This window comes from Proteus terrae subsp. cibarius (assembly GCF_011045835.1).
GTDB lineage: Bacteria > Pseudomonadota > Gammaproteobacteria > Enterobacterales > Enterobacteriaceae > Proteus > Proteus cibarius.
Genome location: NZ_CP047349.1, coordinates 173,015 through 634,387, shown reverse-complemented (window position 1 = coordinate 634,387; position 461,373 = coordinate 173,015). Strand labels below are relative to the sequence as shown.

The window sequence follows — 461,373 nt, the reverse complement described above, 5'->3', positions numbered from 1 at the left end:
CTGACTTATGGCGGTGGCAGCATTAAGCGCAATGGCGTATTAGACCAGATTTATACGGCACTTCCAGGCTATCAAATTCATGAGTTTAGTGGCATTGAACCAAACCCATCTTATGAAACACTTATGAAAGCGGTTTCTTATGCCAGATATCACGGTATCACGCATTTATTAGCTGTGGGTGGCGGTTCCGTTATTGATGGCACAAAATTTATTGCAGCTGCGATACCTTATCATGGTGAACCTTGGGAAATCGTAACCAGTCGCGGTAAAGTGGTCGAAAAAGCAATACCGTTAAGCTGTGTATTAACACTTCCAGCAACAGGAACAGAAACCAACAGCTTCTCTGTTATCAGCAAAAAACAGACAATGGATAAACAAAGCTTTGCCAGCCCTCATGTTTACCCTCACTGCGCTATTTTAGATCCAACAACTACTTATTCTTTACCACCAAGACAAACTGCCAACGGTGTTGTTGATGCTTTTATTCATATATTAGAGCAATATCTCACTTATCCTGTGAATGCTCGTGTACAAGATGAATATGCAGAAGGCCTTTTACGTATTTTGATTGATCAAGGGCCAAAAGCGCTGACGTCACCTACAGACTATGATATCCGTGCTAATATAATGTGGACAGCATCACAAGCGCTAAATGGTATCCTTGGTGTTGGTGTTCCTCAAGATTGGGCTACGCATGCATTAGGTCACGAACTCACTGCTTTACACGGACTTGATCATGCACAAACTCTCGCCATCGTTTTACCTGCATTATTAAATGAAAAACGTCAGGCTAAATATGGCAAGTTAATCCAATATGCACAAAAAGTTTGGGGTATAAACCAAGGTTCAGATGCTTTTAAAATTGAAACTGCGATTAATGAAACTCGAAAATTCTTTGAATTAATGGGACTTAGAACTCGACTGGCTGATTTCAAAATTGGTGAAGAAGATATTCCTGCATTAGTGCGAAAGTTGGAAGAGCATGGACAAATTGCACTGGGTGAGCATCAAGATATCACCTTAGAAGTCAGTCAACGTATTTATACAGCGGCACTCTAAGTACTTTTTGCGACTCTGGAGATAGAAATGGATAAACCTAAACTGATCAAATTATCTGATGGAAATACCATACCACAACTTGGTCTTGGTGTTTGGAAAGCAGATAATCATCAAGTTGTTAAAGCTATTCATCACGCACTTGATACAGGCTATCGCCTTTTTGATACCGCTGCGATTTATCATAATGAAGAAGGTGTGGGTAAAGCCTTAAAACAGATCACAGTTCCTCGTGATGAACTTTTTATCACAACAAAATTATGGAATAACGATCAGACTCATGCCCGTGGTGCCGTATTAGAAAGCCTCCAGCGTTTGCAACTTGATTATATTGATCTTTATTTAATGCATTGGCCAGTACCTTCACGAGAACTTTATGTTGAAGCTTGGAAGCAAATGATTATTTTGCAAAAAGAAGGATTAGTAAAAAGCATAGGTGTCTGTAATTTTAAAGAAGAGCATCTGGAACGGATCATTACTGAAACGGGTGTAACACCTGTTATTAATCAGATTGAAATTCATCCTTTGATGCAACAAGCTCCATTAAGAGCATGGAACACAACACATAATATTGTCACTGAATCCTGGAGCCCACTAGCACAAGGTGGCGAAGGTGTCTTTGATCAACCTATTATTCAAAAATTGGCTGAAAAATATCATAAAACTCCAGCACAAATTGTTTTACGCTGGCATTTAGATAGTGGACTTGTGGTTATTCCGAAATCAGTTACCCCTTCTCGTATTGAAGAAAACTTCCATATTTTTGATTTTAAATTAGAAAAAGAAGAAGTAGCTGAAATTACCGTTCTTGAGCAGAAAAAACGTTTAGGCCCTGATCCTGACATTTTTGTTGATATCTAATTTTTACGTTTCAATAAAATGGCCAATAGAATTTATTTTCTATTGGCCATTCTGTAACAAAATATCCCCCCCCTCGTTTTACTCTCAATTTTATTTTTTTGATCTTAATTTTTTATATGTCTATAAATTAATTAATTCACGTTCACTTTCTGATATCTAATACATCTATAAATACGAGAATCTCACCATTATTTGTTACGGTGAGTTTAAAAATGACAAAATTTAAAAGTGGACTAACGCCACAACTTTCTTCTATTACAAAGAAAGTTGCTTGGTTTAATATCTTTATTCAATTAGCATTTCCTATCTCGGCAACACTCCCTGCCAACGTTTTCGCAAAAGAGAATAGCCAAGAAAAACAAACTATTAATTTGGTACAAAAAAGAAATACTTATCAGGTTAAAAAAGATGACACGCCTGAATCAATTGCGAAAAAATTTAATATAAAATTATTTAGGCTTATTGAGGCTAATCCTGATTATGTTTCTTTAGTCGGTAAATTAAAAATAAAAGAAGGTATTACTCTTAATATACCTAATGAGCCTTTGCCAACAAAAAAATGGCTAAATAGCCATCAAGACAGCTCTATTCCAACCACAAACGAGCAAGAGCTTGCACAAATTATTGTTACTAACTCATCTTTGTTAAATAAAGATACTGATGCAACACAATATGCAATAAGCCAAATATCAAGCAAAGCCAATCAACAAATAGAACAATGGTTAAAACAATTTGGTCATGCTCAAGTTTCACTTTCAACAGATAAAAAATTCACCTTAGAAGGAAGCTCTGCTGATCTTCTTATCCCACTCTATGATAGTGAAAAGAATTTAGTTTTTTCTCAAACCAGTTATCACCGTAAAGATTCTCGTAGCCAATTAAACCAAGGTATTGGTTACCGACATTTTACTGATAAGTTTATGGTGGGTCTTAATGCTTTTTATGATTACGATTTAAGTCGATATCATAGTCGCTTTGGGGTTGGTGCTGAAATATGGAGAGACTATTTTAAATTCAGTGTAAACCACTATCACCGTCTATCTAACTGGCGTACTTCTGACGATGTCATGGATTATAATGCGCGTCCAGCTAATGGTTGGGATATCAGAACAGAAGGCTACCTGCCCGCTTATCCACAATTAGGCGCAAAGCTTATTTTTGAACAATATTACGGAAAAGAAGTCGGTTTATTTGGCAAAGATAATCGCCAAGAAAATCCTCACGCTTATACCGCAGGACTCACTTATACGCCAGTGCCTTTAATTACCTTCGGTGCTGAACGTCGTTTTAGTTTAAATGATAATAGTGATAATAAGTTTGATGTAAATATCCAATATCGCCTTGGAGAGTCCCTCTCTTCACAACTTAATCCAGATAATGTCCGTGCAACGCGTTTAATGTCAGGAAATCGCTATGATTTCGTAAATAGGAACAACGATATTGTTCTTGAATATCAGAAGAAAACCTTAGTATTCCTGTCTATCACACCGACAATTAATGGCTACGCAAAAGAAGAAAAAGATTTAGGTGTGCAAATTCGCTCTAAATATCCCGTTAAGCAAATTGAATGGTCTGCGAGTCGCTTAATCGCTAATGGCGGTAAGATCCAACATAATAATAATCTTAGCTACTCAATCATTCTTCCTCGCCATATTGTGGGTTCATCTGAAAAAAACAGCTACACAGTAAGCGCCGTTGCGATTGATGAACAAGGTAATCGTTCTGATCCAGTACAGAGTAAAATCACCGTCGATCAGTCTGCAATTAATACACAAAATAGCCAATTTACGCCAAAAACAACAAAACTACCTGCCGACAATCATTCTGCACAAAATTTGACTTTATCAATTCTTGATAATGATAAGCTTCCAGTTGATATCGATGTAAAAGAACTTTCATTAGATGTTCAATCTGATGCTTCTGCTGGTAATAGTTGGGTTTCAAGTTTTAGTCGAATTGATACAGGAAAATATCAAGTCACCATCACGGCTGGAAGTACACCTGAAATTGTGACATTAACGCCAAAATTCAGAGATAACACCTTTAATCAGGCAAAAATCACTTTTGTGGCTGATACGCATTCCGCCATTATTGCTAAAGGTGGATTAACCGTAATTAAAAATCACGCACCAGCCGATGGTAAAAGCCAAAATAAAATTCAAGTTATCGTAACAGACATTAATGCTAATAGAATTCCTAACTATCCCGTTTCTTTTACTGCTGATAACGGTGCAACGATTATTGCGCAAGCGAACACAGACGCTGAAGGTAAAATTATTGTTCCAATTACCAATATGCATATTGGTAAAAGCATCATAAATGTCAGTGTTAAAGATATTACCTATTCAACTAATGTTGATTTTATTGCCGATATTAACTCAGCAAGAATAAATACTTTCACCATTAATCCCAATAGTTCATTTGCTAATGGAATAGATGAAAAAACAATTGCTTTCAATATCATTGATAAAAATAATAATCCTGTTCCCAATGCTAAAATTAAATTATCCGCAGATAATCAATCTCAACTTAAAGAAACAGAATTATTAACGGATAATCAAGGTAATGCATCAACCACCATGACCAGCAAAATGGCAGGCACCGTCACTGTGATCGCGCAGGTCAATAATATTTCGACACAAAAGACCACGCATTTTACGGCCGACCTATCCAACGGTAAAATTATTTCCGTAACACCATCCGCACCACCTTATATTGCTGATGGTAAAACAGCCGTAACATTTACCGCCGTCGTTGAAGATAAAAATCACAATATATTACCGAATGCAAAAGTGATTTGGTCTACTAATCGTGATCCACACATTGTTTCTATTAATGAAATTTCAACAACAGATAAGCAAGGTGTTGCACAAACAACCGTGACTAGCACTCAAGCCTTAGAGGTTATTGTTACTGCAAGTATCAGTAATGGATCATTCGACGCATTACCCATTACTTTTATTGCCAATAATCAACAGGGCTTAATTACCTTAACGTCCAATAAAACCCAATTGATTGCAAATGATAAAGAGCAAGCGATAATAACCGCGATAGTAAAAGATAAATTTGGTAATAAATTACCTAACGTCACCGTTGAATGGCAATCTAATGCCTCAACCACACTCGATAAACAAAAGAGTGTGACCGATAATCAAGGGCAGACAACCAATCAGATTCGAACCACAAAAGCGGGTGCAACAGAAATTATTGCCACGCTTTCAAATAAAGAGAAAGCGCAAGTTACACTCACCGCTATTGCCGATCCGAATAGTGCCAATATTGCCTTAACGACCGTCAATAACAAAACAGAAGCCATTGCAGATAATAATGATACGATTACCTTAATGGCACATGTCACAGATGCTAAAAATAATCCGTTAATAAAACAATCTGTATTCTGGCATTCAACTCATAATGTATTGAGTGAGAATATAGCAAAAACCGATAATAATGGTGATGTACAAGTTGTAATCAAAGGGATTGAAGCACAACCTACAACGGTCACAGCTACACTGGAAAATAGCCAAAGTGCCACACAAAACCTTCGTTTTCTTGCGGGTAAAGTGAATACTCCACAAAGTACATTTTTGATTGAACCTCAATCTATCGTGGCAAATGGCACTTCCTTCGCAACAGGGACAATTACTCTAAAAGATAAATTTGGTAATCCTGTTCCAAGACAGGATAAATTTATTGCACTTTCTGGTGATAACAACACCATTAAATTTAGCGTACTCAAAGAAATCGATACTGGCGTTTATCAAACAACCATCAATGGTAAACAGGAAGGTATTAGTCTTATTCATGTTCAATATGTGAATAATGGTAACAACGTTAAGCTAACTCAGCCCCTTGGTTTTATTGCTGACAAGCAAAATGCCATGATCAATGCGGTTAATGTTATCGCCCCTTTTGATGTCACCGCCAATGGTACTGATAAAGTCATTATTCGCGCAAAAGTTGTTGATAAACAAGGCAATCCAAGCATGGAAGGCATTGCTGTGGGTTGGTTAACCTCATTAGGCAAACTTTCGTTACCTATCAGCAAAACAGATAAAAATGGGATTGCAGAAATTACCTTAAGTAGTACACAAGCGGGCGTAGCACAAGTTACAGCGATGCTAGATAGTCAACAATCCCTTGATGCTGACCATCTGATAAACTTTAACACTGATGTAATTTCTGCCGATAAGTCTCAGCTATCACTTATCCCTAACACCATTATTTCTGAAACGGACCGTTCTCAAATTACTTTAACGCTAAAAGATAAATACGATAATTTATTAACAGGGTTAAAGGACAAAATCAGCGTTAACTACAGTACTGATTTAACCGCAACTACAACGGCATTTAATGAAATTTCAATGGGGGTTTATCAAGCTCAAGTTAGTGCGTTGAAAGCAGGTCAAACAACAATCAGTACCAAAATAAATTCAGTGACACTTAAACAAACTGCACTATTGACGGTTCTACCTAATAACCAGACAGCCAAAGTCGATAAGTTTGTGATAAGTAACACACAACCTCATGCAGGTGACACCATTACTTATCATGCTTATCTTAGCGATAAAAATGACAATCCGCTTAATAGTGGTGTTAGCGTGACATGGACAACCGATAAAGATAGCTTACTTGCTAAACCACTGACATTTACAGACAGTAAAGGTATTGCTGAAGTTGAATTAACACGTAATCCTGCAGGTATTGCTAAAGTTAATGCCGTATTAATTTCAGGTCGTTATCCTGCTCCTGACATCAATTTTGTGGCTGATGATGTTGATGAGAACAGTTCAGAAATCAATTTAGTACCTGCAACAATCATTGCTAATGGCACAGATAAAACATTACTCACTTTAACGATTAAAGATAAAGGCGGTAATATTTTGCCAGATCAGCAAGTTGAAGGGATCGCTAATAACTCAACTATTCAGTTTAGTCCTGCTAAACAAACTTCTCCGGGCCATTATGAAATTGAAGCAACAGGTACAAAATCAGGTACGGCACAATTAAGTGTTAAAGTTAATGGTGTTGATTTCAAAAAACAAAAAACCTTACAACTGCGTGCTGATGCAACAACCTGGCAAGTAAAATCTGTCAATGTCGATAGAGCAAGCATGATTGCTGGTGATAAAGGCGTTAATTATCAAGCAACTATTGTTGATGCCAATGACAATATACTGCCTAACGTTATTGTGTCATGGAAGTTGCAAGGCTTAGCTGATGACTATGACTTTAGTACCTATACAGATACTCACGGTATCGCAAGAACCAAAGTCACCAGCTCTGTTGCGGGTATATTAAAAATGAGTGCGTATCTTGATTTAAATAATCATAAGCCAATTCAAGATGTCACCGTAAAACCAGCAGATATTGATGCCAATAAATCAACCTTTAGTAGTAGCCGTCAATCAATCGGTGGTGATAATAAAGATAGTGCCCTACTCACTGTGCATTTAATGGATAAATACAGTAATACTATTGATGGTAAAACTGTTTCGATAAAAACAACCCGTGGTAAGCCTAATTTTAGTGATAATCCGCTAACTTCATTAGGCAAAGGTAAATATCAAACCAATCTTACTTCTAATGTTAAAACAGATATTATTTTAACGGCTGAAGCAGAAGGATTAACCATTGCAAAACCACTGACTATTAAAGTAACCATCCCTAAACCAGATATTATTTTTGATAAACAAATCCAGCAAGAGACCTACGCTTCAGCACCTATCAACGCACTAGGTTATACGGGATTACCAAAGAACATTAATCTGATGTGGTCTAGTTCCGATCCCGCTATTGCCTCTATTGATACAACTAGTGGTAATATTTCGATGAAAAAAGCAGGTACGGTCATTATTACACTACAAACAGCAGGTAATGCTCAATATCAGCCGGCTCAAAGTAGTTATCCTTTGGTGATTGAGAAAGCGGATGTCGGACTAGTCGCCAAAGAATCTCATTTAAGCTCAATTTGGAATGATAATATTACACAACAAGTGATGCTTTTATATACCAATAAAGACGCTACAAACAACCCACCACCTAAACAATTTGTCAATTATAAACAAGCTATAATAACAGTCGATGAACAAGGAAAAATTACACCAATAAAACCAGGTGATACAAACATTACCGTATTATCTCAAGCAACAGAACAATTTAAATCATCAAGTACAGTCATTAATTACACACAAGATAAAGGTACAATAAATTATCATTTTAAAAATTCAGATGAAACATTAATTGTTGATGCATTGTCAAGTGGCGTATTGACTGCTCAGGCACCTATTCCTCCACTGCCTACTGGTATTAATGCTATTTGGAGTAGTAGTAATCCAAGTGCTGTAGAAGTGACTTCGAAAGGTGCGATCACCCACTTAGGTATCGGAAAAGCCACACTCACATTATCAATTAAAGATGATGTTTATTATCATGATAACCATAATAGTTATAATATTACGGTAAAACCTGCACCTTATATTACGATTGATTCACTAAAATTTAAGTCTGCCGGTAGAGAGATGATTGCTTCAAATACTAACTATTTATCTTGGCAACCTGTTTACATCTCAGATAATAAAATTACTGTTAATTGGAGTTCATCAGAAACACCTCACGCTATTAACTTTGAGCTGTATGATGAAAAAAATAATTTGATTCAATTAGAGGAAAGACAAAATTATAGCCCTAAAAACAATATATCTACTCCTGTTATTTTCTCTCCAGGTGAATCTTATATTAATAAGCCACAAAATTTGAAATTAAAAGTGATCACATTTGATTTAAATAATAAATCTTATCCTAAAGAATATAACATTGCGGTTAAATCTATTTCTGCACAAACGGCTGCAAATTTATTTTTAATTCATCTTAATTCTCAATTTTTATATACAGATAGTGGTAGTTCAGCATCATCTTGCCAAGATGCGATGGGAACAAGCGCGATACACTTTACAGTAATACCTAGAGTTGAATTTAAAGGTGATACTAAAAATTTACTTTATCCAATCAGGTTAACTGCGAAAATAGATAGTATAACGTTAAATTCATCGAATCTATCACAAGGAATAATTAATCAAAACGTAGTTTATCCAGATGATTTTACCTTGAATAAAACATCGTTGAATAATTATGAATTTAAGGCAACATCATCACAATATGCTATTGATAAAGAATGTAAGATTACAGACTCAGGTGATGGTGTATTTAAACTGACTATAGATGTATATGGAAACAAACAAGAAATAACTAATAAATTTAACTGGAATGGCTTTAACGGCGCCCATTAATAAACAAATAAATTAGATTCAAGCCACATTATTTTTAATAATAATGTGGCTTTTTTTTCATGGAATTTTCTTTTTTTTAATAGTGATAGAAAAACAAAAAAATCCCGAATACAAGTTTCCTCTTATTCGGGATCATTATTACGACAACAAATAAACTTAAGCCTTTCTTATCTTTTCGTGCATTTCTTGAACTGAAATAACACTCGCCGTCGGATCGGCTGTTAAGGACAGTGTTGTTGCAAATCCACCATTTAACGTCGTGTCATAATGGACTTTATATCTTAATGCACTGCGACGAATAATTTTAGAATCTTCAATGGCTTGACGACCAGATGTGGTATTAACAATATAGTCGTATTCACCATTTTTAATTCTATCTTCAATATGTGGTCGGCCTTCATGCACTTTATTGACTAAGCGAGGATTTATTCCCGCTTCGCCTAATACAATGGCTGTACCATGTGTAGCATCTAATTCAAATCCACTTTTTAGCAATTTCGTCGCCAAATCAACAACTCGCTTTTTATCACCTTCACGTACAGAAAGAAGTGCTCTACCTTTTTTCTTCATGGTAGAACTGCTGCCTAACATCGCTTTAGCAAAGGCTTGAGCAAAGGTTGTTCCAACGCCCATAACTTCGCCTGTTGAACGCATTTCAGGCCCTAAAATCGGATCAACACCCGCAAACTTATTGAAAGGCAAAACGACTTCTTTTACAGAGTAATAAGGCGGAATAACTTCTTTTGTTACACCTTGTTCTTCAAGACTTTGACCAATCATTACGCGTGCAGCGACTTTTGCTAATGGTACGCCAGTGGCTTTTGACACAAAAGGTACGGTACGAGCTGCACGAGGATTAACTTCAATAAGATAAACATCATCACCTTTCACCGCGAATTGTGCATTCATTAACCCTTTTACACCTAATTCAAAAGCAAGTTCACGAACTTGTTTACGCATCACATCTTGAATTTCTTTGCTTAGGGTATAAGCAGGCAAGGAGCAAGCCGAGTCACCAGAGTGAACACCTGCTTGTTCGATATGCTCCATAATGCCACCAATCACGACTTGTTTACCGTCACAAATCGCATCAATATCAACTTCAATCGCATCATCAAGAAAACGGTCTAATAAGACAGGTGCGTCATTTGACACACTGACTGCAGTTTGGAAATAACGACGTAAATCAACTTCGTCATAAACAATTTCCATTGCACGTCCGCCAAGTACATAAGAAGGACGAACCACCAGTGGATACCCAATCAGTTGTGCTTTCTCTACAGCTTCTTCTAACGCGGTTACAGTGGCATTTTCAGGCTGTTTAAGCCCTAATTTATCAACAGCTTTTTGGAAACGTTCACGATCTTCTGCTTTATCAATAGCATCTGGTGTTGTCCCAATCACTGGTACACCTTCTGTTTCTAACGCTCGGGCTAATTTTAATGGTGTCTGTCCACCATATTGCACGATCACCCCTTTCGGTCTTTCGATACGTACAATTTCAAGCACATCTTCTAACGTAACAGGTTCAAAATAGAGTCTGTCAGAGGTGTCATAATCCGTTGAAACCGTTTCAGGGTTACAGTTCACCATGATGGTTTCGTAACCGTCTTCACGCAACGCAAGAGCCGCATGAACACAGCAATAATCAAATTCAATCCCTTGCCCTATACGATTTGGTCCACCACCTAAAATCATCACTTTAGGTTTATCTTGATGTGGATTTGCCTCGCACTCTTCTTCATAAGTTGAGTACATATAAGCCGTATCAGTAGCAAATTCTGCCGCACAAGTATCAACACGTTTATAAACAGGATGTAGCTGATATTGCTCACGTAATTGGCGAATGGCATGCTCTTTTACGTTAAGTATTTTAGCTAGGCGTGCATCAGCAAAGCCTTTACGTTTTAACTGACGCAAGAAATCAGCGCTTAATCCTTTGATACCGACTTCACTCACTTTTTCTTCAAGACGAACGATTTCTTCAATTTGAACTAAGAACCAGCGGTCAATATTGGTGAGATTAAATACACCATCAACAGATAATCCTGCGCGGAAAGCATCTGCGATATACCAAATTCTGTCTGAGCCAGCTTCTTTCAGCTCACGGCGAATTTTCGTTAATGCTTCAGGGTCGTCTAAATCGACTTTAGGATCAAAACCTGTTGCCCCCACTTCAAGACCGCGTAATGCTTTTTGTAAGGACTCTTGTTGTGTTCTACCAATCGCCATCACTTCGCCAACAGATTTCATTTGTGTTGTTAATCTGTCATTTGTTCCTGCAAATTTTTCAAAGTTAAAGCGAGGGATTTTTGTCACAACATAATCAATGGATGGTTCGAAAGAGGCTGGTGTTCTCCCGCCAGTGATATCATTCATCAGCTCATCAAGGGTATAACCTACCGCTAATTTTGCAGCAACTTTCGCAATTGGGAAACCAGTTGCTTTAGAGGCAAGCGCGGATGAACGCGAAACACGAGGATTCATTTCGATAACAATCAAGCGCCCTGTTTTTGGATCAACGGCAAACTGAACGTTAGAACCGCCAGTTTCAACACCGATTTCACGTAATACCGCCATCGAGGCATTACGCATAATTTGATACTCTTTGTCGGTAAGGGTTTGTGCTGGCGCAACGGTAATGGAATCCCCCGTATGAATTCCCATTGCATCGAAGTTTTCGATAGAACAGACGATAATGCAGTTGTCGTTTTTATCGCGCACAACTTCCATTTCGTACTCTTTCCAACCAATCAACGATTCATCAATTAATAATTCATTGGTTGGTGATAAATCTAAACCGCGAATACAGATTTCTTCGAATTCTTCGCGATTATAGGCGATCCCACCACCTGTTCCGCCCATTGTGAATGAAGGGCGAATAATACATGGAAAACCAACTTGTTCAGCAACAGCAAAAGCTTCATCGAGGCTATGTGCAATACCTGAACGCGCAGTATCTAAACCGATTTTTTTCATCGCTTTATCAAAGCGTTGTCTATCTTCTGCTTTATCAATTGCATCAGCTGTTGCACCAATCATGGTGACACCAAACTCAGCTAAAACACCTTGGCGCTCTAACTCTAGCGCGCAGTTCAGTGCAGTTTGCCCCCCCATTGTCGGTAATACCGCATCAGGGCGCTCTTTTTCAATAATTTTTCTCACAACTTGCCAGTGAATAGGCTCGATGTACGTTGCATCGGCCATTTCAGGATCGGTCATAATGGTTGCAGGATTTGAATTTACCAAAACAACTCGATATCCCTCTTCACGTAGGGCTTTACATGCTTGAGCACCTGAATAATCAAATTCACACGCTTGCCCAATAACAATCGGCCCAGCACCTAAAATCAGGATTGTTTTGATATCTGTTCTTTTAGCCATTTTCTTTCGCTCCTGATTTATTTTGTTGTCACTGATTGCAGGTTTTGACGATATTGCGCGATAAGCTCGATAAAGTGATCAAAAAGAGGTGCGGCATCATGTGGTCCTGGGCTAGCTTCTGGGTGGCCTTGGAAACTGAACGCTGGTTTATCTGTACGATGAATACCTTGTAAAGAACCATCAAACAGAGATTTATGTGTCACACGTAAATTGGCTGGAAGTGATGTTTCATCAACAGCAAATCCATGATTTTGCGCTGTGATCATCACAGTATTTTTATCTAGATCTTTAACAGGATGATTACCACCGTGGTGACCAAATTTCATTTTGATGGTTTTAGCACCGCTAGCTAATGCAAGTAATTGATGCCCTAAGCAAATACCAAATACTGGAATATCGGTAGTTAAAAAAGTTTGAATGGCGTTAATGGCATAATCGCAGGGCTCTGGATCCCCGGGGCCATTGGAAAGAAAAATACCATCAGGAGAAAGAGCTAAAACATCTTGAGCTGATGTTTGTGCTGGTACAACAGTGACTCGACACCCTCTATCCACCAACATACGTAAAATATTACGTTTCACACCAAAATCATACGCCACAATATGCAGTGGCAATTCAGTCGCTAATTTAGCTTTAGGTAATTCACTCTCTAGTGTCCAACTTCCTTGAGTCCATTGGTAAGGCTGTTTGACAGTTACTGTTTTGGCTAAATCCATCCCCTTTAAGCCAGGAAAGGCTTTGGCTTGTTCAAGAGCAAGTTTGGTATCAAGATGTTCACCGGCGATAATACAACCGTTTTGCGCGCCTTTTTCTCTCAACAAACGAGTTAACTTACGTGTATCAATGTCCGCAATAGCAACAATATTTTGGCGTTTAAGATAATCAGATAACGTTTCTTGCGCACGATAGTTGCTCATCACTAATGGCAAGTCGCGAATAATTAAGCCTTGAGCATGAATGGTTTCTGATTCTTCGTCTGAACGATTAACGCCGGTATTGCCAATGTGGGGATAAGTGAGAGTAACAATTTGTTGGGAGTAAGAAGGGTCGGTTAGTATTTCTTGATAACCGGTCATTGAAGTATTAAAAACGACTTCACCGATGGCGGCGCCTTCTGCGCCAATCGACTTGCCGTGGAATTCGGTCCCATCTTCTAGAACCAGTATAGCTTTTCTAATCAAAACGCCCTCCAGAGAATAATAAATCACATTTCATGCATATTAATTCAGATTTAAGACTCTAAATCAATGCCAAAAACATAAAATTGGGCAAATTTTTGGCAAATTGGGCGCATTCTAAAGATCGAATAGGCAGATGTCTAGAAAAAACACCTTTTTAATTTAAAAAATATCACTCATTAGCATTTTAGCTAACCAAGTGACAATTTATATAATCAATCTTACAAATTTAACCGTTTGCTTACCAAGATAATTAAAAAAAAAAGAAATAAGGCTGAAAATAAGGATTTGGTGTATTTTGGTAGGTAAAAAAGAAGAAAAAATAGAGATAATAAATAAAAATAAGATAAATAGTTAAAAAAACATTACAAACAAAACAAAAACTCATAAATATAAAAATAATTATGAGTTTTCAATAAGTTATTTTTTTAAAAATTACAAATCTTCCAATGAAAGCACATCCTTCATATTATAAAGACCATGTTTTTTACCACTCAACCAAACAGATGCCTTAACAGCGCCATTTGCAAATGTCATTCGACTAGAAGCCTTATGGCTTATCTCTACTCGCTCACCAATATCAGCAAAAATGGCAGTGTGCTCTCCCACAATATCGCCTGCTCGAATAGTAGCGAATCCGATACTTTGAGGATCACGCTCTCCCGTGTGCCCTACTCGCTCATAAACTGCGCACTGTTTAAGATCACGACCTAACGCATCTGCAATAGACTCTCCCATTGCTAATGCAGTACCTGATGGCGCATCAACTTTATGACGATGGTGAGCTTCTACGATTTCAATATCAGAGTAAGATCCCATCACTTTAGCTGCTTTTTCAAGTAATTTAAGTACTAAGTTAACGCCAACACTAAAGTTAGCGGCAAACACGATCGGGATGATTTTCGCTGCATCATCTATGGCTTTTTTGCCTTCATCATCAAAGCCCGTTGTACCAATGATCATGCCTTTTTTCTGCTCTACACAAAATGCGATATGAGAAAGTGTTCCTTCAGGACGCGTAAAATCAATTAATACATCAAATTCATTCGCTTGAGCCAACAAGTTATCAGTGATTGTGATACCGATATGCCCGATACCCGCTAATTCTCCGGCATCAGCGCCAATCAATGAAGAATTAGTACGCTCAAAAGCAGCACCTAAAATGGTTCCTTCTTGTTGAGAAATTGCCTGAATTAATTGGCGCCCCATTCGACCACCAGCACCAACGACAGCAAGACGAAGTTCTTTTGCAGACATAACTAAATTTCTCCTTAACGATACTTATTATCTCTATTTATTGTTTACAGATTAGCGATGTCATCCGCTTGATGCCAGCATTTAACGTTCGAGATAAGAAAAACACACAAAACCGTAGTCATTATCAGTAAAAGAGATGAACAGCATGATTATTCATTTAATTTTACTCAACACATAAAAAAAGCAGAGTTATTCGCTCTGCTTTTTTGTGTTGAGTAAAGTCACTATCATCTTTAAGTAAGATTATTCGATAACTTTATAATCTAAACGAAGCTCTTTCGGGACTTCAAAAACAATATTTTCTTCACGCCCCGATAATTCAATCACTTCATCAGCACCAAAGGTTTTTAAACGTTCTAAGACTTGTTGAACTAAAATATCTGGCGCTGAAGCTCCTGCGGTAACGCCAACAATATTTGCATTAGCAACCCATGACTCATCAATATCTTCAAAACTATCGATAAGATAAGAAGGCTTACCTGCTCGCTGTGCAAGCTCTGCTAAACGATTAGAGTTCGATGAGTTTTTAGAGCCAACTACGAATACAACATCTGCTTTTTCTGCAAGTTCTCTTGCAGCTTCTTGGCGATTGGTTGTTGCATAGCAGATATCATCTTTACGAGGCCCAATAATTTTTGGGAAGCGTGTATTTAAAGCATCAATCACTTCAGATGTATCATCAACAGAAAGCGTTGTTTGAGTCATAAAGCAAAGATTATCTTCATCTTTTACTTCTAATTTCCAAACATCAGCAGGTGACTCAACTAAATACATTCCCCCTTCAGGGTTATTGTATTGCCCCATTGTGCCTTCAACTTCAGGATGTCCCGCATGGCCTATTAAAATCGCTTCTTTGCCTTTACGACTTGCTCTTGCCACTTCCATATGAACTTTAGTGACTAATGGGCACGTTGCATCATAAAGCATGGTTAAATTACGTGAACGAGCTTCTTGGCGAATAGCTTGAGAAACACCATGAGCAGAAAAAATTAAAATCGCGTTATCAGGAACTTCTGAAATTTCTTCAATAAAGATAGCGCCACGTTCACGTAAGTCGTTAACGACATAGCGGTTATGAACGACTTCGTGACGAACATAAATAGGTGCGCCATAGATTTCCAGAGCGCGGTCAACAATGCTGATAGCTCGGTCAACACCCGCACAAAAGCCTCGTGGGTTAGCCAGCAGTATTTGCATGCGTTGTTTCCTCCTCTGGATTGATGCTGACAACTTCAATATCAAATGTCACTTCTTCTGACGCTAACGGATGATTAAAATCAACCGTCACAGAATCTTCAGTGACATCTCTTACAATGCCCGGCATTTCACTGCCATTCATTGCTGTAAATAGCATGATAGTGCCTGCTTCTGGCACACCAGACTCTGCAAAGTCAGAAGGCATAAAGTATTGGATCAAGTCAGGATTGTATTTACCAAAAAGATGTTCACCCGCAAGCGTAAAGGTTTTTTTATCTCCCGTTGATAATCCCAATAATTCAGCTTCTAAGGCTGGCGATAAACTTTCATCACCTAAACGAAAAAGAGCGGGTTTACCATGCGCTTGTGTAGATTCAGCAACAGAGCCATCTGCTAACTTTAAAGTGAAATTCAGCAACACTGCGCTGTCGTTGAGTACCTGCATAACCATACTAATACCTTCTATTAAGCGTAACCCCCGCCATAAGGCAGGGGTTATTTTAGTTAACTTCTTGTCTGATTATTTTTGCTTTTTTGCATCTTGAGGGCTGACGTTTTTATCAGGAAAAAAGCTCTCAATAATGATAAGCCCTGCACCGATACAAATCCCCATATCAGCAATATTAAAGGTAGGCCAGTGCCAATCTCCGACATAAACATCAAGGAAATCGATTACAAACCCATGGATCAGACGATCAGAGAGATTACCCAATGCTCCGCCAATAATTAGCGCATAAGCAACGTTACTTAGTTTGGCACTCGCCTTGTTTTTATACATCATTACCAATAACGTAATGCAGATCGCCAATGCAATCAGTGCAAAAAACCAACGTTGCCATCCCCCTTTATCTGCTAAAAAGCTAAAGGCAGCACCATAGTTATGGGCGTAAGTGAAATTGAAAAAAGGCATCACAGCAACAGATTCATACAGACGAAATGTCTGCATGAAATACTGTTTCGTTCCTAAATCCAACACCACTACGGCGACAGCTAGCCATAGCCAGCGTAAACCTGTAGAGCAAAGTGTTTTCTTCATTAATTAAGCAAACTTACGTTCTTCACCGTTACCGGCTACGTTAGTAACACAGCGTCCGCACAATTCAGCGTGTTCCGCTACTTGACCGATATCTGTCGCATAATGCCAGCAACGAGGACATTTTTCGCCATCTGCTTTGTTAAAGGCGATTTTTAAACCCGCCATATCAGAAGCTAATGCTGTTTCTGGTGCTTCATTAATATCTGCCACTTTCGCTTGAGAAGTTAATAAAACAAAACGCAGTTCATTACCTAACGCATTTAACTTATCTGCTAAAGCTTTATCTGCATACAGAGTTACTGATGCTTCTAAAGAGCCACGCAGTAGTTTATCTGTACGAGCTTGCTCTAATACTTTATTGACTTCACCACGAACAGCAAGTAATTCAGCCCAGTAGTCATCATTTAAAGTTTCTGATGAATCTAAGCCAAATAAATCGGTATACCATTCTTCAGTTAAAACATATTTTGCGCGTTCACCCGGTAACTCATTCCAAATCTCATCTGCTGTGAATGACATAACTGGTGCCATCCAACGAACTAATGCTTCACTGATATGGAATAACGCAGTTTGGCAACTACGGCGAGCAACGCTATCGCTTTTCGCAGTGTACTGTCTGTCTTTGATGATATCTAAGTAGAAAGAACCCATTTCCACTGAACAGAACTGCATTAAGCGCTGAATAACATTATGGAAATCGTAATTTTCATAGTGTTTTAGAATATCCGCTTGCGCTGCTTTAGCACGGCCTACTGCCCAGCGATCAAGAGTCACCATCTCTTCTGGCTTAACTTGATGTTTTGCAGGATCAAAGCCATTTAAGTTCGCTAAGAAGAAACGAGCGGTATTACGAATACGACGATAAGTATCAGCCGCACGTTTTAAGATCTCATCAGATACAGCAATTTCACCGGTGTAGTCTGTTGATGCAACCCATAAACGTAAGATATCAGCACCCAGTTTATCCATTACATCTTGAGGACTGACTGTGTTACCGATAGATTTAGACATTTTACGGCCTTGTCCATCTACGGTAAAACCGTGTGTTAAAACTTCACGGTAAGGCGCTTTGCCTTTGATCGCAGTCGAAATCATCAGTGAAGACATAAACCAACCACGGTGTTGGTCAGAGCCTTCTAAGTACATATCTGCTGAATTGCCGTGGAATTCTGGGCGATCATCAACAACCGTTGAGTGGGTTGATCCTGAATCGAACCAAACATCCAATGTATCTGGTGTTTTCATGTAATCGTCAGCTTCATCACCCAGCACTTCACGGATATCTAAATCCCACCATGCTTGAATGCCGCTCACTTCAACACGTTTGGCGACTTCTTCCATTAACTCTAAAGTACGAGGATGTGGCTCTTGAGTCTCTTTATGAACAAACAGAGACATTGGCGTACCCCAAGTACGTTGACGAGAAATACACCAATCAGGACGGTTTTCAACCATTGATTCAATACGTGCTTGACCCCAATCAGGGATCCATTTAACACCTTTGATCTCTTTTAATGATTGTTGACGTAACCCGTTTTTATCCATGCCAATAAACCATTGTGGTGTTGCACGGAAAATAACCGGAGTTTTATGTCTCCAACAGCAAGGATAGCTATGTTGTAAGGCTTCATGATGCAATAGAGCGCCTTTCTCTTTTAGCAGTTCAACAATGACATCATTCGCTTTAAAAACAAAAACGCCATCTAATGTTGGATAAGTACCTGTTAAGTAGCAACCATTTGGTCCAACTGGGTTTGCAACTTCTAAGCCATATTTTTGACCAACAACAAAGTCATCAGGGCCGTGGCCTGGTGCAGTATGAACAGCACCTGTACCCGCTTCTAACGTAACGTGATCACCTAAAATTGCAGGAACATCAAAGCCCATAAATGGATGATTAAAGCGTAGTAGCTCTAAATCAACACCTTTACATTCTCCTAAAACAGCCCAGCTCTCTACACCGATACGCTTCATTACGCCTTCAACAAGATCAGCGGCTAAAATCACGCATTCATCGTTAAAAGAGACTAAGGCATAATTAAATTCTGCATTTAATGCGATAGCGCGGTTAGCAGGTAATGTCCAAGGCGTTGTTGTCCAGATAACCAAAGAAACTGGCTTATCCGTTGTTGCATGGAATTTTGCGGCAACTGCACTTGGATTAACGGCAGTGAAACGCACATCAATGGAAGGTGAGGTTTTGTCGTAATATTCAACTTCAGCTTCTGCCAGTGATGAGCCACATGCAGTACACCAGTGAACAGGTTTAGCCCCTTTTAACAAGTGACCATTTGCAATAATACGCGCTAATGCACGGATAGTATTCGCTTCAGTTTTATAGTCCATTGTAAGATAAGGTTTTTCCCAATCCCCTAGAACACCTAAACGAATAAAATCTTTTTTCTGTGCTTCGATTTGCTCGTAAGCGTATTTACGACATTCCTCGCGGAATTGCGCTGCCGATATTTTCTCTCCTGGTTTACCTACGATTTGCTCAACTTTTAGTTCGATAGGTAATCCGTGACAATCCCATCCTGGAATATACGGAGAATCAAAGCCTGACAGCCCTTTGGATTTAATAATAATATCTTTGAGAATTTTGTTTACTGAGTGACCAATATGAATATTGCCGTTGGCGTATGGAGGGCCATCGTGCAAAATAAATGTTTTCTTACCACTTTTAGCCTGACGAATTGCTTGATACAAACCTTCTTTGTACCAACGTGATAACATCTCTGGCTCGCGCTTTGCTAAATCCCCGCGCATAGGGAACCCTGTTTCTGGTAAGTTCAGGGTATTTTTATAGTCACTCATTCGATTCTCAGTTCCAATTTTCCGCTAGTTTATGACTCCGACCGCTGCGATAAAAAATCCCTAGCAGTAGCCACATCATCTGCGATTTGCTGCTTTAATGCATCCAATGATGCAAATCGCTGTTCATTACGTAATTTCTTTCGTAACACAACATCAATACGACGTCCATATAAATCCATATTAACGTCGATTAAATGAACTTCTAATTGTACGCCCTTCCCTTGTACAGTAGGACGACTTCCGATATTTGCCACACCAGGTAAAGGTGATTGATTATCTGATAAATAGACATCAACGGCATAAACACCTTTAACGGGTGCAACTAAGCGTTTCATAGGAATATTGGCTGTCGGAAAACCAATAGTTCTACCTAATTCATTACCATGAACAACACGCCCACAAACACTGTAAGGATGACCCAGTAGTGATTCAGCAAGGGCTAAATCATCATTGAGTAACGCTTCTCGTACCGCAGTGCTACTGATACGCAATCCTTTATCGCAATAACTTTCAGTATTAGCGACTTCAAATCCATATCTTGCACCGGCTTGTTGCAAAAAGTGAAAATCACCTTCACGGTTTTTGCCAAAGCGAAAATCATCGCCAATAGCAAGAAACTTCACCCCTAATTTATTCACCAATAGTGATGAAACAAACTCTTCTGGGGTTTGCGCTGCAAATTGTTTATCAAACTTGACACACAAAAGATAATCAATACCACATTCAGCTAAATACTTTATCTTATCTCGTAAGCGAGTCAGACGTGCTGGTGCCTTTTCTGGTAAAAAGAACTCAAGTGGTTGAGGCTCAAATGTCATCACAACAGTAGGTAATCCTCGCTGTGACGCTTCTTGCTTCAAATGTTTTAATAATGCCTGATGGCCTCTATGGACACCATCAAAATTCCCAATTGTCAGAACGCAACCGTGGTGTAGCGCTCTAATATTTTGTATACCGCGAATTAGCTCCATAACTGGCTCAATACCGTGGAAATTATTGGATTATACCTTGTCAAAGGCTTGAGAGTAACCCAATATATCAATGTTTATTGATGAGTAATATCTCGACAAGTCGATACACTGTTATTCTTAAATTTGATTGCTCACATCAAACAAAAATGGACTATCACTCACTTCTTGGTTATAAAACCGCATAAAATCCATCATAGATCCTATTAGAATCTATTATTTATTACTCATATACACGATTTTGATGATTTTTTCACTCAAAAGACTGTATTCTACCCGTCTTAACTGATAAAATCTTGCGCCATCACAACGAAACAAGTGTCGCGTACAACGACGCTAATTTTGTATAAATCCATTGACAAACTTAGGTTGAAAAGGCATATTCCTTCACCTTTGTATTTGTCCTCGCTAGAATATATTTGGGAGTTGGAACTTGGCTAATATCAAATCAGCTAAGAAACGTGCGGTTCAGTCTGAAAAGCGTCGTCAGCACAACGCAAGCCGTCGTTCTATGATGCGTACTTACATCAAAAAAGTATACGCAGCAATTGCTTCAGGTGATAAAGAAGCAGCACAAAAAGCATTTAATGACATGCAACCACTTGTTGACCGCCAGGCAACTAAAGGCTTAATTCACAAGAATAAAGCTGCACGTCATAAAGCTAATCTGCAAGCACAAATCAAAGCAATGTAATATTGCTTTCTTGTGTTATAAAAAACCGGCTTATGCCGGTTTTTTGTTTTCTGCTTTTTAATCACAACCCACTTATGGGTTTGCAACACTCATCTTGTCTCCATTAAAGAGTTCTGAAAAGTCGGTATTACAAACACGTTGAACGGCTGGATGTTGGATCATTCGCTCTGCAAAAATCGCGTAGTACTCTTCTTTTACCGTATCAAGCATTCCAATCTCTTCGATATTACTATGAGCAAAAGTTTCATCGGTATACAGTGATGGTGCTACAAAGATAGCATTATAATTTAAGCCAAATGCTTTCATTAATGCCGCATCATCAAACTCACCCAGTATTTCCACTTGAAGGTTTTTGTTACGTATCCATGTTAATAAATGGCGACCTAGCATATATCGACGGCCCGGAATGAGGAGCTTTCGCTCTTCTAAACATTCAGGAAACGGTTTTTCAGGAAGAGGATGACTGCAAAAAAAGCTCATATTACATTCGCCAAGTTTTACAGAGAACAGACCTTCTTGTTGTGACGAATCCACAGGGCAATCGGATAGGATCATATCCAACTTATGCTGACTTAATTGTTCGAGTAATAGTTCATGAGTCGATTCAAAACAGCGCAAGTGGATTTGCTCATTATCAATAACAGCCGTTTCTAATACACGACTGACTAATTGTTTAGATAATGCATCCGCAACACCAACATCAAACAATAAGTTCGATTCACGACTGTAGTTGACGATATCCAGCATTTCTTGGCTGAGCATAAACATTTTATCAGCATAACGAAAAATGAGCTGACCCAATTCTGACGGAACTAATCCTCTTCCTTGGCGTTTAAATAGTTTGCCACCTAATCTTTCTTCTAATGCTTTAATTTGCCCTGTAATTGTCTGAGGTGTCAGATACAGCGCTTGCGCTGCACCCACAACAGAGCCTTCTTTACACACATGCCAAAAATAATAAAGATGATTAAAGTTGAGATGTGACACCCGCATAGTTATCTTCCTTTCAACTTCTGTGCTTCAAACACAGACTATGTAATAACGCATTAGTTTGCGATTGGCTTTCCTTGCATCCAATCCTCATAAAAACACCTACGGCACAATACATCGTATTGCACCGTAGGTTTAAATATATAGCTCGGTATTTATTGTGTTGAGAAACTCAAGTCCGTAATAAATTTCCCTATATTGACTTCGTTTTTAACTTCGGTAAAACAGAGCGAAGCAACAAATATCCCACAACAGCGGCTACCGTTGAGCCTACTAAAATACCAAGCTTAGCGTAGGTATTATAAGCTCCATCTGCACCATCGAATGCTAATCCCGCGATAAAGATAGACATAGTAAAACCGATACCACATAGCACAGACACTGCAAATATTTGTTTAAGGTTAATCGCATCTGGTAATTTTGCAATGCCTAGTTTTACCGAAACCCAACTAAAGAGGAAAATTCCAATCGGCTTACCCAAAAATAGACCTAACGCGATACCTAACGGTAAGGCAGACAACATACCATCAAGCGTTACGCCATTTAAAGAAACCCCTGCATTACTAAATGCGAACAGCGGTAAAATAAAATAGGCAACCCAAGGGTGCAACACATGCTCTAATTCTTCAGAAGGAGAATCCCCCTCTTTATTTCTTAATGGGATAAGGAATCCAACAATCACACCCGCAATCGTTGCATGAATTCCTGATTTTAAAACACACACCCATAAGATGAATCCAAGAATTAAATAAGCCGCAGTATTGCCGACTTTACGCCAGTTCATTATGCCCAGAGCAATCACTATCAACCCCGCCAAAGCAAGAGGCATTAATGCAATACTCTTTGAATAAAAGAGCGCAATAATAACGATGACACCTAAGTCATCAATAATAGCTAATGCTAATAAGAAGACCTTTAGTTCAACAGGAACTCGCTTGCCAAGTAACGCCATAACACCCAGGGCAAAAGCAATGTCTGTTGCCGCAGGAATTGCCCACCCTTGCTGCCCAATAGCATCAGTACTATTGAACATCAAATAAACCAATGCCGGAGCTAACATGCCCCCCACAGCGGCTATCGCTGGGAAAATAGCTCTATCACGCTGAGCCAAAGAGCCTTCTTTTAATTCACGTTTAACTTCCAATCCTACCACTAAGAAAAAGATCGCCATTAAGGCATCGTTTACCCAAAGTAATAATGGTTTATCAAGTTCGAATGCTCCGAATTTGATCATGATAGGAATAGATAAAAACTCATTATACAAAGCACTTAGAGGTGTATTCGCCATAATCAATGCGATAATAGCAGCAATAATCAGAAGAATACCGCCTGATGCCTCTAATCTCAAAAATTGTCTAATAATTGCCGTCATAATATTAACCTCAGAATCACTAATCTTGTTAATAATATGCTAATCATGGATTCGTAAAAATCAGATTATTTATGGATAATCACTCGAATTATTCGATTAGTTAAAGAAATATCAAGAAAAACAAGATGAATAATATCAATTTATCGACATGATCCTTCAATGAGATAAAAAGAAGGATAATTTAAACAATAGAAATCAACACACTGAATAAAAAGGACTTTTATTACAAATCAGTAAAAACAAGCCTCTTTTTTGATAATTACTCACAATCGATAAAATAGGTCAAACATATCAATTTTCATTACTGAAAATAATCTAGCTCTGTTTCCTCACGCTTTAAATAAGCTCAGATGATAAAAAATAGTAACGTATTCACTCTTTAACCATTGTGTTATTGTTTTATAAAAAATTACCCTTTCCATATTAAGGTTTCTATCAATATGTCGATTACTGTTTTTATTGCCGTTTTATTTGCAGCTATCTTTCATGCATGTTGGAATGCATTGGTTAAAGTAGGCAATGATCGATTTTTAGGGATCTCGTTACTAACTTTCTTTTCTGGTGTTGTAACAATCCCCACCCTGTTTTGGGTTGGGCTACCTGATGTTGGTGCATGGAAATGGCTTGCTCTTTCTGTTTTATTTCATATTGGTTATACACTCTCTTTAAGTCGTTGTTATACCTTAGCTGATTTTAATCAGGTTTATCCTATCTCTCGCGGTAGTGCGCCATTAATGACCGCTTTTCTTGGCTTCTTTCTCTTCCATGAAACACTACCAATAGCTGGCTTGCTAGGTATTTTATTTATCATTTTAGGTATTATCCTTATCTCACGCAGTAGGAAAATAGCAGAGTTTAATTTACGTAAAGATGCACTCTTTTTTGCGCTGCTTACCGCATTATTTACCGCAAGCTATACCCTATCTGATGGTAATGGCTCTCGTGTAGGTGAAACACCTTTTGCTTATATTTTATGGCTCTTCTTTTTAAATGGTGTTGCAATGTATTTACTTGCTTGGCTTCGTTATCGCCAACATTTAAAAACCAAAATAAAAGATTATTGGAAACCCGCATTTTGGGGCGGGATCATGCAATTGGTAAGCTATGGCATAGTGATATGGGCGATGAGTCATGCTTCAATCGTACTTGTGGCGGCTTTAAGAGAAACCAGCGTGTTATTTGCCATGATCTTATCTGTCTATCTGTTAAAAGAGCAATTTAACCGTAAACAGCTATTGGCGTGTTTAGTGATTTTAGCGGGTATTGTTGCTATCAAGATAGGATAAATATGAATTACCCTTCAAATAAAAAAGCCTGATGACAGTCTTTATCATCAGGCTTTTTTGAAGGTGATAAGAAAAATTATTTGGTTAAATCATCAAAGAATTTTTTCACACCATCTAAGAAACTTTTAGAGCGAGGGGTATTTTTCTCTCCACTCTTGCCACCGAATGATTCACCCAGTTGTTGCATTAACTCTTTTTGTTTCTCATTGAGTTTAACAGGTGTTTCAACTACAACGCGACACATTAAGTCACCAATACTGCTACTGCGTACTGATTTAACACCTTTGCCTTTCATGCGGAACATTTTCCCAGTTTGTGTTTCTGCTGGAATTTTAAGTTTCACACGGCCATCAAGTGTTGGGACTTCAATTTCACCGCCCAAAGCAGCAATAGCGAAGTTAATAGGAACTTCACAGTAAAGGTTGTTGCCATCACGTTCAAAAATATGATGCTGGCGAACATGAACCTGTACGTATAAATCGCCTGCTGGTGCACCGTTTTCACCGGCTTCACCTTCGCCGCTTAAGCGAATACGGTCGCCTGTATCAACACCAGCTGGAATTTTGACAGATAGCGTTTTAGAGCGTTCAACACGACCATCACCATGACATTTAGAGCAAGGCTCTTTAATCACTTTACCGCGACCATGACAAGTTGGACATGCCTGCTGTACAGTGAAGAAACCTTGACGTAAATGAACCTGACCAGCACCATGACAAGTAGAACATGTTTCTGCTGATGTACCTTCTTTAGCACCGCTACCATGACATTTGTCGCATGTTTCTAGTGTAGGTATACGAATTTCTTTAGCAACACCACGAACCGCTTCTTCAAGCGTTAGATCCATGTTGTATTGTAAGTCAGAACCACGCGCTGCGCGTTGTTGACGGCGACCACCACCAAAAATATCGCCAAATACATCACCAAAGATATCACCAAAGTCAGCGCCACCACCAAAGCCGCCGCCACCTTGACCACCAAATCCACCTTGTTCAAATGCCGCATGACCATATTGATCATAAGCAGCACGCTTTTGAGCATCACTTAAGATCTCATAAGCTTCTTTGATTTCTTTGAATTTTGCTTCTGAGTCTTTATCACCTTGATTTCGGTCTGGGTGATATTTCATTGCTAAACGCTTATATGCACGCTTAATTTCTTTTTCGTCGGCAGTTTTACTTAAACCGAGTACTTCGTAAAAATCTCTTTTCGCCATTCTAGATTACCCTTGACATAAGCACACGGGCGTTGAGTTTCCTCGACGCCCGTGTTCGGTATCAGTAACTATTCACAGGTGAGTTACCGCGGCCCGTTAAGGGCATTATTTCTTGTCTTTGCCGTCAACTTCTTCAAATTCTGCATCGACAACGTCATCATCTTTCTTTGCACTTGCATCCGCGCCTGCAGCATTACCTGCTGCACCAGCTTGAGCTTGTTGTTGTGCGATTTCTAGCAGTTTTTCAGAAGCTTCAACTAATGTTTTAATTTTTGCTTCAATAGCGTCTTTATCTTCGCCTTTAGAAGCAATTTCTAACTCGCTTACCGCTTTTTCGATAGCTTCTTTATCGTTCGCTGGTAATTTATCGCCCGCTTCTTCAATTTGTTTACGAGTGCCGTGAACTAATTGGTCAGCTTGGTTACGAGTTTGTACTAACTCTTCAAACTTACGGTCAGCTTCTGCGTTTGCTTCTGCATCACGAACCATTTTTTGGATTTCATCTTCATTTAAACCAGAAGAAGCTTTGATTGTGATGTTTTGCTCACGACCACTGTTTTTATCTTTAGCTGATACATGCAAAATACCATCAGCATCGATATCAAAAGTCACTTCGATTTGTGGCATACCGCGTGGTGCCGCTTGAATACCATCTAAGTTAAACTGACCCAGTGATTTGTTATCACTTGCACGTTTACGTTCACCCTGTAATACGTGAATAGTTACAGCAGATTGGTTATCTTCTGCGGTAGAGAACACTTGGCTATGTTTAGTTGGGATTGTGGTATTTTTTCCGATCAGGGAAGTCATTACACCACCCATTGTTTCGATACCTAAAGACAGTGGTGTTACGTCAAGTAACAGAACGTCTTTAACATCACCTGCTAATACACCACCTTGAACAGCCGCACCCATTGCAACAGCTTCATCTGGGTTAACGTCTTTACGTGGCTCTTTACCAAAGAAATCAGCAACGGTTTTTTGAACCATTGGCATACGAGTTTGACCACCAACCAGAATGACGTCGTTAATTTCGCTAACTTTCAGGCCAGCATCTTCTAATGCAACACGTACTGGTTCCATTGAACGTTTAACTAAATCTTCAACTAAAGATTCCAGTTTTGCACGAGTAACTTTGATATTTAAGTGTTTAGGGCCTGTCGCATCTGCAGTGACATATGGCAAGTTAACATCTGTTTGTTGTGCAGAAGATAATTCGATTTTCGCTTTTTCTGCAGCTTCTTTCAGACGTTGCATTGCTAATGGATCGTTACGCAGATCAATGCCTTGCTCTTTCTTAAATTCATCAACTAAGTAGTTAATTAAACGGCTATCGAAGTCTTCACCACCTAAGTGAGTATCACCATTGGTTGACAGAACTTCATAAGTTTTTTCGCCATCAACTTCATCAATTTCGATGATAGAGATATCGAATGTACCACCACCTAAGTCGTAAACTGCGATAGTACGGTTGCCCACTTCACGATCTAAGCCGTAAGCCAGAGCAGCCGCAGTTGGTTCGTTAATAATACGTTTAACTTCAAGACCTGCGATACGACCCGCATCTTTAGTTGCTTGACGTTGAGCATCGTTAAAGTAAGCAGGAACAGTAATAACTGCTTCAGTAACTGCTTCACCTAAATAGTCTTCTGCTGTTTTCTTCATTTTTTTCAGGACTTCAGCAGATACTTGTGGTGGAGCCATTTTGTCGTTACGCACTTCAATCCAAGCATCACCGTTATCAGCATTTACAATTTTGTAAGGCATGATAGCTACGTCACGCTGAACTTCATCATCTTCAAAGCGACGACCAATTAAACGTTTGATGGCAAATAAAGTATTTTGTGGGTTAGTCACAGCCTGACGTTTTGCAGGTTGACCAACTAAGATTTCACCATCTTGTGCATAAGCAACGATTGAAGGTGTTGTGCGATCACCTTCTGCGTTTTCAATAACCCGGGCATTTTTGCCATCCATTACAGCAACACAAGAGTTAGTTGTACCCAGGTCAATACCAATAATTTTACCCATTTAAACGCCTCCAAAGAGAATTCTTTATCAATTTGACTACCAATCTATATGAGGATGAATATTCATTTTTCAAGTCACAAATTAATAGACTTAACAACATCATCTCAAAGCGGATATAAAATCAACGCAACTCAATAGTGGTAATTGCAGTTGCAAAAGTAGATGGGGTCATAAATACATTCATCAAGGGGAATAATGAAAAAAAATGCAAAAAATGCGAAAAACTTGTGTCTGAGAATAAAGAGAGGATTAAAAAATGTTATTTTTCATGGCGTTAGACCATCTCCAAATAGCATTATGATTTATCTGAAATACTTTTTTAAGAGCAAGCTTAAAATAAGTTCATAATCAATTGAAAAATAACATTTTTTAATTTTTATAATAAAAATATCAAATAAATATAAGGTTACCTTTGAGTTATCCAAACAAAGTCAGAACATTTCCTAGCCAGAAGTTTGATGACAAAAATAACCTTTTACATTATTTATTCTCAAGTAGAACGGCGAGCTGATTTAGGTCTAAAAGCAGCAACAATAGCTTCATTTGTTTCAACATAAGGGCCATCAAGCAGTTGAATACAGTACGGCACACTGGCAAAAATACCGCTAACAATTACATTACCGTCATTATCTTTTAATCCTTCCAGTGTTTCTGCGATGGCTTTAGGTTGCCCCGGCAGATTTAGAATTAACGCTTGGTTACGGATAACACCAACTTGGCGAGATAAAATAGCCGTAGGCACAAATTTCAGACTAATTTGGCGCATTTGTTCGCCAAAACCAGGCATTTCTCTGTCTGCAATAGCCAATGTAGCATCAGGAGTGACATCACGGCGAGCAGGCCCGGTTCCCCCAGTTGTTAACACTAAATGACAACCAACTTCATCAACAAGCTCACAAAGTGTTTGTTCAATCATGAGTTGTTCGTCAGGAATTAAACGTGATTCGATATGAAAAGGCGTTGTTAATGCAGCTTTTAGCCAAGCTTCTAAAGCGGGTAAGCCTTTATCTTCATAAACCCCACTTGATGCGCGATCAGAAACAGAAACTAACCCTATGCGTAATTCGTTCATATCAAACCTCAATTAATCAATAACCATCTAACTTGCGCGCAGATATTACCATGAGAACACAAGAGAATTAAAAGGAATCTCAATATATTACTGATATTTAATATTTGATTATTGAGAATAGATAATAAAGAAATGATAACAATCTATTTTTATTTAGCTTTAACTAAAAATAAGAAAAGGAGCAGAAGCTCCCTTTTTTTAATCTTGAATAATATTAATTAATATTACTCATCAATATATTTAGTAATATAAGAAGCTGCCAATTTTTTTGCTTCGGCTAATTGTGCTGCATTTAATGCACGAGCAGTGCGTTTTAACATAGCTTCATCACCATCGCCATTTTCAACAGCAACAGAGAACCATGCATAAGCTTCTTTCAGATCGCGTTTAACGCCTTTACCATAGTAATAGTTTAAAGCTAAGTTATTTTGTGCCAGACCATTACCTTGTACAGCTGATTTTCTATACCATTCAACCGCTTTACGCGCGTCTTTAGCAACGCCATCGCCTTCATCGTACATTACGCCTAAGTTATTTTGCGCATCACGATTACCTTGGTTTGCTGCTTTGGTATACCAGAAAACTGCTTTAGTACCATTACGTTCTACACCTTCACCATCATCATAAGAAACAGCAAGGTTATATTGTGCGTCAGCATGACCTTGTTCTGCCGCTTTGGTATACCAAACTACTGCTTTTTCATGATCTTGTGCTACACCGATACCTTCATCATAAGAGATACCAAGGTTGTATTGTGCGTCACTATCACCTTGATCACCGGCTTTAGTATACCAATACACTGCTTTCTCATGATCTTGCTCTACGCCATCACCATCATCGTAAGAAACAGCAAGATTGTATTGGGCTAAAGAGACACCTTGAACAGCTGCTTTGTTATACCAATAAACTGCTTTTTCTGCATCACGGTCGATATCATCACTCATGTCATACATAAGTGCTAAATTTAACTGTGCTTCAGCGTGACCTTGCTCTGCCGCTTTGGTATACCACTCCAGTGCTTTTTGTGCATCCTGTTCAACACCTTCGCCGTTCTCATATTTTACGCCCAATTGATACTGAGATGCTGAATTTCCACTTTCAGCGCTTTTTTCAATTGCAGGTAAAGAGAATGCGGTTTTGCTTTCTGCCATTGCAGCGCCACTAAAAAATAACGATGCAAGTACCGTTGCCAAGACAATCTTTTTCATAATTCACCAATAATAAATAGAGTATTTTAATAATATATTTTTATAATTATTACCGGATAAATAATATATTCCAATCAATTTAATCTTAAAATTTACTTAAATGTTATTTTGAGAGAAAAAAAATGAAAATACCCACCTGTATAAGATGGGTATTTAAGATTTTTATAAGAATTTAACGACGAATTATAATAAATCCGCAATCATTTTCTCTAATTTTTCCTGATCGACAGCAAATTTACGAATACCATCAGATAATTTATCTACTGCCATTGGGTCAGCGTTGTGCTCCCAATAGAATTGAGCTTCAGTGATAGCTTCTGGACGCGCTTTCACTTCACCTTTGTAAGATAATTTATGTTCAACTTCACCTTCAGCTTCTGATAATTCTTTTAACAGTGCTGGAGCAATAGTCAGACGATCACAACCTGCTAATTCTAAAATCTCACCTATATTACGGAAGCTTGCTCCCATAACAACAGTGTTATAACCGTGTTGTTTGTAATAGTTATAGATTTCAGTAACAGAAATCACACCTGGATCTTCAGCAGGAGCAAATTCTTTTTTATCTGTATTGGCTTTATACCAATCCATGATACGACCAACAAATGGAGAAATCAGGTAAACACCTGCTTCAGCACATGCACGTGCTTGAGCGAAAGAGAACAGTAAAGTCAGGTTACAGTTGATACCTTCTTTTTCTAATTGCTCTGCGGCACGGATACCCTGCCAAGTAGATGCTAATTTGATAAGAATACGGTCGTTACTGATACCGGCATCATTATAAAGTTTCATTAGATGACGAGCTTTTTCGATACACGCTTGTGTGTCGTAAGAAAGACGTGCATCAACTTCTGTTGAAATACGACCAGGGATCAGTTTTAAAATTTCTAAACCGATATTTACTGCCAGTTTGTCGCAAGCATCAACGATTTGTTGTTCGCGAGAATCGCTTTGTGAACGAGCCCATTCAATCGCTTCATCAATTAATTTACGATATTCAGGAATTTGAGCTGCATTTAAAATTAAAGATGGGTTGGTAGTTGCGTCTTGTGGCTGATACAGTTTCATTGCTGCGATGTCACCAGTGTCAGCAACAACAGTTGTCAGCTTACGCAAAGAAGTCAATTTGTTGGTCATTTTGTTTATCTCATCTACTAGGTAAATCTGTTTGCAGTCACCTGCGGATATCTATTGATAATAACATGGACTGCTCACACTACAAGACGCTTAAATTCATACAAAGCAATTATTTGAATGCCAAACGTTTTCGCAAAACAAAAGCGGAAAAAAACAGAAGATAATCACAGGCTGAATCGTTTAAATTTTCGAATTTTACGACAAATAAGAGAAACCATTGTTTTTTCCTATTACTATAATTTAGTCTTTAATCGAAATAATTTGCTATATTTGGTCAACATTAAAATAACGTATCGAGGGAATTATGCTAATCACCATTTCACCAGCTAAAACACTGGATTTCGAATCGCCTTTAGCAACAACGCACTTCACCCAACCTGAATTGCTAAAATATTCCCAACAACTTATTGAAGAATGTCGAAAATTGTCATCTAGCGACATCGCTAGCTTAATGAAAATAAGCGATAAGCTCGCAGGATTAAATGTAGCTCGTTTTGGTGAATGGCAACCTAATTTCACACCAGAGAATGCACGCCAAGCTATTTTGGCATTTAAAGGTGATGTTTATACCGGAATGCAAGCTGAGCTTTTTTCTGAAGATGATTTTCAATTTGCACAACAGCATTTACGTATGCTTTCTGGCTTATATGGTGTGCTTCGCCCTCTTGATTTAATGCAACCTTATCGCCTTGAAATGGGAATAAAGCTAAAAAATAGCAAAGGAAGTGATTTATACCAATTTTGGGGAAATACCATTACAGAAACATTAAACAAAGCACTTGAAGAACAAGGTGATAATATTCTTATTAATTTAGCATCTGATGAGTATTTTAAATCAGTTAACCCAAAGAAACTCAATGCTGAAATTGTTAAGCCTGTTTTCCTTGATGAAAAAAATGGCAAATATAAAGTTATCAGTTTCTACGCAAAAAAAGCCCGTGGATTAATGAGTCGTTTTATTATCCAAGAAAAGCTAACCAATAAAGTACAACTAAAAGAATTTGATCTTGAAGGTTATCAATTTAATTCAGCAGAATCAGAGGGCAATACCCTAGTATTTAAACGAGCTGAATCTATGGCTAAATAAATATCGTTTAATTAAACAATCAATAATGAAATAGCCCTTAGTCAAGGGCTATTTTTTTAATTGTTAATATTCCCAATACTTTACTACCACGGGTAATGGCGACCATACTGATGGTGAAGTAAATTCACTACCTTGCATTATCGTTAATTGTTGCTCATTAAACTGTGCCATTTCTTGAATAATTGCAGCAAGAGATTGCGCTGAAAGTTCACTTTGTTTCTCAATAATAGAAACCGATTTACCTGTTTCATCTTGTGGTTTCTTTACAGTTAAAACAAACTGATTATCCTGCGTTTTATACTGCATATCATCATCAACTTGAGAAGCAATAAGCTTATCGTGTTCTGATAATCCTGAAATAAAAAGGTGGCTACTGCTCCCTTCATCAAAAACAGTTACTTCACCATGACGCTTGTTCACAACATAAACATTATGGCCCACACCACCACTTAAATAGTCATCACCAAATTCTGAAATTAATAAGTCATTTCCGCTTCCTGCATTGAGGTTATCATTTCCCTCCCCTGCAATTAAAATATGATGCCCGTGGTTAACGACAATATGATCATCCCCCTTTCCACCATTAATCACCGAACTATTTTTATTGCGATTAACAACAATATCATTCCCCTCCATTGGCTCAATTATGGATAATAAATCAACCGCCTGATTTGATTGTTTTTGAGAGAGTAGCGAATAAAACGGCGGGTGAGAAAGAGAATATGCAGATAATGTCTCTCTATTTAAGGTGAGTGATTCAGGGATCATAAGCACATCATCTTCTGCTGTTATCGCTAAATTCAGATCTGTAATAGGAACAAGTAAACGTTGCTGACTCTCTTTTGTAGGAAGAGTGAAAACCGTATTATCTTTATCAATAAAGCGAATCTGCATTCCAGATCCCCAAATAGCATTAATATGAGAGGGTTCAAAAACAAGCTTTAAGTGAATATCTGGATGATAACGATGTGATAGAACATTATTATAAAACACTAAATCAAAACCGCTCACGTCAGATAAAAAGAAATGGCTGATATCATGATGAGATAGTTTTTCACTATTATCGGGGAGTAAAATATTAATTTTGTCACTTTTGTCGGAAGCTAAAAATGTTTCAATTTGATAACTGTCATTCCCGGAACTAAGTGTAACAAACGAATTTTTTGTAATACCAAAATAATAATTATCTTGAAAATTACCCTGAAGACCAAACCGTAAATTTTCTCCCGAAGAAAATCCACTATATTTTAGTTGTGGTAACAAACTAATTTTTTTATTTTTATTCGAGTATGAAAGCGATAAAAAGCTATTATTGTCATTAAGGTATAATGATTGAAGATTTTCTTCAGTATTATTATATTTATCTAAATAACTAAAATCATATAACACATCATTTTTAATCGTTTTATTTTCGTTTAGCGTTAATATAAAGCCATCAATTGTTGTTAAAGTATAACGATGAGCTAATAAATTATTTTCTTTGTTAGTATACACATTTCTCAGAGTCATTAAATGATAAATCGATTCATTATATTTATTACCATCATTCACTTTAATGTAAAAAATAATATCTTTTCCTTGACGATAAATAGAAGATATTTCATCAAAATGATAATTTAGCCTTACAATACTAGACTGTTCATCATTTTTTTCACTAATAATCGTTTCAAATTGAATATTATAATTATTTTCTAAAGAAGCTCTTAATATATGATAGTTATCATTTCCATCACCACCTTCTGCATATCCCTCTTGTAAAACCAAAGTATCATTTCCGCCTAATCCATATAATAAATCAGCACCACCAACACCATCTAAGTAATTATCCTCTTGATTTCCATAAATAACATCATTACCCACTTCACTTCCTATAACATTTTCAACACTATCTAAATAAGCAATAACGTGCTGATCTTGTAATATAATATTAGGCATAGAATCAGTTAGTTGCTTTGAATAAAGATAATTATTTTCTTGATACAGAAAAAGCTTTGAATGGAAATTTTGACTGTTTGTTTGTTCTTCTGAATGCTTAAATTTGATGTAGTTATCTAATAAATTAACCTCATATCCTTGATATTTATTTGTCGTTTTTATAATACGAAGAGTATCGTTTCCTTCTCTGCCATAAAAACGGCTTGCATAAAGTGGAGATTCTGAGGTAAATAAATTAAATACATCATCTTTATTTCCTCCACTTAGCCTCTTAGTTCCATTATAGATATCAAAATTATTTTTAACGTTCGAAGGAGCAACAATAATATCATCACCATTATGAGTATTAAAATAAAAATTTTCATTCTCTTCCCAACCCGATACATAATATTTTCTATCCTGATTGGATTTAGTTAAATTTTCTGTTACTTTATTTTCACCAAATAAAAGGATACTGTTTTCTCTTGTTGATTTCATTTTTCGAATGAAATCACCATCAACAATACTATCAAAAACAGGAGAGTCATTGTCAGAAATAATATCTAGATTATAACGCTTTAATTCATCGACATAAAAATCAATATCAAAAATAAGAACTTCATTTGTTGCAATTGCTTCTTTTGGAAGATAATACTTATATTCAGTTTTTTCTGCTCGTAGATGATAAGAGAGTGTTGCTATTTTTTCTGCTTCTTCTTGGCTTATATTGATTGATATGCGTTGGGTAATATATTCACTTATAGGATTTAAAATTGAATCTAATGTTTTCCCCATTAGATTGGGTACAACTTTATAATAAAAATATTCTTGATAAATTTGTTTTTCATTAGTGTAAAAATAGCGACTAAGGTAAGATTGTTTTTTTATTTCCTCAAGATAACTAATCGCCTTTTTATCAATCATTGCTTCTAATTGTGTTTCTGTTTCTAAATAAATAATTTCATTTTTTTATCAGGAATAAGATCACCCATTAAAAAGGCATAAAATCCATTATTAAGCTCTTCTAGAGGTGTAAAATGAACTTTTGTTTTTGCTTCTTCGATAAGCCTTGCCGCATTATAAATTGAGGTTGCTAAAGCTATAACCGCGCCAGCTACAATACCTACGGGGCCAGCAACAGTAGAGCCTGCAAGCATCGCAATAGAAACACCTAATGTAACCAATCCCGAAACAACCGCTAAAGAGCCATTAACAATATAATCGATGCGTTGCTTTTCATTTGTGCCAACTGAAATTCGGCTAAAGTTGTCGTAAGCATTATAAATATCGAATCCAATAGAAAGCACATTAAGCCCAATGCTAATTCTTGTGCTTATTTTATTGACGTATTCCAATGGGTTATGTCTATATTTTAGTAACCCTTTAGCTAAAGTAATTTCAATCATTTCAGAAAGGCCATTGTAAGCCATTTCAGACCACATAATGGCTAGATTATTAATGATCTCTTTACGTTCTTTTACGGTTAATAATGGGTCATTAAGCTGTTCGGCAAGCATAAATGTAGCATTGATTGATTGCCACATACCAAACGTAATATTAGCGTAGCCAATTTTGCTAATTATTCGCATATGCCGAGGAATATTTAACGAGTTTTTCCTCAATGTATTCCAATCATTAATATCATAGTTTTTATCACCTAGTTTTATTATTTCAGAGAGTCTTTCAGATGCCATTAAATAGTCAATCCTACTTGTATCATTAGAAAGTAGATACTTAATTTTGTTTTTTTTATTATTTAATAAGTTTCTAAAAATTGAAATAATTTTCTTATCTTCTTCACTACCAGAGAGTGAAAAAAAATAATCATTGAGATAATGAGGATCAAATGTTAATTTTTCTTTCCATTTAGTCAACGTATTTAATGAAATTGAATCTATATTTTCATTATTTATTTTTGCACCGAGACTAATTAATAAACTTTTATCAAAAGGCATGTCATTTATTTTTACTATTTCTTTATTCTTATTAGTGGTAATATTCCCAACATCGAAGAAATCCAAAGTATTTAAATTACTAATTTTACTAAGTGCTTCAGCTGGTGAAGATACTTTTAGTCCCTTTTTATTAGTCTCTATATAGATAATACGTTGAAGTTTATCAATTAAATTTTTATAGTTTTTAAATGTAGAAATATTATCGAGTAACACTCGATATACAATCCCTTTTTTACTCCTATCGAAAAATGAATTAAGTAAATTCTTTGAAAATAGACTTAGTTTTCTTATCAAGTTTGGGTTATCATAAATTGCATGAACCACTTCAATTGCTTTATTTGCTTTTTCAGCTAATGTCAGTGTTCCTTCTGATAATGAATCCAATGATTGCCATTGCTGATATGTTATTTCTCCCATTAAATATTGATTAAATTTTTTATTAATCAATGGATCATGTATCATTTGTGTTAACTTATTCTCTATTTTTGTTTTATCTGAAACGTTAAAAAAAGCAGATAACTCATATTGATATTTTTTGTATGCAGTATTTATTGAAATATCATTATTGATAAGTTTATCACTAAGTTCCTTTAGTTTTTTTTTATGTTGTTTGACATTCATATTATCAACTTTATTAATAATAGAACCGAGTTGAAAAATATTAATATCATAATGATTAGATTTAATATAATCAAAAATGTCTGATATTGTTATTTTATCTGAATAGTCATAAATAACAGTTCTAATATCTTTTTTATAGCCTAGCTTAAATTCTTTATTATTACGATAACTAGGATATTTTTTAGAAACAAATTGATATAGCTCCTTAGCTAATTTTTTATTTTCTTCTTTTATTTTTTCATTAAATGAAATAGGTTTTATATTACTATATTCCATATCAGGAATAATTACATCTGATAACGCTATATTTGCAAGTAAAGGTTTATCTATATGTTTTCGTTCGATGAAAGGTTTAACAATCACGCTATCCTTTGATAGAGATAATCTATTATCAATTACTTGATAAATAGGCATATTGAGTCGTTGAGCAATACCCTCAATAAAAAAATCACCATATTGGTAACTTAATAACTTCTCTTTTTTAGCAAAAATAATTGTTTTTTCATTAAAAAATTGATTTTCTAAAATAATATTATATAATTTTTCCACTTCATTTTTTTGTCTAATAAAATCTTGATTAAAAAAACATTTATCACTATTTCCCACTACTGTAATTCGTATTTTATTTTTCATACAATAATCTATAAAACTATTTATTTCTGGTTTATCCTTTAAATAAAATTCTAATTTTTCACTTTTAACACCATTATAAAAATAATTTACAATATCATCCTGATAAAATGAATCTATATTATCAACAATAATATTATCTATCATATTATCAGTAAGTATTTTATTTTCAGAAAATAGAAATTTAAAATTCGCCTTTCTATCGTCAAATAACAAATAGCTACAATCTATTTCATTCTTATTTTTATTTAATGATTTATCTAAAAGAACACTAGGATCATCTTCATTAAAATAGAAATTATTTGGATGATAATCATAATTTCTCTCACGATAGTTACTAAGAAAATAATCCTCTAATTGGGTTATTTCGTGGGTAATCATTTTATTTGTAAATTGCTGATTTATAAAAAAGTCAAAATATAAATCATGATAAGAACTTAAATGCTCTTTTCTTTTCAAGTCTATTTGATTTTCAATAAAAACGAGCAATTTATTTACATTTTCATGATCTTTATATTCTGATAATTTTTTATAGTTCTCTTTTAAATGTAACTTATTTTTATCTTCAATTAGTAATGTATTTTTTAATTCCAGAATATCAATCCCTTTAATTACCTCATTTAAGTATTTATAATCCCCTTTAAATTCAATAGTATAGTCATACCCATCTATACCCACATTTCTATTTTTATCTAATAATAAGTAAGGGCTTTCAATAATATTATTGTAAATAAAATTACTGATACCTTTTTTTCCTTCATTGATTTCATTAAGAATTAATTGATAGAATTTTGCAGCAACTGAACTATTTTTTTCAGATAATGCGATTAACTTATCTTTCCCATAGATTAATTCATCATAAAACAGTTTATTCTCTAGTTTTTCTTTTACTTTATTTAATACATTAACAATTGATATATTTTTATTCTCTTGATTAAAATTATTTATTTTATTAATAAGAGAAAAACTTGCTACTAATTTGTCAAAGTATATATTTCCTTTTAATACATCAATTAAAGAAGTTATTTCATTTAATAACGTTGTTTTATTTCCTTTTAATAAATAACTATTAATCTTAATCAACTCACTGTAATATATATCATTAAATTCAATATAACCCTTATCTTTCCTTATTTCTTGAAAAGAATCAAATGTAGCTTCTTGAATACTAATATCACCATTATCGCTTTTATTTAAGATAATTTTACTGGCTTTATCGTTTTTTATTATCTGAGAAAGGTAATTTTTTATTAAATAAATCCCTTCATCGACATTTGAATCTTTTACAATAACTTCTATAATTTTGTTATCTCTGTTAAGCTCAACAATAAGATCTCGCTGCTCATTATAATGAATAATGCGTCCTGTAATGTCGTCATTGAAAGGCAATGAAAAACCTATTTTCTTTATATTTTCAGCAATACCTTTATTTATCTCTGTATTATTATAATCCCAAACACTTTGGTAATTTGAAATTTCACTTTTTTTATATTCATCGAAAATAATATATTTTTCATTATTAACTTCATGTGGACCATAAAAATCCATTTTATTCTCTAATACTTCATTTATAGATTTAATACTAGAATATTCTAACAATTCACTATTAGAATCAAACAAAGAAAATTTATAATTATTTTCAGAGTATTTTTTATATGAAATAGCAATGGCATGATCTTTAAACCCAATAATAGCGTAATAGTCATCATTATTTTTCATAATATATTCTAAATATTCATTAATTTTATTTTTATCAAATACTATTTTTTCTACATGTGATCCTTTTAATCCTCGATTCTCTAATATTTTGCTATATTCAATTGATTTTATTGAATCAAATATAAAATATTGTGCTTTTTTATTTAATCTTTCCATTTGAAAATGTTGAGAAAATATAATATTTTTTATTTCTTTTATTAGATTTAATACTTCATATTCTTGTATATTACTAAATAAAATAGAATCAAGTTTATCAACTATAATTTCTTTTTCGCTTTGATAAGAGCGTATATTTTCTTTTAACCAGAATAAGTATTTATTACCTCCTTCTAAACCGCCATTTATAACTTCAACTAAATAATTTAAACTCAATCCATAACATAAACCAGCTAAATTATGTATATGGCTAAAATCATAATTAGTTTCTGTTGAAGTAATTAAATTAATTCGACTCATTACTCTTTCGAAAGGTTTTAATAAATCAATATATTGAGAAAACTTTTTTATAATATTATTTTTTATTTTAGTAATAAACCAACCTGTACCAACTTTATAAAGTAGATGTTCTCCACTTTCTGTTATCTGATTATATTTAGATTTTGCAATTGTAAATGCTTCTTCTATATCATCAACGTAAATATGTAATACCTTTTCTGTGTTTTCTAATTTATCTCTGACAATAAAAATATTTTTGTATGAATAACCTTCATTTAATTCAATAGAAATGTATTCATTAACACTTATTTGTTTCTTTTTCTTAATATCATTAATTATCTCCCTAATAATATCTTTATTATTTACCTTCCAATTTCCCGTATTATTAAAGTAGCTAACATATTCTTTCCTGTGATAAAAACGATAATATAAAAAATCACTATTACTATTATCACTTATAAGGTTATAAATTTTATTTATTAATTCATTTTTATTATAAAAAGAATCAGCATATCCATCAAAGTTAATAATTTTAAAATTATTATTTTCACTATCTATTTGTATAAATACCTTATTATTTTCAAACTCCAAATAGTAATCACCAGATAAATTATTCTGAATTAATAGTTTCAATCGTTCTTTTTGAATTTTACTGGGCTCTCTACTTGCTAATTTAGCACTATTAAAAAACAAATTTTCTATACTTGAATTGATTTCCTTCCTAATAAAATCAATATTTTTCGTAAAGTCATTTTTATAGTACAGCAAAAAATTATTATCTATTTTTTTTAAGAATTCATCTGCAGCATATTCATTTTTAGAAATAAAAATAGAAATATAATTCTCAGTTAATATTCTTTTTATAGAATCTATCTTGAAAAATAATTCAGATCTATTTTCTTTTATATGATTTTCTATTTTCAATACAATACTATTAATATTATCTTTAAACGTTACTTCTTTGAATCCATTCATATTTAATTTCCTTGTTTCTAGTTCATTTACTTACTGGAAATAAAATATATAAATTTATTTTTATCTTTTTTAAATACTGATTTTCCTATTTTAGATAAAAAAATAGCCCAACATTCTGTTGAGCTATTTAATTAAATATATATCAAATTATTTAGGTGCTCGTTCAAGCAAAAATGCACGTAATTGAGCAAAATCAGCAGGTAAGAAATGTGAAAGTAACTCTTTATCTGCACGCTCTGCAAGCTCTTTAGGTAATGGTAATTCACCACCCAAAATACGTTCAACGCTTTCTTTAAACTTCGCTGGATGAGCCGTTCCTAAAAATAAACCATATTCACCGTCTTGAAGTTCATCGCGCAGTAAACGATATGCAATCGCAGCGTGCGGTTCTGAAATATAGCCTTTCTTCGCAAGTTCACGCACTGTTTCTTCTGTTGTTTCATCACTCACTGAACCATGAGCAAGATCAGAAAGATCCCAACCTTTACGGCGATACAATTCTTCAATACGTGGCCAGTTATTTGGTTGGCTAACGTCCATTGCATTAGAAAGTGTTGCAACAGTACGATGAGGCTCCCATTTACCATTATCTAAATAGCGAGGAACAGTATCGTTCTCGTTTGTTGCAGCAATAAAACGCTTAACAGGTAATCCCATTGATTTTGCCAATAAACCAGCCGTTAAATCACCAAAGTTACCACTTGGCACCGAAATCACTAGATGTTCATGTTTTTCTGCTGGAATTTGGGCAACCGCTTCAAAGTAATAACAAATTTGAGCAAGTAATCGGCTGATATTAATGGAGTTTGCTGAGTTCAAATACATTGTTTTCTTTAAGAACTCATCATCAAAAGCTTGTTTTACTAATGATTGGCAAGCATCAAAGTCATCTTTAATTGCAACAGTGTGAATATTTTCACCTAATGTACAGAACAGTTTTTCCTGTAACGGACTGATTTTTCCTTCAGGATAAAGAATAACGACTTGTACATTTTCTAATTTGTAGAAAGCATGAGCAACAGCTGCCCCCGTGTCGCCTGATGTTGCCGTTAAAATAGTCACTGGTTGGTTGCCAGCAACTTCTGACAACATTTGCGCCATAAAGCGACCACCAAAGTCTTTAAATGCCAGTGTTGGGCCATGGAAAAGCTCTAAACAACTCACATCATCTTCAACTTGGGTTACTGGTGCTGGGAATGCAAATGCTGTGCTAATACGTTTTGCTAATACATCAGCAGGAATTTCATCACCAATAAAGGCCGTTAAAATACGGCTACTACGTGTTGCAAAATCAAGCGCTAATAATTCATCAATTTCAGCTTTAGAAAACGAAGGTAAGTCTTGTGGAAAAAAGAGCCCTTGCTGTTTACCCAAACCTTGTTTTACTGCTTGAGCAAAACTGACTTGCTCTTGATTATCTTTCAAATTATATAATTTCATGACTTACCCTATCTGTCTTGCGCCACGCGTATCTATACGGCAGATATGTACAAAGCCTTCACTGTTTTGTACATAGTTTTGTTTCAGCCATTCGGCCATCTCTTGTGCGATTTCTAATGAATCACTAATCGTAAAAATGGTAGGCCCTGAGCCTGAAATGCCACAAGCTAATGCGCCTTTCTTCTGCGAAGCCTCTCTGGCTTTTTCAAACCCAGGAAGAAGTTGAGTGCGATAAGGCTCAGCAATCACATCTTGCATCAAATTAGCGGCTAATCCTGATTGCTGAGTATGGCAAGCATGAATAAAGCCAGATAAATAACGACCGTGGTTAATAATGTCAGCTTTAGAGTATTGTTTTGGTAAAATCGCTCTAGCTTCTGCCGTAGAAACTTTAATCCCCGGATATGCCATAACCCAATACCAATCATCAAAAGTTGGTACAGACTGACAAATAGTGCCATTTTGTTCCAAAATAAGTTGTAGCCCACCTAAATAACAAGGCGCAACATTATCATAGTGAACACTACCTGAAATACGTCCTTCAAGCTCGCCCATCATCAGCAGCAATTGCCTTTCACCAAAAGGCTTTTGAGCAAATTCATTAAGCGCAACCAATGCCGCAACAACAGAACAAGCACTTGATCCTAAGCCAGAACCAATTGGCATATTTTTCTCAAGTGTCATTGCAACAGGAAGTACTTTGCCTAACTTCTCACAAAACAACTGCCAACATTGGTACACAATATTTTGCTTAGGATCTGAAGGTAGTTTGCCAACAAAGTGCCCTTTACTTTCAAGTGTAAATGCCGAAGCCGCTTCAACAGTGACACAGTCACCCAGTAATTGCCCATCAATAGGTGAAACTGCCGCGCCAAGGACATCGAATCCAACACTCACGTTGCCTATTGATGCTGGTGCATAAACTTTAACCACGCTTAAACTCCCAATTTCCATGATAAGGTACGTAATACATCTGCAAACACCCCAGCAGCAGTAACATCATTACCAGCACCATATCCACGTAATACCAATGGAATAGGTTGATAGTAGCGAGTGTAAAAGGCTAAAGCATTTTCACCATTTTTCACTTTAAACAGAGGATCATTTGCATCAACTGCCATTATCTTAACTTGGCATTTACCTTCATTGATAATGCCAACATAACGTAATACCTTACCTGCTTTTTGTGCTTCTTCGACTTTAGCATCAAATTCAACATCAACTTGAGGTAAACGATTTAAGAAGCTTGCTACATCACCAGAGCTATCAAATGAAGCAGGCAGTACAGGCTCTACATCGATATCACTTAATTCTAATTTATAACCCGCTTCACGCGCTAAAATAAGCAGTTTACGCGCAACATCCATACCTGAAAGGTCATCACGAGGATCTGGCTCAGTAAAACCTTTATCTTTTGCTAAAAAAGTCGCTTCAGATAAGCTTTTACCTTCATCTAATTGACCAAAAATGTAAGATAATGATCCTGAAAGAATACCATTAAATTGAACTAACTCATCGCCTGCGTTTAGCAAGTTTTGCAAGTTCTCAATAACAGGCAAACCTGCACCTACGTTAGTGTCATATAAGAATTTACGGCGTGAAGCTTCCGCTGCTTGTCTAATTTGATAGTAATAATCCATCGACAGCGTATTCGCTTTTTTGTTTGGTGTAACCACGTTAAAGCCATTTTGTAAGAAATTTGCGTATTGTTGCGCAATTTCTTCGTTTGATGTGCAATCAACGATCACTGGATTTAAGAAGTGGTACTCTTTTTCTAAACGAATAAGTTGGCTAAAGCTAAATGGCTCTTTGGCTTCTTTTAAAGCCTGTTGCCAATTATCTAAATCAATACCTTGCATATCTGTCAGCATGGCTCTTGAGTTAGCAATGCCACATACACGAAGATCGATATGCTTATTTTTCAACCATGCTTGTTGGCGATGGATCTGTTCAATTAACGCGCTACCGACACCACCAACACCAACAATAAAGACTTCAACAATTTGATTGGTGTTGAAAAGCATTTGATGGCACAAGCGCACAGCATTGGTTGCTGAATCATTAGCGATAACGGCTGAAATTGAACGTTCGGAAGAACCTTGTGCAATAGCTACAATATTAATATTGCCACGAGTTAATGCAGAGAAGAAACGCGCTGAAATCCCTTTTAAAGTACGCATACCATCACCGACAACAGAGATGATAGCGACGTTTTCCATGATATCTAATGGATCTAGTACACCATCTTTTAATTCTAAATAAAATTCATCTGATAATGCTTTTTGCGCTCTAATAAGTTCTTTTTGTGGCACACAAAAGCTGATGCTGTATTCAGAAGAAGATTGCGTAATCAGGACAACAGAAATACCCGCTCTCGACATAACAGAGAATACACGAGCAGCCATCCCCACCATACCTTTCATTCCGGGGCCAGATACGTTGATCATCGCCATATTATTAAGGTTAGTGATCCCTTTAACGGGGGTACTATCGTCTTTTTGACCATCACCAATTAATGTACCCGGAGCATCTGGATTGCCTGTGTTTTTTATTAAACAAGGAATTTGGAATTGGGCAATAGGTGCAATTGTACGAGGGTGAAGTACTTTAGCACCAAAGTAAGAGAGTTCCATCGCTTCTTGATATGACATGCCTTTTAACAGGCGTGCATCAGGAACTAAACGAGGATCGCAAGTATAAACACCGTCAACATCCGTCCAAATTTCACAACACTCTGCACGTAAGCAAGCAGCTAATACAGCAGCGGAGTAGTCTGAACCATTACGGCCTAATACCACGAGTTCATTTTTCTCATTACCCGCAGTAAAACCTGCCATTAAAATCATATCGTCTTTTGCGATATTGAGTTCTAAGATGCGACGAGTAGATTCAGGAATATCAACAGTAGATTCTAAATAATGACCTTGTGCGAGCAAATTTTTGACTGGATCGATTACAGTGACATTGTAGCCTCGAGCCTGTAAAACAGATTCCATAATGGCGATAGACAGCTTTTCACCACGACAAATCATCGCTGCATTGATGCTATCAGGGCATTGGCCTAATAAAGAGATCCCATGAAGAATATGTTTGATCTCTGCAAATTCACGCTCAACCTTATCTTTTAAGCGTTCATAATCGAAACCTGGCTGTTTTTCTCTTAGACCTTGTAATAAGTTGGCAAAAATTTGCTCGGCTTCTCGTACTTGAGTGAGAGGATCTTCGCCTTCTGCCGTTTTTTCAATCATTGCAACCAAGTAGTTAGTTATCTTGGCTGGTGCTGATAATACGAGAGCGACTTGTCCCTGCTCTCTTTTTTTCTCAGCGATATCAGCAACATTCAGCACACGCTCGGCGTTGGCAACTGAAGTTCCTCCAAATTTTAACACTCGCATACAGCTCTCCTGATTTTTCACCCAAAAAAAAACCCGCATTTCTCAATGCGGGCTTTTTCGATTTTCGTTTTTTATATGCGACAGCCCGCCCCGCAATATAAGATTCCGGTGGTGGTGGTAATAATTGTCATTTTAGCTGGGCTGTAAATACGCATAACTATCCTGTCTGTCTCAAAATTAGTTTGACTATATACTGGTTAAAGCAAAGCGAGAGAGATGTCAAACTTTTTCTCTTTTTTCATCAAAAAATAAATTCAACTTAAATAAAATATATTCGATCCTTACCCCTATTGTAGTATAGATATTGCTATCACAAAGGGATAAACAAAGAAAATAAAGCTACCATTTTAGGGTTATTTGGGGATTTGTACTTTTACATGGAATAATGTATTTTATGCTACTTTAATTTGTGTAACAAAACTGGAAAAAAAAATAAACCCCACTATATTTAACATATATTTTTCTTTTACATTACATAAATCAAATTATATAGTTAACTATTGAAATCAAGGTTAAGCTGTTATCTTGATTTTGATATGTGTCAACAAAAGTTAGCTTTTTAGATGGTATTTAATACAACTGGTGTTATATTGCTGTTAATAGACTATGGGCGTTTTGCATTCTGATTTTAGCGTTCATTGTCGATTAAAATTGCAAGTTTTGTAATAACGTGATGGTTATTTATCGAATTTCAATCTGGGTCTAGTTTTTACGTGCTAATAACAAAAATGAATAACCACACAAACGCACACAGAAGTTAAACACAGATTTCCTTTTTCTATTTTTGGTAATTTTAGGTAGCAAATATGCAAACCCCGCACATTCTGATTGTTGAAGACGAAGTTGTTACTCGTAATACCCTGAAAAGCATATTCGAAGCTGAAGGGTATATCGTACACGAAGCCACTGATGGCAACGAAATGCACAATGTTCTATCTGATCATGATATTAATCTGGTCATTATGGACATTAATCTTCCTGGTAAAAATGGGCTATTACTTGCTCGTGAGTTACGTGAACAGGCAAGTGTTGCATTAATGTTCCTAACAGGTCGTGATAATGAAGTGGATAAAATCTTAGGCCTAGAAATTGGTGCCGATGATTACATTACTAAACCATTTAACCCTCGTGAATTAACGATTCGTGCACGTAACTTACTGTCACGTACCATGAATTTAGTTAATGGCACGGAAGAACGTCGTTTAGTTGAAAGCTATAAATTCAATGGTTGGGAGCTTGATATTAACAGTCGCTCACTAATCAGCCCTGCTGGTGAACAATATAAATTACCACGCAGTGAATTTCGTGCGATGCTACATTTCTGCGAGAACCCAGGAAAAATCCAAACTCGTGCAGAATTACTGAAGAAAATGACAGGCCGTGAACTGAAACCTCATGATCGTACTGTTGACGTAACCATCCGTCGTATTCGTAAGCATTTTGAATCAACACCAGATACACCAGAAATCATTGCAACAATTCATGGTGAAGGTTATCGCTTCTGTGGTGATTTAGACGAGTGATTTGATCCAACCTCAAGCACTTAACTAAATAAAAAACCCCTGAATGATATTCGGGGGTTTTCTTTTATCTAAAGAAGAGTTAATAAAATAACAAAAGGTGAAAATTGATCTCAGCAACTGTTTTGAAAAAAAATATAACTTCTTTTTAAAAAATATTTTAAACCTTATTCGTATTAATTTTATTAACCATTAATTTCTTTAGCAAATAAAAATCACTCTTTCCACGGCATAATAGGTACTGCACTAATCGCATTTTTTGGCGAGCCATCAATGACTTTATCTGAGTAAGTCAGATAAACCAGAGCGTGGCGCTGTTTATCGTAAAAACGCACAACTTGAAGCTTTTTAAATACAAGTGATGTTCTTTTCTGGAAAACAACATCGCCATTATTTTTCCCTTTAATAACCTTTTCACTGAGTTCGATAGGTCCTACTTGCTGGCAAGAGATAGCCGCATCAGCAGTATCTTCAGCAAGACCTAAACTTCCTGAAATACCCCCAGTTTTTGCTCGGCTTAAATAACATGTGACATTTTTAACTTCAGGATCATCAAATGCTTCAATCACAATTTTATGGTTAGCGCCAAAAAACTTAAATACAGTATCCACGTAGCCAATTTCTTCTGCTTTTGCCATCAAAGAAAAAGGGAGTAAGATAGATACTGCTAGCATCTTTTTGAAATTTAACATATTTACCTTGTTCCATTGAAAAGATGAGAAAATAATTCCGTCTAGAATAAAACAATCCATTACTAACTGATAGAAGAATTTGTGTACATTAGTCGATGAAAAAGACTATATTTTACGATTGTCTAACAATATAACTTGTTATAGATGTTCAGGCTATTTACCATCTACTGCAATAAATAAACGAATATGACTAAGGGAGATGTATGGATCAAACCAACATCATACGTGATTTGCTCGCTTGGCTTGATAGTAACCTAGATAAGCCATTATCCCTCGATAATGTCGCAACTAAAGCGGGTTACTCCAAGTGGCATCTACAACGCATGTTTAAAGAAGTTACAGGACAAGCGATTGGTTCTTATATTCGTTCAAGGCGTCTATCTCGTGCAGCCGTTGCATTACGTTTAACGAGCCGCCCTATTTTAGACATTGCTTTGCAATATCGTTTTGATTCTCAACAGACTTTTACCCGTGCTTTTAAAAAGCAATTTGATAGAACACCCGCTCTTTATCGCCGTTCTGATGAATGGTGTGCGGTAGGAATCTGTCCACCAATTACCTTAGATCCTCAAAATTTACCTAAATGGGAATTTGTAACGCTATCTGAGAAGAAATTAATTGGTATTGAGCAAACTTGCAGCCATACCCTTGAGCAATGGGCTGAAGCCTGCTCTAACATGCGTCAAACCTTCTGGCGCTACTATATGAGTAAGATAAGCGCCGTTCCTCATCAAGTGTATGGGCTTCATCACGCCCAACATAGCGATGAGCATGAAGACGAACAACGCGTACTTTATACAACTGCCGTTGAGCCAGATTACGCAACGTTTATTGATGATGATGCAGCAAATGAAGTCTCTCTCGCTGGCGGTGATTATATTCGCTTTGATTTTGAAGGTGAGGCGAAACGAGGCGCAATGCAGGAGTTTTTATTCCTAATTTATGGTGTCTGTTTACCCAATATGGGATTAACACGCCGTAAAGGCTATGACGTTGAAAAATACTATCTTAAAAATGTGCGTTACAGCAATGAGATGGTGACTGAGCCACAAGATCATATCGAACGTTTTGAATATTACATTCCCATTAAACGCGAAGATGTAAACGCATAATAAAAAGCTCTCTTTGTGATATAAAAAAGAGAGCTTTTATTTTTTAGCGCTGAACTTCATCTAGTGCAGTATCAGTAAGATGACTTACATCACCTGCCGTTTCAATCACCCAACCATTGGCAAGCCAAGGGCTATTTTGATAGTCAACACGTGAAATCGAGCAATTACGCAATCTTAAACGGCGTTCTGCATATGCAGGTAATCCCAACACTGTGCTCAGTAAGCACCCTAAAGCAATACCATGACTGACTAAGAGAGGACGGCTATTTTCGGGTAAATCAAGACATTGATTTAGCGCAGCCTGCATACGACTTGCTAATTCTACCATTGATTCTCCTTGGGGAATTCGTCCATCAGGTGTACCATCAATCAAACTCTTGCGCCAAGCCTCTTCTTGTGTCTTTAATGTTGCGATCTCTCGCTGTTCAAGAACGCCCATATTGAGTTCACGTAAACGTGGGTCAGTTATCACTTCACAGCCACAGGCTTGTGCAATGATTTCTGCCGTTTGACGAGTGCGGCCAAGATCGCTTGAGATAATGTGGGTAATGCCTGCTGATTTTACTTTTTCAGCAACTTGCTGTGCTTGACGCACACCATTTGCAGTTAGTGGGCTATCAGATTGCCCTTGAATACGTCTCGCCACGTTCCATTCAGTTTCACCGTGGCGAACAAGATAGACCTGTAACATACATTTTTTCCGTTATACTGCTCTAATTTTTCAAAGGATGATTAATTCATTATGTATCATGTCATTGCAGCCACTACGAATCCAGCAAAAATCAACGCGATAAAACTCGCCTTTGAGCAAGTATTCGGTAAAGATACCTTTGATATTGAAGATATTAATGTCGATAGTCGTGTTCCACAGCAACCTATCGGAAATACAGAAACGAGAACTGGCGCACGTCAACGTGTGATGGCGGCTCGTCAAGTTCGCCCTGAAGCTGATTTTTGGGTTGGCGTCGAAGCCGGTATTGAAGATGATATGACCTTTGCTTGGATTGTTGTCGAACATGGTCAAATTCGTGGAGAATCACGCTCTGCAAGCCTTATGCTACCAGAACAGATCTTAAAAGGGATCCGTGAAGGTCGCGAGCTTGGCGATGAAATGGCTTTCTTAACAAAGATTGACAATATTAAACAGCGCGGTGGTGCGATTGGTTATTTTACTGATGGCCTACTCAGTCGTACTTCTGTGTATCAACAAGCATTAGTGCTGGCATTAGTGCCCGTCACTCATGATATCTATAAAGAACTCAATCAAAAAGAAGATTAATAATTAATCTGATACGTTTTTTTAGATAAATCAGCTTTTAGATAAATAAGAAACAAAAAAAGCCATTTAATCAAATAATTAAATGGCTTTTTTATCACTCTAGTTCATATCATAACAACGCGACTATTTTTTTGTCATTAGCTCTTTTTCAAGCCATAATTTCACGTCATGTGGCGCTGTTTTTAAACTATTAGAGCCTCTAGTGATGGTGGCAATACCAACGCCTAACTCTTCTTTTAACTCACGTTGACTTAAATCGCCTCGCATTAGCTCTTGCACAATGCGAACTCGCGTTGCCAAAGCACTACGTTCATCGGGTGTCATTAAAAGTTGTAAAATAGGAAATTGCACATCTTGCTCAAAAGCATGTTGTAATAACGCAACAAATCTTAGCCAGTGCTCATTCTCTTCAGGTGATAATGCAGGATCTTGCATCGTGGGAACCTCTTTTTGCCACACTCATTAACTAGTACACAATATAACATACTTTGCTAATGTACAAAGAGGCTCCGACGATAAATCCGCGTTATTATCTTTTAATAACGACTATTCCACTCATTTTCAGTCAGTACAGGCTGCTGTTCACCCGCAAAATAACTATAGAAAACAGCAAAAGAGAGTACATTTTTGACATAACCTCGCGTTTCAGCAAAAGGAATACTTTCAACAAACGCTATCGCATCTAATTGACCATTTGCATCAGATAACCAACGATCAACGCGCGCAGGCCCTGCATTATATGCGGCACTTGCTAAAATACGATTTTGATTAAAACGTTGATAGACAGAATCAAGATAAGCCGTACCAATCTCAATATTCTTCACAGGATTTGTTAACTGAGCACTACTGACATAACCCGTAATACCCGCTTGTTTTACCGTAAATTCGGCCGTTTTTGGCATTACCTGCATTAAACCTGTTGCACCCGCTGAAGAGCGTGCTTGTGGGTTCCACGCACTTTCTTGACGAGCAATTGCCATCGCATAATTACGGTCTATCGATTTATCTTTCGTGTATTGCTCAAACTCATTTTTCCAAGCAAGAGGGAAACGTTCTTCTAGATGATCCCACATTTTCCCTGTGATCGTGGCCTGTACTGCTAAATCAGCCCATTTTTGCTCATACGCATAACGCGCTAATTCAGCCTGTATTTGCGCTGGTTGTGAAGCAACATAGTTTGCCCACTCTGATCGCGCTAAGTTGTCCATTTGCCAATACATTAGCTCACGAACGCGCTGTACTTCTAGCTGATTCGGAATACTTGGTGAAACACTTGGCGCCTTATCTATCACCATCACATAAGGCTTACCTAATTTGGTCGCTGCAACCATAGGGTAAAAACCACGATTTTGTGTCAGCGCTTCTAGAATAGCTTGTGCTTCACTGTTTTTACCTTGTGATTGCAACACCATTGCACGCCAATAACGCCACTCTTCCTTATTTTTACTTTCAGGTGAGAGTCTTTCTAACCACAATGCCAATTCAGTTGGTTGGTTTTGGCTTAATGCTAGTCGTACTCGACGCTCACGCAATGTATCAGATGCAGTGTCTTGAATAACGCTATCACGCCATTTTACCTGCTCTGGTGTTGCGTAAGGCATATATTGCCATGCTACGGTATCACGCATTAATTGGCGTTCACTTGCCGTCATTTTTTGGGCATGTGCGATATTATCAATTTGTGCTCGAGCTGCATCTGCGTCTTTTCTTGCCCAACGAGAAAATGCAGATTGTATGATTGAGCGAGAAAAATCTGTCGGTGAAAGAGCGGTTGCATAGCGCCCCACTAAGTTTGGATAGTCTTGTAATTCAACCAAGGCATCGCTAATGGTTTGATAATTCTGAGGAAGACGCCGTGCCAAGTAAGCAGCAAGTCCCGTATTACCATTTTTAATCGCTAAGTTAATTCGCTCTAATACTAATTCTGGCGTTAATTGATTCGCCTTTTGCCATTCATCAAAAAGAGGATCGCAACTTGATGGCATTGAGGTGCCATTTAGCCATGCTTCTTTAGCACCTACCCACGCGGTTTGAATATCGCCTGTTGCCCATTTTGCATAATAATAATTACATCTTGCAGCCTTAGGGTTAGGTGGATTTGGGCTAAAAGTCAGTAAGTTTTGCCACTCTTGGCGTTTTGCTAATTCATTTACAAATAGAGAGGGAAGTGCTTTTGCTGGTGGTAATGTAGGATATTTAGCTACAAATTCAGTGACTACAGCTGGTGCAATCACATCAAGATTGTCCGTAATTTGACGGTATTCCAAATAGGGATAAAGTGGGTAGCTTTGCAATGTTGGGAGTAATTTTTCTACTTCATCTGTTTTTTTAAGATCCCATGCAGCTTTAATTTCTTGATAACGAACACGTTGTTCACTTAATGAATCTGCTTGTGTCCATGTAGAAAAACACAATGCGCCTATTGCTACTGCTAATGACCATGTTTGCTTCACCACGTAATTTCTCCCACTTCAAATAGAACCACCAAAGACTGAATACATTAGCTAATATGATAATCATTAACAATGTAAGTTCCCTTATTTAAGAGAAATTTTCATTACTTTCAGAGGAAGTAGGAAAGGTAGATAAAAACCTCTCTTTTGACTAAGGTTTTCTTTTATAAATCGGGTATACTGGCGACTTTCATCATTTTCGGGTCTTTGGCAAATACTGACATTGACTTTGCTATTGTTCATTTTGGTGCCATAAACACGTAGCTTAATCACAAAAAATTTGTTTTTAGCGCGAAAAGTGACACCTCAGATAAAACCTCTTTTATAATCAAAGGGTAATTATAGTGGCTCAATACGTTTATAGTATGTTGCGTGTCGGGAAAATTGTCCCACCTAAGCGACATATCCTTAAAAACATTTCACTCAGCTTCTTCCCGGGCGCGAAAATTGGTGTGCTTGGTCTTAATGGTGCCGGTAAATCAACATTACTACGCATCATGGCAGGTATTGATACTGATATCGAAGGTGAAGCACGTCCACAACCAGGGATTAAAATTGGTTACTTACCACAAGAACCAAAATTAAACCCTGAACATACCGTACGTGAAGCCGTTGAAGAAGCCGTCAGCGAACTGAAAAACGCATTAAACCGCCTTGATGAAGTTTATGCGGCTTATGCCGATCCTGATGCTGATTTCGATAAATTAGCAAAAGAACAAGGTCAACTAGAAGCGATTATTCAATCTCATGATGGTCATAACCTTGAAAACCAATTAGAGCGTGCAGCAGAAGCACTGCGTTTACCTGAATGGGACGCTAAAATTGAGAAACTTTCAGGGGGTGAACGTCGACGTGTCGCTATCTGTCGTCTTCTGTTAGAAAAACCAGATATGCTGTTATTAGATGAACCCACTAACCACTTAGACGCAGAATCTGTGGCTTGGTTAGAACGTTTCTTACACGATTATGAAGGAACTGTTGTTGCAATCACGCACGACCGTTACTTCCTTGATAACGTAGCGGGTTGGATCTTAGAACTTGACCGTGGTGAAGGTATTCCATGGGAAGGTAACTACTCTTCATGGTTAGAGCAAAAAGACGCACGCCTTGAGCAAGAAGCAGCAACCGAAGCGGCTCGCCATAAATCTATTCAGAAAGAACTTGAGTGGATCCGCCAAAACCCTAAAGGTCGTCAAGCAAAAGGTAAGGCTCGTCTGGCTCGCTTTGAAGAACTGAATAGCATTGATTATCAAAAACGTAATGAAACCAGCGAACTCTTTATTCCACCTGGACCACGTTTAGGGGATAAAGTGTTAGAAATTAATAATCTAACAAAATCCTATGGTGATCGCGTTCTGATTGATGATTTAAGCTTCTCTATTCCTAAAGGAGCTATTGTCGGTATTATCGGCCCTAACGGTGCGGGTAAATCAACGCTATTTAGAATGATCTCAGGTCAAGAACAACCAGACTCAGGTACTTTAGTGTTAGGTGATACTGTTAAGTTAGCATCTGTTGATCAGTTCCGCGACAGCATGGATGACAGTAAAACGGTTTGGGAAGAAGTCTCTGGTGGCCAAGACATTATGCGTATTGGTAACTTTGAAATTCCAAGTCGTGCTTATGTTGGTCGCTTTAACTTTAAAGGCGTTGACCAAGGTAAACGTGTTGGCGAACTTTCTGGTGGTGAGCGTGGTCGTTTACACCTTGCTAAACTACTACAAGTTGGCGGTAACATGTTACTGCTCGATGAACCAACCAACGACCTCGACGTTGAAACTTTACGTGCATTAGAAAATGCCCTGTTAGAGTTCCCTGGTTGTGCGATGGTTATTTCCCATGACCGTTGGTTCCTTGACCGTATTGCCACACATATCATCGATTACCAAGATGAAGGTAAAGTAGAATTCTTTGAAGGTAACTTTACTGAATATGAAGAATACAAAAAACGTACATTAGGTAACGATGCTATTCAGCCTCGTCGCATGAAGTACAAGCGTATGAGTAAATAATCGAATTTATTTACGGTATTCGATAATAAAAAAGCAGAGATTATTCTCTGCTTTTTTTATATTTTCAGATCTAGCACATAACGTTTTGGTTAACTGTTCTGTTTATAATCAAAACTTAAAGGCGCAGTAAACGAAACATTACCATTTTCTAAACGATAGCTTTCAGGTGCGGGAAATGGCGAAGCGCGTTTAATTGTATTTAAAGCCTCTTTATCAAGAATGCGATTACCTGATGATGTTTCCACTTTCACATCTAATAACTCACCTTTTGCATTTAACACAATAGAAACTTGTGTCACGCCCGTTGCTTTAAAGCGCAGTGCTGTTCGAGGATAGCGTTTATAAGCATTAATATGGCTATGGATCAAGCTTTCCCATCCTATCTGTCCACTTACAGAAGAGGAAGATAAACTATTAAACTGAGCACTACTGCTTGTATTAGAGCCTGAAACTGGTGCGCTTGTTACATCTGATGGCGCTTCTGAGACAGGAAGATCATCAGGGACTTTTACTGCAACCGGTTTAGGTTTAACCACTGGCTTTACTTTCGGTTTTTCTGGAATGCGCTCATAAGTGCCTTGCGCTACAACTGGCATTTTAGGTAAATCCAATACTTCTTTGATAGGTTCAGGCTCTGTCTCTGCAGGCTCAGGAACAGACATCACTTTCTCAGGCCCAACAGGAACATCTTTTGTTTCTGCCTGAGCTAATTGATAGATACCTAAATCCATTGTCATTGCGGGTGGTAAAACGCCATGGCGTTCATCTTTAGATGTTATCCAGCCAATAGCGACAACAACTAACGTTGCATGAAATAAAATACTGGCAGTGAACCCACCAATAGAAAATGATCCACGGCGTGAAAAAGTCGCCGACATACTACTCATAATTCTTGCCTCTGATTTTCTTTCTGATGAATTATAGGCATAATACAAACACAAATGATATTGCTTATTATTAATAATACAATAAAAAATTAGCTTGATAATTATCATAACTTGTTCTCATGAGAAGCAGTAAGAGCTTATTATTTCACTCTTTTTTAGACACCAGAGATTATGGCTAGCGATAAATCATTGGCACAAAAAATTAGTTGTGCCTATCAATCAACCTATGGACAACTTGTGCGTTTTTTCCACAAACGTACGGGTAATTACCATGATGCAGATGATTTGTCTCAAGATGTGTTTACACTATGGCTAAACAGAAAAGAACAAACACCAGTGCAAGAACAGCGTGCTTTTTTGTTCAAAATAGCGAACCACGTTTTGATTGACCATTGGAGAAAAAATCAAAAGCAAAAAGATATCTATCAGGATGATTATGAACTAGATGACGCAGCTCAAAGTTATGCCACGGAGCTTGATCCGGGATATGTCCTTGAGCATCAACAGCGTTTAGATCTACTTAGTGAAGCAATTGAAACATTGCCTCCACGCCGTCGAGAAGCATTTGTTCTTTATCGTTTTGATGGACTATCACAAAGCGAAATTGCAGAGCAAATGGAAATCTCAATCAGTATGGTGGAAAAACATATTGCGGCTGCCCTATTACATTGCAAAAGATATGTCGATGCAGGACAGGAGAAATGCACGAATGATGAGTAAGCCGGAAAAAAATATACCGGAAACTAAACCTCACACAGATGAGGGAGCAGATCATCTTTTTTTAGAAAATGATGATGAATTACTCAACGACTCTATTGATGAGCAAGCGGCCCTTTGGTTCACCCGACAACACAGCCAAAGGATGACTCCTAAACAACGCCAAGCATTTAAAATATGGATAGAAAATGATGTAAACCGACAAGCATATCAAGATATTGCGGGGCTCTGGCGTCAATGCGATGCATTACCACGACCAACAATAGCCACAGTCGAAAAGAAAAAACGCTCTCTTTGGCGTCCAATGATCCACACCACTGCTACTCTTTGTTTACTCACTGTTTTATATCTTCCTTATAGTCATTTACCTGCATTACTGATGGATAATATGACGCTTGCAACCAGCGACTTACCGAAAGAAATGACCTTAGCTGATGGCTCTAAAGTCTATTTAGACAGAAATACACAGGTAAGAGTGGCTTATGTGCAAGAAGAAAGAAGGCTATGGCTAGATAAAGGACAAGCCTATTTCAAAGTAAAATCAAATTCTTATCGTCCTTTTTATGTTCATGCGGATACTCGATTAATTAAAGTTGTCGGCACTGAATTTGAAGTTAGTCGCTATGATAACCACCAAATTAACGTAGCTGTCCATGAAGGGATTGTTGAAGTAAAAGCAACACCAAAATCGTCCCCAGCCTATTTGTATGCTGGCTCTCAAGCCACCAGCACATTAGCAAATGACAGTTTTGTTATCTCTTCGGTCAACATTGATTCCGTGGGAAGTTGGCGCTTTGGCCAACTGCATTTCTTTGAGCGCCCATTGAATGAAGTGATAGCCAAACTCAAACCTTATCTTGATATCAATATTCAAATTTCCTCACCCGAAATTGCCGAAATGAAAGTCTCAGGAATAGCTAACATAAATGATGCCAAAGACTTTATTACCGCAATTCCACTTATATTGCCGGTTAATGTCGTTTTTACTGATAAAAACAATGCCTTAATTATCAACAAGTAAAAAGAAAAATGAAAAATATTCTTTTTTACAGGTGAGGATAATTCTCATTTCACCATCTTCCTTAGTAACAACAATTATTAAGTTAGTGAATGGGATTGGTGAAATGAAAATGAATAACAAAAAAGGAGCCCTTAAGAGGTCTCTACTAGCGTTGCTAATAAGTACCACTATTGCTGCACCTTGCGCTTATGCATCTACCGTTTCAGTAGCTTTACCAGAACAGTCTTTGGCTGATTCATTAAGTGCCATTGCAAAACAAGGGCAAGTCCAAATTTTATTTGATGCAAATTCGGTTAAAAACCTGCGTGCTCCAGCACTTTCAGGTCAATTTGAAACCCAAACTGCATTACAAAAAGTCTTAATTGGTAGTGGGTTAGAAATTATTCCACAAGGAAGTGGATTTGTTATTCGTCCTCTCGCCACAACTAACGCGATTGTTATTCCTGAAGTTAAAGTCACCGGTGTTGGTAGCAGTTATCACCCAGCTACCGATGTCGTTTCCGCTCCGCAATACATCACCGCTGAAGAGATAAAACAGCGTAATACCGGTGATGGAAACGTAACTGACTTACTGAAAAGTAACCCTGCTGTTCAGTTTTCCAATAATGACAGCACATCAATGAATCAGGGTGAAATTAAACCTTCACGTATTTCTATTCATGGCTCTAGTAGTTATCAAAACTCCTATAAGCTTGATGGCGTCAGCTTTAATAATGACTTTGACCCAGCGAACTCAGGTAATGGTGAAACCAACACCCGTGTTAGCAGTGACGAACAAGGTATGTATCTTGATAGTCGATTAATTGATAGCGTCGCAGTTTACGATAATAATATTCCTGTTGAGTTTGGTGGTTTTACTGGCGGGACTGTCGAAGTACAAAGCCGTCGCTGGTCAGGCGAAACTCATGCCAATGCCTATTACCGCACAACGCGCTCAAGCTGGAACAATATTTTTACTGATCCAAAACTGAATTTTGATACAGCCAATAATGATTTTAGTAACCCGGCTCGCTTCCAGAAAAAATACGATAAACAAAACTTTGGTGGTTGGTTTGAAACGAGTCTAACTGACAATACGGGGTTAATTTTCTCTGCATCACGTCGTGAATCAACTATTCCGATGATGATTAGTGCTGAGGGCGGAATTATCCTTACGCCAGATGGCCAGTTAGAACAAGTCGAACAAACGCCACACTATCGTGATCAGACCCGTACTTCAGATAACTATTTTATTAAATATTCATGGGATATTTCAGAAAAACAAACCTTTGATTTATCAACAAATATTGCGCGATACAAAAGCTATTTATTCTCAGGTTCAGTCTATAACTCAGGCTATGATAATGAGCATAATGGTTTAAGTTTTACTGCACTTTATAAGCATCAACTTGATCTTGGTTCATTAGAATTAACTGCGGGTTATCAAAACCTTGAAGATAAGCGTTCTAATGATCAAGACTACTTCGTCACCATTAAAGACTATACCGATTGGCAAAACCCACAGCAGATAAGCAGTGGTGGTCAAGGTGATTTGAAGAGCAAACAAGAAACCTACAATGCCAAAAGTATTATGCGATTTAACCCTGTTGAATGGGGTTCGGTTAGCCATCAGCCAACAACAGGGTTTGAAGTTAGCCGTACTAAAGGCTCTTATGTTCGAGACAAAACCTATTACAACCATACCTATACTGGCTCTACATGGGGCGATGAGTGGATGGGTTCATTACAACAAACAACCCGTTTCTTAGCGGGTACACATGATGCTTCATATACCAACTATGCGATTTATGTTGACGATAATCTCCAATATAAGCGCTTAACACTGCGTCCAGGCATTCGTTTAGATAGAGATGATTTTGTTCAAAAAAATAATATCTCTCCACGTTTAAGCGGAACTTATGATATTTGGGGTACTGGTAACACCTTAATTATTGGTGGCGTAAACCGTTACTATGGCCGTTCAATGCTGACTTATGCGCTTTATGGTGCACAAAACGCAGGCCTACAACACTGCTACTTCTCTTGTGATAACGATAATCCAAGCGATTGGGAAAACCGTACCGACTTTGAAGGTGTTGATTCACTAAAAACACCTTATAACGATGAGCTGACACTCGGCTTGCAACAAGAAATTGCATCAACCACTTGGCGTTTACAATACGTTCATCGTGAAGGTCGTGATGAAGTTCGTAGTGATACCAAATATCCAAATGACAAAGATAAAATAAGAATTCGCCATTTTAATAATAATGGACGTAGTACTCACGATACCTTAACGCTTTCTGTGAGAAACAGTCAGCCTTGGGAATTAGCACGCGCTGATCATGTTTTTAATGCCTCTATTAGCTGGCAAAAAAGTAAAACAAATACGCCTAAAGACTCTGGTTATGCCAACTTCGATCCTAGTTCACAAGGGATGAACTACGACAAAGTATGGTATGACGGAAAAATCATCAATGCCAAAGACTTACCTTCTGGCAATTTTAACTCACCATTAAAAGTTACCGCTGAACTTACCAGTGTTTGGGATGATTTGGATTTAACTTGGTATAACCGTCTTCAATGGAATGGCGCTCGTTCACAAGCAGAGAAAGCCAATAATGGCTCCCCAAGACCAAGTGAATATGGCCCATTATTCGAATACAAAAAACGTAATTACAGTAGTCGTTTTTCTTGGGATACCAAATTGGGTTGGGAACCTGAATTTGCTTATGGCGTAGGTATCTCTGTTGAAGTGAATAACGTCCTTAACACTAAAAATGTGACTGACTACTTCACTTATCAAGATAAAGATTACAAGTCGTATGAACCAGGCCGTCAATTCTGGTTACAAATCAGCTACGACTATTAATAAATTGACGAAGTTAATGTGAGCAACCAAGTCGATACACAATAAAAATATGACCAATAAGCAATGAAAACAATAAAACAATTTTTCTATTTAGTTTCACCTTTTTGGGGGCGGCGTGCCGCCCTTTACTGCTGGTTTCTATTGATAGTTTCTTTGACCTTAACCCTGTCATCTGTCTGGTTTAACGTCAAAATGAATGAATGGAATGGTAGTTTCTATAACGCATTACAACAACTTGATGGACAAGCTCTCTACAAGCTTCTTCAACAATTTGTCATTATTATTGCAGGATTAATTACTGTCGTAGTAATGGGCGATTTCTTACGCCAAAAAATGGTTATTCGCTGGCGCGAAGGCATGACTGAACAAGTGCTTGATCGCTGGTTATCAAAAAACAGTAAACACTACATGTTAAGGCTGACATCACAAGAGCCTGATAACCCCGATCAGCGTATTGCAGAAGATATTCGTTTACTGATCGAATCAACAATGCGTTTAACTGTCACATTTTTGCACTCATTACTAACGCTTATCTCTTTTGCCACTATTCTTTGGTCACTGTCTGGCGCTATATCCTTCACATTAGGAGGAAGTGAGTGGACAATTCCAGGGTATATGTTCTGGGCTTGTATTATCTATACCATTATCGGGATAACCATTACGCAGTTTATTGGCTCACCCTTGCGTAAGATTAATATGGATAAACAGCGCAAAGAGGCTGATTACCGTACTGCCCTCATCACCCGTAAACAACATGGCGATGCAATTGCCGGTCAGCGTGGTGAAATCAGTGATCGCAACGAATTAATGAGCCGCTTTTTAGGGGTTATTCGTAACTGGAATAACCTTATCCGCTACGAGAGAAATCTTGCATTCTTCACTGTCGGCTATCAACAAGCCACTGCAATGGCACCGATTATTTTTGCCTTACCTAAATTCCTTGCTGGCGAATTAATGCTAGGGGGATTAATGCAATTAAGACAAGCATTCTCTAGTGTTGCAGGTGCATTAAGCTGGTTTATTTTCTCGTATAAAGAGATTGCCGCATGGCAAGCAACAGTGACACGTCTTTATAATTTTGTGGTGCTTTTAGAGCACGATCATGAGCCAGAAGTCGCTGATTTAAACGATAAACAGACTAAATTAAAAGCTAATCTTTCTCTGTTTATGCAAGATGACAGCCTGTTAATCCAAGATATTAACTTCTCTGTAAAAGCGGGTGAGTTAACCGTTATTGAAGGTTGCTCTGGTTTAGGTAAATCAACACTGCTTAGAGCATTAAGTGGGCATTGGCCTTATTTCAAAGGGGAAATTCAACGTTCACCCAATGTGTGTTGGATCCCACAACGTATGTATCTGCCTTTTGCACGTTTAGACAGTTTGCTCGCTTATCCTTGTCAGCCTAATCAATTCTCCGCTAAAGAGTATGAAGATGCACTTCATTTGGTGGGCTTAGACAAAATAAAAAATCAACTTTCACTTGAAACGGATTGGACAACACGTCTATCAGGCGGTGAGCAACAACGTCTTATTTTTGCCCGCTTATTACTCAATAAACCTGAACTTATTTTATTAGATGAAACCACTTCTGCACTTGATGAACAAAATGCATTAAACATGTTGCAGCTACTAAAACAACATCTGCCAACCGCAGGCATTGCGTTAGTCAGCCACCAGCGCTTTACACATGTGATTGCAGATAATGTGATTTCACTCAAAGCCCCTACCGTGTCCTCCTCTCAACCTGCTGGAGTTACCGAATATGTATCGTAAATTACTGATTGTTTCAGTCAGTCTTTCACTTTTAGGGTGTGCGACAAGCACTCCTAATCAAAATGACAAAAGTACACTATTACTACGGCCTGATGTTCGTCATTTTACCCTAGATAATGGTTTAGACGTCTACTTACTGCAACGCCCACAAACCGGTGTTGAAATGCGTCTTTTGGTAAAAAGTGGTTCTGTTCAAGAAGATGAAAAACAGCTTGGTTTTTCACACTTTACTGAACATATGGCATTTAAAGGTACCACTCATTTTCCCGGAACAACGGGCTTTAAACAACTTGAAAGCCTTGGCATGAAATTAGGTAGCCATGTTAATGCCGCGACAAGTTTAAATGCGACGACTTATAAACTGTCATTACCGAATGCAAACCCGATCCAAATTAAAACGGGGTTAAAGATCTTATCTGATTGGGCATTTGAAATGACATTTGACCCTATTGAATTTGATAAAGAACGTCCGGTTATTGTTGAAGAGTGGCGCTTGCGCCAAGGTATCGGTTTTCGTATTAACCGCCAGTTAGAGGAATTGCGTTATTACGGTAGCCGTTATCTAGACCGTGACCCTATTGGTGATTTAGAAATCGTTAAACATGGCGATGTGAAAGATGCAAAACGCTATTACGATACTTGGTATCAACCAGAAAGAATGGCATTAGTACTGGTTGGTAACTTTAATCAGGGTGACGCTATTGCTGATATTAAGCAGCTGTTTAACGCTAAAAATAGCGAAAATAAAGGAATTGATGATCCTTCTTGGCACAATTTTATTGATCATAAAGATCTACTGGTCAAAACGATTTTCGACAAAGAGCAAGGTTCGCGTATTTTACAGTTCACCTTGCAACGTACTTTGCCAGCACCTTTAAATAGTCGCCAAGGTCAATATGAAGATTTAATGGATTCATTATGGCTATCAATTTTAAATCAACGTTTTTCCACTATTGTTGATAATGGCTTAATGGCTTCTATTAGCGCTAATGCACAAGGCGCAATGTTAGACTCTCGTCGTTCACAACAATTGATGATTGCGCACCCTAAAGGTAATGATTACCAAGGTGCATTAGATATCTTATTTACAGAAGTTCAACGCCTCGCCTCTGTTCCAGTGACTCAAGAAGAGCTAGATAATGCCCGTAACGCAATACTAAAACGCCTAAGCCAACAAGCTGCAGGTGAAGAGCGCTATGAGCACGATTATTTGGCCAACCAAATCACAACAGCCATTGAATTGGATATGCCAATTCAAACGAAAAAACAGGCACTGAATTTAAGCTATCAATTAATCAATAAAGTGACCCCTGAAACATTGTCAGCTTATTTTTCTCAATATCTAAAACAATCATCACCACGAGTTGCGGTGATTGGCCCTGATAATGATGCTAATTTGTTCAATGCAACTAAAGCTGCGCAACGTTGGCAAGAAATTAGACAATCAAACCCGGGAGCATTTACCCTAAAAACTCAAGCCGTTGTACTCGATATTAAACCTGAGCTCACGGGTTCAGTTGTTTCAACACAATCACTTCCGATTGAAAAAACGCAAGAATGGACGCTGAGCAATAATGTAAAAGTGATTGTGAAAAATGACAGTTATCTCAAAGATAATATTCAAGTTTCACTACGTATTCCGGGCGGCTCTTCACTTGAAACAAATCAAAGCTTAGGTATGGTGCAATGGGCACTAAAATTACCCGAAGTAAGTGGATATGGTAATTATAATGCACGTGAATTAGCGCTATTTACCAAGCAACACCAAATTAGTTTGCGCCCTTACAGCGAACTATTATTCCATGGTTTCCGTGGCGAAGCGCCAATTGATGAACTAGAAACCTTGCTAACATTGATGCATCTAAAAATTACATCTCCACAGTTTAATGGCGAGAAGTTAGAGCAACAGAAGCAAGCGATGGCATTAGGTATTTCAAAAACACCCGTTGAACGTACTTTCTTGGATAATATCAATAAAGAAAGCTATCAAAATGGCGATCGTTTAGTAATTTCTCCGCAAGGTGCTTGGAAACAGTTTACTGCTCAACAATTACAGCGAACAAACCAAATGATCTTAGGACAACCTGCTGATATGACATTAGTTATCAGTGGTCCTGTCAATATTAATCAGGTAAAATCTCTCATTGAACGCTGGGTTGCAAGTCTCCCAACACGCTCTGAACAGCGTCTATTCTGGGCAGATCCTGCCATTAATCCAAAGCTGACTTCATTTAACAAAACATACCCTATCGCAAGCAGTGATAAGAGTATGGTAAGTATTCAATATGCAGCGCCAGCTCAATGGTCACAACAACAAGTACTTGCGCTTAATTTACTGGATACAGTGATCAGCCAACGTTTAAGACTCAACCTACGTGAAAGAGCTGGTGGGATTTATTCACTTGGGTTCTCTGAAATGTTAACGAAAGTGCCTACAAGCTACTATACCGGTCGTTTAAATTTTACAGCATCACCTGAGCGCGCAGATGAATTAATCACTCTCGCCCGTAAAGTCGTGAATGAAGTTAAGCAGTCAGGTATTACAGAGAAAGAGTTACAAGAGGCTAAAAATATCTGGCTAACTGAAAATTCACAGGTGAATGACAGTGCAAGTTATTGGACAGATGCTCTTGCTCAAGTTGCAACGGATGACCAACAGTATCAGCGTTTACTCACTGATCCTGCCATTATAAAAACATTAAGTGTTAACGATATAAACCAAGTTGCTCGCCAGTGGTTAGGTGAAAATGAAAAGGTCTTTAAGTTAACGCCAGCAACTCAAAAATAAAAATAACTTAGGTTAAACCGATAAGCCATAAAGTCACTTAAAATAAAACGCCCAGATCAAGTCTGCATATAGCATGAGAACTGGGCGTTTATTCATCTATTTTAATCAAGTTATAGCAATGATATTCAATTTTATTGACTATTAAATTTATTAATCTTTTTTCACTGCAAAACGACCACTACCTAAAAACATCACCGCAATCGCAGCAAATAGGTAAAAGCCAGCGCTTTCTGGTGCCCATCCCCCTGTTTTAGGGTTTAATGCAAATAAATCACCAGAGTGAACCATCAAGACAGCAACAAACATTGTACCTGCTAAAACAAGTGCTGACGCACGAGTAAACAGACCGATAATCAGTAATATAGGTGCAACCACCTCCCCAATCACGGTACCGTAAGCAATAAAGGCGGGTAGATTAAAATTAGCCAACATCCCCTGAATACCAGCTAATCCACCCGGTTCCATTTTATGAAGCCCATGTAATAACATTAAAACGCCAAGAGAAACACGTAATACAAGTTTACCCAAGTCAGAACAGTCAACAAGTTGATTAAATTTATTAATCATAACGTCTCCAAATTGAAAATAGTGATGTGTATTTTTAATACGTATTAATAGGTACACTACATTATATGATGAAATATTATGAATGAGTGTGATTTTTATTATCACTATTTGTTCTCATTAAGTAATCACTTAGATTATTATTGCTTTATAACGTGCTATTCACCTTTTCCATGATTAAGATCACAACTTATTAACATAATGAACTCTTAATCACCGACTTCTCGTTATGCTATAGATATCTCATCTGACCAGTCTAAAAAGGGTATCTGATGGCACATTATTCTCATCTATTTTCGCCTCTTGATTTAGGGTTTACTGTACTTAAAAACCGTATTCTTATGGGCTCTATGCATACTGGACTCGAAGAAAATCCAAATGATGCCCCAAAACTTGCACAGTTTTATGCCCAACGTGCGGCTGCGGGTGTTGCATTAATAGTCACTGGAGGGATCTCTCCCAATAAACAAGGTGTGTTATTGCCTCATGCTGCGACATTAATGTCTGAAAACCAACTAGCGACTCATCAACTTGTTACGGATGCAGTTCATCAACAAGGAGGTAAAATTGCTTTACAGATCTTGCATACAGGTCGTTATAGCTACCAGCCAAACTTAGTTGCCCCTTCTGCTATTCAATCTCCAATAACCCCTTTTATACCAACAGAAATGAGTCATGAACAAATCGAACAAACTATCGATGACTATATTCATTGTGCTCAATTAGCCCAAAAGGCGGGCTATGATGGTGTTGAGATAATGGGATCTGAAGGCTATTTAATTAATCAGTTTTTAGTCAGTCATACTAATCAGCGAAACGACCAATGGGGTGGAAATATTGAAAATCGTTGTCGTTTCGCTTTACGTATTCTTGAAGGCATAAAAAAAGCAGTAGGTGAGCGGTTTATTATTATTTACCGCCTCTCTATGTTGGATTTAATTAAAGATGGCTCGGATGCCTCAGAGGTGCTTTATCTTGCTAAAGCTGTAGAGAAAGCGGGCGCAACAATGATCAATACGGGGATCGGTTGGCATGAAGCGCGTATCCCAACCATTGCCACTATGGTGCCAAGAGGCCAATTTGCGAATGTAACACGCGAATTAATGGGAAAAGTGAATATCCCTCTTATTACATCAAACCGTATTAATACACCACAAACCGCAGAAGCTATTTTAGCGGAAGGCTGTGCTGATATGGTTTCAATGGCTCGCCCTTTTCTTGCTGATCCTGAGTTCGTACTTAAAGCACAACAAGGACGTGAAGATGAAATCAATACTTGTATTGCTTGTAATCAGGCGTGTCTTGATGAAATATTTTCAGGTCAAACAGCCTCTTGCTTGGTTAATCCTTTTGCTTGCCGAGAAACCGAACTTCTAGTTATTCCAACCCAACAACCTAAAAAGTTAGCGGTTGTTGGTGCTGGGCCTGCGGGATTATCTTTTGCGGTAACCGCCGCGAAACGTGGTCATCATGTCACACTATTTGAAAAAGAAGATATTATTGGTGGGCAACTGAACATTGCTAGCCAAATACCCGGAAAAGAAGAGTTTCAAGAAACCCTGCGTTACTTTAAACGGCAACTACAACTTACGGGCGTCATTGTTAAAAATAATACCGAAGCCACACCTCATCACCTTAAAAACTTTGACGAGGTTATTTTAGCCAGTGGTGTTACTCCTCACAGTCCTGACATTGAAGGGCAAGATAATGAGATAGTTAAAACTTATCTTGATGTTTTAAAACACCATCAACCTGTGGGTAAAAATGTGGTGATCGTTGGTAGCGGAGGTATTGGCTTTGATACAGGCCTTTATCTTACGCAAAAAGGGCAATGCAGTAGCCTAAGTCCTTGTGCTTTTAATAAAGAATGGGGCATTGATCCGACGCTTTCATCTCGTGGTGGTATCAAGCCCACTAATCACCTTAAAGACAATACCAAACACATTGTGATGACACAGCGTAAAGCTGGAAAGATAGGTTTAAGTTTGGGTAAAACAACAGGTTGGATACACAGACTAACATTAGAAAAAAAAGGCGTTAAATTTTTAACACATTGTCATTATCAAAAAATTACGCCAGAAGGTCTTGTTATTGAACAAGATGGAAAACAACAACTTCTTATGGCTGATAATATTATATTGTGTACAGGACAACGCGCTTATCACCCTTTATTTGCCCCCTTAGAAAAAGAAAACAAAACAGTTCATCTTATTGGTGGAGCAAAAGATGCCAGTGCATTAGATGCAAAACGCGCTATTAGACAAGGAACTGAGCTAGCACTTGCCATTTAAACCGTTAACATGATGATAAAATGACAAAAAGAAACCCCACATAAATGTGGGGTTCTATTTTTTATTATTGATTATTATTTTTACAGCATCTTCCTGTCTTACTACCTACCCTTTTTACCCATTATTTTTTTCAGTTAATGGATTATCTGAAATACGATTATCTTCAGCAATACAGACTGTTGCAGTAAAAAGAACATCTGTTGCTGAATTTAATGCAGTTTCTGCTGAATCTTGCAACACACCAATCATGACTCCAACAGCAACAACTTGCATTGCAATATCATTACTAATACCAAACATGCTACAAGCTAATGGAATTAATAGTAATGATCCTCCAGCAACTCCTGATGCACCACAGGCACAAATTGCAGCAACTAGGCTTAATAACAGCGCAGTTGGGATATCAACAGGCATCCCCAGAGTGTTTACAGCCGCGAGTGTCAAAATAGTAATAGTGATTGCAGCTCCCCCCATATTGATGGTTGCACCTAATGGGATGGAAACAGAATAAGTGTCTTCATTTAAATTCATACGACGACACATAGCCATATTCACAGGAATATTTGCAGCTGAACTACGCGTAAAGAAGGCGGTTACACCACTTTCACGCAAACAGGCAAAGACTAATGGATATGGGTTACTGCGAATTTTCCAAAATACAATTATTGGATTCACTACTAAAGCTACAAACAACATACAGCCAATTAGCACAACAAGAACATGCAAGTAACCAGATAAAGCTTCAAAACCTGTTGTTGCGATAGTTGACGACACTAAACCAAAAATACCGATAGGGGCTAAACGAATAACAACACGTACTAGGTTTGTTACTGCATCCGCTAAATCTTGTGTTAAAGCTTTAGTAGTATCACTTGCATGGCGTAATGCTAAGCCTAGTCCGATAGACCACGCTAGAATGCCCATATAGTTACCATTAATAAGTGCATCAACAGGGTTTGCAACCACATTAATTAATACACCTTTAAGGACTTCAGCAATATTTTCAGGTGGTGACAGTTGTGATTCATTAACAACCAGCGTTAAAACGGATGGGAACATAAAGCTTGCCACAACCGCGGTTAATGCAGCAAAGAACGTTGCTAACAGATATAAAATTAATACAGGGCGAATATTCGATTTTTGCCCTTGGCGGTGATTAGCAATCGAAGCCATAACCAGTACCCATACTAAGATAGGTGCTACAGCTTTCAGTGCGCTAATAAACAGGGTACCTAGTAAGCTCATCATCTTGGCAGCTTCTGGCGCTAACCAAGCAAGTAAGATCCCTGCGACTAAACCAACGAGTATTTGTTTGACGAGACTTCCCTTAAAAAACAGGCTGAAGACTCTGGATTGTTGTTTATCCATAGCTATTCCATTACTTAAAATAATATTTAAAAAAGGCATTATTGAGTGTTTGCAATGCCAGTATAAGGAATTGAATCGCGCTGAAAAGCTGATTATGCAAAATATACAGCATTAACCGTTTTTGTTAACAATAAAATAACATAACTGTGATCATAATAGGATTTTGTTCTTTTTAGTATACCAACATGAAATGAAAGAAATTATTATTATCAGTAAGTTATACGTAGCTATCTTACTTATTTTTTATTTTATTTTTCTTCTTTTTGTTTTTTTTAATCAACTGACGGTCTTTTTTATTAACATTATCACTAACAACTATCCGCTCTAAACACCCTTATTTTGAATAAATAACAAACAAAAAAAGATGAGCAATATAAACAAGATAACGTTTTATTTTCTCTCAATTAATATTAAAAATTTATCTTTTATGATCTCTATAAAATAGAGAATACCTTTTGATAATATTCATTTTCTTAAGGTTTTATTTTAAAAAACTCTCTATTCTGAACTCAAAAAGAGGTTAGATGTCTATTTTTCACGATCCAATATCCATGCGTAAGTGGTGTCGTCATCCAGTTGAAAAATTTTCTGTCTAGTTTTTCCTGATTTTGTTAGAGTGTTGCTGTTTTAAACAATGAAAAATAGACCCTATGAAGTAGAAAACGGGTAAATAGATTACAACACCTATTGATTTTATATTTACCCCCAAATGACTCAGTTTTAGGAAGCCTTTTATATGGAAATCGTAAGAGAGCTATTCTTGGCGCTATGGCATCAAGATTACGAAACCTTAGCTAATCCTTCATTAATATGGATTATCTACATTTTATTATTCACCATACTATTCCTAGAAAACGGAGTATTGCCCGCTGCTTTCTTACCAGGAGATAGCTTATTAATTTTAGTGGGCGTGTTAATTGCTAAAGATACAATGGATTTTCCATTGACTTTACTTATTTTGACTGCAGGAGCAAGCCTAGGTTGTTGGTTGGGCTATCTTCAAGGACGATGGCTTGGAAATACGAAATTAGTACGTAGTTGGCTTTCACATCTACCAGAACATTATCACCAGCGCGCACATGGACTTTTTCATCGTCATGGTTTAGCTGCATTACTTATTGGTCGCTTTTTAGCGTTCGTTAGAACATTGTTGCCAACAATTGCCGGCCTTGCTGGATTGAATAATACTCGCTTTCAGATTTTCAATTGGTTAAGTGGACTTTTATGGGTCGGTATACTGACCACATTGGGTTATATATTAGGTAATAGCCCACTATTTCGTCAGTACGAACACCATTTAATGAATATCCTTATGCTATTACCTGTTTGCCTATTAGTTATAGGATTAATTGGTAGTATCTGGGTTGTAATTAAAAAGAAAAAAACGAAAGCGTAAGATCTATCAAATAATATCAAGATATTCCGACTACCATAAAAAGCAGTAAGAAAAAATAACAAAGGCCTGTTTCATTCAATTGAACAGGCCTTTATTTTATTTCGCTATACACTCGCCTTAACACCCTCTCATTCTTTTAACTGCGGATATCTATTAAGATTTATCTCTTTTTTTTACCAATAAGTCATTATTTAATTTCATTAAGCGGTAAAATTAGTCTATTGTTATAAGTATCATGTCTATCTCTATTAAAGGAGTGAATTATGTCTCATCAACGTTCAAATGAAGATCTGCGTAGTGAATTGAAATCTCTTGCTGATACTCTAGAAGAAGTGCTGAACTCCTCTGCAGATAAATCCAAAGAAGAAATCCAAAGCCTGCGTGCAAAAGCAGAATCGGCGATAAAAGGCTCTCGTGAAAAACTTAGCGATGCGGGTCGAGAAATTGTTGATAACACCAAAGAAATCGCCGGAAAAGCAGATAACTATGTTCGTGAAAATCCATGGACAGGTGTCGGTATTGGTGCGGCCGTTGGTGTTGTTCTTGGTGTTCTACTGGCAAAACGCTAATTTATAATGAGTGATACTCAAAGACCACAGGGCCCCGCATCCGGGGTTCTGAATTCTCTCAGTAAAATTGGTGCCATCGTGATAGGCATGGTCGAAACTCGCCTACGGCTAATCGCCATTGAACTGGAAGAAGAAAAAACTACCCTGATCCAGCTTATTTTAATGGCTGGTGTTACCTTGTTGCTCACCGCCTTTGGCTTAATGAGTTTACTTATACTGCTATTTTGGGTTATTCCACCTGAATACCGAGTCTATGCGTTAGCTATCACAACCGCTACTTTACTTTTCTGTGCACTGATTGGTGCCATCATGACATTAAGAAAAGCGCGAAATTCCACATTGTTAGGAGACACTCGCCAGCAATTGGAATTAGATAAACGTCTTTTGGAGCAATATCATGATGAACAGACAAAATAAGCAAGCAATCCTCGCAAGACGTAAAAAGCTGTTGTTGAATAAAATTCAGCAACAGCGCTCCGATTTAGGGCAAAGCACGCAAGCTTGGCTTGATGTGACAGAGCCTTATGATAAAGCGTGGCGGATTTTAGTCTCATTAAAACCTGCATTTTTAGTAGGCGCTAGTTTTATTTCTCTTTACAGTATTAAACACCCTAAAAAAATCATACGATTAGGACAACGCGCTATCGGTGCAATTGGCTTAATTCGGACAATACAGAAGTCCTTCAAAAAAAACTCAGATTGAACATCAATTTTTTTGTCTAAGAATGTTAATTCTTCTTAATATCCTCTTTTTCAATTTCCTATTATTGTATATCTCACACCGTAGCCGTGGTTATTAATTCTAAAAATAGAAAATTAACCAACGAAAATACAAATATAAACAGATATACATTGCAGATAATAGAGTTTAATTAGGAATAAACATCATGAAAAAATTTGAAGACATTGCGTTATTAATTGCCCGTATTTTAATGCCGATTTTATTTATCAGCGCAGGCTACGGAAAAATTGGTGGCTACGAAGGTACACAACAATATATGCAAGCAATGGGTGTTCCCGGTTTCTTATTACCACTAACCATTTTATTAGAATTAGGTGGTGGATTAGCAATCTTATTTGGTTTCTTAACTCGCACTACAGCAATTTTTACTGCGGTCTTTACTCTCTTAACCGCATTACTGTTCCACAGTAATTTTGCTGAAGGCATGAACCAATTAATGTTTATGAAAAACATGACAATTGCAGGCGGATATTTATTACTGGTTGTTACAGGCCCAGGTAAATGGAGCTTAGATCGTATTTTCAATAAAAATTGGTAATAACGAGTTCTGAAATAAAAAAGATCCTCTAGGGGATCTTTTTTGTTTGCTTAAAATAAAACTAACTCATTATTTATATTTGTTTTGATTATTTTTTATCGCTCGCAAAGAGTTTAGGTATTTCACGTAGACACCACGATTTAGCTTCACCCATGCTATCTCTGCGCCATGCCATAATAATATTATTTTCATGATGATATTCAGGGCCAACAACACGTAAACGCCCTTCTTTAATATCATCTTCAATTAAATCAATCGGCATTGTCGCCACACCTAAACCTGCGATTAACGCTCTGCGTTTATCTTCAATAGAACTGACCGTTAAACGGCGCTGTTTATCTAACAACAATACTGTCAACACAGGGCGTTCTCTTGCGGTATCTGCAATCGCAATACCCCGATATTTTAAGCGAGTTTCTTCTGCTAATGGCTCAGGCTCGTTATGAATGGGGTGATCTGGGCTGGCAACATAAACGCTAGTGGTATTGTATAAAGGGCGAAAATTGATTTCAGATGAAGTGCGAAAATGCATATCAGGTGAAATCACAATATCACATTTACCGCTTTCTAAGCTTTCCCATGCACCCGCTAATACTTCTGTTACTAAAGAGAGTTGGGTATTGGATTTTTCAGCTAATTTATCGACCAAAGGAAAAAGTCGAGATGCTGGGGTAAGCGCTTCACAAACAATAGTGATATGTGGCTCCCAACCTCTTGCTAAGGCTTCAGCATCTGAGGTTAATTTATCAGCAGCCTCAAGTAATATGCGCCCTCTATCAAGAAGCATTCGGCCAACATTAGTAAATTTAGTTCTATGGCCAGAACGGTCAAAAAGAACAACATCTAAATCTTCTTCTAATTTCTGCATGGTATAACTGAGTGCCGATGGAACTCGATTTAGTTCATCGGCCGCAGCTGCAAAACTCCCTCTACGATCAATGGCATCCATGACTCGTAAAGATTCCAACGTAATTGCTTTGTCTTTACTCATTATACTTATCTCTATCAAATAATTTGATTATGGGCACCAGATTAACTTGCTAACAATAGACAGTCCATACCTCTATGATAAATATATTGATAATCTACTCGAAAAATACCGCCATGATAAAATACAGAACAGCACAACAGTGTGGTAAAGCGGATTATGGTTGGCTACAAGCTCGCTACACATTTTCCTTTGGCCACTACTTTGACCCTCATTTTTTAGACTATGGCACGCTAAGAGTGCTCAACCAAGAAGTGCTTGCCCCAAATTCTGAGTTTAAAGCAAAGACTTATCCTCATGTGGATGTGGTTAATCTTATTCTTCAAGGGGAAGCAACATACCTTGATAATATGGGACGTACAGTGACGGCAAAAAAAAATGAGTGCTTACTTATTTCACCGCATAATACTGATACGTATATAGAGAAAAACAGTAGTCCTGATACACCATTAACTCGTATTCAATTGTGGCTAAATGCGTGTCCACAACAAGAAAGTGTAGCCTCACAAAAATTGGTATTAGATGAAAATTTAAAATATCAATTATTAGCCTCACCTACCGGTGATGATGGCTCGCTAATATTAAGGCAAACCATCTGGCTTTATCATATTCATTTGCAAGCAGGTGATGAAATTACACTACCAATAAAAGGGCAGAAAGGCTTTTTGCAATCCATAAAAGGTGGCACCTATTTGCAAACATCAACACAAGAAAATGGGCAAATTCAGTGTGGTGATGGGGCATTTATTCAAGATAGCCATAATATTACATTGAAAAGCTCGGCTGAATTTCGTGGTTTATTTATTGATATTATCTCGTGATAATCAATTTAGATGGACTTAAAAACAGAAAACCCTCGACACACAATGTGAATCGAGGGTTTTTTATGAGGTGAGTTGACCGTTAAGCCGGGTTCTGTCGTGGACAACCATTCATCTAGGCCAGAACTTGCGCGCTGGCTCCAGCAACCTACCCGGGTTCAATGCGGGCCGCACCATAAGAACCCCTATTTGGTCTTGCTCCGGGTGGAGTTTACCATGCCACAAACTGTTACCAGTTGCGCGGTGCGCTCTTACCGCACCCTTTCACCCTTACCTGATCCTGTAAACAGGCCATCGGCGGTTTACTCTCTGCTGCACTTGTCGTAGGCTCGCGCCTCCCAGATGTTATCTGGCACCCTGCCCTGTGGAGCCCGGACTTTCCTCCCCTCTATCCGTCTCCCCCGAAGGGACAACGATAAAGCAGCGGTTGTCTAGTCAACTCAGGGTGCGGATTATAGGGATTTTGGTAGAAAATGTATAGCAAAAGAAGCTAAAAAATCACTTTACTCGTCTTGAGCTTCACCATTTTGCTCAATGACATGCTTATAGAGTGCATTTTTCTTCACACCATAAATTTCTGCAGTGACTGCGGCTGCTTTTTTCAGTGGTAACTCTTTTTGTAAAATCGCCAATGTCCGTAATACTTCAGGAGAAAAATCGTCATCAACGGGTTTTTCATAACCCTCAACAATTAATACCATTTCACCTTTACGGCGGTTTTCGTCTTCAAGAACCCATTTAAGTAATTCACCAACAGGCATACCTTGAATAGTTTCCCACGTTTTTGTGAGCTCTCTCGCTAATACTACGTAGCGATCTTCCCCCCAAACTGTCACCATATCAGCTAAACTATCTAACAGCCGGTGTGTTGATTCATAAAAAATCAATGTACGAGGCTCTTCTGATAATGACCGTAAACAGTCTTGACGACTTTTTGTTTTTGCAGGTAAAAAGCCTTCGTAACAGAAACGATCTGATGGAAGCCCTGCCGCAGACAGTGCAGTAATAGCAGCACAAGCGCCGGGTAATGGCACGACATTTATGCCATTCTTACGACATTGATTGACTAAATGATAGCCAGGATCGTTAATTAATGGTGTACCTGCATCAGAGACTAATGCGATACTTAGCCCCTGCTGTAATTTGCTAATTAATTGATCTGCTTTTTGCTGTTCATTATGATCATGTAACGCATACAAACGTGCGTTAATGGCAAAGTGCTGTAATAGAAGCCCTGTATGACGGGTATCTTCTGCAGCAATTAAATCGACATGAGACAGCACATCAAGTGCCCGCTGGGTGATATCGCCCAGATTACCAATAGGTGTGGGTACTATGTACAGTGTGGATGTCGTTACCGCTGCTCGATTAGGTTGATTCATTGTTTATTCCGAATGACCGATTTAAAATTGAGCATAATTATAAAACATCACTGGGTACAGTATGCTTTCCTCAATTTTTGTGCGTTTTAAAACAGGTTTATCCTATACTGCGATACTCTCTGCGCTGATTATGTCAGGTTGTACCCTGACGGGGCAACAAGAACAACCTCTCACTCCCGCTGCAAAAGCAGAAATGGAGATGAAACAATTTCAAAAAGTGATTGATGACGCTCAAGGGTTGGCATCTTTAGATGTTATTAGAGCCTATATTGGGTTAGAAACATTAATTACAGACCCTCAACTGCATCAGAAAAATATTGATGATACATGGCTCACGCTAACCAAACTCACACCAGAGCAACGCCGTAGTGTTGTTATCAAAGCAGATGAAAATACACTGCAAGGTTGGTTAGACTTACTGAATACCTATGAATACAACAAAGATGATGCTGATAAATTATCAACAGCGGTCAGAGAGTGGCAGACTCGCTATCCTCGCAACCCAGCCGCATTAACACTTCCAGCATCATTGTTACGTCTTTCACAGCCTTCAGTGAGTGCAAGTAGCCAAATCGCATTATTGTTACCTTTAACAGGGCAAGCGAAAGTTTTTGGTGAAGCTATTCGTCAAGGCTTCCTTGATGCGCAAAGTGGTTTACCACAACCTCAAGAAATGCCAGCGCCACAAGCGCCTAAAAATGACGATAGCCTTAATTCAATTTTAGAAGAATTAGGCATCAAAAATACTGAAACACCAACAACAGATACGGCAAAAGAAACAACTGAAAATACGCAAGCGACTCAAGATCAAGAAAAAGAGAGCTCTACATTTTCTGGTGATACAACATTACGCTTAGATCCTGTTGCACAAAACTCTCGCCAAGTGATTGTTTATGATACTAATAGCCAATCTATCGATGTTTTACTGAAAAAAGTACAGCAAGATGGTGCTAACTTAATTGTCGGCCCGTTGCTAAAACCTGAAGTCATGAAGACTATTGAGCTTCAAAGTGGCTTACCTGTATTGGCATTAAATGAGTTAGACAGTGTTCCTTCAGCAACAACCGTTTGTTTCTTCTCTCTTTCACCAGAAGATGAAACCCGTAATGCGGCACAACATTTACGTCAGCAACAAAAATCAAACCCATTAATTATTGTTCCTGATAATAAATTTGGTCAAAGAATGGCACAAACATTTGCTGATGAGTGGCAACGCACCGGCGGCGGTACCGTTTTACAACAAACTTTTAGCTCTGTTGAAAGCTTAAAAGCCTCTATCAACCGTGGTGTGGGTATTCGAATGACGGGTACGCCTGTTCTCCCAACGGCTAATGCACCTTTACCATTAGAGACTCAATCTATTCCATCAGCAAGTGGCGCCATTGATTCTGTTTATATCATTGCGACTAGCGATGAATTAACCTTAATTAAACCAATGATTGATATGGCGATCAGTACCAAAAAGCGTCCACCAATTTATGTTAGCTCACGTAGTAACCAAGGTGGAACCGGCCCTGATTTCCGTATGGAGATGGATGGCATTCAATTTAGTGATATTCCATTGATGACTGGTGCTAATTTGCCATTAATGCAAAAAGCATCAAGCAAATTTGCGAACGATTACTCATTAATGCGTCTTTATGCCATGGGAATTGATGCATGGTCATTAGCAAACAATTACAATGATCTGACAAAAGGCACATTGCGTTTTAATGGTATTTCAGGCTCATTACGTGTTGAAGACAACTGTACTGTTTATAGACAACTCCCTTGGATGCAATTTAAACAAGGTAAGATTGAACCTGTTGCACAGTAATGCACGCATTTAATTATCATTAAAATAAACCGCCATTATGGCGGTTTATTTTATGAGTGATGTAAAGAAGGAAATCATGGATGATTTTTTCTAAAAGCCCTTATTTTTTAGGGCTATACTATGAGCAAAAAGCGCTAAAATATTTACGCCAACAAGGATTAATATTGATTGAGCGTAATGTCCGATATCCCTGTGGAGAAATTGATCTTATTATGCAGGAAAAGAGGACATGGGTATTTGTTGAGGTTCGTTTTAGACGTAACATCTTATTTGGTGATGCTATAAGTTCTATTACTACCTCAAAACGGCGTCGCTTATGGCGTACAGCAAAATATTGGCTAGCACAACGCCAAGAAAGTATCGAGACTTCAGACTGCCGTTTTGATATTTGTGCATTTAATCAACGCCAGCTAATATGGCTAAAAAACATTCTCGATTATACGGAATTTATTCGTTAAATTAGATTATATAGGTCTTAACGTGCTTGATAGAATCAAAGTCTGCTTTACAGAGAGTATTCAAACTCAAATTGCAGCAGCAGAAGCATTACCAGATGCCATTTCCAGAGCCGCCATGATGATGGTTCAATCTTTGTTAAACGGCCATAAAATATTAAGCTGTGGAAACGGTAGCTCAGCAGCAACAGCACAGCGATTTGCAGCAAGCATGATCCATCGTTTTGAAACAGAGCGCCCAAGCTTGCCCGCATTATCGTTAAACACAGATAGCGTTGTGATGACTGCAATTATGGGGAATCAGCAGCACGATGAAATCTATGCAAAACAAGTGCGTGCCTTAGGACAAGCTGGAGATGTGCTACTTGCTATCTCAACTCACGGTAACAGCAGAAGTATTATTAAAGCCGTTGAAGCCGCTGTTACACGAGATATGACCATTGTTGCATTAACAGGTTATGATGGCGGAGAGCTTGCCGGATTATTAGGCCCTCAAGACGTTGAAATTCGTATTCCATCTCAACGTACCGTCAGAATACAGGAAGTTCAGATGCTAACAGTCAATTGTCTCTGTGATTTAATTGATAATACATTATTCCCACATCAGGATGACTAAGGAGTTACTATGAAATTGCTTCCTATCACTGCAGTGCTATGTTCTGCACTTTTACTGCAAGGTTGTATCGGCGCAGCGGTTGTTGGCACTGCCGCAGTTGCGGGTAAGACTGCAACCGATCCTCGCTCATTAGGGCAACAAGTTGACGATGGTACATTGGAAGCACGTGTTTCTGGTGCTCTAAACAAAAACGAACAGATCAAGAAAAGCAATTCACGTATCGTAGCTACAGCTTATCAAGGCAATATTCTGTTAACAGGCCAAAGCCCTGATATGTCTGTTGCGAATACAGCAAAACAAGTTGCGAGTAAGGTTGAAGGCGTGAATAACGTCTATAACGAAGTCCGCCAAGGCGAACCTGTGACATTAGGCACAGCGTCTTCAGATACATGGTTAACAACCAAAGTTCGCTCTCAGATTTTAGGCAGTGATTCAGTAAAGTCTTCTTCTGTAAAAGTGATCACTGAAAATGGTGAAGTGTTCTTATTTGGTATTTTGACTCGCCAAGAAGGGGCTGCGGTTGCAAAAATTGCTAGCGAAACCAAAGGTGTAGTAAAAGTAACCACGGCATTTACTTACCTTAACTGATCCCATTACTAACATCGTTTTTGTATTATCCTGTCAGTATCGAGTATTTATAATAAATAACCGATACTGACAGTGTCTTTCTCGACTAAAAACTCACCTTTTCTCAACAAACTATTAGCGTCTTAGCATGCCTTTATCAATGATAAAATCGATAATAGTTTCTAAGCCCACTTTTTCTTTTAGATTTGTGAAAACATAAGGCTTCACAGGACGCATTCTTGCTGTGTCTGCTTCCATCACTTCTAATGATGCGCCAACATAAGGTGCCAGATCGATTTTATTAATAACTAATAGGTCTGAATGTGTAATACCTGGGCCACCTTTACGTGGAATTTTTTCCCCTTCAGCCACATCAATTACATAAATGGTTAAATCAGCAAGCTCTGGGCTAAATGTCGCACTTAAGTTATCACCACCACTTTCCACAAAAACGATATCAAGATTTTTGTGGCGCATTGCTAATTCTTCAACCGCCGCAAGGTTCATTGATGCATCCTCACGAATAGCAGTATGAGGACAGCCACCCGTTTCAACACCAATAATACGATCCGCATCTAATGCTTCAGCTCGCGTTAAGATCTTGGCATCTTCTTGAGTATAAATATCGTTAGTAACAACCGCGATTTCATAAGTGTCGCGCATTGCTTTACAAAGAACTTCTAACAGTGCCGTTTTTCCTGATCCAACAGGACCACCAACACCAATACGAAGTGGTTGATTATATTCTTGCATATAGATTTCTCATGAACGAAAAAGTCGAGTGTATTGTGTTTCATGGCGACTACTGGCAATAATTTGCGCCGGTGTAAAACTCCCAATATCTTCAGTGGGCCAATGTGCAGATTGCTCTACAATCGCAGGGATCTGCTCTGCTAATGTAAACAATATCTTCTGCCCCGCACTTTGCCCTAAAGGGATCAGTTTCACTCCTGACATCACCGTATTTTCAAGCCAACCCCAAGCATAAGCACAACATAACTTTTCAGCAGAAATGTTCCATTTCACAGCAGCTAACGCAAATGCCATAAGTTGTGTCTGTTTTACACAAGCTTGTAAGGTTTCATCTAACTCAATATCTAATTGAGGAAGTAAACGAGCAAAAGCGATGCCTCGTTGGCGCTCTTCTTGTCGCAACTCTTTAGTTTCACGACTTGCGACAATAAAATCACACCAATACTTCACTTCACTCATTTTGGCTTGAGCTAAATTTTCTTGTAATCGCCGTAAGATAGGGAGCTCTAACGTTGCTAAAGTGCTGGTCATTTGGGTACTTAGCCAATCCGCTAATGTTTGAGGACAACAAACCCAGCCCTTTTCAATCGCCCACTCTAATCCTTGAGAATAAGTAAACGATCCCACAGGTAAAGAAGGACTGACTAATTGATATAAGCGCAGATCTGCAAGCATCAATAAGCTCCCTTATTCAAATAATTAGTGATGATGATGATCGTCATGAGAGTGATGATGATGACCACCTGACGACCCACCATAAGCGCCCGGCTCAGGTTGGTATTTCTCTAATTCCACAACCACATTGGCACCTAAACCTCTCGCCATATCATCTAAAACATGATCGTGAAAATAACGACACCAACCCGCTTCGATTTGTAATGGAACATGACGATTACCTAAGTGGTAGCAAACACGAGCCAATAACAGCGGATCGTCACTATATACCGTTGAAACTTGCTCTTTTGCCGCTTCAATTGTGACTAGCGTATTATCTTCTGACAGTAAGATATCACCTTCTTTTAGCACTGTACCGCGAGGCAAAAATAGCCCCGCTTCTTGCCCATCACTTAACGTCACTTTTAAACGACTTTTGGTTCTTTCATCCATCGTTAAGCATAAAGTAATAGCCTGTATTTCTGGCGTTACTAATTCAAGCGCTTTTTGTTTATCAATAAGTTGAGTAAATCTTTTCATTCTCTACATTCTCGGTAAACGCTAATCAAAAGAGGAAATAGCGTTGTGCCATTGGTAATTGCGTTGCAGGTTCACACACTAATGGCACACCATCAGCTTTCACAATATAGGTTTGAGGATCAAGCTCGATATGAGGCACATAACTATTGTGGATCATCGAAGCTTTAGTGATGTTACGACAGCCTTTAACACGACCAATTAAGCTCTTTAAGCCCAGCTTTTCAGGCACTCCAGCTTCAATGCCCGCTTTTGACATAAAGATCATCGACGTCTGATATTTCGCTTTACCTAAGCAAGCATACATTGGGCGATAATGTACAGGCTGAGGTGTTGGAATAGCCGCATTAATATCACCCATTGGCGCATAAGCTACCATGCCACCTTTCATGATCAACGCAGGTTTCACACCAAAAAAAGCTGGATCCCATAAAACCAGATCCGCTAATTTACCTTTCTCAATAGAGCCGACTTCGTGTGCAATACCATGTGCTAAAGCAGGATTGATCGTGTATTTCGCAACATAACGTTTAATACGATGGTTATCACTTTCAGCGGTATCACCGTCTAATGTACCGCGCTGTAATTTCATTTTGTGCGCACATTGCCAAGTACGAAGAATAACTTCGCCTACGCGTCCCATTGCCTGTGAGTCTGATGACATAACAGAAATAGCACCCATATCATGTAAGATATCTTCTGCTGCGATGGTTTCACGGCGAATACGAGATTCAGCAAAAGCCACATCTTCAGGAATAGACGGATCAAGGTGATGGCAAACCATCAACATATCAAGATGCTCATCTACAGTGTTAATGGTATAAGGCATTGTTGGGTTAGTAGAAGCAGGCAAAATATTCGGCTCACCAACTGATTTAATTACATCAGGTGCATGCCCACCACCTGCGCCTTCTGTGTGGAAAACGTGGATCACACGACCTGCTATCGCTTTCACAGTTTCCTCGTAGAAACCGCCTTCATTTAAAGTGTCAGAGTGAATAGCGACTTGCACATCCATTTCATCGGCAACATTAAGGCAGTTATGAATTGCCATCGGTGTTGCACCCCAGTCTTCATGGATTTTTAAACCAATAGCACCGGCTTCAATTTGCTCGCGAACGGCTTCTGGTTGACTCACACAGCCTTTACCGAATAAACCCACATTAATAGGCAATTCATCAACGGCTTCTAACATGCGGTGCATATTCCAAATACCTGGCGTTACTGTGGTTGCATTTGTTCCAGCAACAGGCCCTGTACCACCACCAATAAACGTGGTGACACCAGACACTAAACCTTCTTGTGCTTGTTGAGGGCAGATAAAGTGAATATGCGTATCAACGCCACCAGCGGTAACAATTTTGCCTTCACCTGCAACCACTTCTGTAGCAGGCCCTACAACAATATCTACATTAGGTTGAACATCAGGATTCCCCGCTTTACCGATACCCACAATGCGGCCATCTTTAATACCGATATCCGCTTTTACAATACCCCAATGATCTAAAATAATGGCGTTTGTAATCAGCACATCGACACATTCAGCATTGACAACTTGGCTTTGCCCCATGCCATCGCGAATAACTTTACCACCACCAAATTTGACCTCTTCGCCATAAGTCGTGAAGTCTTTTTCAATTTCGAGAAAAAGCTCAGTATCGGCCAATCTCAGACGGTCGCCAGTTGTTGGACCAAACATATCTGCATAAGCTTGACGTGAGATAGTTTTCATTTTTTCTCACTCTCCAATTTACCCATCACCTTGCCATGAAAGCCGTAAATTTCACGCTTTCCAGCAAAAGCCACTAATTCAACAGTACGGCTTTGCCCTGGTTCAAAACGAACCGCCATGCCCGCTGGAATATTTAAACGAAAACCTAATGTGTCTTCCCGTTCAAATTTCAGCGCCTCATTCACTTCATAAAAATGATAATGAGAGCCGACTTGCACAGGTCTATCGCCATGATTGGCAACCTGTATTGTTTTTGTTTCTCGACCTACATTAAGTTCGATATCACCTAATGCTTGGTTAACTTTAATTTCACCAGGTATCATGTTATTACCTACACAATAGGAGAGTGAATAGAAACAAGTTTTGTACCATCAGGGAATGTACATTCCACTTGGATGTCTTTGATCATTTCTGGTACGCCTTCCATGACTTGTTCCGCCGTCAAAATAGTGCGCCCTTCACTCATCAATTGGGCAACTGTTTTACCTTCTCTCGCCCCTTCCATAATGGCGCAACTGATAAGTGCAACCGCTTCAGGATAATTAAGCTTGAGCCCTTTCGCTAAACGTCTTTCAGCAACAAGACCCGCTGTAAAAAGCAGTAATTTATCTTTTTCTCTTGGTGTTAATTCCATTTCTGCTCCTAAAATTAACGATTATGTCGCCCATATACGAGGCGGCTCAGGGCAATACCCTAACCAGTGTTGTCTGACGGTTTGCCAAACTTGAGCAAAACACGCCATCATCGGCTCTGTTTGCGAGCCTAATAACCGTAAAACTAAAATACCGTCTACATCCGTTAAACCATATTCGATAACATGATCGTAAGAAGCGGAGAAAGCCTCGATACTTTGTTGAATAAGGTTTTTTAATTCGTCCGTTGCGAGATAGATATAAAGTGATCCCAGCATCGGAAACTCACGCATGGCGGCTGATCTTTTTTGTAAACCATCGACAAAAAGTGACTCAGTTAATGTCAGTTTTTCATCGATATAGAAATTTAAACGCCCTTTTACATTGCCATCTTCAAACCACTCATTTAAAACGGGGCGACCAAAACATTGAATTTCCCAGCCAATAAATCTGGCAGTAGATGCAATATGAATATGTGTTTCTAGGCGAACTTGGGCTTCAGGAAAAAAGATATTTTCTTGAGGTAACCACTCTAAAAAACCATTAGCTGCCACTTTTAAGGTTTGAACTTGCCGAGCAACACCGCCAGCACTACGGTAAAACTTAGTGGCTCCGGGTGTTGTGAGCAATGCATGAGCTTGGGGTTGCACATCAATATTAATCAATAGTTTATCACCACCGACCACACCGCCAGGAGGATGAAGCAAATAAGTGTGTGCAATACCTTGCTCAGGATAAAAAGGACGCTGAACCATTAATGGGCCGATATGGCGCTTTTCTGTAAGACGTGTTATTTCGCGTTTTACTTCATAACGTAAAACGATTTCAGCAAGCCAACCCTTCCCTGAAAAGTCAGACATACTCACTCCTGCCAATTCGGCAAAATTATCAATAAATCAGGAAAATACGTGAATACATACAGCGCTATCCATAAGATTGAGTCATTCAAAATCAAATAGAAAATAAGCTAATGAATGTTGGATAGGGTGTGGATAAAAGACAAACAGCGATATCCTAAGAACAGGATAATCTCCTTCGTCTGTGACGCGCGATTCTACACCTTATTACGAAAAATGCGTTTTGAATAAATAGCAATTTATTTAGAAAAAATGACACTGTTTAAAATAAATGTAAAAAATGAGCAGATATCTATATTGTCATATTTTATCAACAAGATTATATTCTGCTTCACTCTCATTCTGCTTTGCATGACAACACTAATTTAAATTAGAATAATCTCTCTATTTATTATTCTAGACGTGGCTTATCAGTTTATACAACAAATGAGCTAATTTTGAGTATTGTTCATTTAAGCAAGATTAATGCTTAACTTGCCTACGGTATATCGGAGATCATGGAATACAAACACATCCTGTCCTCTAACCAAATGTCTTTAAAAACGTTTTACATCGAAAACCCGATGATAGCGATGGTTAGTGGCGCAAAAGGTACGATTTGCATCAATGGACAAACTATTGATGTATCCAGCCATTTAACGCTTATTATTCCTAAATACAGTCAAGTCTCTTGCGATATAGTCAGCCAATTTACGCATAAATCGATTGAACTACACACGCTTGTGTTATGTGAAACAGAACTTCAATCTGTTTTCTCTTTATTAAAACCTTTAATTAAATCTAGTTCACCACTAACAAGTCACTTACCTGCTTACCATTTATCAACGCCTGAAGTGATAAAAAGTAATTTTGGAATTTTAAAGCAGTGCTTACCACTTCCACATGGCTCTCCATCTCAAGAAACCATGTTTATGCAGCAATGCTTGTTTTTTATTTTGATGGCGGTGTATCAAGAAGGTATCGATATTTTAAATATCTTCAGATTTAACTATGATGAACCAAAAAATCAGGCAATTACGCATTTAATTACGCAAGATCCGCAAAAAAAATGGCATTTAGAAGATGTGGCTAAAACACTTTTTACAACGCCATCAACGTTACGTCGGCATTTAAGTAAAGAAGGTGTCTCGTTCTGCCAGCTATTACTGGATGTCAGAATGGGAATTGCTTTAAATTACCTGACATTTTCTAATTACTCTGTTTTTCAAATAAGTCATCGCTGTGGTTTTGGCAGTAATGCCTATTTTTGCGATGCTTTTAAACGTAAATACGGCATGACGCCTTCACAATTTCGTATTCAGTCTCGGCAATCTAACGATCCCTCTACGATAACAAAGCTATCAGAGAAGATTGCTGAGCCTAATAGAAAGATATTTCAAACCTTATAGAGTTATGACAAATTATTTTTCTTTAAGAAGCTAATTCCCCCCATTAGCCGCATTTGATTTAAGATCCACTGTTGCCGCTTTAGAGTATAAGCAGAAGGTTTATTTACATGGTAAATATGCGGATTAGGTAATACTGCGGCTAGTAATGCGGCCTCATGACTTGTGAGTTGTTTCGCTGGCTTTCTAAAATAGTGTTGGGAAGCCTGCTCTACACCGAAGATCCCATCACCAAACTCAACAATATTCAGGTATACGGTTAAAATACGTTTTTTTGACCAAATAAGCTCGACAACAGGCGTCATACCTGCCTCAAGCCCTTTTCTTATCCAACTACGACCATCCCATAAAAAAAGATTTTTGACAGTTTGTTGAGAAATCGTTGATGCACCACGTAATGTTTTCCCGTTGTTATTATTTTTTTTGAAAACTTTCTCAATAGCATCAAAATCAAAGCCCCAATGTTTGGGAAAATTTTGATCCTCAGAAGCAATCACGGCTAAATACATCACTGATGCTATCTCTTTTTCATCTACCCAAGTGGAATGTGATACATAAGAGAAATCAAACTCACTCCAAGCAGAAATTTGTCTTTGAACCATAACAGCAGAAAAAGGCACAGGTAAAAAAGAAAACAGCACAACTGTTAACAGCCATAAAGCAATTAAAATAATTAATAGTTTCTTTAACTTTCTCACCAGTACCATCTGCTGTTTTTACCTATCGTTTATGCCATTTCAAGGACTTTCTTAACCAGTTTCTCAATACCTACCTGTGCTTGTGCAATAGATTGTGCAAGCATATACGCAGGAGTTGTGACAACACGATATTTTTCATCAACAACAATATCATCAACAGTGCAATCTATATGAATGCCACCCATTTTTTCGATTGCATGTGCTGTTTCTGCGTCATTTCCAATTGTTAATTTTACTGGAGAATTTAACATTTTTGGTAACATTACAGGTGCAATACACATTAACCCTAATGGTTTATTTTGCTGATGCATCGCTTGTACAAATCTTAAGAGATCTTTGTTAATTTCACAGTCACTTCCTTTTGTTGCGAAATTACACAAATTCTTCGCCGCACCAAAACCACCAGGAATAATGACAGCATCAAAGTTTTCAGCCTTTGCCTCTGATAAAGGGGAGATTTTTCCACGAGAAATACGAGAAGATTCTTCCATCATATTCCTTTTTTCTGATTTTTCTTCACCTGTAATATGATTAATTACAGTTGGTTGTAAATCATTAGGTGAAAAATAATGAACTTCAGCATTATTTTGGCTTAAAGCAAGCATTGTGAGCACTGATTCATGGATTTCACTCCCATCGAACACACCACAACCACTTAAAATTACCGCAATTGATTTCATATCTTTCTCCGTTTGTAGTAGATTACTAGTTACCCATTTATAGGTGTAAACACCAATCGGCATCACATATTTAAATGTTTCTTGTAACAAAAAAACTTATCTTTGCTATTTTGTTGCTTGTATGATGTATGGAATAGTTTCATCCTATTCGCCTATGTAATGAGAATCCAAAAAAGCGGATAGAAAAGTTTCCCTGGTGTTGGCGCAGTATTCGCGCACCCCAACCTTCGGTTGGGGTTATTTTTTTCTAGCGTCTGATAACCAGTTTCTTAAACTTTCCACATCCTTTCTCCAATCTCTTTCTAGCTCATCTACCCACTCTTGTACATTGTCCCACCAAGCAGGTAATTCCGATGATTGGATCTGTTTAGCGAGTTGCTGTAAATGTTTTAAACCTATAGAACCTGCTGCACCTTTAATTTTATGCCCTTCCTCAGAAATCCCCTTCTCATCACGAGCCGTTAGGTTAGATTCAAGGACAGACATATAACTTGGCATCATCTTCTCAAAAACATCTAGACCATCAGTGATTAATTGAGGCCCGACAAGTTCGATGTATTGATTCAGCATGTCTATATCTAATAATTCTTCATTTTTACTCAACAATTCCGATGACTCATTACATGGCACAGAAACCGCACCATCCCCCCAGAATTTATTGATAATCGCGGTAAGCGCATCCACAGAAAGTGGTTTACTTAGCACATCATTCATTCCCGCATCCAAATACTCTTTTTTGTCTTTCAAAACATTTGCAGTTAAAGCAATAAGAGGAGGAAGTTCATTGCTATCGAATTCTTGACGTAATTTTCTTGAAATATCGAACCCTGTCATATCCGGTAATTGAATGTCTAATAGCACTAAGTCATATTCATCAGGCTTAAACATCGATAATGCTTCTTGCCCTGTCATTGCTACATCAACAGTATTACCCAGTTTTTCTAAAACAGAGCAGGCGACGATTACGTTGAGTTCAATATCTTCTACAAGAAGAATATTTAAAGCCGGTAATAAGAACTCATCATCACTTTCGATATCGTGATGCTCTTCAATCGCAGGAGCGACGATAGAGAGGGTAAAGGTAGAACCCTCACCTAACTCACTCTCAACACGAATATCACCGCCCATATGCTGTGCTAGGCGTTTTGAGACAGCAAGTCCGATACCCGTTCCCGTTGCAGAGCGACCACCTTGACTATCATTGACTTGATAGTACATGGCAAAGATCTTCTCCAGCTCACTTTTTGGAATACCAATTCCGCTATCTTTCACTTCAAAGAACAACTTATCTGGCGCTTCTTGCCAAATGCGCACTTTGATTTCGCCTTCTTGGGTAAACTTCACGGCATTACCGATGAGGTTCCATAATATCTGGCGTAATCGAGTTCCATCAGAAGTTATTTTATGTGGTAGCGTTTCTTCTGCTTCCAGTGTGAATTTCAATCCTTTTGGCTGTACTAACAGTCCAGACAGGTTTTCTAAATCAGAAATAAATTCAGTAAAGTCAATTGGCTGATTATCTAACTGAATTTTTCTACGCTCAATTTTGTCCATTTCAATCACATCATTAAAAATATTTCCTAACGTAATCGCACTCACATGGATAGTTTTTAAGTAATTGAGTTGTTCTGGCGAAAGCTCGGTATCCAATAAGATACGGCTTAACCCAACAATACCATTTAGCGGTGTACGCAATTCATGGCTGATTGTTGAGATAAAGGTGGTTTTATCACGGCTCGCGTTCTCTAACGCGTCTTGATAGCGCTTACGCTCTGTAATGTCACGTCCAAAGCCCATTAAGCCATGACGTTTACCAATACGATCATAAAACGGCACTTTTCGCAGTTCAAAACAAGCCTTGCGCCCATCCGGATAAACTAACCATTGCTCATAAGTAAGTGACACATTATGGCGGAAGACTTTCTCATCTGTTTCCATCACTTTTATTGCAATATCTTCGTCATAAACATCAAGTGGTGTCAAACCGATAAGTTGCTTCTCGCTTTTGCCTGTCAGTAATTCCGTCGCGCGGTTACATCCTGAAAATTCATTATCTTCATTGCGGTAATAAACTAAGTCAGGAGAGGCATCAAGGAATGAGCGTAAAAGAGAGGATTGCTGTTCAAGCTCGATTTGCGTCAATTCACGACGCTTCATTTCACTTTTTAGTTTTTCGAGTAGTTCAAGGTGCGCTTTTTCAACTTTTTCACGCTCTTGAATTTCCAAGTTTAATTGCTCAATATTCTCTTTTAATTGAGAGTTAAGCTCTAAGTCGCGCTGGCGCATTACTCCCAGTTTATCTACCATACGAGATAAACGGCGTCGTGACTCTTCAAGTTGTTCAACCACAACAGAGAGAAAATAGACAGCCCAAGGCGTAATAATCAGCCCAAAGAAAATAGAGCGAACAAGGTCAATACTGGTAACATCACCTGCAAGCAAGAATGTCACCGCCATTTGAACAACCATCGCTAAAACAACTAATGCAGAAGCTAACAACAATGAGAAGCGAATTAGCCCCAGCTTCATCATTAAGTCAACGTAGTATTGGGCAAGCCCTTTGAGCAATTTCATTGAAAACTCCAATATATTGAATCTATGGAATGATAACCCAAAAATGAATTGGCGCAGTGGCGAACATTCAGAAATCTTGCTAAGAGTGGTTATTTCTCATTACTTTGTTTGATTTAATCCTCTATTTTCTCTTAACAAGAACCTCTCCGATATATGTATTCATAAAAATAATGCAAAACCTAATTACATAAACGATAGCGATATCAACAATAAATAGACCTTATTAGAAAAAACTCAATTTGTCTTTTTTTATACAAATTGTATAAAAACAATAAAAAACTAAATTTATCATAATCATTAGAATAACTAACTACTCGTTTTTATCATTAAAGGATGTGATAAAGCGAAATCGCTTAAATAAAGTGATATAAATCACACTAAAAATAGTGTACTCCCCCCTTCAAAAATTGAATATTTTATTTATTTATCAATATATTAAAATAAAAAATCTCTTATTCATCTTATTCTAGTCAAATCTCCTCATACATTGACCTCATTTTTATTTATCGATAAGTTGAAAAGACATTGCGTAGCAATATAAAAACACTCCAAGCTAAGCAAACACAACATCACCCGATGAGCACCCATAAATTTACCTACATACTTTGAGCCAAAATGTTCCTTTTGCGCTCTGTTTTGAGGTGCCCAGTAAACTAAGTAGGAAGCAAAAAAATGCTCTATCAAAAGACACAGGAAAAAGACAATTGTGGATTTGGGTTGATCGCGCATATTGAAGGGCAAGCCAGTCATAAAATTGTCAGAAATGCAATCCACGGTCTCGCCAGAATGCAACATCGAGGAGCCATTCTTTCTGATGGCAAAACGGGCGATGGTTGTGGATTACTTTTACAAAAGCCCGATCGCTTCTTTCAATTAGTTGCTGAGGAAAAAGGCTGGCATTTAGCCAAAAACTACGCTGTTGGAATGCTATTTTTAAGCCAAGATCCTAATATCGCGACACAATGTCGCCTTATTATTGAAGAAGAGCTTCAACGTGAAACACTCTCTATTGTGGGCTGGCGTAAAGTTCCTATCAACACAGATATTCTAGGTAGTATCGCCCTTTCATCTCTTCCTTTAATTGAACAAGTCTTTATTAATGCACCCGCTGGCTGGCGGATAAGTGATATTGAAAGGCGACTCTTTGTTGCTCGCAGACGTATTGAAAAACGCATTACTGATAATGATTTTTATATTTGTAGTCTTTCTAATTTGGTAACAATTTATAAAGGCCTCTGTATGGCCATCGATCTACCGCGCTTTTTTACCGATCTCGCTGATCTACGGATGGAATCTTCAATCTGTTTGTTCCATCAGCGTTTTTCAACTAACACCACTCCCAGATGGCCACTTGCACAACCTTTTCGTTATTTAGCCCATAACGGTGAAATTAATACCATTACAGGCAATCGCCAGTGGGCTAGAGCACGTGCCTATAAATTCCATACACCTCTTATTCCTGATCTACAAAGTGCTGCCCCTTTTGTGAATGAGAGTGGCTCAGACTCAAGTTCACTCGACAATATGCTAGAGCTTTTTCTCAATGGCGGTATGGATATTGTTCGTGCAATGCGGTTGTTAGTGCCACCTGCATGGCAAAATAATCCACAAATGGATGATGATTTACGAGCATTTTTTGATTTTAACTCAATGCATATGGAGCCTTGGGATGGCCCTGCGGGTATTGTGTTATCAGATGGTCGTTATGCTGCGTGTACGCTAGATAGAAACGGTTTACGCCCTGCTCGCTATGTTATTACCACAGATAACATCATCACTTGTGCTTCTGAAATTGGTATTTGGGATTACCAGCCTGATGAAGTGCGAGAAAAAGGACGCGTCGGTCCCGGCGAGCTAATGGTTATCGATACTCATCATGGACGTATTCTCCACTCTGCCGAAACCGATGAGGATTTAAAAAGACGTCATCCTTATAAACTGTGGCTAGAGCGCAATGTCAAACGCTTAACGCCGTTTGAAGAGTTACCGGAACAAGAGGCTACCGGACAACGCGCTTTTGATGACACTTTACTAGCCACTTATCAAAAACAGTTTGCATATAGCCAAGAAGAGCTTGAAAGCATTTTGCACGTGCTTGCAGAAAATGGACAAGAAGCGACAGGTTCAATGGGCGATGACACCCCATTTGCTGTACTTTCTCAACGCCCTCGTCTTATTTATGACTATTTCAGACAGAAATTTGCGCAAGTCACAAATCCTCCTATAGATCCATTAAGAGAAGCCCATGTCATGTCTTTAGCGACCTGCATTGGACGCGAAATGAATGTATTTTGCGAAGCGGAAGGTCAAGCACATAGACTGAGCTTTAAATCGCCTATCTTGCTTTATAGCGACTTTCAACAGCTTATTAATCAAGAAAGTCCTTATTACCAATCCGTTCTTCTTGATATCACTTATCAACCAACAGAATGTAACCTAGAAACTGCATTACGCCAATTATGTGCAAAAGCGCAACAGGAAGTTCATAGTGGTGCTGTGTTATTGGTTTTATCCGATAGAAACATCACCAAAGAGCGATTACCTATTCCTGCCCCTATGGCAGTTGGCGCAGTACAAAAAGCGTTGGTAGACAATAATTTACGCTGTGATGCCAATATCATTGTTGAAACTGCCAGTGCCCGTGATCCTCACCATTTCGCCGTACTACTTGGATTTGGTGCTACCGCTATTTATCCTTACCTTGCTTATGAATCTTTAGCTCAACGAGTTGATAGAAAAATCCTGCAAGCAAGCTATGCCCAAGTGATGCTTAATTACCGCAACGGCATAAATAAAGGCTTGTATAAGATCATGTCTAAAATGGGTATTTCAACTGTGGCGTCTTACCGTTGCTCTCAACTTTTTGAAGCTGTCGGATTAAATGATAGGGTTGTCGAGCTCTGTTTTGCAGGCGTTGATAATCGGATTAATGGCGCTGATTTTAGCGATTTTGAGCACGACTTATTTAATCTATCTAAGCGAGCTTGGTTAGCCCGTTATCCTTTAGAAGCGGGTGGTTTATTAAAATACGCCCATAAAGGGGAATACCACGCTTATAACCCTGATGTCGTTCAAGCACTACAAAAAGCTGTAAATAGCGGGGAATATACAGACTATCAGCATTACGCAAATCTTGTGCAACAGCGCCCAATCACAACCTTGCGCGATATGTTAGTTCTCAATAACAAGACAACGCCTATTTCGATTGAAGAAGTCGAACCTGAAACCGAGTTATTTAAACGCTTTGATACTGCCGCTATGTCAATTGGGGCATTAAGCCGAGAAGCTCATGAAGCGCTTGCGCAAGCGATGAATACATTGGGCGGTTTTTCAAATTCAGGAGAAGGTGGCGAAGATCCAGCACGTTACGGTACCGATAAAGTCTCTCGCATTAAACAAATCGCCTCTGGTCGTTTTGGCGTAACACCCTCTTATTTAATGAGTGCGGATGTTTTACAAATCAAAGTCGCACAAGGGGCAAAGCCCGGTGAAGGCGGACAACTTCCCGGCGATAAAGTGACACCTTATATTGCGCAACTGCGTTATGCCGTACCTGGTGTTACCCTAATATCACCGCCTCCTCATCACGATATCTACTCTATTGAAGATTTAGCACAACTTATTTTCGACTTAAAACAGATCAATCCAACTGCACTGATTTCTGTAAAATTAGTATCAGAGCCCGGTGTAGGCACTATTGCTACAGGTGTTGCTAAAGCTTACGCAGATTTGATCACCATTGCGGGTTATGACGGCGGTACAGGTGCAAGCCCTTTAACTTCCGTAAAATATGCCGGTAGTCCGTGGGAATTAGGCTTAGTTGAAACTCAACAAGCGCTGGTGGCAAATAATTTACGCCATAAAATTCGTTTGCAAGTTGATGGTGGATTAAAAACAGGTCTAGATATTATTAAAGCGGCAATTTTAGGCGCAGAAAGTTTTGGATTTGGTACTGGGCCAATGGTGGCATTAGGCTGTAAATATCTGCGCATCTGCCATTTAAATAATTGCGCAATGGGTGTTGCAACCCAAGATGAAACACTCCGTCGCAATCATTATCATGGATTACCTGAACGTGTTATTAACTACTTTCGTTTTATTGCGCAAGAAACTCGTGAGTTAATGGCCTTACTTGGTGTGAGAAAAATCACCGATTTAATCGGTCGAACTGATCTGCTTTCATGCCTAGAAGGTGTTAGCAGTAAACAGCAAAAACTCTCTTTAAGTGGATTGTTAGAAACAGCAACTTCACCATCAGGCAATGCGCTTTATTGCCAGGAAAATAATCATACTTATGATAAAGGCGAGTTAAATCAGCGAATTGTTGCTCAAACCTATGATGCTATCGAACAACAAAAAAGCCAAACACACTATTTTGATATCCGTAATACAGATCGCTCTGTGGGAGCAACATTATCAGGCATTATCGCCAAGAAATATGGCGAAAGTGGCTTATCTGCCACACCAATTAAACTTTATTTTACCGGAACCGCAGGTCAAAGCTTTGGTGTATGGAATGCACAAGGCGTTGAATTAACCTTAGTGGGTGATGCCAATGATTATGTTGGTAAAGGTATGGCTGGAGGCCGTATTGTCATTTCACCTCCTGTTGGCTCTGCATTTAAAAGTCATCACGCCACCATTATGGGAAATACTTGCCTTTATGGCGCAACAGGCGGAAAACTTTATGCTTCAGGATTGGCTGGGGAGCGTTTTGCTGTTAGAAACTCTGGCGCAATTGCTGTCGTTGAAGGTGTTGGTGATAACGGTTGTGAATATATGACGGGCGGTATTGTCTGTGTTCTGGGTAAAACAGGGATTAATTTTGGTGCGGGAATGACTGGTGGGTTTGCCTATCTATTAGATGAAGATCTCACATTATCACAACGGATCAACACTTCATCGATTGAGTTGCTTCCTGTTGCATCCTTTGCCATTCTTGCTGAACATCTACGTGGCATGATTGCAGAACATGTCAGACTAACTGGTTCACAACAAGGCGAAAGATTACTTTCACAATGGGAATATTGGTCACAACATTTCAAATTGGTGAAACCAAAATCCAGTGATGTTAATGCGTTGCTTGGCCATCCTCGTCGTTCATCTGCTGAATTACGCGTTCAGGCACAATAGGAGAATATTATGAGTCAGAATGTGTATCAGTTTATCGACTTAAATCGTGTTGAGCCAACCAAAAAGCCATTAGCAATTCGCAAAATTGAATTTGTTGAAATCTATGAAGCTTTTTCACCGCAACAAGCCTCTGCACAAGCCGATCGTTGTTTAGGCTGTGGTAATCCTTATTGTGAATGGAAATGTCCTGTTCATAATTACATTCCTAATTGGCTAAAGCTGGCAAACGAAGGACGTATTATTGAGGCAGCTGAGCTTTCTCATCAAACAAACAGTTTACCTGAAATCTGTGGTCGTGTTTGCCCTCAAGATAGACTGTGCGAAGGCGCTTGCACGCTGAATGATGATTTTGGTGCAGTCACAATTGGCAATATTGAACGTTACATCAATGACACCGCCTTAGCACAAGGATGGCGACCTGATCTTTCTCACGTCACAATGACCGATAAAAAGGTCGCAATTATCGGTGCAGGTCCCGCGGGTCTTGCCTGTGCAGATGTTCTTATTCGACAAGGTGTAAAACCCGTTGTTTATGATAAACACCCTGAAATTGGGGGGTTACTTACCTTTGGGATACCTTCTTTTAAACTCGAAAAATCATTGATGATCCGACGCCGTGAATTATTTAGTGAAATGGGTATCGAGTTTTGCCTCAATACGGAAATAGGCAAAGATGTCTCCTTAAATACCCTAATAACACAATATGACGCTGTATTTCTTGGTTTGGGCACTTATCACAGTTTAAGCGGTCATTTTCCTAATGAAAATGCTAATGGTGTTTATAGCGCACTACCTTATTTAATTGGGAATACACGTTATTTAATGGGTTACGATGAAGATCCTCAAACGCCTTATATCGACCTTAAAAATAAAAATGTGGTGATATTAGGAGGAGGTGATACCGCAATGGATTGTGTCCGTACTGCCATTCGACAAGGTGCAAATAAAGTTACTTGTGTTTATCGTCGTGATGAAAGCAATATGCCGGGTTCAAAACGTGAAGTAAAAAATGCCAAAGAAGAAGGTGGTGAATTTTTATTTAATCTTCAACCTATAGATATTGAAGTCAATAACCAAAATAAAGTGGTTGGTATTCGCGTTATTAAAACTCAAAGCGATAAAACATTAACTCCTATTGAAGGAAGTGAACATGTGTTATCTGCTGATGCGGTTATTCTGGCATTTGGTTTTAAACCTGCACATTACCCATGGTTAGATGAAAATAATATTGAATATGCCTCTTCAGGCAGAATTATTATTTCAGATAATCAAGAAATACCAAAACAAACAACAAACCCTAAAGTGTTTGCAGGGGGGGATATTGTACGAGGCTCAGATCTTGTTGTTACTGCAATAGCAGAAGGAAGAGAGGCGGCTGAAGGCATATTACGATATTTATCATGCTAAATATTTTTTATTTTCGTTATTTAAAATAACAATTTCTCTTGTTTATTATCCCATTTAATTTAAGTGGGATAATTTTTCAATATTATTGGCAAAATTAATAAATAGTATTTAAGGATTATCAAGATATCTGACCAATTAATCATTCTCATTACCATTTAATGTAATTTCTAGAATAATAGCCTGATAAAAAGCGATATTCTTTTTTGTATCAAAATAACACTCTTGATCTATAGTAAATATAATTTATTTTCGTATTTTTTACTTTATCTCTTTTTATTTAACCTTTCCGTCATCTTTTAATGATAATTATTTTACGGCATTTGTTAATAACATCACAGTCTAAAAAAATAGATTTTATTTCGGCTATTAAATTTGATAACAATCAAATATTGTCAATCTACCAACTTCATAATGGAGTCACCTAATAACTTTACAGAAAAATATAATTTATTGATGTTAGGTTCGTTTTCATAAAATTGTCATAATTAACTAGGGGATCACTATGGTGATGCAACTTATCGCAGTAGCAGTTATTATCGTAACTGTCTATTTGCTAATAAAAAAATATGAAACCCGAATGGTGCTAATTGGTGCCGGCTTATTACTCTGTATTTTAAGTCTGAGCCCATTAGATGCGCTTACCGCATTTAGCGAGCGCATGGTGTCTTCATCATTAATTCAAGCAATCTGTTCGAGTATGGGTTTTGCTTATGTTATGAAATATACCAAATGCGATATGCATCTGGTCCATGTTTTATCAAAAGTAATGACTCGTCTGGGCTTCTTCCTTATTCCAGCCACTGTTGTCGTAACATACTTTATTAATATCGCAATCCCATCAGCGGCAGGTTGTGCAGCTGCGGTAGGTGCAACACTCATTCCATTATTAATCGCAGCACGTATTCACCCAGCTATCGCAGGTGGTGCAGTATTATGTGGTACTATCGGTTCAATGTTAAGCCCAGGTATGTCGCATAATGCCTTCGTTGCTAACATGGCAAATATGGAAGTGGTGGATTTAATCGCTCGCCATAGCCCATACAGCTTAATGGCTGGTGGTATTGCTGCAGTTTCACTTGCTGTTGTCGCTTTAGTGAAAAAAGAGTTCAAAATGGCTTCTGTTACTGGTGATGCATCTTCTTCATCAGCACAAGCAACGCCAGAAGCTGTTCGTCCTAACTACTTATATGCAACAGCACCTTTTATTCCTTTACTTCTGTTAGTTCTGCCATTCTTTGAAACATTTAGCACTTTCAAATTGTCAGTACCTGCAGCAATGTTAATTGGTGCAATCTATGCCCTGCTCATCACATTAACTAACCCAGCTCAAATCACAAAAGAGTTCTTTAAAGGTATGGGTAATGCTTATGGTGATGTATTAGGTATCATCATTGCAGCAGCTGTATTCGCAGCAGGTCTGAAAGCATCTGGTTTAATCGACGCGTTCATCAACTTCTTAACTCATTCTCCTGAATTTGCTCGCTGGGGTGGTACTTTAGGGCCATTCTTAATGGGTATTATCACAGGTTCTGGTGACGCAGCAGCATTCGCATTCAACGAAACAGTCACACCACATGCTGCACAATTCGGTTATGAAATTCCTGATATGGGTATGGCAGCGGCATTATCTGGCGCATTAGGTCGTACTATGTCACCACTGGCAGGTGCAGCGATTGTTTGTGCTGGCCTTGCAAATATTAACCCTATGGAAATCGCAAAACGTACTGCACCAGGTATGATTATCGGCGTCATCGCGGTTGCGTTATTCATGCTATAAGTGGAGAAATGAATATGTCAGCAATTACACTAGAAAAATTAATTAAATGGCGTCGTGAATTTCACCAATATCCTGAAATTGGCTGGTCAGAGTTTTTAACCACAGCAAAAATCGTCAAAGAATTACGTGGATTAGGTTTAGAAGTTAAAGTTGGCCCAGAAGTTATTAATCAAGAGTTCGCTTTTGGCCGTCGCCGTCAAGTCGTTGAAAAAGGTCTAGCCGTTGCAAGAGAGCATAAAGTTGATGAAGCTCTGCTTGATGAAATGAAAGAACTAACGGGCTGTGTGGCTATCTTCGACAGTGGTAAAGCTGGCCCAACTGTAGCACTGCGCTTTGATATCGACTGTGTGGGTGTTAACGAAGCAACCGAAACTCAACACCGTCCTCATGCTGAGAACTTTGCTTCTTGTCACGCTGGCGAAATGCACGCTTGTGGTCATGATGGACACATTTCTATCGGTTTAGGTGTTGCTCACTGGTTAGTTGAGAATAAAGATAAAGTCGTTGGTAAAGTTAAAATCTTATTCCAACCAGCAGAAGAAGGTGTTCGTGGTGCTCGTGCGATGGCTGAAAGTGGTATTGCCGATGATGCAGATTATTTCTTAGGTGCACACTTAGGCTTTATCGCTAACAGTGGTGAGATTGTTATCAACCCAACACATTTCTTATGTACCACTAAATATGACTTCCGTTTTAAAGGTGCACCATCTCACGCAGGCGCAGAGCCTGAATTAGGTCGTAATGCATTAGCAGGTGCTTGCCACGCAGCAACACAAATGCTAGGTATTTCTCGTCATGGTAAAGGAATGTCACGTATCAACATCGGTGTATTAAAAGCCGGTGAAGGCCGTAACGTCACCCCAGCTAATGCTGAGATGCAAATTGAAGTTCGTGGTGAAAATGAAGAGATCAACAGCTTTATGGCTGCAAATGCAGTACGTATGGCTGAAGGCGCAGCACATAGCTTCCAGTTAGAAATGGAAAGCGAGATCATGGGTGAAGCCGTTGACCTGACAAATGACCAAGAACTGATTGATGTTATGACCAAAGTTGTTGGTAAACATTCTGAGCTAACAGCGGTTGCTACACGCCCATTCGGTGGTAGTGAAGATGCGACAGTATTAGCAAAACGTGTACAACGTTGCGGTGGTAAATCTCTGTACTTCGTTGTTGGTGCTGATAGAACCGCAGGTCACCATCAAGCAGGCTTTGATTTCGATGAAAAACAATTAATGACTGCGGTTAATCTTTACACTGGTTGTTTAGAAGAACTGCTGAAATAATTTTTCAGTAATACAATCCAATAAAGCGTTCTATAGCAATATAGAGCGCTTTTTTTGTACATAAAAAAACCCAGTTCATAAACTGGGCTTTTTATTCATACTAATAAGATAATCTCTTATTTCACAACGCGCAGTGCTGGACGACCTGTTGGGCGAGGTGGTTCTGGATCATCATCTGGTGAAGAGATATCAGCTTCAACAGCTTTGTCAGTAACGAGAGATAAACCTTCGCTAGCCGGAGCTATATCGTTCTCTTCACTATCATCTTCAGCAAACTGTAATGATGCACCAGATTCATAAGCAGGCTCTGGTTCAAACATCATTCCCGCACCGTTTTCTCTCGCATAAATAGCCATAACAGCAGCCATAGGCACTCGTACTTTACGAGGTATGCCACCAAAGCTTGCACTAAATAAAACCTGATACGGCGTTAACTCTAAGTCATCAACTGCACGAGATGAAATATTTAGTACAATCTGACCATCGTGCGCATATTCCATTGGGACTTGAACACCAACGATATTCACATCAACAACTAAATGCGGTGTTAAATCGTTTTCGATGATCCAATCATAATGCGCACGTAATAAATGCGGACGACGCGGAGACATATCCATAATCTCCATACTTTATTACCCTCTTGAAGGTAAGCGCATCTCACGCTCTGCTTCGGTTAATGATGCGAGGAAAGAATCACGCTCAAAAACACGCTGCATATAAATTTGTACATCTTTAGCGCCAGCACCACTTAAATCTACACCGAGTACTGGTAAACGCCATAATAGAGGAGCTAGGTAGCAATCTACTAAGCTGAACTCTTCGCTCATAAAGTAAGGATATTCTTTAAACACAGGAGATATAGCCAGTAGCTCTTCTGCTAACTGTTTACGAGCAGCATTTGCTTGCTGTTCTGTTCCTTTCTCGATGGTGTTCATTAAAGAATACCAATCATGCTCGATGCGATGCATCATTAAACGGCTGCTACCACGAGCAACAGGATAAACTGGCATTAAAGGAGGATGAGGGAAGCGTTCATCAAGATATTCCATGATGATGCGTGAATCATACAGGGTCAGCTCACGATCAACCAAAGTCGGTACACTTTGGTAAGGGTTTAGATCGATAAGATCCTGTGGAAGATTACCAGCTTCAACCTGTTCAATTTCAACACTGACACCTTTCTCCGCTAGGACAATTCTGACCTGATGGCTGAAAATATCAGTCGGACCGGAAAACAAAGTCATTACCGAACGTTTGTTGGCAGCGACAGCCATGAAAACCTCCAAGTTAATCAATTAAAGAAATGAATTAGCACAATGCCCCTTCCATTTCCCCATTCCTAAAAGACAAGCACACAAACGCAGTAGACCTAAATAAATATTTAAGTTATTAACTGCGTTGGGTAACTACCTGTATAACAGTGTTATCGTGGGATAATCATATTTTACAGGGTTAAAAACTCACCTGTCTTTGCGGCACATATCATTATCAAGTAATACCAAAATAATCATTCAACAATCATTATTGTCATAATAATTTTGGTATGACTTTCAAACTCATTACAGGTATTACTATCGATATACCCGTTGGCAACATTGTGAAGTCATAGAAAGAAAGACACCAAAGCCTGCTATTCTACCAGAATTCATGTTACTTAGGGGGGCTAATGCAAATAATTCAACACAATATGCCACATTACCTTAAAACTAAGATTATAATATCAAAAAATAAAATTATTTAGAGATAATATCTAAAAAATACGTTTTTTAATACTACTGCTATCTTACATAAAGCCTGTTTTATGAGTGATAGCATCATGCTTTAGCAACATTATGTTTTTATTATTAATAAACACAAATAAGTCAAAAATAAAAAACCCGTCTGTGAAGACGGGTTTTCAACATCAAATTGATATCTAAAAGATAACAAATTAACGTTTAGAGAACTGTGGACGACGACGTGCTTTACGCAGACCCACTTTCTTACGTTCAACAGAACGCGCATCACGGGTTACGAAACCAGCTTTACGCAGATCAGAACGTAGAGTCTCATCATATTCCATCAGTGCACGAGTGATACCGTGACGGATCGCGCCAGCTTGACCAGAAATACCACCACCTTTAACAGTGATGTATAAATCTAATTTACCCAGCATATCAACTAATTCCAGCGGTTGACGAACAACCATACGTGCTGTTTCGCGGCCGAAGTAAACTTCTAGGCTACGTTTGTTGATTACGATATTACCGCTACCTGGCTTAATGAAGACACGTGCGGAAGAACTTTTGCGGCGACCTGTGCCGTAGTATTGATTATCAGCCATTGCCTATTATCCCGATTAAATGTCCAGAACTTGCGGTTGTTGTGCCGCGTGGTTGTGCTCAGATCCTGCGTAAACTTTCAGTTTACGGTACATCGCACGACCCAGAGGCCCTTTTGGCAGCATGCCTTTTACCGCGATTTCGATTACACGCTCAGGACTACGGGCGATCATCTCTTCGAAAGTCGCTTGTTTGATACCACCTACGTGACCAGTATGACGGTAGTAAACTTTGTCAGTACGTTTATGACCAGTTACCGCTACTTTCTCAGCGTTTAAAACGATGATGTAATCACCAGTATCAACGTGCGGAGTATATTCCGCTTTGTGCTTACCGCGTAAACGGCTAGCAATTTCAGTTGCTAAACGGCCTAAAGTTTTGCCGTCTGCATCAACAACGTACCAGTCGCGTTTTACGGTTTCTGGTTTAGCTGTAAAAGTTTTCATTATTGAAAATTACCCAATGTTTAGTTACACGTTGGTGAACGCTCGGTTCAAATACTATTGAGGTTCACACGACTCTTGTGTCCAGCAAACCTACCCCTTCGAGTAGCACTGCTGACTCTAAAATGCGAGTTTTTTGGGAAATAAAAAACTTGCTGCAACGTGGGGTCGCAAGATTATAGAGAAGTCAGAAAAAAAAATCGAGTCATAATTGAAAAACAATTGAATTCTTTTTCAATATTTCAGCGAAAAAAACGAATCTGGCACTTTTTTCTGATTTGACTGATAAATTCTTGCTACCTGAAGAGAAGAATTGTTCCTTTCCAGAGCGCTTGTAAGCTGCCTAATACTTTCTATTTTCATAGAAAAAAACATCAAGCAACTTAACCTGCGTCATCCTACCATAATGAAAGATGACTTTCTTCAAGAATTAAAAATTAAGCGAGATGTGGTTGAACTAAATATTCTTCACTTTGCATCTCTTGTAAACGAGATAAGCAACGTTGATATTCAAAGCGTAAAAAATCACCTTGGTAAATCTCATTCATTTCAACATTTGCATTAATAATAAGTTTCACCTTACGCTCATAAAATTCATCAACAAGCGCTAGAAACCGACGCGCAGCGTCTTCATTTAATGTTCCCATTTGTTTCATGTCATATAACAAAACAGAGTGGTAATGCTTAGAAAGTTCAATGTAATCAAGCTGGCTACGTGGTTCCATACACAAGGTTGAAAAATTAACAGCGAGTACACCATTAGACGCTTTTCTTACTTTCATAGGGCGATGATTAATGGTTAAGGTACAATCAACTTGTGGTTCACTGGTTGCCAAATGCATGAAAATTCTATCCATCTCTTGGCGATTTTCATCGTTAAGTGGAGATAAAAAAAGATGTGCTTGCGTTAATGTTCTAAGACGATAATCAATACCTGCGTCAACATTTAAAATGTCACAATGATGTTTGATTTGTTCTATTGCAGGTAAAAAACGAGAACGTTGTAATCCATTACGATAAAGCTCATCAGGTGGAATATTTGAGGTTGCTACCAGCGTGATACCTCTGGCAAATAACGCTTCAAGCAAGGTACCTAAAATCATTGCATCAGTAATATCGGAAACAAAAAACTCATCAAAACAGAGCACATCGGTTTGTGCTTTAAACCCATCAGCAATAATTTCTAACGGATTTTCATGCCCTTGTAAGTTTCTCAACTCTTCTTGAACACGTAACATAAAGCGATGGAAGTGTAAGCGAAGTTTTCGTTCTGTCGGCAAACTTTGATAAAACATATCCATCAACCATGTTTTACCTCGTCCAACACCGCCCCACATGTATAAACCACGTTCTGGTGCAACAATCTGTTTTTTTGTGCGAATTCGCCCGAATAATCGCTGTGTTAGCGAATTTTTTTCTGGTGGAGTCTCTTTTAATAATGCATGGTATATCTGTTGAAGGTGGAGAACAGTTTTTCTCTGAACATCATCAGGTTGATAATCACCTTGCTTCAATGCGGCTTCATAAAGTGATAACGGCGTACTAACAGTCATGAATGCCCTCTTATCCTTAATTTTCTGACATACTGATTTGTGTCTGTCGAATGCCTCTATTATAAGCATTAAGAATTGTTTTAACATCAGCGTAACACACGAATTTTATATTAAGCTTAAGGATATTATTCCACCCATGCCTTTTAGCGGTTATGATGTTATAAGAATCCATCGTCCTCACTATTAGATGAAAAGGAGTTGCCATGGTTTGGGTTTATGCACTGATTGGATTAGTTGTCGGTCTTATTATAGGCGCACTTGCAATGCGTTACGGTAACAGCACCCTTCGCCAACAAGATGCTATCAAAGCAGAGTTAGACACGAAAAAAGAAGAACTTGATACTTATCGCAATGAACTTGTCAGCCACTTTGCTAGAAGTGCTGAACTATTAGATAACATGGCGAGAGATTACCGTCAGCTTTATCAACATATGGCAAAAAGCTCTAATGAGCTCATGCCTGATATGCCTGCTCAAGAAAATCCATTTAATTACCGATTAAGTGAGTCAGAAGCAGCTAATGATCAATCTCCAATAAAAATGCCTCCTCGTGATTACTCCGAAGGGGCATCTGGATTGTTCAGACCCACAGAGAAAAAAGACAGTTAATATTAAAACGCCACATTTTTGTGGCGTTTTTCTTTCTACTAAATATCATAAAATGACAATTATTTGCTATGGTTTTAAAGATAGCTTTTGTCTTGTAAATCCATGTAAAAGGAAGCAAAGCACATCATGTCTTAATGAACTTTCCTTTGTCAGTACAGGTCTTAGTGACATCGAGCTCATTTTGAGCAATAACTTTTATTTTGATAACTGTATCAAGAGACTCTAATTCATGTTGACTAAAAAAAGAAAATTATTACTTAGTGCGTTAGCAATGAGTGTCGGACTTTCACTCTCTACTATTCCAGCAACCAGTATGGCGGCACTGCCTGCAGTTATGCCATCAGGCGAACAACTGCCAAGCCTTGCACCGATGTTAGAAAAAGTGTTACCAGCTGTTGTCAGTGTGCACGTTTCAGGAACGCGAGTACAAAGCCAGCAAGTGCCTGAAGAATTCAAATTCTTCTTTGGTCCAAACTTCCCATCACAACAACAAAGTATTCGCCCTTTTGAAGGCTTAGGCTCAGGTGTCATTATTGACGCAAAAAAAGGCTATGTATTAACAAACAACCACGTTGTTGATGGTGCAGATAAAATTCAACTGCAAATTAATGATGGTCGTGAATTTAGTGCGAAATTAATTGGTAGCGATCCACAAACAGATATCGCATTACTGCAAATTGAAAAACCAACTAACTTAACCGCAATTAAAATGGCGGACTCTGACCAATTACGTGTTGGTGACTTTGCTGTTGCAGTAGGTAACCCATTTGGTTTAGGCCAAACAGCAACATCCGGTATTATTTCCGCATTAGGTCGTAGCGGTTTAAATCTTGAAGGTTTAGAGAACTTTATCCAGACTGATGCTTCAATCAACCGTGGTAACTCTGGTGGTGCACTCGTTAACTTAAATGGTGAGTTAATCGGAATTAACACTGCTATTTTAGCACCGGGTGGTGGCAACATCGGTATCGGCTTCGCCATCCCAAGTAATATGGCGCGTGATCTTAGCCAACAACTGATTTCTCATGGTGAAGTTAAACGTGGCATCTTAGGTATTCGTGGTACAGAAATGAATTCTGATCTGGCGAAATCCTTTAATATTGATGCACAACGCGGTGCTTTTGTTAGCGAAGTCATGCCCGATTCATCCGCTTCAAAAGCAGGCATTAAACCAGGTGACGTCTTAATTTCAGTTGATGGTAAACGTATCAATAGCTTTGCTGAATTAAGAGCTAAAGTGGGTACTACACCTCCGGGTAAAGAGATCCTAATTGGCTTGATCCGTCAAGGTAAACCAATGGATGTTAAAGTGACATTAGAGAAACAATCGGCAGATGCAACTCGCGCAGATAACTTCTCTCCTGCATTACAAGGTGCCACATTAAGTAACTACTTAAACAAACAAATTAAAGCAGTTGCTGTTGATTCTGTTGAGAAAGATTCCGCAGCGGCGGCATCTGGTTTACAGAAGGGCGACCTTATTATAGGTATAAATAATACGCCAATTACCTCACTAGGCGATTTGCGTAAAGCAATTGATGCTAAACCGCCCGTTCTTGCATTGAATATTCAGCGTGGTAATGAAGAAATTTACCTGCTGTTACGTAATACACCGCGCTAAGAAGTAAGCTTTTCACCTATCTAATTTATTGATTTCTTTAGCCCTATAATTTCCATTATAGGGCTTTTTTTATACCTCTTTTTGATAAGAGTCATTGGCTTAAAAGGGGATTTTATGCGCTGAGCGATGCTTTCATAAGTTAAACTATGCTATTCTCACCGCTCCTACGCGAATAATTTCACAGTCAGACATAAATACAGGATTTTTATGTTAACTAAGTTACTGCGATCAACACTAATTGGTCTTCTCACAGCAGCAATTCTTTTGATTGCAGTCCCTTCAATTCGCCCTATTTTTATTGAACGCCTACTTAATGGTGATTTTCTCAATGCACCTTTTAGCTATAACACCGCGGTACGACGAGCAGCTCCTGCGGTTGTTAATGTTTATAGCAGTACGATGGGAAGTTTTTCTCAAGAAGGTCGTGAACTAACATCTCTAGGCGCTGGCGTTATTATGGATGGTCGTGGTTATATTCTGACAAATCAACATGTTATCAATAATGCTGATCAGATCCTTATCGCACTCCAAAATGGTGATCTTTATGAAGGCTTACTTATTGGTTCCGATCCTTTAACTGATCTTGCAGTATTAAAAATAGATGCCGATAAACTGCCTACAATTCCCATTAATACTAAACGAGTTTCTCATGTAGGTGATGTTGTGCTGGCTATTGGTAACCCATTTAATATTGGGCAAACTATTACGCAAGGGATCATCAGTGCTACGGGGCGCGTTGGATTAAGTCCAACCCGTTACCAAAATTTCCTACAAACAGATGCCTCAATTAATGAAGGTAACTCTGGTGGCGCGCTAATTAATACTGAAGGTGAACTTGTAGGTATTAATACTATGACGTTTGATTCAGGAACCTATAACGGATACCGCCCTACAGCCGAAGGGTTAGGTTTCGCTATTCCGACCGAACTTGCAGTTAAAATTATGAATAAGCTAATTCGTGATGGTCGTGTTATCCGTGGTTTTATTGGTATTACAGCAAAAGAATTACCAAGAATTCGCTCATCAAATACCGATATTAAGCAAATTCAAGGGTTGCGCATTTTTAGGATCACCCCAAATGGCCCAGCAGATAAAGCCGGAATAAAAACAGGTGATATCATCCTTAGTATTAATCATGCGCCAGCGACTTCCGCGATGGAAATGATGGATTACATTGCAGAAACACGCCCTGGTACGGCATTACCTGTCACGTTATTACGGGAAGGTAATGAGATTAATGTTGATGTCACTATTTCTGAATACCAGCCAGAATCATAGCTAACAAAAAATCTCCCTATGCTTGGCTAGTAGGGAGATTTCATATAAAACGTCGCACTGTGTAAGCAATTTTCTTTAAAGCTTTCAGTATTGCGATAATCCTCTAATGTGCTGTGATTACAACCGCTATATTGCCCTTCTTTAGTACCATCATTTTGCCAACCACATACGGGGCAGATCTCAAAAAATGCCTCATCTTTATCTTTGAAAACAAAATAATGGCACGCAACACAACTCACTTCTAAAGGAAGATGACAACTTCGCTTTTCCATAGGATGGGTTCTCCTATCACATTATTAATTATACTATTCGCTCTTACTCTCTTTATTAGCAATTGAGTTATTTTCAACAGCATGCCAAATTTTTTCCGCTTTTCGTCCAATTAAAATCAATGATACTGCCAAAATAAAGAAGAAAATCGCACTGTGTAAACTATCCCAGAAATATTCAAAGAATCGGGTATAAAGGTTGATACCAAGGAATGTTAGGCCAAAACCTCTTAACATACCGTCATCTGTTTTAAGACTAATATAGATACAGATAACTGAAACGACAGCAAATAACAGTGCCCAAGGTAACAAATTCACACTTGAAGTACGATACCAAGTATCAGGATCGTAATTACCGAAAATAGACATTATCCATAACGCAATAAACAAATAGGTTAGCCCCATTATTTTTGTCATGGAAAATAAACGACGATGTACCAACATATTTTGTAGGAAATAACAGCTTGCTAATAATATCGCTCCAAAAAAGACAAAACGGATAGGATAGTTCATCCCTAGCCAATACGCTCCCCAACCAGAGACATAGCCCGTTTCAGCACCAAACCAATTTCCTAACATCAATAAGAAGAATAACCACACCAATGAGGAGCGACTAATAAATCCAATTGCACCATAAATGACACAGCCAATTAAAAAGAGAGGCGCAATATGGCCACTTCCTGTATCCAGCAATTCTCCCAGTTGCCAAAGAAAAATAGCCGTAAACATCACACCTAAAAAGAGAATAAATTCAGTACTGTAATGCCATTGTGTTTCTTTTCGCTGACGTTTAAATCCCCAAAAATAAAGTATGCAGGCAATAAGTGCCGGAGATATCACACGCATAATTTCAGAAACGCTAAAAATTTCAATTAGATAATAAACTAATGCGCTATCACTAAAGATACTGCCAGCAGCAATAATCAAGCACACCATTGCTATCCAAAATGCATAGCGACTCAACCGTTTCCAATCAAAGGGAATTCGATGCAATGTACTTCCTAATTGCTGATATTCTTGTTCTGAAATCTCACCAGATTGTTGCCATTCATCCAGAGCTTGACGAACTAGGCGCTCTTGTTTCCTTGTTACCTGCATACATGTTCCTTCCTTTTAGCTCATAGTGATTTTTATAACACAGGTCTGTTTTTCTTACTGTATCTTGCGATGAAAGAAATGCCTTATGAATTATCCTATTCTGTTGAGAGTCTTATTAAAATAATGCGCAAAAAAAACCATAGCACAACAATGCACTATGGTTTTAAATAACTAAAAAAGGATAACTAAAATAAATTAGTCATTAGAATGCAAACGTTCTATTTTTGCCCCTAATCCTTGTAATTTAGCTTCAATATTTTCATACCCACGATCAATATGATAAATACGATCAACAATGGTTGTGCCTTGAGCAATACAACCTGCAAGTACTAAACTTGCAGAAGCGCGTAAATCCGTTGCCATTACTTGTGCGCCTGAAAGTTTTTCAACACCGTGGCATAACACAGTATTACTTTCGATTTCAGCGTGAGCGCCCATACGGATTAACTCAGGAATGTGCATAAAACGATTTTCAAAAATAGTTTCAGTGATCATTCCTGCGCCTTCAGCCACTAAGTTTAAGAGGCTAAATTGTGCTTGCATATCGGTTGGGAAACCCGGATGTGGTGCAGTACGCAAGGTTACCGCTTTAGGACGTTTACCATGCATATCCAGGCTTATCCAATCTTCACCAACTTCAATATCAGCGCCTGCTTCACGTAATTTTGCCAACACAGCATCTAATGTGTCAGGTTTAGCATTACGACAAACAACGCGACCACGAGAAACAGCAGCAGCAACTAAGAAAGTACCAGTTTCAATACGATCAGGTAGGATTTGATAAGTACCACCACCAAGACGCTCTACGCCTTCAATAGTAATGCTATCTGTGCCCGCACCGCTGATTTTGGCGCCTAATGTATTGAGGAAGTTTGCAGTATCTTCAATTTCAGGCTCTCTTGCCGCATTCTCAATGATGGTTTTGCCTTCAGCTAATACCGCAGCAGTCATAATAGTGATAGTGGCACCCACGCTCACTTTATCCATGACGATATGCGCGCCTTTTAAACGCCCATCAGCGCGTGCTTTCACATAACCTTCATCCAGTGTGATCTCAGCACCTAATTGCTCTAAACCTGTAATATGAAGATCAACAGGACGAGCGCCAATGGCACAACCACCCGGTAAAGAAACCTGACCTTGGCCAAAACGCGCCACCAGCGGGCCTAAAGCCCAGATAGAAGCACGCATGGTTTTTACTAATTCGTAAGGAGCGCAAAATTCATTAATGTTACGAGCATCAACAAAAACAGAGCCATTGCGTTCAACATTAGTTCCTAAGCGATTAAGTAACTTAATCGTGGTATCGATATCTTTTAATTTAGGAACATTCGTTAATTCTACTGGCTCTTCGGCAAGGATCGCAGCGAACAGGATTGGTAGTGCGGCATTTTTTGCGCCTGAAATAGTGACCTCACCTGATAAACAGGTTGGCCCTTGTACTCTAAATTTATCCATCTGTAGAACTCTCTTTTTTATTTTGCTGTACGCTGTATACCTACTGAATCAAAGCCCGTTAAGTTTACGATCTCTCTTCCACTCTTCAGGTGTGTAGGCTTTAATAGACAAAGCGTGAATACGGTTATCTGCAATATATTCCATCAAAGGGGCATAAATGGTTTGTTGTTGTTTTACTCTGCTCATTCCCTCAAACATTGCGCCAACAACGACAACTTGAAAGTGACTACCATCACCATTGACGATGACTTCATCTAAAGACAGGCTGTCCATTAATACTTGTTTGATTTCATTTGTATCCATAATTGCTCAATCTCAACGTTAAAATAATAATCAGTCGTCTATCCTAATGGAATCCGCTCTACTCTTAAACCATCAAAAACCCCCTTAATGATAAAAGTATCACGAAGGGGGCTTTTTAATACCTTTACTCAAAATCTGTATTAGGTAATATTCATAATTTCATCAAGATCATAGAGTGTAATTAAAGTCTGAAAACGCTCACTTACGCCTTGAATAATAAATTGACGATTTTGCTCTTCCATTTCAGCTTTTAAGTGAACAAAAAGCGCCAACCCTGTTGAATCAATATGTCCTAAGGCAGAAATATCGATGATATTAATATCAGCTAATAATGCTTTACGTTGCTGCCAAGCAGGCAATAACGTTTCACGATCTAGCGTTCCTTGGAAATAGAGGACCCCCTCCTTTTTTTCCCAATTTAACGAAGCTGACATGTTATTTTTTCTCATCCAGTGTAATTGGTGTTTTAGCACTGATTTCTAACTGTTTTGTTAAACCATCAACACCTTTAGAATTTAAAATATCTGACCACTCATTCTGTTTTGTTGTGATCATGCTGACACCTTCAGCAATCATATCATACGCCTGCCATTCGCCTGTTTTGCTGTTTTTACGCCATTGAAAATCAAGACGAACAGGTGGGCGACCATTTGTATCAATGATAGTGACACGAATAGTTAGAGTTGATTTATCTGCGAAAGGTTTTGCAGGCTCAATACGGTACTCTTGGCCTTCATACATCGCTAATGCTTGACCATATACTTGAGCAAGATACGCTTCAAATGCCGTGAAATAAGCATCACGTTGTGCAGGTGTTGCATTACGATAATGCGGTCCTAACACTAATGCGCCCGCATATTTAATATGTACATAAGGTAATAATTCTTGCTGAACAATTTGACGTAAAACTTCAGGGTTTTTACGAATTTCAGGCTGTTCATTTTTTAATTTACTAAAAGTCTTTTGCGCCGCATCTTCCATCAATGCGTAAGGATTGGTTTTATCGACTGCCATTGCAAAAGGTGTTATCACTAATAGTGCGACCATCAATAAGCGTTTAAACATACGTTCGCTTCTCCTCAAATAGGGTTTCGATAATACGATGCATTTATGACGCTAAATGTATAAGTGCATCGTATAGGAATTAATGATTAAGGTAATGCTGGATGTTCTTCAGTCGGTTCAGATTCAGATTTTGCTGAACCATCACCATCACCCGTTTTATAAAGGAATTGACCAATAAGATCTTCTAATACCATTGCTGAATTGGTGTTTGTGATCCGTCCTCCGTCTTCGAGCAGAGTAGAATCTAATGCTTCATCATAAAAACCTAAATTCAATGCAAGGAATTGTTCACCTAATAAACCCGATGTGCGAATAGACAGTGAGCTACTTTCTGGAATGTGGTCATAAATGCTCAGAATATCGAGCGCGACTTCAGGGCGATAATTCCCTTCATCTTCTTCTTTTAAAGTGATAGAAGAAACACGGCCAATCACCACACCACCAATCTTAACTGGGGAGCGTTCTTTTAACCCACCAATATTACCGAAGCTGGCATAAACGCGATAAGTCGGTTGATTACCCATTTCTTTAATATCAGCCACTTTAAGGCATAAGAAAATCACGGCAGCTAACGCAATCAGAACAAATAGACCAACCCAAACTTCAATTTTTTTACTTTGCATGACTTAGTTCCCAAACATCAGTGCTGTTAGCACAAAATCTAAACCCAATACGGCTAACGATGAATGAACAACGGTACGTGTTGTTGCTCTGCTAATCCCTTCTGATGTTGGGATTGCGTCATACCCGTTAAAGAGTGCTATCCAAGTGACGGTAATAGCAAAAACGACACTTTTAATAAAGCAATTTACTAAATCGAGTCGCCATTCAACGGCACCTTGCATAGATGCCCAGAAAAAGCCTTCATCGATCCCTTTCCAATCCACACCTACAATTGCTCCCCCCCAAATACCGATGGCAACAAAAATAAGTGAAAGCAATGGCATACTAATAAGACCCGCCCAAAAACGGGGCGCAACGACACGTCTTAAAGGATCGACGGCCATCATTTCTAAACTAGAAATTTGTTCTGTGGCTTTCATTAAGCCGATTTCAGCTGTTAAAGCCGAGCCCGCACGCCCCGCAAATAATAATGCTGTAACGACTGGGCCTAATTCTCTTAACAATGAAAGTGCGACCATCATGCCAAGACTAGCTTCAGCACTAAAGGTTGTTAAAACAAGATAGCCTTGTAATCCCAACACCATGCCAATAAATAGGCCAGACACCATGATAATTAATAAGGATTGAACGCCGACGTTATACAGTTGCTTCAGTAACAGAGGCCACTGTTTACGAAATTCAGGCTTACCGACTAATGCTCGAAAGAGCATGATGCCTGCTCTACCGAAGGTTGCAAAAATCGCTAACGCTCTAACACCAATGCGAGATAATAAATTTACCACGTACTAATTTCCTCGTCCTAATAGGTCGTCCTGATAATCTCCCGCAGGAAAACGGAAAGGTACAGGGCCATCAGCAATACCATCTAAAAACTGTCTTACTTGCCTATTTGGATTATCCTGTAATTCTTGTGCGCTACCTTGAGCAATGACTTTTTGCTCTGCAACAATATAGGCGTAATCTGCAATACTTAACACTTCAGGCACATCATGGGAAACTACAACACAGGTCACACCAAGCGCATGATTTAACTCATCAATTAACTTAACAAGTACACCCATAGTGATAGGATCTTGCCCAACAAATGGCTCATCAAACATAATCAGTTCAGGATCAAGCGCAATAGCCCTTGCTAATGCAGCCCTTCTCGCCATTCCTCCTGATAATTCAGAAGGCATTAAACTTGCCGCACCACGTAAACCTACAGCTTCAAGTTTCATCATCACCGTTGTACGGATCAATGCTTCAGGTAAATTTGTATGCTCTCTTAGTGGAAATGCCACATTTTCAAACACATTCATGTCTGTAAACAGTGCACCTGATTGAAAAAGCATACTCATTTTCTTTCTTGCCTGATACAACGCAGAGCGTGATAGCGCAGGAATATTGTCGCCATCAAACCAAATTTCACCACTATCTGGAAGGATTTGTCCTCCCATTAGGCGTAACAAGGTTGTTTTACCAATCCCTGAAGGGCCCATAATCGCAGTCACTTTTCCTCTTGGTACAACAAGATTAATCTCTGAGAAGATCTTTCTGCTACCGCGAGTGAAGTTCATATTGCGCACTTCAATTAGATTGTTAGATTGTGCGTTCATGAATAAAACATCCTCAAGCCTATCTGCATAAACGAATTTTTACGCTATTTTGGCAGGTCATTCGCTATGTTACAAAGAAATCACCACTATTTAGCAATTTATTGCACGGTTAATTTTACTTTTCGTGCTTGGCTAGTCAAAATACGGTTAATTAGCAAAACCTTTTGACAATATGTTTTTTTTATCAGCCCTGTCTTATTGGTTTTTTCTTTATTCGCTCATTGTTGGAAAACTGATGGCATGTTGATTACTTTGTCTCTTTTAATTTTTGGGTTGATGTTACTCGTTTATGCATCAGACCGATTAGTTTATGGTGCGAGCGTTTTTGCGCAATCGTTAAAAATCCCACCCGCCGTTATCGGTATCTTAATTGTAGGCACAGGTACTTCACTGCCTGAGCTTTTTGTTTCAACCGATGCAGCTGTGCATAATTTGCCTGATATTGCTATCGGGACAGCCATTGGCTCTACACTCACCAACCTTCTTCTCATCGCAGGTATTGGCGCGATGATTTATCCCATGAACATTCAATCCGCAGTGCTCAAAAAAGAGCTTCCCTTGATGATTATAGTCATCATGCTCGTTGGCATTATCGTTTCTAGCGGAAACTTAGGGCTTAGAGAAGGCACGCTACTCTTTTTTATTGGTTTTGCATCCATCTTTCTAATGATAAAAACGATGCATAAAACACTCACGCAAGAGCGTCACGTATTACCTTTAGAAACCTTAACGCGTTTCGAATTACAAACAAATCCCCGTAATTCTGTTGCACTTTTTTGGGTTGTTATTGCTTTACTTATTATTCCAGTTGCTACTCAAATGATATTGGATAATGTCTTTATTTTAATGCAACAGTATCATCTTAGTGGCTTTTTTGTTGGTTTAACCTTGCTATCTATAGGAACAAGCCTACCTGAATTAGCCACAACTATTGTGGCAGCACTAAGACGCGAGAATGAATTAGCATTAGGGAATATTATAGGCGCTAATATTTTCAATCTAACTTTTGTGTTAGGAATGCCAGCATTACTCTCACCAAGCACATTTAATATCAACACATTTTATTTTAGCTTTGCTGTGCTTGTTGTCGCCAGTTTACTGTTTTCTCTCTTTTCATTAGGACGTAAACGACGTCTTAATCGAGGAAAAGGGATATTCTTGTTAGTTTGCTTTATTGTTTATATTACGGTGTTGTGCGTCGCACATTCTCTCTTAACCTAAAATAAATGGTACAAAAAAATGACCGAGTTTGATTTTCAGCAAGCAGGTAAAAAAGTCCTTCATATTGAGCGTGATGGGTTAGCTGAACTAGAACAATACATCAATGATGACTTCACTCTTGCCTGTGAAAAAATTTTCCACTGCCAAGGTAGAGTCATTGTTATGGGTATGGGTAAATCTGGCCATATTGGACATAAAATTGCGGCTACATTCGCCAGCACAGGAACACCTTCTTTCTTTGTTCATCCCGGCGAAGCAAGCCATGGTGACTTAGGCATGGTGACAGAAAAAGATATCGTTCTGGCAATTTCAAACTCAGGTGAAGCCAGCGAGATCCTCGCGCTGATCCCAGTACTTAAACGTAAACAGATAACACTGATTTGTATGACACGCACTCCTCAAAGTACAATGGGGAAAGCGTCTGATATTCATCTTTGTATCAAAGTACCTAAAGAAGCCTGTCCTTTAGGACTTGCACCAACAACCAGTACAACCGCAACCTTGGTAATGGGTGATGCACTCGCGATCGCACTGTTACGTGCCCGTGGTTTTACTGCTGAAGATTTTGCGCTTTCTCATCCAGGTGGGGCATTAGGTCGTAAATTACTCCTTCATGTCAGTGATTTAATGAATAAAGAAGCGGATATTCCACGCGTCACTAAAGACGCCACTTTACGTGAAGCTCTTGTCGAGATAACCCGTAAAAAATTAGGTATGACCGTTATTTGTGATGATAGTATGCTGATCAACGGCATCTTTACTGACGGTGATTTACGAAGAATATTTGATTTAGGGATAGATCTTAACAATGCCAAAATATCAGATGTTATGACAAGAGGCGGTATTCGTATTCGCCCCGATTGTTTGGCGGTTGAAGCACTGAATTTAATGCAAGCAAAACATATCACCTCCCTATTAGTAACAGAACAAGATAGTGATATCCTGTTAGGTGTTTTACATATGCATGATTTATTACAGGCTGGTGTTGTATAAGCTATTCATAACGTTCGAAGGATAAAAATGAATACAATGATAGAAACTTGTTATGGTGCAGTAAGTGAGCAAATCATCAAAAAAGCAGAAAAAATCCAATTGCTGATTTGTGATGTTGATGGTGTGATGTCGGACGGACTCATTTACATGGGCAATAATGGCGAAGAATTAAAAGCCTTTAATGTCCGTGATGGGTATGGCATCCGTTGTTTGCTCACATCTGGCATTGAGGTTGCTATCATTACAGGTCGTCAGTCTAAACTGTTAGAAGATCGTGCTAAAACCCTTGGCATTACATATCTTTACCAAGGTCAGCATAATAAGCTTTTGGCGTATCAACAACTGTTAGATACACTAAACCTTAAATCTGAACAAACAGCCTATATTGGTGACGACCTGATTGATTTACCTGTAATGGAAAAAGTGGGACTTTCTGTCGCCGTGGCTGATGCACATCCATTACTTACACCTCGTGCAAATTACGTGACACGCATTGCGGGTGGTCGTGGTGCAGTACGAGAATTGTGTGATTTAATCCTTTTAGCGCAAGGTCGGCTTGAAGAAGCTAAAGGTCTTTCGATTTAACGTATAACGATACAGAATGAATAAATTAAAATCCTGGTTTACCTTAATTCTTGCCATTATCGCCCTCGGGCTGATTGGCTGGAACTATACTAATAACACTGAATTCGGTGATGGTGAGATTGTTGATGATGGTCAGCCAACCTATCAATCCAAATCATCGATATCTTTTGTTTACGAGCCAACAGGTATACTCGGATATAAACTTGTTGCTGATGATGTCAAAAACTATGCTCAGCAAAAGTTTACATGGTTTACTAACCCTGTCTTAACTACCTATTCACCGACAGGGGATGCAACATGGACAGTACGCGCAAATAAAGCCAAGCTAACAAACAGTAAAATGCTCTATCTTTATGGCGATGTTCAAATTGATAGCTTAACGGATGATTCTCAGCTACAGAGAATAAGCACAGACAATGCTATTGCAAATTTGGATACACAGGATGTTTCCTCTGATGATGAAGTGACTATTATCGGCGTCGGACTGAAATCAGTCGGCTTAAAAATGCGAGGCAATCTGCGCGAGAAACGTGCAGAGCTGATTGAAAAGGTAAACACCTATTATGAGATCCCTAATGAATCAAAAAATCCGTAATACACTGATTATCGGTACACTTTTAGCGATAAGTGTACCTGCGATGGCGCTTAAAGATGACACACAACAACCTATTGTTGTGAACTCAGAGAAACAGTCGCTTGATCTAGAAAAAAACGTCACAACCTTTACGCAAAATGTTGTGATCAAACAAGGTTCTATCGATATTCGTGCTGATAAAGTTGTTGTCACACGCCCAGGCGGTGACTCCAAAAGGATCGTAATAGAAGCGTTTGGTAACCCTGTGACTTTTTATCAGTTACAAGATGATGGTAAACCTATCAAAGGTCGTGGCGAGAAAATGACCTATGAAATGGATAAAGAGTTAATGACCTTAACGGGTAAAGCCTATCTTGAACAATTAGACAGTAATATCACCGGTGATAAGATCACTTATCTCGTCCCAACTCAGCAAATGGAAGCTTTTAGCGGTAAAGGTAAACAAGTGACTACTGTTTTACTGCCTTCCCAGTTGCAAGAGAAAGGCCCTGGTGTTAACAACAAAGGTAAGTAACACTTTATGGCGCTGTTAAAAGCTGAAAATTTAGCAAAAGCATACAAAGGGCGCACCGTTGTCGGTGATGTGAGCCTAAACGTTAATTCAGGTGAGATTGTCGGCTTACTTGGACCCAATGGTGCAGGTAAAACAACCACATTTTATATGGTTGTTGGCATTGTAGCTCGTGATGCAGGTAGTATTACAATTGATGATGAAGACATTACGCTGTTACCGTTACATGAACGAGCACGTAAAGGCATTGGCTATCTTCCTCAAGAAGCGTCTATTTTTAGACGCTTAAGCGTTTATGACAACATTATGGGGATCTTAGAAATCCGCCATGATCTAACGCCTGAAGAACGAAAAGACCGTGCAGAAGAGCTGCTCGAAGAGTTTAATGTCAGCCACTTACGTAACAGCTTAGGGCAATCATTATCAGGGGGTGAACGCCGTCGTGTTGAAATCGCACGGGCATTGGCCGCAAACCCTAAATTCATTTTATTAGATGAACCTTTTGCAGGTGTTGACCCTATTTCCGTATTAGATATTAAAAAAATTATCCAGCATCTACGTGATTATGGACTAGGTGTACTGATTACTGACCATAACGTTCGTGAAACATTAGATGTGTGTGAACGTGCTTATATCGTCAGCCAAGGTCACCTTATTGCTCATGGTTCACCAGAAGAAATTCTTGAAAATGAGCAAGTTAAACGTGTTTACTTAGGTGAAGGCTTCCGCCTGTAATCTTTGATTCACTTTTACTCTGTCATGGATGACTACAGCAAAGGATTCATCGCATTATTATGAAACAAAGTCTGCAACTTCGTCTTAGTCAGCAACTGGCAATGACGCCACAGCTACAACAGGCTATTCGTTTGTTGCAACTTTCGACGCTTGAATTACAACAAGAAATTCAGCAAGCACTTGAGTCTAATCCACTTCTAGAACAAGACGATGATCAACAAGATCCCGTTTCAGATGATACCTCTCATACAGAAAGTCAGTCAGACTCCACAAAAACAACAACTGAAAACGAAGTTGAAGAGTTCGATACACTGGATGCTTTAGAGCAAAAAGAGATGCCTGATGATCTCCCTTTAGATACTCAATGGGAAGAAATCTACACCGCAGGCACACCTTCTGGCACCAGTAATGACTATACTGATGATGAACTTCCACTGTATCAAGGCGAAACAACCACTTCATTGCAAGATTATCTAACCTGGCAGGCTGATCTCACTCCATTTTCAGAAACAGACAGAGCAATTGCGATAAGTATTATTGATGCTATTGATGAAACAGGATATTTAACTGTCACAACAGATGACATCCTTGCTGGAATGGGCGATGATGAGCTAGAGCTTGATGAAGTCGAAGCTGTATTAAAACGTATCCAACGCTTTGATCCTATTGGTGTTGCTGCGCGTGATTTAAAAGAGTGTCTTTTGATTCAGCTATCCGCTTTTTCAACAGAAACACCTTATCTTAAAGAAACGCAGTTAGTGATTAGCCAATATTTAGAGTTGCTAGGTAACCGTGATTTTCGCCAATTGATGCGTCAAACGAAGTTACGAGAAGAGACACTTAAATCTGTTATTGAGATGATCCAGTCTCTTGATCCTAAGCCCGGATTAAGTATTGATACAGGCGAGTCAGAGTATGTTATTCCAGATATACTGGTAAAAAAATCAGGTGAACGCTGGCAAGTTGAGTTAAATACAGATAGCATTCCTCGCCTACGAATAAATGAGACCTATGCGGCATTGGGTCAATCGACTCAAAATGAGAGCGATGGAAAATTTATTCGTGACAATTTACAAGAAGCCAAATGGCTGATAAAAAGTCTAGAAAGCCGTAATGAGACATTATTAAAAGTCGCTCATTGCATTGTTGACACACAGCAAGCATTTTTCGAATTGGGTGAAGAGCATATGAAACCCCTTGTGTTAGCAGATATTGCTGAGCAGGTTGAAATGCACGAATCCACCATTTCTCGAGTGACAACGCAAAAATTTTTGCATTGTCCAAGAGGAATTTTCGAATTGAAGTATTTTTTCTCTAGCCATGTGAATACTGATAGCGGAGGCGAAGCCTCTTCAACAGCAATCAGGGCTTTAGTGAAGAAACTAATCGCAGCAGAAAACCCAGCGAAACCACTTAGTGATAGTAAACTGGCTGATATGCTCGGAGAGCTTGGAATACAAGTTGCTCGACGCACTGTTGCGAAGTATAGAGAGTCATTATCCATCCCGCCTTCAAATCAACGCAAAGAGTTGGTTTGAGCATAATTGAGAAGGAAGACACTATGGAACTTCAAATCACTGGTCATAATATTGAATTAACCGATGCTCTGCGTGATACAGTCAAAGCAAAAAGCGCGAAATTACCTCAGTTCTTTGACAAAATTAATAACGTTCAGGTGATCCTGAAAGTCGAGAAAGTTAATAAAATCGCGGAAGCGACCATTCAAGTTAATGGCGGTGAGTTGCATGCCTCTGCAGAAGCAGAAGATATGTACGCAGCAATTGATGGATTAATGGATAAGCTGGCTCGTCAATTAACCAAACACAAAGATAAACTGAGACAACATTAATTCATTTCCCATTGTAAAATGGGGATACAATCGGCGAAGTTACTGCGTTGTTTATGACTCGGTTTAATCCAACGCCTAATCAATATCAGTAACAAAAAACCAGATGTCACTTTGTGGCATCTGGTTTGCTGGTCTAAGTGAATAAGACAATGAACAACGATACAAAGATGAATATTAGCGACGTACTTTCTCTGGCATGTACGCATAATGATGTACATTGCACGAGTAAAAAGCGCGCGTTAGAAATTATCAGTGAAAGTGCAGCAAAAGCACTTAATTTACCCGAAACACTGATATTTGAAGCTTTATTGACGCGTGAAAAAGTCGGTACAACAGGGATTGGGGGGGGGTTAGCTATCCCTCATGGACGTATTGAAAGTGATGAAACAGAAAAAGTAGTTGGTGTGTTTCTTCACCTAAGCGAACCTATTGCCTTCGACGCTATTGATAATCAACCTGTCGACTTGTTGTTCGCATTACTCGTTCCTGCGACACAATGTAAGGAACATTTACACACACTGTCTTTGATTGCAAAACAGTTGGCAGACAAAAACTTATGTCGCCGACTACGCTCCGCACAAAGTGATGAAGAGCTTTATCAGATTATCACAGAATAACCCCTACGGGTTTAGTAGGACGCGAATAGCATACAGTGGAATGATATTCATCACTGGGAAATTATAGGGGAGCTACCTCATGGTGCTGATGATAGTCAGCGGACGCTCTGGTTCAGGTAAGTCAGTCGCTTTGCGTGCGCTTGAAGACATGGGATTTTATTGTGTTGATAACTTACCTGTTGATCTTTTACCTGAGCTCGCAAAAACACTGGCTGAACGTGATGCTTCTGCTGCCGCAGTCAGTATTGATGTCCGAAATATGCCAGAATCGCCGGAGATCTTCGAAAAAGCGCTGGAAAGTTTACCCGCTGAATATTCTCCACAACTCTTATTTTTAGATGCAGATAGAAATACCTTAATTCGTCGTTATAGTGATACTCGACGTCTTCACCCTCTTTCGACCAAGAACCTTTCATTAGAAGTGGCAATTGATACCGAAAGTGATCTACTTGAGCCATTGCGATCACGCGCTGATCTCATCATTGATACTTCTGAGATGTCAGTTCATGAGCTCGCAGAAATGCTACGTACTCGCTTATTAGGTAAGCGTGAACGTGAGCTGACGATGGTCTTTGAATCATTTGGCTTTAAGCATGGTATTCCTATTGATGCAGACTATGTTTTTGATGTGCGTTTCTTACCAAATCCACATTGGGATCCTAAACTGCGTCCAATGACAGGTCTTGATCGCCCTGTCGCGGCATTTTTAGATAGACACACCGAAGTTCATAACTTTATTTATCAAACTAGAAGCTACCTTGAACTTTGGTTGCCGATGTTAGAAACCAATAACCGTAGTTATTTGACGGTTGCGATTGGTTGTACGGGTGGTAAACACCGTTCTGTTTATGTTGCAGAGCAACTCGCAGATTATTTCCGTTCTAGAGGGAAAAACGTACAATCACGCCACAGAACACTAGAAAAACGCAAATGACCCAATATCGACAAGTTGCGATTAAAAATCGACTTGGTATGCATGCAAGGCCTGCGATGAAGTTGTTTGATTTAGTAAAAACATTTCAATCAACCGTCATTTTACGCAACAACGAAGGGGTTGAAGCACAAGCGGATAGTGTGATTGCTATGCTGATGTTAGATTCAGAGCAAGGCAGTCAAATTGATATAGAAGTAACTGGTAGTGATGAAAATGAAGCTATTGATGCTATTATCGCATTATTTGAATCGGGGTTTGATGAAGAATAATCGTAATAGAAAACAATAGATTAGCATTTCTTAACTAAATAACCCGAAAGAGACTGTGATCACTGTCTCTTTCTTTTTTATACAGAACCGCCTATTATCTCTTATATGAGTTTAACAACACCCCCACCTCACCCGTGGGGGTGTTGTTTTGCATTGGAATAAATTGGAGTGTGGTATGACAAAGCCAACAATTATCATCAACGAACTTGATGCAGAACGTTTAGATTCATTACTTGAACAACCGGCATTTGCAGATAGCCCGATTGCTGAAGCATTGAATGAAGAGTTAGATCGTGCTGACATTGTTACACCAGCTGATATCCCTGCTAATATTGTCACAATGAACAGCAAAGTCCGTTTTATGGACTTAAAAAATAATGAAGAGCGTACTCGTACGTTAGTGTATCCTGCTTCATTAAAAGATAGCACTACTGAACTTTCCGTTATGGCGCCAATGGGTGCTGCGCTACTAGGTTTAGCGATTGATGATGAGATCAGTTGGAAGCTACCAAATGGCCTTGAAACCAAGGTTAAAGTATTAGAAATTCTATACCAACCTGAAGCTGCGGGTGAATTACACCGTTAAGCAGAGCTGAAGGTTCGCGTCTTATTTTTATCTTATCAAATTGAAAAGCACACTGATAAACGCGATATCTCAGCCCATTGCGGGCTGAGATTAAAGGTTACGATAAGTGTCTAAAATTCACTCACCAGCAATACTCATTTCTGGTAATAACAGCGATCCACACTGAACATTACTACGCATCTCGATATCATCACCCATAGTGGCAATATTTGCCCACATATCTTTTAAATTACCGGCAATAGTCACTTCGCTTACAGGGTATTGGATTTCACCGTTTTCAACCCAAAAACCACTCGCGCCACGAGAATAATCACCCGTTACTGTGCTGACGCCTTGTCCCATCAATTCAGTGACAACAAGACCTGTTCCCATCTCTTTTAACAACGCATCAAACGATAAACCTTGTCCTGGGATATACCAGTTATGGATCCCACCAGCATGACCATTACTTTTTAAACCCAATTTTCTCGCTGAATAAGTAGTTAATAGCCACTCTTGTAATACGCCATCTTTAATAATTTCGGCATCGGTTGTGCGCACACCTTCACTATCAAACGGTGTTGATGCCAAACCTCTTATTAAGTGAGGTCGTTCTTGAATATTTAGCCATTGAGGGAAAATTTGCTTACCTAAGCTATCGAGTAAGCAAGAAGATTCACGATAAATCATGCTACCACTAATTGCTGCAACCAAATGACCAAAAATACCTGTCGCAACATCGGCAGCAAAAATAACGGGGGCTTTCATGGTTGGAAGTTTACGAGGTGCAAGGCGAGATAAAGTACGGCGAGCACACTCTTGACCTACCCACTCAGGTGATTCTAGATCATCAAAACGACGGCTAATGGTGTAGGCATAATCGCGTTCCATATCTTCACCATCACGAGCAATAACACAGCTCGACATAGAATAACGTGAAGATGAATAGCTTTTTAATAAGCCAAGGCTATTACCAAATACACGGGTTCCACTATGACTATTAAAGCTCCCCCCTTCGGTATTAATAATACGACTATCGCTATCTAAAGCAGCTTTTTCTGCTCTTGATGCTAATTCAATCGCTTTATCTGCCGTTATCTCGGTAGGATGGTAAAGATCAAGGAAAGGCGCATCAAAGGCTAATAGATCTTGATCAGCAGGTCCTGCATATGGGTCAACGGAAGTGTAGCGTGCAATATCCACAGCGGCCTGTACAGCTTGCTTAATTGCATCAGGACTTAAATCTGTTGAAGATGCACTACCTTTACGTTGTTGTTGGTAAACCGTAATGCCTAAAGCACCATCACTGTTAAATTCAACATTTTCAACTTCACCGTAACGCGTACTCACACTAATACCCGTCGATTTATTAATAGCGACTTCGGCACTATCACACTGTTTTGCAGCCAGCTCTAATGCGAGTGAGACGGCGTCTTCAAGCTGTTTTACCTGATCTGAATTATTCATTGAGAACCATTTTCCTAAGGAGAACACCACTTTTTACTTATTTTTCGCAAAGTAAATCAATTGACAGGTGGTCAACAAGCGATTTTCCCAGTTACAATAGAAGATATATGAATGTTATCACCCGTCGGGCTTTTGGTCATTCACCAAATCACACTCCCGGCTTACTCTGCAACAGGAATTTTTATTATGGCAAAGCAGCCTGAAGAGTGGCATTACCTCAATCCTGAATTTGACGATACATCGTCAGAAGAGGAAGAAGAGGAAGAAATTATCTGGGTCAGCAAAAGTGAAATTAAACGTGATGCTGAAGCACTCAAAAAACTGGGTACTGAATTAGTTGAATTAAGTGCGCAAGAATTAGAGCGTGTGCCATTAGATGAGAAATTATTAGCCTCTATTCAATTAGCACAAAAAGTACAGCGTGAAGCACGCCGTCGCCAAATTCAATATATTGGAAAACTACTGCGCAATGTGGACGAAGATCCGATCCGCCAAGCACTCGATAAACTAAAAAACCGCCACAACCAACAGATCTTAGTGTTACATAAACTAGAAGATCTGCGAATTCGCCTTATCGAAGGTGGTAATGAAGTGATTGAAGAAGTCGTGGCACTTTATCCAATGGCCGATCGCCAACAATTACGCACACTTATCCGTAATGTAAAAAAAGAAAAAGAAGCGAATAAACCACCAAAATCATTCCGCTTACTATTCCAATATCTAAAAGATTTATCAGAATCAGCATAAAACCTGATCATCCTGAAAACGCAGTGTAAATTCAGTATCACTGCGATTTTCAGGGCGTGCCTTCTACGCTTAATTACTTTTGCGCTTTATGCTCACAATGAAAGCTCAATACGTCTTTACCAAGCTCATTTTGTGCTTCTTGCATCACTTCTACTAAAGGCTGAAAATCACGGGAATGATGAGGTAGATGCTTGAAAACAATACTGACAGGTAATTCTATTCCTCCCACTAATGCATCCCATAATGCATCTAGGTTATCGCCAAAATTATCATCTAACTGAAATTGCAGTGCAAAATCCTGATAAAAAGCATCTCTATCTACTAGCATCTTAAAATCGAAGATAACCTGTTTCATTAAGGAGCAACCTTTGTCATTGTGCGGTAATGATCGGTGGTGACATAAATCAACCCATCATTCGAATAGAGCAATCTGTCGCTACCACGATGACCACAGTGATAATTTACATCCGCTTCATACCACTGCCGTCCTGCTTCTTCTGGTAGCTGTTTTTCACGGTTCATAAAACGATCGCCACCAATTGCTCTTCCCGGCAAAACTTCACATAAGTTACCTTCTTTCGCATTCCAGCCTTGTTCTCTTGCCTGTTTTTTAGTGAGATAAAAACTCGGTAGCTGTTGGTGACGTTGTAAATAGTTAGCCACTGCATTGGCTTGTGTTTTTTCATCAATAGAAAGAGGAATTTGTGCTGGTTTATTGCTGCTATTACTTGATGATGTTGGAACAGAGACTGGCGATGAAGAGGATGATATTTTCGCTTCAGGAAGCAAACCTTTGTAGAGAACACCAAATAAAACAGCAATAACAATAATAACTGGTAATAAACGTTTACCCATAAATTAGCACCTTCACTGTCGCTAGGATAAAAAACTCCATCAAAAGATGGAGTTTTATTAATACGTATAAATAACTATAACAAAGATTAAGCAGTACCGCCTACAGTGATCTTATCAAGCTTCAACGTAGGTTGACCCACACCAACAGGGAGGCTTTGTCCTTCTTTACCACAAACGCCCACTCCTTTATCTAAAGCGAGATCATTACCCACCATAGAGACCTGTTGCATAGCTTCAATACCTGAACCAATCAGAGTTGCCCCTTTAATTGGTTTTGTTATTTTTCCATTCTCGATTAAATAAGCTTCTGAAGTTGAGAAAACAAATTTACCCGATGTAATATCAACCTGACCGCCACCAAAGTTTGGTGCATAAATACCGCGATCAACGCTGGCAATAATTTCTTCAGGTGAGGATTTGCCTGCTAACATATAGGTGTTTGTCATACGAGGCATAGGAAGATGCGCATAAGACTCACGACGACCATTTCCTGTCGGTGCAACACCCATTAAACGTGCATTCATCTTATCTTGCATATAGCCTTTTAAGATGCCGTTTTCGATTAAGACATTATATTGACCCGGAACACCTTCATCGTCGATAGCAACAGAGCCTCGACGACCTTCAAGAGTGCCATCATCAACAATCGTACAAAGCTCAGAAGTAACTTTCTCACCAAGGCGACCAGAAAATACGGAGGTTTCACGACGGTTGAAATCACCTTCTAAACCATGACCCACAGCTTCATGCAATAATACCCCCGGCCATCCTGCACCTAATACCACAGGCATTGTTCCCGCTGGTGCTGCAATCGCTGATAAATTCACTAATGCCATACGTACAGCTTCACGAGCATAAGTGACTGCATGGCTTTCACCATACACTTTAGTTAAGAAATAGTCATAACCAAAGCGACCACCGCCACCACTTGCGCCACGCTCACGCTTGCCATCTTCTTCCACCAGCACACTGACAGAAAGACGAACTAAAGGACGCACATCAGCGGCTAACGTACCATCAGTTGCTGCAACCAGCACATGCTCATAAACACCAGTTAATGACGCGTTAACTTGTTTAACACGTTTATCTTCAGCACGAGCGGCTTTATCTACCTCATGCAATAATGCAATTTTCTCTTCGCGAGAAAGACTTTGCAGAGGATCATTTAAGCTGTATAGCGGAGAATGTTGAATAGCACCTAAAGTATGGATACGACCATTACCTTTAGTCTGAACAATACTTCGTGCAGCATGAGCACTTTGATTAAGTGCGTTAAGCGTTAGTTGGTCAGCATAAGCAAAACCGGTTTTTTCACCGTAAATTGCTCTAACGCCAACACCTTGATCAATATTGTAAGAGCCATCTTTAATAATCTGATCGTCGAGGATCCAAGCCTCGTGATAACTTGACTGAAAATAAAGATCACCATAATCAATTTGACGCTGTGCAAGCTGCTCTAGTGTTGATGCTAAATCATCTAAACTAAGTTTGTTTGCTTCCAACAGACTTTCGCTGACAACAGCTAAACTCATAATTCTTCTTTATCCTTAACTTTTTTGATTAAGTGGGTCAGTTTCGGGCGAAAACGGTTATGTTTTACAACTCGGATCTGTTCACGCATACCGTGTAAACTATCGACGCCAACATTCAGCGTTAGCGCACTGACAGCATCAGGGTTCTTTTTCAAGACTTTACCCCAGCCATCAATCGCCATAGTATGACCCCAAGTCCGGCGCGTATCATGTGTACCCACTTGTGCTGGCGCTAATATAATACACTGATTCTCAATGGCACGAGCACGTAATAAAGGTTCCCAGTGTGCTTTTCCTGTTAAACGGGTAAAAGCCGCTGGCACAGAGATTATCTCGGCACCTTTTTCTCTTAATGCTTGGAAAATACCTGGGAAGCGTAAGTCATAACAGATCGTTAAACCTAATTTCCCAACGGGAGTATCAACGACGGTTAAACGTTCACCACGTTGATAAATAGAAGACTCATTATATTCGCCTTGCTCATCATCAATACTGACATCAAACATATGGATTTTGTCATAACGAGCGCGGATAACTCCTTCATCATCAAACACCAAGCTACTGCTGGTAATTTGGTCTGGAGAGTCTCGACTAATCAATGGCATAGAACCGACTAAGATCCATACTTTGTAACGCTGAGCCATTTTAGCGATAGCATTTTGTAAAGGCCCATCGCCCTGAATTTCAGCGTGTTTATGGTAATCTTTAGAGTTTGAAAAAAGTAACGCATTTTCAGGTGTTAATACAAGCTTCACTGAATCGGGTAATTGTTTAATCTGTTGCTCAATTTGCGCTAGATTATTTTTTGTGTTTTTACCGCTACAAAGTTGCAAAAGTGCGACATTAACTTTTTTCATAACGCCTGATTCTCCTTAAGCTGACGCAGTACTTCGTCAATTTTGGGTTGTTCCATAGTTCCGGTCACATGATAACGGATAACAGAAATCTTACTCCAAAGTGGCCCCAGAACCTTTGATGCCGCAAACACTGCGGCGCCTGCAATTGGGTTTATAGCGAATGCAGTAGCAACACCGACTGTTGCTGAAATCTCTGGCGTTACCACAACTTGTAGGTCCATTTTACGTTCAAGTAAATCAACTTTCCCACTGATTGCAATATCGGCAATAACACCATCAACTCGGACACTATCAGCATTCATAATACCTTGATTAATCGTAATTTCACTCTTAATCGAATCATATTCAAAATGCTCACTGAAAGTATCTCTAAAATCAAACTGTAATTTACGTAAAAGTGCATCGAAACTCACAAGGCGAAGTAACTTACCGGCTTGTCCGACATTCACTTTTTCTATCCGCCCTTTCCCTAAAGTAGATTTGATATCACCATTTAAGGTCGCAAGATCAAAATTCCATGGCGTATTATGCCATTGTAATGAAAAATCAGCAGAAAGAGGAGATTGCAAAATAGGAACGATATAGCCAAAGTAAGCTGCCATTTCATCAATTTCATCTGCTTTTAGCTTGCCTTGTAGCTTTGTGATGTTGTTTCCTGCGATATCATCAGACCATTCGCCATTAACATGTAGCTCACCACTGCTATTTTTTAATTTACCGTCAGTTAAAAGCAATGTGCCATTACTTTGCTTTAATGAACCTTGAATTTTCCCTAAAAGCAGACCGTTCACCCAACATTCTCGACATTCAAAATCAATAGAAGGGATATTTTTTACTGAAAATTTCAAAGCATTAGGATCAGAAGCGCTCGCCATTTTTAACGTTTTTTCTTCTTGGTCAGAGGAGACACCATTAAAATAGAGATAATTAATATTCACTTGCCAAGGTGTTGATGTTTCAGGAATAAACACATCGCCTCGTAATTCATTTCCTGAAAATGCAAATTTCACACCGTCACTAACGCGCATAATTTCAGTTTGCGGATCACGCCATTTTTGCCCTGCAAAATTTAAATCAGGCAAACTAATGTGCACATTATCAGGAAAAGTGACTTCATTTTCAGATGGCGTTAAAGACGAAAAAGCCATTAATGTTGGCAACCATTTATCCCCCTCTAATCCTTTAAGGGCAATAGTTAAGCGTTGTTGTGAACCCAATTCTGGTAATTTAATAGAAGAAGAAACAAGATTACCTTGTAATAACCGTAACTGTTTTCCTAAAGCCCATTGGCTATTAAGTTTCCACAGTTTCTCAGCACTAGCATTCACGCTTAAGGTTTCACTGTTACCTTTTGCAGAAATAACAATAGGTGGTGAAGTTTTTAAATCTTGCGTTTCAGGTGCGGTTAATTTGCTATTTAATGCATTTATATTTCCAGTTAAATCGACTTGATAATCGACATCACCTTTTTCGGGGATCTTAACATTAACGTTGCCGCTCCAAGGGAGTATGCCACTCAATTTCTGTTGAATATCGCTTGGTAAACCTTGAATTTTTTGAATATCCCATTGACCTTTCAAGCCTACATCGACCTGATAATTATCCGTATCATTGTGACTTGTAAATGAGAAAGCGAGAGGCTGCCCAAACCAATTAGCTGTTAATGTATCACTCTCAAGTTTGTCATTGTGATAACGAAATTGTCCACTGACGCCCTGTAAGGTGGTATCCATAAAATTCAATGTGACATCATTGTTTTTTAAATTAATATCACCCGAAGCCACCACATCTTCACCACCAAAGGGAATATCTAATTTCAATGTACCATTGATTTTCCCAGCGACTTTAAGCTCTTCAAGTGTATGACCTATACTCGCCATTTGAGAATCTAAGAAATACTCTTTCAACTCGTCGCCTGTGGCTTCAATATCCGCATTAATTAAGATCTTCTCTTGTCGATAGCTCTCAATCACTGCACTTAAATTTGTGGCAGTGGCTTTACCCACTTTCGCTTGTGCAGAAGACATCCATAATCCATCATTTTTAAAATCTAAATTAATATCTAGATCGAATAATGCAGGCCATTCGCTATCAAATTTAAAGGTGGCGTGTTTAACAGGAGCATAAACTTGGAACCAGCCTTTGTGATTATCAAAAGGAAAATCGGCGGGATCGCCATGGAAAATAAAGGTTCCATTATCGATATTACCCGCAATAATCGCCTCTGAGAGGTATTGTGTCAGCTCTTTACCAACATATTTCTCTGGCAGATAACGCCATGCATCTCCTGCATTTGTAACTCTTACACCTGAGAGTATAGAAAGACGCTGATCTTCACCTTGTTTCTCGTAACGAAAATCACCCGTAACCCATGCTGATGTAGCTTGAACATCTAACCCTTCACTCCAAAGAGATAAGTCATCTCCAGAATGAGTCCAGTAAACTGTGCCTTTCCCTTTCTCAATATTCAGCGGTGCTTTAAACAATTCGCCAGTATCTATTTCACTGTTTGCTAGCGCGAAATTAAGTTCACCGCGTTGCATATTGCCTTTTAATTGCCCGCTGAAATGTTGTATAGAAGGGATCTCTTGCCAACGCTTCCAACCCACATTTTCCCATGAGAGATTAATCGCGCTTTGCTCAAAATGCTCAGGCGTAAGATCTAATGCAAAATCATTAACCATCCCAGAAAATTGGCGATACTGCCATTGACGAACAAAATCAGGTGTTAAAAAAGAGAATAATGGCAATACAGCATATAGCCTATCTAACTCAATATTTTTGGCACGAATACGCCATGCTTCATCATGTTGTTTTTCTTTTGGTTGATAAAGAACCGCTAAATAACCATCAGGCCACTCTTCACCATCCATGGTAATTTTTCGAGTATAAGGAATATCTGCAAGCCAACCATTCTCTTGCCTTCTCATCCGCAATATTAAGTCTTCAACTTTTAATGCATGTGAGGTTCCATCATTACTCCAATCCATCTCACCTTGATGAATTTGCAATTGACTTCCGGTAATACGCCCTTGAGTAATTTCAATCCAGTTAGATAAACTCGCTTTGGCTTCACCTACTCCGCTATTATTTTTTACCCACTGACTAAGCCAAGGTGAGATATCAATATCATCTGCAGTAAGAAATACTTTGCCGTTATCGATTAAACCGTTCTCTGTGGTATAGAGATCAAGGCGCACCTTTAATCCGCCATAATGATTAACCGGTGTATCAAGAGTGACTTCACCTTGAGCACGATGACGATTTTTTTGATTTAACCACATCAATTCGGGCACATGTAATGTACTGGTATCTCCTGAAGGGGTTAAAAAAACAAAACGGCTTTCAATCAGTTTAAAGCGATCAAACTGTTCAAGAAAAATGGAAGAAATATCATCAGGTTCAGTTAACGTTATATCCCCACTTTGCCCAGTAAAAATAGGGCTATGGTAATTAACATATAATTGTTCAAAGGTCAGTTCACGAAAATGAAGGCGAAAAGCGAATAATGAACGCCAAACGTCAAAAGAAAAAGTCACTTTTTCTGCCGTAACGTTCACATCTTTATTGGTAATATTCAACCCTTCTACTTGAATATCAGGGCCAAAATTCTGCCACTCCCCCATAATCTTTGTCATGGAGACAGGGCTATTGAGTTGCTTTGTAAGATACGATTCTATTTCTGGGCGATAACTATCTAAGCGAGGCAGAAAATAGCGAAATCCGCTTAATACCAAGGCAAAAACGATGAGGCAAAAAACTGTTATCACTAACAGGTATTTAGGCAGCCGCTTCATTTTTGTCTCCTTTCTGCCATCATATTCATTAGGAAGGCGAATCCATTACATCATCACCACATCAAATTGCTCCTGACTATAGAGTAGCTCAGTTTGCACTTTCACTTGTTTACCGACAAAAATTTCAACTTCTGCTAATGCATGTGACTCATCGCCTTTCAAGGTGTCTGCCACTGCTGAAGAGGCATAAACCAAGAAGCGATCTGCATCAATCGTTTTATGCACGCGTACTATTTCACGTAAAATCTCATAACAAACCGTCTCAACTGATTTTACCGTACCTCGCCCTTGGCAAGTTGGGCAGTCATCACAAAGAACATGTTCAAGGCTTTCTCGAGTTCTTTTACGTGTCATTTCGACTAAGCCAAGTTGAGAGAAGCCATTAATCGTTGTTTTCACTCTATCTTTACTTAGAGCTTGTTCAAGTGATGCCAATACTCTGCGTTTATGCTCATCATTATTCATATCAATAAAGTCAATAATGATAATACCGCCTAAATTACGTAACCGTAATTGACGAGCAATGGCTTGGCTTGCTTCAATATTAGTATTAAAAATCGTTTCTTCTAAATTTCTATGACCAACAAATGCCCCTGTATTGATATCAATAGTGGTCATTGCTTCAGTTTGATCGATAATTAGATAACCGCCTGATTTCAATTCAACTTTGCGCTCTAAAGCCCGTTGAATTTCATTTTCTACACCATAAAGATCAAAAATAGGCTGATTACCTTGGTGTAATTCAAGTTTAGCGGTTAATTCAGGAATATATTCACCAATAAATTCCTGTAGTTGATTGTAAGTTAATTTAGAATCAACTCGTATGCTATCTAATTCAGATCCAGCAAAATCACGTAAAATACGCTGTGCTAAAGCCAGTTCGCCATAAATTTGAATGCGGGTTTTATTTCTTTTCTTACGCTCAATAATTTTATTCCATAAGCGTTTAAGAAAAGCGGCATCTTGCTTAATTTCATGCTCGCCAACACCTTCAGCCGCTGTACGAATAATAAAACCGCCATTTTCATCGCAATACTCTTCAACGAGTTGTTTTAAGCGCTCACGCTCTTCTTCACTATCAATTCGCTGAGAAACGCCCACATGAGATGCGCCAGGCATAAAGACTAAATAACGAGAAGGTAATGTAATATCAGTGGTAAGGCGAGCGCCCTTGGTTCCTAAAGGATCTTTAACCACTTGTACAATCAAGTCTTGCCCTTGATGCACCAGTTGTGCAATATCACGAACATTAAATTTCTTCTGCTCTTCACCCGCAATGCATTCAGTGTGAGGCATAATATCAGAAGCATGTAGAAAAGCGGCTTTATCCAGCCCGATGTCAATAAATGCAGCTTGCATCCCGGGTAATACGCGACTTACCCGACCTTTGTAGATGTTTCCGACGATACCTCGTTTGGCTTCTCTTTCGACATGAATTTCTTGAAGTATGCCTCCACGAATATAGGCAACACGAGTTTCAGATGGCGTCACATTCACTAATAATTCAGCTGTCATGAAATCTCCTTCTCATTAGCTAGAGACGAAAATTGAGCTATCAACGCTTCGGTTTCAACAAGAGGCAATCCGACAACAGCATGATAACTCCCCTCAATCCGTTGAACAAAACGGCCTCCTTTTCCTTGAATACCGTAAGCGCCAGCTTTATCCATTGGCTCTCCTGACTCAATATACGCGCTAATCTCACTCTCTGTCATCTCTCTAAAAGTGACGTGTGTGACGACTAATTGACTCAATGTGCGTGTTCTATTAGAGATAGCAATTGCTGTCATCACTTGATGTGTTGCGCCTGAAAGTGAACGTAGGATTTGTGCGGCATGGGTTTCATCACGAGGTTTTTCAAGAATGTGACCATCATGAACCACAATAGTATCAGAGCCCAAAACGGGATAATTATGAGGTGCTTGTCTTACGCCTTCTTGTGATTTTTCTTTTGCCAAACGAAGAACATACTCTTCTGGCTTTTCACCTTGTTGCCAAATTTCATCAATTGCTGGCGTAATAATACTAAATTCAATATCTAATAACGCGAGAAGTTCACGTCTTCTTGGCGAGCTGGAAGCAAGGTAAAGCGTGGTCACAAATAATGTCCTCATGACGGTAACGCAAAAGTGACCGCCATGATCCAATAACTTAGTGAACTAAAAACTGGTGACGGATTTTGCGAAGCAAAAAATAAAGCCATGGCCAAAGAATACCACTGACTGGGCTATTCCAGAATACTTGAGGGTGAAAAGTCACTGGTGAAAGTAAAAATTCCGCCCAAAATACAGCAAGATCAACAACAACAACGCTTAACATCACCACTAAGGCTTGTTGCCATAACGCTAAATTACAAAAAAGCTGATATTTAAAGGCGATGACATAACTCACTAAAGTATAGGCCAGTGCATTAACACCCAAGGTTGTTCCTTGGACTAAGTCCATAACCATACCCAAGACAAATGCAGTTCCGACACTGATACGATGAGGAATTGCTGTTATCCAATAAATAAGAAATAACATGGGCCAAATAGGTCGATACACGGCTAACTGTTCTGGCCACGGCATAATTTGTAAAACCAATGCGACAAGAAAAGAGAGCCAAACGACCCAACGTCCACGACTTTGATATGGATTCATCGTATCTACCTACTTCTATTAGTATTAGCAGGTGTATTTGTTGCAGCCGGCGTTGTTGCTGGTGTCGCGGTTCCATTAGTTCCTTCAGCCGTATTGTCTAATGGCTCTTGAGACATAGAACGAGGAAGCGGTGGTCCTGCTTGTTCATAATTAGGTAATACTTGAGGCATCAGTTGCATTAAACGCTCATTGGCAGCGTGATAAACCTCTGAAGGCAGAGGGGGCTCCCCCGTTTTATCTGATGCATTCCATAATAAAAGCAAATAGCGTAAACGCTGTAGCTCTGCTGATGGACGAACATTAATTACGGAATAAGCCCGCTGATTATCTACTTTAACGGAAGATACCACACCAACAGGATACCCTTCTGGGAAGCGACCGCCCAATCCTGATGTCACTAAAACATCACCTACACGAATATCAATATTGGCCGGTAATGCTTCTAACAATAAATCATCGGCACAACCCGCACCAGAAGCTATAACTCGAATATCGTTACGCAAAACTTGTACTGGTAATGCATGAGAAGTGTCACATATTAATAGAACACGACTCGTAAGCTCACTTACGGCAATAACTTGTCCTACAACACCTTTATCACTAATAACAGGTTGTCCTTCATAGACGCCATCATTGGTTCCTTTATCAATAACCACTTGATCTCGATAAGGCGTGCTATTACCAGACAGCACTTGCGTCACTGTCATTTGTTCATTTTGGCGTAATGGTGAACCAAGTAATTCTCGTAAACGAGCATTCTCTTGCTTAAATTGTTCAAGTAATTGACTTTCTCCGCTGCGAACTAACAACTCTTTTCTTAACGCCTGATTCTCAAATTGTAAACGCTCACGCGTGGCAAATGTTTCTGAAATTTGATCAAGGAAACGGCGTGGACCATTTGCAAGAAAATAGAAGGGACTAACAGCAGTATCAAGATACTGGCGGACTTTAGAAAATGCACCAATACGGTTATCAGCAATCAATAAAGAGATAGCAACAACCACGGCGATTATTAATCTTAGTTGCAGGGAAGGGCCCCGACTAAAAATTGGCTTCATAAACTCTAAGATCACTCACACGGAGAAGTAAAAGAACAGGCGTTAATATTCTCACCAAGGGGGAATCCATTCTCCCTTGTTAGAATTAATCTCAATCTTCGCTAAACAGATCGCCACCGTGCATATCGATCATTTCTAATGCTTTACCACCACCACGAGCAACACAAGTCAGTGGATCTTCAGCAACAATCACAGGAATACCTGTTTCTTCCATTAATAAACGGTCTAGGTTACGTAATAACGCACCACCACCAGTTAATACCATGCCGCGCTCTGAAATATCAGAAGCCAATTCTGGCGGGCATTGTTCTAATGCAACCATGACTGCGCTTACGATACCTGTTAATGGTTCCTGTAAGGCTTCAAGAATTTCATTAGAGTTTAATGTAAAGCTACGAGGTACACCTTCTGCAAGGTTACGACCGCGAACTTCAATCTCATTGACTTCATCAGAAGGGTAAGCTGAACCGATATCGTGTTTGATACGTTCTGCGGTTGCTTCACCAATCAGTGAGCCGTAGTTACGACGCACATAGTTAATGATAGCTTCATCAAAACGGTCACCACCGATACGAACAGATGAAGAGTAAACGACACCGTTTAATGAAATCACGGCAACTTCTGTTGTACCACCACCAATATCAACCACCATTGAGCCTGTTGCTTCAGAAACAGGTAAACCTGCACCGATTGCCGCAGACATAGGTTCTTCAATTAAGAACACTTCGCGAGCACCTGCACTTAGTGCTGATTCACGGATAGCTCTACGTTCTACTTGAGTTGCCCCAACGGGTACACAAACTAATACGCGAGGACTTGGACGCATAAAGCTATTGTTATGAACCTGTTTTATGAAGTGCTGAAGCATTTTTTCGGTTACATAAAAATCAGCAATCACACCGTCTTTCATTGGACGGATAGCAGCGATATTCCCAGGTGTACGCCCTAACATCTGTTTGGCTTCATGCCCTACAGCTGCAACACTTTTTGATGTGCCAGCGCGATCTTGACGAATAGCGACAACGGAGGGTTCATCGAGAACAATACCCTGTCCTTTGACATAAATAAGGGTATTGGCGGTACCCAAGTCAATAGACAAATCGTTGGAAAACATGCCACGAAATTTTTTAAACATACGAAAGGATAATCCTGCAAGCCGGGACGGAAAAATCCGTCTACTCTATCAACCACAATAAGCAGCGACAAGGCGCGATTCACTACTTAAATTAAAGTGGACACGTAAATAATCTTAAAGGCACAATATTCTACGTTACTTTTCCCAATTGGAGCAGAAAAAAACTGCATAAAAATGGGCTAATTAGAACGATTAACGCATAATTTCGATCCTACGCTGTTCATATTTAAGTTATGTAACAATACAAACAACGCTCACATCAATAAAGAAAAATCTCACTTTGTTGCCAAACTGTGACTCAAAAGTCTCGTTGCAAGTTCAAATAAAATTTATTCATTTGAATAAGCACAATCACTCTATTGATATTAAATGGTGTTTCATCGACAAAATTTGACTGAGATAACAACCAGAGTACCCACCTCGAATACTTCTAAGGCAACACATTATCTTTAAAATTCGAGTAATAAAGAGAAATGCTAATTTTCATCCAATCGTAAACCATTAACGGTGTTATCTAATAACCAAGATATAAAACTCAGAATAATCTCTGCACCAATAAACATAGCCCCCCGTTTATACACTAAAAAAGGATTATTTGTCTCATTATTACAATAGATATTGTGCACAATCACGACGAGGCCTAAAAAATCACCTATCATGACACAAGTAGAAATCGATGAGGGGTCAAGATGAAAGCATTATTAGTAGAACAAAATGACAACAAACTCAGTGCCAGTGTACAGAGTGTTGATGAAAAAAAACTTCCTATTCATGAGGTTATTGTCGATATCCATTACTCAACGCTTAACTATAAAGATGGACTCGCGATCACAGGCAAAGGAAAAATACTGCGCCAATTCCCAATGGTACCAGGTATCGATTTTTCAGGTGTTGTTCATCACACCGAAGATCCTCGCTTCCATATTGGTCAACATGTTTTATTAACTGGCTGGGGTGTAGGTGAAAGTCACTGGGGTGGGCTTGCACAAAAAGCTGGTGTAAAAGGTGATTGGCTAACTGTAGTACCAGAAGGACTCTCTTTAAAAAATGCCATGACAATTGGGACTGCTGGTTTTACTGCCATGCTTTGTGTAATGGCATTAGAACAAGGCGGAGTCACTCCTGAAAGTGGTGATATTTTAGTCACAGGAGCCAGTGGTGGTGTCGGAAGTACCGCCATTAGTTTACTAACAGCATTAGGTTACCAAGTTACCGCACTAAGTGGCAGAGCAAGTAACCATGACTATTTACGCAAACTTGGTGCTAAAAATATTATCACTCGTGAAGAGTTTGAGCCTGCGGGTAAGGCTTTAGATAAACAACACTGGGCGGGTGCAATTGATACCGTAGGTGGGCAAATTCTTGCCAATATTCTGTCACAAACAAACTATAACGGAACAGTAGCAGCTTGTGGATTAGCGGGTGGTTTCTCTTTACCAACGACAGTCATGCCTTTTATTTTACGTAATGTTCGCTTACAAGGCGTCGATTCGGTTTATTTCCCAGCTGAAAAACGCGCTCAAGTTTGGCAACGTTTGTTAAAATTACTGCCAGAAACGTTCTATCAACAAGCGACGACTGAAATTACGCTTGATGAAGTTCCTCGTTATGCCCAAATGATTATGGATAATCAGGTAACAGGTCGAACCCTAGTAAAACTCTAATTTTTGGTTTTTATCTGCTTATTTCTGGCGTTAACTCACCTTATTTAATGCCAGAATAAGCTTCTTTGTGTGTAGTAGAGATACCAAATTGTGATGTAGATCACATTTATGACATATATTGATGATTAATCTCAAAGAAGCTCAGATTTCCAGTGACATCAATAAATAACGTGGTGTTATGATTATTTTTTAGACACCTATTTATTTTGCTTTCTTGCATTTACAATCTTGTAAAAACTTTTAACTTTTCATCAAAATAAACCCTTCACTCCCTGATTAGACCAGTATTTTGCTGTTATCTTCTGTGAAATGTCTATAATGTCGGACTTTGTGATATGTATCGTAGCATTGGATACAATAAAAGATGACAAAACGAAAAGCACAGGTTATTTTGTCATTTCGTTGACGAATTGACGGAGATAGAAGCATAATGTCGGAAAATTTTCATATTTTGCTCCTGAATGGTCCGAATCTAAACCTGCTTGGAACAAGAGAGCCGGAAACCTACGGACACTTAACTCTGGATGATATCGTTCAAAGTTTGTCAGCAGATGCTCAGGCATTAAATGTGAAACTCAGTCATTTTCAGTCTAACGCTGAATTTGAGCTGATAAATAAAATTCATGCAGCTCGGGGTAATGTCGATTATATATTAATCAACCCTGCAGCTTTCACGCATACCAGTGTTGCACTGCGTGATGCATTATTAGGGGTGGATATTCCATTTATTGAAATTCACCTGTCCAATGTCTACAGTCGGGAGCCTTTCCGTCACCATTCATATCTCTCTGATATCGCAACAGGCGTAATCTGTGGATTAGGTGCAGAAGGTTATCGGTTTGCTTTACAGGCAGCGGTCAGCCGCTTGTCTTAATAAAAAACATCAAAAAGAGTACGGAATCAACTCATGGATATTCGTAAAATTAAAAAACTGATCGAGCTAGTCGAAGAGTCTGGCATTTCTGAACTGGAAATCTCTGAAGGTGAAGAGTCAGTACGTATTAGTCGTAACTCTGGCCTCCAGGGTCAAATGGCTCCTCAGCAATATTTTGCGGCACCAGTGGCACCACAACCTGCATTAGCAAATGCAGTTGCGCCTGTAGCGCCAGAAACACCAGCGGCTACACCAGCGCAAGAAATCAGCGGTCACGTTGTACGTTCACCAATGGTCGGAACGTTCTACCGCTCACCAAGCCCTGAAGCTAAGAAATTTGTTGAAGTCGGTCAGCAAGTCAATGTAGGCGATACTCTGTGCATCGTTGAAGCAATGAAAATGATGAACCAGATTGAATCTGACAAAGCGGGTGTTGTTAAATCTATCCTTTGCCAAGATGGCGACAACGTTGAGTTTGACGCTCCACTCTTTGTTATCGAATAACGAGGCAGGTCCATGCTAGAAAAAATCCTCATTGCCAACCGTGGTGAGATAGCACTGCGTATCCTAAGAGCATGTAAAGAGCTTGGGATCAAAGCAGTTGCTGTTCACTCCACGGCAGACCGTGATTTAAAACACGTTCTGCTGGCAGACGAGACTATCTGTATTGGTCCCGCTGCTTCAGCAAAAAGTTACCTAAATATCCCTGCAATTATTGCAGCGGCTGAGATCAGTGGCGCACAAGCCATTCATCCAGGATACGGTTTCCTGTCTGAAAATGCTGATTTCGCAGAGCAAGTTGAACGTTCAGGCTTTATTTTTATCGGTCCAAAAGCTGAAACCATCCGCCTAATGGGTGACAAAGTTTCTGCTATCGAAGCGATGAAAAAAGCAGGTGTTCCTTGTGTACCAGGATCAGATGGTCCTTTAGGTAACGACACTGCAAAAAATATTGAAATTGCTAAACGTATTGGCTACCCAGTTATCATCAAAGCCTCTGGTGGCGGTGGTGGACGCGGTATGCGTGTTGTTCGTTCTGAAAAAGATCTAGAACAATCCATTACAATGACGCGTGCGGAAGCAAAAGCGGCATTTAGCAACGACATGGTATACATGGAAAAATACCTTGAAAACCCACGCCATGTTGAAATTCAAGTTATGGCTGATGGTCAAGGTAATGCAATCTATTTGGCTGAACGTGATTGCTCAATGCAACGTCGTCACCAAAAAGTGGTTGAAGAAGCACCAGCACCGGGTATTACCCCTGAAATCCGTAAAAATATCGGCGAACGCTGTGCGAACGCATGTATTGAAATCGGCTATCGTGGTGCAGGTACATTCGAATTCCTGTATGAAAATGGTGAATTCTACTTTATTGAGATGAACACCCGTATTCAGGTTGAACATCCAGTAACAGAAATGATCACTGGCATCGACTTAATCAAAGAACAGTTACGCATTGCATCAGGCTTACCTTTATCAGTAACCCAAGATCAAATTAATGTTCATGGTCATGCAATTGAATGTCGTATCAACGCAGAAGATCCAAAAACCTTCATGCCAAGCCCTGGTACGATCACTCGATTCCACTCACCAGGTGGATTTGGCGTTCGTTGGGAATCGCATATTTACGCAGGTTATACTGTTCCACCTCACTATGATTCAATGATTGGTAAATTGATCACTTACGGTGAAACACGCGAAATCGCGATCTCTCGTATGAAGAATGCGTTGGCAGAACTTATCATTGATGGTATTAAAACCAATATTGAACTACACCAGTTCATTATGAATGATGAGCAATTCCAAAAAGGTGGTACCAATATTCACTACCTTGAAAAACGTTTAGGTTTAGCTGAGAAATAATCTTTCTCACTTAACAAGAAAAGGCATAGTTTATTAACTATGCCTTTTTTATTGCAGATTTTCTGATATGTATTTATTTAATAGGAAACCCTTTAAAAGGTTTTATTTCTCGAATGCTAAAACTGGTATTCATCTCTTTAATATTACCAATGGCACGCACTTTCATCATTGAAACGTTGTGAAAATCTTCCATATCTTTAACAACCAGTTGCAACATATAGTCGTATCGGCCTGAGATATTATGACAAGAAATCACATTATCAATTTTCATTATTTCTTGTTCAAAATGCGCCATATTATCTTCAGAATGCAGATCTAACGTGATGTTCATAAATGCATAAAAATTAAACCCTAAATGCTTAGGTTCAATTATCGCTCGATAACTCTTTATCACTCCCTTTTCTAATGTCTTAAGTCGCTTCCAACAAGCCGGTGGGGATAAAAAAACACGCTTAGCAATTTCCGAATTATTTAATCGCCCTTCTTCCTGTAACAGCTTAAGTATCCCCATATCCGTTTTGTCAAGATCCATTCTATTCGCACCTCTGTGACATTAATCAAAATAACTTTTTTATCAAAGATAATTAATTCATAACTAAATTTTAGCGAATTTTATTAATAAATAAGTCCATCTAGCTTCCAATATGGAGAAATAATTAATCACACTAATTGCTAAAATAATTTTCGAAGTATCGTTATTCAGCTAATACAAAATGATTAGAAATCATGTTCCAAAAATAAACTTAACAAAACAAATACTATAAATTTTACTTTCACATGGGATTACATGTATGACCTTATTAGAACAAAAAGTTGATAGGGCCTCTCTCTCAAAAGAAGAATGGAAAAAATTAACTCGATTTGATAATACCGATATGGGGTGGATTATTATCAGTATCGGTATGGCAATTGGTGCTGGTATTGTTTTTTTACCCGTACAAGTTGGCTTAATTGGATTATGGGTATTTTTACTCTCTTCTATTATTGGCTACCCTGCCATGTACCTCTTTCAACGCCTGTTTATTAATACCCTTGCCGATTCTAAAGAATGTAAAGACTACCCTAGTGTTATCGAAGGTTATCTTGGTAAAAACTGGGGAATGTTTTTAGGGTTACTTTACTTCTTGATGTTAGTGATTTGGATTTTTGCTTATCCAACAGCGCTGACTAATGATACAGCATCTTATCTACACACCTTTGGCGTAACAGAAGGATTACTGTCAGAAAATCCATTCTATGGCCTAATTCTTATCTCATTTCTCGTTTTAATTGCATCACGAAGTGAAGAGTTATTATTTAAAATCTCAAGCTTTATGGTGTTATCTAAATTATTAGTTGTGTTTGCGCTGGGTGTCATGATGATCAGTATGTGGGATTTATCGAAAAATATCGATGCCTTCCCGCCTTTTAGTCTATTAATTAAAAACGCTATTATTACCCTACCTTTTACGCTCACTTCTATACTCTTTATTCAATCCCTTAGCCCAATGGTAATTTCTTATCGTGCCAAAAATAAGTCGATTGAAATCGCTCGCTACAAAGCCCTAAGAGCCATGAATATCTCTTTTGGTACACTATTTTGTGTTGTTTTCTTCTATGCCGTTTCTTTTACTTTTGCCATTGGACATGATGAAGCGGTTAAAGCCTATGAGCAGAATATTTCTGCACTAGCGATCGCAGCACAATTTATTGAAGGTGATGCAGCTAAATATGTGACTCCTGTTGGTGTGGCACTCAACATCTTTGCATTAATGACAGCATTCTTTGGGGTTTATCTTGGCTTTAAAGAAGCAGTACAAGGCTTAGTCATGAATGCTCTTACTCGTATTATTCCCGCAGAAAAAATTAATCAGAAAATCCTCTCGCTCTGTATTGTCATTTTCACTGTCGTTATTGCGTGGGGAGCCATTGTTCTTAATCTGCCAGTATTAATGTTCACTTCAATCTGTAGTCCTATTTTCGGGATTGTAGGTTGTCTTATTCCTGCTTATTTAGTTTACAAAGTACCTTCATTGCACCGCTATAAAGGTGGATCACTGTATTTAATTATCTTTACAGGCATCCTACTTTGTATTTCTCCTTTCTTAAAATTTATTTAATTAAATTAGATGTATTAAAGGCTTAACCATGAAATATAACTTTGACGAAATTATAGATAGAAAAGATACTGATGCTTTAAATTATGATGGTTGGCGCCAGTATATTTTTAAAGCAGATAAAGATGCGCAATTTTCCTTTGCTGATAATGAGTTTATTAGAATGTGGGTTGCAGATATGGACTTCTCTACTCCTCCTGAAGTGCTTGACGCCATTAAAGCGCGCCTTGATAGAAAAATATTAGGTTATACCAAGGTGTATGATAATGAGTATTACCAAATATTTAAAAACTGGTGTCAAAGACATTATGATTGGGAAATTGATCCGCGTGAAATCGTATTATCACCGGGTATTATTCCTGCGTTAAATCGCCTAGTGCCTTTATTAATAAAAGAAGATGAAAGCATCCTGATTCAAACGCCTTCTTATACTCCCTTTAAACAAGCGGGAGATTATAACTCTCGCCAAGTGATCTACTCTGATTTATTAGAAGAAGATGGTGAATACGCTGTCGATTTTGCTGATATGGAACGCAAAATTAAAGATAAGTCACTTAATATTAAGCTCTTTATTTTATGTAATCCTCAAAACCCAACGGGTAAAGTATGGATTGAAGAAGAGCTAATTAAGATGGGGAAACTCTGTATTGAAAATGATATTTGGATAATATCAGATGAAATACATTGTGATTTATTACGTAACGGTGTGACGCATACTCCTATTGCTAAACTCTTTCCTCATTATGAAAAAGTTATCACCTGCATGGCTCCAAGCAAGACATTTAATCTTGCAGGTAATCTGATGTCTCATATCTTTATTAAAGATAAAAAAGTAAAAAAAGAGTGGCTTCGTCTTTATGATGACTTTATTTCACCATTAAGTTTAGTTGCAACAAAAGCCGCTTATTCTCAATGTGATGAATGGTTAAAAGAACTAAGAAACTATCTCGATGATAACTTTAAATTAGTACAAGAGTTTACACAGGTTCATTTTCCAAAAGCAAACTTTAAAATACCTGATTCAACCTATTTAGCGTGGATTAATTTGGCAAATTATTTACCTGAAGATGTCGATAACCAACAGCTTTCACTCTATTTTGCGAATAAAACAGGCATTCTATTAGAAGGTGGAAATATGTTTGTAAGTAATGGTGATAACTATATTCGTATTAATCTTGCTTGCCCTCGCACCATTATCAAAGAAGGTTTAGAAAGAATAAAAAATGCCCTTTAATTTTTAATTTATGAGATGAGTAAAACAAAGAAGAGCACCACTTTTGATTAATTTATTTTAGTGTCTGCTCTTCTTTTATCCTATTTCCATTATATTAAGCACCCTGCTTATGGCGATTATTTCAACAATTTATTTGTTGATTAATATACAAATCTATCTCTATTCTATTATTCTCTTAATAGAAAATGGTCACTAATCCTTTTTAAAACAATAAGATAATCTATTTTTAATATCCTCTCGCGACTTTGTGATTAATTTTCACTGAATCAATACTCACTTTCCCGTACAATCCTTCCATCATTTTTAACCCTATTAAGATTGGGAGAACAGATGGACAAACGTTTTGTTCAGGCCCACAAAGAAGCCCTTTGGGCCCTAATTTTAACTTTTATGTATTTGTTGGGTTGGTTAATTACCGGCTATTTACCTGATAACACACTAGGCATTACTGGTTTACCTCTTTGGTTTGAGCTTTCATGCTTATTCCTACCTGTTTTGTTTTTTCTGTTGTGCTATCTGATGGTGCGCTACTTTTTCAAAGATATGCCGTTAGGAGATGAGCATGACGATGCAAACTGAGGTCATAGTGCCACTGATTGGCTACCTTCTGCTGGTCTTTCTGTTATCAGCTTATGCTTATCGTAAGCGCGAAAAAGGCGAGTTTCTTAACGAATATTTTCTGGGTAACCGCTCAATGGGTGGCTTCGTGCTAGCCATGACTATCACAGCAACTTATGTCAGTGCCAGCTCCTTTATTGGTGGGCCGGGTGCTGCCTATAAATACGGTATCGGTTGGGTATTACTTTCGATGATCCAACTTCCCGCAATTTGGCTCTCTCTGGGTGTTTTAGGGAAAAAATTTGCCATTTTAGCGCGCCGTTATAATGCCGTAACCTTAAACGATATGCTCTATGCGCGTTACAAAAGCCGTTTTCTAGTCTGGTTTGCCAGTTTAAGTCTGTTAGTCGCTTTTGTCGGCGCCATGACAGTGCAATTTATTGGTGGAGCGCGTTTATTAGAAACTGCAGCAGGCATTCCTTATGAATTCGGCTTACTGATCTTTGGGATCTCCATTGCGTTGTACACTGCAATTGGTGGATTTAGAGCTAGCGTATTAAACGATGCCTTACAAGGCCTTGTGATGCTGCTTGGTACCTTTATTCTCCTGTTTGCCATTATCTATAAAGCTGGTGGATTAGATATTGCGATACAAAAACTCAATGCCATCGATCCTGCGTTAACATCTCCCCAAGGGGCGGATGGTATTTTAAGTGGCCCATTTATGGCTTCATTTTGGGTACTGGTCTGTTTTGGTGTTATCGGCTTGCCACATACTGCGGTACGTTGCATCTCTTACAAAGACAGTAAAGCCATGCATAAAGGGATCATCATTGGTACCATTGTGATGTCACTACTGATGTTTGGTATGCACTTTGCTGGCGCATTAGGTCGGGCGATCATTCCTGATCTGACGGTTCCTGATCAAGTTATTCCAACACTGATGGTTGAAGTATTACCACCTATTGCAGCAGGTATTTTTCTTGCGGCACCGATGGCTGCCATTATGTCGACGATTAATGCGCAACTGTTACAATCATCAGCAACGTTAGTCAAAGATCTCTATCTCAATATCGCACCGCATGCGATCACGAATGAAAAACGTATTTCTCGTTTATCAAGCCTTTCGACCTTGATTTTAGGTGTGTTACTGCTGTTTGCAGCATGGAACCCACCATCGATGATTATTTGGCTTAACTTACTTGCTTTTGGTGGCCTACAAGCGGTTTTCTTATGGCCTTTAGTTCTTGGGCTTTATTGGGAAAAAGCCAACCGTTATGGTGCGATTGCGGGCATGATCACAGGTGCCACACTCTACGCTACCCTTGCGACATTTAATATCCAGATAGCTGGATTCCACCCCATTGTTCCATCACTGTTATTGAGCTTAGTCGCGTTTCTTGTGGCTAATCGATTTGGGGAGCATACTCTGCCCCAATCAGCATCATTACAGTGAATTCGTTTTTAAAGAGACTAATTATGCCTTGGATACAATTAAGACTTAATGCAACCGCCGCTAATGCAGAAGCTATTGGTGATGAATTGGTTGAAAGCGGTGCCGTTTCAGTGACTTTCCAAGATAGTCACGATACCCCTATTTTTGAACCTTTACCGGGTGAAACTCGTCTTTGGGGTGATACTGACGTTATCGGTTTATATGATGCAGAAACTGACATGAAAATCGTTGTGGCGATGTTAGAAAATACGCCATTACTCGGTCAAGGTTTCCTGCACAAAATTGAACAACTCGAAGATAAAGATTGGGAACGTGAATGGATGGATAATTTCCACCCAATGCGTTTTGGCGAGCGTTTATGGATTTGTCCAAGCTGGCGTGAAGTGCCTGATCCTAACGCCGTTAACGTCATGCTAGACCCTGGTCTTGCATTTGGTACAGGTACCCACCCTACCACCTCATTATGCCTTCAGTGGCTTGATGGTTTAGATTTAGCGGGTAAAACAGTTATCGACTTCGGTTGTGGCTCTGGCATATTAGCTATTGCGGCATTAAAACTGGGTGCAGCAAAAGCGATTGGTATTGATATCGACCCTCAAGCTATCCAAGCAAGTCGTGATAATGCACAGCGTAATGGTGTTTCTGACGCACTCACACTGTATCTTGCAAAAGACCAGCCTGATAACCTCAGCGCTGATGTTGTAGTCGCCAATATTTTAGCAGGTCCATTGCGTGAACTAGCACCTGTTATCAGCACACTACCTCGCCAAGGTGGACATCTAGGTCTTTCAGGGGTGTTAGCGACACAAGCAGAAGGTGTAGCTGCTGCCTATGAAGGATTATTTAACTTAGATCCTGTTGCTGAAAAAGAAGAGTGGTGTCGTATTACCGGTGTGAAAAAATAACGCCGAACAAATATTAACCAAAATGAGATGATCTCATTGCGTTAAAATTTCGCTTAATTATTGTTTATCAGGCATTAATCACATTTTTGCCTGATAAACTCTACTTAGTTTCACTTGTTTATCAATTCTATATCATCAATTTTTAATTTTCTAAAAACACATAACATTATGTTTTTATTGATTAAATAATCAATTCATAAAAAATCAAGTGTAAAAAAGTAACTTTTTTTCGCAATTTGGTTAAACTTTGTCCTTTCATATCTGGCAAAAAATGCGTAATATACGCGCCCTTGCAGTCACAGTTTGGCCCTCTTTTCATCTATGCGAATCGGACAGTATCAGTTAAAAAATTGCCTTATCGCGGCTCCCATGGCTGGCGTTACAGACCGACCTTTTCGGTCGCTTTGCTATGATATGGGTGCGGGTATGACAGTTTCTGAAATGCTTTCTTCCAATCCTCAGGTTTGGCAGACAGACAAGTCTCGATTACGAATGGTACATAGTGATGAATTGGGGATCCGCTCCGTACAAATTGCAGGAAGTGATCCCGTTGATATGGCGGCAGCTGCGAAAATAAACGCAGATAGTGGCGCTCAAATTATCGACATTAACATGGGTTGCCCTGCAAAAAAGGTGAATAAAAAGCTAGCCGGTTCAGCACTACTTCGTCATCCCGACCTTGTCGCAGAGATCCTCTCTGCTGTGGTTAACGCGGTAGATGTTCCTGTTACTCTCAAGATCCGTACTGGCTGGTCACCTGATGAACGTAACTGTGTAGAGATTGCCAAATTGGCTGAACGTTGTGGTATTCAGGCTCTCACTATTCATGGACGTACACGCGAGTGTTTGTTCAAAGGGGAAGCCGAATACGACAGTATTCGGACAGTTAAGCAGAGTGTTTCTATTCCCATTATTGCGAATGGAGACATAACAGACCCGCTAAAAGCCAGAGCAGTATTAGACTACACTGGAGCCGATGCTTTGATGATCGGTCGCGCTGCTCAGGGAAGACCCTGGATCTTTCGGGAAATCCAGCACTATCTGGACACAGGTGAACTGTTGCCCCCTCTGCCGATTGCAGAGGTACAACAAATAATGCAAAAGCATGTGCGTGAGTTGCACGACTTTTACGGTCAAGGCAAAGGAACTCGCATTGCACGCAAGCATGTCTCTTGGTATCTCAAGGAACATGCCCCTGATGACCAGTTTCGGCGCTCCTTCAACGCCATAGAGGATGCCAGCGAACAGCTGGAGGCGTTGGAAGCATATTTCGAAAATTTTTTGCGTAAATAAATAAAAGAGCTGACAGAACTATGTTCGAACAACGCGTAAATTCAGACGTACTAACAGTTGCCACCGTAAATTCACAAGATCAGGTGACCCAAAAACCTTTACGTGACTCAGTTAAACAAGCACTGAAGAACTATTTTGCTCAATTAAACGGTCAAGACGTTAATGACTTATATGAGCTAGTATTGGCTGAAGTTGAACAGCCATTGTTGGACATGGTAATGCAGTACACCCGTGGCAACCAAACGCGTGCAGCGCAAATGATGGGCATTAACCGCGGCACACTGCGTAAGAAACTGAAAAAATACGGCATGAACTGATCCTAGTCAGTTAGGTCTATTTTTATAAAAAGCCTTTTCTGGTTTTCCAGGAAAGGCTTTTTTGTTGCTTTTTTTTCACACTTTCTCTATAAAGTTAATGAACATGTTACCAAATATGGTAACATGCCACTGTGTTACCAAATATGGTAACATGATATTTATCCCATCAAATAATAAGAGCCAAAAGATGAATAAAGACATCGTAAGTGTCATTACAGGCGATATCATTGATTCTAAAAATATCCCCATCCAAAGCTATGATCTTATGCTCTACACTTTGGAGCAAACAGTTCAGCTACTCTCAGAACAGTTACCAATTAAATATGATCGATACCGCGGCGATTCTTTCCAGATTGTTTGCTTACAAGCAGAAGATGCTATCAAAGCCGCCATCGTCATCCAATTGGCACTAAAAACGTTAAATCTAGAAATCAGTGCTCGTCAAAGTATTGGCATCGGCAAAATTGACTCATTGCGTAATGATGTAAGAACTTCAATTGGTGAGGCCTTTATTTTATCTGGCGAAGGACTCGATAAAATGAAAGGTGAAATTTTGACAATATCGGCATCTAGCTCAGATTTTCAACAAAACATTACCTTAGTCACTAAGTATTTAAATGTACAACTCAAAGAAATTACTCGAGCACAAGCGCAAGTTTTACTTAAATACATGGTCAATAAAGATAAATCTCACTATGCTATCGCTGATGAATTAAAAAAATCGAGAAGTAATATTACTAGATTATTAAATGCTAGCCACTACCAGTTAATAGATGAATATATTCAATACGTTAATTATTTAATTAACAAGGCTTATTGATGAGTTACTTAAGAAATGGACACCTGTCGCAGAAGAAGGCTCAACGCTCATTTCTGCTGGTCAATCTATTGGTTATTTGGAAAGAATACTTATTTTAACCTTCATTCTTTTAAACCAATTTGCAGCAATTGGTTTTTTATTAGCAGCCAAATCTATATTTAGATTTGGTGAATTACAAAATGACCAAGATAAAAAACTAACAGAATATGTTATGTTAGGTACGCTTATTAGCTTTAGCATCTCTATCCTTCTCGGGCTTGCCACGACATACTTAGTAACTCAATTACCCATAGGCAAATAACCCTTCAGTTGTTTGAAATGAACGTTATATTCTCTGATGGGAACCCTGCTGGAAATGACTGACAACGAATTCGTTTTGATAGCACTCCTTCTAAAAACCCTGTCAGATTTTCTGCAATAAATTCTACTTCAGAGGCTCTGGATGGAATAATTGCTATTGTCCATAAACTGCTATCATTGGATGAAACAACCCAAAACAGAGTATCTCCATTATCTGTCACTCCAATAGGCAAAAGTCCATTATCTTTAGGGTACAGATGAAAAGTATAATAATCAGGATCAGCCTGTATTAACGAATCAAAATCCTTAAGGATTGCCTCTTTTTGCTGAAAGAAATTAAGATATTCATTCTCACTAAATGGATTAAATAACGTAATAAAGTTGGCTATGTGCCCTGAACCATATTGCATGACAAATTCAATATAGTCTTGAGGAAAGGTGTATCGATTATCAATAAGCAGCCATTCCTTATCTTCTCCTCGTTCTATCGGACATAAAGGTATTGGTAGCCACTGATTTAATGTTGTTAACATTCTATCCTCTCTGATTTGATTTCCATTTTATCGCTCAATTTATGGTATTTTATCTTTACCTTATTTTTATCATAACTTCGCTAATTTCTATCACTCTAGATACGTGATAAAAATCCGATACCAACAAGACGATAATCATGACAACACCTTCACATACCATTACATTTATTGATAGCGCTTACCCTAAACCTCATAACATTGAAGAATTTGTCTGGTCTGGGCGATTAGATAAACATGGCCAACTTTGGTTTGATCTGCATCTTAGAAGTGCCAGCTACTATTTAAGTGAAGGTAAGGATTATCCTGATGATATAGATGAAGATGAGCTAGATGATGAGGAAGAATATACCAGCCTTGTTGATTGGCAATCTAGGATTGTCTGGGATAATTATCATCGTTGCACTCTCTCTTCAACATTTTGGTCAGATGAAAAAGGTATTTTACTGAGTACAGGCGAAGTTCCTTTTGATTTTGACAATTTTATCACGCACCAATTTAATCTTGATACTGCACCACAAATAAATCATTCTGAAGACGACGATGAGCCAACAGAAATCTCCGCATTCAGTATTTATTTATTAGGACATGATGAATGTAAAAATCATCAAATTCACTTCCAACGTCAACAAGATAACACTTATCACATTAATTGGAGTGGAAAAATCGCACTAACTTATGGTGGATTTGATGAGTTTATCCATCAATTTATTGCAAGATTAGAAAATATTTCTTTTGATGGTTTTTACTTCCCTAAATCATGGGATTTAGATAAAGCGAAGGTTGAATTTAAAAAAGTGCTTTCTCATTTTGAACACTATGAATTCACATTAATTAACCCCAAAAGCCAAATAAAACAGTGGAAATTGAGTTATATAGGTGAGACTCAATCATAAATCTAATTATTTTTAATTCTAATATCAACATTCTATTTAGATAAACATTTCTTTAATAAAAAGCAATGTTTATCTCTATCAAATAATTATAAATAGCACTTTATACTTCGCCCTTACGTTTGAACAAAAAACACCTAGTCGTATATTTAATATAAAACACTCATATAAAGACCATCTAAATAAGAAACACTTACACTAAATAAATATTCCGATATTCTTATTTGCATTCTTCAATTATCATTTTCCGATAATTAATCTTATAAACTCTCCACTGAATTAAATTCCCTCCCCCCGAAAATAAGCAAGAATAGTCTTAAAGAAATTATTTTTCTTGAGATTGTTCTTAAATACTTAATTATAATATTTAATTTTTTTCACTCTGTAATATTACTCAATTTTTTACTTTTATTTTTCAGACTAAGCCTCCCATTTTATTTTATTTATTTATTTATTAATAAAGAGAACAGTATTTATAAAATGGTTGTTTCGCCTTGATTTTATTGTTATTTTTGTTTTTATTTCCACTTTTTAATTAATTATATTTAGTCTTACTTTTCATATTTCACAAGAATTTTGTTTTATTTTATTGTTTTTTATTTTATCAAAAATAAACAAATTAGGTTAAATCTAGCAATATTAACTTAACGCAAAACCAAATTAATTTAACTTGAAGATCACAATACCATCAAAAAAGTAAGAATATGTGTGAGTAATATCACAAAGTTTGTTTTTTAGTGGGGTTTGTTTTTTATTATTCAATATTTTACACTCAATCCGAGTAATTAAGGTTTCAATCAAATTTCATTATAAAATCAAATCAAAAATATCATTTAATTAGGATGTGTTAATGAACCATATTTATAAATTAATTTGGTGCATGGCAAGTAATTGCTTTATTGTTGTTTCTGAATTAGCTAAAGGTAACAAAAAAGCATATCTTGTACCAAAAAAAAATCTCTTTTGTCTGTAGCATTAATTAGTATATTACCAGTTTCAACTTCTTTTGCAGTTGAAAATGAAGTTCCATTAAATATTTCGGGGAAAAATCAACAGGTAGTTAACACATCTAAAATTAGCAATGTTAATATTATCAATAATATTACAATAGAAAAAATCGGTAATGGCAAGCATGCGATTGAAGCAGTTATTGATAATACGACATCGACAGGAAATATTTCAATAAAAAACACTGGAAACCTGAAAACAAATGGTAACCATGCTTTTGGTATTTTTGCTGAAAATAAAGATGTGGGGGATATAAAGATTGAACACTCGGGAAATATATCCACAAATGGACTAGCAAGTCATGGTATTTATGCCAAAAGTGATGCAGACGGTGCCTCACAAAAAATAAATATTGATGTGAAAAAATCAAACATTATGATTAATGACTCTTTAGCCACTAATGATAATGAAATTGCATATCATGTCTATGCTGAGCAAGATAATATCCAGTCTGGCGATGTCAATATTAATGTTAGCGATAGTAAATTATCAGGTATTAGTGGCGATTATGGCTCTACTGCAGTTTATATTAAATCCAAATCAGATAAAGGTAACCTGCTTGCTACATTAAATAATACAGATATTTCATTGGATGGCTTCAATGCGGATGGCGTTCACTTAGTGAATTTAAGTGATACATCTGCAGGAGACATTACCATAGAAACTAACTCTGGAAGTATTGTTAGCAAAAATTCAGAGGGTAACGTTGAATATAATTATGCTCTTTTTGGTAACCAAAAAGGTAAAAATGCCACAGGTGATATTCGTATAACAAATAATGCAACAAATATCACAACAGGAAGTAAAGATAATGATAATGGCCGAGGTGCGATAGGTATACATGCGCTATTCGATAGCCAAACTGCAAGCGGTGATATTGTTATTGATAACAAAGGAAATATTAATACGCTAGCAAAAGGTGATATGAATAATGGTATTTATACAAATAACGCAGGAACAGGTAATATCCTTATAAGTAATACAGGAAATATCACAACGAATGGAACAGCATCAAGTGCAATTCATTCACAGCAAGATAATGTTCAAGCTAAAAAAGACAGTGTGAACCAAATTAGTAACTCAGGGAAATTAGAAACTCTGGGAAATTATTCTAGTGGAATTACCTTAATCAAAAAAAATGCAGGAAAAGTACTTGTTAATAATGAAGGTGATGCTGTAATCAACGGAAGCTTCTCCCATGGCATCTATTTGGATACTCAAGGTGGAGATATTCAAGTTCAGTCATCTAAAGGGGATATTACAACAAGTGGTGATACTTCCCATGGTATTTTTGTAAATAATAAATCAGCTGCTGATAATACGTTAGTTATTAATAATAGTTCGAATATTTCAACAACGGGAGCAAGAACAGGTAGTAATAATTCTGCGGCTGCAATCCGTGTGACACAGGAAGGTGATGGAAAAATAAACCTCACTAACTCAGGAAATATTTCAACAAAAGGTATTGAAGCAAGAAATATCTATATTAATGCACTTGGCAATTCAGCTGTTGAAGTAAATAACAGTGGTTCATTAACATCCGAAAATAGCTCGGCAGTAGGTATTTATAGCCAAGGTGATGTGTTAATCACAAATACCGGAAATATTTCTGCAAAAAACAAGGCAGATAGTAAACAAGAAGTCTCAGGTCATGGTATCGAAGGTATTTCAAGAACGGGTAATATTAATATCCAGCATTTAGCTGGAGATATCACTGTTGAAAATAATGCACAAAATCAACAATCTCATGGAATTGTAGCTGGGGGTGGCACAAATACAGAGGTTGCTCGTAGTGCTGATATTCTTATTGGAAGTAAAGCGAATATTGATGCAACACAAGGGAACTCTGCTGTTTTCTTAAAAACCGTAAAAGAAGGTTCGGTTAATATAAACCAAGGAGCCACAGTTAAAGGTGGTAACGATGCTGGTGTTCATTTTGAGGTAGAAAATGGCGGTGCTGGTGATTATGCCATCAATAATGCCGGTTTTATTAGTGCAAAAAGTGATAAAGCGATTAATGTGGTTGGCTCTGATGCAAATAGCCAGTTATCTCTAACTAATAGTGGCACCCTCCAAGGTGTTGTGAACGCCAATAATAAAACTGCACTTAATTTAGAAAACACAGGAACCTTTTTAGTTCGCAATCAAAATAATGAAACTAAAAATGTTGCTATTTCTCACTTTAATAATGGCACTATCAATAATACTGGCACAATTAAACTTTTAGCCGTTGATGGTATTAACAGTAATACTACTGGGGAATATGTTCCTCATGGCACATTAAGTAGTGCCAGTTCAGGAATTGTTCATGGACAATTATTAGGCGTTAAGGACTTCAATCATAGTGGTGTACTTGACTTAACCGGCGCTGGGTTATCGGGTAATAGTTTTGTGATAAGTGGTGGCCAAGTCGCAGGACAAAATGGAAATGGAACTTTCACAACCAATGGCGGCACCCTAAAAATGGCGACAACTTTGAATGAAGGGGGGCAAGAAAGCCGTAGTGATGTTTTAGTGGTTGATAACCTGAAAAAAGGTAATGACGCTACTAAAATTGACATCGTCATTGCTTCCGGAAGTAAAGAAATCGCCACTAAAGAAAATGGGATTCAACTCGTTAAAACATTAGGGACGCAAGATGCGGATGCATTTGAATTAGCGGGGCCAGTCACTTATGGTCGATATGAATACTTGTTATATGATGGAGATGCATCTGGAGTCAATGATGGTTATTACTTACGTAATCAATTGAAAAAAACCGATGAAAAAATACCTAACCCAAACGTAGGGGCTTATCTAGGTAACCAATACGCTGCTGCGAATATGTTTAATCAAAATATTCTAGATAGGCGTGATAATGTTCAAGCTCCAGATCAAACAGTATGGGCTAGAATTAATTACAATCAGGTTAAAACCGATCATATTCGTGATACTCAAGAGCTCCAGATTGATAGTACCTTGTTACAAATAGGAGCCGATTTCTACCGCGATGAAGAAAAAGGTCGAGTCGCAGGTGCCTATGTTGGTTATGGGTACAGTGATGTAGAAAACCGTTCCCGCTTAACTGGAACAAAGGCTGAAGGTGATGTAAAAGGTGTACAACTTGGGGCGTATTATAGTTGGATGCCAGAAAAAGATAATGGCCCTTATGTTGATGTTTGGGGACATTTTGCCCATTACAACAATAAACTAAAAGGACAGGCTCAGAAAAACCAAGATAGAAAATATGATAGCTATGGTTTTGCGGTGTCTACAGAAGGAGGATATTCCTTTATTGTTGAAGAAAATGATGTCAATAAATGGGTACTCAAGCCACATGTACAGTTAACGTATAACTATATTGATGCGGATGACTTTACCGATCATAACAATACTCGTTTTAGTCATAATAAGAGTGAAGGTGTTCAAACTCGATTAGGTGCTCGTTTTTATGGTAATAAACAGCAACCAAAAGGGTTATTACCATTTGTTGAAGCTAACTGGTTATACAACGGAATGGATAATGAAGTGGTTTTAAATGGTGACAAAGAAAGTAGTGACATCGGTAAAAATATTGGTGAATTAAAAATAGGCTTACAAGGAAATGTGAATGACTCATCAAGCTTATTTATTCATTTTAATGTTCAAAAAGGCTCACATGATTACCAACAAATAGGTGGGCAAATTGGTTATAACTATAACTGGTAAATAGTTCGTTCTGAATAGAGCATCATTTTATATTGGAGCTTCCTACTAAATAGGAAGCTCTTTTTGTTTTATAATTAGAACTTAGCTAAAATTAGTCTTGTTTCTTTTATAAAATAAAAGACAATTTTGTATCAAAATAATTATTCCACTTCAATTTTCTTCTCTTTTGTTGATTTGGCTATCGAGCATTAAAAGTAGGACTAATAAACCAATGAATAGTCTTAATTGATGCCAATAATAATGACAGGCTAATGGTGATAACAGTGAGAGCTAATACCATTGGAAATGTAAGTGATAAATGGAAAAAAACTATTCCTTGTAAGAGGATAAAGCAAATGATGGGATGAATTAAATAAATGCCTAACGCATTATTGGCAATAGAGGCATGTTTTGGAGTTGTCGGTGCAACGGAGATAATCCCTGCACTTAAAATAACACCAATCAATAAAGAGATAATATATGTTATTAAATTTACGATTAATATATTTAACTCTAATTTTTTTATAAAAAAAGAATTAACATAAGAATAATAATAAAGTATATATAGTGATAACATGCTTAATAAAACAATAACAAGTAGAGGTTTACCTTTAAATTTAGCTATGGTTCGTTGGTCTACTAAATAAGCGATAATAAAAAATGGGAAATATTGTACTATAGCAAAAAAAGTAGATAATTTGTTTTCATAACCTTTAGTTAGATAAGATAACAGTACACTCACAAATAAAATAGATAATAATATTAGTTTATTATTTTTTATATAGGAAGGTAACAGTAGGAAAAAAGCTTGCCAAATTGGTGTCGCTAGAAAGAACCAGACACCATTTTGAGGAAAAATAAGGTAAGTGTTAAGATCGAATTGCCCTGAGTAATAGAGGGGTATCATATCAATAGTTTGAAAAGTACCATAAATTACTAAAGCAGCTAATAAATTATTACGCCAACTTTCCCATGTTCCTTTTTTACTGATAAAAGCAACAATAAAAACAAACATAGGAATTAATGTTAAATCGAATACATTAATCAATAATGAAAAGTCATGTATCTGACTTTGTTTCAAATAAAAACTAAAAACAATAAGAGAACTTAATATCAATTTTAATGTAGGCCAATGGGGTTGTTTAATTTCGTCCGTACTCAACATTAACTTACCTTGGTTATTTATATTCTTTTATATAGAATAATAAACCAATTTACAGATTCCTGCTAACATTAATATAAACGAAACTAAATACTCTCTAGATAAAACGACTTAAGAAATAATTGATAAAGTTGGTGTTCGAAAATATATTACTCAGAACCTAACTCAATATCCTATCGATAATGCCCGTTTCAACTTAAAGCAATCTCATTTTATCAATAGCATTGATGTTTTTTTTAATTATCAGGCAATAAAATCTTTACTGTTACCATTTGTTTATATAAATATTGTCTATACAATAGGCAATATTTATGTTTATCAGGGAATTACAATGACTGCCTTACCAAGAAAAAAAACATGGCAGATTGTCCTCACTATTATTTTAGTTGGGATAAACTTACGCCCATTCTTAACTGGCCCCGGCCCTGTTATTGACAATATTATTGCCTCAACAGGAATGAGTTATAGTCAAGTCTCATTACTCACACTATTACCCATGCTTTTAATGGGAATAGGCGCATTAATCGTTCCCTTCTTACAACCTTATATTCAAGTACGTAAAGGGCTTTTAGTCGCAATGCTAATGCTTCTGATGGGCTCCTTTTCTAGAGCCTATGTTTCTGATGGCAATCAACTATTACTGACGGCACTCTTTTGTGGTTTAAGTGTCGCCTATATTCAAGCGGTATTTCCCGGCATTATTAAAGGGTGGTTTGGAAATCGAACTCCTATCATGATGGGATTATATTCCGCAATGCTAATGGGGGGAGGTGCACTTGGGGCGCAATTATCTCCCCTTCTTACTGAGAATTATGGCCATTGGCAAAGTGCTTTAGCGTGGTTTGCGCTTCCCGCAGGATTTGCATTTATCGCGATCCTTTTTTCTATTAAAAATAGCGCCACTTCCGCCAATAAAATATCACTAAATACCTTAATTTGGCGTCCTAGAACAGGATTACTTATTTTAGGATTTGGTTGTGTTAATGCAGGTTATGCCTCTGTTGTGACATGGTTGGCACCATTCTACCAATCATTAGGAATGCCAAGTGCCCAAAGTGGCTCACTTGTTGCTATTCTTTCTCTTTTCCAAGCCTCTGCCGCTTTAATTATTCCTTTCTTGGCGGCTAAAAATCACGACAGGCGTTTTTGGCTTACGATAACATTAATAAGCCAATTTATTGGTTTTGTCGCGGTTATGGTTATTCCGATGAGTGCCCCTTATCTTTGGAGTATATTCTTAGGCTGTGGTTTGGGGGGATGTTTTTCCATGATGATGATTGTCGCTCTCGATCATATTCCTGATCCGGCACAAGCAGGTGCTCTATCAGCATTAATGCAAGGTGGTGGCTTTATTATTGCTGCTTTCGGCCCATTAGTTGCAGTGCTATTACGCCAGCCTGATGGAAGCTTTACTTATGCATGGGCATTTCATGCCATTTTAGTGATTGTGACTATAGGATTATTTGCACGATTAAATCCTCGTCATTATGCGAAAGCTTATCCCGCTAATCATCCTACTCAATAACGCCCTATATTTAAGACTCATATAAAATAAGCGCCTTACTACAAATAAGGCGCTTATCAAAGATAATAATTTAATACTACTTATGGAGATAATTAAGCAACGATATGTGTTCCAGTTTCACCTTTTAAGGCTGAAGCTAATTTTTCTGGCGTTGTGATAATCACTCTTTTTCCGCCAGCAGCTAAAAATGAGAGACTGGCTTCAATTTTAGGAAGCATACTGCCCGGAGGGAAATGCCCTTCATGCATATATTGTGTCATTTCTTCAACCGACGTTTCGCCTAATGCTTTCTGTTCTGGTTTGCCGAAATGAATACAGACTTTTTCAACGCCCGTTGTGATAATAAGAATATCTGCATGTAATTCTTTTGCGAGCAATGTTGATGACAGATCTTTATCAATAACCGCATCAACACTTTGGTAATTGCCGTGCTCATTTTTGATAACTGGTATACCGCCACCGCCTACTGCAATCACAACATAGCCACACTCTGACAGTGATTTAATTGCCTTAGATTCAATAACATGCTGTGGAATTGGAGAGGCAACAACACGGCGATAACCACGACCAGAATCTTCAACGAAATGCCATTGAGGATTTTCTTGCTTTAATTGCACCATCTCTTGTTCTGAGAAAAATGCACCAATAGGTTTTGTTGGAGAAACAAAATTTGGATCGTTTTTATCAACTTCAACTTGTGTGATAAGAGTGATCGCTTGTTTATTTTGTTGAACACGAAGCTTATTCGTTAATGCTTGTTGTATTAAATAACCAATACCACCTTGTGTATCTGCAACACAGTTGGCTAATGGCGTTAACGGTAAACCTTCTTGCACATGTGCCACTTCTGCGCGACGTAAATCAAGCCCGACTTGTGGCCCATTACCATGTGTTAAAACAATATTATACCCTTCAGCCACCATATCACTAATATGGGATGCAACCTCTTGTACTGCTTGTTCTTGATGAGCGATAGACTGGCTAGCATTGTCTTTAATAATACTGTTGCCTCCAATGGCAACAACAACGAGTTCTTTCATATTTCACTCTCAATTATATTATTGGCAATTAAAGTAGAAATAACACACCTCTACTCTTAGAGGTTGGGTTGATAAGGTCACCATATTCGCTAACCATTTTCCCCATTTTTATTTTTAATGAGATAAACATTATTGTGTTGAACAATATCTATTCATTAATTGCGCAGGATAATAGCAGAGAATGTAAAGAAAACATCTATTACTCAACGTTTCTCTTATTTAATTTCTATAAATGCAATGCACAAAGAAGGGAATGAAAGGCGTTATCAAACACATCAATAGCGCCTTATTCAATACAAGTGGGCGGGATAGTTAGTCCTTTTTTATTTTGCTATTTGATAAACATCAGGCATATCAGTAATTAGCATATCAACACCCCATTGCTCATAATCTTTCACTTCTTCAGGATCATTTGGGGTATAACAATAAATTTCATAGCCTGCTTGTTTTAACAATTGCGCTTGTTCTTGCGTAAGGTATTTGTAATTACAATGCACACTAAAACCATCAATCGCTTTTAGCGTTTCTAGCGCATTATCAGGGATCTCATCCCATAATTGCCCTCTACGAATAAAAGGCAGATATCGTTTCATAACAATAAGTGCATGTGTATCAAAAGAAGAAAATAGAATTTGCTCATTAGGAATATCTGCACTTTTTATCATGTCAGAAACCGCTAAACATAAACGATCAACATCATCATCGGGCCACGTTTTCAGCTCAATATTAAGCTTTGTTCCTGAACGCTTAATGAGTTGTAATCCTTGTCTTAAAGAAGGAATTTTCTCACCTTGATAGAGTGAACTAAACCAACTTCCTGCATCAAGGCGATGTAAATCATCTAAGGTATGAAAACGCACAGCACCTTGCCCATTCGTGCAACGATTAACTGTTTTATCATGAATAAGCACAGGAACATGATCCGCGGTTAATTGCACATCCGTTTCAATCCATTCGCACCCGAAATCAATCGCCATTTTAAATGCAGCCAGTGTATTTTCAGGGGCTTTTCCAGAAAAACCTCGGTGAGCAGCTATCTTCATTTCTCTCTCCTTTTCATTTGTGCCGACATCATGACAACCATTTATGACAGCAATTTGACAGTCATACCATCAATATATCTTCATTTAATTGTCACCCTTTTGTCATAAATAACATCTAGGGTAATTCGCAGATTAGATTGCACCTTTAACTCTCGATTAAAAAGGAAATTCTGCATGTCGATAAAATCAATAACAGGTCTTGCTGTTGCGATGGCGTTATTTACTTCTCCTACACACGCAAAAACACAAATTGAATGGTGGCATGCAATGGGAGGTGCACTTGGTCAGAAAGTCAATCAAATCGCCTCTGATTTTAACGCCAGTCAATCTGAATATGAGATAAAACCTGTTTATAAAGGCACTTATGCTGAAACGATGACCAGTGCAGTGGCTTCATTTCGCGCTAAAAACCAACCTGCTATTGTACAAGTATTTGAAGTGGGTACAGCCAGTATGATGGGAGCTAAAAAAGCCGTTTTTCCTGTTTATCAATTAATGGAAAAAACTAACGAACCTTTTGATCCTAATAGTTATTTATCAACTGTCACGGGTTACTACACCACCAGTGACGGCAAAATGATGTCGTTGCCATTTAATAGTTCAACACCGGTGCTTTATTACAATAAAACACTCTTTAAAAAAGCGGGTATAGAACAGCCACCTAAGACATGGAAAGAGATGGAAGCTGTTTCTCAAAAACTGCTCGATTCTGGTGTTAAATGCGGATTTACTACTACATGGCAATCGTGGACACAAATCGAAAACTTTGGTGCTCGCAATAACTTACCTATTGCTACCCAAAATAATGGTTTTGATGGCTTTGATACTACTTTCCTATTTAATAAGGCACCTTTCGTCGCTCATATTCAACAAATGGCAGATTGGTCGAAATCCGGTATTTTCAAATATGGCGGACGCCAATCAGATGCAATGCCTCTATTTTATACTCAAGAGTGTGCAATGGTGATGGAATCATCTGCGGGCTTTGCTGGTATTAAAGAGAACATGAAAGGTCTTGATATTGGTGTTAGCCAATTACCTTACGACGATACTCTTGTACAAAAACCAGCAAATACCATTATTGGCGGAGCATCATTATGGGTTATGTCTGGGCGTCCAGATGCCGAATATAACGGTGTTGCCAAATTTTTCACCTATCTTTCAAGCCCTGAAGTTCAAGCCGATTGGCACCAAGCAACGGGTTATTTACCCGTCACTAAAGCAGCTTATGCGTTAACACAGCAACAGGGTTTTTATCAGCAAAATCCAGGAGCTGACACCGCAATATTACAAATGACAACCTCAGAGCCTACCGCAAACTCAAAAGGATTACGCTTTGGTAATTTCCTACAAACTCGAGAAATCGTTGATGAAGAGTTAGAGAAAGTGTGGTCAGGAAAACAAAGTGCTCAAGTTGCATTAGATAATGCAGTTACACGTGGAAATGAGCAGCTACGCCGTTTTGAACGTACTCAACAATAGTCACTTGTATTAGGCGAGCAAAATAGCTCGCCTTCTGTTTTTATCGATTTACTGGATATTGTATGGCTTCTCAATCCATTTATTTCAAACAAAAATGGCTACCTTTAGCGCTGATTTTTCCTCAATTAGCTATCACGCTTATCTTTTTTATTTGGCCTGCTGGGCAAGCTTTCTTTCAGTCATTTCAATTAGAAGATGCATTTGGGCTGAGTCGAGAATTTGTTGGTTTTGAAAATTTTCAGCGACTTTTTAGCAATAGTTATTACTTTGATAGTTTGATCACGACGCTTATTTTCAGTACCAGTGTTGTATTTTTATCTATGTTATCAGCGCTGGTTTTGGCGGGTATTGCCGAACAAATTTTACGGGGCAAGCTTTTCTATCGCACCATTTTAATTTCACCCTATGCCATTGCTCCAGTTATTGCAGGCTTTCTTTGGTTATTTATGCTTGATCCCACAATTGGCGTATTAAGCCAACAATTAAAGAAAATCGGCATTAACTGGGATCCGGTACTGAATACACATCATGCTATGTGGATGGTGATTTTAACGGCGACATGGAAACAAGTGAGTTATAACTTTCTGTTTTTTCTCGCCGCATTACAATCTGTGCCTAAATCGCTTTTAGAAGCAGCCGCTATCGATGGTAGTGGCCCGATTAAGCGATTTATAACGATCAGTTTTCCTTTAATTTCTCCTACCACCTTTTTCTTACTCGTGGTTAATTTTGCTTATGCCTTCTTTGATACTTTCGCCATTATTCACGCGATGACGCAAGGTGGCCCCGGAAGTAGCACATCAACACTGGTTTATAAGGTCTATAACGATGGTTTTGTGGGGTTAGATTTAGGCTCTTCCGCCGCACAATCTGTTATTTTGATGTTTATTGTCGCGATATTAACCATTATTCAATTTCGCTATGTTGAGAAAAAGGTGGCTTACTGATGGTTGAACGTAGACCTTTATTTCATGCTTTTTGCCACTTTATTCTTATTGTCGGCATTCTTTCTGTTGCGTTCCCTGTCTGGATTGCACTTGTGGCAACAACACATCAAAACACCGAATTTGCTACTGGCTCTCCTCTTTGGTTTGGTGCTGAAGGCTTCAATATTTTTAAATCGATATTTTCACAAGCAGGCACTACGCAAAATAGCGCTATTTCAATTAATAGCATGTTATTGAATTCATTGATTATGGCGTTAGTGATCACCATCGGGAAATTAACAATCTCAATTTTATCGGCATACGCCGTCGTTTTCTTTCGTTTTCCAGGAAGAATGTTGGCCTTTTGGACTATCTTTTTTACGTTAATGCTACCTGTTGAAGTTCGCATTATGCCTACATTTGAGGTTGTCACTAATCTCAATATGTTGAACTCTTATACAGGTTTAACCATTCCATTAATTGCCAGTGCCACAGCCACCTTTTTATTTCGCCAATTCTTTCTTACCATCACTCCTGAATTAATTGAAGCCGCTAAAATTGATGGCGCAGGCCCTATTAAATTCTTTTTCACCATCTTACTTCCTCTTTCTCGCACCAATATCGCAGCCCTATTTGTCATCACTTTTATTTATGGCTGGAACCAATATCTTTGGCCAATGTTGATCACAACAGATACTCACTACTACACCATTGTCATGGGCATTAAACAGATGGTTGCGGTTTCTGATGGTGTTGTTGAGTGGAATAAGATTATGGCAACTACGTTAATTGCAATGTTGCCTCCCGTCCTTATTGTCATTTTGATGCAAAAAGCCTTTGTAAAAGGCTTTATTGATACGGAGAAATAACATGACAACCGTCACTCTCACAAATTTAGAAAAATGTTATCCAAATGGTCATCAAGCTATTTCAAAATTAAATCTTTCTATTGAGCAAGGTGAAATGGTGGTATTAGTCGGCCCAAGCGGTTGTGGTAAATCGACTTTACTGCGAATGATTGCGGGGTTAGAAAACATTACACAAGGTGATTTATTTATTGATAATTTACGAGTTAATGAGTATGAACCTAGTGAACGTGATATCGCCATGGTGTTTCAAAACTATGCTCTTTATCCTCATATGTCGGTTTATAACAACATGGCCTATGGTTTACGTAATCGAAAAACACCCAAAGCAAAGATTGAAGAACTCGTTACCAATGCCGCCCAAATGCTGGAAATCAGCCATTTACTTGATAGAAAACCCAAAGAGCTTTCAGGGGGACAACGCCAACGTGTGGCTATGGGAAGAGCCATCGTTCGTGATCCTAAAGTCTTTTTATTTGATGAACCTCTTTCTAACCTTGATGCAAAACTACGGGTACAGATGCGTTTGGAGATCAAAAAATTACAGCGGAAACTCTCCACAACCTCTATTTATGTGACGCACGATCAAGTAGAAGCGATGACATTAGCCGATAAGTTAGTGGTTCTAAATCAAGGAATTATAGAGCAAGTAGGCACACCATTAGATATTTATGAAAATCCGGCCTCCGTGTTTGTGGCCACTTTTATGGGCTCGCCAGCAATGAATATCTTAGATACTCCGATTAATTATGGTGTGATTGAAATCGCTGATGGGCATATTGCCGTTTCATCTCAGCATTTTCCTTATCAAGCCATTAAATTGGGTTTACGTCCTGAACATTTGATTATTAGCCATCAACATCCTCTTTTTCATGTTGATGTGGAGTTTATTGAAGCACTGGGTGCAGATGTTTTAATTTATGCCACTACTTGTGATAAACAGAAACAACCTCTCGTTATTCGTGCGCCAAACGATCATGGGGTAGAAATTGGTAATAAAATAGGTCTTACCATTCACCCAGAAAATATCCATTTCTTTAATGAACAATCGGGGAAGCGTATTAATCGCCCTTTTATGCTCATCAATGAATTAATGGTGTCATAAAGCGATGATATCGCTTTATTCACTTTCGGTTTAATCTGAATAGCGATGTTTTGAACATTGCTATTTATTTAATATTAAAGCAATAAATGTTAAAAATATAAATTTTGTCAGAATTAAAAGAATAAAACACACACGAATATCAATAATTTTCTAATATTATTCTAAATAAAAGAAAAGCAGTCTCACTTACCGTTAAAGTATGTAAAATCAAAGAGCTTATAGATTATTTAATTAGTAAAAATTATCTTCCATATAAACTATCACTATAAATTCCCTTAAATTTAAAGAAGTTAAATTGATTTATTTATTTTTAGCGAACATTAAGATAAGAAAAAACAATATATTCTTGTTGAAAATAGAAAAAATAAATATTGAGGTAATATTCTTCTTATAAAATGGTTATATTGCACCAATAGATAAGCACTGCTATTCTTTTGCGCGAAATTGATCTGCAATTATATAAACTGCCAAGCAGAAAAGGACTTAATTAAAAAATGAAAATTAAATTACTTGCTACAGTGATGGTATCAGCGGCACTACTCTCAGGTTGTCAAAACCTCAATACCGATATGCTGACAAAATCAGGGACCCAACTTTTCCAAGCAGCGACATTAAGCGACGATGATATCAAAGCGCTAACGAATGATGCTTGTAAAGAGATGGATGCTCAAAATAAAGTTGCACCTGCAAATAGTACTTATACTAAACGCTTAAATAACATCGCTAAAGCGTTAGGTAATGAAGTTAATGGCACCCCTGTCAATTACAAAGTTTACATGACTAAAGATGTAAACGCATGGGCTATGGCTAACGGCTGTGTCCGCGTTTATAGTGGCTTAATGGATATGATGACTGATAACGAAGTTGAAGGCGTTTTAGGTCATGAAATGGGTCACGTTGCTTTAGGTCATACTCGTAAAGCCATCCAAGTTGCACATGCAACGGTTGCAGCTCGTACAGCGGCGGCATCTGCAGGTGGTGTAGCTGCAAAATTAAGCAGCTCCCAGTTAGCTGAAATGGGCGAAAAGCTGGTTAATGCTCAGTTCTCTCAACATCAAGAAACTGAAGCGGATAATTTCTCTTATGATTTGCTAACAAAACGTGGTGTTAATACAGCAGGATTGGTTACAGGCTTTGAGAAGCTCGCTAAATTAGGTGGCGGTGATTCAAGTATGTTTGATTCTCATCCACCATCAAAAGAGCGTGCGGATAATATCCGTAATCGCATCGCTAAAGATAAAAAATAATTATCTTGCCCCTATACCTCATGGTATGGGGGTTTTCTTTTCGAGTTTATCTGTTACGAACGGCGAAAACGACCCACAACATCGGCCAGAAAGCGTTTAATTGCCATCCGCTCCTGCTGGTCATATTGCTCAAATAACGCAGACCATTTTGCTTGAGATTGTTGATGTAACACCTCATGAGCATGAAAAAGACGCTCTCCCTCAGCTGTTAAGATAAAAAATATTTCTTTTTGATTATCTGCCAACTTTATTTTTTCAATAGCTCCCTTCTTTTGTAGCCGACTACAAATTTTTGAGACAGCCCCTCGTGTCATAGACATATATTCACTGATGGTTGTGAGATTTCTCATACTCTCTTCACCAATACAATGGATCACATGCAATTCTGTAAGTGAATAATTATCTAACCCATTCTCTTCTAATACTTTTTTATGGTTACTATCAGCACGCTCATCTTTAAGATGTAAAAAATCACTTAACCCTTTTAGTAAATCTTGTATTGTGACATTTTCTTTTGTCATTTTGTTTCCTTGGAAAAAATATTTAAAAAATAGTATCAAAAGTATTTACAACAATCAAAATATCGCTATTATCTATTTTGTTTCCATGGAAACAAAATAGATAATAAGAGGCAATGTAATGAAATTATCAATCCGCAGTTTGTTTTATCTCATTTGTTTTAGCGCACTATTAGGCTCTTTAGCACAAAATATTTATACCCCTGTACTTCCCTTGATCCAACAGCAATTTAATACCACGTTATCACTGGTTAATTTAACGGTATCTGCATTTACTTTTGCGATGGCTGTTATGCAACTATTTTATGGTTCATTGATTGATAAATGGGGAAGAAAACCGGTTTTACTCAGTGGATTAGCAATTTCTATTGTCGGTGCATTGGGTTGTGTTTGGTCTGACTCTATAAACTTATTAATTTTTTGGCGTGTGATCCAAGCTATTGGTATCGCCACTATTCCCGTGGTTGCCGCTACTATTCTTGGCGATCTTTATCAAGGAAACGATCGCGCTAAAGCAATGGGATCGTATCAAATGCTATTAGCGTTAGCGCCTGCCTGTGGCCCTTTATTAGGAGGATATTTAGCACAACACTATCAATACCAAGGTATTTTTATTTTCTTGGCGGTTGTCGGTGCCATATTACTTATTACTCATCTCTTTTATTTACCTGAAACACGTCCTGAACAGAAGGAAACCTTTAAAAGCTTATCTGCAATGCAACAAGTACTCACCGCGCCTGCGGGTAAATCTGTGTTTGTCATGAGTTTTATGGTGTTTTATAACTATTTTTGCCTTTTGGTATTTTTACCTTTGATTGCCTTTCATCTCTATCAGTTAAACAGTACTGAAATTGGTGGATTATATGTACCAATGTCGATTGCGCTTATTTTAGGTAGCTATCTCTATCGTAAAGTTTGCCATCTATTTAGTGTTGAATATGGAGTGATATTCACCTCTTGTATCAATTTGATTATGTTGGCGTTATTTGCACTATTTTGGCAAATCTCATTACCTGTCATGCTTAGCTTAACTGTGTTATATGGGCTTTCTTTAGGCTTAACCATGCCAACACACACGACATTATTAGCAAGTTATTTTGGCTCGATGAGAGCAACTGCAATGGGGATTTATAACTTTATTCGTTATTGTGGAATGGCTGCTGGCCCTATGATTTCGGTCTATTTTGTGACTGACAATAATTATGAGTACGTCTTTTACTCTTGTGTGATCTTCACGAGTTTGGCATTGTGTTTCACCATTAAGACCTTAATGTCTTCATTAAAAGAAAAAAAACAAGCTGCAAACTAACAGGATACTTAATGAAACTGACCATTGAAAAACTGACGCAATTTTCTGAACAAGACCGTATTGATTTAGGGAAAATTTGGCAGGATGCACGTTATCAATCAGCCCTAAAAAACGAGATCAACAACGAGAATATACTCTTTGTGGCGAGATTTAATGAGCGATTATTAGCTGCCTGTTGGGTTAAATTATCAGGTGAAAAAGCGGTGATCACAGATTTTATGGTGAGAGAGGTTACTCGTCGTCGCGGTGTTGGGCATTATTTACTGACACAATGCTTATCTGCTTATCCTGATATTCACCATTGGCAGGCAATAGGCTTATCAGCGGAAGAAAGCGGGTATGATATTGCACATGCTTTTTTAGCACATCATCAATTTAGTGCATCACCACAAGATCGTATTTACACCCTAACTATTTGACAGTGTTCTTACTCTAAATAATTCAAGGTATGAACGAGTCGCTAGGAGCATATATAAGTATGTGACTAGTGCGAGTGAGTGTAGTCAACAACGCTACAACTTGAAGTATGACAAGTAACTACAACTTGAATAGACACAAACAGATATCAAGGTGTAGCTAGGCGCCAAATGAACGAGTCGCTAGGAGCATACATAAGTATGTGACTAGTGCGAGTGAGTGTAGTCAACAACGCTACAACTTGAAGTATGACGAGTAACTACAACTTGAATAGACACAAACAGATACTCTAAATAATTCAAGGTGTAGCTAGGCGACAAATGAACGAGTCGCTAGGAGCATACATAAGTATGTGACTAGTGCGAGTGAGTGTAGTCAACAACGCTACAACTTGAAGTATGACGAGTAGTATAAAGTCTAGCCACATTATAAGCCGTCTCACTCAAATTCTTTTGCGCATTATGAAGTGCATCAGCCAGTGTAGAAACACCCGGTACAATAGAAAAAACAGCATCAATACCCTGCTGATGAACTACATCATAATCAGGTAAATAGCCACCGACCAAAGCAATAACGGGAAGGTGATATTTTTTTGCGAGCAAAGCAACGCCTGTTGGCGTTTTACCTTGTGCCGATTGGCTATCCATTCGACCTTCACCCGTTATTACCAAATCCGCATCAATTAACTGTTTTTCTAATTCAACAGCGTTAGCTACCAATTCAACACCTTGCGAAAGTGTTGCTTGCGTAAATGCAAGCAAAGGTAAAGCTAATCCTCCTGCCGCACCACTTCCTGCAATATTGATAAGGCTACGTTGCGTCATTTTCTCAAGATAAGTACCAAAATGGTGTAATGCATTATCAAGTTGCGCAATATCGTCTTTGGTCGCTCCTTTTTGAGGACCAAAAATAGCGGATGCCCCTTTTTCTCCACACAACGGATTTGTTACATCGCAGGCAATCTCAATTTCAATATTTTTTAGTTTAGGATTAAGAGTCGTGATATCAATAGAGTGAAGTTGTGCTAATGCCAGTCCACCAAAAGGCAAAGATGTGCCAAACTTATCTTTAAGGCCTAGACCGAGCGCTTGCATCATTCCTGCACCTGCATCATTTGTGGCACTGCCACCTAATCCCAATATGATTTTTTTAACACCCATTTCAAGTGCAGCATTAATTAATTCACCCGTACCATAACTGGTCGTTAAATTGGGATCGCGTTGAGATGAAGAAATAAGATGAAGACCAGAAGCTTGTGCCATTTCAATCACGGCAGTGGTGTTATCCCCTAAAAGCCCCCAAATTGCAGTTACTTGTTTACCTAACGGCGAACACACTGGTGTCGATATAAAACGGCCTTGCGTTGCATCCACCAGCGATGTCACCGTTCCTTCGCCACCATCCGCCATAGGAATACAACAATATTGCGCATTGGGTAAATAACGTGAAAAACCCTGTTTTATTGCCATCGCAACATCTTTCGCACTTAAACTTTCTTTAAAAGAATCAGGGGCGATAACTATTTTCACGTTTTTTCTCCAAGCAATAAAAAAGCGATATTTTCATATCGCTTTTATAACATACTCTACTTTATGAGAGAGTGTGCTTGGTCTGAAATGTGATTAATCTTCAATCGCTAAACGCAATTTCTTCATCGCATTTTTTTCTAATTGGCGAACACGTTCAGCAGAAACACCGTATTTTGTCGCCAAGTCTTGCAATGTCGATTTGTTATCATCATCTAGCCAACGAGCACGAATAATATCTTGGCTACGTTCATCAAGAGTTTCAATTGCTGACGTTAGTTTATCCGTTGCATGATTATCCCAGTTATCTTCTTCAATGCCATCGGCAAAGTCAGAAGACTTATCTTCTAAGAAGAGTACAGGGGCGATAGGATGTGAATCATCACTATCATCAGCAGTCATATCAAATGCCATATCTTGAGCTGACATTCGTGATTCCATTTCTCGGACATCACTTTCTGATACGCCTAACTCTCTTGCAACAAGTTCTACTTCATCTTGATTAAACCAACCTAAACGCTTTTTATTTTTTCGCAGATTAAAAAACAGTTTACGTTGTGACTTTGTAGTCGCCACTTTCACGATACGCCAGTTACGTAGCACATATTCGTGAATTTCAGCTTTGATCCAATGCACAGCAAAAGAGACCAGTCGAACTCCCACTTCTGGGTTAAAACGACGAACCGCTTTCATCAAGCCAATATTACCTTCTTGGATAAGATCAGCTTGTGGTAAGCCATAACCTGAATAGCTGCGAGCAACATGAATAACGAAGCGCAGATGTGAAAGGATAAGCGTTCTTGCCGCATCCAAGTCACCATCGTAATGCAGCCGTTCAGCGAGTTCCTTTTCTTCCTCTGCGGTTAACATCGGATAGGAATTGGCTGCACGTATATACGCTTCGATGCTGCCTTGCGGAACCAATGCTAAGGATTGCATTTCTTTTGTCATTCAAATCCTCATGAAAATTAAATAAATAATTAAAATTATCGCTGTAAGGGAAAGTAGATGAGCCTTCTAAATATAGCTTAAATAGGAAGTCAGTTAAGGTTTTTTACGATGTGTTTTTATCATAACGACTATTTGACCAGCATAAAGACTAAAGGTTCATCTCGCATCTATGTTTACATATCTTTGTACTTTTCTATCACCGATAGCAAACATGATAGTTGCCTTATCGTAGAAAAGAGTGCGCGCAATATTATGCCAGAGACAGGGCGTCGATAAAATGGCTGGGTGATGATATTAATGTCACCCAGCCTGATAAAAGATATCTTCTCATTATTAGAGGATAAATCTAATTCACTATTCCGGTGTGAATTGACGTAAATGTTGCATTGTCGTCAACCATGCAGCAAACCAACCAATAATCATAGATACAAGAATAAGAATGATAGACTCATCAAAACCTAATCCTGAAATAGAAAATGAAGTGCCAAATACAGTGGCAGCTTGAGTCACCACATCAGAAAGCTTCCATACTAATAGAGCCGAAAAAATCAAGGCAAATACAGCGCCAATAAAGCCGAGGATTAATCCCCAATTCAGGAAAGGGCGCATAATAAAGCCATCAGTTGCACCAATAAGTTTCATCACATTAATAGTATCACGGCGACTGAAAATATTGAGACGCACACTGTTACCAATCACCAATAACAAGGCAACAACCATCAAAGTGCCAATCACCAAGGCAATTTGCCCCACCAATGAAGTTAATGTTGAAAGCCGAGTAAACCAGCTATCATCCATTCTCACCTCATCAACCCCTGCAATTTGTGAAACCGCATCTCGCAAATTCACCATGAGTTGTTGATCATTAGGCTCCATAACCGGTGTCACAATTGCTACCGCTGGCAGTGGATTTTCTTCTAACATATCCAACGCACTGCTAAAACCAGACCAAGAACGAAATTCCACCAGTGAGTCTTGTCGTGAAAGGTAGTTAACATCTTCCACTTTCTCTAGGGCTTCTATTTTTTTGATTGTGGCTTCAGCCAGTGAATCATCAAGTGATTTATCAAGGTAAACCGTTAATTGTGGTGTTGGATACCATTGTTCTGCCGCTGTTGAGACATTCTTCCACACAATATAAAAGATGCTAGGCAAGGTAAGAGATATCGCGACAACCATTACCGTTAAAAAAGAGGAGAGCGGTTGGCGTAAAAAATCTGCCACCGTGTTACGCCATGCATAGCGCCACTGTTCGCGTCTTCCCCCTTTTAGCGCCTTGGTTTTTGCACCCGGCGTTGGCATTGATTTACGGGAACTTTTTGCTTTAGCCATTTTGCCCTCCCACCATTCTGCCTTGCCCTAATGTAAGAATGCGATAATTTCTACGTTCTATCAGCGACATATCGTGCGTTGCCATTAACACTGTTACACCAACACGGTTGAACTCTTCAAAAAGGCGCATGATCCCTTCTGAAAGCTCACCATCGAGGTTACCTGTTGGTTCATCTGCGAGTAAAACAGTCGGTTTATTCACAACAGCGCGCGCAATACCGACACGTTGTTGTTCACCACCAGAGAGTTGTATAGGATAATTTTTGGCTTTATCCAATAGTCCCACTTTATCTAAAGCGGCTGAAACTCTTCGTCGAATATCCTCTTCACTCGCGCCAGCAATAATCAGTGGAAGAGAGACATTGTCATAAACCGTTCTGTCCATCAATAAGTGGTGATCTTGGAAGATCATACCAATTTGACGACGCAGAAAAGGGATCTCACTATTTTTTAGCCTACTAATATCATGACCAGCAAACCAAATAGCGCCATCACTTGGGCGTTCTATTCCACAAATTAACTTAAGCAATGTACTTTTACCGGCGCCAGAGTGACCCGTTAAAAAAGCCATTTCACCAGGTCGAAGATGAAAATCAACCCCCTGTAATGCTTGTCTTCCACCTAAATAAGCCTTGCTGACGTGTTCGAAGCGGATCATTAAAACTACTCCTCGCGGGCAAACAGAGCCTCAATAAAATCGTCGGCCTTAAACGGACGTAAATCTTCAATACCTTCACCTACCCCAATATAACGGATAGGAATACTAAACTGATCAGCAATGGAGAAGATAACGCCCCCTTTTGCTGTACCATCGAGTTTAGTCAATGTTAATCCAGTTAGCCCAACTGTTTCATTAAAGAGTTTTGCCTGACTAACTGCATTTTGTCCGGTACTTGCATCTAACGTCAGCATCACCTCATGTGGTGCTTCTTCGTCTAGTTTTTTCATAACTCGAACGATTTTTTTCAGCTCTTCCATTAAATGGGATTTATTCTGCAATCGTCCTGCGGTATCAGCAATAAGAACATCGACACCTTTTGCTTGGGCTGACTGAATCGCATCAAAAATAACAGATGCAGGATCAGCACCAGTATGTTGCGCCACAACAGGGATATTATTACGCTCACCCCAAACTTGTAGCTGTTCAACCGCTGCAGCACGGAATGTATCACCAGCAGCTAACATGACAGATTTACCTTCAGCTTGGTATTGTCGCGCTAATTTTCCGATTGTGGTTGTTTTACCAACACCGTTAACGCCAACCATTAAAATAACAAAAGGTTTTTTACCTTCAATATTTAATGGTTTATCGACTTTACTTAAAATATCGCTCATCTCTTCACGTAATTTACCGTAAAGGGCTTCAGCATCTTTAAGATCTTTATGAGTGGCATGTTTAGTCAGACTAGTGATGATTTTAGTTGTAGTTTCCATACCCACATCAGCAATTAAGAGTTGCTCTTCTAACTCTTCAAATAGCTCATCATCAATTTTCTTACCACGAAATAGGCCAAGGAATCCTGAACCTAAGTTTTGGCGAGTTTTCAGTAAGCCTTTTTTCAGTCGGCTAAAGAAACCTTCTTTTTTAGGTTTCTCTTGTTCAACAACTTTATCTGCCAGCACTTCTTCGCGTAAAGATTCAATATCTTCAGCTTCGGCTTGCGCAATAGCGAGACGTTCGTTTTCTTCTTGCGCTAGACGTTGAGCTTCAGCTTCTTGAGCCAGACGATCTTGTTCTGCACGCTCCGCTTCTTGACGTTGTGCTTCTAAGCGTTCTTGCTCCGCTTTTAGCTCAGCTTGACGTTGTGCTTCTTCTTGCGCAAGGCGTTGAGCTTGTGCTTCTTGAGCCAGACGATCTTGTTCTGCACGCTCCGCTTCTTGGCGTTGTGCTTCTAAGCGTTCTTGCTCCGCTTTTACCTCAGCTTGACGTTGTGCTTCTTCTTGCGCAAGGCGTTGAGCTTCAGCTTCTTGAGCTAAACGATCTTGTTCTGCACGCTCCGCTTCTTGACGTTGTGCCTCTAAGCGTTCTTGTTCCGCTTTTAGCTCAGCTTGACGTTGTGCTTCTTCTTGCGCAAGGCGTTGAGCTTGTGCTTCTTGAGCTAAACGAGCTTGTTCTGCATGCTCTGCCTCTAAACGCGCTTGCTCTGCTTCTATTTCTGCTTGGCGCTGGGCTTTCTCTTGTTCTAAACGTTGTTTTTCAGCTTCTTGTACCAATCTATCTTGTATGACACGTTGCGCTTCTTGGCGCTCTGCTTCTAAACGTTCTTGCTCTGCTTCTAATTGCGCTTGGCGAGCCGCATCTTCTTTAGCTTCTTTTGCCAAACGTTCTTGTTCTAAACGCTCTTCTTCTAAGCGTTGCTGTTCTTTCTCTTGCTCAATATTTTCTTCTTTGTTACGCCCAAAACCGAGCCACGAGAAAAAACCTTTTTTTTCTTTTGCCATTAGCTACTAAACTCCTCGCACTAAATCATGGCGCGATTACATTGACGATATTGAAAATAATAATGAAGTCTATCATTTGATCATGGATAAACGCATCTTTTATACAAATTTTATGGTAAATTATTCCAGATTAAATCAAGAGAAGTCATCGAGATAACAACAGACACGAATTCCTTATTCCAAAAGACACTCCAAAACTCACGTTTAAACGATATAAATTAAAATAATATGGCCAAAAAACCACAAAAAGCCCCAATGGGACAAATCAGAATAATTGGGGGAAAATGGCGTGGTCGTAAACTTCCTGTTCTCGATAGCCAAGGATTACGACCAACGACGGATAGAGTAAAAGAAACGCTCTTTAATTGGCTAATGCCCGTTATCCAAGATGCTCGTTGCCTCGACTGTTTTGCAGGAAGCGGTGGTTTAGGTATTGAAGCGCTTTCTCGCTATGCTCGTGAAACCACGTTTATCGAATATGAACGTGCAGTTGCCCAACAAATTACCACAAATTTAACCTTACTTAATGCCAACAATGGGCATGTCATTCAAGACAGTGCATTGTCATATCTTGCTAAACAAGGTTCGCCTTATAATGTCGTTTTTTTAGATCCTCCTTTTCATAAAGGCATGTTGTCAGACACTATCCAATTATTAGAAAATAACGGTTGGTTAGCACAAGATTGCTATATTTATATTGAGGAAGAAGTTAAAGCACAGACTTATACAATTCCGACTCATTGGACATTGCATAGAGAGAAGATCGCAGGGCAAGTCGCGTATCGTCTTTTTATTCGCAGTTTATCTGCTTAATTTTTTATGGAGCTGCTATGTTAATCTTTTTTGGCCGATTTTTAATGGTCGGTGTTTGGGGCTTTCTGTTTTTAAATATTATTTCCCCATTTCCTAAACCTCTAAAATATTTTATGGATATTGCATTGATTTTTATGGTAATTATGCATGGATTACAAATCGTTATGTATAAAGCAGGACAACCTAAAGATCAAAAACCCTCAACGGCATTACAGTTTCGCATTTTCTTCTTTGGGATCTTTGAACTCTTAAAAATACAAAAAGAATTACGTAAAGAATACGAAGAAAAACAGAAGAATAAAACTAAACCACAGCCGTAAATATTGTCATATCCTCGCAATTATCTGGGGTCGATAATCAACCCCAGAGGTTGCCAAGTAATAAATATTCTCTTTTATTTATTATTTGGCTCATCACTTGCCATATCGGTTTCAAATTTTACAAAACGACTGCCTTGCATAAACAAACGCCCTTTCATTTCAGGTTCGATATCTTGATAAGCTGATTTATCAATTTTTAACACTAAATCTTTACGATCATCAGTAGTTAAACGAAAGGTCACTTGATAATAATATGTTGTTTCTGGGCCATTTACATCATTTTCTCTTGAACGTCGTTCATTTGCTGCGACTTCTTTTTTGTCAATCACTTCAACCATATAGAGTGTAACAGGTGAATTATCGTCACTTATCCGCTGTTTTCTTTGCTCGAAAAAACGATAAGTTGCTGACGCTATAATAATCACCAGTACCGCAATTCCTAAAATAGCCGCTTTATTCATTACATTAATTCCTATCGTTATATGGATTAAAAAACAGTGTGCTTTATATTATTTTAATAAGTCCATCAGTTTCGTCATTAACCGCTATTCTTAAATTAATCTTTCTGTTATGAATAATAAAACAGTTCTGAATATAAGGAAGATATTATGAGTTGGCCTTTTCTCGCCGTATTATTCTCCGGATGGCTTTATATCGATGCTGCATATCGAGGCCCTAATTGGCAACGATGGTTATTCCGTCCTATCACACTACTTCTTTTATTACTTTGGGCATGGCAAGTTCCCGAACACAATATTAATAGCTACCTTATTGTCGGCGCGTTATTAGCGACACTGCTTTCCGATATCTTAAGAATATTTGATGGTAAGTATTTACTACCTTCTCTTGCCTTGGTTTTTCTAAGCTATGTACTCTATATGGTAAGCTTTTTATTACCACTACAGCTCTCATTCTACCTCCCTTTACTTGGATTCGTTATTCTTGCTTTTATTATCATTTTAGCCATTGTTTGGACTAAGCTCGATAAATTAGCCATTCCAGCCTCTTTAACTTTACTAGCCGCATTTGCTATGTTTTGGATTGCGGGCGAAAAATTCTTCTACTTAAGTAATGATTACAACTTATCAGTGATGATTGGCTCATTATTGTTAGTGATTGCTTACTCAATATGGCTAATCAACCGCTTCCGCTTCTCATTTTCAGCTTCTAAAGGACTTGTCAGCGCCTGTTATTTTATTGGGCATTTCTTTATTGTCAGAGCACTGTTCCTTTAGTTTAAATCCAGCCCCTTGTTTTAAATATTTAAATCAAGGGGTTAATTTTTTGACCTAATTCGCACTTTTTGCCAATGAATATGCCTTCGGTATCTTGACTCTGGACTCTACTCCAAGCTGTAAAGTACTTATCAGATAGATAAATTTAGACTTTACTTTGTTGAACAAGGAGAGCCAGTTATGACTAAACATGCTCATCAACACGATAACCATAAACATACCGATGCTTGTTGCTCAAGCTCTCAATGCTGTTCAGGCCACTCAGAGAATAGTACGCACTCACATACTGAAAGTGGGCATTCTCATACCAAAATAGATAAAAGTGATCCTGAATGCGAGGATGAGCACCACCACGGACACTCCCACGAACATGACCACGACCATAACCATGATGGGCACAACCACACTCATGGAAGCTGTGATATCAACGCCCCTGTCTCTAACATTGAGCCAGAAAAGATTGCACAACAGCGCTTTAGCTGGAAAGTGCAAGGTATGGATTGCCCAAGTTGCGCTCAAAAAATTGAAACAGCAGCACTCAAAGTTGCGGGTGTAAAACAAGCAAAAGTCCTTTTTGCCACTGAAAAATTAGTCGTTGATGCTGATAGTGATCTACGTGCTGATATCATTGCGGCCATTAACAGTGCCGGTTTCGAGCTTTTTGATCTCTCATCGCCTCAATCCCAAAAAGTGGTGAAGCAGAGTTTCTTGAAAGAGAGCTCATTTGTGATTGTTTTGGCGCTTTTGATGGCGATTAGCTGGGGTGCCGAGGTTATTGATCCCCAAGCAGGTCGAGCAGCCTTTATTGCAACAACCTTAATTGGTCTATTCCCCATTGTGAAAAAGTCCTTACAACTTATTCGCAGTGGTACACCGTTTGCTATTGAAACCTTGATGAGTGTCGCAGCAATTGGTGCACTATTTATTAATGCAACCGAAGAAGCAGCAATGGTTATTTTGCTGTTTATGATTGGTGAAATGCTGGAGTCTTATGCTGCAGGACGTGCTCGTCGTGGTGTGAGCGCATTAATGGCGTTAGTGCCAGAAGAAGCAACATTAGTCAAAGACGGTAAAAAACAAACTGTTCCTGTTGCGCAATTACGTCCGGGCGACATTATTGAGATAGCGCCGGGTTCACGTTTGCCAACAGACGCAGAGTTAGTCAGTGCGTTTGCAAGCTTTGATGAAAGTGCATTAACAGGCGAATCCGTACCCGTAGAGCGTTTACAGGGCGAAAAAGTCGCTGCTGGTTGTTTATCTGTCGATAGATCTGTACAGATGAAAGTGGTATCTGAACAAGGGCAAAATGCTATCGACCGTATTTTGCAATTGATTGAAGAAGCTGAAGAGCGTAGAGCCCCAATTGAACGCTTTATTGATCGCTTTAGTCGTTACTATACGCCTGCGATTATGCTGTTCTCTGCACTGGTTATCATTGTTCCACCACTGTTGTTCTCACAACCTTGGGAAACATGGATTTATCGCGGTTTAACCCTATTACTGATTGGTTGTCCTTGTGCTTTAGTTATCTCAACACCAGCCGCCATCACTTCAGCATTAGCTGCTGCAACTAAACGCGGAGCACTTATCAAAGGTGGCGCAGCATTAGAGCAATTAGGCACTGTTAATACTATCGCATTAGATAAAACAGGCACATTAACAGAAGGGAAACCTCAAGTTACTGATGTTGTAGCTGAAACCGGATTTAATGAAAAAGAAGTACTGACTTTTGCTTCATCCGTAGAAATTGGCTCTCATCACCCATTAGCAAAAGCCATTATCAATAAAGCACAAGATGAAGGCGTACTTGTTGTTGAAGCAGAAGATCGTAAAGCGCTAGCAGGTAAAGGAATTGAAGGTTATTTAAATAGCCAACATATTCTGGTGAGTGCACCTTCTCAATTATCAGAAGTCATATCACTCTCTTCTCTGTGGCAACAAGAAGTTGCACGCCTTGAAGATGAAGGCAAAACCGTGGTTGTCGTATTAAAAGAGAGTCAGCTTATCGGTGTTATTGCTATGCAAGATACCTTACGCAATGATGCTGTTGAATCAATGAAATTATTGAAAGAGATGAACATCAATGCCGTTATGCTAACAGGTGATAATCCAAGAGCAGCCGCGGCTATTGCTAAAAAACTAGGTATGGATTTCCGAGCAGGATTACTACCTGAAGATAAAGTGACTTCCGTCATGGAGATCAGTAAAACGCATAACACAATGATGGTGGGCGATGGTATCAATGATGCACCAGCAATGAAGGCAGCAACCATTGGTGTCGCGATGGGAAGCGGTACAGACGTTGCACTTGAAACAGCTGATGCAGCATTAACGCATAACCGTTTAACTGGCTTACCTGAAATTATTAAATTATCTCGTGCGACACGTAAAATCATCCGTGAAAACATCACGATAGCACTTGGTTTAAAAGCGATATTTTTAGTAACAAGCTTATTAGGAATTACCGGGCTTTGGGTTGCTGTTCTTGCTGACTCTGGGGCAACAGCACTGGTAACAGCCAATGCCGTAAGACTGTTAAGAGTAAAAATTAGTACCCCAAACAAAGAGTAAGCACGCTAAAATAACAAAACCCAAACCTCAGTATATGGGGTTTGGGTTATTTTTTAGCGCGATTATAAGCAATATTTACAGTATAAATTACAGATTGCTCTCTTTTTTACGGATAAGATAGCGATAAGGTGCAGATTGCGTCTCTTGATTTAATAAGTCATGTTCCATAAATCGGCAAAAGCCAGGAATATCACGCACTGTGGCAGGATCATCAGCAATCACTAATAACGTCTCACCTAACGCCATATTTCTTATGGTTTTACGTACTAACATCACAGGCTCAGGGCAACGTAGTCCTAGCGTATCTAATGTCTTAGTTGCATCATCAAATTGAGCATTCATTCTATTAACCATTCTTCTTACACTGACAGATTTCGTTATTATATCTCGCTTTCGTGTTCACATCACGGCACATTAAGCACAAAGGTATTCCTCCTAATCTTTGCTTTTGTTGCGCAACAGGCGTATTATGCGCATCCTCTCATTTAAGAGAGAAATTACTGTTTTATTGGGTTCCCTCACCCCAATCACTAAAAAGGTACAATTTATGTATACGTTTACTCCCCGCCAAAAAGCGGTGGCACTGTTATGGCTTTCTTTGTTCCACATACTGATAATTACCTCTAGTAATTATCTTGTGCAGTTACCTATTTCCATTTTTGGTTTCCATACCACTTGGGGCGCCTTTACCTTTCCGTTTATTTTTCTGGCAACAGATTTAACGGTTCGTATTTATGGTGCACCACTTGCCAGACGCATCATTACCGCCGTTATGCTACCTGCATTAGCGATTTCTTACCTGATCTCAACGCTTTTCTTCCAAGGTAGTTGGCAGGGTTTTGCCTCATTAGCTGATTTTAATATTATGGTGGCAAGAATTGCGACAGCAAGCTTTATGGCTTATGTGTTAGGTCAAATCATGGATGTGTCTGTCTTTAATCGTTTAAGACAACAACAAAAATGGTGGGTAGCGCCAAGTGCAGCAATGTTCTTCGGTAATTTACTCGACACTCTCGCATTCTTCTTTATTGCATTTTATCGTAGTACTGACGCATTTATGGCAGAGAATTGGGTTGAAATTGCATTAGTTGACTACGTGTTTAAATTAACCATTTGTATGCTGTTCTTCTTACCTGCATATGGTCTCTTATTGAATTTTATTTTGCGTCACTTTTTCGCACAAGAAAATCAAAAACAAGATTATGCTGAAATTCGCTCATAATCTGGATCACCTCGCAAAAAAATAATGACATAAGTATCATAATTCAAATAATAAAGCTTCATAAACCAATTTTATGAAGCTTTATTCTGATTCGAATAATTTATTGTTTTTCGTAAATATTTCGCATAGTAATTAATTAGCATGATTAGTTAAATAACTCACGAAATATTGCTTAAATATCATTATTAGGATGTTTTTCACATGCTAATATAAAAAGTCTTAATTATTTACAATAAATTATTTTATTCATCCATTAAACTGTTAATGTATTCTTAGAACGTCTCCATATTGTTATATGTCAGTTGGGATGACGAGTCTCACCATAAGGATTTTTTACTCTCTTTTGCGAATAGTAGGAGTCTATTATGTTAAAAGTTATTCAATCCCCCGCTAAGTATATTCAAGGGCCAGACGCACTCTATCATATTGGTAAATACGCGAAACCTTTTGGTGATAGAGCACTGATTATTGCCGATAAATTTGTTATGGAACTTGTCGGTAGTACCGTTAAAGATAGTATGTCTCAGTATGAAGTTAATGGGCACTTCGAACTTTTTAATGGTGAATGCACACACAACGAAATCAATCGACTATCTGAACTTGCAAAAACACAAGCTTCTCTTGTGATCATCGGCGTTGGTGGCGGTAAGACACTTGATACTGCCAAAGCTGTTGCTTATAAATGCCAACTTCCTGTCGTTATTTCCCCAACCATTGCCTCTACTGATGCACCAACAAGCGCACTTTCTGTGATTTATACTGAATTAGGCGCATTTGATAGTTATCTTTTCTACCCAACAAATCCTGACGTTGTCGTGATGGATACTAATATCATCGCTTCGGCGCCAGCTCGTTTATTAGTAGCAGGTATGGGGGATGCTTTAGCAACCTACTTCGAAGCAAGAGCTTGCAGTCATGCCCAAAAACAGACCATGGCTGGGGGTAAATCGACACTTGCAGCCCTAGCTCTAGCAGAACTTTGTTATAACACCCTTTTAGAAGATGGTTATAAAGCAAAACTTGCAGTAAGCCGTGGTGTTTGTACAACTGCGGTAGAAAATATTATTGAAGCTAATACCTTCTTAAGTGGTATCGGTTTTGAAAGTGCGGGTCTTGCGGCTGCCCACGCCATCCATAATGGATTCACGGCATTAGAAGAGTGTCACAACATGTATCATGGTGAAAAAGTTGCCTTTGGTACATTAGTCCAATTAGTGTTAGAAAACAGTCCATTAGAAGAGTTAGAAGAGTTCCTTGATTTCTGTGTTTTAGTCGGGCTACCTGTCACTTTAGAAGAGTTGGGTATCAATGCAACAGGCGATGAATTAAATGAAAAAATCATGGCAGTTGCTGAGTTAAGTTGTGCTGAAGGTGAGACAATTTACAACATGCCATTTGATATTGATTCCGATAAGGTTTATGCCGCAATTTTAACTGCCGACCAATTAGGACGGGAATGGCTTTATTAAAGCCTGAGCAAACGGGGAGTATTTATCTCCCTGTTTGCATTTACAAAAAAGGGTGTTTTATGGTCAGTATCGTATTAGTTTCAAAGAGCCTTACGCTCGCCAATGGTATCAAAGAGCTCGTTAATCAGACTGTAGATCGCCAAGTAAAAATTGCCATTGCGACCAACTACCAAACACCTTCTGATCTTGCTAATGAAGTGCCACCAGAAACCATACTCACAGCAATTAAAAAGTGTTATAGCAAACAAGGTGTACTCGTTTTACTCGATACTTATCATTCAGCACAAAACGCAGCACTCGCCATCGCTAATCTTGAACATAACGTTGCCACAAATGTTGCGTTAAGTTCAGCTCCGATTGTTGAAGGCACCTTGGCTGCCGCCAATAGTATTGCGCTAGGCGCTTCACTTGAAGAAGCAGAAAAAGCAGCACATAAAACCATTACAATTAAAAAACTGCAATTAGGCGAAAATCTTCCTAATTTTAATATTCATCCTAAAAACACAAATTACGAATCTGTCAGAATTATCACCGCACCTGTTTGGCTATACCCTTATCATCGTTTCGTGATCCCTCGTAAAAAAATATCCTCTCATTTATTACTTGAAGAGCAAAAACGTCTCGTAAAAGCGATTGAGCGATCCAAAAAGGATATAGACTGGTTAACTGAAGAAGCGTATCGCAAGATTGGAGAACAATATGCTCATATTTTTTCTAGTCATCGCTTCTTATTAGAAAATACTGAATTACAACTGACTGTATGTAGCATGATAAGCAAACATCACTGTAATGCTGAATTCGCCTTACAGCAGACATTTATTGATTTAATAGATACTTACGCACAAATGGATGATGATAATATGCGTGCTCGTGAAAGTGATTTAGATGATATTTTATCTCGATTACTACGTTATTTAACTTCTGCTCCTCCTCCAATCACGCATCCTCCTTATACAAACGCAATTTTAGTAACAAAACAGCTTCATCCTTCAACATTAATGGCTATTGATACCAACAAAATTAAAGGGATTTTATTAAGTCACGGGAACCCTCTATCTAATACCACAGTATTAGCTAATGCATTAGATATTCCAATTATTAACGAGGCGGGAAGACAAGCTCTTTCGCTGACTGATGGGCAAAATATCACACTTAAAAAAGTCCAAAATATTTGGCTTTATCAAAATACCTATATTTCTCATTAAAAAATAAAAGTATTTAAATAACCAGTGATCCAAAGTGTCAGGTTATTTAATTTCCTTATTATCTTATATTTCATCTCTTTTTTACTAAAAATAAAAAAAGGGAATAAAATTTCCTCTTTTATTCCCTAGCTGCTTGTTATCTTAGTAATCAATTACTTTTTTATTATCTAATAGGCAATACTTATAATGCTCTTGCCAATAAACTAATGGGGTGTTCACATTTTTTCGTTGTTGACATCTCAATTTGCCATTTACAGGTTTCACAGTCTGTAATTACCAAATCACAGCCACTCTCTTCAATTTGACGGAATAAGCCCGCTCCAATGCCTTGAGCAACATCGTAGTTTTCAGATTTAAAACCGTAAGTTCCGGCAATACCACAGCATTGAGAATCTAAAACAATGACCTCAACACCTGGGATACGTTTAATTAAATCAATGGAATATGCTGTCCATCCCATTTTTTCCATATGACAAGGTGTGTGATACACCACTTTTAACGGAGTATGTTTCAGTGGTAATTCACGACCTTCTTCTAATAAACGATAAATATAGCGTGTCGCTAATTCAATATTTTCACGTACTTTTGATGTATCAACATCGAGAATATGTTCATACTCATCACGAATAGTGAAAGTACAGGTTGATGATGTTGCAACGACAGGAATATTATTTTCAACAATTTTTTCTGTCAGCGATTCAAGGTTTACTGCGGCTTGTTTTTTGGCTTGTTTAACAAAACCATTCGCTATTAATGCAACACCACAGCATTTTTCGCGTTTTAATAACTGAACACCAATCTCCATTTTATTGAATACTTTAACTAAATCTTTCCCTAATTGTGGGTGGTTATAGTTAGCGTAACAACCGTGGAAGAAGGCAACTTGATCTTTAAAACGCGCTTGCTCTTCAACTTGTTTTTTCATCCACGTTCTAAATGTACCAAAAGAGTATTTTGGTAATTCGCGACGATGGTCGATTTTAAGTGCTTTATCCAAGATCTTACGTACAGGTTTTAATCCTGTAATAGTATTTACTATCGGCGCCATTGGCGTTGATAACGTTCCCATTAAATCCGTATGACTTAAAATAGCATCACGAAGTTTTGGTGTTTTCGTATTGTAGTTCAGTTTCGCACGCGAAATGATGTCACCAATCTTCACATCTGACGGACAAGCAACTTCACAACGCTTACAGTTAGTGCAATATTTCAATGCTTCATCATAAAGCATCGGATCTTTTAGGCGTAAACGCTCACCATCAGGGCCAGCTTGTTTAGGGCCCGGATAAAGTGGATTTACTTTTGCAACTGGGCAGTAAGTAGTACAAACAGTACACTTAATGCACGCTTCAAAACTGTTATCATGTAAACTCATTGTGCTGCCTCCACAACCGCAGATGTGGTCTGTTCTGAATTATTGTGCTGTAAAATTTGTTGTGCTGCATAAAGTGCGCTGATCATTGAAACACCCGCACCACAACCTTCATTAAGAGGGTCAAACCCACCTAACACAGCACCTACAGCGTAAACATTCTCTAAGACTTCGCCATATTTCATCGGTCTTAATTGACTATCTGTATCAACACCAAATCGCATATAAGGCTGTTTTGCAAAGACATTCACTTGTGTCCACTCATTGCGTGGTAATGTCTCTAGCAAATCAAGCTCCATTAAAGGTTCATAGACACGATCAAACTCTGCAATTAAACCATTATTGAAGAAACTGCCTGTTGCCAATACAACATGTTCACTACGAATAGGAATATCAGTATGGTTTCGAGTATGAATACCTGTAACTTTATTACCAATTAAATCAACTTGTTCTGCACGATCACCCGGCATAATTAAACCGCCCGCTTTTTGGAAACGCAGTTTTAATGCTTGGTGTAAACGAATACCTAATAGTGATGGTGGCAATGTTGGTAATAAACAGATAGGTTTACCCACAAGTTGTTGAAGTAGCGTCACAGGCTCTTCTGCATCCAACCCGATACACGCAGGTAAAATAATCGCTTCAACACTGTCATCAATATGTTTTTTCAGCTCTTCCGCTAACGCTTTGGTGTTTTCAGGCTTATCTAAATAACGAGCGATATTAACTGCTCTAAATTCACTTGGGTTATCACGCAATCTATCTAATAGCGGTAAATGAATATGATAAGGAATAGACTCAACACCTTGCTCATTCAGCGTATTGCTTGCAAATTGTGGCTGAAAATCTAAGAAGCCTTCAATTCCAACAACCGCCAATTTTTTCCACGGCAGTGCTTGGTCAACACCATGAGTGGGTACACGTTTTGGGCTCATCCAACTCATACGTGAACGCCCAACAGGTGTAATACGATAATGGTTTTCATCGCCACTACCTTGATACTCAAGGCCTTTTGTACTTTCCAGTAATGCTTGAGCCTGTTCAATTAAAGTTGAAACTTGCGTTTCACCCATACGACTATAAGGATGTTTAGGGGCAAGTTCAGCCAATGTTGCTAAGGCTTTCTTCGGCTGAGTCACTAATGAACCATCAGGAAGATGAGTTAATAGATCCAACGAACCCGATGAAAAATGTAGTGCGCTTTGACCATTGCTGATAATTGCGCAAGACTTACCGGCTTCAGCAAGACGAATACCTGCGGTTAAACCTGCAAGTCCGCTACCTATAATGATGACGTCAAATTTCATTATCTGCCTCCGCTGAAGCTGTTTTTTCAATCATATCAGCATCTAAACCACATAAACCTTGGTAAACCCAACTGGTGAATTCACTTTCACGTAATGCATTACCCCAAGCGATTGGTCGAATACCTTTCCAACGCTCATTTAAGAAATGAGCAAGCTGTTGTTCTGACTCGTGAGGAGTAGTAACTTGTAAACGGTTTAATAAACCCGCTGCACGACAAGCACAAAGTTCACCTTGGCATGTTCCCATACCCACACGAGTACGGCGACGTAAATCAAGTAAATTGTTGACTGTTAAAGAGTTAACTGCATATCGAACTTCCCCCGCAGTAACAGCTTCACATTCACAAACTAAACTCTTATCGCTACGCTCATTGCTCAATAATTTATTAGCTAAATCACCATGACGATAAACTGCAGAACCACGAATTGGCGCAGGTAATGAAACGACGCTACGTAATGCTTGTTCTGCTGACTGACGAGAGCCCGGTAAGGCTTCTTCTGCTGTGGTACATTTTGCAGAAACATTTAATTTTTCGCAGATTTTATCTGTTGCCCATTCAGCCATTAAACGGTAAGTCATTAATTTACCGCCAGTAATAGTAATGAAGCCTTCTAATCCATCACGTTGCGCATGGTCGAGTAAAACAATACCCCGACTCACATTACGACCAGATGGATCATCATCACTTGCCACTAAAGGACGCACACCTGCATAAGCACGTAAAATTCGAGTTTGAGCCAGTTTTGGCGCTAACATTGAACCTTCACGGATAAGAATATCGACTTCTTCAGGAGTGACATACATATTGTCAATTTCATCGTAAGGTACTCGTGTTGATGTTGTACCAATCAATGAAATGGTGTCGCCAGGAACTAAAATATCGGCATCCGCAGGTTTACGACAACGGTTGATCACCATATTGTTAATACGATGACCTAAAATCAGTAATGCACCTTTGGCTGGGAACATACGAACTTTTAACTCGCCATACTCAGCGATTTTTTGTCCCCAAATCCCCCCAGCATTCGCCACTATTTGCGCGCGAATTTCATACAGTTTTTTCGCTTGATGATCGTAAACTTTCACGCCTTTAACACGGTCACCTTCACGAATAAGTCCAACGACTTCATGATAAGTCAGTACTTGAGCGCCATGTTCGCGGGCATCTAACATATTTGCGGCCGTTAAACGGAAAGGATCAACTGTGCCATCAGGAACTTTAACCGCACCGATTAAATTAGGGTTAACAGAAGGCTCTAAGCGAATAGCTTCTTCGGGTGAAATCGCTTGAGCATCAATCCCTGCAGCTTGGCAAGATTGAATAAAGGTCTGTTGAAACTCTAAAGAATCTTCAGGAAGGGTAATAAAAAGGCCATCCGTTTTTTCAACACAATGACGAGCGACCCGTTTTAAAATCATGTTTTCTTCAATACACTCACGCGCTGACTCTGGGTCTGTTACTGCATAACGCGCACCACTGTGTAACAATCCATGATTTCGACCGGTTGCACCGGTTGCAATATCATGTCTTTCTAGCAGGACGCAACGTAATCCACGGCGTGCACAGTCTCTTGCCATGCCCGCACCAGTTGCTCCCCCGCCAATAATAATGACATCAGTTTCTGTCACTGGTGAACCGCTCATCATAGAGATGCCCTCTCACATTACATTCAGCAAACGCTTATTTATTCTTTAGCGTTAATTATAGTGTATAAGATACACAAAAAATGTGGTTAATGTTTGATAATGAGCAAAAACGAAAGAGAAACGCTCACGAGTGAAAGATTAAAACCACATATGTGACACCAATCACAAATTATTTAACAAAAAGTATTTGATAAAGTTAACATATCACTCAAAATTGCACATCTTGAAAAATTATTCGACAACTGAGTAATACCTCACAGTAAATTTGATTGTATAAGTTTACTATTAAGTTCGTTAAAGAAAATTTTTTGATAACTTCACTGTTCGTTTTGTCATTATTTAATATCAACATATTAAAATAAAAGCCATCGGAGGCTAATATGTTAAGTCTGTTTAGACCTGCGCCACATAAAGCGCGTTTGCCAAAAGAGCAGATAGATCCCGTCTATCGTCGTTTACGTTGGCAGATCTTTATGGGGATTTTCTTCGGTTACGCTGCTTATTATTTAGTAAGAAAAAACTTTGCGTTAGCAATGCCTTACCTTGTAGAAGAAGGGTTCTCTAAAGGTGACCTAGGTTTTGCGTTATCAGGGATCTCAATTGCTTATGGTTTCTCTAAGTTTATTATGGGATCGTTCTCTGACCGCGCTAACCCACGTTATTTCTTACCTGCAGGTCTTATTTTAGCGTCTTTAGTGATGCTAGTTATGGGCTTTGTGCCATGGGCAACTTCGAGCATTATGATTATGTTCGTTCTGTTGTTCCTTTGTGGTTGGTTCCAGGGTATGGGTTGGCCTCCTTGTGGACGTACCATGGTTCACTGGTGGTCACAGAAAGAACGTGGCGGTATCGTTTCTATCTGGAACTGTGCGCATAACGTCGGCGGTGGTTTACCTCCATTACTGTTCTTATTAGGTATGGCGTGGTTTAACGACTGGAAAGCAGCGTTATACATGCCTGCATTTGCAGCAATCTTAGTTGCTATGATTGCATTCGCATTAATGCGCGATACCCCTCAATCTTGTGGTTTACCTTCAATCGAAGAGTACAAAAACGACTACCCACCTGATTATAAAGAAACTGACGAACAAGAACTGACTGCAAAAGAAATCTTTATGAAGTATGTGTTCCCTAACAAACTTCTGTGGATGATTGCAATTGCGAACGTGTTCGTTTACTTACTACGCTACGGCGTGCTGGACTGGTCACCAACTTATCTGCGTGAAGTAAAACACTTCGCAATGGATAAATCATCATGGGCTTACTTCTTATACGAATACGCAGGTATTCCGGGCACACTGCTGTGTGGTTGGATGTCGGATAAAGTGTTCAAAGGTAACCGTGGTGCAACTGGCGTGTTCTTCATGACCTTAGTGACTATCGCAACTATCGTATTCTGGATGAACCCAGCGGGTAACCCGAATGTTGATATGGCGTGTATGTTAATCATCGGTTTCTTAATCTACGGTCCTGTTATGTTGATTGGTCTGCATGCTCTTGAGCTTGCACCGAAAAAAGCAGCAGGTACAGCAGCAGGCTTTACCGGTTTATTCGGTTACTTAGGTGGTTCTGTTGCGGCGAGTGCTATCGTAGGTTACACAGTTGACTACTTCGGCTGGGATGGTGGCTTTATGGTCATGATCGGCGGTAGCGCACTGTCTGTTGTATTATTACTTATCGTGATGATTACTGAAACCAAACACAAACGTGAAATGCTTCAGAAGTACGAATAATCGTTAACTGATTATTTATGAAATTAGTTAAATCTCATCTCTAAAAACCAAGCCACATCAACTGTTTTGATGTGGCTTTTTTATTGCCAACTGTACATAACTTTATTGTACGTAGAATTAAAATGGAGCAGCTTTATGAGTACATCTTTTAGAATAAAACCGTTAGTTGCAGGCGTTCTTTTAACTCTATCTTTAAGTGCAATCGCACAAGCGGCAAGTGATAAGGTCGTTATCGCTCACCGTGGTGCAAGTGGTTATTTGCCTGAACATACGCTTCCTGCCAAAGCATTAGCTTATGCCCAAGGTGCAGATTATCTAGAGCAAGACTTGGTGATGACCAAAGACAACGAATTAGTTGTTTTACATGACCACTATCTTGATCGTGTAACAGATGTGGCTGATCGTTATCCTGATAGAGCAAGAAAAGATGGCCGTTACTATGCTATCGACTTTACCCTTGAAGAAATTAAGGGACTGAAATTTACCGAAGGTTTTGACATTGTTGATGGTAAAAAAGTCCAAAGTTATCCAAACCGTTTCCCTATGGGTAAGTCGGATTTCCGTGTACATACTTTCCAAGAAGAAATTGAATTTATCCAAGGTCTAAACAAATCAACAGGTCAAGATATTGGTATTTATCCTGAAATCAAAGCACCTTGGTTCCATGAACAAGAAGGTAAAGACATTACCACTAAAGTACTGGAAGTGCTTAAACAGTACGGTTATACGAAAAAAACCGACAATGTTTATCTACAATCATTCGATGCCAACGACCTAAAACGCATCAAAACAGAATTGATGCCAAAAATGGGCATGGATCTAAAACTTGTTCAGCTAATTGCTTATACCGACTGGAATGAGACGTATGAAAAACAGCCTGACGGTACATGGACAAACTACAGCTATGAGTGGATGTTTAAGCCGGGTGCAATGAAAGAAATTGCAACTTATGCTGATGCTATTGGCCCTGATTATCATATGTTAGTTGAAACAGATTCAACGCCAGAAAAAATTACCTTAACGGGTATGGCAGCAGATGCTCACGCGAATAAACTAACCATTCATCCGTTTACTGTTCGTATTGATAAACTTCCTAAATACGCCAAAGACGGTGATCAACTTTACGACATCATTTATAACCAAGCGGGTGCTGAAGGTGTCTTTACAGACTTCCCTGATTTAGGGGTTAAGTTCTTACAAAAACAAGCTAAATAATTCAAGGTGTAGCTAGGCTACAAATAAATGAAACACTAGCCACATACATGAGTATGTGGCTAGTGCTAGTGATACAGTCAACAATGCTATAACTTGAAGTATGACAAGTAGATACTCTTTCTTGTAAGATTTGCGCCCTTTCTGATTGTATATTTCTTCATCTTTCTCTAACTTACTCTAATAATTTAATTAAAAAATCATAATCACTTTTTAATTTAGCTATCATTATTTATTAAATATTTAGAGGAAGGGATCACTATGACAATAATGGCTATTATTTTACTTATTCTTATCGTTCTTTTTATTGGTTGGGGAATTTCAATTTACAACCGTCTTATTGCGACACGCAATCAAGTAAGTAATCAGTTTGCGAATATTGACGTTATTTTAAAACAAAGAGCCGACCAAATTCCTCAATTAATGGCGGTAGCTGAAAAAGCAATGGAGCACGAAAAAAGTGTATTTATTGCATTAAGTGACGCAAGACAACGCTATTTTAAAGCGCAAAATATTAATGAAAAAATCAGCGCAACAAATGAGATGAATACAGCGCTACGAGGCATGATTGCCCTTGCTGAAAATTATCCGACGTTAATTTCAGGTGAACAACTCGCATTACTTCAAACTGGTGTTAGTGACGTAGAGAATAAAATTGCTCAACGTCGTGAAGGTTTTAATGATGCAACAACTCACTACAACACCGCAATAGAGATGTTTCCTGATAGCTTAATTGCTGGCCTTTTCCGCTTTGAGCGTATGCAATTACTCGAAATACCAAAAGAAGAAATGAAATTTGAAGGTATCAAATTTAAATAATAATAAATTAAACAACAATTAGTTAAATAACCGCATTAAGGATAAATTGCAGTGCTAATTTATTTTTTTATCGGCTGTGCTATCGGTGCATTAATCTATTTCTTACGCAGTAAACGCACTCAAAAAAAGAAGAACAATTTGGGTATTATTCCCTTTTTAGGGATCTCTTTTGCTGCTGGAAATTATCTGTTTTTTTCGCGAGGAAATGGCCTTTATCCTAGTGGTGAAGACTCTGTTGTCAATCTTATCTCCTGTATTGCATTCGCTGTCATTTTGATATTTTCCTATGGTATTTCAAATCATATTGGAAATATTGGTGAAAAGGCGATAAAAAATTATCATCAATTACAAATGGAAGGTGAGTCTAAATTTTCAGCACTGATTAACACCGTATTTATTAGCCTGTTACTGCTCTTTTTAAGCTTTGGCTTTTTTATTGACCATAGATTGTTCTTTTTAAGTTTCGTTTTAATGTTCGTTTATCAAATTGCCAAAAAAACACCTGAAAAGCGTTTTTTACGTTTTCAAAAAATTCTAGCAACATCTAAAATTCGCTCTTTAGCCATTGGGCTTGTTGAAATTGAAGGCAAGATAACTGCGGGTAAAAAACTAACAAGTCGCCTAGGTAAAAAAGAGTGTTATGGCTACTGCTATTATGAATATGACATATCCACAGATAAAGAAGGTAAGAAAAGTTATCGCCAAACACTCTGTGACAAAAAGATCAACAATTTCACTATGACTGATGATACCGGCTCAGTTCAAATTCTTGCAGCTGACAAACCTTTAGTTCACCTTGGCATCGATCCTCACCAAGATCTGGAATATAACAATAAACGTTTTAAGGAGTACATCTTAGAAGCTGATACCACTTATTTATTGATAGGTAATGCAGAACCTATCAATGATGAAATTGTTATCACACACAATGCTCCTCACTATCTATTAGGTTTATCACCACAAGATTATGTTGTTCGTTGGAACAAAGCGCGCCCTTTTCGTCGTAACTCGACCATCATCGTTATTATTGCTCTTTTTGTTATCTTATCCATTCTAGTGATACCAATGGATTACCAAAACGGCATCCTAACACTTTATTTTAATAGCACCTCTTCATCTTGGTAATGATTAATATGGAATGGCTTATTTTCATCATTTTTATTCTCGCTTTGGTTTATTTTTTAATACGCCAATTAGTGATAATTTATAACAACATGGTGATGCTAAAGAACAATTGCTATAAAGCCTTTGCAAATATTGATGTTTTATTAAAAAAACAAGCCGACTTGATCCCCATGCTGATAGTGATCACACAAAAAGCAATGGATCATGAGAAATCCTTATTTGAAAAATTAGCTGAAAATAGAAATCACTATTTACGCACAGATGTATTAGACCAAAAAGTTGATTTAGCTAATCAGTTATTGCCGCAAATAAAAAAATCACTCATCATTGCTGAAAAATACCCTGAACTTATCAGCGGAAAAAATTTGCACGTATTACAAGCACAAGCTAAAGAGTTAGAAGAGTGTATTGCAGATAGACGTGAGTTTTTTAATCAATCCGTCACACTCTATAATACTGAAATACATATTTTCCCTAATGTATTGTTTAAGTTACTTTTTAATTTTAAAGATATCCCTCTTTTCTACCCTAGTAGGGAGGCAACTTCATGATAGAAATTCCTTTTTCATTTTTTGGTATCACCGATTGGATATTAGATCTTGGTGATCCCATCATGATTATTATGCTTGCCACTTTTGGTACGTTATTTTCAATGGTGATTATTTTGCCATTAATGAGTATTACTCCTTTAAAAAAATATATGCCACAAATTGCAGGTGGGTTATTTAGCTCGGTATTTGTTAGCTTAATGGTCTTGATTAGTTTTAATTTAATACTCGGTGTTAACTCAGCATTAAAACTACTCTTAATTTGGTGGGTTATTTTATTTTCATGTATTACGTATTGGTTTATTAATTATCGCTATATGAAAGACGTAGCAGGGAATAAATTTGCGAAGTTCCAAGAAAAAGCGCTTGAAGCAGAAGAAAAGCGAAGGCAAAACCGAAAATCAAAAAAATAAAAGAGAGCCTAGGCTCTCTTTTTTAATTCTCATCGATAGATGAACTTATGCTCTGTAAACAGGAAAGGCAATGATATCGCTAATATGCTCTAAACCAAGCGCCAACATAATGAGACGATCAACGCCTAAAGCCACACCAGAACACTCTGGTAATCCAGCTTCAAGTGCAGCTAAAAAGCGCTCATCAATAGGTTGTTCTGGTAATCCCATTGCCACTCGCTGACGATTATCACGTTCAAAACGATGGCGTTGCTCTTGAGCATCCGTCAACTCACGAAATCCATTCGCTAATTCAACACCTTTAAAATAGACTTCAAAACGCTCCGCTACACGATGATCTTCAGAGCTAATTTCAGCTAATGAGGCTTGTGACGCAGGGAAATGATAGATAAAGGTTGGCTTTTCTAAACCGATATGAGGTTCAACCCCAGAAACAAATAGCAATTGAAGTAGCGTATCTTTATCTTCTTCAGTATCTGCAATATTTGATAAATCCAGTTTTGCAGCCACTTCACGTAATTTTTCTTTATCAACAGATAAAGGGTCGATATCGAGATAACGCAAGAATGCTTGTTGATAAGAGAGTGACTCTGATGTTTCACAATCTAAGACTTCTTGCAGTAAATCATCGACTTCATTCATCAACCGGTACATATCAAAACAAGGGCGATACCACTCTAGCATCGTAAATTCCGGATTATGATATCTACCGGCTTCCTCATTACGGAAGCAACGCCCCATTTGATAAATCGGCCCACTGTTTGCAGCTAATAAACGCTTCATGTGGTATTCAGGGCTTGTCATCAAATAAAGTTTCAGCCCTTGAGAAGCGCCTGGCCCCACAAATTGGGTTTCAAATGGGCAAAGATGAACATCGGTAACGGTAGCCTGACTCATCATAGGTGTTTCAACTTCTAACACACCACGATCAGCGAAAAAACGCCTAATATTACTGACTATTTTCGCCTTTTTTAGCAAGTTGGCGATTGAGGCGCTTGGCTGCCAATCCGCGATTTCACTCATGAACGAAAAACTCCAACAGAAAACAAAGCGTGCAGTTTACTCGCATCCTCTCCAACAGACAAATTTCTGCTAATAAAGAGAGGTTTCATTTTATATTTTTTCACTAATCTTTTTATTTTTTAAGTAAAAACACATAAGACAAATAAATGTAATTCTACAAAACATCTACTTTTTGGCACTTTTTATCGTTTAAATAAACATCAATTCAGAGTAAGAAACTCAGTGATTTTTCACTATTTTTATAATAGAAGTTAATTAGAATAATTCTTTTTCTCAATTAAAAATAACAATAAACTAACACTGTGCTTATATTTAAATAGTCAAACTCATCTAAACTTCAATGTTAACTTTCTATTTAAATCTACGTATTTTGATTAGTATTAAAAACCTTTAGAAATATTATTAATATTTTATTAACAATTAACAAGACAAACCGATTTGTTTTAGATAAATAGTAAAAAATTTATTTTAAATTTTTGAATCTGTTTTTATTAATTTAAATTAGACTTAAGAACCATAAAAACATTTACACATTTAAATCAATAAGTTATAAAAAACCATTGTCATTTTCAATTAAAGTTATCTATACTTTCAAAGCAGGCTATTCATTACTATTTATAATTTTCAATTTAGAAAAATATATTTTATTTGAACTTCAAGTTTCTCTGGTAGCTTATTATCAAAACCCAGAATTCTTGGCGTGGATCACACTTTTTTTGCGAAATACGGGAAAACCATCATTCATATCAAATTTCGGAGCCCTACATTTCGTTATACTAAAATTACAGTCAATGATAATAAAGATGTTATCAAGCGCAGTCACAAGGCAGTGAAACAATTTCGTTACGGATAGCTTAAAAAAATAGCATTACAAATTAATAATGTCAGTGAATTGAATTCTAGACAATTATTCCAATTTTCACTTGAACAATGGAGAAGCGCAGTGCAAACCTTTAATGCCGATATAGCGATAATCGGAGCCGGGGGCGCAGGCTTACGAGCAGCAATAGCTGCAGCGGAAGCGAATCCTCAACTGAAAATTGCTCTGATCTCAAAAGTTTACCCAATGCGTAGCCACACAGTGGCAGCAGAAGGCGGATCAGCAGCAGTGACTCAGGCTCACGACTCCTATGATTTCCACTTCAATGATACCGTTTCAGGCGGTGACTGGTTGTGTGAACAGGATGTCGTAGATTACTTCGTTGAGCATTGTCCAACAGAGATGACTCAACTAGAACTCTGGGGCTGTCCTTGGAGCCGTAAAGAAGACGGGTCAGTCAACGTCCGACGTTTTGGTGGGATGAAGATCGAACGGACCTGGTTCGCAGCCGATAAAACCGGCTTCCATATGCTACACACCCTATTCCAAACATCCTTAAAATATCCACAAATTCAACGTTTCGACGAACACTTTGTTCTCGATATTCTTGTTGATGAAGGTCACGCTCGTGGTCTTGTTGCGATTAATATGATGGAAGGTACGAAAGTTCAAATTCGTGCTAATGCTGTCATTATGGCAACAGGTGGTGCAGGCCGTGTTTATCGTTTCAATACCAATGGCGGTATTGTTACTGGTGATGGTATGGGTATCGCTTTACGTCATGGCGTTCCACTGCGTGATATGGAATTTGTTCAATATCACCCAACTGGCCTACCAGGTTCAGGTATCCTGATGACCGAAGGTTGTCGTGGTGAAGGTGGTATTCTGGTCAATAAAGATGGCTATCGTTATCTGCAAGATTACGGCCTAGGACCAGAAACCCCATTAGGTAAACCAGAAAATAAATACATGGAATTAGGCCCTCGCGATAAAGTTTCTCAAGCTTTCTGGCATGAGTGGCGCGCAGGCCGTACCATCAAAACTCACCGTGGTGACGTTGTTCATCTTGACTTACGTCATCTGGGTGCGAAAAAACTTCATGAACGTCTGCCATTTATTTGTGAACTAGCAAAAGCGTATGTGGGTGTTGACCCAGTTAATGAACCAATCCCTGTACGTCCTACTGCTCACTACACTATGGGTGGTATCGAAACTAACCAACAAACTGAGACCCGTATTAAAGGTCTATTTGCGGTAGGTGAATGTTCATCTGTTGGCTTACACGGCGCTAACCGTTTAGGTTCTAACTCACTGGCAGAACTGGTTGTATTCGGTCGTCTTGCAGGTGAAGAAGCGGTTCGTTGTGTTCAAGAAGCAACACCAGCTAACGCATCAGCATTAGATGCTCGTACTCGTGATATCGAAGATGGCCTGAAAAAACTGATGAACCAAAAAGGTTCTGAAAGCTGGTCACAAATTCGCGATGAAATGGGCGAATCAATGGAAGAAGGTTGCGGTATCTATCGTACACCTGAATTAATGCAAAAAACTGTTGATAAACTGGCTGAATTAAAAGAACGTTTCAAACGCGTTGAAATTAAAGACACCAGTAGCGTCTTTAATACAGATTTACTGTACAAAATTGAGCTTGGCTTTGGTTTAGATGTCGCTGAATGTATGGCTCATTCCGCAATCAATCGTAAAGAGTCTCGTGGTGCACACCAACGTCTTGACGAAGGTTGTACTGAGCGTGATGACGAGAACTTCCTAAAACACACTCTGGCGTTCTATAACCCAGAAGGTGCCCCTCGTTTAGAATATAGCGATGTGAAGATCACGAAATCTGCTCCTGCTAAACGTGTCTATGGTGGTGAAGCGACTGCACAGGACAAGCAGAATAAGGAGAAAGCGAATGGCTGATGACATGAAGCACATTAAAATGGAAGTCATGCGCTATAACCCAGAAACGGACGAAGCGCCTCATTTCGTCACTTATGATGTTCCTTATGATGAGCAAACCTCATTACTGGACGCATTGGGTTATATTAAAGACAATTTAGCGCCTGATCTTTCTTACCGTTGGTCTTGCCGTATGGCGATTTGTGGCTCTTGCGGCATGATGGTCAACAAAGTGCCTAAATTAGCTTGTAAAACGTTTATTCGTGAATATCCAGACGGTGTAAGAGTTGAAGCATTGGGTAACTTCCCAGTTGAGCGTGACCTTGTTGTCGATATGACTCACTTTATTGAAAGCTTAGAAGCGATTAAACCTTATATCATCGGTAATGATCGTAAGCCTTCAGAAGGGACGAATAAACAGACTCCTGCTCAAATGGCGAAATATCACCAATTCTCTGGTTGTATCAACTGTGGTCTTTGCTATGCAGCATGTCCGCAGTTTGGTCTAAACCCAGAGTTTATTGGCCCAGCAGCGATTACATTAGCTCAACGTTACAACACAGATAGTCGTGACCATGGGGCAAAAGAGCGTATGCCTCAGTTAAATGGTGAGAACGGTGTCTGGTCTTGTACCTTTGTTGGCTACTGTTCTGAAGTCTGTCCAAAACATGTGGATCCTGCTGCCGCTATTCAGCAAGGTAAAGCAGCCAGCGCGCAAGACTTTGTTATTGCGATGCTGAAACCACGTTAAGGAGGAAACAAGACATGACAACAAAACGTAAGCCTTATGTTCGTGGCATGCAACCAAACTGGTGGACGAAACTTGGATTCTATCGTTTCTATATCACCCGTGAAGGGACTTGTCTTCCACAACTTTGGTTCAGTCTGGTTGTACTGTTTGGTGTATTCGCACTGAAAAATGGACCAGAAAGTTGGGCAGGTTTCGTTGGATTCCTGAGCAACCCAATTGTAATGCTGATTAATATTGTGACTCTGATTGCAACCATCTTCCACACTGCCACTTGGTTCAAACTTGCACCAAAAGCTGTGGTTATCGTTGTTAAAGATGAAAAAATGCCGCAAGAACCTATTGTGCGTGGTTTCTGGGGTGTCACTATTGTTGTTACTGCCGTTATTCTGGCAGTGGCGTTAATGTAACCCAGGAGGAAATAATGAATCAGAATCAACTTCCTAAGCGCTCTGATGAACCTATTTTCTGGGGATTATTTGGTGCAGGTGGTATGTGGAGTGCGATTGTTTCTCCAGCAATCATCATCCTGCTCGGTATCCTAATCCCTATGGGTATTGCGCCAGAAGCATTTACTTACGAACGTATTATGGCATTTAGCCAAAGCATCATTGGTCGTCTGTTCTTACTGCTAATGATTATTCTGCCAGTTTGGTGTGCATTACACCGTATTCACCATACCCTGCACGATTTTAAAGTGCATGTACCTGCAAGCAAATGGGTATTTTATGGTGGTGCAGCAATTATCAGCGTTATCGCTATCATTGGTGTATTTACACTGTAATTGATTAATACGTAAGATAAAAAGCCACTCAATTGAGTGGCTTTTTTATGGAAAACTGATGATAATCAACTCGCTAATTTCAGCCCAATAATACCGAAAATAATCATAGCTAAACTGAGTAAACGATAGATATTTGCAGACTCACCAAAAACCAAAATACCAAAGATCGCGGTACCCACTGCACCAATACCGGTCCAAATTGCGTAAGCCGTACCCGCAGGCAAGCCTTTCATGGCATAAGACAACATTCCCATGCTAACAACCATAGCACTAATGGTAATAATACTTGGTGTTAGACGCGTAAAACCGTGTGTGTACTTAAGGCCGACAGCCCAAACGATCTCTAATAAACCCGCGATAAAAAGGATAATCCAAGACATAACTTCCCCTACTCGATAAGTTGGGGCCGTCCCCTGAATACAAAGACAAAAAGCTGGGTCGTCCCAGCTTTCGAAAGATGAAGGTTAAGTATAAGAAAAAGAAATTAATCGTGCAATAGTACAAAACTAACTCAGTTTTTCTTCGGTGCACCCTCTTCACCATAAAGAAAAGCAGAAACATCGTCTTCCACTTCGCCCATTGCCATCAAAGCATCCAGAGTCTCTTTTGCTTCTTCTTCATTGACGATACTCATGGCAAAACCAACATGCACCAGCACCCATTTACCAATCATCGTATGAGGCTCACCTTCGCAGACTAGCGCAATATTCACTTCTCGTTTAACGCCACAAACATCGACCATCGCATTTTCAGTGATTGTTTTTCCAACTTCAACAACTTGACCTGGAATACCAAGACACATAACAACCCCTATTCGATCTCTATTTGCTTTATTCTCATTGAATCGTCATTTTCAACGCGCATATTCTGGCTACCACAAGATGGGCAACCAGCATTAAAAGTTGAAACAGTAACAACTTGATGACAATCCCAACACCATGCTTTTGCGGGGATAACCTCAATATGTAATTCACAGCCTTGAGCAAGGGTATCTCTACAAACAATATCAAAGCAAAATTCAAGTGCGCTGACTTCAACACAAGATAATGCGCCAATTTCCATCCATACGCTTTTTACTTTTTTTGCATTATTTAATTTAGCTTGAGAATCTATTATCTCAAATGCGCTCTGGCAAAGCGTGATTTCATGCATGTCGATACCTTATTGAAGCAGGATAAATAATAGCAACTATAATATCAGTACATAGTTGCTTTATTATTGATCTTAGAACAACAATTCAGCACCGGTTTCAAAAGCGGCTTTACGACGACGCTCTTTAACCATCTCTTCAAGTGCATCTCTATCAATACACACTAAAGCGTGAGTTGGGCAGACTTCAATACATGCAGGGCCCGCTTCGCGGTGGTGACATAAATCACATTTATTTGCTTCTGCTTTAAATGCTTCAATCGCATTAAGCGCAGTTGATTTACGCATAATTGGACGAGAAACCACTTCCATCGTGCCGTAAGGACAAGCCAGCACACAAGTTTTACAGCCGATGCATTTTTCCTGATCGACATAGTAATAATCTTTATTATGAATAATAGCGCCATTTGGGCACACATTGGCACAAGGGGCATCTTCACATTGGTGACAAACAACTGCTGTACTGATTGAGAATCCTTTGATCACATGAATTCTAGGTTGGAAATTTTGCTCACTAATTTGGTCAATGGCTAAATTATCTTGGTCTGCTTGCTGATGTGACACAACACAAGCCACTTCACAAGTATGGCAACCAATACATTTTTTAGGGTCTGCAATGATGAAACGGTTCATCATATTCTCCTGCTTTTTGTTATATATAGTTGTTATATATAGCCGTTATATATGGCGATAAATGCAACGAGTTATTCTAATTAAGAGTAATAATTAGAGTATCAATAGAATGAATCTAGCACGGTTCATGCCAATATATTTTTGATATAACTATTCCTTATTTTTCAATTAAATAATTTTCAAATAAAAATGATTATTAATTAATAAATAAGTCACTTCGTCAAATTATTCGACAATTTTGACGATAAAATAAATCGCTATATATCTTATTATATAATGATTTAGTTCGTTTATATTCTTAAGTTTCATTGCATATACAAAAATAGCGGGTTGGATCAAAAATGATTCAGTCATTGATATAAATTTATTATAAACCTACTACAATATAGCTAATTTTTTAGGGCAATCGGTGGTGTCATGAAATTAAGCAGTAACAATGCTGAAACTATGGAGAGCCTTCGTAATGAGCGTAACCAATATCGAATATTGGTTGATATCACAAATTCTGTATTAGCTCATCTAGACATGGATGGTCTTATTTCTGAAGTCTCTAAAGAAATACATCGTTTTTTTGGACTGAACCATATTAGTCTTATGTTATGCCGTACCTCATCACAAAATAGTAATGAAGGTATTCTTTATTCTAGTCGTTATCAGACTGGGAAATCTGTCATTCGCCAACAACGTAAATTTAGTAGCGCGAATAACAAAGCCGAAGAAATTATTAATCAAAATAAACCTGTCTTAATTGATATTAATAAAGAAGATCAGGAAGATGCTTTGATTAAACGTCTAGTTAAGCAAGATATGCAGACGGCTTTGTTATTGCCACTGGCTTTTAATCATAAACCTCTCGGTTTATTAATTTTAGCACATGAAATAGGAAGTGTTTTTACTAACGATACTTGCCAATTGCTTCAACAAATTGCGGCACGTATTGGTATTGCCATTGAAAATGCCGCCGCTTATGAAGAGATAACGCATTTAAAAGATAGTTTAAAGAATGAGAATATTTGGCTTAATGAACAGATAGATAAAAATGGATGTTTTAGTGAGATTATTTATCAAAGCGACGCTATGCATAATGTGCTCGAACAAATTGAATTAGTGGCACAAAGTGATAGTACCGTTCTTATATTAGGTGAAACAGGGACTGGTAAAGAATTAATTGCACGCGCTATTCATAGTCTAAGTCAGCGAAAAAATAAGACGATGATAAAAATGAACTGTGCGGCAGTACCTTCTGGTCTTTTAGAAAGCGATCTCTTTGGTCACGATAAAGGTGCATTTACAGGTGCAACAAATACGCATATTGGTCGATTTGAAATGGCAGATAAAAGTACGCTATTTCTAGATGAAATTGGTGATATGCCCATTGAATTACAACCTAAACTGCTTCGTGTTCTTCAAGAGCGAGAAATAGAAAGATTAGGCGGTAATAAAGTTATTCCTGTGGATGTCAGACTTATCGCGGCAACCAATAAAGATCTCCATGATTTAACGGATGAAGGTGAATTTAGAGAAGATCTTTATTATCGCCTTAATGTTTTTCCTATTATTATTCCGCCACTAAGAGAGCGACCTGAAGATATTCCGCTTTTAGCAAAACATTTCACGCAAAAAATTGCGCGAAGAATGGATAGAAAAATAGATTGTATTCCAGCTAATGCATTGGAACAATTAACACTTTATCCGTGGCCGGGTAATGTTCGTGAACTTGAAAATATTATTGAGCGTGCGGTTATTTTAACGCGAGGTTCAACACTAAACCTTCAGTTAAAAGAGCTTCATATTAATAAGCCCTCTCGTTTGAAACAGGTGCTATCTCAACCTTCATCTATTGAAAAGCGTATGCAAACTAATGCGCCAGAAAGTGATGATGAGGAGCGAGAAAGGATCATTCAAGCCTTAAGAGAAACTAATGGTGTGGTTGCTGGTGCTAGAGGTGCTGCTTTAAAATTAGGATTAAAAAGAACAACATTATTATCACGGATGCAACGTTTAGGTATTTCAATTCCAGAAATACTTTAATTCTGAAATAATTACTTATAAGAAAAGAGTGTCATTAATGACACTCTTTTCTTATATATTTGAAACTTATTAATCTGCATCTATAATTCATCTGATTATATTTTTTTAGTTATTCCTCTAATTAATTATTAATAATATAAACCATCAATGGAGCATATTATATGAATAGCCTGCTTATAAATAAAATTAGTGAAATAAGAAAAGAGTACAAAAATAATAAATATGTTTTTATTCCTCAAAATATTGTCATTGATTTAATAAAACAATTAGGTGCCGAAGAAAAAGATATTAATACACTAATGGAATATGGTGACTATTTAGCACAAGATCCAACACTTTCATTTCGCCACTCTCGAACAGGACGCTACCTTTTTGATAATGATATAGAAACGATCTCCAGACTAGAGTACCAACCTTTTGTTCTCACTGAAGAAGATGGATTTATTCGTGAAGATAGTGGCGCACAAAGGCATTTTAGAGCACTTGATGATCGCTGGCAGAGCAATACGGCTTATCAAGCGCTATTAAAATTAAAAATGCTATTAATTCAGGGTAATACATTTACCCCACGTCACTTAACAGATCAAAATTCGCCTAAATCAATATCCACTGTTTTCCATTTAAGGTTAATTGCCCAACCAGATTCTTTAAGTGAACTTTCAATTGAAGGTGTTCATAAAGATGGCGTTGATCACACCATGATTGTGATGATGAATAAGAATAACGTTAAGGATAATACTGGTGCTTTACGTGTACATTCACCGAAAGAAGCTATAGGAACACCTTGGCAAGAAATCAACCCTGAAAATGTGCTTTATGAACACAATAATGCGCAATATCTTGATGTTCTATTAATTGCAGATAATGAATTAAATCATAGCGGTACACCTATTTTTACTCATGATAATAAAAATCAGGCTTACCAAGATTTTATAGTTTTATTATCTCGTTACCCCACCGTTGATACTCACCCATCACATAAATTCGATTCAATGAATGCACATCCTGATTTACCCTTAACGCTTTATTTAAATCAGTCAGTTGCTTAGTCATAAATCGTTATTACATCAATTAAAATCGTTGAGCTCGGCTGAGTAATAAATCAATTATCAAGACAAGGTTTGATTCAAAAGACGAGCTCTCGATAGTGTCACAATGATAATTCACTGCATCGTCATAAATGGGGAAATGAATATCAGCAAGTTCAGCCAATGGATTGGCACTTGCTCGAGTAAAGGCAACAATCTTCATACCAATGCTTTTTGCTATTCTCGCCTTTTCAACAACTTGTTCTGTCTCTCCACTTCGAGATATCGCAATAAAAACCGTATAGCGTGACGCATTGTTAATAAAGATATTCTTACTATCACTGAGTCCAGAAAGAAAAGCATCTTTACCAATCAGCTGTAACCGCTTACTGATATATTCTGAAAATATATGGGAAAAACCTGCACCATAAATAAAAAATGAGTTCTTACTGTTAATTAAATCAGCAAAAGCTTGTCTTCGTTCATCTGAAATTAAGGTGAAAGTCTTTAAATAATTCGCCAAAAACTGATCAAAAAGTGGCTCTGCTACCTTATTTTCATCACTTTTCAGTTGATGGGATTTTTCAGCCGTGGATAACAACTGTTTGCAATAATACACCAACTCACTATAACCAGAAAAACCTAATTTCTGGCAAAGACGCATAATGGTCGTTGTCGAAACAAAATTGGCTTGTGCAAGTTCTCTAATAGTAAGTTTGCCGACTTGTGTCGGATTATCAATTAAATAGGAAAGGATGCGATATTCTGCACGGGTTAATTCTGTTGCTCTTGATAGTAAAGATGATAATCGTGCCGACATACCTGTTACCTTATTGATACATCGTCCTTACCAACATAAAAGGAAAATGCTGTTCTGGTGATAGAACAGCATTCTTATTCAATTACTCATTAACAGCAAGTCTTGAGATCAAACACGCTTACCATTTACATAAGCTTTACGTAATTCAGGCCAATATTCATGATTTGCTTCAATCATATCATCGAGGATCTTCTTAGCGTGGATCACACTTGGCACTGTTTTATTCAGTGTGAACGCCTCAAGAGCTTTCTCGTAGCTACCCTCAAGCGTTGCTTCCACTAACAATTGCTCTGATGCCAATTGTTGCTCTAACAAAGTACGATGGAAACGCGGAATGTCGCCAACACGAATAGGCTCTGGCCCGTGAGATGTGATATATGCTGGCACTTCAACCATTGCATCATAAGGTAAATCTGCAATCGCACCTTTATTTTCAACAATCACTAAATGGCGCTGACGTAAATCAAAGGCTAAAGAGCATGCTACATCAACAATAAAGGCACCATGAACACCAACGTGGAAAGCATCAGGTAAAATACCAGTCTCTTTGTATTCACGTGCTGCTTCAAATAAGCGTTTTTCACGACCATCCATCACTTCATTTGCACGGGTGTAATCTGGATCTTGATGCTCAACGATATAATTTGGCATCAAATAATACTGCAAATATGGGTTTGGAATATATTCAGGGAATGCTTCCATTAATGGCTGAATATGACGCCATGTTTTCACCCATGATGGATCAGAGTGTTGTGGATCAGTTTGGGCTGCATCTTCAGTTAAAAGACCAAATTTAGCGATATGTTCACGTAATTCAGGCAGTTTCTCTTCACCTTTTACACGGACAGAAGTGAACCAACCAAAGTGATTTAGGCCAAAATAATCCACATCTAAATCATGGCGATCAACATTTAATACGGCTGCCATATTACGCATCGCCGCAACAGGCATATCACAGATATTCAATACTCGAGCATTAGGGCGTAAACGACGTACACCTTCAGCAACAATCGCGGCTGGATTTGAATAGTTTACAATCCATGCTTTAGGGGAGGCATATTCCTCAACTAAATCAATTAACTCAACCATAGGTAAAATAGTACGTAAACCGTAAGCAAGCCCGCCAGGTCCACAGGTTTCTTGCCCTACAACACCATGACGTAACGGGATTTTTTCATCCTGTTCACGCATTTTATATTGACCCACACGCATTTGAGCAAACACGAAATGAGCACCATCAAACGCGGTTTTTGCATCTGTTGTCACTGTAAATTTAATGGTATCACTATGATCACGGATCACTTTTTCAACCACTGGGGCGATGGTATCTTGGCGCTCTTGATCGATGTCGTATAAACGAATTTCACTTAGTGGGAAATCCTCTAAACGTACCATTAAGCTTTTTACAATTCCCGGTGTATAGGTGCTTCCGCCGCCTGCAATACTTAAGATAAAGGGTGATTTAGTCATCTTTCTTTCTCCTATTAAAGTGCGGCTTCGACCGCTTCACGCATTTTTTTTACATGTAATCCATAAACCACTTGAACATTATTACCATGGCGCACAACACCTTTAGCACCGGTTTTTTTCAAGATATCTTCATGAATTGCATCGATATTTTTAACAATGACTCTTAAGCGGGTATAACAATTATCAACCACTTCAATATTGTCACGTCCACCGAGTCCCTCAATAATTTTTTCACCTAACTCATTGATAATTTGAGTGGTTTCTTCAGAGGTAGTGACTGCTTCTGCTTTTTTCTTGTAATCTTCTTTGCTATATAAACGCGTCTCTTCATCATCATCTTCACGACCTGGTGTTTTAAGATTGAGTTTTAAAATCAAGGTTCTAAAGATCACGAAATAGAGAACTGACATAATCAAACCCACCACGATATACATAGGCCAATTTGATTTTTCAGTGCCTAACGGCAAGTTATATAGAATGAAATCAATGACACCGTTCGCACCAATTGCATGAACACCTAATAGGTAGAACAACATCATGCCAATACCGGTTAATACGGCGTGAACTAAAAATAAAACTGGGGCAACAAATAGGAAGGAAAACTCAAGAGGCTCTGTTACACCAAGTAAGAAAGAGGTGGCAGCCGCAGGAATTAAAATCGCCTTCGCCATCTGTTTTTTCTCTTTTTTAGCCACAGAGATCATGGCAGCTGCCGCGGCAGTTAAGCCGAACATTTTAGCAATACCGCGCGCATCCCAAATCACAGTGCTACTAAGTTGTTTAACTTCCGGGCACGCCATTTCAGCAAAGTAGATATTTCTTGCACCTTGGTAAGTTGTGCCACAAACATCAGCAACACCACCTAATTCGGTATACAAGAATGGGGTATAGACTAAATGGTGTAATCCAGTTGGGATAAGAATACGTTCTAAGAATCCATAAATCAGCGCACCAAACGCACCAGAATCATGAATAACGAGCGCCATTTTAGTAATACCCGCCTGAGCAAAAGGCCAGACTTCACACATTAAAACAGCCAATGCAATGGTGAATGGAATCGCAATAATGGCGACAAAGCAGTGACCAGAGTAGATAGCCATAATGCCGTTAAACTGACGACCTGAATAACGATTATAAAGCCACCCTGATATTGCCCCAGTTAAAATACCGGCAAATACGCCCATCTCTAGAACTTGGACGCCTAATACCATGCCTTGGCCAGCTGCTCGCATCTCTTCTGCACTAACCAGTTTACCTTGTAGCGTTAGTGTAATATTCATGGCATTCGTGAAAATAACAAACACCACTAAGCCAATTAAACCAGCGTAGCCTTTATCTTTTTTTGCTAAACCAACAGGAATACCCACAGCAAAGATCAGTGCCAGATTGATTAAAATAGCAACAGATGATTTTGCGAGTAATTGCCCAATACTTTGAATAACCGGGTGATTTAAAAACGGAATATATTCCGCAAGATTGCCATTACCAAAAACATTACCTAAAGCTATATATAAACCGACAATAGGCAATATCAATACAGGCCCATATAAGGATTTACCAAACGCTTGTAGGGCATTAATGAGTTTTTTCATACGGTATCTCGTTGTTGTTTTCTTACACTCATTTCCATAACAGCATCCTGCGCTGGCATTAAATAAAAAGCAATTTATCCACTTGATTTAGAAACGGATTACGTTAAAAGTAACATGTTACTTTTTTTATTGTGAGCCAACGCATGGTGAATATTCAGACAAAAGTTAAGTGACTTTTCGATGATAAACTGAAGAGAAAAAGACCAGACAACAGTAAAAAAACATAAAAAAACCGAGCTTACTAACACAAGGTTAATAAACTCGGTCTTAAGGCAGAAAAACAATACTAATTAAGTAAGATTAGCCCTCGGCGGCTTCTCTTAAACGACGTTTAATATTGCTATATTCCGTTTTCACATAGTGTTCTGCCTGAGCCTGTTCCTTGATTGGCTCAACACATACTGCACAATATTTATACTCAGGTGTTTTAGTGATTGGACTTAAGTTTTCTGCAACGAGTTCGTTACAAGCACCAATCCACCACTGGTAAGTCATATATACCGCGCCTTTATTTGGTCTATCACTAACCGCCGCACGCGTAATCACTTTACCTTGACGAGAGCGTATCCAAACTAACTCTTGATCTTTAATACCCAGTTGTTTGGCATCTTCAGTATTTAACTGAACATAACCTGGCTCATCTGCTAATGCTGCCAATGCTTTACAGTTACCAGTCATTGAACGGCAAGAGTAGTGCCCAACTTCACGCACTGTTGCCAGTACCATTGGGAATTCATCAGACAATTTGTCAATTGGTGGTGCCCACTCACAAGTAAAGAATTGACCTTTACCGTTAGGGGTATCAAATTTACCACCTTCGTACAGATATTGTGTTCCTGGGCTATCTTCTGTTGGGCAAGGCCACTGAATATACGCCAAGTCCGCCATTTTTTCGTAAGTCGCACCATAATAAATTGGGCATAGCTCACGCAACTCATCCCAAATTTCTTTGGTATTGTTGTAATGCATTGGATAACCCATTGCTGTTGCCATCAGACTGATAATTTGCCAGTCTGTTTTTACATCACCAACAGGCTCAACGGCTTTATAGAAACGTTGGAAACCACGGTCTGCCGCAGTATAAACACCTTCATGCTCACCCCATGATGTTGCAGGGAAAATAACGTCAGCAATCGACGCCGTTTTGGTCATAAAGATATCTTGTACTATCAGTAGATCCAGTTTTTCAAACGTTCTACGAATTGTTGCTAAATCAGGCTCCGTTTGCAGTGGATCTTCACCCATTACATAGTGAGCTTTTAATAAACCGTGATCGATATTATGAGGGACTTCACTTAACGCATAGCCCACTTCATCAGGCATAGATTCAATGCCCCAGAATTTAGCAAATTTCTCACGCGCTTTTTCGTCAGTAACGTATTGATATCCCGGCAACGTGTTAGGTAATGCCCCCATATCACACGCACCCTGTACGTTGTTTTGACCACGAACAGGGCCAACACCGACGTATTTTTTACCTAAATTACCAGTTAATAATGCCAAGCTAGTTAGTGAACGAACCGTTTCAACACCTTGATAGAACTGAGTGACACCCATTCCCCAAAGAATTGTTGCAGTTTCTGCTTTTGCGTACATACGCGCAGCTTCACGAATAATTTGAGCACTTAAACCTGTTGTTTCTTCAACGGATTCAGGTGTATAGCTTTCAACTAACTTACAATATTCTTCAAATTGCTCAGTGTGATTTTCAATAAAGGATTTATCATGTAATCCTTCTTCAATAATCACATGTGCAATTGCATTTAATAGCGCAATGTTAGAGCCATTTTTTAAACCTAAGTGTAAATCGGCTAAACGTGCTGTTTCGATGTAACGAGGGTCACATACAATAATTTTGGCACCCTTTTCTTTCGCCTTAACAATACGGCGAGCAACAATAGGATGCGAGTCTGCGGCGTTATAACCGAAGACAAATAGACATTTGGTATCCTCAATCTCAACGATTGAGTTGCTCATAGCACCATTACCGACCGAACGCTGCAGACCTGCAACCGAAGGGCCGTGTCAGACACGAGCACAGCAGTCTATATTATTATTTCCGATAACCGCACGAGCAAATTTCTGCATAACGAAGTTAGCTTCGTTACCCGGGCCTCGTGAAGAGCCGGTTGTCATAATAGATTTAGCACCGTATTTCTCTTTGATAGCAAGAAGTTTGCTACTCGCAAACTCAATCGCTTCTTCCCAAGAAACCGATTCTAATTTTCCGCCTCTTTCACGACGGATCATTGGTGTTTTAAGACGTGGAGTCAGTATCTTAGTATCATGGATAAAATCCCATCCATAATACCCTTTCAGACACAGCTCACCTTGGTTTGTTAAACCATTGGCTCCTTCAGCGCCAATGATTTTACCGTTTTCCACCTTCAGGTAGATTTTGCATCCTGAGGCGCAATACGGACAGACCGTGATGACTTTTTTCATCAACATTGCTCCTGTGTTCATCAATGTTCAGGTTATTACCTGATCCTCTCCTCTATCTATGCAGAGAGTGTGCCAAATAAGCACGCTTTTTTACTTTTCTACAACGCAATGAAAAATAAAGAAAAATAAAAATCATTGAGTGAGTAAGAAAACAATGAAAACCAAAACAATAGGAAGTGCTCGACACTAATGACGATATTTATGTCGATTTGTGTTTCTATCAAAATTCGTTATACATTCACACTTATAACGTAATAATACTTATTCATTTCATCCACGAAATTAAAATAATAAATACGCTTTCTTATCTGCCTTTATCGAAGTCTTACCGTATATAATGGTGACAACCTTCTAATATCGCTATCAATATTCCTATCTACTAGAACTATTTAAAATTAATAATTTTGATATTAATGTTATTCGAATAAAAAATTTTTAAACTTCAATAAAAAAAAGCACATAATACTGAACCTGAAAACAACTTCGCGGTCATAAAGACCTCTACACCATACATTTTGATAATAATTGAACATGCAAAAATTAAAGTTTTTAAGGTTTTCGAAAGAAAATATTGCCCTTTTTTTAGCTGTCTATCTTGGTTTTTTTCTTAATCTTTCCGTTTACATTGGCCGATACGGCACACAGAATACAAACAACCCCCTCATTGATGCATTATATATCCTAGGTGAAATTGCAGTTAATATTGCCTTTACCTTCTTCTTATTACGATTACTCTCTTTCTTCGGCACTCTATTTTTTAAAATAATTACCTCTTTTATTCTCGTCGTGAGTGTTTGTGCTAGTTACTATATTTCTTTTTATGATGTAGTCATTGGATACGGCATTATCATTTCAACACTCACTACCGATACAGATTTATCTAAAGAGTTAGTTAGCCCAAATGTCATTATTTGGATTATTGGTTTATCTGTTTTGCCATTAGCGCTTATTTGGCTATGTAAAAAACCAGAGAAAAATCTAACGACTCAACAAAAGAAAAAAATCTGGATAAAAAACACTGCCAAAATGCTGGTGATTGCGCTGGCTGTTTTTGCCTATTTGAAAACACTCGATTCAAAACAAAAAGCCTATGAAATCAAAAATAACTTAGATTTACCTAGTTATAGTGGTGGTTTAAGTTATGCGTATTTGCCTACAAATTGGATTATTCCATTATTTCAATATGCAATAACACAGTATGACGATACGTTTAATAACCAGAATATTTTTAATCCTGCCGATCACTTCACTTATCAGCCCTCAAAGGCTAATGAAGATGTATATGTCGTCTTTATTATTGGTGAAACAGCAAGATGGGATCATATGGGATTGTTAGGATATGAACGTCAAACGAATCCTCTATTAAGCCAAGAGAAAAACCTCGTTGCCTTTAAAGGTATTTCTTGCGATACCGCAACAAAGCTCTCTTTAAAATGTATGTTTGTACGAGAAGATGGAACAGAAAGTAACGATCAGCGGACATTAAAAGAGAATAATATTTTCTCAGTATTAAGCCAACTAGGTATGTCATCAGAACTCTTTTCAATGCAAAGCGAATTGTGGTTTTACAATAAGCTTGATTTAGATAACTACGCAATGAAAGAGATGATGACCGCCAAAAACAGCAACTTTGGTAAAGAGTTGGATGACACTTTATTAATTGCTGAAACGGCGAATGCGGTTTCTCAGCATCCAAAGGGAAATCATTTAGTGATTTTACATACTAAAGGCTCTCACTTTATGTATTCACAACGTTACCCTGAATCATTCAAAAAGTATCAACCTGAATGTTTAAATGTGGATGATGAGTGTACTAAAGAGCAGTTAGTAAATGCTTATGACAACTCTATTCTTTATACTGACTATTTTATTGATGGCATACTCGACACATTACGCGATAAAAAAGCTATTGTGTTTTATACCTCCGATCACGGAGAATCTATTTCCGAAAAAGGTGGCTTACATGGCACACCAAAAGAAATTGCACCACCAGAACAATTTAAAGTGCCTTTCTTAGTTTGGATGTCGGATAGTTATTTAGCAGAGCCTGAAAATAAGCAATTATTTGATAACCTAAAACGTAATCAAGAACAAGATCGTACGTTCTATCATCACAATATTTTTGATTCGATGTTAGGTTGCTTGGGTTATTTGTCTCCAGATGGCGGTATTAATAATCAAAACAACCTCTGTTTTGGTGATATACCATCAACCCAAAACTAAGTTTTCTCAATAGCGAATAGACAAAAAACCACGCTCGATATTAAGCGTGGTTTTTTATTATTCTTAACTTAAATAAGTTAATTATTGATTAAAACTGGCATCAGTATAAAGTTGAGTGGCTTGAATATCTTTTACTGTTTTCGCCCCACCTAACATCATATTAATTTTTAATTCTTTATTTAAATGTTGGATAACTGAATTTACACCTTCAGCTCCCCCTAAATTTAATCCATAAAGAATTGGGCGACCAACAGCCACAACATCTGCACCACTAGCTAATGCTTTAAAAACATGTGAACCACGACGTACACCGCTGTCGAACACGATAGGAACACGTTTATTCACAACTTTTGCAATAGAAGGTAAAACATCAATTGATGCTGGACCACTGTCTAATTGACGGCCACCATGATTAGATACCCAAATTGCATCTGCACCCGCTTTAATTGCCACATCAGCATCTTCTGGTGATTGAATACCTTTTACAATTACAGGTAAACCAGACATTTTTTTCACGTACTGAATATCAGCAGGGGTGAAGGCTTGTTTAGCTTGCGCATAAATTTCGCTAATACCCGCACCTTTACCTGTCTTAGATTTATCATCGCTAATTTTTGCGAATGCTTCTAAGTTGGCAAAACCTAATGGGAACTGGAAATTATTTTTCACGTCATCTTCACGATAACCACCCACAGAAGAGTCAATAGTCATAATAATGCCTTTAGCGCCATACTGTTTTGCTTGAGATAAAATATACTCGTTAAAGGCATCATTTTTACTCATATACAACTGGAAGAAGAAAGGATAACCCGGTTTAGCATCAGCCACTTCTTTAATTGTTTTATTACCATAAGTACTTAATGAAAAAATAGAACCTGCTTTTGCCATACCTTTTGCTGTGGCGACTTCGCCTTGTTGATGTGCAAGCCCTTGAGCTGCCATCGGTGCCTGAATAATAGGCGTATCTAATTTAATACCCAAAAATTCTGTTTTTAAATCTAAGTCAGAAAATTCGATGCCTTGTAATGAACGAGGCATAATATATTTTTTATCAAATGCCGTCGTGTTTGAACGTAAATTATTTTCGTCTTCAGCACCACCACGAATATAACCAAAAGCCCCTTTATCCATATTTGCTTGGACTTGTGCTTCCATCGCTTTTAAGTTAACTATCTTAATTGGGCCTTCTGCGGTACTTGCTTTATATTCAGCAGCCTGTGCAACACCCACGCTTAATGCCATTGCAATAGCAGTGGTTTTTAATAATTTATTTTTCATTTCTGATCCATTTATTAATTACGGGCTTATATCTATAATTTAATAATCTTTAACTTCTATTAAATTATATTTATCGAAAAATAATATAAGCCCTATTATTATATAATATTTAAATTAATCACTTACTTTTTTGTTAAAGTATTATAGCTTGTCATAAGATTACGATAGTCTGGAATATGGTTAGCAAAGAGCGCACCTAATCCTTCAACATCATTACGCCAATCACGGTGTAACTCACAAGCTAAACCAAACCAGTTTATTAATTGTGCCCCTGCTTTTGACATTCTATCCCACGCAGAGTCACGAGCAATGGCATTAAAAGTACCTGAAGCATCAGTGACAACAAACACTTCAAAACCTTCTTCAAGTGCTGATAATGCAGGAAATGCGACACACACTTCAGTTACAACACCTGCAATAATCAGTTGTTTTTTACCCGTCGCTTTAACCGCTTTTACGAAATCTTCATTATCCCATGCGTTAATTTGACCTGGACGAGCGATATAAGGAGCATCAGGGAACATCTCAACAAGTTGAGGCATTAAAGGGCCATTAGGGCCATCTTCAAAAGAGGTCGTTAAAATGGTAGGTAAATTAAAGTACTTAGCGGCATTAGCTAATGCTAATACATTATTATTGAATTTATCAGGCTCGATATCTCTGACTAAAGAAAGTAACCCAGCTTGATGGTCTACCAACAGAACAGCAGCATTATTTTTATCGATACGATGATATTTAAAGCTCATAATAATCTCCGATAGCATAATAGAGGTAAGACTCAATTAAATAATAGCACCAAATTTATATGACAATATTCAGATCCTTTTAAATTTACAATTTAATGTATTTATTAATAATAAATAATCGACTGTAAACTTTAAATATATTTAAATATCACGACATTTAATTATCTGTTTATTTGTTTATATAAATTTATTTCGTTGAAAAGAATTATAAGTGCAACAATGCCTAAATGAATCTAAAGATTATTGTTTTAACCATTCAAAAATTTTGTTGAAGATTTAGAATTGAAAAAAGAGATAAAAAAAACCCCCGCGGGCGGGGGTGAGATAAGCGCAACTAAAAGGTCTCTAACTTACTATCAGGAGATGGGTATTCATTAATGGCGATTACGCACAATTTGATAGCGGCGAGTTAAATACTCAATAGGCACGCTCCAAATATGGACTAGTCGACAGAATGGGAATAATAAGAAAATCGTCATTCCTAAGAAAATGTGCAACTTAAATACCCATGCAACACCTTCAAGATTTGCTGAAGCACCACCGTGGAATGTCACAATAGATTGTGCCCATGCCACCAGCTTCATCATTTCACTACCATCCATATGTTGTGCAGAGAATGGAATTGTTAGTAGACCTAATGCCACTTGAATAACCAGTAGCGTTAAAATCATAATGTCACCAAATGAAGATGTGGCTCTCACTCGTGGATTGGTTAAACGACGTTTTAATAACATCACGCCCCCCACCAGCATTAACACACCGCAAGTACCACCGCCTACCATCGCCATAATTTGTTTATATTCAATAGGCAGAAATGATTCATACATCCAGTGTGGTGTTAACATTCCCAGAAAATGACCAGCAAAAATACCGATGATCCCAACGTGGAATAAGTTAGATGCCAATCGCATATTCTTCTTGTCTAGCATCTGGCTAGAGCCCGCACGCCAAGTGTATTGACCATAATCATAGCGTAACCAGCTACCGATAATAAAAACGGCACCAGCAATATAGGGATAGATATCAAAAAATAACATATTGATGTAATTCATTTTTGTGCTCCCGTATCCAACGAATTCCCCACGTTGAGATATTGAACTGCGGTCTCTTGTGCAAAACGACGCTGATGTTGGCTAATATTGCTACTGCCACATTGCGTACCTTCTCCAAGGAACGTCACTTGTTCTTCTTCCCATACCGCATCTAACGCCGCAGGGGTATCATCTAAAGGCTCTTTTTCTACTTGAGCAGTGAGTTGTGATGCTTCTAATCCACTTTGTGAGAGACAAAGCAATACATCAAAGAGAGCGTGATAATCACTGCCTCGTTGTTTTAAACGTTCACCTAACAGAGCCAAAATAGGTGCAATGTTATTTAGCCCTTCAATACACTCGGTTGTAGGTAAAAGCGTTAAATACTCAAGATAAGTAGGCAAATAGTCAGGGAGTTCACGACTACTTAATGTGATCCCGGCTTGTTGATATTGATTGAGCAGATCAACCATTGCCTGACCACGATCACGAGACTCGCCATGAACGTGTTCAAATAACAACAATGATCGCGCTCGACCTCTATCAAAAAGCTCACTGTAATTAGATTGTGCATCGAGCAACTCTTGTTGCATTAAGGCATGAATAAATGCCATTAATTTCGCAACTTGAGTCACAGGAAGTTCATCGGCTTCCTGTAATGCATCGATAAGTTCGCCTCGGTTATCCCACAATTCTTGTGTGGGATAATCTAAGAGATGAGAAATAACTTTCAGAGAGATCATTATATTTTCTCCTCTGAACGACGTTCATCTTGAGGTGTTCTTGATGTGATATCAATCGCATCAATACGATGACTATTAAACAAATTAAATTTGCTATCACTACCATGACAACCGTCACCAAAGCTAAAACCACAACCATTACGTTCTGGGAAAGCTTCTCTTGCGAGTTCTCGATGACTTGATGGAATAACAAAGCGATCTTCATAATTGGCAATAGCCAGATAACGATACATCTCTTGTGCCTGTGCTTCGGTCAAACCGACTTGTTCTAATGCACTTAAGTCTGTTTTTCCTTCTACGGTTTCAGCACGTTTGTAATGACGCATCGCAAGCATTCGTTTTAATGCTAATAACACAGGTGCCGTGTCGCCCGCTGTCAGTAAGTTAGCTAAATACTGAACCGGAATACGTAAGCTTTCGACATCAGGCAGTACACCGGTATGTGGTAACACACCCGCATCGGCAGCAGATTGAATTGGTGACAAAGGTGGCACATACCAAACCATAGGTAAGGTACGATATTCTGGGTGCAGTGGTAATGCCAGCTTCCAATCCACCGCCATTTTGTAGACAGGTGAACGTTGTGCTGCATCAATCACACTTAACGGAATACCTTGCTCTTCAGCAGCTGCAATCACTTCAGGATCAAAGGGATCTAAGAAGATATCTAACTGGCTTTGGTATAAATCTTTTTCATTATCTGCACTGGCAGCTTGTGAGATTTTATCTGCGTCATACAACATCACCCCCAGATAGCGAATACGTCCTACACAAGTTTCTGAGCACAGTGTTGGTTGACCCGCTTCAATACGTGGGTAACAGAAAATACATTTTTCTGACTTACCACTTTTCCAGTTGAAGTAGATTTTTTTGTATGGACATCCTGTTAAACACATGCGCCATCCACGGCACTTATCTTGGTCGATAAGCACAATGCCATCTTCAGCACGTTTATAAATCGCACCACTTGGGCACGTCGCAACACAAGCAGGATTTAAGCAGTGTTCACATAAGCGTGGTAAATACATCATGAATGTATTTTCAAACTGCCCATACATCTCTTTTTGCATGTTGGCGAAGTTTTTGTCCGCTGCACGTTTGCTAAATTCGCCACCTAAATCGTCTTCCCAGTTTGGGCCTTTTTCGATTTTGGTCATGCGCTGACCTGTGATCAGCGAACGAGGACGTGCAGTCGGTAACGAGCCTTCTGGAGCATTTTTTAAATGCTCATAGTCATAATCAAAAGGCTCATAGTAATCATCTAATGCAGGAACATCAGGGTTGGCAAAAATTTTAGATAATAGACCAACACGGTTACCCATTCTTGGTACTAATTTACCTTTGATATTTTTGATCCAGCCTCCTTTCCACTTCTCTTGGTCTTCCCAATTTTGGGGATACCCTGTACCCGGTTTGGTTTCAACGTTATTAAACCATGCGTATTCAACACCTTCACGACTAGTCCAAACATTTTTACAGGTAACTGAACAGGTATGGCAACCGATACATTTGTCGAGGTTCAGTACCATACCGACTTGTGAACGAATTTTCATTATGCCTTCTCCTGTCCATTCAGGGTCTGTTGATAAGCATCACCTTCACCATCAAGCCAATCAATCTGTTTCATTTTACGCACCACAACAAACTCATCACGGTTAGAGCCCACGGTGCCGTAATAGTTAAAGCTATAAGCCAATTGAGCATATCCACCAATCATATGCGTTGGTTTAGGGCAAACACGCGTCACCGAGTTGTGAATACCGCCACGCATTCCGGTCATTTCAGATCCCGGCAGATTTATTTGACGCTCTTGCGCGTGATACATATAAATCATGCCATCAGGAATACGTTGACTGACAATGGCTCTCGCCGTTAACGCACCATTACTGTTGTATGCTTCAACCCAATCGTTATCACTAATACCCATCTCTTTGGCATCATCTTCACTCAGCCACACTACGGGGCCACCACGACCTAGTGTTAACATGAGTAAGTTATCGCTATAGGTTGAGTGAATACCCCATTTTTGGTGAGGCGTCAGGAAGTTCAGCGCTTTCTCAGGGAAACCATTTGGTTTTTTACCTTTAACTGCATCAATCGCTTTGGTATCAATGGGTGGACGATAGACCACTAAACTTTCACCATAAGCACGCATCCACTCGTGATCTTGATACAACTGCTGGCGGCCACTTAACGTGCGCCAAGGGATCATCTCGTGAACGTTGGTATAACAGGCGTTATAAGAGACATGCTCATCTTCAAGGCCAGACCATGTTGGGCTTGAAATGATCTTACGAGGTTGAGCAACGATATCGCGGAAACGAATTTTCTCATCTTCTTTCACTTTGGCTAAGTGAGTATGATCGCGACCAGTCACTTTACTCAGTGCATCCCACGCTTTTACAGCCACTTGACCATTAGTTTCAGGAGCTAAAGAGAGAATAACTTCAGCTGCATCAATCGCCGTTTCAATTGCTGGACGCCCTTTTGCCACACCATCATGACGAACACGATTGAGTTTTTTCAGGAAATCGACTTCTGCTTGTGTATTCCAGCTGATCCCTTTACCACCATTACCTAGTTTGTCCATTAACGGCCCAAGTGAGGTAAAGCGAGCATAGGTATTTGGATAATCACGCTCAACAGGGATAAGGTGTGGTGCTGTTTTACCCGGAATAAGGTCACATTCACCTTTTTTCCAATCTTTCACATCAAAAGGCTGTGCCATTTCAGCGGCAGAGTCATGTTGAATAGGTAATGTCACTAAATCCGTTTCAACCCCTAAATGGCCTACACACAATTTAGAGAAGGTTTTAGCGATACCTTTATAGATTTCCCAGTCTGTTTTAGATTCCCAAGCTGGATCAACGGCTGCGGTTAATGGATGAATAAATGGATGCATATCCGACGTATTCATATCGTCTTTTTCATACCATGTTGCGGTTGGTAAAACGATATCTGAGAAAAGACAGGTGCTTGACATACGGAAGTCTAAAGTCACCACTAAATCAACTTTACCTTCACCGCCTTTATCTTGCCATTCCACTTCTTGTGGCTTAACTTGGCCTTGCTCGCCTAAATCTTTACCTTGTAATCCGTTTTCGGTTCCCAGCAAGTATTTCAGTAAATATTCATGCCCTTTACCCGCAGAACCTAATAAGTTAGAGCGCCAGATAAATAAATTACGTGGGAAGTTCTGTGGGTTATCCGGTTGCTCTGAAGCAAAGCGGATTTCACCTGACTTCAATGCATTAACGGTGTAATCCGTAGCACTAACGCCTGCTTTCTGGGCTTTTTTCGCAATAGATAAAGGGTTTAAGTTTAATTGAGGCGCTGATGGTAACCACCCCATACGCTCTGAACGCACGTTCATATCAACCAAACTACCGCTAAAGCGAGATTTATCGGCTAATGGCGATAACAACTCTGTTGGTGATACGGTTTCATAACGCCACTGACTTGAGTGGTTATAGAAAAATGACGTACTGTTCATATGGCGAGGCGGACGTTGCCAATCAAGACCAAAGGCTAATGGCAACCAACCTGTTTGTGGACGCAGTTTTTCTTGTCCAACATAGTGTGCCCAGCCACCACCACTTTGACCGACGCAACCACAGAAAATCAGCATATTGATAATGCCACGGTAAGTCATATCCATGTGGTACCAGTGGTTAATACCTGCTCCCACAATCACCATCGAACGACCGTGTGTTTTTTCTGCGTTATCTGCAAATTCACGCGCAATACGAGCGATATCTTGGCGACCTACACCTGTCACTTTTTCAGCCCATGCTGGTGAATATGCTTTGATTTCATCGTAGTTTGATGCACAGTTTTCATCATTTAAACCGCGATCAACGCCGTAGTTAGCTAACAATAAATCATAAACAGTTGTGATGTATTTTTCTTCGCCATTCGCAAGTGTAATACGCTTAGCAGGCAGTTTATGAACAATCACATCATCAAGGGCAACACCTTCAAAATATTCACTCTTGATGCCACCAAAGTAAGGAAATGCTACATCAACAATATCATCGTGATTATCTAGAAGGCCTAATTGTAAAGTGACATCTTCGCCACTTTTGCCATCTTTAGGCTCAAGATTCCATTTAGCAGCACCTTCCCAACGAAAGCCCATCGAACCTTGAGGTGCAACTAACTGCTGTGTTTTTTCATCAATAGCAACGGTTTTCCACTCTGGATTTTTCTCTTGATCCAGATTGTTTACTAAATCAGAAGCACGCAACATACGACCCGCAACTAGCTTGCCAGAATCATGTTTATCTAACATCACCAACATTGGCATGTCAGTGTAAGTGCGCACGTAGTTACTAAAATATTCAGTTTGGCGTTTAACGTGGAATTCGTTAAGAATAACGTGTCCCATCGCCATCGCCATCGCGCTATCAGTACCTTGTTTTGGATTTAACCATTGATCACAGAGTTTCGCGATTTCAGCGTAATCAGGCGTTACCGCAACGGTTTTAGTTCCTTTATAACGAACTTCGGTAAAGAAGTGAGCATCTGGAGTACGTGTTTGCGGTACGTTAGAACCCCATGCAATCAGGTAAGAAGAGTTATACCAGTCTGCTGATTCAGGAACGTCGGTTTGCTCACCCCAAGTCATTGGCGATGCAGGTGGTAAATCGCAATACCAATCGTAGAAACTTAAGCATGCGCCACCAATCAGAGATAAATAACGCGCACCCGCAGCATATGAAACCATCGACATGGCAGGAATTGGCGAGAAACCAATAATACGATCAGGACCAAACTCTTTGGCTGTAAACACGTTAGAAGCCGCAATGATTTCATTCACTTCTGACCATGAAGAACGAACAAAACCACCACGCCCACGCGCTTGCTTATAGCTTTTAGTTTTTTCTGGTGAACTAACAATGGAAGCCCATGCATCAACAGGATCGCTATGTTGTGCTTTTGCTTCACGCCATAGTTTAATTAAGCGTTTACGTACCATTGGGTATTTAACGCGGTTTGCGCTATATAAATACCATGAATAACTTGCACCACGGGGACAACCACGAGGTTCATGATCCGGTAAATCCGGACGTGTACGTGGATAATCCGTTTGTTGGGTTTCCCAAGTTACTAATCCATTTTTAACGTAAATTTTCCAGCTGCATGAGCCGGTACAGTTAACACCATGAGTAGAACGGACAATTTTGTCGTGTTGCCAACGACTACGGTAACCATCTTCCCAATCACGGTTAACATTCAGCTCTTGGCCATGATCCTTTGAAAAGGTATCGCCAAGCTGTTTAAAATAGCGGAATCTATCGAGAAACTTACTCATCAGATACTCTCCCAATGCGCGCGAGCGCTCTCACATTGCGTATAATTCGTCATTATTGTTTATTGTGTTTACGTCCATAGACCAACCAAGTGATCAAGACGCAGGCGATATAAAATAGAACAAAGATTTTCATTGCACCGGCAGGAGAGCCAGTCATAGCCAGTGATGTACCGAAGGCTTTAGGAATAAAGAAGCCGCCAATTGCACCAATAGCAGAGATAAAACCAAGTGCGGCTGCACTTTCTGTTACTGCTTCTTTTTGAGCAACTTCGTCTGAAGCGCCTTGTGCTTTCATGCGATCAACCGTAATTTTTCTAAACACCACAGCAATCATTTGGAATGTAGAACCACTTCCTAAACCGGCGGTTAAAAACAGCACCATAAAGACACCGAAGAAGGCGATAAATGAGCCATCAGCACCATTTACAGGCAGTGTTAAGAAAAGCAGAGCAGAGAAAATTGCCATGATGATAAAGTTGATCAGAGTGACTCTAATACCACCAAATTTATCCGATAAAGCGCCACCTACAGGGCGAGCTAAAGCACCTAATAAAGGCCCAAAGAACGCATAATGTAGAATAACGATATCTGGGAATTGGGTTTTAGAAAGCATTGCAAAACCCGCGGAGAAACCAATAAATGAACCAAAAGAGCACAGATATAAAATACTTAACAACCAGAGGTGACCACGTTTTAATACGGGTAATTGCTGGCTTAAAGAGGCTTTATTAGCCGCAAGGTCGTTCATGCCAAACCAAGCAGCACAGGTCAGAATAAGTAAGAAAGGAACCCAAACCCATGCAGCATTTTCTAGCCATAAACGTGAACCATCAGGCTGAACAACACCGGGGCCACTAAACATAGTAAATACGCCAACACCAATCACTAATGGCGCAACCAATTGCATAACACTGACACCCAGATTGCCTAATCCACCATTTAATCCTAAAGCACCACCTTGGCGTGCTTTAGGGAAGAAAAAGCTGATGTTTGCCATACTGGATGCAAAGTTTGCACCAGCAAAACCACATAGCAGTGAAATCACAATAAAGGTTGAATAAGATGTTGTGGTGTCTTGCACTGCAAAACCAAGCCAGATACAAGGAATGATGAGAAAGACGGTACTGATTGCTGTCCAGCGACGACCGCCAAAAATAGGAATAACAAAAGAATAAGGAACGCGTAAAATAGCACCAGAGACTGAAGGCAGTGCAGTCAGCATAAACAACTGATCTGTGGTAAAGTTAAAACCTACTTTGTTCAAATTTACTGCAACTGCACTAAAAAGCATCCATACACAGAACGATAAAAGTAAACAAGGAACAGAAATCCATAAATTGCGTGAAGCGATCTTTTGACCAGTCTTTTCCCAAAAAACTTTATCTTCAGGATGCCAATCTTCGATCACCCCTTTTCTCATTTTTTCTGGGTGTTGAGTGAGTGCCATAACAACCTCGATTAACGGTTAGATTGGCACCTTTTTACGATTAGAATTGTTAATTAGTCATGATCTGCATCAAGCAAAGATTTGTTTGATTTTTAAGCTGAAGTCGCTATTCACACCTAAGTATTAATAGGATTATACTTAATTTTTTATTTTAAATTAATAAGTTAAACTAAAAGCACTATAGTTTAGAAGTAAAATTACCTCCATCAGATATTTAGGGGTAATACTTTAGTAGTATATGACATTTGATGTATTTTTAAGGCAATATAGCGCCAGAATAAATTTGGAAAAATAACGATGAGTACAAATAAAATCCAATGGCACTACCGTTTTTCAATTATTAATCAGATAGCGATATTAATGTTACTTTTCACTCTATTGGGTGTGGTGGGAATGGCGATTTCTAACCATATTATTTTGAGTGTACAAGGTAATGCTCATGCGATTAATAAATCTGGATCGCTACGGATGCAAAGCTATCGCTTGCTATCTGCTTTACCCTTAGATGAGCAACATCGTTATTATCTTCACGAGTTAGAAACCGACTTAGACAGTGGTGAATTACGTCAAGTCCTAAGCAATAAATCGCTACAATCACAATATGCTCAATTAAATACTTACTGGAAAGACACTTTAAAGCCAACTTTGCTTTATGCTCAACAACGCGATGAAGCCAAACAAGAAGTTGCCTTTTTTGTTTCACAGCTAGATAAATTAGTATTAAGCATCGATCAACTTACAGAGCAAAAAATCAGGCTGGTGGCTTATACTCAGCTTATTTTCACTGCACTTACACTGTTATTACTGTTTGGCTCTGTTTGGCATTTCCGTCGCCGTTTATTACATCCTTGGCAACAGCTTATGGCGATGGCTAATTCGATTGGTCATGGTAATTTTTCAGCGCGTTTCCACCAGCGTACACACCATGATGAAATTGCCACATTGGGTATTGCACTTAATACCATGTCAGAAGAGCTCTCTACGCTGTATAGCGAATTAGAAAAAAGAGTGGTTGAAAAAACACACGACTTACAACAGAAAAATAAAGTACTCTCTTATCTCTATCACTCTAGCCAACAATTACACTCTCCTGCGCCACTTTGTGCCCGATTAAGACAGATATTATTTGAGCTTCAACAAATCATTCCTGATACTTACTTACAGATACGTTTATATGAAGATAATCATCACACACTCTTTAATGAAATCAGTTTAGAACCTCAACCACGCCCTGAACATTGTCCAGATCTGCAATGTGAACGCTGTGATGAAACCGCTTCAGCCACCGTTCCATTACGTAGTGAACTATTGCATTGGGAACTAGCCGATCAAATCCATCGCTATGGATTATTTGTTATGCAATTACCTGAACATACCGCCCTGACGGACGAACAGAATAATTTAATGCTATTACTGACAAAACAGATCTCAGCAATGCTGGCAATGGAACAGCAAAACGAGCAACAACAACAGCTTTTGTTAATGGATGAGCGTTCGGCAATTGCACGCGAATTACATGACTCTATTGCTCAATCGCTTTCTTGTTTAAAAATGCAAGTTAGCTATTTGCAGATGCAGTCAGAAACCTTACCGGATAATTGCCAAAAGCTACTAAAAGAGATGCGAGAAGAGCTTAATGTCGCTTATCGCCAATTAAGAGAACTGTTAACCACATTTCGCTTAAAACTCACTGAGCCAGGATTGCTTGCTGCCCTGGAAAGTACGCTGACTGAATTTAATCAGCGCCTTGGTTTTTCTATTAATTTTGACTATCAATTACCCGCAAAATGTGTGAACTCGCACCAAAGTATTCACGTTGTTCAAATCGTCCGTGAAGCATTAAATAATATTTTGCAACATGCCAATGCCAATTGGGCTGAAGTCTCTTTATCTCTAAATAATGGCATGGTTGAACTAAAAATTAATGATAATGGTGAAGGAATTAGCCCTAATCCTGAAAAATTAAATCATTATGGCCTTATTATTATGCGTGAACGCGCAAATAGCTTAAATGGTTCTTATACTATAAAAGTACGCGAACAGGGCGGTACTCAAGTGTTTGTTAAATTTCCATTAATAACTACTCATAAAGACCCTGTCTAAATTGGAGCAAGTCGTAATGAATAATATGGGATCCCCCACAGAAAAAGCGACAATTTTACTCATTGATGATCACCCGATGCTACGCAATGGTGTAAAACAACTTTTAAGTCTTGATACAACACTAACTGTCGTTGGGGAAGCTGGAGATGGTATTCAAGGTGTGAAGCTAGCTGAAGAGTTAGATCCTGATTTAATTTTACTGGATCTGAATATGCCAGGAATGAATGGTTTTGAAACGCTCGATCAACTGCGATTAAAGTCGTTATCAGGTCGGATCGTTGTTTTTAGCGTATCAAATTATAGTGATGATTTAGTCACAGCGTTAAAACGTGGTGCAGATGGTTATCTTCTAAAAGATATGGAGCCTGAAGAATTACTGGCGGCTCTAAAACAGGCAGCTGCCGGAAAAATGGTCGTCAGCCCTGCGTTAACCCCTATTTTAGCCGAGTCCTTACGTGAAGATCGCTCTGAAGGTGAGCGTGATATTGAACAACTCACCCCGCGTGAGCGCGATATTTTGAAACTGATAGCGCAAGGGTTATCAAATAAAATGATCGCACGTAAGCTTGATATCACGGAAAGTACGGTCAAAGTGCATGTAAAACATCTACTAAAAAAAATGAAGCTAAAATCTCGTGTTGAAGTTGCTGTTTGGGTTCATCAACAACGAGTCGATTAATTAAAGTTAGGTACGATGGGCTGGTGGGTATTCATCAGCTCAACTAACTCTTTCGCGCCTTTCTGTAACGACTCCCCTTTTAGCCACATAGCATGAATAGGTAATCGTAATTCATTTTTCGTATTCTTAAATTGAAGCTGTTTTAATTTACCTTTTTGCAATTGAGTATAAATCAGCGAATACGGTAAATTACCCCATCCCATCCCTGCTTCAACCATACCTAATGCCATTTGAAAGCTATCTGTTTGCCAATAATTCGTCGCCACTAATGAGCGCTCATCTCTTAACTCTTTGGTGTGACTTGCGATCATAATTTGACGAACATTCACAAGATCCTCAATGAACACACTTGCAGGATGTGCTAATGCAATATGACTTGCAGAGATTGTTGCGACCAATGACTCAGAGCCAAGATATTGAAACTGCTCATCACCATTCACATACAAGCCCCCATAAACTAGGCTCAGTTGAATTTTATGTGAATGCAACATCTCAATAATGTCATCTTGTGCCGCGGTTATCACATTCACATTAAGTAACGGATAACGTTGCGTTAATTCAGATAACGCAGGTAATAAATAATCAGGATTAATATCAGCTGCAACACCAATATTTAAGACACTTTCGAGATCCATCGAAAGCTCTTGTGCATGCACTTGTAATAATTTTAATTGCTCTGCGATCATTCTGGCATGAGGTTCAAGTGCTTTGGCTTTTTCAGTTGGCTGAGGCTCTCGTGATGAACGCTCAAAAAGCGCATAACCTAATTCAGCTTCCATATTCGCAATTGCCATGCTGACTGCTGATGGAACGCGTTTTAATGAACGTGCAGCCGCAGAGAACGATCCCTTATCCATCACTGCTAAAAATATCGCAATATGTTCACTTGAGAACTGCATGTTCACTCCTGATGTTTCAGTCAAATTGATACTAGCTAACTTTTTCTATCATTATTACTGATTTATCTTACGATGCTTAACGACACAGATCCACAGAAAAAGAGAGCACAATGCAAGGTATCAAACGAAAAATTGTCTACGTGACAGCTTATGAAATTTTTGGCTGGGTTATTTCATCAGTCGGGCTTGCACTTTTGGCTGATAGCTCAACAGCAGTAACAGGCCCATTAGCGCTGGTGATCACAACAATCGCGGTGAGTTGGAATTTTATTTATAATTGCATATTTGAATTTTGGGAGAGTCGACAAGTTTCGAGAATTCGAACGTTTAGACGCCGTCTAGTACATGCAATTGGATTTCAGCTAACACTGGTGCTCTATTTAATTCCACTGATTGCATGGTGGCTTAATGTTTCATTGTGGCAAGCGTTAGTTATGGACTTTGCACTGATTATCATCATCCCTTGTTATACCTTCGTTTATAACTGGGTATTTGACAAAATTTTTGGCTTACCAAAATCTGCATTACCTGAGAATGCACCCGCTGCCTAAGCAACAAATTAAGTAAGAAGAGTGATCCCAATAACGGATCACTCTTTAACAGGATAGATATCTTCTAACGCAAATTGCTCAATGCCACCTTCTAACTCGCAACGACCTAATCCAATATTTTTGTCATCAGCCGTTGTTCTTCTTAACAATTTACCCGTCACTTGAGAAAGCGTTGAGTCAATTTCAATCACACGGTAATACTCTTTCATATAGCTCTCTTCACCCAGCGCCATATAAACTAAAAACTCATCACCTGTTTTAATATTCATCTCGTTGTACTTACTCTTAGTAGTTAATCTAATGATGATAGAATAAGTTTAGTCTAACTAAAGGTAGTAAGAGAAAGATTGACTCACTCGATATTACATTAAGTTAATTTATTAATTTCCAACTCATCATAATGATGCTGATCAGAATAAAAGACAGTGTTAAGTATTGGAAAAAACGCTCTGATAAATACACAAGTAAATAGCGGGCTAATGGGATGGAGAGTAATGAACCTAAGCAGAGAATAAGTGCTGTGTGAACATCGGTATAACCACCTGCGCTATAAGCAATAGCAGAGCCACCAGAAAGGATCGTGGTAATAAAAATAGAAGTACCGATTGCCTCTTTAATACCCATTTGGGCAAAACGCATCAATACCGGTAACACCACTAATCCTCCTCCAACACCTGTTGCACCAAGTACAAACCCTGCACTCATTCCTGGTACAAATAAGGAAGAAAAAGTCACTGTAGAAGGTGGTGGCAAAACAATTAGAGGATCTGAAATTGCTGACCTTCTTACCATTCGCTGTAAAAATAAGATCAATGAAAATACGATAGCAACGATCATTAAAATATTAATCGCTGATTCAACACGATCGTAATATTGAGGTTGTGATCCCAACCATGTCACACCATAACTCGCTAAAAATGTTGCTGGAAACATTATCCCTAAGATTAATAATGCGGGTTTTAATGGAATATTACCTAACCGAAAATGAATATAAGAAGATGAGAGCTTCATTAGCATCGAGAGTAAATTTGCTGTTGCAACCGCAGCTAATGCATTCATACCAAAAAGATAAATAAGAACAGGTAATAAAATAACACCACCACCTACACCGGTCGTTGTAATAACTAACCCGATTGCAGCACCAATAAGTAGTTGTGTTACAAGCAACATCTTATTTCCTTTTTGGTTAAAATTTAACAAGCTTCGATTATAGGCAAAATAACTTATAACCAAAAGGAATTAGATATAACAAATAGGAATATAAATAAAGTTATTATAAAAAAGCCCTTTAATATGAAATTACCTCATATTAAAGGGCCGATATTAATGACGGGCATTACTCTTATTAATCAATAAGTTAATTTTAAACACACTTAATTTATTTCAGCTAAGACGGTTTCTGCTGAAAAATAGTCACCTGTTTTCGCTTTTTGCAGTAGTACTCCATCACAAGAAGCTACTACCTGCACTTCCATTTTCATCGCTTCCATAATGGCAATAACATCACCTTCTTTAACTTTGTCGCCATCAGCTAAGATCCAGCTATGTAATACACCAGAGATAGGTGCTGTGACTGCTTTTTCATTCTCTTCTTTCTCATTACTGGCATTAATTGCTGTTGGTATTACCGCAGAGAGCGACAGTAATTGAGCAGGTAAAGCGAGTTCATGACGACGGCCATCAATTTCAATAAAAGTACGAACAAGCTCTTCATTTTTTGCAGGTGTACTACGAGGGAAATGGGTATTTTTTGCCTGAAAATCTGTTTCAATCCAACGAGTATGCACTTTGAAATTTTTAGTAAAATCGGCATGCTCCATCATTTCACAATGGAAAGGCAATACACTAGCTACCCCTTCAATTTTAAATTCAGATAATGCTCGACGAGCCCGAGTAATGGCCTGTTCACGAGTTGCACCTGTCACTATCAACTTTGCCATCATAGAATCGAACTGGCGTGAGACCTGATTATTTTCAGTAACACCACTATCTACACGAACACCTGGGCCTGAAGGCTCAGAGAAATGCGTAATTAAACCCGGTGTAGGTAAAAAACCTTTCGCGGGATCTTCTGCATTGATCCTAAATTCAAAAGAGTGACCCCGAGGAACAGGCGTTTTATCAATACTTAGTGGCAAACCTTCAGCAATACGTAACTGCTCGATCACTAAATCGATACCCGCCGTTTCTTCTGTAACAGGATGCTCCACTTGTAAGCGTGTATTCACTTCTAAAAATGAGATAGTGCCATTTGCACTTAATAAAAACTCAACTGTACCTGCCCCCACATAACCTGCTTTAGCACAAATATCTTTAGCTGACTGGTGAATACGTTCACGTTGTTCGTCTGTCAAATAAGGTGCTGGCGCTTCTTCAATAAGCTTTTGATTACGTCGCTGTAACGAACAATCTCGTGTTCCGACAACAACAACATTGCCCAGTTTATCTGCGATAATTTGCGCTTCGATATGACGAGGTTTATCTAGGAATTGCTCAACATAACATTCACCTCGACCAAATGCAGTTACCGCTTCTCGTACAGCAGAATGGTAGAGCTCTTCAATTTCTTCCATTTTATGAGCGATCTTCAAACCTCGCCCACCCCCACCAAAAGCAGCTTTAATGGCAACAGGTAGACCATACTGTTTAGCAAAATCAATAACCTCTTCGGCATCATTAACGGGATCAGCCGTACCATTTACAAGAGGAGCACCAACAGATTGTGCAATTTTACGTGCTTTCACTTTGTCACCAAGCACTTCAATCGTTTCTGGGTTAGGGCCGATCCAAATAAATCCTTCGTCTTGTACCGCTTTTGCAAAATCAGCTCGTTCAGAAAGAAAACCGTAACCGGGATGGATCATTGTGACATTAGCTTTATGAGCAACATCAATGATTTTATTAATATCTAAATAGCTTTCTTTCGGCAAATTACCATTGAGTCCATAAGCTTCATCAGCAAGACGAACGTGTAGTGCATCAATATCATCATTAGCATAAATGGCAATTGAAGTTGCCCCATAGTCCTGACAAGCTCGAATAATACGAACTGCAATTTCACCTCGGTTTGCAATAAGTACTCTATGCTTCACTCGTTGTTTTTGGTTAATTGTTGTCATGAGTGGCATTCTCCTATCAATATTCTTGAAATTCGGTAATTGGATTAAAACGAATTTTAGCGTTAACAGGGATCTGCCCTGCGAGTGGTAAGTGATATTCAGCAACAGCGCCAATAACAGGATATCCTCCTGTTAATGGGTGATCGTTAAGAAACAAAACAGGTTGCCCATTAATCGGAACTTGTATTGCACCAATGCAAGTGCCTTCGCTCGATAGCTCTTGTTGTTGCTCTCGTACAAGGGGTGTTTCGCCCAATAAACGTAATCCAATACGGTTAGATTGTGGTGTCACTTGCCATAATTGAGAGGTTAATGTCTTTATAGCTTCAGTAGTAAACCAGTCAGTGCGGGGACCTAAAACAACATCAAGCGTAACAATATCACCTTGTTTTGGCAGTATTGATGTCGGCTGTTCATTAGTAAGAATACCGTTCGAGGTACTTTCATTATTTAAATGAAGTACATCACCTTCTTGCAAAGCATTAGGGCCAATTTGTGCCAAAGTATCAAATGCATAACTACCTAACACCTTTGGTAATTCAAACCCTCCTCTCACTGCAAGATAGCTACGTACACCGGTTTTTGGCATACCTAAAATAATTTCATCGCCACAGCGAACATCAATAGGTTGATAACCAGATAAGAATTCATTTTCACCCGACTCATGATTTAGCGTAATGGAACAATCTGCCCCTGTTAAAGCGATCACACAATCTTGTCGTGCTTTAAGTGCTAATCCACCTTGGGTTATTTCAAGTGCAACAAAAGTTGAGGGATTACCCACTAAACGATTGGCCGCATGTAAAGCGGGTTTATCAAGTGCACCTGAAGCAGATACTCCCATTGATGCAGCACCAATACGCCCTTCATCTTGAAATAAAGTTTGTAACCCTGCTGAAATAACATATAGCCCTTTATCATTTAATGAAAGCGGGGAAGCGACTATGGCTTTTTTCTCCGGTAGTGAAACGGTTATCGGTGATTTTTGTGCATCAACAAAATGCACTTCATTTCCCGGTAATAAAAAAGCGGGTTGTTCACGTGAGAGATCCCACATCTTTATTTCTGTGGTACCAATAAGTTGCCAGCCACCAGGGCTTTGTTGCGGATAAACTCCACTAAACTCGCCCGCTAATCCGACCGACCCTGCGGGGATACGTGTACGAGGCGTTTTGCGACGAGGCACATAAAGCTGAGTTTCATCTGCAATCAAATAAGCAAAACCTGGAGCGAAGCCAGTGAATGCAACTTGATAGGTTTGTTCTGTATGTCTACGGATCACTTCACTGGTAGCGATCCCTAATAATTCAGCGACCTCATTAAGATCCTCACCTTGATAATGAACAGGGATAGTTAATGATTGCGCTTGATGTGCTGATACCGCTTTGACTTCTAATTGTCGAAGTTGAAACACAAGTTCTTCAGCCGTGATTAGCCATGGCGTAAAGTGAATTAAGAGTGTTTTCGCCGCGGGTACAATGTCTTGAATAGCTGCAATATCCGCTTGTTTAACGGATTCATACAATGCGAGCGTCTCTTTTAAAGAGGAAAGCTCAACAAGTAAATGGGATAAGTTAACGGGTAAAAAGCGCAAAGTATCTTCCTCCCTTATACGTGATAAGCGGCATCAGGCACATCGGTAATAAACATATGCCCCGGAGCATGACTAAGTGCGAAAGGAACACCTGAACGCATCACTGCCGCTTGTGGAGTCACACCACAAGCCCAAAAGACGGGGATCTCGCCTTCTTCAATTCTCACGGGTGAGCCAAAATCTGGCGACATAATATCTTTAATGCCCAAAGCATCGGGCGAGCCAATATGTACGGGAGCACCATGTACAGAAGGGAAACGACCACTGATCATCACCGCATCAGCGACTCTGTCAGCAGGAATAGGACGCATTGAAACCACTAATTCACCTTCTAATCGCCCTGCTGGACGACACAAGCGATTCGTTTTATACATCGGTACATTGCAGTTATCTGTGATATGACGAATTTCAATCCCCGCTTCTAACATGGGCGTTTCGAAAGTAAAACTACAACCAATAAGAAACGTAACAAGATCGGGATGTTGTGCCCAAATTTCAGTAGCATCCGTAATTTCATCCGCTAATTTGCCATTTTCCCAAACACGGTAAAGAGGAATGTCAGTACGCAGATCGGCACCTTTCGCTAAAACAGTACGATAACTACCTGATTCACAAACATCTAATATCGGACAACTTTTCGGGTTACGTTGAGCGTAGAGCAGAAAATCAAATGCCCAATCACGAGGTAAACTGATCATGTTAGCTTGAGTCATTCCTTTAGCCATACCTGCTGTTGGTATAGCTAAACCATTGCGAATAGCTAATCGAGCTTCTTGTGCTTTGACAATTGCATCCGCAGTCGCTTGCATTAAATGAGTCATTTTTGCACCTCATTTTTAAGTCGCAGAGGTGCAAAAGGTTTAATGCTAACACCATGATTAATTAAAATTTCTTTTACACTTTTAGCGAGAGCCACGGCATCCGGACTGTCACCATGAACACAAATAGAATCAGCTTCTATTGCAGTAAAAACGCCTTCTATTGATTCAACACCTCCTTCTTGCACAAGCCGTAACATGCGTTGAGCAACAAGTTCAGGATCATGTAAAACAGCGCCCTCTTTTTTACGAGAAACTAGGGTACCATCAGCATGATAGGCTCTGTCTGCAAAAGCTTCGGCTATTACTCGAAGACCATTTTCTTTCGCAAGTGTAATCAAGGGTGACCCCGCTAAAGCAACTAATGTCAGTTGGGGATCTACAGCAAGTATTGCCTCAATAACAGCAAGTGCTTGACGTTTATCATGAGCAATTGTGTTATAAAGCGCACCATGAGGCTTAACATAGGTCACACTCAAACCTACGGCTTTAGCCAATCCTTTCAAAGCACCTATTTGATAAATCACATCTGCGGTTAATTCATCACTGGCGATATCCATATTACGACGACCAAAACCGACTAAGTCAGGATAAGCAACGTGCGCACCTATCGCGACATTATGCTGTTTCGCCGCTTTTAATGTTTTTAAAATACCATCCGGTGAACCTGCATGAAAACCGCAAGCGATATTAGCGCTACTGACAATTTCAAGCACTGCATCATCATTGCCCATTTTCCACTGACCGAAGCTCTCACCTAAATCACTGTTTAAATCGACGGCTTTTATCATCATTATTGTTCTCTTAAGCAATGTTGAGGTAGTTGAAAATAGCACCCACGGACATAATGCCCATATACCAAGTCAGCGCACAAACTAAAATACCTGACCATAGCAACCATGCAGGATATTTATATCCATTCATGAGATCTTGGCGACGCCATGCAACAAAAATAAATAGTGTCATACCAATAGGTAAAATCAGGCCATTAAAACCACCGGCAAAGACTAATAATGCAGCCGGTGCTGTTCCCATAACCATATAAATAACAAGAGAAATAGTAATGAAAATAATGGTTGCGATATTACGTTGACGCTCAGTAACACCTTTTTTAAATACTGTAATAAATGACATTGAGGTATAAGCAGCACCAATTACACTCGTTAATGCAGCTGCCCATAAAATAAGACCGAAGATGCGTAATCCAGTTAAACCAGCTGCATGTTGAAATGCTTGAGATGCAGGGTTAGCCGCGTGACTAGAAATATCTAATGTTACGCCACTGGCAACTACGCCTAAAATAGCGAGGAACAGGATATAGCGCATTAATCCAACCACTAAAATTCCTTTGGTTGCAGCGCTTGATACAGCGTCAATGTTCTCAATACCCGTAGTTCCTTTATCGAGAAGACGGTGAGCACCGGCATAACAGATATAACCGCCCACAGTACCACCAACAATTGTAGTGATTGTTGCGAAGTTAATCGCATCAGGTAAAACCGTTTGTCTTAATGCTTCACCTATTGGAGGATTAGAGGCAAACATCACAAAAACAGTCAGTAAGATCATGACAATACCAAGAACGATAATCATACGATCAATAAAGTTACTGGCTTTGCGTGATGAGAAAATATAGATCGCAAGTAAAGCACTTAAGATCCCACCCCATTTAGGATCAAGACCCACCATTGCATTAAGCCCCAGACCAGCACCTGCAATGTTACCCACGTTAAACACTAAACCGCCAAAAATAACTAATACAGCAAGTAAGTAGCCACTACCAGGTATTGCTTTGTTAGCAATATCTGAAGCTCGCATATTGGTGACAGTGATCACTCGCCAAATACTTTGCTGAACAACATAGTCGATAATGATTGATGCCAAAATACCAAATGCAAATGCCGCCCCCATAGTGGCAGTAAAGGTTGCAGTTTGAGTAATAAAACCCGGACCAATAGCTGATGTCGCCATTAAAAAAATGGCAGCTATCAATGAAGAACGTCTATTTTTTATAAACGAACCTGATGTTATGTTTGCAGAATCTTGTGTAGCCATTAGCTACCCCCTTTATCATCATTATTTTAATTATTATTACTAAGGCAATTAGCGTGCCATTGTTGAGCATGAATACTTAATTGTTAATCACCTGATATTGGATTGTTGAACAATTAATAATAATAGATGAATAAATAAGCAAATAGATTTAAATATGGGATGATAAAAGTGCAGTGAAGATCGCATTTTTAACATTTTATTGACAATTACGCTTAATTAATAAGTCATAAATGTGCACCTAAATGAGGCATAAAAAGATTAGATGCACAAAAATAGTGCGCAATTTTGAAGAAAGAATAAGTTTAATCACTAAAATATCGTGACAAAAAATTAAGTTTTTTTGATGGAAATAAACAGAAAGTCATACTCGATACAGTGAGAAGTACGACAGAGTGACACAATAGAGGTTATATATTACAAAACACACTGATAGAATAGGTGCTTCTATTAAGCTAATAGCAGAAGATAATGCAGAAAAAAACATCTCCACAAATTCTTTCTCAAAAAGTCGCAAATGTTATTCGGCAAAAAATCACTATTGGAGAATTACCTCCTGGTGAAAGATTATCAGAAACGGCATTAAGTGAAACGCTAGAGATATCGCGTAATACTTTAAGAGAGGTTTTTCGCGTTCTTACCCAAGAAGGGCTTTTAACTTATAAACCTAACCGTGGTGTTTTTGTTTCTGTACCTGATATGGCAAGTATCATGGATATTTATCGCGTAAGACGATTAATTGAATGTGATGCTCTGCGACATTCTTATCCTATGCATCCAGCTATTGTTAAAATGCAAGATAGTGTTGAACAAGCAAAAGTCTTTCAAGAACAACAAGATTGGAGCAGTGTAGGAACCTGTAATATGCACTTTCACACCGCAATTGTTGAGCTTTCAGATAGCCCTAGATTGTTTAAACAATACCAGCTTATTTTAGCGGAATTACGTTTAGCCTTCGGTTTATTAAACGATCCTCAATTACTACATGCACCGTATATTGAGAAAAATGAACAGATTTTGACACTTTTAATGGATGGAAAAGCCCAAGAAGCAGCAACAGCAATGGAGAACTATTTAGAAATATCAGAAAGAACAGTCCTTGCTGCATTTTCTCGTCATAATTTTTGCTAAAAGATCATAAAAAATGCCCTAATTTAGGGCATTTTTGTATTTGGAATTTAACATAGTATTTAATAAGCTATATAAAAACCCCAAACGCAAAAAAGCCAACCCATTGGGTTGGCTTTCTCGTCTTATTTAATGCCTGGCAGTTCCCTACTCTCACATGGGGAGGCCCCACACTACCATCGGCGCTACAACGTTTCACTTCTGAGTTCGGCATGGATTCAGGTGGGTCCGCTGCGCTATGGCCGCCAAGCAAATTCTGTTTAATTACCCGTTATTTTGTATCTCTACGCTATAACCAGCAATGTTCAATCTTAAACAAGCCTACTTCATCTACTGTCGTCTCTCAGACAAAACACCTTCGGTGTTGTCAGGTTAAGCCTCACGGTTCATTAGTACTGGTTAGCTCAACGTATCGCTACGCTTACACACCCAGCCTATCAACGTCTTAGTCTTAAACGTTCCTTTAGGTCACTCTAGGTGACAGGGAAGACTCATCTCGAGGCAAGTTTCCCGCTTAGATGCTTTCAGCGGTTATCTCTTCCGCACTTAGCTACCGGGCAATGCCATTGGCATGACAACCCGAACACCAGTGGTGCGTTCACTCCGGTCCTCTCGTACTAGGAGCAACCCCTCTCAATCTTCCAACGCCCACGGCAGATAGGGACCGAACTGTCTCACGACGTTCTAAACCCAGCTCGCGTACCACTTTAAATGGCGAACAGCCATACCCTTGGGACCTACTTCAGCCCCAGGATGTGATGAGCCGACATCGAGGTGCCAAACACCGCCGTCGATATGAACTCTTGGGCGGTATCAGCCTGTTATCCCCGGAGTACCTTTTATCCGTTGAGCGATGGCCCTTCCATTCAGAACCACCGGATCACTAAGACCTACTTTCGTACCTGCTCGAGCCGTCACTCTCACAGTCAAGCTGGCTTATGCCTTTGCACTAACCGCATGATGTCCGACCATGCTTAGCCAACCTTCGTGCTCCTCCGTTACTCTTTAGGAGGAGACCGCCCCAGTCAAACTACCCACCAGACACGGTCCCCGATCCAGATTATGGACCTAGGTTAGAACATCAAACGTTAAAGGGTGGTATTTCAAGGTTGACTCCATGCAGACTGGCGTCCACACTTCATAGTCTCCCACCTATCCTACACATCAAGGCTCAATGTTCAGTGTCAAGCTATAGTAAAGGTTCACGGGGTCTTTCCGTCTTGCCGCGGGTACACTGCATCTTCACAGCGAGTTCAATTTCACTGAGTCTCGGGTGGAGACAGCCTGGCCATCATTACGCCATTCGTGCAGGTCGGAACTTACCCGACAAGGAATTTCGCTACCTTAGGACCGTTATAGTTACGGCCGCCGTTTACTGGGGCTTCGATCAAGAGCTTCTCCCTAAGGATAACCCCATCAATTAACCTTCCAGCACCGGGCAGGCGTCACACCGTATACGTCCACTTTCGTGTTTGCACAGTGCTGTGTTTTTAATAAACAGTTGCAGCCAGCTGGTATCTTCGACTGGCTTCGGCTCCGTCCGCAAGGGACTTCACTTACCGCCAGCGTGCCTTCTCCCGAAGTTACGGCACCATTTTGCCTAGTTCCTTCACCCGAGTTCTCTCAAGCGCCTGAGTATTCTCTACCTGACCACCTGTGTCGGTTTGGGGTACGATTGTTGGTAACCTGAAGCTTAGAGGCTTTTCCTGGAAGCAGGGCATCAATTGCTTCACCACCTTAGTGGTTCGTCATCACACCTCAGCATTAAGTGACCGGATTTGCCTAATCACTCTGCCTACATGCTTGAACCGGGACGACCGTCGCCCGGACAACCTAGCCTTCTCCGTTCCCCCATCGCAGTTACCACCAGTACGGGAATATTAACCCGTTTCCCATCGACTACGCTTTTCAGCCTCGCCTTAGGGGTCGACTCACCCTGCCCCGATTAACGTTGGACAGGAACCCTTGGTCTTCCGGCGTGCGGGTTTTTCACCCGCATTATCGTTACTTATGTCAGCATTCGCACTTCTGATACCTCCAGCATACCTCACAGTACACCTTCGCAGGCTTACAGAACGCTCCCCTACCCAACAACACTTAGTGTTGCTGCCGCAGCTTCGGTGCATGGTTTAGCCCCGTTACATCTTCCGCGCGGGCCGACTCGACCAGTGAGCTATTACGCTTTCTTTAAATGATGGCTGCTTCTAAGCCAACATCCTGGCTGTCTGAGCCTTCCCACTTCGTTTCCCACTTAACCATGACTTTGGGACCTTAGCTGGCGGTCTGGGTTGTTTCCCTCTTCACGACGGACGTTAGCACCCGCCGTGTGTCTCCCGTGATAACATTCTTCGGTATTCGCAGTTTGCATCGAGTTGGTAAGTCGGGATGACCCCCTAGTCGAAACAGTGCTCTACCCCCGAAGATGAATTCACGAGGCGCTACCTAAATAGCTTTCGGGGAGAACCAGCTATCTCCCGGTTTGATTGGCCTTTCACCCCCATCCACAAGTCATCCGCTAATTTTTCAACATTAGTCGGTTCGGTCCTCCAGTTAGTGTTACCCAACCTTCAACCTGCCCATGGATAGATCACCGGGTTTCGGGTCTATACCCTGCAACTCATTCGCCCAGTTAAGACTCGGTTTCCCTACGGCTCCCCTATACGGTTAACCTTGCTACAGAATATAAGTCGCTGACCCATTATACAAAAGGTACGCAGTCACCCCATCCTCAAATGTCCCGCTTGCTTTTACTGTCAAACTGGCTCGATTTTTTAACTTCCGTTGCTCGTGTACTTCTATGTACACTGCGCGACGGCTTGAAAAAATCAATCCACTTTGTAGGTAAACGCTGCGCTGTTTTCGAGTGGTTTGTCCAATCACTCAGTGCGAGGCACTTGAGTGATGGGGCTCCTACTGCTTGTACGTACACGGTTTCAGGTTCTTTTTCACTCCCCTCGCCGGGGTTCTTTTCGCCTTTCCCTCACGGTACTGGTTCACTATCGGTCAATCAGGAGTATTTAGCCTTGGAGGATGGTCCCCCCATATTCAGACAGGATAACACGTGTCCCGCCCTACTCGTCGAGTTCACAATAACAGCATCTTCGGATACGGGGCTATCACCCTTTACTGCCGGACTTTCCAGACCGTTCTCCTGATGCTGCTATTGATTAAGACTCTGGGCTGTTCCCCGTTCGCTCGCCGCTACTAGGGGAATCTCGGTTGATTTCTTTTCCTCGGGGTACTGAGATGTTTCAGTTCTCCCGGTTCGCTTCATTAACCTATGTATTCAGTTAATGATAATATCCATTGGATATTGGGTTTCCCCATTCGGAAATCGTCGGGTATAACGGTTCATATCACCTTACCGACGCTTATCGCAGATTAGCACGTCCTTCATCGCCTCTGATTGCCTAGGCATCCACCGTGTACGCTTATTCGCTTAACCTCACAACCCGAAGATGTCTTCTAAAACGGATTGCTACGCTTCATGATTTCGACGTTGGGCAGTGCTCGCAATGCTCACATACTTTAAGTATGCTCCGCTTGCTGTGCGCTGTCCGCCTTGAAATCATTTTGCTCGCATATCCTTTCTGAAGAGTATTTTCAGATTTGAGATTTTGAGAGACTCATCAATATACCTCGGTGATATATTGATTTGTTTTCAATTTTTCAGCTTGTTCCAGATTGTTAAAGAGCATAATAGGTAAAATAACTCATCGAATTATCTTAACTATTCTCTGACTTGCATCAGACTATAGTGTGGTACGCCTTTCACTCATACCGCGCAATTGGCGTCCCCTAGGGGATTCGAACCCCTGTTACCGCCGTGAAAGGGCGGTGTCCTAGGCCTCTAGACGAAGGGGACTTCAGTCAGCTTCGCAGACGCGCTTTTGCTCGTTCTTCATCAGACAATCTGTGTGAGCACTGCACATAACACGTATCTCTTAGGTAAGGAGGTGATCCAACCGCAGGTTCCCCTACGGTTACCTTGTTACGACTTCACCCCAGTCATGAATCACAAAGTGGTAAGCGCCCTCCCGAAGGTTAAGCTACCTACTTCTTTTGCAACCCACTCCCATGGTGTGACGGGCGGTGTGTACAAGGCCCGGGAACGTATTCACCGTAGCATTCTGATCTACGATTACTAGCGATTCCGACTTCATGGAGTCGAGTTGCAGACTCCAATCCGGACTACGACAGACTTTATGAGTTCCGCTTGCTCTCGCGAGGTCGCTTCTCTTTGTATCTGCCATTGTAGCACGTGTGTAGCCCTACTCGTAAGGGCCATGATGACTTGACGTCATCCCCACCTTCCTCCGGTTTATCACCGGCAGTCTCCTTTGAGTTCCCGCCATCACGCGCTGGCAACAAAGGATAAGGGTTGCGCTCGTTGCGGGACTTAACCCAACATTTCACAACACGAGCTGACGACAGCCATGCAGCACCTGTCTCAGCGTTCCCGAAGGCACTCCTCTATCTCTAAAGGATTCGCTGGATGTCAAGAGTAGGTAAGGTTCTTCGCGTTGCATCGAATTAAACCACATGCTCCACCGCTTGTGCGGGCCCCCGTCAATTCATTTGAGTTTTAACCTTGCGGCCGTACTCCCCAGGCGGTCGATTTAACGCGTTAGCTCCAGAAGCCACGGTTCAAGACCACAACCTCTAAATCGACATCGTTTACAGCGTGGACTACCAGGGTATCTAATCCTGTTTGCTCCCCACGCTTTCGCACCTGAGCGTCAGTCTTTGTCCAGGGGGCCGCCTTCGCCACCGGTATTCCTCCACATCTCTACGCATTTCACCGCTACACGTGGAATTCTACCCCCCTCTACAAGACTCTAGCCAACCAGTTTCAGATGCAATTCCCAAGTTAAGCTCGGGGCTTTCACATCTGACTTAATTGACCGCCTGCGTGCGCTTTACGCCCAGTAATTCCGATTAACGCTTGCACCCTCCGTATTACCGCGGCTGCTGGCACGGAGTTAGCCGGTGCTTCTTCTGCGGGTAACGTCAATTGCTAAGAGTATTAATCTTAACACCTTCCTCCCCGCTGAAAGTACTTTACAACCCTAAGGCCTTCTTCATACACGCGGCATGGCTGCATCAGGCTTGCGCCCATTGTGCAATATTCCCCACTGCTGCCTCCCGTAGGAGTCTGGGCCGTGTCTCAGTCCCAGTGTGGCTGATCATCCTCTCAGACCAGCTAGAGATCGTCGCCTAGGTGAGCCTTTACCCCACCTACTAGCTAATCCCATATGGGTTCATCCGATAGCGCAAGGTCCGAAGAGCCCCTGCTTTGGTCCGTAGACGTCATGCGGTATTAGCCACCGTTTCCAGTAGTTATCCCCCTCTATCGGGCAGATCCCCATACATTACTCACCCGTCCGCCGCTCGTCAGCAAGAAAGCAAGCTTTCTCCTGTTACCGCTCGACTTGCATGTGTTAGGCCTGCCGCCAGCGTTCAATCTGAGCCATGATCAAACTCTTCAATTAAAAGTGTTTGATGCTCAAAGAAATCGAAAACTTAGCTATTCATAAATGAATTTACTTTTGTTGTTCACTCTTCAAGACTTGATACATCTAATATTTTAGAAGATATCGTCTCTGCGAGTGCCCACACAGATTGTCTGATAATTTGTTAAAGAGCAGTGCAACATTCGCTGCCGTTTCCGGTCTTCTGCGTTGTTGCGAGGAGGCGTATATTACGTTATTCCTCTGAAGAGTCAAGAGTTTTTTCAAACTTTTTTCTTTTCTCTTCGCTGTCCTTCGTGGCTGTTGTCAGCTCATCGTCGGTCAGTGGGTGCGCATTATAGGGAGTTCTCGGATTAGCGCAAGTGTTTTTTTAAAATAATTTTCTGTTCGTTCAAAACTCCAACAAGACGTATAAAAACCCCACAGAAAAGATTAAATATCACTCAATTTTGGCAAAATACGTCGCAAATTCGCTTACTTTATTCCAATCCGTATATTCAATTTCTTTTGTTGGATCAGTTTCACCTTTTGTCATCTTCATAATTAATTGGATCATGACTCTATCAATCCATTTATAACGAGGATAAAAAAGTGCACCAGCAAATACACCGGTTAATGCTGGTTTCCATGGAGTCTTATCTAAAAACTTACGCATATAAGCATTCGTCTCGGGTGTATTCTTTTCTGCTTTTCTTGCCGTAAGATTAACGCCAAAGAATGCGGACGGCATACTATTCAATTGTGCAAGATGACGAGTGATAAATTTATCGAGAGCTTTATTAAAGTAACCATAACGAATTGAAGCGCCTACTAAGACTTTACTATAAGCAGACAAATTTAAACTCTGCTGAACAGAGGTTAAATCTCTCACATCACATTCATGACCATGTTGTCTTAATTCATTCGCAATTTGCGTCATTATCTTTTTAGTTTGACCATCAGTACTACAATACAGCAATAGTGCGCTCATATATTACTCCTTGTATTAGGTTAATCACGCCAAAACGTTGGGGTAAATAAAACCAATAGTGTGAAAACTTCTAGTCGCCCAAACAGCATTGTCACGACAAGTATCCATTTTGCAGCTGGATTCATTGTCGTGAAGTTGTCAGCGACAATACCTAATCCAGGGCCAAGATTATTTAATGTGGTTGCAATAGCAGAAAATGCAGAAAATTCATCAACACCTGTCGCTATCAACAACATTAAGCTAATAATAAATACCAACGCATAAGCAGAGAAGAATCCCCACACAGCTTCAATAATACGTTCAGGTAATGCTCGATGACCAAGTTTGATGGTATAAACAGCATTGGGGTGAACAAGACGTTTTAATTCACGATTCCCTTGTAGGAATAAAAGCAAGATACGAATGACTTTCAATCCCCCACCCGTTGATCCTGCACAGCCACCAATAAATGCCGAGCATAATAATAGAAGAGGTAAAAATGCAGGCCATTGTGCAAAGCTATCCGTGGCAAAACCTGCTGTTGTCGCCATAGAGACAACTTGGAAAAAAGCCTGATTTATGGTTATCCATCCTGTGTCATATACAGAATAAAGCCATAAAATACCGCTACAGATAATGACTAATCCCAATTGAATTGAGATAAACATACGAAATTCAGGATCACGCCAATAGATATTTAAACTTCTTCCCGTTAATACGGCAAAGTGCAAACCAAAGTTACACCCAGAGATCAGAAGGAATACACCAATAATAATGTTAATGGTTGGACTATTAAAATAACCGATACTGGCATCGTGAGTAGAAAACCCACCAATTGCAATAGTTGAAAAGCTATGAGAAATAGCATCAAACACATCCATACCTGCAATCCATAATGCTAAGGCACAAATGATGGTTAATAAGACATAGATAAGCCAAAGTGCTTTCGCTGTTTCTGCAATTCGGGGGCGCATTTTATTATCTTTCAATGGCCCCGGCATTTCTGCACGATATAACTGCATTCCCCCAACACCTAAAAGTGGAAGAATAGCGACAGCTAATACAATGATCCCCATCCCGCCTAACCATTGAAGCATTTGGCGATAAAACAAAATAGCTTTAGGTAATGAATCTAGCCCCACAAGCGTCGTGGCACCAGTCGTAGTCAGTCCAGAGAAAGACTCAAAAAAGGCATCAGTAATAGAAAGGTGAGGTTGTTCAGAAAAGATAAACGGCAATGCCCCTACACTACCCAGTACCGTCCAAAATAAGACAACAATAAGAAAGCCTTCTTTAGGCTTAAGCTCACTTTTTTTATGTCGATTGGGGATCCACAGCATTAACCCAATGATCAATGCAACAATAAATGTTTGGCTAAATGCACGCCCTGCACCATCTCGATATATTAATGCGACAATACCGGGAATGATCATCGTGACAGAAAATAAGATAACAAGCAGTCCGACAATACGGGTTATTGAACGAAAATGCATTTAGCGATTTCCTTGGTAGCAAAGATTATTCATTTTTATCTAACGGGATTAATTGCATACTGCCACGACTGATATCTCGTAGTTTAACTTCAACTTCACCGCTATGCATGGCAGGCAATGAAAGTATAAAAGTGACTTTATCAGTATATTCACTTGAAAGTACTTGCCCATGATATTGTTCAACGACTTGTTCAAGTAATGAAACAAGTGAATATTCACACGCTACACTAAAACGCAACTGTGGCACTTTCGTTTTTGTTGGCAAAAGCTTTAATGCTTGTTGAACGCCACTGCCATAAGCCCTAACCAATCCGCCAGTTCCTAATTTGATCCCCCCGAAATACCGAACAACCACAGCGGTGACTTCTCCCATTCCACTCCCTAAAAGAGGTGCAAGAATAGGTTTTCCCGCAGTACCAGTTGGCTCACCATCATCAGAAAAACCTAATTGTTGTGAGTCATCGGGTCTTCCTGCAACAAAAGCCCAACAGTGGTGCCTGGCATCAGGAAATTGCTCTTTAATAGACTGGATATAAGCTTTTGCTGCATCAATACCTTCAGTGTGAGCAATAAATGTAATAAAACGACTCTTCTTTATTTCTTCACTGAATTCTACGGTTTCAGCGGGGATCAAATATGCTTTCATCAGGCTAAGTGTAAATCTCTGGTCATATTTTCAATTTTGTTATCGTGGATAATAATATTATCTTCAATACGAATACCACCAAATGGTTTGAAATGTTCAATCAGCTTCCAATTGAAATGAGTACTGTATTTCCCTTCTTTCCAAGGCGCTAGTAGAGAGTCGATAAAGTAAAACCCAGGTTCAATTGTTAATACCATGCCCGGTTCAACGATACGTGTGCAACGTAAGAATGGATACATTGCAGGAGCTGCTAAGTGAGTTCCTTTATCATCTTGCATAAAACCAGCCGCATCATGAACTTGCAGACCCAAAGCGTGCCCTAAACCATGAGGTAAAAATGGTGTAGTTAATCCAGCGCTCACCATCTCTTCTTCACTAACACCTTTAACAATGCCGTATTTATTAAGTAATCCAGCAATACGTTGATGCATTTGAACATGATATTCAGTATAACGCACACCCGCTTTCATCGTCGCAATCAACGCTTGTTGTGCATCATTCATATCTTTAACTAAAGAAGTAAACTCATGATTTTCTTTTGCGCTATAAGTACGAGTGATATCGGCTGCATAACCATTATACTCTGCACCCGCATCAATAAGGAAACTACGATATTCATCTGGTGATTCATGATCTAACTTTGTGTAATGCAAAACAGCCGCGTGTTCATTTAAGGCGACAATATTGCCATAAGGTACATCAGTATCACGATGACCTGTTGCCATTAAATACGCCATATTAATATCAAACTCACTTAACCCTGCTTGGAATGCTTCGCGAGCAGCAATATGTCCATTAACGGCCATTTTTTGTGCTTCACGCATACAAGCTAATTCATAACCTGTTTTATAGGCACGATAGTAATGATAATAATTCAGAAGAGATTGATTGTTGATATTATCAATACTCACACCTAATGATTCTGCTCGCTGCGTATTTGGACCAATATAAGCAGTATTTTTATTAATATAAGGTGCGAGCTCTTTTTGAATATCATCAACATTTTTAAGATGAATTAACTCAATTTCATGAGTCCAATAGCTATTTGGTAAAGCTTCAACACTGTGCCAATAGTCCACTGGGGAATAGAACCATAATTTAGGTTTATTAACACCATCAGCTAATAACCAACAATGTGGTACATCGGTCACAGGCACCCATGCTTTAAAATGCGCATTCACTTTAAAAGGATAATCACTATCATCAAGGAAAACTCGAATAGGTTCACCAGAATGAATTAATACAGAATCAAGATGGTGTCTGGATAAAGCATCACGAGTACGATTTTGTAGAGTTTTGATATGTTCTTGGTACAGAGAGAGCAATTTTTCCATTATTAATTACCTTATCTTATTCATTGTTAATGATTCAGCTTAACACGCCAACTCTTTTAGTGGCTAACCCCATAGCAAAAATAGATTATTGCCAATTTATCTCCTCCTCTTTTTAACAAACTTAGCAATAACATAGAATTCAATAAGTTGAATAGTTTCACTGTGATCACCCTTGCAGTTTTTTAATCAAATATTTGCATTTATTTAACATAGTATTCACACTCTTAATATCTGGTCATACCAGTCTATATATTTAGGGGGAATACAAATGCTCTATCAAAGCGAAAATATTCAAGCCGATTGGGTGAAACAAGGTATTGTTGAACTCATTTTTAACGCCAAAGGTTCTATTAATAAATTAGATACCAAAACGGTTGCGATGCTAAGCGAGGCTTTAACGGTATTAGAAGCAACACCTGGCCTAAAAGGCGTTATCTTGCGTTCAGAAAAACCGGCTTTTATTGTCGGTGCTGATATTACTGAGTTTTTATCCCTTTTTGATGCCCCTGAAGAAGAATTATCTCAGTGGCTACATTTCTCTAATCAGATTTTTAGCAGACTTGAAGACTTACCTGTTCCTACTGTCTCGGCTATTAATGGCTATGCCCTTGGTGGGGGGTGTGAATGTGTACTTGCTACTGACTTTCGTATTGCTTCCCCTGATTTACGTATTGGTTTACCAGAAACAAAACTTGGGATCATGCCGGGTTTTGGCGGTTCGGTACGTCTTCCTCGTTTAATTGGTGTTGATAACGCATTAGAAATCATTACTGCTGGTAAAGATGTTGATGCTCAAACAGCACTTCAAAATGGATTAATCCAGGCCATTGTCCCTCTAGATAGCTTAAAAGAAAGTGCTATTTCATTAATCGAACAAGCAATTGAAGGCAAAATTGATTGGAAAGCGGCACGTCATCCCAAAACAGCACCATTAAGACTAACAGAGCTTGAACATAAAATGTCTTTCAGTGTAGCTAAAGGTATGGTGATTAAAGTAGCGGGTCCTCACTATCCAGCGCCTATCACCGCTGTAAAAACTATTGAAAAAGCAGCCTTCCTAAATAGAGATGAGGCACTGGCTCTCGAAACTGAAAACTTTGTTAAGCTCACACGCACTGATGTGGCAAAAGCCTTAGTTGGTATTTTCCTAAATGATCAGTACGTCAAAAATATCACGAAAAAACGTCATGCCGAATTACCTAAGCAGGCTGCTGTACTAGGTGCAGGGATCATGGGGGGAGGAATATCCTATCAATCAGCCTTGAAAGGCATTCCTGTTGTAATGAAGGATATTAACCCCAAATCCCTTGAACTGGGTATGAATGAAGCGTTAAGCCTGTTGCAAAAACGCCAAGAAAAAGGTCGAATGAGTGCCGTAGATATGGCGAAAACTCTCGCCTCTATTCAACCAACATTAAATTATGCCTCTGTTAGTGATGCGGATGTTGTTGTCGAAGCCGTTGTTGAAAACCCAAAAGTAAAGGCAACTGTGCTTGCAGAAACAGAAGCACTATTAGCTGATAACGCGATCCTTGCATCCAATACTTCAACCATTCCCATTTCATTACTCGCAAAATCCTTAAAGCGTCCTGAGAATTTCTGTGGGATGCACTTCTTTAACCCTGTTCATCGAATGCCACTAGTCGAAATCATAAAAGGCGAAAAAACCAGTGAAGAAACCATTAATCGTATAGTCAGTTACGCCAGTAAAATGGGCAAAACACCGATTATCGTTAATGATTGTCCCGGCTTCTTTGTAAACCGAGTTCTCTTTCCTTACTTTGCAGGATTCTCTCTCTTACTAAGAGATGGTGCTGACTTTATTGCTGTTGATAAAGTGATGGAAAAGATATTTGGCTGGCCTATGGGACCGGCATACCTACTTGATGTTGTTGGTATTGATACGGCAAATCACGCTCAAGCCGTAATGGCACAAGGTTTTCCTGATAGAATGGGCGCAATTGAACGAGATACGATTGCCCTTTTATATGAGCAACAGCGATATGGACAGAAAAATAATCATGGTTTCTATAATTACTCTATTGATAAACGAGGTAAAAAACAGAAATCAGTTGATGTTCAAATTCAAACACTTATCCAACAAAATGCAGGCAAAACGCAAGAGTTTAGCCAAGATGCAATTATCGCTCGCATGATGATCCCAATGATCAATGAAGTTATCCGTTGTTTAGATGAAGGTATTATTGCCTCACCAGCAGAAGCGGATATTGCATTAGTCTATGGTTTAGGCTTCCCTCCTTTCCGTGGTGGTGTATTCCGTTACCTTGATACTGTCGGATTAGCGCAATTTGTTACAGATGCACAGCAATACGCATCATTAGGGCCACTTTATCAAATCCCTGAAAGCTTAAAACAAAAAGCACAACGCAATGAAACCTATTATCCAAAACCAGCAAAAGTAGATGTTAACATCAGAGAACTCGCTTAAGGAGAGATGAAATGGAAAAGGTTGTCATAATTGATGGTATTCGTACTCCAATGGGACGCTCAAAAGGCGGTGCATTTCGCCATGTCAGAGCGGAAAATCTCTCTGCTCACCTGATGCAAGCACTACTAAAACGTAATCCTAATATTAATCCAAATGATATCGGTGATGTTATTTGGGGCTGTGTGCAACAAACCTTAGAGCAAGGCTTTAATATTGCTCGTAATGCGGCGTTATTGGCTGAACTTCCACACAAGGTTCCAGCAGTCACCGTTAACCGGTTATGTGGCTCATCAATGCAAGCATTACATGATGGTGCGCGCCAAATTATGCTGGGTGATAGCCAAGTAGCTTTAATTGGTGGTGTTGAACATATGGGCCATGTGCCAATGACTTATAATGCCGATTTTAACCCATCACTTAATCTTTCTGTCGCTAAAGCTTCATTTTCAATGGGGCTAACCGCAGAGATGCTAGCAAAATCATTCCAAATTTCACGAGAAGAGCAAGATAAATTTGCTTATCGCTCTCACCATTTAGCGGCGATTGCAACACAACAAGGCTATTTTGATAATGAGATCATTGCAATTAATGGTCATGATGCAACGGGTAACTTTATCAATGTAAAAAATGACGAAGTTATTCGTTATAACCCTAGCCTTGATGATTTAGCACAACTTAAACCTGTATTTGATCCCGCAACAGGCTCTGTAACAGCGGGTAATTCATCCGCGGTTTCTGATGGCGCATCCGCTATGTTTATCACTAGTGAACGTTACGCTAAAGAGCACAATTTAAAACCTCGCGCCGTTATTCGTGCCATGGCAGTGACTGGATGTGATCCCGCTATTATGGGATATGGCCCTGTTCCTGCAACAGAAATCGCATTGAAAAAAGCAGGATTAACATTAAATGATATTGATATTTTTGAGCTAAATGAAGCTTTTGCCGCTCAGTCATTAGCCTGTATGAAGAAAATGAATTTGCTCGATAGTATCGATGACAAAATTAATTTAAATGGCGGAGCAATTGCCTTAGGACACCCTTTAGGTTGTTCAGGCTCTCGAATAACCACTTCATTATTAAATATTATGGAGCGTAAAGATGCACAGTTTGGCTTAGCCACAATGTGTATTGGATTAGGGCAAGGTATTGCAACGATTATAGAACGTGTTTAACTCGGTATTCTGTATATCCACGTTCTTATCGTTAAGAAAGTATTCTTTTCGATTGCATGGTTAGAAACCATTTTCCCGCCGTCAGGGGCGGGTTTTTTTTATGGTTTTAAAAACGAAAATAATAACAAATAACGAGATACTCTTGTTTTATCAGATAAATTCAAAGGCATCGCTAAATAAACGTGTTTTATCTGCATTACGCTCATTACAGAAACGATCTCTAGCAATTTTAGCCATCTCAAAACGTCCAGCAATGTAAATATCGTATTCTGATAAATCACCGAAATCTTCGCTTATTGCCGTTAATACTGTACCTTTTCGGCCTCGCCATGCTTCATCTGGTTGCTCAACCACAGGAACCACAGATAAAGACGGATGTAATTCTGATAATTCTTGTAATTCATTAAGATCATAGAGATGAACGCTTTCTCTTCCGCCCCAATAAATCGTAATAGGTCGCTGTGGATTTTCAGCTAATGCAGCCAACAAAATTGAGTGGGTATAAGAAAATCCTGTACCGCCAGCAATTAATAATAGAGGTCGTTGACTCTCTTTTTTAAACCACGCATTTCCATGAGGGATATCAATGGTAAGCTGCTGTTTTTCTAATATCACATCAAGCACTGCCATCGCATAAAGATTGAGTTCAGACGCACCAATATGAAGTTCAATAAAGTCTTTATTTTCAGGTATAGATGCAATAGAAAAAGGACGTTTATCACGTTCATCCATAACCGCTAAAAGATATTGCCCAGCCTGAAAATCAAATTCGCCATCGGGTAATAGCCTTACCCGATAAACCGTATCTGTCATCGGCTCAACAAGTGAGACTTTACAATTCAGTATTGCCATGTTGTTCCTCTGTTATTATTTAAGAATATCGAGCTGTTCCCAAATAGTATCGACTCGTTGCTTAACTTCATCAGACATCACAATAGGTCTACCCCATTCTCTATCTGTCTCACCCGGCCATTTGTTGGTAGCATCAAGACCCATTTTTGATCCTAATCCAGAAACAGGGGAAGCGAAGTCGAGATAATCAATAGGCGTATTTTCCATCATAATGGTATCTCTCGCAGGATCCATTCTGGTCGTGATTGCCCAAATCACATCTTTCCAATCTCTTGCATTGACATCATCATCACAAACAATCACAAATTTGGTGTACATAAATTGCCGTAAATAAGACCAAACTCCCATCATTACGCGTTTAGCATGACCTGCATACTGTTTCTTCATTGTCACAACCGCTAAACGGTAAGAACACCCTTCCGGAGGTAGATAAAAATCTACAATTTCAGGAAACTGTTTTTGTAAAATCGGAACAAGTACTTCATTTAACGCAACACCTAATACTGCGGGTTCATCAGGCGGACGTCCGGTATATGTTGAATGATAAATTGCATCTTTACGGCGTGTTAAATGCGTAATGGTAAACACAGGGAAAGAGTCAATCTCATTATAATATCCTGTGTGGTCACCATATGGGCCTTCAGGGGCTAATTCTCCGGGTTCAATGTAACCTTCAAGAATAATTTCAGCACTTGCAGGCACTTCAAGATCATTTGAAAGACATTTTACAACTTCTGATTTATTACCACGCAATAAACCAGCGAATGCATATTCAGATAAAGTATCTGGTACAGGTGTCACCGCACCTAAAATAGTGGCAGGATCTGCCCCTAATGCTACAGAAACAGGGAACCGTTCACCGGGGTGTTTTTGGCACCACTCTTGAAAATCTAAAGCACCACCACGATGCGATAACCAGCGCATAATCACTTTATTTTTACCCAGCACTTGCTGACGATAAATACCTAGATTTTGGCGCTCTTTCAATGGACCGCGAGTCACTGTTAATCCCCAAGTAATTAAAGGTGCTGCATCTTCAGGCCAACAATGCATAACAGGGATCTTCGTTAAATCAACGTCCTCACCAGTTAAAACCACCTCCTGACAAGGGGCTTTACTCAAGCGTTTTGTTGGCATATTTAAAACTTGCTTAAATTTAGGTAACTTATCAAAGAGATCACGAAAACCTTTCGGAGGATCTGGCTCTTTTAGAAAAGCTAATAACTTTCCAACCTCGTGTAGGGCTTTAACATCATCTTGCCCCATCCCCATTGCTACACGCTCTGGTGTACCAAATAAGTTACAAAGCACTGGCATATCAAACCCTTTAGGGTTTTCAAACAACAGCGCTGGCCCACCGGCACGTAAAGTTCTGTCCGCTATTTCGGTCATTTCAAGGTAGGGATCTATTTCATAGGTGATACGTTTTAATTCACCTTTTTCTTCTAATAATGAAAGGAAATCTCTTAAATCGCGGTATTTCATCATAATCTTACGAGCCAGTGAGTGAAAGAAAAGAGGGCCAATGCCCTCTTTGAGACGCTATAAGCTAAACGCATAACTCACTAAAATGCAATGCTTTTTATTTAGTAGCGTTCACTATACTTATAAACAGCGGAATGGAACCCACTCTGAAAGCAATTTAGTATCAAACTGTTCTGGGAATGTTTTTCCATGTTGGAAGATTTTAAAACCTTCATTTTTAGCGCTGTAATAATGTAATTCTTCACCTTGAATATATAAGTAACTACCTTCACGGATAGCCACAACAATCTCTTCAGGGTTAATGGCACAAAACTCTGCAATACGCTCATCACGAGTTTCACCCATATGACCACTGATAGAAGCATCAATATAATGTGGGTTAATTTGAACAGGGAATAAACCTAATGAAGGCATAATAACAGAAGAGCGTACTGGCATATCATTAGTGGTACGAATTGTTGGTGTTGCAACGTTACAACCTGCACTCCAACCAATATAAGGAATATTGCGCTCACGTACTGCACGTTGAATTGGAACAACCAATCCTTTTTCATGCAACATTTGGTTTAATAACCAAGTATTACCACCACTGACTAAAATACATTCTGCATTGTTGATTGCATCAACTTCTGAATCAAAATGTTCAATACAAGTAACTTCAATACCTAACACTTCAGATAAATCACGAGCACGTTGATCATGATCGGAACGAATAACGGCATAGGCAATTAATACAGCAGAACGAATACCGCGTTTTTTAATCATGCTATCGATATTATCTTTTGCATAACTTAACCAACGTGGATCCCCGGCAATTTTTCCGTTACTTAATAAAAAAACTTCCATTACAGAACCTCTTTATAATTATAAACAAAATTCTAAGATAATTATCTTGAAAGCTTTTTCTTGTTTTTACCATCACTTTTTTGTCAACTTGTTACCTCTATCCGAGATCCAATTGAAAGTCACAAAAACAAGCCTTTTTATTGCGTAGAAACACGGCTTTTTTGTTCTTTTTTCAGTATAAAACCACGTTACTCTATTTTTTATTTAATCCTTGATAGATACTGTTACCTTAATTATAAATTTGCTATCATCGCTTAAATTAAATTTAACTAACCTGTTGTCTCTATTATGAAAAACTGGCACTTGCTGTATTGTAAGCGAGGGCAAATTCCTCGTGCTATCGAACACTTAGAACGTCAGCAAGTGGGCTGTTTTACACCTATGGTAACCATAGAAAAAGTATTAAGAGGAAAACGCACTACCGTAACAGAACCCCTTTTCCCTAATTACCTTTTCATTGAGTTTGATCCTGAAGTGATCCATACCACGACCATTAACTCAACGCGTGGGGTAAATTCATTTGTTCGCTTTGGGCAATATCCTGTCACTGTTCCACAAGATGTAATTGACACACTGCAAATACCACAGCTTTCTTCGCTAATTTATAGTGAAGAAAATGTGCCTCATAGTGGTGACAGTGTGTTAATTACAGAGGGTATTTTTCAAGGGATCAAAGCCATATACCAAGAGCCGGATGGTGAGGCCCGTTCAATTTTGCTTTTGAATATATTAAATAGTGAAGTGAAAAAATCGGTGGGAAATAAAGAATTTAAAAAAGAGTCGCTCTAGATAAAGTTAACCCAGCAATTGCTGGGCTAATATCGTATTATTTTAGAAAATCGTTTCTAAAATTATTTTTGCTGCTCTGCTTCAGCTTCCGCCTCTGCTTCCTCAGCTTCTTCATCTGTTCTTCTTCCCTTACCTACATAAAAGCGCGATACCATGACACCGATTTCAAACAGTAAATACATAGGTATTGCGAGTAAGGTTTGAGAGAAAACATCTGGAGGTGTCAATACCATACCAACAACAAAAGCCCCCACAAGAATATAAGGACGTTTTTTCTTTAAGGCATCAGGTGTTGTTACACCACTCCAGCACAGTAAAATAATCGCAATAGGTACTTCAAAAGCCGCACCAAACGCCATAAATAGCGTCATTACGAAACTTAGATATTTACTGATATCTGGAATAAAGTTAACCCCTTCAGGGGTTGTATTAACAAAGAAGCCAAACGCGAGAGGGAACACAACAAAATAAGCAAACGCCATACCGAGATAGAATAATACTGTACTTGAAACAAGTAATGGCAGCATTAAGCGACGTTCGTGTTTATACAATGCTGGTGCGATAAAAGCCCATACCTGATAAAGAATAACAGGCACAGAAGCAAAAACGGATACCATGATTGTCAATTTAATCGGAGTCAAAAAAGTAGAGGCAACATCTGTCGCACTCATATTTGACCCTTGTGGCAACTTCTCGAGTAATGGAGCCGAGACTAATTGATAGATATCGTTAGAAAAATAAACCAGCGCTAAAAAAACCACAAGAACTGACACCAAGCTATACATCAAACGCTTGCGTAGTTCTATTAAATGGCTGATCAGCGGTTGGGTATCATTTACTGCCATGTTTTAATGCTCACCATTGACCTGATCAGTTGTTTTTTTCTCTAATGTTACTGGTTGAGTAACAGGAACTTCTGTCTTTGTAACACTTTCTGCCACAGGTTTATGGCGATTAGCATCATCATTAACTTCATCAGCTTCAGCAAGTGCGGCTAAATCAGAAGGTGAAGGTTCCGTAGAGTCGGTTTTTACAGACTGCTCTTTCGTGGAGTCTGGCGTTGTAGGTGTTTGATAAGTTTGTTTTAAAGACTGTGCAGCCTCTTTTAACTCATCCATAGACGCTTTCAGCTCTGGCGATAGCGTTTGCAAATTTGCTTTCTCTTCAACTTTTTTCAAGCTCTCTTGGAGTTCTTGAAGCTTGAGTTCTTGAGTAAGCTCATTTTGTACATTCGCAGCCAAAGAGCGTAACGCCCTTACCCAGCCAGCAATTGTTTTTACTGCTACGGGCAAACGTTCTGGCCCCAGAAAAACAAGACCAATCACCATGACCAATAGCAGCTGACTAAAACCAATGTCAAACACGGTTTATACCTGCTCTTTGTTTTTGCTCTCAGTTGTAGACTTCTCTTCTGTTGAAGTCTTCTGCGCTAAATTTTTAGTATCAAAATCTGCGTCGTTATTTGTTTTTTCAGCGTTGTTGGTGTCTTTATCTGCAGCTTCGTCACCAATCGCTTTTTTAAAGCCTTTCACTGATGCACCTAAATCTGAGCCCAGTGTGCGCAGTTTATTTGTACCAAATAATAAGACAACGATGACAGCGATGATGAGTAATTGCCAAATGCTAATACCGCCCATTTTATGTTCCTCAACTATTTTCGGGGTTATACTTAATAACAGTGCCCATTATATACAACGAATTCAATTTTCGGGAATCTCGAATTCATCTTTTAACTTGTTCAAAGACAAACTTTGATGTGTTTTTATTGTGCATTACCAGATCTAAACCAACCCAAAATCCATGCAAGAAGACCTAAACTGATAAAAACACTGAATAATGTTTTAAAACCAGAAACAAAAAACAGGCTACCGCATAAAAACAGTGTTGTACCTATACCCAATAAAAATAGAGACTGTCTCTGTTTGACTCTTTGCGAACTTATTTGTTCCGTCAATTTATCTAGCGTTAACTTCATATTTTTATGTTGCTTCAGACTATCATAAACCAACTCTGGTATCTCTGGCATTTTTTCAATCCAGTAAGGCGCTTTGCTCTTTATACCATTCACTAATGCCGTGATACCAATCTGACTATGTAACCAATCTTCTAAGAAAGGTTTGGCCGTTTTCCATAAATCCAATTGTGGATATAGCTGGCGACCCAGCCCTTCAACATAAAGCAATGTTTTTTGAAGTAAAACTAACTGCGGTTGTACTTCCATATTGAAACGACGTGCAGTATTGAAAAGATTGAGTAACACATGCCCAAATGAGATCTCAGAAAGTGGCTTTTCAAAAATCGGTTCACACACAGTACGGATCGCAAATTCAAAATCTTCTACATTGGTATCTGCTGGCACCCAACCTGAATCAACATGTAACTCCGCAACTTTCCGATAATCGCGGTTAAAGAATGCTAAGAAGTTTTCAGCTAAATAGCGTTTATCTTCTTTATTTAATGAGCCAACGATACCGCAATCAATACCGATATAATATGGATTTTCAGGGTGATCATAACTAATAAACACATTACCAGGATGCATATCAGCATGGAAAAAACTGTCTCTAAATACCTGAGTGAAAAAGACTTTTACGCCACGCTCGGCAAGAAGCTTCATATTCGTCTTTTGTGCATTCAACGCTTCAATGTCAGAAACAGGAATACCATAAATACGCTCCATTACCATCACATTTTCATGGCAATAATCTGAATAAACTTCAGGAATATACAACATAGAGCTATTTTCAAAATTACGACGTAACTGAATAGCATTAGCCGCTTCACGCAGTAAATTTAGCTCATCGAGTAATGTTTTTTCGTATTCGCGGATCACCTCTTTTGGTCGTAAACGACGACCATCAGGTAAAAATGGTAATAAATTTGCCAAGCGATACATCAAACGAATATCCGCTTTGATCACCGGTTGAATGTCAGGGCGAATAACCTTTAGAACCACTTCTTTACCGTTTTCTTTTAATTTTGCAGTGTGAACCTGCGCAATAGAAGCGGAAGCCAGTGGAGTTTCATCAAAATCATCAAACCATTGGTCGATAGGGCCACCAAATGAGTTTTCGATATATTGTCGTGCTTTCTTACCATCAAAAGGAGCAACTTTGTCTTGCAATAAAGCAAGCTGGTCAGCGATTTGAGGAGGGAAAAGATCACGTCGAGTTGATAACATTTGGCCTAATTTAATCCAAACAGGGCCTAATGTTTGCAATGCGAGTCGTAAGCGTTCACCTAATGGTTTTTCTGGATGTTTATTTTTGATCCAAAATAGTGCTCGGCATCCTAATCTTGCAGGTAAAGTAATTCGGTGTTTAGGAATTAACTCATCAAGCCCATAAGATAAAAATACCTGAATAATATGATAGAGGCGCTTTAACTCACTAAGGAGCATTATTTTTTCTCCAATGTGCCTAACCGTTTTTCCAGCTCGGCTGTTTGCTGTGCAAGTTCTTCTATTTCATCATAAAAATGGACTGTCTCTAATGCACTAGGTGCGGTTTTCCACTCTTCAATTAATGCGTCACGTAAATAATCTTTTTGATGACTTAAGAGTGAAGAAAATAACTGAACCCCCTTTCCTGCAACAACAGTCAGGCTTTGTGCCGCAATATCACCGATATAAGGTGCTAAATATTGCGCGGGATCCCACTGCGCCATATCCAATAATGCAGACCAATTTTGAACAACCTGCATATCACCATCAATAGTGATATCACCACGGTTGATTAATTCTGACATTTTTTGACGGTCACGAAGCTTAATCAGAGTTAATAATTTTGTTTTTATCAAACAATCAGTTTCATCATCCCACTGACTTAATACGTCAACTTGTTGTTCACTAAAAACTAAGTAGATGGAACGAGGAAACTCATTGATAGAAAGCGCCAACACTTTGCCCGCAAGACGATTGCGGGCAGGTTTAAGCACATTTTCCTGATATAAAACGTGATTAAGTGCTGTTTCCATTGATGCTGTTAGCAGCGGATACAGTACTTGAGAAGCAATATCATGAGAAAAAGTGGCTTTTTCCATCTCAGAATTTAAATCCTTTGTGTAAGGCAACTATACCTCCGGTCATATTGGTATAGGTAACTTGATCAAATCCGGCTTCTTCCATCATACCTTTTAGTGTTTCTTGGTCTGGATGCATACGAATTGACTCCGTTAAATAACGGTAACTTTCAGCATCATTCACAATCACTTGACCAATTTTTGGTAGGATATGGAAAGAGTAAGCATCATAAATCTTGCTTAAAGGATCAAGAACAGGTTTAGAGAATTCTAGCACCAACAGACGTCCACCTGGCTTTAATACACGGAACATTGAACGTAACGCTTTTGCTTTATCGGTCACATTACGTAAGCCAAAGGAGATAGTGATGCAGTCAAAATGGTTATCCGGGAAAGGTAACTCTTCAGCATTTGCCTGTACATAGTTAACATTACCCACAATACCGTGATCGCGTAGCTTTTCACGTCCCATTTTCAACATTGAGTCATTGATATCAGCTAAAACAACTTCCCCGTTTTCGCCCACAAGACGAGAGAATTTAGCCGTTAAATCACCAGTACCACCAGCAAGGTCAAGGACACGTTGATTACGTCTAACACCACTTGCTTCAATGGTATAACGTTTCCAAATGCGGTGAACACCGAAAGACATCAAGTCATTCATTAAATCATACTTAGACGCGACAGAGTGAAAAACCCTTGCAACCATGGTTTGTTTATCATCTTTGTCAACGGTTTGGAAACCAAAATCTGTTGTTTCCTTAGTTTGTTGAGTCATATTATTTGCCCGCTAATTAATCAAAATTTAGTAAATTCAGTACTGGCCGTTTTCAGAAATCTTTATCTCTTTATTTTATCAAATCAATCAGATGCTGATTTTTCAATGAGATCATTATCAATCGTTTTTTTTATCTCAACCCCTAAGGATTTAAAGCCTTCCGCTTGACTGATTAGATTTCCACGACCTTCAGAGAGTTTTTTCATCGCTAATAGATAGCCAGATTGCGCTTTTTGAATACTGTTTCCTAGCCCTTGCATATCATCAACGAAAAGTCTTAATTTGTCATACATTTTAGCCGCTCTGTCTGCAATTTCTTGCGCATTTTGGCTTTGATATTCATAACGCCACAATGCAGCTATTGTACGCAAAGCAACAAGTAAAGTAGATGGCCCAACTAACATAATATTGTTTTTCAATGCTTCTTCTAGCAAGTCTGGAGAATGACCAATTGCAACAAGATAAGCGGGCTCAATAGGTATAAACATTAAAACATAGTCTAAAGACGTTACACCCGGTAGTTTATGATAATCTTTTACACTCAATCCTTTAATATGCGCTTTAATTGAGTTCACATGCGCATAAAGCGCTTGTTTACGTTCATTATCATTATCACTACTAAAATACTTTTCATATGCCACCAGCGACATTTTAGCGTCGATAATAACATCTCTACCATGAGGTAGATGCACAATTACATCAGGTTGATAGCGACTACCATTTTCATGTCGAATACTCACCTGTGTTTCAAATTCGTGACCTTCACGTAATCCTGAAGACTCTAATATACGTGCTAATACTGTCTCCCCCCAGTTGCCTTGAACTTTATTATCCCCTTTCAAGGCATTGGTTAAGTTAACGGCTTCTTGCGCCATTTTTACATTCAATTGTTGAAGCTGGCGAATTTCATGAACCAGGGTATGTCGTTCTCTGGCTTCTTGCCCAAAACCATCTTGAACTTGTCGCCGAAAACTTTCGAGCTGTTCACGAAAGGGGGAAAGTAAGTGCGTCAATCCTTGGCGATTTAACTCTTCAGCTTTACGTCCACTTTGTTCGAAAATACGATTAGCTAAGTTCTCAAACTGCGTTGCAAGCCGTTGCTCACTATTTATTAATAATCGTTGTTTTTCTTCTGCCGATATTCGGCTTTCTTCCCAGCGAGTTGCCACTTCTCTTAATTCAGCTTCTTGAGAAGTAATAATTTCTCGCTGAGCTCGTAATTCTTGCTCTAGTTGTTCTATATGTTGTTGCAAAGATGGAATAATTACCGCTTTTTCTTGGGCGATAGCAAGCTGTGTGTGATTTTCACGTAGCATGGCTTCTTTATCGGATAAACGTTGTTGGATAGACCACCAGACCAGCGCGCCTCCAGCAAGTACACCACCTAATAAACCAATGATCCCATATAACAACTGAATATCCACTAAAGTGACCTTTTTACTTTCCAGCGGGCTACGTTAAAACGCATAGGTAATATTGTCTAGCAACAATTTACATCATGGCTTGATTTGCGATAAAGGACGCAGTTATCCCATCCATTTCGCAAGCCATTGCAAACCAAAAGCACCGGGCGCCAAAATGCCAAAAGCCCAAATCATGGCTGATGTTAAATTAGCAATTTGAAAATAACGTTGTGGCATCGCACAAATACCCGCTACTAACGGGACAATTGCACGAAAAGGCCCAAAAAAGCGTCCAATAAATACCCCCCAAATTCCCCAGCGATTAAAGAATTGGTGACCTCTAACCAATGTTTGTGGTGAACGTGAAATTGGCCATAAATTTTTCACCCCCTCTTTATAGTGAAACCCTACCCAGTACGATACCCAATCACCAAAGAAAGCGCCTAATGCAGCAGCAAGCCAAATCGGCCAAAAAAACAGACCACTCTCACCAATTAAGGCACCTAACCCCAATAAAATAACCGTGGCGGGAATAAGCAAAGAGATAAACGCGAGTGACTCACCAAAAGCAAGAAAGAACACGCTCGGAATAGCCCAGATCTCGTGCTCTTTTACAAAGAGAGTGATGGTATGAATAATGTCTTGTACTGTCAAAATAGAGACCTTAAATTCGGTTAACCTAAGTGAAATAAAATATCCTGATTAACCGAATATAAATCACTTCATTATTCTAGAAAATAATTTTGTAAGGCATCTCGGCTAGAAGCATCTAAACCGATATCTTTTTCTAGCCAAGTATCCACATTACCGTAATGCTGATTAATACTCGCTAATGCCGTTTGCAGAAACTCTTCTTGTACCGAATAAACATAGGCAAATTTATCAACAATATTATCGCTCATTGTTTTGGCATGTTCTTCTAAAAGATAAGCGCGATAAGGTGCTAATGTTTCATTGGTTAGCAAGTAATCTTCCATTACCACATCTAAAGATGCACCGAGTGCGAATAACACTAAAGCTGAGCCAACACCTGTTCTGTCTTTACCTACTGCACAGTGTTGCACTACGCCCCCTTTTTCGGGTTGCTTTAATAACGTAGCTAATTGTTTATAGGCAGGGTTATTAATAGGTAATAACTTATATAGCTGAAACATAAAGGCTTTGGCATCAAATTGCTCGAGTATTTCAGGCGTCAACTTTTCAAGATTGGCAGAGACTTCTTTAGATAATGGATTGGCTGGAGCATGATAATATTGTGCACCGTCCCAAACACGGTCTGGTTTATCAACAATTTCGCCACTATCACGATAATCAATGATTTGAAAAAGATTTTTATCAATGAGAAGAGATTGGTCTGTATTGGTTAATCTATCCAGCGAGCCAGAGCGAAAGAGCATTCCAGGTTTAATAACACCACCGTTACTCAATTTTTTACCGCCTAAATCACGAAAGTTAATTCCGCCGACTAAAGGCAACACCGAAGGATGTGTTTGTAATATATCAGTCATAATGCCTCTTCTCATTGTTGTATTGTTAAGACCTCAAAGACCTTAACAGAAATTAGCGCCTGTTAACACATTAACGTGATGAATTAACATACAAAAAAAGCCCTTAATACATATGTATTAAGGGCTTTCATATTTGATTAAAAAAAACTTATTTCATTAAAATGCGAGCGGCTTCGATAACGATACCTAATGCATTATTTTCAGTTTTCTTCAGTAATTCTGCATCTGGAATTTCTTGTTGAGTACGGTTTACGATAACACCCGCAACCATACCTGCACGTAAACCTTGGCTTGCACACATTGTTAACAATGTTGCAGATTCCATTTCATAGTTCATTACGCCCATCTCTTGCCACTCTTTCATAGAGCCTTTGAAACGGCGAACAACACGACCTGTATAGGTGTCGTAACGCTCTTGTCCTGGATAGAATGTATCTGAAGATGCAGTAACACCTACGTGTACAGTTGAGCCATTGTCTTTAGCAGCTTTGTACAGTGCATTCATACATTCAAAATCAGAAACAGCTGGGAATTCCATTGGTGCGAAATGTAAGCTTGCACCATCTAAACGAACCGCAGCAGTAGTGACAAGAATATCACCTACATTGATATGCTCTTGAATTGCACCTGTTGTACCAATACGTAAGAAAGTACGGATACCTAACTGTGCTAACTCTTCAACTGCGATAGAGGTAGATGGACCACCTATACCTGTTGAGCACACAATGACGGCTTTACCATCAATTTCGCCACGCCATGACGTGTATTCACGTAAAGAAGCCAGATGAACTGGGTTATCCATTAATTTTGCAATTTTTTCAACACGCTTAGGATCACCTGGAACAATTGCTAAAGTGGCACCCTGTAGGTCATTTTTGGTTAAACCTAAGTGAAATACATCAGACATATCGGACTCCTCAATGGGACAAAACCAATGATCATTAAATTAAAAGTTACTGTATCAGTTTTTCAGACCTTTTTAGTGACTAACATCACTTACAAGGCACCAAATAAAGTAACAATTTCATAAAATTGTGATTATCATCACGAAAATGGCGTTCGAAATATATTTTCAGCAAATACATTATCAATATTCGCTGACTTCAATCATTCACTAAAACAAATATTTCATTTATCAGTATAGATGACACAAATACCTTGATGCACATATACTCTAAATAATTCAAGATATAGCTAGGCGACAAAAGAATGAGTCGCTAGGAGCATACAATAGTATGTGACTGGCGCGAGAGAATATAGTCAACAACGCTACAGCTTGAAGTATGACGAGTATAGAAGTATGTGACTAGTGCGAGAGAATATAGTCAACAACGCTACAGCTTGAAGTATGACGAATATAACGCGTACACTACCCGCCCTTAAAACATAAACACCTAATGTGACAAACACATCGTCACTGGAGTAAACATGAGCTTATTTAACCAAATTGCGAGCCTGCTAGGTGGCGAGAAAATCAATCAATATAAAACTGTCCTCGACTGGGTTGAGTCTCAAGGTGGCATTGAAGGCTTAGTAAAGCAATTTGATACAGCGGGTTTAAGTGAGCTTATTCAATCTTGGATAAGTACCAATACCAATTTACCTATCAGTGCTGAACAAATCGTAACGGTTTTTTCATCCCCTGTTATTAACGAACTGGCGTCAAAAATTAATTTAAGCGCAACAGAAGCTTCTGAGATGGCTGCACAATATTTACCTAAATTAATTGATAAAGTTACTCCGGATGGCGTTGTACCTAAAGACTTAGATTTAGTCAGTGCGGGTATGGATATTTTAAAAGCGAAGATTTTCGGCGGCTAAATAAACCGACCGTTTTAATGCGTTTTCCCTTACATCCCATAAGAGAAAACGCATCACATTCTTAATAATCAAAATTGATTACAGCAACCCTTCTTCGATCAACGCTTCATGAAAACGTTGTTTCTCTTCAGCTGTTGCCTGAATACGCTCTAAAGGCACATCCAAAGCATAAGGGATATTCTGTTGTGGTGAATAAACAGCTAATACGTAGGTATTTCCATTTTGCTCAATCACAATAGGAGGTGTTTTCTTATTTCCTGAATAAGCAATACGAATATCTTTACCGTCTAAATTAAGATGATAAGTGGCAATAAATTGCTTATTGCTCACAACCATTTTTGCAGGAATAGCTATTAACTTTAAAGGCTGAGTTCCCACTGATAATAATGCTTTTCTTACTTTACTCGTCAGTATTTGACGATGAATAAAAAAGATCACACAAAAACCAAATAAGCCGATAAAAATAATAGTGCTAATTAAACGAAGCCAAATATTATCTATCGCCACATCAACGGTCATTTTACTTAGATCATTTGCATCAGCGACGGGTTCAACTAACACATCTTTTGAACCTAAATCTAAAAAAGTAAAATTACGCGAAACTTCATTGCCTTTATAACGTAAATCAACACTACAGTTAGTCAGAACAAAGAGTTGCGAGCGACAAGAGCCCTTCACCGTTGCATCAACAGGTACGGCATTCTCACTGATTTTATAATCATAAAGAATATTGGGAATTTGATAAGCACTAAATACCGTCATTGCTAGCATGAAAATAACTAAGAATAAGGTGCGAAATAATCCACCGTCTCCTCTTAGTGGAACTAATTTCAAAGGTCGAGAAGGAAAAGCATCTAATACTTTATCCGAAAGTTTAATGCTAGTTTGCACAATAATTATATCCATAAAAATAGAGAGTTTTCGCAGTATAGCAACTCTAATGAATATCAATAATCAGATTTACTCTAAGTTTTAATGAATACCTTTCTTTTTTATTTTATATAAATTTAGCCTGCTATTTTGACTATGCGACTTATCTAAAGTAGCAGGTCAAAAATAACAGGCTAATGAACGATTAATTATTTTATTACACGCTCTGACGCAAATACTTAGCCGCCTCAACCATATTCGCTAATGCTGCGCGTGTTTCAGGCCAGCCTCGTGTTTTTAACCCACAATCTGGGTTCACCCATAAACGCTCTGCAGGAATTCGAGATTGCGCTTTTCTTAATAAACCAACGATCCATTCCACATTTGGCACATTAGGTGAGTGAATATCGTAAACACCCGGTCCAATTTCATTTGGATAATCAAAGTGTTCAAAGGCTTCTAAAAGTTCCATATCTGAACGTGAAGTTTCAATAGTAATAACATCCGCATCCAGTGCTGCAATAGAATCCATGATGTCATTAAACTCGCAATAACACATATGTGTGTGAATTTGTGTTTCATCATCAGCAACAGCGGCACTTAATTTAAAGGCATCAACAGCCCAATCAAGGTAAGCCTGCCACTCATTACGACGTAGTGGTAATCCTTCACGTAAGGCTGGTTCATCTATTTGGATTATACCAATACCCGCTTTCTGTAAATCATCTACTTCATCACGCAGTGCTAACGCAATCTGTTTTGCAATGGTTTCACGCGTCACATCTTCACGAGGGAATGACCAACATAAAATTGTCACTGGCCCCGTTAACATTCCTTTGACTGGCTTTTCAGTTAATGACTGCGCATACGTTGCCCAATCCACAGTAATCGCTTCAGGACGACTAATATCGCCGATAATCACTGGTGGTTTTACACAACGTGAGCCATAACTTTGTACCCAACCATTCTGTGTAAAGACATAACCATCAAAATGCTCACCAAAATATTCGACCATGTCGTTACGTTCAGCTTCACCATGAACTAATACATCGAGGCCTAGGTTTTCTTGCTCCGTTATTGCTTGCTTAATATGCTCGCTGATATTTGTGCGATAAGCTGCCGTATCAATACGCCCTTTCTTAAAATCTAAACGAACAGTACGAATTTCTGTTGTTTGTGGGAATGAGCCAATCGTAGTGGTTGGCCATAATGGCAGATTAAATCGAGCTCGTTGTACTTCTGCACGTTGAGTATAAGGCGAATTTCTTTCACTATCTTGTGCTTCAATTGCCTGTAAACGAGCTTCAACTGTTGCATTATGCACACGAGTCGAGTGCTGACGTTGACGAATGGGTGCACTGTATTGTGCCAATTGTTCATCATACTCACCGTCTGGCGCATTCAATGCGTTCGCTAATAAAGCCACTTCTTCACATTTCTGAACTGCAAAAGCAAACCAGCTTTTTACTTCATCATCAAGTTTTGTCTCTGCATTTAAATCAATTGGGCTATGCAGTAATGAACAGGATGTTCCGATCCACAAAGGACGTTTATCTTTTAGCGCAATCACTTGCTGATAACGTGTACTTAAATCTGCTTTCCAAACATTTCGACCATTAATGGCACCTAATGACAATACCCAATCTTTAGGTAACGCTTGGTGTAAATGTTGCAAATCATCTTGCCCAGCGGAAATATCAACATGAAGCCCATTAACAGGTAAGTTTTTAATAATATCAAGGTGATGAGAAATTCCATCAAAATAGGTTGTCAGCAGTAATTTAACTTGCCCTGTTAATGCTTGATAAGCTGTTTGGTATGCATTTTGCCATTCAACAGGTAAATCGAGTACCAGTGCCGGCTCATCTATTTGCACCCATTCAATGCCTTTCTCTTTTAGTGCAGAAATAACTTGTTGATAGATAGGTAAAATATCTTTTAACAGCGTTAATCTATCAAATTCAGGGCCTTTCACTTTACCTAGCCACAAGTAAGTCACAGGACCGAGTAAAACAGGTTTTATTTTATGGCCTAGTGCTAATGCTTCATCAACTTCTTCTAGTAACTCTTTCCATGCAAAGGTAAATGACTGACCTTGCTGAAATTCCGGTACAATGTAGTGATAGTTAGTATTGAACCATTTCGTCATTTCAGATGCAGCTACAGGTTTACCTGTTGGTGCTCTGCCACGAGCGACTCTAAATAGAGTATCAAGATCGAGCGAACCATCTTCATTACGATGACGAGGTGGTACGTTGCCTAACAAGAGGCTTGTACCTAGCACTTGGTCATACCAAGCAAAATCACCGACAGGTAATAATTCAACACCTGCATCTGCCTGCTGTTGCCAATGGCGAGCGCGAAGTGCTTTACCCACTGTAACCAATTCTTCCTGTGAAATCTTACCTGCCCAATAATTTTCTTGCGCCTTTTTGAGCTCTCTATCTAAGCCAATACGAGGGAAACCGAGTGTGTGATTGCGAATTGTCATAATTAAAATCCTGTTTTTAGCCGTCTAGATGTTTACACATCCATAATCTACAGGTAGTGTATAAATCACAAGCGCAAATTTTTCATCAACAACCTGAAGGTTTCTCATGATAGAAATAAAACATTTAAAAACGATCTTAGCATTGAAGCACACAGGCTCTCTTGCTAATGCAGCAAATCAATTGCATCAAACGCAATCGGCTCTATCACATCAATTTAGTGAATTAGAACATCGTCTTGGTTATCGAATTTTTGTACGTAAAAGCCAACCACTGCGCTTTACTTCACAAGGGGAAGTGCTCGTTAAATTAGCTGAAGAAGTATTGCCTATCGTTCGTAGGGCGATTGAAGCGTGTAATGAGCCGGGTAGTGTGAATTTGAATATTGCTATCGAATGCCATAGTTGCATTCAATGGTTAACGCCTGCATTACAGCAATATCGTCAAACATGGCCTGAAGTAACGGTTGATTTTCATTCTGGGGTGACATTTGATCCACAACCTGCATTATTACAGCGTGAATTAGATGTGGTGCTAACCTCCGATATCTTGGATGATCCTCGTTTACATTACACACCGTTATTTGACTATGAAGTGAAATTAGTTTTATCGCCAGACCACCCTCTGGCTAATCGCTTACATATTCAGCCACAAGATTTAATTGCAGAAACCCTGTTTATTTATCCCGTACAAAGAGAACGCTTTGATGTATGGCGCCATTTCTTGCAACCTGCTGGGATCACTCCACATTTTAAACACGTCGATAATACGTTGTTATTAATTCAAATGGTTGCAGCTGGTATGGGAATAGCTGCGTTACCTCATTGGGCTGTTGAGAATTTTGAGAAACAAGGATTAGTTGTTACAAAAACATTAGGTGAGGGATTATGGAGCCGGTTATATGCTGCTAACCGTAGTGGAGAGCAACATCAACCAGCAATCCGAGAGTTTATTCGCTTATCAGGTCAGCACGCTGTTAACAATCTTCCTTTTGTAAAGCAGGTCGGCGTATCCAGCGTCGATGGATCCAAAGTGATGCAACAATCAGGCTCGCGCCTATGATGAAACTTGGCCAATTTGGATGTTGTTGCCAAATAGAGAAATTCACTAATAACCCGGCTGGAACCATCATGTTATTCATAATAGCTAAGGTTCCAGCATCAACTTGTGTGGCACCATAGTTCCACATGAAATACCCTATTCCAGAAGCGCCAATTCCTAACCAGAGCAAAACACCCCATTGTAGCGATGTTGTTGGCATTTTCTGCCAATCGGCAAAAAACAATGCACCCACTAATGAAACCACAACTGCACCAAGATAAAACCAAGAAAATGCATGATGTTGAGGAATAGGATGCACTTCCATTAACCGTTTATAACCCACCTGACCAATGGCAAAGAAAATATTAGCTAGTTGCACTAATAACAACCCATACCAAAAATCATCACTTAAATGGTCATAGCGAATAATTGCCGCACCTAATACCGCTAATAATGAGCTAAATGCATAGCCCCAACGTAATTTCTGACGCTCTAATAAATCATAAATTAGCGTGACATAAAGCGGTGTTAATACAGTAAAAAGTAAAAATTCAGCAACAGTCAAATAGTTATAAGCGTGGAAGACAAACAGATACATAATACCGAGTTGGCAAGTCCCCACGAGCATATAAAGCAAAATCACCTTAAAGCGAATTCCCTTCCAGCGTAAGAAAGGCAAGAAGACCAAAGCCGCCAAAGAAACACGGATCAAAACAGAGAGCCAGCTATCAACCTGACCGGCGAGATACTCGCCAATCAGGCTAAAAGAGGCCGCCCACAATAGGGTTGTAATAACGAGCAACCACATAATTAATTATCTTTCTCTACTAACAACGCTTCCATTAAATCCAATTCATGTAGCAATAATTGGAGCGTTTCATTACTGATTTTTCGTGTTGCTCTTAGATGGTAAAGCTCACCACGTTCAGCGCGTAAAGCCGTTAGACGAAAACGCCTTTCGAGATCTTCTTCTAACATGTTATGAACCATTTCATCTTGATCAGCGGTTCTACGTCTTAGGTAACCCGTTACACGCGAAGCAACTTCATTAATTTCTTCAGCATCTAACTGTTCTTCTGTACTTGCTGCTAAGCGCTCTTCCATTTTATTCAGGCTGACAATTGCTACTTCAGCCATCACTTTACGTGCATAACGAACTTCATTTTTATCAGCTTCTTTGTCGGTTGCTTTCACGCCTTTTAATAGGAAAGGAAGAGAAATAATACCCACTAAAATCGACAGTAAAATAACGCCAGCAGCAATAAAGATAATTTGATAACGCCCCGGGAATGTACTGCCATCGGTTAAAAATAGTGGAATAGAGAGCGCACCTGCAAGCGTAATAGCACCACGAACACCCGCAAATGACGATAACCACAACTCACGTGTTGTATAATTAGCGAAATCGAGTGGATGCTTTTTCATAAAGATCCGGCTAATTTTTTTCATTAGCCATAACCATGTAAATCGCAGGATCAACAAGGCAAAGTAGATAACGAAAACTGCTGCAAACAACATCCAGACTTCAACTTCAGGGTCAAGATCTGCTTGAATAACAGAGCTTGTCCAAATAATAGGAAGTTGTAAGCCAAGCATGATAAAAACAAGGCCGTTAAAGACAAATTCAAGCATTGACCACACGCTGTCAGCACGTAAACGCATTGCAAGAGGTGCATTGCGAATAACGCCTGATTTACTGATAGTCATACCGGCAGCAACAGCAGCTAAAATACCTGAAAAACCAATATGTTCTGCAATAAGATAAGAGGCAAAAGGCAGCAGTAACATAAAGACGATTTGTGTAGCAGGATCGTCTCCACTCCAACGGCTCATTAATCGTAGAGATTTACTGTAAAGCAAGGTGACACCGATACCTGCGAGTAATCCCCCTACTGCGACTTTAAAGAATTCTAGCGTTGCGCCACCAACAGTAAACACCATTGTGCCCATGGCAACAGCAACAGCGAATTTCAAGGCAACCAGACCTGAAGCATCATTCATTAATGCTTCACCCTCCAAAATACCCATTATTCGCTTAGGTATTCGCCCTTTGCCGACAATAGACGAAAGTGCGACAGCATCCGTTGGCGAAAGTACGGCTGCCAATGCAAATGCAGAAATAAGAGGAATACTTGGCATCATCCAATAAATCAGATAACCGATACCAACGACTGTCACCATCACTAAAACAAGCACAAGAATAAAAATCTCACGCCCATTTTGGATAAATTCTCGTGTTGGTGTTTTCCAACCATCAACAAAAAGCAAAGGTGGGATCAATAGAACGAGGAATAATTCAGGATCAAAAGTGACATGTAAGCCAAACTGAGGCCATGCCAATAAAGCCCCTATCACAATCTGTATTAATGGTAACGGAACTCGAAAGGGAATTAATTTTGTGATAACTCCCGAAACTGAAACCACCAGTATTAAAATCAAAATAGTAAAGAAAATTTCCATGTTACCCTTACATGCCTATTTTTATCCTGAAAACCTATCATCTTTTCCTTGTAATAAGGAAAACCTACCGAATGATAAAGAAACACATTATGTAAAATTTGCGCATCATCTCTTTCTGTATCTCTATCTATGCATCCACGCTTATTTTAAACAGATCCCACACAGACTCTGTGAGAATATTTAAAAATTAAGACTAATCGTATCTAGTACCGCACATTGTATACAATTTATTACTCCCTATTTATTAACGGCATTAATTATAGAAAGCATACGTTTTTATTTCTCTTTTTCAGTCTAAGCAATGTAATAGACCGTATAAAAACGTAAAATGATAAGCTATTAAATAAAAAATAATAGATAAATGACAATAGCGATTAAATTTGAGAGCTAACTCGTAATGCTAATGATTATTCAATTGTTCTTAACATCGACATCATAACAACATCACAATATTTACCCTCTCTAAAGGCGGCTTTACGTCGTACACCTTCAACTTCAAAGCCTAACTTCTTGTAGAGATGCAAACCTCTTTCATTGTCTGAATACACTTCTAATTCTAATCGTGTGGCTGCTAGCCAATTGAAAGCATAATCAATTGCTGTATTGATAAGTAACTTACCGACACCTTTCCCGGAGTATTCAGCGCCAACTCCGATACCAAAACTGACAATGTGGCGACGACGAGGGTGATTATCGATTATCAGTGCTAAGTGTCCTGCAACTTGACCATCGATAGTTGCTACAAAGTTAGGAATATTTTGTTCTGAAAATTCAAGTAATCTTTTTTTCCACATCGTGACTGAAGGATAAGGAAATTGGCAAGTGCAAATATATAAATCAGGATGAGTATATAACTGTTGAATTGCTGATGCGTCGTCAGGTTCACCGTGGCGTATTTTTATTTCTTGCATATATTCTACCAACTATTTAATTACTAGGTTTAATTTCGACAATAGCGAATAAAAGTAGATAAATAAATAGCAAAAAGGCGGAATGAAAATATATTCCGCCTTTTGTCTTTAAAACCGATTATTTTAATTAAATAGCCCACTCACCCGCATAAAATGCCACTAGAGCAATAGTAATTAACACTGTACCAATATTGAGTTTACGCCATTCACCAGCGAATACTCGACCAATCACCAAACAGCCGAAACCTAACATAATGCCTGTGACGATATTACATGTTAAAACAATAAATACAGCACATACCATGCCTGACATTGCATCGACGAAATCACTAAAATCTAACTTAGTGACATTACCTAGCATTAATAAACCTACATACATTAACGCAGGTGCCGTTGCATAGGCTGGAACTAAATAAGAGAGAGGCGATAAGAAAAGGATCAATAAAAATAAAATACCAACCACTGTTGCGGTTAATCCTGTTTTACCACCAGCGGCTGTTCCTGCGGCTGATTCAACATAAACCGCAGCAGGAGCTGCACCAATCACACCCGCAAAAATACTACTGACAGAGTCAGAAGTTAGTGCTTTTCCGCCATTAATAATTTGTCCGCGTTTATCTAATAAGTTTGCTTGACCGGCAACGGCACGGATAGTCCCTGTTGCATCAAAAATCGCAGTCATCACTAACGCAAGAACACTTGGTAAAACTAAAGGTTGTAAGGCACCTTTAATATCCATCGCAAACAATAGAGAAAGCCCATCTTCACCTAATTGAGGCATTTTAAAGATGCCTTGATATTTCACATTAGGATCAAAAATAAGACCAATAATAGAAATAGCCACAATCACTAATAGCACGCCACCCGGTACTTTACGTTTTTCTAATCCGAAAATAGCGGCTAATCCTGCAAGTGACATAAGAACAGAGAATGATGTAAATTTCCCCATTGCAACAGGTAAACCATCAAATGGGTTTTTCACCACTAATCCAACACTGTTTGCTGCGATTAAAAGTAAAAATAGCCCTATCCCTATTCCCGCACCATGTGCGATACCAATTGGAATATTTTTTAAGATCCAAGTACGAATGCCGGTTAACGAGAATACAGTGAATAAACACCCCATTAAAAACACGGCACCTAAAGCTACAGGCACAGAGATGTTTTGTCCTAAGACCAAGCTGAAAGCGGTAAATGCGGTTAATGAAATAGCACAACCAATTGCCATAGGAAGATTTGCCCACAATCCCATTAGAAGAGAGCCCAATCCCGCGACTAAACAGGTTGCGATAAAAACTGCGGTATGTGGAAAACCGGCTTGTCCTAACATGCTAGGAACAACAATCACGGAATACACCATCGCCAAAAATGTCGTCAAACCGGCGATCATTTCTTTGCGAACAGTTGTACCACGAGCTGTAAGTTTAAAATAGCTATCCAGTTTACCTGTGCTTGCTGATTGATTAGCAGACATTACATTCCTCTGACATAAAAACGGTTCACTCTCCAAAAAACGAAAACGATTACGTATCAATTAAAATAACCTCTTATTGATAAAAATCTTAAGAGGGAGTCAAAAGCAAACGTTTGGTTTTTCGTGTGGATTGAGTGAGAGAATTTGACGCAAACGATTATCTGGTGCTTTTAGGGTAAGAATCAAGCGAAAAAATACATTTTTAATAAAAATGTCATAAAAAGATAGTTTAAAGTCAGAAAAAAAGAAAAAGAGGAAAGCAGTTGCCTACTTTCCTCATCATTCTACTTTTGTACAATCATCCAATATCATTCTTATCTCACAGTAGAAAGTTAACTTAATTAATTGTTTTTATTTAATTTATTTCAATTAAGATAATAAATAGGTATATTTATCTATTATTAGTCACTTTAATCAGTTGCTTAGATAAATAATACCGAAAGTTCCCTATGTGTGGCGATTAATGGTTTGCAGTATTCGTTATTTTTATCTGAAGATAATGTCATCTTCTACTTCTAACGTTAGATTAATAAACGTTGTTTTAGCAACTTACTTTCTATTCAATATAGGTATTTCTAGATTATTCTTAATAAATTTTAAAATAAGTACAATTACGAAAGATAATTATAATCATTCATAAAAAACAATAAGATAAAGTTAAATATTTAGAAATCAAGAAAAGAGAGGTTTCCTCTATCGCACTCCTAACACCCTAAATGGAATACGATAGAGAAAAAATGATATTAAGATGAGCTACTATTGAGTGCTTCAACGCCTAGATTCCAACGTTCCATCGTTGATACTAAGAATAAGCCGGTCATGGCAACCAATAAAAATGGTAATGAAGATGAAGAAATTTCTGACAATGCGCCTGCTAGCAAAGGCCCTGATAAATTACCTATTCCCCATAACATCGCAGCTGACGCATTAGCGACCATCAGATCATTACCTGAGAAATATTGCCCTATTTGTACCAACGCAATGGTGTATATCGCACCCGCTGTTGCACCCAGCACCAGTAATAAAGGCCAAATCAAGAATGTATGAGACATCGTGATCGGTAATAATAAGCTGGCAAGTAAAGTCACTACACCACAAATTCGATATAACCGTGTTCTGTTCATGTGGTCAGCAAGCCAGCCAAACGGCATTTGCATAATGGCGTCACCGGCTAAAATAGCGCTTATCATCATGGCTGCAATGGCTTCAGTATGCCCTACACTTAGGCCATAAATAGGAAACATTGAAAGTACGGTACCATCAAAAAAAGCAAAGAAAACAATGCCGCCACAGATTGCAGGTGCAACTTTAACAAAGCGAATAATAGAGAAATTAGGCGCTTGCGTATCTTTCGGTAATTTATCTCCTGTTTTCTGATCCATCATTAAAAACAGGACAATAGAGATAATATGAATAAAGACACTAATTAAAATAGGTGTCTTATCTGCGACCCCATATAGCGCAATAATTGAAGGGCCTAATAACTGGCTGATGGTAAATACGGTGGTATATACCGCTAAAATTCGCCCACGTTTATTATCTGGTGAAAGCTCATTAATCCACGTTTCGCCTAAACAAATCATCACACCACTGGCAATACCAGTGATTAATCGTAAAGGAAATAACAGCTCCAGAGGCAAGCTTCCCATTAAGGGTAATAAACTGATTGCAGAAACAATGGTTGCTAATAGCATCGCAAAGCGTTTACCAACCCATTGCACAATACGACGAGCAAAAGGTGAAACAACTAACATCCCAATAGCTGGCGCGGCGGAAATAAGCCCAATAATAGATTCACTAATGCCCACTAAATTGAGGCGTAGTGCAACCATAGGAATAGTTAATCCGATAACAATCCCGATAACACCAATACTTACCGTGATAGTTGTTATCGCAAAAACTTCAGATTGGCGATAATTTTGATGTGACATGTTATTTTGTTTCTGTGAATAACAGAAACCTCTGTAATAAAAGGAAGGAGGTTAAATAAAATATTGTTGTATTATAGGGGATAAGAAATAGATAAACATGCTTAAAAAGTAATATAAATCAGAGAAAGATCTCCATTTGACTCACGAAGATCTTTGCCTTTCACAATATTCTCACTTCACCGTCATTTGTCCTACAAAGCTTAAGAAAAATAACGGTAGATAAGCACAGTACCCGATACCAATACAATGGTATAAATCACACTCATAAATCGTGCTTTTGACATCCGTAATGTTAAATTTCGCCCTAACCACACGCCAGCAAACATAGCAGGTAAGAAAATAATCGCTAACTTAAGAATATCTAATTGCCAATAAATACCTGCAAATAAGAAAATTACCACTCGCGTTAATGTACTAAAACCGATCAACGTGGTTTGTGTGATGCGAAACTTATTTTTGTCTGCAATTCTGCCTGACAAGTAAATCGCATATAAAAATCCCCCACTACCAAACAACGCGCTAAATACACCGCCGATTAATCCAAAAGGATAAACTAAGTGTTGGGAAAATTGGCTTTCTTGTTTTTTCCAAAATAGTGCATAGATTGCATAGCAAGCGGCAAAGATACCTAAAAGAAGAGAGAGTAAATCAGGTCGTGTGGTTAATAAAATTGTCGCACCGACAAGACTACCAATAATAATAAGCGGGATAAGATAGCGTATCTCTTTAAAATCAGCCTGTTTACCATCTCTTAAAACATTCACTATGGCGGCACTTAAATCGATTAATGCCAATAAAGGCACTATCATTGAAAGAGGTAAAAAAAGTGCTAATACTGGGCCAGCAATTAACGCCGATCCAAACCCAGCCATACCGAAAATAACGTAAGCAAAAAATAAGGTAAGTAGGCAAATAAAAAGATCAGACCAACTAAGCAAGTCCATCATAATAAACCTTGAATAATTATCATTTATTGAAGGATATTAGCGTAATTACTAAAAATCGAACAGTGATCGTAAGACGATTCACAAAATACAGCAGAAACAGGATCTCATTTTTCCGAATACGGTTAATTAGTGTTATTATCTACTCGGAATGACACTTTTAAACTAACGATATTTTGAATTGGCAATGAACCCACAACCTCCTAAAAAAACGAATGAATACCTTGGTAATAAAGTCAAACAATTAAGACAATCTCGAAACTTGTCACTTAATGAGTTATCAAGAAAATCGGGAATATCCAAGGCTGCATTGTCAAAATTAGAATCAGGTGATTCTAATCCTAGAATCGATACCTTAGAGGCTATCGCGATAGCGCTTGGCTTTCCTCTGGGAGATCTATTTAGTTTTACGCGTGAAGAGTACCCACGTTTAGAACGACATAAACCTATCGTTGGTGATTATGCTCAAGAGTTTAAATTCCGTATTGGTATCGGCAATATTACTGAGATTTGGCATATCGAAATGAAGCACGGCGCGATTATTAATAGCCCTGCTCACGCTGATGGTACTCAAGAACACATCATGGTCTATTCTGGTAAATTAATGATGCGTTTTGATAACGACGAAACGGTTTTATTAGAAACCGGTGATTTTTACGCTTTTCATGGTAATGCCCCCCACTCTTATATTTGTGTAGAAGGACATTTGCGCGCTTCTGTGATTATGTCTAGCCCAAATCAACAACATTACCACCATCGTCCTTAATCAATTTATTACTCTAGCTTTATTACCCGCACGATAATTAGTAAATCATTTTGGTTTTAATTATCGTGTGAGCTTAACTATCAATATTCCTTCATTTAATGTCTCTGTATTCGCTTCAAGTTGTCTAGAAATTCTCCCTTTATCTAATTTATTTTTCTTTATTTTCAGCTATGTTTTTAATAATGCTATTCGGATAATAAGGAACTTCAATGAGTGGAAATCATGAACATGCGGACGTAAAAACACTACCTGAGTCGCGATTATTAATTGCATTCGGCTTAACATCATCATTTATGTTAGTCGAATTTATTGGCGGTTATTTAACTGGTAGCTTGGCATTAATTTCCGATGCCATGCATATGATGACGGATGCTTTCGCGCTTTTACTTGCACTGATAGCTATTCATGCAGGCAGAAAAGCCGCTGATGTTTTTAGAACTTATGGTTATGCACGCTTTGAAATATTAGCAGCAACCATGAATGCACTTATTTTAATGGCAGTCGCTTTCTATATTTTATATGAAGCCTATAAACGCTTATCTTCGCCTCCTGATATTCAATCTGTTGGTATGCTTATCATTGCGTCAATAGGTCTTGTTGTTAATCTGATTTCAATGAAGTTACTCACCAGCACAAAGGATGAAAGCCTTAATGTAAAAGGGGCTTACTTAGAAGTTTGGGCTGATATGCTGGGCTCAATTGGCGTAATTATTGGAGCGGCCATTATTTGGTTTACAGGTTGGGAGCTTGTTGACTCTATAATTGCCGTGTTAATCGGTTTTATGGTTTTCCCACGAACTTGGGTACTACTTAAAGAATGTCTGAATATTTTACTTGAGGGCGTGCCTCGCGGTATCGATCTTATTCAGGTTACTGAAACAATTAATAATACCCCTGATGTTGTGGGCTCTCATGATTTGCATTTATGGGCACTCACACAAAGTAAACTTATTTTAAGTGGGCACATCGTTTATCAACCTAATGCCAATCATGAAGAACTCAGAATTCACCTTGAGCAACAACTTCGTGAGCAATTCCATATCAACCATATTACGTTACAGATGGAATGTGAAGACAGACAACATCTTGAAGAAAATCACCACTAAAACAGAATAAATTTATACACTCATAAAATTCTGGCTCTCTCTTAAATTATTAAAGAGAGAGCCAATTTGCATTAATTTAAATAACTTTCCATTTGCTCAAAAACACGTAAATCGTCGCTGAATCTCACTTCTTTTACGTCTTCAAGCTTTTCTACCTGACTCACCATCTGCATTAGACGATCATCTTTTTGCACTAATAGCCAAATCCGGCTTTTATCGCTATTTTTCATTGGTAAACACAAAATACCATCGACGTTAAATGCGCGACGAGCAAATAACCCACAAATATGGGTCATAACACCGGGATGGTTGCGAACAATTAATTCTAGCGCGATAGGTTGTGATTGTTGTGACATAAATTAAGCTCCTATCATCTCAATATTTGCCGCCCCTGGCGGTACCATTGGAAATACTTTTTCATGAATATCAATCATTACATGAATTAAACACGGACCCGGTTTTTCAATCGCTGCTTTCAGTGCACTCGCAGGATCCGCTTCCTGATTTAAGTCACAGGTATCTAAACCAAAACCTTGTGCAATACGAATAAAATCTGTTTGGTAAGGGTAAGCCGCAGCATAAATGCGCTCATCAAAAAACAGCGTTTGTTGTTGGTGAACCAATCCTAACGCCTGATTATTTATCAAAATAATTTTGATATCTAATTGATGCTCTGCCGCCGTAGCAAATTCTTGAATATTCATCATAATGCTACCATCCCCTGAGAAGCAGAGGATTTTCTTATCTGGCTCAGCTAATGCGGCACCAATTGCTGCTGGTAAACCAAATCCCATCGTACCTAAACCGCCAGACGTTAACCATTGTCGAGGGCGATTTAACGGATACGCTTGTGCTACCCACATTTGATGTTGCCCTACGTCAGTCGTAATAATGGCATCATCATCAACACAATTTGCAGCCGCTAATACGATGCCATAACCACTTAAGATGTTTTCAGAGTTTTTCATCTCTAATGGATATTCTTGTTTCAGTGTCGTAACGCGCTCTATCCATTCATTACGTTTGTTTGTATTAATCAATGGTAATAACAGTGATAACACTGATTTTGCATCGGCGTGGATCGCAATATCAGGGCGTTTGATCTTACTAATTTCAGCGCGATCAATATCAACATGAATAATTTTGGCATTAGGGCAAAACTTCTCAGCTTTACCAATGGCACGATCGTCAAATCGAGCCCCCAATACAATCAACAGATCGGCTTCTTCTAAAATAAAATTGGTGCTACGAGTCGCATGCATACCCAACATCCCCAAATACAGTGGATGCGAAGGTGGCATTAATCCTAACCCCATCAAAGTCATGGTTGTTGGCAGGTTGTTTTTCTCTGCTAATTCAATTGCTTCTTTACATGCTTCAGAGCTGATGATCCCCCCACCTAAATATAAAACAGGGTTTTTAGCCTGATTAATCATCTGCGCTGCTTGTATCACTAAATCAGTATTAAATGCGGGAACAGGATCTTTATGTGGAATAGGCGGTAACGCTTCTAATGTAATTTTGGCTTGCTGAATATCTTTTGGTACGTCAACCCAAACAGGGCCTGGTCTTCCTGACATCGCTAAACGAAACGCATCACAAATAATGTCAGGTAAGTCCGCAATATCACGAACTAAATAGTTATGTTTAGTAATTGGAATAGACATGCCGTAAGTATCAACTTCTTGGAAAGCATCAGTTCCGATCATCGCTGAAGATACCTGACCTGTAATACAAACCAAAGGGATAGAATCCAGTTTAGCATCGGCAATAGCTGTCACTAAATTTGTCGCACCCGGTCCACTCGAAGCAATACAAACAGCAGGTTTACCATTTGCACGAGCAATACCTTGTGCAATAAAACCGGCACCTTGTTCATGGCGAGTTAAGATATGTCGAATAGATTTACTTTGGCTCAATGCATCATACAACGGAAGCGCTGCACCACCGGGGATCCCAGCAACTGTTGTAATACCTTGCCGTTCCAGTAAATAAACGATTAATTGCGCACCAGTAAACGTTCTACTTGTTGTGGCGTTTTCTTGTTGATCACCCATTTTTATCTGTCCTTTGTTCTAAGCCGGACTTGATGGGCAGGTAGAAAAGAAAAACCCCGCCCGGTTAGTGTGCCGGCGGGGTTTCGAAACTGTGTTGATTCGGACCCGTTACGGCGCTTTGCCGACGACCACCACCACACGCACGACAACCACAGCCGCGATGTGCGCTGTTAGTCGTAGGCTTTGTAGTAGAGTAGTGATGATCATGGGTTACCTATCAATTAATTTAATGATGTGTTTACGTGTTATCTATATTTAAAAAAACATAACTTCTACAAATTAACAACCTTTTTTTTCGGTTTATTTTTTATCACCACTAAAAACGAGAGATAGATCACTTCTAGTAAAAATCAAAAAATAACTCTGATTGCAGCATAAAAAACTAGATTAATTTCACATTACAGAATAACTAAAAATCCTTTTATCTACGTAAACACATCAATTCAATTTTATAAAAAAGCAACTTGAACCAAGAGTAATGTAGCCGAAAGTACAAACATAAATATCACCATCGGCATAATAAATTTAAGCCATTTGTTATAGGAAATATCTAGCATTTGCAATGTCGCTAACACCAGCCCGGTAGGCGCTAAGAACAACATAATGTATTGCCCCCAGTTATATGCTGATACCACCATATAACGAGGAACACCAACTGCGTCAGCTAATGGCGCCATAATTGGCATCGCTAAAACCGCAAGACCTGAAGAGGAAGGAACAATAAAACCTAGACAGATAAAAACAACGAGCTGTGCTAATAAAAATAGGCTTGGTGGCATTCCTGCAACCATATGAGACATAAACTCAAGGATAGTATCGGCAATTTTACCTTGTTCCATCACAAGGTTAACACCACGCGCTAAACCAATTATTAATGAAACGCCAACGAGTTCAGAAGCCCCATGAATAAATCCATCAATGGCTGTTTTCTCTTTTAATCCAGAAAGGAAAATTATGATGATAGCGATAGCAAGGAAAAGAGCCGCCATTTGTGGGAACCACCAGCCCATATCCATAACGCCCCAAACCATGATAGGAAAAGCAGCAACAAATAAGCAGAGGATCACTTTACGACGCCACGAAAATTCTAATATCTCATTAGGATCGTAATTACTTAAAAAGCGCTGTTTAAAACTCTCGGCATTTTCATAGTTATAAGAGAAAGCCGGATCTTTTTTGATCTTCTTGCAATACCAATATAAATAAACCAAAACACCAATCGTACCAATGACTAACCCAATAGTACGAAAGCCGATCCCTTCAATAAAACTGATCCCCGAAGCATTTGATGCAATAACTACTGAGAACGGATTTACAGTTGAAAACCCTGCCCCCATCGAAGAGGCAAGGAAAATAGCCCCGACACACACAATCGCGTCATAACCCAAGATTAAGAATATAGGCACTAATATGGGATAGAAGGCTACAGCTTCTTCTTCGATCCCACAACTTGTCCCGCCTATAGATAATATAATCGTGACGCCAAATACCACTAAAAACTCTTTACCTTTGGTTCGATTTGCCAATGCTGTTAAACCTGCATTGAATGCGCCAGTTTTATTAACAACCCCAATAAGTCCCCCCAAGACAAGAATGAAAACAATAACATCAGCCCCCTCTATCGTCCCTTTCACCATACTTTCGGTAATATCCATTATCCCTTTGGGTTGCTGTGCTACACGTTCATAGGTTCCTGGTATCGCTATCGGTTTTTTAATTGTCCCATCCGTGAATTTATCAATCTCAATGGAGACATTTAAATCATTTAATGTGGCTTGAGTTGCAGGTAACACTTCATGAGAACCATCTATTTTCGCAACCACTAATGATGGCTCTGTTGAGTTATAACTTAATCGTTGATATTCGCCAGCTGGAATAATCCACGTTAAGCCAACCACAATTACTGTAATTGCAAATAAAATAGTAAATGCGGTCGGAAACGCAAACTTTTTAAGTTTCATAAGCGTCCTCGACTTAAATAAGAGGTAACTCTGCCAGTAGAAATAATATCTAACTGGCAGTGTTTATTTTTAGAATTAAATTTAGAATGATGATAATTATGATATTAATCAGAAATAATTGTTGTACCTGTTTTTCCTTCTAAAGCAGATAATGCATTATCTAAAGAAGTAATAATCGCTTGTACACCTTTACCACTTTCCTTTAGAAAATTAAGGCAAGCCTCGACTTTAGGTAACATGCTTCCTTTAGCAAATTGCCCTTGAGAAATATATTCTTGAGCCTGAGAAAGGGTTAATTTATCTAAATTCATTTGCTCTGGTTTATTAAAATTAATAGCGACTTTATCAACAGCCGTTAATATTAATAAAATATCTGCTTTTAATTCGACAGCTAATTTAGCGCTAGAGTTATCTTTATCAATAACAGCATCAATGCCTTCTAATAACTCTCCTTTTCGAATAACGGGAATACCACCTCCGCCAACCGTGATCACCACAATATTGCGTTCGACTAACTGTTTAATAATCGGTGATTCCACAATTTCTAACGGTTTGGGTGATGGAATGACTCGACGATATCCACGTCCTGCATCTTCCATAAAGTGGAAACCATGCTCTTTTTGGATAGCCTCAGCTTGTTGTTGAGTATAAAACGCGCCAATTGGTTTTATGGGTGATAAAAAAGCAGGATCGTTTTTATCGACAACCACTTGCGTCACTATGGTCGCACAACCATGATTTTTATTCAGATTTCTCGTACATAATTCGTCATTAATAGCCTGTTGTAGATGATAGCCGATATAGCCTTGACTCATAGCACCGCATTCAGCAAATGGCATATAAGGCGTGCCAATGTTCTGTTGCGATGCATAATCCATAGCTAAATTGATCATCCCAACTTGCGGACCATTTCCGTGACCAATAATGACTTGGTAGCCTTTCTCAACCAAATCTACAATCGGCTTTGCGGTTTTCCGCACTATCTGCTTTTGCTCTAGTGGCGTACTGCCCAGTGCATTTCCCCCTAAAGCAATAAATACCTTCTTAGGCATTGTTAACTCCTTGCTTTAGCTTAACGTCGCAAACATAACGGCTTTAATGGTATGCATACGGTTTTCAGCTTGGTCGAAAACTTTTGATTGGCGAGACTCAAAAACACCGTCTGCCACTTCCATTTCACTCAAGCCAAATTTTTGATAAATATCTTCACCAATAGTTGTTAAGCGGTCATGAAATGAAGGTAAACAGTGTAAGAAAATAGCGTGAGGATTTGCCATTTTCATCATAGATTCATTAACTTGATAGGATTTTAATAAACGAATTCGCTCATCCCAAACACTGTCTGGCTCACCCATTGACACCCAAATATCGGTATAGAGAACATCCGCGTCTTTTGCCCCTTTCTCAATATCTTCTGTCAATGTAATAGAGCCTTCGTTTTCAGCCGCGATTGCACGACATTCCTTCACAAGTTGCTCTTCTGGCATTAAAGATGCTGGACCACATGCGGTAAAATGTAAGCCTAATTTCGCGCAAACCACCATTAAAGAGTTAGCAACGTTATTGCGAGCATCACCAAAGAAAGTCAGCTTAAGCCCTTTTAAATGACCAAAGTTTTCTTCAACTGTCAGCATATCCGCCAACATTTGAGTTGGATGGAATTTATCGGTAAGACCATTCCATACAGGTACTCCTGATTTTGCTGCCAATTCTTCAACTAATGACTGATCAAAACCACGATATTCAATACCATCATAGAAACGCCCTAACACGCGCGCAGTATCTTCAATAGACTCTTTTTTCCCCATTTGTGATGAGCCTGGATCAAGATAAGTGACTCCCATTCCTAAATCATAACCCGCAACTTCAAAGGCACAACGTGTGCGCGTTGAGGTTTTTTCAAATAATAAAACGATATTTTTACCTTCTAAAGAGCGATGAGGAATACCCGCCATTTTTAATGATTTAAAATGTTTAGAAAGCTTTAATAAATATTGAATTTCAGCTGATGAAAAGTCGAGTAATTTTAAAAAACTTCTACCTTTAATATTAATAGACATAATAATCCTATCTCCTAATTATTCTGATAATAATAGAGTTAAAAAATATTTTTTTATTTAAAAAATAGAGAACCTTCCTCAATAACCTAGATTATTAAGAAGTATGCTTTATATTTTTAGAGCATAGAAAGAGGGTTTATCCGTTAAAAACAGAGAAATGGAAGCACTGACGTTGTTTATACATCATAATGTGGGCAATACGTCTAATATGAGGTGTTTTCCTATTATTATTTTCCATAATACTAGTACCTTCACTTATAGGTATTAAATGAGGGTTACAGTGAAACATATAGGAATTAACTTTAATGTGATTATCATCTCAATTATCTATTTACGATAAAAACCATATATCAGTAAAAATAAATTATAAAAAACACATTCCATTAACACACAAATAAAAAGTGGACAATTGCTTTTATATTAAAAATGACTTCAATTAAATTAATAAGATAATAGAAAAATAGCCAATAAAAAAATTATTTTTATTTGGCTATTATTTAAATACACTTTAATAATTAACATTAATGACACATTTTAATACTAGAATAATTTAGCTAACATCATCACGGCACTACAAATAATTAAGATCAAAGTTGCATACTGAAACACCCTGTCAGGCATTCTGATTAATAACCACTTAGACAGCGGAATAGAGATCAACGAGCCTAAAAATAACAACAGTGCCAAATGAATATCTGTATGCCCATCTTGCATATAGGCGAGTGCTGAAGATCCCGATAACAATGTTGTGGTAAATATAGAAGTACCAATAGCTTGTTTTATAGAGAGATTTGCATAACGTAGCAATAACGGTAATACAACCACACCACCACCCACTCCTGTTGCACCTAAAACAACACCTGCTACAATTGCAGGAAATAATAGTGCTTTTATATTTAAAGGCGCTAACGCTGTATTTTCAACGACAACCGGAGGTAATGAGAAAAACATTCTCTGCACAAAGAGAAATAGAGAAAAAATAATAGCACTGACGACGAGTGCATTAATTCCCCATTCAACTTGTTGCTGATACTGCTCTAACGAACCTAAATAATTAACTAAAACACTGGCCCCAAAGGTACTTGGTAGCATTATTCCTAATACAATCATCGCCCTTTTAAAGGGAATATTTCCAAGGCGAAAATGCATATAAGACGAAGTGACTTTCATCAACATAGATAATAAATTAGCTGTTGCCACTGCCATTAACGCATTCATGCCAAAGAAATAGGTCAATACAGGTAAAACAATAACACCACCACCGACCCCCGTCGTACTTATAACTAAACCAATAGCCGCACCCACCGCTAATGTAGTGATAAGTAACATTATTGATTTCCTTGCATAACAGCTTCTCGCCCTTTTAATAAGGCTTTTTCTGCTGACTCATTCGCCAGTGTCATATATTTAAAAAATAGCACATCAAAAGCCACCATTTGTAAAACTTGTGGCGTGATCACCCCTAATTGAGAGTGCTGTTCGTCATAAAAATAAGGCAACGTATAATCAGATAAACGCGTTGCTTCATCTTGCCCAAAGCGCGTTAATGCCACCGTTAAGCAGCCCTCATCTTTTGCTGATTTCAGCATTCGATTAATATCTGCCGTATTTCCTCTTGCCGTGACAGCAATAGCAACATCATCAGCAGATAAATTAGCGGAATAAGCCAGTTGAGCATGAAGATCAGGGCTAAATAACGTGTTTTTATTTACACGAATTAATTTATGAAAAATATCACTCGCCACAACCGATGATGCACCAATACCAAACAATACAATACGTTTTGCTGATACCATTTTCTCAGCTAACACATCAATGGTATTGGGATCTAACAAAGCCAACGAATCTGAAATAGCGCTGGTAAACAAATGTCCTGTTTTGGAAATAATTAATTCTGTCGAATCTGTTTTCGCAAGATTGCCATAAAGAATATCGCCACTACTTTTTTGTTGCTTTTCTTCTGAAAGGTAATCAATTTTAAATTCAGGATAACCGCGATATCCCATTTGACGAGAGAAACGGATAACAGAAGCACTACTTACACCTGCTTTAAGTGCCAGATCAGCGGCATTCATACTGGCAATATTCTCACTATTCTCTAATAAATAATGAGCAATACGTTGTTCTGTGCCTTTGCCTTGTATTAGCAAACTTTCAAGCTTTTTGGTCAGTGTCGACATTCTGTTATCCTTTTTATTTCTGACTTATTTCTCTGGATCTGTAAATCCCATTAGCATACTGGCAATAAAACCGACAATCCATGCACCTAATACTGCGATCAGGAATTTAATAATTTGCCCATCACCAACTAACGGAATTAATGATAACCCAGCAGTACCAAATGGAATAATGATCCCGACTTGGAAATAGGCCATTAATGCACCACCAGCAGCGCCACCAATACATCCCGCGACAAACGGTTTTCCTAATGGAAGAGAAACACCAAATAATAAAGGCTCACCGACACCAAAAATACCAACAGGTAATGCACCCATTAATGTTTTCTTTAAACGTTGATTTTTAGTGCGTAAGTAAACCCAAAAACAAGAGCCTACTTGCCCCATTCCACCCATAGCTAAAATAGGGAATAGGTAATTTAAACCAAACGTATTTAAGATTTCGGTATGGATTGGAATTAAACCTTGATGCAAGCCAGTTAATAACAAGAATAAGAAACTACCTCCTAATGCGGCTCCCGTTACAACTGCGCCACCACCTTGATTTAAAAGTGATAGTGAAACGCCTTGTGCTAATAACTGATTAAGATAATGACCAATTGGTTGGAATATCATAATCGCTACCAGTGAAGAGACTAAAATAGTCACAAACGGTGTTAAGATAAGATCGAGACTCTCTTTAACAATACTACGGAACCATAATTCTAATTTTGAAGAGAACACGACCACCATTAATACCGCAAAAATACCACCACTGTTTGGCTGTAATTTTTCACCAAATAAGGTGATATCAGCAAGCCCCGGCATGGCTAATAATCCAGCCATTACTGCACCAATCGAGGTTGATGCTCCCAACTCTTTAGCTGTATTTATCCCAATCATAATAGAGAGATAGGCAAATACCGTACTACCAATTAATTTGAATAATTTAAATAGCTCAGGGAATTGCTCAACTAAGCCCGGTGCGACTAAACGGATAATATTAATTAGCCCCATAATCAAACCGCAACCAATTAAAGCAGGAATTGTCGGAACAAAAATAGCCGCTAATGTATTTAGCATTCGGCGAATGGAGAAACCTTTTTTCACTGGTGTTGACGCAGGCTCATCTTCACTACTTACAGAGCTATTTTGCATACGCTTATTCATAATGGAATAAACTTTTGCCGCAGTTCCCATTCCTACAATCACTTGATGTTGTTCGCCATTAAATACAACACCTTTAACGCCTTCGACTTGTTTTAAAGCATCCGCATCAAATAGCGAGCTATCTTTTAAAATCAATCGAATACGGGTCATACAATGTGTTAGGGTTGCCACATTTTGAAACCCACCAGCGTGTTTTTCTATTTCTATTGCTAACGTGTCGAGATGTTCTATTTTATTAGCCATATATGTGCCTGCTAAAGTTCAGAGTGTTTACTCATATTGTTATTCGTTAAATAGTGCAAGTTGCTGTTGGAGCGAGTGATAAGAATATTGCTGTGTAATTTGATCGACTTTCTCCACACTCAAGTGAAGTTCGTACATTAAAATAGCTTTTCTAGGATGATAATTAACCATTTGTAACAGTGTTCTGGCTCTTTCATTTGAAATTCCACAAACTTCGCTGACAATACCTTCAGCACGACGTTGTAATTTCTCATTACTCGCTATCACATCCACCATCAGGTTTTTATGCACTTTTCCAAGCTTAGTCATTACGCTGGTGCTTAACATACCCAAAATCATTTTTTGAGCTGTGCCACTTTTCATTCTTGTGGAGCCTGTTAACACCTCTGCGCCCACATCTGGTGCAATAGATAAGTCAGCAATGTCACTCATCATACTTTTGCCACGAGTGGTAATGGAAACGGTCAACGCTTTTAGCTTTTTACCATACTGCAAAGCCGCGACAGTAAAGGGGGTACGACCGCTTGCAGCAATGCCAATAACCACATCTTTATCACCGACATGACGACGTTGAAGTTCTTCAATTGCTGCTTCTTGGCTATCCTCAATATTTTCGACTGCTTTTAGCATTGCATCATGACCGCCTGCAATAATCGCCTGAACTAATGTAGGAGATACACCAAAAGTAGGAGGACATTCCGCACTGTCTAATACCGCCAATCGGCCACTTGTTCCTGCGCCGACATAAAAAATACGCCCACCTTTTTGCAAACGTTCGGTAATTTTTTCTACTACTTTAGCGATAGCCGGTAATTCTTTTTTAACGGCATTGGCAACAGTCATATCTGCACTATTGATAAGCGTGACCAACTCTAAAGCGCTTAATTCAGAAAACTGTGCTGTTTCTTGATTGCTTTCATTTTTAAGACATTCGCTCAATGCATCTTCTTTCATCACAACAACCTTAATGAAACCAAATTTCAACTTAAATTACATTCAATGAAATTGTATTTCAATCATATTTGTCATGATGGTGTGAAATAAATCACATAATACGAGATCTTTTTTTGTAGAGAAAAATTTAATAGCAATCAAAAAGATAATTTAATTTATTGATTTAAAATAAATTCTCTCAATCATCTTACGAGTTAGATAACTGAGAGAATAGAAAGGAGTGATTATGAAAAAGGATATTACTTTGCCTGTGACAAAAACTGCCCAAATTCTTCAATACTTGGATAAGAAGATTGCGTGCCTTTTCCCGCAACACTTAAACCTGAAAACATCACCGCTTTATTTAATGCTTCTTCAATATTATTGGTGTGAACATAATAATGAGAGAAACAACCAATAAAGGCATCGCCCGCTCCACTGGTATCTATTGCATCAACTTCGATGGCAGGAATGTACTTCTCAATTTTGCCATTCATCCATAATGCCCCTTTCTCACCTAATGTAACGATGACATTCTTAAAACCTTTGTGTAGCAAAGAACAAGCAGCTTCGCGAATTTCATCCATTGTGGTGATTGGCATACCCGTCAGAATTTCCAGCTCTGTTTCATTCGGAACAAAAAAGTCACAACGGGCAGCAATAGTAAGGTCTAATGCTTTTGAAGCGGGTGCTGGATTAAATAACACAGGAATATGGTGTTTATTACCAAACTCAATAGCGTGATAAACCGTTTCAAGTGGGATTTCTAATTGCAGGACAATTATTTTGCATTTTTTCAAACTATCTGTTGCTCTATCAATGTCTTCTGGTGACAAATGTTGATTAGCCCCTTTAACAATTAAAATGCTATTTGATGATTGGGAAGTCACAAAAATAGGTGCAACACCACTTGTTGTACCGGGCACTTTTTCAACATAGCGTGTATTAATGCCATAAGATCCTAAATTCATGATGGTGTTATCCGCGAAAATATCATCGCCAACCTTTGTTAACATCATCACTTTCGAATTTAATTTAGCAGCAGCAACCGCTTGATTTGCTCCTTTACCACCACAACCAATCTTAAATGCCGGCGCCTCAAGGGTTTCCCCTTCTTTTGGCATCCTATCTATATAGGTGATCAAATCCACCATATTTGAACCAATCACTGCGATATCCATAGCGCCTCTTACTCTTATGTGAAATGTATAAATGTTAAAATAGTGACATTCTGATAGATATATAACAGTATCATGTTATTTAAATATCATTTGTGATTGTTATCTCGTTAAAACCGCACTAATATGTTGCCAAACTAACATGAGTGATAAATAACAATCTTCTTATTAAGGAATATACAATGCGTCCATTAGCTAATTATATCGATCATACCCTTCTTGCTGCAGATACAACTGAAGCACAAATCAAGAAATTGTGTGCTGAAGCAGCTGAACATGGTTTTTTCTCTGTTTGTATTAACACTTCTTACATCCCTTTAGCAAGAACTTGCCTTAAAGGAAGTGATGTAAAAGTATGTTGTGTTATCGACTTCCCATTTGGTGCTGGTTTAACAGCAACAAAAGCGTTTGAAGCGGCTGAAGCTATTCGTCAAGGCGCACAAGAAGTCGATATGGTTATCAATATCGGTATGTTAAAAAGTGGTCGTTTAGACTTCGTAAAACAAGATATTGAAGCAGTAAAAGCAGCTTGTGGTAATACAACTCTGAAAGTTATTTTAGAAACTTGCTTATTAACTGACGACGAAGTACGTTTAGTTTGTGAAATGTGTCGTGAGATCCGCGTTGATTTTGTGAAAACATCAACAGGATACAGTACAATGGGCGCCACAGAACATCATGTTGCATTAATGCGTAAAACAGTGGGTGATGAAGTGGGCGTGAAAGCATCAGGTGGTGTTCGCGATCGTCAAACAGCATTAAACATGATCAAAGCAGGTGCAACACGTATCGGTGCTAGCGCAAGTGTCGCTATCGCAACAGATTCAGATGCACCTGAATCAAACTACTAATTATTTAGCGTATATTTTCTTGGAGTACGCTATTCGATAACACAAGGATCCTTCGGTGATAGAGACCAAACAGCACGAACGTTTGCGCCGCCTCAGTGAATGTATTAAACGCTCAGGTCGCATACATCTTAAAGACGCCGCGAGGATCCTTGAAGTTTCTGAAATGACAATTAGGCGCGACCTGAGTTCTGACACCGAAAACCCTTTTCCGATGTCATTATTAGGTGGTTATGTTGTTGCATTAGCCCAGCCTCATTCAGGATTAATTTCAACATCCTCTAATATTATTACGCCAGATCAAACCGAAGAACTTCATATTCCTAATCTTGCCGCAGGTATGGTCTCTGATGGCGATGTTCTTTTTTTCGATAATGGACAACTTATTCCTACACTGATTGAACTTATTCCCGATAACCTGCATTTCACCGGAATTTGTTATTCTCATCGCGTATTTTGGGCATTAAGCCAGAAAAAAAATGCCACTGTATTACTTTGTGGAGGTGAATATCGTCCTAAAAGTGATTCTTTCTACAATCCTACTCAACCTTCTTATCTCGATAACATTAATCCTAAGAAAGCCTTTATTTCAGCTGAAGGTGTTCATCTCGATTTTGGCGTTACCTGTTATAACATCGACGATCTTTATATGAAGAAAAAAGCGATGGATAAATCTATTCGTAAGATCTTACTCACCAAATATCACTATTTTGATGAAACAGCGACAGGCAATATGGGCGATTTAGCTCAGTTTGATGTTGTGATCACAGATAGAAAATTAACGGATGATTACGAAGATTATTGCCGAAAAAGCTCAGTAAAAATAATTTATTAATTCAAAATAAAGTGCTAACTAAAATAGATAATAAAGAAAATTTAGCCTTAAATTAAATAAATTACATTTATTCTCTTTTATAAAAATAAAGAAAATTCACGCCACTTTTGATTGCCAAGGCAAAAAAAAGTGGTTACTATGCCCGCGATTTATTATTTCTCACCCATTTTAATTAACGCAAGGAGGTATCCCATGACAACTACAAATATGAATACTCTTTGCGGACAACCTCAGAAGTAATCCTTTTTTCCTTCTTTTTGCTGTCCGCCAATCAATTTATTTTTTATCCTTTACATTATATGGATTGGTATATGGACAAGTGTGTTCATTATTTATCTGATAGCGTTTGTTATATCGCATCTGATAATACTTGGATTGAAAGCAAAGCAATCCAACAATTAGAAACAACGGCTCAACTTCCTGATATGGCTTATGTGGCAGGTATGCCAGACCTACATCCAGGTCGCGGTTATCCTATTGGTGCAGCCTTTTTTTCTGTTAATCGTTTTTACCCTGCTTTAGTCGGAAATGATATTGGCTGTGGTATGACACTCTTTCAAACTGAATTTAAAAACAGCAAACTTAACTTAGATAAAGCAGAAAAACAGTTGAGTGAAATGAGTGATATCGCACCTTCAGAATGGCTAGAAGCACATCTACCGACTGAAATGCAAAACCACCCTTTTGCTGGATCTTTAGGCTCTATTGGTGGCGGTAATCACTTTGCTGAATTCCAACAAATTGATCAAGTGATCAATGAAACCCTTTTCGCTGAAAGTGGTATCAATAAAAAACAGTTATTGCTACTTGTTCACAGCGGATCGAGAGGTTTAGGACAATCTATCTTACGTGCCCATACAGAACAGTTTGGTCATAAAGGACTGGTTGCTAACACCGAAGATGCAAATGAATATTTGCAAGCTCACAATAATGCACTTGATTATGCAAAGATTAATCGTCGCCTTATTGGTGAAAGAATGATGCGCCAAATTCGTACTCAAGGTGAAGTTATTTCTGATGTAAATCATAATCTTGTAGAGCCTTGTGAGTTATATAGTCAACAAGGCTGGTTACATCGAAAAGGTGCAACACCGGCACATCACAATATGGTCGTTATTCCGGGTTCACGCGGTGATCACAGTTATATTGTTAAGCCTATTGTGTCTGAATTAAGTCTTCATTCATTACCGCATGGTGCAGGCAGAAAATGGATGCGTACCGAGTGTAAAGGCCGTTTATCACACCGTTTTACACCCTTACAACTTTCACGAACTACATTAGGTAGCCGTATTATTTGTGCCAATAAACAACTGATTTATGAAGAGGCACCACAATCTTATAAATCAATTGAGACTGTGATTGAAAGTATGGTGAACATTGGATTAATCGAAGTTATTGCACGTTTAAAACCGGTGATCACCTATAAAACAAGTGGGGAGATGGCGTAATGTTATTACAATTCACCTCCGCACAAGGCCCTGAAGAGTGTTGTTTAGCCGTTGAAAAAGCCTTAAATTACTTTTTGAAATCAACGATAAAACAGCAAGTGAAGGTTACTGTTCTTGAAAAAGAACCTTCACGTCATGGCTTAAAATCTGCGTTAGTGTCTCTTGAAGGTAGTGATGCACAAGCTATCGCACAACAGTGGGCAGGTTCCGTGCAATGGCAGTGTGCAAGCACATTACGACCACGACATAAGCGTAAAAACTGGTTTATTGGTGTTGCTTGTTTTGAACAACCTGATGAAATTAATGACAAAGAAATTGTCTTTGAAACCATGCGTTCCAATGGCCCCGGAGGCCAGCATGTTAACAAAACAGAATCTGCGGTCAGAGCAACACATATTGCCACTGGTATTAGTGTAAAAGTGCAATCAGAGCGTAGTCAGCATGCTAATAAAAAACTCGCTAAACAACTTATTGCATGGCATTTAGAGGCTTATATGATGAAGCAACACGCCTCATTAAATAGCCAACGCCATATTGCTCATCACCGAGTTATTCGTGGCGATGCCACACTCTGTTTTAGTGGTAATGACTTTGTTCTGATAAACAAATAATGTCATTAATCTAGCAAAAGCAAAGCCACGATTTTTAATCGTGGCTTTTTTAAGACAAAAATATCCTGCAATAAGATTTTTTAAATTAAAAAATCAATAAAGCGTATAATGAGTTTTAATAAATAAATCTTACAGTTAATACATTTATTTTATTAAATTAATCTTACTTGTTTTAATAACATCATACTTATTAAAATATAAACGTTATTAATACTGATTAATTAAATGGATGCTGGTGTATTTTTCATTTTAACGGTGAACGTCACAACAGCAGAAGCAACTAATGCAATTATCATAAACATAAATGCACTGTCATAACTGCCACCACTGGCTTTAATTAAGAAGCCCATAACCGGTGCGGAAACAACACCCGCCATTTGACCACCGAAGTTAACAATTCCTGAAGCACGGCCCATGATTTTATTCGGGATAGTATCCATTAAAATACCCCAGAACATCGCCATGGCGAAGAACATAAATAATGCTGAAATACACTGATATACAACAGCCATATCAGCACTTTCAACGGTATATGTCATATATAAGAAGCCTGCAGCAATCACTGCGGTAATCATATATAACCATTTACGCTGTGATTTACATTTATCAGAAACATAACCCCCTAATAATGTACCACCAGCACCAAATAAGAATGGAATAGCCGCCATTACCCCGGTTTTAGCCAAAGAGAATTCACGAACAGTAATTAAATAACTTGGCAACCATGTTGAAAATCCCCAGAAGGTAATATCAAACAGAAACCAAATCGCTGCCATTTGCCACAACACTGGCATCTTTAAAACGTCTTTAAAAGGTACCGCTTCAACAGGTTTATCCGTTAATGTACCGTCTGCTGCTAATTCATCGAGATCTTGCTGAGTAATACTTGGGTGATCTTTTGGATTATCACGAGTGAAGAAGTAAATACCAGCAGCAATTAATAAACCGGGAATACCTAAAACAATAAACACCATATGCCAGCCAAAAGCACCGATAATACTCGCTGCAACAATGACAGCTAATGCTGGCCCTAAGGTATTTACTGTTGATTGAATTGCCGTTGCACGACCACGCTCTTTAGATGGGAAATACGTTGAGATCATTTTCCAAGAAGCAGAGGGAAAACAGCCTTCACCAATACCAAATAAGAATCGCACGGCAAGCATTAACGGTAATGTAAACACCATACCCGTTAAGCTAGTGAATACTGACCACCATGCAATACCGATCGCCATGATTTTACGCGCGCCAAAGCGGTCAGCTAAGAAACCACCGGGTATTTGGAATGCCGCATAACCGACAAAGAACGCACTGATAATTAAGCCTTGTTGGGTGGTATCAAGATTAAGATCACGTCCAATAAAGGGTAATGAAACACTCATTACCATTCTATCTAAGAATGAAAGTAACCAGGCTAACCAAATTAAGGATAAAACGGTGTAACGAGCTTTCCATGTTTTCTTCTGTTGAAGATTTGGAATAATATTTGAACTCATTTTCCTGTTCCTCAGGTAAGGGGAAACCATCACGGTTGAAGAACAACCGTGATAAACAGAGATAAGATTTAATGTTTAAGAGCGCTATTGTAAGGTTATGCTCTTAAAACATGACCGCTACAGGCGTAACTTTCGATCCCATTAATTAATGCGATACGTCCATTGACCATCACCAAGTCGATCCCTTCTGGGTATTGGTTTGGTTCAACAAATGTGCCTTTATCAATAATGGTTTCAGGATCAAACATCACAATATCTGCGGCATATCCCTCTTTAATTAAGCCTCTGTCGGTTAATCGAAGGACTTCTGCAGGTTTACCTGTCATTTTGCGGATAGCTTGTTCCCAAGTGAGGCATTTTTCTTCTCTGACGTACTTCCCTAAAACACGTGGGAATGCACCGAATACACGGGGATGAGGCTTACCTGCCCCCATTAGCCCATCAGTACATACGTTTTGTTCAGGACGACATAAGAATTTGATAACGTGTTCTTCTGTACCGTAAAAATCCACCATTCCTACCGCATTTTCTTCTTCATATAGCAGATCGAAAGTTGCGTTATACGGATCTTTACCTCTCAATTTACCTAGCTCTACAAGGCTAAGGCCAACGGCATCTTGGTTTTTTTCTGTTTTAGAACTAGTGACATAAATATTTTCTAACCCTGCGAAATCAATAAAGTTATCCCAACCTGGAATACCTTTTTCAATATCTTCAATCATCTTTTTACGCAGTTCAGGAGAAGCTAAGCGCTCTAATAATTTTTCTGTACCTCCTGCATGAACCCAAGGCGGTAAGATCACCCCGAGCATAGTACTACCTGCCACATACGGGTATTGGTCAAAAGAGATACGAATGCCCTCTTTTTGTGCTTGCTCTAACATACCGAGCATTTCATCGATTAATCCCCAGTTTTTCTTACCACAAACTTTCATATGGGAAATATGCAACCAAACACCGGATGCTTTAGCGATATCAATAAGCTCTTGAGTTGATTGAATAATATCGTCAGCTTCACTGCGTTGGTGAACGACAAAAATACCATTGTGTTTTGCTGTCACCTTACAAAGTTCGATCATTTCTGCAGTATCACCAAAGGCACAAGGCATATAAATCAATCCTGTTGATAAACCAAATGCCCCCGCTTTTAATTCACGCTCTAAGATCTCACACATCTTGGCGACATCTTCGCGAGTAGAAGGATTACCTTCTAATCCCATCGCTTCCATTCGGATGTTGCCATGCGGAACAAGGTAAGCAAGATTGGTTGCAGAGCCTCTCGCTTCCAACATCCCTAAGTAACCTTCGGTATTTTTAAAATGCCAATCAATACTGTCAGAATCACCATCTAAACCCGCAATATTCTTGCGCCATGCAGAAATATATTGTTCTGGTAATGGTGCTAACGCGACACCATCTTGCCCTAACAATTCAGTGGTGATCCCTTGGCGGATTTTGGCGGATAAAGCAGGATTAAGCAGAGCAGACAAATCAGAGTGAGTATGTGTATCTATAAAACCGGGACAAACTATTTTCCCTGTTGCATCAATAATCTGATCATTTGTTTTTGCATCAAACTGGCCGATTTTTATTATTTTTCCTTCATTAACCACAACATCAGCTTGATATGCACTTGCCCCTGTTCCATCAATAACAGTGGCGTTTTTAAATATTGTTTTCATTCTGTTATTTCTCCAAAGAGCATCTGACTGTTTTGTCAGATACTCTTCTAGTAAGGATTTATTTCGTAAGAATTAAAGGTGGTAAAGGCTATTCATAATGCTGTAGTAACCGCTCGCAGCACCTGTTAGCTGTTCAATTTCGATATATTCATCAATGGTGTGTGCCAAGTTTTCGCGAGATGGACCAAAACCTATGGTTTTAATACCCGCTTCACCTGCATAGTGGCTACCGTTAGTACAGAAAGAGTATTGTGTGACGGTAGGGCTAAAGCCCGATTCATGCAGCCCTTTTAAAACACTTTGTACATAAGGATCGCTCTCTTCTAATACCCAACCAGGGAAGAAACGTTCACCTTCAATAGTGGCTCCGGTGTAACATTTTTCAGTACCGTAGGCATAAGAGACTTTGGCTTTAAAATCAGCATCTTGAGAAGCGAGTTCATCAATCGCTTTTTGTAATGGTGCAAGCACTTGCTCTTTAGTTTCACCCACTAATAAACGGCGATCGTAAGTGGCACGACAATACTCAGGTACTACCGAAGCACCCGGATAAGGTGATGATTTAATATCCGTTAGTTCTAAGATCCCTTTTCCTAATACAGGATGAACCGATGGCGTTAAGGTTCTGATCTTCTCGATCAGTTTTGCCATTTTATAAACAGAGTTGATCCCTGCATCTGGATTAGCGGAGTGAGCGGGTTTACCAAAAGTTTCAACAACAATTTCAGCACGACCACGTTGCCCAATTTTGAGGTTTAATTCGGAGGCTTCACCAATCACCACATAGTCTGGTTTATAGCGCTCAGAAACGAGTCTTGCGGCAACACCTTCAAAACACTCTTCATGCACAATACAAGAGACATAAATGCGGCCAGCAAAGTTGCGCTGATTATCTTGGCCATAAAAACCTATCGCCGAAATCATGGCAGCGACAGCACCTTTCATATCACTGGTGCCACGGCCATAAATCTTACCGTCTTTTATTTCTGCACCATAAGGCTTTTCTTTCCAGTCACGCTCACTAACCGGTACGGTGTCGATATGACCATCAAAAACAAGAGTTTTCCCTGGGTGTTGACCTATAATTCCGCCAATGATATTGCCGTATTTATCAATATGAATATCGTCAAAATCATAGTTTTTCATCATCTCTTCTATGACCTTAACAACGTTACCTTCTTCACCTGAATAGCTTTTTTGTTGGATTAATAATTGGCAATTCTTAATAACTTCATCAAATCGGTTTGCTGATAACATACTGTTCACTCCAAAAGACTTATTTGTTTTTTAAAATTGTTTGAAGCTAGGCAACTCACCATCCCACACGATATCGCGATAACGTTCAGGATCAGTGTCACCTTCAGTGCTTATCACAAGCACTCTTGCATTTTCATCTAATCCCAGCGCTTCTTTCGCGCTCTGATAAACAGGTGATTGCATCAAAATAGAGAGCAAGCCTGTTGTCACTGCGCCAGATTCACCAGAAATGATGTGCGGATCACCAGGTAAAGGGTTCCCTAAAATCCGCATTCCCCTAGTCGCGACGGCATCAGGGCAAGAGAAAAATGCCGCTGAATAATCGCGTAATAAATTCCAACCAATACTATTCGCCTCACCACAAGCAAGCCCTGCCATCACCGTTTGTAGATCCCCACCAACAGGAGTAGCATCCGCTTTTCCTGATACTGCAGATTGATATAAGCAGTCGGCAATACGCGCTTCAGCCACAATCACTTTCGGTGCTTGTTTTCCATAAGCCGCGGTTACCATGCCTTGCACCATACCCGCAAAAGAGCCCACACCGGCTTGCACAAAAATATGCGTCGGAGGGACTTCATGTAATTGCGCGAGAGATTCCAGCATTAAAGTGCCGTAGCCTTGCATGATCCAAAGTGGGATCTCTTCATAACCATCCCATGCAGTATCTTGAACCACTATCCAGCCATATTTTTCAGCCATTTCAGCCGTCATTCTCACTGCATCGTCATAGTTCATATCAACGATTTCAGCGACGGCGCCTTCACGTAAAATGGCATCCAAACGTTCTTGTGATGATCCTTTTGGCATATAGACCACTGCTTTTTGCTTTAACTGTCTTGCCATCCAAGCAACACCGCGTCCATGATTCCCGTCAGTGGTTGTCGCAAAAGTTACGCCATTTAACTTTTTCCTGATCTCATCACTGATCATTACCTCATAAGGTAATTCACTTATGTCCATTTCGAGGAAATCAGCAATATGGCGTGCCATCGCATAAGCACCACCTAACGCTTTAAACGCTTTTAAACCAAAACGGAAAGACTCGTCTTTGAGATATAACTCACCAACCCCTAAGGTTTTGGCTAACTGGGGTAAATGAAATAACGGTGTAGGTGCGTATCCTGGAATAGTTCTGTGAAAATCTAACGCTTTGACTAACTCTTCATAACGAAAAGGGGCAAGCTCAGCGGTTGGTTTTCGCGTAAATGAACTTTGGTTAATCAGGTACTGCAATTGCTCCTGCATGGAATTACCTCTTAATCACACTTTAAAATTCGCGATAACCCAATATCGCGATTAATCGGAATACATAGGGTTATCCCCTATATCGCAATATGTATGCCAACTTACTCAAAAAGCATTGAATAAAAACATAACCATTTGATTTTAAATATTTTTATTGTTTTAACGATTAAGAGATGAAATTAATGATGCAGAAAAGCTGTGATCTAGGCGGTTTTATTTAAGTGATAAATTATCAATAATAATAAACTGTGTGAGCTTTATACAAAAATCACATAACAAACTAATAAATAACAACTAAATTTAACACCCTAAACAGGTGATGATAATTTATTATCAATATTGATAATTTTAAGGTGAGAATGTGATGCACTCATTACTCAGTACTCTACAAGATGAAATCAGCAAGTACACTGACGCCATTGCCGGTATCACTGGTACCGATGTTGAAATTATTGATAACAACTTAATTCGTATTGCTGGTACAGGTCGTTATCGCTATATGCTCAATCAAGACGTCTCCAGTAATGGGCATATTTATCGCCATGTGCTACAGGTTCAAAAAACCATTCTGATTGAAGATCCAAAAGAGAACGATCTCTGCCAACTCTGTCAAAATCGCTTAACTTGTACCGAAGAGCTTGATCTAAACGCGCCAATTTTCCTTAATAATCAAGTTATTGGTGTTATTGGTATTATCTGTTCTAACCGAGAACAAAAAAAATTCCTGATGAAACAAAAGCAGGCTTTTATTACCTTTATAGAGCAATTTTCAGAGATGATCTCAAGCCGTGTTTTTGAATGCCTTGAAAGGCTTAGAGAGCAAGAACGATTTGGCACTTTCCGTAACTTGATTGATGTAATGGATAGAGGTGTTATTGCGATCGATAGCCAAGGCAAAATTTGGCACGCCAATCTTTCTGCTTTACGCTTTTTTGATTGTGAATTGATTGGTCAATCTCTTGATATCCAGATGACAGGCGATATTCTTTATGGCGATGAAGAAGCATGGCTGGTATTAAACCAACAACGCTATCATGTTCTGTGTAAAAAAATCACATTTTCATCGGTTGATAATGACCAACTCAGCATGGTTATATTTCATGATGCTCGTGATTATATGACACAAGTAAATACCCTCTCTGTTGATGAAAATCCCCACTCCCCTTTAATTGGCAACTCACAAAATATGCTTCAATTAAAAAGCATGTTAAGTAAAGTCGCCGTTAGCCACGCCAGCGTACTTATCACCGGAGAAAGCGGTTCAGGTAAAGAAGTGGTTGCTTACACTATTCACCAACAAAGCCTACGCACAAAACAACCTTTTATTACCATTAACTGTGCAGCTATCCCAGAACAACTACTGGAAAGTGAGCTCTTTGGTTATGTACGTGGTGCATTTAGTGGCGCTGATCCTAAAGGGCGTATTGGTAAATTTGAATTAGCGCATGGTGGAAGCCTATTCCTAGATGAAATTGGGGATATGCCTTTGCATTTACAAGCCAAGCTTTTACGCGTACTTCAAGAAAAAAGTATTACTCGTGTTGGCTCTAATAATATGATCAATATTGATGTGAGGATCATTGCCGCCACCAATAAAGATCTGCGTGAAATGGTAAATAAAGGACAATTTCGTGAAGATCTGTTTTATCGTCTGAATGTTGTTCCGATCCACACTCCCGCATTACGTGATCATCGGGAAGACATTGCAGAGCTTGCACAATTTTTTGCTGACAATTTAGCATTAACCTATCAGCGACCTGCAGCGAAGATCCCCAATTCTATTATTAACTACTTATATTCCTATGATTGGCCCGGCAATATCAGAGAGCTACGCAATGTGATTGAGTATATGTATGTTATGCAAGGCGATACCGTTGATTTAAACCTCAGTCACCTTCCTCCTTATTTGCTAGAACCTCCTCATTCTGATCCTTTAGAAAAAGAAAAAGCCAGTGGTATCTATACAGAAGCTAAAACAGACAATAAAACTCAACCATTAAACACACAAGAGCTTCTCAAAACTCAAAGTCTGACATCAGAATATCAAACTATTATGAACGTGTTAGATAAAACAGGAATAACATTAGAAGGAAAGAAAAAAGCTGCTGAAATTTTAGGAATAAGCATTGCGACTTTATATAGAAAAATGAAAGCTCAATAAAATTGCATTTAATATGGGTGTTTTCATATTTAAGACACCCAATATGAAAGTTAAATAAAAAAACAGACAAAGAAAGTTATAATAATAATTATTCCTACTAATACTGTTTACATTATTATTAGGAACTCTTCTTTTAATGACTACTTTTTATAAAGAATTGTCATCCTGATAATTTAATATTAATGCTATTTGTAACTAAATATATTTTCCATAAAGTAAATTTAAACTATCCCCTCTGATCCTCATTCTCTCTCAAAAACATAATCCAATGAAAAATAACATAAAAAAAATTATATTTTATTATCTTGTTAATGATTTTCATCTATTACATAAGAGAATTTTGTAACACTGTGCATGAGACAGAACTAAATAAACTACATAGAATCCTCTTATACGAAAATTGAAGCGAATTTCTATATCCAAATTTAATGTTAATTATAAAAATTAAAACAATGAAAGTTGATTACGATTTTTATGATTAATAGTAAAAGCTATTTTATTTAAGATTATATTTTTATTGGATTTATCTGTTTAAAGTGCTGATATCTCCTGGTGCCTTTAGTTGATCTATGAGCAGTAATAATAAACTAATCTTAGAATAAATAGCACTTAATATGCTTCATTAAATACTATTTATATCAATCACTAGGGGTTAACATGCCTATTTTAACAAAAAAATTACTTCCAATGGTTTTCGTTATTTCCGCAATAACGGCAAGTGCTACAGTTTCTGCTGAAGAGCAAACTGGTCAGATTTCTTTTACTGGTTTAATTTATTCATCAACGTGTACTATTGATATTAATGGCACGGGTTCTGATGGTAACGTTAATATGGGACGTTACGCGACCAGTGAATTTAATGACGCAGGTAGCGAAGTAGGTGGAACAGCGGGTAATGGTAAATTAGATATCTCTTTAATTAATTGTCCACCACAAGGTAAAGTTAAATTAAAATTATCAGGTAAAACAGATGATAGTTCTGATAGAATTTTAGCATTAGATAATCCTAATGATCCTAATACCGCAAAAAATGTCGGTATCCATATTTATGATGATTATGATCTAGTTAATCCTTACCATATCAATTTTACTGAAGAGTATGATATTAAAGATACTGGCGATCTTAAATCTAAAACACTCTCTTTTATTGCCAAATATGTCAGCACTGATGATGACGTAGAAGCAGGACGTGCTGATGCAACATTAAATTATACTCTGACTTATCAATAATAAATAGAAGCAGGTTAATTATTATATTAACCTGCTTCTATTCAAGAGGTATTTACCAATGATATTAAAAAACACACTCTTAGGATTAGGATTAATATTTAGTTCAATCACATCTTGTTTTGCTGGATTTGGATTAGAAACAACACGTGTTGTTTATAATGAAACAAATAACAATGAAGGTTTTGTTGCCTTTAATGACGATAAAAATACTAATTATTTATTACAGTCTTGGGTCGAAGATCTTAATGGTAAACTCACTCAAGATTTTGTTATTACTCCACCATTAATTAAGTTAATGGCACAGCAAAAAAATACATTACAAGTGACTAAAAATACTATTTTGTCTAATGATGTTGAATCTATGTATTGGATCAATGTTAAATTTGTCGCACCAAGTAATGAAAATTTAGAGAATGTCCTTCGCTATTCTCTAACCAATAGGATCAAGCTAATTTACAGACCTCAATCTCTTAAAAATGTTAATATTGAAAAGGAAATCAAAGAGTTAAAGTGGAATGTGAAAAATAATAGCCTTGTGGTATCAAACAATTCACCTTATTTTGTCAATATTGGAAAACTTATTGTTGATGGAAAAGAAATTGAAAAAACACCTAGTTTTCTATCACCAAAATCAGAAACAGCCATTAATGTAAATAAAACACTTTCTGGTAAAGAAAAAATAAAATTATTTTATATCGATGATTTTGGAAAAAGTCTGCCAATGGAATTCTCATTATAATAAGAGATATTATTCAATATGAAAAAGACAATGGCTAATTATTTTAATAAATCGTCACTTCATTTATTTGTTGTGGGTGTTTTATTTGCTTCTTTTAATATATCAGCAAACGATTATTATCCTGCTAATCTATTAAATATTGAAGGAAGCACTCAACAAGTCACTAATGAAGACCTCAATGTATTTAGAGAGAATAGTATCGCTCCAGGACTCTATACAGTAACACTTTTTGTAAATAACAATCGTATATCAACCCGTGAATTTGATTTTATTCTAATGGAAGATGAAGGTAATAATAAAATATTAGCCCCTCGTCTTTCAGCTGAAGAATGGTATAACGCGGGTATTGATCTCCCTCATGATGTAATTAATAAAAATAATGGTTTTATTAATCTCAACGATATCAACAATGCAAGTGGTTATTTAGATTTAAATAGAAAACAATATGTTTTAACACTGCCACAGTTATATGTTAACGAAGATAGATTAAAAGAGAATGAAATAAAAAATTGGAATTCAGGTATTCCTGCATTATTAGTGAATTATGCATTATCTTCATTTAATAGCCGTAGTCATGGCAATACGACAGATAGTTATTATGGCAATATTCAAACCCAAGTTAATTTAGGTCCTTGGCGTTTTAATAATTATTCAACATGGACAAAGAATGAAAATGGCGATAAAAAATGGAATACATTAAGTAATGTTCTTTCTAGAGCAATTACCAGCATTAATAGTGAGTTAATGATTGGTGATCTCTATTCCTCTTCACAGCTATTTGATTCAGTAAAATTTAGAGGTATTAAACTCGTCACTGATAGATTAATGACACCAACACAAAACAGAACCTATGCGCCTAGTGTTTCTGGCATTGCCAATACAGAATCTGTTGTCACTATCACCCAAAACGGCCAAGTGATTTATAAGCGTAGCGTACCTGCTGGGCCTTTTAATATCACCGATTATTATCCAATGAACAGTGGCGGTGATTTATATGTCAGCGTGACTGAAGCCGATGGATCTGAAAAGAATTTTATTGTGCCTTTTTCTTCTATTGCCAATCTTGAAAGAAAAGGTGAAATAAAATATAGCTTTTCAACTGGTAAATATGACGGCAATAACAGCGGCGATGGTGCTTATGTTGTTCAAACCGAAGCTTTCTATGGTTTAACTGATTACGTCACTCTTTATGGTGGTGTACTGCTCGGTGAAAAATATCAATCTGTTGGTGTTGGTACAGGGGTAAATTTAGGGAGCTATGGCGCGATCACTACCGATTTGCTATACGCCAAGTCTTCCACTAACAATGGCAATGATCCATTACATGGAAATGCATTTAGAGTAAATTATTCTAAAAATATATCAGTAACAGATACAACGCTTTCGTTAGTCGGTTATCGCCATTTTGATGCCAACTTTCTTAACTTTACGCAAGCGATGGAGCACAAGGATACAAAATACAATCCACGCGATGGATTGAAAAATGAGTATACACTATCCATTAATCAGCCTTTATTTTCTAATAATGCTTCAATTAATTTAAATTCTGTCATTTATAAATATGTGAGTGGTAAAACTGTTCATTCTTATAATGCCGGCTTTAACAGCGCGATTAATAAAATTAACTATAGCGTTTATTACACTTATTACGATGGCAGTCGTTATAACGACAATAATAAAAGTAGCCATGATTTAAGTATGAATATCAGCATTCCTTTTTCATTGCATGATAACTACATTTGGGCAAATTATGGTATATCGACCAATAATGATAACCAAGTATTACAAACTGCACGTTTAAGCGGAACCTATGGTGATAAAAACCAAGCAAATTGGGATGTTTATCAAGGATATGGCAATAAAGGTGTTAATTATAGTGGCGGTTTAAATGGCTCTTATAAAGCCCAAAGCGCTGTTGTTAATGCTGGTTATTCATATACGCAAGATAAGCAAAATATCAACTATGGTATTAGTGGTGCATTAGTTGCAACACAATATGGCACGGTGTTTGCTCCGTCATTACAACAAACGAATGCATTAATTTTAATCAAAGATACTTCAGGTGTTGAAGTGATCAATGGTCAATCCATTAAAACCAATAATAGTGGATTAGCCGTTGTTTCTGGTATGTCTCCTTACCAAAAAAATAGCATTAGCGTTAATACTAATTCAATCCCAAGTAACACTGAAATCTCGAACAATATTATTAGTAATATTATTCCGACCAAAGGGGCATTAGTGTTAGCGGATTTTGATGCTAAAAAAGGATTTAAATTCCTACTAACATTACAGACACCGGATAAGAGTACTATCCCAATGGGGGCTAAAGCCGAAATTGATAACGATAATACGCAATTAGTCGCAAGCTTCCATCAACTCTATTTTGTTGCCAATAAACCGCAAGGCAATATTCAAGTTTCATGGACAATTAATGGCGAGCAAAAAAGCTGCCATGCAACCTATGATATTGATAATAAAACTCCTGTTAATGGCTTATATATTTTAGATACTGAGTGTAAATAAGGAAATAAAATGACTAACTTAAAAAATAAGATGAATAAATTATTATTTCTAATTTTTACTCTTAGTTTATCCTCTCTCTCATTTTACAGCCATGCCGCTCCTGATTGTGTCAATAACGGGGGGATTAAACATGGCACGATGGATGCTAGAGGTGGCACTATTGAACTAAAAGGGATGATTAAAAAGAATCAAGAAGTAGCTCGTTTTACATTTAAGCGTGATGGCTCTGATGTTGCAGTCGCAGATTGCCCAGATGGTGCTGAATTCTATGCTTATGCAACATATAGCGAAGCTAGTGGGGTTATACCAAGTTACTATATGGATATTGACGGCAGACCTGCATATTATGTTGTACGCAAACCTAATACCGGTTTAGATGATTATGCTTATGTTCTTATTGAGAATGAATCTGGTCTTTCATTTAGAAGCCAACCAGGGCAAGAAGTCCCAGTTAATGCGCCCAAACTTAATACCAGAGACGCTACAGTCATTGTTTACGCGACTAAAGATAATCCTAAATCACAGCGTTTTACGACTCAATATATTGGCTCGATATTAATTAATCGCTTTAATTCTGGTGGTGGAACAACGGCGGTTGGTTTTAGTTATCGTTTATCTGTAAATATTATTAGTGCGCCAACATCTTGCAGTGCTGAAAATACAGATCTTGAGATGAACTTACCTAAGATGCCTATTACTGCATTTTCTGATATCGGATTTCCACGCGATAATCAATATGCTGAAGATCATCTCAGAATAAATTGCACAGGTGATGCCTCCGCTAAAATAAAATTAATGGCTCACAACACCACAAGTTATGAGGGGCAAAAGACAATTATCAAACCCGATAATGAAGGTAATAGTGATAATGCCAAAGGTGTCGGTTTTGTGGTTTCATCTCCTTCCAGTGGCGATACCGTTTTAATTAATAATCAGTTTGTAAAACTTGCTGATTTAACCAGTGGTATTAATAACGTTCCATTAAAAGCTGAATATTATCGTTATGGCGATGAGGTAAAACCCGGCAAGCTCAGTGCTTCCGCAAACTTTGTGTTGGAGTTTGATTAATAAAATACACAATAGGTAAACCAAGTTAAAAAGGAAAAATTAAAATTTATATCGAAGGATTTACCTATGGAACAATGTATGCGGGAAAAGAATTTAATAAAATTTATGAGATAGATGTTGAATAAATAATTTAACATATGGAAATAATTTTTCACGATGCAAGTGGCGTTTCAATTCATGTTAAATATTCATAATACTTAGCATTGATACTATAGACTCACCAATTTCTGGCGGGACTATCTGGTAAGTATTAGCAAAATGGTTTGAAAGAGCTCAAGGTGAGACTTCATGGAATAATCATTGGGTAGTTTTGGCTGCTCCTATTTCTGATGAAAATGGTAAAAATATAAATTTAGATAATAGCCTTGATACAATAGCTAATTTTAAATCATTTTCCTGGGGGAAGTTAGATGGTATGTAAAAGAAGGAAAAACATTAAAATATATATTAGAACACATGTTTGGCGCACTTATTTTTAAAAAGTAATCTAATATGAGATTTATTATTTACATTTTATTCTTTTTATTAATTGGTTATGGCAATCCAACACCTAAAGTGACACCTGATAAATTACCTAATGCAGTTGTGACTCATCCTTATTCTGAGCTAGTTCAGATATCTGGTGGTGCATTAAATAGAAAAAGCGTAGAAATTGTAATAACCCCCAAAGACTCCGGTTTAGAATGGAAACCTAAAGTTTCTTATCAAAAATAGGGAGATGAAGTTAAAAAAGATTAAGATTTTCATAATATTACAATTTATAGCCCCCTATAAAAAAGATGTTATTACTATCTCTATATTTGGCTCGTCTTTAGGAACTATGTATCCAGGTAAAGGGTTCGATAAAGTTTATCAAGTCACAGTAAATTAATTAATAACTTACTCATTCTTCTTTATTGCTATGATTATTATACGATTATTTTTTATATTAATTTTTTGCGTTTTTTGCTTGGATCAAATCCATTAGCAATTAACTTTCTGGCTGTATCTCTTTTCTCTCTGGCTTCTGCGAGTGAGATTTCAGGATAGATACCCAGAGCTAACATTTTTTGCTTACCGCCAAAGCGATACTGCAAACGCCAATATTTTGAGCCGTTGGTACAAACTATTATCGAATCGAGAGATACCAAAACGCTTATACCAACAACATGCAACAGCAGATACTTGATGTGAATTGATTTTAGTATAGCGAGGAAGACTAAGTGGAAGGAAAACACCCCACAAACCCTAAATTTCAGGCATAAAAAAAGACGCTCTTAGCGTCTGATTTTTGGTGCCGAAGGCCGGACTCGAACCGGCACACCCGAAGGCGGTTGATTTTGAATCAACTGCGTCTACCAATTTCGCCACTCCGGCACTGAAGTGTGTCTGGAAAACCTGCCCATTATACTTGCGTGAACAACCCTCGCAACAATTATTGTTAGTTTTCAGTTTGATTGGCGAAAAAAAGTGCATTTGGGGTCTATTGTTATCATAAACCACGATTTATAGGTCACATCAAGGTATCTATCGTTAACGCTTTAATCGTGTTGTATCGATCAATCAATTATCTTGTATCTAAATTTATTTATTATCTTATTTCTATTTTTTATTGCTTATTTTTTATTTCTTATTAGTTCTTCTTTTTAAGATCACACCATCATTATATAAATTCATTAAAACTAATTTAACCAAACGATATATTTTAAAATATATAACGATAAATAAAAAAAGGATCAAAACTTGGGTTAGTGTTTTGATCCGACAGTACTGCTAATAGAGGGCTTAATTTTATTTTAATGACTATAAGTTATTTTTGTAGCGTCATTGCCCTTTTCTTCCCTGGTGTGAGGAAGAAGGTAGTTATGTTTTATTAATATAATGTACTTCTTTATCTATACTACATATTATTGATATAAGGATTTACTTCTTTAACAAAGCACTTCTTACTACTACATAGAAAATTACTACTTAACATAAAGATACTTATTTACTGCTTTAACGTAGGCACAACTATCTAATATAAAGGTACTTATTTACTACTTTAACGAAGGTACTGCTATCTAATATAAAGGTACTTATTTACTGCTATAACAAAGGTGCAATTATTTAATATAATGGTGTTGGAATATTACTACTAATATATAACTTATTTATTATTGAAGAGGCTATTTGATAATATGCCTTCTTATTACTTCACTCTATTATTGCTGTGTTATCTTTGCTCTGTAACTCTTATATTCTCAGTCTCTCGACTTGATGAAGCTATAATAAATTTAATTTCACAATCCCACAATCAGTAAATTATTACAAAATATGACACACTCTTATATTACCTTTATAAAATTTCAATAAAAAATCAAAAAATAATAAATACAAGAATAAAAAACCATAAAAGCAACAAACACAAGACCATGACACCATTCGTTAACATTTTCTTGATATACATATCCTAACTTAATAATAAAGAAAAGCTAATAATAGGATTAAAAACTAAGGTAAACCAAGAGAAATTGTAACTTAACGGTAATACTTACCTCATTTTTAGAGGAGAAATCTGAGGGGAATGTCTTTTTATGATGCAATTTTTCTTCACTATCTTTTTCTTAGAGACAATTTGACACATTTAATGCCAACTTTTTGATAACTGACTCTTGCACTGATAGACATTCTTATTTCTGATAATATAATCAAAATTTGGTTTAAAACTGATTAGAAGGCGGTGTTATGGGCATTGTTGGCTGGATTATAACGGGCATATTTGTTGGTATTATCTTAGGTGCCGTATTAAAAATGATAAAGAAAAAATAGCGCGATAAGAAAGGCACCAAATTAAAACATAAATAATCTTATGTTGATCGCATTCCTTTCACCTCACTGACTTCTGTTGAAAGTAAAAATGAAAAAACATTTTCTAAAGTATCTTATGATCCCCGTCGCTTTACTGACCTTAAATGCGTGTAGCCAACGTTCGTCATTATCACCAGCGACACAACCGTCTATGTTAAATCAACAGAACAATGTGCCTGAACTGACGCAATGGCCTACAGCATTAAGCCCTAATGTACGTAATGCAAGTGCGTTGTTTGATAAATACGCTTCACAGATTTATCAAAAGAGTAATCCTCAAGGCATGGTTATTGTCATGATCAATAACTCTCAAACCTTGAACCGCTCTTTTGGGACGACAACACCTGAAAGTCGCAATGCACCATCAATGAACTCACTGATCCGTATCGCTTCTATCACAAAGCTGATGACCAGTGAAGTGATGTTAAAGTTACAAGATGATGGAAAATTATTAGTCACCGATCCACTGCAAAAATACAGCTACTACGGCGTAAATATCCCATTAGTTAACGCTCAATCCCCTATCCGTCTTTATCATTTAGCAAGCCATACTAGTGGCTTTCCACGAGAACAACCTGGCGGAAAATGGGGAAGACCTGTTTTTATATGGCCAACACATGGCGACCGCTGGAACTGGTTGAAAAAAGCAACGCTAACATCAACCGCAGGGGATCAAGCCGCTTATTCAAATCTCGCTTACGATCTATTAGCGGATGCCTTAGTGAAAGCATCTGGTAAAAGTTATCCTCAACTTTTACAACAATATGTCACTCAACCTGCGGGTATGACTAGCACCACGTTGACACCAACGCCAAAACAATGCCAACGGCTATTAGTAGGATATAAACCAAGTCCATGCTCAGACACCATTGCTGCAGCCGGAAGTGGCGGTGTGTACTCAACACCCGCCGATATGCAACGTTGGATGCAAGGCTTTTTGACTTCTCATAATGCCATGCGAAAAGCAACCGCAAGTAAAGAGCAATCTGTCTACTTTCCTCGTAATCGACTCTCTTCAATAGAAGGTATGGACGTTGCAGGTCGTGCTGATGGTGTAGGTTTAGGCTGGGTTTATATGGCTCCAACCAATGGCGTTCCAGCGATTTACCAAAAAACTGGCGGTGGCGGTGGCTTTAATACTTATATGGCAACCATTCCTGAATTAAATATCGGTGTATTTGTGGTGATCACCCGTAAACCTAGTGGCACTAAATTTAGTGAAGTCACTCAGGGGACTAATGCACTTGTTCGTGCTCTAGCAAAAGATTTTTATCAGTGATCGCATATTCAATAACGATAAAAAAAGCGCCTTGTAAGGCGCTTTTTGTTTTTCTTGGCTGATATTACTTAGCGGTTACGCTTCATCAATAACCATAAACTTAATGTTAAGAAGAGTATTCCCGGTACTAATGCTGCAATCACTGCAGGTATGCCATAAACCAGACTTAATCGTCCTGAAACCTCATTGACGATATAGAATAAGAAGCCAAAAGAGATACCCGTTAAGACTCTTAATCCCATTGGTACTGTACGTAATGGGCCAAAAATAAATGACAATGCCATCAACATCATTACTGCAACAGAGACTGGAGCAAAGATTTTTTTCCAGAAATTCAGCTCATAGTTTGCTGATTCTTGCCCACTCTGTTTTAGATATTTAACGTACTGATAGAGCCCACTGATTGATAATGCATCCGGATCTAACGCCACAACACTTAATTTTTCAGGCGTTAGTCGTGTTGGCCACTCAAGTGATACCTGTTTTTTACCTGTGATTTTTTGTGGGTTCGTTAAATCTGACATGTCGACTTGCTTCAACATCCACGTTTTATTATTCACATCGTAGGTTGCACTTGATGCATAGCGTACTGTTTCTAGTTTTCTATCATTATTAAAATCATAGAGTGTGATGCCTTGCATCTCATTTTGGCTCTTTATTCGGTTGATATGAATAAATTGATTGCCATCTTTAGCCCACATACCGCGGTTAGTAGAAACTAAAGAGTTACCCATGATTTTTTCAGCGCGATAGTTACGTGCGTATTGTTCACCTTGTGGTGCGCCCCATTCACCAATAAGTACTGTTAACAGCACTAATGGAATAGCAGTTTTCATCACAGAGCCTGCAATTTGCAAACGGGTGAATCCCGATGCTTGCATCACCACCAGCTCACTACGCGTTGCTAATGCACCTAATCCTAATAACGCACCCAATAAGGCAGCCATAGGGAAGAAAATCTGCACATCTTTAAGGATATTTAAAATGGCATAAATACCCGCATCCAGCGTGGTGAAATCCCCTTGTCCTACTTTACGGAGTTGATCGACAAATTTGATAATGCCGGATAGTGAAACCAGCAAAAATAACGTCATCAAAATTGACTGTAAAATAGTACGCCCGATATATTTATCTAATACACCAAACATCAGGCAACTCCTTTCTTAAAGCGAGCACGGAATTTACGCATAGGCAAGGTATCCCAAATATTTAATAAGATAGCCAAGGCAAGATAAACGCCATTAACACTCCACATTGCAATTAGCGGATCCAGTTTTCCTTTTTCACCATTAGAGTGCAATGAACTTTGTAATAAGAAGAACACCAAATAAAGCAACATGGCAGGTAGCATACTTAATACGCGGCCTTGGCGTGGGTTTACCTCACTTAAAGGTACGACCATCACAGCCATAATGACAACAGAGAAAATTAAGGTTAAACGCCAATGGAATTCAGCGATAGACTCTGTTTCATTAGAATGCCAAAGCTCAGTCATCGTTTTTTGTTCTACACGGTTACTGCTAATAGTAGATTCACGGTGCCCAATAACAGCTTGGTAGTCATTAAAATCAGTAATACGAAAATCACGTAATACAGCCGTACCTTCATAGCGAGTTCCCTCACTGAGTACGACTATCTGATTACCGTTGGGCAATTCTTTGGTATAGCCTTTATCTGCTACCACGACAGAAGGACGCTGATCTTGTGTTGGACGTAACTGTGCAAGGAACACATCTTGGAATTGATTCCCTTTCACGCTACCAAGATAGAGCACCATATTGCGGTCACTGGACATCTTAAATTGTCCTTCCATCAGTGCAGCTAAACTTGGGTTAGCTTTAGCATCCTCAAGGACTTGCTCTTGATGCACCGAAGACCAAGGAATAAGCCAAATGACATTTCCTGCAGCTAATGCGCTGGTCAGTAATGAGAGCAATAGTGCAGCTTGCACTAATGCTTTCTTACCAATTCCGCACGCATTCATGACGGTTATCTCACTTTCAACATAAAGTTTGCTGTAAGTCATCAGAAGCCCAAGAAAAAGGCTTAATGGAAGAATAAGCTGTGCCATCTCAGGAATGCCCAGCCACAGCAGAGAAACCACAAGGTTTGTAGGTATATTACCTTCTACAGCAGCCCCTAAAATTTCAACCAGTTTTTGGCTAAAGAAGATAAGCATCAAAATAAATAAGATGGCTATCTGACTTTTAAGGGTTTCCCGAGCTAAATATCGAATTATAATCACGCTAGTTATGCCTGTGAAAACTTGTCTTTTTGCAGGAAAATCGCTAACTTCGTTGTATATCTATCATTTGTGCATCTCAGTTAGACATTCTTGCAGCCCAAATGATATCAAAACATGCTATAAACAGGTTCCCAATAAGAACAAGCTTATAAGTTAGCTAAATTAGTTGTGTTCAATTAATGCATTTAGCTTAACATAAAAAGTAAACTTTCTATGGGGTAGATTAATGCGGATCACTATTCTAAACGATACTTTCCGTTTTTGTCTTTAATATTCAGGAGAACGCATGGAGTTTAATGTAAAAAGCGGCAGCCCAGAGAAACAACGCAGCGCTTGTATTATCGTGGGGGTGTTTGAGCCTCGTCGTTTATCTCCGATCGCGGAGCAACTTGATAAAATCAGTGATGGCTATATCAGCGCCCTGTTACGCAGAGGTGAACTGGAAGGCAAAGTCGGGCAATCATTGCTGTTACATCATGTACCAAATGTTCTCTCTGAGCGCGTTTTACTGATTGGTTGCGGTAAAGAGCGTGAATTGGATGAACGCCAGTATAAACAGATCATTCAAAAAACCATTAACACTCTCAACGAAACTGGCTCTATGGAAGCCGTATGCTTTCTGACTGAGTTGCATGTTAAAGGTCGTAATAATTACTGGAAAGTGCGTCAAGCGGTTGAGACTGCAAAAGACTGCCTCTATACCTTTGATCAACTGAAAAGCAATAAGACAGAATTACGTCGTCCATTGCGTAAAATGGTCTTTAATGTACCTACTCGTCGTGAACTACCAAGTGGTGAACGCGCAATTGCACACGGTTTAGCTATCGCATCAGGTATTAAAGCATGTAAAGATTTAGCTAACATGCCACCTAATATTTGTAATGCCGCTTATTTAGCGTCTCAAGCTCGTCAATTAGCAGACTCATCTTCAAATGTTTCTACGCGTGTTATTGGCGAAGAACAAATGAAAGAGCTAAGTATGAATGCTTACCTTGCGGTAGGACAAGGCTCTCAAAATGAATCTTTAATGTCGATTATCGAATATAAAGGCAATAAAGATCCTGAAGCTCGCCCAATCGTATTAGTAGGTAAAGGACTGACATTCGACTCAGGTGGTATTTCTATCAAACCTGCTGATGGCATGGATGAGATGAAATACGACATGTGTGGTGCAGCAACGGTTTACGGTGTGATGCGTGTTGTGGCTGAACTCCAGTTACCAATCAACGTTATTGGCGTACTTGCAGGCTGTGAAAACATGCCGGGTGGAAAAGCGTATCGCCCTGGTGATATTTTAACAACCATGTCAGGTCAAACCGTTGAAGTATTAAATACTGATGCTGAAGGTCGTTTAGTACTGTGTGATACGTTAACTTATGTTGAGCGCTTCGAGCCTGAATTAGTTGTCGATATCGCAACATTAACAGGTGCTTGTATGGTGGCTTTAGGGCATCACTACAGCGGATTAATGTCTAATCATAATCCATTAGCACATGAGTTAATGAATGCATCTGAGCAAGCAGGTGATCGCGCTTGGCGTTTACCATTAGGCGATGAGTTCTATGAACAAATCGAATCTAATTTTGCTGACTTAGCAAATACAGGTGGCCGTTTAGGTGGCGCAATTACAGCCGGTTGTTTCTTAGCGCGTTTTGCGACTAAATATAACTGGGCTCACTTGGATATTGCAGGTACCGCATGGCGTTCTGGCAAAGCAAAAGGCGCAACAGGCCGTCCTGTTTCTTTATTGTCTCAGTTCTTACTTAATCGCGCGGGTTTGAATAGCGACGATTAATACCGCATAATTATCAGGGTTAAGGTATTACCCTATTATTATGGTAAATAGAGCAGACTCCAAGAAGGGTATTGCAACGCAATACCCTTCTGTTATCGGGATATCATGAAAAACGCCACGTTTTATTTAATGGAACACCCATCAATACATGATGATTTACAGGCTCATGAGTGGCTTGCCTGTCAACTTACCGCTGAACATTGGCGATTAGGCAAACGTATTTTGTTGGTTTGTGAGTCTCAGGCTCAAGCTGAATTGCTTGATGAGGCATTATGGGCAAGAGAACCTCATCAGTTTGTTCCTCATAATCTTGCCGGTGAAGGCCCTCGTTATGGCTCGCCTGTTGAATTATGTTGGCCTGGAAAACGTGGTAATGCACCTCGTGATCTCTTGATTAATTTGCAATCGCAATTCGTAGACTTTGCCACAGCTTTCCATGAAGTGATAGACTTCGTACCTATTGATGAACAATTGAAACAGTTGGCGCGTGAGCGATATAAAATTTATCGTAGCGTCGGCTTTACTTTGACAATGGCTACGCCGCCAACCTATTGAATACGTAAAGAATATGGAAAATAAATCCGCACCAAAAGAGCCATCGCTCGACACAACATATAATCCAGCAGAGATTGAACAACCTCTGTATCAGCATTGGGAAAAAAACGGCTACTTTAAAGCCAATGGCGATACAACGAAAGAAAGCTTCTGTATCGTGATCCCACCACCAAACGTGACGGGTAGCTTACATATGGGTCATGCTTTCCAGCAGACCATTATGGATACCATGATCCGTTATCAGCGCATGCAAGGTAAAAACACCTTATGGCAGTCAGGTACTGACCATGCGGGCATCGCGACTCAAATGGTCGTTGAGCGTAAAATTGCTGCTGAAGAAGGTAAAAATCGTCATGACTATGGTCGTGATGCATTTATTGACAAAATTTGGGAATGGAAAGCGGAATCAGGCGGTAATATTTCTAACCAAATGCGTCGTTTAGGTAACTCGGTTGATTGGGAACGTGAACGTTTCACAATGGATGAAGGGTTATCTAAAGCGGTTAAAGAAGCTTTTGTTCGCTTACATAAAGAAGATCTCATCTACCGCGGTAAACGCCTTGTAAACTGGGACCCTAAATTACACACGGCGATTTCTGATCTTGAAGTTGAAAACCGTGAAGTTAAAGGATCTATGTGGCATTTGCGTTACCCTTTAGCGGATGGAGCAAAAACAGCTGAAGGTAAAGATTACCTGATTGTTGCAACAACACGTCCTGAAACCATGTTAGGTGATACTGGTGTTGCTGTTAACCCTGAAGATCCTCGCTATAAAGATTTAATTGGTAAAGAAATTATTCTACCAATCGTGAACCGTCGTATTCCTATTTTAGCGGACGAACACGCTGATATGGAAAAAGGGACTGGTTGCGTAAAAATCACCCCTGCTCACGACTTTAATGACTATGAAGTTGGACGCCGTCATCAATTACCAATGATTAATATCATGGATTTTGATGGCAATATCCGTGTCAGCGCAGAAGTATTAGACACCAACGGTGTTGAATCTGACGTTTACAGCACTGAAATTCCAGAAGCCTACCAAGGTATGGAACGCTTTGCTGCACGTAAAGCAATCGTCGCTGAATTTGAACGCCTAGGTTTATTAGAAGAGATCAAACCTCACGATTTAACCGTACCTTACGGCGACCGTGGTGGCGTGGTTATCGAACCTTTATTAACAGACCAATGGTATGTTCGCGCAGCACCTTTAGCGAAACCTGCCGTTGAAGCGGTTAAAAATGGTGATATCCAATTTGTACCAAAACAGTACGAAAACATGTACTTCTCATGGATGAATGATATCCAAGATTGGTGTATTTCTCGTCAACTGTGGTGGGGTCACCGTATCCCTGCTTGGTATGACAACCAAGGCAACGTTTATGTTGGTCGTGACGAAGAAGAAGTTCGTCGTGAAAACAATATCGCTGCTGATGTGGCATTACGCCAAGATGAAGACGTACTCGATACGTGGTTCTCATCCGCACTGTGGACATTCTCAACATTAGGCTGGCCTGAAAATACCGAAGCACTAAAAACATTCCATCCAACGAATGTATTAGTCAGTGGATTCGATATCATTTTCTTCTGGATCGCCCGCATGATCATGATGACCATGCACTTTATTAAAGATGAAGACGGTAAACCGCAAATTCCATTTAATACGGTTTATATGACAGGTCTTATTCGTGATGAAGAAGGCCAGAAGATGTCAAAATCCAAAGGTAACGTACTTGACCCTCTGGATATGATTGACGGTATTTCATTAGAGAACCTGTTAGAAAAACGTACTGGCAATATGATGCAGCCACAAATGGCTGAAAAAATTGCTAAACGTACTAGCAAAGAATTCCCTGAAGGTATTGAAGCACACGGTACAGACGCTCTGCGCTTTACCCTAGCGGCATTAGCTTCAACAGGTCGCGATATTAACTGGGATATGAAACGTCTATCAGGCTACCGTAACTTCTGTAACAAGCTGTGGAATGCAAGCCGCTTTGTTCTGATGAATACAGAAGATCAAGATTGTGGCTACCAAGGTGGTGAGATGACATTCTCACTGGCTGACCGTTGGATCTTAGCTGAATTTAATAATACCGTTAAAGCCTATCGCGAAGCATTAGATAACTATCGTTTCGATATCGCTGCCGGTATTTTATATGAGTTCACTTGGAACCAATTCTGTGACTGGTATCTTGAGCTATCAAAACCTGCTGTACACAAAGGTAATGATGCACAAAAACGCGCAGCACGTCATACACTGATTGAAGTGTTAGAAGGCTTACTGCGTCTTGCTCATCCAATTATTCCATTTATCACAGAAACCATCTGGCAACGTGTGAAGGAAGTTAAAGGCATTGAAGGCGAAACCATCATGCTACAGGCTTTCCCTGAGTTCGATGCTTCACTAGTGGATGAACAAGCACTGAACGACCTGGAGTGGATCAAAGAAGTTATCGTTGCAGTTCGTAATATCCGTGCTGAAATGAATATTGCTCCGGGTAAACCACTTGAAGTTATCCTACGTGGTGCCGATGACAATGCGAAACGTCGCGTTAGTGACAATATTGGTTTCTTAAAAGCAATGGGTCGTTTAGCTGATATCCGTCCATTAGCAGAAGGCGAAGAAGCGCCATTATCGGTTAATAAACTGGTTAACGGTGCAGAATTGCTGATCCCAATGGCGGGCTTTATCGATAAAGATGCAGAGCTTGCACGTTTAGATAAAGAGCTTGAAAAAGTAGAAAAAGATATCTCAACTTTAGACAGCAAATTATCTAACGATGGCTTTGTTAGCCGTGCGCCAGAAGCGGTTGTTGCTAAAGAGCGTGAACGCTTAGCGACATGCTTAAATGCAAAAGAGAAGCTAATCGCACAGAAAGTCTCTATCGCCTCTTTATAAGCACTATCGTGTTAAAGACACTGAGATTAATAATAAAAACCCGCGTTTACCGCGGGTTTTTACTTAGTCTCTTTCAGTCAGAAAATAAAACCTTTTTTCACTTCATTTCTTACTATTCACGGTTCTATTCTCGTTAATACGTCTTTTCGTCCTCTATTTCCACTTAAATTTAATCACTCACTAAAATATAACGCTAGAAATAAAGGAAGAAGTTAAGCAAAGAAGAGGGGTTAACGGTTTACAAACACGCTTAATCAATTAAGATAGTTTTTGTAGCCATCCGTGCTACTTTCAATGAAGAAGTTCCTTTCCGGTGCTCTCTCAATTAATAATCAAAAAATATTCTACTAATAAGTGAAACGATGAGTGCAACTATGACTGCAACCCAAGCTATAACCTCAAATATTGTTATTCGAGCGATTGAAAAAAAAGATAACGCAGGTATTGCACGCGTTATTCGTGAAGTCTCGGCAGAGCATGGTTTAACTGCCGATAAAGGCTTTGCGGTTGCCGATCCAATTTTAGATACCCTCTATGAAGTTTATCATCAGCCACGCAGTGCTTACTGGGTTGTTGAAATGGATGGAGAAGTTGTTGGTGGAGGTGGTGTCGCACCACTTGCTGGTGGCGATGGCAATACTTGTGAACTACAAAAAATGTACCTTTCATCCAAATTACGTGGCAAAGGTATTGCGAAAAAAATCGTTCTGCAATCTCTTGAGTTTGGTAAAGAGCAAGGCTTTAGCCGTTGCTATTTAGAAACCACAGATATCTTAAAAGCGGCTGTCGGTTTATATGAAAAACTAGGATTCGAATTTATTGATGAAGCATTAGGCAACACTGGACATAGTGATTGTGAGATCCGTATGGTGAAGCCACTTTAAGCATTCTTGCTGTTCCCTATGTAATACAATAAATAAAATAAGCTCTACTTTACCCGCATTTTTATGCGGGTTTTTATTAGCAATAAAATAGCATCTATTAACACAAATCCTGTTTATCAAAATGATATAAATAGAACATATTTCTATGCTTATTTTCACAATTAATTTCTTAATTAATTATTATCAAAATATTATTAATAAATTTCTTATCTTAAATTTTATTAAAACTTACAAGTTTAAATCGTTTTTCATTTCACTCTATCTGATTATATTTCCCTTCTTAAATAAAATATTATTTATCTTATTTTATATTTAAAAAAAGAGATTTTTTTATATTGCTATTTATAGCTAATTTAATATCTTTATGCAGATAAAGCCATGCAATGGCTTTTATAACTCTAAAATTTAAAAGGAATTTTTTCATGAAAAACTTTGTTAAAATTGCACTTATTGCTTCTGTAATTACTGTAATGACCGGTTGTACTGGTAGCGTATACAATAAAGAAAAAGACTGTAACTACGACTACTTACTGCACCCAGCAGTTTCTATTTCTAAAATCATTGGCGGTTGTGGCGACACAAGCAAATAAGATTTAAGAAATAAATATATTAATAAACTACATTCTGACTTATTGTTGCTAAGAAAGAATGTAGTTTTTTGTTTTCAGTTTTAAAAACAGAATCAAATAAAGGCCTATTACACTAAGAGCTATTTCATCAATTATTTAAATATAGCCTCTTTATTACATTCTTTTTCTTTCTTTTTCACCATCCAAAGTCATTCATTTTTTTTGAACACCATCAACAAATTCCCCCTATTTTGTTCATCACGCGAACACTTTATGATCAGTCTCATTAAGAAATCGCAATAATCTGTATTACCTCCTTCTGTGTCTTGGTTATTGCGGTTTCTTTCCTTAACTCGGAGAACAATCATGACTATCAGACAGGTTAATCATATTTATTCGGCGCCAAATTCACACTGGGTAGGTAATGGCTTTCCAGTCAGCACCTTATTTTCCTATCAGGAAAATGGTGAGAAACATAGCCCGTTTCTGCTGATGGATTATGCCGAGCCAACACTGTTTAAACCTGTTACCAATGCCCGTGGTGTAGGAGCGCATCCTCATCGTGGATTTGAAACCGTAACAATCGCCTATCAAGGCGAAGTTTCTCATCATGACTCTAAAGGTCATGCTGGAACGATTACCGCAGGTGATGTGCAATGGATGACCGCAGCTTCTGGCATTTTGCATAAAGAGTATCACTCTGAAAAAATGACCAAAGAAGGTGGTGTATTGGAAATGGTGCAACTTTGGGTGAATCTGCCAACAGCGTTCAAAATGACACAGCCTCGTTATCAGGCACTGAAAGCAGAGGATATTCCTCATGTTGAATTACCTAATGATCAAGGCTATGTCCGAGTGATCGCTGGTAATTATACTAATACCCAAGGTATCGCAATGACCTACTCACCATTGAATGTGTGGGATCTGCGTTTAAATCGTGCAGGTGTTTCTCATTACAGTATTCCTGAAGGTCATAATGCAATGTTGTTTGTAGTAAAAGGTGCCGTTCATATCAATGACAGTGAAATTGCACGTCAACACGATATGGTGATGTTAGATAATCATGGCGATACACTGACATTAGAGTCAATGGGTGACACCATTGTTTTAATTCTAACAGGTGAGCCGATTAACGAGCCTATCGCAGGGCAAGGGCCTTTTGTGATGAACACGCAAGAAGAGCTACTACAAGCTTTTGATGATTATGACAATGGTAAGTTTGGTGTAATGGATTAATAAGATTACCTTAAAAACAATAACACCAGTCACAAAGCAACAATTTTGTGGCTGGTGCTATATTGCACTGATAAATCAGGTACAAAAGGACAACATTTAGCAAAAATTAATGTAAACGTGATGACTTATCAGACTCTTCTTCGTCGTCTTCGCCTTCACCGTCTTCATCATCATACTCAGCGTCAGGATCTTCAAAATAAGTACCCCAACCATCGTAATAGACACCCATTTTTTCAGCTAAATTCATTAGTTGCTCAACTTGAGCATCAATAAGTTCAGCATTTAAACCACTTTCGCTTACTGCATCAAAGCAAACTAAAATCTCACCTGATTCGACTTCAATTTCCTCAGGCTCTGTCACTTCGTAACCTAATTTAAAAACTTCAACGGCTGCTTTTTCTAGTGTTTCAAAATTTTCACAAGAAATATGGTGCTCAATGGCATACAGTGCATCTGGATCACTGCCATCTTCCAGTAATTCTTCAATAATAAGACGTGTTTCTTCACGTTGTTCTGCTAACTCTTTGCTGTCCGCCATAATCATGCTCCGCAATAGTCTGAAAAGGTATCTTGCTCATTCTCCCACAGGCAGGATCAACACTCCATACTTAATATGATGCCCTTATCGCATACTGTTTAAATTAAAAGTTTTCCTTTAGGGGTTGATGATGAATATTTATTGATATAAATTGAATATAAATTCAATAACAGGATGTCACCCTATGAACCCTTTTTATCAAAAATCATTCTTACGTTTACTTGATTTTTCACCTGCAGAAATTCAACAACTGCTTACATTGTCAGCTCAATTGAAAACAGCCAAAAAATCAGGTCAAGAAACTCAATATCTTACAGGAAAAAATATCGCACTGATTTTTGAAAAAGACTCAACACGTACCCGTTGCGCGTTTGAAGTCGCTGCATTTGATCAAGGCGCAAGAGTGACTTATTTAGGGGGTGGAAGCCAAATTGGACATAAAGAATCGATAAAAGATACCGCGCGTGTATTAGGCCGTATGTATGATGGTATTCAGTATCGAGGTTATGGGCAAAAAACAGTGGATGCACTTGCACAATATTCAGGTGTACCTGTTTGGAATGGTTTAACCAATGAATTTCACCCAACACAGCTGTTAGCCGACTTGCTGACTATCACAGAACATCAAACTAAACCGTTATCAGAAACAGTATTTGCTTACCTTGGTGATGCTCGTAACAACATGGGTAATACCATGCTGGAAGCATCCGCATTAACAGGTATGGATTTACGTTTAGTTGCACCTAAAGCATGTTGGCCTGAAGCAAGTTTAGTTGCTCAATGCCAAGAGATTGCCAAGAAAAATGGCGGAAATATCACGCTAACTGAAAATGTAGCGGAAGGCGTTAAAAATGCTGATTTTCTTTACACTGATGTGTGGGTTTCTATGGGCGAACCCAAAGAGGTTTGGAAAGAGCGTATCGCTTTACTTAAGCCTTATCAGGTCAATATGGATGTTATAAAATTAACCGGAAATCCAGACGTCAAATTCCTTCACTGTTTACCCGCTTTTCATGACGAAGAAACAACAATGGGTAAAGCATTAGCTGAAGAATTTAATCTCTATGGTGGCTTTGAAGTTACTGATGAGGTTTTTGAATCAAAACACAGCATTGTGTTTGATGAAGCAGAGAATCGTCTTCACACCATAAAAGCGGTGATGGTCGCGACCCTTGCAAATCCTTTCTAAAGTACATAATCATGCAAAACACCTATTTTTTATTTATGAAAAAATAGGTGTTTTCTTCGTTTTATCTCAAGCTTATTGATTTTTAAATTAAAAAAAATTTTTTAATAAAAAATAAAAGCAAACGCTTGCGTGTAACTCTAAGATGCGTATAATGCGCCACAATTTGTCAGGAGGAAAGATGAAACAGCGCCTATTCCAATTCGTAACAAAAACAAGCACCTTAACTGGTCGCAAGCGCATTCTCTTTTTTCCAGTAGCCCAATTTTTTAAAACCCCTCTTATTGAGGGGTTTTTTTTGGCCTATAAAAAACCATCTATCGCACAATTCATCGCTAAAGGAGAACTCTAATGACTAATCCGCTCTACCAAAAGCATATTATCTCCATCAATGATCTGGACAGGGAAGATTTGGAGTCTGTTCTTCACGTTGCTAATAAACTCAAACAGCAACCTAATAACGAATTGTTGAAAGACAAAGTGATTGCGAGCTGTTTTTTTGAAGCATCAACACGTACTCGCTTATCATTTGAGACAGCTATTCACCGCCTAGGTGCATCAGTTGTCGGTTTTTCTGATGGAAGCAACACTTCACTGGGTAAAAAAGGTGAAACATTAGCGGATACCATTTCGGTTCTTCGTACTTATGCTGATGCCATTGTTATTCGCCATCCTCAAGAAGGTGCAGCGCGTTTAGCCTCTGAGTTTGCTGGCGATATTCCAGTACTCAATGCAGGTGATGGTGCAAATCAGCATCCAACTCAGACTTTACTGGACTTGTTTACCATCCAAGAGACGCAAGGCCGTTTAGATAATCTCAATATCGCGATGGTCGGTGACTTAAAATATGGCAGAACAGTGCATTCACTGGCACAAGCATTGGCGAAATTTAAAGGTAATCATCTCTATTTTATTGCCCCTAAAGTGCTCGCCATGCCAGAGCATATTCTTCACTTGCTGGAAGAAAATGGTGTTGAATACAGCCAGCATGAAACAGTAGATGAAGTGATGCCAGAGCTAGATATTCTGTATATGACTCGCGTACAAAAAGAGCGTTTAGACCCATCTGAATACGCAAATGTTAAAGCTCAATTTGTTTTAACTAGCGCTGATTTAGTGAATGTGAAAGATAACCTCAAAATCCTACATCCATTGCCACGTATCGATGAAATCACGACAGATGTAGATAAAACACCTTACGCTTACTATTTCCAACAAGCAGGCAACGGTATCTACGCACGTCAGGCATTACTTGCCTTAGTCCTGAATAAAAACTTAGTTCTTTAATAAGGAGCACACCATGACACATGATCACAAACTAAAAGTTGAAGCTATCAAACGTGGGACTGTTATTGATCATATTCCAGCGCAGGTGGGCTTTAAAATTCTTTCACTGTTCCGCCTAACAGAAACTGATGAAAGAATAACCGTAGGTTTTAATTTACCTTCAGAAAATTTAGGTAAAAAAGACTTAATTAAAATCGAAAATGTCTTTTTAACCTCTGAGCAAGCAAACCGTTTAGCGATGTATGCGCCTCAAGCAACTGTAAATATCATCGATGATTATCAAGTCGTTAATAAGATGGCATTAAGCTTGCCGGAATTGCTTGAAGATGTGGTGCCTTGTCCTAATAGCAACTGTATTAGCCATAATGAGCCAGTACAAAGTAGTTTCCGTGTCAAAAAACTGGCCTCAGATGTTGTATTAACCTGCAAGTACTGTGAAAAAGAGTTCGAACGCCACGCAGTTATTCGTTAATTCTTTTAACTATCTGCTCGCAAGGGCAGATAGTTTTTTAATAAGAATAGAATAATTTCCTCTCAATACACATAATATCCTCTCTCTATACAAGACAAAAACCCATCATCTTTTTTATAAAAAATTTGCTATAAATTAGCCATTTTCATGGATTAAAAACCATCAAAAAATAGAAAAGAACGCTACGATTATTTTCTTTTTATACTTACAGACTTTATGATAAAGCCTGATATCTGTCATATTGCTAACCTACAGCACTGGCTATAATAGCGCCGTGCTAATCAAGCGTTAGCCTTAATCTTATAAAAACAGGAGTTCTACATGTCTTACGAAATTAATACCGATAAAGCCCCTGCAGCAATTGGCCCTTATGTACAAGGCGTTGATTTAGGTAATTTAGTGATCACTTCAGGTCAATTACCTGTTGATCCTGCAACGGGTGAATTTGTTTCTGATAATGCAGCAGAACAAGCTCGTCAATCTTTAGAAAACGTAAAAGCAATCATTGAAAAAGCGGGTTTAACTGTTGCTAATATCATCAAAACCACTGTTTTCGTAAAAGATTTAAATGATTTCGGTACGATCAATGCTGCTTATGAAGCATTCTTCAAAGAGCATAACGCTGCATTCCCTGCTCGCTCTTGTGTTGAAGTTGCACGTTTACCAAAAGATGCAAAAGTAGAAATCGAAGTTATCGCTATCCGTTAATTTCGTCTCAATAGCAAGCCATAAAAAAGCAAAGGTCTCTTTATGAGCACTTTGCTTTTTTTATGTTCTCACTTTTCGATGAATAATTTATCACTTCTGTTTTTGGCACATATTTACAATTCTACCAATCCCTCTTGAGGCCTGATGTAGCAAAAATACCTTGATGTAGATCAGTTTTAATGAAGATTATTTTCCTTTCAATTACTATATATTGTGCTTTAATACATATCGACCTACAACATATAGTAATTATACACATCTTATCCACAATAAGCCTGAATGCTGTGCCATCACCTGTTTTTATGGGATTTGAGCCTGTGGATAAATAGTTAAGGAGCAAGATTGTGAAAACCATAGTGATAAAACGAGACGGATGTAAAGTCTCTTTTGACCAAACCCGCATCAGCGATGCTATCAAAAGAGCGGCCGTAGCTTGTGAGATCACTGATGATGATTATTGCGTATCCGTCGCTGAATCTGTTTCACAATCTCTCGCAGGACGTTCGAATGTCGATATCCGTGAGATCCAAGACGCCGTAGAAAATCAGCTGATGGCTGGTGAACATAAAGATGTCGCCAGAGCCTATATTGAATACCGTCATGACCGAGATGTTGCTCGTGAGCAACGTGGAAGACTAACTCAGGAAATTCGAGGTCTTATCGAACAAAGTGATGTCTCTATTCTTCATGAAAATGCGAATAAAGACAGTAAGGTTATCCCTACCCAGCGTGATTTACTTGCGGGTATTGTGGCTAAACATTACGCAAAATTGCATATCCTGCCAAGAGATGTGGTACTCGCTCATGAGCGTGGTGAAATTCATTATCATGATCTCGATTATTCACCGTTTTTCCCTATGTTTAACTGTATGCTAATTGACCTTAAAGGCATGTTAAACAATGGCTTTAAAATGGGAAATGCGGAAATAGAACCCCCTAAATCTATTTCAACAGCAACAGCAGTAACTGCACAAATTATCGCACAAGTGGCAAGCCATATTTATGGCGGTACAACGATAAATCGTATCGATGAAGTATTAGCGCCGTTTGTAAAATCAAGTTATGACAAACACTATAAAGTAGCGCAAGAGTGGCAAATTGCTGATAAAGAAGCCTATGCAAATGCGCGCACTGAAAAAGAGTGTTATGACGCATTCCAATCTTTAGAGTATGAAGTTAATACACTGCATACAGCTAATGGGCAAACACCATTTGTCACTTTTGGTTTTGGCCTTGGTACGTCAAAAGAAGCGCGTTTAATTCAACGATCTATTCTTGAAAATCGTATGGCTGGTTTAGGCAAAAACCGTAAAACAGCTGTTTTCCCTAAACTCGTTTTTGCCATTAAAGATGGTTTAAACCATAAATTTGGTGATCCTAACTACGATATCAAACAACTTGCACTTGAATGTGCAAGTAAACGCATGTATCCCGATATCTTAAATTACGATCAAGTCGTTAAAGTAACAGGTTCATTTAAAACGCCAATGGGTTGTCGTAGCTTCTTAGGTGTTTACGAGGAAAATGGTGAGATGATCCATGAAGGTCGTAATAACCTCGGTGTTATCAGCCTGAACTTGCCACGTATTGCTATTGAAGCTCAAGGTGATGAAGCGACATTCTGGTCGCTACTTGATGATCGTCTCGAATTAGCGAAAAAAGCACTGATGACACGTATTGCTCGTTTAGAAAACGTCAAAGCACGTGTTGCCCCAATCCTTTATATGGAAGGTGCTTGTGGTGTTCGCTTAAAAGCAGATGATAATGTAGCTGAAATCTTTAAACATGGCAGAGCATCAATCTCATTAGGTTATATCGGTGTTCATGAAACCATTAATGCACTGTTTGGTACCCAAAAACACGTTTTTGATGATGAGACCTTAAGGGAAAAAGCTGTCGCAATTATTAATCGTCTGCGTGAAGCAACAGATCAGTGGAAAGCAGAAACTGGCTATGGTTTTAGCCTTTACAGCACACCAAGTGAAAACTTATGTGATCGTTTCTGTCGCTTAGATGCAGCTGAATTCGGTATTTTACCGGGTGTAACGGATAAAGGTTATTACACCAATAGCTTCCACTTAGATGTTGAGAAGAAAGTAAATCCATACGACAAACTGGATTTTGAAGCGCCTTATCCTCCATTAGCCAATGGCGGTTTCATTTGTTACGGCGAATATCCAAACTTACAGCATAACCTTAAAGCGTTAGAGGATGTGTGGGATTACAGCTATACCCGTGTTCCTTACTACGGCACAAACACACCTATTGATGAATGTTATGACTGTGGTTATACCGGTGAATTCTCTTGTACTAGCAAAGGCTTTACTTGCCCACGTTGTGGTAATCACAATCCAGCGAGAGTTTCCGTTATTCGCCGTGTATGTGGATATTTAGGTAGCCCAGATTCACGTCCATTTAATGCGGGTAAACAAGAAGAAGTTAAACGTCGTGTAAAACATCTGGCAAATGGTCAGTTAGGTTAATTAGGAGGATTTATGTCTCATCCAATAGGTACTCATATTTCTAAAGAGCAAAACCACGAATTAAATTATTGGCTAGAAAAGAATGGTTTTAAGGAATCTAAAGAAAATAGAGCGAAACTTAAAGCTATTATTGATAATGCTAAAACCTTTCATGGCAAAGAATCATCTCAACATCTAACCCATGATGAGCTTAATGACTATTACAAAACAATAAAGTAATCATATTGTGAATTACCATCAATATTACCCTGTTGATGTGGTAAATGGCCCCGGTACTCGTTGCACCCTGTTTGTTGCAGGGTGCATACACCAATGCCGAGGATGCTATAACAAATCAACCTGGTCATTAACTTCAGGCAAGCCGTTTACACAAGAAGTGGAAGATCAGATCATTGCTGATCTCCAAGACGACCGTATTAAACGACAAGGATTATCACTTTCAGGTGGCGATCCGCTACACCCTCAAAATCTTTCTGCTATATTAAAATTGGTAAAACGCGTTAAAACGGAATGCCCTGAGAAAGATATTTGGGTTTGGACTGGCTACTTACTGGCTGACTTAACCCCAGAGCAGCAAGAAGTCGTTAACTTTATTAACGTACTGATTGATGGGAAGTTCGTACAAGAACTTTATGATCCCGCATTACTGTGGCGTGGTAGTAGTAATCAGGTGATCCATAAATTGAAGTAATACACATTGAATTAACTGGAGGATGTATGCCTTTAAGTGATAATAAATATGTAAGCTTTTCTGAAGATCATGAACTAAACTACCATTTAAAAAAATGGGGTAAAAAGCAATCTAAAGCAAATCGAGAACAACTCGTGAAGCTAGGTGCTGAATTAAAAAAGAAACTCGGTGCTAAACATCTCCAACATACTGAAATAGATGCTGAGATAGAAAAAAATCTTTCATCATTTGAATAATACCTAAAAGCCCATTTTTATAATGGGCTTTTTTCTTTCATCATTCTTATTTAATCACCTCCGTTATCAAATGCGAATCATTTTCAAAAAAGATAGTCAAAGTGATTAGTTTTGTTTTATTATTAACGCTCTTAATTATTCTTTTTATGATGATATTTGATATGAAATTCGCACTTTTCCCTTTATTTTCAATAATCTTACTTTCTGGTTGTAGCAGTACTTGGGAACCTAAAGGTGCATCAGATTACACATTACAAGAAGCGAAAATGCTTTGTGAACTTGATGCGAATACTCGCTATCCTATTCGCAAAGAAGTGCTACAACGTACTGTTTATCGTGATGTACAAAAAACGTGTCGTAAAGATGATAAAGACCACTGCGGTGATAAAAAAACCTACACTGAACGTGTACCAATGACTGAAAGCTATGTTGAAGACATTAACCAAGAAGACAGAAAAACCTTCTACACCTCTTGTATGTCTTTAAAAGGATGGGAACAAAAAAATCATTATTTTTGGGAATAGTTAAAAGTTAAGAAAAAATAAGTTTAATCACGTTGCCAATAGAGCTTAGTACCAAAACCTAATTGATTATTCACCATCTTAACTTCTTGCAATTGTAGCTCCCATAAAGGCACATGGATGGCGGCTAATGCGACAGGAAAACGTAAACAATAATGTTTTCTTGCGTTGATGTCATCCTTACCAGTCAGTAAAGAAACAGACCCCGTGAATTGAATACCCTGTAAATCTGATACAGCAATTTCTTGTGTACTGATACTTCCGGCAACTAATAAATTTTCCTGCATCATTTGAGCATGACGTGTTTTCTTTTCAGAAAGAAAAATAAGCTTCATCTGACTTTCATCAAACCAATAAAAACAATTAGCACACCAAACATCACCCAATGAACTTGTTGTACATAAGGTAAATACATGGTTGCCACGTATATATTGTTTAATTATTTTGATCGAATCTAGAGAAAACATAATATACCTGTATAGATACAAAAAGAGACGCTGTTTAGTTGATAATTATATCACCAAAACGAGCGTCTTACCGCGTGTCTCTTATTACAGGTTATTTATCGGGAATAGTTAAAATTAACGATAAATTTCAGCATTTACAGTGAGGTAATCATCACCTGTAGCGCCAACAACTTTAAAGCCTTTTGCACCTTCATCTTTTGCAATTTGGGCAATCTTAGTTGTTAAACCATCTAAAGTATCGCTACCAGTGATTGTGATATACTCACCATTCACCGAAGGACTTTTTGATACGCTATCAGATGCGATTGAACCGAATGAAATAGCACTTAAAGCTAATGTAGCAGCGATTAATGTAGATTTTTTCATAATAAACTCCAAATAAATTCTAATTTTGCTAGGTATCGCGGAGTGTCTCTCTGTGATGTGGATCATATTATGCGCTTTAGTTTAACTTTAAAATTAGCAATAATTGCTGTTCATTTTCAAAAAAATTGAATGTTATTTTTTAAATGATAGAAATTACTGTCACAAATATTTCACAACATATTGATATATCTAATAGATTTTATTTTTGTAAAACGATAAATTACTCACTTGAAAAATTAAGAAATATTATTTATCAAAAGAGAAAATAGCACGAAAAGGAAAAAATGATGACGGAGACAATGTGGTCACTCTATATTGTTAGAAATCGTCTCGGTTCTCTTTATACTGGGATCACGACAAATGTTGAGAGACGTTTTCAACAACATCAGAATGGAACGGGTGCTAAAGCACTAAAAGGTAAAGGCCCTTTATTACTGGAATTTTATTGTCAGGTAGGGAATAGGCAACGAGCTTCTCAACTTGAATACCAATTAAAGCAGCTAAAAAAGACACAAAAAGAAAAGCTGATCATTGACCAGCCTTCAGACATTGCACTGTATTTAATACAGGATAAATAAATTTAGCTAAATTGGTCAAACAATGGTGAATAGTTAACTAAGCCATGGATGTCATCAACATTGCCATTTTCTAACGCATAAAGCTGAAAAGCCTCTTCTGTATCAGGCCATTTGCAATGTAAGCCCTGTGACTTAGCTGGGATAAAACCGGATTTTTGATAATACTCAGGCTCCCCCAACACAACAACTGCACCGTAACCAAATTCATTTAGGCTATCTAGCCCTTCATTAATCAGTTGACGTCCAATACCTTGGTTTTGGAAATCAGGTGCAACAGCAAGTGGTGCAAGTCCTACCCACTGGCAATCTTTTCCGTCAATATCAACAGGTGTAAAACCGATATAGCCAATCAATTGGCCTTCATCGCTAATTGCTACCATGCCTAATGTTAATAACCCTTCTTCACGTAAATGTCCGACTAAATCAGCTTCACTACCTGTCGGAAACGCTTGGCGTAAAAGGTTATCAATTGCAGGAATATCAACGGGAATTTCAACACGTATTAGCATGAAGTTGAGCTCAGTTCATGGCTGTGCAGAGTGTCTTCTTTTTCTTCTTGAAGCCCACTTTTTACAAACTCAGCCAGTTGTAATAAACCAAAACGCAACACAGATGGCATTGAGTCTAATTCAATTGCATCCATCAGGTTCTTAACATATAACCCGAGTTCTGTATCACCCTCAATTTGTAGACGACGTTGGAAAAATAAGGTGTCAGGATCTTCTTTGCGAGCAGCAATTAAAATAAGATCATTAGCATTTCCACTAAAGCTGACATCTTCTTTTTCTAAGCGACTAACCACTAATTTATCATCACGAACACTGATAAACCACTGTAAATGTAAGTCTCTTATCTCAACTTTTAGCCATTTATCTTCTAAAAAGTGTAAATCACCTTCAGCTAACGACTCACGAAACTGCCAACTTAAAAACTGTTCTAAGATGTCGCGCTGCAGAGCAAATGGGGTAACTTGTAAAGGGTAACGTAAAAAACGAGGCCCTTCTTTAACCAAATGGGTACGAATTTTGTTAAACACGTTCGGACTCCTATAAATAAAATTACGGGCTATTGTGCCAGATATAGACAGATATTCTGCGATCCTATATCAATATTCGGTTAATCCGTTGTTCACATTTTGAGTTCTTTGATTTTACTTAAGCAAAAAACAGAGTTCTCTGCCCTAAATCAAAACCTTTTTTTATCTTGCTCATTACAATTTCTGATCATTCTTAATTTCTAAAGGGAAGTGAAGATGGAATTGCTGTGCCCAGCGGGTAATTTACCAGCCTTAAAAGCGGCCATAGATAATGGTGCGGATGCCGTTTATATCGGTTTAAAAGATGATACTAATGCAAGACATTTTGCGGGTTTGAATTTCACAGAAAAGAAGTTACAAGAAGCGGTTAATTATGTTCACCGCCACCAGCGAAAATTGCATATTGCAATAAACACTTTTGCTCACCCTGATGGATTTGAACGCTGGCAAAAAGCTGTTGATATGGCAGCATCTTTAGGTGCTGATGCGCTTATTTTGGCGGATATCGCCATGTTAGAGTACGCCACAGAGCGTTATCCTCATATTGAGCGCCATGTTTCAGTGCAAGCTTCTGCAACCAATACACAAGCGATTGAATTTTATCAACGTAACTTTGATGTGGCTCGTATTGTTCTTCCTCGAGTTTTATCTATTCATCAAGTAAAACAATTAGCACAAACTAGTCCAGTACCTTTAGAAGTTTTTGCTTTTGGTAGTTTATGTATTATGGCTGAAGGTCGATGCTATCTCTCTTCTTATTTAACTGGTGAATCCCCTAATACCGTGGGTGCTTGCTCCCCTGCCCGTTTTGTACGTTGGCAACAGACACCGCAAGGCATGGAGTCTCGCCTTAATGACGTACTTATCGACCGCTATTCACCTAATGAGAATGCAGGTTATCCAACATTGTGCAAAGGACGCTATTTTGTTGATGATCACTGTTATCACGCATTAGAAGAGCCTACGAGCCTCAATACTCTTTCATTATTACCAGAGTTAATGGCGATGAATATCGCATCCGTCAAAATTGAAGGTCGTCAACGTAGTCCAGCTTATGTTACTGAAGTTGCAAGGGTTTGGCGTGCAGCTATCGATCAATGCAAAAAAGATCCTCAAGGCTTTAGTACTAACCCTCGTTGGATGAATGCATTAGGAAAAATTTCAGAAGGGACACAAACAACATTGGGTGCTTATCACCGTAAATGGCAATAATAAGGATAAGAAAATGAAATATGCATTAGGCTCTGTACTTTATTATTGGCAAAAAGAAGCACTTGAAGCCTTCTATGAAAAAGCAAAACATAGTGATGCTGATATTATTTATCTAGGTGAAACAGTTTGTAGTAAACGCCGAGAAACCAAACCTCAAGATTGGATCAATCTCGCCAAAGAAGTCGCTAAAAGCGGTAAGCAAGTGGTTCTTTCTACCTTGGCGTTATTACAAGCACCCTCTGAATTAAAAGAAATTGCTAAGTTAGTTGATAATGGTGAGTTTTTAGTTGAAGCACATGATTTTGGTGTGATCAATATGCTTTACGAGCGCCATCTTCCTTTTGTGGCCGGCCACGGACTTAACTGCTATAACGCTTATGCACTGCGTTTGTTACATAAACAAGGAATGATGCGTTGGTGTATGCCTGTTGAGCTTTCTCGCGAATGGTTAAGCAACCTTCTAACCCAATGTGAAACATTAGGTATTAGAGATAAGTTTGAGGTTGAAGTTCTGGCTTATGGGCATCTTCCTTTAGCTTATTCAGCGCGCTGTTTTACAGCTCGTTCTGAAAATCGCTCTAAAGATGATTGTGAGACCTGCTGCCAAAAATACCCTCAAGGCCGTGAAGTACTCTCACAAGAAAATCAGCAAGTATTTGTTCTTAATGGTATTCAAACACAAAGTGGCTATTGTTATAACTTGGGTAATGATCAAACATCAATGGCAGGTTTAGTGGATATTATCCGCTTATCTCCTGAATCTGACGCTATTTTTGATACCTTGCAACAATTTCGCCAAAATGAACAAGGCCAACAACCACTGACCACAGTTCATCACCATGACTGTAATGGCTATTGGCGTAAGTTAGCCGGGTTGGAGTTAGTGGAATAAAAATATTTTAGCACATCATAATATGATTAAATAAAAAGCCCGTACGGGCTTTTTATTTTGGCTCACCGCGATGATGTAACCAATGTTTAAATTGGTGCGTAATATGTCTTAACTCACCATTACGTAACATACCCACCAGTACGCCTAACACGGTGTAAATCACGCCTAAAACCAGCATCATCACAATATCGCCCAATATGCTTTGGAATGATAATCCCATTTGATTTATACCTGCCATGGCGTTTACTGCCCATGTAGAAGGTAGTGCGGATGAGATTGCAAATACCCAGTTTGGCATCGCTTGTAATGGCCAAATCGTGCCCGAAATATAGAATACTGGTGTTGTCACAAATGCCAATGTCAGATAAATCATCTCAACACTGCGTAAGCACTCTGTAATTAACTTGCCAAGACCTAATACAGCCAATAGGAATGGGAAAGTGAGCATCCATACTTGGTAAAGGGGAGCTTCTTGGCGATAGCCTAATACCCAAGGCCATAATGCAAAGAATACGGCAGATAAAAATAACCAAATAGGAATAAGTGCAGATAACGCCCCTAAATAAACCGCTAATGGTGGCTTTCCTTTTGGCGTACTTCTCACAGCAATACTGACACGGACACAAGCAATTAAGAGCGAGTGTTGTAATAACATGACTAATAAGCCCGGGAAAATAATTGCAGCAAAACTGACACCAGGGTTATACATCGCTATGGTTTCACCCTGAATAGGCTTTAATAAAATCTTAGATTGTTCAACACTAAAACCCGCATTCTGTAAAATGCGCCCATTATAAGAATCTAATAACTGTTGATAAGCCAACATCAATTCTTGCTGAATTTGCCCACTGGCAAGGCGGTTTGTAGCATCACCAAAGACCGGAACAGTGACATCTTTACCATTCAATAATTTCTTCTCAAAATCAGTTGGGATGATAATGATGGCAAAGAGTTCACGCATAATCATATCGTGACGAGCTTCATCTAAATTATCGTAGTTATTAATACTTAATTTAGGTGTCGAGTTTAATGCCCGAATAAGTGAATAACTTGCAGGGCTATGATCTTGATTAATCACTGCCACAGGTAAATCCCATAGAACTGGTTTGGCATACACCAAACTCATAATACATAGGGAAACGATAAGTAGCATCCACATCGGTTTTTCTAACATACCCAGTAGAACGCGCTTAAAAGTTTGGAAATACATCTGCATCATGCAACACCTACCTGTAATTCCAATCGTTTAAAAATGCGTTTACGAACTAAGAAGGCGATAGCAAAAGGATAAATCAGCAAGAGCGAACAAACATATAAAATACCTTGGAGTGATACTTCTCTTAAAAAGATATCAAACATGGCATTTAAGGCGTGAGTTAATGGCTCTAAATTAGAAATAATCTGTGCAGGTAAGATCATCGAAAGCTCAGGTACAGCCATACCTGAAAATGCCAATGCAATACTCACCAACATACCTATCATACTGTATGCTGTTATTGCACTATTGGTAAATGCAAAGAGCAGTAACCCCACACTTTGAGCTGCAATAATATAGAAGAACCCCACCAACACCATATATAGCGGATTACCGTTCACCTTCGCCCCCGAAAAATGTACTAATGCCGCCAATTCAACAATTAACAAGGTTAAGAAAAACAAGGTGTAAGGGCTGAGTTTACCAATAAGGGCAAATGTGAAAGGCTTAATATTCAATAGCATATTACCGCGTGATAACGAATAAATCGTACAAGTCACGACAAATAATTGGAGCATATGAATAGTAGCTGCAAATTGCTGATAATAAATATAGCTGCCACTGGCATTAAACAAGCTGTCATAAGAGAGCGTCACTTTTGCCAATGGAGGAACAGGTTTATTCATCTCTTGAGCTAAAACAGTACGGTATTGCGCATTAAGCTCTGCAATTAATCCACTAAAATCCTGTATTGCATAACTCCCTGCTGCATAATACAACCCGTTGTAATACATACGTGTGGTAGGTTGCTTTCCTGCTAATACCTTGCTTTCAAAGTGTCGAGGAATAGTGAGTATCGCATAATCTTTTGCACTACCAAGCCGTTCCATTGCTGTTCGAGGATTACCATCTAACGTATTTAATTGCGCATGAGAGCCTGCATTTAAGTCTCTGATCAGTGTTCTTGATAACGGGCTATTATCGTTATTAATCACCGAAACGGGTAAATTCAGCAGTGTACCTTCAGAAAAGTTAGCACTAATTAACGTGAACAACATCAATGGAAATAGCCAGCTTAGCCAGTGAAAAACGGGGCTACGAACTGCCATATGAGTTTCTCGTGAAAATGCGCTACTAAAGCCACGCCAAGCTGCCTTTACTCTCATTGTTTGTCCTTATTTATCCCAACGCCATAATGCACTCATACCGGGGCGAAGCCCTTCAATTGGCGTCACAGGATACAGTCGGATCTCAAACGTTTTTAAATCGAAATCACCCGTTGCTCTTGTCGCTCTTTTTGTTGCGTAGTCACCCATTGGAGCGATATAGCGAATTTCAGCTTCTACCTCTTTATTACCTAATGCAGGAACCGTAATAGTAATACGATCACCTTTACGAATATCCGCTAAGATGTCTTCACGAAGGTTATAAACAAAATAAGCATCAGGAATACGAATAAGGGTAGCGAGTGGACTATTGGCATTAAAGAGTTCACCTATCTCCGCAGGAATCGGTCCCACTTCTCCATCTACAGGAGCTTTAACTTGTAGATCGTTTTGTTGGATCTTCAACTCAATAAGTTGTTGTTCAGCCTGTTGCACTGCTGCGGTATATTTATGGCGTAATTCTATGCGATCGCCATTTTTGGCTTCATCCAATTCGGCTTGAGCACCTCTGACACGTTGTGATGCAACATCACGGCTACGGCGCGCATTATCCAACTCTGTTGCTGATACATAACCTTGATTAGCTACCGCACTGATACGCTGATAATCTCTTGCCGCATTTGCAGCTTCTACTTTAGCTTGAGATAAAACCGCTTCTAGATTCCGAATGCTCTCTTCTCTTGTGCCATGTAATGACAAATCTAATTGAGCTTGAGCTTGTGCTTTGGCGGCTTCAAGTGCAGCAACTTGCGCATTGAGTTCAGGGCTTTCTAATGTGATCATTAATTGCCCTTTTTTGACATCATCACCTCGCTCTATATGGCGTTCAATAACTCGGCCTTTGGCTTTAGAGGCAACAATCACTTCTGGAGCATCAACTTCTCCTTGCAATAATAAATATTGATTATGCGCGCGGAAAAGTACGGCTAATGCAATTAGTATTAGCATTAATAAAATAAGATAAATGGCTCTTTTTTTCATATAACGATTAGACCTTAATAGTGAAGTAGAACACTCACTGACAGAGTTATATTACACAATAACTCAGAATTTCTTTAAGAATTTTGTGCGCTAGATCACTGACGCAAAGGAATATTTTCTTTGATAGTGCGATTAAGTTATTCTTATATCAAACTTTATCGCCTAATTAATATCCCCGTTTTATCTGAACTTTTTATATTATTCAGATAGAAAAGAGAACGGTACTCAATACTTATGTATGAATTTGATCTTATTTTGCTGTTATTACAGCAAATGTGCGTTTATTTAATTATTGCTTGGTTTTTAAGCAAAACACCGCTATTTACGCCACTTTTACAGGTCACAATAAAACTTCCCCATAAGTTGATGTGCTATGTCATATTCTCCATTTTCTGCATTATGGGTACCTATTTTGGGCTACATATTAATGATTCTATTGCTAATACCCGAGCTATTGGATCCGTATTAGGCGGATTATTAGGTGGCCCTTATGTCGGTTTTCTTGTTGGCTTTACGGGAGGCTTACACCGTTATTCTCTTGGTGGGATGACCGCATTCAGCTGTATGGTTTCAACTATTGCAGAAGGATTAATTGGCGGATTAGTTCACCGTTATTATGTCAAACGCGGACAAATGCACCGCATATTTAATCCTTGGACTGCTGCATCTGTGACTTTCTTTGCCGAAATCATACAAATGAGCATTATCTTATTATTAGCACGACCATTTAATGAAGCACTTGCCTTAGTTAAAGATATTGCAGCACCAATGATTGTCGCAAACACCATTGGTGCTGCGATGTTTATTCGAATATTACAAGATAGACGCGCTATATTTGAAAAATATACCAGTGCATTCTCAGCACAAGCATTAAAAATCGCTGTCTGTACAGAAGGTATTTTACGTAAAGGGTTTAATCAAGATAATAGTACCCGTGTAGCAAAAGTGATTTATCAGGAATTAAGAGTCAGTGCGGTTGCCATTACAGATAGAGAAAAGCTACTCGCCTTTATTGGCATCGGCGCTGATCACCATTTACCGGGTACACCTATTTCATCGGATCAATCTAAACAAGCCATTAATAATAATGAAGTTGTTTATGCTGATGGTAATGAAACGCCCTATCGTTGCACTCTTTCCCCTCATTGCAAACTAGGTTCAACTTTAGTTATTCCGTTAAGAGGTGAAAATAATCAAGTTATTGGCACAATAAAACTTTATGAGGCTAAAAATCGCCTATTTAGTTCTATTAATCGTACCTTAGGTGAAGGCATAGCAAGTCTATTATCTGCACAAATTCTAGCTGGGCAATATGAGCGAAATAAGCAATCGCTTTTAGAATCAGAAATTAAACTCTTACATGCTCAGGTTAATCCTCACTTTCTTTTTAATGCGCTAAATACATTACAAGCAGTTATTCGCCGTGATAGCGAGCAAGCAAAGCAACTCGTGCAATTTCTCTCTGCTTTCTTTCGTAAAAATTTAAAAAGACCAGAAGCAGTTGTGACATTAAGTGATGAAATCGAACATGTAAACGCCTATCTACAAATCGAGAAAGCGCGTTTTCAGGAACGTTTGCAAATTGATATTCAAATCCCTGAAAACTTAGCAAATGCACGTTTACCCGCTTTCTCGCTTCAGCCAATGGTAGAAAATGCAATTAAACATGGAACATCACAGTTATTAGACACAGGAAAGATTACAATTAGGGCGCATCAAGAGCATCATTTGATCATTGTTGAAATTTGCGATAATGCTGGGCTCTATCGACCTCAATGTCCATCACATGAATTAGGACTGGGAATGAGGCTGGTGGATAAACGATTAAAATTACGCTATGGCGAGCTTTATGGTGTTTTAGTTGAATGCCAACCTGATGAATACACAAAAGTGAAAATTTGCTTACCTCTAGAAAAAAGTACGGATAACGCTACCTAACAATGAATATATTAATTGTTGATGATGAGCCATTAGCTCGTGAAAACTTACGTTGTTTACTTGAAGTAGAAAAAGATATTCATATTGTTGGTGAATGCAGTAATGCGATTGAAGCTATAGGCGAGATACATCGTAAAAAACCTGATGTTGTTTTTCTTGATATCCAAATGCCTCGGATTACAGGGCTTGAAATGGTCACTATGCTTGATCCTGAACATCGCCCTTATATTGTTTTTTTAACCGCGTTTGAAGAGTATGCGATTCAAGCTTTTGAAGAACACGCTTTTGATTATTTACTTAAGCCATTAGAGCAAGAGCGTTTAACAAAAACATTAAACCGCTTACGCCAAGGTAATAAGCAAAATATCGATCTCTTAACACCACCTGAAGAGCGTTTAAAGTGCATTCCATGTACAGGGCATAGCCGTATTTGGTTAATGCCAATTGATGAGGCTGTATTCGCAACATCAAGGCTCAGTGGTGTCTATGTAACAAATAATCAAGGCCAAGAAGGCTTTACAGAATTGACATTACGGACTTTAGAAACACGAACACAATTAGTACGTTGCCATCGTCAATATTTAGTGAACATGGATTATGTTAATGAGATTATTTTTGGTGATAATGGACAAGCTGAACTGATATTACATAATAACAGCCAAATTCCTGTTAGCCGCCGATATCTTAAACCGTTAAAAGAAGCGATTGGTTTAAGTTAATAATAAAATAAATAAGTATTTAGATATTTATAAATATTGGCTTGCATAAGCTTTCCTATTATTAATGGCAATAAGCCGTGATAAATTTTATATCATTAAAATAAGCATAAAAAAACCAGCCAACTTTCGTTGACTGGTTTCAATTCTTTATCATCAACTCAATTTAACATTGAGTAAATGCAAGCTCTTATTGGTTATGAGAACTGCTACGACGACGAGGAGTACCTTCGTTGCTACGACTACGGAAGTTACCGCGTTCGCCACCACGATCGTTATTACCACGACGTTGTGGTTGATCACCATTGTTAAAACGACGACCACCTTGTGGCTGACCATCACGACGACTGTTATTACGGCGCTCACGGAAAGGCTGAGATTGAGCATCACCCACTAATTGCATATTCAGTGGTTTGTTCATAATACGCGTACGTGTGAAATGGCTTAATAAGTCTGTTGGCATACCTTTTGGTAATTCGATGGTTGAGTGAGAACCATACAGTTTGATATTACCAATGTAACGGCTGCTGATATCACCTTCGTTAGCAATCGCACCAACGATATGACGAACTTCAACACCATCATCACGACCCACTTCGATACGGTATAAATCCATTTCGCCAGCATCACGACGTTCACGACGAGGAGAACGCTCACGATCGTTATCACGACGACGATCATCACGATCGTTAAATTCACGACGAGGACGACGAACTGGATCTGGTGGCAGGATAAGCGCACGCTCACCTTGAGCCATTTTCAGTAATACCGCAGCCAGTGTTTCCATATCCAGCGCTTCTTCACCTTGTGGAGCTAATTTAGGTAACAGAGCACGGTACTGATCAAGGTTGCTAGTTTCTAATTGTTGCGCGATTTGCTGTGCAAATTTTTCCTGACGACGTTGGCTGATAAGTTCTGCATTTGGCAGTTCTACTTCAGGAATAGTCATCTTCATTGTACGTTCGATATTGCGCAGTAAACGACGCTCACGGTTATCAACGAATAAAATTGCACGGCCGGCACGACCCGCACGACCTGTACGACCAATACGGTGAACATAAGATTCTGAATCCATTGGGATATCATAGTTCACAACAAGGCTGATACGGTCAACGTCAAGACCACGAGCAGCAACGTCAGTCGCGATTAAAATGTCTAAACGACCATTTTTCAGACGCTCTAATGTTTGCTCACGCAGTGATTGGTTCATATCACCATTTAACGCTGCGCTGTTATAACCATTACGCTCTAAAGCTTCAGCAACTTCTAATGTTGCGTTTTTAGTACGAACGAAAATAATCGCCGCATCAAAATCTTCAGCTTCTAAGAAACGAATTAACGCTTCATTTTTACGTGCGCCGAATGTCATCCAATAGCTTTGGCTAATGTCTGGACGTGTTGTTACGCTACTTTGAATGCGTACTTCTTTCGGATCATTCATGAAACGACGAGTAATACGACGAATAGCTTCTGGCATTGTTGCAGAGAACAGTGCTGTTTGGTGTTCTGCTGGGATCTTACTTAAAATGTTTTCAACATCTTCAATAAAGCCCATACGTAACATTTCATCAGCTTCATCTAATACTAAGCCTTTCAGTTTAGATAAATCTAATGTGCCACGGTTTAAATGGTCTAATAAACGACCCGGTGTACCCACAACAACTTGTGGTCCTTGACGTAACGCACGTAATTGAACGTCGTAACGCTGACCACCATACAGTGCAACAACATTTACTTTTGGTAAATGCTTAGAGAAATCTTCAATTGCTTCAGCAACCTGAACCGCAAGTTCACGAGTCGGTGCTAAAACTAAAATTTGTGGTGCTTTTAATGATTCATCAAGATTATGCAATAGTGGCAGGCTAAATGCGGCAGTTTTACCACTACCTGTCTGTGCCATACCTAAAACATCATTGCCGTTTAAAAGGAAAGGAATACATTGTTGCTGAATTGGAGAAGGCTTCTCGTAGCCTAAATCATTCAGTGCAGTCAAAATAGGTGCTGATAAACCTAGATCAGCAAAAGTCATATCGGTTTCAGTAGTCATGTCACTGTGCCTCATTCATTATGGCAGCCAGTTGACATAACATACCGCATGGTTTGTCGGTCTTTATCATCTAAAATGTGAACTGGCTCAAATTATATTATTAAACGAACAAACAAGCCCTCATCCTATGTAGATGATGGCTTTCAAACTGATCAGAGAAATGTTCGTCAGCTATTGCTGGTCCGATTCCGCTAGGTCTTCTTGTTGGCCTAACAGTGCTAATTCCAACAATGCGTAGCGGTGCTCAACAAAGTTATGTGCGTTGTTGGCAACCGTCAGCTTGAATAACGCTTCTGCGCTATCCATGTCCCCCAGACTTAGGTAATACTTACCTAAATAGAAGTTAGTTTCACTAAGATGCTCAGCGAGCGAAGTGTTATCGGTTGAAGCCTCATTTAATTTCAACATTAATGTTTTCTCATTAATGTCACCTAAATAAAACTCAACTATATTCCATCCCCATTGCCCCCTTTTATCCGCCTGCTGGTATCGCTGTTTTAGCTGCTGTTTAGCTAAATCAGTATTCATCTCTTTTTCTACAAGATATAACCAAAGCGAACGAATGGGATCATTTGGAGCGACCTGATAAAACGCCTGCAGATCATCCTGCGCCAATTTCAATCGGCCACCGTAGTACGAAGCGATACCACGATTAAAACGCGCATTATTGTAAGTTGGATCAAGCTCTAAAACAGAATCAAACGCTTCATAAGCAGCATCGTAATTCGCTGCTTGCGTAAAATAGATACCTAGAAAATTAAAAATTTCTAGCATATCTGGTCGTATTGATAGCGCCATTGAAAAATCATTACGCGCTAAAGCTCGTAAACCGAGGCTATCATACAGCACACCACGCTCATATAAAAGCTGTGCGTATTCATCTTCGGTTAATGAGCGGCTCGCTAGGATTTGTTCTATACGAGCCAATATTACTTCTTGTTGTAAAGAAGGCTGCAATGGTGTGGCAAAAATCGCATTCTGACGCCATTCTGGACTAGTGCTGCATCCGGAAATAAAGATGAAAACAGCAATAGAACAACTGCGCAGAAATGTTTTCATTTCTCACTCCCAAAGTCAGACCTTTCAACAAAAAGCGTTCTAGACGTCCTACTTGTCAATCATAATAAGTCTCTACCGATACCTATGTCTAGATATCGGTAGTAGAATATCATTAATTTGCAGAATCTTCAGAAGAAGTTTCTGTTGCTTCCTGCTGATTAGCTTGAGCTTCTTTCATGCTTAAGCGAATACGACCTTGACGGTCAATTTCCAGTACTTTAACTGGAACTTCTTGACCCATTTCCAAGTAGTCACTCACTTTCTCAACGCGTTTGTCTGCGATTTGAGAAATATGAACCAGACCTTCTTTGCCACCACCGATAGCAACGAATGCACCGAAATCTACGATACGAGTTACTTTACCGTTGTAGATACGACCCACTTCAACTTCAGCAGTAATTTCTTCGATACGAGCGATAGCTTGTTTTGCTTGGTCGCCACTTGTTGCAGCAATCTTCACTGTACCATCATCTTCGATTTCGATAGTTGTGCCTGTTTCTTCCGTTAATGCACGGATAACTGAGCCACCTTTACCGATAACGTCCTTGATCTTGTCTGGATTAATTTTGATAGTATGAATGCGTGGTGCAAACTCAGAAATATCAGCACGAGGTTGGCTAATTGCATCTTCCATTACACCTAAAATGTGTAAACGTGCGCTTTTCGCTTGGTTTAATGCAACTTGCATAATTTCGCGAGTGATACCTTCGATCTTGATATCCATTTGTAATGCGCTGACACCGTTACGGCTACCCGCAACTTTAAAGTCCATATCGCCTAAATGGTCTTCATCACCCAGAATGTCGGAAAGAACAACAAAGTTGTCGCCTTCTTTCACTAGACCCATTGCAATACCTGCAACAGATTCTTTAATTGGTACACCTGCATCCATCAGTGCTAAAGAAGCACCACAAACAGACGCCATTGAAGATGAACCATTTGATTCAGTGATTTCAGAAACCACGCGAACAGTATATGGGAATTCTTCAATTGTTGGCATTACTGCTAACACACCACGTTTTGCTAAACGGCCATGACCGATTTCGCGACGTTTTGGTGAACCCATCATGCCTGTTTCACCAACAGAGTATGGAGGGAAGTTATAGTGCAGTAAGAAAGTATCTGTGTGCTCACCCATGATGTCATCAATAGTTTGAGCATCACGTGCAGTACCTAATGTTGCAGTAACCAGTGCCTGAGTTTCACCACGAGTAAACAGTGCTGAACCGTGAGTACGTGGTAATAAACCAGTGTGAATGTCTAATGCACGTACCATGTCTTTTTCACGACCATCGATACGTGGTTCACCCGCTAATACGCGAGCACGAACGATGTTTTTCTCAAGACCTGAGAAGATTTCACTGATTTCAGCTTCATCTAAAGTTTCATCTTCAGCAACTAATGTCGCAATAACGTCATCACGAATAGCTTCGATTTGTTCATAACGCTCTTGTTTTTCAGTGATACGGTAAGCATCACCAATGCGAGCTTGTGCTAATTGTGCAATACGGTCGTGTAAAGTTTGGTTGATAGCTTCTGGCGCCCAATCCCATTTCTCTTTACCCACTTCTGCCACTAATGCATTGATGTTTTCGATCACAACTTGTTGTTGATCATGACCAAATACGACTGCACCTAGCATTTCTTCTTCTGATAATAAATCAGCTTCTGATTCTACCATTAGTACCGCACCTGCAGTACCTGCAACCACTAAATCTAATTTACTAACTTTCAGCTCATCAACTGTTGGGTTTAGAACATATTGTCCATCGATAAAACCAACACGAGCACCACCAATAGGGCCATTGAATGGAACACCTGACAGCGCTAATGCTGCAGAAGCACCAATCATCGCAACGATATCTGGGTTAACTTGTGGGTTAACAGAAACAACGGTAGCAACGATTTGAATTTCGTTTAAGAAACCTTCAGGGAATAATGGGCGTAAAGGGCGGTCAATTAAACGTGCAATTAACGTTTCGCCTTCACCAGGACGACCTTCACGACGGAAGAAGCTACCTGGGATACGACCAGCAGCGTATGAACGCTCTTGGTAGTTAACAGTTAATGGGAAGAAATCTTGTCCAGCTTTAACTTTTTTCTTTGCAACAACAGTGACAAAAACAGCGGTGCCGTCCATGTCAACCATAACAGCGGCTGTTGCTTGACGAGCCATCATACCTGTTTCTAATGAAACGGTATGTTGACCGTATTGAAATTTACGAACTGTAGGATTCAGCAAAATAATATCCTTTATCTTATTGTCGCCAGATGTTTAGCGACGATGAATGATCTTTTCTCCGCTACGTCCCCTCGCGACTAATGAAAATATTAACCACTTAGTGATAAGTACTTTCATTAGCCGCGCGAATTGTCGTAACTAGAGAGACTAAATAACAATCACCACATTAAAACATAACGACTAATATTAAAAATAGCACTTTCTAGTAGAAAAGGGGCCAACAGGCCCCTTTTCTCTGAAACTCACTTGATTAGCGACGCAGACCTAAACGTTCAATCAGTGCAGAGTAACGAGCAACATCTTTACGTTTCAGGTAGTCCAGCAGATTACGACGGCTGGAAACTTTACGCAGCAGACCACGACGGCTGTGGTGATCTTTTTTGTGCTCTGAAAAGTGACCTTGCAGGTGGTTGATTTCTGCAGTCAGCAGTGCAATCTGAACTTCGCTTGAGCCAGTATCGTTAGCGTCACGACCAAATTCAGCAACGATTTTTGCTTTCGCTTCAGTACTTAGAGACATAATAAACTCCAATTAAATTAAAATTTTTAGGATAGCCAATCTCTAATTCAGCTATCCAACTCAGCCACCTAAACAGATAGCCGCATTATTCTACGCTTCAAACACTTTTAGCGCAAGATTGCTATTAAGTGTTATCTTGTGCGCTATAGTCTACAACGACTCTTTTCGGAGCAACTAGGCCATCTTTAATGATAGCAAGACCGATGAATTTTTTTTCATCGCCTTCAGTTACTCTCACCCATTCGCCTTCATTGATGTCATGATTAACCCGAACAGGCTGCCCCAGCTTGAGATAACCTGCAATAATCGTGGTTAAATTCACAACCGGAAAATGTGCAACAGCGGTATCCATAGGCAATAACAGTGCATCAAGTGCCAAGAAAGGATCTTTTTGCGCAGTTTGTGCATCCTCTATCATTGCTCTTAGTTGCTCTAACGTTACCATTCGCTCTTTAGGATAATCTGCGACTTCCAATCGACGTAAGAAAATAACGTGAGCACCACATTGTAATTTCTCACCAAGATCATCAATAATTGTTCGAATGTAAGTGCCTTTAGAACAATGAATTTCCAGCTCTAACTCGTCACCTTCCCAGCGAATAAACTGGAGTTCATAAACAGTGATAGGTCTTGCTTCACGCTCTACTTCAATACCTTGTCGGGCATATTCGTAAAGCGGTTTACCTTGATGTTTTAAAGCGGAGTACATTGAAGGGACTTGCAATGTTTCACCGCGAAAGCTATCTAAGGCATCATCTAAAGCTTGCTGTGTAAATTGTACTGGGCGCTCTTGAATAACCTCGCCATGTGCATCAGAGGTATCTGTTCGTTGCCCTAAACGTGCAATAACACGATAACGCTTATCTGAATCCAATAGAAACTGTGAAAATTTTGTTGCTTCACCTAAACAAATAGGGAGCATACCTGTTGCTAAAGGATCCAATGCCCCTGTATGCCCTGCCTTGCTGGCATTAAACATACGGCGGACTTTTTGGAGTGCATCGTTAGAGGAAATATCTTGGGGTTTATCGAGTAGCAATACGCCGTTAATCTCACGCCCCTTACGACGACGCCCCATTATTTGTCCTCTTTATGACGACGCTCTTCATCGCTTTTAACAACGTTAGAAACTAGGTTAGACATACGCATACCTTCAACTAATGAGTTGTCATAAGCAAATGTCAGTTCAGGCACAATACGTAAACGCATCGCTTTGCCTAATAAAGAACGAATAAAACCAGCGGCTTCATTAAGTGCAGTTAAACCCTCTGCAACCATCTCTTCTTCGCTTTTTTCACCACCTGATAAGTTTAAAAAGGTGACAAATACTTTGGCATAAGCCAAATCACGAGAAATCTCAACGCCAGATACTGTTGCCATTCCAATGCGTGGATCTTTGACTTCGCGTTGTAAAATGATGGCGATTTCTTTTTGCATTTCCTGAGAAACACGCTGACTACGGCTAAAATCTCTTGCCATTTTATCTCTCCCTGACAATAGGGTATCGCCCTGATTGTCATTGTTAATTCAAATCTAAAATCAATGATATCTAAAGAGTATACATGAAGTGGTATTTAACAACCGCTTTCTCTGATTTCTTTCTTTAGAAATAAAATGTTTCTTTGATGCTATTTTACCCTGTTATTTCACTTTCATAAATTACTGAAAGGCAATCTATTTCGGTTATGTTGAAAAATGGAGAGGAAATAAAAGGGGAATACAGCAAAGAAAGGAATAAGAAGGGAGCCCTAGAGCTCCCTTTTAAAACAAGACGGACTAAATTAATCAATAGAACGTTTGATTTCGATAACTTGGAAGACTTCAATCATGTCGCCAACGCGGACATCGTTGTAGTTTTTCACACCGATACCACATTCCATGCCGTTACGCACTTCGTTGACGTCATCTTTAAAGCGACGCAGTGACTCAAGTTCGCCTTCATAGATAACCACGTTATCACGCAGAACACGAATTGGGTTATTACGTTTGATGTTACCTTCAACCACCATACAGCCCGCAATTGCGCCGAATTTAGGTGATTTAAACACATCACGGACTTCTGCAAGACCCATGATTTCTTGTTTATATTCAGGTGCCAACATACCGCTCATTGCCAGTTTGATTTCATCAATCAGGCTATAGATAACAGAGTAGTAACGTAAATCAACGCTTTCTTGTTCAATGATACGACGAGCAGATGCATCAGCACGAACGTTGAAACCAAGAATAATTGCGTTAGAAGCCGCGGCTAATGTTGCGTCAGTTTCGGTGATACCACCTACACCTGAGCCGATGATTTTCAGTTTAACTTCATTATTAGACAGTTTAACTAATGCATCAGTAATCGCTTCACAAGTACCTTGAACGTCTGTTTTCAGAACGATGTTCAGTTCAGAAGTTTTACCTTCTTCCATGTTAGCAAACATGTTTTCCAGTTTAGACTTCTGCTGACGAGCCAGTTTAACATCGCGGAATTTACCTTGACGGTATAATGCAACTTCACGCGCTTTCTTCTCATCACGAACAACGGTTGCTTCATCACCTGCAGAAGGAACGTTAGATAGACCTAAAATCTCAACAGGCATTGATGGGCCTGCAGATTGAACGTCTTGGCCTAATTCGTTACGCATTGCACGAATACGACCGTATTCGAAACCACACAGAACAATGTCACCTTTATTCAGTGTACCTTCACGGACAAGAATAGTTGCAACTGGACCACGACCTTTATCAAGGTAAGATTCGATAACAACACCGCTTGCCATACCTTCTTTAACTGCTTTCAGTTCAAGAACTTCAGCTTGTAAAAGAATAGCATCCAGCAGTTCATCAATACCTAAACCTTGTTTTGCAGATACATGCATAAACTGAGTTTCACCGCCCCACTCTTCTGGCAGGATGCCATATTGAGACAGTTCAGTTTTAACGCGATCTGGATCAGCTTCGTGTTTATCAATTTTATTCACAGCAACAACAACAGGTACGTTTGCTGCTTTTGCGTGTTGGATTGCTTCGATAGTTTGTGGCATTACACCATCATCTGCCGCAACAACCAGAACAACGATATCCGTTACCTGAGCACCACGAGCACGCATTGAAGTAAACGCAGCGTGACCTGGAGTATCCAGGAAGGTGATTTCACCTTTGTCAGTTTTAACGTGGTAAGCACCGATATGCTGGGTGATACCACCCGCTTCGCCTGATGCTACTTTCGTTGAACGAATGTAGTCCAGCAATGATGTTTTACCGTGGTCAACGTGACCCATGATAGTTACAACTGGTGCACGAGATACTGCGCTTTCTTCGCCAGTATCACGATCGCTCATGACTTGTTCTTCTAACTCGTTTTCACGACGTAAGATAACTTTGTGACCCATTTCTTCAGCAACAAGCTGTGCAGTTTCTTGGTCTAAAACCTGATTAATGGTCGCCATAGCACCCATTTTCATCATAGTTTTGATAACTTCAGACCCTTTTACTGCCATTTTGTTAGCAAGTTCAGCAACGGAAATAGTCTCACCAATAATAACATCACGGTTTACAACAGCTGCTGGCTTATTGAAGCCTTGCTGTAATGAGCTACCTTTACGTTTGCCTTTCTTGTTAGTACGACCAGCAGCACGTGCTTCTTCACGATCTGCTTTTTCAGAATGGCGGTTATTTTTCTTAGGACGAGGAGCCTTAGCGTTACGACCACGGCCGCGGCCACCTTCAACTTCAGCATCACTTTCATCTTCAGCATCACGAGCATAACGTGATGTGGTTACATGATAGTCTGAGCCTTCAGTTTCTGGCGCTTTAGGTTCAGCAGTCCATTTTTCAGCATTTTCTTCAGCCAAACGACGTGCTTTTTCTGCTGCAATTTTTGCTTCATCTTCCGCTTTACGGCGCTGTGCTTCTTCCGTTTTACGCTTCAGTTCAGCCTGTTCAGCAATGCGACGTGCTTTTTCCTGATCTGCTGCTTTATCAGCTTTTGGTTTATCGTTTTGTTTCACTTTATCTTTTTCCGCTGCTTCGCGCTTAGCTAATTCCGCTGCTTCACGTTTTGCTTCTTCAGCTTCACGTTTCGCTTTTTCTTCGGCGTCTTTCTTTGCCTTTTCAGCTTCACGTTTTGCTTTTTCTTCAGCTTCGCGCTGTGCTTTCTCTTGTGCTTCGCGCTGGGCTTTTTCTTCGGCTTCGCGATGCGCCTTTTCTTCCGCTTCACGCTGAGCTTGCTCATCCGCTTGCGCTTTTTCAACGGCGTCACGGTTCACATAAGTGCGTTTTTTGCGGACTTCGATGGCTACTGATTTACTTTTGCCACCTGTACCAGGAACACTTAACGTACTACGCACTTTGCGTTGTAACGTTAATTTTTCTGGTTGGTTGGTTGATACGTCTTTATCACGATTCAACCAAGCCAGTAAGGTTTCTTTCTCTTTTTGGGAGACAGAATCAGAGACGGTCTTCTTAATACCGGCATCAGCAAACTGCTGTACCAAACGTTCAACCGGTGTCTGAATCTCTTCTGCCAGTGATTTTACTGTTTCATCTGTCATTCTGTTCCTTCCTGCTCAGTTGTTACGCATCATTCCCAAACCAGCAGATATTACGTGCGGCCATAATGAGTTCGCCTGCGCGCTCACTATTTAAGCCTTCAATATCAGTTAGGTCGTCGATACCCTGTTCGGCAAGATCTTCCAGTGTGCAGATACCACGGGCAGCTAGATCAAATGCTAAAGAGCGCTCCAATCCTTCGAGAGCTAATAAGTCCTCGGCTGGTTGGTTATCGCCTAGGCTTTCTTTTTGAGCTAATTCAATCGTTGTTAACGCGGCTTTTGCTCTTTCACGTAGAGCTTCAACGGTATCTTCATCTAGTCCGTCAATAGCCAGCAGTTCACTGATTGGCACATAAACTAACTCTTCAAGGGTAGAGAAACCTTCTTCAACTAAAACAGTTGCGAAGTCTTCATCAATGTCGAGATGCTTAGTAAATATTTCAATGGCTGCGTTTGCTTCTGCCTGATGTTTTGCATTCAGTTCATCAGCAGTCATGACGTTTAATTCCCACTTGTCATCACCACGATGTTTTTTCAGTAACTGAGCTGCCAGACGAACGTTTTGACCATTACGGCCAATTGCCTGCGCAAGGTTACTGCTTTCAACTGCAACATCCATTGTACATTTGTCTTCATCGACAACAATAGAAGCAACATCTGCCGGAGCCATTGCATTAATGACGAATTGTGCAGGATTATCATCCCACAGAACAATATCAATTCGCTCGCCGCCCAATTCGCTGGAAACGGCTTGTACACGTGCACCACGCATACCAACACAAGCACCCACAGGGTCAATACGCTTGTCGTTAGTTTTTACTGCGATTTTGGCACGAGAACCTGGATCACGCGCTGCAGCTTTAATTTCAATGATTTCTTCGCCAATTTCTGGTACTTCAATACGGAAAAGTTCAACCAGCATTTCAGGGCGAGAGCGTGTCACGAAAAGTTGTGCACCACGAGTTTCTGTACGTACGTCGTATAAAACACCACGTAAACGGTCACCTGGGCGGAAGTTCTCACGCGGTAACATATCTTCGCGTAAAATAACCGCTTCAGCGTTATTGCCTAAATCTAAAGTGATATTTTCACGGTTCACTTTCTTCACAACACCCGTGATAATTTCGCCTAATTGTTCGCGGAATTGATCAACAACCATTGCTCTTTCAGCTTCACGTACTTTTTGTACGATAACTTGTTTAGCGGTTTGTGTTGTAATACGGTCGAAAGTAACAGATTCGATTTGATCTTCAATATAACCACCTAGTTCGATACTAGGATCTTCATATTGAGCTGCTTCAAGTGTGATTTCACGAGTTGGTTGAGTCACTTCATCAACAGCAACCCAACGACGGAATGTATCAAAATCACCGGTTTTACGGTCGATACATACGCGAACGTCAATTTCTTGCTCGTATTTTTTCTTAGTTGCTGTCGCTAGTGCGGTTTCCAGTGCTTCAAAAATCTTTTCACGAGGAAGAGATTTTTCGTTAGAGACCGCTTCCACAACAGCCAGAATCTCTTTGTTCATCCTAGTTGCCTCTTCAAAACTTAAAAGTGGGGTACCAGGTTAGCTTTCTGGATGTTGCTCAGTGCGAACACTTCGTCTTTACCATCCACAGTAACCGTGATCATTTCGCCAGCGACAGACTTAATAATGCCCTGCCATTTACGGCGGTTTTGCATTGCAATTCGTAATACGATAGCGGCTTCTTCGCCGATAAATTGCTCATAATGCGTTGCAGTGAATAAAGGTCGTTCTAAACCAGGAGAAGAAATCTCAAGGTTATAAACTGTTTGAATTGGATCTTCAACATCCAGCACAGCACTGACCTGGTGGCTAACATCAGCACAATCATCAACAGTGATACCGTCTTCACTATCAATATAGATGCGCAATGTTGATTCTCGGCCACGAATAAACTCAAGACCGACAAATTCAAAGCCTAATGCTTCTACTGGTGCTGAAACCATCGCTGTTAATTTTTGCTCTAATGTGGACAAACCCACCCCCAAGGCATAAAAAAAGGGCCTATAGCCCAGTATTCTATTCTCTGATAACAAAAAACCCCGAAATTCGGGGCTTTATGCAACTGGACCCTGTAACTTGCCATTCGAGAATAACCTCTTCTTACGGCACATTCCACTCAGGATCATAATCGGTTTAACAAGATGATTAATGAGAAAAGTGCTGTATTGTTAGAAGTGGTTGCGGGGGCCGGATTTGAACCGACGACCTTCGGGTTATGAGCCCGACGAGCTACCAAGCTGCTCCACCCCGCGTTCGAAAAACGTGGCAAATTTTACGCTGATAACAAGCAAAACGCAAGCTATCTGGAATAATGGTGCCGAGAACGGGACTTGAACCCGTACGCCCGTTTTATAGGCACTACCACCTCAAGGTAGCGTGTATACCAATTTCACCACCTCGGCACTTAATGAGACTGTTACTGCGTAAAAATTAACAATCTCATTTAAATCTTTACTTAGTTTACTGCGGAATATCTGTATTTGCTGGCGCTACAGGCGCTGCTAATTGCTCAGCTTTTTTAGCTTCTTCTGTAGTCTGCTCGATAGACATCCATTTGCTGTCTTCACGCACAGTTTTATTGGCACTTAGATTACCTAAAATAAGGGCAAGTACAATAAAAGCTGTCGCTAAAACAGCGGTCATACGGGTCATAAAGTTAGCTGAACCGCTTGAACCAAATACTGTACCGGAAGCACCTGCACCAAAAGAAGCGCCCATATCAGCACCTTTACCCTGCTGTAACAGGATCAGACCAACTAGCCCTGTTGCTACAATGATAAGAATAACAATGAGTGCCGTATACATTTGCGTTACCTTTTCTATGGAACTTATCGTCTTAACGATAACCTTCGATTGCTTCACCCGCTTTAGTTCAAGACCTTACTAAGCGGGTGTGAATACTAACCAAAGCTGAACTGACAAGCAAGGTTATTTTTCTACAAAGTGATTGATTGAAGAAAAAATCATCAATTAACCAACGTGCTTCACAGCGTCAGCAATACGATTTGCCATCGCAGTGACTTGCTCTTCATTTTCACCTTCAACCATGACACGAATTAAAGGTTCTGTTCCTGATTTACGCAGTAATACACGTCCTTTACCTGCCAGTTCGTCTTCAACCGCTTTCGCGACTTTCTGAACTTCAGGTGTTTGTAGTGGATCGTGGCTACCCGTAAAACGAACATTCACTAAAATTTGTGGTAATAGTTTCATACCACTGCATAAATCATGCAGACTCATGTGGTTACGTACCATCGCACTTAAAACTTGTAAGCCTGCAACAATACCATCACCTGTAGTCGTTTTATCTAATAAAATAATATGACCTGAGTTTTCAGCACCTAAACGCCAGCCTTTCTCTTGTAATTTTTCAAGCACATAGCGGTCCCCCACTTTTGCTCTTACAAAAGGAATACCCAGTTGTTTAAGTGCTATCTCTAATCCCATATTGCTCATTAGCGTACCTACTGCACCACCGCGTAATTGACCTTGGCGTAACGCTTCTCTTGCAATAATGTAGAGAATTTGGTCACCATCAACTTTTAGGCCTTGATGGTCAACCATGATAATACGGTCGCCGTCACCATCAAAAGCTAAACCAACATCAGCGCCTTCTTCTAATACGCGTTTCTGCAACATGCGAACATCTGTTGCACCACACTCTTCGTTGATATTGATACCAGTTGGCTCACAACCAATAGTGATCACTTCAGCACCTAATTCACGAAATACGTTTGGTGCAATATGATATGTTGCGCCATGAGCACAATCGACAACGACTTTTAGCCCGTTAAGATTGTTTTCATTTGGGAAAGTCCCTTTACAGAATTCAATGTAACGACCCGCAGCATCCACAATACGATTTGCACGACCAAGCTCTGCTGATTCAACACAAGTAATTGGCTTTTCCATTTCAGCTTCAATAGCTTCTTCTACTTCGTCTGGTAATTTTGTGCCATCAATAGAGAAGAATTTAATCCCGTTATCGTAATAAGGGTTATGAGAAGCTGAAATCACGATCCCGGCTTCAGCACGGAATGTACGCGTTAAATAAGCAACAGCTGGTGTTGGCATTGGTCCTGTAAATGAGGCAGATAAACCTGCAGCAGCTAAACCCGCCTCTAATGCAGATTCAAGCATATAGCCTGAAATACGTGTATCTTTACCAATAATGATTTTACGAGAGCCATGACGTGCTAATACTTTGCCCGCAGCCCAACCTAGTTTTAATACAAAATCAGGTGTAATTGGACTATCACCTACTTTTCCACGGATACCATCTGTTCCAAAGTATTTACGTTCGCTCATTCATTATTTTCCTTTGCAGAAAGAGTCGCTTGTACGACTTTCATCGCATCAATAGTCTCTTTAACATCGTGTACACGAATAATTTGTGCGCCTTGCATCGCTGCAATGACAGCGCACGCCACGCTACCAGCAACACGCTCTTGTGGTGGTACATTCAATAGTTGTCCAACCATTGATTTGCGTGACATTCCAGCAAGTATGGGTAGACCAAAGTGATGAAGTTCACTTAAGTGTGCTAATAATTGGTAATTATGCTCTAAATTTTTACCAAAGCCGAATCCTGGATCAAGAATAATTTGATTTTTTTCGATCCCGGCATCAACACAACGTTGAATATTTTCTTGTAAAAAACGATCAACATCCATCACCACATTCTCATAATGTGGTGATTGTTGCATGGTTTTAGGGTCACCCTGCATATGCATAATACACACTGGCAAACCTGTTTTAACCGCCGCTTCAAGTGCTCCTGGCTCTTGTAAAGAGCGAATGTCATTGATAATTGAAGCACCTGCATTTGCTGATTCAGTAATGACTTGAGCTTTGGATGTATCAACAGAGATCCAAACATCAAAACGTTGACGAATAGCCTCAACAACAGGAACAACACGCTGTAACTCTTCATCAATAGAGACATCGCTTGCGCCGGGTCTAGTAGATTCACCACCAATATCGATGATAGAAGCCCCTTCAGCGATCAATTTTGCTGCGTGGTTAACTGCATCATTAAGTGAATTATGAGTGCCACCATCTGAGAAAGAGTCTGGAGTGACATTCAAAATCCCCATAACTTGAGGTGTTGATAAATTAAGTTCTGTTCCTCTAGCCATTAATTTCATTTCATTGATACCTTCATAAAAAAACCCCAGAAGCCTGGGGTTTATATTTATAGCTTACTCAATATGCATAACCCGATAAGGATTAGTGAGTATTTTTATCAGAAGGTGTATCACTTTCTGACTCAGGCTTATCTTTTGGCTCACTCGCTACATGCGTTTGTGCTGGCTGGGCAGTAGTCGTTGTACCACTATTGCCATTATTGCCTTCCCAGCCCGCAGGTGGACGAACATCACGACGATTCATTAAATCATCAATTTGAGGCGCATCGATAGTTTCATAAGTCATCAGTGCATCTTTCATTGAGTGCAGAATATCAAGGTTGTCCATTAAAATCTGACGAGCACGAACATAGTTACGATCAACGATAGCTTTAATTTCTTCGTCAATTGTACGCGCTGTTTCATCAGACATATGCTGCGCTTTAGCAACAGAACGGCCTAAGAACACTTCACCTTCTTCTTCTGCGTACAGTAATGGCCCTAACTTTTCAGAGAAGCCCCACTGTGTCACCATGTTGCGTGCAATATTGGTTGCAACTTTGATGTCATTAGAAGCACCTGTAGAAACATGCTCTACACCATAGATAATTTCTTCAGCTAAACGACCACCATAAAGTGTTGAAATCTGGCTCTCTAATTTCTGACGGCTCGCACTAATTTGGTCGCCTTCAGGTAAGAAGAAAGTCACACCTAATGCACGTCCACGAGGAATAATCGTCACTTTATGCACAGGATCATGTTCAGGTACTAAACGACCAATAATTGCGTGACCAGCTTCATGATAAGCGGTTGATGCTTTTTGTTCTTCAGTCATCACCATTGAACGGCGCTCTGCGCCCATCATTATCTTATCTTTCGCTTTCTCAAATTCGACCATTGAGACAACACGTTTATTACCACGTGCAGCGAATAAAGCAGCTTCGTTAACTAAGTTAGCTAAGTCAGCACCAGAGAAACCTGGCGTACCACGCGCTAAAATTGCTGGATCAACGTCTGGTGATAAAGGCACACGACGCATATGGACTTTAAGGATTTGCTCACGTCCACGTACATCAGGTAAACCAACAACCACTTGACGGTCAAAACGGCCTGGGCGAAGTAATGCTGGGTCTAATACGTCTGGGCGGTTAGTTGCCGCGATAACGATAATACCTTCATTACCTTCGAAACCATCCATCTCAACTAGCATTTGGTTCAGTGTTTGTTCACGTTCATCATGACCACCACCTAGACCTGCACCACGTTGACGACCGACCGCATCGATTTCATCGATAAAGATGATACAAGGTGCCGCTTTTTTAGCTTGTTCAAACATATCACGAACACGAGAAGCACCGACACCCACGAACATTTCAACGAAATCAGAACCTGAAATGGTAAAGAATGGGACTTTAGCTTCACCCGCGATAGCTTTTGCTAATAATGTTTTACCTGTACCTGGAGGCCCTACCATCAGAATACCTTTAGGAATTTTACCCCCTAATTTCTGGAAACGGCCCGGATCACGCAAATACTCAACTAATTCGCTTACTTCTTCTTTCGCTTCATCACAACCCGCAACATCAGCAAAGGTTGTTTTGATTTGGTCTTCTGTCAACATGCGTGCCTTGCTTTTACCGAAAGACATCGCACCTTTACCGCCACCACCTTGCATTTGGCGCATAAAGAAAATCCAAAGACCAATCAGTAATAGCATTGGGAACCAAGACACAAAAATTTGAGTCAGAAGACTTTGGCCTTCAAGTGGCTCGCCCGTTACTTTTACATTACGGTTCATTAAAGTGGTCAGCAGGTTGTCATCACGCATAGGCATATACGTGCTGTACTTTGAGTTATCTGTTTTAGTTACATTAATATCATAACCACTTATGCTGACCTCGCGTAATTGGTTATTAGTTAACTCATTGATAAAGGTAGAGTAATCCACCTTACGACTATTCGAATCGCTGGGTCCGAAGCTCTGGAATAATGACATCAAAACGACTGCAATAACTAGCCAGAGGATCAGGTTTTTCGCCATGTCACTCAAGGGATTAACCTCATATTACAACTGTGTTAACAAATAGCTTTAGGGTACTAAAGTTTACGCCCTGTGGCTACAATATATACCTCACGAGAACGAGACCGCGAAGCGTCTGGTTTACGAACTTTCACTTTCGTAAACAGGGAGCGTATTTGCCCCAGGTATTCATCAAAGCCTTCTCCCTGAAACACTTTGACAATAAAACTTCCCCCGGGAGCCAGTACATCACGACACATATCAAGCGCTAACTCTACTAAATACATGGATCGAGGGATATCGACCGCGGGTGTACCGCTCATGTTTGGAGCCATGTCAGACATGACAACCTGGACTTTGTTTTCACCTACTCTATCAAGCAATGCCTTCAACACAAGTTCATCACGAAAATCGCCTTGAAGGAAATCGACTCCAACGATAGGATCCATAGGTAAAAGGTCACATGCGATAATTCGACCTTTTTTTCCTAACTGCTGTACAACGTATTGAGACCACCCTCCAGGGGCTGCTCCTAAATCGACAACGGTCATACCTGGTTTAAAGATATTGTCACTTTGCTGAATCTCTTCCAGTTTAAACCAAGCACGAGAGCGAAACCCTTTTTTCTGTGCTTGTTGAACATATTTATCACTAAAATGTTCTTGTAACCAGCGGCTAGAGCTTGCCGAACGTTTCTTATTGGCCATTGCGTTTTCCAACTATCATACACTTAGCTATCAATATTTTTACTCTTTCACTCATTTAACCCCGTATTAACGACATTTTATGGTGATAAGTGAGAGATGGCGTTAGAATAGATCGTTTTCAATCCCAACAAAGCAAAAATTAATGATGACTCTTAACAAAAAACAAATTCAACACCTGAAAGGGCTCGCTCATCACCTGAATCCAGTCGTTATGATTGGTAACAACGGGTTGACTGAAGGCGTTCTTGCAGAAATTGAACTCGCTCTGGCGCACCATGAGCTTATCAAAGTCAAAATCGCAGGCGAAGATCGAGATGTTAAAAACTTGATCGTGGCAGCGATTGTACGCGAAAGCGGTGCACAGAATGTACAAGTTATCGGAAAAATTCTTGTTCTTTATCGTCCTTCAGAAGCACGTAAGATTATTTTACCGAAATAAAACTTGTATCTTTATATAAAAATGCCATAACTAACTCTATGGCAAAAAAGGCCTTTTAAGGCCTTTTTTATATTACCACAGGATAGCAGTCTAGTTTTCTATAGAAACGTAAAATTATAAATTAAATGTATTCTACGTTTAAAACTTCGTATTCGACTTGTCCACCCGGTGTAGTGATAACAACGACATCATCTAACTCTTTACCAATCAACCCACGCGCAATCGGTGAATTAACAGAAATTAAGTTTTCTTTAATGTTCGCTTCATCATCACCAACAATGCGGTAAGTTTGCTCTTCTTCAGTTTCAACATTTAACAGCGTCACTGTTGAACCAAAAATAATTCGACCATTGTTATTCATCTTTTTAATATCAATGACTTGAGCATTTGATAATTTTGCTTCAATTTCTTGTATACGACCTTCACAGAAACCTTGTTGCTCTCTTGCAGCATGATATTCCGCGTTTTCTTTTAAGTCTCCGTGTTCACGAGCTTCAGCGATAGCGGCAATAATTTCGGGACGACGAACACCTTTTAAATATTCCAGCTCTTCGCGTAATTTTTCTGCACCTAGAACTGTCATAGGGATCTGATTCATGTGTTAATACCTCAATACTATTCCTAATAAAAAATAGGTATCATCCTGATTTTTTATACTAACAACACAGAGAAAAGGATCTATTTACTCTTCTCAAGACAAAAAAAGACACAGGCAACCTTAAATTGGGCCTGTCTCTACATATATTCGGTGAATGAGGGGACGTTATTATATTCCCAACTCATGCTGTTGGGATGTTAACTAAACCTCTCAGACTTAAAACTAAATCTAACACAACAGACGCATTGCTTCACGCCTTATCTCTCTTTATAAAGAGATAAACAGACTTTTTCCGATAATGAGCTAATCCTGCTTGTTACCGTTTACTTTTGCCCTCATTGCCCTTTAGTATTAGCCTCTGGCAATCAATACTGTAGCGTTACACGCTATAGTCACGGATAGAGAAATTATGCGCTTACTATCAACATTTCGACGGATACTCTACACATTAAGTATCATCAGTTTTTCAACCCAAGCGATACCTGTTGAAAACTATACATCTCTTCTTCCCGAAGGAACTCAAGTAGGTTTAATTACTCAACCCGTTGGCGCAGCTTCTCCTAATCTTAATTATCATGCCGATCAATTAGCACTTCCAGCAAGTACTCAAAAAGTGGTGACTGCACTTGCGGCATTACTTCAATTAGGTGGAAACTATCAATTCACAACAACAATGGAAACAGAAGGTAAGATAAAAGATAATCAGCTTATTGGTGATTTGATCTTTCGTTTTACAGGCGATCCTACATTAACCCGCCAACAATTAAGAGCAATGGTAGCCGTATTAAAACAATCAGGTATTACAAAAGTGCATGGCGATTTGCTTATTGATACTTCTGCTTTTTCAAGCCATGACAAAGCACCCGGTTGGGTTTGGAATGATCTAACCCAATGCTTTAGTGCCCCTCCTAGTACTGCTATTGTTGATAAAAACTGCTTTTCTGTCTTGCTGCAAAGTGGCAACAAAGAAGGTGATATTGCCACAATACGTAAAGCCTCTTTCTATCCTGTAACCGTTTTAAGTGAAGTTGAAACTTATGAGAAAGGATCAACTCGTACCCGTTTTTGTGAATTAGATGTCACTGTTCGTGACTTAAATACCTATGTAATCACAGGTTGTATTCCTAAACGTGACGATGCAGTCCCTTTAATGTTCTCTATTCAAGATGGTGCTCATTGGGCCGGTACAATTTTAAAAGAAGAGTTACAGCGCGCCAATATTGAACTTGATGGATATGTCAAACGTCGATCTCAACTAAAAGCGCCTGTTACTGTACTAGCACAAACACAATCAAAACCGTTACATAACTTACTGACTACCATGCTAAAAGAGTCTGATAATATGATTGCAGACACCGTATTTAGAACTATTGGTCGTGAGTATTATGGCGTTCCCGGCACTTGGCGCTCTGGCGCAGAAGCAACCCGTGCTATTTTAAAACAAAAAGCCGGCATTGATTTAGGAAATACCGTTATGGTTGATGGCTCAGGCCTTTCTCGTCATAACCTCATTTCACCTGCAACCATGATGCAAATCCTTCAATACATTGGACAACATGAAAGTGAATTAAATTTTATTACCATGCTTCCCCTTGCAGGACATGACGGTACATTACAGTATCGAGGCGGTTTTCATGAAGCGGGTGTTGATGGCAAAGTTTCTGCCAAAACGGGTTCATTAAAAGGGGTTTACAATCTTGCGGGCTTTATGACCACGGCAAACGGACAAAAAGTGGCGTTTGTACAATACGTTTCGGCGTATTCACCTCCTACACAGAATCGTAATGCTGGACGCGCTTATTTAGTGCGTTTTGAAACAAATCTGTATAAAGATATGTATAACAATCGCTAGATTTATACCTAATAATATAAGTAATAGATAAAAAACGCCTGACTAATCAGGCGTTTTTTTATTTTAATCATCATTCTAATTGTGATTAACGTTGGTAGATAAACTCAATACCTTCGTCGTCTTCTTCATCCCAATCATCGTCGTCATCTTCTTCGAAATCAGGGTTTTCAAGCTGTTCTTTGTGGTAATCATCCCACATAAAATCAACTTTTCCTGGCTCTGCTTTTGTTGCAACAATATCTTGCTCACGCGGAGTAACATTCAGGAATTCCATGATATTCCAGCAAAGTTTTTTCACTCCTTCTTGGTTGATGGCCGCTATCATGTAATAGTTTTCATCCCAACCCAGCGCTTCAACAATTGCTTTTGCCTTCTCTTTTGCTTCTTCAGCATCGAGAAGATCAACTTTATTGAACACCAACCAACGTGGTTTTTGTGCTAGTTTTTCGCTGTACTTCTCTAATTCAGAGATAATAATTTTTGCATTTTCCACAGGATCCGATCCATCAATAGGATCAATATCGATCAAGTGTAATAACACACGACAGCGCTCTAAGTGTTTTAAGAATTGGATCCCAAGACCTGCACCATCAGCAGCGCCTTCGATTAATCCGGGAATATCTGCAACCACAAAGCTTTGGTGATTATCCATGCGCACCACGCCTAAGCTTGGTACTAACGTTGTAAATGGATAATCAGCAACTTTAGGTTTTGCTGCTGATACTGCACGAATAAATGTGGATTTACCCGCATTCGGCATACCAAGCATACCCACATCAGCTAATAACATTAGCTCTAATAGGACTTCGCGAGATTCACCCGGCGTTCCCATTGTACGTTGACGTGGAGCACGGTTAACCGATGATTTAAAGCGAGTATTGCCTAAACCGTGGAAGCCACCTTTAGCAACCATTTGCTTTTGGCCGTGAGCAGTTAAGTCAGCAATGACTTCATTTGTTGCTAAATCACGGACACGCGTTCCTACAGGAACACTGATAGTAATATCTTGACCACGCTTACCTGTACAGTCACGACTGTGACCATTTTCACCACGTTCTGCGCGATAAGACTTTGTAAAACGGTAATCAATTAAGGTGTTAAGGTTTTCGTCTGCAATCATGTAGACATCACCACCATCACCACCATCACCACCGTCTGGTCCCCCGTTAGGGATATATTTTTCGCGACGAAAGCTTACACAGCCGTTACCACCATCGCCCGCGACGATTAGGATCTTGGCCTCATCAACAAATTTCATGATTTTACTCCGTATAGTAGCCATTAACGTGCTGGATGGCCGAAATTACCCAGAGATGGCCTTTTTTAAATATAAAAAGCCCCGCAACATATTTGCAGGGCTTTTGACTCGGTGCTTAAAGGACCAGTAATTATTCAGCTTCGATGCTGATAAATTTACGGTTGTTTGGACCTTTAACTTCGAACTTAATTTTTCCGTCAGCTAATGCAAACAGGGTGTGGTCACGACCACAACCAACGTTAGTACCTGCATGGAACTTAGTACCACGTTGACGAACGATGATGCTACCTGCTAATACAGCTTCACCACCGAAACGTTTAACACCCAGACGTTTTGCTTCGGAATCACGACCGTTACGAGTCGAGCCGCCAGCCTTTTTATGTGCCATTGAACTACTCTCCTAAACCTTAAGCGATACCAGTGATTTTAACATCAGTAAACCACTGACGGTGGCCCTGTTGTTTACGGCTGTGTTTACGACGACGGAACTTAACAATCTTAACTTTATCGCCGCGACCGTGAGCAACCACTTCCGCTTTAACTTTAACGCCCGCAAGGATTGGAGCGCCAATTTGAATGTCATCGCCATTAGCGACCATCATTACAGTATCAAACTCGATTGTTTCGCCAGTAGCTACTTCCAGCTTCTCTAAACGAATAGTTTGACCTTCGCTGACTCGGTGTTGTTTACCACCACTTTGGAAAACCGCGTACATATAAACTCCGCTTTCCGCACACTCCCAATATGTATAATTTGAGTGCACAATTAAAATATTCACATAGGGCGCGAATTCTACGCAAATTTAGTGCCGATGACAAGTACAGATCGCAAACTAGCGTTAAAAAAAAGAGTTTTTTACACGATATTTATTTCAGCCATTTTTAAAGTACAATCTAAATTATAAGAGAGTAAAATCTATGGCATGATCATTTTTTATTAATAATAACGCGCTCATTGGCGAGCCAAAGTCGAAAAAACATGAATTTAGAATCTATTATAAAACTAACATCCGCTGATATGGCTGCGGTAAATGAGGCAATCCTTTACCAGCTTAATTCAGATGTTTCTTTGATAAACCAACTTGGTTACTACATCATTAGTGGTGGTGGTAAAAGGATCCGACCAATGATCGCAGTGCTCACTGGACGAGCATTGGACTATCAAGGTGACAAACATATCTCGGTCGCAGCGCTTATCGAGTTTATTCATACTGCAACGTTGTTACATGATGATGTTGTTGATGAATCTGATATGCGCAGAGGAAAACAAACAGCAAATGCTGTCTTTGGAAATGCAGCCAGTGTACTTGTTGGCGACTTTATTTATACACGATCCTTTCAGATGATGACGGATCTTGATTCGATGCGTGTATTAAAATTAATGTCTAGCGCCACCAATGTGATCGCTGAAGGTGAAGTTTTACAACTAATGAATTGTAACGATCCTGACATTTCTGAAGATGACTATATGCAAGTTATCTACAGTAAAACAGCGCGTCTGTTTGAAGCTGCTTCTCATGCATCCGCCATTCTTTCTGGTGCGACACCTGAGCAAGAAAAAGCATTCCAAGATTATGGTCGTTATCTTGGGACTGCTTTCCAGCTCATTGACGATTTGCTTGATTATGATGCAGATAACAACCAGCTGGGTAAAAACACTGGTGATGACCTTGATGAAGGTAAACCAACGTTGCCATTACTTCATGCTATGCATAATGGCAATGAAGAAGAATCCCAATTAATTCGCCAAGCCATTGAACAAGGTAATGGCCGCCATTTATTGGATACTGTTTTAAATACTATGAAACAGTGTGGCTCTTTGGAATATACCCGTCAAAAAGCAGAAGAAGAAGCAGACAAAGCGATCGAAGCTTTATCAATTATACCTGACTCACCATATAAAGATGCGCTTATTGGGCTTGCTCACGTCGCTGTACAACGTCAATCATAATTTCGATGTTAAACCCTCGTAGTTATGTAAAGAAGCCCGCTAGAGCGACTACGTCGATTCTGGTGGGCTTTTTAATTTATTGAGCACTTCTTCGTTTTCTCGTTCGATAGCATCCTGATTATCCGCATCAATATAGCTAATGAGCTTTGCCAGCCCTTCACGAAGTACGAATTTCACAATCTTTTCTCGTTCCGATTTTGTCAGTTGATAATAAGCTTCAACCCAAATCAAAAAGGCATCCTGACGTTTTGATAAATACTCAGCCGGAGGTTCATGTGCAGCAAGCACACTAATCACCTCATCAGGTAGACTTTTTACGGAATACTCGACAGCTTTTCCCTGCACGCCACGTTTACGACGGTTTTCCCATCCTTCACGGCGCGCCATCAAGTTAACTCCCTGCGGTGAGTTAGGTAACCCCGCAAGCCCCACTAATTCTTTCGCTGTATACCATTCTTTTTTCATGATCTCATCTCACATTCAACTAAGAGGTTAGTCAGATAGATATCTGTTGCGGATAACGCAATAATAGATTCTTTAAAATCGCTTAATCATTGACGACTTTTTCTAAAAAACTTCTAATACCATCCCGCAATATCAGCTCTGTTAATGTTTTTTGTTCACCATCATTTAGTTGTTGGAATGCTTTCACCCAGATAACGAGTGGCTCCTCTTTTTTATTTAGTTTGTAATGTGCTAATGGCTCATAAAGTTCTAGAGCAATTAAAGTTTTTTCTGGTAAACAAGAATAATGATATTCAACACCATTACCTTGCTTATTTTTTACATTTTGTTTTTGCCAAGACTCTCGTCTCGCTTTCGAATTTACACCTTGTGGTGATTTAGGTAATCCACCTATACCCGTCAATTCCTTTGCCGTATACCACTCTTTTTTCATTATGTTTCTCTAAAATTGTTATCAACTTCAAAAAAGAAATTATTAAGAAAAAAATCGGAAATCTTTTTAGAAAAATAATGTTATTTTATTTTCTAAATAATCAGTTTAAATGCTTTAGGACATTTCTAATAAACTGTTATTTATACCACTAACACAGCAATCAATTTTATAGAAAAAGGATTAAAAATGATTTCAAGGAAATCTGATTGGCATCCTGCCGATATTATTGCCGCACTTAGAAAACGAGGAACAACACTTGCTGCCATCTCTCGCCAAGCAGGGTTAAGCTCTTCAACACTGGCTAATGCGCTGTCACGCCCTTGGCCTAAAGGAGAGAAAATCATTGCTGATTATCTTGGTGTAGCTCCTAGTGAAATTTGGCCTAGCCGTTATTTTCATCCTGAAACAGGAGAATTACTTGAACGAAAGATTCGTACCAAAACTAATAATTAACTAATAATTACAGATATTATAATTAATAAAAAAAACCGCTGATATAGTATCAGCGGTTTTTATTTAAATTTGCATTATTTTTATAGCAAAAAAAGTATTTCTTTATTTATTAATAAATTCTTCACCAAGAATTATATCTTTTTTCAATACATCTAACATGCCATTAAGAGATTGTTTTTCAAAATCACTTAATTTACCAATAGATAAATATTCCTCTACACCGTTTTTACCTAAAAGAATAGGTTGTGCAAAGAAACGGGCATATTCTCCGTCGCCTTCTGTATAGGTGCATTCAATAACATTTTTCTCGCCATTTAGAGCGCGAATTAATGAAAGACCAAAACGAGCGGCTGCTTGACCCATAGATAATGTCGCTGATCCACCACCTGCTTTTGCTTCAACAACCTCAGTACCTGCATTTTGAATGCGTTTAGTCAGTGCAGCAACTTCGTCATCAGTAAATGAAACGCCGTCAACTTGAGATAATAGAGGGAGAATAGTCACACCAGAGTGTCCACCAATCACTGGAACGTTGGTTTTTTGTGGATCTTTACCTTTTAGCTCTGCAACAAAGGTATTGGCGCGAATAATGTCGAGTGTGGTAATACCGAAAAGACGTTTTTTATCGTAAACGCCTGCTTTCTTAAGCACTTCTGCTGCGATAGCAACGGTTGTATTCACTGGGTTAGTAATGATACCGATAAGTGCTTTCGGGCAATTTTGTGCAACCTTTTCAATTAAATTACGCACGATACCTGCGTTAACATTGAAAAGATCTGAACGATCCATGCCTGGTTTACGAGCAACGCCCGCAGAAATTAGAACAACATCAGCGCCTTTTAGCGCAGGAGAAGGATCTTCACCCGCAAAACCTTTTACAATAACTTGAGTCGGGATATGGCTTAAGTCAGCTGCGACACCCGGTGTGACGGGAGCGATATCATATAAAGAGAGTTCACTACCAGCTGGAAGCTGATTTTTAAGAAGAAGTGCCAGTGCCTGACCAATACCACCTGCTGCACCGAGAACTGCTACTTTCATTCTGATACTCCTTAGTTTACGAGATAGTGGAACGCCTTCGAGATACTCACTATTACGCAATTCACCTTTAAAAAAACAATTATTTAACAGCAATATTGCATAATAAGGCATTTTCAGTGAAAAATAATACTTTGGTTATTCTAAACAAATTGCTTATCTGTTAATGAGATAGTGGACACCCTTTTGATAAATAATTTCAATAAATATAGCAAAGTGTTAAGTACACCATCATCCTTGTGATAATCATTTAAGCTTATCATTTATTTAACAAATATTTTACTTTCTTTAAATTATCACATTCACGCGCTGTAAATAAATTTTTTTTGCAGTACATTCTACTTTACAATTTTGAGGTGGCTATCACTCGCCTTTCTTCGTCTTATGTTGCATAAAAATTCACTTCTCTGCATAATACACAGGTTATTGATAACTCACTAAAGGTGAACTATGCGCGTTCCTTCTAAGCAAGAAGACTTGGTTAAAGCGTTTAAAGCCCTGCTGAAAGAAGAAAAATTCAGTTCACAAGGCGAGATTGTGACTGCATTACAAGAGGCTGGATTTGATAATATTAATCAGTCCAAAATCTCTCGTATGCTAACAAAATTTGGTGCAGTAAGAACCCGTAACGCCAAAATGGAAATGGTCTATTGCCTTCCTACTGAGCTTGGCGTACCAACAGCAAGCAGCCCATTAAAAAATCTGGTACTCGATATCGATCATAACCATTCTGTTGTGGTGATAAGAACGAGTCCAGGTGCGGCACAACTTATTGCACGTTTATTAGACTCATTAGGCAAAGCAGAAGGTATCCTTGGCAGTATTGCGGGTGATGACACTATTTTTTCAACACCAGCACCAGGATTTTCTACAGAAGAATTACGAGACGCTATTCTGAATCTTTTTGATCAAGAATTATAATTAGCCTTTCTGCAACTTCAAAAAATAAGCCACTGAATTTCAGTGGCTTATTTATTTTTAATACTGACTATCAGAATCTTTAGGCTGTGCTAATTTTGCGAGCAGTTTCTCATGAATACCCCCAAAACCACCATTGCTCATAATCAAAATATGATCGCCCGCTTGAGCTTCTTTCGCAATCATATCGACTAATGTATCCAGATCTGTACTCCAGCGTGCCGGTTGCACACAATGCTCTGCAATATCACTTACTAGCCATTGAATATTAGGTGGCTGGAATAAAAAAACTTCATCAGCGCGACCTAATGCAGGTGCGATATCATCCTTGCTAATCCCCATTTTCATGGTATTTGAACGAGGCTCTAGGACTGCAATAATACGAGCCGTTCCACCGACTTTACTGCGTAACGCTTCAAGCGTTGCCAAAATCGCTGTGGGATGATGAGCAAAGTCATCATAAACACGGACTTGATTAACTTCACCACGTAACTCTAAGCGACGACGCGCATTAATAAACTTATCTAATGCTTCACAAGCATCCGCAGGTAAAACACCAACGTGGTGCGCTGCAACAATCGCCATTAAGCCATTTTGCATGTTGTGTTCACCAGAAAGTCCCCAACACACCTCTCCGACTCGCTCACCTTTGTGGAACACCTCAAAATGGCTACTGTCATTACTGAGTTTTTTAGCTTGCCAATCTCCAGTTTCACCAGTGAATTCTTGTTCACTCCAACATCCCATTCCAATGGTCTGTTTTAAATTCATATCGTTATCAGGCATGATGATTTTTCCGGTACCTGGGACGATACGAACTAAATGATGGAATTGTTTTTGAATTGCCGCTAAATCATCAAAAATATCAGCGTGATCAAATTCAAGATTATTTAAAATCAATGTGCGTGGAGAATAATGAACAAATTTAGAGCGCTTATCAAAGAAAGCACTGTCATATTCATCTGCTTCAATCACAAAGAAGGGGCTTTCGCCTAACTGTGCAGATACTTGGAAATTACCCGGCACACCGCCAATTAAAAATCCCGGTTTATAACCACAGTCTTCTAAAACCCAAGCCAGCATACCTGCTGTTGTTGTCTTGCCATGAGTTCCTGCAACAGCTAACACCCAACGTTCAGGTAAAATATAATCATGTAGCCACTGAGGGCCTGAGGTATAAGGCAAACCCTTTTCAAGTACAGCTTCAACACAAGGATTTCCTCGTGTCATCGCATTACCAATAATCACCATGTCAGGGGCAGGTTCTAATTGTTTTGGGTCATATCCCTCAATCAGTTCAATTCCCTGATTTTCTAATAAAGTACTCATGGGTGGATAGACATTAGCGTCTGAGCCTGTGACTTTATGTCCCTTTGCTCTAGCGAGAATGGCAAGACTTCCCATAAAGGTGCCACAAATACCAAGAATATGAATGTGCATGAATTTCTGTCCAATAGCATGAAGTTGGTCACTATTCTAACGATCAAAAAGCAGATAAGAAACGGATTAACCTTTGAATCATCCGATTCTTTGGCTAAACTTGCCACCACCAAGGAGATTTTTCCTCCTTTTTTACTTTACCCACTCACATTCAGGACCTGCGTCATGAAAACATTAGGCGAATTTATCGTCGAGAAACAACAAGATTTTCCCCATGCAACTGGTGAACTTACTGCATTACTTTCAGCAATTAAGCTTGGGGCTAAAATTATCCACCGTGATATTAACAAAGCAGGGTTAGTCGATATTCTTGGTACTAACGGTGTTTCTAATGTTCAAGGTGAAGCCCAGATGAAACTGGATCTTTACGCGAATGAGAAACTAAAAGCTGCATTAAAAGCGCGTGGTGAAGTTGCGGGTATCGGATCAGAAGAAGAAGATGATATTGTTATCTTTGAAGGTGATCGCGCTGAAAATGCTAAGTATGTTGTACTAATGGATCCTTTAGACGGTTCGTCGAATATTGATGTAAACGTTTCCGTCGGAACAATTTTCTCTATTTACCACCGTATTACGCCAATTGGTCAATCTGTTACTTTAGATGACTTCTTACAACCAGGTCATCGTCAAGTAGCTGCAGGCTATGTCGTTTATGGCTCATCAACCATGTTGGTTTATACAACAGGTTGTGGTGTTCATGCCTTTACTTACGATCCATCTTTAGGTGTATTCTGTTTATCTCATGAAAGCGTACATTTCCCGCCAACAGGAAATATGTACTCAATCAATGAAGGTAACTACATCAAATTCCCATTAGGCGTAAAAAAATACATTAAGTATTGCCAAGAACAAGACGCAGCAACAAATCGCCCTTATACCACACGTTATATTGGTTCTTTAGTTGCTGATTTTCACCGCAACTTACTGAAGGGGGGGATTTATATTTATCCAAGTACTGCAAGCCACCCTACTGGTAAATTACGTTTACTCTATGAATGCAATCCAATGGCGTTCTTAGCCGAACAAGCTGGCGGAAAAGCAAGTAATGGTAAAGAGCGTATTCTAGATATCGAACCAAAAGAACTTCACCAACGTATGCCTTTCTTCGTAGGTACTAAATCGATGGTTGAACAAGCTGAAAGCTTTATGGCGCAATATCCAGACGAAGAATAATCCATTCGTTTGGCACTAACATAGATAAACCGGACTTCTTATTCGTCCGGTTTTTTCATCTTTAAAAATAGTACTTTCTTTTATTTGCTGCTTATTTTTACGTCAGAACGCAACATGTTCGGCAAAAAACGGGTATTGTTAAAAACTTTTCGCTATACTACAGGCCACGTAAAATTAATTTTTTTATAGGAAATTTTTTATGAGCCTGAATCATGTTCCTGCTGGTAAAGAACTACCAGAAGATATCTATGTTGTTATTGAAATCCCAGCAAATGCTGATCCTATCAAATACGAAGTTGATAAAGAAAGTGGCGCACTGTTTGTTGACCGTTTTATGTCAACTGCAATGTTCTACCCATGCAACTACGGTTACATCAACAACACGTTATCTTTAGATGGTGACCCAGTAGACGTTCTGGTTCCAACTCCATACCCATTACAACCAGGCTCAGTTATTCGTTGCCGTCCTGTTGGCGTATTGAAAATGACTGACGAATCAGGTGAAGATGCGAAACTGGTTGCAGTACCACACACTAAACTGAGCAAAGAATACGATCACATTAAAGATGTGAACGATCTGCCAGAACTGTTAAAAGCGCAGATCAAACATTTCTTTGAACACTACAAAGATTTAGAAACTGGCAAATGGGTTAAAGTTGACGGTTGGGAAGGCGTAGAAGCCGCTAAAGCTGAAATTCTGTCTTCTTTCGAACGCGCTAAAAAATAATCCTTGAGTAAATCAAGATATTACAAGGCAAATAACACCCTAGTATTAGGTTTATTTGCCTTTTATTTCTTCATCTTTTAACCCCCTATTTTCAGTTAAAAAGTGTGCCTTTAAATTTAATAAATTAAAATCCACTTTCTTCCCTACTTGTTCTCACTTCTTATGTTCTCTTTTGTTCATCATAGATAAATTATCCTCTTTAAATCACAAATATTAACTTTCGCATACTTTCGAGTATACCTTCGATTGATTTCGTGTGATCAATTCAAAAGAAATTGAAGATTTTTTAATCTATGTTACTGCCATATCTAATGAATGAGAGAGGTTAAAATGTCTATAACACGTCGAGATTTGTTAAAGGGTGCAGCCGTGGGTGCGACAGGATTATCACTGGTTTCACCACTATCTGCATTATCCTCATCAACAAAAGAGTATATAACCCCATTAAATACACCTAAAAACCCTAAGAATATTTTAATTATTACCGCAGACCAATTAGCAAAGCGAGGTATCTCTGCTTATGGCAACAAAGAGGTAAAAACTCCCGTTATCGACTCGATTTTAAATACAGGAACAAGTTTCCATAATGCGTATTGTGCTTACCCCTTATGTGCACCTTCAAGGGCTTGTTTTTGGACTGGAAAATTACCACACCAGACAGGCATTATTTCCAATGACAGCCCAAACATACCAGAAACAATGTCCACATTAGGAACGTTGTTTTCACAAGTGGGATATGAGTGTAAACATTTTGGAAAACGGCATGATTATGGCTCATTAGAAGGATTTGATTGTGCGCCTCAAATAGAAAAAGAATTTAATGCTCACCCTGCCTTTCCTGTTGATTATGATACGAAAGAAGATGTGTATTGTTTAGAAGAAAGCCTGAAATATATCAATTCACTCCCCAAAAGAGAGGAAAAAAAGCCATTTTTATTAGCCGTTGAATTTAATAATCCACACAATATAAATGGATGGACAGGAAATTTTGCGGGTGAGCATGGTGACATCGAAAATATCGGACAATTGCCACCTTTACTTGATAACTTTGACACTGCTGATGATCTTAAAAATAGACCTAAAGCTATTCAATACGCTTGCTGTACACATAACAGAGTTATGCAATCAGGGAAATGGAGTGAAAAAAATTTCCAGCAATATCTCAAAGCCTATTACTATTTTACTGAATTGGTAGATAGCTATATAGGACAAGTTATCAATGCATTAAAAAAGAGTGGGTATTGGGAAGATACACTTGTTGTCTTCTTCTCTGACCATGGTGATGCAATGGGAGCACACCGATTAGTTGCTAAAATGAATTGGTTTTATGAAGAATCGACAAATGTGCCTTTTGCATTTTCAGGGCCGGGTATTCAATCTGGCGCTTTAAAACATGAATTAACATCCCTTTGTGATTTATTACCTACTCTCTGTGAGTATATCGGAATTGATTACCCTAAAAATATTTATGGTCGCTCTCTGTACCCGTTATTAACCGGAAAGACAGTGAAAGAATGGAGAAATAGTGTCATTTGCCACTGGAATACTGACCGAAATGTCGATGTTCAACCAGCTAGAATGTTAAGAACAGAAAACTTTAAATATATTATTTATAAAGAAGATGAAGAAGAAGAACTCTACGATATGGTTAATGATCGAGGTGAAACCCAAAACCTCAGTCACCATCCTGATTATCAACAAATAAAAAAAGAATTACGGCTCAAATTAGACAATGAAATCCGAAACAATTCAGATCCTTTTTATATTCAAGAAGTAATTATTAATAAAAAATGGCGTAGCCATGAAGTAGGATATCAACACCATACAGGTGAAACGAGTATTCAAGTTTATCAGAAAAAAATTAGGCCATTATTGGCTGAAAATGAAATAGATAAAGCGAGACGAATGCGACTTAATTTATATAAAGAAGCGCGCCTCTCTTATATTTGTGAAAAATAAGCATTTAGTTATTTCTCATATAAAAACGGCTCAATATTTCTATCGAGCCGTTTTTATATAACATGGAGCAAAAAGTAGGATGCTACTGATTACTCTTCTTCATGACGTTTTAGCCAGTCACCGCATTTTATTTCACGTAAACCATCAACAGGCTTTTGATAAAGATAGATCCAAGCGCTGCCATAAGGCGTTGAAATCAGTTGGCGCTTGTAATCCTGATCGTTCTTTTTCAATTCATCAAGCTCTGTCAAAATAGAAGGCGTTATTCGATAGACTTCGCATTCTATTTCACCTTCACCTTCGATAACTGCAGGATAAAACCCTAAATCATAGAGTTTATATCCCACTAACCTATGCTCACCTAGAAGCTGAGCATAGGTCATCCAGTGATGGTTACCCTGGTTTCGCCGTAAACTACCATAAACAATAATTCGCATATAATTTAAAACTCAAATTGATAAAGCAGATCTATTGCCTGATTCATACCAGACACTGCTTGTAAATACAACCTGGGCATCAAGCGATAACGTAAGGTTAACGTCGCTAGCGAATCAAATATACCCACACCATACTTCACTTGTAGATCGTTTGTGATCTTACCGCTGACCACAACTTGTGAGTTATCCCCCACCCCTTGTGTATCAAGCGCTAAGTCCGAAACCCCAAAGGTTTCACCAATACGCCCCACAAGCTGACCACTTTGACCAACGCCTAGTCCTATCAGCATTGCTGTCATTTGTGATGAATCCGCATCACCACTGGCTAAACCTTCGCCTCTTAACAAATAAGACAATGCTTCTTGTTGTGTTTTAGCCGGCTCAGAGAAAATTTCTACTTTAGGCTGATCAGCAAGTCCTGTTACCTTAACACCAGCAATAACATTGTCTGCAGTATTATCAGGATTACGAATAGCCTCGATATTTAAATAAGGTTGATCAACGGGCCCTGAGAATAAGATTTGTCCTTTACGAACTTGTAAATCTTGCCCATAGGCTTTGAATTCCCCCCGTGGAATATCAACTTGTCCATTTAAACCTAGTCCTTGTTTATTCTGATTGACTTTAAGTGCTCCCGTCAATCTCGCTTTAAGCCCAAATGCGTCCAGTGTCACATCATCGCCAATATTAATCGCTAAATTACTTTGAATTGGAATCGATGTCTCTTTTTGTGCAATCGGCTGCAAGTTTTTATCCAGCATCACTTCATCAGAAGAAGCAGATACTGCTGACTCTGGTAAGTCTTGAACAACGATGCGTGCCCAAGGAATATCAATGCGTCCATCTAGTTTTAGTAAATCAGGGCGAGCCTCAAACACTAAATCAGGATTAACATCAATACGTACCATCGGAGGCAATGCAATACGTAGCTTATTGCCATTTGCTGCTACGACTGCGTGCCATGCATCTAATTTACGCCAATCGGCATTACCAGTAAGATTTAAGTAACCTTCAGGAGTTTCAATTCGACCGCTTAAATCAGACGTCGCACCATTAAATTGAACATCAACATTCCCTTTCGTAATATCAAACGGGATCCAGTGCCCAACCACTTTTAATTGATTGATACCAAATTGACCAAATAGCAGTGGTGATTGAGCATTTCCGCCTAAACGTAATTGCGCACCAACACGACCTTCAGCTATTTCACCTTTACCTAAGAACGGTTTGATTAAATCTAATGTCAGATTATCAATATCCACCGTACCTGATAGCTGGCGCTTTTTCTCGAGATCTGCAACATGCACATTCCCTTTAATATCACCATTACCTGCAATACTAATCAGCCATTGTAATGTTGCTTTGCCGTTGTTAACGCCTGCGTTTAAGGAGATAGCATCAAAATCAATCGGTAAAACAGTGCCTTCAATATTTTGTTTTACTGCAACACCTTGCCCTTTTAGATTTACCGATGCTTTCGGTAATCCGCCTTTTGAGTTCCATGTTGCGGTGGCATCACCAGTAAATACACCTCGGACAGAAGTCTCTGGTGGTAAGAAAGGTTTGATCATAGCAAGATCAAAACGCGTCAATGTAATTGCAGCAGATCCGCTTTCACCTACAGTTATCGCTTTAGGAACACAAACTTGTGCATTTGGGTTTACCCAACAGTGAGAACCAATGGTGACTTCTTGTTTCTCAGCAAGTAAATTCAATGCCATTGCTTTATTTAAACGCCATTCACCCACAGGGGTATCAAATGCCGTATTATTTAGCGTTCCTTTCCATTGCTGTTTCTCTTTATCGAATGAACCCGCTAATGTCAGCCCACCAGAAACTGGCTCACCATCCATTTTTAGTGTCAGTTTATGCTGTTTTTCTGTACCAGCAGCATCCAACGTTAAATTGCGAATAACTAAATCGGCTTGTTTTAACTGACGAGCAGTAATAGCGAGTTTGCCACCAATTTCTTTATCCGCTTGAACATCACCTTTGATAGTGATGGATTCGACACCGACTTGATCTTGCCATTTAATGCCGTGAGCGTTGATATCAGCAATAATCTTAGGTGTATTAATATCACCCCGAACATTAACTTTGCCTTTAATAACACCCGCTAACCCAGGTACTAAACCATTTAATCCTGGAGCGTTGATATTGGCATCTAATGCCCATTTATCACCTAAATGCCCTTCAATATCGAGGTTATTTTTACCCAAGATCAGTTTTAACTGGGGAATATTCCATTGGCCAGAATCATTACCATAAGCATTACCTCTCGCTTTGATAAGATTGTTTTTGATATTGCCATCTAAGGTAATTTCAGGCACACGTAATTGCCAACTACCACCATACAGACTCCCTGTTGTGGCAATGCGTCCATCTAATTTCGCTGGCATATCAGGGTACTGTTTTGCCGTATTAATTCCTGAAATAGAGAGCAATGCATTCCAGCTAATTGCCTTACTCCAATCAGCAACACCCGTAATATCAGCATGACCTTGCAAGGCAGCTAAACGTAAACGTGTCAGCTCTATTTTCTCTTCATTTCCTTTTGCATCCAGCATTAATTTGGCTGGCGGGATCTCCTGACCTTCAATATCAGAACGTAATGAGAGATCATAGTTATCTGTCTGACCATTTAAGCGTAATCGAGTATCGTTAAGTTGATACTGTATATCGCCTGTTAATGGCCAACGAACTTTTTGGCTTTCAAGAGTTAGTTTTAAAGGAAGGTGTGGTTTTGCCAGTTCAGCTTGAGCATTCAAAGTTGCTGTAACTGTTCCTGTTAAAGAAAGTGCTAATTTAAGCTCTTCCAGTAATGCTCCTTGTAAAGAAAGCGTCGCTTTTTGATCTTTAAAATCTTCAAGCCCTGCGACATCACGGACAGTCGCATTCACATCTAAATTAACAGGCCACTGTTTATCTAGGGTAATTCCCCCATTTAAACTCACTTCACCTTCTGGTGCATCAATATTTAATTTAGTGAGATTAACCTGCTTACCTTGAGTCTTTGCTTCAAACAATAATTGGTTAATCGTAACAGGTGTATCACCACTAACCTGTAATTGCTTACCTTCAATTCCTTCAATATCAATATCAACGGGAATAATAATTTCAGGTAATTCGGCTAATAATGGTTTAGCAAAAATCGCTTTAATTGTCTCGGCTAACGCCTGTTCTTTTTCTTCTTGTGTTGTGGGCTCAGTTTGAGGTTTTGCAGTTGCGATTTCTTTTACATCTTGAGCCGTTGCTTCAACACTCCCTTCTTCTGGTGTCTTTGGTAATGCCACCAGCAAATCATTAATAAGTGTTGGATTTAATGTAACTTGGCGACCTTCCCACTGCGCACCAGTTTTAAATTCGCCTAACGAGATTGCCATATCGTCAATCTTCACATGCGTATTTTCTAATGAGAGTGAATTTAAATAGATAGGTAATGGCGCATTAAGCTCTGTTAGAGGCTCTGATGGAGGTGTTTCTTCAGAAGGAGGGAAAGCGCGAGTATCAACATTAACAACAACATCTCGTGTGCCTAATGTATCGACACAAACTTGTTTATCCGTCAGGCACGCTAAACGTAATCCTAATGATAATTCACCCACGTTCACGTCAACTCCAGGCATTTGATATTCAACACCCGTTAAACGTAGATCTTGCCAACCACCACTAACATCTTTGATAACTAAGCCAGGAACCCAACGAGCTACGCTATTAATAGCGAAATGCAAACCCGATTGTGTTCCCAAAACCCAAGCGACAGCACCGAATGTAAGCAAAATAATGATAAGGAGTGTTAGCGCAATCCATTTCAACCACTTTTTTATCATAACTCTGCTCCTAACCCGATATAAAACTGGAGTCTACGTTTATCAACGTCACTCACAGGTAAAGCTAAATCAAATTTAATTGGACCAACTGGTGATGCCCAACGAACACCTGCACCCGCACCTGTTTTAAAATCACTGCGCGTAAAATCATTAACTGCTTCACCACTATCAATAAAGACAGCACTCCACCAGTTACCCGTGATGTTATATTGATATTCTAACGATCCAACAAGCATTCTTGATGCCCCCGTTAAATTACCTTTACTATCTTCTGGTGAAATACTTTGGTATTTAAAGCCTCGAACACTTCTATCACCACCAGCAAAGAAACGTAATTCAGGCGGTACTTGCTCAAACGCGTTAGTTTCAATCCAACCAAAGTTACCTCTTACCACAAAGCGGTGCCCATCCCATGGTGTACGTATCCAAACGTGTTGTGCTTGAAATGCAGCAAATTCGACATCAGAACCCCATATTTTATTAGAGTAATCTAATGTATAACGTTGGCTATCCCCCCAAGAAGGCATCATACCGCCTCGTTGACGAACTCGACTTGCTGTAACACCCGGATAAAGCAACATAGTGGTATTCGTAACTTCACCTTGGGTAAAGTGGCTGAGGCTCCAACGTGTATTCACGCTATATTGCCAGCCTGTTGACATATCCCAGTTACGAGACACATTTAGCGTTGTGGTATCAGAGCGGGTGTCATTCAGATCGGTACGTTTAAACCCTCCCTGAATACCGTAGTACTGCTCTAATGGATTGACCTTCAGAGGAATTTTATAATTGGCACCAATAGATTGCTCAGGCTGAGAAACGCTGATATTAGAGGTTAAGCTGTGTCCTCGTGAGTTCATCCAAGGCTTATCCCACTGCATATTAAGACGAGGGCCCACATCAGTAGCATAGCCCCCACCAAGTTCAACATAGTTGCGAGAGCGAGGTGTTACAACTGCACTCATCGGTAACAGGTGAGTGCCATCAGCGCGCGCTTTAGCAATATCGGGTGTCACAACCGCAGAATTAAACCACCCTGTTGCCGCTAAACGGCGATTAAATTCAGCCAGATCTTCTGAGGCGTAATATTGCCCCTCTTTAAAAGGAACAATATTTTGTAAATAGTCTTCACGGATTTGGGAGCCCGTATAATTCACTTTTCCAAAACGATAACGTTCTCCACTATCGAAAACAAAATCCCAATATGAAGCATGATTATCTAAAGAGACACCCAACTGGCTTTTTTGCATTTCTGCATCAAAATAACCACGGCGAATTGCAAGCCCTGTTAATGAACCTTTGAGTTTCTCGTAATCTGCATGGTTTAAAACACTATCAAGAGGAGGCGTATTTTCTTTAATGACTTTTGCATATTGACTATCTGTTTTAGCACCACCATCAAGAACCACATCAACGCCTTTCAGTAAAATCGGAATACCCGGTTCAACTTTAGCCGTTAATACAGATCGTGCAGGCGGTGTATTTTCTTGATAAGTAAATGTCACTTTGGGCTGATAATAACCTAAAGGGCGAAGTCCTTCTTGAATTGCTTTTTCAACACGCGCACGAAAACGCCCGTCAGGTGCAACTTCTTCTGTTGTAATGTTTGATAGCTGGACTCGCGCATTTTTTTCGAGCTGCCCTTCTAAACCTTCTACTTTTAAACGCAAATTTGCCCCATAGGCAACAGGCGCGATAAAAGACAGACAGAGAACGTAGATAACGGAGTATCTCGGCACGTTTTCTCCTCAATATTATTTAATCCATGTGATGAATTGACGACAAACTGTTTTAAGCTTTATTGTAGATTTAGTTTATAACAATATTAAACCTTTACCATAGTAAAGCGTTTACAAATATAAAAATTGGAGTCTACCTTGCAACATAAAGCTTACCAACCAGAGAATGCCTTAAGGGGTACTTCGATACCATTAGAAATATCTGCTAATCATGCTATAAATGGGCATTCTATTAATGATATTCCAACCAATATGGATATTGCTTATTTTGCGATGGGCTGTTTTTGGGGTGTTGAACGTCTGTTTTGGCAACAACCTGGGGTTTACTCAACAAGTGCGGGTTATAGTGGTGGTGTAACTGAAAATCCAACTTACCAACAAGTTTGCCAAGGTTTAACAGGCCATAGTGAAGTGGTGAGAGTTGTTTTTGATCCCTCAGTGATTAGCTATTCACAACTGTTGGCCCTTTTTTGGGAAAATCACAATCCATCACAAGGAATGCGCCAAGGTAATGATATTGGTAGCCAATACCGTTCTGCCATTTACACTGTTAATGAAGAGCAATATGCTCAAGCTATTGAGTCAAAAAAACGTTATCAACAAGCGATGAATACTCAAGGTGCTACTGAAGCAATCACGACTGAAATTCAGCCGGCGGGTCCTTTCTATTTTGCTGAAGATTACCACCAACAATACCTACATAAAAACCCACAAGGTTATTGTGGATTAGGTGGAATAGGTATCTGCTATCCCCCTGAAAAGTAAAACTAGCAGAAAATAGCAGGGCGATGATATAATTACGCCCTCTTATCTATCTTTGTGAATAATTCCATCACAATATATTGATTTATCTTCTATTTTTAACACTCCAGTATTCCCCCTTTGGATGAAATACTTGGGGTGGTGTGAGCCTTATATGCTTAATAGTTTACTCATTGTGCTTTTGCTTTGTGCTATCAGCGCCTTTTTTTCGCTGTCTGAAATCTCTCTTGCTGCTTCTCGTCGAATTAAACTCAAACAACTTGTTGATGAGGGCAATATTAACGCCGCACGTGTATTAAAAATGCAAGAAATGCCAGGCATGTTTTTTACCGTTGTGCAAATTGGATTAAATGCCGTCGCTATCCTAGCGGGTATTGTTGGTGAATCTGCATTCTCTCCTTCGTTAAAAAGCTTTTACCTCCAATTTTTTGAAGAGCCATTAGCGCAACAACTTGGATCTATTTGTTCTTTTATTATTGTCACATCCATGTTTATTTTATTGGCTGATTTAACGCCAAAACGCATTGGTATGATAAAACCTGAAGCTATCGCATTAAGAATTGTGAACCCAATGCGTTTCTGCCTTGCCTTTTTCCGCCCTCTGGTTTGGTTATTTAATGGTATGGCAGATCTCATCTTCAAATTATTTAAAATCCCAATGGTAAGAAATGAAGATATTACTTCTGATGATATTTTTGCCATCGTAGAAGCTGGTGCTGTTGCTGGGGTTTTACGTAAACAAGAGCATGAGCTGATAGAGAATGTTTTTGAATTAGAGTCACGTACCGTACCGTCAGCAATGACTCCTCGAGAAGATGTGGTCTATTTTGATCGTGAAGAAACTGAAAGCGATATCAAAGAAAAAATTGCCACTCAACCTCACTCTAAGTTTCTCGTTTGTGAAGGTGATATCGACCATATTATTGGTTATGTTGATTCTAAAGAGCTACTTAATCGTGTTATTAACGGGCAAAGCTTAAATCTCAATGAAGGTGTTCATATCCGTAAGGCTCTGATTATTCCTGATACATTAACGCTTTCAGATATGTTGGAAAGCTTTAAAACATCCGGTGAAGACTTTGCCATCATCCTTAATGAATACGCTATGGTGATGGGTGTTATTACACTAAATGATGTGATGACAACTTTAATGGGCGATTTAATTGGACCAGGGCAAGAAGAGCAAATTGTGAGTCGTGATGAGCACTCATGGTTAGTTGAAGGTGGTACGCCAATTGATGATGTAATGCGTGTACTTGATATCGACGATTTCCCAGATTCAAGTAACTATGAAACTATCGCAGGTTTTATGATGTATCGCTTACGTAAAATTCCAAAACGCACTGATTATGTGAAGTTCTCAGGATACAAATTTGAAGTTGTCGATATTGATAATTACAAAATAGATCAATTACTCGTGACAAAAGTTGATGATATTCCACCTGTTAAGCCAATTTTACAAGAACATGTTCCTGTTATACAGACAACAACAGAAGTCGATATCAAGACAGATGAGAATAAAACGGTAAGCTAACAAGTAACAAGCCGAAATTAATAACTGAGTCTTATCGAAGATATTCACGAGAAAGACTCAGTTATCTATCAGATAAAAGTTAGCCCATTTCTGCTTTTAGTAAAACGACCTGCTGGTTCACTTCACTCATGACATTAAAATGTAGCTTATCTCTTATTTTAGGTAATAAAATTTTACCGTAATCGAATTCAAATGCACCCATTCCTTTGATGTAAAACCGTCCACGAAATAATGTCTTAACGTAGAGAGCAATTTTTTCAGGGTTATAGCGATTGAAGATTTTCATCTTTCAGTTAGTCTCCCATGCTCGTTGTTGAGTTTAATAAGTCATAAAGACTTATCTTTATATATCAAATTTAAAGACCTAATTATAAGTACTAGGTTCAACTTATTTGATTTTCTTATCTGTTTTTACATTTATTGACAGTAAAGAATATAAATAAAGATAGCCTGTGCGTTATTTTACCCACTCAATGTTAAATAAATGTATCAATGATGAGGTATTATTCTTCATTAGCTTCTATGCTTAAATAGAATCTAACGTCGATTTCAATAATAGGATCATGGCTATGCACAAAATAACCTTAGCTGCTCTTTTACTCAGCACATCCACATGGGCATTTGCACATAACATCACTGAAAATACAGTACTTCCCGCTGTCACAATCAATGACAAAGGTGAGTTACTTTATGACACAACCAAAGATAAGTTTAGCTACCAAAATTGGAATAGTGGTCTGCTCAGTGGAAAAGTACGTACTGTTCAGCATATAGCAGGACGTAGCAAAGCTAAGGAGATGAATGCGCCGTTTATTGAAGCCGTAAAACTGGCTAAATTCCCACATAGCAGCTATCAAACTACAACAATTATTAATACTGATGATGCAGTGTTTGGTACAGGCCCATTTGTTCGTGGCAGTGTTGAAGATAGTAAAAAAGAATTTCCTTGGTCACAATTTATTGTTGATGCTGATGGTGTAGCATTAAAAGGCTGGGGATTAGAAAAAGAGAGTTCAGCTATTGTTGTTTTAGATAAACAAGGCAAAGTTCGTTTCGTCAAAGAAGGTGTATTAAGTGGTGCAGAAATCACGACTGCAATCAATTTTATCAACGACTTAATTAAAGAATAATTCCTGTGTCAGAGCCCTTATAAAGCAAAGGGCTCCAATTTTGTAAAACGGCACTAAAAGATAGAAACTCTAAATCCTGGATTTATCAGCGACTCTTTTGGGGAATAATCTAGCGTGACTCCTTTCCAATCCGTGACATGTGCACCCGCCGCAATCGCAATAGCATGACCTGCCGCGGTATCCCATGTATGTGTAGGCCCAAAGCGAGGATAAAGCTGTGCTTTACCTTCAGCGACTAAACAAAACTTCAAAGATGAACCAACAGCAACGGTTTGATGTGCGCCAAGTTGTGAGAGGTATTCTTTTAATTCATCATCTTGATGAGAACGACTAATCACAATCACGGGCGGCTCTGCACGACTTGCATGAATAGGCAATCGTTGCCCACAAGCTTCTTTCCACGCCTGTTTATTTGCCGCTGCATATAACACATTTTGAACAGGAGCATAGACAACTCCTAAAACAGGAATACCCTTTTCAATTAAAGCGATATTTACCGTAAACTCACCATTCTTACTGATAAATTCTTTAGTTCCATCTAGAGGGTCAATCAGCCAATAACGATCCCAATGGCGACGAACTTCCCATTCAGGGGGATCTTCTTCAGATAATTGAGGTATATCTGGAGCAATAGAAGCAAGTCCTTGTTTGATAACTTGATGAGCAGCTAAATCAGCTTCGGTGACAGGTGAATTATCACTTTTTTCCTGTACTTGGATAGGCTCTGATTGCTGATAGATTTGCATTATCGCCGTACCTGCTTGGCGAGCTAATTTGCTGACTTGTTCTAACATAATGCACCTCTCTTATTTCTATAAGCAGATAACTTTTCTTATAAAAATTAATTACCCTACTGTCTCTTTATTTTAGTCCAGAGACGAAAATAGCCGGCAAAAACCGGCTATTTTTTACTCTGATTTACCGCAGAATAAGAAATTATAAAATTTCTAATAATTCTACTTCAAATACTAATGTTGCGAATGGAGGAATAGCCGCACCAGCTCCACGTTCGCCATAAGCTAATTGGTAAGGAATATATAATTCCCATTTTGAACCTACTGGCATTAATGTTAATGCTTCAATCCAGCCTGCGATAACGCCATTTACTGGGAATTCAGCAGGTTGGCCACGTTGAACTGAGCTATCAAACACAGTGCCATCAATTAAACGACCAGTGTAGTGAACACGAACATGATCAGTACGCGCTGGAATTGCACCTTCACCCGCAGTCAGAACTTTGTACTGTAAGCCTGATTCTGTAACTTTAACGCCTTCATTTTTCACATTTTCTTCTAAGAAAACTTTACCTGCATCAGCCAGCTCTGCTTGGCGTTCTTGACGAACAGCTTCAGCACGCTCGTGCATAGTACGTAAGGCATTGTGTAATGTTTCAACAGGTACAGAAGGCGCATTACCTTCTAATGCATCGGTCAAGCCAGCTAACAGTGCTGCGGGCTCTAATCCTTGAAGACCTGATTCAGTCAGTTGCTGACCGACTTGCAGACCAATACCGTAACTTGCCTGTGATTCGATAGAATCAAATGATGGTTTTGACATGAAAAATACCTGTTTTTTATGAAAGTTAGATCCAAGAATAACAGTGGTAAGGTACAGCGTAAACCTTCAGTCTTGAGTAATGGGAATTATTCATTAAAAACATAAGCAATTGACCTTATTGATCGTCTTTTTGACGCTTTTTTATTGGCATTTGTCATACTTATTTTCACAACATCGCAACACAGGCATATAATTATAAACAGGCACAAAACTGCCTAGCCTTATAAATATCAATATATATGTGTTCAGAGAGGTATTAAGTGAAGATAACGACGAATCCCTATTTCCGCGAACAAGGCTATATTGATGGTCTTTGGTGTAATGCTAAAAATAACGAAACTGTTGATGTTGTCGATCCTGCCACGGGTATTTTACTTGGTACTGTACCCAATATGGCAACACAAGAAGCAATAATGGCTGTTGATGCTGCACAAAAAGCCTTACCAAAATGGCGAGCACTCACAGCACATCAGCGCGGAGCATTATTGCAAAATTGGTTTAGATTAATCACTGAAAATAAAAGAAAACTTGCTGAATTAATGACATTTGAGCAAGGAAAACCGGTTGCTGAAGCTGAAGGTGAAATTGCTTATGCAGCCTCTTTTATTGAGTGGTTTGCAGAACAAGGTAAGAGAACCAACGGTGAAATTATTCCCTCACCTTCTGCAGATAAACGCTTGATGGTGATCAAACAAGGTATCGGTGTTTGCGCTGCGATTACACCTTGGAACTTCCCGGCTGCTATGATCACCCGTAAAGCCGCTCCTGCATTAGCGGCAGGTTGTACTATGGTGATTAAACCTGCCAATGAAACACCTTATACCGCATTGGCTTTAGCAGAATTAGCGGCTCAAGCCGGTATTCCCGCTGGTGTTATTAATATTGTAACCGGAGATGCCATTAAAATTGGCGAAGTCTTTACCTCTGACAACCGTGTTCGCAAATTAAGTTTCACAGGCTCTACGGGTGTTGGACGTTTATTAATGCGTCAGTGTTCAGATAGCGTAAAAAAAGTCTCTTTAGAATTAGGTGGCAATGCACCATTTATCGTGTTTAACGATGCCGATATTGATAAAGCGGTTGAAGGTGCAATGGGAGCTAAATTCCGTAATGCAGGACAAACCTGTGTTTGCGCTAACCGTTTTTATATTCATAAAGATATTTATCAACAATTTAGCGAACGCTTTGTTGCTGCCGTTAAAAAGCTCAAAGTGGGAAATGGTTTTGAAGAAGGTGTCACTATTGGGCCTCTTATTAACCGTAAAGCGGTTGAGAAATCACAATCATTGCTTGATGACACACTAAAACGCGGTGCAACACTGCTTTGTGGTGGAGAAAGTGATCAAGCAGGTGAAAATTTTTTCCAGCCTACTGTTGTTGGCAATGTTCCCGCTGATAGCCATATCCTTGAAGAAGAAATATTTGGCCCTGTTGCACCTTTAGTTATTTTTGAAAATGAAGATGAAGTGGTGCATTTAGCAAATAACACCATTTATGGTTTAGCCGCTTATTTTTATAGTGAGAACTCACAACGTATTTGGCGTGTTGCGGAAAATTTAGAATACGGCATGGTGGGTATTAACACCGGTTTAATTTCCAATGAAGTTGCACCATTTGGTGGTATTAAACAATCAGGTTTAGGTCGTGAGGGCTCTGAACACGGCATTGAAGACTATATGGAGATGAAATATCTCTGCCAAGGGTTATAAATAACCTTTAACCCAACTTATAAAAGTAAGTCAGCATGGATGCTACTGCTTTTTTGTGACTTTTTTATTAAAAGGGAAAGGAAATATTTAATATGTTATCTCAAAGGAGATATATAACTAATATTCCTTTATTCTTTAAGCTAACTTTTTATGAAAAATCCTTAGCATTCCTTTGCTAAAGATTTTTATTATTTTATTTTCTCTTTATGTTACTTAAATCAGTGATAAAGCATTTCGTGAACAATATCATCTGCTTTCATTGAATAAGGATAATATGTTGGCCAATTACTTAATTCTTTAAGTAACTCATCTTGCGATGTATTGCCCATATATAAATGGAAGTGCCCTGCTTTCTCTGGTGCAATAATGTGGTCGCTAAATTGAATAAACTTAGGTGCTTGGCTTTTGGCATCATCGCAGCGGAAAAGATAGCGTACCCCTTTTTTACCAGACTCATAATGTAGAATACGATAACCATCATAATGATATTCACAGCTATCGACTTTCTCTCCACGATGGAACTCGATGATATTATTTTCAATACCAATCATATCCACATCAGTTTTATAACCTTGTGTATAGTAAGTTCGGTACTCTTCGACTGTTTTATCTTTTTTTGCTTCCGCTTTCTTTTGTAAAACCTCATCTAACTCGCCACTAAGAAGATAAGGCTCTACAGATTGCCATACACCATCCCAATCACTGAGTTGGCGATCAAGAACATCCTTGTCCTCAAAAATCCCATTAGCGGCATCTCGTTGAGCTTGTGTTTGTACTTTTTCATGATGGTGGCCATGTGCTAAAACAGACATTGCACTACCCAATAGTCCCATAATAAAAATACAAGAAAGAACTGGCTTTTGCATAATCTTACCCCTGAACAGCTTTAAAACGTGGGTTTGACTTACAAATCACGTAAAGGCGACCACGGCGACGCACCACTTTACAATCTGGATGGCGTTGTTTTGCACTTTTCAATGAACTTAATACCTGCATTGTCTCTTCCTTACTTAATAAATTGACCAAAACGTTTATTAAAGCGTGCCACATTACCTTCTTGAGAATGTGTCTTTTGCTTACCGGTATAAAATGGGTGTGATTGAGAGGAGACATCTAATGTCACATAAGGGTATGTTTGCCCTTCATACTCTATCTTTTTTTCCGTTTGGATGGTTGAACCCACTTTAAAATAAGCATCTGCACTTGTGTCATGGAAAATCACTGTTCGATATTGAGGATGAATACCTAGTTTCATAACAAACCTCGCTTTATTTGTAATGTTATAATGTAACAATTTAGAATTGCGTTAATGTAACGCTTTTTAATTTTATTGACCAGTTTTTTTTGATTTGTTTTTCTATCTCAAGAGAGGAATTGTGTTTGGGATAAGTCTCTTTTAAGTGATATAAGTGGATTTTCTGGCTTTTTTTGTCCAGCTTTCCTATTTTCCGCTAAAGTTATACTAAGACGGCAAAACAAATAGGATTTATTATGACTAATTGGCGCGATAAGCTTTTCAGTAAGTCACCTCTGTCTATCGACCTCACAATAGACTTTCCTAACGTTTGTCCTTCTTCTGTTCCTTCAATTCTTTCGCTGTTAGCACCTTATGAAATAGGTGATACACCTTTACCTGATGAATTAAATCTATTATCAGACGTTCACTTAAAAACAAAACCTGATGATGATTCAATACCTTTTAGTTGGTCGGCAGGAGCTCGTGAAGGTATTATTTTGCACCAACGAATAGGTCGAGCAATTGAACAACAGCCTTCTCAAAAAACATGTGAAGAATTTGCGCTATCCCTCTACCATGCAATAAAGCATGTCGTTCTTTTACCTGATAAAGAACATGCCACTTCTTTTTATTCACTTGCCTGCCAAGATAAACTCGCTCCTATTACCTATCTTTCGCATTTGATAGATAAAATAGAACAAGATGAAGCACTGATTAATCATGAGACCTATTTTCAATTGATCTTGTGGATCTTAAAGTTAAGTCCTGATAAGAATCCTATCAAAATAGCTTTAGGGCTATTAGGATCGTTTAATGATAGTACTTCTCAGCGTTTACTCTTATTGTTTGCCCTGCATCCTGAATTTACCCTTTATGCTATTCGTTCGCTAAAACAGCGCCTTTCTTGTGAAGAGTTTGAGCCTTTTTTACACTCCCTAGGTCAACGAACCAAAGGCTGGGGACGCATCCAGTTTATCGAGCATTTGCCTTCAACACTGTCTGTTAATAATCGCTATTGGCTACTGACTGAAGGGTATAGAAATAATGTAATGACAGAGTATGTCGCCTATGACTGTGTCACAAAAGGGACACTATTAGAGATGCTGAATACGCATCCTTTAGATAATGAGCTATTGCTTGGTTGTAGCGATCTTTTACGTGCACTGCTTAATGGCGGTCCCGCAAAAGATATTTATGATTATGTAGAGGGCACCCAAGCATGCAACGCTTTTATTTCACAAGTTGATACTTTACCTCCAAAAGAATTAAAGCTCCTTTATTGTGTCTGTGAAATTGCTGACTTTGTGCAAAACAGTGGTGAAGATTGGTTATTGCTTGAGTCTCTCGGCTGGAACGATCATTGCCAACAACAAATTATTTCTGCTTCGCAAAATATTATTCAAAAACCAGAATGGTCAACACTTATTATTGAAGCATTACAAAGCCCTTCTCGCTCAAAAAATTACCAAGCAAGTCTTGTTGCTAAATCTCTTCGCCTTGATATTTGGGAGTTACTCTTCTCACTACAAAAAGATAATCCCAATGCAGATTGGTGGCACCAATTAATGCAAACGGATGCCTCTCACAAAATAGAAAGAGTAGTTAAACTTGCAGAACAACAAATTGAATTAACAGCATTAGATAGCACAGATGATCCATTAATAACTACCCACTCTGAATATCAGCCCCATCATGCCGTTGAATATATTATGCAAGATCTTGGTGGTTTTCCCGGTATCGGCTGGTCACTTATCAAAAGGCAATTACGTAGTCCGACATTGCGTGATAGAAATATGGCGCTGAATGTTCTTTCAACATGGTCTGACACATTATTGCCTCATGATCTTTATGGTGAATTAGCGCAGGCTTTAACCATAGAAACTGATAAAAATGTGTATCAACGCATGAAACTATTTTTAGTTAACCATCAAGGAAATAAAGAACATTAACGGTTAGAGCGAATAGATAATTCTGAAAAGAATTCAGGGAGCAGGTTAGGATCATGGTTCGTGCTAGTATGGCTACAAGGAATAAAAAAGATGTTACAGCAATTCATAATACTGATTCACAGATCAATAATGAGGTGAATATGGGCAAATTCCCTGGCTTACATCGTCGGGCAATACTGGTTATTGCTATTGTTTTATTGGTCATATTTTTTTGGCCAACCAGTGAAAATAATGGTGAACCACCTCAACCGTCATCATCGACACATGACCTTCCTGTGCCTATTTCACCATCAGTATCAACAAATGATCCGATTTATCAAACCTCGACCTCTCAAGCGCAAGATAGCTTAAATGCCGATCCCGCTGTTTCTCCATCAATAGAGGCTCCAACGGCAAATGATCCAGAGGAAAATGTTGCTCAAACAACACCACAACAAGACACTCAATCAACACCAGCGCAAACATGGCAAACTTATACCATTAAAGAGGGGCAAACCTTAGCGCAACTGTTTAGAGACAATCAACTTCCTGTCAATGATGCATTCTCTATGGCGAAATCAGAAGACCAACAGAAATCATTAAGCCAATTACGCACAGGGCAAGCTATTCGTTTACAGCGTAATCCACAAGGTGATGTCAGTATGCTAGAAGTGACAAATAGCGCCGGTACTGTTATCACTTACACTCGTTTGAGTGATGGAAGTTATTACCGTACACCATAGTAAGAAGAGATTTAATTTATCCAAAAAAAACGCCAGCTAAGCTGGCGTTTTTCTTTATCAACATTAACTGTTTAATCAGAGATTATTCAGCAACGATGATAACATTCAGTTCAGCGAATACGTCACTGTGAACTTGGAAGTGAACTTCGTGGTCACCAGTAGTACGCAGAACGCCATTTGGCAGGCGAACTTCGCTCTTACACATTTCAACGCCAGCAGCAGTTACTGCATCAGCGATGTCACGAGTACCGATTGAACCAAACAGTTTACCTTCGTCACCCGCTTTAGAGCTGATAGTGACAGAACCCAGTGCATTGATCTTCGCTGCACGAGCTTCAGCTGCTGCTAAAGTTTCAGCTAATTTAGCTTCTAACTCAGCACGACGCGCTTCGAAAAACTCGATGTTTTTCTTAGTCGCAGAAACAGCTTTACCCTGTGGGATTAAATAGTTACGAGCATAGCCCGATTTTACGTTAACCTGATCACCCAGGCTACCCAGATTCGCTACTTTATCAAGCAGAATAATTTGCATTACCTTATCCTCTACAAGTCATTAATGGACTATATACCTATTACTGATGACGATCAGTATAAGGTAATAAAGACAGGTAGCGTGCGCGCTTGATAGCACGAGCCAGCTGACGCTGGTATTTTGCACGAGTACCGGTGATACGACTTGGTACAATTTTACCACTTTCAGTGATATAGTTTTTCAGCGTAGCGATATCTTTATAATCGATCTCTTGTACGCCTTCTGCTGTGAAACGGCAGAACTTACGACGACGGAAATAACGTGCCATATGGCTAGTCTCCAGAATCTATCAATTCAATCTGCTCGGCATGAAGCACCAATTTAAACAATCCATTTCGCGCCTGATGGCTACTAATGAATCCAGAAACGGTGATTTGGCTGCCGACCGTTATACTGTGAGTAACTGCTTGTAACGCTTTCCCGCTAGCAATAATGGGCATTCGGCACCATGATTGTCTTTTTAATCCCGCCTCTTCTTGTATTGAACGATGTTCAATAACAAATTGACAGTGCGGGATCCCAGCGGGGCTAACTTTTCGAATTAATGCTTTGCACACTGTGCCAGTTAGCACCAAATGATTATTAGCCGTCACAGCACTAATTACTCTTCAGAATCCTCTGCTACATCATCAACTTCATCTTCATCACCTAGGTCATCAGCGATATCACGACGGCGTTCGTCTTTTGCTTTAACCATTGGAGAAGCTTCAGTTACTGCGTGTTTAGTACGCATAATCATGTTGCGGAGAACGGCATCGTTGAAACGGAAAGTAGTTTCCAGTTCATCAATCACTTCCTGCGGAGCTTCAACGTTCATCAGAACGTAGTGTGCTTTGTGCAGTTTGTTGATTGGATAAGCTAATTGACGACGACCCCAGTCTTCTAGACGGTGGATCTGACCATTTGCATTAGTGATAGCGGTTTTATAACGCTCGATCATGCCCGGAACTTGTTCGCTCTGGTCAGGATGAACCATAAAAACGATTTCGTAATGACGCATTTGATATTGCTCCTTACGGATTTATCAGCCTCCTGTCAGGGTCAGTCACCACCCATGGAGGCAAGGAACTTGTTTAAGTTGTGACTGAAAAAATTGACGCGTAACTATACCCCCGCGACCAATAAAACTCAAGGGAGTATAGATAATAAAATAAACTAAGCGATTATTTCACCATAATACGCTGGCGCATCGCTTCAAATAAGCAAACGCCGGTTGCCACAGAAACGTTAAGTGATGATACCGTACCCGCCATTGGGATACTAATCAGCTCATCACAATGCTCTCGCGTTAAGCGACGCATACCTTCACCTTCAGCGCCCATTACTAATGCCATTGGGCCTGTAAGTTTGCTTTGATATAAAGTGTGATCTGCTTCACCTGCTGTGCCAACAATCCAAATGTTCTCTTCTTGCAATAAGCGCAAAGTGCGTGCCAGATTTGTTACTCGGATCAACGGCACACTTTCCGCCGCACCACAAGCCACTTTTTTGGCTGTTGCATTTAATTGTGCAGAGCGATCTTTAGGAACGATAACAGCATGCACACCCGCCGCGTCAGCGCTACGTAAACATGCCCCTAAATTATGAGGATCTGTGACACCATCTAACACTAATAAGAAAGGCGTCCCAACTTTAGCTAATAAGTCAGGTAAATCTTGTTCTTGATACTGACGACCTGGTTTTACTTTAGCAATAATACCTTGGTGAACAGCACCTTCTGTTTGGCTATCTAACCATTGACGATTAGCGACTTGAACCAGAATGCCTTGTGCTTCTAATTCATGAATAACCGGTGTTAAACGGCGATCTTCACGCCCTTTTAATACATAAACTTCTTTAAAACGTGCAGGATCACGCTCAAGTAATGCGGTTACTGCGTGAATACCATAAATAATTTCTTCGCTCATAGCGGTGCTTACTCATTAAAAAATAAAAGGCACAAAACAGATAAAAGGCGGAGTCTCCGCCTTTTAAAAAGGATCAGAAGAATAAAACGTTATGCGTTATCGCGTTTGGCTGCGCGTTTAGCTTTAAGTTTTGCCTCTATCTTTTTGGTTTGTGATGATGCTTTCTTACGTTTGCTACTTGCTTTATCTTTCGCAACTTGGTCTTTTACGGCTTTGTCTTTGCTCGCATTACCTCGACCTGATGATGATTTACCTTTTTTGAAGGCACTATCTGGCTCAAAGTTTTTATCTTTGCTTACATCACGACGGCGAGACTTACTAGAACTTGCGTTTTTCTTGTCTTTTTCACCTTTTAAACCACGAACACGGGCTGTTTTACCCGGATTACGCGCGGTGCGTGTTGTTGAAATTAAAGAGAAGTCGATAGTGCGTTCATCCATACTCACTGCTTCAACTTTCACTTCAACTTCATCACCAAGGCGATAGACTTGTCCTGAAGACTCACCAATTAAGCGTTGCCCTACATTATCATACTGATAATAATCATTATTTAATGTAGAAACATGCACCAGACCATCAATAAACAGATCATTTAAACGAACAAAGAAACCAAAGCCCGTTACGCTGGTGATAATACCGGTAAATTGTTGACCAATTTGATCCAGCATAAAGTCACATTTTAGCCAATCAGCAACATCTCGTGTTGCTTCATCAGCACGGCGCTCAGTTAAAGAACAGTGCTCGCCTAATTGCAACATGGTGTCCATATCACTATGGTAGCCACCCGTTGGGGTCCAACGTTGTGAGCCATGACCCTCTTGTTTGGCAATTTGATATTTAATTGCTCGGTGCAAGGCTAAATCAGGGTAACGACGAATTGGCGAGGTAAAGTGCGCATAAGATTTTAATGCTAAACCAAAGTGCCCACGATTTTCAGGATCATAAATTGCCTGTTTCATTGAGCGCAAAATCATGGTTTGTAGCATTTCACGATCAGGTCTGTCTTCAACCTCTTTCATGACACGTGCATAATCTGCTGGCTCTGGTGTTAATCCGCCAGGCAGCGTTAAACCTAATTCATTAAAGACAGAGCGTAGATTCAAGACGCTATCTTCTTTGGGTTTATCATGAATACGGTAAAGTGCAGGTTCTTCGTTTTTCTCAACAAAACGAGCGGCTGCGATATTAGCAAGGATCATGCACTCTTCAATCAATTTGTGTGCATCATTACGAACAACGGGCTCAATACGCTCAATGCGACGCTCGGCATTAAAGATAAACTTCGCTTCTTCTGATTCAAAACCAATTGCACCGCGCTGTTCGCGTGCTTTATCTAATACTTGGTATAGCTCATACAGATGCTCAATATCTTTAACGATGGGCTTATAGTGCTCACGCAGTTCTTCATCACCTTGAATGATTTTCCACACTTTGGTGTAGGTCATTCGAGCATGAGAACTCATCACCGCTTCATAGAATTTGTAAGAGGAAAGACGCCCTTGCTCAGAAACGGTCATCTCACAGACCATACATAAACGGTCAACTTGTGGGTTTAATGAGCACAAGCCATTAGACAGAACTTCTGGTAACATTGGCACTACTTGAGAAGGGAAATAAACAGAATTTCCTCGGCTACGTGCTTCTGTATCTAACGCGGTTTGTGGACGCACATAATAACTAACATCTGCAATCGCAACCCATAAACGCCAACCACCACCTTTTTTACGTTGACAATAAACGGCGTCATCAAAGTCTCGCGCATCTTCACCGTCAATAGTAATTAAAGGTAAGCCACGTAAATCAACTCGCCCTTCTTTAGCTGATTCAGGCACTTCCTCTTTTAAATCAGCAACTTCTTTTGTCACTTTTGCAGGCCAGGTATACGGGATCTCATGAGTACGTAATGCGATTTCTACCGCAATACCTGTTCCCATGGTTTCACCTAAGATCTCAACAATACGACCTACTGCTTGCGTGCGTCGAGTTGGTCTTGTCGTGATCTCAACCACCACCACATTTCCCATACGCGCGCCCATGATATCCTCTTTAGGGATAAGAATATCAAAGCTTAAACGACTATCATCAGGTACAACAAATCCCATACCTGACTCAATAAAATAACGACCTACAATTTGGTTATTTCTTGGTTCAATAACACGAACAACACGACCTTCACGACGACCTTTTCTATCCATACCTAAAGGTTGGGCAAGGATAACATCACCATGCATGGTTTTTTTCATTTCATCTTGTGAAAGATAAAGGTCATCTTTTTGACCTTCTGCACGTAAAAAACCATAACCATCGCGGTGACCGATTACCTTACCTTTCCATAAATCAAGACGTTCAGGTAATGCATAGCACTGGCGACGGGTAAAAACTAATTGACCATCACGCTCCATCGCCCTTAAACGGCGACGTAACGCTTCTAAGTCTTCTTCACCTGAAATTTTTAACGCCTGTGCTAAATCGTCACGGCTCATTGGTGCCGTGCGTTTTTTCATTTCTTCTAAGATATATTCGCGACTAGCAATTGGAGAGGCGTATTTTTCTGCTTCTCTATCCTGAAAAGGATCTTTTGACATTATGACCTCCAAGCTATCAGATTTGATGAAATAGTAGACTCAAACATCTTCTAATAACAATTTATATAAGGAGCTATTATTCTCAACTAGCTCTGCGAGTGTGTGACGGTCTAACTCTTTCAAAAACTGCTCGATTGCCTGATTCAACACCAGTTTTAGTCGACAAGCTGGGGTAATGTGGCAAAACTCAGCACTACAGTTTACTAATGAAAGTGGCTCTAAAGCACGAACAACCTCACCCACAATGATATCTGTTGCAGGCTTGCCTAAACGGATCCCTCCATTTTTACCGCGAATAGCCTCAACAAAACCTAAATGGCTAAGTTGATTAATAATTTTCACCATATGGTTACGTGAGACGCCATAGACTTGTGTCACTTCAGTGATACTTGTCATCTTGCCTTCTGGCAATGAAGCCATATATATCAATGCCCGCAATCCATAATCTGTAAAACTGGTTAATTGCACAATGACCTCTGAAAAGTGGTTTTCCCTATTAAAGTCGTTAAGGGATAAGTAATTATTAATGAGAATATCATTTTATTAAGCAATATTATGTTTAATTTTTGGACATTTAGCAAAGATATGCTCAAAAGTGGGTTATTTCCATATCTCACTTGACTATTAGCAAAATAATAGCGACATCGCAGGCAAAGAAAAAGCGATACTGTCGATTTTCAACAGATCGCTTTTCTATTTCTGACTCTACAACAATAACATTGTCTTATTGTTTTTTACGCGTTACCGATAAAACAGAAGCAAAACCGAGTGTAAAGCTGTCTTATCTTGTATGTGTAACACGTATTTTTATCTCAATTTAACCAACAAACAGATACGAAAAAATCGCCCCTGTCATTTTCAGGGACGATTTTCACATCAAACCAATTTAATGCAGATTATGCATCAAATGGATGACGGAGAATGATGGTTTCTGAACGGTCTGGGCCTGTAGAAACGATATCAACAGGAACACCTGTTAACTCTTCTACGCGCTTGATGTAGTTCAGCGCTGCTTGTGGCAGTTGAGCGTGATCTTTCACACCAAACGTCGTTTCGTTCCAGCCTGGCATTGATTCATAGATAGGCTCGATACCTTCCCAATCATCAGCAGCTAAAGGTGTTGTATCAATTACTTCACCGTTTGGTAAGCGATAGCCTACACACAATTTCACTTCTTTCAGACCATCTAACACATCCAGTTTAGTCATGCAGAAACCAGACAGTGAGTTGATTTGAACAGCGCGGCGAATAGCGATGATATCTAGCCAGCCAGTACGACGACTACGGCCTGTAGTTGCACCAAATTCTTGGCCTTTCTCACGTAAGAAGTCACCCACTTCATCAAATAATTCAGTTGGGAATGGACCTGCACCTACACGAGTAGAGTAAGCTTTGATGATCCCTAATACATAACCAACATAGCGAGGGCCTAGACCTGAACCTGTTGCCACACCACCAGCGGTTGTGTTTGAAGAGGTTACATACGGATAAGTACCGTGGTCGATGTCTAATAAAGTACCTTGTGCACCTTCAAACATCACTAACTCACCGTTTTGTGTTGCTTTGTACAGTAAGTCAGAAACATCAACAACCATACCAGTCAGAATATCAGCGATTGCCATGATATCGTCTAAGGTTTTTTGGTAATCAACAGGTTCAACTTTGTAGTAGTTCACCAGTTGGAAGTTATGGTATTCGATGATTTCTTTGAGCTTTTGTGCAAACGCTTTTTTATCAAACAGATCGCCAACACGTAAACCGCGACGAGCAACTTTATCTTCGTAAGCAGGACCGATACCACGGCCTGTTGTACCGATAGCTTTTTCGCCACGAGCTTTCTCACGCGCATTGTCTAATGCGATGTGATAAGGAAGGATTAATGGGCAAGCTTCAGACAGAAGTAAACGAGAACGAACAGGAATACCACGATCTTCAAGTTGGGTCATTTCCTTCATCAGCGCTTCCGGTGATAAAACGACACCGTTTGCTATGATGCTAACAACATTTTCACGGAGAATGCCTGATGGGATTAAATGAAGAACGGTTTTTTCACCGTCGATGACTAGAGTGTGACCCGCGTTATGGCCACCTTGGTAGCGAACAACATATTTAGCGCGTTCTGTCAGCAAATCGACTATCTTGCCTTTGCCTTCGTCACCCCACTGGGTGCCCAATACGACAACGTTATTACTCATTTCAAAATACACTCGGTTGCTTAAAAAAGGATTCTACCATCTCAATTCAAGAGTTACAGTAGATTTTATCTAATTATGTCATCCCCGCTTTTAAGCAATAGATTATCTTGCCATTGTCAATATTTTTGCCCGAAAAATCCGCATCACAAACGTATTGTAATTTTTATCAACAGTTTTGATCGCAAAAACAGGAAGCAGAGTGACATAAAAGTGAAAACGGCGAAGAAGACGCTTCGGAATTGCCGAAGGTTTATCTTGAAATGCAATTTTCACTTTATACTATCCCAGCTAAAACCATTTTGGAAACCATTAAGCGTAAATTTTCATCTTTTTATGCACAATTATTTATTTCTTAGCTTGATTGCTATCTTTATCTTATTGATATCAAAAAAAATCCCCCACTTTTTAAGGTGGAGGATTTTATTATTTACTCAAACGGTTTAACACGTTTAGAAATTACTCTTCAATCGCTCGCGCTTTTGTTGGTGCTTTCATATAGCGTAAGAAGTCGCTATCAGGGCTTAACACCATGACGTCATTGCCGTCTTGGTTAAAGCTCTTCTCATAAGCACGTAAGCTACGAATGAAGGCATAGAAGTCTGGATCTTGGTTGAATGCATCAGCAAATAGTTTAGTTGCTTGTGCATCACCTTCACCGCGAAGACGTAATGATTCACGCTCAGACTCAGCCAGTGTCTCTGTTACAGTCTTATCAGCAGCTGCACGAATTTTCACCGCTTGCTCTTGACCTTGTGAACGGTGACGACGAGCAACGGCCTCACGCTCTGCACGCATACGCTGGTAAATCGCTTCAGAAACTTCCATAGGTAAGTTGATTTGTTTGATTCGAACGTCAATCACTTCAATACCTAAAGCCGCCATACTGTTCATATTGATAGCTGGAGCTTGGCCTTTAGTTTCTTCGGCCACTTTTTTAGCTGCAATCGCAATTGCATCATCAGCAGCGCTTGAATCACGAGAAGGAGTACCTTCATTCAGTGCATTACGAACATCAATGGTTAAACGACCACGAGAATCCGTAATAATTTGGTTTACGCTCATACGACCAATCTCAGAACGTAAACGGTCACTGAACTTACGACGTAGTAAAGTTTCAGCTTGCGTTGTATTACCACCACCTGTTGCCAGATAGTAAGTACTGAAATCACTGATACGCCATTTTAGATAAGAATCGACTAATAAGTCTTTGTTCTCACCTGATAAGAAACGGTCTTGCTGGATATTCATAGTTTGAATACGCGCATCCAGTTTTTTCACATTCTCAATGAATGGAATTTTAAAATGAAGACCTGGTTCATAAACAACAGGTTTATTTTCAGCATCACGCACAACTTTCGCAAAGCGTAAAATGATACCACGCTCATATTGTTGAACGACAAATACAGAGGAGTACAACAACGCTAAAATAATAACTGCAACAACAGCGATAACTTTACGCATGATTATTGTCCTCCTTGATTATTGCCATAAGGCTGACCATAACCGCCATTATTACTACCATATCCACCATTACCATAAGTCGTTGTTGCTGGTTTTTGTGCCGGTGCTGGATTTACAGTTGGAGCGGGTGTGTTGATACGAGCAGGTGCCTCAAATGTATTTGATGGTGCAGATTGAGATTGCTGACGTAACATTTGCTCTAAAGGCAGCACTAACATGCTATTGCCTTTATCATTAGCGATGACTTTACGTGTTTTTGATAACACTTGTTCCATCGTTTCAATGTAAAGACGCTCACGAGTAATTTCAGGAGCAGCACGATATTCAGGTAAGATTTTAGCAAAGCTCGCTACCTCACCTTCTGCTTTCATCACCACACTGGTTTTATAAGCGGTTGCTTCTTCAATCATACGTTGCGCGTTACCTTTTGCTAACGGTAACACTTCGTTTTTATAAGCTTCAGCTTGACGAATTGTTTTTTGTTCTTCTTCACGAGCAGCAATTACGTCATCGAATGCCGCTTTTACCGCTTCTGGTGGACGAGCCACTTGGAAGTTGACGTCCACAATCGAGATACCCATGTTATAAGGGCGGATAGTCTCTTCTAATTCTTGACGTGTTTGGTCACGAATTTCTGAACGGTTAGAAGTCAGAATTTTTTCCATTTCTGAACGACCAATAACGCCACGTACTGCGCTGTCAGTTGCCTGACCTAAGCTGTTAATTGGTGTTGTCAGGTTAAATAGGAATGTTTCTGGATCAGAGACAACATACTGCACGTTTATCTCGACTTGAACCATATTTTCATCTGACGTTAACATCATGCCACCCGTGGTTAAATCACGGATAGTTTTTACGTTAACAGGCTGAACTTCATCAATAAAAGTCGGTTTCCAGTTCAGACCAGGTTCAACGATTTGGTAAAATTTACCAAAACGAGTCACAACGCCTTGTTCTGCCTCTTTGATGGTATAAAAACCACTTGCAGCCCAAACCACGACAACCGCACCTAATGCAAGAGAAATCAAAAGATTTCCAGCATTGCCACGAGGACCGCCATTTTGCCCAGAAGAGGAGTTTCCACCTTTTTTACCGCCGAAACCACCAAGCTTTTCACTCAGTTTACGGAACATATCATCGAGATCTGATGCTCCACGATTCCGACCTCCTTGATTGCCGTTGGAGTTACCGTTGCCATCGCCATTATTATTGCCGCTGTTTCGGTTACCCCACGGGTCGCGGTCTTGTCCGTTGTTACCGGGCTGATTCCACGCCATGTTCTAGCTCCATTATTATGATTAGATTTATCAGGCTTAAGAGCCGATTTCGTCGCCAGCTCTCAGTTAATGTTCATTATTATGGCCGAATATCAGACCACGTAATCCAATAAATTTGGTTCCTGCTTGCAAAGGCGGCGCCAGTCTACCATAGGCATACGTATGATTAGCCCAACTTTACCGTCTTTTTCAATCCATTCACGTTCTATTGACTGTAATTGATAAAAACGACTACGTAAGCGCCCTGTATTTTCTGGCGGTAAACGTAATTCAAAGTGTGCGATCTCACCTGAAAGACGTTCTGTCAACGCCTGATACAACAGAGGAATACCTTCGCCTGTTTGTGCAGAAACCCAAACCCTAACGGGTAAGTTTTCTTCATTTCGATCAATTCTTGGGGTGAAGTCTTCAAGAAGATCAATTTTGTTCATAATATGCAGTGTTGGTATTTCTTGAGCATCAATCTCTTCTAATACACTTTCAACTGCATGAATATTTTCCTCAAAACGACTATCTGCTGCATCAATCACATGAAGAAGTAGGGTAGCTTCTCGTGTTTCTTGCAAAGTGGCTTTAAAAGCAGCAACAAGATCATGAGGTAAATGTCGAATAAATCCAACCGTATCAGCTAATACAACGGTTCCCACATCATCGACCTGAATACGTCTTAATGTCGGATCTAGTGTTGCAAAGAGCTGATCTGCTGCATACACATCAGAACAGGTAATATGATTAAATAAACTCGACTTCCCTGCATTTGTGTAACCAACAAGGGATAATGTTGGAATATCAGCTTTACTCCGCGCTTGCCGTCCTTGTTCGCGCTGACGCTCAACCCTACCCAATCGCATTAGAATTTGACTAATTTTACCTCGGAGTAAGCGACGGTCTGTTTCTAGCTGAGTTTCACCTGGTCCTCGTAACCCAATCCCCCCTTTTTGTCTTTCTAGGTGAGTCCACCCTCTGACTAAGCGAGTTGATAAGTGACGTAACTGGGCGAGTTCTACCTGTAGCTTTCCTTCATGGGTTCTTGCTCTTTGAGCAAAAATATCAAGGATAACTCCCGTGCGATCAACCACACGGCATTCACAAAGTCTTTCCAGATTTCGTTCTTGTGCAGGTGTTAGTGCATGATTAAATAAAACAACATCTGCACCACTTGCTTTTACAGCTTCGGCAATTTCTTCTGCCTTACCTTCACCCACATAATATTTAGGATGAGGCGCTTTGCGATTTCCTGTAATAATCTGAACTGGTTTAACACCCGCAGATGTCACCAAAGATTCAAATTCTTGCAAATCATCAACGTTCTTTTCTTGAGAAAAGAAGACGTGCACTAAAACGGCTAATTCGCCACCTTCATAACGATCAAACAAAGGCGAAACCTCTTGGACTTTATAAAAACAGGAAAAAACATAGGTAAAGTCTCCCTACCTATGTTTTTCTTATATCTAGAATAATATTAGATTATTATTCTGCAACATCATCCTGCTGAGCAGCGCCACCATTGTAGCCTGTACCAGTTTGGTTCGTGCCTGTGTTGCTATGATGAGAAACAGGACGCGAAGGTACCACGGTAGAGATAGCATGTTTGTATACCATCTGACTTACTGTGTTTTTCAGCAAAATAACAAATTGGTCAAAAGATTCGATCTGACCCTGCAATTTAATGCCGTTTACCAAATAGATAGAAACGGGAACCCTTTCACGACGTAATGCGTTCAGGAAAGGATCTTGCAAAGATTGCCCCTTAGCCATTCTATGTTTTCCTTATTTTGTTGTTTTATATTAGAACCCAATTGGTTCGAAAAATGAACTACTCAAAAATTGCACTTTGGCAACTATCAATTTTACACAAACCTACCATCTATGCACTAACTACCTGCAAAACAGTGTCAAGAGATTGTTTTGGATCTTCACTATCAAGCCAGTGAATGTCATTCCAGCCTCTTAACCAGGTGATTTGTCGCTTCGCTAATTGCCGGGTAGCGCAGATCCCTCGATAAACCATCTCATCATAATCTATTTCGCCTGATAAATATGACCACATCTGGCGATAACCGACACAACGTACAGAAGGTAGATCTTCATGCAGATCGCCCCGTTCATATAATGATTTTACTTCATCTTCAAATCCACACGTTAACATCTGTTTAAAACGGGCTTCAATGCGTTGGTGAAGAACATTTCTATCTTTCGGAGCAATCGCAAACTGATAAACATCATAGGGCAAAGACTCGCCTGATATTTTTGTCAATTCCGTCATTGTCTTACCTGAAATCAGGTAAACTTCTAGCGCGCGAGAAAGTCGTTGAGGATCATTAGGGTGGATCCGTTGTGCTGCTACGGGATCAACCAATGCTAACTCTTTATGTATTGCCTCCCACCCTTGTTCTGCTGCTTTTTTTTCTATTTCAGCACGAACATCCGAATTGGCACTGGGTAAAGGCGATAGACCTTCAAGTAACGCTTTAAAATATAGCATAGTCCCACCCACTAATAGTGGAATTCGCCCAGCCGCAGTAATTTCTTCCATTGCATTTAGTGCATCACGTCGAAAATCTGCAGCTGAATAGGGAAATGCGGGATCTAGAATATCAATTAATCGATGTGGAGCAAGCGATTGCTCATTCGCATCCGGCTTCGCTGTACCGATATCCATACCACGATAGATAAGAGCTGAATCCACGCTAATAATATCTACAGGCAGTTTCTGTCTCAGTGCAATTGCTAATGCTGTTTTACCTGACGCTGTAGGTCCCATTAGAGAAATTGCTTTAGGTTTTATTTGCGTGTTCACATCGCTCATTATTTAATGCCACTACCACCGGTTGTAAATCAATTAATTGTAATAAGTTTTTTGCTGGCTGTCTGACATATTGAGGGCAGAGTCTTTCAATATCAGCCAATAATCCTACTGCTTGAGCTTGCGACCATTGCGCCTGCTCTGCCCCTAATTGTTTTGCAAACCATTGTCCAAGTTGTTGCTCAGTACAAGATTTTTCTGCTGACAAATAGGCTAATAATTCGGTCAGCAACACAGGTAAATTTTGCTGGCGCAAAGGTAACGACACCGCATGTATTGTTGCTTTACCGTGAGAAATTTCGATAACGATCCCGAAATGACTAATTAGCGATTGAAACTGATTGAATACACTAATTTCTTCTTTGTTCAATACCAATTTTAAAGGCACTAACAAAGGTTGTGGCTTCAATATTTCATCTTTAGGCAGTAATTGCGCACATTTTAACAGAAAATCAGCTTCTTCCAATGATAACAGCCCAAGACCTTGTGAAGATTCTATTAACGCATATTTGTGCTGATAAATTGCCAATACTCGCCCAAAAGTATAATCAGTTTGTCCATCTTTCGCATTGACGGAACGAGGCATCACCGAAATAACATTTTCTTCGATATTATTAGTTGTATGAACGATTTCACCTAAATTCAATGGGGCACGATCAGGAAATAGTGGTATTTTTTCTTTATCTTTTGATGTGGATACACTTTCTTGCATCATTTTTTGATAAAGCGCACCTTGTGTCCGTTGGTAACTTTCACCAAATTGACGATGATCTCCAAATTGAGAGCCCTGTTTTTTTTGATGAAGGTTATTGTTGTTCTCTCGTTCATTGGCGTTGTGTGATGATGTATTTGGTGGAGTTTGAGCCACAGGTACTTGATAAGGCTGAGAAAATACGTTTTCGCCTGCAACTTGACGGTTTTCAGGAAAATTTAACGCTATTTCGTGTTCTTCTTCGTCATCTGACGTCAGTGATAAAGGCTCTTGCGTTGCTTGTCGTAAAACACTCAATACACCTTGATAAATAAAATCATGAACCAAACGAGATTCATGAAAACGAACTTCATGTTTCGCAGGATGCACGTTTACATCGACTTGGTGAGGATCAACACTTAAGTACAAGATGTAAGAAGGTTGCTGCTCTCCTTGCAAATAACCTTCGTAAGCTTGACGAATAGCATGATTAATCAACCTATCACGCATCATTCGTCCATTCACATAGCAATACTGAATTTCACTACTTTGCACTGGTGATAAAGGGTGTTCTACCCAACCCTTTATTGCTAAATCACCATGTTCCCACGATAAATGCATTGATTGATTGACAAAATTATTACCACAAATCGCACTCAAACGGCGATTTTGCTGACTTTCATCCTTCACTGCACGGTATTGCCGAACTCGCTTACCGTTATGGGTAAGGTTTATAGAGATATCAAAACGCGATAATGCAATGCGGCGTACCACTTCATCAATATGTGCAAACTCTGTTTTTTCAGTACGTAAGAATTTACGTCTTGCTGGCGTGTTATAAAAGAGATCAAGCACTTCAACTGTACTTCCGACAGGATGAGCGGCAGGTTTAACAGTCACCGCCATATCTCTGCCTTCAGCGTAAGCTTGCCATGCTTCTTCTTGATCTTGAGTACGTGATGTCAGTGTTAAACGGGAAACTGAGCTAATACTCGCTAATGCTTCACCACGAAAACCCATACTCATTATGGCTTCGAGATCGTCAAGACTTGATATTTTGCTGGTTGCATGGCGAGCAAGTGCTAACTTCAAATCATCACGATTGATACCACATCCATTATCACGAATACGAATAAGCTTGGCGCCACCTTTATCGATATCAATATCAATTGAGGTCGCGCCTGCGTCTAAACTATTTTCCAGTAACTCTTTAACGACAGAGGCTGGTCTTTCAACAACTTCCCCTGCGGCAATTTGGTTTGCAAGCTGAGGAGGTAATAAATTTATCGCCATTACCTTTATTCCATTTTACTCAATCAATTAGGCGCGTTTTGTAAAGGATGAGCCAGAAAATAATTTCTTAAACCCGCGTGAATAGATGTCGCAAGTTTCTCTTGATAAGCATCAGATATCAGTAATTGCTCTTCTGCTGCGTTGCTGATAAAGCCTGTTTCAACTAAAATTGAAGGGATATCAGGTGAACGTAACACACCTAAGCTCGCATGTTCTGGTGTTTTCTTATGTAGTGAACCCACTTTTCTTAGTTCAGACAATACAGCAACAGCAACGTCATAACCTACTCGCTGCGAATTACCAAACTGCAAATCAAGCACTGTTTGACTTAAATAAGGATCAGCACCATCCAATGCGTCGCCGGCACCACCGAGTAATTCAGACTGTTTCTCGCTTTGTTCAAGCCACTTACCTAACTCACTGTTTGCACGACGATTAGAAAGCACCCATACAGAAGCACCCCTTGCGCTGCGATTTGGCGCTGAGTCTGCATGAATAGACACTAACATATTCGCACTTTGCTTACGGGCAACTTCAGAGCGCCCGGCAACTGAGATAAAATAATCGCCACTACGTGTTAGAACAGGTTTAAACATAGGATCATTACGTAAGCGCGCTTCCAACTTCCTTGCCACACTTAGCGTTACGTCTTTTTCACGATTACCTTTCTGACCAATTGCTCCCGGATCTTGCCCACCATGACCCGCGTCTATCGCAATAATAATTTGGCGAGAGCCCGCTTGTGGTTTTGATGGTGCATTACGTGGTGGCTTTACAATAGGAACAACAGGTGTGACTTCTGCTGTCGGCTTGGTCATTAAAGGCGCCATTTCCCTATTTGTATTTGCAGTTGATGTAGTTGTGGTTGCTGTCGGTGATAACGTAACAACACTGACTGCCGATTGAGCATTGCTATTTTGTCGATTATTTATAGTTTTGATAGTAAGCACTAACTTATAGCCACCACTTACATTCATTAAACTCTCAGTTACGACAACAGGCTGGGCAAGCTCCAGTACTATACTTTGGTATTGGCTATCTTTTGATTGCGTTGTACGAATTTTATGAACTAATAGGCCGTTACCTAATGTTGCAGGTAATCCTGTAATTTTTGTGTTCTGTTTAAAATCCATCACCAAACGGTCAGGGCTTTTTAATGAGTAATATCGATAACTCGGCTTCCCATCACTAAAAGTGAACGTGAGAGTTGTTGCTGAAATACCGTTTTCTGCTTTTACTTCTGTCACAGTCGCGGCTTGTGCTATTTGCACAAAAAATAAAGACAAAACAACCAACAGAAAGGCAACAACATAGCGCTGACTTTGACTCACAATGGTGATGAGACTCGACATAATCAATATTCCTTTATGCAGACTGAATACGGGATAAAACAGTATTCCCTCTTTGTGAAAGGGCAACAAAACGCGCTTTTCGACCTTCATCTTCGTAACTTAAATGAAGTTCTAAATCAGCGTTTGGTAAAAAGCCTTCGCCTTGCGATGGCCATTCAATAAGGCATAACGCGTCTTGCTCAAAATAGTCGCGTATTCCCATAAACTCCAACTCTTCAGCAGAAGCTAAACGATAAAGATCAAAATGATAAACAGGATTTGGCGAAAGCATATAGGGCTCAACTAATGTATATGTTGGGCTTTTAACATGCCCTTGATGACCAAGCGCTTGCAAAAAGCCTCGGCTAAAGGTTGTTTTTCCAGCACCAAGATCGCCATATAAATAAATGATCAATCCGCTATGATTAGTCGCCATTGCAACAGCACGCCCGAGTTCAACTGTCGCCGCTTCATCTTCTAATGTAACAACCCATTCTTTCATATTTAATATAATCTATTGTTAAGTTATAACGGCTTAATAAAGAGAGATCATTGGAGAACATCAAATACTAAGCTTTATATGTTTTCTTAAGGCAAATAGTTATCGAAATCACTATCAAATAACCATACCATAAATCTATTTATTGCGAGGATTTTTCCTACTGCCTCACTATGATACACTGCGCGCTCTTAGGACTCACCTCTTACCTATTGATTCGGTTTATTCATGTCATCACTCGATCTTAATCTTCTCGCTCAAAACATTAAATTATGGGGTTCTGAGCTAGGTTTTCAACAAACAGGGATATGTGATACTGACTTATCACCTGAAGAACCTCGCCTGCAAGCGTGGTTAGATAAGCAATATCACGGTGAAATGGCGTGGATGGAAAAGTATGGAATGACACGAGCCAGACCTCATGAACTGGTTCCGGGTACATTACGTATTATCAGTGTGAGAATGAATTATCTTCCTACGGATGCTGCTTTTGCACGAACCCTAAATAATCCAGAACAAGGTTATATCAGCCGTTATGCACTTGGTCGGGATTATCACAAAGTATTAAGACAACGTCTTAAAAAACTCGGTGAAAGAATTTCACAATATTGTCAGCAATTCGAATATCAAGGGGTAGTCAACTTTCGTCCTTTCGTTGATTCAGCACCTATTATGGAGAGACCATTAGCCGTTAAGGCAGGTCTTGGTTGGGTTGGTAAACACTCACTTGTTATTAACAATCAAGCAGGCTCTTGGTTTTTCCTTGGTGAATTACTGATTGATTTACCTTTACCTACGGATAACCCAGTTGAAGAGCAATGCGGTAAATGTGTCGCCTGTATGACAACCTGCCCGACAGGTGCCATTGTTGAACCTTATACTATTGATGCTCGTCGCTGTATTTCTTATCTCACTATCGAACTCGATGGCGCTATTCCTGAAGAATTTCGTCCTCTGATGGGTAATCGTATTTATGGCTGTGATGATTGCCAGCTTATCTGCCCTTGGAATCGTTTTTCATCACTGACTGACGAAGAAGATTTCTCTCCAAGAAGAGCGCTTCATACCCCAGAATTACTCGATCTTTTCCAATGGAATGAAGATAAATTTCTGCGTATTACAGAGGGTTCACCGATCCGCCGTATTGGCTATTTACGTTGGCTTAGAAATATTAGCGTGGCGTTAGGAAATGCACCTTATCAAGATAAAATTATACTTGCCTTGCAAGAACGCTTTGGATTGAGTGATGTTTTAGATGAACATTTAAACTGGGCGATTGCACAACAGACAGCAAAGAGAAATGAGAAAGAAGTAAAAATACAGACTTCACAACAAAAACGCTTAGTAAGGGCGATAACTAAAGGCTTACCTCGTGACGCTTAATTTTTAACAGAATAAACGCATTACGAGTAACCATTAATTTCCTCTGTGAATAAAATAAAAATCCCTTGCCTATCAACATGAACAAAAAATTCAAGCGAACTAAGACTCAAAATTTAAAAAATTAAAATAAACTTAGTTATCAATTAGATATAAAATACAATCATTTTATTGAAGAGAATAATATCCTAATCACTTAATGATACGTGCTTGTGGATAACTCTGTGCAGTAAAAAAATAAATAGTGCTTAGATGCGATGGTTATCAGCATCTCACTGTGGATAAATCGGTTTGGGAAGATTTAAAGAATAGTAGAATATATATCACGTTTTTTTAAAGAAAAGCCTGAAAAACCCTTTTCTTTTTCTAAAATACTATTCAATGCATGTTTAACAGAATAAAGGCCTAAATCCTAAAAAATGATCTTACCTCTCGTTTCCCCCTAAATGAGGAAAGGCGCACATTCTAGTGCTGTCAAAATAGAAATGCAAGCAAAGATCAAAGATAGATCACAAAAAAATAGCTTGATCTTACATGCAGTAATGCCATTTTCTTTTTTGAGCAAAAATCCTACACACTCTCTTTGCGCGTATTAAGTAAAATTCCTTAACCTGCACCCTAAAACAGTGTAGTCGATATTTAAAAAAGCGAGAGAAAAAATTAAAATTTTCTTTATGGAGATTAAAAAATGAGATTTTATGAAGCAGAAGAGAAAAAACTTGGAGCGGGAAACGAGACTCGAACTCGCGACCCCAACCTTGGCAAGGTTGTGCTCTACCAACTGAGCTATTCCCGCATTTGGTAAGTTTTGACAATTATAAGTGAAAGATTTGGAGCGGGAAACGAGACTCGAACTCGCGACCCCAACCTTGGCAAGGTTGTGCTCTACCAACTGAGCTATTCCCGCGTCGCATAATACTACTAATAATTGTCTAAGAAAGATTGGAGCGGGAAACGAGACTCGAACTCGCGACCCCAACCTTGGCAAGGTTGTGCTCTACCAACTGAGCTATTCCCGCGTCTTTCTTACACCCGTATAAACAAAATTCTTCATCGGTACGGGAAGCGCATTATACGAGAAAAATGCTTAACCGCAAGCCCTTATCAACAAAAAAATACGTTTTTTTGATTACATGTCGATAAAATCATCATAGTGATGCAATATCAATCATCAATGCACGCTTTTTACTCTTTAATAAAGGTTTTACGATAATAAGCAAGCTCTGCAATAGATTCACGAATATCATCTAATGCCTGATGCGTATTCTTTTTCTCAAAACCTTCTAAAATTTCAGGTTTCCAACGACGAGCTAATTCTTTTAATGTGCTCACATCAAGATAACGGTAGTGAAAATATTGCTCTAGCTCTGGCATATAACGGTATAGAAAACGTCTATCTTGCCCCACACTATTACCACAGATAGGTGATACACCTTTTGGTACCCATTTTTCTAGGAATTCAATTGTCGCTTTTTGTGCTGAATTATCATCATACGAACTGGCTTTTACCCGCTCAACTAAGCCGCTACCAGTGTGGGTGCGTGTATTCCATTCATCCATTAAACTTAATTGTTCATCTGATTGATGTACTGCAATTACGGGGCCTTCGGCTAAAATATTAAGTTGAGGATCTGTCACGATAGTGGCAATTTCGATGATACGGTCACATTCAGGATCAAGACCGGTCATTTCCAGATCTATCCAGATCAGATTATTCTCGCTTTTTGACATAATATATCCTAGCTGTTTCTAAGTGTGAGACATGATATTTTAGCGTTTATCATAGCGCGTTTACTCAATAAGCACGACAGAAGAACATCTAACCGAATAATACAAGTGAGGATCGGTGACAAAACGTAAATTATCTAAAGGCCAGCAACGCCGAGTACAAGAAAATCATAAAAAGCGTTTGCAGAGCAAAGAGAAAAAAAACCACGTTGAATTAGACGATACGCAATTAGGCGAAGCGACCGAAGGTTTAGTGATCAGCCGTTTTGGTCAACATGCAGATATCGAAGCTGCTGATGGCACAATTACACGCTGCAATATTCGACGCACAATTTCATCACTGATCACAGGTGATAAAGTTGTTTGGCGTCCTGCGCTACAAACACAAGAAAATGTCCGCATAAATGGTATTGTAGAAGCTGTGCACGAACGAACTTCCGTACTTACTCGTCCTGACTATTATGATGGTATTAAGCCTATTGCCGCTAATATTGATCAAATTATTATCGTTTCGGCTATATTACCTGAACTTTCTTTAAATATTATCGATCGTTACCTTGTTGCATGTGAAACCTTAAATGTTGAGCCTCTAATTGTGCTCAATAAAATCGATATGTTAGATGAAGAAAGCCGTAAGACAGTTAGTGAATGGATGCAGACTTATAAAGATATTGGTTATCGTGTTCTTGAAGTTTCTAGCTATACCAAAGAAGGATTAGACGCGCTGACTCAAGAGCTTATCGGCCGTATCTCTATTTTTGCAGGGCAATCTGGTGTCGGTAAATCAAGCTTACTTAACACGCTGTTACCTCCAATGGAAGAAAGCATTGTTGTTAATCAAGTCTCTGACAACTCAGGTTTAGGCCAACATACCACAACCGCATCACGGCTTTACCATTTCCCACAAGGCGGAGATGTGATTGACTCTCCAGGAGTACGTGAGTTTGGTTTATGGCACTTAACGCCAGAGCAAGTAACAAAAGGTTTTATTGAATTTAGACCATACCTTGGTGGTTGTAAATTCCGTGATTGTAAGCACTTAGATGATCCGGGTTGCTTAATTAGTGAAGCGGTAAGAAACAACGAAATCGCAGAAACGCGATTTGAAAACTACCATCGAATTCTAGAAAGTATGAGCCAGGTGAAAGTTCGTAAGAACATTAATTTAGACTCTTAATAATTGATTCACTGACAACCCTATTAAGGGTGGGTACAATAGACCCCTTTTGTCTATTTTTTATCGTTTAATCCCAGAGGTTGCCATTTTGGACAAGCTAAAAATTAAACTACAGTATTTATTGCCTAAATTATGGCTGACACAGTTAGCAGGTTGGTTCGCAAATAAAAAAGCGGGTGCCATCACCCAGTTTGTTATCAAGACTTTTGCGAAAGCGTATAAAGTCGATATGAATGAAGCAAAAGACAGCCAGTTCCAAGCTTATTCTACATTCAACGATTTTTTTATTCGTGCTTTAAAAGACGGTGTTCGCCCTATCGTTGAAGGTGATGACAAACTAGCATTACCAGCTGATGGTGCAGTAAGCCAACTTGGTCTAATTCAAGATGATCAAATCTTGCAAGCCAAAGGGCATCACTACACCCTTGAAGCATTACTTGCTGGTAATTTTATGTTGGCAGATCAGTTCCGTAATGGTCAGTTTATTACAACATATCTTTCTCCTCGTGATTACCACCGTGTTCATATGCCTTGTGATGGTTTATTAAAAGAGATGATTTATGTTCCAGGCGATCTCTTCTCTGTTAATCCATTAACAGCCGCCAATGTCCCTAATCTATTTGCACGTAATGAACGTATTATCTGCCTCTTTGAAACTCAATTTGGCCCAATGATACAAATTCTGGTTGGTGCAACAATTGTCGGCAGTATTGAAACAGTTTGGTGTGGCATGGTAACCCCACCTCGTGAAGGTATTATTAAACGTTGGACATATCCTCAGGCAGATAAAGCAGGAGCGATATTCTTGAAAAAAGGTGAAGAAATGGGCCGATTTAAGTTAGGCTCAACAGTCATCAACCTTTTCCCAGAAAATACTGTTCAATTGAATAAAGATCTTATGAATGGCTCCGTTACATTAATGGGGGAACAGCTGGGTTCCATCATTAATGTCGCTGGTAATGACAATAATGCCATCAGTGAATAACACGTAATTCGGAGTAACCTTTGTGCGCCTGATAATCAGTCTTTTCTTCTCGCTCTTTTTGACACTTTCGTTAAGCACATCTGCAATATCTGCGGATGTGGAGAAATTACGTCAAGACATTAAACAACTTGAAGGAAGCACCAATCCTCAAGATATTGAGGCAATTCAGGCGCTACAAGGTACTATCAACTGGATTAATGATGGTGAAAAAGCGCAAACAAACGCAGATAGCTATCAAAAAACCATTGATGATTATCCTCAAATTACGCAAGAGTTAAGAACCAAGCTTCTTGAAGAAAGCCACGCTGTTCCTACTATTCCTGAAAAAATTAGCATCCCTGATTTAGAACAGAAAATTATTCAAATCAGCAGCCAATTAATGGAACAAGCGAGGCTTCAACAACAAGAACAAGATAAAAGCCGTGAAATCAGCGAGTCTTTAAATTTATTGCCTCAACAACTCTCTGAAGCACGTCGTTTATTAAGTGATGCAACAGCAAGACTTGCCTCTGTCAGTGCATCAACAACACCGTTAACAGAAGCACAAAATAAGCTCACACAAGCTGAAGTCACCGCACGTAAAGCGATGGTTAATGAGCTTGAAATGGCACAGCTTTCCGCTAATAACCGCCAAGAAATCGCTCGCCTTCGCTTAGAATTATTTAAAAAACGCTATCAGCGTCTTGATGTACAACTACAACAATTGCGCAGTTTATTAAATATAAAGCGCCAAGAAGTGGCTGATCTCGCATTAGAAAAAACAGAAATGTTAGCGGAGAAAGGGGGCGAGCTTCCTGAGTTTCTGACAAAGCAAATCCAAACTAACCGTGAACTCTCTCAGATCCTGAATAGACAAACTCAAGAAATGAGCGAGCTATCAGAAAAACAGCGTATTACTACACAACAGACACAACAAGTTCGTCAAACCCTCACCACTATACGAGAACAAGCACAGTGGCTAAGTGGTTCTACTGCATTAGGTGAAGCATTAAGAACACAGCTTTCTCGCTTACCGGAAATGCCTCGTTCACAAGAGCTTGATAGAGATATCATTCAGTTACGTGTTGAGCGTTTAGGTTATGAGGATATGCTGGAAAACCTAAGTAAGATCCAGCCACCAGAAACTGCCGATGGCTCTAAATTGCCTGAAGCTCAACAATATATTTTTGATTCTCTTATCCAAGCACGTCATGAATTATTGAATTCATTACTATCCGGTTATGATTCTCAAATTCTTGAATTAACAAAACTAAAAGTTGCAACAACACAATTAGCGGATGCTTTAAAAGAAACAAAAGATGCAACAAACCGTTATATGTTCTGGGTTGCTGATATCAGCCCTATTAAATTTAATTATCCGGTTTTATTAGTCAAAGATATCACTCGACTGCTTTCGCTAGATACCTTTTCACAATTAGGTCATGCAGCGGTCAGCATGCTTAAAAATCAGGATACATTCCTATTCTTATTTGTCACTTTATCGATTGTGGGCTTTAGTCTGCGTACTCGAAAACATTACAACGCATTTCTTGAAAGAGTCAGTAACCGTATTGGTAAAGTCACACAAGATCACTTTTCACTGACGATACGCACTGTCTTTTGGTCTATTTTAATTGCGTTACCATTACCTCTGTTATGGTCTGCTGTAGGTTATGGCTTACAAAGTGTTGAATGGCGTTATCCAATGGCAGGAGCGATTGGATATGGGGTAACAGCCGCGGCACCGGTGCTGTGGTTATTTATGATCAGTGCAACCTTTGCACGTCATAACGGTCTATTTATTGCTCAATTTAAATGGAAAGAGAGCCGTGTTAAAAAAGCGATGCGCTTTTACCAGCTTTCTATTTTTGTCATCGTTCCATTAATGATGTCATTAATTACCTTTGAATATTATAGCGATAGAGAGTTTGCACCGACAGTTGGTCGCTTCTGCTTCTTATTGCTCTGTATCGCTCTAAGCTTTATTACGTCTAGCCTTAAAAAAGCCCACGTTCCGCTTTATCTTGATAAACATGGATCTGGGGATAACCTGATCAACACCATTTTATGGTGGTTCTTGCTGCTTGCCCCGGTAATTGCGGGTTTAGCCGCGGTGTTAGGTTATCTTTCTACATCGATTGTCTTACTCGGTCGTTTAGAAATGTCTGTCGCCATTTGGTTTGCTCTACTGATTATTTATCACATTATTCAGCGATGGATGCTTATTCAGCGCCGGAAATTAGCCTTTGAACGCGCTAAACAAAAACGTGCAGAAATTCTGGCTCAGCGTGCAAAAGGTGAAGATGAAAATACGATTATTGGGAGCAGTGGTGAAAGCACAGTAGGGCTTGAAATTGAAGCGCAAGAAATAGACCTTGATGCTATCAGTGCCCAATCTATTGGTTTAGTTCGCTCAATTCTGACAATGATTGCATTAGTTTCGATGATCTTATTGTGGTCCGAATTAAACACTGCGTTCTCTTTCGTCGATAATATTCGACTTTGGGACGTCACCTCATCGGTGAATGGTGTTAACACAGTGCAACCTATCACGATGGGCTCTATTTTAGTGGCGATCCTCGTCATTATCATCACAACCCAATTAGTTCGAAACCTTCCTGCTTTACTTGAGTTAGCTATTTTACAGCACCTTGATTTAACACCAGGTACAGGTTACGCCATTACTACCATGACCAAATACACCATAACTTTAATTGGTAGTATTGTGGGCTTCTCTTTATTAGGGATTGAATGGTCAAAATTACAGTGGCTAGTAGCAGCAATGGGGGTTGGGTTAGGTTTTGGTTTACAAGAAATTTTTGCCAACATCATTTCTGGTTTAATGATCTTATTTGAAAAACCAATCCGTATTGGCGATACCGTTACCATTCGTAATTTGACCGGAAATATTTCTAAGATCAACACACGGGCAACTACGTTGACCGACTGGGATAGAAAAGAAATTATCGTACCGAATAAAGCCTTTATTACAGAGCAATTTATTAACTGGTCGCTATCAGATTCCGTCACCCGTATCGTAATGACGATCCCTGCGCCTGCTGACTGCAACAGTGAACAAGTAACCAATGTGCTATTAGAAGCCTCAAAACGCTCTACGATGATTTTAGAAAACCCAGCACCTGAAGTTTATCTGGTCGATTTACAGCAAGGTATTCAGATTTTCGAATTACGTGTTTATGCTGCAGAGATGGGGCATAGAATGCCAGCAAGACACGAGATCCACCAAAATATTCTCTTAGCCTTTGCAGAGCACGGTATCCCATTACCGTTCCCGCCATTCCAAGCAAGAGTGGATATGATGGGTAATACAATTCGTAGCTCAATGCGAGCAACACCAAGAGAAGTAGGCGGATTATAAGTTTCACTTCAATGAATGTAAAAATACAAAAAGGCGAACAACATGTTGTTCGCCTTTTGCTTTAGAGAAAATCACACTTGGTATAGTTTGCGTAAATAATGAGGAACGGCTTCATCAGCGTTCGTACCAATCACTTCCATATTAGGTAGTAGATCCTTTAATGTCTGATGTGCATTTTCCATAATGCAGCCTTTACCTGCCACCTGTAGCATTTCTTTGTCATTCATACCATCACCAAATGCGATAGCATCTTTTGCAGAGTGTTGCATCAGTTCAGCCACTTTCTCTAGTGCCTCACCTTTAGATACGCCCCCAGCCATCACCTCTAAGCAATTACGCAGTGAGAAACTCACATTGACCTTATCACCCCAGCGCTGATTAATTTCATTCTCTAGCTTCAGTAATAGTTCATGATCATCAGAGGTGAAGAAGACCTTACACACATTGGTGGTTGGAAATCCTGTTTTGCAATATAACTCATAGCCAAAGTCTGACTCTCGAAAAAACTCACAAGCCCCAGGCATCTCTTTATTAACGTACCAGTAGTCACCAGCATAGATATTAGTTTCAATTTCAGGGTGATCAAAAACCATAAGAGCCAAGTCATACGCAATTTCAGGCTCAAGATCTTGGCTAAAAATAAGATCACCATGCGTGTTATGCACTCGCGCACCATTAGAGGTTATCATATAAGCGTTAATGCCTAATCCATCACGAATTTGAGCAACATCAACATGATGACGACCTGTTGCAAATACAAAATGCACACCTTTATTAATAAGTAGATGCAGGGTTTCTTGCGTATAGGGAGTTAATACATGATTAGGTGATAACAGTGTGCCATCAAGATCTGAAGCGACTATCGAATACATACACATTCCTGATTAAAATAAATGCTTATCATAAAACTCACAGATTTCATTTAATGCTTGTGAGCGTAGCTTATCTATTTCGAACAAGATTTCATGATGCGCACCCTCAATCACCAGTGGCAGTTTTTGCTTTTCTTCTCTTGTTCTGGACTGACTATAACGTTCACAGAAAGCCCTTAGCTCTTGATTATCTACCACTTTATCAAGCTCTGCTTCGAGCACTAATAGAGGGGTATTAATCTCTCCCGCATGTTCAATTAACCAATCTCCCATTTTTAGACTTTCCCCCATCCAATGATAAGTAGGTCCGCCTAATCGTAGTTCTGGAAAATCAGCATAATAACGTAAATACCGACGATATCGCTCATGGCTATGTGTTAACACATTAAGGATAAATGGCAGTGGAAACCATTTACCTGTTGATACCGCGTAGTTATTTCTTTCAGATTGACTTTGTTCTGCTCGGTTAACTAAAAAATTAGCTACCCAGCGAGGTATAGGTAATTTAATACCAAACATCGGCGCACTTAATGCAGCGGCTTTAAAAACATGAGGTTGCTTTAGAAGATACCCCGCTAAGATAGCACCGCCCATTGAGTGAGCTAACGCAAAATAATGTGGGTATTGAAAAGGCAACACTACCGTATCAACGAATGTCGAGAAATCATCGATATAATCACTGAATTTCTCTACATGCCCTTTTTGCGTATCTTCTAATAGTCTGTCAGAAAGCCCTTGTCCTCGATGGTCGAGAAGAAAAATATCATAGCCTGAGTGAAAGAAATCAAATGCAACTTCAGGGTACTTTACATAGCTTTCACTACGGCCTGAAGCAATAACCAGTGCTTTATTGTGCGATGGTGAGCGCCAATGAACATAGCGAATTTTTGCCCTATCAACACCAACAAATTCACCTTCTTCACGTTGCCCCCAAAAATCCAATAAGAGACCGTTCGTAAATGCAGAAAACTGCTTTTCACGCGATAACCACGAATATTTAAACAGAGTGGTTGTCATTGGCTCTCCTTATTGGCGTTATTCGAAGCCCTCAATATGGTCACGAATGAGTGTCATAAAAGCGGGTCCAAATCGTTCTAATTTTCGTTGTCCAACACCGTTTATTAATAACAGTTCATCTGGATAAACGGGGCACTGCTCTGCCATTTCAATCAATGTGACATCATTAAAGACGACAAATGGCGGAATGTTTTCTTCATCAGCAATAGATTTACGTAATTTACGTAGTTTCGCAAATAATTTTCTATCGTACTGTCTATGGGCATTTTTTGTTTGTTGATTACGGCTTTTGGTCGGGCTTAATAATCTCGGTACGGCTAATTGTAATGGTACTTCACCACGTAAGATTGGCCTTGCCATCTCTGTCAGTTGTAATGCTGAGCGATGAACAATATTTTGTGTCACCATACCTAGGTGAATAAGCTGACGAATAACACTCACCCAATGTTCATGACTTTGCGCTTTACCAATACCATAAACAGGTAATGTATCGTGTCCTGAATCTCGAATACGCTGATTATTCGCGCCTCTTAAAATTTCAACAATATAACCAATACCAAAGTGCTGACCAGTGCGATAAATACAAGACAGTGCCTTTTGTGCATCCACTAAACCATCATATTGCTTAGGAGGATCAAGGCAAATATCACAGTTACCACAAGCATTTTGTCGATGTTCATCGAAGTAATTTAGTAACACTAAGCGTCGGCATGTTTGAGCTTCAGCAAATGCTCCCATTGCATTAAGCTTATGCATTTCAATGGCTTTTTGATCGCTTTCTGGCTTTTCATCTAAACAACGACGCAACCACGCCATATCGGCGGGATCGTAAAATAATACAGCTTCTGCAGGTAATCCATCTCGCCCTGCACGCCCTGTTTCTTGATAATAAGATTCAATATTTCGCGGAATATCAAAGTGAACAACAAATCGGACATTGGGCTTGTTTATTCCCATACCAAACGCGACAGTCGCTACCACAATTTGTAAATCATCACGCTGAAAAGCGTCTTGTACTTTAGCACGTTGTGCAATTTCCATTCCGGCATGATAACCCGCGATGCTTAATCCTCGCTTACTCAGGCGCTCTGCTGTTTCTTCGACTTTATTGCGACTATTACAGTAAATAATGCCTGACTTTCCTTTCTGACCACGAATAAATAACCAAAGCTGATCAAGTGGTTTATATTTCTCTACTAAAGTGTAGCGGATATTCGGTCTATCGAAACTACTGATATGGATTAACGGATCACGCAACACTAGCTGATTAATAATATCGTAACGTGTTGTATTATCTGCAGTTGCCGTCAGAGCAATAATGGGAACATCAGGAAGATATTGTCTTAATAACCCTATGCCACGATATTCAGGACGAAAATCATGTCCCCATTGTGAAATACAGTGCGCTTCATCAACAGCGAGTAATACGGGTTTCCATTGCACTAATTGATGAAGAAAACTCTCCATCATTAAACGCTCAGGGGCAATATACAGCAGTTTTATTTCACCCTTTTGACAACGTATTTGAACATCAAACTGCTCTTCACGCGTTTGGGTTGAATTTAAATAAGCAGCTTCAATACCATGAAGGCAAAGTTGATCAACCTGATCTTTCATCAGTGAGATGAGTGGCGAAACAACCACGGTCAACCCATCGAGTAATAATGCGGGGATTTGATAACAAAGGGATTTTCCACCCCCTGTCGGCATCACAACTAGACAATCTCTCCCAGTGGTAATGGTATGGATGATTTCTTGCTGACCAGGACGAAACTGCTGATAACCAAAGGTTTCTCGCAAAATAGCCTGTGCCGATGGCATTGAATTAAGAACTTCTGCTGTGGACACACCGTTCCTCTGAAAAGCTGCTGATAAAAACTATGATGAGGAGTAAAAGAAAAGGCACCAATATGAAGGTGCCATCATCATTTATAGCGCTATGCTACCTCAGAATGGGGAAAATTACAGCATATCATTAAGCATCACACCAACACCGACCCGAGTCTGACGAAAGTTATAATCAATCATTGATTCGCCATAACCACTAAATACTTGGGTATAAAAGCGCACATGCTTAGTAATTGGGTAGCTCCAACCCAATTCAGCCGCACCATAACCACTATTCCAGTTATAACGTCCGGTCGCAGTGATCACACTTTCACCTAATCGATAGCCCGCTTTTAATCGGTAATAACCCATATAGCGATTAATCTCTGGATTATCATCACGTTGAGCACTTTCACTAAAGCGATACCAAGGTTTTAGATCAAGCTGTAAATTACCTTTTTGTACCATAAAACGTGCATAAGCACGGTTCCAACTACGAGATGTAGGATCAGAACGTCCATTCGACTCGTGGTTAAAGCCCATTTCTATTTCACGAAGAGTCCATCCCGCAAATTTATAGTCTGTTGCCCAACCTAGAAAAAGTTGCGGTTCGTAGTTTGTCTCACGAAAAGGGGCTGATTCTTTCTTATTACTTAATTGCCACCAAGAACGTTGAGTATAAGATGCTGCTAAAACAGAGTTTTCACCCGCAATGCCTCGCCATAACGGGAAAGCCAAACTAAGCTGAAATTTCACCTCATCTTTTTTAGCCTTATTCCCCCAATCATAGCTTTGAATAGCCTCTTTATTCATATCAGAGGTATCAGTGTAAATAATATAATTGGATTCATAAGGATAAAGAACAAAAGGTGAATCGTACTCTTGTAATAAACCAGAAATGATACTGCCCTGAACAAGCGGTGCAGGAGATGATGATGCTTGTATTTCGGATGCAAATCCCCATGCTGAATAGAATAAAGTCACCGCAAGTAAAGAACGGATGTAACGCATAGTTAATTATCCTGTTTCATTATTGAATAGTATAAAAGTTAGTACTTACTTTAAAATTAGTTCTTATATATATGCTTTATTACACTTTAGTGCCCATATTTTACACGTAATCGCCATTAAATCTCGTATATTTTCACACCATTATATTTATAGCACGAATGTGCAATTACGATTTTGTCATGTATTATTAACATAACATTAACTTAATGACGTGATATCAGGGGTTCTAAAAATGGAAAAACAGTTAACATTAGAAGAGGCTCAAACACTAATTGGTCATGTTTTTGTTTATAAGATGCCCTTTAACCAATTAATTGGCTTAGAGCTAGTTCGCTTTGAACAAGACTACGCTGAAATTCAATTTCGGTATCAAGATAAACTTGTTGGCAATATTGCCCAACGCATCTTACATGGTGGACTCATTGCTTCTGTACTTGATGTCAGTGCAGGACTAGTTTGTGTCGGTAACGCATTAACACGTTTGGCACCAATATCCCAAGAGCAACTCGAACAAAAACTCGCTAATATGGGCACAATCGACTTACGTGTTGATTATTTAAGACCAGGACGTGGAGAATGTTTTACAGCGAGTAGCCATATTTTACGCAGTGGCAATAAAGTGTCTGTTGCTCGTGTTGAATTACATAATGAAAAACAAGTTCATATTGCCAGTGGAACAGCAACCTATATTGTAGGTTAAGCCTTTATTAAAACCCATTGCGCACGATGATACTTGGATTAGTATTAATTACTTGTAAAAATACATGCCTAATGACACAGTAGATAATGTCATTGGGTATGATAACCCCGTCACACATTTCCTTTCCATCAATTCCAGAGATAGCATGAGCCAGAAAAACACGATGAAAGGCGTTTTATGTGCCTTAGGCGCCTATTTGATCTGGGGTATTGCCCCTGTTTATTTTAAAAGCATTCAAGAAGTGCCTGCAGAAGAGATCTTAACGCACCGTATTTTATGGTCGTTCTTTTTTATGTTGATTTTAATGACGATTAGCCGTCATTGGCCTTATTTACGCCAATTAATACGTCAACCTAAAAAAATTCTTCTTTTAGCACTGACCGCCGTCATTATCGCAACTAACTGGCTTACCTATATATGGGCGGTTAACCACGGCTATATGCTAGAAGCCAGTCTTGGTTACTTTATTAACCCACTGGTTAACGTACTGTTTGGTATGCTTTTCTTAAGTGAGCGTTTCCGTCGTATGCAATGGGTAGCAGTAGGTTTAGCATTTACTGGTGTATTTATTCAACTCTGGCACTTTGGTTCAGTACCTGTGATTGGATTAAGCCTCGCCGTGACTTTTGGTCTTTATGGCTTACTGCGTAAAAAATTGGGTGTTGATGCACAAACAGGCATGCTGGTAGAAACATTATGGCTATTCCCTGTCGCATTAGTTTATATCTTATTTTTCACACATTCGCCGACTAGCAATATGCTTGCAAATAGTTGGTCATTAAATACTTTATTAATTGCGGCCGGTATTATTACAACAGTACCACTATTGCTCTTTACAGAAGCGGCTCACCATCTGCGTTTATCAACCTTGGGCTTTTTCCAATACATTGGCCCAACTTTGATGTTTATTCTTGCCACAATGGTATATGGCGAAAAAATTGACGCGGAACGATTAGTCACCTTTGGCTTTATTTGGATTGCGCTGATCCTCTTTACGCTTGATGCGCTCTATACACAACGTCGATTAAGACGTAACTAACCTTCTAAAATACGCTCTTCCGTTAAATTACTAATTTGTATAAAAGCGGAAGAGAGTTTTTTCTTCTTATTTTTCCTCAATGAATTAGCACTCCTTGATATCTCCTCAACAGAACGATGAGAACGCCTAAATAACGTAGATATTACATTATTAATCAACTGAATATGGTTAGTGACAGCACTGTAATAGAGATTGAACCGGGGAATAAAATCACGCTGATGTCTCAATAATTTACAGTACAAATCTTCTTCAGATTTATTGATAGGTTTACTGGGATGATAAGTATCACAAAGAACTTCCTCAGTATTTTCGATCAATAATTCATTACTAGAAAAAGAGACAGGCGAAGTTCGCGAGCAAGTTATGGCAAAAGAGTAGGTATGAAAGAAGACACTAGAGAGCTTCATCAATTAATCCCATTAAGCAAGAATAGATAACGAGATTATTAAGTAACCAACGTGAACTTCCCTTAAAAAAACACCCTCAGCTTATCTATCAAATAAGCAAGGGTGTTTTTTTATATTGGGATAATGCTAGTTCACTTTAAATCAAGGCTTATTCCAGTCGAGCAAATGCTGCCACCAGCCATTTAATCCCTTCACCATTAAAAGCGATTTGTAGTCGGCAATGCTCACCGCTACCTTCAATATTGATAATGGTGCCATCACCAAATTTAGGGTGCTTCACACGTTGCCCAAGTGAATAGCCACTATCATTGCTGATAATAGGAGTGCCTAAACGACTATGATTAACAGGACGTGAAACTGTCGCACGTAAACGGACTTCTTCGACACACTCTTTAGGTAACTCACCAATAAAACGAGAAGGCCTATGGCTGACTTCTTTTCCATATAAACGGCGGTTTTCAGCGTAAGTAAGTGTTAACTTTTTCATTGCTCGCGTGACACCGACATAAGCCAAGCGACGTTCTTCTTCCAAACGCCCCCCCTCATCTAGCGACATTTGACTTGGGAACATCCCTTCTTCGACACCCACAATAAAGACTTGTGAAAATTCGAGCCCTTTAGCAGAGTGAAGTGTCATTAACTGCACGGCATCTTGATATGCATCGGCTTGGCTTTCGCCTGATTCTAATGCGGCATGTGAAAGAAACGCTTGCAAAGGCATTAAATCTTCGTCTTCATCTTGATAACTAAATTGGCGAGTCGCGGTGACTAGCTCTTCTAAGTTTTCAATACGAGCTTGTGCTTTTTCACCCTTTTCTTGCTCATACATCGCTTTTAAACCTGAATCACGAATAATTCGGTCTGTTTGCACATGTAATGGCATATCTGCTGTTTCAGAGGCGAGTGTTTCAATCAGTTCTAAGAATCGTTGAATTGCAGCAGTTGCACGTCCTGCCAACATTTTATGTTCGATAACCTGTAATGCGCTTTCCCATAAGGTAATTTGGTTATCTCTCGCGACTTGGCGAACAATATCTAATGTTCTATCACCAATACCCCGTGTTGGTGTATTCACAACACGTTCAAAAGAAGCATCATCATGGCGATTCGCCGTTAATCGCATATAAGAGAGGGCATCTTTAATTTCTTGTCGTTCAAAGAAACGCTGACCACCATAGATACGATATGGCATAGCGGCTTGTAATAACGCCTCTTCCATTATACGAGATTGGGCATTGCTACGATAAAGAATGGCACAGTCTGTTAGCGCACCACCTTCTTCTTGCCAGCGCTTAATTCGGCCAACAACATAACGCGCTTCATCTAAATCATTAAAAGCGCAATACAGCGAAATAGGCTCACCTTCTGCACCTTCAGTCCACAAGTTTTTACCTAATCTGTCACTGTTATTGGCAATAAGCGCATTCGCGGCTTTTAAAATGTTACTTGTAGAACGATAATTTTGCTCTAACCGGATAGTCTCTGCGCCAGGAAACTCATTTAAGAAATTTTGAATATTTTCAACTTGCGCACCACGCCAGCCATAAATAGATTGATCGTCATCACCAACAATCATCACTTTACCCGTTTGACCTGCGAGCATTCTTATCCATGCATATTGAATGCGGTTAGTATCTTGGAATTCATCAACCAAGATATTGGTAAAGCGATTTTGGTAATGCTCTAAAATTTGAGGTTTATTAAGCCAAAGTTCATGAGCGCGTAATAAAAGCTCAGCAAAATCCACCAGCCCTGCGCGATCACAAGCTTCTTGATATGCTTGATATACTTTCAACCACGTTGTTTCAACGGGATTACCATAGGTTTGAATATGTTGTGGTCGTAAACCTTCATCTTTTTTACCGTTGATATACCACATACCTTGACGTGCAGGCCATTGTTTATCATCAAGATCCATTGACTTAACAATACGACGAATAAGGCGATATTGATCATCACTGTCAATAATTTGGAAGTCTTGTGGTAAATTCGCATCAAGATAATGTGCGCGTAATAAACGATGAGCAAGGCTATGGAAAGTGCCAATCCACATACCGCCTTGACTTGTACCAATTAAGTCTTCAATACGATGGCGCATCTCTGCGGCGGCTTTATTGGTAAACGTCACAGCCATAATCGAAAAAGGAGAAGCTTGTTCAACAGATAATAACCAAGCAATACGATGTACCAGTACCCGTGTTTTACCACTACCTGCACCAGCTAACACCAACATATTAATACGAGGTGCGGCTACTGCTTCGCGCTGTTTATCGTTAAGGCCTTCTAGCAGATATGAGACGTCCATAATTACCAATCATTTAGTGAAGAAAATACTGTGGATATATACAGAAATAGAGAGTAAGCAACAAACTAACAGGAATTCACGCGCTATGCAAAATAAAGCCTTTTTTAACCACGTGTATCTGTGCCATTCTTACCGAATATCACATTAAACGAGTTCTATCAGTTTGCTTAAATCTGTAATTTCAATATGTGGCATTACTCTGGTTTCACCTTCTTCAAACAAACTACGGTTATCAAGGTTAATCCAGCACGCTTGTAATCCACTATTAACGGCGCCCTCGACATCTGTTACAAGGTGATCACCCACATGTAGGATTTTCTCATGTGGAAGATTTAACAGTGAAGCAGCTTTATCAAACATATCAGGATAAGGCTTAGAGCGACCATCCGGGCCAGCTTTTAAAATATGTGAAAAATACTGCCCTAGACCACAACTTAATGGGTTTGCATTACCATTTGTAATCGCAATTAATGGTATCTTCTGCGCCAACTCTGTGAGAACTTGGTGGGTATTTTTAGGTACATTAATGCGACTACGCCAATAAGCAAAGTGCGCCATAATTTCATCAGCACCTTGTTGTGCTTTGGCTTCACTGTAGTTGTAATCTAACAGCATATTTCTCGCCGCAAGCCAACGCCACTGCGTAATATCATGAAAAATATCAGGATTGTTTTCTATAAGTGGCTTTTTATAGGCATTCACATCTTTTTCTGTGAAATGATTAAAACGCAGATCATATTGACGAATAAAATCCATCGTCTCTTTTTCAGTTCTGTCCATTACTGGCACATTGTCATACAGTGTGTCGTCTAAATCAAAAGTCATCGCAGCAATTGGCGTCAGAGTTCTGTAAAAGCGCATTATGATTTTTCTCTCTTAGCTCTCGGATGAGCAGCATCATAGACTTTCGCTAAATGCTGAAAATCTAAGTGGGTATAGACTTGCGTGGTCGATAAATTAGCGTGCCCTAATAATTCTTGTACAGCACGTAAATCACCACTCGATTCCAATAAATGCGTAGCAAACGAGTGACGTAATTTATGAGGATTTACATGGCTACTTAGTCCTTGTTTAATACCCCAAAGTTCAAACCGTTTTTGTACACTGCGCACAGATAAACGCTTACCGCTTTGGGTTGAGATAAAGACAGCTTTATCCTCAGGTGCATAGAGCTCTCGCATCGGAAACCAATTCTGTAACCACTCTATCGCTTTTCTTCCTAACGGTACTTTTCGTTCTTTACTTCCTTTACCTAAAACACGAACCTCACCTTCATTCATGTCGATATCGCTCATGTTTAAGTTAGTCAATTCTGATAGACGCAATCCTGCACCATACATCACTTCCAGCATGGTTCTATCTCTAACAGAAAGAGGATCTTTTAAGTCGATATTCATCAATTGGCTAACTTCATCGACATCCATATTTTTAGGAAGATGACGACCAGATTTAGGTGTGCGAATACCTTTTGCTGGATTAACCTCTAACATTCCCTGTGCCACTTGCCAATCAAGAAAGCTACGTAACGCCGAAAAGCGCAAAGCAAGACTAGTCGGTTGTAACCCACTACGATGACTTTTCGCTAGTAACATACGTACATGTTGGCTTTCAAGTGATACCCATTGTGTGATTTTCATCGCTATCATCATTTGCGCTAATGCAGTTAGTTGTCGATGATAATTTTCTACGGTGACAGGACTTAATCGGCGTTCAACTTGAATATAACGCAGGAATTGTTCGATAGAGACAGAGAGTGTTTCTGGAATGTCTATTGGCTGGTTCATTGCCTTGCAACCCAACGAAGTAACAATTCTGGTAAAATATGAGCGAGCTTATCAAGCATTACAGTTCCCATTCCTTCCTGAAAGTGTTGGTTATCTCGGCTATTAAAAATAATCACCCCCAAATCACCATAATGCCCTAGCAATGAGAGTGCAACAGAACCTGAGCGTCGTACATTAGGCATCAATAACATGATCTCTTGCCCGTTTAATGTACCTAAATAGTGATTATCATCGCCCATACGCTGAATGCGAAAATGTTCAAACGCTTGGCGAGATAATGGTAGGTCTTGTGCATCCAAAGGTGGCTGTAATTGCCAGCGATCGGTAAATAGGCGTAATTGAACTGAATAAAGCCCTAATCCCTTAGCCCACAGGTTTAAGCGTTCTAGCATTTCGTGAAGAGAAGCACTGTTGGATAGTTCAGAAATTAATAATAAGAGTTGGCTAAACAGTGCTTCATTTTCAGAGGCTTGTTCTATCAACAAACGCATATCTTCTTCAAGATAATGGATGCGGTTACGCTGGCGCGACATTATCCATTCGACTAAAGAAACGGTTCCTCTGACGGGATGAGGAACTTGCATTTGCTCAATATAACTTGCATTACGGATAAAAAAGCCAGGATGCTCCCTGAGGTAACGGATCACTTGTTGATCATTAAGTTCGTTTGTTTCAGGGCAACAGAACTGCTCATTTTTATCCGTCATACAGATAGCCTCTCAAAAAATAATATTATAGCTGAATGATCCCATCATAAATATGCGTCGCAGGCCCAGTCATATAAAGAGAGTTACCCTCTCCTTTCCATTCAATTAGCAACGATCCACCCGGTAAAGTTACCTTCACTCGTTTATCTAATAAACCTTGTGAAATACCAATTGCAACTGCTGCACAAGCCCCGCTACCACAAGCTTTCGTTTCGCCAGCACCACGTTCAAACACCCGTAAATGAAGGTTACTTCTGTCTACGATTTGCATAAAACCAATATTAGCACGTTCAGGGAACCGTTCATGTTGCTCTAACACTGGCCCTAACAACTCAACTTCTGCTGTTTTAATATCCTCAACCTGAATAACGCAATGAGGATTTCCCATTGAAACGACACCGCACAATACAGTGCGTTCCATTGCCCTGATAATATAGGTCTTTTCTGCCTTTTGTGCACGGAAAGGGATTTTTTGAGGTTCGAACTCAGGTTCGCCCATATTGACGCACACATCGTCATTGTCCATAACATTCAAAGTCATTCTGCCAGACTGTGTACTGACTTTTATCTCTCTTTTGTTTGTAAGGCCTTTTAATCTCACAAATCGAGCAAAGCAACGAGCACCATTACCGCACTGTGCAACTTCACTTCCATCTGCATTAAAAATGCGATAATGGAAATCGAGTTCGGGATCATAAGGTGCTTCAACCACCAACAATTGATCAAACCCAACACCAGTATGGCGATCTGCTAATCGACAGATTAATTCTGGTGAAAAATAAACATTTTGAGTCACAGCATCGACCACCATAAAGTCGTTGCCAAGACCATGCATTTTTGAAAATTGCATCTTGCCCCTGCCTGAAACGAAGTTACCGTTTCTAAGATTGACTAATTGGTCTGAGTTGAGACGCTCTCAACTTGCTGGGTTGGCTGGGATGACTGTGTCATTTTTGCCTGAGTATCTTCAGGAGGGAAATAAAGAGGGCCTTTCAAGCCACAACCAGAAAGAGAAATCAGTGTTATTATAGCAAGAGTGCAACGTAAATACGTTTTCATTCGAAATCTGCCTGTCATTTATTTGGTTAATATCCTCTATAATCGCAGTTAGATCTCGAAAAGCAAATAGGAAATGAAGATGAACGACAGTGAATTTCACCAATTAGCTGACGAACTCTTGTCAGAAATAGAACAAACTATTGATAATTATGAAGGTGACGCAGATATTGATTGTGAAATCAATGGCGGTGTAATGACATTAACCTTTGAAAATAATAGCAAAATTATTATTAATCGTCAGGAAGCGTTTCATCAAGTTTGGTTAGCGACACGCTCTGGTGGATATCACTTTGATTGGAAAGATGAACAATGGATTTGTGATAGAAGTGGCGGTGAATTTTTAACCATGCTAGCGCAAGCGATAGCAGAACAAAGTGGGGAAGCGTTTTCTTTCTAAGAAACGCAGTTAGCCACAACAGTTAACTACAATAATGGGAGCTATCAAGGCTCCCATTTGTATTAACTGATTTGTACTCAATTAAGAGTGTTGCACCGCTTTGTAATCTGTAAATCCGTGGGCAATAACATTCATCTCAGGTTGGGCTTCTTTACTACCCAGATCGGATAATTTACCAAAGGATCCACCCGCAAAAGGTAACACTTGTGTTGATCCTTCCACTTTCACAATTTGATAAAACTGTGGCAGATTAAAATTAATAAAGCTTGAGCCGTATGTGAATCGGTCATGAGATGAAGAGTAGAAACGGCTAACATCTTTCACTAACTCTTCTTTACTTCCCTCACAATGGGAATAAATTTCAACGCGATTTGCTTCATCTAAGATATAGATATTAAAGACATTATTATCTTCTGTGGTTTCAAAGAAAAATTGAATAATCCCTTCGCAAGCAAAACCATCAATCACCGCAGGTAAATAGCGAGCATCTTTATCTAATTTAACCGGCAATCCATGAAGTTTGTTATATGAAATTGCACCATAAAACTCGATCGCATTTTCTAATTTTTGTACCGACACATTGAGGCGTTCAAAAAACAATCCCCACGTTTGCCCAGCAATACGTAAAGCTTTAAAACGTCCTGGCTCTAAACGATTTGTTGATAACCGCAATTCAATACATTCCGAGACTAACTGCTGGACACGAGTACGAATTAAACCCCGCAAATGTTGGCTATAACAAAATACTTCAACAGAAGCAGGTGGAGCCGCATCTTGGTGCATTTTACCTAAAATCGTTTTTAGCGATTCCAACATAGATTGTGTACCACTGAAATGGAGAGTTCTGACCTCATTCCAAGAGTTACGATACAACAAATCAATGCTACCAATAAGACACTGCTCTTTTTCACCGAAACTAAAGACATCGAGTTTTCTAAAATCAAAGTGAACCACTTGATCAGAAAAACTCTCTGTTGGGTCAGTTTCCAAATTAACAATAATCGCGAGATGTCGAATTTCACAAGGGCTATACAGTGCTTTCGGTGTTGGTGCAGGTAAACGAATTGGGAAATGGCTCGACATATCCCTAACTAATTCATGCAGTTTAATTTCATCACAAGAGGATTCTCCTTGATGAATATAAACTCGAGACTCTTTCGTTAACAACCCATTAAAGTAAGACCATGCCACTAATTTATTTAAATAGCGGTTATATTCTAATGGTTGATGTCCAACGATATTTTCAAAATCAGGGGCACGATTATATAGATACCATCCGCTACGATTTGCTCGACCTTGTGGCACATAAATAAAGGTTAAATGTGACTCTGATAAATCAGGTGATATCTGTGGATTAACCAGTGTAACTTTACCGGGTAATGCCTCAAACGCAGCGTAAAGTTTGCGAGTTAAGACACCAATATCTTGTGGACTTGCGCTAACACTTAAATTATTACGACGTGCAAAACGAATAAGATTACGATAGCTTTGCATCATCGTATCTAATAATTCATTGTGTGCATCGCGCACTCGCTCGATTTTCCAACTATCACGCGTATCAAGTACGGTTAAGCGTTCATTATCCCATTGCCATTGAGTAACCAATTGCGATAAGACTTGTCGTCTCCAGCCTTCTGGCTCGTTTTGTGTTTTTTCGTTAGATAATTTTTCACACACTTTCAGATAGAAGCAACGACGGATAAGATCAAGGCGAGTTAAATCATTGATAGAAACCAAATAGCGAGTGACACGCTCAAGCATCATACAATAAGCATCTAAACCGTAATTGACGATTTCGCCACGATGTAGATGTTGCTTCATTTCTAATGCCAGCAATTTTCCATTAGGATAATCCGCTGAATAGGCTTCTAATAAAATACTTTTTAGTACCGCTTTATAAGGCGAATCGACACTTTTATAGAGTTGCCATAAACTTGCGCCAAAATACTCTTCAGCAGAAAGTTCACCTAACCCCCCTAGATCTAGCCATTCATTTGGCGTTAAGACACCTTGAGCATAAAGGGAGTTAACATATTCGTCATAATGATGCTCTTCTTCAATAGGCACCATCGTCCATAGTAAGCGCTTGCCTGCTAGACGTACCGCTGTACGATAAAACTCATCAAGTAAAAGAATATGTTGGGTAGAGCCACAATCTTCTCCACCTAAGCTACCGCTTGCATGATGACGAAATCTATTTTCATCAATTAAGAAAAACGTAACATCAATACCAAGTTCGCCAGCCCATTGCTCAATTAATTGGCATTTGCGTTGTAAAAGTGCACGTTCACCTTGATCTAGCCATGATTGATGGCAGACCCAAATATCAATATCAGAGCAGTGACTTTGACCAATAGAAGAAGTACTCCCCATTGAATAGATACCAGTAATTGGCAACTCTCCATTGGCGTATCCATCCATCGGATTATCACATAATGCGTTAACCAGCTTATTCGCCCATTGACGTTGCATGTCATCAGGTTCAAAGAAACATGTACCGTGAGGAACATTTCCTTGTATGTAGCCGGGCAACTCAGGATGGTGGTAATGTAATAAAACAGGAATTAAACCATAGACCTGTTTAAAAACATCACACATCGATGCAAATGCTCGTTCCAGTCTGAGTTGATTAATCGCATCCAGCCGTTGCTTCAGTGTTTCAATATAAAGATACAAGAGTTTCGCCTGAACAATACTAAGAAGATAGTAGAATCTGAGTTTATAAGTGACCAAGGTTGAGTTAGGTATATTAATAGATAAAACTTTACTAACAAAATCTCGGAAACGTGATCAATTTAACACCTTGAGCGCAAGGCGTAAAGAGGAACTCAAAATATAGCACCAAGATCTAAAAGTGATATTTAAGCGCTTAATCGTGTAAAGCCAACAGATAAATATCTTTATAATCATAAGGATAAATTATTCCACCCATAAAAAAAATGATAAAAAAAATCTCTCAATCCTCCCTTTACCCCACAAAAACCCCTGTTTACTTGATGATGAAACTAAAAATAAATTTTGACAAAACATAAAAAATAGATAAAAAAGTAAAAATAAAAGCAACCAATTGATAATAATAGATTATTTCTATTTTTTGATTATTTTCTATATTTCCGATTAAAATAAGAATTCTATTTTTAATATTGCGATAATAATATTTAAAATAATATTTAATTTTTATTAATTATTTATTTAATCCAAGAATAAATTCTTTTTTTTATTTTAATTATTTCTCCTTCTTTTATTTAATAATATTTTTGTTAAAATTTATCGTGTTTTTATATATAAAAAAATAATAAGGAAGATAAGAGGATTTAAAATAATGGTTGTTTTATCAATATGTTCAGATTAAATATGATATTTACATCATCTTCTACTTACTGAATGTTAAAAAAATTAACCTAATGTTTTATTTTTGTAAATAACCACACTTTTTATATAGATATAAGAAGAATAAAATTCTAAAAATAACTAAACTCAATAGTATTCATTGATAATTTACTTATTTTCTATTTCCTTTTTCTTTTTTTCTTTTTCGATAATGACCTCATTTCTTTCGTTATAATCACGACACAAAGCGCCTTAACTGGAAAATTGGGCCTTAAAGTGTTAAAACAATGCCTTATTTCTAAACAAAAATATCGCTAATCGCTCGGAAGAGATAATACTATTATGTCAAAAAGTACCATCCGTATTGCTACCCGCCAAAGCCCTCTTGCTATGTGGCAGGCACTTTATGTGAAAGAACAACTACAACTTACTCATCCAGGTTTAGTCGTCGAATTAGTACCGATGGTCACTAAAGGTGACATCATTCTAGATACACCTTTAGCTAAAGTAGGTGGTAAAGGACTATTCGTAAAAGAATTAGAACTTGCTCTACTTGAATCGCGGGCAGATATTGCCGTTCACTCTATGAAAGATGTTCCTATTGATTTTCCAGAAGGTTTAGGGTTAGTTACTATTTGTGAACGCGAAGATCCCCGTGATGCTTTTGTCTCTAATCATTATAATTCTTTAGACGAACTGCCAGCAGGTAGCATTGTAGGTACATCCAGTTTACGCCGCCAATGCCAATTAAAAGCACAACGCCCAGATCTAATTATTCGTGATTTGCGAGGCAATGTAGGTACTCGCTTAGGAAAATTAGATAATGGCGATTACGATGCCATTATTCTTGCTGTTGCTGGCTTAAAGCGCCTAGGTCTTAACGAGCGTATTCGTACACCATTATCTGCAGAGCAATCCTTACCCGCGGTTGGACAAGGAGCTGTTGGTATTGAGTGTCGCTTAGATGACAATGAAACTCGCCAGCTATTAGATGCTCTCAATCACACACGCACCGCAGTTTGCGTTAAATCGGAGCGTGCAATGAATACTCGTCTTGAAGGCGGTTGCCAAGTTCCTATTGGAAGCTATGCCATTTGGCAAGATGACAAAATTTGGTTACGTGCTTTAGTCGGTTCTCCTGATGGTGAAACTATTTTGCGTGGCGAACGTTTAGTTACCCCAGAAGAGGCAGAAACTGCGGGTATCTCATTGGCTGAAGAGCTTTTAGATAAAGGTGCGCGAGCTATTTTAACCGCCGTGTATCAAGGTAGCACACCTGCATGAGTATTTTAATCACTCGCCCCAATCCAGCAGGAGAGGCATTAACTCAGCGCTTAATTGATGCGGGGAAAACAGCCTTTCAAGCACCTTTAATCGAGATCACTGCGGGTCGTGAACTCCCTTTATTAGATGCTAAACTAAAAGGATTAAGAGCGGGTGATTGTATATTTTTACTTTCCAAAAATGCGGTGTCATACGCAAACTGGCAGCTAAATCAATTACAACAATCATGGCCAGATACGCTATCCTATTATGGAATAGGCCAAAGCACAGCGAAAGATTTCCAACATTTAAGCAGTCTTCCAATTTGCTACCCTGAGCAAGGAGAAACCAGTGAAGATCTTCTCCAACTTCCTGCACTTAATCAGGTGAAAAACAAACGAATATTACTGCTTAGAGGTAACGGTGGTCGTGATTTACTCGCAACAACATTGAGTCAACGAGGTGCGATCGTTGATGAATGTGAATGTTACCAACGTCTATTTATTAATTATTCCCCTGAAGACTTTGCGCTTCAATGGGAAAAAGCGCAGGTTGATACGCTTGTTGTCACTAGCGGTGAAATGTTACAACAACTCTTTGATCTGGTCGCTGAATCTAAAAAAGCATGGCTGTTAAACTGCCATTTACTTGTGGTCAGTGAACGATTAGCAACAATAGCAAAAACATTAGGGTGGGAAACCGTCACCGTTGCTGAAAGTGCCAATAATGATGCTTTATTTCATGCATTAATATAGAACCTAAATGAGACGCCGATATGACGGAACAGAAAAATACGAATGATAATGACTTGCCAAAAGATGCAGCTAAAGCTGATGAGAATGTCCGCTATCAGGAAGTCAAACCTGTTAATAACAAGCGCTCAGGTCTAATTGGAAGTGCTGTTGCTATCCTTGTTATTTTAGCAATCGGTGGTAGCCTTTATTATTACACCAATCAACAAGCATCAAAGCTGAGTGTAGAAAATCAATCACTCAAATCTGAGCTTGCCCAATTACAACAACTCCAAAATACTTATCAACAACGCTTTGACAATATTGATAGCATGTTTAACTCACAAAAACAGACTATCGATAAATTACAAAACGAGCGCCAAACGACAGAGCGTCAAATTCAAGATCTACAAACACGATTTGCTGCTATTTCCAGTGCAGACGTCAAAAGCTGGTTATTAGCTCAAGCCGATTTTATGGTGAAAATGGCTGGTCGTAAGTTATGGAATGATCAAGATGTCGTGACCGCTGTAAGTCTACTAAAAGGTGCTGACAGTAGCTTAGCGGAAATGAACGATCCGAGTTTACTTGAAATCCGTCGTGCTATTAATGAAGATATCAGCAGTTTAGCCGCACTCACCAAAATTGATAATGATGGCATCATCTTACAATTAAACCAGTTAGCGAATCAGATTGATAATCTCCGTTTAGCCGGTTTAGAGCGTAACGGCTCACCAATGGATAAAAACGACGAAACCATTTCAGGTTCACTTTCTGATTGGAAACAAAATCTAAGTAAGAGCTGGAAAAGCTTTATGGATGATTTTATTACCATTCGTCGCCGTGATACCGCATCAGTTCCTTTATTAGCACCTAATCAAGATGTCTATTTACGTGAGAATATCCGTTCACGTTTATTAATTGCTTCTCAAGCCGTGCCTCGTCACCAAACTGAAACTTATCAGCAATCTCTGGAAGCGGTATCCACTTGGGTACGAGCTTATTTTGATACCTCTGATCCAAGTACAACCGCATTTCTAGATACGGTATCTGAATTAGAGAAGCAACCTATTACGCTTGCAATGCCATCAGAATTGAAAAGCCCGACACTGCTAGAGAAACGTGTAGAAAAGCAAATTCGCAATTTACTGGCACAAAATGAGTATGCAGAGCCACAAGTGGCTGAAGCGCAAGCTGTTGAAGCCCAAGATGCCCAACCCGTAGAGGCTGAGCATAATGCATCAGAGAACGTGCAAGATGCTGCGGCTGATAGTGCAACGACTGATACACCAGTAACACAACAAGGAGAATAAGCTTATGTTAAAAATACTGCTCCTTTTTGTGGTGCTTATTGCCGGCATCATTTTTGGTCCACTCTTGGCAGGCCACCAAGGTTATGTGCTTATACAAACTGATGATTGGGATATTGAAACCAGTGTAACCAGCCTTGTTATTATGTTTGTTTTATTGCAATTAGCACTGTTACTCATTGGTTGGAGCTATCGCCGTTTTATTGGTACAGGGTCAAAAGCATATAGTTGGTTTTCTTTCCGTAAACGTAATCGTGCACGTAAACAAACCAGCATGGCATTAATGAAATTAGCGGAAGGTGATTTTAAAGAAGTTGAAAAACTGATGAGCCGTAATGCAGATTATGCAGAACAGCCCGTTGTAAACTACCTATTAGCCGCTGAAGCCGCACAGCAACGTGGTGATGAATTTCGAGTTCAGCAACACCTTGAACGTGCAGCTGAACTTGCCGATACCAATCAGCTTCCTGTTGATATCACACGAGTGCGTATTTTATTAGCACAAAACGAAAATCATGCAGCACGTACTGGAGTTGATGAATTATTAAATCAAGCACCACGCCATCCTGAAGTGTTACGTCTTGCAGAAGTCGCTTATACACGAACAGCAGCTTGGCAAGCATTGCTTGATATCATTCCTTCTATGCAAAAAATTGCATTACATACGGATGATGAACTAGAGCAATTACGCCAAAAAGCCTATATCGGTATTATGGGACAGAAAATGTCCGAAAATGGCTGTGATGGGTTGAAGAATTGGTGGAAAGCACAACCGCGTAAAGTACATCACGATAATGCATTACGTGTCGTTTTAGCTGAACACCTTATTGAGTGCAACGATCCAGAGACTGCTCAAACGATCATCTTAGACGGCGTTAAACGTCAGTATGATGAACGATTGATCTTACTATTACCTCGTTTAAAAAATACAGATGCCAATGTTATTTTGAAAGTACTCAATTCATTAATTAAACAACATGGGCCAACGCCATTACTCAATAGCACATTAGGTCAGATTGCAATGCAACAAGGACAATGGGCTCAAGCTGAAGAAGCTTTCCGTAATGCGTTAAAGCAACGTCCTGATGTCCATGACTTTGCGTGGCTTGCTGATGCATTAGATAAACAGAAAAAATCTGAAGAGTCTGCGAAAGTACGTAAAGATGCTTTATTAATGACACTGAAAAAAGATTCTGTCATTTTTGAAGAGCCGAAAAAAAGTAAATAAACTCATTCGATAAGAACGTGATCATAAATTGTTTGAGCGACTGATTTAAAAACCCTCTTTATTGAGGGTTTTTTTATTTGATTTAAAAGCCATGTTGAAATAGCAATACCACTTCTACACATAAAGTCAAAAATACATACACCCAAGCAATTCGATAAAAACGAGTGGGTATTCCCTTCTCATTTTCTTGCTTAAATGACAGGTAATGTTTTCTCGCCTGATAAAACACAACAATATAAATCAGAGCGATCCCCTGACAAAGAAAAGCCACATATTTTGCCCATGATTTACCACCAATAATGAGCACGATAAGAGGGATCAAAAAGAATAATAGTGGGCCAAACTTCTCTATAAGAAAGAGTTTTTCTTGTGCAAGATATGCTTTTTGTTTATTTATCATAATGATGCTATCTCCAATCTACCCTTGAGCTGGATAATAGCGTGATAATGCGATGAATACAAAATGGATGTGTGGTTGGTATATAAAAAAACGCCTGTATAAAACTATACAGGCGTATAAATATACAATCAGGTCTACAGACGGATGGTGCCTCACTCAACGTTTCGTCCTGTTGATGATGAATGATGTTCATCGTTAACGTGGACGTAGGCACCGAATAATCGGCTCTGCATCATTCCTAGGTTTATGAAGCCATACGCTGTCATAAGGAGTGGAATGAGCATCTACAAAATAGATAGTGCATTAAGCATGCCAATTTTTCATTTTTTATGAAAAATATTCTCTCTCTAAAAAAGCATAAGGTAACTTATTGAATTTTAGTTTTCCTTTCTCGCTTCACTCATTTTCAATGATAAAAAATCTATAGCCTGTGCTTTCATCATGCTATTGCTAAATAGAAAAGAAAATATAGGGTCTGATATACGTCTCTTTTTCACGACAAGAAAAACACACCAACTATTTAACCACTTAAAATCAATGGGTTAAATGTCTCCTATTGGAGACAATAAAAATGACGAGTGTTGGCATTTACCGACAAACAAAATAAAAGCCTTATATTTCATATAATTACGGCCAATTATTTTACGTATTTTACCTATCTTTTTATGAAGATTAAAATTCGGCAATAAATTAAATTATTAATAGCCCTTAAGTGTCAAGGATGGCATTTTTGTTAAAAACGTCATTTGGGCTTTCTTATCTGGAACACATAACAATAAATAAAAATATGAAAAGAGTAACGAATTATAGAAGTAGAAGTAGAAGTAGAAGTAGAAGTAGAAGTAGAAGTAGAAGTAGAAGTAGAAGTAGAAGTAGAAGTAGAAGTAGAAGTAGAAGTAGAAGTAGAAGTAGAAGTAGAAATGGTGTTACGACTTTTAAAAAGGCAAATCGTAGATACGAAAAAGCCTCGATATAATCGAGGCTTTTTCTTATTGGTCGGCGAGAGAGGATTCGAACCTCCGACCCACTGGTCCCAAACCAGTTGCGCTACCAGGCTGCGCTACTCGCCGTCTGCATTACTGCTCTTATCTTGTTTATTGGTGCGAAGGGGGGGACTTGAACCCCCACGTCCGTTAAGACACTAACACCTGAAGCTAGCGCGTCTACCAATTCCGCCACCCTCGCATAAACAATAACTAAGATAAGATGGGGTGGCTAATGGGACTCGAACCCACGACAACTGGAATCACAATCCAGGGCTCTACCAACTGAGCTATAGCCACCATAACAGCTATCTTATTACTTCTTACAACAACGTTCTTCACCGTAACTCTTAGCACGCTTTAATGGCGCGCCCGACAGGATTCGAACCTGAGACCTCTGCCTCCGGAGGGCAGCGCTCTATCCAGCTGAGCTACGGGCGCTTCACGCCGTTGCGGGAGAGGATAGTACGGATTTACGCTCTGTCTGTCTAGTGCTTTTTGAAAAAAAAAGTTTGTTTGACGATACTTTGTGCATTTCGTCGATAAATGGAGCGTTTTTACACGCTAAACGCCCCATCAGTATAATAATTAAACAATAAAGATGCTAGATAAAAGCGTGAATAAATCATTTACTCAGTCACACCTAACAAAAAAAGAGGCAATCCCTATTACAATTTATTGGAATAGTAATACCCAACGAATTTTAACAGCTTAAATTGACGCTTAATTCGGCTTGGTTGTGATAACAAACGATATAACCACTCTAATCCAAGATTTTGCCATGCTTTCGGTGCTCTTTTAACATGGCCTGTAAATACGTCATAAGTTCCACCAACACCCATGTATAAAGCATCAGGGTAAATTTCACGACATGCACGAATAAATAACTCTTGCTTAGGTGATCCCATGGCAATAGTTACTATCTTCGCACCAGAGGCCTTTATACGCTCAAATAACGCCTCTCTATCTTGTGGCGTAAAATAACCGTTCTGGCTACCTACAATATTTACATTCCACTGTGCTTTAAGCTTATCTTCGGTTTGAGAAAGAATTTCAGGTTTACCACCAACAAGAAAGACAGGAGTTCCCTCTTTACCCGCTCTTTCCATCAACGCTTCCCATAAATCCGCACCAGCAATACGAGAAACCGCTGCATCAGGGTATTTACGACGAATACCTCGCACCACACTAATACCATCCGCATAAAGATAATCAGCTTCATTGAGTAATTCATTAAGTGCTGAGTCTGTTTCTGCTGTGAGAATTTTTTCTGCATTAATGGCAATCAGAGAGCCATTTTTTATTTGTGCTCCTTCATAGAGATAATCCAGAAAATGAGCCATATCGCGAAATCCCCAGATATTATGTCCGCGGATTGAATACTTCGGAATTGAATTGGATCCCATTACTTTTCCTTTTTCTCTAAACAACGAGGTTCACTTTGTATTTGACGAGTCACGTAATTACGCACTAATCCCGCGCTTTCAAATAACCAATAAAGCAGTTTGGCAACCACCAAACATAAACCAAAAATTAAACAGAAAAACACAACGCGAGAAACGAAAGAATCAACACCTTCTCGTGCCAAAACAATCATATTAAAAATAGCCCCAAAGCAAAAAGCTTGCAAAATAGCCGATTTATAACGATTGCTTTCATTGAGCCCTTGCTGATATAGCCAATCAAACCACTTAATAATCAGTCCTACAACAATCGCGCCCAATGGGATGAAGGCAATGCCCCCCATAACAACCAGAGAGCCTATTAAGGTCGGCGAAATAGCAAGACCCGCATGATAATTAAGCACTTCCCATGTAAAGTAGTTTGCTGAATTCAGCACGACATCTGGGCGTTCTGGCCATACCCAAGAAGGAATAAAGACATAAAAATCACGAATAATCGGTGCAAGTCCTTGAAACTCAATCTTGTCATAATTATTAAGTAATAAAGCTAGATTTTCCCAAGGAGAGAACGTATCACGAGTGAGGTATAAGAAAGTATAGAATGCCTCTGCACCACTCACATCAAGGCCATAGCGTTTTAATGCCAACCAGAACATTCCAACAATACTCATAACCCCTGCGGCAACCAGCATCCATAAGGTTATCCAGCCACGGACAATACCGATAAACAAAAACAGCGCAAAAGCGATGATGATATTAGCGCGGGTTCCACCCACGATAATATAGGTTAAGATCCCAAAACCCACCGTTGCACAAAGGAAGAAAATCCATCGTTGTTGAGTGGGTTTTAAGAAATAAACCACCAGCATTGCTGGGATAAAGAAATAGAAAAAGCGCTTAAGCGCAACACCTGACACTTGGCTTGAAAAAATTTGGCTATACGTTTTAAGCTTAAAGAGTAAAAAGCCATTTTGTAGAAAGAAAATTCCCACAGTTACAAACGCAATTAATGCCAATAAAATCCAAGTAAGGTTGGTTTCTACTCTATTCATCGTAAATAGAGACCTAGAAGGGCCGTCAACCGCTTTTCTCAGTCTTACCTTATAGGTTACATAATAAATGGCATAGAAGCTGGTAGAGGCTAATAGCGCGTATAATAATGAATCAACGGGTACAACTGCGACATCAAATTGGAATACCAACATACAAGTCAGCGGGAAACCAAAATAAAAGGTCAACAGATAGAGCATTGAGAAAAAAACATTAAAATTAAAGCGAACTCGACGAAACTCTTGATAAGTCAGCAATAAAATAAAACTTAAAGAGATAAAATAAACAAGTGCTAAGCCACCCAGTTCCGCCAATGTCATTGCGGCTCTCCTGTACTCATCTCAATTAACTCTTTCCAACCATCCGTGAAGTTAGGCGCAAAGAAGGCAATATTTTGACGATCAAGCATCAGCAATTGACGTTTAGCCTCTTCAATCAGCGCAACATCTAATTTGTCCCCTGAGAAAAAAACAGGAACACTTTGCTCAGTTAAGTCCTGCCAAAATGGATTTTGACGACTAATAACAAAAGGGATCGCAAATTGAATAAGCAGACAAAGCGTGCCAATACCTTGTTGACGGTGGAAAATAAAATAGCCTAAGTCACATGTTTTCAATAACGCGAGATAATCATCAAATGCCAATTTGTCACGTAATATTTCAACCTGATTATAGGGAAGCAATTGGCTAGCTGCTTGGGCTACTTCATTAATATAAACGTGATTATTTTCAGGATATCCCATTGGAATAATCACTTTTGCTCGCGTTCCATATTGCTCGGCAATTGCCTGTAAAGCTTCAATATGGCGATTCGATCTATCCCCTGAATTACCCACAATAATGGTGATCTGTTTTTCATCAATAGGCGCTTTTTCTGTCACCGTAAGCGCAGGATCCATTCTTGTTGGGAAATAGAGCAAATTGGCTGGAATATTAACGTTAAATTGTGCGAAGTAATTCAGATCCCCTCGTGTACCAAATACTCGACCCACACGTTTTTGAGCGAGTTTACGAAGAAGATAGAAGAGTTTAAATTTTAACTGTTTAGAATCCTGATATAAATCAGCACCCCAAATATGCCACCAAAATTGATGACGTTTGATCTTGCCAGTTAATAATGCCAGCCAAATAGGCGCATTAAACTGACCTAAAAAAAGGAATCGTTGGTGAGTATCGGCTTTGGCCAATGTGACCACTCTCTGTGCAACCTGCTTTTTATCAGCTAAACACTCAATATCTAAAGCTGGGTAGCTTTCTTGCAGTGAAGTATTTTTACTGGCAACGATAAAACGAGGTTTATACGTTAACCCCGCCTCAGTCACGAGGTGGTCGTTAAAAAACCGTAACATTGTGTTGTTATGATGCACAATGTCTGAACCTAGTACGTAAATCAAAGTTGTCATTTGCGCCTGCAATAAATCACGAAAACAGAACTACAGAGAAGGAAGTAAATAATATACGTTGCCATGTAGGCTTGAGCGGCACCTAATGCACCATGCTCAGGAATAAGCCAACGCGAAAATAGCGTCAATAGGGCAAACTGACTTACTTCTGTAAGGATATAAAAACGTAATGCCGCTTTTGCGATGACCAGATAACCAAAGACATAAGCGCCTACTTTTAAAACATCGCCAACAAGCTGCCATGCAAATAAATCACGCATAGCGACAAATTTATCTGAAAACAGTAACCAAATCGCAAAATCACGTAATAACCACACCATAAAACTCGCAACGGCTACTGCAGGTAATACAAACTTCAGTGATTTAACGATCTCTTTGGTAATATCACTCTTTTGCGTTAATCGAGAGAGTGTTGGCAATAAATAAACAGAAAAAGATGCGGTAATAAATTGCAAATAAGCATCTGAAATACTGGTCACTCCTTGCCAAATCCCTACGTCTTCCCAGCTATAGTGCTCAGCAAGTAAGTTACGCATCATGATATAAGCAACGGGTAATGTAATCGATGTTAATATCGCCATAATGGTAAACTTACCAAGATGACCTGCTATCGCCTTATCCCAATGAGGTTTAAGCTCGCTTAAAGCGAAGCGCTTACGCTTTGCTACTAAAAATGTAGCAGGAAATAAAATAAGTGCAGGTACTAATGCAAGTCCAATTAATGCACCGTGATAACCCGCAAATAAATAGCACAAATAATAAGCAACAACACCAATAATGCTACCAGCAATCACTGATAAGGCATTACCTGCCGCATCACGATAACCTTTTAAGATGGCAAGAAAATAGTTGCTATATGCTATCCCCATTTGAATAAAAGCAACGGCTCTTACAATATCCTGATATTGATGATAACCATCACCAAATAGCACTTGGCTAATGGGAGCAGAAAAAAGAAGAAATAAAATAGCTAATAGTGTAGAAAACAGCAAAATCATGGATGATGAAGTACCCAACACTTTTTTGCGTTGAATATCATCATCTTGATATTGTGCGATTAATTTTGTCACACCATTAAAAATACCCGCACCAGATAAGACACCTAGTACGGTGATTAATTGACGAAAGTTACCTGCTAACCCGACCCCTGTTGGCCCAAAAGAGACTGCAAGTAACTTGACGACAAGCAGACCAGCCCCGATTTTTATCAGGGTTGATCCGGCTGTCCAAATTGATGCTTTGGCTAACGACATAATTAAGCAAAGAAGTCGCGGATATGGCCAATAACAGTCTGCTGTTCTTCTTCTGTCATGTTATAGAACATAGGTAAACGTACTAAACGCTCACTTTCTTGCGTTGTGAAAATATCTTCACCATCAAAGCGGCCAAACTTCATACCTGCTGGGCTGGTATGTAATGACACATAGTGGAACACTGTTAAAACGCCGTGTTCTTTCATGTAGTCATTAAATGCGGTACGTTGCTCGATATCTTTCAGTTTGATATAGAACATGTGCGCATTGTGTTCTAAACCTTCAGGAACGACTGGAAGCGCTAATAAGCCTTTTTCCGCTAATGGAGTCAATGCATCATAGTAAATCTGCCAAAATGCTAAACGACGCTCATTAATTTTTTCAGCTTCTTCAAGTTGAGCCCATAAATAAGCTGCTTGTAAGTCTGACATCAAGTAACTAGAACCAATATCACGCCAAGTATATTTATCTACCTGACCACGGAAAAACTGGCTACGATTGGTACCTTTTTCACGGATAACTTCTGCGCGATTGATTAAATCAGGATCGTTAATCAGCGTTGCACCACCCTCACCGCCTGATGAGTAGTTTTTAGTTTCATGGAAGCTATAGCATCCAATATGACCAATTGTGCCAAGAGCCTTACCCTTGTAAGTTGACATGACACCTTGTGCAGCATCCTCAATAACAAACAGATTATGTTTTTTCGCAATCGCCATAATCGTATCCATTTCACACGCAACACCTGCGTAATGAACGGGAACAATAGCGCGGGTTTTATCTGTGATTGCCGCTTCAATTTTTGTTTCATCGATATTCATGGTATCTGGACGAATGTCGACGAAAACAATGGTTGCGCCACGTAATACAAACGCATTAGAGGTCGAAACAAAGGTAAAACTTGGCATAATGACTTCATCGCCAGGCTTGATATCTAATAAGATAGCAGCCATTTCAAGCGATGCTGTACAAGATGGTGTTAACAGCGTTTTATGACAATGAAATTGTTCTTCTAACCACTTTTCACATTTCTTTGTGAAATTGCCATCACCACAGAGCTTGCCACTTTCCATAGCTTGTTTCATATATTCTAATTCTGTGCCGACAACCGGTGGTTTATTAAACGGAATCATATTATCCCCTGTATAACCAATAAGTGGTGCTCTCTATTAGGCCCCCACTGTGTGTGTATAAACGCGAAGCTGCAATATTGCTGATCTGTGTTGCAACATATAAGGTCGAAACACCTTGTTGTTGACACCAAAACTTCGCGGCCGACATCAGTTGTTTACCAATGCCTTGTCCTATTCTGTTGGGCATTACCGCTAGTAATCCCACTCTTGCTTCATTTTCAGATAGACGGCGTAAAGTGACAAAACCACTGACATTATTTTCAGCATCATAAGTCAGTAAGCAAATATCATCGAATGTGCCTAACACCGCTTTTTTAACCCATAATGCATAAAAACGACTGCTATCACCTTCTTGATACCAAGGTGTTCTAAAACGACTTTGTACAAAAGCCTCTGAAGCCGTTGCCATCAATAAATCGATATCATCTTCATTGGCTTTTCTAAAACAATATTCCGTCGTTTTCTTACAAGCATTTTCTGTGCCAATTGAAAGTTTAAAATCAATTTCACCTTCCGCAAATTGAAAACCTAATTGGCTAAGTTTATCGATGAGAGAAAGCTCATGAGATGCGACTTTTGCTTGAACCACAGCAAAAACATCAAGCTGTTCGTCTGTTAACACGGGCGCTTGTGTATCAAACTCAAGACGCCCTGTTTTGAGGGAAAAATACTCACTTTCCCACTCAAGATAATTAATATTGGCGAGGACGGACATGTAATAAATCCAATAAATAGCGACCATAACCGGTTTTAGACAGTGATTTTGCGCTTTCTCTTACTTGATCATCACTGAGCCAACCATTACGCCAAGCAATCTCTTCAAGACACGCCACTTTAAATCCTTGGCGTTTTTCAACAGTTTGAACAAAGGTACTGGCTTCAATTAAACTATCGTGAGTTCCGGTATCTAACCATGCAAAACCACGCCCGAGTAGTTCAACATTAAGCTCACCACATTCAAGATACATCTGATTAATCGACGTAATTTCTAATTCACCACGAATCGAAGGTTTGACTCGTTTGGCAAAATCAACCACTCGGTTATCGTAGAAATACAGCCCCGTGACAGCCCAATTAGATTTAGGTTGTTCTGGTTTTTCTTCAATCGATAACACTTTAAAATCATCGTCAAATTCAACAACACCAAATCGTTCAGGATCCATAACTTGATAACCAAAGACTGTTGCACCACGTTCACGTTGTGCAACTTGTTTCAGTTTTGGACTAAACCCTTGACCAAAATAGATATTATCGCCTAAAACTAAACAGCAATGATCATCACCAATAAATTCCTCACCCAAAATAAAGGCTTGGGCTAAGCCATCAGGAGATGGCTGAATTTTATATTGAAGATGAACACCAAATGCAGAACCATCACCCAATAAACGCTGAAATGAGGTCATATCATCTGGTGTTGTAATGATCAAAATATCTCGAATACCAGCGAGCATCAGAACTGAAAGCGGATAATAGATCATGGGTTTATCATAGATAGGCAATAATTGCTTCGATACCCCTTTGGTTATCGGATGCAGTCGTGTACCCGAGCCACCCGCTAAAATAATACCTTTCATCATTTATCCTTCTTTACTTAATCAGTTCCCAAGCCCTAGACGTTCACCTGCATAAGAGCCATCTAACACTCGTTTCCACCAAGTTTCGTTATTTAAATACCACAAAACAGTTTTACGAATGCCAGATTCAAATGTCTCTTCTGGTTTCCAACCTAATTCAGCTTCAATTTTCGCTGCATCAATTGCATAGCGCAGGTCATGACCTGGTCTGTCTTTCACATAAGTGATGAGATCGACATACTGAGCAACACCTTCTGGTTTTGCTGGATATAACTCTTCTAACAGCGCACAAATCGTTTTAACAACATCAATATTGCGACGCTCATTGTGTCCACCAATATTGTAAGTTTTACCCGGTGTTGCTGTTGTTGCGACTAAATAGAGGGCACGAGCATGATCTTCAACATAGAGCCAATCACGGATCTGTTCACCTTTACCATAAACAGGTAATGGTTTTCCTGAAATCGCATTTAAGATAATTAATGGGATTAACTTTTCAGGAAAATGGTAAGGGCCGTAGTTATTCGAGCAGTTCGTGATCACAGTTGGTAAACCGTAAGTACGCAACCAAGCACGAACTAAATGGTCACTTGAAGCTTTAGACGCAGAATATGGGCTACTTGGTGCATAAGGCGTAGTTTCAGTAAAGAAATCATCTGTACCTTCTAAATCGCCATACACTTCATCTGTTGAAATATGGTGGAAACGAAATGCCGTTTTCTTCTCTTCAGGTAGCACTTGCCAAAAATGGCGAGCTGCTTCCAATAAGGTGTAAGTACCCACAATATTGGTTTCAATAAATGCAGCGGGGCCATCGATAGAACGGTCAACATGGCTTTCTGCCGCTAAGTGCATAACAACATCTGGTTGATATTGAGCAAATAAGCGATCAAGCTCAGCTCTATCACAGATATCGACTTGCTCAAAGGCATAGCGTTCACTGTCAGCTACGGTTGCTAATGACTCTAAATTACCGGCATAAGTCAGTTTATCCACCACAACAACGCTATCATTGGTGTTATCAATAATATGTCGAACAACAGCAGAGCCGATAAAACCGGCTCCACCTGTAACTAGAATGCGTTTCAACGCCATACTCCTTTAGTATCTACAATCCATTTTTGAGTAACTTTACTACCGGGGATCGCTTTAAACTGTTGATGATCAACTAACATTAAGACAATATCCGCATCTTTCAATGCTTGCTCTATTGATACTAATTCTGTGATCCCTTTCAATTTTGTTGGTAATTCATGAATATTAGGTTCAACTGCGAATGTCGTACCACTGTGCCAATCAGCGACTTGTTTAGTGATATTCATTGCTGGGCTTTCACGTAAGTCATCGATATTAGGCTTAAAAGCTAAACCAAAGCAGGCAATCTTAATTTCGTTTGCACGTTTACCTGTTTCAGTAAGGCAATCAGCAACAGCGGCTTTAACTTGATCGATAACCCACACTGGTTTGCCATCATTGACCAAACGGGCAGTGTGAATTAAACGAGATTGTTTTGGATTTTGTGACACGATAAACCAAGGGTCAACGGCAATACAATGCCCGCCAACGCCTGGGCCTGGTTGTAAAATGTTGACGCGAGGATGGCGGTTCGCCAAACTAATTAGCTCCCACACATTGATATCTTGGTCAGCACAAATCAGTGATAATTCGTTAGCAAACGCAATATTAACATCACGGAAACTATTTTCAGTTAGCTTACACATTTCTGCGGTACGTGCATTAGTAATAACACATTCACCTTCAAGGAAGATTTTGTATAACTCGCTTGCACGCTCTGATGATTTACGATTCATACCACCCACAACACGGTCATTGCGGATAAGTTCAATCATCACTTGACCCGGTAATACACGCTCAGGACAGTAAGCTACATCGATATCAGCATCTTCACCTTGTTGATGAGGGAATGTTAAGTCTGGGCGAGCTTCCGCTAACCACTCAGCCATTTTTTCAGTAGAGCCAACTGGTGAGGTTGATTCTAGAATAATAAGATCACCTTTTTTCAATACAGGTGCGATAGAGCGTGCTGCTGCTTCAACATAAGCCAAATCAGGCTCATGCTCACCTTTAAATGGTGTAGGTACAGCAATAAGGTAAGCATCTGCTGGCTGTGGCGTGGTATAGGCTTTTAAATGGCCTTCTTCAACCGCTTGTTTAACGACTTTATCAAGATCAGGCTCAACAATGTGAATTTGACCTTTATTTATCGTATCAACTGCATGCTGATTAACATCAACACCGATGACGCTTTTTTTACGAGAGGCAAAAGCTGCCGCTGTAGGTAAACCAATGTAGCCGAGGCCGATAACAGAAATAGTTTCAAAACTCATAATGTCACCTGATTTTTTTTCAATGCTTCAAGAATACGTTGGCAGGCATGACCATCACCATAAGGGTTTGTCGCCTTACTCATTTGGTGATACGCGTTTTCGTCTGTCAATAAAGAGGTTACTTCGCTAACAATACGTTTAGTATCTGTTCCCACTAAGCGAACAGAGCCCGCTTCAACAGCTTCTGGGCGCTCCGTTGTGTCTCGCATTACAAGAACTGGCTTACCTAATGAAGGGGCTTCTTCTTGAATTCCACCAGAATCGGTCAAAATAAGGTAAGCATGATTCATTAAATAAACGAATGGGAGATAATCTTGTGGCTGTATTAATTTAATATTATCAATACCATGAAGGATACGTTGAACCGGTTCACTCACATTAGGATTTAAGTGAACAGGATAGACAACTTCTACATCTGGGTGTGCTAATGCAATTTCAGCTAAAGCTTGGCAGATACGTTCAAAACCACCACCAAAACTTTCTCGACGATGCCCTGTTACCAAGATCATTTTCTTATCAGGCTGAATAAATGGATAGTTTACAGCAAGCTCATTTAAGAGTGTTTGATTGCCCATCACTCTGTCACTTACCCAAAACAACGCATCAATTACCGTATTTCCTGTGACAAAAATATTTTTATCCGCAACCGCTTCTCGCACCAAATTTAATTTTGCAGTTTCTGTTGGTGCAAAGTGATACATTGCAAGATGCCCTGCAATAGTACGGTTTGCCTCTTCAGGCCAAGGGGAATAAAGATTGCCAGTACGTAACCCAGCTTCCACATGGCCAACAGGAATTCGTTGATAGAATGCGGCTAAACTTGCTGCCATGGTCGTTGTTGTATCACCATGTACCAAAACAACATCAGGTTGAAATGACGCTAATACTGGTTTTAACCCTTCTAAAATACGACAGGTAATATCCGTTAAATCTTGTCCTGGTTTCATAATATTGAGATCGTAATCTGGTTTGATCTCAAAAAGATTTAATACCTGATCAAGCATTTCTCGATGTTGGGCCGTAACACATACCTTCGCTTCAAACGAATCATCATTTGCTAAAGCGTGCACTAAAGGTGCCATTTTTATCGCTTCAGGGCGTGTGCCAAAAACAGTCAACACTTTCACAGTGGCTCTCTTTTTTTCATTGTTATATCGCTTATTTTTGGGAAAGCAATATGCCCTTATACTTAGTACATCAGGTGCCGAAACACCTGATGTCTCGTTATTGTCATTAATGACAAAATTTAATTATTATTTTTTTAATGAACTGCGTCTTACTAATGCAACACCTGCACCCGCTAAAACACCAATAGCGCCCCAAAGTACCATCATAAATGCACGACGAGGACTATCACGTTTCACAGGATCTTCAGGAGTACGTAGAAAACGGTAAGTTTGGAAGTTATCTTGTAATTTTGCGCCCACAGCAAGGGTCGCTAACATTGCCGTATTTTGATCATAATCACTATCAAAATCAGCACCTGTTGCCACTAAAGTTTCTAGCTGTGATTGCAACAGAGGAACACCTAACAGAAACAATTTAGAATCTGGTAACTCATCAATTGCAATCGATGTTTGTTTTTGAGAAATACCTTGTTTCTCAGCTACTTTGATTGATTGCTCTAATAAGTTAACTTGTCGTTGATACGCAGATTGAGCCGCCATTTCTTGGCGTTTAACTAGTGCTTTCATTGATTGAGTTCTAGTTGCCCAAGCAGTTATCACTTCATCATTAAGATGAGCAGATGCTCTCTTATTAGCAAAAGCAATATACTCATTTAATAATTGACTCGCTTCTTTTGATGTTTCCGCAATGAGTTTCAGTTGATCATTAACTAATTTTTTCTCATCAGCAGGCGTAAATTGAATATTGTTAATTAATTCATCCAATAACGCGGCATTAGCCTGTTCATCACTCTCTTTGCGCTGTTTGAAATAATCCGTTTGCAACCAAAACTCACGACGTGTATCAAACGCCGCGATTTGAGTAATAAACTCTTGATAAGCTTCATCTGAAATAGTTAAAGCTGGGGTTTGTGCTGATGGATTAATCTGTGTATCAAGATTGCGCAAGAACTGAGATTGAGAATAATAACTGCCTAAGTTATTAATCGTTGGTTTCTCTGTCATTGCGATTGCGCTCCATTTAGGTTGCATCAAATAAGATGCACCGAGTGCAATCACTGCAAAAAGCAGAGCGAACCCTATAATCCAGCTTTTGCCTGACCAAAGTGCACAAAAAAGACCTCGAATATCGAGTTCATTATCTGGCTGTTCACCCTGTCGGGAGGCGTTATTTTCCGAGTTCATCACGTTAAAAAACCTCTGCTTATATTAATGCTGTTGTGTTGCTCTACGTAAGCGACGCTTATGTCGTTTAATAAAACGAGCGACTCGCCACGCGCGTTTAATGCAATAACCATACATAACAAATGCAAGCAAGAATAATGCCAACATGAACCATTCAGGGACAAATGATAGGTTTTGACCGATAATACCAATCGCGGCTAATAGCGCAGCAGCCACAGTAATTAAAATAAAGGCTTGGCGAGAGGTAAAACCTGCACGCATGATCAAATGGTGAATATGTTGACGGTCTGGAGAGAAAGGACTCATCCCTTTGCGTAAACGACGATACATAATTGCCACCATATCCATAAGTGGAATAGCAATTATCCATAATGCAGTTACTGCCTTAACAGGACGGGGCTGAGTTTGTGTTGACGCGACCAATAACCAAATAATGGTAAATCCAATCAATGTACTTCCCGCATCTCCCATAAAGACTTTGAATTTTTTACCACAGACCCCTAAGTTTAAAAGGATATAAGGTAAAATTGCCGCGATAAATGAGAAACACCAGAATGCGAGAGCTGAATTACCGCCTTGATATAATAAAATACCAAGCGCGCCAAAAGAGACACAAGAAAGGCCACCTAATAACCCATCAATACCATCAACCATATTAAAGGCATTGATTGCTGCCCAAACAGCGAAAAGTGTAACAATATAGCCAAAAGGCCCTAAATGCATTTCCCAAGGACCAAAAGCATGACCCAGAGTGTCAAGTTTTAATCCTGCTCCTACCATCATCACGATCCCAACAAAAGCTTGGATTGTTGCTCTAATTTTGACGCTAATATCGAAGCGATCATCTAATGCGCCAATAAAAACAAGAAGTCCCGCACATGCCAGATACAATTCCTTATGAGGAATATAAATATCTGAAATATAAAATGCGAAAACAATACCAAAATAGACTGATATTCCTCCGACTAGAGGGATCAATCCATGATGTTTCTTACGATAATTCGGTTTATCCACGAGTCCAATTTTCTTTGCAATTTTACGAGCCAAGAATAAAAATGCGAAAGAAAATAAGAACACATAAAAAACGCTTGTGCTCATTTTTAGTATATCCACAGTACGGTTCTCTATAATAAATATAGCTGGTTATTTTACGCTTCCATGTGTTTTTATTATTTTTTCCAGCCTCACCACGACGAGTTTATTCAAAACCCACCACCCTTCATCAATTATAAGTTTTCCTTAACTATTTTTATTGATGCCATCGCTATTTTTATCAATTACCAAAACATGCAATATATATACCAACATCCGGTTAAAATATTGCAATCTAAAATTAAATTACACCCATAAAAAACAAAAAACGCCACAAACTATTGTGGCGTTTTCATCATATCGTCATTCTTACAAAGTAAACGAGCTTAACAGCATATAAATTGAGGTGATATTACTTATTCTGTAACAGAGCACACTATTTTAATATTTTAATCCTATTCTCAGCTCAATCACTTTGTTAATACACTTTATGAACGTTTCATAAAGTCGAAGAATTCTTCATTTGTCTTAGTCATTGCTAACTTATTAATGAGGAATTCCATTGCGTCAATCTCACCCATTGGATGAATAATTTTACGCAGGATCCACATTTTTTGTAGCTCATCTTGAGACGTCAGTAACTCTTCTTTACGTGTACCAGAACGATTGTAATCAATCGCAGGGAAAACACGTTTTTCAGCAATTTTACGAGACAGGTGTAATTCCATATTACCTGTACCTTTAAATTCTTCGTAGATAACTTCGTCCATCTTAGAACCCGTATCGACTAATGCTGTTGCAATGATAGTTAAGCTACCACCTTCTTCAACATTACGAGCCGCACCGAAGAAACGTTTAGGACGATGTAATGCGTTTGCATCCACACCACCTGTTAACACTTTACCTGATGAAGGAACAACGGTGTTATAAGCACGCGCTAAACGTGTGATGGAGTCTAACAGGATGATAACGTCTTTTTTATGCTCAACTAGACGCTTCGCTTTTTCAATCACCATTTCTGCAACTTGTACGTGACGAGAAGCTGGTTCATCAAAGGTTGAAGCAATAACTTCACCTTTTACTAAGCGTTGCATTTCTGTCACTTCTTCTGGACGTTCATCAATCAGAAGTACCATTAATACGCAATCAGGATAGTTATGAGCAATATTTGCTGCAATATTTTGCAGCAACATAGTCTTACCTGCTTTTGGTGGAGCAACAATAAGACCACGTTGACCGCGGCCAATTGGCGCCGCTAAGTCAAGAACACGCGCGGTTAAGTCTTCTGTAGAGCCATTACCACGTTCCATGCGTAAACGATTATTAGCATGTAAAGGTGTTAAGTTTTCAAAGAGGATTTTACTGCGGGCATTTTCTGGTTTATCAAAGTTAACTTCATTAACTTTTAGAAGGGCAAAATAACGTTCACCTTCTTTAGGAGGACGAATTTTCCCTGCGATGGTGTCACCAGTGCGAAGGTTAAAACGGCGAATTTGACTTGGAGAAACGTAGATATCATCGGGACCAGCAAGGTAGGAACTGTCTGCGGAACGTAGGAAGCCGAAGCCATCCTGCAATATTTCCAGCACACCGTCACCGAAAATATCTTCTCCACTTTTCGCGTGTTGCTTCAAGATAGAGAAAATAATGTCTTGCTTTCTCATTCGAGCCAGATTCTCTAGCCCCATATTTTCGCCAAGTGCTATCAGTTCTGATACCGGCGTATTTTTTAATTCGGTAAGATTCATAATGGTGGGTTCTTAATAACTCGGGGTAACTCTCGAACTATGAACGTGAATAGTATAACAGCGAATCGCTGTCAGTTTCGTCATGTGTAAAATTACAGATTATAACTTTCTAACATAAGGGTATAACTAAAATGATAATGTTAGAGAGTGTTAATACTATTAGACCAGTCTGCTTTATCCCAGAGAAGTGACATTCATTTTCGCGATGCATGAGTGTACTTTCAACTTATGGGTTAGGAACATACTTTGGAAAAGTTTATATCCCTTGAATACTATAGATTATTCTAAGGCAACTTGACTGGTTAGATGAATTCAGATTACTTATATTAAATATCATATTAGATTAAATATCATATCATGTTATTCAATTCTATTACTTTGTACGCTTGATATTCAATATCTCAGACTTATTTAATCGTGTCTAATCATATTGACAAGTAGATCCGATATATTATGTAAGTAAGTGGCGCTAACTTATCATGCTTCGAAGCGGACGTCTAGCGGTCAATAACAGAAATACTGACAAGGTCTAAACGTCCTACTTTATTTTTGATATCTAAATCAAATTAGATATTTTCGTCTAAAAACTCTTTCAGCTGAGTTTTTGACAATGCGCCTACTTTAGTCGCAGCAACTGCACCGTTTTTGAATAAAATCAGTGTAGGAATACCACGAATACCGTATTTTGGTGCTGTCAGCGGGTTTTGATCGATGTTTAGCTTCGCAACTGTTAATTTACCAGCGTATTCTGTTGCAACTTCATCTAGAATAGGAGCAATCATTTTACATGGGCCACACCATTCAGCCCAGAAATCAACGAGCACAGGGCCGGTTGCATTTAATACATCAGCATCGAATTTGCTGTCAGATAAGTGAAGGATTTTATCGCTCATTGTTCTACTCCAAAGAATAATATTGACCGTACCAGTGTAACATTAAATAACAAAAGTCTGTCTGCATTTCAGCGGATAAACTTTTGTAATGCAACCCATAACTGATATTCTATTACATTATGAGCAAAACATATTTGACAGAAAAGAAGTTTTCCGACTTCGCCTTGCATCCAAAAGTGATAGAAGCCCTTGAGAAAAAAGGGTTCTCTAATTGTACACAAATTCAGGCATTGACGTTACCTATCACTGTGAAAGGTCAAGACATTGCCGGGCAAGCCCAAACAGGAACAGGCAAAACGTTGGCGTTTTTAACTTCAACGTTTCATTATCTTTTAACGCACCCTGCTAAAGAAGGGCATGAAACTAATCAACCTCGTGCACTTATTATGGCGCCAACACGCGAATTAGCCGTACAGATCTATTCTGATGCTAAAGAGCTTGCGCAAAATACAGGGATTAAAATGGGTCTCGCCTACGGTGGCGATGGCTATGACGAACAACTCAAAGTATTAAATAATGGTGTCGATATTGTTATTGGCACAACAGGCCGTTTAATTGACTACGTTAAGCAAGGCCATATTAACCTTAACGCAATCCAAGTTGTGGTACTTGATGAAGCTGACAGAATGTACGATCTCGGCTTTATTAAAGATATTCGTTGGATTTTCCGTCGTATGCCAGTTGCGGCTGAGCGTATGAATATGCTGTTCTCTGCAACACTTTCTTACCGTGTAAGAGAACTAGCTTTTGAGCAGATGAATAATCCAGAATATGTTGAAGTTGAACCTGAACAAAAAACAGGTTTTAGCATAAAAGAAGAACTCTTTTATCCTTCAAATGAAGAAAAAATGCGTCTTCTTCAAACATTGATTGAAGAAGAATGGCCAGATCGCTGTATCATTTTTGCCAATACAAAACATCGTTGTGACGACATTTGGGCGCACCTTGCCGCAGATGGGCACCGTGTTGGCTTATTAACCGGTGATGTTCCTCAGAAAAAACGTCTACGCATTTTAGAAGATTTTACCCAAGGTAATATTGATATTCTGGTTGCGACTGACGTTGCTGCTAGAGGCCTTCATATTCCATCAGTAACACATGTTTTTAACTATGATTTACCTGATGACTGTGAAGACTATGTTCATCGTATTGGTAGAACAGGACGTGCTGGAAATAGTGGTAACTCAATCAGCCTTGCATGTGAAGAATATGCGCTGAATTTACCTGCTATTGAGACCTATATTCAACATGCTATTCCCGTGAGTAAATATAATAGTGATGCGTTATTAGCAGATCTTCCTGAGCCTAAACGCCGTCACCGTCCTCGCCAAAGTCAGCCTCGTCGCAACAATGCGCCGGCGCGAAATAACAGAGGAAATAATACTCAACGTAACAACCGAAATAAACGCCCGAGTCATCCATAAATTATGCTGAAATCCTCATCACTTTATGCTGCTATTGATTTAGGTTCTAACAGTTTTCATATGTTAGTCGTTCGAGAAATCGCGGGCTCTATACAAGTCCTTTCTCGCGTGAAACGTAAAGTTCGACTCGCTGCTGGCCTAAATAGTGAAAATGAATTGTCAGAGCAGGCAATGGAACGCGGTTGGCAATGTTTACGACTTTTTTCTGAATATCTACGTGATATTCCGGCTGAACAAATCAGAGTCGTCGCAACAGCCACATTACGTATTGCTAAAAATGCAGATATTTTTGTCGCAAAAGCGTCTGAAATATTGGGCAATACTGTTCATGTTATTAGTGGTGAGGAAGAAGCACGCCTTATCTATCGTGGCGTTGCACATACCACTGGTGGTGCAGAGCAACGTTTAGTCGTCGATATTGGTGGTGGCAGCACAGAATTGGTTACAGGTACTGGCGCTAAAACGACGCAATTAATGAGCTTAAGTATGGGCTGTGTAACTTGGTTAGAGCGCTATTTTACTGACCGTTCTTTAACTCAAGAAAATTTTGCTAAAGCACAAGACGCAGCCAAAGCGATACTAGCCCCAGTGGCGGATAAATTAATTGAGCAAGGCTGGCAAGTGTGTGTAGGTGCCTCTGGTACTGTACAAGCGTTGCAAGAGATTATGATTGCTCAGGGTATGGATGAATTAATCACCTTACCTAAGCTTGAGCGACTCAAACACAAAGCTATTGAGTGTGGGAAACTAGAAGAGCTGGAAATTGAAGGGCTTACTTTTGAACGAGCCTTAGTGTTTCCGAGTGGGCTTGCTATCTTAATCGCCATATTTGAAACGTTACATATCGACAATATGATCTTAGCTGGTGGCGCATTACGAGAAGGCTTAGTCTATGGAATGTTGCATCTTCCTATTGAGCAAGATATCCGCCAACGTACTCTTCGTAATATCCAGCGTCGGTTTCAGATTGATATTGAGCAAGCACACCGGGTCCAGCAACTTGCGGAACACTTTTTTATCCAAGTCAGCAAAGGTTGGCAGTTAGATAATCGTTGTCGAGAATTACTTAACAGCGCCAGTGCTTTGCATGAAATTGGCCTAAGTGTCGATTTTCGCCAAGCACCTTCACATGCAAGCTATCTGATCTCTCATCTTGATTTACCAGGATACACACCTGCACAACGACGTTTATTGGCTTCTTTGCTAAAAAACCAAACAGGGATCATCGATCTTGCGCCCCTTAATCATCAAAACGCACTACCGATAACTCAAGCCAATCGCCTGGTGCGTTTACTGCGATTAGCCATCATTTTTGCTAGCCGCCGCCGTGATGATACTCTCCCTGCATTACGATTACGTACGGAAGATGAAAAACTCATTATTACACTGCCATATCAATGGCTTAATGAGCATCCATTACGGGCTGAAAATCTCCAAGAAGAGATCCAACTTCAGAGTTATGTCCATTGGTCTTTAATGATTGAAGAACAAAATAGCTCTCGTATAAGTTAATTTTTTGCTTATACAAAAATAAAAACCCCTTGAACATCAATATGCCAAGGGGTTCATTTTATATACCAAACCTTATACTATTCAGGTTTGTGTCTTGCCAACATAGCCCTTAATCCCGCAACACCTTTTTGCCCTTTCTCTTGTTTTTCTTCAGCACTTAACACTTTCTTTTTATTAGTATCCCAATTCAAATCATCTTGAGGTAACTCATAAAGAAAACGGCTTGGGTCGGGTTTGATTAATTCACCGTATTGACGTCTTTCCTTACATAACGTAAACGTGAGTGTTTTTTGTGCACGGGTAATCCCAACATAAGCAAGACGCCTTTCTTCTTCTACATTATCCTCATCAATACTACTTTGATGTGGCAATATACCCTCTTCCATACCCACTAAAAATACATGAGGAAACTCAAGACCTTTAGAGGCATGTAATGTCATTAACTGAACTTGATCTAATTCTTCTTCTGTTTCTCCTCGCTCCATCATATCGCGCAAGGTAAAACGGTTAACGACTTGAGAAAGCGTCATAGGCTCATGTAATTCATCACCCTCAAGCATTTCACTCATCCACAAAAATAGTTGATTAATATTTTTCATTCTCATTTCAGCCGCTTTTGCGCTGCTTGAGGTTTCATATAGCCAACTTTCATAATCCATTTCATGTAATAAATCACGTACAGCTAACAGTGGCTCTCGTTCTGATTTTTGCACTATACGTGACATCCATTGAGAGAATGCTTGTAATGAATTTAATCCTCGACCTGTTAAGGTTTGACCTAATCCCAAATCAAAACAGGCATTGTATAAGCTCTTATCTCGAACTTTTGCCCACTCGCCTAACTTTTGGATCGTCATAGGGCCGATTTCACGACGAGGCTTATTCACAATACGTAAAAATGCCGCATCATCATCAGGATTGGTAATCACTCGCAAATAGGCCAGAATATCTTTTATCTCTTCCCTTGAGAAAAAAGAGGTTTCACCTGAAATACGATAAGGTATACGATTTTGCATCAAGTATTTTTCAAAAATACGAGACTGATGATTACCACGATAAAGGATCGCGTAATCCTTATAATTGGTTTTATTAATAAAATGATGAGCAATTAATTCGCCAGCCACACGCTCTGCTTCATGCTCTTCATTATTAGCAGTTAAAACCCGTAGTTCATCACCGTAACCTAATTCTGAAAATAACCGTTTTTCAAAAACATGGGGATTATTTTCAATTAAGATATTCGCTGATTTTAGAATACGCCCAGAAGAACGATAATTTTGCTCAAGCTTAATCACATTAAGTTGTGGAAAATCTTTTTGTAATAGCACTAAATTTTGAGGTCGAGCACCACGCCATGAATAAATTGATTGATCATCATCACCTACAACCGTAAAGCGAGCTCTTTCACCGACCAGCCATTTGACCAATTCATATTGGCTTGTATTTGTATCTTGATATTCATCCACCAGCAAATAACGGATACGTCTTTGCCAACGCTCTCTGACTTCTTCATTTGTGCGTAATAACAGAGTTGGTCGGCTAATTAGGTCATCAAAGTCGAGCACATTACAACTACGCAGATGTTGCTCATAGCGTCGAAAACATTCGGCAAATGTATGATCTTGCTGCGATCTCGCCATTCCTATTGCTTGATCTGGCGTGAGCATGTCATTTTTCCAGTTAGAAATTTGGCTCTTTAATTGAGAAAGTAAATCTTTATCTTCTTCTAATAAATCAGCCGTTAATTCTTTAAGTAATGCAGATTGGTCTTGATCATCAAACAATGAAAATTTAGCTTTAATACCTAACGCTTTATATTCGCGTTTAATAATTTCTAATCCCAATGTATGGAACGTTGAGATCATTAATCCTTTCGCTTCTTGGCGACCTAAAGTTTGAGCAACACGCTCTTTCATTTCACGTGCAGCTTTATTGGTAAATGTAACCGCCGCAATTTGCTTTGCTGGATATTGGCATTGACGAATGAGGTGTGCAATTTTATTGGTAATAACCCGTGTTTTACCCGATCCGGCACCTGCCAAAACCAAACAAGGGCCTGACACATATTCTACTGCTTTTTGTTGACCAGGGTTTAATCGCATACTTTTTCCAAACTTCATTAACCAAGAACATAACGGGGGATAATTGTAGCAGAAAGCGATCAAAGTCTTGAGTATTCCCTCTTTCAATTTTTCTCACACTATAAAAACAAAAAACCGTATTCCATTAAGAAATACGGCTTTCAAAAAAATTTCACCTTCACTTTTCGCTTATTTTTCTAAGTTATTTACGTGAGAAGAAGGTGGCAAAAGAGGTTATCCCAAGGAGCATACACTAGTATATGACTTGGGTAACCGAGTGTAGCCAACACACTTATCGCGTAAAGAGCGACGAAAAATTGAAAAATTAGTTGGCAACAGCAATCTTCTTCATATCCGTCATATACCCACGCAGCGTTTTACCTACGGCTTCAATTGGATGCTGACGAATGGCTTCATTGATATCACGTAATTGTGCGTTATCTGTTCCATTATCTTGAACTTTCTTCGCTAAATCGCCAGGTTGCAATGTTGTCATAAACTCTTTCAACATAGGAACAACCGCGAATGAGAACAGATAGTTACCATATTCAGCAGTATCAGAGATAACCACATTCATTTCATATAAACGCTTACGAGCAATGGTATTTGCAATTAATGGCAACTCATGCAGTGATTCATAATAAGCTGACTCTGCAAAGATCCCTGCTTCAATCATGGTATCAAAAGCTAATTCAACACCAGCTTTAACCATCGCAACCATTAATACACCATGATCAAAATACTCTTGCTCACTGATTTTACCCTCATATTCAGGATAATTTTCAAATGCACTTGCTCCAGTCTCTTCACGCCATGTCAGCAAGTTTTTATCATCATTTGCCCAATCAGCCATCATAGTTTCAGAGAATTTACCTGAAATGATATCGTCCATATGTTTTGCAAACAGTGGAGCCATGATCTCTTTCAGTTGCTCTGATAATGCGTAAGCACGCATTTTTGCTGGATTAGATAATCTGTCCATCATCAAGGTGATACCACCCTGCTTCAAGGCTTCCGTAATGGTTTCCCAACCAAATTGCAGCAACTTACCCGCATATCCCGGCTCAACGCCATCAGCAACCATCTTGTCGTAACATAACAGCGAGCCAGCTTGTAACATACCGCACAGAATAGTTTGCTCACCCATTAAGTCTGATTTTACTTCAGCAACGAAAGAGGACTCTAAAACACCCGCACGATGACCACCTGTTGCAGCAGCCCATGCTTTCGCAATAGCCATACCTTCGCCTTTTGCATCATTTTCAGGGTGAACTGCAATCAGTGTTGGAACACCAAAACCACGCTTATATTCTTCACGAACTTCAGTACCTGGACATTTTGGTGCAACCATAACAACGGTGATGTCATCACGGATCTTTTCGCCAACTTCAACGATATTAAAACCATGTGAGTAACCTAATGCAGCACCTGATTTCATCAACGGTTGAACAGCTTGAACAACAGCTGAGTGTTGTTTGTCTGGCGTTAAGTTAACAACTAAATCAGCTTGAGGGATCAACGCTTCATAGGTTCCAACCTCAAAACCGTTTTCAGTTGCACGACGCCATGATGCACGTTTTTCATCAATCGCTTCTTGACGTAAGGCATACGCGATATTCAAACCTGAATCACGCATATTTAAACCTTGGTTAAGACCTTGAGCACCACAGCCAACAATAACGACTTTTTTGCCTTTCAGGTAATTTGCTTCATCAGCAAATTCTTCACGTGACATAAAGCGACATTTACCTAATTGCGATAACTGCTGACGCAGATTCAATGTATTAAAATAGTTTGTCATAGAAGACTCCAAAATCGTTGTGTATGTGTTTGCTATTATTATCCTCACTCTCAGTGAGGTGTTGCATGACTTTACTATATGGGATGAAAGCCATTGCTTAAATTGATATATTTACAAGACAGTGTTGCAAAAAATGCAACGTTATTTTTTATCACCTAAGGTGGCTGACAATGGATATTCGTGATCTCAAACTCTTCCTGCACTTAGCTGAAAGTTGTCACTTCACCAAGACAGCACAAGCGATGCACGTCAGCCCTTCTACGCTCTCTCGTCAAATTCAACGTCTTGAAGAAAGCTTAGGCCACCCTCTGTTTTTACGTGATAACCGACAAGTGACTCTCACCGATGCGGGTGAACAGCTAAAACGCTATGCTCAACAAACCTTATTGCAATATAAGCAACTTAAGCACACGCTAAATCAAAATAGCCCCAGCCTTTCGGGTGAGCTACGCCTGTTTTGTTCTGTAACAGCGGCTTACAGCCATTTGCCACCCATTCTTGACCGTTTTCGTGCAGAAAATCCATTAGTTGAAATAAAACTCACCACAGGAGATGCGGCTGATGCGGTCGATAAAGTGCAATCTGATGAAGCTGATTTAGGTATTGCAGGAAAACCTGAAAAGCTTCCCGAAAATATCTGCTTTGAAAAAATAGGTGAAATTCCATTAGTGTTGATTGCTCCGGCATTGCCTTGCAATGTTCGCCATCTTGCAACACAAGAAAAACCCGATTGGCTCAATATTCCATTTATCATTCCTGAGCATGGCCCATCGCGACAACGAATTGCATTATGGTTTAAACGCCACCGTATCCATAATCCTTTAATTTATGCGACTGTTTCAGGGCATGAAGCGATTGTCTCAATGGTTGCGTTAGGTTGTGGTATTGCACTTATCCCACAAGTTGTCGTTGATAACTGCCCTGAGCCCGTTCGTAATCGCATCTCTTCATTGGATAATATTTCAATGGTAGAACCTTTCGAGTTAGGCGTTTGCGGATTACACAAACGCCTTCAAGAGCCTGTGATCAGTGCTTTTTGGCGGTTACTCCACGACTAAACTTGTCGTTTGTGGTGACAGAAATAGCTGAAAAGAGGGATTTCCTGTCTCATCATGATATTCATAACCTAATGCATCTAAATGTCGCTCGAAACGCCCTTCTGTTTCGGGCAGTTCAAATGCCACCAGCACACGTCCATAATCAGTACCATGGCTACGATAGTGGAATAACGTGATATTCCAATAAGTCCCTAATGTTTTTAAAAACTTCAATAAAGCACCCGGTGATTCAGGAAACTCAAAACTAAATAAACGCTCTTTAAGCGGCTTATTAGGACGGCCCCCGACCATATAACGCACATGAAGTTTTGCCATTTCATCATCAGACAAATCAGCCACTTGATAACCAGCAGTCGTAAGTTCACGCAAAATTTCCTTACGCTCTGCAAGTCCTTGACTTAAACGTACGCCAACAAAAATACGTGCATTTTCAGGATCTGCATCGCTATAACGATAATTAAATTCGGTGACAACACGTTGACCTAAGATCTGACAGAAACGTAAAAAACTGCCCTTTTGTTCAGGGATTGTCACAGCAAGTAATGCTTCGCGTTTTTCACCTAATTCACAGCGTTCAGAGACATAACGTAGTCCATGAAAATTCACATTTGCACCAGAAAGCACATGCGCTAGACGCTCACCTTTGATTTGGTGTTCTTCGACATATTTTTTAAGCCCAGCCAATGCCAATGCGCCTGAAGGCTCTGCAATTGCACGCACATCTTCAAATAAATCTTTTACTGCAGCACAAATTTCATCACTATCAACAGTTATTACATCATCAACATATTTTTGGCATAAACGAAAAGTTTCATCACCAATACGCTTAACGGCAACACCTTCTGCAAATAAGCCTACTCGAGCTAATTCGACAGGGTGTCCAGCCTCTAATGCGGCTTTTAAACATGCGGCATCTTCAGCTTCAACCCCAATAACTTTAATTTCTGGCATAAGCTGTTTAATTAATACCGCCACCCCAGCAATTAAACCGCCACCACCAACTGGTAC

The 461,373-nt window shown here is 39.1% G+C and carries 394 protein-coding genes, 11 tRNA genes, 3 rRNA genes, 1 other RNA gene, 1 pseudogene and 1 other annotated feature (2 of these 411 only partly in view); of the genes and pseudogenes, 161 read left to right on the top strand and 249 right to left on the bottom strand.

The genetic code is table 11. From position 1 onward, the window contains the following. The 3 genes from GTH25_RS02955 to GTH25_RS02945 all read left to right on the top strand — a co-directional run. Positions 1 to 1,059 carry the 3' portion of an iron-containing alcohol dehydrogenase gene (locus GTH25_RS02955; protein WP_075673718.1) on the top strand. The gene continues 99 nt to the left of window position 1, outside the view, so 1,059 of the gene's 1,158 nt are visible here — the last part of the coding sequence; its start codon lies beyond the left edge, outside the window; it ends in the stop codon at positions 1,057 to 1,059. Between the two features lie 27 nt (positions 1,060 to 1,086). Next, positions 1,087 to 1,917 carry a 2,5-didehydrogluconate reductase DkgA gene (dkgA, locus tag GTH25_RS02950; RefSeq protein ID WP_075673717.1) on the top strand — a complete coding sequence of 277 codons (831 nt, stop codon included), beginning with the start codon at positions 1,087 to 1,089 and terminating at the stop codon, positions 1,915 to 1,917. A 212-nt stretch (positions 1,918 to 2,129) separates the two neighbouring features. Continuing rightward, a complete protein-coding gene (locus tag GTH25_RS02945; protein ID WP_164530320.1) occupies positions 2,130 to 9,206 on the top strand; it encodes an Ig-like domain-containing protein in 7,077 nt (2,358 codons plus the stop codon). 156 nt (positions 9,207 to 9,362) lie between these two features. On the opposite strand, the gene carB is transcribed toward GTH25_RS02945, so the two are convergent. From carB to ribF, 8 genes are all read right to left on the bottom strand, one after another. Next, the gene (gene carB, locus GTH25_RS02940; RefSeq protein WP_075673715.1) at positions 9,363 to 12,590 is read right to left on the bottom strand and encodes a carbamoyl-phosphate synthase large subunit; all 3,228 of its coding nucleotides are present in this window, start codon (positions 12,588 to 12,590) and stop codon (positions 9,363 to 9,365) included. A 17-nt stretch (positions 12,591 to 12,607) separates the two neighbouring features. Beyond that, on the bottom strand, positions 12,608 to 13,771 hold the full coding sequence (gene carA / locus GTH25_RS02935; protein WP_075673714.1) for a glutamine-hydrolyzing carbamoyl-phosphate synthase small subunit: 1,164 nt from the start codon (positions 13,769 to 13,771) through the stop codon (positions 12,608 to 12,610). 432 nt (positions 13,772 to 14,203) lie between these two features. Further along, entirely contained in the window at positions 14,204 to 15,025 is an 822-nt protein-coding gene (gene dapB / locus GTH25_RS02930; RefSeq protein ID WP_075673713.1) for a 4-hydroxy-tetrahydrodipicolinate reductase, read from the bottom strand. A gap of 243 nt (positions 15,026 to 15,268) precedes the next feature. After that, a complete protein-coding gene (gene ispH / locus GTH25_RS02925; RefSeq protein ID WP_075673712.1) occupies positions 15,269 to 16,222 on the bottom strand; it encodes a 4-hydroxy-3-methylbut-2-enyl diphosphate reductase in 954 nt (317 codons plus the stop codon). Then, positions 16,203 to 16,673, bottom strand: a complete 471-nt coding sequence (gene fkpB / locus GTH25_RS02920) for an FKBP-type peptidyl-prolyl cis-trans isomerase (protein ID WP_075673711.1) — start codon at positions 16,671 to 16,673, stop codon at positions 16,203 to 16,205. Before fkpB ends, ispH begins: the two co-directional genes overlap by 20 nt. 69 nt (positions 16,674 to 16,742) lie before the next feature. Continuing rightward, positions 16,743 to 17,258: a signal peptidase II gene (gene lspA / locus GTH25_RS02915; protein ID WP_075673710.1), complete on the bottom strand. Its 516-nt coding sequence runs from the start codon at positions 17,256 to 17,258 to the stop codon at positions 16,743 to 16,745. Between the two features lie 3 nt (positions 17,259 to 17,261). Continuing rightward, positions 17,262 to 20,072, bottom strand: coding sequence for an isoleucine--tRNA ligase (gene ileS / locus GTH25_RS02910; RefSeq protein ID WP_099659989.1), 2,811 nt, complete (start codon positions 20,070 to 20,072; stop codon positions 17,262 to 17,264). Positions 20,073 to 20,101: 29 nt separating this feature from the next. After that, positions 20,102 to 21,043, bottom strand: coding sequence for a bifunctional riboflavin kinase/FAD synthetase (gene ribF / locus GTH25_RS02905; protein WP_075673708.1), 942 nt, complete (start codon positions 21,041 to 21,043; stop codon positions 20,102 to 20,104). A 430-nt stretch (positions 21,044 to 21,473) separates the two neighbouring features. Here ribF and rpsT point away from each other — a divergent pair, with 430 nt between their 5' ends. After that, the gene (gene rpsT / locus GTH25_RS02895) at positions 21,474 to 21,734 is read left to right on the top strand and encodes a 30S ribosomal protein S20 (protein WP_069368645.1); all 261 of its coding nucleotides are present in this window, start codon (positions 21,474 to 21,476) and stop codon (positions 21,732 to 21,734) included. Between the two features lie 72 nt (positions 21,735 to 21,806). Here rpsT and nhaR read toward each other — a convergent pair whose 3' ends face one another. Both nhaR and nhaA read right to left on the bottom strand, forming a co-directional pair. Continuing rightward, positions 21,807 to 22,727 carry a transcriptional activator NhaR gene (gene nhaR / locus GTH25_RS02890; protein WP_075673707.1) on the bottom strand — a complete coding sequence of 307 codons (921 nt, stop codon included), beginning with the start codon at positions 22,725 to 22,727 and terminating at the stop codon, positions 21,807 to 21,809. A gap of 190 nt (positions 22,728 to 22,917) precedes the next feature. Continuing rightward, positions 22,918 to 24,096: a Na+/H+ antiporter NhaA gene (nhaA, locus tag GTH25_RS02885; protein WP_164530319.1), complete on the bottom strand. Its 1,179-nt coding sequence runs from the start codon at positions 24,094 to 24,096 to the stop codon at positions 22,918 to 22,920. Between the two features lie 440 nt (positions 24,097 to 24,536). Between nhaA and GTH25_RS02880 the strand changes: the two genes are divergently transcribed. Further along, a complete protein-coding gene (locus GTH25_RS02880; protein ID WP_075673705.1) occupies positions 24,537 to 25,382 on the top strand; it encodes a DMT family transporter in 846 nt (281 codons plus the stop codon). 76 nt (positions 25,383 to 25,458) lie between these two features. Here the strand turns inward: GTH25_RS02880 and dnaJ are convergent, their stop codons facing one another. The 5 genes from dnaJ to tal all read right to left on the bottom strand — a co-directional run bounded on the left by dnaJ (position 25,459) and on the right by tal (position 32,046). Further along, positions 25,459 to 26,598, bottom strand: coding sequence for a molecular chaperone DnaJ (gene dnaJ / locus GTH25_RS02875; RefSeq protein ID WP_075673704.1), 1,140 nt, complete (start codon positions 26,596 to 26,598; stop codon positions 25,459 to 25,461). Positions 26,599 to 26,703: 105 nt separating this feature from the next. Next, positions 26,704 to 28,629, bottom strand: coding sequence for a molecular chaperone DnaK (gene dnaK, locus GTH25_RS02870; RefSeq protein ID WP_164530318.1), 1,926 nt, complete (start codon positions 28,627 to 28,629; stop codon positions 26,704 to 26,706). 490 nt (positions 28,630 to 29,119) lie between these two features. Further along, complete coding sequence (gene mog / locus GTH25_RS02865; RefSeq protein WP_164530317.1) at positions 29,120 to 29,701, bottom strand: molybdopterin adenylyltransferase; 582 nt, start codon at positions 29,699 to 29,701, stop codon at positions 29,120 to 29,122. 224 nt (positions 29,702 to 29,925) lie between these two features. Beyond that, the gene (locus GTH25_RS02860) at positions 29,926 to 30,909 is read right to left on the bottom strand and encodes a tetratricopeptide repeat protein (protein WP_099659994.1); all 984 of its coding nucleotides are present in this window, start codon (positions 30,907 to 30,909) and stop codon (positions 29,926 to 29,928) included. A 183-nt stretch (positions 30,910 to 31,092) separates the two neighbouring features. Then, complete coding sequence (gene tal / locus GTH25_RS02855; protein WP_075674224.1) at positions 31,093 to 32,046, bottom strand: transaldolase; 954 nt, start codon at positions 32,044 to 32,046, stop codon at positions 31,093 to 31,095. Between the two features lie 304 nt (positions 32,047 to 32,350). Between tal and yaaA the strand changes: the two genes are divergently transcribed. Next, entirely contained in the window at positions 32,351 to 33,133 is a 783-nt protein-coding gene (gene yaaA / locus GTH25_RS02850) for a peroxide stress protein YaaA (protein WP_164530316.1), read from the top strand. Positions 33,134 to 33,196: 63 nt separating this feature from the next. Here the strand turns inward: yaaA and GTH25_RS19150 are convergent, their stop codons facing one another. The 5 genes from GTH25_RS19150 to thrA form a co-directional block, all read right to left on the bottom strand. Beyond that, complete coding sequence (locus GTH25_RS19150) at positions 33,197 to 35,971, bottom strand: calcium-binding protein (protein ID WP_238795302.1); 2,775 nt, start codon at positions 35,969 to 35,971, stop codon at positions 33,197 to 33,199. A 23-nt stretch (positions 35,972 to 35,994) separates the two neighbouring features. Next, entirely contained in the window at positions 35,995 to 41,382 is a 5,388-nt protein-coding gene (locus tag GTH25_RS02845; RefSeq protein WP_238795301.1) for a hypothetical protein, read from the bottom strand. A gap of 147 nt (positions 41,383 to 41,529) precedes the next feature. Then, positions 41,530 to 42,822 carry a threonine synthase gene (gene thrC, locus GTH25_RS02840; protein ID WP_075671349.1) on the bottom strand — a complete coding sequence of 431 codons (1,293 nt, stop codon included), beginning with the start codon at positions 42,820 to 42,822 and terminating at the stop codon, positions 41,530 to 41,532. Between the two features lie 3 nt (positions 42,823 to 42,825). After that, complete coding sequence (thrB, locus tag GTH25_RS02835; protein ID WP_075671351.1) at positions 42,826 to 43,776, bottom strand: homoserine kinase; 951 nt, start codon at positions 43,774 to 43,776, stop codon at positions 42,826 to 42,828. Further along, on the bottom strand, positions 43,758 to 46,217 hold the full coding sequence (gene thrA, locus GTH25_RS02830) for a bifunctional aspartate kinase/homoserine dehydrogenase I (protein WP_164530315.1): 2,460 nt from the start codon (positions 46,215 to 46,217) through the stop codon (positions 43,758 to 43,760). The genes thrB and thrA overlap by 19 nt, the downstream gene beginning before the upstream one ends. Positions 46,218 to 46,239: 22 nt before the next feature. Continuing rightward, positions 46,240 to 46,360: a sequence feature (Thr leader region), on the bottom strand. Positions 46,361 to 47,023: 663 nt separating this feature from the next. On the opposite strand from thrA, the gene arcA reads away from it, so the two are divergent. After that, positions 47,024 to 47,740 carry a two-component system response regulator ArcA gene (arcA, locus tag GTH25_RS02825; RefSeq protein WP_006535263.1) on the top strand — a complete coding sequence of 239 codons (717 nt, stop codon included), beginning with the start codon at positions 47,024 to 47,026 and terminating at the stop codon, positions 47,738 to 47,740. Between the two features lie 212 nt (positions 47,741 to 47,952). Here arcA and creA read toward each other — a convergent pair whose 3' ends face one another. Next, on the bottom strand, positions 47,953 to 48,411 hold the full coding sequence (creA, locus tag GTH25_RS02820; RefSeq protein WP_171455359.1) for a protein CreA: 459 nt from the start codon (positions 48,409 to 48,411) through the stop codon (positions 47,953 to 47,955). A 221-nt stretch (positions 48,412 to 48,632) separates the two neighbouring features. Between creA and robA the strand changes: the two genes are divergently transcribed. Beyond that, positions 48,633 to 49,541, top strand: a complete 909-nt coding sequence (robA, locus tag GTH25_RS02815; protein ID WP_075671355.1) for an MDR efflux pump AcrAB transcriptional activator RobA — start codon at positions 48,633 to 48,635, stop codon at positions 49,539 to 49,541. Between the two features lie 43 nt (positions 49,542 to 49,584). Here the strand turns inward: robA and gpmB are convergent, their stop codons facing one another. Beyond that, the gene (gpmB, locus tag GTH25_RS02810; RefSeq protein WP_109419250.1) at positions 49,585 to 50,232 is read right to left on the bottom strand and encodes a 2,3-diphosphoglycerate-dependent phosphoglycerate mutase GpmB; all 648 of its coding nucleotides are present in this window, start codon (positions 50,230 to 50,232) and stop codon (positions 49,585 to 49,587) included. Positions 50,233 to 50,283: 51 nt separating this feature from the next. On the opposite strand from gpmB, the gene yjjX reads away from it, so the two are divergent. Continuing rightward, positions 50,284 to 50,820, top strand: coding sequence for an inosine/xanthosine triphosphatase (gene yjjX / locus GTH25_RS02805; RefSeq protein ID WP_023580954.1), 537 nt, complete (start codon positions 50,284 to 50,286; stop codon positions 50,818 to 50,820). Between the two features lie 123 nt (positions 50,821 to 50,943). Here yjjX and trpR read toward each other — a convergent pair whose 3' ends face one another. Both trpR and sltY read right to left on the bottom strand, forming a co-directional pair. Further along, a complete protein-coding gene (gene trpR / locus GTH25_RS02800) occupies positions 50,944 to 51,255 on the bottom strand; it encodes a trp operon repressor (protein ID WP_075671359.1) in 312 nt (103 codons plus the stop codon). A gap of 101 nt (positions 51,256 to 51,356) precedes the next feature. Beyond that, positions 51,357 to 53,276 (bottom strand): murein transglycosylase, encoded by a 1,920-nt coding sequence (gene sltY, locus GTH25_RS02795; RefSeq protein WP_075671361.1) that lies wholly within the window; start codon positions 53,274 to 53,276, stop codon positions 51,357 to 51,359. Between the two features lie 341 nt (positions 53,277 to 53,617). Between sltY and ettA the strand changes: the two genes are divergently transcribed. Continuing rightward, positions 53,618 to 55,285 carry an energy-dependent translational throttle protein EttA gene (gene ettA, locus GTH25_RS02790; protein WP_156733031.1) on the top strand — a complete coding sequence of 556 codons (1,668 nt, stop codon included), beginning with the start codon at positions 53,618 to 53,620 and terminating at the stop codon, positions 55,283 to 55,285. A gap of 89 nt (positions 55,286 to 55,374) precedes the next feature. On the opposite strand, the gene GTH25_RS02785 is transcribed toward ettA, so the two are convergent. Beyond that, positions 55,375 to 56,172, bottom strand: a complete 798-nt coding sequence (locus GTH25_RS02785; protein ID WP_075671363.1) for an energy transducer TonB — start codon at positions 56,170 to 56,172, stop codon at positions 55,375 to 55,377. A gap of 171 nt (positions 56,173 to 56,343) precedes the next feature. Between GTH25_RS02785 and GTH25_RS02780 the strand changes: the two genes are divergently transcribed. The 5 genes from GTH25_RS02780 (at position 56,344) to GTH25_RS02760 (ending at position 65,322) form a co-directional block, all read left to right on the top strand. Then, complete coding sequence (locus GTH25_RS02780) at positions 56,344 to 56,892, top strand: RNA polymerase sigma factor (RefSeq protein WP_075671365.1); 549 nt, start codon at positions 56,344 to 56,346, stop codon at positions 56,890 to 56,892. After that, the gene (locus GTH25_RS02775; RefSeq protein WP_223672546.1) at positions 56,882 to 57,910 is read left to right on the top strand and encodes a FecR family protein; all 1,029 of its coding nucleotides are present in this window, start codon (positions 56,882 to 56,884) and stop codon (positions 57,908 to 57,910) included. Before GTH25_RS02780 ends, GTH25_RS02775 begins: the two co-directional genes overlap by 11 nt. Positions 57,911 to 58,013: 103 nt before the next feature. Beyond that, positions 58,014 to 60,761, top strand: a complete 2,748-nt coding sequence (locus GTH25_RS02770) for a TonB-dependent receptor (protein WP_164530314.1) — start codon at positions 58,014 to 58,016, stop codon at positions 60,759 to 60,761. Positions 60,762 to 60,824: 63 nt separating this feature from the next. Further along, positions 60,825 to 62,534: an ABC transporter ATP-binding protein/permease gene (locus GTH25_RS02765; RefSeq protein ID WP_075671369.1), complete on the top strand. Its 1,710-nt coding sequence runs from the start codon at positions 60,825 to 60,827 to the stop codon at positions 62,532 to 62,534. After that, positions 62,524 to 65,322, top strand: a complete 2,799-nt coding sequence (locus tag GTH25_RS02760; protein WP_164530313.1) for a M16 family metallopeptidase — start codon at positions 62,524 to 62,526, stop codon at positions 65,320 to 65,322. Before GTH25_RS02765 ends, GTH25_RS02760 begins: the two co-directional genes overlap by 11 nt. Before the next feature lie 150 nt (positions 65,323 to 65,472). Here GTH25_RS02760 and GTH25_RS02755 read toward each other — a convergent pair whose 3' ends face one another. Continuing rightward, the gene (locus GTH25_RS02755) at positions 65,473 to 65,889 is read right to left on the bottom strand and encodes a DoxX family protein (protein ID WP_075671373.1); all 417 of its coding nucleotides are present in this window, start codon (positions 65,887 to 65,889) and stop codon (positions 65,473 to 65,475) included. Between the two features lie 269 nt (positions 65,890 to 66,158). Here GTH25_RS02755 and GTH25_RS02750 point away from each other — a divergent pair, with 269 nt between their 5' ends. Next, positions 66,159 to 68,177 carry an NADPH-dependent 2,4-dienoyl-CoA reductase gene (locus GTH25_RS02750; RefSeq protein WP_075671375.1) on the top strand — a complete coding sequence of 673 codons (2,019 nt, stop codon included), beginning with the start codon at positions 66,159 to 66,161 and terminating at the stop codon, positions 68,175 to 68,177. 114 nt (positions 68,178 to 68,291) lie between these two features. Here GTH25_RS02750 and sstT read toward each other — a convergent pair whose 3' ends face one another. Continuing rightward, positions 68,292 to 69,545, bottom strand: coding sequence for a serine/threonine transporter SstT (gene sstT / locus GTH25_RS02745; RefSeq protein WP_075671377.1), 1,254 nt, complete (start codon positions 69,543 to 69,545; stop codon positions 68,292 to 68,294). Between the two features lie 736 nt (positions 69,546 to 70,281). On the opposite strand from sstT, the gene GTH25_RS02740 reads away from it, so the two are divergent. The 5 genes from GTH25_RS02740 to GTH25_RS02720 all read left to right on the top strand — a co-directional run bounded on the left by GTH25_RS02740 (position 70,282) and on the right by GTH25_RS02720 (position 72,790). Further along, positions 70,282 to 70,941 carry a DedA family protein gene (locus GTH25_RS02740; RefSeq protein ID WP_075671379.1) on the top strand — a complete coding sequence of 220 codons (660 nt, stop codon included), beginning with the start codon at positions 70,282 to 70,284 and terminating at the stop codon, positions 70,939 to 70,941. Positions 70,942 to 71,204: 263 nt separating this feature from the next. Beyond that, positions 71,205 to 71,510 (top strand): ElaB/YgaM/YqjD family protein, encoded by a 306-nt coding sequence (locus GTH25_RS02735; RefSeq protein ID WP_075671381.1) that lies wholly within the window; start codon positions 71,205 to 71,207, stop codon positions 71,508 to 71,510. A gap of 6 nt (positions 71,511 to 71,516) precedes the next feature. Further along, positions 71,517 to 71,927 carry a phage holin family protein gene (locus GTH25_RS02730; protein ID WP_075671383.1) on the top strand — a complete coding sequence of 137 codons (411 nt, stop codon included), beginning with the start codon at positions 71,517 to 71,519 and terminating at the stop codon, positions 71,925 to 71,927. Further along, on the top strand, positions 71,908 to 72,213 hold the full coding sequence (locus GTH25_RS02725; protein ID WP_223672548.1) for a YqjK-like family protein: 306 nt from the start codon (positions 71,908 to 71,910) through the stop codon (positions 72,211 to 72,213). Before GTH25_RS02730 ends, GTH25_RS02725 begins: the two co-directional genes overlap by 20 nt. A 184-nt stretch (positions 72,214 to 72,397) precedes the next feature. Then, the gene (locus GTH25_RS02720; RefSeq protein WP_075671385.1) at positions 72,398 to 72,790 is read left to right on the top strand and encodes a DoxX family protein; all 393 of its coding nucleotides are present in this window, start codon (positions 72,398 to 72,400) and stop codon (positions 72,788 to 72,790) included. A gap of 88 nt (positions 72,791 to 72,878) precedes the next feature. Here the strand turns inward: GTH25_RS02720 and GTH25_RS02715 are convergent, their stop codons facing one another. After that, positions 72,879 to 73,781 carry a LysR family transcriptional regulator gene (locus tag GTH25_RS02715; protein WP_036933024.1) on the bottom strand — a complete coding sequence of 301 codons (903 nt, stop codon included), beginning with the start codon at positions 73,779 to 73,781 and terminating at the stop codon, positions 72,879 to 72,881. Positions 73,782 to 73,894: 113 nt separating this feature from the next. Between GTH25_RS02715 and GTH25_RS02710 the strand changes: the two genes are divergently transcribed. Continuing rightward, positions 73,895 to 74,599, top strand: coding sequence for a pirin family protein (locus GTH25_RS02710; protein ID WP_164530312.1), 705 nt, complete (start codon positions 73,895 to 73,897; stop codon positions 74,597 to 74,599). 67 nt (positions 74,600 to 74,666) lie between these two features. Here GTH25_RS02710 and rnpB read toward each other — a convergent pair. Next, positions 74,667 to 75,042: RNase P RNA component class A (gene rnpB, locus GTH25_RS02705), an RNA gene on the bottom strand. Positions 75,043 to 75,102: 60 nt separating this feature from the next. Further along, a complete protein-coding gene (gene rsmI, locus GTH25_RS02700; protein WP_075671389.1) occupies positions 75,103 to 75,981 on the bottom strand; it encodes a 16S rRNA (cytidine(1402)-2'-O)-methyltransferase in 879 nt (292 codons plus the stop codon). Between the two features lie 61 nt (positions 75,982 to 76,042). On the opposite strand from rsmI, the gene GTH25_RS02695 reads away from it, so the two are divergent. The 4 genes from GTH25_RS02695 to dolP all read left to right on the top strand — a co-directional run bounded on the left by GTH25_RS02695 (position 76,043) and on the right by dolP (position 79,456). Next, on the top strand, positions 76,043 to 77,797 hold the full coding sequence (locus GTH25_RS02695) for a penicillin-binding protein activator (protein ID WP_075671391.1): 1,755 nt from the start codon (positions 76,043 to 76,045) through the stop codon (positions 77,795 to 77,797). Positions 77,798 to 77,877: 80 nt separating this feature from the next. Beyond that, positions 77,878 to 78,255: a YraN family protein gene (locus GTH25_RS02690; protein ID WP_075671393.1), complete on the top strand. Its 378-nt coding sequence runs from the start codon at positions 77,878 to 77,880 to the stop codon at positions 78,253 to 78,255. Positions 78,256 to 78,277: 22 nt separating this feature from the next. Next, positions 78,278 to 78,868, top strand: a complete 591-nt coding sequence (diaA, locus tag GTH25_RS02685; protein WP_004245257.1) for a DnaA initiator-associating protein DiaA — start codon at positions 78,278 to 78,280, stop codon at positions 78,866 to 78,868. Between the two features lie 9 nt (positions 78,869 to 78,877). Continuing rightward, positions 78,878 to 79,456 (top strand): division/outer membrane stress-associated lipid-binding lipoprotein, encoded by a 579-nt coding sequence (gene dolP / locus GTH25_RS02680; protein ID WP_036933029.1) that lies wholly within the window; start codon positions 78,878 to 78,880, stop codon positions 79,454 to 79,456. Positions 79,457 to 79,570: 114 nt separating this feature from the next. Here dolP and ureG read toward each other — a convergent pair whose 3' ends face one another. The 7 genes from ureG to GTH25_RS02645 are packed head-to-tail and all read right to left on the bottom strand — an operon-like array spanning position 79,571 to position 84,603. Continuing rightward, the gene (gene ureG, locus GTH25_RS02675; RefSeq protein ID WP_006535303.1) at positions 79,571 to 80,188 is read right to left on the bottom strand and encodes an urease accessory protein UreG; all 618 of its coding nucleotides are present in this window, start codon (positions 80,186 to 80,188) and stop codon (positions 79,571 to 79,573) included. A 9-nt stretch (positions 80,189 to 80,197) separates the two neighbouring features. Further along, positions 80,198 to 80,863, bottom strand: coding sequence for an urease accessory protein UreF (locus GTH25_RS02670; RefSeq protein WP_075671395.1), 666 nt, complete (start codon positions 80,861 to 80,863; stop codon positions 80,198 to 80,200). Between the two features lie 24 nt (positions 80,864 to 80,887). Next, positions 80,888 to 81,382, bottom strand: a complete 495-nt coding sequence (gene ureE / locus GTH25_RS02665; protein ID WP_075671397.1) for an urease accessory protein UreE — start codon at positions 81,380 to 81,382, stop codon at positions 80,888 to 80,890. Positions 81,383 to 81,407: 25 nt separating this feature from the next. Further along, on the bottom strand, positions 81,408 to 83,111 hold the full coding sequence (gene ureC, locus GTH25_RS02660) for an urease subunit alpha (protein ID WP_075671399.1): 1,704 nt from the start codon (positions 83,109 to 83,111) through the stop codon (positions 81,408 to 81,410). Continuing rightward, on the bottom strand, positions 83,108 to 83,434 hold the full coding sequence (locus GTH25_RS02655) for an urease subunit beta (RefSeq protein WP_159241738.1): 327 nt from the start codon (positions 83,432 to 83,434) through the stop codon (positions 83,108 to 83,110). The genes ureC and GTH25_RS02655 overlap by 4 nt, the downstream gene beginning before the upstream one ends. Positions 83,435 to 83,442: 8 nt before the next feature. Beyond that, positions 83,443 to 83,745, bottom strand: coding sequence for an urease subunit gamma (gene ureA, locus GTH25_RS02650; protein WP_075671403.1), 303 nt, complete (start codon positions 83,743 to 83,745; stop codon positions 83,443 to 83,445). Positions 83,746 to 83,766: 21 nt separating this feature from the next. Continuing rightward, a complete protein-coding gene (locus GTH25_RS02645) occupies positions 83,767 to 84,603 on the bottom strand; it encodes an urease accessory protein UreD (protein ID WP_164530311.1) in 837 nt (278 codons plus the stop codon). 494 nt (positions 84,604 to 85,097) lie between these two features. On the opposite strand from GTH25_RS02645, the gene GTH25_RS02640 reads away from it, so the two are divergent. Next, entirely contained in the window at positions 85,098 to 85,988 is an 891-nt protein-coding gene (locus tag GTH25_RS02640; protein WP_075671407.1) for an AraC family transcriptional regulator, read from the top strand. 2 nt (positions 85,989 to 85,990) lie between these two features. On the opposite strand, the gene mtgA is transcribed toward GTH25_RS02640, so the two are convergent. The 3 genes from mtgA to arcB all read right to left on the bottom strand — a co-directional run bounded on the left by mtgA (position 85,991) and on the right by arcB (position 89,937). Beyond that, positions 85,991 to 86,692 (bottom strand): monofunctional biosynthetic peptidoglycan transglycosylase, encoded by a 702-nt coding sequence (mtgA, locus tag GTH25_RS02635; protein WP_099660004.1) that lies wholly within the window; start codon positions 86,690 to 86,692, stop codon positions 85,991 to 85,993. 20 nt (positions 86,693 to 86,712) lie between these two features. Next, positions 86,713 to 87,363 (bottom strand): isoprenoid biosynthesis glyoxalase ElbB, encoded by a 651-nt coding sequence (gene elbB, locus GTH25_RS02630; RefSeq protein ID WP_075671411.1) that lies wholly within the window; start codon positions 87,361 to 87,363, stop codon positions 86,713 to 86,715. Between the two features lie 237 nt (positions 87,364 to 87,600). Then, a complete protein-coding gene (gene arcB / locus GTH25_RS02625; RefSeq protein ID WP_075671413.1) occupies positions 87,601 to 89,937 on the bottom strand; it encodes an aerobic respiration two-component sensor histidine kinase ArcB in 2,337 nt (778 codons plus the stop codon). 672 nt (positions 89,938 to 90,609) lie between these two features. On the opposite strand from arcB, the gene gltB reads away from it, so the two are divergent. The 4 genes from gltB (at position 90,610) to GTH25_RS02605 (ending at position 99,537) form a co-directional block, all read left to right on the top strand. Further along, positions 90,610 to 95,070, top strand: a complete 4,461-nt coding sequence (gene gltB, locus GTH25_RS02620; protein WP_164530310.1) for a glutamate synthase large subunit — start codon at positions 90,610 to 90,612, stop codon at positions 95,068 to 95,070. A gap of 9 nt (positions 95,071 to 95,079) precedes the next feature. Continuing rightward, on the top strand, positions 95,080 to 96,477 hold the full coding sequence (locus GTH25_RS02615) for an FAD-dependent oxidoreductase (protein ID WP_075671417.1): 1,398 nt from the start codon (positions 95,080 to 95,082) through the stop codon (positions 96,475 to 96,477). A gap of 502 nt (positions 96,478 to 96,979) precedes the next feature. After that, positions 96,980 to 98,254 carry a C4-dicarboxylate transporter DcuC gene (gene dcuC, locus GTH25_RS02610; protein ID WP_164530309.1) on the top strand — a complete coding sequence of 425 codons (1,275 nt, stop codon included), beginning with the start codon at positions 96,980 to 96,982 and terminating at the stop codon, positions 98,252 to 98,254. A gap of 14 nt (positions 98,255 to 98,268) precedes the next feature. After that, positions 98,269 to 99,537: an amidohydrolase gene (locus tag GTH25_RS02605; RefSeq protein ID WP_075671421.1), complete on the top strand. Its 1,269-nt coding sequence runs from the start codon at positions 98,269 to 98,271 to the stop codon at positions 99,535 to 99,537. 116 nt (positions 99,538 to 99,653) lie between these two features. On the opposite strand, the gene sspB is transcribed toward GTH25_RS02605, so the two are convergent. The 5 genes from sspB to zapE all read right to left on the bottom strand — a co-directional run bounded on the left by sspB (position 99,654) and on the right by zapE (position 103,854). After that, entirely contained in the window at positions 99,654 to 100,163 is a 510-nt protein-coding gene (gene sspB / locus GTH25_RS02600; RefSeq protein ID WP_099660009.1) for a ClpXP protease specificity-enhancing factor, read from the bottom strand. A 6-nt stretch (positions 100,164 to 100,169) separates the two neighbouring features. Continuing rightward, the gene (sspA, locus tag GTH25_RS02595; RefSeq protein ID WP_075671425.1) at positions 100,170 to 100,811 is read right to left on the bottom strand and encodes a stringent starvation protein SspA; all 642 of its coding nucleotides are present in this window, start codon (positions 100,809 to 100,811) and stop codon (positions 100,170 to 100,172) included. Between the two features lie 656 nt (positions 100,812 to 101,467). Then, positions 101,468 to 101,860 (bottom strand): 30S ribosomal protein S9, encoded by a 393-nt coding sequence (rpsI, locus tag GTH25_RS02590; RefSeq protein ID WP_004245284.1) that lies wholly within the window; start codon positions 101,858 to 101,860, stop codon positions 101,468 to 101,470. A 15-nt stretch (positions 101,861 to 101,875) separates the two neighbouring features. Beyond that, positions 101,876 to 102,304, bottom strand: a complete 429-nt coding sequence (gene rplM, locus GTH25_RS02585) for a 50S ribosomal protein L13 (RefSeq protein ID WP_006535327.1) — start codon at positions 102,302 to 102,304, stop codon at positions 101,876 to 101,878. A 434-nt stretch (positions 102,305 to 102,738) separates the two neighbouring features. Continuing rightward, positions 102,739 to 103,854 carry a cell division protein ZapE gene (zapE, locus tag GTH25_RS02580; RefSeq protein WP_075671427.1) on the bottom strand — a complete coding sequence of 372 codons (1,116 nt, stop codon included), beginning with the start codon at positions 103,852 to 103,854 and terminating at the stop codon, positions 102,739 to 102,741. 203 nt (positions 103,855 to 104,057) lie between these two features. Between zapE and zapG the strand changes: the two genes are divergently transcribed. The 3 genes from zapG to degS all read left to right on the top strand — a co-directional run bounded on the left by zapG (position 104,058) and on the right by degS (position 107,361). Then, entirely contained in the window at positions 104,058 to 104,462 is a 405-nt protein-coding gene (gene zapG / locus GTH25_RS02575; RefSeq protein WP_075671429.1) for a Z-ring associated protein ZapG, read from the top strand. A 229-nt stretch (positions 104,463 to 104,691) separates the two neighbouring features. Next, positions 104,692 to 106,083 (top strand): serine endoprotease DegQ, encoded by a 1,392-nt coding sequence (gene degQ, locus GTH25_RS02570; protein ID WP_075671431.1) that lies wholly within the window; start codon positions 104,692 to 104,694, stop codon positions 106,081 to 106,083. A gap of 207 nt (positions 106,084 to 106,290) precedes the next feature. After that, positions 106,291 to 107,361: an outer membrane-stress sensor serine endopeptidase DegS gene (gene degS, locus GTH25_RS02565; protein WP_075671433.1), complete on the top strand. Its 1,071-nt coding sequence runs from the start codon at positions 106,291 to 106,293 to the stop codon at positions 107,359 to 107,361. Between the two features lie 26 nt (positions 107,362 to 107,387). Here the strand turns inward: degS and GTH25_RS02560 are convergent, their stop codons facing one another. The 9 genes from GTH25_RS02560 to mlaF form a co-directional block, all read right to left on the bottom strand. Further along, positions 107,388 to 107,633, bottom strand: a complete 246-nt coding sequence (locus GTH25_RS02560) for a CPCC family cysteine-rich protein (RefSeq protein WP_075671435.1) — start codon at positions 107,631 to 107,633, stop codon at positions 107,388 to 107,390. 33 nt (positions 107,634 to 107,666) lie between these two features. Continuing rightward, a complete protein-coding gene (locus GTH25_RS02555; protein ID WP_075671437.1) occupies positions 107,667 to 108,728 on the bottom strand; it encodes a DUF2157 domain-containing protein in 1,062 nt (353 codons plus the stop codon). A 195-nt stretch (positions 108,729 to 108,923) separates the two neighbouring features. Continuing rightward, positions 108,924 to 110,186 carry a UDP-N-acetylglucosamine 1-carboxyvinyltransferase gene (gene murA / locus GTH25_RS02550; protein ID WP_099660011.1) on the bottom strand — a complete coding sequence of 421 codons (1,263 nt, stop codon included), beginning with the start codon at positions 110,184 to 110,186 and terminating at the stop codon, positions 108,924 to 108,926. Positions 110,187 to 110,234: 48 nt separating this feature from the next. Continuing rightward, positions 110,235 to 110,489: a BolA family iron metabolism protein IbaG gene (ibaG, locus tag GTH25_RS02545; protein ID WP_006535338.1), complete on the bottom strand. Its 255-nt coding sequence runs from the start codon at positions 110,487 to 110,489 to the stop codon at positions 110,235 to 110,237. A 140-nt stretch (positions 110,490 to 110,629) separates the two neighbouring features. Further along, on the bottom strand, positions 110,630 to 110,923 hold the full coding sequence (mlaB, locus tag GTH25_RS02540; protein ID WP_075671441.1) for a lipid asymmetry maintenance protein MlaB: 294 nt from the start codon (positions 110,921 to 110,923) through the stop codon (positions 110,630 to 110,632). A 1-nt stretch (position 110,924) separates the two neighbouring features. After that, positions 110,925 to 111,554, bottom strand: coding sequence for a phospholipid-binding protein MlaC (mlaC, locus tag GTH25_RS02535; protein WP_075671443.1), 630 nt, complete (start codon positions 111,552 to 111,554; stop codon positions 110,925 to 110,927). Positions 111,555 to 111,640: 86 nt separating this feature from the next. Next, entirely contained in the window at positions 111,641 to 112,177 is a 537-nt protein-coding gene (gene mlaD / locus GTH25_RS02530; protein ID WP_075671445.1) for an outer membrane lipid asymmetry maintenance protein MlaD, read from the bottom strand. Positions 112,178 to 112,180: 3 nt separating this feature from the next. After that, positions 112,181 to 112,960 carry a lipid asymmetry maintenance ABC transporter permease subunit MlaE gene (mlaE, locus tag GTH25_RS02525; protein WP_075671447.1) on the bottom strand — a complete coding sequence of 260 codons (780 nt, stop codon included), beginning with the start codon at positions 112,958 to 112,960 and terminating at the stop codon, positions 112,181 to 112,183. 3 nt (positions 112,961 to 112,963) lie between these two features. Beyond that, complete coding sequence (gene mlaF / locus GTH25_RS02520) at positions 112,964 to 113,776, bottom strand: phospholipid ABC transporter ATP-binding protein MlaF (protein WP_075671449.1); 813 nt, start codon at positions 113,774 to 113,776, stop codon at positions 112,964 to 112,966. 240 nt (positions 113,777 to 114,016) lie between these two features. On the opposite strand from mlaF, the gene GTH25_RS02515 reads away from it, so the two are divergent. From GTH25_RS02515 to rnk, 12 genes are all read left to right on the top strand, one after another. Further along, complete coding sequence (locus GTH25_RS02515) at positions 114,017 to 114,997, top strand: calcium/sodium antiporter (RefSeq protein WP_075671451.1); 981 nt, start codon at positions 114,017 to 114,019, stop codon at positions 114,995 to 114,997. An 18-nt stretch (positions 114,998 to 115,015) separates the two neighbouring features. Next, positions 115,016 to 115,990 carry an arabinose-5-phosphate isomerase KdsD gene (gene kdsD, locus GTH25_RS02510; protein WP_075671453.1) on the top strand — a complete coding sequence of 325 codons (975 nt, stop codon included), beginning with the start codon at positions 115,016 to 115,018 and terminating at the stop codon, positions 115,988 to 115,990. A 27-nt stretch (positions 115,991 to 116,017) separates the two neighbouring features. After that, positions 116,018 to 116,575 carry a 3-deoxy-manno-octulosonate-8-phosphatase KdsC gene (gene kdsC / locus GTH25_RS02505; RefSeq protein WP_075671455.1) on the top strand — a complete coding sequence of 186 codons (558 nt, stop codon included), beginning with the start codon at positions 116,018 to 116,020 and terminating at the stop codon, positions 116,573 to 116,575. Between the two features lie 16 nt (positions 116,576 to 116,591). Continuing rightward, positions 116,592 to 117,170, top strand: coding sequence for an LPS export ABC transporter periplasmic protein LptC (gene lptC, locus GTH25_RS02500; protein ID WP_075671457.1), 579 nt, complete (start codon positions 116,592 to 116,594; stop codon positions 117,168 to 117,170). Next, complete coding sequence (gene lptA / locus GTH25_RS02495; RefSeq protein ID WP_075671459.1) at positions 117,151 to 117,684, top strand: lipopolysaccharide ABC transporter substrate-binding protein LptA; 534 nt, start codon at positions 117,151 to 117,153, stop codon at positions 117,682 to 117,684. The genes lptC and lptA overlap by 20 nt, the downstream gene beginning before the upstream one ends. Before the next feature lie 6 nt (positions 117,685 to 117,690). Then, on the top strand, positions 117,691 to 118,416 hold the full coding sequence (gene lptB / locus GTH25_RS02490) for an LPS export ABC transporter ATP-binding protein (RefSeq protein ID WP_006535352.1): 726 nt from the start codon (positions 117,691 to 117,693) through the stop codon (positions 118,414 to 118,416). A gap of 59 nt (positions 118,417 to 118,475) precedes the next feature. Then, positions 118,476 to 119,954 carry an RNA polymerase factor sigma-54 gene (rpoN, locus tag GTH25_RS02485; RefSeq protein ID WP_156733022.1) on the top strand — a complete coding sequence of 493 codons (1,479 nt, stop codon included), beginning with the start codon at positions 118,476 to 118,478 and terminating at the stop codon, positions 119,952 to 119,954. Between the two features lie 23 nt (positions 119,955 to 119,977). Further along, on the top strand, positions 119,978 to 120,265 hold the full coding sequence (gene hpf, locus GTH25_RS02480) for a ribosome hibernation promoting factor (RefSeq protein ID WP_036913954.1): 288 nt from the start codon (positions 119,978 to 119,980) through the stop codon (positions 120,263 to 120,265). A gap of 149 nt (positions 120,266 to 120,414) precedes the next feature. Further along, positions 120,415 to 120,882 (top strand): PTS IIA-like nitrogen regulatory protein PtsN, encoded by a 468-nt coding sequence (gene ptsN, locus GTH25_RS02475; RefSeq protein WP_099660013.1) that lies wholly within the window; start codon positions 120,415 to 120,417, stop codon positions 120,880 to 120,882. Positions 120,883 to 120,961: 79 nt separating this feature from the next. Beyond that, positions 120,962 to 121,816, top strand: a complete 855-nt coding sequence (gene rapZ / locus GTH25_RS02470; RefSeq protein WP_064718868.1) for an RNase adapter RapZ — start codon at positions 120,962 to 120,964, stop codon at positions 121,814 to 121,816. Next, entirely contained in the window at positions 121,813 to 122,085 is a 273-nt protein-coding gene (npr, locus tag GTH25_RS02465) for a PTS phosphocarrier protein NPr (RefSeq protein WP_006535359.1), read from the top strand. Before rapZ ends, npr begins: the two co-directional genes overlap by 4 nt. A gap of 175 nt (positions 122,086 to 122,260) precedes the next feature. After that, entirely contained in the window at positions 122,261 to 122,671 is a 411-nt protein-coding gene (gene rnk / locus GTH25_RS02460; RefSeq protein ID WP_075671465.1) for a nucleoside diphosphate kinase regulator, read from the top strand. Between the two features lie 117 nt (positions 122,672 to 122,788). Here rnk and pmbA read toward each other — a convergent pair whose 3' ends face one another. Next, positions 122,789 to 124,117, bottom strand: coding sequence for a metalloprotease PmbA (pmbA, locus tag GTH25_RS02455; protein ID WP_164530308.1), 1,329 nt, complete (start codon positions 124,115 to 124,117; stop codon positions 122,789 to 122,791). 186 nt (positions 124,118 to 124,303) lie between these two features. Between pmbA and yjgA the strand changes: the two genes are divergently transcribed. After that, positions 124,304 to 124,864: a ribosome biogenesis factor YjgA gene (yjgA, locus tag GTH25_RS02450; protein ID WP_075671509.1), complete on the top strand. Its 561-nt coding sequence runs from the start codon at positions 124,304 to 124,306 to the stop codon at positions 124,862 to 124,864. Between the two features lie 73 nt (positions 124,865 to 124,937). Here the strand turns inward: yjgA and GTH25_RS02445 are convergent, their stop codons facing one another. The 10 genes from GTH25_RS02445 to mreB all read right to left on the bottom strand — a co-directional run bounded on the left by GTH25_RS02445 (position 124,938) and on the right by mreB (position 136,738). Beyond that, a complete protein-coding gene (locus tag GTH25_RS02445; RefSeq protein WP_075671469.1) occupies positions 124,938 to 125,219 on the bottom strand; it encodes a barstar family protein in 282 nt (93 codons plus the stop codon). Continuing rightward, on the bottom strand, positions 125,219 to 125,719 hold the full coding sequence (locus GTH25_RS02440) for a ribonuclease domain-containing protein (protein WP_075671471.1): 501 nt from the start codon (positions 125,717 to 125,719) through the stop codon (positions 125,219 to 125,221). Before GTH25_RS02440 ends, GTH25_RS02445 begins: the two co-directional genes overlap by 1 nt. Positions 125,720 to 125,805: 86 nt before the next feature. Beyond that, positions 125,806 to 127,251: a metalloprotease TldD gene (tldD, locus tag GTH25_RS02435; protein WP_075671473.1), complete on the bottom strand. Its 1,446-nt coding sequence runs from the start codon at positions 127,249 to 127,251 to the stop codon at positions 125,806 to 125,808. Then, positions 127,248 to 128,108 (bottom strand): deaminated glutathione amidase, encoded by an 861-nt coding sequence (gene nit1, locus GTH25_RS02430; RefSeq protein WP_072063785.1) that lies wholly within the window; start codon positions 128,106 to 128,108, stop codon positions 127,248 to 127,250. Before nit1 ends, tldD begins: the two co-directional genes overlap by 4 nt. Then, entirely contained in the window at positions 128,105 to 131,905 is a 3,801-nt protein-coding gene (yhdP, locus tag GTH25_RS02425) for an AsmA2 domain-containing protein YhdP (RefSeq protein WP_164530307.1), read from the bottom strand. Before yhdP ends, nit1 begins: the two co-directional genes overlap by 4 nt. A gap of 45 nt (positions 131,906 to 131,950) precedes the next feature. Further along, complete coding sequence (gene rng, locus GTH25_RS02420) at positions 131,951 to 133,420, bottom strand: ribonuclease G (protein ID WP_075671477.1); 1,470 nt, start codon at positions 133,418 to 133,420, stop codon at positions 131,951 to 131,953. Next, positions 133,417 to 134,004, bottom strand: a complete 588-nt coding sequence (locus GTH25_RS02415) for a Maf family protein (protein WP_075671479.1) — start codon at positions 134,002 to 134,004, stop codon at positions 133,417 to 133,419. Before GTH25_RS02415 ends, rng begins: the two co-directional genes overlap by 4 nt. A 52-nt stretch (positions 134,005 to 134,056) precedes the next feature. Continuing rightward, positions 134,057 to 134,545: a rod shape-determining protein MreD gene (gene mreD / locus GTH25_RS02410; protein WP_075671481.1), complete on the bottom strand. Its 489-nt coding sequence runs from the start codon at positions 134,543 to 134,545 to the stop codon at positions 134,057 to 134,059. A 5-nt stretch (positions 134,546 to 134,550) separates the two neighbouring features. Beyond that, on the bottom strand, positions 134,551 to 135,603 hold the full coding sequence (gene mreC, locus GTH25_RS02405; RefSeq protein ID WP_075671483.1) for a rod shape-determining protein MreC: 1,053 nt from the start codon (positions 135,601 to 135,603) through the stop codon (positions 134,551 to 134,553). 91 nt (positions 135,604 to 135,694) lie between these two features. After that, entirely contained in the window at positions 135,695 to 136,738 is a 1,044-nt protein-coding gene (gene mreB / locus GTH25_RS02400) for a rod shape-determining protein MreB (RefSeq protein WP_023582893.1), read from the bottom strand. Between the two features lie 689 nt (positions 136,739 to 137,427). Between mreB and acuI the strand changes: the two genes are divergently transcribed. The 4 genes from acuI (at position 137,428) to accC (ending at position 141,142) form a co-directional block, all read left to right on the top strand. After that, complete coding sequence (acuI, locus tag GTH25_RS02395) at positions 137,428 to 138,402, top strand: acrylyl-CoA reductase (NADPH) (RefSeq protein ID WP_075671485.1); 975 nt, start codon at positions 137,428 to 137,430, stop codon at positions 138,400 to 138,402. 430 nt (positions 138,403 to 138,832) lie between these two features. Continuing rightward, the gene (aroQ, locus tag GTH25_RS02390) at positions 138,833 to 139,276 is read left to right on the top strand and encodes a type II 3-dehydroquinate dehydratase (RefSeq protein ID WP_075671487.1); all 444 of its coding nucleotides are present in this window, start codon (positions 138,833 to 138,835) and stop codon (positions 139,274 to 139,276) included. 33 nt (positions 139,277 to 139,309) lie between these two features. Then, positions 139,310 to 139,780 (top strand): acetyl-CoA carboxylase biotin carboxyl carrier protein, encoded by a 471-nt coding sequence (gene accB, locus GTH25_RS02385; RefSeq protein WP_075671489.1) that lies wholly within the window; start codon positions 139,310 to 139,312, stop codon positions 139,778 to 139,780. Between the two features lie 12 nt (positions 139,781 to 139,792). After that, positions 139,793 to 141,142: an acetyl-CoA carboxylase biotin carboxylase subunit gene (gene accC / locus GTH25_RS02380; RefSeq protein WP_075671491.1), complete on the top strand. Its 1,350-nt coding sequence runs from the start codon at positions 139,793 to 139,795 to the stop codon at positions 141,140 to 141,142. A gap of 73 nt (positions 141,143 to 141,215) precedes the next feature. On the opposite strand, the gene GTH25_RS02375 is transcribed toward accC, so the two are convergent. Next, entirely contained in the window at positions 141,216 to 141,674 is a 459-nt protein-coding gene (locus GTH25_RS02375; RefSeq protein ID WP_075671493.1) for an Lrp/AsnC family transcriptional regulator, read from the bottom strand. A 343-nt stretch (positions 141,675 to 142,017) separates the two neighbouring features. Here GTH25_RS02375 and GTH25_RS02370 point away from each other — a divergent pair, with 343 nt between their 5' ends. The 8 genes from GTH25_RS02370 (at position 142,018) to GTH25_RS02335 (ending at position 149,821) form a co-directional block, all read left to right on the top strand. Next, on the top strand, positions 142,018 to 143,241 hold the full coding sequence (locus tag GTH25_RS02370; RefSeq protein WP_371317019.1) for an aromatic amino acid transport family protein: 1,224 nt from the start codon (positions 142,018 to 142,020) through the stop codon (positions 143,239 to 143,241). A 28-nt stretch (positions 143,242 to 143,269) separates the two neighbouring features. Then, entirely contained in the window at positions 143,270 to 144,472 is a 1,203-nt protein-coding gene (locus GTH25_RS02365) for a MalY/PatB family protein (RefSeq protein WP_075671497.1), read from the top strand. 330 nt (positions 144,473 to 144,802) lie between these two features. After that, entirely contained in the window at positions 144,803 to 145,051 is a 249-nt protein-coding gene (locus tag GTH25_RS02360; protein WP_075671499.1) for a YhdT family protein, read from the top strand. Next, positions 145,041 to 146,486: a sodium/pantothenate symporter gene (gene panF, locus GTH25_RS02355; RefSeq protein WP_075671511.1), complete on the top strand. Its 1,446-nt coding sequence runs from the start codon at positions 145,041 to 145,043 to the stop codon at positions 146,484 to 146,486. Before GTH25_RS02360 ends, panF begins: the two co-directional genes overlap by 11 nt. 23 nt (positions 146,487 to 146,509) lie before the next feature. Continuing rightward, complete coding sequence (gene prmA, locus GTH25_RS02350) at positions 146,510 to 147,391, top strand: 50S ribosomal protein L11 methyltransferase (RefSeq protein ID WP_023582902.1); 882 nt, start codon at positions 146,510 to 146,512, stop codon at positions 147,389 to 147,391. Positions 147,392 to 147,712: 321 nt separating this feature from the next. Beyond that, positions 147,713 to 148,684 (top strand): tRNA dihydrouridine synthase DusB, encoded by a 972-nt coding sequence (gene dusB, locus GTH25_RS02345; protein ID WP_069368388.1) that lies wholly within the window; start codon positions 147,713 to 147,715, stop codon positions 148,682 to 148,684. A gap of 20 nt (positions 148,685 to 148,704) precedes the next feature. After that, the gene (gene fis / locus GTH25_RS02340; protein WP_004245342.1) at positions 148,705 to 149,001 is read left to right on the top strand and encodes a DNA-binding transcriptional regulator Fis; all 297 of its coding nucleotides are present in this window, start codon (positions 148,705 to 148,707) and stop codon (positions 148,999 to 149,001) included. 187 nt (positions 149,002 to 149,188) lie between these two features. Next, complete coding sequence (locus GTH25_RS02335) at positions 149,189 to 149,821, top strand: hypothetical protein (protein WP_164530306.1); 633 nt, start codon at positions 149,189 to 149,191, stop codon at positions 149,819 to 149,821. A 305-nt stretch (positions 149,822 to 150,126) separates the two neighbouring features. On the opposite strand, the gene GTH25_RS02330 is transcribed toward GTH25_RS02335, so the two are convergent. Beyond that, on the bottom strand, positions 150,127 to 150,654 hold the full coding sequence (locus tag GTH25_RS02330; RefSeq protein ID WP_164530305.1) for an SMI1/KNR4 family protein: 528 nt from the start codon (positions 150,652 to 150,654) through the stop codon (positions 150,127 to 150,129). Positions 150,655 to 150,791: 137 nt separating this feature from the next. Between GTH25_RS02330 and GTH25_RS02325 the strand changes: the two genes are divergently transcribed. From GTH25_RS02325 to GTH25_RS02315, 3 genes are all read left to right on the top strand, one after another. Then, on the top strand, positions 150,792 to 151,547 hold the full coding sequence (locus tag GTH25_RS02325) for a hypothetical protein (protein WP_099660020.1): 756 nt from the start codon (positions 150,792 to 150,794) through the stop codon (positions 151,545 to 151,547). A gap of 847 nt (positions 151,548 to 152,394) precedes the next feature. Further along, positions 152,395 to 152,517, top strand: a complete 123-nt coding sequence (locus GTH25_RS19325) for an ESPR domain-containing protein (RefSeq protein WP_164530304.1) — start codon at positions 152,395 to 152,397, stop codon at positions 152,515 to 152,517. Further along, a complete protein-coding gene (locus tag GTH25_RS02315; RefSeq protein WP_164530303.1) occupies positions 152,508 to 156,239 on the top strand; it encodes an autotransporter outer membrane beta-barrel domain-containing protein in 3,732 nt (1,243 codons plus the stop codon). Before GTH25_RS19325 ends, GTH25_RS02315 begins: the two co-directional genes overlap by 10 nt. Before the next feature lie 178 nt (positions 156,240 to 156,417). On the opposite strand, the gene GTH25_RS02310 is transcribed toward GTH25_RS02315, so the two are convergent. Beyond that, positions 156,418 to 157,383, bottom strand: a complete 966-nt coding sequence (locus tag GTH25_RS02310) for an acetyltransferase (RefSeq protein WP_075674176.1) — start codon at positions 157,381 to 157,383, stop codon at positions 156,418 to 156,420. Between the two features lie 328 nt (positions 157,384 to 157,711). Between GTH25_RS02310 and GTH25_RS02305 the strand changes: the two genes are divergently transcribed. Beyond that, the gene (locus GTH25_RS02305; RefSeq protein ID WP_164530302.1) at positions 157,712 to 158,905 is read left to right on the top strand and encodes a cyanate transporter; all 1,194 of its coding nucleotides are present in this window, start codon (positions 157,712 to 157,714) and stop codon (positions 158,903 to 158,905) included. A gap of 92 nt (positions 158,906 to 158,997) precedes the next feature. Here the strand turns inward: GTH25_RS02305 and GTH25_RS02300 are convergent, their stop codons facing one another. Both GTH25_RS02300 and GTH25_RS02295 read right to left on the bottom strand, forming a co-directional pair. Next, on the bottom strand, positions 158,998 to 159,945 hold the full coding sequence (locus tag GTH25_RS02300; RefSeq protein ID WP_075674174.1) for a carbamate kinase family protein: 948 nt from the start codon (positions 159,943 to 159,945) through the stop codon (positions 158,998 to 159,000). Positions 159,946 to 160,268: 323 nt separating this feature from the next. Then, positions 160,269 to 160,988: a glycerophosphoryl diester phosphodiesterase gene (locus GTH25_RS02295; protein WP_075674173.1), complete on the bottom strand. Its 720-nt coding sequence runs from the start codon at positions 160,986 to 160,988 to the stop codon at positions 160,269 to 160,271. Positions 160,989 to 161,162: 174 nt separating this feature from the next. Here GTH25_RS02295 and ugpB point away from each other — a divergent pair, with 174 nt between their 5' ends. The 5 genes from ugpB to loiP all read left to right on the top strand — a co-directional run bounded on the left by ugpB (position 161,163) and on the right by loiP (position 166,614). Then, entirely contained in the window at positions 161,163 to 162,470 is a 1,308-nt protein-coding gene (gene ugpB, locus GTH25_RS02290) for a sn-glycerol-3-phosphate ABC transporter substrate-binding protein UgpB (RefSeq protein ID WP_075674172.1), read from the top strand. Between the two features lie 62 nt (positions 162,471 to 162,532). Further along, a complete protein-coding gene (ugpA, locus tag GTH25_RS02285) occupies positions 162,533 to 163,417 on the top strand; it encodes a sn-glycerol-3-phosphate ABC transporter permease UgpA (protein WP_075674171.1) in 885 nt (294 codons plus the stop codon). After that, positions 163,417 to 164,265: a sn-glycerol-3-phosphate ABC transporter permease UgpE gene (gene ugpE / locus GTH25_RS02280; RefSeq protein WP_075674170.1), complete on the top strand. Its 849-nt coding sequence runs from the start codon at positions 163,417 to 163,419 to the stop codon at positions 164,263 to 164,265. The genes ugpA and ugpE overlap by 1 nt, the downstream gene beginning before the upstream one ends. 1 nt (position 164,266) lies before the next feature. Beyond that, the gene (gene ugpC, locus GTH25_RS02275; protein WP_164530301.1) at positions 164,267 to 165,367 is read left to right on the top strand and encodes a sn-glycerol-3-phosphate ABC transporter ATP-binding protein UgpC; all 1,101 of its coding nucleotides are present in this window, start codon (positions 164,267 to 164,269) and stop codon (positions 165,365 to 165,367) included. Positions 165,368 to 165,861: 494 nt separating this feature from the next. Then, positions 165,862 to 166,614 (top strand): metalloprotease LoiP, encoded by a 753-nt coding sequence (loiP, locus tag GTH25_RS02270; protein ID WP_075674168.1) that lies wholly within the window; start codon positions 165,862 to 165,864, stop codon positions 166,612 to 166,614. Between the two features lie 53 nt (positions 166,615 to 166,667). Here loiP and GTH25_RS02265 read toward each other — a convergent pair whose 3' ends face one another. Further along, on the bottom strand, positions 166,668 to 167,135 hold the full coding sequence (locus tag GTH25_RS02265; protein WP_164530300.1) for a MarR family winged helix-turn-helix transcriptional regulator: 468 nt from the start codon (positions 167,133 to 167,135) through the stop codon (positions 166,668 to 166,670). A 118-nt stretch (positions 167,136 to 167,253) separates the two neighbouring features. Between GTH25_RS02265 and GTH25_RS02260 the strand changes: the two genes are divergently transcribed. Both GTH25_RS02260 and panM read left to right on the top strand, forming a co-directional pair. Continuing rightward, positions 167,254 to 168,441 (top strand): MFS transporter, encoded by a 1,188-nt coding sequence (locus tag GTH25_RS02260; protein ID WP_164530299.1) that lies wholly within the window; start codon positions 167,254 to 167,256, stop codon positions 168,439 to 168,441. Between the two features lie 11 nt (positions 168,442 to 168,452). Continuing rightward, on the top strand, positions 168,453 to 168,860 hold the full coding sequence (gene panM / locus GTH25_RS02255) for an aspartate 1-decarboxylase autocleavage activator PanM (RefSeq protein WP_075674165.1): 408 nt from the start codon (positions 168,453 to 168,455) through the stop codon (positions 168,858 to 168,860). 354 nt (positions 168,861 to 169,214) lie between these two features. Here panM and GTH25_RS02250 read toward each other — a convergent pair whose 3' ends face one another. The 5 genes from GTH25_RS02250 to ftsY form a co-directional block, all read right to left on the bottom strand. Then, the gene (locus tag GTH25_RS02250; RefSeq protein WP_075674345.1) at positions 169,215 to 170,387 is read right to left on the bottom strand and encodes a glycerate kinase; all 1,173 of its coding nucleotides are present in this window, start codon (positions 170,385 to 170,387) and stop codon (positions 169,215 to 169,217) included. 93 nt (positions 170,388 to 170,480) lie between these two features. Next, positions 170,481 to 171,335, bottom strand: a complete 855-nt coding sequence (gene rpoH, locus GTH25_RS02245; protein ID WP_023583733.1) for an RNA polymerase sigma factor RpoH — start codon at positions 171,333 to 171,335, stop codon at positions 170,481 to 170,483. 354 nt (positions 171,336 to 171,689) lie between these two features. Further along, entirely contained in the window at positions 171,690 to 172,667 is a 978-nt protein-coding gene (ftsX, locus tag GTH25_RS02240) for a permease-like cell division protein FtsX (protein WP_075674344.1), read from the bottom strand. Beyond that, positions 172,660 to 173,325: a cell division ATP-binding protein FtsE gene (gene ftsE, locus GTH25_RS02235; protein WP_023583735.1), complete on the bottom strand. Its 666-nt coding sequence runs from the start codon at positions 173,323 to 173,325 to the stop codon at positions 172,660 to 172,662. Before ftsE ends, ftsX begins: the two co-directional genes overlap by 8 nt. 5 nt (positions 173,326 to 173,330) lie before the next feature. After that, positions 173,331 to 175,109: a signal recognition particle-docking protein FtsY gene (gene ftsY, locus GTH25_RS02230; protein ID WP_164530298.1), complete on the bottom strand. Its 1,779-nt coding sequence runs from the start codon at positions 175,107 to 175,109 to the stop codon at positions 173,331 to 173,333. Positions 175,110 to 175,337: 228 nt separating this feature from the next. On the opposite strand from ftsY, the gene rsmD reads away from it, so the two are divergent. Beyond that, entirely contained in the window at positions 175,338 to 175,922 is a 585-nt protein-coding gene (gene rsmD, locus GTH25_RS02225) for a 16S rRNA (guanine(966)-N(2))-methyltransferase (protein ID WP_075672965.1), read from the top strand. A 17-nt stretch (positions 175,923 to 175,939) separates the two neighbouring features. Next, on the top strand, positions 175,940 to 176,242 hold the full coding sequence (locus GTH25_RS02220) for a DUF1145 family protein (protein WP_075672964.1): 303 nt from the start codon (positions 175,940 to 175,942) through the stop codon (positions 176,240 to 176,242). A 74-nt stretch (positions 176,243 to 176,316) separates the two neighbouring features. Here the strand turns inward: GTH25_RS02220 and GTH25_RS02215 are convergent, their stop codons facing one another. Continuing rightward, positions 176,317 to 176,703, bottom strand: a complete 387-nt coding sequence (locus GTH25_RS02215; RefSeq protein ID WP_075672963.1) for a DUF2500 domain-containing protein — start codon at positions 176,701 to 176,703, stop codon at positions 176,317 to 176,319. 147 nt (positions 176,704 to 176,850) lie between these two features. On the opposite strand from GTH25_RS02215, the gene GTH25_RS02210 reads away from it, so the two are divergent. Both GTH25_RS02210 and GTH25_RS02205 read left to right on the top strand, forming a co-directional pair. Beyond that, complete coding sequence (locus tag GTH25_RS02210; RefSeq protein ID WP_075672962.1) at positions 176,851 to 177,477, top strand: lysoplasmalogenase; 627 nt, start codon at positions 176,851 to 176,853, stop codon at positions 177,475 to 177,477. A 180-nt stretch (positions 177,478 to 177,657) separates the two neighbouring features. Beyond that, a complete protein-coding gene (locus GTH25_RS02205; RefSeq protein WP_075672961.1) occupies positions 177,658 to 180,048 on the top strand; it encodes a zinc/cadmium/mercury/lead-transporting ATPase in 2,391 nt (796 codons plus the stop codon). A gap of 87 nt (positions 180,049 to 180,135) precedes the next feature. Here GTH25_RS02205 and tusA read toward each other — a convergent pair whose 3' ends face one another. Beyond that, on the bottom strand, positions 180,136 to 180,390 hold the full coding sequence (tusA, locus tag GTH25_RS02200; RefSeq protein ID WP_036933135.1) for a sulfurtransferase TusA: 255 nt from the start codon (positions 180,388 to 180,390) through the stop codon (positions 180,136 to 180,138). A gap of 205 nt (positions 180,391 to 180,595) precedes the next feature. Between tusA and GTH25_RS02195 the strand changes: the two genes are divergently transcribed. From GTH25_RS02195 to GTH25_RS02185, 3 genes are all read left to right on the top strand, one after another. Beyond that, positions 180,596 to 181,270, top strand: coding sequence for a 7-cyano-7-deazaguanine/7-aminomethyl-7-deazaguanine transporter (locus GTH25_RS02195; protein ID WP_075672960.1), 675 nt, complete (start codon positions 180,596 to 180,598; stop codon positions 181,268 to 181,270). Positions 181,271 to 181,635: 365 nt separating this feature from the next. Continuing rightward, positions 181,636 to 182,739, top strand: a complete 1,104-nt coding sequence (locus GTH25_RS02190; protein WP_156733010.1) for a glycerol dehydrogenase — start codon at positions 181,636 to 181,638, stop codon at positions 182,737 to 182,739. Between the two features lie 59 nt (positions 182,740 to 182,798). Continuing rightward, the gene (locus GTH25_RS02185; RefSeq protein WP_164530297.1) at positions 182,799 to 183,944 is read left to right on the top strand and encodes a phosphoenolpyruvate-utilizing N-terminal domain-containing protein; all 1,146 of its coding nucleotides are present in this window, start codon (positions 182,799 to 182,801) and stop codon (positions 183,942 to 183,944) included. A gap of 181 nt (positions 183,945 to 184,125) precedes the next feature. Here the strand turns inward: GTH25_RS02185 and glpC are convergent, their stop codons facing one another. The 3 genes from glpC to glpA are packed head-to-tail and all read right to left on the bottom strand — an operon-like array spanning position 184,126 to position 188,271. Beyond that, positions 184,126 to 185,319 (bottom strand): anaerobic glycerol-3-phosphate dehydrogenase subunit GlpC, encoded by a 1,194-nt coding sequence (gene glpC, locus GTH25_RS02180; protein WP_023583709.1) that lies wholly within the window; start codon positions 185,317 to 185,319, stop codon positions 184,126 to 184,128. After that, positions 185,316 to 186,623 (bottom strand): glycerol-3-phosphate dehydrogenase subunit GlpB, encoded by a 1,308-nt coding sequence (gene glpB, locus GTH25_RS02175; RefSeq protein ID WP_099660033.1) that lies wholly within the window; start codon positions 186,621 to 186,623, stop codon positions 185,316 to 185,318. Before glpB ends, glpC begins: the two co-directional genes overlap by 4 nt. Continuing rightward, a complete protein-coding gene (gene glpA / locus GTH25_RS02170) occupies positions 186,613 to 188,271 on the bottom strand; it encodes an anaerobic glycerol-3-phosphate dehydrogenase subunit A (RefSeq protein WP_171455253.1) in 1,659 nt (552 codons plus the stop codon). The genes glpB and glpA overlap by 11 nt, the downstream gene beginning before the upstream one ends. Before the next feature lie 380 nt (positions 188,272 to 188,651). Here glpA and glpT point away from each other — a divergent pair, with 380 nt between their 5' ends. The 6 genes from glpT (at position 188,652) to GTH25_RS02140 (ending at position 194,121) form a co-directional block, all read left to right on the top strand. Further along, a complete protein-coding gene (glpT, locus tag GTH25_RS02165) occupies positions 188,652 to 190,004 on the top strand; it encodes a glycerol-3-phosphate transporter (RefSeq protein WP_099660034.1) in 1,353 nt (450 codons plus the stop codon). A gap of 135 nt (positions 190,005 to 190,139) precedes the next feature. Then, entirely contained in the window at positions 190,140 to 191,219 is a 1,080-nt protein-coding gene (gene glpQ / locus GTH25_RS02160; protein ID WP_075672955.1) for a glycerophosphodiester phosphodiesterase, read from the top strand. Between the two features lie 258 nt (positions 191,220 to 191,477). Further along, a complete protein-coding gene (locus GTH25_RS02155; protein WP_075672954.1) occupies positions 191,478 to 192,035 on the top strand; it encodes a LemA family protein in 558 nt (185 codons plus the stop codon). A gap of 51 nt (positions 192,036 to 192,086) precedes the next feature. Continuing rightward, a complete protein-coding gene (locus tag GTH25_RS02150; RefSeq protein WP_164530296.1) occupies positions 192,087 to 193,160 on the top strand; it encodes a hypothetical protein in 1,074 nt (357 codons plus the stop codon). 8 nt (positions 193,161 to 193,168) lie between these two features. Beyond that, positions 193,169 to 193,711: a LemA family protein gene (locus GTH25_RS02145; RefSeq protein WP_075672952.1), complete on the top strand. Its 543-nt coding sequence runs from the start codon at positions 193,169 to 193,171 to the stop codon at positions 193,709 to 193,711. Beyond that, on the top strand, positions 193,708 to 194,121 hold the full coding sequence (locus tag GTH25_RS02140; RefSeq protein ID WP_075672951.1) for a hypothetical protein: 414 nt from the start codon (positions 193,708 to 193,710) through the stop codon (positions 194,119 to 194,121). Before GTH25_RS02145 ends, GTH25_RS02140 begins: the two co-directional genes overlap by 4 nt. Before the next feature lie 45 nt (positions 194,122 to 194,166). Here GTH25_RS02140 and epmA read toward each other — a convergent pair whose 3' ends face one another. Next, positions 194,167 to 195,144 carry an elongation factor P--(R)-beta-lysine ligase gene (gene epmA / locus GTH25_RS02135; protein ID WP_098941260.1) on the bottom strand — a complete coding sequence of 326 codons (978 nt, stop codon included), beginning with the start codon at positions 195,142 to 195,144 and terminating at the stop codon, positions 194,167 to 194,169. A gap of 943 nt (positions 195,145 to 196,087) precedes the next feature. On the opposite strand from epmA, the gene frdA reads away from it, so the two are divergent. From frdA to frdD, 4 genes are read left to right on the top strand one after another with little or no spacing between them, the layout of a single operon-like run. Continuing rightward, complete coding sequence (frdA, locus tag GTH25_RS02130) at positions 196,088 to 197,884, top strand: fumarate reductase (quinol) flavoprotein subunit (RefSeq protein WP_075672949.1); 1,797 nt, start codon at positions 196,088 to 196,090, stop codon at positions 197,882 to 197,884. Beyond that, a complete protein-coding gene (locus GTH25_RS02125) occupies positions 197,877 to 198,614 on the top strand; it encodes a succinate dehydrogenase/fumarate reductase iron-sulfur subunit (RefSeq protein ID WP_075672948.1) in 738 nt (245 codons plus the stop codon). The genes frdA and GTH25_RS02125 overlap by 8 nt, the downstream gene beginning before the upstream one ends. 14 nt (positions 198,615 to 198,628) lie before the next feature. Further along, positions 198,629 to 199,021, top strand: a complete 393-nt coding sequence (gene frdC, locus GTH25_RS02120; RefSeq protein ID WP_075672947.1) for a fumarate reductase subunit FrdC — start codon at positions 198,629 to 198,631, stop codon at positions 199,019 to 199,021. Positions 199,022 to 199,035: 14 nt separating this feature from the next. Then, positions 199,036 to 199,395 carry a fumarate reductase subunit FrdD gene (gene frdD, locus GTH25_RS02115; RefSeq protein ID WP_006535438.1) on the top strand — a complete coding sequence of 120 codons (360 nt, stop codon included), beginning with the start codon at positions 199,036 to 199,038 and terminating at the stop codon, positions 199,393 to 199,395. Positions 199,396 to 199,460: 65 nt separating this feature from the next. On the opposite strand, the gene sugE is transcribed toward frdD, so the two are convergent. From sugE to hydN, 4 genes are all read right to left on the bottom strand, one after another. Next, positions 199,461 to 199,775: a quaternary ammonium compound efflux SMR transporter SugE gene (gene sugE, locus GTH25_RS02110; protein ID WP_069368216.1), complete on the bottom strand. Its 315-nt coding sequence runs from the start codon at positions 199,773 to 199,775 to the stop codon at positions 199,461 to 199,463. A 131-nt stretch (positions 199,776 to 199,906) separates the two neighbouring features. Then, positions 199,907 to 200,197 (bottom strand): hydrogenase maturation factor HybG, encoded by a 291-nt coding sequence (hybG, locus tag GTH25_RS02105; RefSeq protein WP_036933156.1) that lies wholly within the window; start codon positions 200,195 to 200,197, stop codon positions 199,907 to 199,909. A gap of 8 nt (positions 200,198 to 200,205) precedes the next feature. Next, a complete protein-coding gene (hypA, locus tag GTH25_RS02100) occupies positions 200,206 to 200,547 on the bottom strand; it encodes a hydrogenase maturation nickel metallochaperone HypA (RefSeq protein WP_075672946.1) in 342 nt (113 codons plus the stop codon). A gap of 72 nt (positions 200,548 to 200,619) precedes the next feature. Then, on the bottom strand, positions 200,620 to 201,177 hold the full coding sequence (hydN, locus tag GTH25_RS02095) for an electron transport protein HydN (protein WP_069368213.1): 558 nt from the start codon (positions 201,175 to 201,177) through the stop codon (positions 200,620 to 200,622). A 417-nt stretch (positions 201,178 to 201,594) separates the two neighbouring features. On the opposite strand from hydN, the gene GTH25_RS02090 reads away from it, so the two are divergent. Together GTH25_RS02090 and GTH25_RS02085 are read left to right on the top strand one after the other, a co-directional pair. Beyond that, the gene (locus GTH25_RS02090) at positions 201,595 to 203,208 is read left to right on the top strand and encodes a sigma 54-interacting transcriptional regulator (protein ID WP_075672945.1); all 1,614 of its coding nucleotides are present in this window, start codon (positions 201,595 to 201,597) and stop codon (positions 203,206 to 203,208) included. Positions 203,209 to 203,369: 161 nt separating this feature from the next. Beyond that, positions 203,370 to 204,257 carry a 2OG-Fe dioxygenase family protein gene (locus tag GTH25_RS02085; protein ID WP_156733008.1) on the top strand — a complete coding sequence of 296 codons (888 nt, stop codon included), beginning with the start codon at positions 203,370 to 203,372 and terminating at the stop codon, positions 204,255 to 204,257. 22 nt (positions 204,258 to 204,279) lie between these two features. Here GTH25_RS02085 and GTH25_RS02080 read toward each other — a convergent pair whose 3' ends face one another. From GTH25_RS02080 to fdhF, 4 genes are all read right to left on the bottom strand, one after another. After that, positions 204,280 to 205,056, bottom strand: coding sequence for a MurR/RpiR family transcriptional regulator (locus tag GTH25_RS02080; protein WP_075672943.1), 777 nt, complete (start codon positions 205,054 to 205,056; stop codon positions 204,280 to 204,282). A gap of 108 nt (positions 205,057 to 205,164) precedes the next feature. Beyond that, a complete protein-coding gene (locus tag GTH25_RS02075; protein WP_164530295.1) occupies positions 205,165 to 206,526 on the bottom strand; it encodes a 6-phospho-alpha-glucosidase in 1,362 nt (453 codons plus the stop codon). Positions 206,527 to 206,540: 14 nt separating this feature from the next. Continuing rightward, on the bottom strand, positions 206,541 to 208,118 hold the full coding sequence (locus GTH25_RS02070; RefSeq protein WP_164530294.1) for a PTS transporter subunit EIIC: 1,578 nt from the start codon (positions 208,116 to 208,118) through the stop codon (positions 206,541 to 206,543). Positions 208,119 to 208,418: 300 nt separating this feature from the next. Beyond that, positions 208,419 to 210,563, bottom strand: coding sequence for a formate dehydrogenase subunit alpha (fdhF, locus tag GTH25_RS02065; RefSeq protein ID WP_098941268.1), 2,145 nt, complete (start codon positions 210,561 to 210,563; stop codon positions 208,419 to 208,421). A 531-nt stretch (positions 210,564 to 211,094) separates the two neighbouring features. Between fdhF and eptB the strand changes: the two genes are divergently transcribed. Next, positions 211,095 to 212,786 carry a kdo(2)-lipid A phosphoethanolamine 7''-transferase gene (gene eptB / locus GTH25_RS02060; protein WP_164530293.1) on the top strand — a complete coding sequence of 564 codons (1,692 nt, stop codon included), beginning with the start codon at positions 211,095 to 211,097 and terminating at the stop codon, positions 212,784 to 212,786. An 81-nt stretch (positions 212,787 to 212,867) separates the two neighbouring features. Here the strand turns inward: eptB and GTH25_RS02055 are convergent, their stop codons facing one another. From GTH25_RS02055 to GTH25_RS02025, 7 genes are all read right to left on the bottom strand, one after another. After that, positions 212,868 to 214,064 (bottom strand): lactate oxidase, encoded by a 1,197-nt coding sequence (locus tag GTH25_RS02055; protein WP_075672938.1) that lies wholly within the window; start codon positions 214,062 to 214,064, stop codon positions 212,868 to 212,870. A 122-nt stretch (positions 214,065 to 214,186) separates the two neighbouring features. After that, positions 214,187 to 214,810: an isochorismate family cysteine hydrolase YcaC gene (gene ycaC, locus GTH25_RS02050; RefSeq protein WP_075672937.1), complete on the bottom strand. Its 624-nt coding sequence runs from the start codon at positions 214,808 to 214,810 to the stop codon at positions 214,187 to 214,189. Positions 214,811 to 215,184: 374 nt separating this feature from the next. Then, on the bottom strand, positions 215,185 to 215,862 hold the full coding sequence (gene narI, locus GTH25_RS02045; RefSeq protein WP_075672936.1) for a respiratory nitrate reductase subunit gamma: 678 nt from the start codon (positions 215,860 to 215,862) through the stop codon (positions 215,185 to 215,187). Beyond that, a complete protein-coding gene (gene narJ, locus GTH25_RS02040; protein WP_075672935.1) occupies positions 215,859 to 216,584 on the bottom strand; it encodes a nitrate reductase molybdenum cofactor assembly chaperone in 726 nt (241 codons plus the stop codon). Before narJ ends, narI begins: the two co-directional genes overlap by 4 nt. Further along, entirely contained in the window at positions 216,584 to 218,137 is a 1,554-nt protein-coding gene (gene narH / locus GTH25_RS02035) for a nitrate reductase subunit beta (protein WP_075672934.1), read from the bottom strand. Before narH ends, narJ begins: the two co-directional genes overlap by 1 nt. Then, positions 218,137 to 221,898, bottom strand: a complete 3,762-nt coding sequence (locus tag GTH25_RS02030) for a nitrate reductase subunit alpha (RefSeq protein WP_075672933.1) — start codon at positions 221,896 to 221,898, stop codon at positions 218,137 to 218,139. Before GTH25_RS02030 ends, narH begins: the two co-directional genes overlap by 1 nt. Positions 221,899 to 221,950: 52 nt before the next feature. Then, entirely contained in the window at positions 221,951 to 223,345 is a 1,395-nt protein-coding gene (locus tag GTH25_RS02025) for a NarK family nitrate/nitrite MFS transporter (RefSeq protein WP_075672932.1), read from the bottom strand. A 297-nt stretch (positions 223,346 to 223,642) separates the two neighbouring features. Here GTH25_RS02025 and narX point away from each other — a divergent pair, with 297 nt between their 5' ends. Both narX and narL read left to right on the top strand, forming a co-directional pair. Beyond that, the gene (narX, locus tag GTH25_RS02020) at positions 223,643 to 225,448 is read left to right on the top strand and encodes a nitrate/nitrite two-component system sensor histidine kinase NarX (RefSeq protein ID WP_075672931.1); all 1,806 of its coding nucleotides are present in this window, start codon (positions 223,643 to 223,645) and stop codon (positions 225,446 to 225,448) included. Positions 225,449 to 225,473: 25 nt separating this feature from the next. Continuing rightward, positions 225,474 to 226,127 (top strand): two-component system response regulator NarL, encoded by a 654-nt coding sequence (gene narL / locus GTH25_RS02015; protein WP_082239485.1) that lies wholly within the window; start codon positions 225,474 to 225,476, stop codon positions 226,125 to 226,127. Here narL and GTH25_RS02010 read toward each other — a convergent pair. After that, the gene (locus GTH25_RS02010) at positions 226,124 to 227,026 is read right to left on the bottom strand and encodes a LysR family transcriptional regulator (RefSeq protein ID WP_075672930.1); all 903 of its coding nucleotides are present in this window, start codon (positions 227,024 to 227,026) and stop codon (positions 226,124 to 226,126) included. The genes narL and GTH25_RS02010 overlap by 4 nt on opposite strands. Positions 227,027 to 227,136: 110 nt before the next feature. On the opposite strand from GTH25_RS02010, the gene GTH25_RS02005 reads away from it, so the two are divergent. Beyond that, positions 227,137 to 227,577 (top strand): PACE efflux transporter, encoded by a 441-nt coding sequence (locus GTH25_RS02005; RefSeq protein WP_088493886.1) that lies wholly within the window; start codon positions 227,137 to 227,139, stop codon positions 227,575 to 227,577. A gap of 38 nt (positions 227,578 to 227,615) precedes the next feature. On the opposite strand, the gene GTH25_RS02000 is transcribed toward GTH25_RS02005, so the two are convergent. The 7 genes from GTH25_RS02000 to GTH25_RS01970 form a co-directional block, all read right to left on the bottom strand. Beyond that, positions 227,616 to 227,846, bottom strand: coding sequence for a hypothetical protein (locus tag GTH25_RS02000; RefSeq protein ID WP_075672928.1), 231 nt, complete (start codon positions 227,844 to 227,846; stop codon positions 227,616 to 227,618). 103 nt (positions 227,847 to 227,949) lie between these two features. Beyond that, entirely contained in the window at positions 227,950 to 228,747 is a 798-nt protein-coding gene (locus GTH25_RS01995; protein WP_075672927.1) for a sulfite exporter TauE/SafE family protein, read from the bottom strand. 203 nt (positions 228,748 to 228,950) lie between these two features. Beyond that, complete coding sequence (locus tag GTH25_RS01990) at positions 228,951 to 230,696, bottom strand: acetyl/propionyl/methylcrotonyl-CoA carboxylase subunit alpha (protein ID WP_164530292.1); 1,746 nt, start codon at positions 230,694 to 230,696, stop codon at positions 228,951 to 228,953. Positions 230,697 to 230,712: 16 nt separating this feature from the next. After that, complete coding sequence (locus GTH25_RS01985; RefSeq protein WP_164530291.1) at positions 230,713 to 232,290, bottom strand: 5-oxoprolinase subunit B/C family protein; 1,578 nt, start codon at positions 232,288 to 232,290, stop codon at positions 230,713 to 230,715. A gap of 14 nt (positions 232,291 to 232,304) precedes the next feature. Beyond that, the gene (locus tag GTH25_RS01980) at positions 232,305 to 233,111 is read right to left on the bottom strand and encodes a putative hydro-lyase (protein WP_099660042.1); all 807 of its coding nucleotides are present in this window, start codon (positions 233,109 to 233,111) and stop codon (positions 232,305 to 232,307) included. Then, on the bottom strand, positions 233,108 to 233,899 hold the full coding sequence (locus GTH25_RS01975) for a LamB/YcsF family protein (protein ID WP_099660049.1): 792 nt from the start codon (positions 233,897 to 233,899) through the stop codon (positions 233,108 to 233,110). Before GTH25_RS01975 ends, GTH25_RS01980 begins: the two co-directional genes overlap by 4 nt. Positions 233,900 to 233,912: 13 nt before the next feature. After that, positions 233,913 to 235,163, bottom strand: a complete 1,251-nt coding sequence (locus GTH25_RS01970; RefSeq protein ID WP_075672923.1) for an NRAMP family divalent metal transporter — start codon at positions 235,161 to 235,163, stop codon at positions 233,913 to 233,915. Positions 235,164 to 235,631: 468 nt separating this feature from the next. Here GTH25_RS01970 and GTH25_RS01965 point away from each other — a divergent pair, with 468 nt between their 5' ends. After that, a complete protein-coding gene (locus GTH25_RS01965) occupies positions 235,632 to 236,291 on the top strand; it encodes a GntR family transcriptional regulator (protein WP_075672922.1) in 660 nt (219 codons plus the stop codon). A 131-nt stretch (positions 236,292 to 236,422) separates the two neighbouring features. Here the strand turns inward: GTH25_RS01965 and rrf are convergent. The 8 genes from rrf to pepQ form a co-directional block, all read right to left on the bottom strand. Beyond that, positions 236,423 to 236,538: ribosomal RNA gene (gene rrf / locus GTH25_RS01960) — 5S ribosomal RNA — on the bottom strand. 118 nt (positions 236,539 to 236,656) lie between these two features. Next, positions 236,657 to 239,733 (bottom strand): 23S ribosomal RNA (locus GTH25_RS01955). Positions 239,734 to 240,077: 344 nt separating this feature from the next. Continuing rightward, positions 240,078 to 240,153: transfer RNA gene (locus GTH25_RS01950), tRNA-Glu, on the bottom strand. 84 nt (positions 240,154 to 240,237) lie between these two features. Beyond that, positions 240,238 to 241,780, bottom strand: a 16S ribosomal RNA gene (locus GTH25_RS01945). The 16S, 23S and 5S rRNA genes sit together here with 1 tRNA gene alongside, the layout of an rRNA operon. Positions 241,781 to 242,198: 418 nt before the next feature. Continuing rightward, on the bottom strand, positions 242,199 to 242,729 hold the full coding sequence (gene hemG, locus GTH25_RS01940) for a menaquinone-dependent protoporphyrinogen IX dehydrogenase (RefSeq protein WP_099660250.1): 531 nt from the start codon (positions 242,727 to 242,729) through the stop codon (positions 242,199 to 242,201). Positions 242,730 to 242,749: 20 nt separating this feature from the next. Then, a complete protein-coding gene (gene trkH, locus GTH25_RS01935; RefSeq protein WP_036914641.1) occupies positions 242,750 to 244,201 on the bottom strand; it encodes a Trk system potassium transporter TrkH in 1,452 nt (483 codons plus the stop codon). Positions 244,202 to 244,226: 25 nt separating this feature from the next. After that, positions 244,227 to 244,847 carry an IMPACT family protein gene (locus tag GTH25_RS01930; protein WP_075672313.1) on the bottom strand — a complete coding sequence of 207 codons (621 nt, stop codon included), beginning with the start codon at positions 244,845 to 244,847 and terminating at the stop codon, positions 244,227 to 244,229. Beyond that, positions 244,847 to 246,181, bottom strand: coding sequence for a Xaa-Pro dipeptidase (gene pepQ / locus GTH25_RS01925; RefSeq protein ID WP_156733003.1), 1,335 nt, complete (start codon positions 246,179 to 246,181; stop codon positions 244,847 to 244,849). Before pepQ ends, GTH25_RS01930 begins: the two co-directional genes overlap by 1 nt. Positions 246,182 to 246,449: 268 nt before the next feature. Here pepQ and fadB point away from each other — a divergent pair, with 268 nt between their 5' ends. Together fadB and fadA are read left to right on the top strand one after the other, a co-directional pair. After that, positions 246,450 to 248,630: a fatty acid oxidation complex subunit alpha FadB gene (fadB, locus tag GTH25_RS01920; protein WP_164530290.1), complete on the top strand. Its 2,181-nt coding sequence runs from the start codon at positions 246,450 to 246,452 to the stop codon at positions 248,628 to 248,630. A gap of 11 nt (positions 248,631 to 248,641) precedes the next feature. After that, positions 248,642 to 249,805 (top strand): acetyl-CoA C-acyltransferase FadA, encoded by a 1,164-nt coding sequence (gene fadA / locus GTH25_RS01915; protein WP_075672307.1) that lies wholly within the window; start codon positions 248,642 to 248,644, stop codon positions 249,803 to 249,805. Between the two features lie 150 nt (positions 249,806 to 249,955). Here fadA and fre read toward each other — a convergent pair whose 3' ends face one another. From fre to pepE, 3 genes are all read right to left on the bottom strand, one after another. Further along, positions 249,956 to 250,657: an NAD(P)H-flavin reductase gene (gene fre, locus GTH25_RS01910; protein ID WP_075672305.1), complete on the bottom strand. Its 702-nt coding sequence runs from the start codon at positions 250,655 to 250,657 to the stop codon at positions 249,956 to 249,958. 15 nt (positions 250,658 to 250,672) lie between these two features. Beyond that, positions 250,673 to 252,142 carry a 4-hydroxy-3-polyprenylbenzoate decarboxylase gene (gene ubiD, locus GTH25_RS01905; RefSeq protein WP_075672303.1) on the bottom strand — a complete coding sequence of 490 codons (1,470 nt, stop codon included), beginning with the start codon at positions 252,140 to 252,142 and terminating at the stop codon, positions 250,673 to 250,675. 120 nt (positions 252,143 to 252,262) lie between these two features. Beyond that, positions 252,263 to 252,988, bottom strand: coding sequence for a dipeptidase PepE (pepE, locus tag GTH25_RS01900; protein WP_023583493.1), 726 nt, complete (start codon positions 252,986 to 252,988; stop codon positions 252,263 to 252,265). A 288-nt stretch (positions 252,989 to 253,276) separates the two neighbouring features. Between pepE and rfaH the strand changes: the two genes are divergently transcribed. Next, a complete protein-coding gene (gene rfaH / locus GTH25_RS01895; RefSeq protein WP_099660253.1) occupies positions 253,277 to 253,777 on the top strand; it encodes a transcription/translation regulatory transformer protein RfaH in 501 nt (166 codons plus the stop codon). A 62-nt stretch (positions 253,778 to 253,839) separates the two neighbouring features. Here rfaH and tatC read toward each other — a convergent pair whose 3' ends face one another. The 10 genes from tatC to udp form a co-directional block, all read right to left on the bottom strand. Then, complete coding sequence (gene tatC, locus GTH25_RS01890) at positions 253,840 to 254,622, bottom strand: Sec-independent protein translocase subunit TatC (RefSeq protein ID WP_075672299.1); 783 nt, start codon at positions 254,620 to 254,622, stop codon at positions 253,840 to 253,842. A gap of 3 nt (positions 254,623 to 254,625) precedes the next feature. Further along, a complete protein-coding gene (gene tatB / locus GTH25_RS01885) occupies positions 254,626 to 255,141 on the bottom strand; it encodes a Sec-independent protein translocase protein TatB (RefSeq protein ID WP_075672297.1) in 516 nt (171 codons plus the stop codon). 3 nt (positions 255,142 to 255,144) lie between these two features. Beyond that, positions 255,145 to 255,414 carry a twin-arginine translocase TatA/TatE family subunit gene (gene tatA / locus GTH25_RS01880; RefSeq protein ID WP_006535549.1) on the bottom strand — a complete coding sequence of 90 codons (270 nt, stop codon included), beginning with the start codon at positions 255,412 to 255,414 and terminating at the stop codon, positions 255,145 to 255,147. Positions 255,415 to 255,539: 125 nt separating this feature from the next. Beyond that, positions 255,540 to 257,177 (bottom strand): ubiquinone biosynthesis regulatory protein kinase UbiB, encoded by a 1,638-nt coding sequence (gene ubiB, locus GTH25_RS01875; RefSeq protein WP_023583497.1) that lies wholly within the window; start codon positions 257,175 to 257,177, stop codon positions 255,540 to 255,542. Next, positions 257,177 to 257,818, bottom strand: coding sequence for a ubiquinone biosynthesis accessory factor UbiJ (locus GTH25_RS01870; RefSeq protein WP_075672295.1), 642 nt, complete (start codon positions 257,816 to 257,818; stop codon positions 257,177 to 257,179). The genes ubiB and GTH25_RS01870 overlap by 1 nt, the downstream gene beginning before the upstream one ends. Position 257,819: 1 nt before the next feature. Then, the gene (ubiE, locus tag GTH25_RS01865) at positions 257,820 to 258,575 is read right to left on the bottom strand and encodes a bifunctional demethylmenaquinone methyltransferase/2-methoxy-6-polyprenyl-1,4-benzoquinol methylase UbiE (RefSeq protein ID WP_075672293.1); all 756 of its coding nucleotides are present in this window, start codon (positions 258,573 to 258,575) and stop codon (positions 257,820 to 257,822) included. Positions 258,576 to 258,658: 83 nt separating this feature from the next. Then, positions 258,659 to 259,999 (bottom strand): DNA recombination protein RmuC, encoded by a 1,341-nt coding sequence (gene rmuC, locus GTH25_RS01860; RefSeq protein WP_164530289.1) that lies wholly within the window; start codon positions 259,997 to 259,999, stop codon positions 258,659 to 258,661. 102 nt (positions 260,000 to 260,101) lie between these two features. Next, a complete protein-coding gene (locus tag GTH25_RS01855) occupies positions 260,102 to 260,632 on the bottom strand; it encodes a DedA family protein (protein WP_164530288.1) in 531 nt (176 codons plus the stop codon). 71 nt (positions 260,633 to 260,703) lie between these two features. Further along, positions 260,704 to 261,486, bottom strand: coding sequence for a tyrosine-protein phosphatase (locus tag GTH25_RS01850; RefSeq protein WP_075672287.1), 783 nt, complete (start codon positions 261,484 to 261,486; stop codon positions 260,704 to 260,706). A 148-nt stretch (positions 261,487 to 261,634) separates the two neighbouring features. Further along, positions 261,635 to 262,393: a uridine phosphorylase gene (gene udp, locus GTH25_RS01845; RefSeq protein ID WP_023583501.1), complete on the bottom strand. Its 759-nt coding sequence runs from the start codon at positions 262,391 to 262,393 to the stop codon at positions 261,635 to 261,637. A 521-nt stretch (positions 262,394 to 262,914) separates the two neighbouring features. Between udp and GTH25_RS01840 the strand changes: the two genes are divergently transcribed. After that, entirely contained in the window at positions 262,915 to 263,307 is a 393-nt protein-coding gene (locus tag GTH25_RS01840) for a YidB family protein (protein ID WP_075672285.1), read from the top strand. Between the two features lie 78 nt (positions 263,308 to 263,385). On the opposite strand, the gene GTH25_RS01835 is transcribed toward GTH25_RS01840, so the two are convergent. Together GTH25_RS01835 and metE are read right to left on the bottom strand one after the other, a co-directional pair. Beyond that, a complete protein-coding gene (locus GTH25_RS01835; protein ID WP_075672283.1) occupies positions 263,386 to 264,213 on the bottom strand; it encodes a hypothetical protein in 828 nt (275 codons plus the stop codon). A 181-nt stretch (positions 264,214 to 264,394) separates the two neighbouring features. Continuing rightward, a complete protein-coding gene (metE, locus tag GTH25_RS01830) occupies positions 264,395 to 266,668 on the bottom strand; it encodes a 5-methyltetrahydropteroyltriglutamate--homocysteine S-methyltransferase (RefSeq protein ID WP_164530287.1) in 2,274 nt (757 codons plus the stop codon). Between the two features lie 106 nt (positions 266,669 to 266,774). On the opposite strand from metE, the gene metR reads away from it, so the two are divergent. Further along, positions 266,775 to 267,728 (top strand): HTH-type transcriptional regulator MetR, encoded by a 954-nt coding sequence (gene metR, locus GTH25_RS01825; RefSeq protein ID WP_075672279.1) that lies wholly within the window; start codon positions 266,775 to 266,777, stop codon positions 267,726 to 267,728. On the opposite strand, the gene GTH25_RS01820 is transcribed toward metR, so the two are convergent. From GTH25_RS01820 to GTH25_RS01795, 6 genes are all read right to left on the bottom strand, one after another. After that, entirely contained in the window at positions 267,643 to 268,515 is an 873-nt protein-coding gene (locus tag GTH25_RS01820) for a carboxylate/amino acid/amine transporter (protein ID WP_164530286.1), read from the bottom strand. The genes metR and GTH25_RS01820 overlap by 86 nt on opposite strands. Positions 268,516 to 268,517: 2 nt before the next feature. Next, positions 268,518 to 270,167, bottom strand: a complete 1,650-nt coding sequence (locus GTH25_RS01815; protein WP_099660254.1) for a Na+/H+ antiporter — start codon at positions 270,165 to 270,167, stop codon at positions 268,518 to 268,520. A gap of 407 nt (positions 270,168 to 270,574) precedes the next feature. Beyond that, entirely contained in the window at positions 270,575 to 271,078 is a 504-nt protein-coding gene (locus GTH25_RS01810; RefSeq protein WP_075672273.1) for a GNAT family N-acetyltransferase, read from the bottom strand. Between the two features lie 127 nt (positions 271,079 to 271,205). After that, positions 271,206 to 272,552, bottom strand: coding sequence for an NCS2 family permease (locus GTH25_RS01805; protein ID WP_075672271.1), 1,347 nt, complete (start codon positions 272,550 to 272,552; stop codon positions 271,206 to 271,208). A gap of 743 nt (positions 272,553 to 273,295) precedes the next feature. Beyond that, complete coding sequence (locus GTH25_RS01800) at positions 273,296 to 274,483, bottom strand: MFS transporter (RefSeq protein ID WP_075672269.1); 1,188 nt, start codon at positions 274,481 to 274,483, stop codon at positions 273,296 to 273,298. Between the two features lie 200 nt (positions 274,484 to 274,683). Then, positions 274,684 to 275,430: a sulfite exporter TauE/SafE family protein gene (locus GTH25_RS01795; protein WP_109419207.1), complete on the bottom strand. Its 747-nt coding sequence runs from the start codon at positions 275,428 to 275,430 to the stop codon at positions 274,684 to 274,686. A gap of 184 nt (positions 275,431 to 275,614) precedes the next feature. On the opposite strand from GTH25_RS01795, the gene GTH25_RS01790 reads away from it, so the two are divergent. Together GTH25_RS01790 and GTH25_RS01785 are read left to right on the top strand one after the other, a co-directional pair. Continuing rightward, positions 275,615 to 276,193 (top strand): helix-turn-helix domain-containing protein, encoded by a 579-nt coding sequence (locus tag GTH25_RS01790; RefSeq protein WP_069368071.1) that lies wholly within the window; start codon positions 275,615 to 275,617, stop codon positions 276,191 to 276,193. 209 nt (positions 276,194 to 276,402) lie between these two features. Next, on the top strand, positions 276,403 to 277,299 hold the full coding sequence (locus tag GTH25_RS01785; RefSeq protein ID WP_075672265.1) for a cation diffusion facilitator family transporter: 897 nt from the start codon (positions 276,403 to 276,405) through the stop codon (positions 277,297 to 277,299). Positions 277,300 to 277,370: 71 nt separating this feature from the next. Here GTH25_RS01785 and ilvN read toward each other — a convergent pair whose 3' ends face one another. From ilvN to rbsK, 12 genes are all read right to left on the bottom strand, one after another. Then, positions 277,371 to 277,655 (bottom strand): acetolactate synthase small subunit, encoded by a 285-nt coding sequence (ilvN, locus tag GTH25_RS01780; protein WP_069368073.1) that lies wholly within the window; start codon positions 277,653 to 277,655, stop codon positions 277,371 to 277,373. A 3-nt stretch (positions 277,656 to 277,658) separates the two neighbouring features. Beyond that, positions 277,659 to 279,356: an acetolactate synthase large subunit gene (gene ilvB / locus GTH25_RS01775; RefSeq protein WP_075672263.1), complete on the bottom strand. Its 1,698-nt coding sequence runs from the start codon at positions 279,354 to 279,356 to the stop codon at positions 277,659 to 277,661. Between the two features lie 108 nt (positions 279,357 to 279,464). Then, positions 279,465 to 279,563, bottom strand: coding sequence for an ilvB operon leader peptide IvbL (gene ivbL / locus GTH25_RS01770; RefSeq protein WP_071788573.1), 99 nt, complete (start codon positions 279,561 to 279,563; stop codon positions 279,465 to 279,467). Positions 279,564 to 279,805: 242 nt separating this feature from the next. Continuing rightward, the gene (locus GTH25_RS01765; RefSeq protein WP_075672261.1) at positions 279,806 to 281,317 is read right to left on the bottom strand and encodes a YfcC family protein; all 1,512 of its coding nucleotides are present in this window, start codon (positions 281,315 to 281,317) and stop codon (positions 279,806 to 279,808) included. 104 nt (positions 281,318 to 281,421) lie between these two features. Then, entirely contained in the window at positions 281,422 to 282,369 is a 948-nt protein-coding gene (gene arcC / locus GTH25_RS01760) for a carbamate kinase (RefSeq protein ID WP_164530285.1), read from the bottom strand. Between the two features lie 15 nt (positions 282,370 to 282,384). Further along, positions 282,385 to 283,377, bottom strand: coding sequence for an ornithine carbamoyltransferase (gene argF / locus GTH25_RS01755; RefSeq protein ID WP_088493920.1), 993 nt, complete (start codon positions 283,375 to 283,377; stop codon positions 282,385 to 282,387). Positions 283,378 to 283,513: 136 nt separating this feature from the next. Further along, positions 283,514 to 283,615, bottom strand: a complete 102-nt coding sequence (gene speFL, locus GTH25_RS19320) for a leader peptide SpeFL (RefSeq protein WP_109372621.1) — start codon at positions 283,613 to 283,615, stop codon at positions 283,514 to 283,516. Positions 283,616 to 283,917: 302 nt separating this feature from the next. Further along, positions 283,918 to 284,706, bottom strand: a complete 789-nt coding sequence (locus tag GTH25_RS01745) for a sulfite exporter TauE/SafE family protein (RefSeq protein ID WP_164530284.1) — start codon at positions 284,704 to 284,706, stop codon at positions 283,918 to 283,920. After that, positions 284,706 to 285,557: a MurR/RpiR family transcriptional regulator gene (locus tag GTH25_RS01740; protein WP_075672253.1), complete on the bottom strand. Its 852-nt coding sequence runs from the start codon at positions 285,555 to 285,557 to the stop codon at positions 284,706 to 284,708. The genes GTH25_RS01745 and GTH25_RS01740 overlap by 1 nt, the downstream gene beginning before the upstream one ends. 24 nt (positions 285,558 to 285,581) lie before the next feature. Further along, positions 285,582 to 286,946 carry a PTS transporter subunit EIIC gene (locus tag GTH25_RS01735; protein WP_075672251.1) on the bottom strand — a complete coding sequence of 455 codons (1,365 nt, stop codon included), beginning with the start codon at positions 286,944 to 286,946 and terminating at the stop codon, positions 285,582 to 285,584. 39 nt (positions 286,947 to 286,985) lie between these two features. Then, positions 286,986 to 287,900, bottom strand: a complete 915-nt coding sequence (gene murQ / locus GTH25_RS01730; protein ID WP_075672249.1) for an N-acetylmuramic acid 6-phosphate etherase — start codon at positions 287,898 to 287,900, stop codon at positions 286,986 to 286,988. Between the two features lie 239 nt (positions 287,901 to 288,139). Continuing rightward, the gene (gene rbsK, locus GTH25_RS01725) at positions 288,140 to 289,060 is read right to left on the bottom strand and encodes a ribokinase (protein ID WP_075672247.1); all 921 of its coding nucleotides are present in this window, start codon (positions 289,058 to 289,060) and stop codon (positions 288,140 to 288,142) included. A gap of 179 nt (positions 289,061 to 289,239) precedes the next feature. Here rbsK and deoC point away from each other — a divergent pair, with 179 nt between their 5' ends. From deoC to prfH, 4 genes are all read left to right on the top strand, one after another. Then, positions 289,240 to 289,908: a deoxyribose-phosphate aldolase gene (gene deoC, locus GTH25_RS01720; RefSeq protein ID WP_075672244.1), complete on the top strand. Its 669-nt coding sequence runs from the start codon at positions 289,240 to 289,242 to the stop codon at positions 289,906 to 289,908. A gap of 55 nt (positions 289,909 to 289,963) precedes the next feature. Next, on the top strand, positions 289,964 to 290,740 hold the full coding sequence (locus GTH25_RS01715) for a DeoR family transcriptional regulator (protein WP_075672242.1): 777 nt from the start codon (positions 289,964 to 289,966) through the stop codon (positions 290,738 to 290,740). 311 nt (positions 290,741 to 291,051) lie between these two features. After that, complete coding sequence (locus GTH25_RS01710; protein ID WP_164530283.1) at positions 291,052 to 292,188, top strand: RNA ligase RtcB family protein; 1,137 nt, start codon at positions 291,052 to 291,054, stop codon at positions 292,186 to 292,188. After that, positions 292,188 to 292,799, top strand: a complete 612-nt coding sequence (prfH, locus tag GTH25_RS01705) for a peptide chain release factor H (RefSeq protein WP_075672238.1) — start codon at positions 292,188 to 292,190, stop codon at positions 292,797 to 292,799. The genes GTH25_RS01710 and prfH overlap by 1 nt, the downstream gene beginning before the upstream one ends. A 221-nt stretch (positions 292,800 to 293,020) precedes the next feature. Here the strand turns inward: prfH and GTH25_RS01700 are convergent, their stop codons facing one another. The 4 genes from GTH25_RS01700 to dpaL all read right to left on the bottom strand — a co-directional run bounded on the left by GTH25_RS01700 (position 293,021) and on the right by dpaL (position 298,482). Further along, entirely contained in the window at positions 293,021 to 294,295 is a 1,275-nt protein-coding gene (locus tag GTH25_RS01700) for an MFS transporter (protein ID WP_164530282.1), read from the bottom strand. 95 nt (positions 294,296 to 294,390) lie between these two features. Further along, on the bottom strand, positions 294,391 to 295,977 hold the full coding sequence (locus GTH25_RS01695; protein WP_075672234.1) for an N-acyl-D-amino-acid deacylase family protein: 1,587 nt from the start codon (positions 295,975 to 295,977) through the stop codon (positions 294,391 to 294,393). Positions 295,978 to 296,049: 72 nt separating this feature from the next. Beyond that, positions 296,050 to 297,234, bottom strand: a complete 1,185-nt coding sequence (locus GTH25_RS01690; protein WP_075672232.1) for a YgeY family selenium metabolism-linked hydrolase — start codon at positions 297,232 to 297,234, stop codon at positions 296,050 to 296,052. Positions 297,235 to 297,264: 30 nt separating this feature from the next. Then, positions 297,265 to 298,482 (bottom strand): diaminopropionate ammonia-lyase, encoded by a 1,218-nt coding sequence (gene dpaL / locus GTH25_RS01685; RefSeq protein ID WP_075672230.1) that lies wholly within the window; start codon positions 298,480 to 298,482, stop codon positions 297,265 to 297,267. Positions 298,483 to 298,846: 364 nt separating this feature from the next. Here dpaL and GTH25_RS01680 point away from each other — a divergent pair, with 364 nt between their 5' ends. From GTH25_RS01680 to GTH25_RS01655, 6 genes are all read left to right on the top strand, one after another. Then, positions 298,847 to 300,643: a sigma-54 interaction domain-containing protein gene (locus GTH25_RS01680; RefSeq protein WP_099660260.1), complete on the top strand. Its 1,797-nt coding sequence runs from the start codon at positions 298,847 to 298,849 to the stop codon at positions 300,641 to 300,643. Between the two features lie 657 nt (positions 300,644 to 301,300). Next, positions 301,301 to 301,873: a fimbrial protein gene (locus GTH25_RS01675; RefSeq protein WP_075672226.1), complete on the top strand. Its 573-nt coding sequence runs from the start codon at positions 301,301 to 301,303 to the stop codon at positions 301,871 to 301,873. A gap of 58 nt (positions 301,874 to 301,931) precedes the next feature. Continuing rightward, a complete protein-coding gene (locus tag GTH25_RS01670) occupies positions 301,932 to 302,612 on the top strand; it encodes a fimbrial biogenesis chaperone (protein WP_075672224.1) in 681 nt (226 codons plus the stop codon). Positions 302,613 to 302,630: 18 nt separating this feature from the next. Then, the gene (locus GTH25_RS01665) at positions 302,631 to 305,135 is read left to right on the top strand and encodes a fimbria/pilus outer membrane usher protein (protein WP_238795180.1); all 2,505 of its coding nucleotides are present in this window, start codon (positions 302,631 to 302,633) and stop codon (positions 305,133 to 305,135) included. 9 nt (positions 305,136 to 305,144) lie between these two features. Next, positions 305,145 to 306,203, top strand: a complete 1,059-nt coding sequence (locus tag GTH25_RS01660; RefSeq protein ID WP_075672220.1) for a fimbrial protein — start codon at positions 305,145 to 305,147, stop codon at positions 306,201 to 306,203. A 492-nt stretch (positions 306,204 to 306,695) separates the two neighbouring features. After that, positions 306,696 to 306,917 (top strand): hypothetical protein, encoded by a 222-nt coding sequence (locus tag GTH25_RS01655; protein ID WP_099660261.1) that lies wholly within the window; start codon positions 306,696 to 306,698, stop codon positions 306,915 to 306,917. 221 nt (positions 306,918 to 307,138) lie between these two features. Here GTH25_RS01655 and GTH25_RS01650 read toward each other — a convergent pair. Both GTH25_RS01650 and GTH25_RS01645 read right to left on the bottom strand, forming a co-directional pair. After that, positions 307,139 to 307,315, bottom strand: a pseudogene (locus GTH25_RS01650) (Arm DNA-binding domain-containing protein); the annotation flags it as partial. 159 nt (positions 307,316 to 307,474) lie between these two features. Further along, positions 307,475 to 307,559, bottom strand: a tRNA-Leu gene (locus tag GTH25_RS01645). 1,522 nt (positions 307,560 to 309,081) lie between these two features. Here GTH25_RS01645 and ampH point away from each other — a divergent pair. After that, the gene (gene ampH, locus GTH25_RS01640) at positions 309,082 to 310,311 is read left to right on the top strand and encodes a D-alanyl-D-alanine-carboxypeptidase/endopeptidase AmpH (RefSeq protein ID WP_164530281.1); all 1,230 of its coding nucleotides are present in this window, start codon (positions 309,082 to 309,084) and stop codon (positions 310,309 to 310,311) included. A 68-nt stretch (positions 310,312 to 310,379) separates the two neighbouring features. On the opposite strand, the gene lptG is transcribed toward ampH, so the two are convergent. Next, the gene (gene lptG, locus GTH25_RS01635; RefSeq protein ID WP_075672202.1) at positions 310,380 to 311,459 is read right to left on the bottom strand and encodes an LPS export ABC transporter permease LptG; all 1,080 of its coding nucleotides are present in this window, start codon (positions 311,457 to 311,459) and stop codon (positions 310,380 to 310,382) included. Then, positions 311,459 to 312,556, bottom strand: a complete 1,098-nt coding sequence (gene lptF / locus GTH25_RS01630) for an LPS export ABC transporter permease LptF (protein WP_075672200.1) — start codon at positions 312,554 to 312,556, stop codon at positions 311,459 to 311,461. Before lptF ends, lptG begins: the two co-directional genes overlap by 1 nt. Positions 312,557 to 312,842: 286 nt before the next feature. Here lptF and pepA point away from each other — a divergent pair, with 286 nt between their 5' ends. The 6 genes from pepA to GTH25_RS01600 all read left to right on the top strand — a co-directional run bounded on the left by pepA (position 312,843) and on the right by GTH25_RS01600 (position 320,497). After that, positions 312,843 to 314,351 (top strand): leucyl aminopeptidase, encoded by a 1,509-nt coding sequence (gene pepA / locus GTH25_RS01625; protein WP_075672198.1) that lies wholly within the window; start codon positions 312,843 to 312,845, stop codon positions 314,349 to 314,351. Positions 314,352 to 314,456: 105 nt separating this feature from the next. After that, complete coding sequence (locus GTH25_RS01620) at positions 314,457 to 314,906, top strand: DNA polymerase III subunit chi (RefSeq protein WP_023583544.1); 450 nt, start codon at positions 314,457 to 314,459, stop codon at positions 314,904 to 314,906. Between the two features lie 13 nt (positions 314,907 to 314,919). Then, positions 314,920 to 317,808: a valine--tRNA ligase gene (locus GTH25_RS01615; RefSeq protein ID WP_099660263.1), complete on the top strand. Its 2,889-nt coding sequence runs from the start codon at positions 314,920 to 314,922 to the stop codon at positions 317,806 to 317,808. 374 nt (positions 317,809 to 318,182) lie between these two features. Further along, positions 318,183 to 318,692, top strand: coding sequence for a GNAT family N-acetyltransferase (locus GTH25_RS01610; RefSeq protein ID WP_075672317.1), 510 nt, complete (start codon positions 318,183 to 318,185; stop codon positions 318,690 to 318,692). 422 nt (positions 318,693 to 319,114) lie between these two features. Continuing rightward, positions 319,115 to 319,282, top strand: coding sequence for a YhfL family protein (locus GTH25_RS01605; RefSeq protein ID WP_036914671.1), 168 nt, complete (start codon positions 319,115 to 319,117; stop codon positions 319,280 to 319,282). A 345-nt stretch (positions 319,283 to 319,627) separates the two neighbouring features. Then, positions 319,628 to 320,497 carry a pirin family protein gene (locus GTH25_RS01600; RefSeq protein ID WP_099660264.1) on the top strand — a complete coding sequence of 290 codons (870 nt, stop codon included), beginning with the start codon at positions 319,628 to 319,630 and terminating at the stop codon, positions 320,495 to 320,497. Between the two features lie 106 nt (positions 320,498 to 320,603). Here the strand turns inward: GTH25_RS01600 and rraB are convergent, their stop codons facing one another. Further along, positions 320,604 to 321,035, bottom strand: coding sequence for a ribonuclease E inhibitor RraB (gene rraB / locus GTH25_RS01595; RefSeq protein ID WP_099660265.1), 432 nt, complete (start codon positions 321,033 to 321,035; stop codon positions 320,604 to 320,606). Positions 321,036 to 321,219: 184 nt separating this feature from the next. On the opposite strand from rraB, the gene argF (GTH25_RS01590) reads away from it, so the two are divergent. The 10 genes from argF (GTH25_RS01590) to GTH25_RS01545 all read left to right on the top strand — a co-directional run bounded on the left by argF (GTH25_RS01590) (position 321,220) and on the right by GTH25_RS01545 (position 328,622). After that, complete coding sequence (gene argF, locus GTH25_RS01590) at positions 321,220 to 322,224, top strand: ornithine carbamoyltransferase (RefSeq protein ID WP_109419178.1); 1,005 nt, start codon at positions 321,220 to 321,222, stop codon at positions 322,222 to 322,224. A gap of 178 nt (positions 322,225 to 322,402) precedes the next feature. Then, positions 322,403 to 322,573 carry a hypothetical protein gene (locus GTH25_RS01585; RefSeq protein ID WP_164530178.1) on the top strand — a complete coding sequence of 57 codons (171 nt, stop codon included), beginning with the start codon at positions 322,403 to 322,405 and terminating at the stop codon, positions 322,571 to 322,573. Next, a complete protein-coding gene (pyrB, locus tag GTH25_RS01580; RefSeq protein WP_075673603.1) occupies positions 322,573 to 323,508 on the top strand; it encodes an aspartate carbamoyltransferase in 936 nt (311 codons plus the stop codon). The genes GTH25_RS01585 and pyrB overlap by 1 nt, the downstream gene beginning before the upstream one ends. Before the next feature lie 13 nt (positions 323,509 to 323,521). Next, positions 323,522 to 323,980: an aspartate carbamoyltransferase regulatory subunit gene (gene pyrI / locus GTH25_RS01575; RefSeq protein WP_006535648.1), complete on the top strand. Its 459-nt coding sequence runs from the start codon at positions 323,522 to 323,524 to the stop codon at positions 323,978 to 323,980. A gap of 321 nt (positions 323,981 to 324,301) precedes the next feature. Next, positions 324,302 to 324,688 (top strand): RidA family protein, encoded by a 387-nt coding sequence (locus tag GTH25_RS01570; RefSeq protein WP_006535650.1) that lies wholly within the window; start codon positions 324,302 to 324,304, stop codon positions 324,686 to 324,688. A 344-nt stretch (positions 324,689 to 325,032) separates the two neighbouring features. Next, positions 325,033 to 327,171, top strand: coding sequence for an anaerobic ribonucleoside-triphosphate reductase (gene nrdD, locus GTH25_RS01565; protein ID WP_075673604.1), 2,139 nt, complete (start codon positions 325,033 to 325,035; stop codon positions 327,169 to 327,171). Positions 327,172 to 327,183: 12 nt separating this feature from the next. Then, complete coding sequence (locus GTH25_RS01560) at positions 327,184 to 327,390, top strand: hypothetical protein (protein WP_159363730.1); 207 nt, start codon at positions 327,184 to 327,186, stop codon at positions 327,388 to 327,390. A 7-nt stretch (positions 327,391 to 327,397) separates the two neighbouring features. Then, a complete protein-coding gene (gene nrdG, locus GTH25_RS01555; RefSeq protein WP_075673605.1) occupies positions 327,398 to 327,862 on the top strand; it encodes an anaerobic ribonucleoside-triphosphate reductase-activating protein in 465 nt (154 codons plus the stop codon). A gap of 26 nt (positions 327,863 to 327,888) precedes the next feature. After that, positions 327,889 to 328,098, top strand: a complete 210-nt coding sequence (locus tag GTH25_RS01550) for a hypothetical protein (protein WP_075673606.1) — start codon at positions 327,889 to 327,891, stop codon at positions 328,096 to 328,098. 161 nt (positions 328,099 to 328,259) lie between these two features. Continuing rightward, complete coding sequence (locus tag GTH25_RS01545; protein ID WP_098944020.1) at positions 328,260 to 328,622, top strand: hypothetical protein; 363 nt, start codon at positions 328,260 to 328,262, stop codon at positions 328,620 to 328,622. Between the two features lie 23 nt (positions 328,623 to 328,645). Here the strand turns inward: GTH25_RS01545 and GTH25_RS01540 are convergent, their stop codons facing one another. Both GTH25_RS01540 and GTH25_RS01535 read right to left on the bottom strand, forming a co-directional pair. After that, positions 328,646 to 329,086, bottom strand: coding sequence for a YhbP family protein (locus GTH25_RS01540; RefSeq protein WP_075673607.1), 441 nt, complete (start codon positions 329,084 to 329,086; stop codon positions 328,646 to 328,648). A gap of 114 nt (positions 329,087 to 329,200) precedes the next feature. After that, positions 329,201 to 329,452 (bottom strand): YdgH/BhsA/McbA-like domain containing protein, encoded by a 252-nt coding sequence (locus tag GTH25_RS01535; RefSeq protein ID WP_075673608.1) that lies wholly within the window; start codon positions 329,450 to 329,452, stop codon positions 329,201 to 329,203. Positions 329,453 to 329,739: 287 nt separating this feature from the next. On the opposite strand from GTH25_RS01535, the gene GTH25_RS01530 reads away from it, so the two are divergent. Further along, complete coding sequence (locus GTH25_RS01530) at positions 329,740 to 330,030, top strand: GIY-YIG nuclease family protein (protein WP_098941343.1); 291 nt, start codon at positions 329,740 to 329,742, stop codon at positions 330,028 to 330,030. Positions 330,031 to 330,032: 2 nt separating this feature from the next. Here GTH25_RS01530 and GTH25_RS01525 read toward each other — a convergent pair whose 3' ends face one another. Both GTH25_RS01525 and ubiT read right to left on the bottom strand, forming a co-directional pair. Beyond that, positions 330,033 to 330,539 (bottom strand): GNAT family N-acetyltransferase, encoded by a 507-nt coding sequence (locus tag GTH25_RS01525; protein WP_075673610.1) that lies wholly within the window; start codon positions 330,537 to 330,539, stop codon positions 330,033 to 330,035. After that, positions 330,533 to 331,066 carry a ubiquinone anaerobic biosynthesis accessory factor UbiT gene (ubiT, locus tag GTH25_RS01520; protein ID WP_006535669.1) on the bottom strand — a complete coding sequence of 178 codons (534 nt, stop codon included), beginning with the start codon at positions 331,064 to 331,066 and terminating at the stop codon, positions 330,533 to 330,535. The genes GTH25_RS01525 and ubiT overlap by 7 nt, the downstream gene beginning before the upstream one ends. Before the next feature lie 216 nt (positions 331,067 to 331,282). Between ubiT and ubiU the strand changes: the two genes are divergently transcribed. Next, positions 331,283 to 332,278, top strand: a complete 996-nt coding sequence (gene ubiU / locus GTH25_RS01515) for a ubiquinone anaerobic biosynthesis protein UbiU (RefSeq protein WP_164530280.1) — start codon at positions 331,283 to 331,285, stop codon at positions 332,276 to 332,278. 13 nt (positions 332,279 to 332,291) lie between these two features. Next, positions 332,292 to 333,170, top strand: a complete 879-nt coding sequence (locus GTH25_RS01510; protein WP_075673612.1) for a U32 family peptidase — start codon at positions 332,292 to 332,294, stop codon at positions 333,168 to 333,170. Between the two features lie 52 nt (positions 333,171 to 333,222). Here GTH25_RS01510 and GTH25_RS01505 read toward each other — a convergent pair whose 3' ends face one another. Genes GTH25_RS01505 through GTH25_RS01495 form a run of 3 tightly spaced genes read right to left on the bottom strand, consistent with a single transcriptional unit; the run spans position 333,223 to position 336,512 of the window. Continuing rightward, entirely contained in the window at positions 333,223 to 334,386 is a 1,164-nt protein-coding gene (locus tag GTH25_RS01505; RefSeq protein WP_164530791.1) for an ABC transporter permease, read from the bottom strand. Beyond that, positions 334,386 to 335,531 (bottom strand): ABC transporter permease, encoded by a 1,146-nt coding sequence (locus GTH25_RS01500; RefSeq protein WP_075673614.1) that lies wholly within the window; start codon positions 335,529 to 335,531, stop codon positions 334,386 to 334,388. Before GTH25_RS01500 ends, GTH25_RS01505 begins: the two co-directional genes overlap by 1 nt. A gap of 9 nt (positions 335,532 to 335,540) precedes the next feature. Further along, positions 335,541 to 336,512: an HlyD family secretion protein gene (locus GTH25_RS01495; protein WP_075673615.1), complete on the bottom strand. Its 972-nt coding sequence runs from the start codon at positions 336,510 to 336,512 to the stop codon at positions 335,541 to 335,543. A gap of 234 nt (positions 336,513 to 336,746) precedes the next feature. Between GTH25_RS01495 and GTH25_RS01490 the strand changes: the two genes are divergently transcribed. Together GTH25_RS01490 and btsR are read left to right on the top strand one after the other, a co-directional pair. Beyond that, complete coding sequence (locus GTH25_RS01490) at positions 336,747 to 338,450, top strand: sensor histidine kinase (protein ID WP_075673616.1); 1,704 nt, start codon at positions 336,747 to 336,749, stop codon at positions 338,448 to 338,450. A 2-nt stretch (positions 338,451 to 338,452) separates the two neighbouring features. Then, positions 338,453 to 339,169, top strand: a complete 717-nt coding sequence (gene btsR / locus GTH25_RS01485; protein ID WP_023583566.1) for a two-component system response regulator BtsR — start codon at positions 338,453 to 338,455, stop codon at positions 339,167 to 339,169. A 187-nt stretch (positions 339,170 to 339,356) separates the two neighbouring features. Here the strand turns inward: btsR and GTH25_RS01480 are convergent, their stop codons facing one another. The 16 genes from GTH25_RS01480 to rlmE form a co-directional block, all read right to left on the bottom strand. After that, positions 339,357 to 341,213 (bottom strand): DEAD/DEAH family ATP-dependent RNA helicase, encoded by a 1,857-nt coding sequence (locus GTH25_RS01480; protein WP_075673617.1) that lies wholly within the window; start codon positions 341,211 to 341,213, stop codon positions 339,357 to 339,359. 171 nt (positions 341,214 to 341,384) lie between these two features. Beyond that, the gene (gene nlpI / locus GTH25_RS01475) at positions 341,385 to 342,272 is read right to left on the bottom strand and encodes a lipoprotein NlpI (protein WP_099660268.1); all 888 of its coding nucleotides are present in this window, start codon (positions 342,270 to 342,272) and stop codon (positions 341,385 to 341,387) included. A 112-nt stretch (positions 342,273 to 342,384) separates the two neighbouring features. Next, positions 342,385 to 344,514, bottom strand: coding sequence for a polyribonucleotide nucleotidyltransferase (gene pnp / locus GTH25_RS01470; protein ID WP_075673619.1), 2,130 nt, complete (start codon positions 344,512 to 344,514; stop codon positions 342,385 to 342,387). Between the two features lie 250 nt (positions 344,515 to 344,764). Continuing rightward, positions 344,765 to 345,034 (bottom strand): 30S ribosomal protein S15, encoded by a 270-nt coding sequence (gene rpsO, locus GTH25_RS01465; RefSeq protein ID WP_072064551.1) that lies wholly within the window; start codon positions 345,032 to 345,034, stop codon positions 344,765 to 344,767. A gap of 124 nt (positions 345,035 to 345,158) precedes the next feature. Continuing rightward, positions 345,159 to 346,112, bottom strand: coding sequence for a tRNA pseudouridine(55) synthase TruB (truB, locus tag GTH25_RS01460; RefSeq protein ID WP_164530279.1), 954 nt, complete (start codon positions 346,110 to 346,112; stop codon positions 345,159 to 345,161). Then, on the bottom strand, positions 346,112 to 346,513 hold the full coding sequence (gene rbfA, locus GTH25_RS01455; protein ID WP_006535687.1) for a 30S ribosome-binding factor RbfA: 402 nt from the start codon (positions 346,511 to 346,513) through the stop codon (positions 346,112 to 346,114). Before rbfA ends, truB begins: the two co-directional genes overlap by 1 nt. 302 nt (positions 346,514 to 346,815) lie before the next feature. After that, on the bottom strand, positions 346,816 to 349,572 hold the full coding sequence (infB, locus tag GTH25_RS01450) for a translation initiation factor IF-2 (protein WP_075673621.1): 2,757 nt from the start codon (positions 349,570 to 349,572) through the stop codon (positions 346,816 to 346,818). A gap of 22 nt (positions 349,573 to 349,594) precedes the next feature. Beyond that, positions 349,595 to 351,103, bottom strand: coding sequence for a transcription termination factor NusA (gene nusA, locus GTH25_RS01445; RefSeq protein ID WP_006535691.1), 1,509 nt, complete (start codon positions 351,101 to 351,103; stop codon positions 349,595 to 349,597). A 20-nt stretch (positions 351,104 to 351,123) separates the two neighbouring features. Then, positions 351,124 to 351,576, bottom strand: a complete 453-nt coding sequence (gene rimP / locus GTH25_RS01440) for a ribosome maturation factor RimP (RefSeq protein ID WP_036914691.1) — start codon at positions 351,574 to 351,576, stop codon at positions 351,124 to 351,126. A 202-nt stretch (positions 351,577 to 351,778) separates the two neighbouring features. After that, positions 351,779 to 351,855, bottom strand: a tRNA-Met gene (locus GTH25_RS01435). Positions 351,856 to 351,915: 60 nt separating this feature from the next. Then, a tRNA-Leu gene (locus GTH25_RS01430) sits at positions 351,916 to 352,005 on the bottom strand. A 58-nt stretch (positions 352,006 to 352,063) separates the two neighbouring features. Continuing rightward, positions 352,064 to 352,408 (bottom strand): preprotein translocase subunit SecG, encoded by a 345-nt coding sequence (secG, locus tag GTH25_RS01425; RefSeq protein ID WP_036914692.1) that lies wholly within the window; start codon positions 352,406 to 352,408, stop codon positions 352,064 to 352,066. Between the two features lie 165 nt (positions 352,409 to 352,573). Then, entirely contained in the window at positions 352,574 to 353,911 is a 1,338-nt protein-coding gene (glmM, locus tag GTH25_RS01420; protein ID WP_075673622.1) for a phosphoglucosamine mutase, read from the bottom strand. Further along, entirely contained in the window at positions 353,908 to 354,750 is an 843-nt protein-coding gene (folP, locus tag GTH25_RS01415) for a dihydropteroate synthase (protein WP_075673623.1), read from the bottom strand. Before folP ends, glmM begins: the two co-directional genes overlap by 4 nt. A gap of 82 nt (positions 354,751 to 354,832) precedes the next feature. After that, positions 354,833 to 356,779: an ATP-dependent zinc metalloprotease FtsH gene (gene ftsH, locus GTH25_RS01410; protein WP_075673624.1), complete on the bottom strand. Its 1,947-nt coding sequence runs from the start codon at positions 356,777 to 356,779 to the stop codon at positions 354,833 to 354,835. Positions 356,780 to 356,826: 47 nt separating this feature from the next. After that, positions 356,827 to 357,456 carry a 23S rRNA (uridine(2552)-2'-O)-methyltransferase RlmE gene (gene rlmE, locus GTH25_RS01405; protein WP_099660270.1) on the bottom strand — a complete coding sequence of 210 codons (630 nt, stop codon included), beginning with the start codon at positions 357,454 to 357,456 and terminating at the stop codon, positions 356,827 to 356,829. A 145-nt stretch (positions 357,457 to 357,601) separates the two neighbouring features. Here rlmE and yhbY point away from each other — a divergent pair, with 145 nt between their 5' ends. Further along, the gene (gene yhbY / locus GTH25_RS01400; protein ID WP_036914752.1) at positions 357,602 to 357,895 is read left to right on the top strand and encodes a ribosome assembly RNA-binding protein YhbY; all 294 of its coding nucleotides are present in this window, start codon (positions 357,602 to 357,604) and stop codon (positions 357,893 to 357,895) included. A gap of 121 nt (positions 357,896 to 358,016) precedes the next feature. Here yhbY and greA read toward each other — a convergent pair whose 3' ends face one another. Further along, positions 358,017 to 358,493, bottom strand: coding sequence for a transcription elongation factor GreA (gene greA / locus GTH25_RS01395; RefSeq protein ID WP_075672816.1), 477 nt, complete (start codon positions 358,491 to 358,493; stop codon positions 358,017 to 358,019). A gap of 409 nt (positions 358,494 to 358,902) precedes the next feature. On the opposite strand from greA, the gene dacB reads away from it, so the two are divergent. Next, complete coding sequence (gene dacB / locus GTH25_RS01390; RefSeq protein ID WP_075672815.1) at positions 358,903 to 360,345, top strand: serine-type D-Ala-D-Ala carboxypeptidase; 1,443 nt, start codon at positions 358,903 to 358,905, stop codon at positions 360,343 to 360,345. Between the two features lie 85 nt (positions 360,346 to 360,430). Here dacB and cgtA read toward each other — a convergent pair whose 3' ends face one another. From cgtA to rplU, 3 genes are all read right to left on the bottom strand, one after another. Further along, positions 360,431 to 361,603: an Obg family GTPase CgtA gene (cgtA, locus tag GTH25_RS01385; protein ID WP_075672814.1), complete on the bottom strand. Its 1,173-nt coding sequence runs from the start codon at positions 361,601 to 361,603 to the stop codon at positions 360,431 to 360,433. A 130-nt stretch (positions 361,604 to 361,733) separates the two neighbouring features. Then, on the bottom strand, positions 361,734 to 361,991 hold the full coding sequence (rpmA, locus tag GTH25_RS01380; RefSeq protein WP_006535706.1) for a 50S ribosomal protein L27: 258 nt from the start codon (positions 361,989 to 361,991) through the stop codon (positions 361,734 to 361,736). A 19-nt stretch (positions 361,992 to 362,010) separates the two neighbouring features. Continuing rightward, on the bottom strand, positions 362,011 to 362,319 hold the full coding sequence (rplU, locus tag GTH25_RS01375; RefSeq protein WP_006535707.1) for a 50S ribosomal protein L21: 309 nt from the start codon (positions 362,317 to 362,319) through the stop codon (positions 362,011 to 362,013). A 263-nt stretch (positions 362,320 to 362,582) separates the two neighbouring features. Between rplU and ispB the strand changes: the two genes are divergently transcribed. Next, positions 362,583 to 363,554 carry an octaprenyl diphosphate synthase gene (ispB, locus tag GTH25_RS01370; protein WP_075672813.1) on the top strand — a complete coding sequence of 324 codons (972 nt, stop codon included), beginning with the start codon at positions 362,583 to 362,585 and terminating at the stop codon, positions 363,552 to 363,554. Between the two features lie 48 nt (positions 363,555 to 363,602). On the opposite strand, the gene GTH25_RS01365 is transcribed toward ispB, so the two are convergent. Both GTH25_RS01365 and GTH25_RS01360 read right to left on the bottom strand, forming a co-directional pair. Next, positions 363,603 to 364,019 carry a DNA-binding protein gene (locus GTH25_RS01365; RefSeq protein ID WP_023583583.1) on the bottom strand — a complete coding sequence of 139 codons (417 nt, stop codon included), beginning with the start codon at positions 364,017 to 364,019 and terminating at the stop codon, positions 363,603 to 363,605. An 82-nt stretch (positions 364,020 to 364,101) separates the two neighbouring features. Continuing rightward, positions 364,102 to 364,452 (bottom strand): DNA-binding protein, encoded by a 351-nt coding sequence (locus GTH25_RS01360; protein ID WP_075672812.1) that lies wholly within the window; start codon positions 364,450 to 364,452, stop codon positions 364,102 to 364,104. Between the two features lie 186 nt (positions 364,453 to 364,638). Here GTH25_RS01360 and GTH25_RS01355 point away from each other — a divergent pair, with 186 nt between their 5' ends. Beyond that, positions 364,639 to 364,905, top strand: a complete 267-nt coding sequence (locus tag GTH25_RS01355) for a helix-turn-helix domain-containing protein (RefSeq protein WP_075672811.1) — start codon at positions 364,639 to 364,641, stop codon at positions 364,903 to 364,905. A gap of 102 nt (positions 364,906 to 365,007) precedes the next feature. Here the strand turns inward: GTH25_RS01355 and mdh are convergent, their stop codons facing one another. Beyond that, on the bottom strand, positions 365,008 to 365,946 hold the full coding sequence (mdh, locus tag GTH25_RS01350; protein WP_075672810.1) for a malate dehydrogenase: 939 nt from the start codon (positions 365,944 to 365,946) through the stop codon (positions 365,008 to 365,010). Between the two features lie 447 nt (positions 365,947 to 366,393). On the opposite strand from mdh, the gene argR reads away from it, so the two are divergent. Continuing rightward, positions 366,394 to 366,864: a transcriptional regulator ArgR gene (gene argR / locus GTH25_RS01345; RefSeq protein WP_006535714.1), complete on the top strand. Its 471-nt coding sequence runs from the start codon at positions 366,394 to 366,396 to the stop codon at positions 366,862 to 366,864. Positions 366,865 to 366,921: 57 nt separating this feature from the next. On the opposite strand, the gene mpl is transcribed toward argR, so the two are convergent. Then, complete coding sequence (mpl, locus tag GTH25_RS01340; RefSeq protein ID WP_075672809.1) at positions 366,922 to 368,301, bottom strand: UDP-N-acetylmuramate:L-alanyl-gamma-D-glutamyl-meso-diaminopimelate ligase; 1,380 nt, start codon at positions 368,299 to 368,301, stop codon at positions 366,922 to 366,924. 165 nt (positions 368,302 to 368,466) lie between these two features. Between mpl and fbp the strand changes: the two genes are divergently transcribed. From fbp to GTH25_RS01325, 3 genes are all read left to right on the top strand, one after another. Next, positions 368,467 to 369,474 carry a class 1 fructose-bisphosphatase gene (fbp, locus tag GTH25_RS01335; RefSeq protein WP_023583589.1) on the top strand — a complete coding sequence of 336 codons (1,008 nt, stop codon included), beginning with the start codon at positions 368,467 to 368,469 and terminating at the stop codon, positions 369,472 to 369,474. 199 nt (positions 369,475 to 369,673) lie between these two features. Beyond that, a complete protein-coding gene (ppa, locus tag GTH25_RS01330) occupies positions 369,674 to 370,201 on the top strand; it encodes an inorganic diphosphatase (protein WP_006535717.1) in 528 nt (175 codons plus the stop codon). Between the two features lie 330 nt (positions 370,202 to 370,531). Continuing rightward, positions 370,532 to 372,160, top strand: coding sequence for a sulfatase family protein (locus tag GTH25_RS01325; protein ID WP_099660274.1), 1,629 nt, complete (start codon positions 370,532 to 370,534; stop codon positions 372,158 to 372,160). An 89-nt stretch (positions 372,161 to 372,249) separates the two neighbouring features. Here the strand turns inward: GTH25_RS01325 and GTH25_RS01320 are convergent, their stop codons facing one another. The 3 genes from GTH25_RS01320 to tamA are packed head-to-tail and all read right to left on the bottom strand — an operon-like array spanning position 372,250 to position 378,166. Further along, positions 372,250 to 372,597, bottom strand: a complete 348-nt coding sequence (locus tag GTH25_RS01320) for a gamma-glutamylcyclotransferase family protein (RefSeq protein ID WP_075672807.1) — start codon at positions 372,595 to 372,597, stop codon at positions 372,250 to 372,252. Between the two features lie 5 nt (positions 372,598 to 372,602). Next, positions 372,603 to 376,427: an autotransporter assembly complex protein TamB gene (gene tamB / locus GTH25_RS01315; RefSeq protein WP_408004119.1), complete on the bottom strand. Its 3,825-nt coding sequence runs from the start codon at positions 376,425 to 376,427 to the stop codon at positions 372,603 to 372,605. Further along, complete coding sequence (gene tamA, locus GTH25_RS01310; RefSeq protein WP_159242216.1) at positions 376,424 to 378,166, bottom strand: autotransporter assembly complex protein TamA; 1,743 nt, start codon at positions 378,164 to 378,166, stop codon at positions 376,424 to 376,426. The genes tamB and tamA overlap by 4 nt, the downstream gene beginning before the upstream one ends. 138 nt (positions 378,167 to 378,304) lie before the next feature. Here tamA and msrA point away from each other — a divergent pair, with 138 nt between their 5' ends. Both msrA and GTH25_RS01300 read left to right on the top strand, forming a co-directional pair. After that, the gene (gene msrA / locus GTH25_RS01305) at positions 378,305 to 378,931 is read left to right on the top strand and encodes a peptide-methionine (S)-S-oxide reductase MsrA (RefSeq protein ID WP_223672738.1); all 627 of its coding nucleotides are present in this window, start codon (positions 378,305 to 378,307) and stop codon (positions 378,929 to 378,931) included. Positions 378,932 to 379,082: 151 nt separating this feature from the next. After that, positions 379,083 to 380,462, top strand: coding sequence for a polyamine export protein PaeA (locus GTH25_RS01300; RefSeq protein ID WP_075672803.1), 1,380 nt, complete (start codon positions 379,083 to 379,085; stop codon positions 380,460 to 380,462). Positions 380,463 to 380,541: 79 nt separating this feature from the next. Here GTH25_RS01300 and GTH25_RS01295 read toward each other — a convergent pair whose 3' ends face one another. Then, positions 380,542 to 380,748 carry a DUF1107 domain-containing protein gene (locus GTH25_RS01295; RefSeq protein ID WP_006535730.1) on the bottom strand — a complete coding sequence of 69 codons (207 nt, stop codon included), beginning with the start codon at positions 380,746 to 380,748 and terminating at the stop codon, positions 380,542 to 380,544. Positions 380,749 to 381,031: 283 nt separating this feature from the next. On the opposite strand from GTH25_RS01295, the gene GTH25_RS01290 reads away from it, so the two are divergent. Beyond that, positions 381,032 to 381,592 (top strand): YtfJ family protein, encoded by a 561-nt coding sequence (locus tag GTH25_RS01290; RefSeq protein WP_164530278.1) that lies wholly within the window; start codon positions 381,032 to 381,034, stop codon positions 381,590 to 381,592. 53 nt (positions 381,593 to 381,645) lie between these two features. Here GTH25_RS01290 and cysQ read toward each other — a convergent pair whose 3' ends face one another. Together cysQ and GTH25_RS01280 are read right to left on the bottom strand one after the other, a co-directional pair. Beyond that, positions 381,646 to 382,386, bottom strand: a complete 741-nt coding sequence (gene cysQ / locus GTH25_RS01285) for a 3'(2'),5'-bisphosphate nucleotidase CysQ (protein WP_075672801.1) — start codon at positions 382,384 to 382,386, stop codon at positions 381,646 to 381,648. A gap of 142 nt (positions 382,387 to 382,528) precedes the next feature. After that, positions 382,529 to 383,149: a BamJ family beta-barrel-assembly machinery protein gene (locus tag GTH25_RS01280; protein WP_075672800.1), complete on the bottom strand. Its 621-nt coding sequence runs from the start codon at positions 383,147 to 383,149 to the stop codon at positions 382,529 to 382,531. 260 nt (positions 383,150 to 383,409) lie between these two features. On the opposite strand from GTH25_RS01280, the gene GTH25_RS01275 reads away from it, so the two are divergent. After that, positions 383,410 to 384,858, top strand: coding sequence for an NAD-dependent succinate-semialdehyde dehydrogenase (locus tag GTH25_RS01275; protein WP_075672799.1), 1,449 nt, complete (start codon positions 383,410 to 383,412; stop codon positions 384,856 to 384,858). Between the two features lie 218 nt (positions 384,859 to 385,076). Here GTH25_RS01275 and zinT read toward each other — a convergent pair whose 3' ends face one another. From zinT to GTH25_RS01260, 3 genes are read right to left on the bottom strand one after another with little or no spacing between them, the layout of a single operon-like run. Further along, positions 385,077 to 385,724, bottom strand: coding sequence for a metal-binding protein ZinT (gene zinT, locus GTH25_RS01270; RefSeq protein ID WP_075672798.1), 648 nt, complete (start codon positions 385,722 to 385,724; stop codon positions 385,077 to 385,079). Between the two features lie 4 nt (positions 385,725 to 385,728). Continuing rightward, a complete protein-coding gene (gene ykgO, locus GTH25_RS01265) occupies positions 385,729 to 385,854 on the bottom strand; it encodes a type B 50S ribosomal protein L36 (protein WP_006535739.1) in 126 nt (41 codons plus the stop codon). Between the two features lie 10 nt (positions 385,855 to 385,864). Further along, positions 385,865 to 386,113: a type B 50S ribosomal protein L31 gene (locus GTH25_RS01260; protein ID WP_075672797.1), complete on the bottom strand. Its 249-nt coding sequence runs from the start codon at positions 386,111 to 386,113 to the stop codon at positions 385,865 to 385,867. 236 nt (positions 386,114 to 386,349) lie between these two features. Between GTH25_RS01260 and GTH25_RS01255 the strand changes: the two genes are divergently transcribed. Together GTH25_RS01255 and GTH25_RS01250 are read left to right on the top strand one after the other, a co-directional pair. Next, positions 386,350 to 388,044: a hypothetical protein gene (locus GTH25_RS01255; RefSeq protein WP_164530277.1), complete on the top strand. Its 1,695-nt coding sequence runs from the start codon at positions 386,350 to 386,352 to the stop codon at positions 388,042 to 388,044. Positions 388,045 to 388,097: 53 nt separating this feature from the next. Beyond that, positions 388,098 to 388,766, top strand: coding sequence for a LysM-like peptidoglycan-binding domain-containing protein (locus tag GTH25_RS01250; protein ID WP_075672795.1), 669 nt, complete (start codon positions 388,098 to 388,100; stop codon positions 388,764 to 388,766). Positions 388,767 to 388,848: 82 nt separating this feature from the next. Here GTH25_RS01250 and rplI read toward each other — a convergent pair whose 3' ends face one another. The 17 genes from rplI to tsaE all read right to left on the bottom strand — a co-directional run bounded on the left by rplI (position 388,849) and on the right by tsaE (position 405,346). Continuing rightward, positions 388,849 to 389,298 carry a 50S ribosomal protein L9 gene (gene rplI / locus GTH25_RS01245; RefSeq protein ID WP_023583606.1) on the bottom strand — a complete coding sequence of 150 codons (450 nt, stop codon included), beginning with the start codon at positions 389,296 to 389,298 and terminating at the stop codon, positions 388,849 to 388,851. Positions 389,299 to 389,338: 40 nt separating this feature from the next. Next, positions 389,339 to 389,566 carry a 30S ribosomal protein S18 gene (gene rpsR / locus GTH25_RS01240; protein ID WP_000135199.1) on the bottom strand — a complete coding sequence of 76 codons (228 nt, stop codon included), beginning with the start codon at positions 389,564 to 389,566 and terminating at the stop codon, positions 389,339 to 389,341. A gap of 4 nt (positions 389,567 to 389,570) precedes the next feature. Then, positions 389,571 to 389,891 (bottom strand): primosomal replication protein N, encoded by a 321-nt coding sequence (priB, locus tag GTH25_RS01235; RefSeq protein WP_006535746.1) that lies wholly within the window; start codon positions 389,889 to 389,891, stop codon positions 389,571 to 389,573. An 8-nt stretch (positions 389,892 to 389,899) separates the two neighbouring features. Beyond that, a complete protein-coding gene (gene rpsF / locus GTH25_RS01230) occupies positions 389,900 to 390,298 on the bottom strand; it encodes a 30S ribosomal protein S6 (RefSeq protein ID WP_075672794.1) in 399 nt (132 codons plus the stop codon). A 163-nt stretch (positions 390,299 to 390,461) separates the two neighbouring features. Beyond that, positions 390,462 to 391,193: a 23S rRNA (guanosine(2251)-2'-O)-methyltransferase RlmB gene (gene rlmB / locus GTH25_RS01225; protein WP_164530220.1), complete on the bottom strand. Its 732-nt coding sequence runs from the start codon at positions 391,191 to 391,193 to the stop codon at positions 390,462 to 390,464. A gap of 101 nt (positions 391,194 to 391,294) precedes the next feature. Continuing rightward, positions 391,295 to 393,790, bottom strand: a complete 2,496-nt coding sequence (rnr, locus tag GTH25_RS01220) for a ribonuclease R (RefSeq protein WP_075672792.1) — start codon at positions 393,788 to 393,790, stop codon at positions 391,295 to 391,297. Between the two features lie 39 nt (positions 393,791 to 393,829). Further along, a complete protein-coding gene (nsrR, locus tag GTH25_RS01215; protein WP_036914714.1) occupies positions 393,830 to 394,258 on the bottom strand; it encodes a nitric oxide-sensing transcriptional repressor NsrR in 429 nt (142 codons plus the stop codon). Positions 394,259 to 394,686: 428 nt separating this feature from the next. Continuing rightward, positions 394,687 to 395,985, bottom strand: a complete 1,299-nt coding sequence (locus tag GTH25_RS01210) for an adenylosuccinate synthase (protein ID WP_072069601.1) — start codon at positions 395,983 to 395,985, stop codon at positions 394,687 to 394,689. Positions 395,986 to 396,087: 102 nt separating this feature from the next. After that, positions 396,088 to 396,258 (bottom strand): hypothetical protein, encoded by a 171-nt coding sequence (locus GTH25_RS01205; protein WP_164530276.1) that lies wholly within the window; start codon positions 396,256 to 396,258, stop codon positions 396,088 to 396,090. 183 nt (positions 396,259 to 396,441) lie between these two features. Beyond that, positions 396,442 to 397,446 carry a protease modulator HflC gene (hflC, locus tag GTH25_RS01200; protein WP_075672791.1) on the bottom strand — a complete coding sequence of 335 codons (1,005 nt, stop codon included), beginning with the start codon at positions 397,444 to 397,446 and terminating at the stop codon, positions 396,442 to 396,444. A 2-nt stretch (positions 397,447 to 397,448) separates the two neighbouring features. After that, complete coding sequence (gene hflK, locus GTH25_RS01195; RefSeq protein ID WP_099660283.1) at positions 397,449 to 398,723, bottom strand: FtsH protease activity modulator HflK; 1,275 nt, start codon at positions 398,721 to 398,723, stop codon at positions 397,449 to 397,451. Between the two features lie 92 nt (positions 398,724 to 398,815). Then, the gene (gene hflX, locus GTH25_RS01190) at positions 398,816 to 400,099 is read right to left on the bottom strand and encodes a ribosome rescue GTPase HflX (RefSeq protein ID WP_075672789.1); all 1,284 of its coding nucleotides are present in this window, start codon (positions 400,097 to 400,099) and stop codon (positions 398,816 to 398,818) included. Positions 400,100 to 400,193: 94 nt separating this feature from the next. Then, positions 400,194 to 400,481, bottom strand: coding sequence for an RNA chaperone Hfq (gene hfq / locus GTH25_RS01185; protein ID WP_075672788.1), 288 nt, complete (start codon positions 400,479 to 400,481; stop codon positions 400,194 to 400,196). 109 nt (positions 400,482 to 400,590) lie between these two features. Then, positions 400,591 to 401,532 carry a tRNA (adenosine(37)-N6)-dimethylallyltransferase MiaA gene (miaA, locus tag GTH25_RS01180; RefSeq protein WP_164530275.1) on the bottom strand — a complete coding sequence of 314 codons (942 nt, stop codon included), beginning with the start codon at positions 401,530 to 401,532 and terminating at the stop codon, positions 400,591 to 400,593. Next, entirely contained in the window at positions 401,501 to 403,513 is a 2,013-nt protein-coding gene (gene mutL, locus GTH25_RS01175; RefSeq protein WP_099660285.1) for a DNA mismatch repair endonuclease MutL, read from the bottom strand. Before mutL ends, miaA begins: the two co-directional genes overlap by 32 nt. A 23-nt stretch (positions 403,514 to 403,536) precedes the next feature. Further along, the gene (locus GTH25_RS01170) at positions 403,537 to 404,865 is read right to left on the bottom strand and encodes an N-acetylmuramoyl-L-alanine amidase (protein WP_164530274.1); all 1,329 of its coding nucleotides are present in this window, start codon (positions 404,863 to 404,865) and stop codon (positions 403,537 to 403,539) included. Positions 404,866 to 404,878: 13 nt separating this feature from the next. Continuing rightward, positions 404,879 to 405,346: a tRNA (adenosine(37)-N6)-threonylcarbamoyltransferase complex ATPase subunit type 1 TsaE gene (gene tsaE / locus GTH25_RS01165; RefSeq protein ID WP_075672785.1), complete on the bottom strand. Its 468-nt coding sequence runs from the start codon at positions 405,344 to 405,346 to the stop codon at positions 404,879 to 404,881. 225 nt (positions 405,347 to 405,571) lie between these two features. Here tsaE and queG point away from each other — a divergent pair, with 225 nt between their 5' ends. Continuing rightward, positions 405,572 to 406,726, top strand: a complete 1,155-nt coding sequence (queG, locus tag GTH25_RS01160; protein ID WP_075672784.1) for a tRNA epoxyqueuosine(34) reductase QueG — start codon at positions 405,572 to 405,574, stop codon at positions 406,724 to 406,726. 717 nt (positions 406,727 to 407,443) lie between these two features. Here the strand turns inward: queG and GTH25_RS01155 are convergent. The 4 genes from GTH25_RS01155 to orn all read right to left on the bottom strand — a co-directional run bounded on the left by GTH25_RS01155 (position 407,444) and on the right by orn (position 408,454). After that, positions 407,444 to 407,519, bottom strand: a tRNA-Gly gene (locus tag GTH25_RS01155). 35 nt (positions 407,520 to 407,554) lie between these two features. Continuing rightward, positions 407,555 to 407,630 (bottom strand) — tRNA-Gly (locus tag GTH25_RS01150). 36 nt (positions 407,631 to 407,666) lie between these two features. Beyond that, positions 407,667 to 407,742: transfer RNA gene (locus GTH25_RS01145), tRNA-Gly, on the bottom strand. A 166-nt stretch (positions 407,743 to 407,908) separates the two neighbouring features. After that, positions 407,909 to 408,454 carry an oligoribonuclease gene (orn, locus tag GTH25_RS01140; protein ID WP_006535770.1) on the bottom strand — a complete coding sequence of 182 codons (546 nt, stop codon included), beginning with the start codon at positions 408,452 to 408,454 and terminating at the stop codon, positions 407,909 to 407,911. A gap of 115 nt (positions 408,455 to 408,569) precedes the next feature. Here orn and rsgA point away from each other — a divergent pair, with 115 nt between their 5' ends. From rsgA to mscM, 3 genes are all read left to right on the top strand, one after another. Then, positions 408,570 to 409,628: a small ribosomal subunit biogenesis GTPase RsgA gene (gene rsgA, locus GTH25_RS01135; RefSeq protein WP_164530273.1), complete on the top strand. Its 1,059-nt coding sequence runs from the start codon at positions 408,570 to 408,572 to the stop codon at positions 409,626 to 409,628. Between the two features lie 88 nt (positions 409,629 to 409,716). Next, positions 409,717 to 410,613, top strand: coding sequence for an archaetidylserine decarboxylase (asd, locus tag GTH25_RS01130; protein WP_099660287.1), 897 nt, complete (start codon positions 409,717 to 409,719; stop codon positions 410,611 to 410,613). Positions 410,614 to 410,635: 22 nt separating this feature from the next. Then, complete coding sequence (gene mscM, locus GTH25_RS01125) at positions 410,636 to 413,971, top strand: miniconductance mechanosensitive channel MscM (RefSeq protein WP_099660288.1); 3,336 nt, start codon at positions 410,636 to 410,638, stop codon at positions 413,969 to 413,971. A 71-nt stretch (positions 413,972 to 414,042) separates the two neighbouring features. On the opposite strand, the gene yigL is transcribed toward mscM, so the two are convergent. From yigL to pldA, 4 genes are all read right to left on the bottom strand, one after another. Beyond that, complete coding sequence (yigL, locus tag GTH25_RS01120; RefSeq protein WP_075672781.1) at positions 414,043 to 414,843, bottom strand: sugar/pyridoxal phosphate phosphatase YigL; 801 nt, start codon at positions 414,841 to 414,843, stop codon at positions 414,043 to 414,045. Between the two features lie 12 nt (positions 414,844 to 414,855). After that, positions 414,856 to 415,860 (bottom strand): lysophospholipase L2, encoded by a 1,005-nt coding sequence (gene pldB, locus GTH25_RS01115; RefSeq protein ID WP_099660289.1) that lies wholly within the window; start codon positions 415,858 to 415,860, stop codon positions 414,856 to 414,858. A gap of 18 nt (positions 415,861 to 415,878) precedes the next feature. Beyond that, positions 415,879 to 417,708: an ATP-dependent DNA helicase RecQ gene (recQ, locus tag GTH25_RS01110; protein ID WP_075672779.1), complete on the bottom strand. Its 1,830-nt coding sequence runs from the start codon at positions 417,706 to 417,708 to the stop codon at positions 415,879 to 415,881. Between the two features lie 114 nt (positions 417,709 to 417,822). Continuing rightward, a complete protein-coding gene (gene pldA, locus GTH25_RS01105) occupies positions 417,823 to 418,698 on the bottom strand; it encodes a phospholipase A (RefSeq protein WP_164530272.1) in 876 nt (291 codons plus the stop codon). A 232-nt stretch (positions 418,699 to 418,930) separates the two neighbouring features. On the opposite strand from pldA, the gene GTH25_RS01100 reads away from it, so the two are divergent. Together GTH25_RS01100 and rarD are read left to right on the top strand one after the other, a co-directional pair. After that, complete coding sequence (locus GTH25_RS01100) at positions 418,931 to 419,398, top strand: thioesterase family protein (RefSeq protein WP_075672777.1); 468 nt, start codon at positions 418,931 to 418,933, stop codon at positions 419,396 to 419,398. 145 nt (positions 419,399 to 419,543) lie between these two features. Then, complete coding sequence (gene rarD, locus GTH25_RS01095) at positions 419,544 to 420,437, top strand: EamA family transporter RarD (RefSeq protein ID WP_164530271.1); 894 nt, start codon at positions 419,544 to 419,546, stop codon at positions 420,435 to 420,437. Between the two features lie 555 nt (positions 420,438 to 420,992). On the opposite strand, the gene uvrD is transcribed toward rarD, so the two are convergent. From uvrD to lptM, 6 genes are all read right to left on the bottom strand, one after another. Beyond that, on the bottom strand, positions 420,993 to 423,149 hold the full coding sequence (gene uvrD, locus GTH25_RS01090) for a DNA helicase II (protein WP_099660291.1): 2,157 nt from the start codon (positions 423,147 to 423,149) through the stop codon (positions 420,993 to 420,995). A 144-nt stretch (positions 423,150 to 423,293) separates the two neighbouring features. After that, positions 423,294 to 424,010, bottom strand: coding sequence for a 5-amino-6-(5-phospho-D-ribitylamino)uracil phosphatase YigB (yigB, locus tag GTH25_RS01085; protein ID WP_075674322.1), 717 nt, complete (start codon positions 424,008 to 424,010; stop codon positions 423,294 to 423,296). Beyond that, on the bottom strand, positions 424,010 to 424,933 hold the full coding sequence (xerC, locus tag GTH25_RS01080; RefSeq protein WP_075674323.1) for a tyrosine recombinase XerC: 924 nt from the start codon (positions 424,931 to 424,933) through the stop codon (positions 424,010 to 424,012). The genes yigB and xerC overlap by 1 nt, the downstream gene beginning before the upstream one ends. After that, positions 424,930 to 425,640: a DUF484 domain-containing protein gene (locus GTH25_RS01075; RefSeq protein ID WP_075674324.1), complete on the bottom strand. Its 711-nt coding sequence runs from the start codon at positions 425,638 to 425,640 to the stop codon at positions 424,930 to 424,932. The genes xerC and GTH25_RS01075 overlap by 4 nt, the downstream gene beginning before the upstream one ends. A gap of 25 nt (positions 425,641 to 425,665) precedes the next feature. Next, positions 425,666 to 426,490: a diaminopimelate epimerase gene (dapF, locus tag GTH25_RS01070; protein WP_075674325.1), complete on the bottom strand. Its 825-nt coding sequence runs from the start codon at positions 426,488 to 426,490 to the stop codon at positions 425,666 to 425,668. Positions 426,491 to 426,531: 41 nt separating this feature from the next. Next, positions 426,532 to 426,699, bottom strand: a complete 168-nt coding sequence (gene lptM / locus GTH25_RS01065) for an LPS translocon maturation chaperone LptM (protein ID WP_075674326.1) — start codon at positions 426,697 to 426,699, stop codon at positions 426,532 to 426,534. A gap of 79 nt (positions 426,700 to 426,778) precedes the next feature. Here lptM and cyaY point away from each other — a divergent pair, with 79 nt between their 5' ends. Then, on the top strand, positions 426,779 to 427,096 hold the full coding sequence (gene cyaY / locus GTH25_RS01060; protein WP_075674327.1) for an iron donor protein CyaY: 318 nt from the start codon (positions 426,779 to 426,781) through the stop codon (positions 427,094 to 427,096). Positions 427,097 to 427,177: 81 nt separating this feature from the next. On the opposite strand, the gene GTH25_RS01055 is transcribed toward cyaY, so the two are convergent. Continuing rightward, positions 427,178 to 429,772, bottom strand: coding sequence for a class I adenylate cyclase (locus GTH25_RS01055; protein WP_075674328.1), 2,595 nt, complete (start codon positions 429,770 to 429,772; stop codon positions 427,178 to 427,180). 996 nt (positions 429,773 to 430,768) lie between these two features. Here GTH25_RS01055 and hemC point away from each other — a divergent pair. The 4 genes from hemC to hemY are packed head-to-tail and all read left to right on the top strand — an operon-like array spanning position 430,769 to position 434,958. Next, positions 430,769 to 431,710 (top strand): hydroxymethylbilane synthase, encoded by a 942-nt coding sequence (hemC, locus tag GTH25_RS01050; protein WP_164530270.1) that lies wholly within the window; start codon positions 430,769 to 430,771, stop codon positions 431,708 to 431,710. Next, a complete protein-coding gene (gene hemD, locus GTH25_RS01045) occupies positions 431,707 to 432,444 on the top strand; it encodes a uroporphyrinogen-III synthase (protein ID WP_075674238.1) in 738 nt (245 codons plus the stop codon). The genes hemC and hemD overlap by 4 nt, the downstream gene beginning before the upstream one ends. 20 nt (positions 432,445 to 432,464) lie before the next feature. Beyond that, positions 432,465 to 433,733 carry a uroporphyrinogen-III C-methyltransferase gene (hemX, locus tag GTH25_RS01040; RefSeq protein WP_075674237.1) on the top strand — a complete coding sequence of 423 codons (1,269 nt, stop codon included), beginning with the start codon at positions 432,465 to 432,467 and terminating at the stop codon, positions 433,731 to 433,733. 4 nt (positions 433,734 to 433,737) lie between these two features. Continuing rightward, entirely contained in the window at positions 433,738 to 434,958 is a 1,221-nt protein-coding gene (gene hemY, locus GTH25_RS01035) for a protoheme IX biogenesis protein HemY (protein ID WP_075674236.1), read from the top strand. A gap of 82 nt (positions 434,959 to 435,040) precedes the next feature. On the opposite strand, the gene GTH25_RS01030 is transcribed toward hemY, so the two are convergent. The 19 genes from GTH25_RS01030 to trxA all read right to left on the bottom strand — a co-directional run bounded on the left by GTH25_RS01030 (position 435,041) and on the right by trxA (position 452,489). Then, on the bottom strand, positions 435,041 to 435,358 hold the full coding sequence (locus GTH25_RS01030) for a hypothetical protein (RefSeq protein WP_075674235.1): 318 nt from the start codon (positions 435,356 to 435,358) through the stop codon (positions 435,041 to 435,043). A 993-nt stretch (positions 435,359 to 436,351) separates the two neighbouring features. Continuing rightward, positions 436,352 to 436,428: transfer RNA gene (locus GTH25_RS01025), tRNA-Pro, on the bottom strand. A gap of 28 nt (positions 436,429 to 436,456) precedes the next feature. Continuing rightward, positions 436,457 to 436,543, bottom strand: a tRNA-Leu gene (locus tag GTH25_RS01020). A 22-nt stretch (positions 436,544 to 436,565) separates the two neighbouring features. Further along, positions 436,566 to 436,641: transfer RNA gene (locus tag GTH25_RS01015), tRNA-His, on the bottom strand. Between the two features lie 64 nt (positions 436,642 to 436,705). After that, positions 436,706 to 436,782, bottom strand: a tRNA-Arg gene (locus GTH25_RS01010). Between the two features lie 227 nt (positions 436,783 to 437,009). Next, positions 437,010 to 437,747 (bottom strand): lipopolysaccharide N-acetylmannosaminouronosyltransferase, encoded by a 738-nt coding sequence (wecG, locus tag GTH25_RS01005; RefSeq protein ID WP_075674234.1) that lies wholly within the window; start codon positions 437,745 to 437,747, stop codon positions 437,010 to 437,012. Next, the gene (gene wzyE / locus GTH25_RS01000; protein ID WP_075674233.1) at positions 437,747 to 439,114 is read right to left on the bottom strand and encodes an ECA oligosaccharide polymerase; all 1,368 of its coding nucleotides are present in this window, start codon (positions 439,112 to 439,114) and stop codon (positions 437,747 to 437,749) included. Before wzyE ends, wecG begins: the two co-directional genes overlap by 1 nt. Then, positions 439,111 to 440,196, bottom strand: a complete 1,086-nt coding sequence (locus GTH25_RS00995; RefSeq protein WP_164530269.1) for a TDP-N-acetylfucosamine:lipid II N-acetylfucosaminyltransferase — start codon at positions 440,194 to 440,196, stop codon at positions 439,111 to 439,113. Before GTH25_RS00995 ends, wzyE begins: the two co-directional genes overlap by 4 nt. Beyond that, on the bottom strand, positions 440,193 to 441,449 hold the full coding sequence (wzxE, locus tag GTH25_RS00990; RefSeq protein WP_156732983.1) for a lipid III flippase WzxE: 1,257 nt from the start codon (positions 441,447 to 441,449) through the stop codon (positions 440,193 to 440,195). The genes GTH25_RS00995 and wzxE overlap by 4 nt, the downstream gene beginning before the upstream one ends. A gap of 2 nt (positions 441,450 to 441,451) precedes the next feature. Continuing rightward, the gene (gene rffA / locus GTH25_RS00985; RefSeq protein WP_075674230.1) at positions 441,452 to 442,582 is read right to left on the bottom strand and encodes a dTDP-4-amino-4,6-dideoxygalactose transaminase; all 1,131 of its coding nucleotides are present in this window, start codon (positions 442,580 to 442,582) and stop codon (positions 441,452 to 441,454) included. 1 nt (position 442,583) lies between these two features. Beyond that, positions 442,584 to 443,297 (bottom strand): dTDP-4-amino-4,6-dideoxy-D-galactose acyltransferase, encoded by a 714-nt coding sequence (rffC, locus tag GTH25_RS00980; RefSeq protein WP_164530268.1) that lies wholly within the window; start codon positions 443,295 to 443,297, stop codon positions 442,584 to 442,586. Beyond that, on the bottom strand, positions 443,275 to 444,156 hold the full coding sequence (gene rfbA, locus GTH25_RS00975; protein WP_075674228.1) for a glucose-1-phosphate thymidylyltransferase RfbA: 882 nt from the start codon (positions 444,154 to 444,156) through the stop codon (positions 443,275 to 443,277). The genes rffC and rfbA overlap by 23 nt, the downstream gene beginning before the upstream one ends. Before the next feature lie 21 nt (positions 444,157 to 444,177). Further along, positions 444,178 to 445,245 (bottom strand): dTDP-glucose 4,6-dehydratase, encoded by a 1,068-nt coding sequence (rffG, locus tag GTH25_RS00970; RefSeq protein WP_098944023.1) that lies wholly within the window; start codon positions 445,243 to 445,245, stop codon positions 444,178 to 444,180. After that, positions 445,242 to 446,504, bottom strand: coding sequence for a UDP-N-acetyl-D-mannosamine dehydrogenase (wecC, locus tag GTH25_RS00965; RefSeq protein ID WP_099660299.1), 1,263 nt, complete (start codon positions 446,502 to 446,504; stop codon positions 445,242 to 445,244). The genes rffG and wecC overlap by 4 nt, the downstream gene beginning before the upstream one ends. Further along, entirely contained in the window at positions 446,501 to 447,631 is a 1,131-nt protein-coding gene (wecB, locus tag GTH25_RS00960; RefSeq protein WP_069369918.1) for a non-hydrolyzing UDP-N-acetylglucosamine 2-epimerase, read from the bottom strand. Before wecB ends, wecC begins: the two co-directional genes overlap by 4 nt. Positions 447,632 to 447,757: 126 nt before the next feature. After that, entirely contained in the window at positions 447,758 to 448,816 is a 1,059-nt protein-coding gene (wzzE, locus tag GTH25_RS00955; protein WP_099660301.1) for an ECA polysaccharide chain length modulation protein, read from the bottom strand. Positions 448,817 to 448,840: 24 nt separating this feature from the next. Beyond that, the gene (gene wecA, locus GTH25_RS00950) at positions 448,841 to 449,929 is read right to left on the bottom strand and encodes a UDP-N-acetylglucosamine--undecaprenyl-phosphate N-acetylglucosaminephosphotransferase (RefSeq protein ID WP_036939595.1); all 1,089 of its coding nucleotides are present in this window, start codon (positions 449,927 to 449,929) and stop codon (positions 448,841 to 448,843) included. A 407-nt stretch (positions 449,930 to 450,336) separates the two neighbouring features. Then, positions 450,337 to 451,596, bottom strand: coding sequence for a transcription termination factor Rho (gene rho / locus GTH25_RS00945; protein WP_023583649.1), 1,260 nt, complete (start codon positions 451,594 to 451,596; stop codon positions 450,337 to 450,339). 566 nt (positions 451,597 to 452,162) lie between these two features. Continuing rightward, positions 452,163 to 452,489, bottom strand: a complete 327-nt coding sequence (gene trxA / locus GTH25_RS00940; protein WP_006535838.1) for a thioredoxin TrxA — start codon at positions 452,487 to 452,489, stop codon at positions 452,163 to 452,165. Positions 452,490 to 452,608: 119 nt separating this feature from the next. Between trxA and rhlB the strand changes: the two genes are divergently transcribed. Beyond that, the gene (gene rhlB, locus GTH25_RS00935; protein ID WP_099660302.1) at positions 452,609 to 453,913 is read left to right on the top strand and encodes an ATP-dependent RNA helicase RhlB; all 1,305 of its coding nucleotides are present in this window, start codon (positions 452,609 to 452,611) and stop codon (positions 453,911 to 453,913) included. Positions 453,914 to 453,916: 3 nt separating this feature from the next. Continuing rightward, on the top strand, positions 453,917 to 455,425 hold the full coding sequence (gene gppA, locus GTH25_RS00930; RefSeq protein ID WP_075674050.1) for a guanosine-5'-triphosphate,3'-diphosphate diphosphatase: 1,509 nt from the start codon (positions 453,917 to 453,919) through the stop codon (positions 455,423 to 455,425). Between the two features lie 77 nt (positions 455,426 to 455,502). Here gppA and rep read toward each other — a convergent pair whose 3' ends face one another. Further along, entirely contained in the window at positions 455,503 to 457,527 is a 2,025-nt protein-coding gene (rep, locus tag GTH25_RS00925; RefSeq protein ID WP_075674049.1) for a DNA helicase Rep, read from the bottom strand. A gap of 304 nt (positions 457,528 to 457,831) precedes the next feature. Beyond that, positions 457,832 to 459,307, bottom strand: a complete 1,476-nt coding sequence (gene ilvC, locus GTH25_RS00920; RefSeq protein WP_075674048.1) for a ketol-acid reductoisomerase — start codon at positions 459,305 to 459,307, stop codon at positions 457,832 to 457,834. A 170-nt stretch (positions 459,308 to 459,477) separates the two neighbouring features. On the opposite strand from ilvC, the gene ilvY reads away from it, so the two are divergent. Beyond that, positions 459,478 to 460,365, top strand: coding sequence for an HTH-type transcriptional activator IlvY (ilvY, locus tag GTH25_RS00915; RefSeq protein WP_075674047.1), 888 nt, complete (start codon positions 459,478 to 459,480; stop codon positions 460,363 to 460,365). On the opposite strand, the gene ilvA is transcribed toward ilvY, so the two are convergent. After that, positions 460,351 to 461,373, bottom strand: the 3' portion of a protein-coding gene (gene ilvA, locus GTH25_RS00910) for a threonine ammonia-lyase, biosynthetic (RefSeq protein ID WP_075674046.1). The gene runs 552 nt beyond the window's last position; the window shows 1,023 of its 1,575 coding nt (coding positions 553-1,575); its start codon lies beyond the right edge, outside the window; it ends in the stop codon at positions 460,351 to 460,353. The two genes, ilvY and ilvA, sit on opposite strands and share 15 nt — an antisense overlap.

Excerpts from the sequence above, each read along its gene's own strand:
- dkgA (WP_075673717.1), top strand. The coding sequence starts at position 1,087 with ATGGATAAACCTAAACTGATCAAATTATCTGATGGAAATACCATACCA.
- GTH25_RS02945 (WP_164530320.1), top strand. The coding sequence starts at position 2,130 with ATGACAAAATTTAAAAGTGGACTAACGCCACAACTTTCTTCTATTACA.
- carB (WP_075673715.1), bottom strand. The coding sequence starts at position 12,590 with ATGGCTAAAAGAACAGATATCAAAACAATCCTGATTTTAGGTGCTGGG.
- dapB (WP_075673713.1), bottom strand. The coding sequence starts at position 15,025 with ATGTCTGCAAAAGAACTTCGTCTTGCTGTCGTTGGTGCTGGTGGTCGA.
- ispH (WP_075673712.1), bottom strand. The coding sequence starts at position 16,222 with ATGCAAATACTGCTGGCTAACCCACGAGGCTTTTGTGCGGGTGTTGAC.
- fkpB (WP_075673711.1), bottom strand. The coding sequence starts at position 16,673 with ATGGTTATGCAGGTACTCAACGACAGCGCAGTGTTGCTGAATTTCACT.
- lspA (WP_075673710.1), bottom strand. The coding sequence starts at position 17,258 with ATGAAGAAAACACTTTGCTCTACAGGTTTACGCTGGCTATGGCTAGCT.
- ileS (WP_099659989.1), bottom strand. The coding sequence starts at position 20,072 with ATGAGTGACTATAAAAATACCCTGAACTTACCAGAAACAGGGTTCCCT.
- ribF (WP_075673708.1), bottom strand. The coding sequence starts at position 21,043 with ATGGAGCTAATTCGCGGTATACAAAATATTAGAGCGCTACACCACGGT.
- nhaR (WP_075673707.1), bottom strand. The coding sequence starts at position 22,727 with ATGCGGGTGTCACATCTCAACTTTAATCATCTTTATTATTTTTGGCAT.
- nhaA (WP_164530319.1), bottom strand. The coding sequence starts at position 24,096 with ATGACGGCAATTATTAGACAATTTTTGAGATTAGAGGCATCAGGCGGT.
- GTH25_RS02880 (WP_075673705.1), top strand. The coding sequence starts at position 24,537 with ATGTCGATTACTGTTTTTATTGCCGTTTTATTTGCAGCTATCTTTCAT.
- dnaJ (WP_075673704.1), bottom strand. The coding sequence starts at position 26,598 with ATGGCGAAAAGAGATTTTTACGAAGTACTCGGTTTAAGTAAAACTGCC.
- dnaK (WP_164530318.1), bottom strand. The coding sequence starts at position 28,629 with ATGGGTAAAATTATTGGTATTGACCTGGGTACAACTAACTCTTGTGTT.
- mog (WP_164530317.1), bottom strand. The coding sequence starts at position 29,701 with ATGAACGAATTACGCATAGGGTTAGTTTCTGTTTCTGATCGCGCATCA.
- GTH25_RS02860 (WP_099659994.1), bottom strand. The coding sequence starts at position 30,909 with ATGAAAAAGATTGTCTTGGCAACGGTACTTGCATCGTTATTTTTTAGT.
- tal (WP_075674224.1), bottom strand. The coding sequence starts at position 32,046 with ATGACCAACAAATTGACTTCTTTGCGTAAGCTGACAACTGTTGTTGCT.
- yaaA (WP_164530316.1), top strand. The coding sequence starts at position 32,351 with ATGCTAATCACCATTTCACCAGCTAAAACACTGGATTTCGAATCGCCT.
- GTH25_RS19150 (WP_238795302.1), bottom strand. The coding sequence starts at position 35,971 with ATGATTGATAAAAAGGCGATTAGTTATCTTGAGGAAATAAAAAAACAA.
- GTH25_RS02845 (WP_238795301.1), bottom strand. The coding sequence starts at position 41,382 with ATGAATGGATTCAAAGAAGTAACGTTTAAAGATAATATTAATAGTATT.
- thrC (WP_075671349.1), bottom strand. The coding sequence starts at position 42,822 with ATGAAATTATATAATTTGAAAGATAATCAAGAGCAAGTCAGTTTTGCT.
- thrB (WP_075671351.1), bottom strand. The coding sequence starts at position 43,776 with ATGGAAATTGGGAGTTTAAGCGTGGTTAAAGTTTATGCACCAGCATCA.
- thrA (WP_164530315.1), bottom strand. The coding sequence starts at position 46,217 with ATGCGAGTGTTAAAATTTGGAGGAACTTCAGTTGCCAACGCCGAGCGT.
- arcA (WP_006535263.1), top strand. The coding sequence starts at position 47,024 with ATGCAAACCCCGCACATTCTGATTGTTGAAGACGAAGTTGTTACTCGT.
- creA (WP_171455359.1), bottom strand. The coding sequence starts at position 48,411 with ATGCTAGCAGTATCTATCTTACTCCCTTTTTCTTTGATGGCAAAAGCA.
- robA (WP_075671355.1), top strand. The coding sequence starts at position 48,633 with ATGGATCAAACCAACATCATACGTGATTTGCTCGCTTGGCTTGATAGT.
- gpmB (WP_109419250.1), bottom strand. The coding sequence starts at position 50,232 with ATGTTACAGGTCTATCTTGTTCGCCACGGTGAAACTGAATGGAACGTG.
- yjjX (WP_023580954.1), top strand. The coding sequence starts at position 50,284 with ATGTATCATGTCATTGCAGCCACTACGAATCCAGCAAAAATCAACGCG.
- trpR (WP_075671359.1), bottom strand. The coding sequence starts at position 51,255 with ATGCAAGATCCTGCATTATCACCTGAAGAGAATGAGCACTGGCTAAGA.
- GTH25_RS02785 (WP_075671363.1), bottom strand. The coding sequence starts at position 56,172 with ATGAGTAGTATGTCGGCGACTTTTTCACGCCGTGGATCATTTTCTATT.
- GTH25_RS02780 (WP_075671365.1), top strand. The coding sequence starts at position 56,344 with ATGGCTAGCGATAAATCATTGGCACAAAAAATTAGTTGTGCCTATCAA.
- GTH25_RS02775 (WP_223672546.1), top strand. The coding sequence starts at position 56,882 with ATGATGAGTAAGCCGGAAAAAAATATACCGGAAACTAAACCTCACACA.
- GTH25_RS02770 (WP_164530314.1), top strand. The coding sequence starts at position 58,014 with ATGAAAATGAATAACAAAAAAGGAGCCCTTAAGAGGTCTCTACTAGCG.
- GTH25_RS02765 (WP_075671369.1), top strand. The coding sequence starts at position 60,825 with ATGAAAACAATAAAACAATTTTTCTATTTAGTTTCACCTTTTTGGGGG.
- GTH25_RS02760 (WP_164530313.1), top strand. The coding sequence starts at position 62,524 with ATGTATCGTAAATTACTGATTGTTTCAGTCAGTCTTTCACTTTTAGGG.
- GTH25_RS02755 (WP_075671373.1), bottom strand. The coding sequence starts at position 65,889 with ATGATTAATAAATTTAATCAACTTGTTGACTGTTCTGACTTGGGTAAA.
- GTH25_RS02750 (WP_075671375.1), top strand. The coding sequence starts at position 66,159 with ATGGCACATTATTCTCATCTATTTTCGCCTCTTGATTTAGGGTTTACT.
- sstT (WP_075671377.1), bottom strand. The coding sequence starts at position 69,545 with ATGGATAAACAACAATCCAGAGTCTTCAGCCTGTTTTTTAAGGGAAGT.
- GTH25_RS02740 (WP_075671379.1), top strand. The coding sequence starts at position 70,282 with ATGGAAATCGTAAGAGAGCTATTCTTGGCGCTATGGCATCAAGATTAC.
- GTH25_RS02735 (WP_075671381.1), top strand. The coding sequence starts at position 71,205 with ATGTCTCATCAACGTTCAAATGAAGATCTGCGTAGTGAATTGAAATCT.
- GTH25_RS02730 (WP_075671383.1), top strand. The coding sequence starts at position 71,517 with ATGAGTGATACTCAAAGACCACAGGGCCCCGCATCCGGGGTTCTGAAT.
- GTH25_RS02725 (WP_223672548.1), top strand. The coding sequence starts at position 71,908 with ATGATGAACAGACAAAATAAGCAAGCAATCCTCGCAAGACGTAAAAAG.
- GTH25_RS02720 (WP_075671385.1), top strand. The coding sequence starts at position 72,398 with ATGAAAAAATTTGAAGACATTGCGTTATTAATTGCCCGTATTTTAATG.
- GTH25_RS02715 (WP_036933024.1), bottom strand. The coding sequence starts at position 73,781 with ATGAGTAAAGACAAAGCAATTACGTTGGAATCTTTACGAGTCATGGAT.
- GTH25_RS02710 (WP_164530312.1), top strand. The coding sequence starts at position 73,895 with ATGATAAAATACAGAACAGCACAACAGTGTGGTAAAGCGGATTATGGT.
- rsmI (WP_075671389.1), bottom strand. The coding sequence starts at position 75,981 with ATGAATCAACCTAATCGAGCAGCGGTAACGACATCCACACTGTACATA.
- GTH25_RS02695 (WP_075671391.1), top strand. The coding sequence starts at position 76,043 with ATGCTTTCCTCAATTTTTGTGCGTTTTAAAACAGGTTTATCCTATACT.
- GTH25_RS02690 (WP_075671393.1), top strand. The coding sequence starts at position 77,878 with ATGATTTTTTCTAAAAGCCCTTATTTTTTAGGGCTATACTATGAGCAA.
- dolP (WP_036933029.1), top strand. The coding sequence starts at position 78,878 with ATGAAATTGCTTCCTATCACTGCAGTGCTATGTTCTGCACTTTTACTG.
- ureG (WP_006535303.1), bottom strand. The coding sequence starts at position 80,188 with ATGCAAGAATATAATCAACCACTTCGTATTGGTGTTGGTGGTCCTGTT.
- GTH25_RS02670 (WP_075671395.1), bottom strand. The coding sequence starts at position 80,863 with ATGCTTGCAGATCTGCGCTTATATCAATTAGTCAGTCCTTCTTTACCT.
- ureE (WP_075671397.1), bottom strand. The coding sequence starts at position 81,382 with ATGAAAAGATTTACTCAACTTATTGATAAACAAAAAGCGCTTGAATTA.
- ureC (WP_075671399.1), bottom strand. The coding sequence starts at position 83,111 with ATGAAAACTATCTCACGTCAAGCTTATGCAGATATGTTTGGTCCAACA.
- GTH25_RS02655 (WP_159241738.1), bottom strand. The coding sequence starts at position 83,434 with ATGATACCTGGTGAAATTAAAGTTAACCAAGCATTAGGTGATATCGAA.
- ureA (WP_075671403.1), bottom strand. The coding sequence starts at position 83,745 with ATGGAATTAACACCAAGAGAAAAAGATAAATTACTGCTTTTTACAGCG.
- GTH25_RS02645 (WP_164530311.1), bottom strand. The coding sequence starts at position 84,603 with ATGTCTGACTTTTCAGGGAAGGGTTGGCTTGCTGAAATCGTTTTACGT.
- GTH25_RS02640 (WP_075671407.1), top strand. The coding sequence starts at position 85,098 with ATGGAATACAAACACATCCTGTCCTCTAACCAAATGTCTTTAAAAACG.
- mtgA (WP_099660004.1), bottom strand. The coding sequence starts at position 86,692 with ATGGTACTGGTGAGAAAGTTAAAGAAACTATTAATTATTTTAATTGCT.
- elbB (WP_075671411.1), bottom strand. The coding sequence starts at position 87,363 with ATGAAATCAATTGCGGTAATTTTAAGTGGTTGTGGTGTGTTCGATGGG.
- arcB (WP_075671413.1), bottom strand. The coding sequence starts at position 89,937 with ATGAAATTGCTCAAAGGGCTTGCCCAATACTACGTTGACTTAATGATG.
- gltB (WP_164530310.1), top strand. The coding sequence starts at position 90,610 with ATGCTCTATCAAAAGACACAGGAAAAAGACAATTGTGGATTTGGGTTG.
- GTH25_RS02615 (WP_075671417.1), top strand. The coding sequence starts at position 95,080 with ATGAGTCAGAATGTGTATCAGTTTATCGACTTAAATCGTGTTGAGCCA.
- dcuC (WP_164530309.1), top strand. The coding sequence starts at position 96,980 with ATGGTGATGCAACTTATCGCAGTAGCAGTTATTATCGTAACTGTCTAT.
- GTH25_RS02605 (WP_075671421.1), top strand. The coding sequence starts at position 98,269 with ATGTCAGCAATTACACTAGAAAAATTAATTAAATGGCGTCGTGAATTT.
- sspB (WP_099660009.1), bottom strand. The coding sequence starts at position 100,163 with ATGGAGATTATGGATATGTCTCCGCGTCGTCCGCATTTATTACGTGCG.
- sspA (WP_075671425.1), bottom strand. The coding sequence starts at position 100,811 with ATGGCTGTCGCTGCCAACAAACGTTCGGTAATGACTTTGTTTTCCGGT.
- rpsI (WP_004245284.1), bottom strand. The coding sequence starts at position 101,860 with ATGGCTGATAATCAATACTACGGCACAGGTCGCCGCAAAAGTTCTTCC.
- rplM (WP_006535327.1), bottom strand. The coding sequence starts at position 102,304 with ATGAAAACTTTTACAGCTAAACCAGAAACCGTAAAACGCGACTGGTAC.
- zapE (WP_075671427.1), bottom strand. The coding sequence starts at position 103,854 with ATGACTGTTAGTACGCCGTTATCACTTTATGAAGCCGCATTGAAGCAA.
- zapG (WP_075671429.1), top strand. The coding sequence starts at position 104,058 with ATGGTTTGGGTTTATGCACTGATTGGATTAGTTGTCGGTCTTATTATA.
- degQ (WP_075671431.1), top strand. The coding sequence starts at position 104,692 with ATGTTGACTAAAAAAAGAAAATTATTACTTAGTGCGTTAGCAATGAGT.
- degS (WP_075671433.1), top strand. The coding sequence starts at position 106,291 with ATGTTAACTAAGTTACTGCGATCAACACTAATTGGTCTTCTCACAGCA.
- GTH25_RS02560 (WP_075671435.1), bottom strand. The coding sequence starts at position 107,633 with ATGGAAAAGCGAAGTTGTCATCTTCCTTTAGAAGTGAGTTGTGTTGCG.
- GTH25_RS02555 (WP_075671437.1), bottom strand. The coding sequence starts at position 108,728 with ATGCAGGTAACAAGGAAACAAGAGCGCCTAGTTCGTCAAGCTCTGGAT.
- murA (WP_099660011.1), bottom strand. The coding sequence starts at position 110,186 with ATGGATAAATTTAGAGTACAAGGGCCAACCTGTTTATCAGGTGAGGTC.
- ibaG (WP_006535338.1), bottom strand. The coding sequence starts at position 110,489 with ATGGATACAAATGAAATCAAACAAGTATTAATGGACAGCCTGTCTTTA.
- mlaB (WP_075671441.1), bottom strand. The coding sequence starts at position 110,923 with ATGTCAGCTTCGTTAAATTGGGAAAAAAAGGAGGGGGTCCTCTATTTC.
- mlaC (WP_075671443.1), bottom strand. The coding sequence starts at position 111,554 with ATGTTTAAACGCTTATTGATGGTCGCACTATTAGTGATAACACCTTTT.
- mlaD (WP_075671445.1), bottom strand. The coding sequence starts at position 112,177 with ATGCAAAGTAAAAAAATTGAAGTTTGGGTTGGTCTATTTGTTCTGATT.
- mlaF (WP_075671449.1), bottom strand. The coding sequence starts at position 113,776 with ATGAACGCACAATCTAACAATCTAATTGAAGTGCGCAATATGAACTTC.
- GTH25_RS02515 (WP_075671451.1), top strand. The coding sequence starts at position 114,017 with ATGTTGATTACTTTGTCTCTTTTAATTTTTGGGTTGATGTTACTCGTT.
- kdsD (WP_075671453.1), top strand. The coding sequence starts at position 115,016 with ATGACCGAGTTTGATTTTCAGCAAGCAGGTAAAAAAGTCCTTCATATT.
- kdsC (WP_075671455.1), top strand. The coding sequence starts at position 116,018 with ATGAATACAATGATAGAAACTTGTTATGGTGCAGTAAGTGAGCAAATC.
- lptC (WP_075671457.1), top strand. The coding sequence starts at position 116,592 with ATGAATAAATTAAAATCCTGGTTTACCTTAATTCTTGCCATTATCGCC.
- lptA (WP_075671459.1), top strand. The coding sequence starts at position 117,151 with ATGAATCAAAAAATCCGTAATACACTGATTATCGGTACACTTTTAGCG.
- lptB (WP_006535352.1), top strand. The coding sequence starts at position 117,691 with ATGGCGCTGTTAAAAGCTGAAAATTTAGCAAAAGCATACAAAGGGCGC.
- rpoN (WP_156733022.1), top strand. The coding sequence starts at position 118,476 with ATGAAACAAAGTCTGCAACTTCGTCTTAGTCAGCAACTGGCAATGACG.
- hpf (WP_036913954.1), top strand. The coding sequence starts at position 119,978 with ATGGAACTTCAAATCACTGGTCATAATATTGAATTAACCGATGCTCTG.
- ptsN (WP_099660013.1), top strand. The coding sequence starts at position 120,415 with ATGAACAACGATACAAAGATGAATATTAGCGACGTACTTTCTCTGGCA.
- rapZ (WP_064718868.1), top strand. The coding sequence starts at position 120,962 with ATGGTGCTGATGATAGTCAGCGGACGCTCTGGTTCAGGTAAGTCAGTC.
- npr (WP_006535359.1), top strand. The coding sequence starts at position 121,813 with ATGACCCAATATCGACAAGTTGCGATTAAAAATCGACTTGGTATGCAT.
- rnk (WP_075671465.1), top strand. The coding sequence starts at position 122,261 with ATGACAAAGCCAACAATTATCATCAACGAACTTGATGCAGAACGTTTA.
- pmbA (WP_164530308.1), bottom strand. The coding sequence starts at position 124,117 with ATGAATAATTCAGATCAGGTAAAACAGCTTGAAGACGCCGTCTCACTC.
- yjgA (WP_075671509.1), top strand. The coding sequence starts at position 124,304 with ATGGCAAAGCAGCCTGAAGAGTGGCATTACCTCAATCCTGAATTTGAC.
- GTH25_RS02445 (WP_075671469.1), bottom strand. The coding sequence starts at position 125,219 with ATGAAACAGGTTATCTTCGATTTTAAGATGCTAGTAGATAGAGATGCT.
- GTH25_RS02440 (WP_075671471.1), bottom strand. The coding sequence starts at position 125,719 with ATGGGTAAACGTTTATTACCAGTTATTATTGTTATTGCTGTTTTATTT.
- tldD (WP_075671473.1), bottom strand. The coding sequence starts at position 127,251 with ATGAGTTTAGCTGTTGTCAGCGAAAGTCTGTTGGAAGCAAACAAACTT.
- nit1 (WP_072063785.1), bottom strand. The coding sequence starts at position 128,108 with ATGAAAAAAGTTAATGTCGCACTTTTGCAACTTTGTAGCGGTAAAAAC.
- yhdP (WP_164530307.1), bottom strand. The coding sequence starts at position 131,905 with ATGAAGCGGCTGCCTAAATACCTGTTAGTGATAACAGTTTTTTGCCTC.
- rng (WP_075671477.1), bottom strand. The coding sequence starts at position 133,420 with ATGACAGCTGAATTATTAGTGAATGTGACGCCATCTGAAACTCGTGTT.
- mreD (WP_075671481.1), bottom strand. The coding sequence starts at position 134,545 with ATGAATCCATATCAAAGTCGTGGACGTTGGGTCGTTTGGCTCTCTTTT.
- mreC (WP_075671483.1), bottom strand. The coding sequence starts at position 135,603 with ATGAAGCCAATTTTTAGTCGGGGCCCTTCCCTGCAACTAAGATTAATA.
- mreB (WP_023582893.1), bottom strand. The coding sequence starts at position 136,738 with ATGTTTAAAAAATTTCGTGGCATGTTTTCCAACGATTTGTCTATTGAC.
- acuI (WP_075671485.1), top strand. The coding sequence starts at position 137,428 with ATGAAAGCATTATTAGTAGAACAAAATGACAACAAACTCAGTGCCAGT.
- aroQ (WP_075671487.1), top strand. The coding sequence starts at position 138,833 with ATGTCGGAAAATTTTCATATTTTGCTCCTGAATGGTCCGAATCTAAAC.
- accB (WP_075671489.1), top strand. The coding sequence starts at position 139,310 with ATGGATATTCGTAAAATTAAAAAACTGATCGAGCTAGTCGAAGAGTCT.
- accC (WP_075671491.1), top strand. The coding sequence starts at position 139,793 with ATGCTAGAAAAAATCCTCATTGCCAACCGTGGTGAGATAGCACTGCGT.
- GTH25_RS02375 (WP_075671493.1), bottom strand. The coding sequence starts at position 141,674 with ATGGATCTTGACAAAACGGATATGGGGATACTTAAGCTGTTACAGGAA.
- GTH25_RS02370 (WP_371317019.1), top strand. The coding sequence starts at position 142,018 with ATGGGGTGGATTATTATCAGTATCGGTATGGCAATTGGTGCTGGTATT.
- GTH25_RS02365 (WP_075671497.1), top strand. The coding sequence starts at position 143,270 with ATGAAATATAACTTTGACGAAATTATAGATAGAAAAGATACTGATGCT.
- GTH25_RS02360 (WP_075671499.1), top strand. The coding sequence starts at position 144,803 with ATGGACAAACGTTTTGTTCAGGCCCACAAAGAAGCCCTTTGGGCCCTA.
- panF (WP_075671511.1), top strand. The coding sequence starts at position 145,041 with ATGCAAACTGAGGTCATAGTGCCACTGATTGGCTACCTTCTGCTGGTC.
- prmA (WP_023582902.1), top strand. The coding sequence starts at position 146,510 with ATGCCTTGGATACAATTAAGACTTAATGCAACCGCCGCTAATGCAGAA.
- dusB (WP_069368388.1), top strand. The coding sequence starts at position 147,713 with ATGCGAATCGGACAGTATCAGTTAAAAAATTGCCTTATCGCGGCTCCC.
- fis (WP_004245342.1), top strand. The coding sequence starts at position 148,705 with ATGTTCGAACAACGCGTAAATTCAGACGTACTAACAGTTGCCACCGTA.
- GTH25_RS02335 (WP_164530306.1), top strand. The coding sequence starts at position 149,189 with ATGAATAAAGACATCGTAAGTGTCATTACAGGCGATATCATTGATTCT.
- GTH25_RS02330 (WP_164530305.1), bottom strand. The coding sequence starts at position 150,654 with ATGTTAACAACATTAAATCAGTGGCTACCAATACCTTTATGTCCGATA.
- GTH25_RS02325 (WP_099660020.1), top strand. The coding sequence starts at position 150,792 with ATGACAACACCTTCACATACCATTACATTTATTGATAGCGCTTACCCT.
- GTH25_RS19325 (WP_164530304.1), top strand. The coding sequence starts at position 152,395 with ATGAACCATATTTATAAATTAATTTGGTGCATGGCAAGTAATTGCTTT.
- GTH25_RS02310 (WP_075674176.1), bottom strand. The coding sequence starts at position 157,383 with ATGTTGAGTACGGACGAAATTAAACAACCCCATTGGCCTACATTAAAA.
- GTH25_RS02305 (WP_164530302.1), top strand. The coding sequence starts at position 157,712 with ATGACTGCCTTACCAAGAAAAAAAACATGGCAGATTGTCCTCACTATT.
- GTH25_RS02300 (WP_075674174.1), bottom strand. The coding sequence starts at position 159,945 with ATGAAAGAACTCGTTGTTGTTGCCATTGGAGGCAACAGTATTATTAAA.
- GTH25_RS02295 (WP_075674173.1), bottom strand. The coding sequence starts at position 160,988 with ATGAAGATAGCTGCTCACCGAGGTTTTTCTGGAAAAGCCCCTGAAAAT.
- ugpB (WP_075674172.1), top strand. The coding sequence starts at position 161,163 with ATGTCGATAAAATCAATAACAGGTCTTGCTGTTGCGATGGCGTTATTT.
- ugpA (WP_075674171.1), top strand. The coding sequence starts at position 162,533 with ATGGCTTCTCAATCCATTTATTTCAAACAAAAATGGCTACCTTTAGCG.
- ugpE (WP_075674170.1), top strand. The coding sequence starts at position 163,417 with ATGGTTGAACGTAGACCTTTATTTCATGCTTTTTGCCACTTTATTCTT.
- ugpC (WP_164530301.1), top strand. The coding sequence starts at position 164,267 with ATGACAACCGTCACTCTCACAAATTTAGAAAAATGTTATCCAAATGGT.
- loiP (WP_075674168.1), top strand. The coding sequence starts at position 165,862 with ATGAAAATTAAATTACTTGCTACAGTGATGGTATCAGCGGCACTACTC.
- GTH25_RS02265 (WP_164530300.1), bottom strand. The coding sequence starts at position 167,135 with ATGACAAAAGAAAATGTCACAATACAAGATTTACTAAAAGGGTTAAGT.
- GTH25_RS02260 (WP_164530299.1), top strand. The coding sequence starts at position 167,254 with ATGAAATTATCAATCCGCAGTTTGTTTTATCTCATTTGTTTTAGCGCA.
- panM (WP_075674165.1), top strand. The coding sequence starts at position 168,453 with ATGAAACTGACCATTGAAAAACTGACGCAATTTTCTGAACAAGACCGT.
- rpoH (WP_023583733.1), bottom strand. The coding sequence starts at position 171,335 with ATGACAAAAGAAATGCAATCCTTAGCATTGGTTCCGCAAGGCAGCATC.
- ftsX (WP_075674344.1), bottom strand. The coding sequence starts at position 172,667 with ATGGCTAAAGCAAAAAGTTCCCGTAAATCAATGCCAACGCCGGGTGCA.
- ftsE (WP_023583735.1), bottom strand. The coding sequence starts at position 173,325 with ATGATCCGCTTCGAACACGTCAGCAAGGCTTATTTAGGTGGAAGACAA.
- ftsY (WP_164530298.1), bottom strand. The coding sequence starts at position 175,109 with ATGGCAAAAGAAAAAAAAGGTTTTTTCTCGTGGCTCGGTTTTGGGCGT.
- rsmD (WP_075672965.1), top strand. The coding sequence starts at position 175,338 with ATGGCCAAAAAACCACAAAAAGCCCCAATGGGACAAATCAGAATAATT.
- GTH25_RS02220 (WP_075672964.1), top strand. The coding sequence starts at position 175,940 with ATGTTAATCTTTTTTGGCCGATTTTTAATGGTCGGTGTTTGGGGCTTT.
- GTH25_RS02215 (WP_075672963.1), bottom strand. The coding sequence starts at position 176,703 with ATGAATAAAGCGGCTATTTTAGGAATTGCGGTACTGGTGATTATTATA.
- GTH25_RS02210 (WP_075672962.1), top strand. The coding sequence starts at position 176,851 with ATGAGTTGGCCTTTTCTCGCCGTATTATTCTCCGGATGGCTTTATATC.
- GTH25_RS02205 (WP_075672961.1), top strand. The coding sequence starts at position 177,658 with ATGACTAAACATGCTCATCAACACGATAACCATAAACATACCGATGCT.
- tusA (WP_036933135.1), bottom strand. The coding sequence starts at position 180,390 with ATGAATGCTCAATTTGATGATGCAACTAAGACATTAGATACGCTAGGA.
- GTH25_RS02195 (WP_075672960.1), top strand. The coding sequence starts at position 180,596 with ATGTATACGTTTACTCCCCGCCAAAAAGCGGTGGCACTGTTATGGCTT.
- GTH25_RS02190 (WP_156733010.1), top strand. The coding sequence starts at position 181,636 with ATGTTAAAAGTTATTCAATCCCCCGCTAAGTATATTCAAGGGCCAGAC.
- GTH25_RS02185 (WP_164530297.1), top strand. The coding sequence starts at position 182,799 with ATGGTCAGTATCGTATTAGTTTCAAAGAGCCTTACGCTCGCCAATGGT.
- glpC (WP_023583709.1), bottom strand. The coding sequence starts at position 185,319 with ATGAGTTTACATGATAACAGTTTTGAAGCGTGCATTAAGTGTACTGTT.
- glpB (WP_099660033.1), bottom strand. The coding sequence starts at position 186,623 with ATGAAATTTGACGTCATCATTATAGGTAGCGGACTTGCAGGTTTAACC.
- glpA (WP_171455253.1), bottom strand. The coding sequence starts at position 188,271 with ATGATGAGCGGTTCACCAGTGACAGAAACTGATGTCATTATTATTGGC.
- glpT (WP_099660034.1), top strand. The coding sequence starts at position 188,652 with ATGTTAAGTCTGTTTAGACCTGCGCCACATAAAGCGCGTTTGCCAAAA.
- glpQ (WP_075672955.1), top strand. The coding sequence starts at position 190,140 with ATGAGTACATCTTTTAGAATAAAACCGTTAGTTGCAGGCGTTCTTTTA.
- GTH25_RS02155 (WP_075672954.1), top strand. The coding sequence starts at position 191,478 with ATGACAATAATGGCTATTATTTTACTTATTCTTATCGTTCTTTTTATT.
- GTH25_RS02145 (WP_075672952.1), top strand. The coding sequence starts at position 193,169 with ATGGAATGGCTTATTTTCATCATTTTTATTCTCGCTTTGGTTTATTTT.
- GTH25_RS02140 (WP_075672951.1), top strand. The coding sequence starts at position 193,708 with ATGATAGAAATTCCTTTTTCATTTTTTGGTATCACCGATTGGATATTA.
- epmA (WP_098941260.1), bottom strand. The coding sequence starts at position 195,144 with ATGAGTGAAATCGCGGATTGGCAGCCAAGCGCCTCAATCGCCAACTTG.
- GTH25_RS02125 (WP_075672948.1), top strand. The coding sequence starts at position 197,877 with ATGGCTGATGACATGAAGCACATTAAAATGGAAGTCATGCGCTATAAC.
- frdC (WP_075672947.1), top strand. The coding sequence starts at position 198,629 with ATGACAACAAAACGTAAGCCTTATGTTCGTGGCATGCAACCAAACTGG.
- frdD (WP_006535438.1), top strand. The coding sequence starts at position 199,036 with ATGAATCAGAATCAACTTCCTAAGCGCTCTGATGAACCTATTTTCTGG.
- sugE (WP_069368216.1), bottom strand. The coding sequence starts at position 199,775 with ATGTCTTGGATTATCCTTTTTATCGCGGGTTTATTAGAGATCGTTTGG.
- hybG (WP_036933156.1), bottom strand. The coding sequence starts at position 200,197 with ATGTGTCTTGGTATTCCAGGTCAAGTTGTTGAAGTTGGAAAAACAATC.
- hypA (WP_075672946.1), bottom strand. The coding sequence starts at position 200,547 with ATGCATGAAATCACGCTTTGCCAGAGCGCATTTGAGATAATAGATTCT.
- hydN (WP_069368213.1), bottom strand. The coding sequence starts at position 201,177 with ATGAACCGTTTCATCATTGCAGACCCTAAAAAATGTATTGGTTGCCAT.
- GTH25_RS02090 (WP_075672945.1), top strand. The coding sequence starts at position 201,595 with ATGAAATTAAGCAGTAACAATGCTGAAACTATGGAGAGCCTTCGTAAT.
- GTH25_RS02085 (WP_156733008.1), top strand. The coding sequence starts at position 203,370 with ATGAATAGCCTGCTTATAAATAAAATTAGTGAAATAAGAAAAGAGTAC.
- GTH25_RS02080 (WP_075672943.1), bottom strand. The coding sequence starts at position 205,056 with ATGTCGGCACGATTATCATCTTTACTATCAAGAGCAACAGAATTAACC.
- GTH25_RS02075 (WP_164530295.1), bottom strand. The coding sequence starts at position 206,526 with ATGACTAAATCACCCTTTATCTTAAGTATTGCAGGCGGCGGAAGCACC.
- GTH25_RS02070 (WP_164530294.1), bottom strand. The coding sequence starts at position 208,118 with ATGAAAAAACTCATTAATGCCCTACAAGCGTTTGGTAAATCCTTATAT.
- eptB (WP_164530293.1), top strand. The coding sequence starts at position 211,095 with ATGCAAAAATTAAAGTTTTTAAGGTTTTCGAAAGAAAATATTGCCCTT.
- GTH25_RS02055 (WP_075672938.1), bottom strand. The coding sequence starts at position 214,064 with ATGAAAAATAAATTATTAAAAACCACTGCTATTGCAATGGCATTAAGC.
- ycaC (WP_075672937.1), bottom strand. The coding sequence starts at position 214,810 with ATGAGCTTTAAATATCATCGTATCGATAAAAATAATGCTGCTGTTCTG.
- narI (WP_075672936.1), bottom strand. The coding sequence starts at position 215,862 with ATGAATTACATCAATATGTTATTTTTTGATATCTATCCCTATATTGCT.
- narJ (WP_075672935.1), bottom strand. The coding sequence starts at position 216,584 with ATGATCTCTCTGAAAGTTATTTCTCATCTCTTAGATTATCCCACACAA.
- narH (WP_075672934.1), bottom strand. The coding sequence starts at position 218,137 with ATGAAAATTCGTTCACAAGTCGGTATGGTACTGAACCTCGACAAATGT.
- GTH25_RS02030 (WP_075672933.1), bottom strand. The coding sequence starts at position 221,898 with ATGAGTAAGTTTCTCGATAGATTCCGCTATTTTAAACAGCTTGGCGAT.
- GTH25_RS02025 (WP_075672932.1), bottom strand. The coding sequence starts at position 223,345 with ATGGCACTCACTCAACACCCAGAAAAAATGAGAAAAGGGGTGATCGAA.
- narX (WP_075672931.1), top strand. The coding sequence starts at position 223,643 with ATGAGTACAAATAAAATCCAATGGCACTACCGTTTTTCAATTATTAAT.
- narL (WP_082239485.1), top strand. The coding sequence starts at position 225,474 with ATGGGATCCCCCACAGAAAAAGCGACAATTTTACTCATTGATGATCAC.
- GTH25_RS02010 (WP_075672930.1), bottom strand. The coding sequence starts at position 227,026 with ATGCAGTTCTCAAGTGAACATATTGCGATATTTTTAGCAGTGATGGAT.
- GTH25_RS02005 (WP_088493886.1), top strand. The coding sequence starts at position 227,137 with ATGCAAGGTATCAAACGAAAAATTGTCTACGTGACAGCTTATGAAATT.
- GTH25_RS02000 (WP_075672928.1), bottom strand. The coding sequence starts at position 227,846 with ATGAATATTAAAACAGGTGATGAGTTTTTAGTTTATATGGCGCTGGGT.
- GTH25_RS01995 (WP_075672927.1), bottom strand. The coding sequence starts at position 228,747 with ATGTTGCTTGTAACACAACTACTTATTGGTGCTGCAATCGGGTTAGTT.
- GTH25_RS01990 (WP_164530292.1), bottom strand. The coding sequence starts at position 230,696 with ATGACAACAATTAACCAAAAACAACGAGTGAAGCATAGAGTACTTATT.
- GTH25_RS01980 (WP_099660042.1), bottom strand. The coding sequence starts at position 233,111 with ATGACTCATTTAATGCAAGCGACTGCGGATGCAATTGTCAAAGCACAA.
- GTH25_RS01975 (WP_099660049.1), bottom strand. The coding sequence starts at position 233,899 with ATGATAAAAGCCGTCGATTTAAACAGTGATTTAGGTGAGAGCTTCGGT.
- GTH25_RS01970 (WP_075672923.1), bottom strand. The coding sequence starts at position 235,163 with ATGGCTACACAAGATTCTGCAAACATAACATCAGGTTCGTTTATAAAA.
- GTH25_RS01965 (WP_075672922.1), top strand. The coding sequence starts at position 235,632 with ATGCAGAAAAAAACATCTCCACAAATTCTTTCTCAAAAAGTCGCAAAT.
- hemG (WP_099660250.1), bottom strand. The coding sequence starts at position 242,729 with ATGAGCGCACTATTGCTGTATTGTAGTACTGATGGTCAAACTAAAAAG.
- trkH (WP_036914641.1), bottom strand. The coding sequence starts at position 244,201 with ATGCATTTTCGTTCAATAACCCGTATTGTCGGACTGCTTGTTATCTTA.
- GTH25_RS01930 (WP_075672313.1), bottom strand. The coding sequence starts at position 244,847 with ATGAAAGCATATTTGATCCCCGCTGAAACCGTAGAATTCAGTGAAGAA.
- pepQ (WP_156733003.1), bottom strand. The coding sequence starts at position 246,181 with ATGGAAAAATTGCTCTCTCTGTACCAAGAACATATCAAAACTCTACAA.
- fadB (WP_164530290.1), top strand. The coding sequence starts at position 246,450 with ATGCTCTATCAAAGCGAAAATATTCAAGCCGATTGGGTGAAACAAGGT.
- fadA (WP_075672307.1), top strand. The coding sequence starts at position 248,642 with ATGGAAAAGGTTGTCATAATTGATGGTATTCGTACTCCAATGGGACGC.
- fre (WP_075672305.1), bottom strand. The coding sequence starts at position 250,657 with ATGGCAATACTGAATTGTAAAGTCTCACTTGTTGAGCCGATGACAGAT.
- ubiD (WP_075672303.1), bottom strand. The coding sequence starts at position 252,142 with ATGAAATACCGCGATTTAAGAGATTTCCTTTCATTATTAGAAGAAAAA.
- pepE (WP_023583493.1), bottom strand. The coding sequence starts at position 252,988 with ATGGAAGTTTTTTTATTAAGTAACGGAAAAATTGCCGGGGATCCACGT.
- rfaH (WP_099660253.1), top strand. The coding sequence starts at position 253,277 with ATGAAAAACTGGCACTTGCTGTATTGTAAGCGAGGGCAAATTCCTCGT.
- tatC (WP_075672299.1), bottom strand. The coding sequence starts at position 254,622 with ATGGCAGTAAATGATACCCAACCGCTGATCAGCCATTTAATAGAACTA.
- tatA (WP_006535549.1), bottom strand. The coding sequence starts at position 255,414 with ATGGGCGGTATTAGCATTTGGCAATTACTCATCATCGCTGTCATCGTT.
- ubiB (WP_023583497.1), bottom strand. The coding sequence starts at position 257,177 with ATGCTCCTTAGTGAGTTAAAGCGCCTCTATCATATTATTCAGGTATTT.
- GTH25_RS01870 (WP_075672295.1), bottom strand. The coding sequence starts at position 257,818 with ATGGAAAAAGCCACTTTTTCTCATGATATTGCTTCTCAAGTACTGTAT.
- ubiE (WP_075672293.1), bottom strand. The coding sequence starts at position 258,575 with ATGACTCAACAAACTAAGGAAACAACAGATTTTGGTTTCCAAACCGTT.
- GTH25_RS01850 (WP_075672287.1), bottom strand. The coding sequence starts at position 261,486 with ATGACTGATATATTACAAACACATCCTTCGGTGTTGCCTTTAGTCGGC.
- udp (WP_023583501.1), bottom strand. The coding sequence starts at position 262,393 with ATGTCTGATGTATTTCACTTAGGTTTAACCAAAAATGACCTACAGGGT.
- GTH25_RS01840 (WP_075672285.1), top strand. The coding sequence starts at position 262,915 with ATGAGCTTATTTAACCAAATTGCGAGCCTGCTAGGTGGCGAGAAAATC.
- GTH25_RS01835 (WP_075672283.1), bottom strand. The coding sequence starts at position 264,213 with ATGGATATAATTATTGTGCAAACTAGCATTAAACTTTCGGATAAAGTA.
- metE (WP_164530287.1), bottom strand. The coding sequence starts at position 266,668 with ATGACAATTCGCAATCACACACTCGGTTTCCCTCGTATTGGCTTAGAT.
- metR (WP_075672279.1), top strand. The coding sequence starts at position 266,775 with ATGATAGAAATAAAACATTTAAAAACGATCTTAGCATTGAAGCACACA.
- GTH25_RS01820 (WP_164530286.1), bottom strand. The coding sequence starts at position 268,515 with ATGTGGTTGCTCGTTATTACAACCCTATTGTGGGCGGCCTCTTTTAGC.
- GTH25_RS01815 (WP_099660254.1), bottom strand. The coding sequence starts at position 270,167 with ATGGAAATTTTCTTTACTATTTTGATTTTAATACTGGTGGTTTCAGTT.
- GTH25_RS01810 (WP_075672273.1), bottom strand. The coding sequence starts at position 271,078 with ATGCAAGAAATAAAAATACGCCACGGTGAACCTGACGACGCATCAGCA.
- GTH25_RS01805 (WP_075672271.1), bottom strand. The coding sequence starts at position 272,552 with ATGTCTGCTAATCAATCAGCAAGCACAGGTAAACTGGATAGCTATTTT.
- GTH25_RS01800 (WP_075672269.1), bottom strand. The coding sequence starts at position 274,483 with ATGTCACATCAAAATTATCGCCAATCTGAAGTTTTTGCGATAACAACT.
- GTH25_RS01795 (WP_109419207.1), bottom strand. The coding sequence starts at position 275,430 with ATGATGGACTTGCTTAGTTGGTCTGATCTTTTTATTTGCCTACTTACC.
- GTH25_RS01790 (WP_069368071.1), top strand. The coding sequence starts at position 275,615 with ATGAACCCACAACCTCCTAAAAAAACGAATGAATACCTTGGTAATAAA.
- GTH25_RS01785 (WP_075672265.1), top strand. The coding sequence starts at position 276,403 with ATGAGTGGAAATCATGAACATGCGGACGTAAAAACACTACCTGAGTCG.
- ilvN (WP_069368073.1), bottom strand. The coding sequence starts at position 277,655 with ATGTCACAACAATCACAACCTATCGCGCTAGAATTAATTGTTCGCAAC.
- ilvB (WP_075672263.1), bottom strand. The coding sequence starts at position 279,356 with ATGGGTGATCAACAAGAAAACGCCACAACAAGTAGAACGTTTACTGGT.
- ivbL (WP_071788573.1), bottom strand. The coding sequence starts at position 279,563 with ATGATCATCACTACTCTACTACAAAGCCTACGACTAACAGCGCACATC.
- GTH25_RS01765 (WP_075672261.1), bottom strand. The coding sequence starts at position 281,317 with ATGAAACTTAAAAAGTTTGCGTTTCCGACCGCATTTACTATTTTATTT.
- arcC (WP_164530285.1), bottom strand. The coding sequence starts at position 282,369 with ATGCCTAAGAAGGTATTTATTGCTTTAGGGGGAAATGCACTGGGCAGT.
- argF (WP_088493920.1), bottom strand. The coding sequence starts at position 283,377 with ATGTCTATTAATATTAAAGGTAGAAGTTTTTTAAAATTACTCGACTTT.
- speFL (WP_109372621.1), bottom strand. The coding sequence starts at position 283,615 with ATGGAAAATAATAATAGGAAAACACCTCATATTAGACGTATTGCCCAC.
- GTH25_RS01745 (WP_164530284.1), bottom strand. The coding sequence starts at position 284,706 with ATGTTACTTATCACTACATTAGCGGTGGGTGCGGCTATTGGTTTAGTT.
- GTH25_RS01740 (WP_075672253.1), bottom strand. The coding sequence starts at position 285,557 with ATGTCGACACTGACCAAAAAGCTTGAAAGTTTGCTAATACAAGGCAAA.
- GTH25_RS01735 (WP_075672251.1), bottom strand. The coding sequence starts at position 286,946 with ATGGCTAATAAAATAGAACATCTCGACACGTTAGCAATAGAAATAGAA.
- murQ (WP_075672249.1), bottom strand. The coding sequence starts at position 287,900 with ATGAAAGAAGATGCATTGAGCGAATGTCTTAAAAATGAAAGCAATCAA.
- rbsK (WP_075672247.1), bottom strand. The coding sequence starts at position 289,060 with ATGGATATCGCAGTGATTGGTTCAAATATGGTGGATTTGATCACCTAT.
- deoC (WP_075672244.1), top strand. The coding sequence starts at position 289,240 with ATGCGTCCATTAGCTAATTATATCGATCATACCCTTCTTGCTGCAGAT.
- GTH25_RS01710 (WP_164530283.1), top strand. The coding sequence starts at position 291,052 with ATGGACAAGTGTGTTCATTATTTATCTGATAGCGTTTGTTATATCGCA.
- prfH (WP_075672238.1), top strand. The coding sequence starts at position 292,188 with ATGTTATTACAATTCACCTCCGCACAAGGCCCTGAAGAGTGTTGTTTA.
- GTH25_RS01700 (WP_164530282.1), bottom strand. The coding sequence starts at position 294,295 with ATGAGTTCAAATATTATTCCAAATCTTCAACAGAAGAAAACATGGAAA.
- GTH25_RS01695 (WP_075672234.1), bottom strand. The coding sequence starts at position 295,977 with ATGAAAACAATATTTAAAAACGCCACTGTTATTGATGGAACAGGGGCA.
- GTH25_RS01690 (WP_075672232.1), bottom strand. The coding sequence starts at position 297,234 with ATGTTATCAGCAAACCGATTTGATGAAGTTATTAAGAATTGCCAATTA.
- dpaL (WP_075672230.1), bottom strand. The coding sequence starts at position 298,482 with ATGCAGGAGCAATTGCAGTACCTGATTAACCAAAGTTCATTTACGCGA.
- GTH25_RS01680 (WP_099660260.1), top strand. The coding sequence starts at position 298,847 with ATGCACTCATTACTCAGTACTCTACAAGATGAAATCAGCAAGTACACT.
- GTH25_RS01675 (WP_075672226.1), top strand. The coding sequence starts at position 301,301 with ATGCCTATTTTAACAAAAAAATTACTTCCAATGGTTTTCGTTATTTCC.
- GTH25_RS01670 (WP_075672224.1), top strand. The coding sequence starts at position 301,932 with ATGATATTAAAAAACACACTCTTAGGATTAGGATTAATATTTAGTTCA.
- GTH25_RS01665 (WP_238795180.1), top strand. The coding sequence starts at position 302,631 with ATGAAAAAGACAATGGCTAATTATTTTAATAAATCGTCACTTCATTTA.
- GTH25_RS01660 (WP_075672220.1), top strand. The coding sequence starts at position 305,145 with ATGACTAACTTAAAAAATAAGATGAATAAATTATTATTTCTAATTTTT.
- GTH25_RS01655 (WP_099660261.1), top strand. The coding sequence starts at position 306,696 with ATGAGATTTATTATTTACATTTTATTCTTTTTATTAATTGGTTATGGC.
- ampH (WP_164530281.1), top strand. The coding sequence starts at position 309,082 with ATGAAAAAACATTTTCTAAAGTATCTTATGATCCCCGTCGCTTTACTG.
- lptG (WP_075672202.1), bottom strand. The coding sequence starts at position 311,459 with ATGTTTGGTGTATTAGATAAATATATCGGGCGTACTATTTTACAGTCA.
- pepA (WP_075672198.1), top strand. The coding sequence starts at position 312,843 with ATGGAGTTTAATGTAAAAAGCGGCAGCCCAGAGAAACAACGCAGCGCT.
- GTH25_RS01620 (WP_023583544.1), top strand. The coding sequence starts at position 314,457 with ATGAAAAACGCCACGTTTTATTTAATGGAACACCCATCAATACATGAT.
- GTH25_RS01615 (WP_099660263.1), top strand. The coding sequence starts at position 314,920 with ATGGAAAATAAATCCGCACCAAAAGAGCCATCGCTCGACACAACATAT.
- GTH25_RS01610 (WP_075672317.1), top strand. The coding sequence starts at position 318,183 with ATGACTGCAACCCAAGCTATAACCTCAAATATTGTTATTCGAGCGATT.
- GTH25_RS01605 (WP_036914671.1), top strand. The coding sequence starts at position 319,115 with ATGAAAAACTTTGTTAAAATTGCACTTATTGCTTCTGTAATTACTGTA.
- GTH25_RS01600 (WP_099660264.1), top strand. The coding sequence starts at position 319,628 with ATGACTATCAGACAGGTTAATCATATTTATTCGGCGCCAAATTCACAC.
- rraB (WP_099660265.1), bottom strand. The coding sequence starts at position 321,035 with ATGGCGGACAGCAAAGAGTTAGCAGAACAACGTGAAGAAACACGTCTT.
- argF (WP_109419178.1), top strand. The coding sequence starts at position 321,220 with ATGAACCCTTTTTATCAAAAATCATTCTTACGTTTACTTGATTTTTCA.
- GTH25_RS01585 (WP_164530178.1), top strand. The coding sequence starts at position 322,403 with ATGAAACAGCGCCTATTCCAATTCGTAACAAAAACAAGCACCTTAACT.
- pyrB (WP_075673603.1), top strand. The coding sequence starts at position 322,573 with ATGACTAATCCGCTCTACCAAAAGCATATTATCTCCATCAATGATCTG.
- pyrI (WP_006535648.1), top strand. The coding sequence starts at position 323,522 with ATGACACATGATCACAAACTAAAAGTTGAAGCTATCAAACGTGGGACT.
- GTH25_RS01570 (WP_006535650.1), top strand. The coding sequence starts at position 324,302 with ATGTCTTACGAAATTAATACCGATAAAGCCCCTGCAGCAATTGGCCCT.
- GTH25_RS01560 (WP_159363730.1), top strand. The coding sequence starts at position 327,184 with ATGTCTCATCCAATAGGTACTCATATTTCTAAAGAGCAAAACCACGAA.
- GTH25_RS01550 (WP_075673606.1), top strand. The coding sequence starts at position 327,889 with ATGCCTTTAAGTGATAATAAATATGTAAGCTTTTCTGAAGATCATGAA.
- GTH25_RS01545 (WP_098944020.1), top strand. The coding sequence starts at position 328,260 with ATGAAATTCGCACTTTTCCCTTTATTTTCAATAATCTTACTTTCTGGT.
- GTH25_RS01540 (WP_075673607.1), bottom strand. The coding sequence starts at position 329,086 with ATGTTTTCTCTAGATTCGATCAAAATAATTAAACAATATATACGTGGC.
- GTH25_RS01535 (WP_075673608.1), bottom strand. The coding sequence starts at position 329,452 with ATGAAAAAATCTACATTAATCGCTGCTACATTAGCTTTAAGTGCTATT.
- GTH25_RS01530 (WP_098941343.1), top strand. The coding sequence starts at position 329,740 with ATGACGGAGACAATGTGGTCACTCTATATTGTTAGAAATCGTCTCGGT.
- GTH25_RS01525 (WP_075673610.1), bottom strand. The coding sequence starts at position 330,539 with ATGCTAATACGTGTTGAAATTCCCGTTGATATTCCTGCAATTGATAAC.
- ubiU (WP_164530280.1), top strand. The coding sequence starts at position 331,283 with ATGGAATTGCTGTGCCCAGCGGGTAATTTACCAGCCTTAAAAGCGGCC.
- GTH25_RS01510 (WP_075673612.1), top strand. The coding sequence starts at position 332,292 with ATGAAATATGCATTAGGCTCTGTACTTTATTATTGGCAAAAAGAAGCA.
- GTH25_RS01505 (WP_164530791.1), bottom strand. The coding sequence starts at position 334,386 with ATGCAGATGTATTTCCAAACTTTTAAGCGCGTTCTACTGGGTATGTTA.
- GTH25_RS01500 (WP_075673614.1), bottom strand. The coding sequence starts at position 335,531 with ATGAGAGTAAAGGCAGCTTGGCGTGGCTTTAGTAGCGCATTTTCACGA.
- GTH25_RS01495 (WP_075673615.1), bottom strand. The coding sequence starts at position 336,512 with ATGAAAAAAAGAGCCATTTATCTTATTTTATTAATGCTAATACTAATT.
- GTH25_RS01490 (WP_075673616.1), top strand. The coding sequence starts at position 336,747 with ATGTATGAATTTGATCTTATTTTGCTGTTATTACAGCAAATGTGCGTT.
- btsR (WP_023583566.1), top strand. The coding sequence starts at position 338,453 with ATGAATATATTAATTGTTGATGATGAGCCATTAGCTCGTGAAAACTTA.
- GTH25_RS01480 (WP_075673617.1), bottom strand. The coding sequence starts at position 341,213 with ATGACTACTGAAACCGATATGACTTTTGCTGATCTAGGTTTATCAGCA.
- nlpI (WP_099660268.1), bottom strand. The coding sequence starts at position 342,272 with ATGAAAACATTTCTGCGCAGTTGTTCTATTGCTGTTTTCATCTTTATT.
- rpsO (WP_072064551.1), bottom strand. The coding sequence starts at position 345,034 with ATGTCTCTAAGTACTGAAGCGAAAGCAAAAATCGTTGCTGAATTTGGT.
- truB (WP_164530279.1), bottom strand. The coding sequence starts at position 346,112 with ATGGGGCGTCGTCGTAAGGGGCGTGAGATTAACGGCGTATTGCTACTC.
- rbfA (WP_006535687.1), bottom strand. The coding sequence starts at position 346,513 with ATGGCAAGAGATTTTAGCCGTAGTCAGCGTGTTTCTCAGGAAATGCAA.
- infB (WP_075673621.1), bottom strand. The coding sequence starts at position 349,572 with ATGACAGATGAAACAGTAAAATCACTGGCAGAAGAGATTCAGACACCG.
- nusA (WP_006535691.1), bottom strand. The coding sequence starts at position 351,103 with ATGAACAAAGAGATTCTGGCTGTTGTGGAAGCGGTCTCTAACGAAAAA.
- secG (WP_036914692.1), bottom strand. The coding sequence starts at position 352,408 with ATGTATACGGCACTCATTGTTATTCTTATCATTGTAGCAACAGGGCTA.
- glmM (WP_075673622.1), bottom strand. The coding sequence starts at position 353,911 with ATGAGCGAACGTAAATACTTTGGAACAGATGGTATCCGTGGAAAAGTA.
- folP (WP_075673623.1), bottom strand. The coding sequence starts at position 354,750 with ATGAAATTAATGGCTAGAGGAACAGAACTTAATTTATCAACACCTCAA.
- rlmE (WP_099660270.1), bottom strand. The coding sequence starts at position 357,456 with ATGGCCAATAAGAAACGTTCGGCAAGCTCTAGCCGCTGGTTACAAGAA.
- yhbY (WP_036914752.1), top strand. The coding sequence starts at position 357,602 with ATGACTCTTAACAAAAAACAAATTCAACACCTGAAAGGGCTCGCTCAT.
- greA (WP_075672816.1), bottom strand. The coding sequence starts at position 358,493 with ATGAATCAGATCCCTATGACAGTTCTAGGTGCAGAAAAATTACGCGAA.
- dacB (WP_075672815.1), top strand. The coding sequence starts at position 358,903 with ATGCGCTTACTATCAACATTTCGACGGATACTCTACACATTAAGTATC.
- cgtA (WP_075672814.1), bottom strand. The coding sequence starts at position 361,603 with ATGAAATTTGTTGATGAGGCCAAGATCCTAATCGTCGCGGGCGATGGT.
- rpmA (WP_006535706.1), bottom strand. The coding sequence starts at position 361,991 with ATGGCACATAAAAAGGCTGGCGGCTCGACTCGTAACGGTCGTGATTCC.
- rplU (WP_006535707.1), bottom strand. The coding sequence starts at position 362,319 with ATGTACGCGGTTTTCCAAAGTGGTGGTAAACAACACCGAGTCAGCGAA.
- ispB (WP_075672813.1), top strand. The coding sequence starts at position 362,583 with ATGAATTTAGAATCTATTATAAAACTAACATCCGCTGATATGGCTGCG.
- GTH25_RS01365 (WP_023583583.1), bottom strand. The coding sequence starts at position 364,019 with ATGAAAAAAGAATGGTATACAGCGAAAGAATTAGTGGGGCTTGCGGGG.
- GTH25_RS01360 (WP_075672812.1), bottom strand. The coding sequence starts at position 364,452 with ATGAAAAAAGAGTGGTATACGGCAAAGGAATTGACGGGTATAGGTGGA.
- GTH25_RS01355 (WP_075672811.1), top strand. The coding sequence starts at position 364,639 with ATGATTTCAAGGAAATCTGATTGGCATCCTGCCGATATTATTGCCGCA.
- mdh (WP_075672810.1), bottom strand. The coding sequence starts at position 365,946 with ATGAAAGTAGCAGTTCTCGGTGCAGCAGGTGGTATTGGTCAGGCACTG.
- argR (WP_006535714.1), top strand. The coding sequence starts at position 366,394 with ATGCGCGTTCCTTCTAAGCAAGAAGACTTGGTTAAAGCGTTTAAAGCC.
- mpl (WP_075672809.1), bottom strand. The coding sequence starts at position 368,301 with ATGCACATTCATATTCTTGGTATTTGTGGCACCTTTATGGGAAGTCTT.
- fbp (WP_023583589.1), top strand. The coding sequence starts at position 368,467 with ATGAAAACATTAGGCGAATTTATCGTCGAGAAACAACAAGATTTTCCC.
- ppa (WP_006535717.1), top strand. The coding sequence starts at position 369,674 with ATGAGCCTGAATCATGTTCCTGCTGGTAAAGAACTACCAGAAGATATC.
- GTH25_RS01325 (WP_099660274.1), top strand. The coding sequence starts at position 370,532 with ATGTCTATAACACGTCGAGATTTGTTAAAGGGTGCAGCCGTGGGTGCG.
- GTH25_RS01320 (WP_075672807.1), bottom strand. The coding sequence starts at position 372,597 with ATGCGAATTATTGTTTATGGTAGTTTACGGCGAAACCAGGGTAACCAT.
- tamB (WP_408004119.1), bottom strand. The coding sequence starts at position 376,427 with ATGATAAAAAAGTGGTTGAAATGGATTGCGCTAACACTCCTTATCATT.
- GTH25_RS01300 (WP_075672803.1), top strand. The coding sequence starts at position 379,083 with ATGCTTAATAGTTTACTCATTGTGCTTTTGCTTTGTGCTATCAGCGCC.
- GTH25_RS01295 (WP_006535730.1), bottom strand. The coding sequence starts at position 380,748 with ATGAAAATCTTCAATCGCTATAACCCTGAAAAAATTGCTCTCTACGTT.
- GTH25_RS01290 (WP_164530278.1), top strand. The coding sequence starts at position 381,032 with ATGCACAAAATAACCTTAGCTGCTCTTTTACTCAGCACATCCACATGG.
- cysQ (WP_075672801.1), bottom strand. The coding sequence starts at position 382,386 with ATGTTAGAACAAGTCAGCAAATTAGCTCGCCAAGCAGGTACGGCGATA.
- GTH25_RS01280 (WP_075672800.1), bottom strand. The coding sequence starts at position 383,149 with ATGTCAAAACCATCATTTGATTCTATCGAATCACAGGCAAGTTACGGT.
- zinT (WP_075672798.1), bottom strand. The coding sequence starts at position 385,724 with ATGCAAAAGCCAGTTCTTTCTTGTATTTTTATTATGGGACTATTGGGT.
- ykgO (WP_006535739.1), bottom strand. The coding sequence starts at position 385,854 with ATGCAGGTATTAAGTTCATTGAAAAGTGCAAAACAACGCCATCCAGAT.
- GTH25_RS01260 (WP_075672797.1), bottom strand. The coding sequence starts at position 386,113 with ATGAAACTAGGTATTCATCCTCAATATCGAACAGTGATTTTCCATGAC.
- GTH25_RS01255 (WP_164530277.1), top strand. The coding sequence starts at position 386,350 with ATGACTAATTGGCGCGATAAGCTTTTCAGTAAGTCACCTCTGTCTATC.
- GTH25_RS01250 (WP_075672795.1), top strand. The coding sequence starts at position 388,098 with ATGGTTCGTGCTAGTATGGCTACAAGGAATAAAAAAGATGTTACAGCA.
- rplI (WP_023583606.1), bottom strand. The coding sequence starts at position 389,298 with ATGCAAATTATTCTGCTTGATAAAGTAGCGAATCTGGGTAGCCTGGGT.
- rpsR (WP_000135199.1), bottom strand. The coding sequence starts at position 389,566 with ATGGCACGTTATTTCCGTCGTCGTAAGTTCTGCCGTTTCACAGCAGAA.
- rpsF (WP_075672794.1), bottom strand. The coding sequence starts at position 390,298 with ATGCGTCATTACGAAATCGTTTTTATGGTTCATCCTGACCAGAGCGAA.
- rnr (WP_075672792.1), bottom strand. The coding sequence starts at position 393,790 with ATGTCAAAAGATCCTTTTCAGGATAGAGAAGCAGAAAAATACGCCTCT.
- GTH25_RS01210 (WP_072069601.1), bottom strand. The coding sequence starts at position 395,985 with ATGAGTAATAACGTTGTCGTATTGGGCACCCAGTGGGGTGACGAAGGC.
- hflC (WP_075672791.1), bottom strand. The coding sequence starts at position 397,446 with ATGCGTAAAGTTATCGCTGTTGTTGCAGTTATTATTTTAGCGTTGTTG.
- hflK (WP_099660283.1), bottom strand. The coding sequence starts at position 398,723 with ATGGCGTGGAATCAGCCCGGTAACAACGGACAAGACCGCGACCCGTGG.
- hfq (WP_075672788.1), bottom strand. The coding sequence starts at position 400,481 with ATGGCTAAGGGGCAATCTTTGCAAGATCCTTTCCTGAACGCATTACGT.
- miaA (WP_164530275.1), bottom strand. The coding sequence starts at position 401,532 with ATGAGCGATGTGAACACGCAAATAAAACCTAAAGCAATTTCTCTAATG.
- mutL (WP_099660285.1), bottom strand. The coding sequence starts at position 403,513 with ATGGCGATAAATTTATTACCTCCTCAGCTTGCAAACCAAATTGCCGCA.
- GTH25_RS01170 (WP_164530274.1), bottom strand. The coding sequence starts at position 404,865 with ATGTCGAGTCTCATCACCATTGTGAGTCAAAGTCAGCGCTATGTTGTT.
- tsaE (WP_075672785.1), bottom strand. The coding sequence starts at position 405,346 with ATGAAAGAATGGGTTGTTACATTAGAAGATGAAGCGGCGACAGTTGAA.
- queG (WP_075672784.1), top strand. The coding sequence starts at position 405,572 with ATGTCATCACTCGATCTTAATCTTCTCGCTCAAAACATTAAATTATGG.
- orn (WP_006535770.1), bottom strand. The coding sequence starts at position 408,454 with ATGTCAAAAAGCGAGAATAATCTGATCTGGATAGATCTGGAAATGACC.
- yigL (WP_075672781.1), bottom strand. The coding sequence starts at position 414,843 with ATGTATTCGATAGTCGCTTCAGATCTTGATGGCACACTGTTATCACCT.
- pldB (WP_099660289.1), bottom strand. The coding sequence starts at position 415,860 with ATGACAACCACTCTGTTTAAATATTCGTGGTTATCGCGTGAAAAGCAG.
- pldA (WP_164530272.1), bottom strand. The coding sequence starts at position 418,698 with ATGCGTTACATCCGTTCTTTACTTGCGGTGACTTTATTCTATTCAGCA.
- GTH25_RS01100 (WP_075672777.1), top strand. The coding sequence starts at position 418,931 with ATGGAAAAACAGTTAACATTAGAAGAGGCTCAAACACTAATTGGTCAT.
- rarD (WP_164530271.1), top strand. The coding sequence starts at position 419,544 with ATGAGCCAGAAAAACACGATGAAAGGCGTTTTATGTGCCTTAGGCGCC.
- uvrD (WP_099660291.1), bottom strand. The coding sequence starts at position 423,149 with ATGGACGTCTCATATCTGCTAGAAGGCCTTAACGATAAACAGCGCGAA.
- yigB (WP_075674322.1), bottom strand. The coding sequence starts at position 424,010 with ATGCGCTTTTACAGAACTCTGACGCCAATTGCTGCGATGACTTTTGAT.
- xerC (WP_075674323.1), bottom strand. The coding sequence starts at position 424,933 with ATGAACCAGCCAATAGACATTCCAGAAACACTCTCTGTCTCTATCGAA.
- GTH25_RS01075 (WP_075674324.1), bottom strand. The coding sequence starts at position 425,640 with ATGACGGATAAAAATGAGCAGTTCTGTTGCCCTGAAACAAACGAACTT.
- dapF (WP_075674325.1), bottom strand. The coding sequence starts at position 426,490 with ATGCAATTTTCAAAAATGCATGGTCTTGGCAACGACTTTATGGTGGTC.
- lptM (WP_075674326.1), bottom strand. The coding sequence starts at position 426,699 with ATGAAAACGTATTTACGTTGCACTCTTGCTATAATAACACTGATTTCT.
- cyaY (WP_075674327.1), top strand. The coding sequence starts at position 426,779 with ATGAACGACAGTGAATTTCACCAATTAGCTGACGAACTCTTGTCAGAA.
- hemC (WP_164530270.1), top strand. The coding sequence starts at position 430,769 with ATGTCAAAAAGTACCATCCGTATTGCTACCCGCCAAAGCCCTCTTGCT.
- hemD (WP_075674238.1), top strand. The coding sequence starts at position 431,707 with ATGAGTATTTTAATCACTCGCCCCAATCCAGCAGGAGAGGCATTAACT.
- hemX (WP_075674237.1), top strand. The coding sequence starts at position 432,465 with ATGACGGAACAGAAAAATACGAATGATAATGACTTGCCAAAAGATGCA.
- hemY (WP_075674236.1), top strand. The coding sequence starts at position 433,738 with ATGTTAAAAATACTGCTCCTTTTTGTGGTGCTTATTGCCGGCATCATT.
- GTH25_RS01030 (WP_075674235.1), bottom strand. The coding sequence starts at position 435,358 with ATGATAAATAAACAAAAAGCATATCTTGCACAAGAAAAACTCTTTCTT.
- wecG (WP_075674234.1), bottom strand. The coding sequence starts at position 437,747 with ATGGGATCCAATTCAATTCCGAAGTATTCAATCCGCGGACATAATATC.
- wzyE (WP_075674233.1), bottom strand. The coding sequence starts at position 439,114 with ATGACATTGGCGGAACTGGGTGGCTTAGCACTTGTTTATTTTATCTCT.
- GTH25_RS00995 (WP_164530269.1), bottom strand. The coding sequence starts at position 440,196 with ATGACAACTTTGATTTACGTACTAGGTTCAGACATTGTGCATCATAAC.
- wzxE (WP_156732983.1), bottom strand. The coding sequence starts at position 441,449 with ATGTCGTTAGCCAAAGCATCAATTTGGACAGCCGGATCAACCCTGATA.
- rffA (WP_075674230.1), bottom strand. The coding sequence starts at position 442,582 with ATGATTCCGTTTAATAAACCACCGGTTGTCGGCACAGAATTAGAATAT.
- rffC (WP_164530268.1), bottom strand. The coding sequence starts at position 443,297 with ATGTCCGTCCTCGCCAATATTAATTATCTTGAGTGGGAAAGTGAGTAT.
- rfbA (WP_075674228.1), bottom strand. The coding sequence starts at position 444,156 with ATGAAAGGTATTATTTTAGCGGGTGGCTCGGGTACACGACTGCATCCG.
- wecC (WP_099660299.1), bottom strand. The coding sequence starts at position 446,504 with ATGAGTTTTGAAACTATTTCTGTTATCGGCCTCGGCTACATTGGTTTA.
- wzzE (WP_099660301.1), bottom strand. The coding sequence starts at position 448,816 with ATGAACTCGGAAAATAACGCCTCCCGACAGGGTGAACAGCCAGATAAT.
- rho (WP_023583649.1), bottom strand. The coding sequence starts at position 451,596 with ATGAATCTTACCGAATTAAAAAATACGCCGGTATCAGAACTGATAGCA.
- trxA (WP_006535838.1), bottom strand. The coding sequence starts at position 452,489 with ATGAGCGATAAAATCCTTCACTTATCTGACAGCAAATTCGATGCTGAT.
- rhlB (WP_099660302.1), top strand. The coding sequence starts at position 452,609 with ATGAGCAAAACATATTTGACAGAAAAGAAGTTTTCCGACTTCGCCTTG.
- gppA (WP_075674050.1), top strand. The coding sequence starts at position 453,917 with ATGCTGAAATCCTCATCACTTTATGCTGCTATTGATTTAGGTTCTAAC.
- rep (WP_075674049.1), bottom strand. The coding sequence starts at position 457,527 with ATGCGATTAAACCCTGGTCAACAAAAAGCAGTAGAATATGTGTCAGGC.
- ilvC (WP_075674048.1), bottom strand. The coding sequence starts at position 459,307 with ATGACAAACTATTTTAATACATTGAATCTGCGTCAGCAGTTATCGCAA.
- ilvY (WP_075674047.1), top strand. The coding sequence starts at position 459,478 with ATGGATATTCGTGATCTCAAACTCTTCCTGCACTTAGCTGAAAGTTGT.